The sequence below is a fragment of the Pantoea sp. X-Soil-TKNS-1279 genome, from assembly GCF_059730565.1.
In genome coordinates this window covers 1,835,389-2,296,761 of sequence record NZ_AP035948.1, presented here as the reverse complement: position 1 = coordinate 2,296,761, position 461,373 = coordinate 1,835,389, and the positions used below count along the sequence as shown (strand labels likewise).

General features: G+C 55.2%; 424 protein-coding genes, 3 tRNA genes, 1 other RNA gene, 1 pseudogene and 1 other annotated feature (2 of these 430 cut by a window edge). Of the genes and pseudogenes, 195 read left to right on the top strand and 234 right to left on the bottom strand.

The genetic code is table 11. From position 1 onward, the window contains the following. The 3 genes in view from AC6I8N_RS10865 to AC6I8N_RS10855 are tightly spaced (at most 11 nt apart) and all read left to right on the top strand, a layout consistent with a single transcriptional unit that may run on beyond the window. Nucleotides 1-944 carry the final stretch of a YdbH family protein gene (locus AC6I8N_RS10865; protein ID WP_497829041.1) on the top strand. The gene continues 1,678 nt to the left of window position 1, outside the view, so 944 of the gene's 2,622 nt are visible here — the last part of the coding sequence; its start codon lies off the left edge, out of view; its stop codon occupies nt 942-944. Further along, complete coding sequence (locus AC6I8N_RS10860; protein ID WP_497829040.1) at nt 941-1,129, top strand: YnbE family lipoprotein; 189 nt, start codon at nt 941-943, stop codon at nt 1,127-1,129. The genes AC6I8N_RS10865 and AC6I8N_RS10860 overlap by 4 nt, the downstream gene beginning before the upstream one ends. 11 nt (nt 1,130-1,140) lie before the next feature. Continuing rightward, nucleotides 1,141-1,461, top strand: coding sequence for a YdbL family probable chaperone protein (locus AC6I8N_RS10855; protein ID WP_021183146.1), 321 nt, complete (start codon nt 1,141-1,143; stop codon nt 1,459-1,461). A gap of 55 nt (nt 1,462-1,516) precedes the next feature. On the opposite strand, the gene azoR is transcribed toward AC6I8N_RS10855, so the two are convergent. Continuing rightward, a complete protein-coding gene (gene azoR / locus AC6I8N_RS10850) occupies nt 1,517-2,116 on the bottom strand; it encodes an FMN-dependent NADH-azoreductase (protein ID WP_021183147.1) in 600 nt (199 codons plus the stop codon). Between the two features lie 245 nt (nt 2,117-2,361). On the opposite strand from azoR, the gene hrpA reads away from it, so the two are divergent. Then, on the top strand, nt 2,362-6,258 hold the full coding sequence (hrpA, locus tag AC6I8N_RS10845; protein WP_497829039.1) for an ATP-dependent RNA helicase HrpA: 3,897 nt from the start codon (nt 2,362-2,364) through the stop codon (nt 6,256-6,258). A 50-nt stretch (nt 6,259-6,308) separates the two neighbouring features. Here the strand turns inward: hrpA and AC6I8N_RS10840 are convergent, their stop codons facing one another. The 6 genes from AC6I8N_RS10840 to rstA form a co-directional block, all read right to left on the bottom strand. Next, nucleotides 6,309-7,115: a trypsin-like serine peptidase gene (locus AC6I8N_RS10840; protein ID WP_021183149.1), complete on the bottom strand. Its 807-nt coding sequence runs from the start codon at nt 7,113-7,115 to the stop codon at nt 6,309-6,311. Nucleotides 7,116-7,231: 116 nt separating this feature from the next. Then, nucleotides 7,232-7,312: a small membrane protein YdgU gene (ydgU, locus tag AC6I8N_RS10835; protein ID WP_462982560.1), complete on the bottom strand. Its 81-nt coding sequence runs from the start codon at nt 7,310-7,312 to the stop codon at nt 7,232-7,234. Between the two features lie 83 nt (nt 7,313-7,395). Further along, nucleotides 7,396-7,839, bottom strand: coding sequence for an acid resistance repetitive basic protein Asr (gene asr / locus AC6I8N_RS10830; protein ID WP_021183150.1), 444 nt, complete (start codon nt 7,837-7,839; stop codon nt 7,396-7,398). 205 nt (nt 7,840-8,044) lie between these two features. Then, nucleotides 8,045-9,532, bottom strand: a complete 1,488-nt coding sequence (locus tag AC6I8N_RS10825; RefSeq protein ID WP_497829038.1) for a carboxypeptidase M32 — start codon at nt 9,530-9,532, stop codon at nt 8,045-8,047. Nucleotides 9,533-9,546: 14 nt separating this feature from the next. Beyond that, nucleotides 9,547-10,854, bottom strand: a complete 1,308-nt coding sequence (gene rstB / locus AC6I8N_RS10820; RefSeq protein WP_021183152.1) for a two-component system sensor histidine kinase RstB — start codon at nt 10,852-10,854, stop codon at nt 9,547-9,549. Beyond that, complete coding sequence (rstA, locus tag AC6I8N_RS10815) at nt 10,851-11,576, bottom strand: two-component system response regulator RstA (RefSeq protein WP_497829037.1); 726 nt, start codon at nt 11,574-11,576, stop codon at nt 10,851-10,853. Before rstA ends, rstB begins: the two co-directional genes overlap by 4 nt. Nucleotides 11,577-11,753: 177 nt before the next feature. On the opposite strand from rstA, the gene AC6I8N_RS10810 reads away from it, so the two are divergent. Continuing rightward, a complete protein-coding gene (locus AC6I8N_RS10810; RefSeq protein WP_021183154.1) occupies nt 11,754-12,167 on the top strand; it encodes a hypothetical protein in 414 nt (137 codons plus the stop codon). Here the strand turns inward: AC6I8N_RS10810 and AC6I8N_RS10805 are convergent. Then, nucleotides 12,164-13,555: a basic amino acid/polyamine antiporter gene (locus tag AC6I8N_RS10805; protein WP_021183155.1), complete on the bottom strand. Its 1,392-nt coding sequence runs from the start codon at nt 13,553-13,555 to the stop codon at nt 12,164-12,166. The genes AC6I8N_RS10810 and AC6I8N_RS10805 overlap by 4 nt on opposite strands. 207 nt (nt 13,556-13,762) lie before the next feature. Further along, a complete protein-coding gene (gene ydgH, locus AC6I8N_RS10800) occupies nt 13,763-14,716 on the bottom strand; it encodes a DUF1471 family protein YdgH (protein ID WP_021183156.1) in 954 nt (317 codons plus the stop codon). A 540-nt stretch (nt 14,717-15,256) separates the two neighbouring features. Between ydgH and pntA the strand changes: the two genes are divergently transcribed. After that, entirely contained in the window at nt 15,257-16,789 is a 1,533-nt protein-coding gene (gene pntA, locus AC6I8N_RS10795; protein WP_415173717.1) for a Re/Si-specific NAD(P)(+) transhydrogenase subunit alpha, read from the top strand. 11 nt (nt 16,790-16,800) lie between these two features. Then, nucleotides 16,801-18,189 carry a Re/Si-specific NAD(P)(+) transhydrogenase subunit beta gene (gene pntB, locus AC6I8N_RS10790; RefSeq protein ID WP_497829036.1) on the top strand — a complete coding sequence of 463 codons (1,389 nt, stop codon included), beginning with the start codon at nt 16,801-16,803 and terminating at the stop codon, nt 18,187-18,189. A gap of 87 nt (nt 18,190-18,276) precedes the next feature. Here the strand turns inward: pntB and uspE are convergent, their stop codons facing one another. Both uspE and fnr read right to left on the bottom strand, forming a co-directional pair. Beyond that, on the bottom strand, nt 18,277-19,239 hold the full coding sequence (uspE, locus tag AC6I8N_RS10785; RefSeq protein ID WP_021183159.1) for a universal stress protein UspE: 963 nt from the start codon (nt 19,237-19,239) through the stop codon (nt 18,277-18,279). A 119-nt stretch (nt 19,240-19,358) separates the two neighbouring features. After that, nucleotides 19,359-20,111, bottom strand: a complete 753-nt coding sequence (fnr, locus tag AC6I8N_RS10780; protein WP_021183160.1) for a fumarate/nitrate reduction transcriptional regulator Fnr — start codon at nt 20,109-20,111, stop codon at nt 19,359-19,361. A 293-nt stretch (nt 20,112-20,404) separates the two neighbouring features. On the opposite strand from fnr, the gene smrA reads away from it, so the two are divergent. Next, a complete protein-coding gene (smrA, locus tag AC6I8N_RS10775) occupies nt 20,405-20,971 on the top strand; it encodes a DNA endonuclease SmrA (protein ID WP_497829035.1) in 567 nt (188 codons plus the stop codon). Here the strand turns inward: smrA and AC6I8N_RS10770 are convergent. Beyond that, on the bottom strand, nt 20,968-21,888 hold the full coding sequence (locus tag AC6I8N_RS10770; protein WP_021183162.1) for a LysR substrate-binding domain-containing protein: 921 nt from the start codon (nt 21,886-21,888) through the stop codon (nt 20,968-20,970). The two genes, smrA and AC6I8N_RS10770, sit on opposite strands and share 4 nt — an antisense overlap. A 312-nt stretch (nt 21,889-22,200) precedes the next feature. Here AC6I8N_RS10770 and AC6I8N_RS10765 point away from each other — a divergent pair, with 312 nt between their 5' ends. Beyond that, a complete protein-coding gene (locus AC6I8N_RS10765) occupies nt 22,201-23,535 on the top strand; it encodes an MFS transporter (protein WP_497829034.1) in 1,335 nt (444 codons plus the stop codon). An 88-nt stretch (nt 23,536-23,623) separates the two neighbouring features. Continuing rightward, nucleotides 23,624-24,961 (top strand): 2-oxoadipate dioxygenase/decarboxylase HglS, encoded by a 1,338-nt coding sequence (gene hglS / locus AC6I8N_RS10760; protein ID WP_497829033.1) that lies wholly within the window; start codon nt 23,624-23,626, stop codon nt 24,959-24,961. A gap of 46 nt (nt 24,962-25,007) precedes the next feature. Here hglS and AC6I8N_RS10755 read toward each other — a convergent pair whose 3' ends face one another. Further along, nucleotides 25,008-25,442, bottom strand: coding sequence for a DoxX family protein (locus AC6I8N_RS10755; RefSeq protein ID WP_021183165.1), 435 nt, complete (start codon nt 25,440-25,442; stop codon nt 25,008-25,010). Nucleotides 25,443-25,633: 191 nt separating this feature from the next. Between AC6I8N_RS10755 and AC6I8N_RS10750 the strand changes: the two genes are divergently transcribed. Further along, the gene (locus AC6I8N_RS10750; protein WP_497829032.1) at nt 25,634-27,151 is read left to right on the top strand and encodes a carboxylesterase/lipase family protein; all 1,518 of its coding nucleotides are present in this window, start codon (nt 25,634-25,636) and stop codon (nt 27,149-27,151) included. Between the two features lie 213 nt (nt 27,152-27,364). Then, the gene (locus AC6I8N_RS10745; RefSeq protein ID WP_497829031.1) at nt 27,365-29,038 is read left to right on the top strand and encodes a methyl-accepting chemotaxis protein; all 1,674 of its coding nucleotides are present in this window, start codon (nt 27,365-27,367) and stop codon (nt 29,036-29,038) included. Here AC6I8N_RS10745 and AC6I8N_RS10740 read toward each other — a convergent pair. Next, the gene (locus AC6I8N_RS10740) at nt 28,996-29,877 is read right to left on the bottom strand and encodes a LysR substrate-binding domain-containing protein (protein WP_497829030.1); all 882 of its coding nucleotides are present in this window, start codon (nt 29,875-29,877) and stop codon (nt 28,996-28,998) included. The genes AC6I8N_RS10745 and AC6I8N_RS10740 overlap by 43 nt on opposite strands. Before the next feature lie 129 nt (nt 29,878-30,006). Between AC6I8N_RS10740 and AC6I8N_RS10735 the strand changes: the two genes are divergently transcribed. Both AC6I8N_RS10735 and AC6I8N_RS10730 read left to right on the top strand, forming a co-directional pair. Then, the gene (locus tag AC6I8N_RS10735) at nt 30,007-31,173 is read left to right on the top strand and encodes a methionine aminotransferase (RefSeq protein WP_021183169.1); all 1,167 of its coding nucleotides are present in this window, start codon (nt 30,007-30,009) and stop codon (nt 31,171-31,173) included. A gap of 15 nt (nt 31,174-31,188) precedes the next feature. Then, nucleotides 31,189-31,968: a transporter substrate-binding domain-containing protein gene (locus AC6I8N_RS10730; protein ID WP_480371114.1), complete on the top strand. Its 780-nt coding sequence runs from the start codon at nt 31,189-31,191 to the stop codon at nt 31,966-31,968. A gap of 82 nt (nt 31,969-32,050) precedes the next feature. On the opposite strand, the gene pepT is transcribed toward AC6I8N_RS10730, so the two are convergent. Next, on the bottom strand, nt 32,051-33,277 hold the full coding sequence (gene pepT / locus AC6I8N_RS10725) for a peptidase T (protein WP_497829029.1): 1,227 nt from the start codon (nt 33,275-33,277) through the stop codon (nt 32,051-32,053). A gap of 131 nt (nt 33,278-33,408) precedes the next feature. Between pepT and AC6I8N_RS10720 the strand changes: the two genes are divergently transcribed. After that, the gene (locus AC6I8N_RS10720) at nt 33,409-35,004 is read left to right on the top strand and encodes an ABC transporter substrate-binding protein (protein WP_497829028.1); all 1,596 of its coding nucleotides are present in this window, start codon (nt 33,409-33,411) and stop codon (nt 35,002-35,004) included. Between the two features lie 3 nt (nt 35,005-35,007). Here AC6I8N_RS10720 and AC6I8N_RS10715 read toward each other — a convergent pair whose 3' ends face one another. Next, nucleotides 35,008-35,934 carry a LysR family transcriptional regulator gene (locus AC6I8N_RS10715; RefSeq protein ID WP_021183173.1) on the bottom strand — a complete coding sequence of 309 codons (927 nt, stop codon included), beginning with the start codon at nt 35,932-35,934 and terminating at the stop codon, nt 35,008-35,010. Between the two features lie 149 nt (nt 35,935-36,083). On the opposite strand from AC6I8N_RS10715, the gene AC6I8N_RS10710 reads away from it, so the two are divergent. Both AC6I8N_RS10710 and AC6I8N_RS10705 read left to right on the top strand, forming a co-directional pair. Next, nucleotides 36,084-37,505: a M20 family metallopeptidase gene (locus AC6I8N_RS10710; RefSeq protein WP_497829027.1), complete on the top strand. Its 1,422-nt coding sequence runs from the start codon at nt 36,084-36,086 to the stop codon at nt 37,503-37,505. Then, on the top strand, nt 37,502-38,776 hold the full coding sequence (locus AC6I8N_RS10705) for an MFS transporter (RefSeq protein WP_021183175.1): 1,275 nt from the start codon (nt 37,502-37,504) through the stop codon (nt 38,774-38,776). The genes AC6I8N_RS10710 and AC6I8N_RS10705 overlap by 4 nt, the downstream gene beginning before the upstream one ends. Nucleotides 38,777-38,821: 45 nt before the next feature. Here the strand turns inward: AC6I8N_RS10705 and aldA are convergent, their stop codons facing one another. The 3 genes from aldA to AC6I8N_RS10690 form a co-directional block, all read right to left on the bottom strand. Then, nucleotides 38,822-40,258: an aldehyde dehydrogenase gene (aldA, locus tag AC6I8N_RS10700; protein ID WP_497829026.1), complete on the bottom strand. Its 1,437-nt coding sequence runs from the start codon at nt 40,256-40,258 to the stop codon at nt 38,822-38,824. Nucleotides 40,259-40,460: 202 nt separating this feature from the next. Continuing rightward, entirely contained in the window at nt 40,461-40,559 is a 99-nt protein-coding gene (locus AC6I8N_RS10695) for a YoaK family small membrane protein (RefSeq protein WP_150105782.1), read from the bottom strand. Nucleotides 40,560-40,583: 24 nt separating this feature from the next. Beyond that, nucleotides 40,584-40,907: a hypothetical protein gene (locus AC6I8N_RS10690; protein ID WP_021183177.1), complete on the bottom strand. Its 324-nt coding sequence runs from the start codon at nt 40,905-40,907 to the stop codon at nt 40,584-40,586. A gap of 367 nt (nt 40,908-41,274) precedes the next feature. Between AC6I8N_RS10690 and rhaT the strand changes: the two genes are divergently transcribed. After that, complete coding sequence (gene rhaT / locus AC6I8N_RS10685; protein WP_497829025.1) at nt 41,275-42,309, top strand: L-rhamnose/proton symporter RhaT; 1,035 nt, start codon at nt 41,275-41,277, stop codon at nt 42,307-42,309. 93 nt (nt 42,310-42,402) lie between these two features. Here rhaT and rhaR read toward each other — a convergent pair whose 3' ends face one another. Both rhaR and rhaS read right to left on the bottom strand, forming a co-directional pair. After that, nucleotides 42,403-43,266, bottom strand: a complete 864-nt coding sequence (rhaR, locus tag AC6I8N_RS10680) for an HTH-type transcriptional activator RhaR (protein ID WP_497829024.1) — start codon at nt 43,264-43,266, stop codon at nt 42,403-42,405. A 16-nt stretch (nt 43,267-43,282) separates the two neighbouring features. Next, a complete protein-coding gene (gene rhaS, locus AC6I8N_RS10675) occupies nt 43,283-44,104 on the bottom strand; it encodes an HTH-type transcriptional activator RhaS (protein ID WP_497829023.1) in 822 nt (273 codons plus the stop codon). 292 nt (nt 44,105-44,396) lie between these two features. Between rhaS and rhaB the strand changes: the two genes are divergently transcribed. Genes rhaB through rhaM form a run of 4 tightly spaced genes read left to right on the top strand, consistent with a single transcriptional unit; the run spans nt 44,397 to nt 48,275 of the window. Beyond that, a complete protein-coding gene (gene rhaB, locus AC6I8N_RS10670; protein WP_497829022.1) occupies nt 44,397-45,878 on the top strand; it encodes a rhamnulokinase in 1,482 nt (493 codons plus the stop codon). Next, a complete protein-coding gene (locus AC6I8N_RS10665; RefSeq protein WP_497829021.1) occupies nt 45,862-47,118 on the top strand; it encodes an L-rhamnose isomerase in 1,257 nt (418 codons plus the stop codon). Before rhaB ends, AC6I8N_RS10665 begins: the two co-directional genes overlap by 17 nt. A gap of 10 nt (nt 47,119-47,128) precedes the next feature. Beyond that, nucleotides 47,129-47,971 (top strand): rhamnulose-1-phosphate aldolase, encoded by an 843-nt coding sequence (gene rhaD / locus AC6I8N_RS10660; RefSeq protein WP_497829020.1) that lies wholly within the window; start codon nt 47,129-47,131, stop codon nt 47,969-47,971. Next, a complete protein-coding gene (gene rhaM / locus AC6I8N_RS10655; protein ID WP_497829019.1) occupies nt 47,961-48,275 on the top strand; it encodes an L-rhamnose mutarotase in 315 nt (104 codons plus the stop codon). Before rhaD ends, rhaM begins: the two co-directional genes overlap by 11 nt. A gap of 162 nt (nt 48,276-48,437) precedes the next feature. Here the strand turns inward: rhaM and AC6I8N_RS10650 are convergent, their stop codons facing one another. Continuing rightward, nucleotides 48,438-49,085, bottom strand: a complete 648-nt coding sequence (locus AC6I8N_RS10650) for a TetR/AcrR family transcriptional regulator (protein ID WP_208723465.1) — start codon at nt 49,083-49,085, stop codon at nt 48,438-48,440. 270 nt (nt 49,086-49,355) lie between these two features. On the opposite strand from AC6I8N_RS10650, the gene bhsA reads away from it, so the two are divergent. Next, the gene (bhsA, locus tag AC6I8N_RS10645) at nt 49,356-49,613 is read left to right on the top strand and encodes a multiple stress resistance protein BhsA (RefSeq protein WP_021183187.1); all 258 of its coding nucleotides are present in this window, start codon (nt 49,356-49,358) and stop codon (nt 49,611-49,613) included. Between the two features lie 59 nt (nt 49,614-49,672). Here bhsA and AC6I8N_RS10640 read toward each other — a convergent pair whose 3' ends face one another. The 4 genes from AC6I8N_RS10640 to ynfM form a co-directional block, all read right to left on the bottom strand. After that, nucleotides 49,673-50,857, bottom strand: coding sequence for a sugar transporter (locus AC6I8N_RS10640; RefSeq protein WP_497829018.1), 1,185 nt, complete (start codon nt 50,855-50,857; stop codon nt 49,673-49,675). A 192-nt stretch (nt 50,858-51,049) separates the two neighbouring features. Then, nucleotides 51,050-51,592 carry a cytochrome b561 gene (gene cybB, locus AC6I8N_RS10635; protein WP_497829017.1) on the bottom strand — a complete coding sequence of 181 codons (543 nt, stop codon included), beginning with the start codon at nt 51,590-51,592 and terminating at the stop codon, nt 51,050-51,052. 111 nt (nt 51,593-51,703) lie between these two features. Further along, complete coding sequence (locus AC6I8N_RS10630; RefSeq protein ID WP_497829016.1) at nt 51,704-51,955, bottom strand: hypothetical protein; 252 nt, start codon at nt 51,953-51,955, stop codon at nt 51,704-51,706. A gap of 166 nt (nt 51,956-52,121) precedes the next feature. Continuing rightward, the gene (gene ynfM, locus AC6I8N_RS10625; RefSeq protein WP_021183191.1) at nt 52,122-53,378 is read right to left on the bottom strand and encodes a multidrug efflux MFS transporter YnfM/SxtP(Kp); all 1,257 of its coding nucleotides are present in this window, start codon (nt 53,376-53,378) and stop codon (nt 52,122-52,124) included. 94 nt (nt 53,379-53,472) lie between these two features. On the opposite strand from ynfM, the gene AC6I8N_RS10620 reads away from it, so the two are divergent. The 4 genes from AC6I8N_RS10620 (at nt 53,473) to AC6I8N_RS10605 (ending at nt 58,080) form a co-directional block, all read left to right on the top strand. Next, complete coding sequence (locus AC6I8N_RS10620) at nt 53,473-54,369, top strand: LysR family transcriptional regulator (RefSeq protein ID WP_497829015.1); 897 nt, start codon at nt 53,473-53,475, stop codon at nt 54,367-54,369. A 135-nt stretch (nt 54,370-54,504) separates the two neighbouring features. Beyond that, nucleotides 54,505-55,722, top strand: a complete 1,218-nt coding sequence (gene mlc, locus AC6I8N_RS10615; protein ID WP_021183193.1) for a sugar metabolism global transcriptional regulator Mlc — start codon at nt 54,505-54,507, stop codon at nt 55,720-55,722. A 104-nt stretch (nt 55,723-55,826) separates the two neighbouring features. After that, on the top strand, nt 55,827-56,528 hold the full coding sequence (bioD, locus tag AC6I8N_RS10610) for a dethiobiotin synthase (RefSeq protein WP_497829014.1): 702 nt from the start codon (nt 55,827-55,829) through the stop codon (nt 56,526-56,528). A 178-nt stretch (nt 56,529-56,706) separates the two neighbouring features. Continuing rightward, nucleotides 56,707-58,080: a nucleobase:cation symporter-2 family protein gene (locus tag AC6I8N_RS10605; RefSeq protein ID WP_497829013.1), complete on the top strand. Its 1,374-nt coding sequence runs from the start codon at nt 56,707-56,709 to the stop codon at nt 58,078-58,080. A gap of 319 nt (nt 58,081-58,399) precedes the next feature. Here the strand turns inward: AC6I8N_RS10605 and osmV are convergent, their stop codons facing one another. The 4 genes from osmV to AC6I8N_RS10585 form a co-directional block, all read right to left on the bottom strand. Continuing rightward, a complete protein-coding gene (gene osmV, locus AC6I8N_RS10600; protein ID WP_497829012.1) occupies nt 58,400-59,536 on the bottom strand; it encodes an osmoprotectant ABC transporter ATP-binding protein OsmV in 1,137 nt (378 codons plus the stop codon). Then, the gene (osmW, locus tag AC6I8N_RS10595; protein ID WP_021183196.1) at nt 59,536-60,183 is read right to left on the bottom strand and encodes an osmoprotectant ABC transporter permease OsmW; all 648 of its coding nucleotides are present in this window, start codon (nt 60,181-60,183) and stop codon (nt 59,536-59,538) included. Before osmW ends, osmV begins: the two co-directional genes overlap by 1 nt. 9 nt (nt 60,184-60,192) lie before the next feature. Beyond that, the gene (locus tag AC6I8N_RS10590) at nt 60,193-61,041 is read right to left on the bottom strand and encodes a glycine betaine ABC transporter substrate-binding protein (RefSeq protein ID WP_497830683.1); all 849 of its coding nucleotides are present in this window, start codon (nt 61,039-61,041) and stop codon (nt 60,193-60,195) included. Nucleotides 61,042-61,135: 94 nt separating this feature from the next. Then, nucleotides 61,136-61,852 (bottom strand): ABC transporter permease, encoded by a 717-nt coding sequence (locus tag AC6I8N_RS10585; RefSeq protein ID WP_021183198.1) that lies wholly within the window; start codon nt 61,850-61,852, stop codon nt 61,136-61,138. A gap of 322 nt (nt 61,853-62,174) precedes the next feature. Here AC6I8N_RS10585 and AC6I8N_RS10580 point away from each other — a divergent pair, with 322 nt between their 5' ends. Then, entirely contained in the window at nt 62,175-63,638 is a 1,464-nt protein-coding gene (locus tag AC6I8N_RS10580) for an MDR family MFS transporter (RefSeq protein WP_497829011.1), read from the top strand. A 37-nt stretch (nt 63,639-63,675) separates the two neighbouring features. On the opposite strand, the gene AC6I8N_RS10575 is transcribed toward AC6I8N_RS10580, so the two are convergent. Together AC6I8N_RS10575 and AC6I8N_RS10570 are read right to left on the bottom strand one after the other, a co-directional pair. Continuing rightward, entirely contained in the window at nt 63,676-63,969 is a 294-nt protein-coding gene (locus AC6I8N_RS10575; RefSeq protein WP_021183200.1) for a DUF1161 domain-containing protein, read from the bottom strand. A 52-nt stretch (nt 63,970-64,021) separates the two neighbouring features. Further along, nucleotides 64,022-64,357, bottom strand: a complete 336-nt coding sequence (locus tag AC6I8N_RS10570; protein ID WP_208723457.1) for a DUF1283 family protein — start codon at nt 64,355-64,357, stop codon at nt 64,022-64,024. Between the two features lie 130 nt (nt 64,358-64,487). Between AC6I8N_RS10570 and AC6I8N_RS10565 the strand changes: the two genes are divergently transcribed. Next, nucleotides 64,488-64,817: a YnfA family protein gene (locus AC6I8N_RS10565; RefSeq protein ID WP_021183202.1), complete on the top strand. Its 330-nt coding sequence runs from the start codon at nt 64,488-64,490 to the stop codon at nt 64,815-64,817. A gap of 41 nt (nt 64,818-64,858) precedes the next feature. Here the strand turns inward: AC6I8N_RS10565 and ydfG are convergent, their stop codons facing one another. Next, the gene (ydfG, locus tag AC6I8N_RS10560; RefSeq protein WP_021183203.1) at nt 64,859-65,605 is read right to left on the bottom strand and encodes a bifunctional NADP-dependent 3-hydroxy acid dehydrogenase/3-hydroxypropionate dehydrogenase YdfG; all 747 of its coding nucleotides are present in this window, start codon (nt 65,603-65,605) and stop codon (nt 64,859-64,861) included. A 376-nt stretch (nt 65,606-65,981) separates the two neighbouring features. On the opposite strand from ydfG, the gene guaD reads away from it, so the two are divergent. The 5 genes from guaD (at nt 65,982) to dcp (ending at nt 73,996) form a co-directional block, all read left to right on the top strand. Further along, the gene (gene guaD / locus AC6I8N_RS10555) at nt 65,982-67,310 is read left to right on the top strand and encodes a guanine deaminase (RefSeq protein WP_497829010.1); all 1,329 of its coding nucleotides are present in this window, start codon (nt 65,982-65,984) and stop codon (nt 67,308-67,310) included. Then, nucleotides 67,307-68,749: a xanthine dehydrogenase small subunit gene (gene xdhA / locus AC6I8N_RS10550; RefSeq protein WP_497829009.1), complete on the top strand. Its 1,443-nt coding sequence runs from the start codon at nt 67,307-67,309 to the stop codon at nt 68,747-68,749. Before guaD ends, xdhA begins: the two co-directional genes overlap by 4 nt. Next, nucleotides 68,739-71,105 (top strand): xanthine dehydrogenase molybdopterin binding subunit, encoded by a 2,367-nt coding sequence (xdhB, locus tag AC6I8N_RS10545; protein ID WP_497829008.1) that lies wholly within the window; start codon nt 68,739-68,741, stop codon nt 71,103-71,105. Before xdhA ends, xdhB begins: the two co-directional genes overlap by 11 nt. After that, nucleotides 71,092-71,865, top strand: coding sequence for a xanthine dehydrogenase accessory protein XdhC (xdhC, locus tag AC6I8N_RS10540; protein ID WP_021183207.1), 774 nt, complete (start codon nt 71,092-71,094; stop codon nt 71,863-71,865). Before xdhB ends, xdhC begins: the two co-directional genes overlap by 14 nt. Nucleotides 71,866-71,947: 82 nt before the next feature. Next, a complete protein-coding gene (dcp, locus tag AC6I8N_RS10535; RefSeq protein ID WP_497829007.1) occupies nt 71,948-73,996 on the top strand; it encodes a peptidyl-dipeptidase Dcp in 2,049 nt (682 codons plus the stop codon). Nucleotides 73,997-74,096: 100 nt separating this feature from the next. Here dcp and hpxO read toward each other — a convergent pair whose 3' ends face one another. Then, nucleotides 74,097-75,254, bottom strand: a complete 1,158-nt coding sequence (gene hpxO, locus AC6I8N_RS10530) for an FAD-dependent urate hydroxylase HpxO (RefSeq protein ID WP_021183209.1) — start codon at nt 75,252-75,254, stop codon at nt 74,097-74,099. A gap of 311 nt (nt 75,255-75,565) precedes the next feature. Between hpxO and AC6I8N_RS10525 the strand changes: the two genes are divergently transcribed. Next, complete coding sequence (locus AC6I8N_RS10525) at nt 75,566-75,805, top strand: hypothetical protein (protein ID WP_036625193.1); 240 nt, start codon at nt 75,566-75,568, stop codon at nt 75,803-75,805. 75 nt (nt 75,806-75,880) lie between these two features. After that, nucleotides 75,881-77,140 carry an acid phosphatase gene (locus AC6I8N_RS10520; RefSeq protein WP_497829006.1) on the top strand — a complete coding sequence of 420 codons (1,260 nt, stop codon included), beginning with the start codon at nt 75,881-75,883 and terminating at the stop codon, nt 77,138-77,140. Between the two features lie 52 nt (nt 77,141-77,192). On the opposite strand, the gene AC6I8N_RS10515 is transcribed toward AC6I8N_RS10520, so the two are convergent. After that, nucleotides 77,193-77,522, bottom strand: coding sequence for a DHCW motif cupin fold protein (locus tag AC6I8N_RS10515; protein WP_021183212.1), 330 nt, complete (start codon nt 77,520-77,522; stop codon nt 77,193-77,195). A gap of 63 nt (nt 77,523-77,585) precedes the next feature. Then, nucleotides 77,586-78,425 carry a class I fructose-bisphosphate aldolase gene (locus tag AC6I8N_RS10510; RefSeq protein WP_021183213.1) on the bottom strand — a complete coding sequence of 280 codons (840 nt, stop codon included), beginning with the start codon at nt 78,423-78,425 and terminating at the stop codon, nt 77,586-77,588. 172 nt (nt 78,426-78,597) lie between these two features. Here AC6I8N_RS10510 and AC6I8N_RS10505 point away from each other — a divergent pair, with 172 nt between their 5' ends. The 4 genes from AC6I8N_RS10505 (at nt 78,598) to AC6I8N_RS10490 (ending at nt 81,348) form a co-directional block, all read left to right on the top strand. After that, nucleotides 78,598-79,041 carry a GNAT family N-acetyltransferase gene (locus tag AC6I8N_RS10505; RefSeq protein ID WP_497829005.1) on the top strand — a complete coding sequence of 148 codons (444 nt, stop codon included), beginning with the start codon at nt 78,598-78,600 and terminating at the stop codon, nt 79,039-79,041. A 16-nt stretch (nt 79,042-79,057) separates the two neighbouring features. Further along, the gene (locus AC6I8N_RS10500) at nt 79,058-79,513 is read left to right on the top strand and encodes a GNAT family N-acetyltransferase (protein ID WP_497829004.1); all 456 of its coding nucleotides are present in this window, start codon (nt 79,058-79,060) and stop codon (nt 79,511-79,513) included. Between the two features lie 21 nt (nt 79,514-79,534). Further along, complete coding sequence (locus tag AC6I8N_RS10495; RefSeq protein ID WP_013509118.1) at nt 79,535-79,930, top strand: VOC family protein; 396 nt, start codon at nt 79,535-79,537, stop codon at nt 79,928-79,930. An 89-nt stretch (nt 79,931-80,019) separates the two neighbouring features. After that, on the top strand, nt 80,020-81,348 hold the full coding sequence (locus AC6I8N_RS10490) for an NAD(P)/FAD-dependent oxidoreductase (RefSeq protein WP_497829003.1): 1,329 nt from the start codon (nt 80,020-80,022) through the stop codon (nt 81,346-81,348). 3 nt (nt 81,349-81,351) lie between these two features. On the opposite strand, the gene AC6I8N_RS10485 is transcribed toward AC6I8N_RS10490, so the two are convergent. From AC6I8N_RS10485 to AC6I8N_RS10465, 5 genes are read right to left on the bottom strand one after another with little or no spacing between them, the layout of a single operon-like run. Then, a complete protein-coding gene (locus AC6I8N_RS10485) occupies nt 81,352-82,293 on the bottom strand; it encodes an agmatinase (RefSeq protein WP_497829002.1) in 942 nt (313 codons plus the stop codon). Beyond that, the gene (locus tag AC6I8N_RS10480; protein WP_437180277.1) at nt 82,283-83,047 is read right to left on the bottom strand and encodes an amino acid ABC transporter ATP-binding protein; all 765 of its coding nucleotides are present in this window, start codon (nt 83,045-83,047) and stop codon (nt 82,283-82,285) included. Before AC6I8N_RS10480 ends, AC6I8N_RS10485 begins: the two co-directional genes overlap by 11 nt. A gap of 8 nt (nt 83,048-83,055) precedes the next feature. Continuing rightward, entirely contained in the window at nt 83,056-83,727 is a 672-nt protein-coding gene (locus AC6I8N_RS10475; RefSeq protein WP_497829001.1) for an amino acid ABC transporter permease, read from the bottom strand. Between the two features lie 12 nt (nt 83,728-83,739). After that, a complete protein-coding gene (locus AC6I8N_RS10470; protein WP_497829000.1) occupies nt 83,740-84,468 on the bottom strand; it encodes a transporter substrate-binding domain-containing protein in 729 nt (242 codons plus the stop codon). 15 nt (nt 84,469-84,483) lie between these two features. Beyond that, nucleotides 84,484-85,449 carry an agmatinase gene (locus AC6I8N_RS10465; protein WP_021183221.1) on the bottom strand — a complete coding sequence of 322 codons (966 nt, stop codon included), beginning with the start codon at nt 85,447-85,449 and terminating at the stop codon, nt 84,484-84,486. Between the two features lie 106 nt (nt 85,450-85,555). Here AC6I8N_RS10465 and AC6I8N_RS10460 point away from each other — a divergent pair, with 106 nt between their 5' ends. The 4 genes from AC6I8N_RS10460 (at nt 85,556) to AC6I8N_RS10445 (ending at nt 89,209) form a co-directional block, all read left to right on the top strand. Beyond that, entirely contained in the window at nt 85,556-86,437 is an 882-nt protein-coding gene (locus tag AC6I8N_RS10460) for a LysR family transcriptional regulator (protein WP_497828999.1), read from the top strand. Nucleotides 86,438-86,683: 246 nt separating this feature from the next. Beyond that, complete coding sequence (locus AC6I8N_RS10455; protein ID WP_497828998.1) at nt 86,684-87,118, top strand: helix-turn-helix domain-containing protein; 435 nt, start codon at nt 86,684-86,686, stop codon at nt 87,116-87,118. A gap of 151 nt (nt 87,119-87,269) precedes the next feature. Continuing rightward, on the top strand, nt 87,270-88,271 hold the full coding sequence (gene gap, locus AC6I8N_RS10450; RefSeq protein ID WP_497828997.1) for a type I glyceraldehyde-3-phosphate dehydrogenase: 1,002 nt from the start codon (nt 87,270-87,272) through the stop codon (nt 88,269-88,271). 212 nt (nt 88,272-88,483) lie between these two features. Then, complete coding sequence (locus tag AC6I8N_RS10445; RefSeq protein WP_497828996.1) at nt 88,484-89,209, top strand: pirin family protein; 726 nt, start codon at nt 88,484-88,486, stop codon at nt 89,207-89,209. Nucleotides 89,210-89,256: 47 nt separating this feature from the next. Here AC6I8N_RS10445 and AC6I8N_RS10440 read toward each other — a convergent pair whose 3' ends face one another. Genes AC6I8N_RS10440 through AC6I8N_RS10425 form a run of 4 tightly spaced genes read right to left on the bottom strand, consistent with a single transcriptional unit; the run spans nt 89,257 to nt 94,042 of the window. Then, nucleotides 89,257-90,075: an alpha/beta fold hydrolase gene (locus AC6I8N_RS10440; protein WP_497828995.1), complete on the bottom strand. Its 819-nt coding sequence runs from the start codon at nt 90,073-90,075 to the stop codon at nt 89,257-89,259. 50 nt (nt 90,076-90,125) lie between these two features. After that, the gene (locus tag AC6I8N_RS10435) at nt 90,126-91,745 is read right to left on the bottom strand and encodes an MFS transporter (RefSeq protein WP_497828994.1); all 1,620 of its coding nucleotides are present in this window, start codon (nt 91,743-91,745) and stop codon (nt 90,126-90,128) included. Continuing rightward, entirely contained in the window at nt 91,732-92,160 is a 429-nt protein-coding gene (locus AC6I8N_RS10430; RefSeq protein WP_497828993.1) for a DoxX family protein, read from the bottom strand. Before AC6I8N_RS10430 ends, AC6I8N_RS10435 begins: the two co-directional genes overlap by 14 nt. Nucleotides 92,161-92,164: 4 nt before the next feature. Continuing rightward, on the bottom strand, nt 92,165-94,042 hold the full coding sequence (locus AC6I8N_RS10425) for an amidohydrolase (protein ID WP_497828992.1): 1,878 nt from the start codon (nt 94,040-94,042) through the stop codon (nt 92,165-92,167). 266 nt (nt 94,043-94,308) lie between these two features. Between AC6I8N_RS10425 and AC6I8N_RS10420 the strand changes: the two genes are divergently transcribed. Genes AC6I8N_RS10420 through AC6I8N_RS10400 form a run of 5 tightly spaced genes read left to right on the top strand, consistent with a single transcriptional unit; the run spans nt 94,309 to nt 101,497 of the window. After that, complete coding sequence (locus AC6I8N_RS10420; RefSeq protein WP_041525948.1) at nt 94,309-94,995, top strand: hydrolase; 687 nt, start codon at nt 94,309-94,311, stop codon at nt 94,993-94,995. 49 nt (nt 94,996-95,044) lie between these two features. Then, nucleotides 95,045-95,245: a DUF1427 family protein gene (locus tag AC6I8N_RS10415; protein ID WP_036625194.1), complete on the top strand. Its 201-nt coding sequence runs from the start codon at nt 95,045-95,047 to the stop codon at nt 95,243-95,245. A 2-nt stretch (nt 95,246-95,247) separates the two neighbouring features. Beyond that, the gene (locus AC6I8N_RS10410; protein WP_021183232.1) at nt 95,248-95,502 is read left to right on the top strand and encodes a XapX domain-containing protein; all 255 of its coding nucleotides are present in this window, start codon (nt 95,248-95,250) and stop codon (nt 95,500-95,502) included. A 44-nt stretch (nt 95,503-95,546) separates the two neighbouring features. After that, nucleotides 95,547-95,930, top strand: coding sequence for a response regulator transcription factor (locus tag AC6I8N_RS10405; RefSeq protein WP_497828991.1), 384 nt, complete (start codon nt 95,547-95,549; stop codon nt 95,928-95,930). Continuing rightward, nucleotides 95,930-101,497, top strand: a complete 5,568-nt coding sequence (locus AC6I8N_RS10400; RefSeq protein ID WP_497828990.1) for an ATP-binding sensor histidine kinase — start codon at nt 95,930-95,932, stop codon at nt 101,495-101,497. Before AC6I8N_RS10405 ends, AC6I8N_RS10400 begins: the two co-directional genes overlap by 1 nt. A 2-nt stretch (nt 101,498-101,499) precedes the next feature. Here AC6I8N_RS10400 and AC6I8N_RS10395 read toward each other — a convergent pair whose 3' ends face one another. The 3 genes from AC6I8N_RS10395 to AC6I8N_RS10385 form a co-directional block, all read right to left on the bottom strand. Beyond that, nucleotides 101,500-102,120 (bottom strand): response regulator transcription factor, encoded by a 621-nt coding sequence (locus AC6I8N_RS10395; RefSeq protein WP_497828989.1) that lies wholly within the window; start codon nt 102,118-102,120, stop codon nt 101,500-101,502. 434 nt (nt 102,121-102,554) lie between these two features. Next, on the bottom strand, nt 102,555-103,391 hold the full coding sequence (locus tag AC6I8N_RS10390) for an alpha/beta fold hydrolase (protein WP_036625200.1): 837 nt from the start codon (nt 103,389-103,391) through the stop codon (nt 102,555-102,557). Nucleotides 103,392-103,621: 230 nt separating this feature from the next. Further along, nucleotides 103,622-103,837: a hypothetical protein gene (locus AC6I8N_RS10385; protein ID WP_497828988.1), complete on the bottom strand. Its 216-nt coding sequence runs from the start codon at nt 103,835-103,837 to the stop codon at nt 103,622-103,624. 352 nt (nt 103,838-104,189) lie between these two features. On the opposite strand from AC6I8N_RS10385, the gene AC6I8N_RS10380 reads away from it, so the two are divergent. From AC6I8N_RS10380 to AC6I8N_RS10355, 6 genes are all read left to right on the top strand, one after another. Beyond that, nucleotides 104,190-104,726, top strand: a complete 537-nt coding sequence (locus AC6I8N_RS10380; protein WP_021183239.1) for an NADPH-dependent FMN reductase — start codon at nt 104,190-104,192, stop codon at nt 104,724-104,726. Nucleotides 104,727-104,905: 179 nt separating this feature from the next. Next, nucleotides 104,906-105,721: a transporter substrate-binding domain-containing protein gene (locus tag AC6I8N_RS10375; protein WP_497828987.1), complete on the top strand. Its 816-nt coding sequence runs from the start codon at nt 104,906-104,908 to the stop codon at nt 105,719-105,721. Nucleotides 105,722-105,744: 23 nt separating this feature from the next. Next, nucleotides 105,745-107,253 carry an amino acid ABC transporter permease/ATP-binding protein gene (locus AC6I8N_RS10370; RefSeq protein ID WP_497828986.1) on the top strand — a complete coding sequence of 503 codons (1,509 nt, stop codon included), beginning with the start codon at nt 105,745-105,747 and terminating at the stop codon, nt 107,251-107,253. 9 nt (nt 107,254-107,262) lie between these two features. After that, nucleotides 107,263-107,985 carry a GntR family transcriptional regulator gene (locus AC6I8N_RS10365; RefSeq protein ID WP_497828985.1) on the top strand — a complete coding sequence of 241 codons (723 nt, stop codon included), beginning with the start codon at nt 107,263-107,265 and terminating at the stop codon, nt 107,983-107,985. Then, nucleotides 107,985-108,821, top strand: coding sequence for an urea carboxylase-associated family protein (locus AC6I8N_RS10360; protein WP_497828984.1), 837 nt, complete (start codon nt 107,985-107,987; stop codon nt 108,819-108,821). The genes AC6I8N_RS10365 and AC6I8N_RS10360 overlap by 1 nt, the downstream gene beginning before the upstream one ends. Nucleotides 108,822-109,236: 415 nt before the next feature. Continuing rightward, the gene (locus tag AC6I8N_RS10355; RefSeq protein ID WP_497828983.1) at nt 109,237-110,130 is read left to right on the top strand and encodes a hypothetical protein; all 894 of its coding nucleotides are present in this window, start codon (nt 109,237-109,239) and stop codon (nt 110,128-110,130) included. A 52-nt stretch (nt 110,131-110,182) separates the two neighbouring features. On the opposite strand, the gene AC6I8N_RS10350 is transcribed toward AC6I8N_RS10355, so the two are convergent. From AC6I8N_RS10350 to AC6I8N_RS10325, 6 genes are all read right to left on the bottom strand, one after another. Continuing rightward, complete coding sequence (locus AC6I8N_RS10350) at nt 110,183-110,542, bottom strand: cupin domain-containing protein (protein ID WP_021183245.1); 360 nt, start codon at nt 110,540-110,542, stop codon at nt 110,183-110,185. Nucleotides 110,543-110,725: 183 nt separating this feature from the next. After that, on the bottom strand, nt 110,726-111,409 hold the full coding sequence (locus tag AC6I8N_RS10345; protein WP_497828982.1) for a GntR family transcriptional regulator: 684 nt from the start codon (nt 111,407-111,409) through the stop codon (nt 110,726-110,728). Nucleotides 111,410-111,454: 45 nt separating this feature from the next. Beyond that, nucleotides 111,455-112,870: a dihydropyrimidinase gene (hydA, locus tag AC6I8N_RS10340; protein WP_497828981.1), complete on the bottom strand. Its 1,416-nt coding sequence runs from the start codon at nt 112,868-112,870 to the stop codon at nt 111,455-111,457. After that, nucleotides 112,867-113,616: an amino acid ABC transporter permease gene (locus AC6I8N_RS10335; RefSeq protein ID WP_021183248.1), complete on the bottom strand. Its 750-nt coding sequence runs from the start codon at nt 113,614-113,616 to the stop codon at nt 112,867-112,869. The genes hydA and AC6I8N_RS10335 overlap by 4 nt, the downstream gene beginning before the upstream one ends. Nucleotides 113,617-113,633: 17 nt before the next feature. Continuing rightward, nucleotides 113,634-114,464: an ABC transporter substrate-binding protein gene (locus AC6I8N_RS10330; protein WP_021183249.1), complete on the bottom strand. Its 831-nt coding sequence runs from the start codon at nt 114,462-114,464 to the stop codon at nt 113,634-113,636. A gap of 36 nt (nt 114,465-114,500) precedes the next feature. Continuing rightward, a complete protein-coding gene (locus tag AC6I8N_RS10325) occupies nt 114,501-115,397 on the bottom strand; it encodes a dihydrodipicolinate synthase family protein (RefSeq protein ID WP_021183250.1) in 897 nt (298 codons plus the stop codon). Between the two features lie 88 nt (nt 115,398-115,485). On the opposite strand from AC6I8N_RS10325, the gene AC6I8N_RS10320 reads away from it, so the two are divergent. From AC6I8N_RS10320 to AC6I8N_RS10285, 8 genes are all read left to right on the top strand, one after another. Next, nucleotides 115,486-118,443: an FAD-dependent oxidoreductase gene (locus AC6I8N_RS10320; protein WP_497828980.1), complete on the top strand. Its 2,958-nt coding sequence runs from the start codon at nt 115,486-115,488 to the stop codon at nt 118,441-118,443. Continuing rightward, nucleotides 118,436-119,668 (top strand): M20/M25/M40 family metallo-hydrolase, encoded by a 1,233-nt coding sequence (locus tag AC6I8N_RS10315; protein ID WP_497828979.1) that lies wholly within the window; start codon nt 118,436-118,438, stop codon nt 119,666-119,668. Before AC6I8N_RS10320 ends, AC6I8N_RS10315 begins: the two co-directional genes overlap by 8 nt. Beyond that, nucleotides 119,665-120,393 (top strand): amino acid ABC transporter ATP-binding protein, encoded by a 729-nt coding sequence (locus tag AC6I8N_RS10310; protein WP_021183253.1) that lies wholly within the window; start codon nt 119,665-119,667, stop codon nt 120,391-120,393. The genes AC6I8N_RS10315 and AC6I8N_RS10310 overlap by 4 nt, the downstream gene beginning before the upstream one ends. Nucleotides 120,394-120,410: 17 nt before the next feature. After that, nucleotides 120,411-121,343: a LysR family transcriptional regulator gene (locus AC6I8N_RS10305; protein ID WP_415174229.1), complete on the top strand. Its 933-nt coding sequence runs from the start codon at nt 120,411-120,413 to the stop codon at nt 121,341-121,343. Nucleotides 121,344-121,532: 189 nt separating this feature from the next. Beyond that, the gene (locus AC6I8N_RS10300) at nt 121,533-122,744 is read left to right on the top strand and encodes an MFS transporter (RefSeq protein ID WP_497828978.1); all 1,212 of its coding nucleotides are present in this window, start codon (nt 121,533-121,535) and stop codon (nt 122,742-122,744) included. 44 nt (nt 122,745-122,788) lie between these two features. Then, complete coding sequence (locus AC6I8N_RS10295) at nt 122,789-124,288, top strand: amidase (protein WP_497828977.1); 1,500 nt, start codon at nt 122,789-122,791, stop codon at nt 124,286-124,288. Between the two features lie 11 nt (nt 124,289-124,299). Beyond that, complete coding sequence (locus AC6I8N_RS10290) at nt 124,300-124,647, top strand: RidA family protein (RefSeq protein WP_021183257.1); 348 nt, start codon at nt 124,300-124,302, stop codon at nt 124,645-124,647. A gap of 4 nt (nt 124,648-124,651) precedes the next feature. Next, nucleotides 124,652-125,899 carry an NAD(P)/FAD-dependent oxidoreductase gene (locus AC6I8N_RS10285; protein ID WP_497828976.1) on the top strand — a complete coding sequence of 416 codons (1,248 nt, stop codon included), beginning with the start codon at nt 124,652-124,654 and terminating at the stop codon, nt 125,897-125,899. 72 nt (nt 125,900-125,971) lie between these two features. Here AC6I8N_RS10285 and AC6I8N_RS10280 read toward each other — a convergent pair whose 3' ends face one another. Further along, nucleotides 125,972-126,886, bottom strand: coding sequence for a LysR family transcriptional regulator (locus AC6I8N_RS10280; protein ID WP_497828975.1), 915 nt, complete (start codon nt 126,884-126,886; stop codon nt 125,972-125,974). Between the two features lie 86 nt (nt 126,887-126,972). On the opposite strand from AC6I8N_RS10280, the gene AC6I8N_RS10275 reads away from it, so the two are divergent. After that, nucleotides 126,973-127,893 carry a carbon-nitrogen hydrolase family protein gene (locus tag AC6I8N_RS10275; protein WP_497828974.1) on the top strand — a complete coding sequence of 307 codons (921 nt, stop codon included), beginning with the start codon at nt 126,973-126,975 and terminating at the stop codon, nt 127,891-127,893. A gap of 87 nt (nt 127,894-127,980) precedes the next feature. On the opposite strand, the gene AC6I8N_RS10270 is transcribed toward AC6I8N_RS10275, so the two are convergent. Continuing rightward, a complete protein-coding gene (locus AC6I8N_RS10270) occupies nt 127,981-129,651 on the bottom strand; it encodes a DUF4091 domain-containing protein (protein ID WP_497828973.1) in 1,671 nt (556 codons plus the stop codon). Nucleotides 129,652-130,104: 453 nt separating this feature from the next. On the opposite strand from AC6I8N_RS10270, the gene AC6I8N_RS10265 reads away from it, so the two are divergent. The 7 genes from AC6I8N_RS10265 (at nt 130,105) to AC6I8N_RS10235 (ending at nt 137,286) form a co-directional block, all read left to right on the top strand. After that, entirely contained in the window at nt 130,105-131,370 is a 1,266-nt protein-coding gene (locus AC6I8N_RS10265) for an ABC transporter substrate-binding protein (RefSeq protein WP_497828972.1), read from the top strand. An 81-nt stretch (nt 131,371-131,451) separates the two neighbouring features. Then, on the top strand, nt 131,452-132,387 hold the full coding sequence (locus AC6I8N_RS10260; RefSeq protein ID WP_208725452.1) for a carbohydrate ABC transporter permease: 936 nt from the start codon (nt 131,452-131,454) through the stop codon (nt 132,385-132,387). 98 nt (nt 132,388-132,485) lie between these two features. Next, nucleotides 132,486-133,268, top strand: a complete 783-nt coding sequence (locus AC6I8N_RS10255) for a carbohydrate ABC transporter permease (RefSeq protein ID WP_415173561.1) — start codon at nt 132,486-132,488, stop codon at nt 133,266-133,268. A 23-nt stretch (nt 133,269-133,291) separates the two neighbouring features. After that, entirely contained in the window at nt 133,292-134,416 is a 1,125-nt protein-coding gene (locus AC6I8N_RS10250) for an ABC transporter ATP-binding protein (RefSeq protein WP_497828971.1), read from the top strand. A gap of 5 nt (nt 134,417-134,421) precedes the next feature. Further along, a complete protein-coding gene (locus tag AC6I8N_RS10245; protein ID WP_497828970.1) occupies nt 134,422-135,339 on the top strand; it encodes an ROK family protein in 918 nt (305 codons plus the stop codon). Beyond that, entirely contained in the window at nt 135,336-136,106 is a 771-nt protein-coding gene (gene agaR, locus AC6I8N_RS10240; RefSeq protein ID WP_497828969.1) for a transcriptional repressor AgaR, read from the top strand. Before AC6I8N_RS10245 ends, agaR begins: the two co-directional genes overlap by 4 nt. Nucleotides 136,107-136,122: 16 nt before the next feature. Continuing rightward, a complete protein-coding gene (locus tag AC6I8N_RS10235; protein ID WP_497828968.1) occupies nt 136,123-137,286 on the top strand; it encodes a Gfo/Idh/MocA family protein in 1,164 nt (387 codons plus the stop codon). Between the two features lie 35 nt (nt 137,287-137,321). Here the strand turns inward: AC6I8N_RS10235 and AC6I8N_RS10230 are convergent, their stop codons facing one another. Continuing rightward, nucleotides 137,322-138,128, bottom strand: a complete 807-nt coding sequence (locus AC6I8N_RS10230; protein WP_208725448.1) for a DeoR family transcriptional regulator — start codon at nt 138,126-138,128, stop codon at nt 137,322-137,324. Between the two features lie 314 nt (nt 138,129-138,442). On the opposite strand from AC6I8N_RS10230, the gene kbaZ reads away from it, so the two are divergent. The 5 genes from kbaZ to kbaY all read left to right on the top strand — a co-directional run bounded on the left by kbaZ (nt 138,443) and on the right by kbaY (nt 143,638). Continuing rightward, complete coding sequence (gene kbaZ, locus AC6I8N_RS10225) at nt 138,443-139,723, top strand: tagatose-bisphosphate aldolase subunit KbaZ (protein ID WP_497828967.1); 1,281 nt, start codon at nt 138,443-138,445, stop codon at nt 139,721-139,723. 12 nt (nt 139,724-139,735) lie between these two features. Beyond that, a complete protein-coding gene (nagA, locus tag AC6I8N_RS10220) occupies nt 139,736-140,863 on the top strand; it encodes an N-acetylglucosamine-6-phosphate deacetylase (RefSeq protein WP_497830650.1) in 1,128 nt (375 codons plus the stop codon). A gap of 181 nt (nt 140,864-141,044) precedes the next feature. Beyond that, nucleotides 141,045-141,281: a hypothetical protein gene (locus tag AC6I8N_RS10215; RefSeq protein ID WP_497830649.1), complete on the top strand. Its 237-nt coding sequence runs from the start codon at nt 141,045-141,047 to the stop codon at nt 141,279-141,281. Between the two features lie 339 nt (nt 141,282-141,620). Beyond that, nucleotides 141,621-142,781: an SIS domain-containing protein gene (locus AC6I8N_RS10210; RefSeq protein WP_021183277.1), complete on the top strand. Its 1,161-nt coding sequence runs from the start codon at nt 141,621-141,623 to the stop codon at nt 142,779-142,781. After that, nucleotides 142,781-143,638 carry a tagatose-bisphosphate aldolase subunit KbaY gene (gene kbaY, locus AC6I8N_RS10205; RefSeq protein WP_021183278.1) on the top strand — a complete coding sequence of 286 codons (858 nt, stop codon included), beginning with the start codon at nt 142,781-142,783 and terminating at the stop codon, nt 143,636-143,638. The genes AC6I8N_RS10210 and kbaY overlap by 1 nt, the downstream gene beginning before the upstream one ends. Before the next feature lie 40 nt (nt 143,639-143,678). On the opposite strand, the gene AC6I8N_RS10200 is transcribed toward kbaY, so the two are convergent. From AC6I8N_RS10200 to AC6I8N_RS10145, 12 genes are all read right to left on the bottom strand, one after another. Beyond that, nucleotides 143,679-145,940 carry a TonB-dependent receptor gene (locus AC6I8N_RS10200; RefSeq protein WP_497830648.1) on the bottom strand — a complete coding sequence of 754 codons (2,262 nt, stop codon included), beginning with the start codon at nt 145,938-145,940 and terminating at the stop codon, nt 143,679-143,681. Nucleotides 145,941-146,109: 169 nt separating this feature from the next. Next, complete coding sequence (gene araD / locus AC6I8N_RS10195; protein WP_497830647.1) at nt 146,110-146,808, bottom strand: L-ribulose-5-phosphate 4-epimerase; 699 nt, start codon at nt 146,806-146,808, stop codon at nt 146,110-146,112. Further along, entirely contained in the window at nt 146,805-147,665 is an 861-nt protein-coding gene (locus tag AC6I8N_RS10190; protein WP_497830646.1) for an L-ribulose-5-phosphate 3-epimerase, read from the bottom strand. The genes araD and AC6I8N_RS10190 overlap by 4 nt, the downstream gene beginning before the upstream one ends. Then, entirely contained in the window at nt 147,662-148,318 is a 657-nt protein-coding gene (ulaD, locus tag AC6I8N_RS10185; RefSeq protein ID WP_208725440.1) for a 3-keto-L-gulonate-6-phosphate decarboxylase UlaD, read from the bottom strand. The genes AC6I8N_RS10190 and ulaD overlap by 4 nt, the downstream gene beginning before the upstream one ends. After that, on the bottom strand, nt 148,315-149,796 hold the full coding sequence (locus tag AC6I8N_RS10180; protein WP_497830645.1) for an FGGY-family carbohydrate kinase: 1,482 nt from the start codon (nt 149,794-149,796) through the stop codon (nt 148,315-148,317). The genes ulaD and AC6I8N_RS10180 overlap by 4 nt, the downstream gene beginning before the upstream one ends. Then, nucleotides 149,793-151,088: an MFS transporter gene (locus tag AC6I8N_RS10175; protein WP_021183284.1), complete on the bottom strand. Its 1,296-nt coding sequence runs from the start codon at nt 151,086-151,088 to the stop codon at nt 149,793-149,795. The genes AC6I8N_RS10180 and AC6I8N_RS10175 overlap by 4 nt, the downstream gene beginning before the upstream one ends. After that, nucleotides 151,085-151,561, bottom strand: a complete 477-nt coding sequence (locus AC6I8N_RS10170; protein WP_021183285.1) for a NanQ anomerase/TabA/YiaL family protein — start codon at nt 151,559-151,561, stop codon at nt 151,085-151,087. Before AC6I8N_RS10170 ends, AC6I8N_RS10175 begins: the two co-directional genes overlap by 4 nt. A gap of 14 nt (nt 151,562-151,575) precedes the next feature. Next, nucleotides 151,576-152,574: a 3-dehydro-L-gulonate 2-dehydrogenase gene (gene yiaK, locus AC6I8N_RS10165; RefSeq protein ID WP_208725438.1), complete on the bottom strand. Its 999-nt coding sequence runs from the start codon at nt 152,572-152,574 to the stop codon at nt 151,576-151,578. Between the two features lie 287 nt (nt 152,575-152,861). Further along, a complete protein-coding gene (locus AC6I8N_RS10160) occupies nt 152,862-153,689 on the bottom strand; it encodes an SMP-30/gluconolactonase/LRE family protein (RefSeq protein WP_021183287.1) in 828 nt (275 codons plus the stop codon). Then, entirely contained in the window at nt 153,689-154,789 is a 1,101-nt protein-coding gene (locus AC6I8N_RS10155) for an ABC transporter substrate-binding protein (RefSeq protein WP_021183288.1), read from the bottom strand. Before AC6I8N_RS10155 ends, AC6I8N_RS10160 begins: the two co-directional genes overlap by 1 nt. Beyond that, nucleotides 154,786-155,886 carry an ABC transporter permease gene (locus AC6I8N_RS10150; protein ID WP_021183289.1) on the bottom strand — a complete coding sequence of 367 codons (1,101 nt, stop codon included), beginning with the start codon at nt 155,884-155,886 and terminating at the stop codon, nt 154,786-154,788. Before AC6I8N_RS10150 ends, AC6I8N_RS10155 begins: the two co-directional genes overlap by 4 nt. A 22-nt stretch (nt 155,887-155,908) precedes the next feature. Next, the gene (locus AC6I8N_RS10145; RefSeq protein ID WP_497830644.1) at nt 155,909-157,435 is read right to left on the bottom strand and encodes a sugar ABC transporter ATP-binding protein; all 1,527 of its coding nucleotides are present in this window, start codon (nt 157,433-157,435) and stop codon (nt 155,909-155,911) included. A 325-nt stretch (nt 157,436-157,760) separates the two neighbouring features. On the opposite strand from AC6I8N_RS10145, the gene AC6I8N_RS10140 reads away from it, so the two are divergent. From AC6I8N_RS10140 to AC6I8N_RS10130, 3 genes are all read left to right on the top strand, one after another. After that, nucleotides 157,761-158,597, top strand: coding sequence for an IclR family transcriptional regulator (locus AC6I8N_RS10140; RefSeq protein WP_497830643.1), 837 nt, complete (start codon nt 157,761-157,763; stop codon nt 158,595-158,597). Between the two features lie 148 nt (nt 158,598-158,745). Continuing rightward, nucleotides 158,746-163,314, top strand: a complete 4,569-nt coding sequence (locus AC6I8N_RS10135) for an ATP-dependent helicase (protein ID WP_497830642.1) — start codon at nt 158,746-158,748, stop codon at nt 163,312-163,314. Between the two features lie 66 nt (nt 163,315-163,380). Continuing rightward, nucleotides 163,381-163,644 carry a hypothetical protein gene (locus AC6I8N_RS10130; RefSeq protein ID WP_497830641.1) on the top strand — a complete coding sequence of 88 codons (264 nt, stop codon included), beginning with the start codon at nt 163,381-163,383 and terminating at the stop codon, nt 163,642-163,644. 23 nt (nt 163,645-163,667) lie between these two features. Here AC6I8N_RS10130 and AC6I8N_RS10125 read toward each other — a convergent pair whose 3' ends face one another. Then, nucleotides 163,668-164,780 carry a lactonase family protein gene (locus AC6I8N_RS10125; protein WP_021183296.1) on the bottom strand — a complete coding sequence of 371 codons (1,113 nt, stop codon included), beginning with the start codon at nt 164,778-164,780 and terminating at the stop codon, nt 163,668-163,670. Between the two features lie 244 nt (nt 164,781-165,024). On the opposite strand from AC6I8N_RS10125, the gene lplA reads away from it, so the two are divergent. The 4 genes from lplA (at nt 165,025) to AC6I8N_RS10105 (ending at nt 168,203) form a co-directional block, all read left to right on the top strand. Beyond that, complete coding sequence (lplA, locus tag AC6I8N_RS10120; RefSeq protein ID WP_497830640.1) at nt 165,025-166,041, top strand: lipoate--protein ligase; 1,017 nt, start codon at nt 165,025-165,027, stop codon at nt 166,039-166,041. A gap of 57 nt (nt 166,042-166,098) precedes the next feature. Then, entirely contained in the window at nt 166,099-166,542 is a 444-nt protein-coding gene (locus tag AC6I8N_RS10115; RefSeq protein WP_021183298.1) for an Xre family toxin-antitoxin system antitoxin, read from the top strand. Then, nucleotides 166,539-167,000 carry an RES family NAD+ phosphorylase gene (locus tag AC6I8N_RS10110; RefSeq protein WP_497830639.1) on the top strand — a complete coding sequence of 154 codons (462 nt, stop codon included), beginning with the start codon at nt 166,539-166,541 and terminating at the stop codon, nt 166,998-167,000. Before AC6I8N_RS10115 ends, AC6I8N_RS10110 begins: the two co-directional genes overlap by 4 nt. A gap of 219 nt (nt 167,001-167,219) precedes the next feature. Next, nucleotides 167,220-168,203 (top strand): IS110 family RNA-guided transposase, encoded by a 984-nt coding sequence (locus AC6I8N_RS10105; RefSeq protein WP_497829277.1) that lies wholly within the window; start codon nt 167,220-167,222, stop codon nt 168,201-168,203. 15 nt (nt 168,204-168,218) lie between these two features. Here AC6I8N_RS10105 and AC6I8N_RS10100 read toward each other — a convergent pair whose 3' ends face one another. Further along, entirely contained in the window at nt 168,219-169,112 is an 894-nt protein-coding gene (locus tag AC6I8N_RS10100) for a LysR family transcriptional regulator (protein WP_497830638.1), read from the bottom strand. Between the two features lie 108 nt (nt 169,113-169,220). Between AC6I8N_RS10100 and AC6I8N_RS10095 the strand changes: the two genes are divergently transcribed. Further along, a complete protein-coding gene (locus AC6I8N_RS10095; protein WP_497830637.1) occupies nt 169,221-170,639 on the top strand; it encodes an aldehyde dehydrogenase family protein in 1,419 nt (472 codons plus the stop codon). Between the two features lie 69 nt (nt 170,640-170,708). Here the strand turns inward: AC6I8N_RS10095 and AC6I8N_RS10090 are convergent, their stop codons facing one another. The 5 genes from AC6I8N_RS10090 to AC6I8N_RS10070 form a co-directional block, all read right to left on the bottom strand. Further along, the gene (locus AC6I8N_RS10090; RefSeq protein ID WP_497830636.1) at nt 170,709-171,896 is read right to left on the bottom strand and encodes a cytochrome c biogenesis protein DipZ; all 1,188 of its coding nucleotides are present in this window, start codon (nt 171,894-171,896) and stop codon (nt 170,709-170,711) included. Between the two features lie 19 nt (nt 171,897-171,915). Continuing rightward, entirely contained in the window at nt 171,916-172,674 is a 759-nt protein-coding gene (locus tag AC6I8N_RS10085) for an alpha/beta fold hydrolase (protein ID WP_497830635.1), read from the bottom strand. Between the two features lie 170 nt (nt 172,675-172,844). Then, entirely contained in the window at nt 172,845-174,146 is a 1,302-nt protein-coding gene (locus AC6I8N_RS10080) for an ATP-binding protein (protein ID WP_497830634.1), read from the bottom strand. Further along, entirely contained in the window at nt 174,143-174,883 is a 741-nt protein-coding gene (locus tag AC6I8N_RS10075) for a response regulator (RefSeq protein WP_021183306.1), read from the bottom strand. The genes AC6I8N_RS10080 and AC6I8N_RS10075 overlap by 4 nt, the downstream gene beginning before the upstream one ends. Nucleotides 174,884-174,961: 78 nt before the next feature. Continuing rightward, entirely contained in the window at nt 174,962-175,927 is a 966-nt protein-coding gene (locus tag AC6I8N_RS10070; RefSeq protein ID WP_051337943.1) for an alpha/beta fold hydrolase, read from the bottom strand. A gap of 363 nt (nt 175,928-176,290) precedes the next feature. Between AC6I8N_RS10070 and hpaD the strand changes: the two genes are divergently transcribed. From hpaD to hpaI, 7 genes are all read left to right on the top strand, one after another. Continuing rightward, nucleotides 176,291-177,304: a 3,4-dihydroxyphenylacetate 2,3-dioxygenase gene (hpaD, locus tag AC6I8N_RS10065; protein ID WP_497830633.1), complete on the top strand. Its 1,014-nt coding sequence runs from the start codon at nt 176,291-176,293 to the stop codon at nt 177,302-177,304. Nucleotides 177,305-177,365: 61 nt separating this feature from the next. Then, on the top strand, nt 177,366-178,592 hold the full coding sequence (locus AC6I8N_RS10060) for an MFS transporter (RefSeq protein WP_497830632.1): 1,227 nt from the start codon (nt 177,366-177,368) through the stop codon (nt 178,590-178,592). Between the two features lie 25 nt (nt 178,593-178,617). After that, complete coding sequence (locus tag AC6I8N_RS10055; RefSeq protein WP_497830631.1) at nt 178,618-179,904, top strand: FAD-dependent monooxygenase; 1,287 nt, start codon at nt 178,618-178,620, stop codon at nt 179,902-179,904. A gap of 35 nt (nt 179,905-179,939) precedes the next feature. Further along, nucleotides 179,940-180,986: an amidohydrolase family protein gene (locus AC6I8N_RS10050; RefSeq protein WP_013509026.1), complete on the top strand. Its 1,047-nt coding sequence runs from the start codon at nt 179,940-179,942 to the stop codon at nt 180,984-180,986. A 120-nt stretch (nt 180,987-181,106) separates the two neighbouring features. After that, complete coding sequence (locus AC6I8N_RS10045) at nt 181,107-181,982, top strand: fumarylacetoacetate hydrolase family protein (protein WP_497830630.1); 876 nt, start codon at nt 181,107-181,109, stop codon at nt 181,980-181,982. Between the two features lie 2 nt (nt 181,983-181,984). Further along, nucleotides 181,985-182,788, top strand: coding sequence for a 2-oxo-hept-4-ene-1,7-dioate hydratase (gene hpaH / locus AC6I8N_RS10040; protein ID WP_208725537.1), 804 nt, complete (start codon nt 181,985-181,987; stop codon nt 182,786-182,788). 7 nt (nt 182,789-182,795) lie between these two features. After that, nucleotides 182,796-183,560, top strand: a complete 765-nt coding sequence (gene hpaI / locus AC6I8N_RS10035) for a 4-hydroxy-2-oxoheptanedioate aldolase (RefSeq protein ID WP_497830682.1) — start codon at nt 182,796-182,798, stop codon at nt 183,558-183,560. Nucleotides 183,561-183,643: 83 nt separating this feature from the next. Here hpaI and AC6I8N_RS10030 read toward each other — a convergent pair whose 3' ends face one another. The 8 genes from AC6I8N_RS10030 to AC6I8N_RS09995 all read right to left on the bottom strand — a co-directional run bounded on the left by AC6I8N_RS10030 (nt 183,644) and on the right by AC6I8N_RS09995 (nt 190,711). Then, nucleotides 183,644-184,465 (bottom strand): DUF2218 domain-containing protein, encoded by an 822-nt coding sequence (locus tag AC6I8N_RS10030; protein ID WP_021183314.1) that lies wholly within the window; start codon nt 184,463-184,465, stop codon nt 183,644-183,646. Nucleotides 184,466-184,627: 162 nt separating this feature from the next. Continuing rightward, nucleotides 184,628-185,014: a RidA family protein gene (locus AC6I8N_RS10025; RefSeq protein WP_497830629.1), complete on the bottom strand. Its 387-nt coding sequence runs from the start codon at nt 185,012-185,014 to the stop codon at nt 184,628-184,630. 12 nt (nt 185,015-185,026) lie between these two features. After that, nucleotides 185,027-186,361 (bottom strand): hypothetical protein, encoded by a 1,335-nt coding sequence (locus AC6I8N_RS10020; protein WP_497830628.1) that lies wholly within the window; start codon nt 186,359-186,361, stop codon nt 185,027-185,029. Between the two features lie 184 nt (nt 186,362-186,545). Further along, nucleotides 186,546-187,769 carry a DUF3500 domain-containing protein gene (locus tag AC6I8N_RS10015; RefSeq protein ID WP_497830627.1) on the bottom strand — a complete coding sequence of 408 codons (1,224 nt, stop codon included), beginning with the start codon at nt 187,767-187,769 and terminating at the stop codon, nt 186,546-186,548. Then, entirely contained in the window at nt 187,766-188,617 is an 852-nt protein-coding gene (locus AC6I8N_RS10010; protein ID WP_497830626.1) for a fumarylacetoacetate hydrolase family protein, read from the bottom strand. The genes AC6I8N_RS10015 and AC6I8N_RS10010 overlap by 4 nt, the downstream gene beginning before the upstream one ends. After that, nucleotides 188,614-189,000: a nuclear transport factor 2 family protein gene (locus AC6I8N_RS10005; RefSeq protein ID WP_497830625.1), complete on the bottom strand. Its 387-nt coding sequence runs from the start codon at nt 188,998-189,000 to the stop codon at nt 188,614-188,616. Before AC6I8N_RS10005 ends, AC6I8N_RS10010 begins: the two co-directional genes overlap by 4 nt. Then, entirely contained in the window at nt 189,000-189,782 is a 783-nt protein-coding gene (locus tag AC6I8N_RS10000) for an SDR family oxidoreductase (RefSeq protein WP_021183320.1), read from the bottom strand. The genes AC6I8N_RS10005 and AC6I8N_RS10000 overlap by 1 nt, the downstream gene beginning before the upstream one ends. Before the next feature lie 224 nt (nt 189,783-190,006). Then, a complete protein-coding gene (locus tag AC6I8N_RS09995; RefSeq protein WP_497830624.1) occupies nt 190,007-190,711 on the bottom strand; it encodes a pirin family protein in 705 nt (234 codons plus the stop codon). A gap of 166 nt (nt 190,712-190,877) precedes the next feature. Here AC6I8N_RS09995 and AC6I8N_RS09990 point away from each other — a divergent pair, with 166 nt between their 5' ends. Beyond that, on the top strand, nt 190,878-191,453 hold the full coding sequence (locus AC6I8N_RS09990; RefSeq protein ID WP_021183322.1) for a TetR/AcrR family transcriptional regulator: 576 nt from the start codon (nt 190,878-190,880) through the stop codon (nt 191,451-191,453). A 1-nt stretch (nt 191,454) separates the two neighbouring features. Here AC6I8N_RS09990 and AC6I8N_RS09985 read toward each other — a convergent pair whose 3' ends face one another. From AC6I8N_RS09985 to AC6I8N_RS09970, 4 genes are all read right to left on the bottom strand, one after another. Then, the gene (locus AC6I8N_RS09985; protein ID WP_497830623.1) at nt 191,455-192,036 is read right to left on the bottom strand and encodes a TetR/AcrR family transcriptional regulator; all 582 of its coding nucleotides are present in this window, start codon (nt 192,034-192,036) and stop codon (nt 191,455-191,457) included. Between the two features lie 158 nt (nt 192,037-192,194). Then, nucleotides 192,195-193,622: an efflux transporter outer membrane subunit gene (locus AC6I8N_RS09980; protein ID WP_021183324.1), complete on the bottom strand. Its 1,428-nt coding sequence runs from the start codon at nt 193,620-193,622 to the stop codon at nt 192,195-192,197. Between the two features lies 1 nt (nt 193,623). Then, complete coding sequence (locus tag AC6I8N_RS09975; RefSeq protein WP_415174843.1) at nt 193,624-196,785, bottom strand: efflux RND transporter permease subunit; 3,162 nt, start codon at nt 196,783-196,785, stop codon at nt 193,624-193,626. 2 nt (nt 196,786-196,787) lie between these two features. Beyond that, a complete protein-coding gene (locus tag AC6I8N_RS09970) occupies nt 196,788-197,948 on the bottom strand; it encodes an efflux RND transporter periplasmic adaptor subunit (protein WP_497830622.1) in 1,161 nt (386 codons plus the stop codon). Nucleotides 197,949-198,226: 278 nt separating this feature from the next. On the opposite strand from AC6I8N_RS09970, the gene AC6I8N_RS09965 reads away from it, so the two are divergent. Beyond that, complete coding sequence (locus AC6I8N_RS09965) at nt 198,227-198,739, top strand: DUF6622 family protein (protein WP_497830621.1); 513 nt, start codon at nt 198,227-198,229, stop codon at nt 198,737-198,739. A gap of 92 nt (nt 198,740-198,831) precedes the next feature. On the opposite strand, the gene AC6I8N_RS09960 is transcribed toward AC6I8N_RS09965, so the two are convergent. Further along, complete coding sequence (locus AC6I8N_RS09960; protein ID WP_497830620.1) at nt 198,832-199,461, bottom strand: glutamate racemase; 630 nt, start codon at nt 199,459-199,461, stop codon at nt 198,832-198,834. Nucleotides 199,462-199,590: 129 nt separating this feature from the next. On the opposite strand from AC6I8N_RS09960, the gene AC6I8N_RS09955 reads away from it, so the two are divergent. Beyond that, nucleotides 199,591-200,223 carry a LysE family translocator gene (locus AC6I8N_RS09955; RefSeq protein ID WP_497830619.1) on the top strand — a complete coding sequence of 211 codons (633 nt, stop codon included), beginning with the start codon at nt 199,591-199,593 and terminating at the stop codon, nt 200,221-200,223. Then, complete coding sequence (locus AC6I8N_RS09950; protein WP_497830618.1) at nt 200,217-200,765, top strand: P-loop NTPase family protein; 549 nt, start codon at nt 200,217-200,219, stop codon at nt 200,763-200,765. Before AC6I8N_RS09955 ends, AC6I8N_RS09950 begins: the two co-directional genes overlap by 7 nt. 129 nt (nt 200,766-200,894) lie before the next feature. Here the strand turns inward: AC6I8N_RS09950 and AC6I8N_RS09945 are convergent, their stop codons facing one another. Beyond that, entirely contained in the window at nt 200,895-203,255 is a 2,361-nt protein-coding gene (locus AC6I8N_RS09945; protein WP_497830617.1) for a membrane-bound PQQ-dependent dehydrogenase, glucose/quinate/shikimate family, read from the bottom strand. Between the two features lie 581 nt (nt 203,256-203,836). Between AC6I8N_RS09945 and AC6I8N_RS09940 the strand changes: the two genes are divergently transcribed. Further along, nucleotides 203,837-204,805: a GT-D fold domain-containing glycosyltransferase gene (locus tag AC6I8N_RS09940; protein WP_497830616.1), complete on the top strand. Its 969-nt coding sequence runs from the start codon at nt 203,837-203,839 to the stop codon at nt 204,803-204,805. Nucleotides 204,806-205,022: 217 nt separating this feature from the next. Here AC6I8N_RS09940 and AC6I8N_RS09935 read toward each other — a convergent pair whose 3' ends face one another. The 3 genes from AC6I8N_RS09935 to AC6I8N_RS09925 all read right to left on the bottom strand — a co-directional run bounded on the left by AC6I8N_RS09935 (nt 205,023) and on the right by AC6I8N_RS09925 (nt 207,834). Beyond that, nucleotides 205,023-205,658: a DapH/DapD/GlmU-related protein gene (locus tag AC6I8N_RS09935; protein ID WP_497830615.1), complete on the bottom strand. Its 636-nt coding sequence runs from the start codon at nt 205,656-205,658 to the stop codon at nt 205,023-205,025. Between the two features lie 121 nt (nt 205,659-205,779). Beyond that, nucleotides 205,780-207,033: an enolase C-terminal domain-like protein gene (locus AC6I8N_RS09930; RefSeq protein WP_497830614.1), complete on the bottom strand. Its 1,254-nt coding sequence runs from the start codon at nt 207,031-207,033 to the stop codon at nt 205,780-205,782. Between the two features lie 96 nt (nt 207,034-207,129). Then, nucleotides 207,130-207,834 carry a FadR/GntR family transcriptional regulator gene (locus AC6I8N_RS09925; RefSeq protein ID WP_021183334.1) on the bottom strand — a complete coding sequence of 235 codons (705 nt, stop codon included), beginning with the start codon at nt 207,832-207,834 and terminating at the stop codon, nt 207,130-207,132. A 286-nt stretch (nt 207,835-208,120) separates the two neighbouring features. Between AC6I8N_RS09925 and AC6I8N_RS09920 the strand changes: the two genes are divergently transcribed. Genes AC6I8N_RS09920 through idnD form a run of 3 tightly spaced genes read left to right on the top strand, consistent with a single transcriptional unit; the run spans nt 208,121 to nt 211,347 of the window. Continuing rightward, a complete protein-coding gene (locus tag AC6I8N_RS09920; protein WP_497830613.1) occupies nt 208,121-208,888 on the top strand; it encodes an SDR family oxidoreductase in 768 nt (255 codons plus the stop codon). Nucleotides 208,889-208,936: 48 nt separating this feature from the next. Further along, nucleotides 208,937-210,307, top strand: coding sequence for an MFS transporter (locus AC6I8N_RS09915; RefSeq protein WP_497830612.1), 1,371 nt, complete (start codon nt 208,937-208,939; stop codon nt 210,305-210,307). Continuing rightward, nucleotides 210,307-211,347 (top strand): L-idonate 5-dehydrogenase, encoded by a 1,041-nt coding sequence (idnD, locus tag AC6I8N_RS09910; protein ID WP_497830611.1) that lies wholly within the window; start codon nt 210,307-210,309, stop codon nt 211,345-211,347. Before AC6I8N_RS09915 ends, idnD begins: the two co-directional genes overlap by 1 nt. Nucleotides 211,348-211,428: 81 nt before the next feature. Here the strand turns inward: idnD and AC6I8N_RS09905 are convergent, their stop codons facing one another. From AC6I8N_RS09905 to AC6I8N_RS09895, 3 genes are all read right to left on the bottom strand, one after another. Beyond that, complete coding sequence (locus AC6I8N_RS09905; RefSeq protein ID WP_021183338.1) at nt 211,429-212,844, bottom strand: MFS transporter; 1,416 nt, start codon at nt 212,842-212,844, stop codon at nt 211,429-211,431. Between the two features lie 423 nt (nt 212,845-213,267). Further along, nucleotides 213,268-213,474 (bottom strand): hypothetical protein, encoded by a 207-nt coding sequence (locus AC6I8N_RS09900; protein ID WP_497830610.1) that lies wholly within the window; start codon nt 213,472-213,474, stop codon nt 213,268-213,270. Between the two features lie 12 nt (nt 213,475-213,486). Then, nucleotides 213,487-214,602, bottom strand: coding sequence for an ABC transporter substrate-binding protein (locus tag AC6I8N_RS09895; protein WP_036625282.1), 1,116 nt, complete (start codon nt 214,600-214,602; stop codon nt 213,487-213,489). 313 nt (nt 214,603-214,915) lie between these two features. Between AC6I8N_RS09895 and AC6I8N_RS09890 the strand changes: the two genes are divergently transcribed. Genes AC6I8N_RS09890 through AC6I8N_RS09865 form a run of 6 tightly spaced genes read left to right on the top strand, consistent with a single transcriptional unit; the run spans nt 214,916 to nt 221,290 of the window. After that, nucleotides 214,916-216,070, top strand: a complete 1,155-nt coding sequence (locus tag AC6I8N_RS09890) for a mandelate racemase family protein (protein ID WP_021183354.1) — start codon at nt 214,916-214,918, stop codon at nt 216,068-216,070. 58 nt (nt 216,071-216,128) lie between these two features. Then, the gene (locus AC6I8N_RS09885; RefSeq protein WP_497830609.1) at nt 216,129-217,760 is read left to right on the top strand and encodes an ABC transporter substrate-binding protein; all 1,632 of its coding nucleotides are present in this window, start codon (nt 216,129-216,131) and stop codon (nt 217,758-217,760) included. Then, nucleotides 217,757-218,782, top strand: coding sequence for an ABC transporter permease (locus AC6I8N_RS09880; RefSeq protein ID WP_208725401.1), 1,026 nt, complete (start codon nt 217,757-217,759; stop codon nt 218,780-218,782). The genes AC6I8N_RS09885 and AC6I8N_RS09880 overlap by 4 nt, the downstream gene beginning before the upstream one ends. Further along, nucleotides 218,779-219,684 carry an ABC transporter permease gene (locus AC6I8N_RS09875; RefSeq protein WP_021183357.1) on the top strand — a complete coding sequence of 302 codons (906 nt, stop codon included), beginning with the start codon at nt 218,779-218,781 and terminating at the stop codon, nt 219,682-219,684. The genes AC6I8N_RS09880 and AC6I8N_RS09875 overlap by 4 nt, the downstream gene beginning before the upstream one ends. Then, entirely contained in the window at nt 219,656-220,522 is an 867-nt protein-coding gene (locus AC6I8N_RS09870; RefSeq protein ID WP_415173377.1) for an ABC transporter ATP-binding protein, read from the top strand. The genes AC6I8N_RS09875 and AC6I8N_RS09870 overlap by 29 nt, the downstream gene beginning before the upstream one ends. Before the next feature lie 18 nt (nt 220,523-220,540). Beyond that, nucleotides 220,541-221,290 carry an ABC transporter ATP-binding protein gene (locus AC6I8N_RS09865; protein ID WP_497830681.1) on the top strand — a complete coding sequence of 250 codons (750 nt, stop codon included), beginning with the start codon at nt 220,541-220,543 and terminating at the stop codon, nt 221,288-221,290. 47 nt (nt 221,291-221,337) lie between these two features. Here AC6I8N_RS09865 and AC6I8N_RS09860 read toward each other — a convergent pair whose 3' ends face one another. Continuing rightward, entirely contained in the window at nt 221,338-221,976 is a 639-nt protein-coding gene (locus tag AC6I8N_RS09860; RefSeq protein ID WP_497830608.1) for an RpiB/LacA/LacB family sugar-phosphate isomerase, read from the bottom strand. A 117-nt stretch (nt 221,977-222,093) separates the two neighbouring features. Here AC6I8N_RS09860 and AC6I8N_RS09855 point away from each other — a divergent pair, with 117 nt between their 5' ends. Further along, nucleotides 222,094-222,417, top strand: coding sequence for a cupin domain-containing protein (locus AC6I8N_RS09855; protein ID WP_497830607.1), 324 nt, complete (start codon nt 222,094-222,096; stop codon nt 222,415-222,417). Nucleotides 222,418-222,493: 76 nt separating this feature from the next. Here AC6I8N_RS09855 and AC6I8N_RS09850 read toward each other — a convergent pair whose 3' ends face one another. Further along, nucleotides 222,494-223,288, bottom strand: a complete 795-nt coding sequence (locus AC6I8N_RS09850) for an SDR family NAD(P)-dependent oxidoreductase (protein ID WP_497830606.1) — start codon at nt 223,286-223,288, stop codon at nt 222,494-222,496. 159 nt (nt 223,289-223,447) lie between these two features. Between AC6I8N_RS09850 and AC6I8N_RS09845 the strand changes: the two genes are divergently transcribed. Further along, on the top strand, nt 223,448-224,311 hold the full coding sequence (locus AC6I8N_RS09845; protein WP_021183363.1) for an NAD(P)-dependent oxidoreductase: 864 nt from the start codon (nt 223,448-223,450) through the stop codon (nt 224,309-224,311). On the opposite strand, the gene AC6I8N_RS09840 is transcribed toward AC6I8N_RS09845, so the two are convergent. The 7 genes from AC6I8N_RS09840 to AC6I8N_RS09810 form a co-directional block, all read right to left on the bottom strand. After that, nucleotides 224,278-224,856: a P-loop nucleotide/nucleoside kinase family protein gene (locus AC6I8N_RS09840; protein ID WP_497830605.1), complete on the bottom strand. Its 579-nt coding sequence runs from the start codon at nt 224,854-224,856 to the stop codon at nt 224,278-224,280. The genes AC6I8N_RS09845 and AC6I8N_RS09840 overlap by 34 nt on opposite strands. Further along, nucleotides 224,853-225,290, bottom strand: coding sequence for a PTS sugar transporter subunit IIA (locus tag AC6I8N_RS09835; RefSeq protein ID WP_021183365.1), 438 nt, complete (start codon nt 225,288-225,290; stop codon nt 224,853-224,855). The genes AC6I8N_RS09840 and AC6I8N_RS09835 overlap by 4 nt, the downstream gene beginning before the upstream one ends. 9 nt (nt 225,291-225,299) lie before the next feature. Next, entirely contained in the window at nt 225,300-225,569 is a 270-nt protein-coding gene (locus AC6I8N_RS09830) for a hypothetical protein (RefSeq protein ID WP_021183366.1), read from the bottom strand. A 62-nt stretch (nt 225,570-225,631) separates the two neighbouring features. Beyond that, the gene (locus AC6I8N_RS09825) at nt 225,632-226,474 is read right to left on the bottom strand and encodes a class II fructose-bisphosphate aldolase (RefSeq protein WP_021183367.1); all 843 of its coding nucleotides are present in this window, start codon (nt 226,472-226,474) and stop codon (nt 225,632-225,634) included. Continuing rightward, on the bottom strand, nt 226,461-227,828 hold the full coding sequence (locus AC6I8N_RS09820; protein ID WP_013508969.1) for a PTS sugar transporter subunit IIC: 1,368 nt from the start codon (nt 227,826-227,828) through the stop codon (nt 226,461-226,463). Before AC6I8N_RS09820 ends, AC6I8N_RS09825 begins: the two co-directional genes overlap by 14 nt. Beyond that, nucleotides 227,821-228,135: a PTS sugar transporter subunit IIB gene (locus tag AC6I8N_RS09815; RefSeq protein ID WP_013508968.1), complete on the bottom strand. Its 315-nt coding sequence runs from the start codon at nt 228,133-228,135 to the stop codon at nt 227,821-227,823. Before AC6I8N_RS09815 ends, AC6I8N_RS09820 begins: the two co-directional genes overlap by 8 nt. 10 nt (nt 228,136-228,145) lie before the next feature. Next, nucleotides 228,146-229,126 (bottom strand): 6-phosphofructokinase, encoded by a 981-nt coding sequence (locus AC6I8N_RS09810; RefSeq protein ID WP_021183369.1) that lies wholly within the window; start codon nt 229,124-229,126, stop codon nt 228,146-228,148. A 435-nt stretch (nt 229,127-229,561) separates the two neighbouring features. On the opposite strand from AC6I8N_RS09810, the gene dld reads away from it, so the two are divergent. Next, nucleotides 229,562-231,259, top strand: coding sequence for a D-lactate dehydrogenase (gene dld / locus AC6I8N_RS09805; protein ID WP_497830604.1), 1,698 nt, complete (start codon nt 229,562-229,564; stop codon nt 231,257-231,259). Between the two features lie 45 nt (nt 231,260-231,304). On the opposite strand, the gene AC6I8N_RS09800 is transcribed toward dld, so the two are convergent. From AC6I8N_RS09800 to AC6I8N_RS09765, 8 genes are all read right to left on the bottom strand, one after another. Then, nucleotides 231,305-231,889 carry a YceI family protein gene (locus AC6I8N_RS09800; RefSeq protein ID WP_021183372.1) on the bottom strand — a complete coding sequence of 195 codons (585 nt, stop codon included), beginning with the start codon at nt 231,887-231,889 and terminating at the stop codon, nt 231,305-231,307. A 122-nt stretch (nt 231,890-232,011) separates the two neighbouring features. Continuing rightward, nucleotides 232,012-234,330 (bottom strand): pyrroloquinoline quinone biosynthesis protein PqqF, encoded by a 2,319-nt coding sequence (pqqF, locus tag AC6I8N_RS09795; protein WP_497830603.1) that lies wholly within the window; start codon nt 234,328-234,330, stop codon nt 232,012-232,014. Further along, nucleotides 234,330-235,472, bottom strand: a complete 1,143-nt coding sequence (pqqE, locus tag AC6I8N_RS09790) for a pyrroloquinoline quinone biosynthesis protein PqqE (RefSeq protein ID WP_021183375.1) — start codon at nt 235,470-235,472, stop codon at nt 234,330-234,332. The genes pqqF and pqqE overlap by 1 nt, the downstream gene beginning before the upstream one ends. After that, nucleotides 235,459-235,737, bottom strand: a complete 279-nt coding sequence (gene pqqD / locus AC6I8N_RS09785) for a pyrroloquinoline quinone biosynthesis peptide chaperone PqqD (protein ID WP_021183376.1) — start codon at nt 235,735-235,737, stop codon at nt 235,459-235,461. Before pqqD ends, pqqE begins: the two co-directional genes overlap by 14 nt. Before the next feature lie 4 nt (nt 235,738-235,741). Beyond that, entirely contained in the window at nt 235,742-236,497 is a 756-nt protein-coding gene (gene pqqC / locus AC6I8N_RS09780) for a pyrroloquinoline-quinone synthase PqqC (RefSeq protein WP_021183377.1), read from the bottom strand. Beyond that, nucleotides 236,494-237,420 carry a pyrroloquinoline quinone biosynthesis protein PqqB gene (gene pqqB, locus AC6I8N_RS09775; RefSeq protein WP_208725390.1) on the bottom strand — a complete coding sequence of 309 codons (927 nt, stop codon included), beginning with the start codon at nt 237,418-237,420 and terminating at the stop codon, nt 236,494-236,496. The genes pqqC and pqqB overlap by 4 nt, the downstream gene beginning before the upstream one ends. A 55-nt stretch (nt 237,421-237,475) precedes the next feature. Next, nucleotides 237,476-237,547 (bottom strand): pyrroloquinoline quinone precursor peptide PqqA, encoded by a 72-nt coding sequence (pqqA, locus tag AC6I8N_RS09770; RefSeq protein ID WP_010617686.1) that lies wholly within the window; start codon nt 237,545-237,547, stop codon nt 237,476-237,478. A gap of 151 nt (nt 237,548-237,698) precedes the next feature. Then, entirely contained in the window at nt 237,699-238,724 is a 1,026-nt protein-coding gene (locus tag AC6I8N_RS09765) for a dipeptidase (protein WP_497830680.1), read from the bottom strand. Nucleotides 238,725-239,047: 323 nt separating this feature from the next. Between AC6I8N_RS09765 and leuA the strand changes: the two genes are divergently transcribed. Continuing rightward, entirely contained in the window at nt 239,048-240,733 is a 1,686-nt protein-coding gene (gene leuA, locus AC6I8N_RS09760; protein ID WP_497830602.1) for a 2-isopropylmalate synthase, read from the top strand. On the opposite strand, the gene AC6I8N_RS09755 is transcribed toward leuA, so the two are convergent. The 3 genes from AC6I8N_RS09755 to AC6I8N_RS09745 form a co-directional block, all read right to left on the bottom strand. Further along, nucleotides 240,684-241,466 carry an AraC family transcriptional regulator gene (locus AC6I8N_RS09755; RefSeq protein ID WP_497830601.1) on the bottom strand — a complete coding sequence of 261 codons (783 nt, stop codon included), beginning with the start codon at nt 241,464-241,466 and terminating at the stop codon, nt 240,684-240,686. The two genes, leuA and AC6I8N_RS09755, sit on opposite strands and share 50 nt — an antisense overlap. 4 nt (nt 241,467-241,470) lie before the next feature. After that, complete coding sequence (locus AC6I8N_RS09750; protein WP_021186483.1) at nt 241,471-242,334, bottom strand: NAD(P)-dependent oxidoreductase; 864 nt, start codon at nt 242,332-242,334, stop codon at nt 241,471-241,473. A 91-nt stretch (nt 242,335-242,425) separates the two neighbouring features. Then, entirely contained in the window at nt 242,426-243,322 is an 897-nt protein-coding gene (locus AC6I8N_RS09745) for a LysR family transcriptional regulator (protein ID WP_497830600.1), read from the bottom strand. A 122-nt stretch (nt 243,323-243,444) separates the two neighbouring features. On the opposite strand from AC6I8N_RS09745, the gene AC6I8N_RS09740 reads away from it, so the two are divergent. From AC6I8N_RS09740 to AC6I8N_RS09725, 4 genes are all read left to right on the top strand, one after another. Continuing rightward, complete coding sequence (locus AC6I8N_RS09740) at nt 243,445-244,296, top strand: Vmh family MBL fold metallo-hydrolase (protein WP_497830599.1); 852 nt, start codon at nt 243,445-243,447, stop codon at nt 244,294-244,296. A gap of 205 nt (nt 244,297-244,501) precedes the next feature. After that, nucleotides 244,502-245,122 carry a hypothetical protein gene (locus AC6I8N_RS09735; RefSeq protein ID WP_497830598.1) on the top strand — a complete coding sequence of 207 codons (621 nt, stop codon included), beginning with the start codon at nt 244,502-244,504 and terminating at the stop codon, nt 245,120-245,122. A 308-nt stretch (nt 245,123-245,430) separates the two neighbouring features. Beyond that, on the top strand, nt 245,431-247,557 hold the full coding sequence (pqqU, locus tag AC6I8N_RS09730) for a TonB-dependent receptor PqqU (RefSeq protein ID WP_497830597.1): 2,127 nt from the start codon (nt 245,431-245,433) through the stop codon (nt 247,555-247,557). 50 nt (nt 247,558-247,607) lie between these two features. Next, nucleotides 247,608-247,853: a PIN domain-containing protein gene (locus AC6I8N_RS09725; RefSeq protein WP_497830596.1), complete on the top strand. Its 246-nt coding sequence runs from the start codon at nt 247,608-247,610 to the stop codon at nt 247,851-247,853. 70 nt (nt 247,854-247,923) lie between these two features. Here AC6I8N_RS09725 and AC6I8N_RS09720 read toward each other — a convergent pair whose 3' ends face one another. From AC6I8N_RS09720 to AC6I8N_RS09710, 3 genes are all read right to left on the bottom strand, one after another. Continuing rightward, nucleotides 247,924-248,475: an isochorismatase family protein gene (locus AC6I8N_RS09720; protein ID WP_021185156.1), complete on the bottom strand. Its 552-nt coding sequence runs from the start codon at nt 248,473-248,475 to the stop codon at nt 247,924-247,926. 17 nt (nt 248,476-248,492) lie between these two features. After that, nucleotides 248,493-248,915 (bottom strand): MarR family winged helix-turn-helix transcriptional regulator, encoded by a 423-nt coding sequence (locus AC6I8N_RS09715; RefSeq protein ID WP_021185157.1) that lies wholly within the window; start codon nt 248,913-248,915, stop codon nt 248,493-248,495. A gap of 84 nt (nt 248,916-248,999) precedes the next feature. After that, a complete protein-coding gene (locus AC6I8N_RS09710; protein ID WP_497830595.1) occupies nt 249,000-249,545 on the bottom strand; it encodes a helix-turn-helix domain-containing protein in 546 nt (181 codons plus the stop codon). A gap of 96 nt (nt 249,546-249,641) precedes the next feature. Between AC6I8N_RS09710 and AC6I8N_RS09705 the strand changes: the two genes are divergently transcribed. The 4 genes from AC6I8N_RS09705 (at nt 249,642) to AC6I8N_RS09690 (ending at nt 257,613) form a co-directional block, all read left to right on the top strand. After that, nucleotides 249,642-250,820 (top strand): benzoate/H(+) symporter BenE family transporter, encoded by a 1,179-nt coding sequence (locus AC6I8N_RS09705; protein WP_497830594.1) that lies wholly within the window; start codon nt 249,642-249,644, stop codon nt 250,818-250,820. Nucleotides 250,821-250,961: 141 nt separating this feature from the next. Next, a complete protein-coding gene (locus AC6I8N_RS09700; protein WP_497830593.1) occupies nt 250,962-252,278 on the top strand; it encodes an SrfA family protein in 1,317 nt (438 codons plus the stop codon). A gap of 2 nt (nt 252,279-252,280) precedes the next feature. Then, nucleotides 252,281-255,253, top strand: coding sequence for a virulence factor SrfB (locus AC6I8N_RS09695; RefSeq protein WP_497830592.1), 2,973 nt, complete (start codon nt 252,281-252,283; stop codon nt 255,251-255,253). Next, nucleotides 255,250-257,613, top strand: coding sequence for a virulence factor SrfC family protein (locus AC6I8N_RS09690; RefSeq protein WP_497830591.1), 2,364 nt, complete (start codon nt 255,250-255,252; stop codon nt 257,611-257,613). Before AC6I8N_RS09695 ends, AC6I8N_RS09690 begins: the two co-directional genes overlap by 4 nt. On the opposite strand, the gene AC6I8N_RS09685 is transcribed toward AC6I8N_RS09690, so the two are convergent. The 3 genes from AC6I8N_RS09685 to AC6I8N_RS09675 form a co-directional block, all read right to left on the bottom strand. Next, complete coding sequence (locus tag AC6I8N_RS09685; protein WP_036626964.1) at nt 257,610-257,873, bottom strand: barstar family protein; 264 nt, start codon at nt 257,871-257,873, stop codon at nt 257,610-257,612. The genes AC6I8N_RS09690 and AC6I8N_RS09685 overlap by 4 nt on opposite strands. A gap of 2 nt (nt 257,874-257,875) precedes the next feature. Further along, complete coding sequence (locus AC6I8N_RS09680) at nt 257,876-258,301, bottom strand: ribonuclease domain-containing protein (RefSeq protein WP_021185164.1); 426 nt, start codon at nt 258,299-258,301, stop codon at nt 257,876-257,878. Nucleotides 258,302-258,387: 86 nt separating this feature from the next. Beyond that, a complete protein-coding gene (locus AC6I8N_RS09675) occupies nt 258,388-258,735 on the bottom strand; it encodes a helix-turn-helix domain-containing protein (RefSeq protein WP_013508941.1) in 348 nt (115 codons plus the stop codon). Between the two features lie 297 nt (nt 258,736-259,032). On the opposite strand from AC6I8N_RS09675, the gene AC6I8N_RS09670 reads away from it, so the two are divergent. Further along, complete coding sequence (locus tag AC6I8N_RS09670) at nt 259,033-260,187, top strand: efflux RND transporter periplasmic adaptor subunit (protein WP_497830590.1); 1,155 nt, start codon at nt 259,033-259,035, stop codon at nt 260,185-260,187. An 18-nt stretch (nt 260,188-260,205) separates the two neighbouring features. Beyond that, nucleotides 260,206-263,358 (top strand): multidrug efflux RND transporter permease subunit OqxB, encoded by a 3,153-nt coding sequence (gene oqxB / locus AC6I8N_RS09665; protein WP_497830589.1) that lies wholly within the window; start codon nt 260,206-260,208, stop codon nt 263,356-263,358. 79 nt (nt 263,359-263,437) lie between these two features. Here oqxB and AC6I8N_RS09660 read toward each other — a convergent pair whose 3' ends face one another. From AC6I8N_RS09660 to AC6I8N_RS09645, 4 genes are all read right to left on the bottom strand, one after another. After that, nucleotides 263,438-264,043, bottom strand: a complete 606-nt coding sequence (locus tag AC6I8N_RS09660) for a hypothetical protein (protein ID WP_497830588.1) — start codon at nt 264,041-264,043, stop codon at nt 263,438-263,440. 38 nt (nt 264,044-264,081) lie between these two features. Further along, nucleotides 264,082-264,921, bottom strand: a complete 840-nt coding sequence (locus tag AC6I8N_RS09655) for a helix-turn-helix transcriptional regulator (protein WP_497830587.1) — start codon at nt 264,919-264,921, stop codon at nt 264,082-264,084. A 66-nt stretch (nt 264,922-264,987) separates the two neighbouring features. Continuing rightward, entirely contained in the window at nt 264,988-265,473 is a 486-nt protein-coding gene (locus AC6I8N_RS09650) for an RrF2 family transcriptional regulator (protein WP_021185167.1), read from the bottom strand. 160 nt (nt 265,474-265,633) lie between these two features. Then, nucleotides 265,634-266,833: an MFS transporter gene (locus AC6I8N_RS09645; RefSeq protein ID WP_497830586.1), complete on the bottom strand. Its 1,200-nt coding sequence runs from the start codon at nt 266,831-266,833 to the stop codon at nt 265,634-265,636. Between the two features lie 214 nt (nt 266,834-267,047). Between AC6I8N_RS09645 and tus the strand changes: the two genes are divergently transcribed. Continuing rightward, the gene (tus, locus tag AC6I8N_RS09640) at nt 267,048-267,977 is read left to right on the top strand and encodes a DNA replication terminus site-binding protein (RefSeq protein WP_497830585.1); all 930 of its coding nucleotides are present in this window, start codon (nt 267,048-267,050) and stop codon (nt 267,975-267,977) included. Between the two features lie 57 nt (nt 267,978-268,034). Here tus and fumC read toward each other — a convergent pair whose 3' ends face one another. Then, nucleotides 268,035-269,432: a class II fumarate hydratase gene (gene fumC / locus AC6I8N_RS09635; protein ID WP_497830584.1), complete on the bottom strand. Its 1,398-nt coding sequence runs from the start codon at nt 269,430-269,432 to the stop codon at nt 268,035-268,037. A gap of 198 nt (nt 269,433-269,630) precedes the next feature. On the opposite strand from fumC, the gene manA reads away from it, so the two are divergent. Together manA and AC6I8N_RS09625 are read left to right on the top strand one after the other, a co-directional pair. After that, a complete protein-coding gene (gene manA, locus AC6I8N_RS09630; RefSeq protein WP_497830679.1) occupies nt 269,631-270,806 on the top strand; it encodes a mannose-6-phosphate isomerase in 1,176 nt (391 codons plus the stop codon). A 128-nt stretch (nt 270,807-270,934) separates the two neighbouring features. Then, entirely contained in the window at nt 270,935-272,434 is a 1,500-nt protein-coding gene (locus tag AC6I8N_RS09625) for a YdgA family protein (RefSeq protein WP_497830583.1), read from the top strand. A 45-nt stretch (nt 272,435-272,479) separates the two neighbouring features. Here the strand turns inward: AC6I8N_RS09625 and AC6I8N_RS09620 are convergent, their stop codons facing one another. Beyond that, nucleotides 272,480-272,911 (bottom strand): substrate-binding domain-containing protein, encoded by a 432-nt coding sequence (locus AC6I8N_RS09620; RefSeq protein ID WP_497830678.1) that lies wholly within the window; start codon nt 272,909-272,911, stop codon nt 272,480-272,482. Nucleotides 272,912-273,119: 208 nt separating this feature from the next. On the opposite strand from AC6I8N_RS09620, the gene add reads away from it, so the two are divergent. Beyond that, nucleotides 273,120-274,118, top strand: coding sequence for an adenosine deaminase (gene add, locus AC6I8N_RS09615; protein ID WP_497830582.1), 999 nt, complete (start codon nt 273,120-273,122; stop codon nt 274,116-274,118). Nucleotides 274,119-274,168: 50 nt separating this feature from the next. On the opposite strand, the gene AC6I8N_RS09610 is transcribed toward add, so the two are convergent. Then, on the bottom strand, nt 274,169-276,550 hold the full coding sequence (locus AC6I8N_RS09610) for a glycoside hydrolase family 3 C-terminal domain-containing protein (RefSeq protein WP_497830581.1): 2,382 nt from the start codon (nt 276,548-276,550) through the stop codon (nt 274,169-274,171). A 321-nt stretch (nt 276,551-276,871) separates the two neighbouring features. Between AC6I8N_RS09610 and AC6I8N_RS09605 the strand changes: the two are divergent. Beyond that, nucleotides 276,872-277,512 (top strand): annotated as a pseudogene (locus AC6I8N_RS09605) (chitinase); the annotation flags it as partial. 45 nt (nt 277,513-277,557) lie between these two features. Here the strand turns inward: AC6I8N_RS09605 and AC6I8N_RS09600 are convergent. The 5 genes from AC6I8N_RS09600 to AC6I8N_RS09580 all read right to left on the bottom strand — a co-directional run bounded on the left by AC6I8N_RS09600 (nt 277,558) and on the right by AC6I8N_RS09580 (nt 283,315). After that, the gene (locus tag AC6I8N_RS09600; RefSeq protein WP_021185178.1) at nt 277,558-278,598 is read right to left on the bottom strand and encodes an oxidoreductase; all 1,041 of its coding nucleotides are present in this window, start codon (nt 278,596-278,598) and stop codon (nt 277,558-277,560) included. A gap of 77 nt (nt 278,599-278,675) precedes the next feature. After that, the gene (gene araC, locus AC6I8N_RS09595; RefSeq protein ID WP_013508925.1) at nt 278,676-279,593 is read right to left on the bottom strand and encodes an arabinose operon transcriptional regulator AraC; all 918 of its coding nucleotides are present in this window, start codon (nt 279,591-279,593) and stop codon (nt 278,676-278,678) included. A 100-nt stretch (nt 279,594-279,693) separates the two neighbouring features. Beyond that, nucleotides 279,694-280,680: an L-arabinose ABC transporter permease AraH gene (gene araH, locus AC6I8N_RS09590; protein ID WP_021185179.1), complete on the bottom strand. Its 987-nt coding sequence runs from the start codon at nt 280,678-280,680 to the stop codon at nt 279,694-279,696. 17 nt (nt 280,681-280,697) lie between these two features. Further along, the gene (gene araG / locus AC6I8N_RS09585) at nt 280,698-282,218 is read right to left on the bottom strand and encodes an L-arabinose ABC transporter ATP-binding protein AraG (protein WP_497830580.1); all 1,521 of its coding nucleotides are present in this window, start codon (nt 282,216-282,218) and stop codon (nt 280,698-280,700) included. 113 nt (nt 282,219-282,331) lie between these two features. Next, a complete protein-coding gene (locus AC6I8N_RS09580) occupies nt 282,332-283,315 on the bottom strand; it encodes an arabinose ABC transporter substrate-binding protein (protein ID WP_013508922.1) in 984 nt (327 codons plus the stop codon). A gap of 367 nt (nt 283,316-283,682) precedes the next feature. Between AC6I8N_RS09580 and AC6I8N_RS09575 the strand changes: the two genes are divergently transcribed. Continuing rightward, a complete protein-coding gene (locus tag AC6I8N_RS09575; protein ID WP_036626906.1) occupies nt 283,683-285,368 on the top strand; it encodes a ribulokinase in 1,686 nt (561 codons plus the stop codon). Between the two features lie 12 nt (nt 285,369-285,380). Then, complete coding sequence (gene araA, locus AC6I8N_RS09570; protein WP_036626909.1) at nt 285,381-286,883, top strand: L-arabinose isomerase; 1,503 nt, start codon at nt 285,381-285,383, stop codon at nt 286,881-286,883. 86 nt (nt 286,884-286,969) lie between these two features. On the opposite strand, the gene AC6I8N_RS09565 is transcribed toward araA, so the two are convergent. From AC6I8N_RS09565 to ytfQ, 5 genes are all read right to left on the bottom strand, one after another. Then, nucleotides 286,970-287,863 (bottom strand): Rpn family recombination-promoting nuclease/putative transposase, encoded by an 894-nt coding sequence (locus tag AC6I8N_RS09565; protein ID WP_497830579.1) that lies wholly within the window; start codon nt 287,861-287,863, stop codon nt 286,970-286,972. Between the two features lie 219 nt (nt 287,864-288,082). Beyond that, nucleotides 288,083-289,069, bottom strand: a complete 987-nt coding sequence (yjfF, locus tag AC6I8N_RS09560) for a galactofuranose ABC transporter, permease protein YjfF (RefSeq protein WP_021185183.1) — start codon at nt 289,067-289,069, stop codon at nt 288,083-288,085. Then, nucleotides 289,066-290,082: a galactofuranose ABC transporter, ATP-binding protein YtfT gene (ytfT, locus tag AC6I8N_RS09555; protein ID WP_021185184.1), complete on the bottom strand. Its 1,017-nt coding sequence runs from the start codon at nt 290,080-290,082 to the stop codon at nt 289,066-289,068. The genes yjfF and ytfT overlap by 4 nt, the downstream gene beginning before the upstream one ends. Beyond that, complete coding sequence (locus AC6I8N_RS09550) at nt 290,075-291,595, bottom strand: sugar ABC transporter ATP-binding protein (RefSeq protein WP_021185185.1); 1,521 nt, start codon at nt 291,593-291,595, stop codon at nt 290,075-290,077. The genes ytfT and AC6I8N_RS09550 overlap by 8 nt, the downstream gene beginning before the upstream one ends. Before the next feature lie 55 nt (nt 291,596-291,650). Beyond that, nucleotides 291,651-292,607 (bottom strand): galactofuranose ABC transporter, galactofuranose-binding protein YtfQ, encoded by a 957-nt coding sequence (gene ytfQ / locus AC6I8N_RS09545; RefSeq protein ID WP_021185186.1) that lies wholly within the window; start codon nt 292,605-292,607, stop codon nt 291,651-291,653. Between the two features lie 672 nt (nt 292,608-293,279). Here ytfQ and ydgT point away from each other — a divergent pair. From ydgT to AC6I8N_RS09490, 11 genes are all read left to right on the top strand, one after another. After that, nucleotides 293,280-293,495, top strand: a complete 216-nt coding sequence (ydgT, locus tag AC6I8N_RS09540) for a transcription modulator YdgT (protein ID WP_021185188.1) — start codon at nt 293,280-293,282, stop codon at nt 293,493-293,495. A gap of 110 nt (nt 293,496-293,605) precedes the next feature. Continuing rightward, on the top strand, nt 293,606-294,049 hold the full coding sequence (locus tag AC6I8N_RS09535; RefSeq protein ID WP_021185189.1) for a DUF2569 domain-containing protein: 444 nt from the start codon (nt 293,606-293,608) through the stop codon (nt 294,047-294,049). Nucleotides 294,050-294,172: 123 nt separating this feature from the next. Continuing rightward, nucleotides 294,173-294,754 (top strand): electron transport complex subunit RsxA, encoded by a 582-nt coding sequence (gene rsxA, locus AC6I8N_RS09530; RefSeq protein WP_021185190.1) that lies wholly within the window; start codon nt 294,173-294,175, stop codon nt 294,752-294,754. Beyond that, on the top strand, nt 294,754-295,332 hold the full coding sequence (gene rsxB / locus AC6I8N_RS09525) for an electron transport complex subunit RsxB (protein ID WP_497830578.1): 579 nt from the start codon (nt 294,754-294,756) through the stop codon (nt 295,330-295,332). The genes rsxA and rsxB overlap by 1 nt, the downstream gene beginning before the upstream one ends. Then, entirely contained in the window at nt 295,325-297,658 is a 2,334-nt protein-coding gene (gene rsxC / locus AC6I8N_RS09520) for an electron transport complex subunit RsxC (protein WP_497830577.1), read from the top strand. Before rsxB ends, rsxC begins: the two co-directional genes overlap by 8 nt. Further along, entirely contained in the window at nt 297,659-298,717 is a 1,059-nt protein-coding gene (gene rsxD / locus AC6I8N_RS09515) for an electron transport complex subunit RsxD (RefSeq protein ID WP_021185193.1), read from the top strand. 3 nt (nt 298,718-298,720) lie between these two features. After that, nucleotides 298,721-299,350, top strand: coding sequence for an electron transport complex subunit RsxG (gene rsxG / locus AC6I8N_RS09510; RefSeq protein ID WP_497830576.1), 630 nt, complete (start codon nt 298,721-298,723; stop codon nt 299,348-299,350). Further along, a complete protein-coding gene (locus tag AC6I8N_RS09505; protein WP_208725368.1) occupies nt 299,347-300,048 on the top strand; it encodes an electron transport complex subunit E in 702 nt (233 codons plus the stop codon). Before rsxG ends, AC6I8N_RS09505 begins: the two co-directional genes overlap by 4 nt. Then, the gene (gene nth / locus AC6I8N_RS09500) at nt 300,045-300,677 is read left to right on the top strand and encodes an endonuclease III (protein ID WP_021185196.1); all 633 of its coding nucleotides are present in this window, start codon (nt 300,045-300,047) and stop codon (nt 300,675-300,677) included. The genes AC6I8N_RS09505 and nth overlap by 4 nt, the downstream gene beginning before the upstream one ends. Nucleotides 300,678-300,688: 11 nt before the next feature. Further along, nucleotides 300,689-301,642 carry a zinc-dependent alcohol dehydrogenase family protein gene (locus AC6I8N_RS09495; protein WP_497830575.1) on the top strand — a complete coding sequence of 318 codons (954 nt, stop codon included), beginning with the start codon at nt 300,689-300,691 and terminating at the stop codon, nt 301,640-301,642. Nucleotides 301,643-301,881: 239 nt separating this feature from the next. After that, nucleotides 301,882-302,865 carry an IS110 family RNA-guided transposase gene (locus tag AC6I8N_RS09490; RefSeq protein ID WP_497829548.1) on the top strand — a complete coding sequence of 328 codons (984 nt, stop codon included), beginning with the start codon at nt 301,882-301,884 and terminating at the stop codon, nt 302,863-302,865. Nucleotides 302,866-302,898: 33 nt separating this feature from the next. Here the strand turns inward: AC6I8N_RS09490 and AC6I8N_RS09485 are convergent, their stop codons facing one another. The 4 genes from AC6I8N_RS09485 to betI form a co-directional block, all read right to left on the bottom strand. After that, nucleotides 302,899-303,588, bottom strand: a complete 690-nt coding sequence (locus tag AC6I8N_RS09485) for a CTP synthase C-terminal region-related (seleno)protein (RefSeq protein ID WP_021185198.1) — start codon at nt 303,586-303,588, stop codon at nt 302,899-302,901. A 133-nt stretch (nt 303,589-303,721) separates the two neighbouring features. After that, entirely contained in the window at nt 303,722-305,365 is a 1,644-nt protein-coding gene (gene betA, locus AC6I8N_RS09480) for a choline dehydrogenase (RefSeq protein WP_497830574.1), read from the bottom strand. 45 nt (nt 305,366-305,410) lie between these two features. Next, nucleotides 305,411-306,877, bottom strand: coding sequence for a betaine-aldehyde dehydrogenase (betB, locus tag AC6I8N_RS09475; protein ID WP_497830573.1), 1,467 nt, complete (start codon nt 306,875-306,877; stop codon nt 305,411-305,413). A gap of 9 nt (nt 306,878-306,886) precedes the next feature. Beyond that, on the bottom strand, nt 306,887-307,492 hold the full coding sequence (gene betI, locus AC6I8N_RS09470) for a transcriptional regulator BetI (RefSeq protein WP_036626912.1): 606 nt from the start codon (nt 307,490-307,492) through the stop codon (nt 306,887-306,889). A 672-nt stretch (nt 307,493-308,164) separates the two neighbouring features. Here betI and dtpA point away from each other — a divergent pair. Continuing rightward, entirely contained in the window at nt 308,165-309,670 is a 1,506-nt protein-coding gene (dtpA, locus tag AC6I8N_RS09465) for a dipeptide/tripeptide permease DtpA (RefSeq protein WP_497830572.1), read from the top strand. 58 nt (nt 309,671-309,728) lie between these two features. Here dtpA and AC6I8N_RS09460 read toward each other — a convergent pair whose 3' ends face one another. Then, entirely contained in the window at nt 309,729-310,577 is an 849-nt protein-coding gene (locus AC6I8N_RS09460) for a pyridoxamine 5'-phosphate oxidase family protein (RefSeq protein WP_497830571.1), read from the bottom strand. After that, on the bottom strand, nt 310,561-311,187 hold the full coding sequence (locus tag AC6I8N_RS09455; protein ID WP_208725362.1) for a glutathione S-transferase family protein: 627 nt from the start codon (nt 311,185-311,187) through the stop codon (nt 310,561-310,563). Before AC6I8N_RS09455 ends, AC6I8N_RS09460 begins: the two co-directional genes overlap by 17 nt. Before the next feature lie 91 nt (nt 311,188-311,278). On the opposite strand from AC6I8N_RS09455, the gene AC6I8N_RS09450 reads away from it, so the two are divergent. Together AC6I8N_RS09450 and gstA are read left to right on the top strand one after the other, a co-directional pair. Next, nucleotides 311,279-312,187, top strand: a complete 909-nt coding sequence (locus AC6I8N_RS09450) for a LysR family transcriptional regulator (RefSeq protein ID WP_497830677.1) — start codon at nt 311,279-311,281, stop codon at nt 312,185-312,187. Between the two features lie 71 nt (nt 312,188-312,258). Continuing rightward, nucleotides 312,259-312,864 carry a glutathione transferase GstA gene (gstA, locus tag AC6I8N_RS09445; RefSeq protein WP_415175104.1) on the top strand — a complete coding sequence of 202 codons (606 nt, stop codon included), beginning with the start codon at nt 312,259-312,261 and terminating at the stop codon, nt 312,862-312,864. Nucleotides 312,865-312,901: 37 nt separating this feature from the next. Here the strand turns inward: gstA and pdxY are convergent, their stop codons facing one another. The 5 genes from pdxY to anmK all read right to left on the bottom strand — a co-directional run bounded on the left by pdxY (nt 312,902) and on the right by anmK (nt 317,369). Next, the gene (gene pdxY / locus AC6I8N_RS09440; RefSeq protein ID WP_200864673.1) at nt 312,902-313,765 is read right to left on the bottom strand and encodes a pyridoxal kinase PdxY; all 864 of its coding nucleotides are present in this window, start codon (nt 313,763-313,765) and stop codon (nt 312,902-312,904) included. Nucleotides 313,766-313,817: 52 nt separating this feature from the next. Further along, the gene (tyrS, locus tag AC6I8N_RS09435) at nt 313,818-315,092 is read right to left on the bottom strand and encodes a tyrosine--tRNA ligase (protein ID WP_208725361.1); all 1,275 of its coding nucleotides are present in this window, start codon (nt 315,090-315,092) and stop codon (nt 313,818-313,820) included. A 139-nt stretch (nt 315,093-315,231) separates the two neighbouring features. Continuing rightward, entirely contained in the window at nt 315,232-315,888 is a 657-nt protein-coding gene (gene pdxH / locus AC6I8N_RS09430) for a pyridoxamine 5'-phosphate oxidase (RefSeq protein ID WP_021185209.1), read from the bottom strand. Nucleotides 315,889-315,911: 23 nt separating this feature from the next. Next, nucleotides 315,912-316,238, bottom strand: coding sequence for an MliC family protein (locus tag AC6I8N_RS09425; protein WP_021185210.1), 327 nt, complete (start codon nt 316,236-316,238; stop codon nt 315,912-315,914). A gap of 9 nt (nt 316,239-316,247) precedes the next feature. Continuing rightward, nucleotides 316,248-317,369 (bottom strand): anhydro-N-acetylmuramic acid kinase, encoded by a 1,122-nt coding sequence (gene anmK / locus AC6I8N_RS09420; RefSeq protein WP_208725359.1) that lies wholly within the window; start codon nt 317,367-317,369, stop codon nt 316,248-316,250. Between the two features lie 284 nt (nt 317,370-317,653). On the opposite strand from anmK, the gene slyB reads away from it, so the two are divergent. Then, entirely contained in the window at nt 317,654-318,121 is a 468-nt protein-coding gene (slyB, locus tag AC6I8N_RS09415) for an outer membrane lipoprotein SlyB (protein ID WP_013508888.1), read from the top strand. Between the two features lie 84 nt (nt 318,122-318,205). Here the strand turns inward: slyB and AC6I8N_RS09410 are convergent, their stop codons facing one another. Next, complete coding sequence (locus tag AC6I8N_RS09410; protein WP_497830570.1) at nt 318,206-318,826, bottom strand: helix-turn-helix transcriptional regulator; 621 nt, start codon at nt 318,824-318,826, stop codon at nt 318,206-318,208. An 828-nt stretch (nt 318,827-319,654) separates the two neighbouring features. Between AC6I8N_RS09410 and AC6I8N_RS09405 the strand changes: the two genes are divergently transcribed. Beyond that, nucleotides 319,655-320,287 carry a hypothetical protein gene (locus AC6I8N_RS09405; RefSeq protein WP_497830569.1) on the top strand — a complete coding sequence of 211 codons (633 nt, stop codon included), beginning with the start codon at nt 319,655-319,657 and terminating at the stop codon, nt 320,285-320,287. 45 nt (nt 320,288-320,332) lie between these two features. On the opposite strand, the gene slyA is transcribed toward AC6I8N_RS09405, so the two are convergent. After that, complete coding sequence (gene slyA, locus AC6I8N_RS09400; protein ID WP_021185231.1) at nt 320,333-320,770, bottom strand: transcriptional regulator SlyA; 438 nt, start codon at nt 320,768-320,770, stop codon at nt 320,333-320,335. Between the two features lie 152 nt (nt 320,771-320,922). Between slyA and AC6I8N_RS09395 the strand changes: the two genes are divergently transcribed. Genes AC6I8N_RS09395 through AC6I8N_RS09385 form a run of 3 tightly spaced genes read left to right on the top strand, consistent with a single transcriptional unit; the run spans nt 320,923 to nt 324,032 of the window. Further along, nucleotides 320,923-321,159 carry a DUF1656 domain-containing protein gene (locus tag AC6I8N_RS09395; protein WP_021185232.1) on the top strand — a complete coding sequence of 79 codons (237 nt, stop codon included), beginning with the start codon at nt 320,923-320,925 and terminating at the stop codon, nt 321,157-321,159. Between the two features lie 6 nt (nt 321,160-321,165). Beyond that, nucleotides 321,166-322,023, top strand: a complete 858-nt coding sequence (locus AC6I8N_RS09390; RefSeq protein ID WP_497830568.1) for an efflux RND transporter periplasmic adaptor subunit — start codon at nt 321,166-321,168, stop codon at nt 322,021-322,023. Between the two features lie 8 nt (nt 322,024-322,031). Then, nucleotides 322,032-324,032: an FUSC family protein gene (locus tag AC6I8N_RS09385; protein WP_497830567.1), complete on the top strand. Its 2,001-nt coding sequence runs from the start codon at nt 322,032-322,034 to the stop codon at nt 324,030-324,032. Here the strand turns inward: AC6I8N_RS09385 and AC6I8N_RS09380 are convergent, their stop codons facing one another. The 4 genes from AC6I8N_RS09380 to AC6I8N_RS09365 all read right to left on the bottom strand — a co-directional run bounded on the left by AC6I8N_RS09380 (nt 324,033) and on the right by AC6I8N_RS09365 (nt 326,466). After that, complete coding sequence (locus AC6I8N_RS09380; RefSeq protein ID WP_036626931.1) at nt 324,033-324,500, bottom strand: hypothetical protein; 468 nt, start codon at nt 324,498-324,500, stop codon at nt 324,033-324,035. It lies immediately after the preceding gene. A gap of 128 nt (nt 324,501-324,628) precedes the next feature. Then, nucleotides 324,629-325,147, bottom strand: a complete 519-nt coding sequence (gene sodC, locus AC6I8N_RS09375) for a superoxide dismutase [Cu-Zn] SodC (protein WP_415175734.1) — start codon at nt 325,145-325,147, stop codon at nt 324,629-324,631. Between the two features lie 80 nt (nt 325,148-325,227). After that, nucleotides 325,228-326,124, bottom strand: coding sequence for an aldo/keto reductase (locus AC6I8N_RS09370; protein ID WP_497830566.1), 897 nt, complete (start codon nt 326,122-326,124; stop codon nt 325,228-325,230). 72 nt (nt 326,125-326,196) lie between these two features. After that, the gene (locus AC6I8N_RS09365) at nt 326,197-326,466 is read right to left on the bottom strand and encodes a DUF1289 domain-containing protein (RefSeq protein ID WP_021185238.1); all 270 of its coding nucleotides are present in this window, start codon (nt 326,464-326,466) and stop codon (nt 326,197-326,199) included. Between the two features lie 201 nt (nt 326,467-326,667). Between AC6I8N_RS09365 and eptA the strand changes: the two genes are divergently transcribed. The 5 genes from eptA (at nt 326,668) to rnt (ending at nt 331,370) form a co-directional block, all read left to right on the top strand. Further along, the gene (gene eptA / locus AC6I8N_RS09360) at nt 326,668-328,305 is read left to right on the top strand and encodes a phosphoethanolamine transferase EptA (protein WP_497830565.1); all 1,638 of its coding nucleotides are present in this window, start codon (nt 326,668-326,670) and stop codon (nt 328,303-328,305) included. 39 nt (nt 328,306-328,344) lie between these two features. Continuing rightward, nucleotides 328,345-328,941, top strand: a complete 597-nt coding sequence (locus tag AC6I8N_RS09355) for a TetR/AcrR family transcriptional regulator (protein WP_497830564.1) — start codon at nt 328,345-328,347, stop codon at nt 328,939-328,941. A 48-nt stretch (nt 328,942-328,989) separates the two neighbouring features. Continuing rightward, nucleotides 328,990-330,087: an alkene reductase gene (locus AC6I8N_RS09350; protein WP_021185241.1), complete on the top strand. Its 1,098-nt coding sequence runs from the start codon at nt 328,990-328,992 to the stop codon at nt 330,085-330,087. Between the two features lie 95 nt (nt 330,088-330,182). Next, nucleotides 330,183-330,590: a lactoylglutathione lyase gene (gene gloA / locus AC6I8N_RS09345; RefSeq protein WP_021185242.1), complete on the top strand. Its 408-nt coding sequence runs from the start codon at nt 330,183-330,185 to the stop codon at nt 330,588-330,590. 111 nt (nt 330,591-330,701) lie between these two features. Then, nucleotides 330,702-331,370, top strand: coding sequence for a ribonuclease T (gene rnt, locus AC6I8N_RS09340; RefSeq protein ID WP_497830563.1), 669 nt, complete (start codon nt 330,702-330,704; stop codon nt 331,368-331,370). Nucleotides 331,371-331,405: 35 nt separating this feature from the next. Here the strand turns inward: rnt and AC6I8N_RS09335 are convergent, their stop codons facing one another. Further along, nucleotides 331,406-331,738: a Grx4 family monothiol glutaredoxin gene (locus tag AC6I8N_RS09335; RefSeq protein ID WP_021185244.1), complete on the bottom strand. Its 333-nt coding sequence runs from the start codon at nt 331,736-331,738 to the stop codon at nt 331,406-331,408. A 363-nt stretch (nt 331,739-332,101) separates the two neighbouring features. Between AC6I8N_RS09335 and AC6I8N_RS09330 the strand changes: the two genes are divergently transcribed. Next, a complete protein-coding gene (locus AC6I8N_RS09330) occupies nt 332,102-332,887 on the top strand; it encodes a C40 family peptidase (RefSeq protein ID WP_021185245.1) in 786 nt (261 codons plus the stop codon). Nucleotides 332,888-332,949: 62 nt separating this feature from the next. Here the strand turns inward: AC6I8N_RS09330 and cydH are convergent, their stop codons facing one another. After that, a complete protein-coding gene (cydH, locus tag AC6I8N_RS09325) occupies nt 332,950-333,039 on the bottom strand; it encodes a cytochrome bd-I oxidase subunit CydH (RefSeq protein ID WP_150105780.1) in 90 nt (29 codons plus the stop codon). Nucleotides 333,040-333,324: 285 nt separating this feature from the next. On the opposite strand from cydH, the gene purR reads away from it, so the two are divergent. Continuing rightward, a complete protein-coding gene (gene purR / locus AC6I8N_RS09320; RefSeq protein WP_021185246.1) occupies nt 333,325-334,350 on the top strand; it encodes an HTH-type transcriptional repressor PurR in 1,026 nt (341 codons plus the stop codon). On the opposite strand, the gene punR is transcribed toward purR, so the two are convergent. Further along, nucleotides 334,347-335,258 carry a DNA-binding transcriptional activator PunR gene (gene punR / locus AC6I8N_RS09315; RefSeq protein WP_497830562.1) on the bottom strand — a complete coding sequence of 304 codons (912 nt, stop codon included), beginning with the start codon at nt 335,256-335,258 and terminating at the stop codon, nt 334,347-334,349. The two genes, purR and punR, sit on opposite strands and share 4 nt — an antisense overlap. A 108-nt stretch (nt 335,259-335,366) precedes the next feature. Here punR and punC point away from each other — a divergent pair, with 108 nt between their 5' ends. Continuing rightward, nucleotides 335,367-336,569 (top strand): purine nucleoside transporter PunC, encoded by a 1,203-nt coding sequence (gene punC / locus AC6I8N_RS09310; RefSeq protein ID WP_497830561.1) that lies wholly within the window; start codon nt 335,367-335,369, stop codon nt 336,567-336,569. 308 nt (nt 336,570-336,877) lie between these two features. Then, nucleotides 336,878-338,026: a cyclopropane fatty acyl phospholipid synthase gene (gene cfa, locus AC6I8N_RS09305; protein ID WP_497830560.1), complete on the top strand. Its 1,149-nt coding sequence runs from the start codon at nt 336,878-336,880 to the stop codon at nt 338,024-338,026. 76 nt (nt 338,027-338,102) lie between these two features. On the opposite strand, the gene AC6I8N_RS09300 is transcribed toward cfa, so the two are convergent. After that, nucleotides 338,103-338,753, bottom strand: coding sequence for a riboflavin synthase (locus AC6I8N_RS09300; protein ID WP_021185250.1), 651 nt, complete (start codon nt 338,751-338,753; stop codon nt 338,103-338,105). A gap of 202 nt (nt 338,754-338,955) precedes the next feature. On the opposite strand from AC6I8N_RS09300, the gene AC6I8N_RS09295 reads away from it, so the two are divergent. From AC6I8N_RS09295 to AC6I8N_RS09270, 6 genes are all read left to right on the top strand, one after another. Further along, nucleotides 338,956-340,329: an MATE family efflux transporter gene (locus AC6I8N_RS09295; RefSeq protein WP_208725334.1), complete on the top strand. Its 1,374-nt coding sequence runs from the start codon at nt 338,956-338,958 to the stop codon at nt 340,327-340,329. Nucleotides 340,330-340,482: 153 nt separating this feature from the next. Then, nucleotides 340,483-340,559, top strand: a tRNA-Val gene (locus AC6I8N_RS09290). A gap of 3 nt (nt 340,560-340,562) precedes the next feature. Beyond that, nucleotides 340,563-340,639, top strand: a tRNA-Val gene (locus tag AC6I8N_RS09285). Between the two features lie 31 nt (nt 340,640-340,670). Further along, nucleotides 340,671-340,747 (top strand) — tRNA-Val (locus tag AC6I8N_RS09280). 342 nt (nt 340,748-341,089) lie between these two features. Further along, complete coding sequence (pykF, locus tag AC6I8N_RS09275; RefSeq protein WP_208725333.1) at nt 341,090-342,502, top strand: pyruvate kinase PykF; 1,413 nt, start codon at nt 341,090-341,092, stop codon at nt 342,500-342,502. 304 nt (nt 342,503-342,806) lie between these two features. After that, nucleotides 342,807-343,043 carry a major outer membrane lipoprotein gene (locus AC6I8N_RS09270; protein WP_007374746.1) on the top strand — a complete coding sequence of 79 codons (237 nt, stop codon included), beginning with the start codon at nt 342,807-342,809 and terminating at the stop codon, nt 343,041-343,043. A gap of 60 nt (nt 343,044-343,103) precedes the next feature. Here the strand turns inward: AC6I8N_RS09270 and AC6I8N_RS09265 are convergent, their stop codons facing one another. The 7 genes from AC6I8N_RS09265 to sufA all read right to left on the bottom strand — a co-directional run bounded on the left by AC6I8N_RS09265 (nt 343,104) and on the right by sufA (nt 349,769). Then, nucleotides 343,104-344,138 carry a L,D-transpeptidase family protein gene (locus AC6I8N_RS09265; RefSeq protein WP_497830559.1) on the bottom strand — a complete coding sequence of 345 codons (1,035 nt, stop codon included), beginning with the start codon at nt 344,136-344,138 and terminating at the stop codon, nt 343,104-343,106. A gap of 65 nt (nt 344,139-344,203) precedes the next feature. Further along, complete coding sequence (sufE, locus tag AC6I8N_RS09260) at nt 344,204-344,620, bottom strand: cysteine desulfuration protein SufE (RefSeq protein ID WP_021185254.1); 417 nt, start codon at nt 344,618-344,620, stop codon at nt 344,204-344,206. 19 nt (nt 344,621-344,639) lie between these two features. Further along, nucleotides 344,640-345,863: a cysteine desulfurase SufS gene (gene sufS / locus AC6I8N_RS09255; RefSeq protein ID WP_021185255.1), complete on the bottom strand. Its 1,224-nt coding sequence runs from the start codon at nt 345,861-345,863 to the stop codon at nt 344,640-344,642. Continuing rightward, entirely contained in the window at nt 345,860-347,137 is a 1,278-nt protein-coding gene (gene sufD / locus AC6I8N_RS09250; protein ID WP_497830558.1) for a Fe-S cluster assembly protein SufD, read from the bottom strand. The genes sufS and sufD overlap by 4 nt, the downstream gene beginning before the upstream one ends. Then, on the bottom strand, nt 347,112-347,858 hold the full coding sequence (sufC, locus tag AC6I8N_RS09245; RefSeq protein WP_021185257.1) for a Fe-S cluster assembly ATPase SufC: 747 nt from the start codon (nt 347,856-347,858) through the stop codon (nt 347,112-347,114). The genes sufD and sufC overlap by 26 nt, the downstream gene beginning before the upstream one ends. Nucleotides 347,859-347,893: 35 nt before the next feature. After that, nucleotides 347,894-349,387 (bottom strand): Fe-S cluster assembly protein SufB, encoded by a 1,494-nt coding sequence (gene sufB / locus AC6I8N_RS09240; protein WP_013508841.1) that lies wholly within the window; start codon nt 349,385-349,387, stop codon nt 347,894-347,896. Between the two features lie 7 nt (nt 349,388-349,394). Next, nucleotides 349,395-349,769, bottom strand: a complete 375-nt coding sequence (sufA, locus tag AC6I8N_RS09235; protein WP_497830557.1) for a Fe-S cluster assembly scaffold SufA — start codon at nt 349,767-349,769, stop codon at nt 349,395-349,397. A gap of 388 nt (nt 349,770-350,157) precedes the next feature. Here sufA and AC6I8N_RS09230 point away from each other — a divergent pair, with 388 nt between their 5' ends. Then, nucleotides 350,158-350,562 (top strand): hypothetical protein, encoded by a 405-nt coding sequence (locus AC6I8N_RS09230; protein ID WP_013508839.1) that lies wholly within the window; start codon nt 350,158-350,160, stop codon nt 350,560-350,562. 41 nt (nt 350,563-350,603) lie between these two features. On the opposite strand, the gene ydiJ is transcribed toward AC6I8N_RS09230, so the two are convergent. Further along, nucleotides 350,604-353,657, bottom strand: coding sequence for a D-2-hydroxyglutarate dehydrogenase YdiJ (gene ydiJ / locus AC6I8N_RS09225; RefSeq protein ID WP_497830556.1), 3,054 nt, complete (start codon nt 353,655-353,657; stop codon nt 350,604-350,606). A gap of 207 nt (nt 353,658-353,864) precedes the next feature. On the opposite strand from ydiJ, the gene ydiK reads away from it, so the two are divergent. Further along, a complete protein-coding gene (gene ydiK, locus AC6I8N_RS09220; protein ID WP_021185261.1) occupies nt 353,865-354,977 on the top strand; it encodes an AI-2E family transporter YdiK in 1,113 nt (370 codons plus the stop codon). A gap of 254 nt (nt 354,978-355,231) precedes the next feature. Further along, nucleotides 355,232-355,339: antisense sRNA RprA (rprA, locus tag AC6I8N_RS09215), an RNA gene on the top strand. A gap of 238 nt (nt 355,340-355,577) precedes the next feature. On the opposite strand, the gene ppsA is transcribed toward rprA, so the two are convergent. Continuing rightward, complete coding sequence (ppsA, locus tag AC6I8N_RS09210; protein WP_497830555.1) at nt 355,578-357,962, bottom strand: phosphoenolpyruvate synthase; 2,385 nt, start codon at nt 357,960-357,962, stop codon at nt 355,578-355,580. Between the two features lie 448 nt (nt 357,963-358,410). Here ppsA and ppsR point away from each other — a divergent pair, with 448 nt between their 5' ends. Beyond that, nucleotides 358,411-359,238, top strand: a complete 828-nt coding sequence (ppsR, locus tag AC6I8N_RS09205; protein WP_021185264.1) for a posphoenolpyruvate synthetase regulatory kinase/phosphorylase PpsR — start codon at nt 358,411-358,413, stop codon at nt 359,236-359,238. Nucleotides 359,239-359,431: 193 nt separating this feature from the next. After that, entirely contained in the window at nt 359,432-360,478 is a 1,047-nt protein-coding gene (locus AC6I8N_RS09200) for a 3-deoxy-7-phosphoheptulonate synthase (RefSeq protein ID WP_021185265.1), read from the top strand. Between the two features lie 9 nt (nt 360,479-360,487). Here AC6I8N_RS09200 and AC6I8N_RS09195 read toward each other — a convergent pair whose 3' ends face one another. From AC6I8N_RS09195 to AC6I8N_RS09120, 16 genes are all read right to left on the bottom strand, one after another. Continuing rightward, nucleotides 360,488-361,927 carry a protein adenylyltransferase SelO gene (locus tag AC6I8N_RS09195; RefSeq protein WP_497830554.1) on the bottom strand — a complete coding sequence of 480 codons (1,440 nt, stop codon included), beginning with the start codon at nt 361,925-361,927 and terminating at the stop codon, nt 360,488-360,490. A 98-nt stretch (nt 361,928-362,025) separates the two neighbouring features. Next, nucleotides 362,026-362,769, bottom strand: a complete 744-nt coding sequence (locus AC6I8N_RS09190; RefSeq protein ID WP_497830676.1) for an EAL domain-containing protein — start codon at nt 362,767-362,769, stop codon at nt 362,026-362,028. A 310-nt stretch (nt 362,770-363,079) separates the two neighbouring features. Next, on the bottom strand, nt 363,080-363,538 hold the full coding sequence (locus AC6I8N_RS09185; protein WP_021185268.1) for a C40 family peptidase: 459 nt from the start codon (nt 363,536-363,538) through the stop codon (nt 363,080-363,082). Between the two features lie 74 nt (nt 363,539-363,612). Beyond that, nucleotides 363,613-364,359 (bottom strand): vitamin B12 ABC transporter ATP-binding protein BtuD, encoded by a 747-nt coding sequence (gene btuD, locus AC6I8N_RS09180; RefSeq protein ID WP_497830553.1) that lies wholly within the window; start codon nt 364,357-364,359, stop codon nt 363,613-363,615. 3 nt (nt 364,360-364,362) lie between these two features. Beyond that, complete coding sequence (locus tag AC6I8N_RS09175; RefSeq protein WP_208725324.1) at nt 364,363-364,905, bottom strand: glutathione peroxidase; 543 nt, start codon at nt 364,903-364,905, stop codon at nt 364,363-364,365. A gap of 40 nt (nt 364,906-364,945) precedes the next feature. Further along, nucleotides 364,946-365,929, bottom strand: coding sequence for a vitamin B12 ABC transporter permease BtuC (gene btuC, locus AC6I8N_RS09170; RefSeq protein WP_497830552.1), 984 nt, complete (start codon nt 365,927-365,929; stop codon nt 364,946-364,948). Between the two features lie 97 nt (nt 365,930-366,026). Continuing rightward, nucleotides 366,027-366,383 carry a DUF2502 domain-containing protein gene (locus AC6I8N_RS09165; protein WP_021185272.1) on the bottom strand — a complete coding sequence of 119 codons (357 nt, stop codon included), beginning with the start codon at nt 366,381-366,383 and terminating at the stop codon, nt 366,027-366,029. A gap of 193 nt (nt 366,384-366,576) precedes the next feature. Continuing rightward, complete coding sequence (ihfA, locus tag AC6I8N_RS09160; RefSeq protein WP_007892687.1) at nt 366,577-366,879, bottom strand: integration host factor subunit alpha; 303 nt, start codon at nt 366,877-366,879, stop codon at nt 366,577-366,579. Between the two features lie 4 nt (nt 366,880-366,883). Beyond that, nucleotides 366,884-369,271, bottom strand: a complete 2,388-nt coding sequence (gene pheT / locus AC6I8N_RS09155; protein WP_497830551.1) for a phenylalanine--tRNA ligase subunit beta — start codon at nt 369,269-369,271, stop codon at nt 366,884-366,886. A gap of 14 nt (nt 369,272-369,285) precedes the next feature. Next, entirely contained in the window at nt 369,286-370,269 is a 984-nt protein-coding gene (gene pheS / locus AC6I8N_RS09150) for a phenylalanine--tRNA ligase subunit alpha (RefSeq protein ID WP_021185274.1), read from the bottom strand. Between the two features lie 71 nt (nt 370,270-370,340). Beyond that, nucleotides 370,341-370,466 (bottom strand) — a sequence feature (Phe leader region). Next, nucleotides 370,417-370,461 (bottom strand): pheST operon leader peptide PheM, encoded by a 45-nt coding sequence (pheM, locus tag AC6I8N_RS09145; protein ID WP_106120997.1) that lies wholly within the window; start codon nt 370,459-370,461, stop codon nt 370,417-370,419. It overlaps the preceding feature by 45 nt. Before the next feature lie 115 nt (nt 370,467-370,581). Beyond that, nucleotides 370,582-370,938: a 50S ribosomal protein L20 gene (gene rplT / locus AC6I8N_RS09140; RefSeq protein WP_007892678.1), complete on the bottom strand. Its 357-nt coding sequence runs from the start codon at nt 370,936-370,938 to the stop codon at nt 370,582-370,584. A 43-nt stretch (nt 370,939-370,981) separates the two neighbouring features. Beyond that, complete coding sequence (gene rpmI / locus AC6I8N_RS09135) at nt 370,982-371,179, bottom strand: 50S ribosomal protein L35 (protein WP_006118955.1); 198 nt, start codon at nt 371,177-371,179, stop codon at nt 370,982-370,984. A gap of 100 nt (nt 371,180-371,279) precedes the next feature. Continuing rightward, entirely contained in the window at nt 371,280-371,822 is a 543-nt protein-coding gene (gene infC / locus AC6I8N_RS09130; protein ID WP_208725526.1) for a translation initiation factor IF-3, read from the bottom strand. Between the two features lie 3 nt (nt 371,823-371,825). Beyond that, the gene (gene thrS / locus AC6I8N_RS09125) at nt 371,826-373,754 is read right to left on the bottom strand and encodes a threonine--tRNA ligase (protein ID WP_013508821.1); all 1,929 of its coding nucleotides are present in this window, start codon (nt 373,752-373,754) and stop codon (nt 371,826-371,828) included. A gap of 245 nt (nt 373,755-373,999) precedes the next feature. Then, entirely contained in the window at nt 374,000-374,761 is a 762-nt protein-coding gene (locus AC6I8N_RS09120; protein ID WP_021185276.1) for a DUF481 domain-containing protein, read from the bottom strand. A gap of 331 nt (nt 374,762-375,092) precedes the next feature. Between AC6I8N_RS09120 and ghoS the strand changes: the two genes are divergently transcribed. Together ghoS and AC6I8N_RS09110 are read left to right on the top strand one after the other, a co-directional pair. Further along, nucleotides 375,093-375,377 carry a type V toxin-antitoxin system endoribonuclease antitoxin GhoS gene (gene ghoS / locus AC6I8N_RS09115; RefSeq protein WP_208725321.1) on the top strand — a complete coding sequence of 95 codons (285 nt, stop codon included), beginning with the start codon at nt 375,093-375,095 and terminating at the stop codon, nt 375,375-375,377. A gap of 90 nt (nt 375,378-375,467) precedes the next feature. Next, nucleotides 375,468-376,361: a fructosamine kinase family protein gene (locus tag AC6I8N_RS09110; protein WP_036626944.1), complete on the top strand. Its 894-nt coding sequence runs from the start codon at nt 375,468-375,470 to the stop codon at nt 376,359-376,361. A gap of 4 nt (nt 376,362-376,365) precedes the next feature. Here the strand turns inward: AC6I8N_RS09110 and AC6I8N_RS09105 are convergent, their stop codons facing one another. After that, complete coding sequence (locus tag AC6I8N_RS09105; RefSeq protein WP_036626946.1) at nt 376,366-376,902, bottom strand: YniB family protein; 537 nt, start codon at nt 376,900-376,902, stop codon at nt 376,366-376,368. A 133-nt stretch (nt 376,903-377,035) separates the two neighbouring features. Between AC6I8N_RS09105 and hxpB the strand changes: the two genes are divergently transcribed. From hxpB to AC6I8N_RS09075, 6 genes are all read left to right on the top strand, one after another. Further along, nucleotides 377,036-377,704 (top strand): hexitol phosphatase HxpB, encoded by a 669-nt coding sequence (hxpB, locus tag AC6I8N_RS09100; protein WP_208725320.1) that lies wholly within the window; start codon nt 377,036-377,038, stop codon nt 377,702-377,704. 165 nt (nt 377,705-377,869) lie between these two features. Then, nucleotides 377,870-378,706: a 5-dehydro-4-deoxy-D-glucuronate isomerase gene (kduI, locus tag AC6I8N_RS09095; RefSeq protein ID WP_497830550.1), complete on the top strand. Its 837-nt coding sequence runs from the start codon at nt 377,870-377,872 to the stop codon at nt 378,704-378,706. 17 nt (nt 378,707-378,723) lie between these two features. Then, nucleotides 378,724-379,485, top strand: a complete 762-nt coding sequence (kduD, locus tag AC6I8N_RS09090) for a 2-dehydro-3-deoxy-D-gluconate 5-dehydrogenase KduD (RefSeq protein ID WP_497830549.1) — start codon at nt 378,724-378,726, stop codon at nt 379,483-379,485. 132 nt (nt 379,486-379,617) lie between these two features. Then, complete coding sequence (locus AC6I8N_RS09085) at nt 379,618-380,208, top strand: metal-dependent hydrolase (protein WP_208725318.1); 591 nt, start codon at nt 379,618-379,620, stop codon at nt 380,206-380,208. A gap of 152 nt (nt 380,209-380,360) precedes the next feature. Further along, nucleotides 380,361-381,752, top strand: a complete 1,392-nt coding sequence (locus AC6I8N_RS09080; protein WP_208725317.1) for an L-cystine transporter — start codon at nt 380,361-380,363, stop codon at nt 381,750-381,752. A 230-nt stretch (nt 381,753-381,982) separates the two neighbouring features. Continuing rightward, nucleotides 381,983-382,354: a DUF6515 family protein gene (locus AC6I8N_RS09075; protein WP_021185285.1), complete on the top strand. Its 372-nt coding sequence runs from the start codon at nt 381,983-381,985 to the stop codon at nt 382,352-382,354. Between the two features lie 53 nt (nt 382,355-382,407). On the opposite strand, the gene osmE is transcribed toward AC6I8N_RS09075, so the two are convergent. Further along, the gene (gene osmE, locus AC6I8N_RS09070; protein WP_013508809.1) at nt 382,408-382,743 is read right to left on the bottom strand and encodes an osmotically-inducible lipoprotein OsmE; all 336 of its coding nucleotides are present in this window, start codon (nt 382,741-382,743) and stop codon (nt 382,408-382,410) included. Between the two features lie 193 nt (nt 382,744-382,936). Here osmE and AC6I8N_RS09065 point away from each other — a divergent pair, with 193 nt between their 5' ends. The 5 genes from AC6I8N_RS09065 (at nt 382,937) to cho (ending at nt 387,536) form a co-directional block, all read left to right on the top strand. Further along, nucleotides 382,937-383,524: a TetR/AcrR family transcriptional regulator gene (locus AC6I8N_RS09065; RefSeq protein ID WP_497830548.1), complete on the top strand. Its 588-nt coding sequence runs from the start codon at nt 382,937-382,939 to the stop codon at nt 383,522-383,524. Beyond that, complete coding sequence (locus AC6I8N_RS09060) at nt 383,521-384,711, top strand: multidrug effflux MFS transporter (protein ID WP_497830547.1); 1,191 nt, start codon at nt 383,521-383,523, stop codon at nt 384,709-384,711. The genes AC6I8N_RS09065 and AC6I8N_RS09060 overlap by 4 nt, the downstream gene beginning before the upstream one ends. Nucleotides 384,712-384,828: 117 nt before the next feature. Then, complete coding sequence (gene nadE / locus AC6I8N_RS09055) at nt 384,829-385,656, top strand: NAD(+) synthase (protein WP_497830546.1); 828 nt, start codon at nt 384,829-384,831, stop codon at nt 385,654-385,656. A 66-nt stretch (nt 385,657-385,722) separates the two neighbouring features. Further along, the gene (gene yddG / locus AC6I8N_RS09050; RefSeq protein WP_497830545.1) at nt 385,723-386,613 is read left to right on the top strand and encodes an aromatic amino acid DMT transporter YddG; all 891 of its coding nucleotides are present in this window, start codon (nt 385,723-385,725) and stop codon (nt 386,611-386,613) included. Between the two features lie 62 nt (nt 386,614-386,675). Continuing rightward, on the top strand, nt 386,676-387,536 hold the full coding sequence (gene cho, locus AC6I8N_RS09045; protein ID WP_497830544.1) for an excinuclease Cho: 861 nt from the start codon (nt 386,676-386,678) through the stop codon (nt 387,534-387,536). Nucleotides 387,537-387,614: 78 nt separating this feature from the next. Here the strand turns inward: cho and spy are convergent, their stop codons facing one another. The 6 genes from spy to AC6I8N_RS09015 all read right to left on the bottom strand — a co-directional run bounded on the left by spy (nt 387,615) and on the right by AC6I8N_RS09015 (nt 394,488). Beyond that, nucleotides 387,615-388,112: an ATP-independent periplasmic protein-refolding chaperone Spy gene (spy, locus tag AC6I8N_RS09040; RefSeq protein WP_036626977.1), complete on the bottom strand. Its 498-nt coding sequence runs from the start codon at nt 388,110-388,112 to the stop codon at nt 387,615-387,617. A gap of 294 nt (nt 388,113-388,406) precedes the next feature. Further along, nucleotides 388,407-389,402: a succinylglutamate desuccinylase gene (astE, locus tag AC6I8N_RS09035; RefSeq protein ID WP_497830543.1), complete on the bottom strand. Its 996-nt coding sequence runs from the start codon at nt 389,400-389,402 to the stop codon at nt 388,407-388,409. A 46-nt stretch (nt 389,403-389,448) separates the two neighbouring features. Next, nucleotides 389,449-390,777, bottom strand: a complete 1,329-nt coding sequence (gene astB / locus AC6I8N_RS09030) for an N-succinylarginine dihydrolase (RefSeq protein WP_497830542.1) — start codon at nt 390,775-390,777, stop codon at nt 389,449-389,451. Next, complete coding sequence (gene astD / locus AC6I8N_RS09025; protein WP_497830541.1) at nt 390,774-392,243, bottom strand: succinylglutamate-semialdehyde dehydrogenase; 1,470 nt, start codon at nt 392,241-392,243, stop codon at nt 390,774-390,776. The genes astB and astD overlap by 4 nt, the downstream gene beginning before the upstream one ends. Then, entirely contained in the window at nt 392,240-393,271 is a 1,032-nt protein-coding gene (gene astA / locus AC6I8N_RS09020) for an arginine N-succinyltransferase (RefSeq protein WP_415172983.1), read from the bottom strand. Before astA ends, astD begins: the two co-directional genes overlap by 4 nt. After that, the gene (locus AC6I8N_RS09015; RefSeq protein WP_497830540.1) at nt 393,268-394,488 is read right to left on the bottom strand and encodes an aspartate aminotransferase family protein; all 1,221 of its coding nucleotides are present in this window, start codon (nt 394,486-394,488) and stop codon (nt 393,268-393,270) included. The genes astA and AC6I8N_RS09015 overlap by 4 nt, the downstream gene beginning before the upstream one ends. An 887-nt stretch (nt 394,489-395,375) precedes the next feature. On the opposite strand from AC6I8N_RS09015, the gene AC6I8N_RS09010 reads away from it, so the two are divergent. Continuing rightward, nucleotides 395,376-396,455: a porin gene (locus AC6I8N_RS09010; RefSeq protein WP_021185295.1), complete on the top strand. Its 1,080-nt coding sequence runs from the start codon at nt 395,376-395,378 to the stop codon at nt 396,453-396,455. 83 nt (nt 396,456-396,538) lie between these two features. Here the strand turns inward: AC6I8N_RS09010 and AC6I8N_RS09005 are convergent, their stop codons facing one another. The 7 genes from AC6I8N_RS09005 to AC6I8N_RS08975 form a co-directional block, all read right to left on the bottom strand. Continuing rightward, a complete protein-coding gene (locus tag AC6I8N_RS09005) occupies nt 396,539-397,975 on the bottom strand; it encodes a YchO/YchP family invasin (protein WP_497830539.1) in 1,437 nt (478 codons plus the stop codon). A gap of 208 nt (nt 397,976-398,183) precedes the next feature. After that, nucleotides 398,184-398,981, bottom strand: a complete 798-nt coding sequence (locus AC6I8N_RS09000) for a glucose 1-dehydrogenase (protein WP_208725307.1) — start codon at nt 398,979-398,981, stop codon at nt 398,184-398,186. Nucleotides 398,982-398,992: 11 nt separating this feature from the next. Then, nucleotides 398,993-400,060: an ABC transporter permease gene (locus AC6I8N_RS08995; RefSeq protein ID WP_021185299.1), complete on the bottom strand. Its 1,068-nt coding sequence runs from the start codon at nt 400,058-400,060 to the stop codon at nt 398,993-398,995. Nucleotides 400,061-400,077: 17 nt separating this feature from the next. Next, nucleotides 400,078-401,610 carry a sugar ABC transporter ATP-binding protein gene (locus tag AC6I8N_RS08990; RefSeq protein WP_497830538.1) on the bottom strand — a complete coding sequence of 511 codons (1,533 nt, stop codon included), beginning with the start codon at nt 401,608-401,610 and terminating at the stop codon, nt 400,078-400,080. A gap of 10 nt (nt 401,611-401,620) precedes the next feature. Beyond that, entirely contained in the window at nt 401,621-402,232 is a 612-nt protein-coding gene (locus AC6I8N_RS08985; RefSeq protein WP_497830537.1) for a DUF2291 family protein, read from the bottom strand. Nucleotides 402,233-402,276: 44 nt separating this feature from the next. Next, nucleotides 402,277-403,212 (bottom strand): D-ribose ABC transporter substrate-binding protein, encoded by a 936-nt coding sequence (locus AC6I8N_RS08980; RefSeq protein ID WP_021185302.1) that lies wholly within the window; start codon nt 403,210-403,212, stop codon nt 402,277-402,279. Nucleotides 403,213-403,277: 65 nt separating this feature from the next. Next, nucleotides 403,278-404,075, bottom strand: a complete 798-nt coding sequence (locus tag AC6I8N_RS08975) for a GolD/DthD family dehydrogenase (protein WP_208725305.1) — start codon at nt 404,073-404,075, stop codon at nt 403,278-403,280. Between the two features lie 374 nt (nt 404,076-404,449). Here AC6I8N_RS08975 and AC6I8N_RS08970 point away from each other — a divergent pair, with 374 nt between their 5' ends. Further along, complete coding sequence (locus AC6I8N_RS08970) at nt 404,450-405,268, top strand: DeoR/GlpR family DNA-binding transcription regulator (protein WP_497830536.1); 819 nt, start codon at nt 404,450-404,452, stop codon at nt 405,266-405,268. Between the two features lie 103 nt (nt 405,269-405,371). On the opposite strand, the gene cheZ is transcribed toward AC6I8N_RS08970, so the two are convergent. The 15 genes from cheZ to otsB all read right to left on the bottom strand — a co-directional run bounded on the left by cheZ (nt 405,372) and on the right by otsB (nt 422,856). Then, entirely contained in the window at nt 405,372-406,013 is a 642-nt protein-coding gene (cheZ, locus tag AC6I8N_RS08965) for a protein phosphatase CheZ (protein ID WP_021185304.1), read from the bottom strand. Between the two features lie 9 nt (nt 406,014-406,022). Next, a complete protein-coding gene (gene cheY, locus AC6I8N_RS08960) occupies nt 406,023-406,412 on the bottom strand; it encodes a chemotaxis response regulator CheY (protein WP_013508787.1) in 390 nt (129 codons plus the stop codon). Between the two features lie 39 nt (nt 406,413-406,451). Beyond that, complete coding sequence (locus tag AC6I8N_RS08955) at nt 406,452-407,501, bottom strand: protein-glutamate methylesterase/protein-glutamine glutaminase (protein WP_021185305.1); 1,050 nt, start codon at nt 407,499-407,501, stop codon at nt 406,452-406,454. Further along, the gene (cheR, locus tag AC6I8N_RS08950) at nt 407,498-408,373 is read right to left on the bottom strand and encodes a protein-glutamate O-methyltransferase CheR (protein ID WP_021185306.1); all 876 of its coding nucleotides are present in this window, start codon (nt 408,371-408,373) and stop codon (nt 407,498-407,500) included. Before cheR ends, AC6I8N_RS08955 begins: the two co-directional genes overlap by 4 nt. 105 nt (nt 408,374-408,478) lie before the next feature. Further along, complete coding sequence (locus AC6I8N_RS08945; RefSeq protein ID WP_497830535.1) at nt 408,479-410,155, bottom strand: methyl-accepting chemotaxis protein; 1,677 nt, start codon at nt 410,153-410,155, stop codon at nt 408,479-408,481. 163 nt (nt 410,156-410,318) lie between these two features. After that, on the bottom strand, nt 410,319-411,989 hold the full coding sequence (locus AC6I8N_RS08940; RefSeq protein WP_208725303.1) for a methyl-accepting chemotaxis protein: 1,671 nt from the start codon (nt 411,987-411,989) through the stop codon (nt 410,319-410,321). A gap of 282 nt (nt 411,990-412,271) precedes the next feature. Next, nucleotides 412,272-413,939 (bottom strand): methyl-accepting chemotaxis protein, encoded by a 1,668-nt coding sequence (locus AC6I8N_RS08935; RefSeq protein WP_497830534.1) that lies wholly within the window; start codon nt 413,937-413,939, stop codon nt 412,272-412,274. Nucleotides 413,940-414,106: 167 nt separating this feature from the next. Then, a complete protein-coding gene (cheW, locus tag AC6I8N_RS08930; RefSeq protein WP_036627437.1) occupies nt 414,107-414,604 on the bottom strand; it encodes a chemotaxis protein CheW in 498 nt (165 codons plus the stop codon). A gap of 23 nt (nt 414,605-414,627) precedes the next feature. Next, nucleotides 414,628-416,613 (bottom strand): chemotaxis protein CheA, encoded by a 1,986-nt coding sequence (cheA, locus tag AC6I8N_RS08925; RefSeq protein ID WP_497830675.1) that lies wholly within the window; start codon nt 416,611-416,613, stop codon nt 414,628-414,630. 10 nt (nt 416,614-416,623) lie between these two features. Next, nucleotides 416,624-417,652, bottom strand: a complete 1,029-nt coding sequence (motB, locus tag AC6I8N_RS08920; RefSeq protein WP_021185715.1) for a flagellar motor protein MotB — start codon at nt 417,650-417,652, stop codon at nt 416,624-416,626. Beyond that, nucleotides 417,649-418,536, bottom strand: coding sequence for a flagellar motor stator protein MotA (motA, locus tag AC6I8N_RS08915; protein ID WP_208725300.1), 888 nt, complete (start codon nt 418,534-418,536; stop codon nt 417,649-417,651). The genes motB and motA overlap by 4 nt, the downstream gene beginning before the upstream one ends. A 132-nt stretch (nt 418,537-418,668) precedes the next feature. Beyond that, nucleotides 418,669-419,247, bottom strand: a complete 579-nt coding sequence (gene flhC, locus AC6I8N_RS08910; protein WP_013508777.1) for a flagellar transcriptional regulator FlhC — start codon at nt 419,245-419,247, stop codon at nt 418,669-418,671. Then, nucleotides 419,247-419,597 carry a flagellar transcriptional regulator FlhD gene (flhD, locus tag AC6I8N_RS08905; RefSeq protein ID WP_013508776.1) on the bottom strand — a complete coding sequence of 117 codons (351 nt, stop codon included), beginning with the start codon at nt 419,595-419,597 and terminating at the stop codon, nt 419,247-419,249. The genes flhC and flhD overlap by 1 nt, the downstream gene beginning before the upstream one ends. Nucleotides 419,598-420,634: 1,037 nt before the next feature. Beyond that, nucleotides 420,635-422,071, bottom strand: coding sequence for an alpha,alpha-trehalose-phosphate synthase (gene otsA / locus AC6I8N_RS08900; protein WP_021185714.1), 1,437 nt, complete (start codon nt 422,069-422,071; stop codon nt 420,635-420,637). Further along, entirely contained in the window at nt 422,068-422,856 is a 789-nt protein-coding gene (otsB, locus tag AC6I8N_RS08895; protein WP_497830533.1) for a trehalose-phosphatase, read from the bottom strand. Before otsB ends, otsA begins: the two co-directional genes overlap by 4 nt. A gap of 405 nt (nt 422,857-423,261) precedes the next feature. Between otsB and AC6I8N_RS08890 the strand changes: the two genes are divergently transcribed. Continuing rightward, entirely contained in the window at nt 423,262-424,608 is a 1,347-nt protein-coding gene (locus AC6I8N_RS08890; protein ID WP_497830532.1) for a glycoside hydrolase family 28 protein, read from the top strand. Nucleotides 424,609-424,743: 135 nt separating this feature from the next. Beyond that, complete coding sequence (umuD, locus tag AC6I8N_RS08885) at nt 424,744-425,154, top strand: translesion error-prone DNA polymerase V autoproteolytic subunit (protein WP_036627429.1); 411 nt, start codon at nt 424,744-424,746, stop codon at nt 425,152-425,154. A 39-nt stretch (nt 425,155-425,193) separates the two neighbouring features. On the opposite strand, the gene AC6I8N_RS08880 is transcribed toward umuD, so the two are convergent. From AC6I8N_RS08880 to AC6I8N_RS08865, 4 genes are all read right to left on the bottom strand, one after another. Continuing rightward, nucleotides 425,194-427,623 (bottom strand): membrane-bound PQQ-dependent dehydrogenase, glucose/quinate/shikimate family, encoded by a 2,430-nt coding sequence (locus AC6I8N_RS08880; RefSeq protein ID WP_208725297.1) that lies wholly within the window; start codon nt 427,621-427,623, stop codon nt 425,194-425,196. Nucleotides 427,624-428,017: 394 nt separating this feature from the next. Next, a complete protein-coding gene (locus tag AC6I8N_RS08875) occupies nt 428,018-428,797 on the bottom strand; it encodes an ABC transporter ATP-binding protein (protein ID WP_497830531.1) in 780 nt (259 codons plus the stop codon). Then, entirely contained in the window at nt 428,794-429,558 is a 765-nt protein-coding gene (locus AC6I8N_RS08870) for an ABC transporter permease (protein ID WP_021185707.1), read from the bottom strand. The genes AC6I8N_RS08875 and AC6I8N_RS08870 overlap by 4 nt, the downstream gene beginning before the upstream one ends. A gap of 10 nt (nt 429,559-429,568) precedes the next feature. Further along, a complete protein-coding gene (locus tag AC6I8N_RS08865) occupies nt 429,569-430,540 on the bottom strand; it encodes an ABC transporter substrate-binding protein (RefSeq protein ID WP_051337990.1) in 972 nt (323 codons plus the stop codon). A gap of 293 nt (nt 430,541-430,833) precedes the next feature. Between AC6I8N_RS08865 and umuC the strand changes: the two genes are divergently transcribed. Further along, the gene (umuC, locus tag AC6I8N_RS08860) at nt 430,834-432,096 is read left to right on the top strand and encodes a translesion error-prone DNA polymerase V subunit UmuC (protein ID WP_208725294.1); all 1,263 of its coding nucleotides are present in this window, start codon (nt 430,834-430,836) and stop codon (nt 432,094-432,096) included. 22 nt (nt 432,097-432,118) lie between these two features. Here the strand turns inward: umuC and AC6I8N_RS08855 are convergent, their stop codons facing one another. Then, nucleotides 432,119-432,622 (bottom strand): P-loop nucleotide/nucleoside kinase family protein, encoded by a 504-nt coding sequence (locus AC6I8N_RS08855; RefSeq protein ID WP_497830530.1) that lies wholly within the window; start codon nt 432,620-432,622, stop codon nt 432,119-432,121. A 110-nt stretch (nt 432,623-432,732) separates the two neighbouring features. Between AC6I8N_RS08855 and AC6I8N_RS08850 the strand changes: the two genes are divergently transcribed. From AC6I8N_RS08850 to dcuR, 4 genes are all read left to right on the top strand, one after another. Next, a complete protein-coding gene (locus AC6I8N_RS08850) occupies nt 432,733-433,299 on the top strand; it encodes a flavin reductase family protein (protein WP_415173032.1) in 567 nt (188 codons plus the stop codon). A 64-nt stretch (nt 433,300-433,363) separates the two neighbouring features. Beyond that, a complete protein-coding gene (gene msrA, locus AC6I8N_RS08845; protein ID WP_497830529.1) occupies nt 433,364-433,903 on the top strand; it encodes a peptide-methionine (S)-S-oxide reductase MsrA in 540 nt (179 codons plus the stop codon). Between the two features lie 74 nt (nt 433,904-433,977). Beyond that, the gene (locus AC6I8N_RS08840; RefSeq protein ID WP_051337989.1) at nt 433,978-435,618 is read left to right on the top strand and encodes a sensor histidine kinase; all 1,641 of its coding nucleotides are present in this window, start codon (nt 433,978-433,980) and stop codon (nt 435,616-435,618) included. Continuing rightward, entirely contained in the window at nt 435,615-436,334 is a 720-nt protein-coding gene (dcuR, locus tag AC6I8N_RS08835; protein WP_021185700.1) for a two-component system response regulator DcuR, read from the top strand. Before AC6I8N_RS08840 ends, dcuR begins: the two co-directional genes overlap by 4 nt. Here dcuR and AC6I8N_RS08830 read toward each other — a convergent pair. Both AC6I8N_RS08830 and AC6I8N_RS08825 read right to left on the bottom strand, forming a co-directional pair. Beyond that, nucleotides 436,328-437,293: an FAD:protein FMN transferase gene (locus AC6I8N_RS08830; protein ID WP_497830528.1), complete on the bottom strand. Its 966-nt coding sequence runs from the start codon at nt 437,291-437,293 to the stop codon at nt 436,328-436,330. The two genes, dcuR and AC6I8N_RS08830, sit on opposite strands and share 7 nt — an antisense overlap. Before the next feature lie 86 nt (nt 437,294-437,379). Continuing rightward, nucleotides 437,380-440,157, bottom strand: coding sequence for a flavocytochrome c (locus AC6I8N_RS08825; protein WP_497830527.1), 2,778 nt, complete (start codon nt 440,155-440,157; stop codon nt 437,380-437,382). Nucleotides 440,158-440,743: 586 nt separating this feature from the next. Here AC6I8N_RS08825 and AC6I8N_RS08820 point away from each other — a divergent pair. The 4 genes from AC6I8N_RS08820 (at nt 440,744) to AC6I8N_RS08805 (ending at nt 445,343) form a co-directional block, all read left to right on the top strand. Next, nucleotides 440,744-442,255, top strand: a complete 1,512-nt coding sequence (locus tag AC6I8N_RS08820; protein ID WP_497830526.1) for an anion permease — start codon at nt 440,744-440,746, stop codon at nt 442,253-442,255. A gap of 172 nt (nt 442,256-442,427) precedes the next feature. Beyond that, on the top strand, nt 442,428-444,071 hold the full coding sequence (gene fumA, locus AC6I8N_RS08815) for a class I fumarate hydratase FumA (RefSeq protein ID WP_497830525.1): 1,644 nt from the start codon (nt 442,428-442,430) through the stop codon (nt 444,069-444,071). A gap of 352 nt (nt 444,072-444,423) precedes the next feature. Next, entirely contained in the window at nt 444,424-444,900 is a 477-nt protein-coding gene (locus AC6I8N_RS08810) for a cucumopine synthase-related protein (protein ID WP_208725288.1), read from the top strand. A 17-nt stretch (nt 444,901-444,917) separates the two neighbouring features. Continuing rightward, nucleotides 444,918-445,343, top strand: a complete 426-nt coding sequence (locus tag AC6I8N_RS08805) for a DUF3830 family protein (RefSeq protein WP_013508755.1) — start codon at nt 444,918-444,920, stop codon at nt 445,341-445,343. Here AC6I8N_RS08805 and AC6I8N_RS08800 read toward each other — a convergent pair. Continuing rightward, nucleotides 445,340-446,341 (bottom strand): alpha/beta fold hydrolase, encoded by a 1,002-nt coding sequence (locus AC6I8N_RS08800; protein ID WP_497830524.1) that lies wholly within the window; start codon nt 446,339-446,341, stop codon nt 445,340-445,342. The genes AC6I8N_RS08805 and AC6I8N_RS08800 overlap by 4 nt on opposite strands. A 62-nt stretch (nt 446,342-446,403) precedes the next feature. Between AC6I8N_RS08800 and AC6I8N_RS08795 the strand changes: the two genes are divergently transcribed. Next, nucleotides 446,404-447,024 (top strand): TetR/AcrR family transcriptional regulator, encoded by a 621-nt coding sequence (locus tag AC6I8N_RS08795; protein ID WP_021185693.1) that lies wholly within the window; start codon nt 446,404-446,406, stop codon nt 447,022-447,024. Between the two features lie 79 nt (nt 447,025-447,103). On the opposite strand, the gene glnT is transcribed toward AC6I8N_RS08795, so the two are convergent. From glnT to exaC, 10 genes are all read right to left on the bottom strand, one after another. Continuing rightward, nucleotides 447,104-448,471 (bottom strand): type III glutamate--ammonia ligase, encoded by a 1,368-nt coding sequence (gene glnT, locus AC6I8N_RS08790; protein WP_021185692.1) that lies wholly within the window; start codon nt 448,469-448,471, stop codon nt 447,104-447,106. Between the two features lie 12 nt (nt 448,472-448,483). After that, complete coding sequence (locus tag AC6I8N_RS08785; protein ID WP_021185691.1) at nt 448,484-449,470, bottom strand: aldo/keto reductase; 987 nt, start codon at nt 449,468-449,470, stop codon at nt 448,484-448,486. A 10-nt stretch (nt 449,471-449,480) separates the two neighbouring features. Continuing rightward, nucleotides 449,481-450,644 (bottom strand): aromatic ring-hydroxylating oxygenase subunit alpha, encoded by a 1,164-nt coding sequence (locus AC6I8N_RS08780; RefSeq protein ID WP_497830523.1) that lies wholly within the window; start codon nt 450,642-450,644, stop codon nt 449,481-449,483. A gap of 1 nt (nt 450,645) precedes the next feature. After that, a complete protein-coding gene (locus AC6I8N_RS08775) occupies nt 450,646-451,716 on the bottom strand; it encodes an LLM class flavin-dependent oxidoreductase (protein WP_497830522.1) in 1,071 nt (356 codons plus the stop codon). Further along, complete coding sequence (locus AC6I8N_RS08770; RefSeq protein WP_497830521.1) at nt 451,716-452,606, bottom strand: amino acid ABC transporter permease; 891 nt, start codon at nt 452,604-452,606, stop codon at nt 451,716-451,718. The genes AC6I8N_RS08775 and AC6I8N_RS08770 overlap by 1 nt, the downstream gene beginning before the upstream one ends. Nucleotides 452,607-452,673: 67 nt before the next feature. After that, nucleotides 452,674-453,456 carry an amino acid ABC transporter ATP-binding protein gene (locus tag AC6I8N_RS08765; protein ID WP_415173038.1) on the bottom strand — a complete coding sequence of 261 codons (783 nt, stop codon included), beginning with the start codon at nt 453,454-453,456 and terminating at the stop codon, nt 452,674-452,676. Beyond that, nucleotides 453,453-454,214, bottom strand: a complete 762-nt coding sequence (locus AC6I8N_RS08760; protein WP_497830520.1) for an SDR family NAD(P)-dependent oxidoreductase — start codon at nt 454,212-454,214, stop codon at nt 453,453-453,455. Before AC6I8N_RS08760 ends, AC6I8N_RS08765 begins: the two co-directional genes overlap by 4 nt. Then, nucleotides 454,202-455,836 carry an FAD-dependent oxidoreductase gene (locus AC6I8N_RS08755; protein WP_497830519.1) on the bottom strand — a complete coding sequence of 545 codons (1,635 nt, stop codon included), beginning with the start codon at nt 455,834-455,836 and terminating at the stop codon, nt 454,202-454,204. The genes AC6I8N_RS08760 and AC6I8N_RS08755 overlap by 13 nt, the downstream gene beginning before the upstream one ends. Next, nucleotides 455,833-456,720 carry an ABC transporter substrate-binding protein gene (locus tag AC6I8N_RS08750; RefSeq protein WP_208725282.1) on the bottom strand — a complete coding sequence of 296 codons (888 nt, stop codon included), beginning with the start codon at nt 456,718-456,720 and terminating at the stop codon, nt 455,833-455,835. Before AC6I8N_RS08750 ends, AC6I8N_RS08755 begins: the two co-directional genes overlap by 4 nt. Before the next feature lie 344 nt (nt 456,721-457,064). Continuing rightward, nucleotides 457,065-458,585 carry an acetaldehyde dehydrogenase ExaC gene (gene exaC / locus AC6I8N_RS08745; RefSeq protein ID WP_497830518.1) on the bottom strand — a complete coding sequence of 507 codons (1,521 nt, stop codon included), beginning with the start codon at nt 458,583-458,585 and terminating at the stop codon, nt 457,065-457,067. A 235-nt stretch (nt 458,586-458,820) separates the two neighbouring features. Here exaC and AC6I8N_RS08740 point away from each other — a divergent pair, with 235 nt between their 5' ends. Beyond that, nucleotides 458,821-459,384, top strand: a complete 564-nt coding sequence (locus AC6I8N_RS08740) for a class I SAM-dependent methyltransferase (RefSeq protein ID WP_497830517.1) — start codon at nt 458,821-458,823, stop codon at nt 459,382-459,384. Here the strand turns inward: AC6I8N_RS08740 and AC6I8N_RS08735 are convergent. Further along, entirely contained in the window at nt 459,372-460,097 is a 726-nt protein-coding gene (locus AC6I8N_RS08735; RefSeq protein WP_497830516.1) for a glutamine amidotransferase, read from the bottom strand. The genes AC6I8N_RS08740 and AC6I8N_RS08735 overlap by 13 nt on opposite strands. Before the next feature lie 182 nt (nt 460,098-460,279). Here AC6I8N_RS08735 and AC6I8N_RS08730 point away from each other — a divergent pair, with 182 nt between their 5' ends. Together AC6I8N_RS08730 and AC6I8N_RS08725 are read left to right on the top strand one after the other, a co-directional pair. Further along, nucleotides 460,280-461,164 (top strand): DMT family transporter, encoded by an 885-nt coding sequence (locus tag AC6I8N_RS08730; protein ID WP_021185679.1) that lies wholly within the window; start codon nt 460,280-460,282, stop codon nt 461,162-461,164. A 31-nt stretch (nt 461,165-461,195) separates the two neighbouring features. Next, nucleotides 461,196-461,373 carry the start of a CoA transferase gene (locus AC6I8N_RS08725; protein WP_497830515.1) on the top strand. Its footprint extends 1,187 nt past the window's final position, so 178 of the gene's 1,365 nt are visible here — the first part of the coding sequence; the start codon lies at nt 461,196-461,198; its stop codon lies beyond the right edge, outside the window.

The following is a 461,373-nucleotide window of genomic DNA, read 5'->3' as shown; positions in this document are numbered from 1 at the left end:
GCTGGGATGGTGAGCGTCTGCGCGGTCAGGCCTGGTGGCCAGCACAATCGCTGGCGGTATTTCAGCCGTTGCTCAGTAGCGATTTGAAGATGCGCATTCAATCTGGTCAACTTCAGGCACAAGTGGCTTTCTCCGCCGCGACCGATCAAGGTTTCGAGGCGGGTGGTCACTGGACAGTGAAAAATGGTAGCGTCTGGATGCCGGATAGCGAAATCAACGGCATCGATTTCTCGCTGCCGTTTCGACTGAAGGCCGACCAGTGGCAGTTGGGACGGCGTGGGCCGGTTTCTCTGCGCATTGCCGAGATAAAAAACCAGTTTGCCTTGCAGAACATCACCGCCGATTTACAGGGGCATTATCCGTGGCAGGAACGTCAGCCGTTGCGGCTATCTAACGTCAATCTTGACCTGCTGGGCGGCCATGTCAGCCTGCCAGAACTGCGCCTGCCGCAGCACGAAGCGGCGCTGATTTCTCTGCGTGACATTGATCTCAGCCGCCTGATCACCGCCATCAAACCAAAGCAATTTGCCATGTCCGGCAAGGTGAATGGCGAGCTGCCGCTGTGGGTCAACAATCCGCGCTGGCTGATTGAAAAAGGCTGGATTGCCAATGGGGGACCACTGACGTTTCGCATGGATAAAGATATGGCCGATGCCATCACCACAAACAACATTGCCGCAGGCGCGGCGATGGACTGGCTGCGCTATATGGAGATCTCCCGCTCATGGGCCACGCTGGATCTGGATAACTTTGGCAATCTGACTCTGCAATCTGAGGTAAAGGGCACCAGCCAGTTCAGCAACCGGCGGCAGTCGGTCAATCTTAACTACCGTCATCAGGAAAACCTGTTCCAGCTGTGGCGCAGCCTGCGCTTTGGCGATAATTTGCAATCCTGGGTGGAGCAAAACGCCACCCTGCCATCCAAGAAGGATCCCCAACCATGAGCCTGAGGGCATTACTGGTGCTGGCAGCCGGGCTGCCGCTGGTCGGCTGTGTGCCGCGTATTGAAGTTGCTGCGCCGAAAGAGCCAATCACCATCAATATGAATGTGAAAATCGAGCATGAAATCCACATCAAGGTCGATAAAGATGTGGAAGCGCTGCTGAAAAATCAGAGCGGTTTATTTTGAGGAGGGCAGCGATGAAACAAAAAGGAATCGCGTGGTTGCTGGCGATGCTGTTGGTACCTTCCGCCTGGGCACTGACGCTTGATCAGGCACGTCAGCAGGGGCGCGTCGGCGAAACCCTGAGCGGTTATATTGCGGCGCGTCAGCAGGACAGCGAAACCCTGGCGCTGGTGAAACGTATCAATGAGGGACGCAGCCAGCAATATCAACGCGTGGCGCAGCAGAACAATCTCACCAGCGGTGAGGTGGCACGCATTGCCGGGGAAAAACTGGTGGATCGTGCCGGTGCTGGCGAATATGTGCAGGGCATCAATGGACAATGGTTGCGCAAATAGCCAAAAAAAACCGGGCACTCAGGCCCGGCAAAAAGATAGCATTCTTTTTTAATGATTACGCAGCAACAATCTCTTTGATCGCGTCTTTCGCATCGCTGGCCGCTTTGGTCGCCACTTCCGGACCGTAAGCGATACCTTCTGCGAACACGAAGTTCACATCAGTGATGCCGATGAAGCCGAGGAACAGCTTAACGTACGGCGTCAGCAGGTCAGTCGGGGTATCTTTGTGGATGCCGCCACGGCTGGACAGAATCACTGCACGTTTACCTTTCACCAGACCTTCCGGGCCTGCTTCGGTGTAACGGAAAGTTACGCCAGCACGGGCAATCAGGTCGAAGTAGTTTTTCAGCTGAGTCGGGATGTTGAAGTTGTACATCGGCGCAGCGATAACTACGACGTCATGAGCTTGCAGTTCAGCAATCAGTTCGTCTGACAGAGCCAGCGCTTCTTGTTGACGCGGAGACAGCGGTGCATCAGACGGACGCAGCGCACCCACCAGCTCACCGTCCAGAACCGGGATCGGATTCGCGGCCAGGTCACGAACGGTGACGGTATCACCTTTGCTCTGTGCCTGTTCAACATAGAAATCAGCCAGTTGGTTGGACTGAGAGTAACCGGCTAGGATGCTGGATTTCAGAACTAATACTTTGCTCATGGTGTTTTCCTGTTTGTTACGCGGAAGGCTTACCGCTCAATGCGTTACACTCTACGGAGATCCCCCTGCGGTGAAAAGCGCAATATTTCGAGAGCTATGTTCGAATTTATTGAATAAGGCCGCACGCGCGGTCAGGGCGGCAGGGGCAAATTATGCTATGATGCCGTCCATTAATTGATTGAATCCGCCGTGATTTTCGGCCGGCAGCGCACCGGTTGCCCTGCCACAACAGGTAACTCATTACTATGTCATCATCCGTTACTTCTCCTTTAGCGCCGCTCTGGACGCGACTTGATAACCTGATGTTACGCGATCGCCAACGGTTACAACGGCGACTCCAGGGCGCGACAAAAGTAAAAAATCCTGAAGCACAACAGGGGATTGCGACCGATCTGGCCGCCGAGTTCACCCTCGCGGAGCAGCGCGTGGCGCAACGTATGGCGGCTACGCCGCGCATTACCTTTCCGGAAAATCTGCCGGTCAGCCAGAAGCAGCAGGCGATCGCTGAAGCGATTCGCGACCATCAGGTGGTGATTGTTGCCGGTGAAACGGGTTCGGGGAAAACCACGCAGTTACCGAAGATTTGTCTGGCGCTGGGCCGTGGGGTTAAAGGGTTGATTGGTCATACCCAACCCCGCCGTCTGGCGGCGCGCACCGTAGCGAACCGCATCGCGGATGAACTGGAGACGTCACTCGGTGGTTGCATCGGCTACAAGGTGCGTTTTAATGATCAGGTCAGCGACACCACTCAGGTGAAGCTGATGACCGACGGTATTTTGCTGGCAGAAATCCAGCAGGATCGCCTGTTGTTGCAATATGACACCATCATCATCGATGAAGCGCATGAACGTAGCCTGAACATTGATTTTCTGCTCGGTTATCTGCGCGAATTGCTGCCACGCCGTCCCGATTTGAAGGTGATCATCACCTCGGCGACCATCGACCCTCAGCGCTTTTCACGCCATTTTCACAATGCGCCGGTGATTGAAGTCTCCGGGCGCACCTTCCCGGTGGAGGTGCGTTATCGTCCTGTGGTTGAAGAAGCCGAGGATACCGATCGTGACCAGCTTCAGGCGATTTTCGATGCGGTGGATGAACTGGGACAGGAAAGTCGGGGTGATATCCTGATCTTTATGAGCGGTGAACGCGAAATTCGCGATACCGCCGATGCACTGATGAAGCGCGACTTGCCGCATACCGAGATTCTGCCGCTGTACGCGCGATTGTCGAATGCCGAACAGAACCGGGTGTTCCAGTCGCACAGTGGACGCCGCATCGTGCTGGCGACCAACGTGGCGGAAACCTCACTGACCGTGCCGGGTATTAAGTACGTTATCGACCCCGGCACGGCACGTATCAGCCGCTACAGCTACCGCACCAAAGTGCAGCGCCTGCCGATTGAGCCGGTTTCACAGGCATCGGCTAACCAGCGTAAAGGCCGCTGTGGTCGCGTCTCGGAAGGTATCTGTATCCGTCTCTACTCAGAGGACGATTTCCTCAGCCGTCCTGAGTTTACCGACCCGGAGATTCTGCGTACCAACCTCGCGTCGGTTATTTTGCAGATGACCGCGCTCGGGCTGGGCGATATCGCTGCCTTCCCGTTTGTCGAAGCACCGGATAAGCGCAATATCCAGGACGGGGTGCGCCTGCTGGAGGAGCTGGGGGCGATCACCGTCAATGAGGATGGTCACTACAAACTGACGGCATCAGGACGGCAACTGGCGTTGCTGCCGGTCGATCCGCGTCTGGCGCGCATGGTGCTGGAAGCGCAGAAATTTGGCTGCGTACGTGAAGCGATGATCATCACCGCTGCGCTGTCGATTCAGGATCCGCGTGAGCGTCCGGTGGAGAAACAGCAGGCATCGGACGAAAAACATCGGCGATTTGCTGACAAAGAGTCAGATTTTCTCGCTTTCGTTAATTTGTGGAACTATCTCCAGGAACAACAAAAGGCGCTGTCGGGCAATCAGTTCCGTCGCCAGTGTAAAAGCGACTATCTCAACTATCTGCGTGTGCGTGAATGGCAGGATATTTATACCCAGTTGCGTCAGGTGGTGCGTGAACAAGGTATGCCGGTCAACAGCGAACCTGCGCCTTATCGAGAAGTACACTGCGCGTTGCTGACGGGCTTGCTATCACACATCGGGCAGAAAGACGCAGAAAAACAAGAGTTTACCGGCGCACGCAACGCCCGTTTCTCCATCTTCCCCGGTTCCGGGCTGTTTAAGAAGCCGCCCAAGTGGACCATGGTGGCGGAGCTGGTGGAAACCAGCCGTCTGTGGGGACGCATTGCGGCCCGCATCGATCCTGAATGGATCGAACCACTGGCGCAGCATTTGCTGAAGCGCAGCTACAGCGAACCGCACTGGGAAAAAGCCCAGGGCGCGGTAATGGCCAGTGAAAAAGTGACGCTGTACGGTTTGCCGATCGTACAGGCGCGCAAGGTCAACTACGGCCAGATTGATCCGCAGCTAAGCCGTGAATTGTTTATCCGTCACGCGCTGGTGGAGGGGGACTGGCAGAACCGTCACGCCTTCTTCCGCAGCAACCAAAAACTGCGTAGCGAAGTGGAAGACCTGGAACATAAATCACGCCGCCGTGACATCCTGGTTGATGATGAAACCTTGTTTGCTTTCTACGACCGACGTATCGGCAGCGAGGTGGTTTCCGCGCGCCATTTTGACAGTTGGTGGAAAAAGGCCAGCAAAGAAAACGCGGATTTGCTCAGTTTTGATAAACAGATGCTGATCAAAGATGGCGCGGAAAAGGTCAGCCAACTCGATTACCCGAATTTCTGGCATCAGGGCAACCTGAAGCTGAAACTCAGTTACCAGTTTGAACCGGGCGCAGATGCTGACGGGGTGACGGTGCATATTCCGCTGCCGCTTCTCAATCAGGTGGAGGAAGGTGGCTTTGAGTGGCAGATCCCGGGCGTACGCCGCGAGCTGGTGATTGCGTTGATTAAGTCGTTACCAAAACCGGTTCGACGTAATCTGGTGCCCGCCCCGAACTATGCTGAGGCCTTCCTTGGACGCGTTACGGCGCTGGAGCTGCCGTTGCTGGATGCGCTGGAGCGAGAGTTCCGCCGCATGACCGGTGTCACCATTGACCGCGAAGCCTGGCAGTGGGATCAGGTGCCCGAACACCTGAAAATGACATTCCGCGTGGTTGACGAACACAACCGTAAGTTGCAGGAAGGCAAGGACCTGCATCAGTTGAAGCAGGCGCTGAAAGGCAAAGTACAGGAAACCCTGTCGAAAGTGGCGGATGACGGGCTGGAGCAGAGCGGCCTGCATATCTGGAGCTTTGGTGATTTGCCACAAAGCTATGAACAGAAGCGGGGCAGTTATCAGGTCAAAGCCTGGCCTGCGCTGGTGGATGAAAAAGACAGCGTTGCCATCCGCCTGTTCGACAGTGAACAGGAACAACAAAAGATGATGTGGCGCGGTCAGCGGCGTTTGCTGTTGCTCAATATCCCGTCACCGATCAAATATCTGCATGAGAAGCTGCCGAACAAAGCCAAGCTCGGTCTGTACTTTAACCCTTACGGCAAAGTGCTGGATCTGATTGATGACTGCATCGCCTGTGGCGTGGATAAGCTGATGGGTGAAGCCGGTGGTCCGGCGTGGCAGCAGGAGAATTTCGAGCAGCTACGTGACAAAGTGCGTGCCGAACTGAATGAAACGGTGGTCACCATCGCGAAGCAGGTGGAGCAGATTCTGACCTGCGTATTCAATATCAACAAACGCCTGAAGGGCCGGGTGGATATGTCGCTGGCGCTGGCGTTGGCTGATATCAAAAATCAGATGAATGGCCTAGTATACCGTGGTTTCGTCACCGGCAATGGCTGGCAGCGGCTGGCGGATACCTTACGCTATTTGCAGGGCATCGAACGGCGTCTGGAGAAGCTGCCGGTGGACCCGCACAGCGATCGGGCGCGGATGTTGAAAGTGCAGGCGGTGGAGCAGGCGTGGCAGAGCTGGCGTAACAAGCTGCCGCCGCAACGTCAGGACGATGCAGAGGTGCTGGCGATTCGCTGGATGCTGGAAGAATTACGTATCAGCTACTTTGCCCAGCAACTGGGCACCCCTTATCCGATTTCGGATAAGCGTATTGTGCAGACTATGGAGCAGATGGGATGACCTTCGTATCGGCGCGATTTATCGCGCCGATACGGGGCATTAGCACAGTGCTATTGTGCTAATGCTTCCAGCTTGTCCCGGAACGAGGTGACGGCAATCGCACGGTTATCCGCACGATAACGATCGGCCGGGGCAGGTGCCGAGCTTTGTACCGCAATCAGCTGCCAGCCATCATCTTTCTTCAGCAACAACGGTGAACCGCTGTCGCCGGGCAGGGTATCGCATTGATGCGATAGCACCGCGCGTTGCGCCCAGCCAGTCACCAGGCAATCGCTGTGTGAATACAGCGTATCCAGATGATCTTCCGGGTAACCCGCCTGTGTCACTTTACGACCGGTGGCTTTTAACGCATCGGTTAAATCGCCGCGTGATCCATCAAACAAGGGAATCGGGGTAATCGCCGAGGGTGGATTGTGCAGAATCACCAAACCGTAATCATAAGGGGCGGCGTCAGGCGGGACGATCCAGCCTTCACCATCGGCTTTTAACTTACGCGCCAGCGACGGTTCGACGCGGGCGTCGATATCATGGATTTCATAACGCCAGCCTTTGCTGCCTGCCATAAAGCGCAACGCCACCGGTTTGTCGAACTTACCGGGCGGGGTGAGCAGGCAATGACCGGCGGTGAGCGCCAGATGGGCAGAGATCAGCGTCGCGGTGCACAGGTTGCCACTTTCGGTCTCCAGTTGACCAATGGCGTCCCAGGGGGCAGCGCTGACATCGCTGATCGCTTTGCGGTGATCCTTGCCAAAGAACAGGGTTTTGATGTCATCAGGGCTTGGCCCGTCTTCATCATCGGCATGTGCTGCGAGGTTAAAGCTGAAAATACCAACAAATAACAGGATAGCCAGGCGCATAGTTCTCTCAATGGCGAGAATAAGTAGAGGTTTTTGTCATCACGCTTGAGCGATAACTATAGTCGGAGAGCGGTAAAAAAGGGAGAAATATTGGAATAATCAGCACGCTACAACGACTAAATAAAAAAACTGGCTGCGACAATGCCGCACAGGATCACCACAATCAAAATGATTTCGAAGCGATAGCGACGCACCATATTCCGCTACTCCAGTAAACAAACACCCGGCAGAACCGGGTGTTTTCAATCATTAATGCAAGGTCGGGCGCGCGAAGGCAACCTTATTTAGCGGCTTTTTTGGTCGCTTTTTTGTGGTGCTTTTTAGCAGCCTGAGCTTTCTGTGCAGCAGGTTTAGTTACTTTTTTGTGGTGCTTTTTAGCAGCCTGGGCTTTCTGTGCAGCCGGTTTGGTTGCTTTTTTGTGGTGCTTTTTAGCAGCCTGGGCTTTCTGTGCAGCTGGTTTGGTTGCTTTTTTGTGGTGCTTTTTAGCAGCCTGAGCTTTCTGTGCAGCCGGGGCTTTCTTAGCTACTTTTTTGTGCTTCTTGGCAGCCTGAGCTTTCTGAGCAGCGGCTTTCTTGTGTTTGTGCGTAGTTGCTTTGTGCTTAACCGGTGCAGCAGTAGTGGTTGCAGCAGCAGCCGGAGCCGGAGTAGCAGTGGTTTCAGCTGCGAAAGCTACAGAAGACAGACCCATAGCAGCGGCGATCACCAGCGCAAATAATTTTTTCATTGCAAATTCCTCGAACTATTTTTTCATGTGTAGCCCACTGCGGGGCCGGTGAAATGACTATATGTAATCGCAACAGTTCTTTCCGTGAGGGATTGGTATCGGCGTGTAACGGAATGTACAAAGGTAGCGACGTGATTTATCGCGCGGGTTTTTATACGGCGAAAAAGGCGCGATGAATCGCGCCGCTACGAAAACGCCGCGCAGTTTAATCAGTCAGGTAACGTTGTTCAAGATGCTGACGGAAATAGGCCGGATTTAAGGTTTCTCCGGTGGCGTTCACCAGTAACTGTTGGGTGGGGAAACGACTGCCGTGTTGCCAGATGTTTTGTTGCAGCCAGTCAAACACCGGTTGCAGCTCGCCGTGCTGAATCAGCTCGCTAATCTGTGGCAGCGCGCGTTTAACCGCCTGGAACAGCTGAGCGGCATACATTGCGCCCAGGGTGTAAGTCGGGAAGTAGCCAAAGGCACCGTCTGTCCAGTGAATATCCTGCATGCAACCGTCGCGGTAATTACCACGGGTGTCGATACCCAGCGACTGCTGCATTTTTTCGTCCCACAGCGCCGGAATGTCATCAACTTCAATTTCGCCTTCAATCAATGCGCGTTCGATTTCGTAACGCAGGATGACATGTGCCGGATAGCTCAGTTCATCAGCATCGACGCGAATGAAACCAGGTTTCACGCGTTGGGTCAGACGAATAAAGTTTTCACTGCTCAGGGCAGGTTGATCACCCATCAGGGCAATAACCTGCGGCTGGATATGCTGGAGAAACTCGCGGCTGCGTCCAAGTTGCATCTCCATAAACAGGCTCTGCGATTCATGCATCGCCGTGGATCGTGCAAGCGCGACCGGCTGGCCGCGCCACTGCTGCGGCAGGTTTTGCTCATAACGGGCATGACCGGTTTCGTGGATCACCCCCATCATGGCGCTGAGGAAGTCATTCTCGTTGTAGCGCGTAGTGATACGGACATCTTCGGGTACCCCGCCACAAAACGGGTGAGCGCTGACGTCGAGGCGGCCATGATTAAAATCGAAGCCCAGCGTCGCCATCAGGCTCAGGCCGAGCTGCTTTTGTGCCTCAATGGCAAAGGGACCAACCGGGGCGAGGGTGGTCTGATGCTGTTGCTTTGCCACCACCTTTTGCAGCAGATCCGGCAGCCAGCTTTTTAAATCACCAAACGTCTGGTCGAGTTGGGCGCTGGTCATCCCCGGTTCGAACACATCCAGCAGGGCATCGTAGCGCGAGATACCTGACGCATCGGCGCGAAGTTGCGCTTCTTCGCGGCTTAATTTCACCACTTCCTTCAGATTGGCGGAGAAACCTTGCCAGTCGTTTGCCGGACGCTGGGTACGCCAGGCATGTTCGCAGCGTGATCCCGCGAGAGACTTGGCTTCCACCAACGAGGCGGGCAGCAGGGTAGCCTGCTGCCAGGCACGCTGCATTTCCGTCAGGTTTGCCTGCTCAACATCGTTGAGCGACTCCTGCTGCGCCGCCGCGAACAGGCCACCAAGGCGTTTATCGGTCAGCAGTTCGTGCATAAACACGCTCAGTTCCGCCATCGCTTCGCCCCGGGCACGGCTGCCTCCGGCTGGCATGGCGGTTTGCATATCTACGCCAGCAATGGCACCTAAATGACCAAAACGAGACAGGCGCAGAAAAGTGCGGCTAAGTTCCTGATAAGCTGAGGACACAGGCAAACTCCTTGTTAAGTTAAGCGCGAGGGGATTTCCCGCAACGGTAAGTCAACCGGCCAGCAAAAGCGAACGCTGGCTCCGCCCAGCGGGCTGCTTTCAATGGTGACGTTGCCCTGCAACGCCAGCGCGATGGAGTGGACAATCGCCAGCCCCAGACCACAACCCCCGGTGGCGCGATCGCGGCTGGGATCGAGTCGTACAAAGGGTTCAAACACGCGTTCGCGTTCTTCCTGCGGGATGCCGGGGCCATCATCCTCCACCTGCAAACAACCAACGCTGCCGTCAAACCACAGGCTGACACGCAACCGTGACTGGGCGTAGCGCAGCGCATTGTTGACCAGGTTATCCAGTACGCGTTCCATCAAACGGGTGTCGGCAACGCCGTAGTTTTCACGTTGCGGAATGTCGAGATCGATTTGCGCCTGTGGATTGATCGCCTGTACATCTTCAATATGCAGCCGCAGCCATTCGGCAAGATCGAACGATTTCAGGCTCAGGTCGACCCGAGGGCGGTCGAGACGTGCATAGGTGAGCAACTCTTCAATTAGACTCTCCAGCTGTCCGATGTCACGATTAAGCGCGGCAGATTCGCTTTCGCTGAGGTTTTCGCTCATCTCCAGGCGGTAACGCAGGCGTACCAGCGGGGTGCGTAATTCGTGGGCGATGCCGTCAATCAGCTGCTTTTTGCTGGCGACCAGCGTGTTGATGTTATCAGCCATCTGGTTGAAAGCCACGCCGAGGCGGAACAGGCTGGAGGTGCTGTCGAAATGGGTACGTACGTCCAGCTCGCCGCGGCCGAAGCGCTGCGCGGCTTTTTCCAGCCTCAGCATCTCTTTCCAGTGCGGGCGCATCCAGATAAACACCGGCAATGCCAGCGACATGCCGATAAACGCCAGCAACGCGATATCCAGCAGGCGCATCTGGTGCAGATAAAACAGATAAGGGATCGGGCCGACCGACAACACATAGTGGCTGCGCGGGATGTGTTGCAGGAAGGTGTATTGATCGTCGAGCGCGACGATTTCCCCCGCGCGCAACCGCTTCATATTCAGCTCATCAAGTTCATATTTACTCATTGGCTCGATGTGCAGGTCAAACGAGAGGTTGAGATCGAGGCTACGAATGGTTTTGTTCCAGTCATGCGGCGGGATCTCGCGCAACTCGCTGCGCATCAGAAACAGTGAGCTGGCCATCAAATCGTTCATCGACTGGCGTCCGGCGCGTTCGGCCGTGAATTTGTACACCAGCCCAACCAGCAGGGTCATCACCAGAAAACAGACAAACAGCAGCAGATAGAACTGGATAAAGAGCTTTCTCATGCGGTTCGGGTATCCCAGGCCTGCGGCGCGAACAGATAACCTTTGTTACGGATGGTTTTGATGCGAAACGGCTCGGTTGCGCTGTCGTACAATTTTTTGCGCAGGCGCGAAATTGCCACATCAATGCTGCGATCCATCCCGTCATAGCTGACGCCACGCAGGGTTTGTAACAGCGCATCGCGATTGAGGATCTGTCCGGCGTGGTTCGCCAGCTCCCACAGCAGATCGAAATCAGCGGTCGACAGGGTGATGTTTTCTTCAAACAGCGTGACCTGACGATTCAGCGCATCGATGGTCAGCGACCCAAAGCGCAACACTTTTTGCGAGCTTTGGACCGCCGGTGTGATCTCCGGCTGGCCGATGTGCGCCTGGCGTAAATGAAGACGCAGACGTGCCAGCAGCACAGCGGGTGGGGTGGTTTTGAGAATATAGTCGTTGGCACCCATTTCCAGCGCCAGAATGTGGTTCATATCGCTATCCAGCGAGGTCAGCAACACAATCGGTCCTTGCCAGCTGGCGCGTAAGTCGCGACACAGGGTCATACCGTCTTTCCCTGGTAACATGATATCCAGCATCACCAGGTCAGGATCCGCAGCGGCAATGGTGGCTTCAGCGCGATCGCCGCGCGTTTCCACGATCACGTCAATATCATGACGCCCAAGGTAGGCGGCAATCAGTTCGCCGACTTCCGGTTCATCTTCCACATATACAATCTTGTTCATAATCCACTGCGACTGGTGAGTATGGACAGCAGCATAGCTTTTTCGGCCTTTCAGCTCTATGCTACAGCACGAAATATCCTTTGCTCTCTGGTATCCGCACGGTGAAATGTGCCATTATTACCGACGCGTTGTAGCGCAAGGTTCGGAACCGTAATGAAAAACAGGAGGAGTGCGAGGGTGTCTGATAAAGAGCTGGCTTCAGCCGGATACAGTGACCGCATCTGCTTCAATTACAGTGATTTCCTTTCCGCCTCGTGTAAAAAACGCTGGAGCTTCGTCGATGCTATCTATGGAGTGTTGCCAATTTTCGGCATGGTCACCCGTAAATCAGCGCACAGTTTACAGGCCAGCGATGACCATCTGAAAGAATTAGCATTACAAATCATTTCAACCCAGGTCAGTGACGAGATTAACATTGCTCGCCTGATTACCCTTGCTGAACAGCAGCACATCAGCCGCTTTGATATCCAGTTACCTTATCCGCTGTCGGCGGAGCAGCTTGACGCTATTCATCATGAATACCGTAAGCCGCTCAACCTGACACAGCAGGGCGACCTGCTGTGTGTCACCATTCCCGGCAAGCCGCATTAATTCGCCAGCTGCCACACGGCGGGCAGAGACGCGGCCATCAACATCATAATCGCGATACGTTCCAGCTGTGACAGCGCGTTGCTGGCACGCCCGCCACGGCGCGCATAGAGAAACAGCAACACGCCCGGCGCGTACAGCACCACCGAAAGCAGCAGATGCAGTGGACCAGAGGCGTACAGCAGCCAGATGCCATACAGGCTGGCACCGATGCCGGTCAGCATCAATAACGGTTTCTGCTGGCCGCGTACGACCTTGATCAGGTATAGGCCAACCAGCAGATAGGGCACGAGGATCATCTCGGACGCGATGGTCAGCAAGGTATTGTAATCGGCGCCGGTGACGGCAATCAGAATCAGACAGACCTGAACGCTAGCGTTGGTGAGCCATAGCGATGCCGCAGGCGCGTTGTGGCGATTCTGGCGGGCGATGCTGCGCGGGAAGGCCCCTTGCTGCGCCGCGAGGAACGGCACTTCGGCTGCCATAATGGTCCAGCTCAGATAAGCGCCGCACACCGAGATAATCAACCCGATGGCAATCACCGCGTCACCCCAGTGGCCGATCAGATGCTGCATTAAGCCCGCCATCGAGGGATTGCGCATCTGCGCCAGTTCGGCACGCGGCACCACGCCAAGCGACAGCAACGTTACCAGCAGATAAACCAGCAGCGCCGCCAGCACTGCCAGCAGGGTGGCGCGTCCGACATCTTTCTTATGGCGGGCGCGAGCTGACACCACCACTGCACCTTCCACGCCGATAAATACCCACAAGGTAATCAGCATGGTCTGCTTCACTTGTTCCCACAGCGGTTTGCCCAGGGCAACGCCAGTGAAATCGAGACGGAAACGGTCGAGGTTAAACGCCAGCACGGCCAGCACCACAAACAGCAGCAACGGCACCAGTTTACCCAGAGTTGCCAACAGATTGATGCTGGCTGCCGTCTGCACCCCGCGCAGCACCAGGGCGTGGACCAGCCACAACAGCACCGATGCACCGAGCATCGCCTGCCAGGTGTTACCGTCACCAAAGACCACATGACCCGGACTGTCAGTGAAAAAACTCAGGGCGGAAAAGACAATCACCAGATAGGAGACGTTGGCTATCACTGCGCACAGCCAGTAGCCCCACGCCGAGCAGAAGCCCATCAACTCGCCAAATCCGGCACGCGCATAGGCGAAGATGCCGCCATCCAGCTCCGGTTGCAGACGCGTCAGAAACAGCATCGCCAGTGAGAGCAACAGAATTCCGACGCCAGTGATTAACCAACCAATCAGCAATGCCGCAGGACCGGCAACTGCGGCCATATTTTGTGGCAGGCTAAATACCCCTGCGCCGAGCATTGAACTGAGCACCAGCGCGGTGAGCGCGCTAAGACCTAATTTTTTATCCAAAACGCCATTCCTGAACAGCAGAGTCTGCTGGGTAAAAACGATTCCGCTGGAGATTAATGCGACGAATTGCCGTCATTAACACGGAATGCCCTGAAAATCAGGCGGCAGATTCTACGGAGTGCAACACGGGAAGGCAATGCATGATGATGCAGAGATGCTCAGCATTTATGCAAATAGCAGGGCGACGGGTGTCGCCCTGTGGGGAAATTACTTGAACAGATCAGCCGTGACGGTCAGGTTACCGCCGCTCTGGTTCTGCCACTGACGGGTGACATGGTAGAACTTCGCCCCTTTATCCGCGGCGCGTTTTGCCACTTCTTCAGAGATCTCAGTCGGTGAACCGAAGTGGCCGGTAAAGGTCACGGTATCAAACGGCTGCATTTGTGCCGCCGTGATGGCATTCACTTCCTGAATTTTGGTGCCGTTTGGCAGGGTGACGGTATAGCGCTGGCCGGTGGAGGATTGGGTTTCAAAGAAACGACCTACACTGTTGCTTGGCGTTTCTGATGAAGCAACACCCGGGATCTCCACTTTCTTCGCTTCTGCGCCACCGGCTGCCAGTGCAGCTTTACCGGCTTCAGAATCGGCCGGAATCAGGTTCGGGCTTTGTACCTTACGTTCTTTGGCATCGGCCTTGTAGACGTAGGCCGTCACGTACTGGTTGCCACCGTTGTTGGCGTCAATCTGACGAATAATAAAGAAGGAAGCCGCACCTTTCTCTTTGGCCGCTTTTGAAATGGCATCGTTGACGTCCGGCTGGCTGGAGAAGAAGCCGTTGACGGAAACGGTATCGAACGGTTCCAGACGGTAGGCTTCCGCTTTCGGCAGCGCTTTAACGCCGTTGTAGGTCAGGTATTCAGTCGTTTTGGACGCTTCTGGGGCATCGGCATGATACAGGTCAGCCGTCACACGCCAGTTACCACTGTTACCGGTGGCATCATTGATACCCTGAATATAAAAAGAGGCTGCGCCCAGTTCGTCTGCACGTTTTGAGACAGCGTCAGCAGCGTCGCCAATGGCGTTGAAACGGCCGGTGATATTAATACGTTCGAATGGCTTCAACGCGGCCGCTTTTTCCGGCGTCAGTTCCTGCGCAGCAAACGCATTGGCTGCCAGCAGAGATAACAAGGTGGACGCCAGAATGGTGTTCTTCAGCTTCATAAAAATGATCCTTCGCCTTACGCAAAAATGAGTACGAAAACGTGCTGGACTCTTGATGTATAACAGATTAGCCGCTGATTATTGCATGTAATAATCAGCCTGTCTCAGCCAATTTATGCGGCCTGAATTGACAATCATCCCGAATTATTCATTTGGTTGTCATCACTATCTGCTATGGCGTTTTTTTGTGCGCGTTACCACTAAATCTGGTAACACTTAGTGCCGCAATAGTTAAAGTGTTGTTAAATAAAGGTTTTTAATAACACTTAATTCGCCGTGACACGATTTTGCTTAGCATATAATTTTTTATTATGGCCGAAATCTAGTGGCAAAACGCGGCAATCAATCTTTGCTTCTGAATATTTGTGTGAATGTCATAAGTATGCATTATCGCTGTGGATCGCTATTCATATTTTCAGTAGGTTATAAAGACTTTGTTACATTGCGCATTTCGCTCATAAGTAGCTGAAACATTGTTTCAGTTGCATGAGCTTGTGCCGCTTACAGACCCTCATCCTTTAACCGATGAAAGGAAACAGTATGTTAATTGGGATACCCAAAGAGCGGTTAGCCAACGAATCGCGCGTGGCTGCCACGCCGAAAACCGTTGAGCAACTGATCAAGCTGGGATTCAGCGTAACCATCGAGCAGGGCGCAGGTATTCGGGCCAGCTTCGATGATGACAGTTTTGTTGCCGCAGGCGCGACCATCAGCAACACCGACGCGGTGTGGCAGTCTGATATCGTGCTGAAAGTGAATGCACCTGATGATGACGAGATTGCCCTGACGCGTGCAGGTAGCACGCTGGTGAGCTTTATCTGGCCTGCGCAGAACCCGGCGTTGCTGGAGAAACTCGCGGCACGTAACGTGACCGTAATGGCAATGGATTCAGTACCGCGTATTTCGCGTGCTCAGGCACTGGATGCGCTCAGCTCCATGGCGAATATTGCGGGCTATCGCGCTATCGTTGAAGCCGCCCACGAATTTGGCCGCTTCTTTACCGGACAGATCACCGCCGCAGGTAAAGTGCCGCCCGCCAAAGTGATGGTGATTGGTGCAGGCGTGGCGGGTCTGGCTGCGATCGGTGCGGCGGGCAGTCTTGGCGCTATCGTGCGTGCCTTTGATACCCGTCCGGAAGTGAAGGAACAGGTGCAGAGTATGGGCGCCGAGTTCCTTGAGCTGGACTTCGAGGAAGAAGCGGGCAGCGGCGACGGTTACGCTAAAGTGATGTCAGAAGCCTTTATTAAGGCAGAGATGGAGCTGTTTGCTAATCAGGCGAAAGAGGTCGACATCATTGTCACCACCGCCCTGATCCCTGGCCGTCCGGCACCGAAACTGATCACCAAAGAGATGGTCGCCAGCATGAAACCGGGTAGCGTGATCGTCGATCTCGCTGCACAAACCGGCGGTAACTGCGAGCTGACCGTGGCGGATCAGGTCACACTGACCGAAAACGGCGTGAAGATCATCGGTTATACCGATCTGCCAAGCCGTCTGCCGACCCAGTCATCCCAGTTGTACGGCACCAACCTGGTGAACCTGCTGAAGCTGCTGTGTAAAGAGAAAGACGGTCAAATCACCGTTGATTTCGAAGACGTGGTGATTCGCGGTGTCACCGTCATCCGTGAAGGCGAAGTCACATGGCCGGCTCCGCCGATTCAGGTCTCTGCTGCGCCAAAAGCGGCACCGGCTGCCGTCGCGCCGAAAGAGAAAGTCGAGCAGAAACCGGCGTCACCGTGGCGTAAGTTGGTGCTGCTGGCGCTGGCCGTGGTGTTGTTCGCCTGCCTGGCGAATGTAGCGCCACCGGAGTTCCTGTCGCACTTTACCGTGTTTGCGCTCTCCTGCGTGGTGGGTTACTACGTGGTGTGGAACGTCAGCCACGCGCTGCACACGCCGTTGATGTCGGTCACCAATGCGATTTCCGGCATTATCGTGGTTGGTGCGGTGTTGCAGATGGGCCACGGTGGTTGGGTTACGCTGCTGGCGTTTATCGCGGTGCTGATCGCCAGTATCAACATCTTTGGTGGCTTTACCGTCACCCAGCGCATGCTGAAAATGTTTCGTAAGAATTAAGGGGTAACAACATGTCTGGCGGATTAGTCACTGCAGCATACATTGTTGCCGCGATTCTGTTTATTTTCAGCCTTGCAGGTCTCTCGAAACACGAGACGTCAAAGCAGGGTAACATTTTTGGTATGAGCGGGATGGCGATTGCGCTGCTCGCGACGATCTTTGGCCCCAACAGCGGCAACGTTGCGTGGATCCTGCTGGCGATGGTGATCGGTGGTGCGATTGGCGTACGTCTGGCGAAGAAAGTCGAGATGACCGAGATGCCGGAGCTGGTGGCGATTCTGCACAGCTTCGTGGGTCTGGCGGCGGTACTGGTGGGCTTCAACAGCTACCTCGACCACGCACCGGGTCTGTCGGCGGTGATGGAAAATATCCATCTGACCGAAGTGTTCCTCGGTATCTTTATCGGTGCGGTGACCTTCACCGGTTCGGTTGTCGCCTTTGGTAAGCTGCGCGGTAAGATTTCATCTCGCCCGCTGATGCTGCCGCATCGTCATAAGCTTAACCTGCTGGCGTTGGTGGTATCGTTCCTGCTGCTGGTGTGGTTTGTTCGTACCGAAAGTACCGGCGCACAGGTGTTCGCGCTGTTGCTGATGACCGTGATTGCGCTGGCGTTTGGCTGGCATCTGGTGGCTTCTATCGGTGGTGCCGATATGCCGGTCGTGGTGTCGATGCTGAACTCCTACTCAGGCTGGGCAGCCGCAGCCGCCGGTTTTATGCTGAGCAACGATCTGCTGATCGTCACCGGTGCGTTAGTGGGGTCGAGCGGTGCCATCCTGTCGTACATCATGTGTAAGGCGATGAACCGTTCCTTTATTAGCGTGATTGCCGGTGGTTTTGGTACTGACACCAGCGTCGGTGGTGAAAGCGAAGAAGCCGGTGAACACCGCGAAATCAACGCAGAAGAAACCGCTGAACTGCTGAAAGCGTCATCTTCGGTGATCATCACCCCAGGCTACGGCATGGCAGTGGCGCAGGCGCAGTATCCGGTGGCGGAAATCACCGAGAAACTGCGCGCGCGCGGCATCAAGGTACGTTTCGGTATCCACCCGGTGGCAGGGCGTCTGCCTGGCCATATGAACGTGCTGTTGGCGGAAGCGAAAGTACCGTACGACGTGGTGCTGGAGATGGATGAAATCAACGATGATTTCAGCGATACCGACACCGTACTGGTTATCGGCGCGAACGACACCGTCAACCCGGCCGCGCAGGAAGATCCGCGCAGCCCGATTGCGGGTATGCCGGTCCTGGAAGTGTGGAAAGCGCAGAACGTTATCGTGTTTAAGCGGTCCATGAATACCGGCTACGCCGGGGTGCAGAACCCACTGTTCTTCAAAGACAACACCCAGATGTTGTTTGGTGATGCGAAGGCCAGCGTAGAAGGCATTCTGCGCGCGTTATAAAACAAAAAGGGCGACATACCGTCGCCCTTCATTATCTGTAGCCGCGCGATTTATCGCGCGGCTTTTTCTGCCAGCGAGCACAGCACGTTAGTCGTCATCATCCTCTTCGTCATCATCATCAAGCTCGATCGGCGATTTAAAGTCATCAGGTTTGATGGCCAACAGATCGCAGCGCAGATGATCAATCACCTGTTCCGCTGTATTTCCCAGGAACGCCGCCGACAACCCGGTGCGACCGATGGTGCCAAGCACCACAATACCAGCACTAAGATGGCTGGCGATATCCGGGATGACTTCTTCCGGTAAACCTTTCGCGACGTGGGTAAATTCTTCGCTAATCGAAAACTTCTGCCGCAGCGCTTTCATCGCCACCAGATGCTGACCGCGAATGGCGTCGTTATACACGCTGGGGTCAAAATCCGGCAGTTCGATAGCAATATTGATTGGGGTAATCGGGTAAGCACCGACCAGATGCACTTCGGTATGGTTGACCATTTCGGCTAACTGGGTGGTTTCGCGAATCAACTTTTGATTGAGGGCATCATGATGGGGTTCTTCGCTGGCGAGGTTCACCGCCACCAGCGCTTTACCGCCTTCCGGCCACGGCTGATCTTTTACCATCCATACCGGGCAAGGGCATTTACGCAGCAGGTGCCAGTCGGTGGGGGTAAAAATTACCGCTTCCAGCCGATCGTGCTGATGCGCCATCTTCAGCACCAAATCGTGATGATGGGTCATCACCTCATGAATAATCGCTTCGTACGGACGGTTGTGCCAGATAACCTTAATTTCAATATCAACGCCCGCCTCCAGATAAGCGTGGGCCTGCTCGCGGATCCATTCGGTACGCTGGCTGATCACGCCTTTACGCATATTGGCGCGCTCATCCGGCGACAGCAGGGTGGTCATTTCGTAGGAGAAATCATAGATAGGCAGGAAAGCTTTGATTTTTCCGCCGATACGTTGATTGAGATAAACCGCACGCCGCAGCGCGGGTTGATCATCCTGTTGTGCGTCAATCGCGACCAGAATATTTTGGTACCGGGACATAGGGCAATCTCCTCAAAACCAAAGCAAGTTGGGTTAAAGATAGCCTAAGTTATGACAGTGCTGAAAGGAAAAAGTTGTTGCCGGATCAATAAAATAACAATTATTGATCCGGCTGAATATCAGGCGGCTTGCTCAGTCTGACCAGCAAGTTCTGCCAGCATTGAGTGGTTTTCGATAGTGATATATTTGCCTTTTACCGCCAGCATGCCACTTTTCTGGAAACGACCGAGTAAACGGCTGATGGTTTCTACGGTTAGTCCCAGATAGTTACCAATATCGCCACGCGTCATGGTTAAGCGGAACTCGCGTTGGGAGAAGCCACGTTGACCAAAACGGCGCGACAGGTTCCAGATAAAGGCGGCGAGACGCTCCTCAGCATTCTTCTTGGACAGCAACAGAATCATGTCCTGGTCGCCTTTGATCTCACCACTCATCAGACGCATCATCTGCTGACGCAGTGCGGGCATTTTACCGGAGAGGTCATCCAGGGTTTCGAACGGGATTTCGCACACCATCGCGGTTTCCAGCGCTTGCGCAAAGCTGGGATGATGGGCGCTAACAATGGCGTCAAAACCGACCAAATCACCTGCCAGATGGAAACCCGTAATTTGCTCGTCACCCTGTTCGGTGATGGTGTAGCTTTTGATGGTGCCCGAGCGAATGGCATACAACGATTTCAATTCATCACCGGCTTTGAACAACGTCTGGCCTTTTTGAATTGGCTTTTTGCGTTCGATAATATTATCCAGCTGATCCAGTTCGTGTTCGTTCAGCGTGAAGGGAATACACAACTGGCTGATACTGCAATCCTGGCAATGGATGGCACAACCGCCAGACTGAATACGTCGAATGCTGCGTTTTTCCGGGATCATAATATGTACGCTCGATGATTATTGACTGCCGTCAATTTTAACATTTTTTCATGCAAAGGGCACTCATCCGAGCTGTAATAATCCTCAAAAAAAGTGTGGCTGGTGCAAAAATAGTTGATCAGCGCTAACTCCGCTATTTGCGGATAATTTCTACAACGGGAATATTGATCTGGAACGTTTTGTTGACACCGGGTGCGCAAAACGCGCGGATATTTAGCGCGAAAAGTGACAGATGTGATGCCAGAAAGCATTTGCTAAGCTTGCATCGCAAAATTGTACTGTGGGAGAAGAGCATGAACCTCGATGATGATGACCTTTTCCGGGATGCCATGGGTGACGTAACCCCGTTGAAAGATTGCGCCAACACCCAGTGGTTGCGCGATCCCTCGACAAAAGCGCCGCGCGCGCTGCAACGCAATGATGCAGAAGAGAACTTTTTAACGCGGGGTTTTCTGGAGATCATTCCGTTAGCGACGCCGCTGGAGTACAAAGCCGATGGGATCCAGCAGGGGGTGCTGGACAAATTGCGGTCAGGGAAATATCCGCTGGACGCCAGCCTGAATCTGCTACGCCAGCCGGTTGAAACCTGCCGTCAGTCGTTGTTCAGCTTTATGATGCAGGGGCGCAAGCAGGGGTTGCGTAATTTGTTGATCATCCACGGCAAGGGACGTGATGACGAGTCACATGCCAATATCGTGCGCAGCTATGTGGCGCGCTGGCTGACACAATTTGATGAGGTGCAAACCTTCTGCGTCGCGCAACCCCACCACGGCGGGGCCGGGGCGCTGTATGTTGGCTTGCGTAAAACCGAACAGGCCCGCCTGGATAACCGCGAACGGCACGCCAAGCGCAGCCGTTAGCTGTGGAACTTACGGATGGTGGCCATCAATACCTCTGCGCTCAGGCTCAGGGTATTGCCGGTACGAGTGATAATACCGACCGGCTCGCCAGGCCCGGCTGACGAGATGGGCAGGGCGCACAACGCATTATGATTTAAATCCTCTTTAACCGCCCCGGAAGGCACAAACCAGACATAGTCGTAGCGTAACGCCAGTTGGCGTGCCAGGGACGTTGAGGAGGTTTCCACGCAGTTGGCGGGGAGTGAACAATCTTGTTCATCCAGCATTTGTTGCGCGATACGACGTGGGGCCGTGCCCTCCGGGGAGATCACCACGGGCCACTGCATCGCGCGCGATAGCGTGACGTTGTCACTTAACAGCGGATGCTCCGGGCGTACCACCAGCTTTAACGATTCAAGAAACAACAACTCGTAAGTCAGGCCCGCCATCATTTCACTGTCGGCCATACGGCCAATACCGATATCAAATTCGCCAGCCCGCAGGCCTGCTAACAACACATTATTATGCAGCGTCGCCACCTGTACCGTGGTGTTGGGTTGCTGCTGGTGAAAGCGATCTAAAATTTGCGGCAGCATACCCATTGCGGCGGTGGTCAGCGCGCCGAGGCGGATGACCATCGGGCGTCCGGGTAACGGTGAGTTAAAGCTTTGTCCTGCATGATTCAGGGCATCCAGCACCTTAATCGCGTGGGTCAGGAATTGTTCGCCCAGGGTGGTCAGTTGGGCGCCGAGACGACCGCGTTCAAATAAACGTGCTCCAGCCAGTTCCTCCAGCTCATTAAGGGTTTTCGAGAGTGCAGGCTGGCTCAGGTTCAGCGTTTCTGCTGCCCGACCCAGCGTGCCTTGTTGCGCGACGGCAACAAAGGTATGTAAATGGCGCAAGCGAATGCGCTGATTGAAAAGGATATTTTTGTCCATAACCTCACACTTAATGAGATTTCCGGGTTGCAGGCAACTGGCAAAACGAAATTCTGTTAACTTACCTGCAAAATTATATTAACAATTTTAGCTTGCGATACGGCAAACGCATAAGCTGCTGTTATCACAATAAATCCCGAATATTCATCTGGTTGAGTCGTTATCAGCTTCTTAAGTTTCAGATGCTTAAGATGGCTAAGCCTGAATAATTCTCAGTTACATCCAAAAATACTGCCCGTTATTATTAACAATGCGCTATCATAAGCGCCGTTTTTTTTACCAAAACTGATGTTTAAAAGCAGGAGTTCGGCCGTGACCAGCGTTGAAGCAGTAGATGTACGCCAGCTGATTAATCAGAACACGCTGAGTCGCTGGCAAAAGCGCTTAATTGCGCTCTGCTTCCTTGTTGTGGCGCTGGATGGCATGGACATTGCGCTGATGGGATTTATCGCGCCGACGCTGCGCGCGGCCTGGGGTGTCAGCAATCATCAACTGGGCATGGTGATCAGTGCGGCATTGATTGGGCTGGCGCTGGGCGCGGTGTTCGCCGGGCCGCTGGCGGATCGCTATGGTCGCCGCATGATGATCCTGCTTAGCGTCCTGTTCTTTGGCTTGTGGACGTTGGCCACAGCGATGGCGCAGAACATCGAACAAATGATGCTGTTTCGTTTTCTCACCGGGCTGGGATTAGGCGCGGCGATGCCGAATGTCGGCACTCTGGTGGCGGAATATGCGCCGGAACGCCGCCGCTCCTTCATTATTACCGTGGTGTTCTGCGGGTTTACCTTTGGCGCGGCCTCCGGTGGTTTTGCCGCTTCCTGGCTCCTGCCCCGTTATGACTGGCATTCGGTGATGTTATTGGGTGGCTTGCTGCCGCTGGTGGTGTTGCCTTTTCTGCTGCGCGGCCTGCCGGAGTCGGTACGTTTTCTCATCAGTCGTCAGGCCCCGGCGGCACGTATCCACGCCATTCTCGACCGCATGATGCCGGGCGCGGTGCAGGCCAACAGCCATTTCCACAGCGTTGAACCCACCACCGTGCGTGCTGGCGCAATTGCCACCGTCCTCTCACGCCGTTATTTGTTTGGCAGCCTGATGCTATGGGGCGGCTACTTCATGGCGCTGTTTCTGGTCTACCTGGTCGGTAGCTGGTTACCGTCGCTGGTCCATACCCTTGGCATGTCAGTGACCGCAGCCGCGATCATCACCGCGATGTATCAGGCGGGCGGCACCCTCGGCTCGCTGTTTACCGGTTGGCTGATGGACCGTGTTAACGCGAATCTGGCGCTGGCGGTGATCTACTTCTGTGGCGGCATCGCCATTGTCGCGATGGGTTTCTCTCCGGCGCGGGTCGACCTGATGAGCGCCATCGCTTTTTGTAGCGGTTTTTGTTTTAACGGTGCCAACACCGGGATGAATGCGTTATCCGCCAGCTATTATCCCACGCATGCACGCGCCACGGGTTCCAGTTGGATGCATGGCGTGGGGCGGGTCGGGGCGATCCTCAGTGCCTTTATCGGCGCGGAACTGCTTTCCCTCGGCTGGTCATTCAGCCATATCTTCCTGATGCTGGCGCTACCGGCGCTGCTGACCACCGTGATGCTGTTGCTGAAATGTCGCTTTGGTGACCCGCGAGCCGCCGACGAGTGACAGCGCGATCACACTTCGAGGAAATTGTTACCCGGCGCTAAAGGGTTGATCTACATTAGCATCACCCCCGTAGCACAAGGTGATGACCATGGACAATTTCCTCACCAGCGATGCCATCCGCACGCTGTTTTCCCAGGCCATGTCGGCGATGTACCAGCAGGAAGTGCCGCAGTACGGTGTGCTGACCCAACTGGTCAGCGCCGTGAATGAACGCGTGCTGGAAGCCAATCCTGATCTGAAAAACCGTCTGGCGGCGGCGGATGAACTGAGCCGCCTGAGTGTGGAGCGCCACGGCGCGATTCGCGTGGGCACCGCAGCAGAGTTAAGCATGTTGCGCCAGATGTTTGCGGTGATGGGGATGTATCCGGTGGGTTATTACGACCTGTCGCAGGCCGGTGTTCCGGTGCATTCCACCGCGTTTCGTCCGGTCAGTGACAACGCGCTGCGACGTAATCCGTTCCGGGTATTTACCTCGTTGCTGCGGCTGGAGTTGATCAATGATGAGGCGTTGCGTGCAAAAGCCGCCGACATTCTGGCGGCGCGCGACATCTTCACGCCACGTTGCCGGGCGTTAATCGCCCAACATCAGCAGCAGGGTGGTCTTAACGCGGCGGATGCGGCGCAGTTTGTCAAAGAGGCGCTGGAAACCTTCCGCTGGCACGCCGATACCACGGTCGACAGCGCCACCTATCTGGCGCTCAGCCATCAACACCGTTTGATAGCCGACGTTGTCTGCTTCCGCGGCTGTCATATCAACCACCTGACGCCCCGCACCCTGGACATTGACCGGGTGCAGACGCTGATGCCGACACGCGGTATCGATCCCAAAACCCTGATTGAAGGTCCACCACAACGTCAGGTGCCGATCCTGCTGCGTCAGACCAGCTTTAAAGCGCTGGAGGAACCGGTGCATTTTCGCGATGGTTTTCAGGGTACGCACACCGCCCGCTTTGGTGAAATCGAACAACGTGGCGTGGCGTTAACGCCGAAAGGTCGCGCCCTGTACGACAAACTGCTGGCGGAAGCGGGTACCGGTAAGGACAACCAGCAACATCAGCAGCATCTGGCGGAGGTGTTTCGCGCCTTTCCCGATGATGAAGTCAGCCTGCGCCGCGAACAGCTGGCGTGGTTCAGCTATCGGCTGACGGAAAAAGGGATTCAGTCACCGCCCGGAGCCGAAGAGAGTATGGAACAGTTGATGGCAGAAGGGCGCTTGCTGGCGGAACCGATCACCTATGAAGATTTTTTGCCGGTCAGCGCTGCGGGGATTTTTCAGTCCAACCTGGGTGATGAGGCGCACGTCCGCAGTGCCGGTCATGCCAGCAAGGCGGCGTTTGAAACGGCGCTCGGTGCGGCTGTGCAGGATGAAATGGTGTTATATCAACAGCAGCAACAGCGCAGCCTGGCGCGTTGTGGTCTGGCATAAGATAAAAAAAGCCGGTCTGCGTCAGGCAGACCGGCGGTTTTTTTCATTATTGCAGGCGCGGATTGCGCACCAGCGTATACTTCCCGGCACCCAAAAACATAATGGCGAGTGCGCCTAGCGTGTAAAGGGCTTCCGTCTCCAGGGACCATGCACCGACATCCGTCAGATGCCAGACAACCCCCATTTTTACCAATAGCGTGGCGACAATCATGTTGATCACAATAATGAAGGCCGCAGGGCGCGTCATTAAGCCAACAATCATCATAATGGGTGCCAAAATTTCCCCGATGTAAGCACCGTAAGCGATGAAACCGGGCATGCCTCTGACGGTGAGCAGGTGTTCGATCCATGCCACTCCGTGGACCACTTTAAATTCACCGTGGAACAGCAGCAAACCGCCAAATGTCAGGCGGAGCAGCAGCTTAGCGAAATCCGGGTGATCACACATCCGGGTAAACAGTTGGTTAATTCCACCAAACATCGCGCTTCTCCGTCTCGCCAGGTTAACGTGTAACCATAATGTAGACTGCCAAACGTTTGCCAGCCAAAAAATTTGAACGAGATGTTCAGCATTTCGCGTGATGATTCAGCTTAATCTGCAAATTCCTGAGCGACATGGACATTCGCCCCGGTCCTGCAAATAATGGAGAAATGATGATCAGGGAAGCCGAAATGAAAAACCAACGACGTCTGAGGATCTTGACTGCGGAAGGAGAACTCAGAGGCTCAATGGATGATGAGCTGTTTGTCTTCAAAGGTATACCCTATGCCGCGCCCCCGGTTGGCGCGTTGCGCTGGCGGCCGCCGCAGGCGCTGCAACCCTGGCAGGGTGAACGTGACGCCACGGCATGGGGGCCGGCCAGCTGGCAAAATCGGGACTATTGTCTGCTTGCCGGTGGTGGTGACCCGGGTCATTTCAGCGAAGATTGTCTCTACCTTAATGTCTGGACGCCAGATATTGAACCCGCGCGCCCGCTCCCGGTGATGGTGTGGCTGCACGGCGGTGGATTCAGCATCGGCGCAGGCAGCCTGGATCCTTATCGCGGCAAGGCGCTGGCAGCGCAGGGCGCGGTGGTGGTGACGCTCAACTATCGCCTCGGCCATTTCGGCTTTTTTGCCCATCCGGCGCTGGATGCAGAGTATCCCGCCGACAGCGTGGTGAATAATTTCGCCCTGCTTGATCAAATCGCGGCGCTGCAATGGGTGCAACGTAATATCCCGGCGTTTGGCGGCGATCGCCGCAATATCACGCTGTTTGGCGAATCTTCAGGCGCGCGTAGCGTGCTGTCCTTGTGCTGCTCGCCATTGGCGGAGGGGTTATTTCATAAGGGCATAGTACAGAGCGCCTACAGCCTGCCAGATACGCCGCGCGTGCAAGCGCAGCAGGTGGGTCAACAGGTGGCGGCCCATTTTGGACTGGCTGCGAATGCCAGCGCCAGCGATCTCCGTGCGTTACCGGCGGATGGATTCTGGCCGCTGCAACGCCCGCTGGCGCTTGGTCCGGTGCCGATCAGCGGCGATATCGTCCTGCCACAACCGATGTTGGCGACCTTTATGGCTGGTAGGCAGCATCGGGTTCCCTTGATGATCGGCAGCAACAGCGATGAAGCCAGCGTTCTCGATTTTTTTGGTGTGGATGCGACCCAGGTTCTGCAACAGCTACGCCAAAAAAATCGCCTGAGTTATCAGTTGATTAAATGGTTATATGATATCCACGATGATGCCCTGCTCGGGCGCGCCGTGGCCCGTGATATGGCCTTTTCCGTGCTGCCATTATTGGTCGTGCAGGCACAACACAATATTGGTATGTCTGGTTGGCGTTACTGGTTCGATTACGTTTCTGAACAGTCGCACGACCTCTATCCCCACGGTGCCTGGCACGGTAATGAAGTCCCCTATGTGTTTAATACCTTAGATACGCAGACGCCAGCGGAGGGCCGCAGTTACACCGCCGCTGATTATGCTGTTGCGACGCGCCTCAGCGCCCTGTGGATCACCTTTGCCCGCGATGCCAGCGAATTCAGTTACCAGTTGCGCAGTGAGATTGACTGGCCGGTGTGGCGTTCAGATAACGATGTCACCCTGATGGTTGGCCGTGATGCGGAAAAACCGTTCAGTTTGCAGCACCGGTTTATGCGCGGGCGGCTGCGTCTGTTCCGCCTGATGATGCGCAGCATGGTGAAACTTTAGTTCACTGGCTAATGGTTAAATTTCGCAAACCTTTTTTTAAAACAAATTTCCCTGCATCTCTCTGATTTCATTCATACAATCTTTTCCTCTGCCCGAGCGAACCAGCAATTTATTAGCTTACGAAAGCGGTACATTTTCTGAATCTACTGCCGATAAACGCAATATGCCCGATTTTATCGGGCCTCCATTGCGGTTCACATCAAGGGATTTCGTATGGGTATCTTAAAAAATTTTACTATTCGCGCCGTTATGCTGACCATTCTCGGGCTGTTTTGCCTGTTATGGTGTGCCGTCGGTTTATTTAGCGTCCATTCTCTCAATGCTCTGGGTGAGGGTAACGAAGTGGATCGTCAACTGGTGAATCAGATGACGGTGCTCAGTAAAGGTAATGATCAATATTTCCGGGTGGTGACGCGTCTTTCTCGCGTGATGGAAATGCGTGCGGCGGGCACCGAGTTGCCTGCTGATGCGTTTGCTACGGTCCAGCAGGCGCTGGACAGCATGAAGCAGCAGCTCGAACAATTCAAAGCGATGGCACCCGGTCCGATGGATGCCGACACCGCCAATAGCGTGATTGCCAACTGGCAAAAGTTGTTGGATGAGGGGATTGCCCCGCAGGTTTCACTGGCCCAGCAAGGGACGCTGGACGCTTACCGCGCCCAGGCCAATAAAGTGACCCCGGCCCTGAGCCGTGCCTTTGGTGCCAGCGCCGAGAGTTTCAATCAGGCGGCAGGCATCAAGCTGGATGACACGCGCGTCACCGTGGACAAACTGACCAATGTCACCAAGGTGATCATTCTGTCAGCGGTGGTGCTGGGACTGCTGATTCTGCTGTTTACTGACCGCTACCTGGTTGCCATGCTGGTGAAACCGTTGGATCGCATCCGCGATCACTTTGCGATTATCGCGCAGGGCGATCTCAGCCAGCCGGTGCAGGAGTTTGGTCGTAACTGTGTCGGTAAACTGGTGCCGTTATTGCGGGCGATGCAGGACAGCCTGCGTGAAGCGGTCAGCGCGATTCGCAGCGGGACAGAAAATATCTATCGCGGCGCGGCAGAAATCTCGGCAGGTAACAACGATCTCTCCTCGCGTACCGAGGAACAGGCTTCAGCCCTGGAGCAGACGGCGGCCAGCATGGAACAGTTAACCGCCACGGTGAAATTCAACGCCGATAACGCGCGCCAGGCCAGTTCACTGGCGGAAACCGCCACCGGCACCGCACAACAGGGTGGCCGTCTGGTGGGTGAAGTGGTCACCACAATGGCTGGCATCTCCGGCAGTTCGAAGAAAATCGCCGAAATCACTAACGTCATCAACAGCATCGCTTTCCAGACCAATATCCTGGCGCTCAACGCCGCGGTAGAAGCGGCGCGTGCCGGTGAACAGGGCCGCGGCTTCGCGGTGGTGGCAAGTGAAGTGCGTAACCTCGCACAACGCAGCGCCAACGCTGCGAAGGAGATTGCGACCCTGATTGAAGATTCGGTGCAGCGTGTCGAAAAAGGCTCGGATCTGGTGAACAGCGCCGGTCATACCATGAACGACATTCTGAAGTCGGTGCAAGATGTGAATGAGATCATGAAGCACATCGCCTCGGCGTCAGAAGAACAAAGCAAAGGCATTTCCCAGGTGGGCACGGCGGTGACGGAGATGGACAGCGTCACCCAGCAGAATGCTTCGTTGGTGGAAGAGGTGTCGGCGGCGGCCAGCGCCCTGGAGCGTCAGACGGAAGAACTTCAGGCATCGGTCGCCAAATTCCGTCTCGCACCCGCGACGGCGGCTATCGCCTCTGCCACGCCACCTGCGGCACCGTTACGTCGCCCGACGTTAAGCGCACCGTCTGCCACTCAGCCTAAATCGGCCAGCGCAGACGAGTGGGTTTCTTTCTGAGGCTGACAAAGCCACGCCACCAGTTCCTCAAGGAACGGTGGCGCATCCCGCTCTGCACGATGGAGCAAGCTGTAACTCGCCCCGGTAGTGACGCAGTGGTCAAACGGGGCGATCAGTCGGCCATTCGCCAGATCGTTCTGGACCAATGACATATCCGCCACCGTTACGCCAAATCCCTGAATCGCCGCGCTGATAGCCAAATCCATAGTGGCAAAGTGTTGATTACGTGCCATAGGGACGCTGACCTGCTGCGCATTCAACCACAACTGCCAGTCACGCGTGTCATTAGTGGGGTGCAGAAAGGTAAAACGCGCTAACCCGGCCACGTTAGCGGGTGGCGTCACGCTGCTGGCGAGCACCGGTGTCAGGCGCTCATCAAACAAGTGGATGGCCTCCGCCGGCGCACTGCCATAGACGATTGCCGCATCAAAATTATCCAGTTGCGAGGCATGGTCGAGGGTGGTGGTGAGCGCCACATGGATCTCCGGCCGTTCCTGCTCCAGCGCTACGAGGCGCGGCACCAGCCAGCGCATCGCGCAGGTTGGGGCTTTCAGCCGAATCGCCACATTGCTGCGGCTGGCTTTCTCTGTCGCATTCACCAGCATCGCAAAACCTTGCTGTAACTCCGGCAGCAGGGCTGCGCCTTGCGATGTCAGGTGCAAGCCTCGCGCATGGCGCTCGAATAACGCAAAGCCCAGCCAGCTCTCCAGGGATGCAATTTTGCGGCTCACCGCGCCCTGGGTGATGCATAACTCGTCGGCGGCACGCGTCAGATTGAGGTGACGTGCCGTAACCAGAAAGGCGTGAATGGCGTTGAGCGGCAGAGCGGAGCGGGACATAACAGCCTCAGCTATGATTAAAAGTCATGGCTATTATGACAACAATTCGCTTGTCGACTCAAGTGACAGACCGTTGAATAGAAATCTGATTTCCTTACGTGGTTATGCAATCCTTTAGGCGGAGTTACCATGTCCATCCAATCCAGTGTTCAGACTTCTTCAAAATTACCCGATGTTGGCACCACCATTTTCAGCGTGATTGGGCAGCTTTCGGCACAACACAAAGCCATCAACCTGTCCCAGGGCGCGCCTAACTTCCCGTGCGATCCGCAACTGGTTGAACTGGTCAGCAACGCGATGCGCGAAGGACATAACCAGTATGCGCCGCTTACCGGTTTGCCAGCGTTGAAAGAAGCGCTGGCGCAGAAAGTACACACCCTGTACGGCCAGCAATATGATGTGGGCAGCGAAGTGCTGATCACCGGCAGCGCCAGCCAGGGTATCTACATGGCGATCTCCGCGCTGGTGCATCCGGGCGATGAAGTAATTTTCTTCGAACCGGCATTCGACAGCTATGCACCCGTGGTGCGTTTACAGGGCGGTAAGCCGATCGGCCTGAAATTGCAGGTGCCGGATTTTGCCATCAACTGGGACGAACTGCGCGCCACTATTACGCCGCGTACCCGGATGATCATCATCAACACGCCGCACAACCCGAGTGCGCAGGTGTTAACTCCAGCGGATCTGGATCAACTGGCTCAACTGACGCGTAATACCGATATCGTGGTGCTGTCGGATGAAGTCTATGAACACATCGTGTTTGATGGACGTCCCCATTGCGGCATGGCGACACACCCGGAGCTGGCGCAGCGCAGCGTTATCGTCTCATCATTTGGCAAAACCTTCCACGTTACCGGCTGGCGCGTTGGCTATGCGTTGGCACCGGCCGCGCTGATGACCGAAATCGTCAAAGTGCATCAGTTTATGATGTACGCCGCTGATACGCCGATGCAGGTTGGTTTCGCCCATTACCTGCAACGGCCGGAAAACTATTTGCAGCTGTCACCGTTCTATCAGCAGAAACGCGATCGTCTGATGTCGCTGATGAAGGATTCGCCGTTTAAGCTGCTGCCGTGCGCCGGTTCCTTCTTTGTTTTAGCCAGTTATGGACATTTCAGTGACGAGAGCGACAGTGAAATGGTAAAACGTCTCATCGTCGAACACGGTGTGGCAACCATTCCGTTGTCGGCGTTTTATATGGACGGCACAGACAATAAATTAATCCGTTTGTCGTTTGCCAAAGACGATGCGACATTACAGGCCGGTGCAGAAGCGCTCTGCCGGGTCAAAGGGTAACTCAAGGGTATAACAATGAAAAAATTAAACGCACTTTTTATCGCGCTGGGTATGCTGACCTCTGCTCATGCGTTGGCGCAGGAAACATTACGCTACGGCCTGGAATCACAATATCCGCCGTTTGAAAGCCGTAATGCACAGGGCGAGCTGGAAGGTTTCGATATCGAGCTGGGTAAAGCCATTTGCCAGACCGGCAACTTCAAATGTAGCTGGGTAGAAAGCAGCTTTGACGCGCTGATTCCGGCGTTGCAGGCGAAGAAGTTTGACGCCATCAACTCGGCAATGAACATCACCGAAGCACGCGCGAAAAGCATCGATTTCACCAAACCGATCTACCGTATCCCGACCATGCTGGTGGCAAAAGAGGGCCAGGGCCTGCTGCCGACCGCGGAGTCACTGAAAGGGAAAAACATCGGCGTGTTGCAGGGTTCCATTCAGGAAACCTATGCCAAGAAGCACTGGGAATCACAGGGCGTTACCGTCACCTCTTACCAGGATCAGAACCAGGTTTATAACGACATGGTCGCCGGTCGTCTGGATGGCACGCTGGTGATGTCAGCCGCAGGCCAGTCAGGCTTCCTCGATAAGCCGCAGGGCAAAGGTTTTGCGTTTGCCGGTAAACCGGTGGAAGACGACACCATCCTGGGTTCAGGCATCGGTTTTGGCCTGCGTAAGGGTGATGCCAAACTGAAGCAGGAGCTGGATGCAGCCATCACCAAGGTGCAGGCTGACGGCACGGTTACCAAGCTGGCCGCCAAGTTCTTCCCTGGCATCGACGTTAGCGCCGCGAAATAAAGTTTAAAACCGCGCGATGAATCGCGCCGCTACGACCCTGTACCATTTCGTAGCGGCGCGGTTTATCGCGCAATGTTTTGCGTTATTTAGCCGCTAAATAACACAACGCTTCCGCCACCTGATATGACTTCACAAACGACGGCACCGGCAAAAACTCAAAGCGAGAATGGAAGTTGTGCGCGCCGGTAAAGAAATTCGGCGTCAGCAATCCACGGGCTGACAATGCGGCACCATCCGTACCCCCACGCATCGGGATCACCTTCGGTTCAATGCCCAATTGCGCCAGCGCGCTAAAAATCAAATCAATCGCGCGGCGGTCTTCACCAATCGCATTGCTGATATTGCTGTAGGTATCATTGATACTCAGGGATACCGTACCGGTGGGATAGCGGGCGGCAATCTCATCCGTTACCTCCACCAACTGCTGTTTCTTCGCATCAAAACCCTTAAGGTCGAAATCGCGGATGGAGGCTTTCAGCACCGCGCGGCTGGCGTTGGCCTGCATATCGTTAAACCAGATATATCCCTCGCGGCCTTCGGTATGCTCCGGTGTCGCCAGACGATCAAAATGGTCAATAAAGTCATGCGCCATCAGCAGCGGATTGACCAGTACGCCTTTGCCAGACATCGGATGTGCCGCCACGCCGGTAAACACAATCTCGGCAGCGGCAGCGTTAAAGTTTTCGAAAACCACCTCACCCAATTCGCAGCAATCGATAGTCCAGGCGAAATCGACGTTAAAACGTTGCTCCAGATCGAGCGCTTTGGCTCCCCGCAAGCCAATCTCCTCATCCGGCACAAACGCGACCCGGATATCACCGTGGTCGTCGTGCAGGTTCTCGAGCAATGTCATCACCACCGTGACCGCCGCTTTGTTATCGGCGCCGAGTACGCTGGTGCCGTCGCTAAAGATAATCTCCTGACCGAGGTAAGGGGCAATCTCAGGATGTTCCGCCACGCGCAGCCAGATATCCTGCTGAACGTTCAGACACAGATCTTCCCCCTGAAAAGTTAAGGTTTGTGGATGGATGTCTGGTGATAACCCAACATCGACGGTATCGATATGGGTAATAAAACCGATACGCGGTGCATCGGGACGATTGCCGCGCTTCAGCGCCGTCACCGTGGCATGCTCATCTATGATGATGTCTTCCAGCCCCAACTCGCGCAGTTCTGCGGCCAACAGCTCGGCCATGGCGTGTTGTGATGCGGTGCTCGGCAATGTGGTGGATTTGGCATCGCTCTGGCTGGAAACCGCCAGGTAACGATAGAAGCGCTGAGTCAATTGGCGGGCGAGTTGGTCTGTCATCACAATTCCTTATCAGTCTCATTGCGTGTTTGAGGGTTCGCAGCGCGACTAAATCATGTTAATTATTAATTAGATGAACGACTGATATACCGATGCTGGCTCATGGAAGTCAATAAAAAGCGAGAAACAAGATGAAAAAAATGATGGCAAAATTGGCGCTCACCGCGCTGGGTCTGGCGATCGTCAGCAGCGTTTCAGCCAAAACCCTGGTTTATTGTTCAGAAGGCTCACCAGAAAACTTCAACCCACAGCTTTACACGGCAGGTACCAGCGTCGATGCCAGTGCGGTGCCGGTGTTTAACCGGTTAGTCGATTTCACGCCAGGCACCACCGAGCTGGTGCCGAGCCTGGCGCAAAGCTGGGATATCAGCCCGGACGGCACGGTCTATACCTTCCACCTGCGCCAGGGCGTGAAGTTCCACAGCAACAAATTCTTCAAGCCAACGCGAGATTTTAACGCTGATGACGTCATCTTCTCGTTTATGCGGCAGATGGACCCGAACAATCCGTACCATAACGTTTCCGGCGGGGTATATTCCAACTTCAACAGCCTGGAGTTCTCCACGCTGATTAAGAAAATCGATCGGGTTGATGACCACACGGTCCGTTTCACGCTGGCGCATGCTGAAGCGCCTTTCCTCGCCGATCTGGCGTGGTATTTTGCCTCCATCCATTCGGCGGAATATGCCGACCAGATGCTGAAAGCCGGGACACCGGAAAAGGTGGATATGGAACCGATTGGCACTGGCCCGTTTGAGCTGGTGCAGTATCAGAAAGACTCCCGCATTCTCTACAAAGCCTTCCCGGAATACTGGCAGGGCAAGGCGAAGCTGGATCGCATCGTATTCTCAATCACGCCGGATGCGTCAGTGCGTTACGCCAAACTGGAGAAAAACGAGTGTCAGATCATGCCATTCCCCAATCCGGCTGATCTCGACAAAATGCGCAAAAATCCTGACCTGACCCTGATGCAAAAGTCCGGTTTAAATACCGGCTTCCTCTCCTTCAATACCACCAAAGCACCGCTGGATAACGTGAAAGTGCGCCAGGCGCTGGCGATGGCGATCAACAAACAGGCGATTATCGATGCGGTATTCCAGGGTACCGGTACGGTGGCAAAAAACATTCTTCCGCCCGGCGTCTGGAGTGCGGATAACAATCTGAAAGATTACGACTACGATCCTGAGAAGGCGAAAGCCTTGCTACAGGAAGCGGGCATCAAACCGGGCACCGAGATCTCGCTGTGGGCGATGCCGGTCCAGCGGCCTTACAATCCCAATGCGCGACGAATGGCTGAGATGATTCAGGCTGATTGGGCGAAAGTGGGTATCAAAGCCAATATCGTCAGCTATGAGTGGGGCGAATATCTCAAACGTATCCGCAATGGCGAGCACCAGGCGGCGCTGATGGGCTGGACCACCGCTACCGGCGATCCGGATAACTTCTTCGGCCCGCTGTATAGCTGCACCTCGGCGAAGGACGGTTCGAATTCGGCGAAGTGGTGCTATGCACCGTTTGATAAAATCATCACTGAGGCGCGTGCCGAACAGGATCACAACAAACGCATTGCGCTGTACCTGGAGGCACAGCAAATCATGCATGACCAGATGCCTGCGGTGATGATTGCCCACTCGACCATTTTCGAACCGGTACGCAAATCGGTTACCGGTTATCAGGTGGACCCGTTTGGCAAACACATCCTCTATCCGGTGGATATCCAGCAGTAAATCTCAGGGCTTCCAGCGCTGGCGCAGGGGTTCCTCCAGCGCGTTGAGCTGCTGATGGAGAAAGTCCAGCAACAGATTCAGGGCGGCACTACGGGGCCGCCCTGATTGCGTCTGGAGTTGCAGGGTGCGTTGATTTAACTGGTCGATCCCGACCGAACGCAGGATCAACCCGTGCGTTTCCGCTTCATACAACACGGTAAACGGGCTGCTGATGGTCACGGCCAGCGGAGTGCGCAGCAGGAAGTGATAGAGGGTGGAGAAGTTATCGCAGGTCAGCACCGGTTCTACCACGTTCCCGCTCATATGGCAGGAGAGGTCGAACAGTTGGCGCACCGTGGTGTTTTGCTCTGGCAGTGCCAGCGGGTACTGGCTGAGATCCGCCAGCGAGACCTGATTGGCGTGGGCCAGTGGATGACTGTGATGCATGACCAGCAATACCGGCGCGGGCCAGGAACCAATCACCTCGACACCGCGTTCGGCATGCAGACTAAACTGCAACGCCAGATCACATTCGCCGTTGCGCACCCACTCGGCTACCCCCTGAGTGCTGCCAACTTTCAGGCTGAACAGCACACCGGGATTGCTGAGGCGAAAATCGGCAAACAAGCGCGGCAACAGGGTGAAGGCCATGCCATCGGTACAGGCAACGCGGATCTGTGTGCGGCGTACCGCCGTTAAGCCCTTAATCTCCGCCAGCGCATACTCCATCTCCAGCATATTTTTACGTACCTGATGCGCAAAAATTTCGCCCGCTTCGGTCAGTACCATGCCGCGCGCGTGGCGCTCAAACAACGGCACGCCAACCTGTGCCTCAAGGCGTTGAATCTGACGGCTGATGGCGGATACCGCCACAAACAGTTGTTCACTGGCGGCACTTAGCGATCCGGCATTGACGACGGCGAGAAAATATCGGATTTCACTGCTTTGCATATTTCTGCTTCCTGGTGGTGCATGCCTCAAAATCGGGCAGCCAAGCTTTGCTTTCAAAGCAAATCTTACTCGATAAATTGATAATTGTGGCAAATCAGCCTTTCCGCAAAGATAAGGATGATGATAAAACCAACAACAGACAGGCAAACATGACAGCACAACAGGCCGTACAACAGGCCAGCGACTATTTTGACAGCGGGGAATTCCAGCAATTGCTGACGCGCCGGGTGGCGCAGGTCACCGAAAGCCAGCGTACGGATCGTGACCAGCAGCTGCATGATTATTTGCACAAGGAGATTGGCCCACAACTGGTGGCGCTCGGTTTCACGCTGCACTTTATCGACAATCCCGTCACCACAAATCGCCCGTTTCTGGTGGCGGTGCGCATCGAAGATCCGGCGCTGCCAACGCTGTTGAGCTACGGTCACGGCGATGTGGTGTTTGGCGATGATGAAAACTGGCGTGACGGGTTATCGCCGTGGCAACTGAAAGAAGAGGGCGATCGCTGGTATGGTCGCGGTAGCGCAGATAATAAAGGCCAGCACTGCGTCAATCTGGCCGCGCTGGAGCAGGTGTTTCAGGCACGCGGTGGACGCCTCGGTTTTAACTGCAAAATGCTGTTTGAAATGGGGGAAGAGATTAGCTCGCCGGGTCTGGCGGAGCTGTGCGAGCAATACGGCGATCTGCTGAAGGCCGATTTGTTTATCGCCTCCGATGGCCCGCGCCTGAATGCGGTGCGTCCGACGTTGTTCCTCGGATCGCGCGGCTGCGTCAATTTCCGCCTGACCATCAACGCACGCGACAATGCGTACCACTCCGGTAACTGGGGTGGCTTGCTGACCAATCCGGGAACACAACTGGCAAATGCCATCGCCACGCTGGTCAATGGCCAGGGCGTGTTGCAGGTTGAAGCACTGAAACCGACCTCTCTGACCGACGACGTGCGCGCCATCCTCAGCGATATCGAGGTGGGTGGCATGCCTGGCGATCCGGCGATCGAGGTGAACTGGGGTGAGCCGGGCCTGACACCGACCGAACGTCTGTATGGCTGGAACACGCTGGAAGTGCTGGCGTTTCTCACCGGCAACCCGGCACGTCCTATGAACGCCATTCCCGGCAGCGCGACCGCCGTGTGTCAGTTACGTTTTGTGGTGGGTACAGATTGGGAAAATCTGGCACAGCACATTGAAGCGCATCTGCAAAACCACGGCTTTGACCAGGTGAAGGTCGAGTTTATGCGCGGCTCACCAGCTACCCGTCTCGACCCCACCGATCCGTTGGTGAGCTGGGTGCTGGAGAGCATGGCGCAAACCAGCGGAAAAAAACCGGCGTTGTTACCGAATCTCGGCGGTTCACTGCCCAATGAAGTGTTCTCCGACATCCTCGGCTTGCCGACGCTGTGGGTGCCGCATTCCTATCCGGCCTGCGGTCAGCACGGCGTTAACGAACATATGTTGAAATCCATCGCCCGTGAGGGGCTGCAAATCATGACGCGTCTGTTGTGGGATCTGGGTGAGCAAGGCGCAGACCTGATTGCCCGTCACCAGGCGCATGCCGGAGGTGCCAAATGAGTAGCATCAGTCACAGCGCACCAACCAGCGCGGTTAAACCCAATCTGCATAAAACCCTGTTCGCCACCTGCATCGGCAATGCGCTGGAGTGGTTCGACATTGCGGTGTATGGCTTCTTCGCCAGCTATATCGCCCATGCCTTTTTCCCGACCAGCGATCCCTCGGTATCGCTGCTGCTGACCTTTGGCAGCTTTGGCGTCTCATTCCTGATCCGCCCGCTGGGGGCGATTGTGCTCGGTAACTACGCCGATCGTCATGGCCGTAAAAAGGCGCTGCTGCTGTCGATCAACCTGATGATGCTCGGCGGGGCGATTATCACCTTTATGCCGGGTTATGCCTCAATTGGCCTGGCTGCTCCGGTGTTGATTCTGTTGGCGCGTCTGATTCAGGGCTTCTCCGCCGGTGGTGAATTCGGCAGCTCCACCGCGTTCCTGGTGGAACACTTCCCGGAGCGTAAAGCCTTTATCGCCAGCTGGCAGTTTGCTACGCAAGGGGCCAGTACCCTGATGGCATCGGCGTTTGGCCTGGGTCTGACGCAGATTCTGAGCGAAAGCCAGATTCAGGACTGGGGCTGGCGTATTCCGTTTGCCTTTGGCCTGCTGATTGGCCCGCTGGGTATTTACATCCGTCGTCATGTACATGAACCGGCGAGCTTTGCGCAGCAGCAGCCGGAAGCGGCACCGCTGAAGCGTCTGTTTGGTCGTCAGAAGGAGCTGATGCTGCTGGCGATTGGCTTGATGGTGATCTCCACCGCCGTTAACTACATGCTCAATTATGTGCCGACCTATGCCACCAAAACGCTGCATCTGCCGGGTTCGGCGGCGTTCAGCGCTACCTTGCTGGCTGGGGTGATCCTGACGGTGGTGACGCCGCTGATGGGGCTGTGGGCCGAGAAGGTCGGTCGGGTGCCGCTGATGTGGGGATCGTTGATTCTGCTGCTGGTGACCATCTATCCGGCATTTACCCTGGTGGTCAATCACACCACGCCGCTGACGCTGATGTTGCTGGTGGGCTGGATGGCACTGCTGAAATCAGTTTACTTCTCGACGGTGCCTTCGGTGATGGCCGATCTGTTCCCGATTGGCACCCGTGCCAGTGGCATGGCGATCAGCTATAACATTGCGGTCACGGTGTTTGGCGGTTTTGCACCGTTGATTTGTACCCTGTTGATTAGCGCGACCGGCACCAGTCTGGCACCGAGTTATTATCTGATGGCAGTCGCATTGCTGAGTGGCATTGCGCTGGTCCGTAGTAAACAACGCCTGAGTTAATAGCTTACGTCGCGGCGCGATACGTCGTGCCGCGACGGGTTATTTTTATGCAAACTGCAAATAGGCCACATGGGTTTGCAGATACTCTTCCAGACCGTGGCGACCATCCGCGCCGCCAACCCCGGATTTCCGCCAGCCCGCATGGAAGCCCTGCATCGCTTCAAAATTCTCGCGGTTAATGTAGGTTTCACCGAATTTCAGCTGGCGCAGCGCAATCATCGCGGTGTTCAGATTTTGGGTATAAATCGATGAAGTCAGGCCATATTCGCAGTCGTTTGCCAGGCCAATCGCCTCATCCAGCGTTTTAAAGGTCATCACCGGCAGCACCGGACCAAAGATCTCCTCGCGCATGATCTCCATCTCCTGACGCACGTCAGTGATGATGGTCGGCTCAAAATAGAAGCCCTGTTCTCCGACACGCTTTCCACCGAGAATCACTTTCCCGCCTTGCTCCACGGCTTTCGCCACTTTTTGTTCGACACGACCGAGCGCCGCCGCCGTGATCAGGGGGCCCATATCAATATCGGTACGCTCGGCAGGATTGCCGAATTTCACCTGTTTAAAGGCATCCGTCAGGGCGCTGATAAAGCGATCGTAAATACCTTCCTGCACATAAACGCGCTCAGCGCAGTTACACACTTGTCCGGTATTAATGACGCGGGAACTGACAATGGCTTTTACCGCCAGATCGAGGTCGGCATCATCCATGACAATCGCCGGGGCTTTGCCACCCAACTCCAGCGACACTTTGGTCACATTCTTCGCTGCCGCTTCCATGGTGGCGATACCGGCATTCACGCTGCCGGTGAGGCTGACCAGTCCCACTTTCGGGTTAGCTGCCAGCTCCTGACCGACCTCCGGCCCATAGCCGTAAACAAAGTTGATCACTCCAGCCGGCAGACCGATATCATGCAGGATCTCGGCGAAAATGGCGGCGTTATTCGGTGTCAGCTCACTCGGTTTAATCACGATGGTATTGCCGGTGACCAGCGCCGGTGCCGCTTTACGCGCAATCAGGAAGAAGGGGAAGTTCCACGGCAGAATGCCGGTAGTCACGCCGATAGCTTTCTTAAACACGAAAATGTTTTCGTTCGGGCGGTCGCTGTTGACGATTTCGCCCTCGTAGCGGCGTGCCCACTCGGCCATATAGTCGAGATAATCAGCGGTGAACAGCACCTCGGTTTGCGCCAGTCCCTGAGTTTTCCCGCCCTCGGCCACGATAGTCGCGGTGAGTTCTGCCTCGTGCTGACGAATACCATTGGCGATTTTGCGCAGCCAGTTACCGCGCTCAATTGCCGGTAACGCTTCCCAGCCGGGTTGTGCCGCTTCTGCGGCAGCAATCGCCTGACTGGCGATCTGTCTGGTGCCTTCTGGCACGCGTGACAGCAGCGCTTCGGTGGCCGGGTTAATCACTTCAATCCATTTGTCGTTCTGATTGGCAACAAACTCGCCATTGATGAAATGTTGATGGTGCGTTGTCATCTGTAGGGTCTCCGCGATCGGTTTCGTTAAATTTGTGTGAAATGCAGAGTGAAGCAGATCAAGGTGTAGCACCTTTTTGTCATTGCCAGGGTAAGGGGGCAGATGGCAGCGAAGGGAAGAAACAGATGACAAGCGCAGCATATCTGGCGAAATGCTGCGTATTCAGCAGGTTAGCTGGCATAACGGCGAAGTCTGAAAAAGGTCACGACCCCGGCATCATCGCGCCACTGGCGATAAACCAGGCGAGAAAGCTGACACCGGCAATGATAATAGCGATGGGGAAAAGCAGTCCGATTTTCATGATTATCCTAAAGTGAAAGCGGGTTCAGGTAAGCTGAACCAGTGCGCGATGCGTTTTCATCATACTGAACAGCTGGAACTGCGTGGCATCGTCAATTTCACGCAGATGTTCACCTTTCTGATAATGGATACTGTGAATATGACCCAGTTGCCGCCACACCACAATCGCTGAGGCCAGCAGGGCGCAGTTATCTTCGCTCTGCACGCACTCAAGACGGGCATAGTGTATATCTTCCAGCCCGTTAATAAAGATGTTGAGTGACTCGGGCGGCACAATGGCGCGGATATCATCCAGCATTACGCGACTCACCGGACGTGAGAGCAACAGCGTCAACCTCTTGGTATTCATCCCAATCCTTGTCCTGATGATTTTTCTCAACGTTATACGGATTAATTGCAGTCGGGGGAAGCCACGATCCGTGCTTTGTGTGATTGCCATGTTAACGATGCGCATGGCAGTCAGGTTAAAACTGTGCTGATCAACACAACATTTCCAGAAAATATCGATAATAATAAACAGGTTATCTTTTTTTCTGACGTGCCTGCCTGCAAATGCGATTTTGTGATCCTTATGTTGAAAACCCACCGGATATTGCCAATTCCGCCCACTCTCCGGCAGTCATTCAAAGGCTGAGGAAAAGCTGCCCGCCGTAGACTGCCGGGTAATCGGGAGACCGCCGGTTTCCTGTTGGCCTCAACCTTACGAAGGAATAACAATGAACAGTGCCATCATTGCAGGTATCTTCTGGCATCTGGTGGGTGCCGCCAGTGCTGCATGTTTTTATGCTCCGTTTAAACAGGTGAAAAAGTGGTCATGGGAAACCATGTGGTCGGTCGGTGGCGTGATGTCGTGGCTGATTCTGCCCTGGGTCGTGAGCGCGGTGCTGCTGCCGAATTTCTGGGCCTACTACGGTAGCTTTAGCTTCTCCCAGCTGTTGCCGGTGTTTCTGTTTGGTGCCATGTGGGGTGTCGGCAACATCAACTACGGTCTGACCATGCGCTATCTGGGGATGTCGATGGGTATCGGTATTGCCATTGGCATTACGCTGGTAGTGGGCACGCTGATGACGCCGTTGTTACAGGGGCGTTTTGTCGAACTGTTCAGCTCAGAAGGTGGTCGGCTGACGCTATTGGGCGTATTTGTTGCGCTGATCGGCGTGGCGATTGTCTCCCGTGCCGGATTGTTAAAAGAGCGGGCGCTGGGGATTAACGCGGAAGAGTTTAACCTGAAGAAGGGGCTGGTGCTGGCGGTAATATGCGGCATTTTCTCCGCCGGGATGTCTTTTGCGATGGATGCGGCCAAACCGATGCACGAAGCAGCCGCCAGCCTGGGTATCAATTCGTTGTACGTGGCGCTGCCCAGTTATGTTGTGATTATGGGCGGCGGGGCGCTGGTTAACCTCGCGTACTGCTTTATCCGCCTGGCGGTGAAACCTGAACTTTCCGTTCGCGCTGACTTCTCCGTAGCCAAACCGATGTTGCTGGCCAACATCGCTTTTGCGGTGCTGGGCGGTACCATGTGGTATCTGCAATTTTTCTTCTACGCCTGGGGTCATGCCAAAATCCCGCCGCAGTATGATTTTGTCAGCTGGATGCTGCATATGAGCCTGTATGTGCTGTGTGGCGGTTTGGTCGGATTGGTGCTGAAGGAGTGGAAGGCCGTAGGACAACGTCCGGTGCGCGTGTTGTCACTGGGCTGCGTGGTGATTATTATCGCGGCCAACATTGTCGGGCTGGGGATGGCATCCTGATGGGGCGTGATTAATAACGTATATCCGATGGCCTGATTTGCAGCGGCGCGATTTATCGCGCTGTTTTTTCCAGCATCGCGCCGTTACCGGGGCTTAATGCGGTGCGCCAATCAGCGCCGGGCGGTGCGGTAAAAATCGCTGCCGCCAGGCGCTCGGCGTCAGGCCGGTTTCCCGCGTGAACACCACCGAAAAGTAATTGCTGTCATCAAAACCGCAACGCGCGGCCACTTCACTGATTAACCAATCCTGCGTGCGCAGCAGGTATTTTGCCTGGCACAACTGCAACTGACGCAGATAATGACCAACGGTCATGCCGGTTTGCTGACGAAACAACTGCTTCAACGCGCGTTCACTCAATTTATTCTGCTGACAAAAAACGGCGAGGTCGAAGGGGCGGTCAATCGCACCCTGCAACGCTGACATCAGCAGATCCAACTGTTCACCTTCCGGTAACGCCCAGGGCCGATCCGCGGCGTAACCGTGGCGACGCAATATCAGCGCCAGTTGTAAAAACAACGCTTCGGAGAGCTGGATCGACAGTGAGTCGCTTTTGCGGCTTTCGCGTTCCAGTTGAGTGATTACGCCGCGAGCCAGCGCCATGCCGCGCGTGGTTAAGCGCCAGCAGCCGGGGCAGGCGGCATCTTCCGGTGGCAGCAACTGGCTCCAGTCCAGCCCAAGCTGAAAACGGTCGCGGCAGTAGAGAATATTATCCAGTGCCAGATCGTTGACGCTGTCGTAGCTATGGCAGTCGTTATCGCGGATATAAAAGACATCGCCACAGGTGATCAGCCACGGTCGGTCATTGAGAATATGCAGACCGTTGCCGCGCCAGACGATAACGATCTCACTGAACTCATGTCGATGCGGCGGGAAGGAGGGTTGCGGCAGGCGTTCGGCCACCGCAATCGGCAGATTCGGGGCCGGGAAGTAGTCTTCGCGCGTCAATATTAGCGACATGAGGGTGCACTCCAGGTTACAACATCTGCTGGCGCTCCGCTCGGGGCGCACAGCCAAATTCCCGCCGAAACAGCGTGGAAAAATGGTTACTGTCACCAAATCCACACTGATAGGCGATATCCGTAATGCGCATATCACTGTGCCGCAGCAAGTGGCGCGCCTGCAACAGACGCAACCGATTCAGATAACGTTGCGGCGTATTGCCGGTTTGCTGCTTCATCTGCCGATGCAGGGTACGCAGCGACAGCGAAAACTGGTCAGCCAGCGCCTCCCAGGCAATTTCTTCACTGTAATGTTCATTCAACCAGTCGAGCAAACGATGCAGGCGAGCTTCCTGGTCCTGCGCTTCTTCGTTATGACCGGCCTCGCGCAGCAGCACCAGCAGTTGTAGGAAAGCTTGCTCCTGGCGCGCCTGTTTCTCCAGTGACCAGACGCCTGGCTGGTTCATCTGCGCCACGATCTGTAATGCCTGGTTCATCACCTTGTGGTTAATGCGCCAGTGTGAGCTGTAGTGGCCCTCTTCCTCACGCGGGAGCAACGCCTGCAAACCGGAGAGAAAACGAAACGAAGCCGGGCTGCGATACAGCACGTTAGTCAGGCATAAATTGTCGGTTTGCTCATACAGATGACGATCGTGATCGCGTACGAAACACACGCACCCGGCACACAACGCTTGCGGCTGACCATTGAACACATGGATGCCGGAACCCTGTTCCACCAACACGATCTCATGAAAATCATGGTGATGTTCGGGGAAGGCCAGCTGTGGCACGCGCGGCTCGACGGCAATGGTGTACTCCCCGGCGGGGAAAAAATCTGCGCTGTGTAACACGGTCATGGTTCGCCTCTCATTATTAACAAAACCGTAACCGAGTCTACTCAGGCGATCAGCACCTTACCTTGAATTTCACACCGGGTGATGCAGGAAAATGGCTAATTTTTCAAGATCTCCGGGCTTGATGCAGAAAATGCGGCAAAGCTCACAACTCGGCGCTTGTGTGGTTCTGTGAGCTGTCTCACGAACATCTTTGCCACGGTGCCAGCGGGTCTGACGCGCTGGCAGTAACGGGAAGGTGAGGAAAAGGCGGGATTTTTACTCTGTACGCATCTCATCACAGGAAGAACACGCCATGAGTATGCGTAACATTGTTGCCATTGATTTAGGCGCATCCAGCGGGCGCGTGATGCTCGCGCAATGGACCACAGAAACCCAGCGACTCACGCTGCGTGAAGTGCGTCGTTTTGCTAATCAGCGCGTACGGCGTGCCGGTTATGACAGTTGGGATCTGGAGGGGCTGGAGCAGGAGATCCGTCAGGGACTGCAACAGCTGGATGAAGAAGGCATCGTGCCGGACAGCATTGGCATCGATACCTGGGGCGTGGACCTCGTCCTGCTGGATGCAGACGGCCAGCGGGTCGGCGAGGCAGTCAGCTATCGCGATGCCCGCACCGACGGCCAGATGGCGCGGGCGATCAACGAACTGGGTAAATCCAACATTTATCAGCGCACCGGTATTCAGTTTCTGCCATTCAATACCCTGTACCAGCTACGCGCGCTGCATTTGCAACAACCTGACTGGCAGGCGCAGGTCAGCCATGCGTTGATGATCCCTGATTACCTGCATTATCGCCTGACCGGTCAGTTGAACTGGGAATACACCAATGCCACCACCACGCAGTTGCTGAACATCACTCATGGCGACTGGGATGACGAGTTACTCGCCTGGGCTGGCGTACCGGCCAGTTGGTTCGGCAAACCCAGCGCACCGGGTAACACCGTCGGCCACTGGGTCAGCCCACGCGGTCATCATATCCCGGTGATCGCGGTGGCGACCCACGACACCGCCAGTGCGGTGCTGGCGACGCCGCTGATGCTGGACGACGCCGCCTATCTGAGTTCAGGCACCTGGTCGTTGATGGGCATTGAAAGCCTGCAACCCTGGCTCAGCCCGGCGGCGCTCGACGCCAATATCACTAATGAGGGTGGCGCAGAAGGTTATCGGGTGCTGAAAAATATCATGGGCCTGTGGCTGTTGCAGCGCGTATGCAGCGAGTTGCACATCAGCGACTTGTGCGCCTTGATTCAGCAAGCCGCCGATGAACCCGCCTGTGTCGCGCTGATCAACCCCAATGACAATCGTTTTATTAACCCCGCCAATATGGTGCAGGAAATTCAGGATGCCTGTGCGGAGCAGCAGATGCCGGTGCCGCAAACTGCTGCCGCGCTGGCGCGTACCATTTTTGACAGCCTCGCGTTGCTGTATCGCCAGGTGATGGGTGAACTCGGCCAGTTGCGTGCGTCACCGTTGCGTCAACTGCATGTGGTGGGCGGTGGTTGTCAGAATCCGCTGCTGAACCAACTGTGTGCTGATGCCTGCCAGTTAACGGTGTTCGCCGGGCCGGTAGAAGCGTCAACGTTGGGTAATGTCGGTTGCCAGTTGATCGCCCTCGGTGAATTGCGCGATGTGGCGGATTTGCGTCGCTGCATCTGCCAGAACTTTCCGTTAGAAAAATTTGCCCCGCTTAACAACAGCGCTTTTGCTGCCAACCTGGCACGCTTCGCCGCGCTGAGCCAACCCGCTAAGGAACTTGCTTATGACAAAGCTGATTGAACAGGCCTTTGACCTGGCGAAACAACGTTACGCTGCGATTAACGTCGATGTAGAACAGGTGATGACACAATTGGACCGCATTCCAGTCTCGATGCACTGCTGGCAGGGCGATGACGTACGCGGCTTCGAGAATCCGCACGGCGCGCTCACCGGCGGGATTCAGGCCACCGGCAACTATCCTGGCCGGGCGCGTAATGCCGAGGAACTGCGTGCTGACCTCGACAAAGCCCTGTCGCTGATCCCCGGCGCGAAGCGCCTCAATCTGCACGCTATTTACCTGGAAAGCGATAAACCGGTGGAGCGCGATGCGATTGAACCGGCGCACTTCAGCAACTGGGTCGCATGGGCGAAAAATAATAAGTTGGGGCTGGATTTCAACCCCACCTGTTTTTCCCATCCGCTGAGTGCCGACGGCTTTACCTTATCCCACGCGGATAAGGGGATTCGCCAGTTCTGGATTGATCACTGCAAAGCCAGTCGCCACATTTCGGCTTTCTTTGGCGAGCAGTTGGGGACGCCTTCGGTGATGAATATCTGGGTGCCGGACGGCATGAAAGATCTGACGGTCGATCGTCTGGCCCCGCGTCAGCGTCTGCTGGCGGCGTTGGATGAAATCATCAGCGAAAAACTTAATCCTCAGCATCATATCGATGCGGTGGAAAGCAAGCTATTTGGTATCGGTGCGGAGAGCTACACCGTGGGTTCCAACGAGTTCTACCTCGGCTATGCCTGTAGCCGCCAGACGGCGCTGACGCTGGATGCGGGCCATTTTCATCCGACTGAGGTGATCTCCGACAAAATCTCTACCGCCATGTTGTATGTGCCGCGCCTGCTGCTGCACGTCAGCCGTCCGGTACGCTGGGACAGCGATCATGTGGTGATTCTGGATGATGAAACCCAAGCGATCGCCCATGAAATCGCCCGCCAGAAACTGTTCGACAAAGTGCATATCGGCCTCGACTTCTTTGATGCTTCCATCAACCGCATCGCCGCCTGGGTGATTGGTACGCGCAATGCCAAGAAAGCGTTGCTGCGTGCCTTACTGGAGCCAACGGATCAATTACGCCAACTGGAGGCAGCAGGGGACTACACCGCCCGTCTGGCCTTGCTGGAAGAACAAAAGTCGCTGCCGTGGCAGGCAGTCTGGGAGGCCTGGTGCCTGCGTCACGATGTCCCGGCCGACGCCAGTTGGCTGAGCGATGTCCGTCACTATGAACAACAAATTCTGGCTCAACGTTAAGGGACACACCATGCAAAGTATTCTTTCTTCTGCGTTTGTACAGGGAATGGTTAAAGCGACCAGCGATATGTGGCTGAAGGGCTGGGATGAGCGCAACGGGGGTAACGTCAGCCTGCGCCTGCTGCCGGACGAGGTGCAGCCTTATGCTGCCGACTTTTATGCTGAACCGCGTTGTATCGAGCTGAGTAAACCCGCCCCGGCGCTGGCGAACGACTGGTTTCTGGTGACCGGTTCCGGCAAGTTTTTCCGCAATGTGCAACTGGATCCGGCTGACAGCCTGGTGTTGTTGCAGGTGGATGATAAAGGGCTGTCGTACAAAATCTACTGGGGGCTGAGCAACGGTGGGCTGCCAACCTCAGAGCTGGCGGCACATTTCCAGTCACATAGCGTACGCAAACAGGTGAGCGATGGTGCAGACCGCGTGATTATGCATTGCCATGCAACCAACTTTATGGCGCTGAGCTACGTGGTGGAACTGGATGCGGCACGTTTCACCCGTCTGCTGTGGGAAGGCAGCACCGAGTGTCTGGTGGTGTTCCCGGATGGCGTGGGTATTCTGCCGTGGATGGTGCCGGGCACCGATGGTATCGGCCAGGCCACGGCGGATGAGATGGCGACGCACAGCCTGGTGATGTGGCCGTTCCACGGTATTTTTGGGGCCGGACCGACGCTGGATGAAACCTTTGGGTTGATCGACACCGCCGAGAAGTCGTCAGAGGTGGTGGTGAAGGCGCTGTCGATGGGCGGGATTCGCCAGAGTATCACCACCGAGCAGTTGATTGCGTTGGGTGAGCGTTTTGGGGTGCAGCCGTGGCAGGCTGCTTTACAGGTGGAGCGCGCCAATGTTGCGTAGAGCCTTTGTGATGCAGGTGCATGCGGATTGCCATGACGAGTATCTGCGTCGCCATTCACCCATCTGGCCGGAACTGGCGGCAACGCTGAAGGCGCATGGCGCGAGTAATTACGCCATCTGGCTGGATGCGGAACGCAATCTGCTGTTTGCCAGTGTCGAAATCGAGTCGGAAGCCCACTGGCAGGCGGTGGCGCAAACCGAGGTTTGCCAACGCTGGTGGGCGTCCATGAAGGATTTGATGCCGTCGAACGCGGATAACAGCCCGGTCAGCGCTGAGCTAAAACCGATGTTTTTCCTGCCTTAAACCACAACCATCCCACATATTGCACGTCTCCTTCTCCCTCAAGCGGGAGAAGGCCCTATTGCACGTCTCCTTCTCCCTCAAGCGGGAGAAGGCTCTATTGCACGTCTCCTTCTCCCGCAAGCGGGAGAAGGCCGGGATGAGGGGACGGATTTAAGCGGCAGGTTAGTTAAGCGCGCAATATCCCGCCAAAGCGGGCCAGATCGCCATCTGCGTATCCACAATCTGTTCTAAATCTTCCCGGTTTGCGCCTTCACGGGCGCGCACCGACATACCCTGCAAGACACAGGCGAGGAAGCTCGCCAGCGTTGCGGTATTGCTGCAAGCCGGTAACTCACCGCGCTGCTGGCGTGCGGCAAGGAACTGCTGCAAGGCCCGTTCCTGCGCATGATGCTGTTGTTCCAGCATGTGCGCCACTTCTTCAGAACTGGCCGACAGGGCGCTGGAGGTGCAGATAAAAAAGCAGCCAGCGGGTTTATCACATTCGGTAAAACAGGCTGCGGTGGCGCGAAAATAGGACTCAACCGCGGTTTTCACATCCAGCGAGGCATCATTCAGCACCGCGTTACGCTGCGCACTAAACCTTTCGATATAGCGCTGCATGGCGGCTTTAAACAAACCTTCTTTGTTAGCAAACTCCGCGTAAAGCGTCGGCGCTTTGGCGCCAGTGGCACTGACCAGATCCGCCAGTGAGGTGCCTTCATAGCCGTGTGCCCAGAACAGCATCAGGGCTTTATCCAGTGCATCGTCACGATCGAAGACTTTAGGTCTGCCACGACTTTTGCGCAGGGTCGGTTCAGTTATCTGGCTCATAGATCCTCACTACAGCTCAACATGCTTATTAAATTACCGATCATTAAATTAATATGCAACACCACTTTGTCCGTTTGTGCCTTCCCGAGCAAAATCCCCTGAATGGTAAAGTCCCGGTACGCGCTGAAGCCCATACTTACGCCACTTCCCATTAAAATAACGACCGTTAATAAAATAGTTGACGCGCATCCGGCTTTGGATTTAGTATTTATTTAACGGTTGTTAATTAAATGGCGACCCACCCAATTTCATCTGCAAAGAGAGACGATCATGAAAAGCATTAAACTGACCCTGGCCGCGGTGGCCCTGTCATCAATCGCATTCGGTACAATGGCGGCTGACCTGGTAAGCGAAGCACCGGTTAATCAACAGCAAATCGGTGTGGTAAGCGCATCTGGCAGTACGGATCTGACTTCACTGGAAAATCAACTGGCGGAGAAGGCGAGCGCGGCGGGAGCAAAGTCTTTCCGCATCACTTCGACCTCTGGCAACAACAACCTGCATGGCACCGCAGAGCTTTATAAATAAATAGTAGGGATAACGAGAGGGGACAGGCTTCAGATAGCGGCTATCTGAAGCCCCTTTTTTTAACCGTTGGAACGTAACTGCGGATAACGACGGAAGATATAGATACACCAGAACAGCGCTACCAGGCCGATTAACCCACCAATATTACCCACATCCGCCATTTTCAAATGCAGGCTGACCTGATTTCCGAGTAGCGCACCCGCACCGATGCCGATGTTATAAATGCCGGACATCAGTGACATAGCAACGTCGGTTGCGTCCGGTGCCAGCGACAGCACACGCACCTGCATTGCCAGACCAATCATCATCATCGCCATGCCCCAGAAAATACACAGGGTTGTAATCGCGGCAGGGCGCACGGCGGCAAAAATCAGCAGACCCATGCATAAGGTTATCACCGCAATCGCAGCAATCAGCAGTGCCGAAGGATATTTATTGCCGAGGGTGCCGAACAACACGCTGCCGATAATTCCTGCCGATCCAAACAGCAGCAGCAACAGCGTGGTGAAGTTTTCCCCGGCGTTCGCCACCACCTGCATAAAGGGTTCAATGTAGCTGTAGGCGGTGTAATGCGCTGTCACCACCACCGTGACCAACACATACATGCTGACCAGCGCCGGGCGGCGAAACAGCATCGGCACGCTGCTGAGTGACCCGGTATGCTCGCTGGGCAGGCGCGGCAGAATACGTGCCAGCAGCACCAGCAAAACCAGCGCAGACAAACCAATCATGCCAAAGGTAGTTCGCCAGCCGAGATACTGGCCGACAACGCGACCAATCGGCACGCCCAGCACCATCGCCAGCGCCGTACCGGTCGCAAGCATACTGAGCGCCTGGGTTTTCTTACCTGCCGGCGCGACACGAATGGCCAGCGAGGCGGTAATTGACCAGAACACCGCATGTGCCAGCGCGATACCAATGCGGGAGATAACCAGCGAGGTGAAATCCCAGGCGACCGAGGAGAGCACATGGCTGGCGATAAACAACACAAACAGAATCGACAGCAGCAGACGACGCTCAATATTGCGCGTCAGCAGCATCAGCGGCAGCGACAGCAGCGCCACCACCCAAGCGTAAATGGTCAACATGATGCCGACATCTGCCGTTCTCATCGCATAACTGGCGGCGATATCTGACAGTAAGCCGACCGGCACAAACTCGGTGGTATTGAAGACAAAAGCGGCGATGGCCAGCAACACGACGCGTAGCCAGGCCGTTTTACGGGAGACGGTTGTTGATTGCATGAAATTCAGATCAGTCAGGCAGCAAATGAGGGGCGAAAGGCCCGATGTAAAGTGACCTTTGTCACAAATTATGCCTATTGTGGAGGATTAATACGCTGAGGGAAACCATCTAACCGTATTTTATTGCTGAATATTTTTTATCACCAACGCCCAGGTTGATAGCCTGGGGTTATCGTCAGAACCATCGCGCCGTTACGGGTTGCGCTTGCGCGCAGGCATCATGCGGATCAGCGTGTTGTCCTTCAGAATATAGTGATGCAGCAGTGCGGCGACGGCGTGCAGGCCAATCAGCCAGTAGCCGAGCGGTGCCAGGGTTTCATGCCAGCCAATCAAGGTATCGGCGAGGTCGAAATTCGGTGTGCTGCTCACCGGCATCGACAAGCCAAATACCTGCCAGGGACGACCATTGAGATATTTCGAGGCAACGCCGAGTATCGGTAACGTCAGAAACAGCGCGTACAGCAGGAAATGCATCAGATGGGCGAGCATATGTTGCCAGCGTGGTGGTGCGGGATTGATATCAGGCGATGTATGACGATGACGTAATGCGGCACGCAGCAGCATCAGCACCCACACCGATACGCCACAGCTAAAGTGCGTCATGATCATCAGGCTGCGCGTAACCGTACCGCGGGCCGCCAGACCTCGTAGCTCAATGGTGGTATAGGCAACAGCGATTAATAACAGGGTCAACCAGTGGAGGGCGATTTGCGACGTTGCGTATTTTTCCCGCATGAGCGTTCAACCTGAAGCAATATTATTGGTGTCTAACATAGCGAAATGCCACAGGAAAACTTAACAAAATGGCGCAACGTCGCGGGCCGTCTCAGACTGGGAATATCAGAGTCAGCCCATGTGTTTTAGCGCCACGCTATTCTGTGTGGTCAGGTTTTTTTTTACCGTAATTGGGCAACAATGTTCACAGCCCAGTGCAGAAGGATAAAACTTGCGCGCCTGTTGAATGGCAGCGTTAGCGGTATAAAAAGTGCCAAGAAAGCGCCTTGCGGCGTCGGGAGGAAGGAAAGGACAACCCGTTGCATGTACCACATGATTGTCGTTATAGCCGGCGTATTTATCGACGTAATAGTAAAGTTCCATTTGGCTTCCTCGTTGCTGTGAAAGAAAAAATCTAACTATTTTTGGAATAGAATAAATTATAGCCAGCGATTGCTATTTTGTTTTCACTGGCACTGAAAGTTTGCCGACAGGTGTGATTACGCGAGGGGAAACGGGGCACCGTGGCCCCGCATACTGATGGAGAGAATTACAATTGGCGGCACTGCAAACGCCAGCCGACCAGCAAGGCCAGCACCAGCAACACGCTGATAAACGCGGTCACACCGCCCCAGCCAAAACTGTGCCAGAACACGCCACCTAACGTACCGGCAACGCTGGAACCCACATAATAACTGAAGAGATAGAGCGACGAGGCCTGGCCTTTTGCCCGACGGGCGCGTGGGCCGATCCATCCGCTGGCAACCGAGTGGGCGGCAAAAAATCCGGCGGTAAACAGCATCATACCCGGCAGGATGATCCACAAGGTATTGAACGCCGTCAGCAGCAGGCCGCACAGCATGATCGCCGTGGCGGTAATCATCACCGGCCCCCGGCCAAAGCGGCTGGTCATGGCTCCGGCTTTGGGTGAACTCCAGGACCCGGTCAGATACACCACCGACAACAAACCGACCACGGCCTGGCTGAGAAACCACGGCGCACTCAGCAGGCGATAACCAATGTAGTTAAACAGGGTGACAAATGCGCCCATCAGCAGGAAACCTTCGGCAAACAACAACGGCAGGCCTTTGTCGCGCCAGTGCAGGCGGAAGTTAATCAGCAAATTATGCGGACGTAATGAAGCCGGGCGGAAATGACGGGAAGCCGGCAGGATTTTCCAGAACATCAGCGCCGATGCCAGCGAAAAACAGCCGATCACACCAATGGCGATGCGCCACGAGAAGAGGTCGGTCAATACCCCGGTCAGCAGACGACCGCTCATGCCACCAATCGAGTTGCCGCTGATATACAGGCCCATGGAAAAGGCGATCACTCGCGGATGAATCTCTTCACTCAGGTAGGTCATGCCCACCGCAGCGACCCCACTCAACGACAAACCAATCAGCGCACGCATCAACAGAATGCCGTGCCAGCTGGTCATCATGGCGGAAATCACGGTGCATAACGCGGCGAGCATCAATGCGGTGACCATCACCGACTTACGACCAATGGCGTCGGAGAGCGGCCCGGTGACCAGCAAACCCAGCGCCATCAGGCCGGTGGATAACGACAGCGAGATGCTGCTGGCCGCAGGCGAAACGCCAAACTGCTGGGAGAGCACCGGCAGAATCGGCTGGACACAATACAACAAGGCAAAAGTGGCAAGACCAGCCGAGAACAGGGCAAGGGTAACACGCATAAATTGCGGCGAACCGCGTTCAATCCATGTTACTGACGCTGGAGCAGAAGCAGGCACGACGGACACTTCGTCCTCATCAAGTGTCACCGCCTGAGAAGAGCGACTCACGGAAAATCCTCAAATTTCAAAAGGTATTGCTATCGTAGGAAAGTGATAATAGGTTGTACAATATATTAATAATCTCGAATGAGACGTTTAAAATATGAATGTCGAACTCCGTCATCTTCGCTATTTCATTGCAGTGGCTGAAGAGCTGCATTTTGGTCGCGCGGCCCTCCGCCTCAATATTTCGCAACCGCCACTCAGCCAACAGATTCAGCAACTGGAACAGGAAATTGGCGCGCAACTGTTCACCCGCACCAATCGCAGCGTGCAGATCACCCCCGCCGGGCAGCAATTTTTGCAGGATGCGCGTGGGATTTTGCTTCAGGTCGAACAGGCGGCCAGCCGTGCGGCGCGACTCCATAACGGTCAGGAAGGGGAACTGCGCATTGGTTTCACCTCCTCAGCCCCCTTTACCGGGCTGGTATCTGATGCGCTCTACCATTTCCGCCAGCGCTGGCCGGCCGTGCATATCCAGATGCAGGAGATTAACACCCGACAACAACTGGCACCGCTGCACGAAGGGCGTCTCGATCTCGGTGTGATGCGTAATACGCCGTTACCGAGTGATTTGCAGCATCAGCTGTTGCTGCGCGAACCCTTGTGTGCAGTGGTGCACTGGGCGCATCCACTGGCCGATGCCGAGGCTATCTCGATTCAGGCGTTGGCGAACGAACCTTTTGTCTTTTTCGATCCACTTGGGGGCACCGCCTTATATGGCGAGATTCTGGCGTTGCTGCACCGCTACCAGATCAAACCCTTTATTACCCAGGAAGTCGGGGAAGCGATGACCATCCTCGGCCTGGTCGCTACCGGATTGGGAGTGTCGATTTTACCGGCCTCATTCCGTCGTGCACGGCTCGCCGATGTAGTGTGGTTACCGCTGCATGAGGCTGATGCGTTGTCTGAAGTGTGGCTGGTGTGGTCAGCGACGCGCGAGCCGAGTGCGCAAATGGCAAATATGATGAAGCTGTTACAACGTAACGCTGAAACTTAAGCCAGACCGTGCGAAAACAGCCCGACAATATGTGCGACAAATCACATATCTAATCAAATATTTGGCGCTATCCGCCAATCTGCCGCACCATAGTTGCTATTTATTTAGAAGCGCGAAAATAACCGGGAGCAGGGCGTGAATCTGGACAGTCAACCTGGCCACATTGACCAAATAAAGCAGACCAACGCAGGCGTGGTTTACCGACTGATCGATCATTTCGGCCCGATTTCGCGTATTGAACTGTCCAAACGTGCTCAACTGGCTCCCGCCAGCATCACCAAAATCGTGCGTGAAATGCTGGACGCGCATCTGGTGCAGGAAACCGAGTTTCAGGAGCCTGGCAGCCGTGGCCGTCCGGCTATTGGTCTGGTTCTCGATACCCTTGCCTGGCACTATCTGGCAATCCGCATTCAACCGGGTTACATCACCCTGACATTACGCGATCTCAGCAGTCGTGCCTTACAGGAAGATCGTCTGCCACTGATTGCCAGCCCGGACAAACCGCTGTTGCAGGAGTTACAGGAGCTGGTTGATGCCTTCTTTATTCGCCATCAGAAACAGCTTGAGCGTCTGACAGCCATCGCCATCACCTTACCCGGCTTGATCAATGCGGCCTCGGGGGTGGTGCATCGTATGCCCGGTTACGCCATTCAGGATATGCCGCTGGGCGAAACCCTGTCGCAACGCACCGGCGTGCCGGTGTTTGTCCAGCACGATATTTCCGCCTGGACGCTGGCCGAATCGCTGTTTGGCGCGTCGCGCGGTGCGCAGGACGTCATCCAGATTGTGATTGATGAAACCGTGGGTGCCGGGGTGATTACTGGCGGGCAACTGCTGCACAAAAGCGGGCGGGCGCTGGTGGAAATTGGCCATACCCAGATTGATCCCTATGGTCAGCAGTGCTACTGCGGTAATCATGGCTGTCTGGAAACCGTGGCCAGCATCGGTAGCCTGCTCGGCCTGGCAGCGCAGCGTTTACCCGCTCAGCCGGAAAGCCGTTTGCACGGTGTGCCGCTGACCATTGAAGCCTTGTGTCAGGCCGCCCAGGAGGGGGACCGTCTCGCGAGTGATGTGATTGCCGGTGTCGGGCACCATATCGGTCGCATGTTGGCGATGATGGTGAATATCTTCAACCCGCGACAAATTCTTATCGGCTCGCCGCTGAATCTGGCCGCCGACGTGCTATTTCCTGCGGTGAGTAGCACCATCCGTCAGCAGGCGTTACCGGCCTATAGCGATGAAATCCAACTGGCTCCCACCGCGTTTAACGATCCCGGCACATTAGGTGCCGCGGCGTTAGTGAAAGATGCCCTTTATTCCGGTTATCTGCTGATAAAACTGCTTCAGGGCTAATCCGCCCGCCTTAAGTTTGTTCTAACGCAATCTGTCAGGAACGACATTTCCTTAAACTGCTCCTTCGTCACCTCTGGTTCACATCGCTAAACGAAGGAGGAAGGGTGAAAACACTCTTTATCACCGGTACCGACACCGCGGTGGGCAAAACCGTGGTTTCTCGCGCGCTGTTGCAGTGCTTTGCACAGAATGGTCAGTGCGCCGTAGGTTATAAACCTATTGCCAAAAGTGCTAAACCCACCCCTGAGGGTTTACGCAACAAAGATGCGCTGCTGTTGCAGCAGGCTTCGGGCCTGGCGTTACCTTATGCCGCTATTAACCCCATTACCCTGGAAGAGGATGAAATCAGCACCAGCCCAACGCACCAAATTGATTACCCGTTGCTGAGTAAGGGACTGGCCGCATTGCAGGAACGTTCGCCGCATGTGGTGGTGGAGGGCACAGGCGGCTGGCGCAGCCTGATGAATGATCTGCAACCGCTGTCAAATTGGGTCAAAAAGGAGCAATTACCGGTTGTGCTGGTGGTGGGCATCAAAGAGGGATGCATCAGCCACGCTTTACTGACCGCAGAGGCAGTGGCTCAGGATGGTTTACCGCTGGTCGGTTGGGTGGCAAATCGTATCAACCCCGGCCTGGCGCATTATGCTGAAATCATTGATGTACTGAGTGAAAAACTGAATGCCCCTTTGTTAGGTGAGTTGCCTTACTTACCCCGTGCCGAGCAACGAGAGCTAAGCGGCTATCTCGATCTATCCTTGCTTGCGACGCATGTTGCGCACAACGACAGTGCAAAACCTGCGGCATGATGAAACGAAAAGTGGCAAATGATAATCGACTGAATCTAAGGTTGCAGATTCAGTCGTATTTTTTTGTTGATTAATCTCTTTTAAATTCAATGATATGTTAAAAATATCACTGAATCTTATTGCTCTGGCGTGATTCATGCATCAGCTGGTCTGATGAATTTACTGCCGGAGCACCGTTATGTCGCACTCAGATGAAAAAGGTTTGCTGTATGGGCTGGAACAACGCATTGGCCCAGCCCCCGCATTTTTTGCCGCACTGCAACATGTGCTGGCAAGCGTGGTGGGCATTATCACGCCACCACTGATTATCGGTTCGGTATTGGGGTTACAGGCTTACATTCCTTATCTGATTAGCATGTCGTTACTGGTTTCAGGACTGGGAACCTTTATTCAGGCGCGCCGTTTTATGGGTATCGGTGCCGGGATGATCTGCCTGCAAGGCACCAGTTTTGCGTTTCTTGGCGTGATCTTATCCGGTGGCTTGATGGTGAAAGCGCGGGGCGGTTCACCAGAAGACATTATGGCGATGATTTTCGGGTGCAACCTGATAGCCGCATTAATCCCGATGTTGATTAGCCGCTGCATTGCGCCGTTGCGTAAGGTACTGACGCCGGTAGTTACCGGTACGGTGATAACCCTGATTGGTATCAGCCTGATCAAGGTCAGCATCACCGACTGGGCGGGTGGTCACAATGCTGCCGATTTCGGCGCTCCGTGGAATCTGGCGTTGGGGGCGTTGACCTTGCTGGTGATTGTGGCGTTGAATCGTTCGCGTAATCGCTGGGCGCGCTTAGTGGCCGTGGTAGCGGGCATCGCAGTGGGTTGTATCGCCGCCGCCCTGACCGGCCATCTGCAACTTAAACCGATGGCCGAAAGCAGTTGGTTGGTGATGCCGGGCTTCTTCCGCTTTGGTTTTAATTTTGACTGGGCGATCTTTGTGCCGATTGCGCTGGTATCGGTGATCAGCGTGATCGAAGCGGTCGGGGATTTAACTGCCAATTGCCTGTTATCGCGTCAGCCGATTGAGGGCGAGGGCTTTCAGCGCCGCCTGCAAGGCGGTATCCTGGCTGATGGTATCAGTTGCGTGCTGGCCGCGATGTTCTCCGCATTTCCCAACACCACGTTTGCCCAAAACAACGGCGTGATTCAGATGACCGGCGTCGCCAGTCGTTATGTGGGGATGGTGATTGGTTTGATGCTGGTGCTGTTGGGTATTTTCCCGGTGATTGGCAACCTGTTACAGCAAATTCCCGCCCCCGTGCTGGGCGGAGCGACGTTGGTGATGTTCGGTAGCGTGGTGGCTGCCGGTATCCGGGTAATGACACAGTCGCCGCTGGGTCGCCGCGAAATGCTGATTGTGGCCGTCTCTTTCGGCCTGGGCCTGGGAGTGGAAGCCGTGCCGGATGTGCTGAAACAGTTCCCGATGCTGGTAACCAATCTGTTTGGTCATGCGGTGACAACCGGCGGGATTCTGGCGATTGTGCTGAACGTGATTTTGCCCTCGGAGCAAAGTCATCAGCCCCTCGCTTCAGCAGCAGAAGAGTCACATTAAGTGTCAGTGCCAGAGCGCAACATGAAGAGAATACTCAGATAAAAATCAGCATTTGATTATCCTGATTATTGAATAATGAAGAGCCAATACGGTCAACATTCGGTTTTAATGTTGACCTTATACGCACTCACTTAATCTTAATTAAGGATGAATATGATTACATCAACAGGAGCAACTGAAGCAACAGCAACACCCGCTTCGTTGATTAGCCCGGACAGCAGCGACCTGGCAACAGCAACCAGGTAGATAGCTGATCTGACAAATAACGGATAAAGCGGGTGTTATTGTCAGATCAGGTGAATGCAAGGTTAATCCCTTCTCAGGGATTTAACCGCCGTCGCGTCCGGCCGGAGCTCAAATAATCCGCAATATAATCCTGCGAAATTTCGCCACTGTAGCGGCCCTCTTCATCGACAATCGGCATCCAGACCAGATTATGTTCATACAACTTCGACAGCACTACGCGCAGGTTTTCTTCCGCCTTGCCGGTGACGGTGAAGGTATGCAACATCTCTTCACAGCGACCACTGGCACCACGCGCTTCGCGGCGTTTGACAAATCCCAGCGGTTTACCGTCGTTATCGACCACCGTCACTGAACGCATATCGTTGTCGTCCATAGTGATAAAGGCCTCCGCGAGTGGCGTGCTGCGCTGCACGGTGATAGTCGGTTGTTGATCGGTGACATCGCCCGCCTGTACCAGCAACAAACGTTTCAGCGTGCGGTCCTGGCCGACAAAAGATCCAACAAAGTCGTTGGCGGGCTTTGCGAGCAGCTCATCCGGGCTGGCGCACTGAACGATTTTTCCCTGACCAAACACCGCGATGCGGTCGCCCAGCTTGAGTGCCTCATCAATGTCATGGCTGACCAGCATCACGGTCTTTTTCAACTGCCGCTGCATATCAAGAAACTCGTTCTGGATCACCTCACGGTTAATCGGATCGACCGCGCCAAAAGGTTCGTCCATCAGCAGCACCGGTGGATCTGCTGCCAGTGCGCGGATCACGCCAATGCGCTGCTGTTGACCGCCCGACATCTCACGCGGATAGCGATGCAGAAACTTCGTCGGGTCGAGCGCCACCATGCTCATCAGTTCAGTGGCACGCTCACGGCAACGCTTTTTATCCCAGCCCAACATGCGCGGCACCACGGTGATGTTCTCTTCAATGGTCATATTCGGGAACAGACCAATTTGCTGAATCACATATCCGATGTTACGGCGCAGCGTCACTGTATCCTGGGCGCTGGTATCTTCGCCGTTAATCAGGATGTTGCCACTGGTCGCCGGGATCAAACGGTTGATCATCTTCAGCGTAGTAGTCTTGCCACAACCGGAAGGGCCGAGCAGCACGCACATTTCCCCGGCGGGAACGTCAAGGCTGACGTTATCAACGGCGTTAAAGGTCGTACCGTTTTTCTGGGTAAAGGTTTTCGTCAGGTTTTCCAGTTTGATCATTAGCGAATCCCCTTTGGAGTCAGCGCTGACTGCAAACGGTGCAGCAGCCAGTCAAGCACAATAGCCAGCAAACAAATCATCAACGCACCGGCAATTAACATACGAACATCACTGCCGCTGATACCATCCAGCAGCTGTAAACCCAAACCACCCGCGCCGATCACCGCAGCAATTGCCATCACACCGACATTCATCACCACGGCGGTGCGGATACCGCCAAAAATCACCGGCAGTGCCATGGGGATTTCAACCCAGCGCAAACGCTGCCAGAAGGTCATGCCAATACCACGACCTGCTTCACGCAGACCCGGCGGCAGGTTTTCCAGTGCGGTGTGAGTGTTGCGCACGATGGGCAGCAGCGAATAGAGAAACACGGCGGTAATGGCAGGCAGGGCACCAATTCCCTGACCGATCAGCGAAAACAACGGGATCATTAAACCAAACAGCGCGATAGTTGGAATGGTCAGCACAATGGTGGCGATGCCCAAAACCGGCGTCGCCAGCCATTTAAAGCGCACAATCAGAATCCCCAGCGGGACGCCAACTAAGATGGCAAAACCGACCGCCACCAGTACCAGCCAGGTATGTTGCCATGTCAGAGCCAGCAGGCTGTCCCAGTTATCCATGATGTAATGCAGGGTATCCATCACGCCTCCTTACAGCATGTTTTTTGATTTGAGAAAATCACGCGCAACCTGTTCAGGTGACTGGTGATCGATATCGACGCGTTTATTCATCTCGGTAATCGCTGCGTCGGTAATCAGCGGTGACAGTTGATTCAACGCTGCCGCCAGTCCGGGATGGCTCTCCAGCACATCTTTACGCACCACTGGCGTGACGTTGTAACTTGGGAAGAAGTGCTTATCATCTTCCAGTACCTTGAGATCAAAGCCTTTTACTCGCCCATCGGTGGTGTAGATCAGCCCCGCATCGACAAAGCCTTCTTTGACGGCGTTGTACACCAGCCCAGGATCCATCTGCCGAATCTGTGGGCGGTCAAGCGGCATGTTGTAGGCTTTTTGCAGCGGAACAAGGCCATCTGAACGCCCGGCAAACTCCAGGTCCAGGCCCAGTTTCCAGTTATGGTCCGGGTCGGTTTTACGAATCTGCTCCAGCTTTGCCACCAGCTGCGACATCGTACTGATGCCTTCCTTGTCAGCCCTGGCGCGCTGCATGGCAAAGGCATAAGTGTTGTTCATGGGTGCCGGGTCGAGCCAGACCAGTCCCAGCTTGCCGTCGAGCTGTTTCACCGTGTTATAGGCTTCCTGCGACGACATCGGTTTGGTGATGTGATTGAAGATGATCAGTGAGGTGCCGGTGTATTCCCACGTCATATCAATCTGTTTGTTAATCATTGCGTTACGACCGATAGTGGTCGCGATATTGGTTTTCGGGATTACCTGAAACCCTTTCTTTTCCAGCCACATTACCGTCATGGCAGAAAGGATGTGTTGCTCGGTAAAACTTTTGGTCGCCATCACCAGCGGTGTGGCAGCAGCAGCCATCTGGCTAAGCGCCAGGGTTGCGGTCAGAATCAGCGCGCTGCGTTTTATCCAGCTTGCTAATCGGTTGACAGTGGCCATCACGAAACTCCTGTTGTTATGCCGCTGCATGCGGGCTGAGGTAACGTCCCAGCGCCGCTAACAGCATGTCCAGGATCAGGGCGAACAGGGCGGTTGCCACTGCCCCGAGGATCAACGTCGGGAAGTCGTTGAGGTAAATGCCGGGGAAAATCAGCTCGCCGTAGCTGCTGGCGCCAATCAGAAACGCCAGTGGCGCAGTGCCGACATTGATGGCGGTGGAAATGCGTACCCCGGCGAGAATGACCGGCAACGCGTTGGGAATTTCCACCTGACGTAAGCGCTGAAATTTCGTCATGCCAATACCGTTTGCGGCTTCCAGTAGCGAGGGGGGAACCGCGCTCAGTCCGGCATAGGTATTACGCACGATGGGGAGCAGAGAGGCGAGAAACAGCGCAATCAACGCCGGACGATCGCCGATGCCGACAATGACCATCGCCAGTGCCAGTACCGCTAACGGCGGCAGCGTATTGCCAACGTTGAAGATTTGCATCACGTATTCAGCCCAACCGCGGGCAAACGGGCGGCTTAGCAGAATGCCGCTGGGGATGCCGACCAGCAGCGCAAAAAACATGGACCAAAACACCAGAAACAGGTGCTGCTGCCCAAGGTAGATCAGATCGACCCTACGGGCGCGCAGGGTATCCAGCCCAAGCCCCCAAACCAACAGGCCCACCACCAGCACAATGGCAAGCACGGCTAACCCGGTTCGTCGGGCGAGCGATGCGTTTTGCATAGCGAATGTCTCCCTGATTCGTGAAAAACAACCAAAATTGCCTGATTACAGATAAAACGACTATCTAGTGCCACTTTTCCAGTGAGAATCGGGAAAGTGGTTTTAGACCTATAGCAACGTTAATCGCGACACGCCAGTTTTTAGGGGAAAATCAGACAGATAGAAAAGAGGAAAAAACCGGCTTAAACCGCGTGAAATAAGGCACAATCCTCAATAAAAAAAATTCATCGATTTTTTGTGACGCCGTCACACATGCGGAGCACGCAGAGGAAATCGACGGCTAAAAAATTCGGCCAGGATTACGACAAAGGAAGGAAGAAAAATGACTGAGAGCGCAGAAATTCAAACGAGTAACCGCCACTGGATCCTGATGGCCTGCATGCTGGCGATGTTTATGGCGGCAATTGAGGTCACCATCGTCGCCACCGCGATGCCAACCATCATTGCCGACCTGGGCGGGTTTTCGCATTTTGGCTGGGTCTTTTCTATCTATCTGCTGACGCAGGCGGTCACTGTGCCGCTTTATGGTCGCCTGGCGGATTTGTGGGGGCGTAAGACGCTGTTTTTTATTGGTGTCTCGCTGTTTCTTATTGGGTCGGTGCTGTGCGGTTTCGCCCATACCATGACCTGGCTGATTCTGTTCCGTGCGTTTCAGGGTTTAGGCGCGGGTGCCATCATGCCGTTGACCACCACCATCGTGGCGGATATTTATTCACCGCGCGAGCGTGCCAGCGTGCAAGGTTGGCTTTCCAGCGTCTGGGGCGTGGCGGCGATACTCGGCCCGTTAAGCGGGGCCTGGCTGGTGCAGCACTTTAGCTGGGCGGTGATTTTCTGGGTCAACGTGCCAATTGGCCTGATCTCGATGCTGTTGCTGGCGCGTTTTCTACCAGCGCGGGAACGGCGGCAGCACAGTTCGCTGAATATAACCGGCTGTGCCTGGTTGATGATCAGCGTCAGCGCGCTGTTAATCGCCTTATTGCAGGCCGAAGTGCTGGGCTATTGGTTGCTGCTATTTCTGCTGCTGGCGTTGATCGCCGCTGTGTTCCTCAAACGCCATGAACAACGCGCCAGCGCGCCGTTGTTTCCGCTGGCTATCTGGCGCAGTCGATTGATTGTGGCGGGGAATGCCGGAAATCTGATCATTGGCGCAGCGATGATGGGGATCAGTGCCTTCCTGCCAACCTGGATTCAGGGAATTACTGGCGGTACGCCGTTGCAAGCGGGCAGTGCGCTGGCAATGATGTCAATTGGTTGGCCGCTTGCCAGCACCCTGAGTGGCCGTTTGATGTTGGTCATGTCTTACCGATTTACCGCGCAGTTGGGCGCATTGCTGCTGATTGCCGGTAGCGCCTTATTGCTGTTGCTGCGCGCCGACAGCGGCCTGATGCAGGCGGGGCTGACAGCCTTTGTCATCGGTACCGGCATGGGGATGACCAGTACGACCTTTCTGGTCTCGGTACAGAATCACGCGCATTACGAAATTCGCGGTATTTGCACTGCCTCGATCATGTTCAGTCGGATGCTGGGTTCAGCGATTGGTACGGCGTTGATGGGGGCGGTGTTGAATTACAATCTGATGCGTCGCTTACCGGAGGCCAGCGATCCGATGCAAAAAATCATGTCGCACGAGAGCCGTCAGGCGTTACCGCACGGTACTTTACAGGAATGGATTACGCAAATTGCCAGCTCATTGCACTGGGTTTTCGTGGTGGCGTTGTTGATTGCCGCATTGACGCTGTGGATCGCCTGGCTGATGCCGCACCAGCGGCCGGAGAACGAGGATTAATCCGTAGCAGCGCGATAAATCGCGCCGCTACGATCGTTTACTGTGGTGTATCGTGTGAGCTGCCAGCATCATTCGGGACGTTGCTTTGTGCGTCGCGACTCAGCTTCTTGTAAACAATCTTCTGGGTGTCATTTTCACAATGGCCTACCACCTGACCACCCGCCTGGTCGGCCTGATCGTTAGGGACGATTTCCAGTGTAAAATCCGATTCAGCCAGCCCGTTACTGACCAGTTTCTTGCTGATCTCTGCTTTAACGCTTTCGCAGGAGGCCTGCGCCAGCATCGGTAACGCCAGCAGGGACAGCAACATCACGGCAAGACGCTTTTTCATCACACACTCCTTTGGTTTGAACTCCCTTGATAACTATAGCAGCGTCAGCAACTTATGGCGTGACGATACGGCCGGTACGACGGTCAAGGCAGCGCAGCGTGTTGGGTTCCCAATAGGCGTTAACGTTGTAGCTTTTCTCGCAGGCATCACGGCTATCAAACGCTTTATCGGTTTTATCAAACTCTTTCTCGACGCGGGTATTCACTTTATTGCGCAGGTTGCGGGTGTCATTCCATTGCTCCTTGCTTTGACGTGCCGCCTCATTGCTGGACGCGCTGTTGCCGTTTTCAATGATCAGGCGATCGGTTTGCGCTGAAGCCAGTGGGGCAGCCAGCAACACGCTGGAAGTCAGTACCGCGGCAAGCAGTGCGGGAAACAATTTTTTCATCGTCTTTTCCTTTAGTTAACGCCAGCACCATCGCGATGGTGGCTGTAACAACAATGCCCGGTAGTATATCATCGCTGCTTCTTTACTCACCAGTGGTGAGGCATTTGTTGAGACTTCTGAGAGACTTTTTATGCTGGTGAAAACCACCTTGCTGTTTTTTTTAACTGCGATTGCGGAAATTGTTGGGTGCTTTCTGCCGTGGTTATGGCTGAAGAAGGGCGCGACAGCATGGTTGTTACTGCCTGCGGCGGCCAGCCTGATGCTGTTTGTCTGGTTGCTGACCCTGCATCCGGCGGCCAGTGGTCGCGTTTATGCCGCCTACGGTGGCGTTTATGTGTTGACCGCGTTGATCTGGCTACGTGTGGTGGATGGGGTAAAACTCAGCCCGTGGGATTGGGCCGGGGCGCTGATTGCCTTGAGCGGCATGCTGATTATTGTCGCTGGCTGGGGACGGGCCTGAGTTTCGCGTAGCGGCGCGATTTATCGCGCCGCCAGGGATTTTTAGTCCTTATGTACCTTCAAACCCGCAAGGGTTTGCGTTACCGGCATCATTTCCAGCGTGTTGATATTGACGTGCTTCGGTAGCGTCGCCACCCAGTATACCGCTTCGGTGACATCCTCGGCGGTCAGTGCGGTAGTCCCTTCATAAACCTTATCGGCTTTACCGTCGTCACCTTTGAAACGCACATTAGAAAACTCCGTACCGCCCACCAGACCCGGTTCGATATCGGTTACGCGCAACGCGGTGCCGTGCAGATCGGTACGTAAATTCAGGCTGAACTGGCGCACAAAGGCTTTAGTTGCACCATAGACGTTGCCACCGGCATACGGCCAGCTTCCGGCAATCGAACCAATGTTAATGATATGGCCAACGTTGCGTTCCACCATAGCGGGCAGCAGGGCGCGCGTCATGTACACCAAACCTTTGTTGTTGGTGTCGATCATATTTTCCCAATCTTCGATATTGGCTTTATGCGCGGGTTCGATACCGAGCGCCAGACCGGCATTGTTGACCAACACATCGATATTGCGCCATTCAGCCGGCAGTGCGGCGATAGCTTCTTCGATAGCGGCACGGTTGCGCACATCCAGTTGTACGGTGTAGAGATTGTCGCCCAGTTCGTCTTTCAATTCCTGCAAACGCTCAACGCGGCGTCCGCTGGCGATCACTTTATGACCTGTAGCAATGAAGCGGCGGGTGATACTTTGACCAAAACCGGCCGTCGCACCGGTAACAAAAATAATCATCTCACTGTTCCTTAAACGATTTCAGGTTCCACTCCACACCTTAGCATTATCCCTGGTGCTACGCCCATGAAAAGGCGTTGTGGAATGTTGCTTGCACGATTTCAGCGCACAACTGCACCAACATGGCACAAATCATTGCCGCGCAAAGGGTGCAAAAAGCCCGTCTCACCGGCAGTTGTTAAATCGCAACCGATTGCGAAGCATGGCAACCGTTTGCGCATTCGGTTGCCTGGGTATGCTGCCATAGAAATTCCTTATAACAAACTAATATATTGAATATAAACATAAAAATAAGTTTTTTGCGTTGGCATGGTGTTTGCAAAACTCCTTAAAGGCCATCACCTGCCATAACAAAGATAACGCAAGGAACTACTTTATGCCTTTTGCATCCGAAACCACGCTGCGCGCCAGTTTTTTTGATTTTACCGGCGTGGCACAACAACCCGATACCATTGCTGAGCAGGCGCGCTACCTCGAAGATGGTGTATTGACGCTGCATGACGGCAAAGTTGTCAGCCTGGAGAGTTGGGAAAACGCGCAGTCGCGCATTAACCCTGCCACGCTGATCGACCTGCGCGGCAAACTGATCGTACCGGGGTTTATCGATACCCACATTCACTATCCGCAAACCGAGATGATAGGGGCGTTTGGTGAGCAACTGCTGGAATGGCTGAACCAATACACTTTCCCGGTCGAGAGCCAGTACCACTGTCCCGATCATGCGGCACAGATGTCAGCATTCTTTCTGCATCAGTTGCTGGCGAACGGTACCACCACCGCGCTGGTATTTGGTACCGTGCATCCGCAATCGGTGGAAGCATTGTTTAGCGCCGCGGAGCAGCTCAATATGCGTCTGATTGCCGGTAAGGTGATGATGGATCGCAACGCTCCGGCTTATCTGACCGAAACCCCGCAGGCAAGCTACCTGCAAACCCGCGCCTTGATTGAACGCTGGCATAATCGTGGCCGTCTGAGTTATGCGCTGACGCCACGCTTTGCCCCGACATCGTCGCCACAGCTGTTGGAAAAAGTCCGGCAGCTACGGGCAGAGTTCCCCGACACCTGGTTGCATACCCATCTGAGCGAGAATCCGCAGGAAATCGCCTGGGTCAAAGAACTGTTCCCGGAGCATGACGGCTATCTCGATGTGTATCACCAGCATCAGCTCACCGGTAAACGCAGCGTGTTTGCCCACTGTCTGCATCTGGATGACCATGAATGGCAGTGCCTGCACGATACCGATTCATCAATCGCTTTCTGTCCAACCTCCAACCTGTTTCTCGGCAGCGGGTTATTTAACATCAAACGCTGCTGGCAGCAGGGCGTACGGATGGGGATCGGCACTGACGTCGGTGCTGGCACCACCTTTAACATATTGCAAACCCTTGGTGAGGCTTACAAAGTCGGCCAGCTTCAGCACTATAAACTCAGCGCCTGCGAAGCCTTTTATCATGCCACGCTCGGCGGAGCGCATGCGCTGGATCTCGACCATGCCATCGGCAACTTCAATCCGGGTAAAGAGGCAGATTTCGTGGTGCTCGACCCTGCTGTTTCGGCATTGCAGCAATTGCGTTACGCCAACAGCAAAGATATCTGGGAAAAGTTGTTTGTGCTGATGACGCTGGGTGACGATCGCAATATCGCGCAGACCTGGGTCAATGGTCAGCCGGTCTGGCAACGGGAAAGCGGGGTAAAAGCGGCATGATTCAGTTTCTGCTTAATAATCGACTGGTGACTGAACGCGATCTCGATCCGAACCTCACCGTATTGAATTATTTGCGTAATCACCAGCAGCGTCGTGGCACCAAAGAGGGCTGCGCCTCGGGCGACTGCGGTGCCTGCACCGTGACGCTGGGGAAGGTGATGGATGGACGCATGCATTATGAGACGGTGAACAGTTGCCTGACGCTGGTCAGCAGCCTGCAAGGCAAGCAACTGATTACCGTCGAGGATTTACGCCAGGGGGGCGATCTGCACCCGGTACAGCAGGCAATGGTCGATTGTCACGGTTCGCAGTGTGGCTACTGCACGCCAGGTTTTGTTATGTCGTTGTTCACATTACAGAAAAACAGCCACGGCTGGAACCGCCACCAGGCGGAACAGGCGCTGGCGGGCAATCTGTGTCGCTGCACCGGTTATCGGCCCATTATGGATGCGGCACAGCAGGCCTGTGAGCAGCCTGTCTGCGATAACTTCAGCCAGAGCGAAGCCAGCGTGGTACAACGCTTACAGGCGTTGGTCAACAACGAGGTACAGATACTGGAAGCCAACGGCAACCGCTGCCTGGTGCCAAAAACTCTGGATCAGTTGGCAGCCCTCTACCAACAACATCCGCACGCGCGTTTGCTGGCGGGCGGCACCGACCTGACGTTACAAATTACCCAGCAATATCAGCAGATTCCGCTGTTGATCGCGCTGGAGCAGGTCGCAGAGCTGAAGGTATGCAGCGAAGATGAAGCGCACTGGCGTCTGGGCGCAGGGGCGTCACTGCATCAATGCTATCAATTTCTCGCAGCACGTATTCCGGCGTTTAGCCGTATGCTGGAACGCTTTGCCTCGTTGCAAATTCGTCATCAGGGCACGCTGGGTGGCAATATTGGCAACGCTTCGCCGATTGGTGATGCTGCGCCGATGCTGCTGGCGCTGAATGCCCGACTCGAATTACAGCAGGGGGAACAGTGCCGGGAAGTGCCGCTGGATCAGTTCTTTACTGGTTATCGCCAGACGGTGTTGCAACCCGGCGAGTTTATTCGCACTATCATCATACCTCGCGTGACAGTGTCACCTGACTTTGTCGCCTGGAAGGTATCCAAACGCCTCGACGATGATATTTCTGCGATTTTTGCCGCCATCAACCTTCAGATTGAGCACGGCACGGTGCAGCATGTCCGCATTGCGTTTGGCGGCATGGCGGCCACCCCCAAACGTGCGCTCAATGCTGAAGCGGTGCTCAACGGTGCCACGTTTGACCTGACAACTATCGAATCGGCCTGCGCCGCCCTGAGCCAGGATTTCCAGCCGCTGAGTGATTTCCGCGCCAGCGCTGCCTACCGTTTGCAGGTGGCGCGGAATCTGTTGCGTCGCTACTACGCACAGGCCAGCGGCGAACTGACTATCGCAGAGGTGACGCGCTATGTCTCATAATCGCCCGCAACTGAATGAAACCCTGTTAAAAACCCAGTTTGACGCCGGTATACAAAGCGGTGTCGGGCGTAGCCGTAAACACGAAAGCGCAGATAAACATGTCTCCGGCGAAGCGATTTATATCGATGACAAACCCGATCTGCCGGGTTTACTGCATCTCTGCCCGCTGCTGAGTCCTCATGCTCACGCGCGTATTACCAAACTGGATGTACAGCCCTGTTACGCAGTGCCTGGCGTGGTCAGCGTACTGACCTGGCGTGATGTGCCGGGCAGCAACGATGTTGGCCCGTTAGAACCGGGCGATCCGCTGCTGGCACAAGATAAGGTTGAATATCTCGGCCAGGTGGTGATTGCCGTTGCAGCAGATTCACCGGAAGCCGCGCGCGCCGGTGTCGAGGCGGCGATTGTCGAATACGAAGCGTTACCGGCGATCCTCGATGTTTGTCAGGCGCTGGAACAGGGGCTTTTTGTCCAGCAGCCGCACGTCCACCAGCGCGGCGATGCGGATGCAGCGTTGGCCCATGCACCGCACCGTATTCAGGGCAGTTTCCATATTGGTGGTCAGGAACATTTCTATCTGGAAACCCAGACGGCGTTGGTGATCCCCGGTGAAGACCATGCGCTTCAGGTGTTCTCCTCCACCCAGAACCCGACCGAGGTACAAAAGCTGGTGGCTGAGGTGATGGGGATCAGCATGAATAACGTCACCATCGATATGCGCCGGATGGGCGGGGGCTTTGGCGGCAAAGAAACTCAGGCAGCGGGTGTTGCCTGCCTGTGCGCCATTGCCGCACGTCAGACGCGACGACCGGCGAAAATGCGCCTCGCACGCCGTGACGATATGCGTATCACCGGCAAGCGTCATCCTTTCTACGTGCGTTACGATGTCGGATTTGATGACACGGGACGCTTTTGCGGTGTGAAGATCGATCTGGCAGGAAATTGCGGTTTTTCACTCGATCTTAGTGGATCGATAGTCGATCGAGCCATGTTCCATGCAGATAATGCTTATTACCTCGGCGATGCGCTGATTACCGGTTATCGCTGCCGCACCAACATCGCGTCTAATACCGCCTACCGTGGCTTCGGTGGGCCACAGGGCATGGTGGCGATTGAGCAGATCATGGATCACATCGCGCGCGAGTTGCAGCTCGACCCACTGGAACTGCGCAAGCGTAATTACTACGGCAAGCAGGATCGCAACATCACTCATTATCACCAGCAGGTAGAGGATAACCTGCTGGATGAGATCACCAACCAACTGGAAACCAGCAGCGATTACAGGGTGCGGCGCGCGGAAATTCAGGCATTTAACGCCGCCAATCGCGTGATGAAGCGCGGGCTGGCACTGACGCCGGTAAAATTTGGCATCTCCTTTACCTCCAGCTTTCTGAATCAGGCGGGCGCGCTGATTCTGATCTACACCGACGGCACGGTGCAGCTCAATCACGGTGGCACCGAGATGGGACAGGGGCTGAACACCAAAGTGGCGCAAATTGTGGCGGAGGTGCTGCAAATCGACATTAGCCACATTCAGGTTACCGCCACGGATACCGGCAAAGTGCCCAACACCTCGCCAACGGCGGCCTCCAGTGGGGCCGATCTTAACGGCAAAGCGGCACAGGATGCGGCGCAGACCTTACGTGATCGCTTAACCGCGATGCTGTGCAAGCTGCATCAATGTGAGGTTGAGCAGATCAGCTTCAGCAACGGTATCGTGCGCGTCAGGGAGCAGCATTTTACCTTCGCTGATGTGTGCCAGCAGGCGTGGCTCAACCAGGTGCCGCTGTCGGCTACCGGGTTTTATCGGGTGCCGGGTATCCATTATGACCGCAACGCCGGACGCGGCACGCCGTTTTACTACTTCTCTTACGGTGCCGCCTGCTGCGAGGTGTTGCTGGATACCTTAACTGGCGAGTACCGCTTGCTGCGCGCCGATATTTTGCATGATGTCGGGGCATCGCTTAATCCGGCCATCGATATTGGTCAGGTGGAAGGCGGTTTTGTGCAGGGAATGGGTTGGCTGACCTGCGAAGAACTGGTGTGGAATGACCAGGGCAGACTGCTCACTGACGGTCCGGCCAGCTACAAAATTCCGGCCATCAGCGATGTGCCTGCCGATCTGCGCGTGACTCTGGTGGAGAACCGCAAAAACCCGCAGCAGACGGTGTTCCATTCCAAAGCGGTGGGCGAGCCGCCGTTTATGCTGGGGATTGCCGTATGGTGCGCGTTGCAGGATGCGGTCGCCAGCGTCGCGGATTACCGTCAACATCCGCTGCTGGATGCGCCAGCCACGCCAGAACGGGTTTTCTGGGGCGTACAGCGCCTCTCAGGAGCGGATGATGATCTACCATGACTGGATTAGCGTGCTGCATCGCCTGCGGGAAAAACGGGAAAGTTGTGTGCTGGTCACCGTGCTGAGCGAGCGCGGTTCGGTGCCGCGTGACAGCGGCAGCAAAATGGTGGTCACCGCCAGTGACAGTTTTCTCACCATCGGCGGCGGCCATCTGGAGTATCAATGTATCGCTCAGGCTCGCGAGATGTTGCAGCAGCAGCGCGCTGCACCGCATACGGAGGAGTTCGCGCTGGGCGCGCGGCTCGGTCAGTGTTGTGGCGGCATGGCGACCATTTTGTTTGAACCGCTGATGCAGCAACAACCAGAAATTCAGGTGTACGGTGCCGGGCATGTCGGGCAGGCGCTGGTGCAGCTATTGGCGACGTTACCCTGTCACATAACCTGGATTGACAGCCGTGCGGCGCAGTTCCGCAACGTGCCGGAAGGCGTCACGGTATGTCAGGTGGATGACCCACTGGACTGCGTGGCGGAAGCCGCCCCAGGCAGCTATTTCGTGGTGATGACCCATCATCATCCGCTCGACCTGGCGTTGAGCGAAGCCATCCTGCGACGCGGCGACTTTCGTTATGCCGGGGTGATTGGTTCAGAAACCAAAGCACAACGCTTCCGTTACCGGCTCGAAGGTAAAGGTATTGCGGCAGATACGCTTGCGCGCCTGCGTTGTCCGTTGGGGTTGCCGGATGTCAAAGGGAAGCTACCCGCCGAAATAGCCGTAGCGGTGGCGGGAGAGATCATCAGTGTTTATCAGCGGCAGACGTGAGTTGTTGAGACGCGCTGAAACTGCCAGGATAGAAACATTCCGCCGGGGCTTGCTCCGGCGTTGCTGATGATCAGGAGCGATAATGAATTCAAGAGCCAATCCTTTCTTCACTGCCAGCACCTTACCGTATCAAACCCCACCGTTTGACCTTATTCAGGAAGACGATTTTCTCCCGGCGCTGGAAGCCGGCATTGACGAAAAACGCCGGGAAGTCGCGGCGATCGCCAGCAATCCAGAGCCTGCCAGCTTCGAAAATACCTATGAGGCGCTGGAGCGCAGTGGCCAACTGCTCAGTCGTGTCAACCTGGTGTTTGGTGCCATGACCTCAGCCAATACCAGCGAACGACTCCAGGACATTGATGAGCTGATCACCCCTAAACTGACCGCGCTGACCGATGAGATCACCCTCAACAGCCAATTGTTCAGCCGACTGGATTATGTTTATCAGCATCGTGGTTCACTCTGCCCGGATGCGGAAGCGATGCGGCTGACGGAAGTCACCTGGCAACATTTTAAACTGGCCGGTGCCGCACTGAATGACGCAGATAAAGCGCAACTGCGCGCCTGCAATCAGGAGCTGGCGACGCTCGGCACCAAATTTGGTAACCGCCTGCTGGCGGCCACCAAAATGGGGGCGTATACCGTCAGCGACCCCGCAGCGCTGGCTGGGTTGAGTGCCGAAGAACTGGCTCACGCTAAAGCAGCGGCTGAGGCGCGCGGCTTATCTGGCGAGTGGTTGATCCCATTGCAGAACACCACTCAACAGCCCGCGTTGCAGTCACTGAGCGTACGCGCCACGCGTGAAGCGTTGTTTCAGCGTGCGCTGTCACGGTGTGAGCAGGGCGACGATAACGACACCCGCGCGCTGGTGCTGCGGATGGCGCAGTTACGTGCGCAGCGCGCCAGCCTGCTCGGCTTTAAAACCTATGCCGAGTGGGGGTTGCAGGATCAGATGGCGAAGACCCCGGAAGCCGCGTTCAGTTTTATGCGCAACATCGTACCCGCGGCGCGTGAACGCGCTGAACGTGAAGCGGCGGATATCCAGCAGGCGATCGAACAGGCCCATCACAGTTTTCCGCTGCGCGCCTGGGACTGGAATTTCTACGCTGAGCAAGTGCGTAAAGCCAAATATGACCTGGATGAAAGCCAGATTCGCCCGTACTTTGCGCTGGAGAACGTGCTGGAGAAAGGGGTGTTCTGGTCGGCCAGTCAGCTGTTTGGCATTCGCTTCAGCGAACGCCACGATCTGCCGGTCTACCACCCTGATGTGCGCGTGTATGAAATTTTTGATGCAGACGACACGCCACTGGCGTTGTTCTACACCGATTTCTTCAAGCGCGATAACAAAAGCGGTGGCGCGTGGATGAGCAATTTTGTCGATCAGTCGACGCTGCTCGACACCAAACCGGTGATTTACAACGTGTGCAACTACACCAAACCCGCCAGTGGTCAACCTGCGTTGCTGAGCTGGGACGAAGTCATCACCTTGTTCCACGAGTTTGGTCACGCGTTGCATGGTTTGTTCGCGTCGCAGCGTTATGTCAGCATTTCCGGTACCGCGACACCGCGCGATTTTGTCGAATTCCCGTCGCAGATTAACGAACACTGGGCCAGTAACCCGCAGGTGTTTGCCAACTATGCCCGCCACTATCAAAGTGGGGAATCCATGCCTGCTGAACTGCGCGAAAAAATGGTGCGTGCGGCAACGTTCAACAAAGGTTATGACATGACCGAGCTGCTGGCGGCGGCACTGCTCGACCTGCAATGGCATTCGTTGACCACGACGGATAACCCGGAAGATGTCAGCCATTTCGAGCTGCAAGCGCTGGCTGCGGAGAATATCGCGCTGAGTGCGGTGCCACCGCGCTACCGTTCCAGCTATTTCCGCCATATCTGGGGCGGCGGCTATGCCGCAGGTTATTACGCCTATATCTGGACGCAAATGCTGGCTGACGATGGCTATCAGGCGTTTGAGGAGCGGGGCGGCTTAACCCGCGAAAATGGGCAGCGATTCCGCGAGCAGATTTTGTCGCGCGGCAACAGCACCGATTTGCAGTATCTGTGGCTGGCCTGGCGCGGCAAAGCGCCGGAAATCGGCCCGATGCTGAAAAACCGCGGATTGTCGTCGTAGCGGCGCGATTTATCGGTTCAGCGCGTGCGGTTGCCCTCATCCCGGCCTTCTCCCGCAAGCGGGAGAAGGATGAGTGCACTATGCCAGCGGGGGAAGAGGATCAACCCAGCGGGCCGCCTTCAATGGTGTCGCACATCCCGGCGAGCACGCGCTCGCCGGTTTCATTTTTCAGTTCCTGATACCATGCGGCGGTAATCGCTGCATCTTTGGCGTGGGTAACGTCACAACGCTTACGCGCCTTCAGCACCAGATCTTTCGTGCGCTCCACCCGACGCGCCTGGTAACGCAGTAAGCCATCCTCAATCCCCAGCGAATGTGCCGCCAGCGTCTGCGCCAGCACGATCGCGTCTTCCATCGCCGCACAACCGCCCTGACCGATATCCGGCGTCGTGCTGTGCGCCGCATCGCCCAGCAGCGCCACCCGCCCTTTGACGAACTGGCTGAAAGGTTCGATATCGTGAATCTCCACGCGGTTGGTGGTTTCCGGGTTGATCGCATCGATCAGTCGCTGCACCGGGTCGGCCCAGCCAGCAAAGTAACCGCGCAGATCGTCTTTCAACGTGCTGCGATCTTCCGGCAAACCTTTCGGCAATGGTACATCAAAGAAGAAGTAAAAACGGTTGCCGCTCACCGGCATCAGCGAAACACGTTTGCCTTCGCCGACAAAGGTGGTCCACTGATCCGCCGGAGCGATGCTTTCGTCAATGGTCACCAGCCCGTTCCAGTTAACGTAACCGGCATAGCGACGTTCGACGCTTTCGCCCAGCACGTAATGGCGAATGACCGAATGGGTGCCGTCGGCGGCAATCAGAAAATCAGCTTGCTGCTGGCTGCCATCATCAAACCATGCCGTCACGCCAGTGGCGGTCTGCTCAACCTGGGTGACGCGCTTGCCGAAGCCAATGCGTGAACGGCCATAAGTATCAATCAGCATTGCCTGCAACTCGGCGCGTGCGACCGGGTAAGGATGTTCGCCAACCTGCTGCACCAGCGGATCCATGCTAAAGCGGGTCAGGGTAGCGCCGCTATGGGCATCGTTGTAGGCCATAAACGCCATATTGCCGCCCAGCGCCCGCAGGGACGCTTTCATACCCAGCGCATTGAGACACTTCACCCCATTGGGCCAGATTGAAATGGCTGCGCCTACCGGTTTCATCTCTTTGACCGCTTCAAACACGGCAGTGGTAAAGCCTGCTTTTTCCAGCGCAATTGCCGCGCTCATCCCGCCGATACCGGCACCAATCACAATCGCTTTCATAACCTTCTCCTTTGCTATACCGGAACAAGCTTGCAACTTTTGTACCAATAACGGGAGGTCAGGTTTCCAGGCCACAATGCGCTGATATTTATTGATATTAATCAATTTATATCAAGGTAATTTCACAAGACTGCACAACGATGCATCATCAGCTTGCACCGTATTGGTTCAATTCTTGCTGAGGTGTGAATCAATGGTTTCATTCGTAGCGGCGCGATTTATCGCGCAATATCGCACAACGAAAAAAAGCCTGCGATAAATCGCGCCGCGACAGCCATACTCTTTCCGATCAACCACACGAGGGTAAGGCGATGAAGTGGACCATCCTGTTGCTGCTGCTCGTCAGCATTGGCGCAGCCGCTCAAACCCGCTGGCAACCAGAAGGCAAATCCCCGATCCCGCAGCTCACGCCTGCGGCGGCGAAATGCGATGTGTCGGCCTGTCAGCAGAATTGTTATATCCAGCAGTCACAATGCAACAACGACAAAAACGGCGCATGTGGCTCGCTGGCACAAATTTGTGTACAAAACTGTGCCAGCCAGTGTCGTTAACTGAAATAAAACTGTCATAACAGGGTGCTAGCGTGTTTCCCCGGCAAGGTAATATTCTGATAACAGGGGAAAATAATGAAAACCCGCTTCACTCTGATCGCAGCCCTGCTGCTGCTGGCGCAGCAGGCGCACGCGCTCTCACTGCCGGACGCCGCTGCGCTCGCCAGTCAGACTTCCATCGGTTCTGCTCAGGCAGGTTACAACGATCTTGAACAGCAGATGCAACAAGCGTTGCGTGCGGCGTTACAGGGTAACAACCCGCAGCTCACACGTAATCTGCTGGAAAAAGCCAAACAATCCCCCACGCAGGCGGATTACGCATGGCTGAAAAGCAGTGGCTACGATTTCCAGACCAAAGCCAATCAGCAGGCGGGTATCGCGCTGCTGGCGGGGTTTAGTGCGCTGCCAGCCAGCGTGCTGGATGCGAACCGCGCCACCGTCACCCAAATCAACCTGAATGCCACGCAGGGCACACGCCATCAGGCGCTGGCTGATGCCGAAGGCATCAACCATCTCTATTTCCTCGCCGATGCGCTTGGCCCGCGCCTCGGAAAAGCCTTTCTGACCGCCTATGACAAAGGAGAACTGGGCAAAGCGGCGGCGCTGATTAAAGCCAGCGAAGTCAGCACCAGTGCGGCGAAAAAACACTTCAACTATCCGCGTCCGTTCCTGCATGAAGGCAACACCATTCACCTGGTGCCGGACGATGTGGTGGTGAAGGATAACCACCCGTACACCGCTGATGGCGGTTCTTTCCCGAGCGGGCATACCAATACCGGTTATACCGATGCGCTGCTGCTGGCGGAGATGGTGCCGGAGCGTTTCGAAGCGCTGGTCACCCGTGGTGCGCGTTACGGTTACTCGCGTCTGGTGCTGGGGGTGCATTACCCCCTCGACGTGATGGGTTCACGCATGGTGGCGGAACGCAATGTGGCGAATTATCTCAACGATGCCCGCTATCAGGCATTGTTCAGTGAAGCTCGCGAGCAACTGCGTGCGGCACTGGAGAAAGAGTGTGGCACCTCACTGGCGGAGTGCGCGCGTAGTACCGGCAAGGATGATCCGTATCGGTCACCGCAGATGAAACAATTTTACCGTTTCACCCTGAGCTACAACCTGCCGCAAACAACCGGCAAACATGTCGCGGTGACGGTACCTGCCGGGGCTGAAGTGCTGCTGAAAACCGCGCTGCCACAATTGTCTGCTGCGCAACGGCGCGCGTTGATGGTGAAATCGGCACTGCCCGGCGGTTATCCGCTTTCCGGCAATGCGGAGCAGTCATTCTGGCAACGTCTGGATTTGACAGCGGCTTACGCGCTGGCAACTCAACCTTAAGTATTTCATCCCGTAGCGGCGCGATAAATCGCGCCGCTACGGGATAATGGCATCAATCAACGATAAACAGCTTCGCCCCGGTTTCCGTTGAGGAACGGTGCGCTTCGGCATTATCCGCCACCTGATAACTGACGCCGGGCGTCAGGGTAAAACGGCGACCATCTTCCAGTTCTGTCACCATTTCCCCTTCCAGACACAGCAAAATATGTCCCTTCAGACACCAGTGATCGGCCAGATACCCCGGCGAGTATTCCACCATGCGCACACGAATATCGTTGAAACGTTGGGTACGCCACAACGCAAAGCCGCGATCGCCGGTGTGGGTTTCCGGTTCAATCTGATCCCATTGGGTAATGCCAAAAGGTAACTGGTTAATCTGCATGTTGCCGATCCTTTCATCAGGTAGATGATTGTTTATACATGCATTTCAACCCGCTGCAAACCCTTACCCCTGCTGATAAATCTCCAGCGCATCCGGGCCACTCGCGCCCTGATGAATGATCGCCATCAGCGCTTTCACCACCCGTGATGGATTATCGTGCTGATAAACGTTGCGTCCGTAGACCATGCCGCTGGCCCCTTGCGCCATCAGCGCGGCACTTTTTTGCAGCACTGCACCCAGCTCACCTTTTCCGCCGCCGCGTACCAGCGTTGGGCAGCGAGCGGCTTCTACCACACGGTGAAAATCTTCCACGTTATCGGTGGGGTCGGCTTTGACAATATCCGCACCGAGTTCACGCGCCAGTCGCACCAGCGGCACGATTTTTTCGACATCGCCCAGCGAACCGTAAGCGGCACCTTGTCCGGCCGGGGCCATCACCAGTGGCTCAATCATTAACGGCATGGCGTAGCGATCGCAGGCCTGACGCAGACGGCCAATGTTCTCGACACACATACGGAAGATGCCTGGCTCATCCGGGATCAGATAGAGATTGACCACCACTGCGGCAGCATCCATCTGCAACGCCGCCAGAATCGGTTCTTCCGGGTTGTGCAGCACCGCCCACATCTCGCGATGGCGGGCCGCGTTGTAGGCATTACCGACATCGGTGCGCATCACCAGCGCCGGTTTGCGTCCTGCTTCGCGTTGCAACAAGTCGGCCTGACCGTAGTTGACCTGAATAGCATCCGGTTGAGCGGCGATCAGGTTGCGCATCACGCCTTCAATATTCTCCAGCCCAATCAGAAAATCCGGTTCATTAGCAATGCCGTGATCGATCGCCACATCGAGGCATTTGCCCTGTTGAAACAGGCGATTCATGCGTACTTTCGGGGTGACTAACATGACGTGTTTCCTCCTGAAAAACCGCGAGATAAGAAAATCATTGTAAGTCCCGCTGCGTCTCAGCGACTAATTGCGGTGACGCAGTTGTGAAGTTGTTCACTTAATTGGAAAAGGTTCTATAGTGGTGCGTCGTTTACAGAATGATCAATGCAAAACAGGAGAATGAATCATCATGGAAATTCGCGCGTTAAGTTTTGACGATCGTTCATCGTGGCAAAAGTTATGGAAGGGCTATCAACGTTTTTATGCAGTCAGTATCAGCGACGTCGCCACCGAACAGACTTTTCGTCGATTTATGGCCGATAGCCAACCCATGCATTGCCTGGTCGCGGAAGAGAACGGTACGCTGATTGGCCTGGTGCATTATCTGACGCACCGCACCACCTGGACTGTCGGTGATTACTGTTATCTCCAGGATCTGTTTGTCAGTGAAGCGGCGCGGGGTAAAGGGGCAGGGAAAGCGCTGATCCTGGCCGTTTATCAGCAGGCCGAAGCCTTGGGTTGCTCGCGAGTCTACTGGACAACGCAGGAGTCCAATGCCACCGCGCGCAAACTTTATGATCAGATCGCCAGCAAAACCGAATTTATTCAATATCGCAAATTGCTGGGTGCGTGATAACAGGAGCGCAAGGATGTTTGCTATCAAAACCACATCTGCCCATGACCGCCATTTCCAATTGCTGGTGGCCGAGCTGGATGCCTTCCAGAGCGTGCTTTATCCGGCGGAGAGTAACCATTGCCTTGATTTGACCACCGTCGCGGAAGATGGGCTGCATTGTGTCATTGTCACCGGTGATGCAAATCAGCCGGTTGGCTGTGGCGCGGTGTTGATGCAGCAGGATGGCAGCGCGGAACTCAAGCGTATTTACGTACGCAGCGCCTGGCGTGGCAAACAATTGGGCGAGGCGATTGTACAGCGGCTGGAAAAGATCGCCATCGCCCAGGGCTGCAACCAGGCCCGACTGGAAACCGGCAATCAGCAGCTCGCCGCCATTCGTTTGTATGAAAACCTGGGCTATCGCCAGTGTGAGGCCTTCCCGCCGTATCAGCCTGATCCGCTGAGTGTCTTTATGATGAAACCACTGTAAAACTGACAAGGGAGTGAAGTAATGCGCACGCAAAAACGTTGCATGGGATATGTGGCAATTGTCGTGGATGATTACGACCGCGCGATTGAATATTACACCCAGAAACTGGGTTTCCATTTAATCGAAGACACGCCGCAGCCCGGCAAACGCTGGGTGGTGGTGAATCCCAACCCGGAAAGCGACTGCAATTTGTTGCTGGCGAAAGCCTCCAATCCACGCCAGGAACAATTTATCGGCAACCAATGCGGCGGGCGCGTATTTCTGTTTCTGCAAACCGACGACTTCTGGCGTGATTACCAGCAGATGAAAGCCAATGGCGTCACGTTCTGCGAAGAACCGCGCGAAGAAGAGTACGGCATGGTGGTGGTGTTCGAAGATATTTACGGCAATCGTTGGGATCTCTACCAGAACGCATAGTTGCAGACCGGCCATAAATAACTCCGATAGTTAATTATTGTCCGTTAAATCAATAATGAGCGATGAGCCTGTGACCTTGAGGATGTTGTATGCGCGTAAAGATTGATGCAGTACCGGACAGCCCGTCGTTTCCTGAGGCGGTTGACGTGGTGGTAATTGGCGGCGGAATTATTGGCACCTCGGTCACCTACGAACTGGCGAAACGTGGCGTAGCGGTGGCGCTGTTTGAGAAAGGGGTGATGGCTGGTGAGCAATCCAGCCGTAACTGGGGTTGGGTGCGACAACAGAATCGCGATCTGTACGAGTTGCCTATGGCGATGTACAGCCTGCAACGCTGGTCCGAACTGGGTGAAGAAATTGGTATGGACCTGGGTTTTCGCCGTAGCGGTATCCTGTATGGCACCACCGAAGCCGCCGACCTGGCGAAATGGGAGAACTGGGGCAAACAGGCAAAAAATATCGGGTTCCATAGCCAGATCTTATCTGCCAAAGAAGCGCAGGAACGTATTGGTGGTAAGACATCCTGGCTCGGCGGCGTCTGGTCCCCCACCGATGGCCGTGCGGAACCTTCCCAGGCAGTACCGGCGCTGGCGATCGGGGCACAAAAGCTGGGCGCCAATATTCAACAGCGTTGCGCGGTGCGTGGCCTCGACATCAGCGCTGGACGGGTAACCGGCGTCTGGACTGAACGCGGGCTGGTGAAGGCCAGCAAGGTGATCCTGTGCGGTGGCGCCTGGAGTTCACGGTTTTGTACCCGCTACGGCATTGATTTGCCGAGCGCCAACATTCTGGGCACGGCATTTAAAACCACGGTTGCGCCCCAGGTGACAGAAGGGTGCCTGAGTGTGCCGGGCCTGGCGATTCGTCGTCGGCTGGATGGCAGCTACACCGTGGCGATTTCCGGGCGTGGACAGCTCGATCTGGCGCCGCAAAACCTGCGCTACGCCACGCGTTTCTATCCGATGTACCGCAGCAAAATCGCCAAAAAGTTGAAAATTCGCCTCAACGGATCCTTTTTCTCCGGCCCTGAAGCTGCCGGATCCTGGTCAATGGACGGGATCTCACCGTTTGAAAAGATCCGCGTGCTTGATCCGGCGGCGGATAAGCAAATTCTGCGCGAGGCGATTGCTAAAATGGTGCACGAATTCCCGCAATTGCAGGGGATTGCGGTTGATCACGCCTGGGGCGGCTGGATTGATACCACCCCGGATCTGGTGCCGGTAATTGACGAAATCAGCCAGATTCCGGGGTTGATTGTCGCCAGCGGTTTTAGCGGTCATGGCTTCGGTATCGGGCCAGGAGCCGGTAAGTTGTGCGCGCAGATGGTGATGCACGATCAACCCTATACCGATTTGTCGCCTTACCGTTTAAGTCGCTTTGACCGGGGCAATGCAATTCGTGAACCGCAGATGATGTAACGCTTATTGCAGTAGGTGGCCCAGCATTTCCACCAGCAGATGAGCAGCAAGATATGAGGTGATACCCGTAGCAACATCCAGTTGCGGGTTAACCTCCACCAGGTCAATCCCCACCACCTCCATGCGTGCCATCAGCGCCAACAGCGACCGCAGCAGTTCGTCATATTGCATCCCACCCGGTTCGGCGGACGCACAGCCGGGCACCAACGCCATATCCAGCACATCAATATCGATACTGATGTAGCATTTTTCCCCGGCGGGCAGATGGTTAAACAGCGCCTCGGCTGTGCGTTGGCGGAACTGTTGGTGCGTGATAATGGTGCTGCCCTGTGCCGTGGCATCGCTGAATTCCGAGGGGCGCACACGTCGGCTGCGTATGCCAATCTGCGTCAGGCTTTGTACCTGTTCCAGCGCCATGATATGGCGGAAGGGTTGCCCGTTGCTGTAATGCACGCCGTTGGTGACCGGGGCGAAATCGAGATGAGCATCGAACTGCACCACATGCACCGGCTCCTGAATGCCGCGAATCAGCGGCCAGGACACCGAATGATCGCCGCCGATGGCGACGGGAATCGCCTGACGCTGGCGAATCGACTGCGTCATAGCGCTGATATTGTCATGGGTACCCATCACATTGGTTGGCAACACATCCACATCCCCGACATCCACCAGACGCCCCTGCGTCACCACATCGGTCAGGAAATGTTGCTGACGCTCAACATCAAAGAAACCCGTCGGGGCAAAACGCATTGAATGTTCGCGAATGCTGCGCGGGGCAAAACGGCTGCCCGGTTGCCAGGGGGAACCTTCATCAAAGGGCACGCCAAATACCGCCACCGCCGCATTCAGTTCGCTCAGGCTGGCACAATAATCCGCGCGCAGAAAGGTGGGAATACCGGTAAACGCGCGGTTCAGCCGTTCGCTGCCGCGCAGATTAATGCTCATGTTTTTCTCCAGCGGAAATCAGCGCATGCTGCAACAGCGCACGGGTACGCGGGTGAGTCGGGGAGGAGAACAGCGTGCGGGTCGGACCTTGCTCGACAATCACACCATCCTCCATCACTACCAGCCGGTCGGCAACTTCACGGGCGAAGTTCATTTCGTGTGTGACGATGATCATCGTCATTCCGTCCTGCGCCAGTTGCTTCATCACCTCCAGCACTTCCCTGGTCAGTTCCGGGTCGAGGGCCGAGGTAGGTTCATCAAACAGCATCACCTCGGGCTGCAATGCCAGTGCGCGGGCAATCGCAACGCGTTGCTTCTGACCGCCGGAAAGGCTGGCAGGCATCGCCTGTGCCTTATGCGCCAGCCCGACTTTTTCCAGCAGTTCCAGCGCCAGTTGCCGGGCGAAGGCGCGTCCCTGTTTGAGAATTTTGTGTGGGCCAATGGCGACATTATCGAGAATTGACAGATGGGGAAACAGGTTGAAGGACTGGAACACCATCCCCGCCTGACGCCGCAGGATATTCAGGTCCGGCTCGGTCAGCAGTTTGCCATCCTGCAATAACTGCTGGCCACACAGGCGGATACTGCCAAGCTGTGCGACTTCGAGGCCGTTGCAGCAGCGTAAAAAGGTGCTTTTACCGGAGCCGCTGGGGCCGATAATCACCACCACCTCACCGCGAGCCACCGACAGGCTGACCTGCTTCAGCACATGGTGCTGGTCGAAATACTTATCGAGGTTAAGCGCCTCAATGATGGCGGTACTCATTGCACCATCCCCCCGGCACGCAGTTTTTTCTCCACCACGCGCAGCAGCAGCATAGTGCTGCTGGTCATCAGCAGATAGATAAAGGCAATCACGATGTAAACCTCCAGCGAGCGGTAGGAGACGCTGATCACTTTCTGCCCCTCATGCATCAGGTCGTGAATGGTCACCAGCGAAACCAGTGCGGAATTTTTGGTTAGCGCAATAAATTCATTAGCCAGCGGCGGCACCATGCGTACCAACGCCTGCGGCAGGATAATCAGGCGCATCGCCTGGGCACCGGACATCCCCATTGAGCGCGCCGCTTCGGTTTGCCCACGATCGATCGACAAAATTGCACCGCGTACCAGCTCAGAGACATACGCCGCCGAGTAGCATCCCAGACCGATAATGCCGCAGACGAAGGCCGGGATAACGATGTTAAAATAGGGCAGACCGAAATAGAGGATAAACAGCTGCACCAGCAGCGGCGTGCCACGGACGAACACCACGTAACTGTTGCACAGCCACCACACCAGTTTGCGCTGGGGATTGAGCCTCCCCAGACCGATTAAGGTACCGAGACAGCAGCTGATCAGCAGGGCGCACAGGGTGACCTCAATCGTCACCCAGGCCCCTGACAACAACGCCGGCCAGGCAGCAAACGCGGGGGTAAAATCAAATTCAACCATGCTTACCCCGGCTTATTGTGCGGCGGTGCCAAACCATTTTTTCTGCAACGCATCGTAAGTGCCGTTCGCTTTGATGGCTTTCAGCGCGTCATTGAGTTGCTGGCGCAGTTCCGGCTCACGTTTGCTCACCGCAATCCCGTACTCTTCGTGGGTGAGCGGTTCCGGCAGGATCTGCGTGGTGCCACGGGTTTTGCTGTAAAGCAGCGCGGCCGGTTTACCGGTCACCACCGCATCGGCACGGCCCGCTTCCAGTGAGTTGAACATCTCTTCGTTCTTTTCCACTTCCACGGTTTGTGCGCTGGGGAACTGATCCGCCAACACCTTGACCGATTTGGTGCCGACCTGCACGGCAACGCGTTTACCGGCCAGATCCTGTGGCGTTTTGATGCGGGTATCGCCTTTTTTCACCATCACCACCAGTCCGGCAGAGAAATAGGGGTCGGTGAAATCCACCACTTTTTTGCGGTCGTCGGTGATGTAGATGGCAGATAACACGATGTCCTGACGTCCCGCCAACACCGATGGCACCATCGCTTTAAAATCCATATCGGTATACACCAACGGACGGCCCATCTGTTTCGACAGGGCGGCCGCTAAATCCACATCAAAGCCGGTGCGCTGGTTGTTCTGGATATATTCCATCGGCGGGAAGGTGGGATCAATCGCCACCCGAATAGGGTCAGCAGCCTGAGAAACTGATGAAAACAGCAGCGCACTGAGCAGAAGCGAGCGAAGAATCATAGGTCCTCCAAAAGGTTAAATATTGCTGTCGCAGTAACCGGCGCGAATTGCCGCACCAATCAAATTGAGCACCAGACGGCCTGCGGTCATGCAGGAGAGCTGATGAACATCTTTGGCCGGCTGGATTTCAACGATATCCATGCCGACCACCCGGCCTTTTTTCACTAAACCGTGAATCAGTTTACGTGCCTGAACAAAGGTCACGCCGCCCGGTGCCGGGCCAGCCACGGCAGGCATCACCGCCGGATCAAAGCCATCAGCATCAATGGTCAGGTAATAGCGACCGCCGTCCGGGATCTGCGCCAGTACGGCGTCCATACCCTGATCATGCAGCTCATAAGCGGTGATGATTTTGGCTCCCCATTCACGGGCATAATCGGCTTCTTCCTGGCGGGCACTCCCTGAGGCCCGCATACCGATTTGAATAATGTCTTTGATGAACGGCAGTTCAGAAGCACGGCGCATCGGGCTGGATAAGCCGTCAGTCACGCCGTTGACGTCATCACGCCAGTCGAGATGCGCATCAAGATGGACAATAGTGATCGGCCCCTGATCGTCAAAGGCGCGCAGGATCGGGTTGGTAATGCCGTGATCGCCACCCAGGACGATGGGAATCGCACCGGCGGCAAGAATCTTACGCACGGCCTGTTCGGCGCGAACGAAGTGACCGCGTGGATCATTGAGGTCAGCCGGGACATCGCCACAGTCGACAAAACGCACGTCATCCCGGCCCTGCAATAACGGACCATCGATATCGAAGTCATAGCGTTCGGGGCTGCGAATGACACGATCGGAGGCCTGACGAATGGCGGTCGGAGCGCGAACCTGGTCATTGTTGTAGTCCTGCGGGGTGTAAGCCGCGCCGTAAGGCATCCCCAGCACGGCAAAATGTGCTTGCAAATTATCGAGATCGAGGGCTAATTCGGAAAACAGCAGTGATTTATGATTAGTTTGCGGTGGCACTGTTAACGGTAAAGACATAATGATTTCCTGGTATTGGCGAAAAACGAACTGAGGCGAGTGTAGGGATGCCGGTTTACCAGGAAAACTGATCTTATTTGTAATCACGGTTACGGAAACAGCAACCATGAAACCCCGGACATTGAATGAGAAAGACCTGCGCGCCTTGCGAATATTCTGCGCAGTGGCGCAATCTGGCGGATTTTCTGCTGCTGAGAAATCCCTGAATATGACCAAGGCGACCATCAGTCGTCAGATCAAATCGATCGAAGAAACCCTCGGAACGGCGCTGTGTACGCGCGGGCCGAAAGGCTTTGAGCTGACGGTGGCGGGGGAGTCAGCGCTGCTGTATGCCCGCGAAGCGTTAGGCGCGCTGGATCGCATATTCCCGGCGATGGATGCCAGTCGCGGCGTGATTTCCGGGCCGCTGGTGATGGGGATCACCGACAATGTCATCAGCCACAGCGGTTCGCATCTGCAACAGGCGTTGCGCGCGTTGCGCCACCATGCACCAGGAGTCCAGTTATCGTTAAGCGTCATGGCGGGATCGCAATTGATTCAGGCGTTGCTGGACAGACGACTGGACATTGCCATCAAAGGGGTGATGGATTACCAGAAGACCCCGTCACTGCACTATGTCGACCTGTTTGACGAGTCGCACGGCCTGTATACGCTGGCTGGCAATGAGTTGCGCGCGCGGCAGCTACCGTTGGTCTGGCGTGCACAGCAGCCGTTTGTTGAGGACGCGTTGGCGCGTCTGCACCTGAGCCGGGGACCGGAGGCGGTGGGGATTGAGGCGGTAGCGATGCTGATTGCCGCGGGCGATGTGGTGGGTATCCTGCCGCACCATTATGCACAGTTGATGCAGACGCGCTTTCCGCTGGTCTGCGTACCGGACTCACCGACATGGACAGTGACTCATTATGCCGTCACCCATGCCGCCTATCCCGTCTCCCCGGCAGCAGAACAAATGATCAGAGAACTGCGGCAGGCACAGCAGATGATGTAATGGCGGGGTAATCGGCTTTGGTTATGGTTAGCTGCGGCCTGACGGTGGCAGAGATAGATAATTCATATCAGAAACGCGCGATAAATCGCGCCGCTACAAAAATGTGCTCAGCCGTAGCGGCGCGATTTATCGCGCATCCTGAGCAACAATCAATTATCCCTTCGTATACCTATCCATTTGTATAACTACCTTTTCCAGCGCGCATGACTGATATTGTCACCCAATCTCTGCAAAGCTGGGTGTGATATGAATGCTATCACTGCTGTAAAACCGTTTTTGCCGACCTTTTATCCATCGCAAGACAAAATGATTTATTCGGTGGTGGATGACATTATTCACTGGATCGAAGAACACCTGTATGACGAAACGATTCGAGTCAGTACCATCACTGGCAAAAGTGGTTATGGTCACTGGCATTTTCAACGTATTTTCCGCGAGGTGACCGGCTATAACCTCGGTGAATATATGCGTCTGCGCCGGGTTATCAGAGCCACTTTCGCCATTATCCACAGCGACAAAACCTTGCTGGAGATTGCGGTGGAAAATGGCTTTACCAGCCAGCAAACCTTCACCCGCGTCTATAAAAAATATATGCATGCCACGCCGGGTGAAATCAGGCTTTTACATGCTAACGATAAGCATGCTTTTTTCAGGATCACCAGGAACCTGATGAAAAAATAACACTTTCATTCAACCGGCCAACACTCGCCGCCAGGCTGGTGTTTTTTTGCGCACAGAATGTGTGGGGCAAAGGCCGCAGTTGCGTTAATTTATTTGTCATCTTTCCCGGTTGTTATTGAATTCCTCTTCACCATTGGCAAGGACTTCTGTTATGAAAAAAATCGGTATTAACGGCTTTGGACGTATCGGTCGGCTGGTTCTGCGTCGCCTGCTGGAGCAAAAAGAACCCGTTGAAATTGTTGCCATTAACGATCTCACCTCACCAGAAATGCTGGCTTACCTGCTGAAGTATGACTCCAACTATGGCGCATTCCCGGCGACCGTGAGCGCGGAGGGGCAAAACCTGGTGGTCGGCGGCAACAACATCAAGGTGTTTGCCGAAAAAGAAGCGAAGAACATTCCCTGGGGCGATCTCGGTGTGGATGTGGTGATTGAATGTACCGGCTTCTACACCTCGGCGGAAAAAGCTCAGGCGCACCTGGATGCCGGGGCCAAAAAAGTGCTGATCTCAGCCCCGGCCGGGGAGATGAAAACCATCGTCTTCAACGTCAATGACGACACCCTGACCGCCGATGACACCATTATCTCGGTGGCATCCTGCACCACCAACTGCCTGGCTCCGATGGCGAAAGCGTTGAACGACAGTTTTGGTATTAAGGTTGGCACCATGACCACCGTGCACGCCTATACCGGTACTCAGGCGCTGGTGGATGGGCCACGGGGTAAAGATTTCCGCGCTTCCCGCGCAGCGGTGGAAAACGTGATTCCGCACACCACCGGGGCGGCTAAAGCCATTGGTCTGGTGATCCCGGCGCTGTCCGGCAAGCTAAAGGGCCATGCGCAGCGCGTACCGGTCAAAACCGGTTCTGTGACTGAGCTGGTGTCGGTGCTGGATAAAAAGGTGACGGTGGCGGAGATCAATGCCGCGCTGAAGCTGGCATGTGAAAACAACGAATCCTTTAATTACACCGAAGACCCGATTGTCTCTTCCGATGTGATTGGTCTGCCGTTTGGCTCGATTTTTGATGCCACCCAGACGGAAATCAGCGAAGCGGGCGATCTCCAGCTGGTGAAAACCGTGTCGTGGTACGACAACGAATACGGATTTGTCACCCAGTTGGTGCGGGTGCTGCATAAGTTCTCCAATCTGTAATTGCCTGACGCGCGATAAATCGCGCCGCTACAAACTGGCAGACTTTCAACGCGCGATTTATCGCGCTTTTTTATCACATGATTGTCTACTAAATCGTTACACTGATTGCAGATTGACGTAATTGTTCGGCAAATTTGTTTACCTTAATCTGTGTTCCACGAAGGGAAACAACCCCTTTATCCGGTTAAACACAGAAGATTAAGGAGCAAATCATGATTGAACAACGCCTGTCAGAACAACGTGGTGTCGGTGCCCACGGCTGGTTGCATTCACACCATACCTTCTCATTCGCCAACTATTGGGACCCGAAACAGGTGGGCTTTTCTGACCTGCTGGTGATTAATGATGACCGGGTGGCAAAAGCCCGTGGATTTGGCGCTCACCCGCACAGTAATATGGAGATCATCTCCTATGTGCTGGCAGGGGCGCTGGAACATAAAGACTCAATGGGTACCGGCTCGGTGATTGTCCCCGGTGATGTGCAACTGATGAGCGCCGGTAGCGGCGTGACGCACAGCGAGTTCAATCACTCCAGCGAAGACGGGGTGCACTTCCTGCAAATCTGGGTGGTGCCGGATGAGAAAAATACCCCGCCGGGCTACCAGCAGATCTCGGTGCCAGAGAATGAAAAACGCGGCAATCTGCGGCTGATTGTGTCACCAGAGGGTGAGCAGGGCGCACTCAGCATCCGCCAGGACGTGCGGATTTATGCCGGGTTATTCGATGCCGGTGAGCAGCAAACCATCACGCTGGATGATGATCGTTTCGCCTATATTCATGTGGCACGCGGTAACGTCACCGTAAATGGCGTGACCTTCAAAGCCGGAGATGGCGCGCGAGTACGTAATGAGAAGACACTGACGTTTAGCGAGGGTGAGGCCGCAGAAGTGTTGTTGTTTGATCTGCGCCCGCTGGAAGTGAACCATCCTTCCCGTTGATAATGTTCCGTAGCGGCGCGATTTATCGCGCCGTCACGTATCAGACCTTAACGTTGCAGAAACGCCAGCAGGTCTTCATTCAACTGATCCTGATGAGTCACGGCGAAGCCATGTGGGCCATTGTCGTACACCTTCAGTTCAGCACCGGGAATCATCTCCGCCGCCACTTTACCGGTCGTCGCAAACGGCACAATCTGATCGTTACTGCCGTGGATCACCAGTGTCGGCACATCCACTTTGGCGATATCGGCGCGGAAATCGGTTTCAGAAAACGCTGTTACGCAATCCAGCGTGCCTTTCAGCGAGGCCAGCAGGGCGATATTCAGCGTCTGGGTCAGCACCCCTTCAGAGACAGTCTGGCCAGCATTGGTGCCATAGAAAGATGCAGCAAAGTCTTTGATAAACTGAGCACGATCTTTACGCAAACCGTCGCGAATACCGGCAAACACCGACAAATCGACGCCTTCCTGGTAATCTGCCGCTTTACCGAAAATAGGGGTAACCGCGCCCAGCAGCACCAGGCTGGTGACGCGCGCGCTGCCGTAGTTGCCGATATAGCGGGTCACATCGCCACCGCCCATCGAGAAACCCACCAGTGTCACTTTATCCAGACCCAGGTGGTTGATCAGATCGTTAATGTCGGAGGCGAAGGTATCGTAGTCGTAGCCCTGCCACGGTTGATCGGAACGACCAAAACCGCGACGGTCAAAAGCGATAACGCGATAGCCACGTTCGGCCAGAAAATTCATCTGGCTGTCCCACATATCTGCATCCAGCGGCCAGCCGTGACTGAACAGCACCGGCTTACCCTTGCCCCAATCTTTAAAATAAATCTGCGTACCATCTGTGGTTTTAAACGTGCTCATTGCATGGACCTCTTATTGCTGTTGTGGGTTGATATGTCAGGGTTGCGGCGTCATGCCGGAGCAACCAGATAACGAACTTCGGGCAAACTTTCGCCCTGATGGAAGGCGTAAACCCGGCTCTGGATTTTGCGGTCGTTCATGGTGTAGCGCTCCTTTTCACGCAGGTGCTCCATCCACGAACCGACGACAAAGGTTTCCACGAAAATGCCCGGTTGCAGCACGTCTTCATAAATCGACCAGTTAATGGCCCCGCCTCGACGGCGTACCCGGCGCATATCCTGCATACACACCGTGAAATCATGGGCATCTTCATTGCGGATCACATATTCATAGCTGACCATCACCGGGCCACGGTTGTGGCGGATCTCGGGCATCGGGTTGTTGTCGGTGTCGTTAAGGATCTCCAGATTTAAATCCGGGTCCTGATCGAGCTGCCAACGCCAGACGGTCGCGCAGGAAAGAAACATGCCGACGGCGGCGAAGGTCAGCGACAGCGGAATGGAGAAATGGGCCGCCAGTTGTCCCCACACGGCACTGCCGACGGTCATGGAACCGAAAAACACCGTCAGGTAAACCGCCAGCGCCCGCGCTTTCACCCACTTTGCCGCGCTCCGCTGCGCGCCGAGGTTGAGGGTGGAAAGCACCGCAATCCAGGCAAAACCGGTAAAGAACTCACAGGCGTTGAGCCACCAGAAATGGCGGATAAAGGCCAGCGCCAGCATTGTCAGACCAAACAGCATGCTGGCGAGCACCATCAGGCGGTCGGCACTGAATTTTTTGCGTAAGCCGGGCAGCAGCACGGCGCCACAGATGGCACCAACGCCGATACTGGCCAGCATAATGCCGTAACCGCCAGGCCCCAGACCGAGTTCACGCCGGGCGACCAGCGGCAACAATGCCCATCCGGCGCTACCAAACAGGAAGAAGGCAAAGGTGCGTACCAGCACGTTACGAAACACCGGGGCAGCGTGGACGTAGCGCAATCCCACCCGCACCGCCGGGAAGAAGTGTTCTGGCGGCAGGCGTTGGATGCTGGCGGGCGCTTTCCAGCGATACAACACCCAGGCCACACCCAGCACCGACAGGGCATTGAGCAGGAACACCATCCACGGACCGGCAAAAGAGAGGATCAGACCACCAAGCGCCGGACCAATGGCGCGGCTGATATTAATGCCGAGCGAGTTAAGCGCGATGGCCGGTCCCAGTTCATGTTTCTCCACCAAATCCGGCACGATGGCCTGAAAGGGCGGTGAACTCATCGCGGCACCGGTACTGAGCAGGAAAGCCGCCACCAGCAACACCCACGGCGTCACCAGACCCAAAAAGGAGAGCAGCGTCAGACCGGCGGCAGCGATAAACACCCACAGTTGCGAAAACAGCAGATATTTACGGCGATCGACGATATCGGCCATCACCCCGGAGGGCAGCGCGAACAGGAACATCGGCAGGCTGCTGGCGGCCTGCACCAGCGCCACCGACAGCGGATCGGCGCTTAACGTCAACATGCTCCAGTTAACGCCGACATCGTTCATCCATGACCCGATGTTGGAAACCACTGTCGCCAGCCACAGCATACGGAAAACCGGCTGCTGCAACGGTTGCCACGGCGAGGCGGCTTGTGCCGGAAGTTCCGTTACCACCGCGCTGTGCATATCATTAACCTGAGCCATGACGCAGCTCCTGTTTTGCTTTGACGCCGATACGCCAGTCACCCGGCCCGGTGATCGCCAGGGTAGTGAAGATGATCAGCAACAACCAGCCAAACTGACCGTCAGCAATCGTCCAGTCCGAGTGCACCACCAGCATCGCCACCAGCAGCACGCCGATGATTGGCAGGCAGGCCAGTCGTGACCACCAACCCAGAATGATCAGGATCGGGCAGACAACCTCGGCGATGATCGCCGGGATCAGGCTCATATACGGCCCCATGCCGAACGGGTCTTCAATGCGCGTCAGTTCCTGCTGGAAATGAAACACCTTGGGCAGACCATGTACATGCAGCAGCAACAGGCTGCCGGTCAGGCGCAGGAAGAACAGCCCCAGATCGATCCGGGGCGGGAATGAGAAAACCGATGACGTTTTCATAAGTTTAAAACGCAAAGCAGCTGCAACCGAGCGCGCCCCAGAAGGCGTTGTCTTCGGCTACCGGAACGTTAGCGCCACGGGCGATATCATGCTGGTGGCTGTGCACACCGCAAGGGCCGCTGCAATGGTGCGCCTGCGGCATCATGCCAACACGGGTGGTGGCACCGGGAGGCGCACTGCGGTAGTGGCCCGGTACCTTCACCACCGGCGACCACTCCGGCAGTACCGGCAGGGTTGGTGGCGCTTCGCTGCTGAACGCCCCGGCGGCATACACTACGTTGCCATCCACTACCGTCAGCACGGATTCGATCCCTTTGATCTCCTCCTCGGGTACGCTGAAGAAGTCTTTGCTCAACACCGCCATATCTGCCAGTTGGCCGACTTTGATCTGGCCTTTTTTACCTTGCTCACTCGAGAACCAGGCACTGCCTTGCGTCCACAGCATCAGCGCGGTGTCACGGTCGAGACGCGCGTTGACGTCATACATCTGCATGCCGCCCACGGTACGACCAGAAACCAGCCAGTACAGCGCGGTCCACGGGTTATAACTGGCGACGCGAGTCGCATCGGTGCCCAGACCAACCGGGACGCCGGTTTCCAGCATGCGCGCCACCGGCGGGGTATGGCGGGTAGCTTCGATGCCATAACGTTCCGCAAAGTATTCCCCCTGGAACGCCATACGATGCTGCACCGCAATGCCGCCGCCGAGGGCTTTGATACGGTCGATATTTTTCTGCGTTACCGTTTCGGCATGGTCAAAGAACCAGTGCAGGCCGTTAAACGGAATCTCGCGATCCACCTTCTCAAACACATCCAGCATACGGCTGATGGATTCGTTGTAGGTGGCGTGCAGGCGGAACGGCCAGCGGTGTTCCACCAGATGACGCACCACGCGCTCCAGTTCATCTTCCATGCCGGGGGCCAAATCCGGGCGCGGCTCAAGGAAATCTTCGAAGTCGGCGGCGGAGAACACCAACATTTCACCGGCACCGTTATGCCGGAAATAGTCGCTGCCCTGGCCTGGCGTCAGCATATCGGTCCATTTTTCAAAATCTTCCAGTTCATGACCGGGACGCTGGGTAAACAGGTTATAGGCGATACGCACCGTCATCTGCTTTTTGCTGTGCAGCTCGGCGATCACTTCATAATCGTCGGGGTAGTTCTGGAAACCGCCCCCGGCGTCGATGGCGCTGGTCAGGCCAAGACGGTTCAGTTCACGCATAAACTGACGGGTGGAGTTGATTTGCAGCTCCAGCGGCAATTTCGGCCCTTTCGCCAGCGTGGCGTAGAGGATCATCGCATTCGGGCGCGCAATCAGCATGCCGGTCGGGTTGCCGTTGCTGTCGCGCTGGATTTCGCCACCCGGTGGGTTGGGGGTGTCTTTGGTGTATCCCACCACTTTCAGGGCGGCGCGGTTGAGCAGGGCGCGATCGTACAGGTGCAGGATAAACACCGGCGTGTCGGGTGCAGCTTCGTTGATCTCTTCCAGCGTCGGCATGCGGCGTTCAGCAAACTGAAACTCGGTCCAGCCTCCCACTACGCGCACCCACTGCGGCGATGGCGTGCGCAGCGCCTGTTCTTTCAGCATACGCAGTGCATCGGCCAGTGAAGGCACGCCTTCCCAGCGCAGTTCGAGGTTGTAATTGAGACCGCCACGGATCAGGTGCAGATGCGAGTCATTCAGGCCAGGCACCGCAGTATGACCTTTAAGGTCGATCACCTTCGTACCTTCGCAGTGATGTTCCATCACTTCCGCCTGACTGCCCACCGCCAGAAATTTTCCTTCGCGAATCGCTACAGCGTCGGCTACCGGGTTGGCGCGGTCGACGGTGTGGAATTTGCCGTTGATTAAAATCAGCTCTGCCTTACCGAGCGTCACCATAGATCCTCCTGAACTGAGATGTCCGGGTTGGCCGGACGGGAAGTGCGCGGTCGCACCATCAGCTCAGGATTATGGTTAGCGGGGAGAAACACCGTCTAGTTATACAAAGGGATACCTATACGAACGTATACCTATACACAGAGATAATGGTCCGGCCCCCCCATGCCGCCTAAACTCAGATCGGACAGTGACCAGCCGGTGACTGCCACTTTTGCTCCGTATCTTTGTTCGCGGAAATCCAGTTACTAACCTCAATGGGTAAATTCATGTCCAACTCAAAACTTGAAGTTCTGACCCCGCTTAACAGCCAGATTATCTTTATCGATCAGCAACCGCAGATGGCGTTTGGCGTGCAGTCAATCGACCGTCAGGTGCTGAAAAATAACACCGTCGCGCTGGCGAAAGCGGCCAAGGTTTTTAACATCCCGACGATTATCACCACCGTCGAAACCGAAAGTTTCTCCGGCTATACCTACCCTGAGCTGCTGGACGTGTTCCCGGGGCTGGATATTCTGGAACGTACCTCGATGAACTCATGGGACGACCAGAAAGTACGTGATGCGCTGGCTGCAAACGGTAAGAAGAAAGTGGTGGTGTCTGGCCTGTGGACTGAAGTCTGTAACAACAGCTTTGCGCTGTGCGCCATGCTGGAAGGGGGTTACGAAATCTATATGGTGGCTGATGCGTCTGGCGGCACCTCAAAAGAAGCCCATGACTATGCCATGCAGCGCATGATCCAGGCGGGCGTGATCCCGGTAACCTGGCAGCAGGTAATGCTGGAGTGGCAGCGTGACTGGGCACACCGTGATACCTACGACGCAGTGATGAAGATCGCCAAAGAGCATTCCGGCGCATACGGCATTGGCGTGGATTATGCCTACACGATGGTGCACAAAGCACCTTCACGTCAGGAGAGCGAGCACCGCACCCTGGCACCGGTTCCGGCACGCTAATTCCCTGCGGTTGACCGGCACCTGTTGTGCCGGTCACAGGAGGATCATGATGAATCCGTTGATCATTTCTCTGGGGGCGGGCGTGCTGGTGGGGCTGTTTTACGCGCTACTGCGGGTACGATCGCCAGCACCGCCTGCGATTGCGTTAGTCGGCCTGTTGGGCATGATTATTGGTGGGCAGATTATGGCGCATGTCAAGCCACAGCCGCAGGCCAGCACCATCACCACCCACGTTGATAAGGTCGGCTGAACATGTTGAAATCCTACGTTATCTCGTTGGGGGTAGGTGTTCTGGCCGGTGTGATCTACGGCCTGATCGATGTGAATTCCCCGGCGCCACCGGTGATTGCCTTGCTGGGATTGTTTGGCATGCTGGTGGGGGAACAACTGGTGCCGCTGGCGCAACGGCTGATTCGCCGTCAGCCGGTGACTCTGGCCTGGTTCCGCCACGAATGTGTGCCAAAAATCAGTGGCACACCGCCGCCCGAAGGAGAGAAGGAACCCTAAGGAACATCCTCACGCTTGCGTGAGGATTATCGGAGGATTACAGCATGACGCTGCCACAGCATATTGTTATCGTTGACGACGAACGCTCAGTCCGTAATGGCCTGAGCAATTTACTGCATTCTGACGGATACACCACCAGCCTGTACGAATCAGGCGAAGAACTCCTCTGCGATGACAAAGCATTAACCGGCGCGGCCATGTTGATCATCGACGTCAGACTGAAGGGGATGAGCGGTTTTGAGCTGTTCGCCATCCTGCAACAACAATCCGTGACCTTACCCGTGATTTTTATCTCCGCGGAGCAGGAAGAGGCGGTGCAATGGTATGCCATTGCGCTGGGCGCGGTGACCTTTTTGCGCAAGCCTATTGATGTTGATACGCTCCTGACCCTCATACGTAACGAACTGTCTCACGGGGAAACACGCTAATGGGCATAATCTCGCTCCCGCAGGAAGGCAACGAAGAACAGAAAATCACCTTGCCGGACGAGATGATGCTGACCCCACTGGCGCAGGATGGCAGCATCGCCTGGCTAATGGGACGAGAGACGACCGGTGAAGCTTTTATAATCGCTACCGCCGCCAGTGACGAACTGGCATTTCAGGGGACGCAGCTACTTAAAAATGAGCTGACGCTGGCCCCGCATCTGGCAACCCGCTGGGCGGTAAAACCCCTCGGCTACACCCGCTATCAGGGACACTATGCGCTGGTGTACCCGGCCTTTCCTTATCGCACGCTGGCGGGGATTATTGCGATGCCGCCCGAGCAGATTGCCGATTACCTGCGTAATGCCATCCAACTCTGTCTGCCATTAAGCCAGGCGCATCATCAGGGCATTGTGCATGGCGATATCAAACCGGCGCATCTGTTCCTGAACAACGATGGATCTTTTCGTCTCGGGGGCTTTGGCCTTGCCTCGGTGACGCTGGATTCGCAACTGAAAAATTCGCTGCGCGCCTCCGGTGGCACGCTGGCATACATGTCGCCAGAACATACCGGGCGCACCCCTTTTCCGGTCAGCAATCTGAGTGATCTCTACAGCCTCGGCGTGGTGCTGTATGAAATGCTGACCGGTAAGTTACCCTTTGGCTCTCCGCAGGCTGGCCAGGGGGAGTGGATCCATCACCATCTGGCCACCGCACCGCGCCCACCTGAAGCGATTCGCCCCGATGTACCGGCCATGCTGTCGGCCATTATCCTGCGTTTGCTGGCAAAATCGCCGCTGGATGGCTACCAAACCATCGATGGTTTACTGGCTGACCTGCGACGCTGCAAAGCGACCCTGACGCCACAAGGCACCATCGCTACCTTTACCCTCGGACTTCAGGAGCGTTTCACCAGCAATTATCGTGTCGAAACGCTGTTTACCGGCCATGCCCAGGCTCGGGTGTTACTGGATGCGCTGGATGAAGTACAACGCAGCGGCACGCATCATCTGGTGATGATTGGGGGCGCGCCGGGGGCAGGGAAATCAGCAATTATCGCGTCGGCACTGAAAAAGCTGCAACACAAGCCGATTCTGCTCACGGTCGGCAAAGCGGATCAACATTCGCCGCAGGTGCCTTATTCGGCGCTCAGCGCCGCGTTCCGAACGCTCACCTTATATCTGCTTGGCTTGTCTGCCGCCGACGTGATGGTCTGGCGCGCGCGTCTGCTGCGCGCGTTGGGTGATGATTGCGATCTGGCTATCGAACTGGTGCCGGAATTGCGTCAACTGCTGGATATCCCTCAGCCGGTGCTGACCACCGATACATTCAGCGATGCGCGCGAACGTTTTCATCAGATGGCGTGCGCATTGATCAAGGCGTTTGCCTCATCTGGCAAAGCGCTGGTGATGTTAATTGACGATGTACACTGGGCCGATCAGGCCAGCCTGCAACTGCTGGAAAATGTGTTTCAGCGTAATGACCATCTGCCTTTTTTGCTGGTGATCGCCCACCGTGACGCAGAATCGATGCCTTGCCCGCAGGTAGCGGATTTTCTCACACGTATCCGTGGCGCGGCCGCACGCCTGACTGAGATCACCCCTGAGCCGCTGAATGCCAAAATGGTGGCGCGCTGGCTGGCCGGGATGTTGCATACCCGCAGCAGCGGAACGACTGAACTGGCGCAGCTGATCCATGAAAAAACCGGGGGTAATCCGCTTTTTTTACAGGAATTTTTCAAGCAGGCGATCGCTGACGGGTTGATTTTCTATACCCAGGACCCGCTGAAGTGGCATTACGATCAAGGTGCTTTGCGGGCACGCCATTACACCGATAATGTCGCCAGCCTGGTGGTACTACAACTGGAACGGATGCCAGAGCCGACACGCCAACTGCTGGGGTGTATGGCCTGTCTCGGTGCCAAGGGACAACTGGGACTGCTCAGCCAGATTCTTGGCACCCGCCCGCATCATGTTCAGCAACGGTTAAGACCGGCGCTGGCGGCACGGTTTATCACCATTACCGATAATGACTACGCCTTTACCCACGGTCGAGTTCATGACGCGGCGTTTTTATTGATCGGTCCCAGACAGAAATTGCTTATCCATCAGCAGGCGGCAGCGTTGCTGGCTGCATCCGCACCGCGTGCCGAAGGCAATGAGATGCTGTTCCGCGCGGTGCATCATATTGCGATGGCGGCGGATATGCCGGTAGATGCGGTGCAACATCGTAACTACTTTCACCTGAGCCTGACGGCAGCGCAGCGCGCCAAACGGGCAGGGGATTATGCCTCTGCGTTACGCTATTTGCGCACCGCGCGTGTGTTGAATGATCAGCGCGGCGAGGGCGAGCATTTCCTGCTCGGCTTTGAAGAGGCGGAGTGCCAGTTTTTGCAGGGTAATCTTAACGAGGCGCAAACGCGCTGTACCGCGCTGCTCGGTATGCCCGGCAGTTTGACCGAGAAATCGGCCGCGGCCTGCCTGTCGGCGGAAATTCATATGCGCCAGTCGGACAACTTTCTGGCGCTGGAGACAGCCCTGGCATGGCTTTCGGTATTTGGTGTGCACTTTAATCGCTATCCCGACGAAGAGGAGTGCAATGCGGCCTGGTATGCCCTGAAAGCCCGGCTGGGGCCAGACCCGGCGGCCACACTGGGCGTATTGCCGCTGATGGCGAATCGCGAAAAAGAGTCGGTGCTGAACCTGATGGCCAGCACCATCTTTGCGTCGTCGTACGATTGTCCCCAGCTGCACCTGCTGCTGGTGTGCAAAATCCTCGATATGACGCTGGATCATGGCATTGCCGGGGCCTCGGTGTTCGGTCTGTCGTGGTTTAGCGTGCTGATTACTGACCGCTACCAGGAATATCATTACGGTTTTAAGTGCGGGCTGCTCGCCAGCCAACTGGCTGAGAAACATAATTTTTTACGTTTCAAAGCCCGCACGTTGCTGCCTCTTGATCAAGTGGGGATCTGGACGCAACCGCTGGCCTTCGCAATCGATTGCGCGAAGAAAAGTTTCAATGTGGCGCTGGCGCATGGCGACAAATCCTTTGCCTGTCTTTCATTGCGTCATCAGGTGATGAACTACCTGACGCGTGGCGATCATCTGGAGTCGGTGCAGACCACCATTGAACGGGGGCTGGCGTTTACGCAGAAATCGTTTTATCCCGATGTGGAAAACGTGTTGTTGATGCAAAAGCATCTGGTGATGCATCTGCGCGGCAGCCGTCGGGAAAAATTTAGCGGTGTCGATGCCTTTCCAACTCACCTGGTCGGCAGCGAGCCAGGCCCCGTTTCCGGGCCAAAAGCGATGGTGTTGTTCTGGTCGTGGCTGTATCGCGGTATGGCGCATTTCTATGCCGGTGAATATACGCAGGCCACCCCCTGTTTTGCCGAAGCCGCGCACCTGGTCAAAGCCGTACCGGGTTATATCTACCTGATGGATTTACATTTCTTCAGCGCCCTGACGCTCACCGTCCCACTGGCAAGCGGCCAGGCGAATGCTGCACTGCACAAAACCGTCCACGCGCATTTTGAGCAGCTGGTGCAGTGGTCGGTACTGAATCCCGAATTGTTTGCTGACAAGGTGGCACTACTGGCTGCTGAACTGGCGCGCCTGCGTGGTGAAGTGGGCGAGGCGCTGAGTCAGTACGAAATGGCGATCAATCTGTCGCGCAAAGCAGGTTACGTGCATATCAATGCATTGGCTTACGAGCTGGCGGGGGATTGCGCCAAGGCCTGGAACCTGAATGTCCCGGCCGATGCCTATTTAAAAGGGGCCATCAGCGGCTGGGAAAACTGGGGGGCGCTCGCCAAAGTGCGGCAGCTTGAGCAACGCTATCCCCAACTGGCGACGCAAAAACCGGGCAATGCCTTCACCACCATTCCGTTTGAGGATGAATCGATTCGCGATCTCGAGAGCGTGGTCACGGCGGTGCGCGCCCTGACGGAGGAGATCAATCTCGACCGGTTGATCCATATCCTGATGCGTATGCTGCTGGAACGCGCGGGCGCACAGCGTTGCCTGCTGATTCGCGTGCTGGATGGCAATATCCCGGAAACGGAAGCCTGGGCGGAAGCGAATGCCGATGGCGTCAAAGTCAGGATCGTTAAACAACGCCCGACAGCCAGCGATTTGCCGTTGTCGGTGCTTTCCGCGGTGATCCGCACCGGGCAGGAGATCCGTACCGGCAAGCCGGAGGATTTCAGCCCCTTCAGTCAGGACCCGTATCTGGTTTCCTCGGGAGCGGCGGTGATGTGCGTACCGATGTTCAAACAGGCCAATATGGTGGGGGTGTTGTACCTTGAAAACCGCCTGATGCCGGATGTATTTACCGCCGAACAATCACATATCGTGAAAACCCTGAGCGCCCAGGCCGCCGTTTCAATCGAAACCGCCCGTTTATATGCGGAATTGCTGGAGGAGAACATCCATCGCCGCCGGGTGGAGAAGCAATTACGCGCCAGCCAGACGTCGCTGATGCTGGGGGAGAAAATCAGTCATACCGGCACCTGGAGCTGGGAGATTGAACAGGATTTAATGTCGGTATCGGATGAGTATCTGCGTATTCTCGGTTTGCCGGAACAACCGAAAACGCTGTCGATGGCGGATTTTATGACCTTCGTGCACCCCGATGACCATCAATGTATCGACGACCTGGTCAGCGACAGCGTACAGAACGGCATCAGCATGCAGGCGGAATTTCGTATTATCCGCCCGGATGGTGAATGTCGTTACATCAAAGGGATCGGCGATCCGGTGAATAACTGGCCGGAGGTGAAAGAATATTTCGGCACCATTTCGGACATCACGGTACAACGCCGGGCTGAAGATGCCGCCCGGATGGCGCAGGCGGATTTGGCGCGGGTTTCGCGCGCCACCACCGTCGGTCAGTTAACCGCGTCAATTGCGCATGAAATCAACCAACCGCTGATGTCGATTGTCGCGCATGCCGGTGCCAGCCTGCGCTGGCTGAAACGTGAGCAGAGCCATATTGAGAATGCCTGCTTCAGCCTTGATGAGATATTGCAGGAAGGCAAACGCGCCGGCGATATTATTCGCGGCTTGCAGGCGTTAACTCGCAAGCATGACTCGGTGTATGCCAAAGCCAACCTGCATTTAATTGCACGCGATATCCTGGCGCTTTCACGGGCGGAGATTGAACGTAAATGGATCTCACTGGAACTGAAGCTGCACGCCGAGCACGCGGAAGTTTATTGTGACCGCATCCAGATTCAGCAGGTGCTACTGAACCTGGTGGTGAACGCCATTGATGCTATGACCGGCATCGAAGATCGTGGACTGACCCTGACGCTTGCCACCGCTAACCCCACACCGGATACCATCCGTTTTGAGGTGCGGGACACCGGTTCAGGGATTCCTGACGCGGTGAAGGAACATATCTTTGATTCTTTCTATACCACGAAAAAAGAGGGGATGGGCATGGGCCTGACCATCAGTCACGGCATCATTAAAAAGCACTGTGGTGAGCTGAAAGGGGAAAACCGGGCTGACTGCGGCAGTGTGTTCTGGTTTACCTTACCCACCGAACCGCCAGCCAGCGTATAAGATTAGCGACGGCGCGTGCTGAGAATATTCAGACGTTCGGCAGCACGCACCAGGTCGGATAACGAACGGACATTCATTTTTTCCATCACCCGACGTTTGTGTACCTTGGCGGTGATTTCACTGATACCCATCTCAGCGGCGATTTGCTTATTGAGCAGGCCGCTGATCGCCAGCAACATCACCTCACTTTCACGCGGCGTCAGCGATTGATGACGGGACGTGATATCGTACTTTTCCTGCGAGGAAGCCAGATTCTCTTCCGCGATCGCCAGCGCCTCGGCCACCGCTTGTATTATGCGATCCGGATCGACCGGCTTGGTCAGGAACTCACAAGCGCCGGTTTTCATCGCCCGAACCGTAACCGGAATGGTACCGAAACCGGTGAGAAAAATGGTTGGGATAACATGACCACGCGCATTCAGCGCATTCGCCACGGCAAAACCATCGGCACCCGGCATATTAATATCCAGAATCAGACAACCGGGAACCTGTGGAAACGCATAGTCAAGAAAGGCCTGGGCGGTAGAAAAAACGATAACGTCATAATTTTCTGAGCTAAGCAGGTTACTCAGAGCAGAACGTACCGACTCGTCATCATCAACAACGTAAACTATGTGATTCATAGAAGGTCTCTTCTCAACCTGAATTTCACGGATGTTTAAAAGTCGTGCTCAATAGCCAATATAGTGCGAAAAAAGGCAGGTTCAACCTGCGCGAAATGTATGGTAGTTAGAATGCCTGTGCATGTTAGCACAATTGTTAACATTATCATCAGGTAATGTTGATAGCGGCGTGAATTATCGCGCTGTTTTCTGGCTGGTTTTAATGCCCAGGATAAATCACGCATCAGAGGCCAGGGCGCGCGATAAATCGCGCCGCTACAGGGGAGGTCAACTGTTTTTACTGAGGACCAGGAATCCGGATTTGGATTTCACTTTATAAAAGTTGATGCCATTGCGGAATATTCTTTTCAGGAAAACACAATAAAAAACAGGCAGGGAAATATGATTAACTCCCTCTGCCTGATTCATCTGAATTAACCGCTTCGATAATAAAACTAGGCGCGAATAAACGCCAGCAGGTCGGCGTTGATCACATCAGCGTGGGTGGTGTGCATACCGTGAGGGAAGCCGGGGTAAATCTTTAAGATGCTGTTTGGCAGTAACTCATCCTGCAACAAGGCGGCCGCTTTATAGGGCACCACCTGATCGTCATCGCCCTGCAACACCAGGGTGGGAACGGTGATGGCCTTTAAATCTTCCGTCTGATCGGTTTCCGAAAAGGCTTTGATCCCTTCGTAATGCGCTTTGGCGCTGCCGATCATCCCCTGACGCCACCAGTTCTGAATCGTTCCCTGGGAAATCTCTGCACCTGGACGGTTGAAACCATAGAAAGGGCCGGAAGCGACATCAAGGTAGAACTGCGCACGGTTTGCCGCCAGCGCGGCGCGAAAACTATCGAACACCTCCAGCGGGGTGCCATTGGGATTGCTGGCGGTTTTTAACATCAACGGAGGCACCGCGCTGATCAACACCGCTTTGGCAACACGCCCCTGCGGCTGGCCATATTTGGCAACATAGCGGGCCACCTGACCACCGCCGGTAGAGTGGCCGATATGCACCGCATTATGCAGGTCAAGATGTTCCGCTACCGCTGACGCATCTGCTGCGTAATGGTCCATATCATGTCCGTCACTGACCTGGTCCGAACGACCATGACCGCGACGATCAATCGCAATCACCCGGTAACCTTGCGCCAGAAAGAACAGCATCTGATTGTCCCAGTCATCCGCCGTTAACGGCCAACCGTGATGGAAAACAATCGGTTGAGCCTCTTTGGGGCCCCAGTCTTTAAAGAAAATATTCACGCCATCTTTTGTCGTTACAAATGCCATAGAACAGACTCCTCATTGATACTTAAGGTTTTCTTCATCAGCCCCGGGGGTGGCACACGATTATTCCCCCGCGAAAGTATAGTCAGAGAAGCCTGTCACTGTCGGGCCACAAGCGTGTCCCGGCGGCCTTGATTACCGGTTGGCTTAAGGATTTTTCAATTTTGTTTCATAAGGTTGCATCGATTAATACAGGGCGGGAGCACGGCTCAATTTGTACATGAGAGACGGTGTTACCGGGTGTATTTAATCAACTCTGCGCCAGGCTCGATATGATTCACATAGTGTTCACTGTCGACTTTCCAGGTGGCCCCGGCTTCTTTCGACTGCATCACGACCCGAGCGGCGGCATCATCCAACAGGGTGCTGCGGGCCGGTGCGCTTTGCGCCACATTGACCACCGAAAATAGCAGGGCAAGACTGATAATAATAATGTTGAAAGATTTCATGATGATTTCCTGTGTGATCCAATTTATAAGCAGACTTGGCTGCGATTGGATAAATTGTAAACACCGGGGCGAGGTAACAAAATAGCGGATACCTGGCGAAGTCCTTCAGATAATTTGAAGGAATAACAGATCATCATGCCAGCGTGAGCAATTATATCTTCGTATAACTATCCTTCTGTATAACTTACTTTTTTTCCATCTCCCTCAGATAATTGACGCGTTTCTTTCAGGGGAGGGGTAAATGAAGCTCACAACACTGGCGCTGTTAGCACCGTAGATTTTTATCGGCAGCCACGCCTCAGCAGCCGAAACATCGGTCTGGTGTATCAGTTTTAACGTTAAGGAGAAAACGATGAAGTTTGTCACATTAACCTGTAGTTTGCGCAGTGGTTCGGTGAATGCCGCCATCGCCAGTACCTTACCGGAACTGGCTCCTGAGGGCGTGGTGTTTGAGGCACTGGGTTCGCCTGGCGAATTCCCGCATTACAGCATGGACACCGAAATGGCCGGATTCCCGGCGGCGGTGGTCGCGATGGCTGAACAGATTAAGCAGGCCGATGGTCTGGTGATCATTACGCCGGAATACAACCATTCGATACCGGGTTTGCTGAAAAACGCACTCGACTGGTTGTCACGGGTCAATCCCCAGCCACTGGCCGGGAAACCGGTGCTGATTCAATCCGCTTCGCCGGGCAAATTAGGCGGGGTGCGGGCGCAGATGCATCTGCGGCAAATCCTTGGCTATTTCGATGCCAAAGTTCTGAATAAGCCAGAAGCGATGATCGGCGATGTCGGCCATAAGGTGATTGACGGTGTGCTGGTGGATGAAGACACCAAACGCTTCCTGACACGGCAACTGGTGGCCTTTACCGAGTTTGCCGGACACTAATTTTCGTCAATGATGGGTTATGTTGGTGCATAACCCCTGATTTCCTGCCCCATATTGGTTCAATCCCGCCTCCGTTTTTCAACTGCGCCGGTTCTTTCTGACATGAATTATCAGCAAAGATAAAATTGGCACACTTAATGCTTAGTTATTGTTGAACAAACAACACCAGAGGCTCCACTATGAAAACGATGTTACGCATGGCCTGTCTTGCCGCACCTGTGTTTTTCAGCGTGGCCCAGGCTGCCACTCTTGTGCCCGGTAGTCTGACCATTGGCTCTGACCTGACGTATCCGCCGTATAACTTCCTCAAACAGGATAAACCAGCGGGCTTTGATGCCGAGTTTATTGACCTGATCGCCTCACCGATGAAGCTCAAGCCGGTGGTAAAGGACACCCGTTTTGCCAGCCTGATCCTTGGTCTGAAAAGCAACAAATTCGACGTCGTGGCTTCCACGCTTTACGTCACGCCTGAACGGGCGCAGCAGGTGGATTTCCTGCCGTATATGAAGACCGGGGGGTCGCTGCTGGTGACCGCCAGCTCCAGTTTTGCTCCGCAGAAACCGGAAGATCTGTGCGGTAAGCGGGTGGCATCGATCAAAGGCGGAGCCTGGATCGCCCGGTTGAATAAGGTGTCTGTTGACTACTGTCAGCCTAAAGGGCTGGGGACTATTTCGGTACGTGAATTCCCGACCTCGCCGGAAGCCACTCAGGCGTTGCTGTCAGCCGCGGTGGATGTGCAGTACGAAGATGCTGCCGTCGCCAAAGCCACCGTCGAAAAAACCGGTAACCGCCTGAAAATCTCTTCTCAGCAGATGATTTATCCCGTGGTGGTGGGGCTGGCGGTGAATAAAGACAATCCACAGCTGTTAAGCGCGCTGAAAGTCTCGTTTGCACAGAAGGTGAGCGACGGTAGCTATCGAGCGCTGTTACAGAAATACAACCTGCAAATGCCGGATGCCGATGAAACCGCCAAAGCGCTGGCAGGCACGCTGTAACAAGGGTTAGCACTGGAGGAAGCATGCAATTTGACTGGCCTTACCTGATAAGTTTATTTCACTACGCAGACTTCTGGCGGGCCAGTTGGCTGGTGGTACAACTCAGTGTGCTGACCTGGTTAGGCGGAATCGTGCTGGGGCTGGGAGTCGCGCTGGCAAAACAGTCGCGCAATGCCGTGCTGCGTAACGCCGCTGCCTGTTACATCTGGCTGTTCCGCAGTTTGCCACTGTTGGTGCTGCTGATTTTTATCTTTAACCTGCCGCAAATTTTCCCGGCAACCAGCGGCGTGCTTTCTAACCCATTCGCCGCCGGTTTGCTGGCGTTGATTATCAGCGAAACCGCTTATATCGCTGAGATTCACCGTGGTGGCTTGCTGTCCGTGCAGCGTGGGCAGTTTGAAGCGGGCAGGGCGTTAGGACTCAACAACGCCCAGATCCGTTTGAGCATCATCATTCCCCAGGCATTACGCATCTCACTGCCAACGCTGGTGAACGAGTTTATCACCATCGTGAAGATGACCTCGTTGGTGTCGGTGATCTCGCTATCAGAAATTCTGATGGTGGGTGAGCGTCTGTATACCGACAACTTCAAGGTGATGGAAACGCTGCTGGCGGTGGCCTGTTACTACGTTCTGATTGTCACCCTGTTCGAACGGCTATTCGGCTGGCTGGAGCGTCGTTGGGATGTGCAGAATCGCACCCCGGCAGCTTTTGATGCCGCCCAGGCCAGAGCCCGTTTACCGGCACCGCAGATGCAGACACGTAAAAGCCATAGCGCGTCAGCCAAACCGATTCTGCAATTAACCGGCCTGAGTAAAGCCTTTAATGGCAAGACGGTGCTGCGGGATATCAACCTTAGCGTCCAGCCCGGCGAAGTGATCTCAATTATCGGTCCTTCAGGCTCCGGCAAAACCACCCTGATCCGCATGGTCAATGGTCTGGAGACGATGGACCAGGGCAGCGTGGAACTGCTGGGGCAAGAATTTATCCGTGCCGGTCAACGTGAAAATGCCTTGCCTTATCGGGCGCAAATCACCCGACTTGGCATGGTATTCCAGGGCTTCAATCTGTTCCCGCACAAAACGGTGCTGGAGAACCTGATGTTGGCTCCGCGTCTGCACAACCTCGATAGCCGTGAAGATCTGCATCAACGCAGTCTGGCGATGCTGGATAAAGTCGGCATGTTGGAACATGCCACCAAATATCCGCATCAGTTATCCGGCGGCCAGCAGCAGCGAGTGGCGATTGCCCGTACTCTGGTGATGAAACCGGCGGTGGTGTTATTTGATGAGCCGACCTCCGCGCTGGACCCGGAGCGCGTCAGCGAAGTGTTGCAGGTGATTGAAAAGTTGGCAGAGGAGGGGATTACCATGCTGATCGTCACCCATGAGATGAAGTTTGCTTTTGCCATTTCCGATCGTGTGGTGTTTATGGAGCAAGGGCGCATTGAAATTGACGCTTCACCGGCTGAGATTCGTCAAATGCGCGATCACCGCATCTTCCGTTTTATTGACGATATGGCCACGGCCTGAGGGCAAAGCATGAAAAGTTCTGCCGGAGAAACCCGCACCTTAACCATTGAAATTCCAGAGCATCTTGATTTATCGGGTTTGCCTGCCTTTGAGCGGATTTCGATTTTGCTGCGAGAAAATATCATCAGCGGCAACCTGGTTGCGGGACAGGCATTGGCGGAGATCGAACTGGCAGCGTTATGCGATAGCTCGCGTAACACACTCCGCGAAGCACTGCGCTTTTTACATGGCGAAGGGCTGGTGAATTATCACCAGAATCGCGGGGTGTTTGTTCGTCAGCTCGATAAGCGCGATGTGCGTGACATTTTCAAGGCGCGTCGGCATCTGGAAGTACTGGCGCTGACGGTCAACAGCCCGATCAGTGATTTTCACCTGGCGCGTATGGCGCAGCATCTGGATAACGCCGCCCAAGCTGCGGCGAATGAGGCGTGGCGCAGCGTCGGTACCCACAGTCTGCGTTTTCATCAAAGCATTGTGCAGATGCTGGGTTGTGCGCGTTTTAATGATTTTTTCAGCGTGCTGCTGGCGCAATTACGTCTGCTGTTTTGCAGCGGAGCCGGCGAACGTGACTTTCAGTTGCCGTGGATTGCGCGTGACCGCGAAATCCTGGCATTACTGAGCCAACAACAAAGTGAGGCGGCGTGTCGTGCGCTGATTGACTATCTCGATTACTCGGAGCGTCAACTGACCGCCACCTTTAGCCATCCTCTTTCTCAAGGAGAATCATACTGATGTCGAATTATCCTGCCGCTTATCAGAGCACATCCGGCTCTGCACTGGATGTTGATCGCGCGTTTTATCAGGCGCTGGCCGAAGGGCCACGCGAGTTGACCGCATCCCATTTGATCCCGATCCGTACGGGTTTTGCCTGGGAAGTCCCGGCCGGACATCTGTTCCGTATCACCACGCCAGAAGGCCCGCAGGTAGGGGATTTGAATATCTGGAACCGCCGCGATCCGCGTGAAAGAATGTGGGTTTCCCGCACACGCCAGCTACAACGGGCGCATCTTTCTACTTATGATCGTCTGTGGTCTAACTTGCCGTTTATCCGGCCTATGGCGACCATTACCGCAGATTCACTGGCAGATTATGGTATCGATAGCGACGGTGGGCGCGTGCATGATCTGCTGGGCACGCGTTGCGATCCTTATGTTAACAAGCTGCTGACCGGTGAGGATTTTGATTTCCATTGTCATTCAAACCTGGTGCGTGCCGTGCAGCCGTGGGGGCTGACGGAATTTGATGTTCATGATGTGATGAACGTTTTCCAGTGCACCGGTCTGAATGATGATGACCAATATTTTATGAAAGCCTGTCCGGCGCAGAAAGGCGACTACCTTGAGTTCTTTGCCGAGATCGATCTGTTATGTGCGCTGTCAACCTGTCCGGGTGGCGATCTGTCATTGCCAATGTGGGGTGATGAAGCAGAGGATACGCTGAAAGTGTGCCGTCCGTTGGGGGTAGAAATCTATAAACCGCAGGAAGCGTTACTGGCAAACTGGAAGCCATCAGAATCGCCGAATTATCGGGGTAATCATGGTATGCAGTTGAAGCCGGTGAGCTGGTAATTGCCACAAGCAAGAGCCAGCCGCGGGGGCTGGTTCTTAACATAATCTGAATTTCTGGTCTGAGATAGAATTACGATTAATGGCGCATAATGTATATTATGTTAAATACGATATCCCGTTAATCCCGGAATACCACCTCTCCCGTAGCGGCACGATTTATCGCGCAGGTTTTACGTCACCATCGCTGGATGATGCGCGATAAATCGCGCCGCTACGGAAAAACCGGAACACACCTGGCAGCGCTACGCAAAATCTCTCACCCAATCCCCCTGCGTTTTTCTCAGAGTTCACGTAGAAATGCCTAATCTAAACGTTATATGTCATCACTTCCCTGATATTTTTCTGAACGGCAATGGAGAAAACGCATCCTCATGCTATGTTTTCATGTCTCTACATAAACAAATGGAGAAAAATAATGAGGTCATCATTTCAATTCCTCCTGATGCCCCTTTTGGCTGTTACACGTATTGCCAGTCAGCCCAATGAGAATAATGATGGAAATATGGTTTCATCTATGAAGTTTATAAATAATGATCGTGGTAACAGCATGGTGTCTAATCAAGGCGTGGCTTCCTGCTCCACATCATATTCCAAATTTATTAAGTCTTTTGGTATGCCCCAGGATGTTTGCGAACAAAACATTAAAACCACCCAGGAATGGGTGTCGCGTAAAGAGTCAGCAAAAGTTGACGCAACGTCAGGCATCCTGAAAAAAGCCAATCAAATAGTAGAAAATGAGATAACGCAGCGCTGCGCCAGGTCAACAAAAAATGAAAGGGATGTCTTAACCACCGCAATGCGACATAAGACAATAGCCTGTGATACCTTACGGGAAATCATTAGCGAAATAAAAAACGTCAGACTCATCAACGTCAGGCTTCCTGACGGGAAAATTGCAAATGCCAGTCCGAACTTAAAAAGCATCTCATTCGAAAGATGTTTCAACACCGCAGGCGATGAAATTGATAATAAAATACTGGAATGCAGGAAATACCTTCAGATATTCAAAGCGAATAATAAGTATGGCGACCAGTCCATCGTAAAACAAAACAATGTTTTCATAAATAATATTATCGATGACCTTGATTTATTGGAGAATCTATTTCGACAAGTTGAAAGTAAGGAGGCGGATATCGTGAGCAATTTACAGAGGCATTGCAACAGTGAAAGATTTAGTCCCGTCTGGGATCAATTCGACGCTGCTACACTCACGCTTAACAAGCTAAATAAGGTTGTTACCCAACTGGAAGAGAATCTCCAGTCGTTAAACACCCTCGTCATCCCGCCTCCTGGCCCAATACGTGCGTAATCCCCTCGCCCACTTCCGGCGCGATCAATCGCGCCGTTACCCATCAGCGCAATTACGCAGTAGCATCAAAAATCACATACAACTTACGCATTGGCGTCTCCATCACCCAGGTGCCCTGCGTGTTGGCTTCAAAGAAAAAGCTGTCGCCCGGTTTGAAGGTTAAAGTAGCCTCACCGTCTGGCGTAAAGCTGCCAATCCCTTCGAGGAAATGCATGACCTCCGCCTGTTTCACGCCACGACGATAACTTCCCGCGGTGCAGGCAAAGATGCCGCAATCAATGTCTTCCTTACCAGCAATCACCGTCTGAATACCGGAAAGCTGAATGGCGGCAGTGCCGGGTAAACCCTCAACGCTGCCCCAATCTTCCAACTGTTTAATGGACGCTGGCTGCGTTAATTTTTGCACTTTCATAAAAAATTTCCTCATTTTCAACTTGTTAGGCTGAAGTCAGCTTAAACAATGCATGCGCGAAATGGCGGCAGTTTTCACGCGCCAGAAGAAACTTTTGGGTGTAAATCCGCAGGGGTTTAGCAGAAACTTTTGTCAGGCGACAAAAAAGTCATAGCCGTCAAGCTATGACTTTATCAATGGCGTTTACAGCGAAGAGATTACGTCAGTGCGCAGGTTAATGATGTGCTTACGAATTGAGGCGAGGCTTTTTTCCCGGTCGCCCTCACGCATGGCATTCAACAGATCAAGGTGCTCAGCGTGATTTTCCTGCTGCCGGTGCAACGGGCTGTGCAGACGAAACAGACGCACGTTAACCCGCAATCCCTTCAATACCTGTGCCAGCACCAGGTTGCCGCTGGCTTCGGCAATGGTGTTATGCAGCTTTTCATCGAAGCGCCAGTAAAGATGCTCCTGCTCAGTTTCGCTGGCGATCAACTCCTGCAACTCTTTAATCAGGTTGTCGAGGGTGGCGGCACTGATTTTGTCCAGCGCCTTACCCACCGCCTCTGCCTCCAGCACCTCACGCAGCGCCATAGTATCCAGATACTCTTTGATATCGATGGTGCGCACGGTATAAGAACGGGCACCGCGGCGTTCCAGCAGATTTTCACCTGCCAGGCGCACCAGTGCCTCACGCATCGGCGTGCGGGATACCTGTAACTCTTCCGCCAGGCGCAACTCCAGCATTTCACTGCTGCCGGGGATCTTACGCTCCAGAATTAACTCTTTCAGCAATGCATAAACCTGTTCAGACAGACTGGCTGATTTCATATACAACGGCTTCGCAGCCATAATCGCAGCAAGAGTATGATCCTGATAGTCGGTCATCTTTATGCAGTTTCCAGGAGTAAAATTGGGTGTGAGTTTACCGGATTATCCTCTCACAGGGAAAGGCACCGCGCAGGGCAGAAACGCCCCACTGCCCGCTCTGCCGTGATATTGCCCTTCTGACCAGACTTTTTCACCGCGCGAAAGCGTGATGGCGGGCCACGCCTGCACCCGTTTGCCTTCATACGGGGTGTGATCAGCATTGGTATGCAAATCATTGTTAGTAATGGTTTTATCGAGATCGGTATCCCAGATAACCAGGTCCGCATCTGAACCCACCGCGATGCTGCCTTTCTGCGGATAAAGTCCGTAGAGTTTTGCCGGTGCGGTGGCGGTCAAATCGACAAAACGCTGTGCCGAGATACGGTTTTGCAATACGCCTTCACTCATCAACAGCGGCAAACGCGTTTCCAGCCCGGCAATACCGTTCGGCACCAGGTCGAAAGAGGCATTGTCGCCGTGTAATTTCTTGCCGCGAGGATCATCAAAATTAAACGGGCAATGATCCGAGGAAAAAATGGTAAAGGTGCCGTTGGCTAAGGCATTCCACACCGCATTCTGACTATCGGTATCCCGCGGTGGCGGGCTACAAATGCATTTCGCGCCGTGGAAACTGTCATCAATACCGAGATCTTCAGCGGTCAGAAACAAATATTGCGGGCAGGTTTCGGAGAAAATATTGATGCCCTGACCCCGCGCCCAGTAAATCTGTTCTATGGCGGCACGGCTTGATACATGAACCAACAGAATTGGCACATCAACCAACTCCGCCAGAGAAATAGCGCGGTGCGTCGCTTCGCGCTCACCAATAGGCGAATGCGCCAGCGCATGATAACGCGGTGCAGTTTTCCCCTGTTTTTTCAGTCGTTCCGTCAGCCAACTGATGCAATCATCATTCTCTGCGTGAATCATCGAAATCGCACCCGCCTCGCGTGCGGCTTCCAGCACATTGAGGATGTGATGATCGGTCAGTTTTAACGCGTCATACGTCATGTAAATCTTGAACGAGGTATAACCCTGCGCAATCACTTCCGGGATCTCGTCAATCACCGCCTGGCTGGCATCGGTAATAATGACGTGGAACGCATAATCGATACTGGCTTTGCCTTCCGCCCGTTGATGATAATCGGCGATCGCCTCCTTCAGGCTCTGCCCCTTAAACTGCATAGCGAACGGAATGATGGTGGTGGTGCCGCCACAGGCTGCTGAACGGGTACCGCTGATAAAGTCATCGGCCCCCACCGAGCCATCGGTGGAAGGTTGGTCGAGATGGCAATGGGCATCGACACCACCTGGCGTCACCATGCGGCCTTTAGCATCAATCACCTGCTGTGCCTGCGCGGCATCCAGCTCAGCCGCGATCACGCTGATACGGCCATTATGGATACCAATATCACCCCGATAGCGATCGGATGCCGTCACGATATCGGCATTTTTCACAATCAGATCAAAGGATTTCATGGCTGCGTCTCCCTGGTGTAAGCGCTGGACACTTCTTTAAAGCTCGGCTGTGCCGGTTCACTGGTGTGGGTGGCACTCTGGTAGGCTTTGGCGTAATGACGTTCGATCTTGCGCTGAATAAAGTCCCACAAGGTGGTGAGGAGCAAGTAATAGGTGGCGGCAACCATAAATAGCTCCAGCACCATGAACTGTTCCTGCATCAGGATTTGCGTACGACGTAACAACTCCTCCACGGAAATCACCGAGGCAATCGAGGTGGTTTTCAGTAACCCGTTAAAACTGTTCCCCAAAGAGGGCAGAATTAAGCGCATGGTTTGCGGGAAAATCACATAGCGCGCCACATTCAGATGGTTAAAACCAAGCGCTTTCGCAGCATTGATTTGTCCTTTTGGCAACGCCTGCACACCACCGCGAATGATCTCCGCCAGGTAAGCGGCTTCATTCAATACCAGGCCCATCACCACCGCCTCAATCACGCCAAAGCGGATACCGATTTGTGGCAGGCCGGTATAGATAATAATCAGCTGCACCAGTAACGGCGTGCCGCGAAAAACCCAGATATAAGCCCGTGCGATCTGATTAATCCAGGACCAGGGCGAGAGCCGGGCAAAGGCCAGTAATATTCCCAGTACCAGCCCGCCAGCCATACCCGCCAGGGTTAACAGGACGGTGTTCACCGCCCCCATGAAAATGAAATAGTTGGTGAGATAATGGAAGTACCCTTCCCAGCTCCAGCCCTGAATCATAATGAAATTTCCTTCGCTTAAGAGTTAGGACCCTGAACACTAAAGGTTCCGGTGATCATCTTCGCGCCATACTTATTAAACAGCGCAGGTAAGCTGCCATCGGCATTCATCTGGTTCAGCACTTTGGCGGTGGCGTCAGCCAGATGGGCATCTTTAAAGGCGATGGCCACCGGCGTGGGTTCGAGGCCAGAGAGCACCTGTTTGAACATGCCTTTGTGCTGATAATCGGCTGCGACTGCATCGATACTGATCACCGCGCTCACCTGTTGTGCACGCAATGCCTGGAACGCCACGGTAAAGTTATCAAAGGTATGGATATCTACCGGTTTCAGGCCTTTCGCTTCCAGTTCTTTGCTGATCTTACGGATGGTAGTCTCTTCAAAGCCGCCGATTTCTACCCCGACGCTTTTACCTGCCAGATCTTCAACCTTCTGGATCTTGCCGCTATCGGCTGGTGCCACCGAAACGCTGATGGCCTGGCTTTCATACGGGATCATGTACATCATTTTGGCGCGCGCCGGGGTGAAGAAAATACCGGTGTTAATCATGTCCCAGCGGCCACCCTGCAAACCGGGCACCATTGCGGAGAATTCGATGCGGGTATAGTCAGGTTTCAGGCACAGGCGCTTGGCAATCTCCTCGCCCAGCTCAATACGCATTCCTTTTAATTGTCCTTCACCGTCAACATATTGCAGTGGCGGCAGTGTCGGGTTGGTGGACATTTTTAACTCACCCGCGGTCACCAGCGTTGCGCCCTGCACCGGGGTACAGGCGGCAAAACTGGTCTGTGCAAACAGGCTACCGGTCAGAAGAGACGCAGCCGCAATCAGGGTTAATTTCGCGTTCATTTACATTCTCCGAATAAGTAACAATCAGGCCGGTTATCAGTGCTTGAAGCTGTTCAGCACGTTGAGTTTTTCTAATTCATGTCGCAGCACCTGTTCCAGGTTGCTGGCAAGCGGCAGACGTGGAGCGCGCGGGATCCCCACCTCCAGTCCCATCATCGCCAGACCCGCTTTGCTGGCGGCCACGTAATGTGGCCCGCCAACGGCACGCACCACGGGCAGAATTTTGTGGTACAGCGCCAGCGCTTCATTGCGGTCAAGACGATCGCACGCGGCTTCAAACATCTGTGCGCATTGCGCCGGTAACAGGTTGGACGCCACCGCCACCCAGCCGCAGGCACCCAGCCAGAAAGATTCATAACCCAGAATGCCCGCGAAAACGTTCATGCGATCGCCGCACAGTTCGATGATGTCGCGTACACGCGTCACCTCAAGGGTGGATTCCTTGATGTAGCTGACGGTGTCGATTTCCGATAAACGCGCCACGGTTTTCGGCAGCAGATCGACATTGGCGGTGGCCGGGTTGTTGTAAATCATGATCGGAATCGAGATGGCCTCACCCACTGCACGATAATGGGCAAACAACTCGTCTTCGTTCGGGCAGCTATAAAACGGCGGGATAATCATCACGCCATCCGCGCCCATCGCTTCGGCTTCTTTACTCAATTCAACGCATTCCGGTGTCCATTCTGCGCCAGTACCCATCAACACCGGCACACGCCCTCTGGCGGTGCGAATCACCGTTTCGGTGACCAGTTGTCGTTCCTCACGCGTCATGGATAAAAATTCACCGGTACTGCCCAACGGGATAAGACCATGAATTCCTTGTTCAATTTGCCAATCGACTAATTTTTCGAGGGCTGGCACGTCAATTGCTAAACCATCCTGAGTAAAGGGGGTAATCAACACCGTATAAGTACCGCGAAACGCTGCCATATTGAGTTCCTTAAGAAAATACTTGATGCATACCGTTTGTATACCGTATACATACTGTATACACAAGCGTTGCTGGATCACAAGCGTTATGGAACTCAAATCACCAAATATCACTCCTGCGGGCGACCGCCTGACCATCTGGTTTGATGGCAAAGCCGTACCGGCGCTGCCTGACGAAACCATTGCCGCTGCCCTTGCGCGGCAAAATATTGTGGCAATCCGCGAGGAAACACCGGGCGAAAAACGCGGCTTATGGTGTGGCATGGGGGCGTGCTACGAATGCGTGGTGCAGGTGGATGGCAAAGGATCGCAACGCAGTTGCATGACGTTAGTGCAGGACGGTATGCAGGTGCACAGCCAGCGCGCCGACCAACCCCCGGCCATTCCTCTGACATCGGTGCCAGACAACATCGCACCGGAAACACGCGAGTACGATTTGCTGGTGCTGGGTGCCGGACCCGCCGGACTTTCAGCCGCCCGCGTCGCGGCCAGTGCCGGTGCAACGGTGCTGGTGATTGATGAGCGACCACAAAGCGGCGGCCAGTTTTTTAAACCGCTGGCCCCTTCTCATACCTTGCACGGCAAAGCGCCGCAGCAGTGGCGTGATGGCGAGCAGTTATTGTCAGCAACCCTGGCTGCCGGGGTTGAGATCCTGCAACAGGCCACGGTCTGGGCCGCCTTCTCCGCACAGGAGATCGGGGTTATCTGGCGTGACACGTCATTATTGATTCGCCCGAAGCAATTGATTATCGCTACCGGTGCGTATGAACGCCCGGTGCCCTTTCCCGGCTGGACTTTGCCTGGGGTGATGACCACCGGCGCAGGCCAGACGCTGGCAAAAGCTTATCGGGTGATCCCCGGCGAAAAAGTGGTGGTAAGTGGCAACGGACCGTTGAATCTCCAGTTTGCCGCTGAACTGGTTGCCAGCGAAGGTCAGGTGGTTGAGGTGCTGGAACGCGCAGCAAAACCCGGCATCCGCTTGCTGCGCCAGATCCTCACCATGACCAAAGTAGGCCCTGAGTTGTTGCTCAAGGGCCAGCACTATCTCTCCATCCTGAAGAAAAACCGCGTGCCGGTAAGCTGGGGTTATGAAGTGGTTGCCGCACACGGGCAGGATCGCCTCGAACGCATTACCGTAATGCGGGTGGATGCAGCCGGACAACGCATTCCTGGCTCCAGTCGCGAAATCCCGTGCGATGTGCTGTGCCTGGGACACGGTTTTATTCCCTCTACCGATTTAGCGCGTTCGCTGGGTTGTGAACAGCAACTCGCCAGCACACCTTTCAGCACCCCAACGATCAAAACCGACGCCGAGGGCGCAACCAGCGTGCCCGGCGTGTACGTTGTCGGTGATGGCGCGCGGCTGGGTGGCGCGCAGATTGCCCAGACTCGCGGTCAGTTGGCCGGTTATCGCGCACTGAGCGCGCTGGGGAAAACGGCGAGCGGCATCGATACGCATAAGTTGAAAAAACAGGTTGCCCGTGCCGAATCATTCCAGCAGGCATTGTGGCAGGTTTACCAGGCACCGCCGGTCAGTCTACAAATGCAACCCGATGAGACGGTGATTTGCCGTTGTGAAAATATCACCCTTGGCCGCTTGCGCAGCGCGATCCGTCAGGGTATCGACACGCCCGCCGCGCTGAAACGTAACCTGCGCGTCGGCATGGGATTATGCCAGGGGCGCACCTGCGCCGGGATGGTGGCGCAACTGGTGAGCGAAATGACCGGGCGTCACCACCACACCGCCGGGTTTTATGCCCCGCGCTTCCCGGTCCGTCCGGTGCCGATCGCCGCGCTGACGTTTGAGAAACAGGAATGGGGCGGCCACAAACCGGCTATCACCCCTAACCTGGCGCGCCCGGTCGAAAATTCACCGATAGCGCCGCAAAAAACGGAAGTGCTGGTGATCGGCGGCGGCGTCATGGGCAATTGTCTTGGCTATTACCTTGCCGCTGGCGGCGCGGATACCCTGGTGGTGGAGCGCGACGACATCAATTTACAGGCTTCCGGCGCCAACGCGGGCAGCCTGCATGTCCAGCTGCTGTCGTTTGATTTTGGTGCCAAAGCCGAGCAAGGCGGTGGTCCCGCTGCGCAAACGCTACCACTTGGGCCGCTCTCGGTGCGGCTGTGGCAGGAACTGGAAGCGGCGAGCGGTGAGTCGCTGGAGATCAAAATCACCGGTGGTCTGATGGTGGCGGAAACCGCGCAGGAGATGCGTTTTCTTGAGCAAAAGATCGCGCTGGAACGCCGCTTTGGCATCGACGCGACGCTGCTGGATGCCAGTGAACTGGCACGGCTTTCCCCTCACCTTTCCCCGCAGCTGATCGGCGCTGAATTCTGCCCAATGGAGGGCAAAATCAACCCACTACGCGCCACTTATGTGGTGAACAAACTGGCGCGCGCCCAGGGGGCACGCTTTCAGCGCGGCACCGATGTGACGGCGATTGAACGCATGTCGCATGGCGGGTATCGGGTACAGACCAGCCGTGGCGTGATTGAAGCCCAACGCGTGATTAACGCAACCGGTGCCTGGGCGGCCAAAGTGGGTGAAATGGTCGGCATCAATGTGCCGGTGAAAGGCGCACCGCTGCAAATGATCGTCACCGAACGTGCCGTGCCGCTGGTCGATCATCTGATTGCCCACGCCGGGCGTCACCTCAGCCTGAAGCAAACCGCCCACGGCAGTTTATTAATTGGCGGCGGCTGGAGCGCGCAATTTAACCCGGCGATGCGCCTGAATCAGCCGTGCCGCGAAAGTATCGAAGGCAATTTATGGGTCGCCAATCGCGTCCTGCCTGCCTTAAGTGGCCTGCATATGGTACGTAGCTGGGCCGGGATGAATATCAATATTGATGGCGCGCCGATCATTGGCGACGTCCCCGGCCTGCCCGGTTTTTATAACGCCGTCACCTCTAATGGTTACACCCTGTCGCCAGTGGTGGCCCACAGTCTGGCGCAGCTCATTTTGCGCGGCAGCAGCGACATCGATCTGTCGCCTTTCCACCTTTCCCGTTTCGATAATCACAGGACCGCAGTCAATGAGTAAACAACGTGTCGCCACATGGATTGAAAGTCACTTCTCCCAACAGGTTGAGATGTTAAAACGTCTGGTGCAGACGCCCTCCGACAACCCACCGGGCGATTGCACCCCACATGCGCTGGTCACCGCGCAGCTACTGCGCGACGTTGGACTGGAGGTTGAAACCTTTACCGTGCCGGATGAGGTGGTACTGGCAGCCGGGATGCGCAGCGCCACAAACCTGATCGTGCGCCATCGTTTCGGACCGGGGCCGACGGTCGCGCTGAATGCGCACGGCGATGTCGTGCCGCCAGGCGGCGGCTGGAGCAAAGATCCTTACGGTGCGGAAATTGAAAATGGCTGGCTGTATGGACGCGGTGCGGCGGTGTCTAAATCGGATATCACCACCTACACCTATGCCTTGCTGGCGTTGATCCACAGCGGCGCGGCGTTAAACGGCACCATCGAACTGCACATCACATACGATGAGGAGACGGGCGGCGCCACCGGTCCCGGCTGGCTGCTGGAGAAGGGGATCAGTAAACCCGATTACGCGGTGTGCGCCGCGCTGAGCTACTTTGTCGTTACCGCACATAATGGGTGTTTGCATCTGGAAATTGCCGTGCAGGGCAAATCCGCCCATGCCGCCTTCCCGTCCAGCGGCTGTGACGCCATTGAAGCCGGTAACCGTTTAATGACCGCGTTGTATCGCTATCGCGACACGCTGGCGGAAAAACATTCTGCGGTAGCGGGTATCGATTCCCCCACGCTGGTGATTGGCCTGGTTGAGGGCGGCATCAACACCAACGTGGTGTCGGATAACCTGATGATCCGCCTCGAGCGTCGCATTATCCCGGAAGAACAGCCGGAAGCGGTTGAAGCGGAGTTGCTGGCGCTGATTCGGGATGTGGAACAACAGCTCAGCGGTATCACCTGTGATGTGAAACGTATTTTGCTGGCGCGTCCGTTCACCTCATCGCCTGCCAGTATCGAACTGGCGAACATTTTCAGCCAGCAGGCCGAAGCTATCCTGCAAGAACCGATCCCGTTAGTGGGTTTGCCGCTGTATACCGATGCCCGTCTGTACAGTGCCGCCGGTATTCCCACCATTATGTACGGGGCCGGACCGCGCAGTTTCCTTGAGGCCAACGGACATCGCGCCGATGAGCGCGTACACCTGGATGATTTACATCGTGCCACGCAGATTGTGGCGAATAGCCTGTTAACCCTTTTGCAGGAGAAATCTGCATGATCGCCATTAATAATCTGTCGAAATATTATGGTCAGTTGCCGGTGTTAAAAAATTGCACCCTCAATATCAAAAAAGGCGAAGTGGTGGTGATTTGCGGCCCGTCTGGTTCCGGTAAATCGACCTTAATTAAATGCATCAATGCGCTGGAACCCTTTCAGCGCGGCGAAATCAATGTTGATGGCATGATGTTAAGTGATAAAAAAACCAATCTCACCAGCCTGCGTCAGCAAGTCGGTATGGTGTTTCAGTCGTTCGAGCTGTTTCCACATATGACGGTGCTGGATAATTTGCTGGTGCCGCAGATGCGGATTTTGAAACGCCAGCGCGCGGAGGCGTTAAATAAGGCCCAGGAATTATTACAACGCGTAGGACTGGAGCGGCACGGCCACAAATATCCGGCGCAGCTCTCGGGCGGTCAGCAGCAGCGTGTGGCAATTGCCCGCGCGCTGGCGATGAACCCTAAAGTGATGCTGTTTGATGAGCCAACCTCAGCGCTGGACCCGGAAATGGTCGCCGAAGTGCTGGCGGTAATGGCGGAACTGGCGGCGGAAGGCATGACCATGTGTTGTGTCACTCACGAACTGGGCTTTGCGCGTAAAATTGCCGATCGCGTTATCTTTATGGACGGCGGCGAAATTATTGAAGATGCTGAGGCAGAAACCTTCTTCACCGCACCGGTATCACCCCGGGCGAGGAACTTCCTCGATCAAATCATCCAACATTAAACAGCACAAGGATCAGCATGAAAGTACGCCACTTGCAGGAAAACTCGGTACGTTACTTCCTTGAAGTGGTGCGCTCCGGCTCACTCAGCCTGGCGGCTCAGAAACTGAATGTCGCCGCTTCGGCGATCAGTCGCCAGATTAGCGGGCTGGAGGATCGGCTGGGCGAAACTCTGTTTGAACGTCGCAAGGAAGGGATGATCCCCACCGCTGCCGGTGAACTGCTGGCGGCGTGGGCGATCCGCACGCAACTGGAAAGTGAAAAAGTGCTGCACGAGCTGGCGGAACTCAATGGGTTACGTAAAGGTGAGGTGCGTATCGACAGCTCCGCCGGTTTCAGCGTCGATTTTTTGCCGATGATGATCGCCTCCTTTCGCCGCCACTATCCCGATATCCATTTTCGCCTGCATGTTACCCACGCCGAAGAGGTGGTGCGGCGATTACGCGAGGGGGAAAGCGATCTCGGGCTGACCTTCAGCCAGATCCCGGAAGAGAATATTCACGTTGCCTGGCGTTTGCAGTCACGGCTGGTGGCGGTGATGCCACCGGACCATGTGCTGGCGAAACGCAGCGGCCTGCAATTGTCGCAGCTCAGTGGCTATCCGCTGGGTTTGCCGGAACGGCCGATCATGTTGCGCCGCCTGTTTGACGCCTGCTGTAGCCGCCAGGGCATCACCATCTCCCCGGTGTTTGTCACCAACTCCATCAGCGCCCTGCTGGCTTTTGTGCGTTATGAGCAAGGCGTGGTGGTGGCCTCCGAAATGACGGTGCGGGAATATATTCGTACCCATAATTTGTGTGCCGTACCGCTGGTGGGTCAGGATCTGCACGGCATCAATATCGAACTAAATACCCTCGCGGGACGCAGTATGCCGAAAGCGGTAACCGCGTTTATCGATCATTTTATTCGCGAAATGGACGCCTTTCCGTTTATTTCCGCCGTCACATCATAACCGCCACTTATTAAAAACTGCTCGGAGGAGCTGATTTTGCCCCTTCAGGATAACCATGACTTATCATGGCGTTATCTTTGCCTTTTTGATATCGCTGGCGTGAAAAAGTTGAAATGGTGATAACCCTGAACGCATGGCAGGATGAATTTGCGTTGCGAAATTCAATTCACCGGTTATTAAGGAACAGCCATGCGAGATTCATCGTTCTACCGGCACTGGGTGGTTATTTTGCTGTATATCGCCTGGTGTATCGCTTTTATTGATCGCGTTGTCTTGAGTATGGGCGCACCGGCGCTCACCGCTGAGATGCATCTCAGCCCGTCTGAGCTGGGTTTGGTGTTAAGTGTGTTCTATTTTGGCTTCTGGCTGATGCAACTGCCGGGCGGCTGGCTGGCCGATCGCTACGGTGCCAAGATGGTGGTGATTATGGCGATTGGCTTCTGGTCGCTGTTCACCCTGCTGACCGGACTGGCCTGGTCACTAGCCTCGCTGCTGGTGATTCGCCTGCTGTTTGGTCTGGGCGAAGGTGCCTTTCCTTCTGCGGCGATCAAAAACGCGGCGGAAAACTACACCACGGAACAAAAACCGAAAATCACCTCGCTGCTGGTCTCGTCAAATTACATCGGCAGCATGATCGCCCCGCTACTGATTGCCCCACTGCTGCTGCATTTTCACTGGCGTCACACCTTTATGCTGATTGGGATTTTGGGCCTGGCGTTTGTCCTGATATACAGTCTGACGGTGCGTAACACCCCGGCCAGTGACAGTCAGCAACGTAGCCGCATCAACCTGAGTGAAGTCAAAAGCGTCATGAAACATCCGCTGTTGTGGAAGATTGCTGCGGTGTGGTTTGGCCTCAGCCTGATCAACAAAGGCCTCGACTCCTGGATGCCGGTGTATCTGATGACGGAACGCCATCTTGACCTCAAAGCCGTCGGCGTATTGTTGCCGATCCCCTATCTGATGGCCGGTATCGCCACTGCCATCGGCGGTTGGGTGATGGTGAAATTCTTCAATGGCCGCGAAAACCTGATGTTGCTGTTCAGCGCGTTATTTACCGCCATTGCCATCGGCTGCATGTACCGGGCGGAAACCCTCACCGGGGTGATTATCGCCCAGGCGTTTACCTACTTCTTTAAATCCTTTGTGCTGGCGATCGCCGTCGCGCTTCCGACCAAAATTCTGGCGCCGCGCATGGTGGGTTCGGGCATCGGGGTGATCAACTTTGGCGGCCAGGCGGCCGGATTTATCGCCCCGCTGGCAATCGGCCTGATGGTGCAACATTTCAGCTTCGGGTCGGCATTTCTGTTCCTGATGGGCGCAGCGCTGTTTTCAACCCTGATGAGCCTGACCATCCGCACCGAGAAAACAAGCACCCAGGCAATTATGCCGACTCCGTAGCGACGCGATTTATCGCGCGGGTTTAATTGATAAAGGATCTGACGATGGAAACGTTATGTGATCTCCCGGCGAGCGAAGCCCGTCGGTTAATTGGGGAAAAAAGCATTGCCCCAAGTGAATTACTGGAAAGCTGCATCAACCGTATTGAACAGGTCAACCCCGCGGTTAACGCGATGGTCGCCTGTGATTTCGCCGCCGCGCGTGCCACGGCACAGGCGCAGGACAAGGCGGTACTGCGCGGCGAACCGCTTGGCCCGCTGCACGGTTTACCGCTCGGCGTCAAAGATATGATTGATGCGGCCGGCCTGCCTACCACCTTTGGCAGTGTGGCGAAGCGCCACAACCTCGCAACACAGGATGAGCGTCTGGTGGCGGTGCTGCGTGCCGCCGGTGCCAACGTGGTGGGTAAAACCAACGTACCAGAATGGGGTGCAGGCGGTAACTCGCGCAACGCGGTGTATGGCACCACCGGTAACCCGTTCGATACCACCCGTTCAGCGGCAGGATCGTCTGGCGGTTCGGCGGCTGCGCTGGCCTGCGGCATGGTGTCGCTGGCGACCGGTTCCGACACCGGCGGTTCGCTGCGTAACCCGGCGGCGTTTAATGGCGTGGTGGGATTTCGCCCCACAGCAGGTTTGATTCCGGCAGAAAAACGCGGCTGTGCCTGGCTGCAAATCTCCACCCTTGGCCCGATGGGACGCACGGTAGCGGATGCCGCGCTGATGTTAAGCGTGATGCAGGGCGAGGATGCGCGCGATCCACTATCCCATGTGGTGCCGGGGCGTCAGCTACGCCAGCCACAGGAGTTTTTCCCGCTACCCGCAACCGATTTGTCTTCGCTGCGCCTTGCCTGGAGTAGCGATTTTGGTTTCGCGCCTACTGAGCAAGGCGTTGCTGACAGCTTCCGTCAGAAGATGACGCATATCGCCCCACTGTTCGCCAGCGCCGAGCAGGCGACGCCCGATTGTCACGGCACAAATGAAGCCTTTGAAACGCTGCGCTCGCTGCTGTTTCTCACCGGCACGCGGGAGCTATATCAGCAGAATCCCCAACTGGTGGGGGAAAATGTTCGAATGAATATTGAGGAAGGCTTGCGCTACAGCGCGCTGGATATTTCCCGTGGGCTGGATCTGCAAACCCAGTTGTATCGTCGTTGGGAAGCCTTCTTCCACGACTATGATTATATGGTGTCACCGGCGGTGACCATCAGCCCGCGTCCGTGGACCGAACTTTACCCGCGAGAAATCAACGGCCAGCCGACGCGCACCTATTATCACTGGCTGGCGTTGGCCTATGTCACCTCGCTGGCGGGGCTGCCTTCCCTCTCCTTACCCGTTGGCAAGGATGCACTGGGAATGCCGTTTGGTTTACAGATTATCGGCAAGCGCGGTGATGACAGCGGTGTACTCCGCGTGGCGCAGGCGCTGGAACAGAAGTTTAAGCACGATACGCAATTGGCGCGGCCAGTGCCGGACCTTGACGCACTGCGTCAGGCGCGCCCCATCGCCAGCATGGCGGATTTTTATCTCCCTTTAGGCCAGTAAACGAGGATCGTATGAATTTACCTTTTTCCAAAGTGCGTCTGGTCGGTGACCAGGTGTGGTTATCCGGCGTGATCGGTTTTGAAGAAGATGGCACGCTGGCGGCGGAAGTCAGCCGTCAGACCGACCGCGTCATGTCAACTATCGAAGCCACGCTGCAAGAACAGGGTTGCACGCTGGCGGATATCTTCTCCTGCACCGTTTATTTAACTGACGCGGACTTGTTTGCACCCTTTAACCTGGCTTATGCCAAATGGTTTAGCGATCCATTGCCGGTGCGAACCACGGTACTGGCTGGATTAGTGTTGCAGGAGGCGCTGCTGGAAATTACCGTGGTGGCACAGAAACCCAAAACGGAGTGAAGCGATGGCACATGATGTGTTAGTGCTGGGCGCGGGAATGGTCGGCGTCAGTTGCGCCCTCCACCTGCAACAGCGCGGCTACGATGTGGCGCTGCTGGACCGGCGCGAACCCGGCGAGGAAACCTCTTACGGTAACGCGGGGATCATCCAGCGGGAGGCGGTACATCCTTACGCCTTCCCGCGTGATATCAAGACGCTACTTAGCGTGGCAGGCAACCGTCGGCTGGATGTACGCTATCATCTGCGTGCCATTCCGGCGCTGGCGTCACCGCTGCTGCGCTACTATGCTCGCTCAGCACCCCGCGCTTATGCCCCGATTGCGGCGGCTTACGCCTCGTTGATTGCGTTGTCGATCGACACCCATGAAGCCTTGCTCGATGCGGCTAATGCCCGCCATCTGTTAGGCGAACGTGGCTGGTTGATGCTGTTTCGCAGCGATAAACAGCGTGATGCGGCCTTTGTTGAGGCTGATAAGCTGCTGGCGCTGGGGGTGAATCATCGCAAGTTGGATGCAGCCCAGCTGCGCGCCACCGAGCCAGCGCTGCGGGCTGAACTAAGCGGTGCGGTGTACTGGAGCGATCCCCTGACGGTGCGCGATCCGGGCGCGTTGGTAAAAGCCTATGCCGCCTTGTTATTTGCTCGTGGTGCAGCCTGGCATCAGGGCAACGCGCAGACGTTGCGTCCGACAACTGAGGGCGGCTGGCAGGTTGATAATCAGCATGGTGAAGCGGTGAAAGCGCGTCAGGTGGTGGTGGCTCTCGGTCCCTGGAGTCCACAGCTTACCGGCGATTTCGGTTACCGTCCGCCGCTGTTTGTGAAGCGCGGCTACCATCAACATTTCCAGCCGGTCGCTGGCGCTACGCCACGTCACTGGATGCTGGATGAAGAGCGCGGCTATCTGGTGGCCCCGATGGCACGCGGGTTGCGTATCACCACCGGGGCGGAACTGGCGCATATTGATGCCCCCGCCACCCCTCATCAGCTCAGAGCGGTGGAACAGGTGGCGCGGCAGTTGTTGCCGCTGGGAGAGGCGGTCGAAGCGGAACCCTGGAAAGGTGCCCGTCCCTGCATGCCGGATATGAAACCGGTAATTGGCGAAGTTCCGGGACAACGCGGCATGTGGTGCGCCTTTGGTCATGGACATCAGGGATTTACCCTCGGACCGGCCACCGGGATGCTGCTGGCAGAGATGATGCACGGTGAACGCAGCAGCATTGCGATGGAGCCGTTCAGCCCGGCCAGACGCTTCTGAATCCGTCGCGCCGCGATTTATCGCGCAATTCTGAGCGCGCAGCCAGAAAAACCCGCGCGATAAATCACGCCGCTACAGGGGGGGTATGGCTTTCAACAATTCCCGCAGAATATTCCTGACCCCGGCTACCGCCGGGTCCCTCAGGCTGTCAGTTCGCCAGGATAACTCGATCGGATAATCGGGTAAAGCAATTGGACAGTGAACCAGCCGCAAATCAAACAACGTCGCCATAGCCTGAGCGGCATGGCTGGGTAACGTCACAATCGAGCGCGAACCTTTGATCAGATAAGGCACCGCTGAAAAGTGGGTCGCCGCCGCTTCAACCGTGCGTTTCAGGCCCAGCTCAGCCAGCACTTCATCAACGATCCCCACCACGCCCCCCGAAGAGATCAGAATATGTTGCAGTTGGGTATAGTCACTCAGCGTCAATTCACCCGTTGGCGGTGCAAAGTCCAGTACACAGGCGTAACCATTGACCCCGACCAACTCTTTACTCAACGCCGCTGAGTTGCCACTGCCAGAAGTCACGGCCAAATCGACCATCCGGTTCATCAACATCCCGGCAGCGATGCGGCTGTGAATTTGTCGGAAGATCAGCCGCAGTCCGGGATACGCCTCTGCCACATGGTTGATCAGTTGGCGTGCCAGCGCGATTTCATAATCGTCGGACCAGCCTAACACCAGGGTTCTGCCCTCGAATTCCGCCTGTTCCCGCTGCGCCAGCGCCAGACTCTGACGACAGCGATTTAACGCTTCACTGACAATGGGTTTTAATTCCTCCGCACGACGGCTCGGGCGTAAGCCGCGTCCCGTGCGTTCAAACATAGGGTCACCATAAATTTTCCGCAACCGGCCCAGCGCGGCACTGACGGCCGACTGAGTAATGCCAAGACGCAGCGCAGCCCGGCTGGCGCTGCCCTCTTCATACAACGCTTCGAAAACTTTAAACAAATTCAGGTCAAGCGACTCGATATTAATTGCATTCATATCTGATAGTCATTTCTGATGGTTGATTCATAACACTATACCAAGGTATACCTTGGCATCAACTCCCCGCTCACAGGTAAATTGCCATGACATCCTCAACCGTGGCGGTGCTACAAATTGGCTCCGCACCTGAAGGTAAAGCGCAGACGTTAGAGAAGATTCTGTCTTATGAACAACAAATTACTGCCAGCCAGGCGCGCCTGGTGGTGATGCCCGAAGCCCTGCTTGGCGGCTATCCGAAAGGTGAAACCTTTGGCACCCAATTGGGCTATCGACTGCCACAGGGACGTGAAACCTGGGCAGAATATTTTGCCAACGCCATTGATGTGCCGGGTAAAGAAACGGAGGCGCTGGCCGCACTGGCACACCGCACCCAGGCCGCACTGGTGATTGGTGTGATTGAACGTGAAGGCAGCACCCTGTATTGCAGCGCGTTATTTTTCGAACCGGAAAATGGTCTGGTGGCAAAACATCGCAAGCTGATGCCAACCGGAACCGAACGCCTGATTTGGGGCCAGGGCGATGGTTCTACGCTGCCGGTGGTGGATACTCAGGCCGGACGTATCGGTGCCGCCATCTGCTGGGAAAACCATATGCCGTTGCTGCGTACCGCCATGTATGCCAAAGGGGTAGAAATCTGGTGCGCGCCCACGGTAGATGAACGTGATGTATGGCAGGCATCAATGCGGCATATCGCCCACGAAGGTCGCTGTTTTGTGTTAAGCGCCTGCCAGTTGCAACCCTCGCCAGCCGAATTGGGTATAGAGATCCCCGGCTGGGACAGCCAGCGCCCGCTGATTCAGGGGGGAAGTGTGATTATCGGTCCACTTGGGGATGTGCTGGCAGGACCGTTGCGCGCCAGCGAAGGATTACTCACGGCCCAAATCGACACCGATGAACTGATTCGCGCCCGCTATGATTTTGACGTGGTCGGACATTATGCCCGCCCGGATGTGTTCTCGTTGGCGGTTGACCAAAAACCCAAAAAAACCGTCACTTTTCAATAAATCACCGTAGTGGCGCGATTTATCGCGCAGATTCTGTGCGCGATGCCGGAAAAGATCGCGCGATATTCGCGCTGCTACAATGGGGAATTATTCCATGTATGTGCCAATACGGCGGTTAACCTCGGCACGCAGATGCAATAACTTCTGCGCATCGGACGGCCACGCTTTGAAGGTAATACGCATCCCCATCACGTCATCAACCAACGCCTCAACGGCCGCACGACCTTGCAACGCTTCCAGACATTGCAAGGCGCGCAAATCCTGCATCGCTTCCAGCAGCACCTTAAGGCGAATCGAAGGTAGCGGCGTGAAGTCTTTGCCGGGATAAACAAGGAATGGATCACCCGCCGGGAATGCCTGCAAACCATCGGTAACGGCAAAAGGATCGATTGCCTCACGCGACAATTCGCTGTTGTAGAAGTTAAAGCCCCAGTGCAGAAACCCTTCAATCCGATATAACCAAAGCTGCACCCCAAGGATACGGTTACGCAGCGACGGTTGCGCCATAAAACGGTTAGCCACATCGAGATACTGGGCGCAACAATAATACGTCCACAGGCCTGGCACCTGATTTTCGAGGAACGGCTCCAGATGGTCAGAGGCGGTGACCGGTTTTTCCACCAGGCCAAGGCGATAAAAGTCATAATCGGACAAGGCATCCAGCGTACGGTAGCCGGGAATTAACGGCCGCAGCAGATCGCTGGCTTTACGGTAATTTTCCAGATGTTGATCGGTCGGTTCATCGGAAATATGGAACCACACCCGATCACGCAGTCCCTGCTTGTCAAACCACGCCGTCAGTTGTGGTAAGAAGGCGCTCAGGAATTGCCGCCACTGCTCACCAAAGGCATCGGTATGCCAGCCAAAACGTGCCTCACGGCTGCCATCCGGCAGTTGTACCGCAATATGCGGCGCATGCGCCGCTCCCCATTGGGTAAAAAAGTGGGCGATCTCAAAATCGCGGATGCCCTCGGTACGGCATAAATCTACCCAGCGGGCCAGCCGTTCAAAGCCAAAGCGATAGCCGCCCTGCTCGTCATCAAAGACGTCAATCAGTTGCACCTCAGTCCGCACCGTCCCTGGCGCGGTATCGAGCGGTGGCGTAAACAGCGGCGTCAACATCATATTGACGCCATGCGCCACGGCACTTTGCACAAATTTGCGCACCGCCTGCCAGTACTCCTCGCTGAACACCGTCAGTTGATAATAATTCGCCAGGCAATCGGTATGAATCCATTCGGTATGGTAAAGCTGTTGTGCAGGCAGAGTGGCAGGTAACACCGTCACCACCAGTGCCGCTTCAGTCATCACGCTGTTCTCGGCGTCTTCATATAAGCGCAGCGTCATTTTATGTTCGCCAGGCGGTAGACCTTCCGGCGGCGGTGTCAGGCACAGCCACAATGCGCCCTGATAATTGCAGGTGATTTGCATGGTCGGGCCGGTCAACGGCATCAGCAGATCGGGAAACAGACCTGGCTCAGTGGTCAGATAATGGTCATCCACGGTGTTGTAGCAGGGTAAATGTCCCGGCACAGACGTGACCTGAAACACCTGCAACCACGGTGCTAACTCCCCTTCAACCGACCAATGCAAAGTGCGTCGCGTTTTGCGCTCGGTGGAAGGGAGAAAATATTGCGCCTGAAATGAGAGTGTCTCATTGGCGAGAATGCTGGTTGTTGTCAGTTGCTTTACGTCGGCAATTGTTTTTTGGTGAAACATTTTTTCCAGCGACGAAGTCAGCCGCAGATGTAACGTCATGGTTCATCCCTTACAGTGTCAGAAATTTTGCAATTTAATAACACGCAAACAGACAAGAAAAAATAGAAAAAAAAGGTAATAAGAAAATAAGATGACGCAGCTCGCAAAACATAATATTTTCCTGCCGATAGCGAAAGCAGCGCGGAAATAAAGGCGTCAGCCTGGTTTTAATTACAATTATCAACCTCCGGTAAAACCTCTTAACAGCGTCAAAAAAAAGCCTTGCTAATTAGATCATTAGCCCTCGCCAGGGCTTTCGATTCGTTCTTTCTGTTACGAAAACAGTGCTGTAAACCCGCAAAAAACCTTTCGATTTCGAAAGATCGAAAGGAAAATCATGGGTTGTGCTTACACTTTTTCGTTGTTGACAGCCAGATTACGGATGGTTTACAAAATCATTTATCCACACCGGGTCTTTCCAGCGAAATACTTCTTATTGATGAGGGTTGTGTCATGCTGTCTGCTAAAAACAATAAGTCTCACGCCAGACCAGTAATTTCCGGAATTGCATTAGCTGTCGCACTTTTAATTCCTGCACTCAGCCACGCCGCAGATAAAATAACCTTACGTTATGCAATATGGGATCGTAATCAACTTCCTGCGGAAGAAAAAATTGCGCAATCATTTGAGAAGGCCAACCCGGATATCAATATTGATATTGAAGTGGTGCCTGCATCTCAGTATTTCGTCAAACTGGACTCTGCCGTCGCAGGGGGCGTCGCACCGGACATCTTTTGGGTCAACATGCCCTACTTTATCCAGTATGCGCAGAACCACGTCCTGGCCCCGCTGAACGGCTACCTGAACGATAAATCGGTCGATCTTAACAACATCGTTGCCAGTTCGGTGAAAGCCTATCAGTTTGACGGCAACCAACTGGCGATTCCGCGTGATGTGGATGCCATCGCTGTCTGGTACAACAAAAAACTGTTTGATCAGGCTGGCGTCAGCTATCCGAAAAAAGGCTGGACCTGGGATGATCTGAAAAGCACCGCCACCGCGCTGAAAGCCAAACTGAAGGGCGATGCTTTCCCGCTGTATATGGACCTGAGCAATGACGGTCAGGAAAGCTACCTGAACCTGCTGTATCAGAAAGGTGTCCATATTGTTCCGACCAATGGCCAACCGACGGATATCGCCAGCGATAACGCCATTTGGGTTTACCAACAGTTGCAGCAAATGATGAAAAGCGGCCTGCTGCCGACTGCCAACCAGATGAGCGAGCTGAAAACCGACTCGGTGTTTACCTCCAACCGCGCGGCAATGGTGTACGCCGGTTCCTGGCAGGCGGCCCCATTCGCCAGCAACCCACAGATTAATGATCATATCGGCGTGATCGAAATGCCACGCATCGATAAAGAAGCGGGTGTGGCGCACAGCCTCGGCTTCGCCCTGTATGCCAACGGCAAGCATAAAGATGCCGCCTGGCGTTATGTCTCCTTTATGGCGCAGAAATCCTCACAGGAGGAACTCGCCGCCGCGGTGATCCCCGCCAACAAACAGGCGATGCCTGCCTGGGCCGCCAATATTAAGCAGGTCGATGTTACCGCCTATCTCACTGCGCTGGACCACGCCACCGCTTACCCGACGGCAGGCACCAATACACCGAAGTGGCAAAACATGTGGATCAGCAGCCTGAAGAAAATCTTTATGGGTGCGGATGCCAAAGAAGAGATGGATAAATCGGTGAAGAAAATTAGCCGGGTGATGGAAAAGTAAGACGCAATCCGTAACGGTGCGATTTATCGCGCCGTTACGACAACCTGCGCGTTAAATCGCGCCGCTACCGAGCCGATAAAGATGGAAAATATCTCTCCCGTCACCGTAAATCTTCCTGCGGTTAAAACGGTAAAAAATGTCAGTAGTCTGGAACGAGCCGAGCGTTTCTGGGGCTGGATAATGATCGCTCCGCTGGTTATCGGCCTGCTGGTATTTTATTTCATCCCTTTTCTCCAGACGCTATTTTACAGCTTTACCGACCTCAACCAGTTTATGAACTGGACTGAAGTCAGTCTGGATAATTATCGTGATCTGTTCAGCGATGATGATTTTTATACTGCTGCCTTCAATACCCTGTTCTATGTGGTGGTGTGCGTGCCCGTCAGTCTGGCGCTCTCGCTGCTGCTGGCGATTGGCCTGAATCAACCCATTCGCGGCAAGACGCTGTTCCGCACCCTGCTGTTTCTGCCCGCCATCACCATGCCTGCGGCGGTGGCGATGGTGTGGCAATGGTTGTTCAACGGTGATTTTGGTCTGGTGAATCATCTGCTGGGATTTATTGGCCTGCCCTCAGTTGACTGGCTGTCCGACCCCAAAGTGGTTCATCTTAGTGTGTCGATTATTATCATCTGGTCATCACTGGCGCTAAAAATCATTATCCTGCTGGCCGGTTTACAGAATATTCCCCGTCAGGTCTATGAAGCCGCCGATATTGATGGCATTGGCACCTTACGCCGCTTCTTCTTTATTACGCTGCCGCTGATGCTACCCACGCTGTTTTTCGTCTCGATTATGAGTTTTATCGAAGTGCTGCAAATCTTCGACGTCATCTTTCTCATGTTCGACCGCTCGATGATTGAAAGCGATGCCATGACCGTGACCTTCCTGTTCTACAAATACGCGTTTTATTTACAGGAAAAAGGCTATGCCTCAGCGATTGCCGTGGTGCTGTTTGTCGTGACCCTGGTGATTAGCCTGGTTCAGATGTTTATTGGCAAAAAAATTAAAGTGACCTGAGGAAGCCAGTCATGAGCACGTTACCCCAATCCGAAGAACTGGCGTGGTTCCGCCGTCAACATCAGGAAAAATTGCGCCGCCTGACCGTCTATGCCCTGATGACGCTCGCCAGCCTGATTTCGCTGGTACCCTTTATCTGGATGCTGCTGACCTCATTGAAAACGCAGCCGGAAAGCATTCAGATTCCTATGGCGATCCTGCCTGCCCATCCCTCGATGCAGGCTTATCACCGCATTTTGACCGAGATTCCGTTCACCACCTTTTATATCAACTCGTTTCTCTACACCTTCTTTACCGTCACGCTGCAAATGTTGATTGCTGCTATGGCCGCCTACGGCTTTTCGCGCCTGACCTTTCGCGGGCGCGATACGGTGTTTATGTTGTGCGTCTCGATTCTGATGGTGCCAGCACAAGCCTTTCTGATCCCACAGTTTCTGATTGTGCAAAAGCTCGGCCTGGTGAACACCCTGAGCGGTCTGATCCTGCCTGGCATTTTCAGTATCTACGCCACCTTTCTGCTGCGGCAGTTCTTCCTTGGCGTACCGCGCGAGTTGGAAGAGGCGGCGTTACTTGACGGCTACAACCACTTCACCATTTTCTGGCGCATTTTGTTGCCGTTGATTCGTCCGGGTTTGATTGCCTGCACCATCATCAATGGTCTGTGGGCGTGGAATAACCTGATGTGGCCACTGATCGTCAATACCAGCGTCAATAAACTCACGTTACCCGTTGGCCTGGCGTCCCTTGCCAGCCGTGCCGGTGTGCCCTATCCAATGTTGATGGCAGGTGCACTGATGGCAGTATTACCGATGTTGATTTTATTCATCTTTTTCCAACGCTATTTCATCCAGGGCATTGCCAGCGCCGGTGTGAAAGGCTAATTCACCACTCAGAGGAAGCAGCTATGTCTGGTATTCAATTACATGATGTGAAGAAAATTTATCCTAACGGCTTCCAGGCGCTGCACGGTATTGAGCTGTCGATTCAGGAAGGCGAATTTATGGTGTTTGTCGGGCCATCAGGCTGCGCCAAATCGACGCTACTGCGCATGATTGCCGGACTGGAAAGCGTCAGCGAAGGCGAGATCGTGATCCAGAACCGGTGCGTAAATCAGGTATTACCCAAGGACCGCGAAGTGGCGATGGTGTTCCAGAACTACGCGCTCTACCCCCATATGACGGTGTACAAAAACATGGCGTTTAGCCTGCAAGGCAAAATGCCGCGTGATGAGATCGATCGCCGGGTGCGTGAAGCGGCAGAAAATCTGGAGATCAGTCACCTGCTGGAACGTAAACCGGGCCAGTTATCTGGCGGCCAGTGCCAACGTGTCGCGCTGGGCCGCGCCATCGTACGCCGCCCCCGCGTGTTTTTATTTGATGAACCGCTTTCCAACCTCGATGCCAAACTGCGCGTCTCGATGCGCCTGCAACTGATCAATCTGCATCAGCAACTGAAAGCGGAAGGACTTCCCTCTACCATGATTTACGTTACGCACGATCAGGTGGAAGCGATGACGATGGGCGACCGTATCTGCGTCCTGGATCGCGGGGTGATTCAGCAGGTTGATAAGCCGGTGACCCTCTATCATCAGCCAGCAAACAAATTCGTGGCCGCGTTTATCGGCAGCCCGGCTATGAACCTGCATGATGTAACTATTATGCGTAACGCGGATGCGTTAACGCTCTCCTTTGGCGATGCCGGACATTTACCGCTGCCAGCCAGCGTCGCCGAGCGTCTTAACGGCTATAACGAGGAACAGATTTGCCTCGGTATTCGCCCGGAACATGTGGCAATCACCACGGCAGATGCCCCCGCCGCGCTGCCCGCAACGGTGCAGACGCTGGAACATATGGGGAATGAGGAGATCGTTCATTGCGATGTCGCAGGTCGTCACTTTGTCGCGCGCTTCCCCTCCTCGCCCGGCTGGTCGCTGCAACCCGGTGAGCGTATCGGCCTGCACCTGGCGCTGGATCACGCGCATTTGTTTGATATCAATCACGGGCGCGTGCTCCGCCCGATGGCGAGATAACACCGATGCGCTACGGCTTTGATATCGGCGGCACCAAAATTGAAATCGCCGCCTTTGATGACAACATGCAACCGCTATTTCGCCAACGGGTGCCGACCCCTGGCGAGGATTACTCCGCCTTTCTGCATTGCCTGGTGAAGCTCACACAGGAGGCGGATCAGCAATTTGGAGGAAAAGGGAAAGTGGGGATCGGTTTGCCGGGTATCACTGACCCGCATACCCGGCAGCAACTGGCGGCCAACGTTCCCTGTCTTACCGGACGCAACCTGAAACGCGATATCGAGACGCTGCTCAACCGCCCCGTGGCGATCGCCAATGACTGCCACTGCTTTGCCCTGTCAGAGGCGCATTCGCCGCAGACGCAGGATTATGCGGTGGTGTTTGGCGCGATTATTGGCACCGGCGCCGGTGGCGGTCTGGTGGTGGATAAGCATTTGTTCCGCGGTAAACACGGCCTGGCCGGTGAGTGGGGGCATTTGCCGGTGCCCGCGCAGTTGTTCCGACGTTACGCACTGCCCTCGTTCAGTTGCAACTGCGGCCTGACCGATTGTTACGAGCGCTATGTCTCCGGTCGCGGCCTGCTGGCGCTGAGTCAGCACTTTGGTCATCCGGCCAGCAACCTGCCGGAACTGATGCACAGCTATCGTGACGGTGATGCGCTGGCGCAGCAGATATTCCAGCGCTTTATCGCCGTGCTTGCCAGTGCGCTGGCAGGGTTACAAATGCTGCTGGATATTGATGCCTTTGTGCTGGGCGGCGGTTTGTCGAATATTCCTGAAATCTACCCGTTGCTGCCGGAAGCGATGCGCGGAAATTTATTTGCCATCTGTCCTCCGGCGGCGATTCTGGCCCCGGTTTTTGGTGACAGCAGCGGCGTACGCGGTGCTGCCCTCCTCAACGATGCTGAAAGAGAGTCCCTATGATCAATACCGAGCAACGTCGTGAATCGATTATTGAGCAGTTGAGGCGCGAAGGTGTGGTACGGGTGGAAGATCTCAGCACCCTGTACAACGTCAGTTCCGTCACCATCCGCAACGATTTGCGCTGGCTGGAGAAAAGTGGCTGCGCCATTCGCGGCTATGGCGGCGCGCAGCTCAATCGCCAGTTTGTCTTTGATCGCCCGCTGGAAGACAAAGGCAAAATCAATCGCGACGTCAAATTCGCTATCGCTAAAGCCGCCGCCGCCCTGATCAACGATGGAGAGGCGGTGATTATCGATTCCGGCTCCACCACCAGTCTGATGACCAAGCATCTGGAGAGCAAAAAGGAGCTGGTAGTGATGACCAATGCCATCAACATTGCTTATGAACTGGCCAGCCGCGAGAACATCCATCTGATGGTGCTGGGTGGCAACGTGCGCAGCGCCTCATGGTCAATTGATGGCCCCACCGCCGAGCAACATATCCGTCAGTACCGTTTCGACAAACTGTTTCTCGGTGTCGATGGCTTTGACCTCGCCGCCGGTATCACCACGCCACAGTTGGGCGAAGCGCAGATTAACCGGGCGATGTGCGATGTCTCGCGTGAAATCATCGCCGTAGCCGACTCCAGCAAGTTTGGCCGTACCAGTTTCTGTCTGATCCGCGAAGTGGAACGCATTCACCGGCTGGTCACTGACAGCGCCATATCCGAACAATACGTGCGCGCCCTGGAGAAAATGGGCGTCGACATCATTATCGCCGATCGCTAAAACGCGGGAGAACGTCATGAAAGTGGGCATTATTGGATTAGGATTTCGTCTCGGCTACCTCGGGCATGTGTTCAGCAGCCTGTCGCCAGACTTCACCATCGTCGGCTATGTCGACCTGGCTCCTGCCGGGCTGGCAACGTTGCAACAACATGGCATTGATGCCGGTGTTGCTTATGACACACCCGAAGCCTTGCTGGCGGCGCAACAGCTTGACCTGCTGATGATTGGCTCCCCCAACCATCTGCATCTTGAGCATATCCGTATCGGGCTGGCGGCAGGTGTGAAGGTGTTCTGCGAAAAACCGGTGGTCGCCAGCATGGAGCAAAGCTACCAACTGGCGGAGCTGCTGGCCCGGTATGGTCAGGAGCAGTTGTTGATCGGCCTGGTGCTGCGCTATGCCCCCATGTATCGCGATGTGATGCAGGCCCGTCAGTCAGGGGCGTTAGGCAATATCGTCTCGGTGGAAGCGTCGGAACATATCTATCCGTACCACGGCGCGTTTTTTATGCGTGACTGGCGACGCTACTCGCGCTACTCCGGCAGTTTTATGCTGGAGAAATGCTGCCACGACCTCGATCTGTACAACAGCCTGATCGGTTCGCGCCCGATGCGCGTCGCCAGCTTCGGTGGTCGCCGCAACTTTGTGCCGGAAAACGATCCGCGTCAGCAAGGGGTGGACGATATGGCGTTGTTTCACCAAAAACCCTCGGGTTGGCTGGGTGATGACAAGGTGTTCGACAGCGATGGTGACATTGTCGACCACCAGGTTGCGATTGTGGAATACGCCAACGGCGTCGCGCTGAATTTCCACACCAATCTCAACGCGCCGGACCAGTTCCGCCGCTTCTGTATCATGGGTTCACGCGGTCAGGCTGAGGGCGATTTTATTCGCGGCTTCCTGTGGGTGCACGATGTGATGAGCGGCAAGAAAACCGTCGACAACACCTATGCCACACGCACCGCATTGTCGCAACATTATGGGGCCGATGAACAGATGGCGCAGGAAGTGATGGATCATGTGCTGCGGGGCGGCCCGCTGCCGGTGTCGCCGCAGGATGCGATCGAAGCGGGGATTCTGGCACTGGCGATGGATGAAGCACGCGAACAGCGTAAGTTGGTGGACCTGGCACCGGTGTGGGAAAAACTCGATCGTTTGCTGACTGCACCGCAGCCAGCCTGAGTCGTGACGCGGGCAGATCCATGCCCGCGCGCAATTTACTGGCTGACCAGCACTACATCAATCCCCGCTTTGCGCAGCCCTTCGAGGCTGTTTTGCGGAATGCTGTCGTCAGTGATGATCATGTGGATGCGTTGGGTATCAATGATTTTGTGCAGGCTGGAGCGGTTAAATTTGCTGGAATCCGTCACCACGATGATGCGTTCTGCCACTTCACACATGCGGCGGTTCAGACGCGCTTCGTCTTCATTGTGGGTACTGATGCCGCGCTCCAGGTCGATGGCATCCACGCCAAGGAACAGCAGATCAAAATGGTAATTCTGCAACGATTGATCGGCCTGGTCGCCATAGAAGGACAGCGACTGGCGACGCAAATGGCCGCCGGTCATCAGCACCTCGACCCCTTCCGCTTCAACCAGCGCATTGGCGACGTTCATACCATTGGTCATGGCGATCACATCCTGATGCTGACGCATATGACGCGCAATCTCGAAGGTGGTGGTGCCGGAATCGAGGATCACCCGGTGGCCCGGTTTAATCAGCTCAGCGGCAACGCTGGCGATGCTGCGTTTCGCCGACACATTAAGCGCGCTTTTATCTTTGACCGAAGGTTCCGCCGCCGTGCCGTTATCGCAGATCAGCGCACCGCCATACACCCGCACCGCGATGCCCTGCTTCTCCAGAAATGCCAGATCGTTACGGATGGTCACGGTCGAAACACCGTATAGGGTGGCGAGGTCATTCACCTGCACACTGCCATGCTGGCGTAATTTCTGAATGATCTGCTCGCGACGCTCGCTGGTGGCCGCCACGCTTTTTTCCATTGGGTTATCGGAATGCTGCATTGAGTTTACCTGCCAGTTTGGTCTTTTAAGACTGGTAGCGGCGCGATTTATCGCGCCGCTATGGATTGTGCTATTAGTCAATCCAGTCTTTCGTTTTATTTCGATTGCGCTATTAACACCTTTCTTTCGGTGAAATGCAACCTCTGTCAGCGCAACAGTAAGCCATAACAACCTACACACCTTGCGTTATCTTTTCCTTGCCTTTCTGTTACGACCTCTGATAGCTTTCATTTTGTTTTCATAAGTCGCTACCCGGCACACAACGAAAGATTATGAAAGGTGAATGGGTGGCATCTGACCCTGTGGAGCCTAAAGTGAAACTATTAACTGAAATCATTGAACGTCATCGCCAGGGTGAGCAGAACGGAATCTTCTCCGTCTGTTCCGCCCATCCGTTAGTACTGGAAGCGGCGCTGTGCTTTGCCCGTGACCATCAGCAACCGCTTTTGGTTGAAGCCACCTCCAATCAGGTCGATCAGACCGGCGGTTACACCGGGATGACCCCCGCTGACTTTCGAGATTTCCTCTGGCAACTGGCGGATAGCTGCCAGTTCCCGCGTGAGCAGCTGATTCTGGGTGGGGATCATCTCGGCCCGAATCGCTGGCAAAAACAGCCTGCCGAGGTTGCGATGCAGCACGCTGAGGTGTTGATTGCGCATTATGTGCAGGCGGGGTTCAAGAAGATCCACCTGGATTGCAGCATGTCCTGCGCTGATGATCCGGTGCCGCTGACCGATGCAATCGTGGCACAGCGCGCTGCCCGCCTGGCGGCGATTGCCGAAGCCACCTGCCAGCAGCACTTTGGCTGCCGCGACCTGGTGTATGTAATTGGCACTGAAGTCCCGGTACCCGGCGGCGCGCACGAAACGTTGACCGAATTAGCCGTCACCACCCCGGAAGCGGCACAGGCTACGCTGATGGCGCACCATCAGGCATTTGAGCAGCACGGGTTGTCAGCACTCTGGCCGCGTATCATCGGCCTGGTGGTACAGCCTGGCGTCGAGTTTGACCATACCCATATCATTGATTATCAGCCACAAAAAGCCCAACAGTTGTGCCAGTGGGCGGAAAGCGCCGGACGCCCGTTGTTTGAAGCCCACTCCACTGATTATCAAACCCCGCAAGCCTTGCGGCAGTTGGTGATCGACCATTTCGCCATCCTTAAAGTCGGTCCTGCACTGACGTTTGCCCTGCGGGAAGCGCTGTTTGCCCTGGCGGGTATTGAAGAAGAACTACTGAGCGCTAAAGCCTGCTCTCACCTGCGCACTGTTCTGGATGGCGTGATGCTCGACAAACCGGACTACTGGCATAGCCATTATCACGGCGACAGTGCCACCCGCCGTCTGGCTCGTGGCTTCAGCTATTCAGACCGCGTGCGTTATTACTGGCCAGATGTGCAGATTGCCGAGGCGTTTAAGGTGCTGATCCGCAATCTGGCCGATAGCGCGCTACCGTTACCGCTGATCAGCCAATATCTGCCGTTACAGTATGGCAAGGTGCGCCAGGGCCAGTTGGCGGCAACGCCCCATGCCCTGCTGATCGACCATATCCAGGATGTGTTGCAGCAGTATCACCAGGCCTGTCAGCCAGCATAAGGAGATCCACTGATGGAACAGATCATTCGCGCGCGGCGGTTGCTATGTGAAGGTGGCTGGCGCGACGATCAGCAACTCCATATCGTTGATGGCATCATCACCGCCATTCAGCCGATCGCCGTGGGCGATAGCCGACGCGATGTCGAGCTGTTAAGTCCGGCGTATATCGATACCCACGTTCACGGCGGCGCGGGCGTCGATGTGATGGATGACGATCCGGCGGTGCTCACCACCCTGGCACGACACAAAGCGTGTGAAGGTGTGGGGGCATGGCTGGCGACGACGGTCACCGCCCCGCTGGCGGAAATTGACGCGGCGTTGCGACGGATTGCCGGTTACCGGCATGATCCCCGGGGTGCACAGTTACTTGGCAGCTACCTCGAGGGGCCGTGGTTTACGCCCGAAAACCGTGGCGCGCATCTGCCTGAGTGGTTTCGCGAGCTGGCGGTGGCAGAAATTGATCAGTTAATCGAGGCCGCGCAAGGCACGCTGCGTATGGTGGCGCTGGCCCCGGAAAAACCTGATGCACTGACGGCGATTCACCACCTGAAAGCGCGGGGTATTCGCGTGATGCTGGGCCACAGTGCCGCCAGTTACGCTCAGACGCAGTCGGCGCTGGATGCCGGTGCCGATGGGCTGGTGCACTGCTTCAACGGTATGAGTGGTTTACACCATCGCGAACCTGGTATGGTCGGAGCCGGGTTGAGTGATTCCCGCGCCTGGCTGGAGTTGATTGCGGATGGTCATCATGTCCATCCGGCGGTAATGCGTGTCACCTGCCAGTGCGCCGCGCACCGCATCATCCTGATAACCGATGCCATGCGCGCCGCGGGCATGCCCGATGGGTTATACGCCATCTGCGGCCACAACGTGGAGATGCGTGCAGGCGTGGTGCGCAGCGCAGCGGGCGGTCTGGCGGGGAGTACACTGGCGCTGGATGCGGCGGTGCGCAATATGGTGAGCTATGGCGGCGTCAGTAGCGAACAGGCGATTCACATGGCAAGCCTGCATCCGGCACGTCTGCTGGGCCTGTCTCACCAGTTGGGCACCCTCGCGCCTGGAAAACAGGCCAATATTCTGGCGCTGGATAATCAATTGATTCCACAGCAGCTCTGGGTAAAAGGCGTTGCGGTTGCCTGACTGAATACGGCAAGGCGGGATAAATCACGCCGCGACATAACACTTTGCAGCGGCGCGATTTATCGCGAAAATATTTATTGAAGTTTGGGACGATGATATTGATAGTTAATTTTTACCTGCAATCCGCGAGCGCTTGAAATAAAATAGCCTTCCGCTTTGACTGACAGAATTAATGAAATCCATGACCATGCATAACATGCTAACCCTCGCCGTTGCTGCTTTTTGTTCACTGTTGCTGACCAATGGTATTGCCGCGTTCCGTACCATCGTCAACGCCACGCACGAAGAGAAGCGTGAAAAAATTCAGGTGGGTCATATGCATATGACCATGCGCCGATATATGACGGGTGAAGGCATCGGCTATATTCTGACGTCGGCAGCCACTATTATGAGTTGGTTATTGTTCATTACCCGTTAATCAATACGAAATTATTATGGTGATATTGTTATCGCCAGGTTAAATATAATAATTTATTATTTATCCTTTTCCTGCCTGTTAATTATTTTCTCTCCATTGGGCGTTGCGCGATAAATCGCGCCGCTACTTCCGCATGATCCGTAGCGGCGTGATTTATCACGCGGTTTCGGCACATCCTAATCATTATCACCTTTCGTTTTCTTCCTTTTTCATGTTGTGCTTTCACTTTCTTTCTTGTAGATTGCATTATCAATTGAAATATCAAAAACACCGCAAAAAGAAAGGTAGTGAAACCATCTGGTTGACTTTCTGTCACGGCTTAATCTTAAGGATAGTGTTATGAATGAAACCCTTGCGGCCAACACGTCGGGCACTCAAACCTGGACCGAAGAAGAGATTCGCCAGCAACCGACCAGTTGGATGACCGCCCTGCACCATCTCGACACCCAGCGTGCAGAACTGGATGACTGGCTGAACACCTTCTATGCGCAACCTGGCGGGAAAATTATTCTGACCGGCGCGGGTTCCTCCGCCTTTATCGGCGACATTATCGCGCCTTGCCTGGCACGTCAGTTACAAGCCAACGTGGTGGCCATCCCCACCACCGACCTCGTCACCAACCCGATGGATTACTTTCACGCTGAGCAACCCTTGCTGCTGGTTTCATTTGCCCGTTCCGGCAACAGCCCGGAAAGCGTGGCTGCGGTGCAACTGGCAAATCAGTTTGTGGCGAATTGCCGTCACCTGATTATCACCTGCAACGCGACCGGCGATCTGTATCATTACGCCTGCGAGCATGATAACGCGCGGGTGCGCCTGATGCCCGCAGAGACTCACGATCGTGGTTTTGCCATGACCAGCAGCATCAGCACCATGATGCTGAGTTGTCTGGCGATTTTTGCCCCTCAACTGTTCAACAGCCACAGCTTTGCCAGCGTAGCGGCATGCTGTGAGGCGATCATTGCCAGCCACGGCGATTTCAGCCAGTCGGCGTTTGGCGATCTCAACTGGCGGCGCGTGGTGTATCTCGGTAGCGGCGGCTTGCAGGGAGCAGCGCGCGAGTCTGCCCTCAAAGTGCTGGAGCTCACTGCCGGGCAACTGGCGGCCTTCTACGAATCGCCGGTGGGCTTCCGTCATGGTCCTAAATCATTGGTTGATGATGAAACCCTGGTAGTGGTGTTTGTCTCCAGCCATCCCTATACCCGCCAATACGATCTTGATCTGCTGGCTGAACTGCATCGGGAAAACATTGCGCTGCGCGTGGTTGCGATTAGCGATACGCCAGCAACGGTCATGGAAGCCGGCCCACATCTCTACCTGCCTGCCTCGCGCACCTTTAACGATATCGAGCTGGCCTTCTGCTTCCTGGTTTACGCGCAAATCTTTGCCCTGACCGCATCGCTGAAAGCGGGTATCACCCCGGATACCCCTTCTGCCAGTGGGACGGTGAATCGCGTGGTGCAAGGCGTGGTGATCCATAGCTGGCCGGAGGTACGCTGATGGGCATTATCTCCACCAAATATCTGCTGCTGGATGCTCAGGCCAATGGCTATGCCGTGCCCGCGTTCAATATCCACAACGCGGAAACCATTCAGGCGATCCTTGATGTCTGCAAAGAGATGCAATCGCCGGTGATTCTGGCGGGCACGCCGGGAACCTTTAAACATATCGCCTTCCAGGAGATTTTTGCCCTGTGCCAGGCATACTCGCGCAGTTATGGCCTGCCACTGGCGTTGCATCTTGACCACCATGAAACGCTGGCAGACATCAGCAACAAAGTCCACGCGGGCGTGCGTAGCGCGATGATTGACGGCAGCCATGTCCCGTTTGCCGATAACGTTAAACTGACGCGCGAAGTGGTCAACTTCTGCCATCGTCATGATTGCAGCGTTGAGGCCGAGCTGGGCCGTCTGGGTGGCGTGGAAGATGATATGGCGGTCAGTGACGAAAGCGCGTTTTTGACCGATCCCGACGAAGCGCTGGAATTTGTCAACCAAACCGGCGTTGATAGCCTGGCGGTGGCGATTGGTACCGCTCATGGTCTCTATACTCACACGCCGAAGATTGACTTTGAACGGCTGGAAAAGATCCATCAGCGCGTCACTATCCCACTGGTGTTACACGGTGCCAGCGATGTGCCGGATGATTATGTGCGCCGCGCCATCGGCCTGGGGGTGTGCAAAGTCAATGTGGCAACCGAGCTGAAAATTGCCTTTGCCGGAGCGGTAAAAAACTGGTTCGGCGAGAATCCGCAAGGAAACGATCCCCGTTATTACCTGCGGGTCGGTATGGACGCGATGAAGGCTGTGGTGCGCGATAAGATCCTGGTATGTGGTTCTGCGGATCGATTGAAATAATGCGTTCCGGCACGATTTATCGCGCCGGAACCTTTACCGGTTAAAAATCCACGGTCATCGACAGTTTCAGGGTGCGCGGGTCGCCCTGCGTCAGGTAGCCATCGCTGGCAGATGCCCAGTAGTTTTCGTTAGTGACGTTCTCCACCGTAGCGCGCCAGACGATGTTGTTTTTCGGCAGTTGCATATCGTAACGCACGCCAAGATCCAGACGTGTCCAGCCATCCACTTTCAGGGTGTTCGCTTCGTCAGCATATTGCGAACCGGTGCGGATCACGCGCCCGGTCGCGGTCACGCCCTGCAAGCCCGGAATATCCCATTCTCCGCCCAGCACCAACTGATAACGCGGTACACCAATCGCGTCTTTGCCATCATAGGTACCGTCCTGAGTTTTGGTCAGCTCCGGGTCCATCCAGGTGGCGCTACCGTTCAGGCGCACGCCGTACAGCGGCTCTCCAAACAGGCTCAGTTCCAGACCACGGTTACGTTCTTCGCCGTAGTTACCGTATTCATATTGATCGGTGCCGCTGCTGTTGCCGAGATAGCGATAGGTCGCTACCGGTTTGCGGATCTCGAACACGGAGATTGAACCGGCGATACGGCCATAATCGGCTTTCACCCCTACTTCGTTTTGTTTGGAGGTTTCGATACCGGTGACCTGACCACCGTTCACCACCGTACCGCTGCCGTAGCTGCTGCTGGCGGTTTCACCGGCCTGCAACGCTTCAATATGGTTAGCGTAGAAGGAGATGTTTTTCCACGGTTTCAACACCAGACCAAAAGCTGGGGTGACTTTCATCTGGCTAAAATTGGCCGACTGCACGCCATCGTAATCGTAGTTAGTAACGTTGACCGACTGACGGCGCAGCGCGGTGATCAGCTGCACGCGATCATCCAGTATCGACATGGTATCGGCCAGCGACACACCGCTGTTGAAAGTGCGGCTGGTGACTCGCGGGTCGTCCATATGGCCGCCGGTATAAGCCACATCGGTTGGCTCATCAACATAGGTTGGATCGTAGATATTGGTGCTGATGCTGGCGGAAGACATCGCATACGAGCTGCGGATGCGGCTCCAGGTGCTGGAGTAACCAAAGTTGATGCTGTGGTTTACAAACCCGGTGTCAAACTTGCCGCGAATCCCGGCCTGGCTTGACAGGCCGTCGGAGAAATACGGCACGCGCATCTGCCCCATAGTGGCATCACCGTTGCTGTCATTAACGGTCGGTGAGGAGTAAGAACCGTATTCATGGGTATGGTTGCCGCCAATACCGCCGTACAGCGTCCAGTTGTCGCTGAGATCATATTCGCTTTTCAGCATGGCAAACTGGCTGCTGGTGTCGGTAAAGGCCCATTTCTGGCCGTAGTTGGTGGTGGCCGACGGCGCTTTGGGAATGCTGGTCATACCGCTGGTGTACACTACCGAACGCGCACCGTGCACCGTCTGCTTTTCCGCACCGGCATCCAGTGAGGCTCGGAAGCGATCACCATGATAATCGAGGCCGATGGTACCCAGCGTCAGGCGGCGTTTCTGATTATCCACCGCCGTTTCCCCTTCACGATGCACCGCGTTGACGCGAATGCCCCACTGATCGTTGTCGCCAAAGCGACGGGCAATATCCAGCGCCCCGCCCACCTGGGATTTCGAGGTGTAGTCAAGGGAGACGCGGGTCAGCGGCTCGCTCCCGGCCCGTTTCGGTTCCAGGTTGATGGTGCCACCCACGCCGGTGCCGCCCGGCGGTACACCGTTAAGGAACGCGCTCGCGCCTTTCAGAATATCCACGCGATCGGCCAGTTCCACCGGCATAAACTGACGCGGCAATACGCCATACAGGCCACCAAACGAGATATCTTCACTGGCAAGCTCAAAGCCGCGAATTTTATAGATTTCCTGGGTGTTGCCGTAACCATAACCGGTCGCGACCGAGGCATCGTTGCGCACCACATCGCTCACCGAGCGCGCCTGCTGATCCTGAATGGCTTTATTGGTGTAACCCACGATGCTGAACGGCACGTTCATGGCACTTTGTTCGCCAAGGATGCCAAGGCGTCCACCGTTGGCAACCTGCCCGTCAAGATACGCCGGCACCAGCGCGTCGCCGCCCGGATTGAAGCGGTTCACCGGGGTGGCGGTGACGGTAAGGGTGTTTTCCTGTGGAACTTTTTTCGCCGGAGTCACCTGCGTGCTGGTGTCAGCCGCTGATGCAGCGTGCACTGCAAAGTTACAGCAGACACTGATCATCATCGCCAGGCTGCTGGGCGCAGGGAACTTTTTCCCGCGCATAAGAACAGGTTTATTATTCATGAATAAAGTAATCACTGGTGTCAAAAAAGATGAATGATAATGAGAGTGATTAGCTTTATTTTCTGTTTTGGCCTGGTAATTTCTGCGTAATTTTTTTGTCAGCAAATACAACCGAATCGTTCAGTATGCCCCGTCGCGGCGCGATTTATCGCGCCGCGACGTAAACAAGTTACTGCCCATAATAGGCATTCGCGCCGTGTTTTCTGAGAAAATGTTTATCCAGCAGATCCTGCTGCATACTTTTGATCCCCGGCGTTAGCTGGCGCGAAAAAATTCCCATATAGGCAATCTCTTCCAGCACCACGGCGTTATGCACCGCGTTGTCGGCATTTTTGCCCCAGGCAAAGGGACCGTGGGCATTGACCAATACCGCCGGAATCGCCGTCGGACTGATGCCGCGGGTGCGGAAGGTTTCAATAATCACCTGTCCGGTGTTGTATTCGTAGTCATTGACGATCTCCTGCTCGGTCATCAGTCGGGTACAGGGGATGGTGCCATAGAAGTAATCGGCATGAGTGGTGCCCCAGGCCGGTAAATCCTGCCCGGCCTGTGACCAGATGGTGGCATGACGCGAATGGGTATGCACAATGCCGCCAATGTCGGCAAATGCGCGATAGAGCGCCAAATGGGTGGCGGTATCCGATGAGGGTTTTTTGCTGCCCTCCACGATACGCCCGCTTTCCAGCTCCAGCACCACGATATCCTCCACCGTCATGCCGTCGTACTCCACGCCGGAGGGTTTGATCGCCACCAGACCACTGGCGCGATCGATGGCGCTGACATTGCCCCAGGTAAAGGTAACCAGATGATGGCGCGGCAACGCCAGGTTGGCTTCCAGTACCTGTTGTTTTAAGGTTAATACGCTCACAATAATCCCCCTTCCTGCATTTTTTGTTCAATCCAGCGCCGTGCCTGTACAATCTCCGCCACCGGCTCCTCGGCTTTTTCGGTCCACATCTCAATCAGAAACGCCCCGCGATAATTCAGCTGCTTCAGGGTGCGGAACACGCTGACAAAATCGACGCAGCCCTGACCAAAAGGCACATCGCGGAACTGCCCCGGCGAGCTGGCGGTGACCGGTTGGGTGTCTTTCAGATGGATAGCGGCAATGCGATCAATACCGAGCGTCAGTTCGGCGGCAACGTCATTGCCCCAGGCGCTGAGGTTGCCAACGTCGGGATAGACGGAGAACCACGGCGACGCCAGTTGCTGCTCCCACACCTTCCATTTACTGATGGCGTTGATAAATTCGGTGTCCATAATCTCCACCGCCAGCATCACCTGTGCGGCTGCGGCACGCTCCACCGCGCGGGACAACCCCGCCGCAAAACGCGCCACCGTGCCTTCATCGTGCGGTTCGTAGTAGACGTCATAACCCGCCAACTGGATGGTGCGAATGCCGACATCCTTCGCCAATTGAATCGCCCGATCCATCAGGTCATCGGCGCGCTGACGTGTCTGCGCATCATGGCTACCGAACGGAAAGCGGCGATGGCCGGACAGGCACATCGACGGAATGCTGACGCCGGTTTCAATCATCGCGTTGACCAGTGACAGGCGCTGTTCTTTACTCCAGTTCAGCCTGGACAGACGCTCATCAGTCTCATCGACGGACATCTCGACAAAATCGAAACCACAGGCTTTCGCCAGGGCCAGTCGCTCTGGCCAGGTGAGATGGGCCGGCAGTGCTTTTTCATAAATTCCCAGTGGATGCTGGCGTTTCATGCGGTTCCCCAGATGTTGGCAATGGCCTGATGAAATTGGTTAGCGGTGGCAATGCCGGTGACACTGTCACTCAATGCGCGTCCGGCGATAAACGCCTTGACGTCGATATTGCGGAACTGCGGCAGTTCTTCCGGGGTGATACCGCCGGTGATCGACAGGGCAAACCCCATATCGGATAGCGCCTGCATCGCCGCCAGATCCTGCTGGCTCCACTGTTGACCGCTGGCCTGCGCATCACGCCCGCGATGGTAGATGGCCTGCGTCAGACCCAGGCTGCGCCACTGACGGGCATCTTCCAGTGTCCAGTGACCAAACAGCTCGATCTGAATATCGCCCTGATAGCTACGCGCCACGTCGAGTGCGGTGGCAAAGGTCGCCAGCGGCGCAGCGCAGATCACCGTCATCCAGTTGGCTCCGGCGTCAAACGCCATCCTGGCCAGGGTGGCACCGGCATCGGCGACTTTAAAATCGGCCACCAGGGTTTTCGCCGGATGCTGCTGACGCAGGCGGCGTACCGCTTCAATCCCGGCGCTGAAACACAAAATGGTGCCTGCCTCGATGATGTCGACCTCCTGATGGAGTTGCTGCGCGGTACTCAGCGCGGCATCGAGGTCGGTGTGGTCCAGCGCCAGCTGGAGCAAAGGAAGGCTCATGGGTTAACTCCTTGTGCAGCCGCCAGCGCATTGACCAGTTGCTGATAACGTTGATATTTCTGCTGATAACGGGCGTGCCGGGTGTCATCAGGTTGCCAGGTGACGATGTCGGGATTCAGCGCCTGCTGCGCCTGTTGCAGCGAGGTATAGGCACCGGTGCCGGTGAGCGCGACCAGCGCCGCGCCCAGGCAGCCACTTTCGGCAATTTGCGGCACCTCAACCGGCAAGCCACTGGCATCGGCCAGCATCTGCATCCAGGGGGCAGAACGAGTCGGCCCGCCGCTCAGACGCAACGCGCTGGCCTGCGGGAAACGCTGACGCATCCGGTTGAGATGGGTCAGATGCGAGAACACCACGCCTTCATAGATCGCCTGCACCAGATGCGCGCGGGTGTGCCCCGCCTGCATACCAAAGAAACTGCCGTGCAGGTCGGCCCCGGCGTTGCAGCCGTAGAGGAAAGGCAGGAACAACAGCGAACTGCTGGCCGCTGGCAGACCGGCCACCCAGTCGTTCAGTTGCTGATAATCTTCGATGCCCCACTGTTGGCAGAACCACTCAAGGTTGGCGGCGGAAGTCGGGCTGGCATCATGGATGATGAACTGATCGTCGATGGCATACCGGCCATAGACAAACGGGTAATCGGCCTCAGCGATGATGCGGTCGGTAATGCCGCTGGTGACGGACCAGGTCCCCATTACCGCGTTCAGGCGGGTCGCGTCATGCAATCCGGCGCACAGGGCCGTCGACACTACATCAAACAACCCACCAACCACAGGCGTGCCTTCCCGCAGTCCACACAAGGCCGCAGCCTGCGCGGTGACATACCCGGCCACCTCGGTCGGGCCGATAATCGGTGGTAAGGCCGGGACGATTTCGCTGATCGCTAAGGTTTCAGCCAACGCCGCCGACCAGCCGCCGCTTTGCATGTCATACAAATTGGATTCGGAGATATTGGTTTCTTCACAGGCCAGCGCACCGGTCAGGCAGAAGCGCAGGTAATCATGAGCCATCAGTACGCTGCCAATTGCCGCGTAACGCTGTGGCTCATGTTGTTTGATCCAACGCAGCAACGACACCGGATGGCCGGTCCACAACGTCTGCCGCGTTTGCGGATAGAGTTGTTGTGGCATACCGTCACGCTGCCACTGCTGCACCAGCGTCAGCGCACGACGATCCGAGGAGAGGATGCCATTACCCAGCGGCTGGCCCTGCTTATCCAGCAGGAATAGCCCCTTGCCCTGAGCAGAGATCCCGACACCCGCCACCTGCGCCGCCTGTTGCCCGCTTTGGTGCAGCACTTCGCGGATCACCGCCGCCGCCTGTTGCCACAACTGGGTCATATCGCGTTCCGCCCAGCCAGGCTGTGGCACCAGCACCGGCAGGTTTTGTCGTGCCACCGCCAGCTCGCGCCCCTGGGCGTCATATAACCCGGCTTTAATAAAGGTGCCGCCGCAGTCCAGCCCTAACCAACTCTTCATGCGGCCTCCCCTTTGGCGGAGTCGCAGCGCGCCGGTAACGTCAGTGCCAGCAGCGAGGCAATCGCCAGCGAGATCGCCAGGCTGTATACCCCGGCATCCTTGCTGTACTCCGCAATCAGGACGCCCACCATATACGGACCGCAGAACCCACCGAGATTACCCAGCGCATTGATCAGACCGCGCGCACCACCGGCGACCTCAGCGTTAAACAGACGTGGCGGAATGCTCCAGAACACGCCAGCCGCCGACTGGATAAACACGCCGCAGCCCACCAGGGCGGCATACGACCACCAGATGTGTGCTTTCAGCAGCACCGACAGCGCCATACACAGGGCAAACCCGGCCAGCGGCAGCGCCACGAAAATCTTGCGGCGACCGCTGGCATCAGACAGCGCCGAGAACAGGAACATGCCAAAAATCGCCCCGACATACGGCAGAATCGCCAGCATCCCTACCTTCTCGGCATTACCGTTGGTCAGCCCTTTGAGGATGGTCGGCAGCCACAGGGTGTAGCCATAAATCCCGGTCTGGTAGAAGAAGTTCACCAGGATCAGACGCCACATCACCGGCTCACGCATCACCCGGCTCAGCGAGGCTTTGCGCGTGTTCTGACCTTTAATCATCAGTTGTTCATCGTGCAGGGTCTTGATCAGATACTGCTTCTCGGCTGGTGAAATCCAGCGCGCTTCCTGCGGACGGTTGCTGATGGTGAACAGCCACAAGGCCATAACGAACACCGACAGCACCCCTTCAACAAAGAACAGCATGCGCCAGTCCCAGTTGGTGATGATCCAGCCTGACAGCGGTGCGGTAATGATCCCGGCAATCGGGACGAACATAATGACGATGGCGTTGGCGCGACCACGTTCTTTATCCGGGAACCAGTTGCCGATCATCGTCAGCACCACCGGCAACATGCCGCCTTCCGCGACGCCGAGGGCAAAGCGTAGCGCCAGCAACTGATACTGGCTGGTGGCTAACCCGGTGAGGATCGAGATCACCGCCCATGCCAGCAACGACCAGCCAATAAAACGTTTGCCGTTGCCGTACACCGCCAGCTTGCCGCCCGGTACTTGCAGGAACAGATAACCAATAAAGAAAATGCCACCGGCTAACCCAGCCATCGAAGCGCTGATGCCCAGCTCTGCATCCATCCCACCCGGCATGGCAAACGCGATATTGACGCGATCCATGTAGGAGATGATGCAGGTGATCAAAATCGGCGGGATGATGCGCAGCCAGCGCAGTGCCGGAACGCCTTCACGCGTCAGTGCGGTTGATGTCAGACTCATGCGACCTCCTCCAGCGCGGTTGTCGGGATCTTTACCACCACTTTGCGGATCGCACCCGGCAAATCCGGTGCGCAGTTGGGTCGGTGAATATCCTGCGGGAAGAACACCGCAAAGGTGCCTGGCACCATGCGAATCAGAGTTTCATCCGCTGCGTGCTGGTAAAAAATAATGTCGCGTTCAGGGTTGTACGGCTGGTGCACCGCCAGGCTGGCGGGTTGATTCGCTACGCCAATCACCTCCGCCCCCGACACCAGATATTGCACATCGATATGGTGGCGGTGCGCTTCAGGATAGTTTTCCTCAGCCGGTGCGGTTTGCAGATCCAGTACCTGCACCTGCCAACCGGTGGCGCTGTCAACATGGCGTCCGGCGGCCATCGTTGCCAGATCGTGACCGGCCAGATACGCAATGGCGCGGGCGATAGCGGGCGGATAGTGGCGTGCATCGGTGTTGGCGATATGTCCGGTAATCATAGGGTTATCCTCCGTTACAACGCCTGGATACGCGTCCAGACACGCTCATCCACCGGGATGCCGAGACGCAGGTTTTCCGCCCGCAGCACCGGGAAGCGCTCACCCGGCAGGCGTACCGCCTGTTGACTGTCGGCACGTTCGGCACCGGTAATCGAGGCGCGAATGCGTTGCAGTTTGTGGTCGCGGGTGGCGCCGTCAATCAGGCGATCGACATCGATAGCGATAAACACCTGCGAGATACCAAATTCGTCACCGTTGTCTTCGGTCACCTCGGTCACCGACGCGCCGTTGGAGAGCAGCGTGGCGAGCATATCCAGCACCACCGACAACGCCGAGCCTTTCCAGTAACCCATAGGTAAGATGCGACGGTTGTTTTCGATGGTGGCGGGATCGCGGGTGTAGTTGCCGTCGTTATCAAAACCGCCATCCACCGGCAGGGTTTTGCCCGCCAGGCGATTCACTTCCAACATGCCGTAGGAAAACATCGACATCGACATATCCACCATGGTGATGGGTTCACCCGGTACCGCAACAATCAGCGGGTTGGTGCCGATAGCACAGTTTTTCGCCCCCCACGGCGGCATCACCGCAATCGAGTTGGTCCAGCAGATGCCAACATAGCCCTTCTCTGCCGCTTGCCAGCCGTAACTGCCGCCGCGCATCCAGTGGTTAGCATTACGTAAGGCAACCAGACCGATGCCGTGATCGGTCGCCAGTTCGATAGCGCGATCCATCATGCTGCGCGCGGTAATGTTGCCGATGGCGCGGTGCGCATCCCACTGCTCGATAGCACCCAGTGACAACACTTTATTGGCCGTGGCCTCCGGCACGATATGTCCGGCATCCAGTTGCTGAATAAAACGGGGAAAACGGTTCACGCCGTGGGAATAGACACCATTCAGGCTGGTTTCGGCAAACATGGCGGCACACGCGGTGGCCTTCTCCTCTGGCACCTTGCGACTCAGCAAGACGCGCAGGAATTCTTCATATAATTGCTGATAGCTGATTCTCATAACGGCTACTGTCTCCCCAGCGCTACGCTTTATATTTCATATGTTGGAATGTCGTTCCAAATAAATCGTATGGCGAAAGCAAAGAGGAGTCAAAGAAATGGATGGAAAATTTATCGTTTAAAATCAATCAAATAAAACTTTGATCGACTTTTGTGATCGGCCGCAAATCGGCCAGATTTCAGACGTGGGGAAGCCGGGACAGACGATCCTGCCCCGACATTTTCACCCATTCGTAGCTGCGCGATTTATCGCGCAGCTACGGGGATGTCTGGTATTACGCGAGGGTGTTACAAACGCACCCGATACAACGACGTGGTGGCGGTGATATACAGCTCGTCACCCTGCGGGCCGCCCAGCGTACAGTTCGATACCCGCTCCGGTAACGCAATTTTGCCGCGCGTCCGACCGCTGCTGTCGAAGATGATCACGCCGTCGGCACAGCTACAGTAGATATCGCCGTTCGCCGCAACACAGAAGCCGTCAGGAAAACCCGGTGCCACCTCGGCAAAGAATTGCCCCGCCACCAACTCGCGACCATCCACCTTGTAGACGCGCAATTGGCGACGCCCCAGCGTGGGGAAATCCACCACCGACATATCGGCCACGTACAGCAGGCTTTCATCGGGCGAAAACGCCAGGCCGTTGGGACGTTGCAGATCGCTGGCGGCGATACTGAGCTGCCCGCTGGCCGGATCGAAGCAGTAGAGATAACAACCGATCACCTGGCTGTGGGCGTGATACCCCTCCTCATCGTTGACGATCCCGTACGGCGGATCGGTGAACCACAGGGTGCCATCGGAACGTACCACCACATCATTCGGTGAGTTAAAGCGTTTGCCCTCGACCTTATCAATCAACAGCGTCACGCTACCGTCATGCTCGGTACGGCTGATGGCGCGGCGACCATGTTCACAACTCACCACTCGCCCCTCAAGGTCCCGCGCGTTACCGTTGGCATAGTTGGCGTTGGCGCGCCACAGGCTCAACTCACCGTTGCGCTGCCAGCGGAACATCCGGTTGCCTTTGACATCGCTAAACACCACCGCATCCTGCTGCGGCAGCCATACCGGGCCTTCGGCCCAGATGGCGGGTGAACAGAGTTTTTCCGGCTGCATCACTGTACGCCCCAGATGGTTTTGTAGTGTCCCTGATAGTTGTTCGCCGGGTCGTAGTTGTTTTCCGGGCCGCCGTCGTTGGCGATATTGTCTTTGGTGATCAGATGCGCCGGCGTTACATAGCCAGAGGAAGGTTGACCGGCAAAGGCGCGGTTGAACTCATCCAGCAATTGCCAGCCGTGCAGCTTGAGCGGCTCAGCTACCGTGGCGATCTGGCTGTCGCTGTTACGGATACGCTGGAAAGCCGAGATGGAACCGTCACCGGCAGAAATATTGAAAGGCGCATTGCTGCCCCCTTTACCCGCGGTTTTCAGCGACGGAGCCATAAAGTCAAAATAGAGATCGTTGATCGACAGCGCGTACTGGAAATGATCGCCGTATTTCTGCAACAGGCTGAAGGTCATGGAAGGCATACGGTTGGCGGTATCCGCCAGCGGCGTATCGATAAATTCCACCACCTTGCAGCCGCTGCACTTCTCAATCTCCTGCTTCATGGTATTGGCCTTGTCCAGCGCGATTTGGTAGAGCGAGTCGGTGAAGATCAACACCTGCGCCTTACCACCGGATTTCACCACGGCATATTGCGCCGCCAGCCGCGCCACATCATTGGAATCGGAGGTGATATTGTCCGTCACGCCATATTTTGCAATCGGTCCCGGCTGCGGTTCAGCATGCCAGGCCATCAGCACAATCTTTTGTTCTTTGGCTTTCTTCAGCGGGATTTTTGCCACGTTCGGGTTCCAGCCACCAATCACGATGCCATCCGGGCGCTGGGCAATTGCCTGATTCAGCGCCGCAAGCTGGTCTTTCACCGAACCGCCACCATCCAGGGTTTCCAGTTTCCATCCCGCGACCTTCGCCGCTTCACTTAGCCCTTGCTGCACCCCCTGCACCCCACCGTTTTTCATATCAGAGGCGATAAAGATGATTTTTTTGTTCGGTTGCAGTTTGGGGCCGGTGGTCGGCCCATCCCAGGTGCTCGAGCTGGCGGTGGCCTTCGCCACGGCAGCGGTCGCCTGATCCAGGTAGCTGTCAGCCTGCGCGGAGGCGGAGGCCACCAGCAAAGCGGCCAAGGTAAGACTCAATGCCTGATTTTTCATAATGAATTCCCTGGTGTGATGGTTTTTTGTTTATGGTCAGGTGCAGAGGTCGGTGCGCTCTGACTGCGCACCACGGCTTTTTGGTTCAGCAGGCGGCGACGCTGGGCGTAACCGGCAAGCGTAATCGACAGCAACAAGGTCGCGCCGTTAAATAACGGTTCGACCCAGAAGTCGCCGCCAAATTGTTGGATCCCGGCAATACCGATGGCGAGAATGGCGATACCCACCACGGTGCCCCAGATGTTCACCCGTCCCGGACGAATGGTGGTGCTACCGAGGAAAGCCCCCACCAGCGCTGGCAACAGATAATCCATCCCGACGCTGGCCTGGCCTACGCCCTGTTCAGCCGCAATCAGTACACCACTGAAACCGGTCAACACGCTGGAGGCGATAAAGGTCCCGATGATGTATTTATTCACCGCAATGCCGTTGAGGCGCGCGGCAGTGGGGTTGCCACCTACCGCATACATGCAACGGCCCAACGGGGTATGTTCGGTGACGAGCCACAGCACCAGCGCAACGATCAACACATAAAACGCGCCGATGGGAATGCCGAACAACTCGGTATGATGCAGCGCGCTAAAGGCATCCGGCAGATCGCCAACAATTTGCCGACCACCGGAGTGCCACAGCGCCACGGCGTACAGCACGGTGCCGGAGCCGAGGGTGGCGACAAAGCTGTCAATATCCGCTAGCGCGACCAGGATGCCGTTCAGTAACCCGTAGAGCGCCGAGATCACCAGCACCGTCAGCACCGCCATCTGCCATGAGAAGCCGTACTCCACCTGAAGGGTAATGGCGAGGATATGCCACAGCACAATGCCGAAACCGACGTTCAGGTCGATCTTGCCGACAATCATTGGCAAGGTCGCCGCCAGCGCCAGCAGCGCAATCTTGGCTTTACTGGCGAGGATCGCCTGTAAGGTCAGCATGGTGGCAAACGACGGTGACAGCGCCGAGAACAACAGGGTTAACACCACACATAACAGCAACAGGCCGTAGCGGGTCATTATCTGCATCGACCAGGGGGCAAAGCCATGTTGCGCAAGGCTGACCCGCTGCTCCAGCGCAGTGGATTTGACGGATGTTTTTGACATAATTTTTCTCCTGCCTTCCTTTTCAGACGGTGGTTAATGGGGCAGCGCTGCTGGCAGAGGCCAGCTCCAGCAAACCGGCAAAGGTAACCTGTTCATTTTTTAATTCGCCGACCACCTGACCACGGTTAAACACCAGCGCGCGGTTGCAGATATGGGCGATCTCTTCGAGGTCATTGGATATCACCAGTACCGCCACGCCCTCGGTCAGCGCTTTATTCAGCAGGTGATAGATTTCTTCGCGCGCGCCCACATCGACGCCTGCGGTGGGGTCTTCCAGAATCAGCAGCGGCGCATTGAGATGCATCCAGCGCGCCATCACCACCTTCTGCTGGTTGCCGCCCGATAAGGCACTGATGTCGAGATTGACGTCTTTCGGACGCACATCGAATAACTGAACTTTCCACCAGCTGGCACCGATTTCGGCACGCCGTCCGTAGCGTGACAAAAGCCGATGACCACTGGCGCAGGGATTAAGAAACAGGTTTTCACGCACACTCATCGACATCACCAGGCTCTCGCCGGTGCGGTCCCCCGCCACCAGCGACACGCCAGCCGCCATCGCCTGTTGAGGCGTCTGTGGCTGATACGCCTGGTCACGGAAGCGCAGCGTCCCGGCGGTGGCCTGACGCAAACCAAACAGCAGGCGGCCAATTTCCTCTTGCCCGGCACCGCGTAAGCCAGCCAGCGCCAGCATTTCGCCCGGTTGCAGGCTGAAGCTGACCGGCCCGACTTCATCAATGCAGAGTTGATCCAGCACCAGCACCGGTTTGCTCGCAGCCGGTAGCGGTTGCCGTTGATTCCCTTCCAGCGCCTCCCCGACAATCATCTCCACCAGATCGTGCAGTTGATAATCGGCAGTGTTGCCTTCTGCAACGCGTTTACCATCACGCATCACACAGATGCGGTCGGCAATCTCAATCACTTCATCAAGGCGGTGGGTGACGTAAATCATGCCAACTTTGCGACTTTTCAGTCGGTTGATGACCTCGAACAAGTGACGCACATCGTTGGCGGGTAACGAGGCGGTAGGTTCATCCAGCACCAGCACTTCGGCGTTGACCGCCACTGCGCGCGCAATCGCCAGCAGGGATTTCTCGGTGCGCGACAGTTCAAACACGCGGGCATCCGGGTCCAGCATGATGCCGACATCGTTCAGGGCTGCACGCGAACGCTCGCGCACCGCCCGCCAGTCGATCAAGCCGAGACGACGGGTAAAACCCATCACCAGCGCCATATTTTCCGCCACCGTCATCCATTCAATCAGCCCGAGATCCTGATGAATAAAGGCGATTGGCTGCCGGGTGGCGGTTTTCAGACTGGCGGCCGACGCGATGCTGGCGTCGTGAAAGCGGATATCGCCCTCATCCCGGCTATACACTCCGGCCAGCACTTTGATCAGCGTGGATTTTCCGGCACCGTTTTCTCCCAGCAGGGCAACCACCTCGCCGGGAAAAACCTCAAGACTGACATCATTAACGGCGGGATTACCGCCAAAGCGTTTGGTGATATGGCTCAGAGTAAGAACCGGTGTACCCGGGCTATGCTGCATTACCGCCTCCTGCAAACTCCTGGTGAGCATCAACAGCGGCGACAGCATCAAAACACCGCTAAATTTCAACATACGAAATACGATTCCAAAAAATACTATTCCTGGTGCGCAGGAAAAGCAAAGAAGTAGCGAGGATAAATTTCATTAATAAACAAATAGATATAATTCGTGTTGCGGATTTGTGATGCATCGCTCACTTCGGTAAGGGGTGGATTTTCGCCAAAAGTCACACTAAACCTGGCGAAGGATTCCCAGGCTGAAGTGCATGGGTTAACATCTGGCGACTGCTCTTTTATCGGAGTGGGAAAACTAAGAGGAAGCGTGGATGGTGGTTAAAGTAGCGAAAGCGAAGGAAGAGAAGAATGACAAGCCACTGGGGACGCAGAGCTTGTTTCGTGGGTTGCAACTGATTGAATTACTGAGCAACTACCCGAACGGTTGCCCGTTGGCCCATCTTTCTGAGTTGTCCGGGATGAACAAAAGTACCGTGCATCGCCTGTTGCAGGGTTTGCACAGCAGCGGTTATGTCACGCAGGCGCCTTCGCCTGGCAGTTACCGTCTGACCACTAAGTTTATTTCTGTCGGACAGAAGGCCCTCTCCTCCCTCAACATCATCCATGTCGCTGCCCCGCATCTGGAGAAACTGAATCTGGAAGTGGGCGAAACGGTCAACTTCTCCAGCCGCGAAGATGATCATGTGATCCTGATTTATAAACTGGAACCCACCACCGGGATGATGCGCACCCGCGCCTATATCGGCCAGCATATGCCGCTGTATTGTTCGGCGATGGGGAAGATTTTTATGGCCTGGGGCAGCGAAGAATATCCGGCGCATTACTGGCAAAGCCATCAGGACAGCATTCAACAGTTGACCAAAAACACCATCACTACGCTCCCGGAGATGCTGGAAGAACTGAAGTCCATTCGTCAGCAGCAGACGGCAATGGATCGCGAAGAGAATGAACTGGGGGTTTCCTGCATTGCCGCGCCGGTGTTTGATATTCAGCAACGGGTGCCTTATGCGGTGTCGATTTCACTGCCCACCGCCAAGATGCAACAGATTGGGGTAAAAAAACTGATGGGTCCGGTGGTCGCCACCGCCCGTGCGATTTCGGAAGAGCTGGGATACGTGGTGCCGCAAAAGGCGTGTACCTTACCGTAAAAGAATCCGTACCGTAGCGGCACGATTTATCGCGCAGGTTTTACCCCACAAAGGTCAAAAGCGCGCGATAAACCGCGCCGCTACGCCAGCATGCGAGCTCACTTTCGCTACACTGCAAAACGCACCTTAGTGAAATCAGGGAAATCGGATGTCAGACGCAGCTCTCCAGCATTTCTTACCCGCTACGCAGGCATGGTTCCGGGCCACTTTTGCTGCCCCCACCCCCGTTCAGGCCAAAGCCTGGCAGGCCATCGCCAGTGGTAAAAATTGCCTGGTGATTGCACCAACCGGATCGGGTAAAACGCTGGCGGCCTTTCTGCATGCCATCGATGCGCTATTCCGAGAACGCAGTCAGACAGATGCGGTTGCCCGCAGTCATAAAACCCGCATTCTGTATATCTCGCCGGTGAAGGCGCTGGCCGCCGATGTGCAGCGCAACCTGCAATTGCCGCTGGCGGGGGTGGAGGCACAACGCCGCCAGCAGGATGAAATGGAAATCACCTTGCAGGTGGGGATGCGTTCTGGCGATACACGCAGCGCTGAGCGGGCGCAGTTGCAACGCCGCCCACCGGATATCCTGATCACCACGCCTGAGTCCCTGTTTCTGATGCTGACCTCCAAAGCGCGCGAAACGCTGCGGGGAATATCCACGGTGATCGTCGATGAAGTCCATGCGGTAGCGGGCAGCAAACGCGGCTCGCATCTGGCGCTCAGTCTGGAACGGCTCGATGCGTTGCTGGCGCAACCGGCGCAGCGGATTGGGTTATCCGCGACCGTACGTCCCCCCGAGGCCGTGGCGCGTTTTCTCGGAGGGGTGGGCGAAACCCTGGTGGTCAATCCGGCGGCGAAGCGTCCACTGCAACTGACCATCACCGTTCCGGTGGCGGATATGACTGACATCCAGCAACGTCCGGACAGCCAGGCTGTGCAGGATGCCACGCTCGCCGCCGGGTCGATCTGGCCGCATATTGAAGCGGGCATTCTTGACGAAGTGCTGCGCCACCGCGCCACGCTGGTGTTCACCAACTCGCGCGGGCTGGCAGAGAAACTCACCGCGCGCCTGAATGAACGCTACGCCCGCCAGTTGGGTGAGCAGCCGACCGTACCGGAAGCCTCCTTTGATTACGGCTCCTTTACCGGCGGCACGGAAAAACGCACGCAGACGCCGGACAACCTGATTGCCCGCTCGCACCACGGTTCGGTGTCAAAGGAGCAGCGCCTGGAGATTGAAACCGCCCTGAAAGCCGGTGAACTTCGTTGCGTAGTGGCGACCTCCAGCCTCGAACTGGGTATCGATATGGGCGATATCGATCTGGTGATTCAGGTGGGTGCGCCACTGTCGGTCGCCAGCGCTCTGCAACGTGTCGGACGCGCCGGACATCAGGTGGGCGGCACGCCCAAAGGAATATTCTGGCCCCGTACCCGGCGTGATTTGCTGGATACCGCCGTCACGGTTGAAGCGATGCTGGCAGGCGACCTGGATGCTATCGCCCCGCCTCACAATCCGCTCGACATCCTGGCCCAGCAGACTGTCGCCGCCGCCGCGATGGAGACGTTGCAACTTGATGACTGGTTTGCCCTGGTACGGCGCGCCGATCCGTTCCGCTCCTTGCCACGCGCCGCGTTCGAAGCGGTACTGGATATGCTGGCCGGACGTTACCCCTCAGACGAATTCGCCAATCTGCGCCCGCGCATTATCTGGGATCGACATAATCACACCCTGAGTGGTCGCCCCGGTGCGCAGCATCTGGCTGTCACCAGCGGCGGCACCATCCCGGACCGTGGCATGTTTAGCGTGATGCTGCCGGAAGGAGAAGAACAAACTGGCGCGCGGCGAGTCGGGGAACTGGATGAAGAGATGGTGTATGAATCGCGGGTGAACGACATTATTACCCTCGGTGCCACCTCCTGGCGTATCCAGCAAATCACCCACGATCAGGTGGTGGTGGTGCCAGCACCGGGGCGTTCGGCGCGTCTGCCATTCTGGCATGGCGAAGGTGTAGGGCGTTCTGCCGCATTAGGTGAAGCCATTGGGCGCTATCTGCGCGAGGTTGATCAGGGTGCCCCCATAGCCGACACCCTGGATGACCATGCCCGTCATAATATCCAGACGCTGATCGCCGAGCAGCGCCAGGCGACCGGCGTGCTCCCCACCGACCGCACGCTGCTGATTGAGCGTTGTCGGGATGAAACCGGCGACTGGCGCGTCATCCTGCATTCACCCTATGGTCAACGCGTCCATGCCCCGTGGGCGCTGGCGGTGGCTGAGCGGATCACCCGGATCATGGGCATCGATCCCGCCGTAGTGGCCAGTGATGACGGTATCGTCGCCCGCTTTCCCGATAGCGACGGTCGCGTACCTGGCGCTGAATTGTTCCTGTTTGAGCCGGATGAACTGCAACGGGTGGTAAGTCAGTCGGTCGGTCAGTCGGCGCTGTTCGCCGCTCGCTTCCGCGAGTGTGCCGCCCGCGCCCTGCTGCTGCCACGCCGCAATCCGGGCAAACGCTCGCCGTTATGGCAGCAGCGACTGCGTGCCGGGCAGTTACTGGAAGTTGCCCGCCAGTTCGATGATTTTCCCATCCTGATCGAAACCGCCCGTGAATGTTTGCAGGATGTTTATGATCTTCCTGCCCTGCACCATCTGCTGGCACGTCTGCAACAGGGAGAGATTCAGCTTGCAGATGTCACCACCGAATCCCCTTCACCTTTTGCAGCACCGCTGTTGTTCGGTTATGTGGCGGAATTTATGTATGCCAGCGATGCTCCCCAGGCGGAGAAACGCGCATCGATGCTGGCACTGGACAGCAAACTGCTGAAGCGGCTGCTCGGTGAAGTGGATATGCGTGAGCTGCTCGATGCTGACATGGTGGCGCGGGTGGAACAAGAGTTACAGCGCCTGCCCGCCAGCTATCACGCCACCAGTATCGAAGCGTTGTCAGACTTGCTGCGCGAGGTCGGTCCGTTAACCCACGCAGAACTGGCGCTGCGCTACAGCGGCGATGAGGCGTTAAGTGACGGTTTAAAGGCTTTGCAACAGGCACAGCGCATCTTTTGCGTCAGCATTGCCGGTGAGACACGCTGGGCGCTGGCAGAAGATGCCTCGCGTCTGCGTGATGCGCTGGGTTGCCGCGTGCCGGAAACACTGCCGCCAGCCTTGCTCCAGCGCGTGACACGTCCGTTATATGATTTGCTCCAGCGCTATGCCCGTACCCACGCGTTATTCACCAGCAAAGACCTCGCCCGTCACTTCGGCCTTGGTGTCGCCGTGGTGACCGATGCGCTGGAAGAATTACGTCAGCAGGGCAAACTGATGAAAGGTGACTTCACCACTGCTGACGATGATGAACCGCAGTGGGTGGCGGAAAATGTGTTTCGTCGCCTGCGCCTGCGCTCGCTCCAGGCGGCGCGTGAGGCCACGAAACCGGTTGATCCGGCGATCTATGTCACCCTGCTGCTGGAACGTCAGGGAGTCATCAGCGATGCCAACGCGCGTGAGGCTCAGGGGGCGTTGAGTGGCGTCAACGGCGTGGTGCGGGTGATTGAACAGCTAGCGGGAATTGCCCTGCCTGCCGCGCTGTGGGAAACGCAGATCCTCCCGGCGCGGGTCCGCGATTATCAGCCTGCAATGCTGGACGAATTGCTCTCCAGTGGCGAAGTGGTCTGGCATGGACGGCGCACCGCAGCAGCCGCAGAAGGGATGGTGTCACTGCATCTGAGCGAGTATGCTGCCGAAACCTTGCCACCCGCGGATCAAGGACAAAACGTCGCCCTGACGCCGTTGCAACAACAGATCCTGACGCTGTTACAGGATGGGAGCGGTTGGTTTGTGCGCCAACTGGTCCCGCGCCTCACGTCTGAGGAAGGCGATCCCACCCTGATTTACCAGGCCATGTGGGATCTCGCCTGGCGCGGTTATCTCACCACCGACACCTGGTCAGCCTTACGCAGCGTTACCGGTCATGCCAGCACACCGCGACCACGTACCCACCGCCATCGGCATGGACATCGGGGGTATGCTGCCCCAACCCGCCTCGTTGCCAGCAGTCCCGGCCTCAATAGCATGGCGGGCCGCTGGTCGTTGCTGGCGCGCCCGGCGCTGGCCGACACCGAGCGCGCCCTGGCACTGACGGAAAATATGCTCGATCGCTTTGCTGTCGTCAGTCGCGGCGCGGCTATCGCCGAGCAGGTGCCCGGCGGTTTTCCGGCATTGCAACCGGTGTTGCGTGGCCTGGAAGATAGCGGCCGTTTGCTGCGTGGCCGCTTTGTCGCAGGCATGGGGGCCGCCCAGTTCGCTGAACACACGGTGATTGATCGCCTGCGCCAACTCGCCAATAGCCCACGCCAGGTGGGGACCCCGGTAGCGCTGGCGGTGCTCGATCCCGCTAACCCCTTCGGTGTGCAATTGCCGTGGCCGCTAAGCCTGGCCGGAAATCGCCCCACCCGCCGTCAAGGCGCAGTGGTGGTGATCGCCGCTGGTCGCGTGTTGTTGTATCTGCCGCAAGGCGGTAAGGAACTGATGACGTTTGCCACCAACGCCACCTTCGATGAACAACATGCCGCAGTGCTGGCACTGGGCGTAGCTCTTCGACGGGAAAAACACCTCAGCTTTACCCTGGAACGTGTTGACGATCAGCCCGCCGGACAATCCCCGCTGCTTGCCGCGCTGAAAGAAGCCGGCTTTTCTCGCGTGCCAAGGGGGTACAGTTGGTATGGGTGAAATCGATAACCTGAACTTATTGAATATCAGATTTTTTCATAAAATATCTGACAAACGGAGGTCACCATGTCCACAACTCAGGCAATCAGAGAGCTGATTGCGGCACAACCAACCGGGGAACCTTTCACTCCCTCACTGTTTGCCGAAGTGGGTTCCCGTGCATCTATCGATCAAGCGCTTACTCGTTTCTGCAAATCTGGCCATATTGAGCGAATTGGTCATTGTGCTTTTTATGGCGCAAACCTGGCCTTTGACATCATTATCGATCGCTTACAAAACCTGGAAACCGTTGCCAATCAAAGCATATCATCAGCAAGGCACGCATTTTAGCGCCTTGCTGATGATTAACGTTTTCAGTAACTCACCACCGTCACCCAGTTCGCATCGCCGCCAGCGGGTGCGCTGCCAACCCGTTTGAGCACCCCACTGCGTCGATTAATGGCGTAGCTGCCGGTGACGTTGCTTTTCTCTCCGCTGGCAATCAACCAGCGTCCATCGGGCGAAATCGCAATGCCGCGCGGCTGTTTTTCCACCGGCCAGCTGCCGATTAAGGTTAATTTGCCATCCTGCTTATTGACGCGATAACCCGTCACCGTGCTACTGGTGCGTTCGGTCACATACAAGAAACGACCATTCGGGGTGATACGGATATCCGCCGACCAGATACGCGGCGTGGGATCGTTGTAATCGGCCAGGCGCTCACGACCATGTTGCAGATGATATTGCGCTGCCACTGCGTTGGGCCACTCGGCGATTTTTTTCAACGCACCGTTGGGCTGGCGCTGAAATTGCGTAATGATGCCGCCCATCTCACCAATGTTGTACAGATAACGGTTATCCGGCGACATGACGGAATGACGCGCACCATTCTCGGCTTCCGTTGCAACAAAACCGCTGCCAATCGGCGTCAGGCTGCCGTCCGGGGTAAGATTGAGTTGTAACACCCGGTCGGTCCCGAGGTTGCCAACATAAACTGAACGGCCGGTTGCATCGCTAATCACCGAGTGCGCGGCATGGCCGGTTTTATACGCGGCCACCGGCGGTGCAATAACCTTGCCGTCAGCGGCCAGACGATAAACGTGCACCACATCGCCATCATAGGAAGAACCCAACAGAAAACGCCCCTGACTGTCGGTACTGATATAGGGATAACTGGCTGCGGCCGGGGTTTCGTTGGCCTGCAACAAATCGCCGTTTTGCGCATCAATCGTCCAACTCATCAACCTTAAGGGCTGGCTGCGGATCGCGGCGTACAAGCGATGATGATCGGCGCTCAGCGCCATCGGCATCACTTTCCCCCCTGCGGAGGTTTGCCCGAGTAAGGTCAGCGCGCCGGTTTTCTCATTCAGACTGTAACGGGCAATGTTGCCGTCACTGGCTTCGGATACATAAACAAAGGTTTGCGCCAGCAATGGCGCACTAAAAGTCAGCGCCGTAAGCAACGCCAGACGTAGAGCAATTTTCATTATTATCTCCGCGATTCAGGAGCAGCCCCAGGCAGGCTGCTTCACCGCCTACAGATATAGGCGGCATTATGCCGCCGGGTAATGTGTGATTGCCCGACGCGCTTTGGGCATCCTGACAAAGGGCACACCATTTCAATGGGTTAGTGTTTTTTAGCGCAAAAAGTTTAATCCAGGATTGTGCACTGGCTCACTGGTGGCGGATGGCTTAACATCAGGCGCATTGATGATGGAAACGGAGTCCGGTATGACGAGTTTGCGCTTGTTAGTGTCCCAATCAAATGACCCCTGGTTTAACCTTGCGGTGGAAGATTGTATTTTCCGCCAGATGCCCACCACCCAGCGCGTGTTGTTTCTCTGGCAAAACGCGGAAACCATTGTGATTGGGCGCGCGCAGAATCCGTGGAAAGAGTGCAACACCCGGCGCATGGCGGAAGATCACATCAAGCTGGCGCGCCGCAGCAGTGGCGGTGGCGCGGTGTTTCACGATTTGGGTAACTGCTGCTTTACCTTTATGGCTGGCAAACCGGAATATGATAAAAGCGTCTCGACCGCGATTATCCTGCACGCGCTGGCGAGTCTTGGCATCAGCGCAGAGGCTTCGGGTCGTAATGATATCGTGGTCAATGTGGCGGGCGATGTGCGCAAGATTTCCGGCTCAGCCTACCGCGAAACACCCGATCGCGGTTTCCATCACGGTACTTTCCTGATGAACGCAGATCTGTCACGGCTGGCGGATTATCTCAATCCTGACATCAAAAAATTGCAGGCCAAAGGGATTAGCTCCGTGCGCTCACGCGTGGCAAATTTGATCGAACTGATGCCGGATATCAGTTATGCGAAAATTTGTGACGCGGTCACGCAGTCGTGGTTCGCGTACTATCAGGATCAGTGCCAGCCTGAATTTATCTCCCCTGAAGCCTTGCCTGATTTGCCCGGTTTTGCCGAACAATTTGCCAAACAAAGCAGTTGGGAGTGGAATTTCGGCCAGGCACCGGATTTCTCCCATCTGCTCGATCAACGTTTTAGCTGGGGTGGCGTGGAGATCCATTTTGACATTGAGCGCGGCAGCATTAGCCGTTGCCAGATCTTCACCGATAGCCTGAATCCGGCACCGCTGGAAACGCTGGCAGCACGTTTAGGCGGCGTAATATACCGCCCGGAAGCCGTTGCCGCGCAACTGACGCGTCTGGAACGCGAATATCCACAACAGCAGGCCGAACTGGCGCAGCTGGGGCAATGGTTGCTCACCAGCCTGCGTTGAGCACATTGCACTCCATCACCATATGGTTATAATTAACTCACCAAATGGAGGTGCACAATGAAACAATTCACTCTCCCGGCCACCCCTGTAACGCCAGAGCGTTTGTGGCAGTTCGCCGGGTTAACCAGTGCCGATGGCGTGCTATTGATGGGCCAGATTGATGCCGGTCTTGAGGGTTCCGTCGCCAGCCGTATCGTGTCATGGGCGCGTATTACGCAGGCTGATCTGCGCCATATGACCGGCATCCCCGGCACCACCTTTACCCGTGGGCTAAAAAACCGTTTTACTGCGGAACAGAGCGAACGTCTGGTGCGTTTTATTCGCGTTATGGATCGCGCCGTGGAACTGTTTGAAGGCGACAGAGAAAAGGCGCTGCAATGGTTGAACGAGCCTGCGCGCGCCCTCGGTAATCAAAAACCCGGCGATTTAGTCTCCTCTGAAACCGGCGCTTATGAAGTGCTGAAACTGATCACCCGCCTTGAGCACGGTGTCTATTCGTGAAGTTATATCGGATGACGAAAACGCGTTTTCTCAGCTCGGCGTGGAGCGGCTACGGTGCCAGGGAAGGTGGCGGTCGCTGGAACAGCATCGGCGTATCGATGGTGTACGCTTCCGAAACCGCCTCCCTCACCATGCTGGAAACCCTTATCCATCTGCAAAGCGCCAGCATTCTCGATTTCTTCACCCTGCTAAGCATTGAGGTGCCAGACGATTTAATTCAATGGGTTGATGCGGCGCAATTACCGCAGGACTGGGCGGCCGCGCAGGCCCCCGCTGCGTTGCGTGAGTTTGGTGATTTTTGGATCGACAGCCAGGCATCTGTTGCGTTACGTGTGCCCAGCGCCTTATCGCCGGTTGAGTATAATTACCTGCTCAACCCCGAGCATCCGCAATTTGCGCCCCTGATTAAAAATGCGGTGGAGATCCCCTTCCGTTTCGATCAACGTTTTGCGCGATAAATCGCGCCGCTTGTATCTTGAAGTTGTAACTGGTTAGCTACCCGTTACACGAAACGGAGGCAGCTTGTCGCGCCGCTTAAGACCCGATCTTGTGCCGTAGCTTAAAGCCCTCCGTTTCTCCTTTCACGCCAGCATCTACTCTGAACGGTAACCAGAAGCTCTGACTTCGTATGTACAAGGCAAGATGGCGTGATGGTTCATGTGAAAGGGAGCTGCCTTATGATTTATCTCGGTATTGATGTCAGTAAAAACAAACTCGACCTCTGCCTGTTGCCCGGCAACGGGAAAAAGAAAACCAAAACCCTCAAAAATCATCCCGGCGCCGATCGGGAGATAAATGACTGGTTAATCAGGCAAAAATGCCATCCTGAACAGGTGATGGTGGTGCTCGAAGCGACCGGCATTTATCACGAAAACGTCGCCTTCGGTCTTCATGAAAATACTCCCGTCACGGTCTGCATCAGCAATCCTCAGCGGGTCAGGGAGTTCGCCCGTGGAATGGCTATCCTGACTAAAAACGACTCCGTTGATGCTTACGTCCTGGCCCGTTATGGCGAACTGAAACAGCCTGATGCCTGGGTGCCTCCCTCCCCGGAGGTCCGTAAACTTCGGGAGCTGACGCGTCTGCGGGACTCACTTCAGGCTGATGTCCAGCGGGCGGAGAACCGACTGGAAAAAGCCCATTCAACCCGCACAGCGCCTGAAATCATTGACTCGCTGGAGAGAACCCTGAAAGCCCACAGGGACGAGCTGAAGCGTATTGAAGCGCTCATCTCAGACCACACAGATAATCATCCGGGTCTGAAGGAAGACCGTGAGCTGCTGGAATCGATAAAAGGAATAGGCAGCGTGGTGGGCACGACAATGCTGTCGGTGCTGCGCTCGTGTCCGTTCCGGAGTGCTTCACAGGTCGCTGCGTGGCTGGGTGTGGTACCGGTGGAGAAAACGTCCGGGAGCTCAGTCAGGGGGCGTGCGCGGATGTCAAAAACAGGCCCGGCAGACGTAAGGGCGAAACTGTATATGGCGGCGATCGTAGCGATCAGGTGGAATGCCCCGGCGAAAGCGCTGTACCAGAGGCTAATCGCGAAGGGCAAAGCCAGCAAGGCCGCGCTTGGAGCGGTGATGCGCAAGCTGGTTCATCAGTGCTTCGGGGTGCTGAAAACGCGGATAAAGTGGGATGAAAATTACGCAGCTACCGCTTGACGTCCAAGACGGTAGCTACGTAAACCTCTCCCGGACAAAGCCGGTGAGCGCCTTCAACGCCGGGGGCACCAGGCGGTGGCCCGGATAATAAAGACATAGTTCGCCAAGATTAACCTGCCACTCCGGCATTAAGCGCACCAACCTGCCAGCCTGTATATCCGCTACGATATGTCGCTGCGACAGACAGGCAATGCCCAATCCCCCGGTGACCGCTTTCTGCGCCGAAGCCAGATCATTCACCACCAACTGCGGCTCGACCAGAACCTTATAGCGACGCTGCTGCTGGCTCAGTTCCCAGCGATAAATGCTGCCATCCGCCATACGCATGCAGATGCAAGGATGATCGCTCAACGCCTGCGGCTGCTCCGGTGCGCCACAGCGGGAAATATAGTCGGGGGACGCGACCAGAATCATCTGCAGCGGTGGCGTCAGCTTCACCGCGATCATATCCGCCGGGATATCATCCGCCAGCCGGATACCCGCGTCATAACCCGCCGCCACAATATCCACTTTCTCCTTCTGACTGTGGATCTCCGCGCGAATACGTGGATAGCGCGCGAGAAACGGCAGCAGAATGTCGTCATACCACAGCGCACAACTTTCCGGCGGCACATTGATGCGCAACGTCCCGGCGGGATCGGCGGGCTGGCTGGCAACTTCTTCAGATGCGCTGCGGATCATCTCCACCGCCGGAGCGATTTTCTGCGTAAAACGCCGCCCGGCCTCGGTTAACCCGACGCTGCGCGTGGTGCGATTAAACAGCCGCACCCCAAGGCGCTTTTCCAGCGCCGCGACAGCATTGGTCACCGCCGAAGGCGAGATCTCCAGCTCACTGGCTGCGCCGCTAAAACTGCCACGCCGCGCCACTGCCAGCACAATTTCAAGTTCACTGATACCGGTTCGATTCATCGATTATTCCGTCAGACGCAATACCCTTTGCAGGGTTAGGCGGATTATAGCGCCAGTGCCCGCGTGCTACCTTGCTCTGCACACCCGCCTGATAAGGAGAAACCCCTGATGCGCTCATTCGAACACATCTATATCAATGGCCGCTTTGTCACTCCGACGGGCACCGAGTGGCTGGATATTATCAAACCTGCTGACGGTAGCGTTATCGGCAAAGCCCGGCTGGCAGATGAAAACGATGCATTACAAGCGATTGCGGCGGCCAAAGCTGCCTTTGCCGATTTTTCTCGCCTTAGCGTCGCAGATCGCCTGGCGTTGCTGGCCAATATGCTCGAGGTCCTGCAACAAAGCGAAGAGGCGTTACACGAGGCGATTCGCGAAGAATATGGTGCCCCTGCTTCACGTTCGCAGTGGATGGCGCGCTATCCAGCGGATGTCGTGCAACAGGTGATGACCGAGTTGCGCACCTACCCCTTTGTGCAGCAGGCGGGTCGCGCCACGGTACAAATGCTGCCACTGGGGGTCGCAGGGTTGATCACGCCGTGGAACAGCAACGCCGGATTTATCTGCCATAAACTGGCGACCGCCATTGCCGCCGGTTGTACCACGGTGATTAAACCGAGCGAGTTCAGCATCTGGCAAACCGACGTGGTGACCAGGGCGTTAGATCGCGCCGGATTGCCGTCTGGCGTATTCAATATCGTCACCGGACGCGGTGCCAGCGTGGGCCACGCCATCAGCACCAGTGCTGATGTGGCGAAAATTTCGTTTACCGGTTCGACCGAGACAGGTAAAGCCATTTTGCGCAGCGCAGCCGACAGCTTTAAACGGGTCACGCTGGAACTGGGTGGAAAATCCCCCACCCTGATTTTACCTGATGCTGATGCCCGCCATGCCGCCGAGCTGGCGGTGCAGGCCGGCTTTATCAACAGCGGGCAAGCCTGTATTGCCGGTACGCGTATTCTGGTACCGGAACATCGGAAAGCGGAGTTTGAACATGAACTGACCGCTGCCGTGCAGCGCCAGCGTTCGGGGCCTCCGGCAGATGCTGCGACCACCATCGGCCCGATGATTAACCAGCGCCAATGGGAGCGGGTCCAGCGCTACATTGATATCGGCGTGCAACAGGGTGCCCGTTTGCTGACCGGGGGCGTCGGACGACCAGATGCTCTGCGTGACGGCTGGTATGTCAAACCTACCTTATTCAGCGATGTCAGCAATGATATGACGATTGCACGCGACGAGATCTTCGGTCCGGTGCTGTGCATGCTGACTTACCGTGATGAGCAGGAAGCGATCGCCATTGCCAACGATACCCAATATGGCCTGTCGGCGTTGGTAATTGGCGCAGATGAAAACCATGCCCGCCAGATTGGTGAGCAGATTCTGGCGGGACGCGTGATGATCAATACCCTGACACATGAACCCCGTGCGCCCTTTGGTGGATTTCGTTGTTCGGGTATCGGACGTGAGATGGGACAAGCGGGGATCACCGCGTTTCTGGAATCGCGCGCGCTCACTGTCGCGTAGCGGCGCGATTTATCGCGCGGGTTTTTACCGCCCCGCGCACGTAGCAGCGCGATAAATCGCGCCGCTACGTCAGGCTTTTGCCTCCTGCAACAGTTGCTGAATCACCTTTTCCTGCCCGGCGTAATCCCCTTCGCCAAACGCGGTGTAACGCAACTGACCATGAGCATCGAAAATGTAATGTGCAGGCCAGTACATATTGCCGAAACGATTCCAGATGGCGTAGTTATTATCGGCCACCACCGGATACGGTAATCCCCACTGCTTGATGGCGCGTGCCACCGCCGCCGGGTCGCGTTCCCACGGATACTCTGGCGTGTGAACGCCAATAACCGTCAACCCCTCCGCCTGGTATTTTTTCGCCCAGTCACGCACATGCGGCAGCGTATGCTGACAATTGATGCAGTCATAGGTCCAGAAATCAATCAACACCACCTTACCTTTCAGATCGGCACGATTGAGCGGCGCGCTGTTGAACCAGGAGGTTCCCCCCTCCAGCCCAGGGAAGCCGCTGTGTGTCTGCTCAACCACCGGCACCGGGGTGATTTTGGGGGCGCTGGCCGGCAGAAAGTGGCTTAAGCGCTGTTCAAGATTTTGCGCCAGCTGCGGCCCTGCCTGTAAAACGCCCTGCCTGCCGCTGGCCAGTAACGCCACCGAAGCCAACATCAACACGCCCGCCCCCTGACGCATACGTGTCATTACCGCCAACCCCGGACGCAGGCGGGCCAGCAATCCCCGCCCGGCAAACCACAGCAGCGCCAGCATCAGTGCGCAACCGCTGCCATAGGCAATCAGCAGCGAGCCAACGGAGAGGGGATCTTTGGCGGTGATCGCCAGGCTGAGAATCGCCCCCAGCACCGGCCCGGCGCAGGGCGACCACAACATGCCAATCGCCAACCCCGCCAGCAGCGCTGCGGCGAGGCCGCTACGTCGATTGCTGGCGTCATTGATACGGTTACCCAACTGCGTCAAGGGTGCGGTGATTAGCTGGGCCGCCCGCGTCGAAAGCAGCGTGACGGCCGTCAGTGCCAGGAATAACAACGCCAGCCAGCGCCCCGCTTGCGTCACCTGCACCACCCAGCTACTGGCGACCGAAATCAGCAGAGACACGACGGTGAAGACCGACACCATCCCCACCAGCAGAGCGACCATCTGACCTTTTTTACCGCGCACGCTGGCAAACACCAACGGGATCACCGGCAACGTACAGGGACTCAGCAACGTCAACATCCCGGCGAGAAACGCAATAATGAATGACATAGGTTTTTTCCCCTGTGGGTTATTGGGCGTTACTGCCATCGACCGCTTGGGTGATGATCTGCGCGACGCTGGTGGGATGGCTCAACATTGAGGTATGGCTGGCGGCCACGCTGCGGGTGTGGGCGTGAATGTGCTGTGCCATCGCCCGTTCCAGATCCGGGTTGATCATGCGATCCTGGGTACTGACCAGATACCAGCTCGGTTTTTGCGTCCAGGCAGCCTGGCTGACTTTGTCACCAAAAGCCGCTGCGCGGATCGGTCCTTGTGTCACCGTCAGGGTTTTCTGCCGGGCAGCCTGGCTATCTTCGGCAAAGTCCTTCGCCACCGTGGCGGCAGGCAAATAGAGGAAACCGTCCGGCGTTTTGGCGATATCCGCGCTACCCGCCGGAGGTGGGTAACTCCCTGCCAGCTCACCGGTGGATTGCCCGGCGTTTGGCGCGAAGGCTGCGATATACACCAAACCTTTGACGCGTGCATCGTTCCCGGCTTCGGTGATCACCGTACCGCCCCATGAATGCCCCACCAGCACCACATTACCTGGCGCACGCGCTATCGCACGCTGGGTTGCGGCCACATCATCTTGTAATGAGGTCAGCGGCAGCTGAACGGAGATCACCTTGAGATGATGGGATTGCAGTTGCGGGATCACCTGATTCCAACTGCTGCCATCGGCGAATGCACCGTGCACCAACACCACGGTGTCAACCGGCGCAGCCAGTGCCGACCAGGACGAAGAGAGGATAACGGCGGCGAGTGTACTAAACAGGAACTTTTTCATCAGAAACCTCGTGAACATGATTGAGTGAAATTAACCACTGCGTCATCTGGCAGTGGGTTCATTTAACCCGTCAGATGTGTTCACGCTGTTTCCACCACCCCCGCTTTTTGTCGCCTTGCGTGTCGGGGAGTGACGTTGATACATAACGCTACAAAGTTGCGGCCAGCGCTTTAGTCCGGCAAGAAAATCTCCACATCCAGCCCTCCTTGTGGACGGTTACTCAACGTCAGACTCCCTGACATCTGATTGATCAATTGCGAAGCGATCGCCAGTCCCAGCCCGGTGCCGCCGGTGTGGCGATTACGGGAACTTTCCACCCGGTAAAATGGTTTCAGCACTGCCTCCAGTTCGTCTTCCGGAATGCCGGGGCCGTTATCACGCACATGAATTTTCATGCCGCCTTCCGCCGTTCCGGATAACGCTACCTCAGCCTGAGAACCAAATTTAAGCGCATTATCAATCAGGTTGGTCATAATGCGGCGTAACGCCTGCTGACGAATGCTGAAATTATCCGGCCCTGTGCAGGGCAAAAAGCTGACCGCTTTTCCCACATCCTGGTAATCACAGGCAATGCTATCCAAAAACGCATTGAGGCTGACACGCTGCGGCGTCTCATCCGGTATTTGTGCGGAGCGTGCATAGTCAATGCCCTCGCGTACCAGGCGACTCATATTGTCTAAATCGCCCAGCAACTTGTCGCGCAGTTCGGGCTGTTCCGACATCTCAACCCGCAACTTCATACGGGTGATAGGGGTTTGCAGGTCATGGGATATCGCCGCCAGAATCTGTGCTCGCTCCTGCAAATGATCCTGAATACGCAACTGCATTGCATTAAAGGCCCGCGCGGCCTGTTGCACCTCTGCCGGACCAGTTTCCGGCATGATGCTGGCACTGGCGCTGGCCGGTTTTAACCCTTCCACCGCCTGGGTGAAACGCATAAACGGCCTGACCACCTGACGTACCGCTATCCAGGCACAGACCGCCAGCAAGATCAGTTGGGCAAACAACACCACCGGCAACCAACGCGCAATCGCGGGCATGCGCGGCCAGAGATCCAGTGTCAGCGGCGCACCATCGTGTAAGGTGATATGGGCCTGAATATGCAGACGCGGGCCGGGTACATTGGTAAAGGTCAACGGGTACTGGCCGCCCAGCGTCTCCTGCAACGAGCGGATGGCATCCCGCGCCCGCCAGCTATCCGGCCAGGGGCCGGGCTGCCCCGCCGACAATTCATAGCGATAATTGCCACGCGCCAGCTTCGCCAGCCAACCGGGACGCTCTGACGGGGAGAGGTGATCCAGGATTGCCACGCTGGTCGCCACATCGTATTCAAGATTGCCGAGCATCACGGTTTTGGCGCTGCTCATCCGTTCAATCATCAGGCTGACCACCGTCATACCGTTTGCCAGCACCAGACCGAGCAGCACAATCAACACCAGACGCGATAACAGCGAACGCGGCCAGAGCCTCATACATTGACCTCTTTAATGGTGACCGGCGCAGCCAGCACATAACCTTCGCTGCGTACCGTTTTGATGTACGCGGGTTCGCGCGCGTCCTCGCGCAGCCGCTGGCGCAAACGGCTGACCAACAGGTCAATCGAGCGTTCAAACAGTTCAGCATCGCGCCCCTGAGTCAGGTTCAGCAGCTGGTCACGGGTTAATACCCGTTGCGGATGATCGAGAAACACCCGCAGCAGACGGTACTCCGCCCCGCTTAACGCAACGATGACCCCGTCGGTATCCAGCAGATGGCGCGCCGAGGTATCCAGTTGCCAGTCACCAAAAGCAATCAGGCGACCGGTTTCGGTGATTTGCAGGTTGGGCGGCAGTGCGCGGGTACGGCGCAGAATCGCTTTGATCCTTGCCAGCAATTCACGCGCGACAAAGGGTTTGATCAGATAATCATCCGCGCCCATCTCCAGCCCGAGGATACGGTCGCTGTCTTCGCTGCGCGCCGTCAGCATCAAAATCGGCAGATTACGTTGTGGATCGCTGCGTAGCTGGCGGCACAAGGTCAGACCATCATCACCCGGCATCATAATGTCCAACACCACCAGGTCTATCGCATTCGCTGCCAGCACCGCACGCATCTCACGGCCATTGGCGGCACCGGTGGCGCGATAACCCGATTTCACCAGATAGTCGGTGATCAGTTCGCGGATGTCCCGGTCATCATCAACAACCAGGATGTGATCAATGTGCTCCAAAACAACCTCCTGTCAGCGGGCCAGACAAAAAAGACCGGTCATAAAATACCGGTCCGACAATAACTTATTACCACAGAATTACATTTTTGCCGCATCAACGACAGCTTTCACAAAATCCTGCGGGTCTTCGGCGGGCGGGTTGTGACCGATATTGCCGCTGAAGGTACGATGCTCATATTTGCCGCTGAATTTTGCCCGATATGCCGCCGGAGCCGGATGCGGCGCACCGTTGTTATCTCCTTCAATCGTAATCGTCGGTACGCTAATCACCGGCAGCGTCGCCAGTTTTTTCTCATAGGCGGCATATTTCGCTTCTCCCGGTTCCATCCCGATACGCCAGCGATAGTTGCTGACCGTCACTGCAACCTGATCCGGATTATCCAGCGCCTGTGCGCTTTGGTTAAAGGTCGCATCGCTGAATTTCCAGCCCGGTGACGCCTGCTGCCAGATTAATTTGGCAAAATCATGGGTGTTCTTCGCATAGCCTTCACGGCCACGTTCGGTGGCGAAATAGAACTGATACCACCATTGCAGCTCCGCCTGCGGCGGCAGCGGTTTTTTACCGATCTCCTGGCTGCTGATCAGATAACCGCTGACGGAAACCAGCGATTTCACGCGCTCCGGCCACAGCGCCGCCACGATATCGGCGGTACGTGCACCCCAGTCAAACCCGGCGAAGACCGCCTGTTTGATCCCCAGCGCGTCCATCAATGCCACGGTGTCAGCCGCCAGCGCTGAGGGCTGCCCGTTACGTGGCGTACTGGCAGAGAGGAAGCGGGTTGAACCATAACCGCGCAGGTAAGGCACGATAACGCGATAGCCCTGTGCCGCCAGCTGTGGCGCAACCTGAGCATAGCTTTGAATATCGTACGGCCAGCCGTGTAACAAAATCACCGCCTGGCCATCACGCGGGCCAATATCGACATAGCCGACATTCAGCACCCCGGCTTTCACCTGGTGGATGGTGTGGAAGGCCTGGGCGTAATCGGCTTCAGTCGGGGCAGCCACCGCAGCAGTGGTAGCAAACAGGGCGGTGGCGGTCATCAGGGTCGCTAACAGTGATTTACGTAACATGGCGTTCTCTCCAGAAAATTTGATGTGTAAGTGACAACGCCTGAATTACACCACCCCGATGTATAGCGCTTGTTTCTGCTAACCCGGATTTTTGCCTCGCGATGTATTGGGGAGCGATGCAGATACAGTGCGATACAAACCTGTGCGATAAATCGCGCCGCTACGAAACCGGCATTATTCGATTTATCACACCGCAAAAATTTTCCTTTCAATCTGTGCGCTCGATCTCCTATCCCGGCAACATTATGAGATATATCTATTAACACGATATATCTAAATTTATTACAACAACACTGAGCGGTACCCCTTTTATCTGAAAGAGAGAACATACCCATGCCACAGATCGATGAGTTGGTTTTGGAGCCACCTTTCAACGTGACGCGTGCCAGTCATGTTGTCCTGAACGTTCGTGACCTTGAGGTCAGCAAACGCTTCTACACCGATTTAATCGGATTGGTGGTCAGTGATGAGGATGCGTCCAGCGTGTATCTGCGCGGATTAGAGGAACGTGGGCATCACAGCCTGGTGTTAAAAAAAGCCAGCGATACCCACTGCGCCCGTATCGGGATGCGCGTGTGCCGTGATGACGATATCTATAAAGCGGAAGACTATTTCGCCGCACAGGGTAAGGAAACGCGTATTGTTGAGGTGCCCTTTCAGGGCTTAACCCTGCATGTCACCGACCATGTTGGCGTCCCGTTGGAATTCTGCGCGTCGATGGATGCCTGTGAGCGCATGCTGAAAAATTACCAGCAATATCGCGGTGCCAGCGCCCAGCGCCTTGACCACTATCAGTTACAAACCAGCGATGTACGTCAGGCCTGGTCGTTCTATCAGCCGCTGGGTTTTCGCGTCAGCGAATACACCTGGTCGCAGGTCGAAGACAATCAACATCTGTGGGGCGTCTGGCTACAGCGCAAAGGGAATCCCCACGATATCGTCTTCACCCAAGGGCCGGGGCCGCGCCTGCACCATTTTGCCTACACCCTGCCTGATACCAACGACATGATCCGCGCCTGTGACGTGGCCGGTGCGCTCGGTTACGCACCGCAACTGGAACGAGGTCCGGGTCGTCACGGCATCAGCGGTGCCCTGTTCGTCTACTTCCGCGATCCCGACGGCCATCGTATCGAGTTGTTTAATACCCACTACCAACATATCGACATCGAACCGGCGCTTGGCTGGAATCTGGCCGATCCCAAACGTGCCGACCAGTGGGGACTCCCGGCGCAAAACAAGTGGTTTACCGAAGCGACGCCCTTCGCCAACGTTCCGGTCATCCAGCCGGAAACCCCGATCGATCCGCCCACGCTGGAGCGCTTTCTCGCCCTTGCCAATGATGGCTAAGCGCCTGCGTCAGTCCATAACGCTAAATCCTGTGTGAAATCAGCTATTGGGAGAACGGATCGTGAGTACATTTATTCAAAACCCGCTGGTGCGGATTCTGGTCGCCTACGCGCTCGGCGTGATGGCAGCCATGACGGTCAGCGAAGCGGTGACCGAGTTGGGTTCGATTGCCAAAGAGTTTCATGTGTTTGAACACAGCCAGATCGGCCTGATTATGTCGCTGCCATCGTTGATGGTGGCTCTCGGCGCGCTGTTGGCGGGTTATATCGTCGACCGCGCCGGGGATCGGGTGGTGTTGCTAATCGGTGCCGTGGTGATTGTGCTGGGGGATATCTGCGTAGTTGCGGCACCGTCGTTTAATCTGCTGCTGGGCGGGCGCATCGTTACCGGCATCGGTTATGTGTTAACCGCCGTGGCCGCCGTGACCTTGCTGATCCGCATCACCACCGGTAAGCAACGTAATATGGCGATGGCGCTGTGGTCCACCTTTGTTCCTGCCAGTTTTCTGCTGCCGTTCCTCTCAGCCGGTCTGGCCGACCATTTTGGCAACTGGCGTGCTGCCTTCCTGGCGCACTCGGTCCTGACGCTGGCCCTGGCGTTCGTCGCCACCGTCAGCCTGCCGCGTCGCACGCCAGAAGAGAAGGCACAATTCTCACGCACCCGAGGCTTACGCTCCGTGCTGCGTAGCCCGTTGATCTATCTGTTGGGTATTTCCTTCGGTGCTGATGCGTTTTTGCAAACCGGCATTATTTCCACCCTCGCCCCGTATCTCGCCAAACGCTACAGCGTGCCTCTGCTGGAAGTCGCCCACTGGAACGTGGTGGCGATGGTATGTAACGGCATTGGCTGCCTGATGGTTGGCGCATTGCTGAACCGGGGTGTCAGAGCTGCCGCGATTGGCGTAGTAGGCCTGGTACTGACCGGCGCACCCGCGCTGGCGATTTTCACCCTGCCGCTCGGCTTTATGTTGTCCATCGGTGCTTCCTGGCTGTTTATGTTCGGCAGCGGTTTGCTGGTGGGCATGTGGGCGCTGGCTCCGGTGGTCGCGCCATCACGCGAAAGCATCGGAGCCACCAGCGGTCTGATCACCCAACTGACGCTGGTCGGTGTGTTCTTAGGTCCACCGCTGTTTATCGCCGCGCAGAACAGTGAAGACCCACAGTCGCTGGCACTGCTGGTTATCGGTGGTCTGGTGGTCTGCCTCGCCGGATTACCGATCTGGCTGCGCGATGTACAGCGCCAGCCCGGTCACGATCTAAAAGCTAATACCCTGAAAAGCCACAGTTAACTCTGAATAACAAGAGGAAGTCATTATGTTGGATATCGTCATCATTGGTGCCGGCCCGGCCGGTTTGGCTGCCGCCCTGCGCCTGCATCAACAGGGTTTTCGCCCGCGCCTGTTTGAAGCCGTCGCTGAAATCAAACCGCTGGGAGTCGGCGTAGATATCAAGCCATATGCGGTGAAAGAAATTACTGAAATGGGTTTGTACGACGCCTTTGTCGACATCTCCGTAGAAGCTAAAGAGTCCATTTTCTATACCGGCTACGGCCAGCAAATTTTTGGCGAGCAATGCGGCAAGCATATGGGCTACGAATACGACCAACGCTTCGTCCATCGCGGCCATCTGCAAATGATGCTGTACAAAGCGGTACAGGAACGCCTCGGTGCGGATGCCATCACCCTTGGTTGCCGTTGCAGCCATTTCGAACAGGATGACAGCGGCGTAACCGTGCATTTTGATACCCGTCTCAATCCCAATGCTCCGCAAAGCGTGCGCGCCGATGTGGTGATTGGCGTCGATGGTATCCGTTCGGTGGTGCGCAGCAAACTGCTGCCGGAATCCGCCCGCAGCCACTTCTCCGGTCTGACCTTATATCGCGGCGTCACCGTGATGCCGCCGTTCAAAACCGGCGGCAGCATTCTGCATATCGGCGATCCGATTCGTCAGGGCACGCTGATCGTCTATCCGATCCAGAACAATGTCGATGACCAGGGCAATCAACTGGTGAACTGGGTGATTGAGCAGAACGAGAAACCACAAAGCGAAGAGGACTGGAACCAGGAAACCGGCGTCAAAGAGATTGAGCATGTGTTTGACGACTGCCAGCTCGATTTTATCGATGTCAGCGCCATGATCCGCAACGCCCGCGAATGCTATCTGTTCCCGTTGATCGACCATGACCCGTTACCGCAATGGTCATTTGGCCGCATCACCCTGCTCGGCGACGCAGCCCATGCCATGTATCCGCGCGGTGGCAACAGCGTCTGCCAGGCGTTTGTCGATGCCCGCGTCATCGCCGAGAAACTCGCCACCATCGCTGACCCGGTCGCCGCGTTGCAAGCCTATGAGCTGGAGCGCCGCGAGAAGGTGAACTGGCTGGTGCTGGCATCACGCGGCGAAGGCCCGGAAGTGGTGCGCCGTATCGTCGAAGAACGCAGCGGCGGAAAACCGTTCGACGACATTGAAAACATCTTCCCGCACGAAGAAGCCCTGTCGATTTTCAGCGAGTACCACGCCAAAGCCGGTATGCGCATCCCGACAGAAAAAGAGACCGACCAACCGAAGAAATACAAATCGGTTTTTGCCACCCAAAAATAATTGATGCCCTTAACTGAAAAAGAAAGGAACTGACTATGAGCAAGATTATCGATGCCAACATGCACTGGCTGCCGGGCGAGCTGTTTTCTGACAAGAAACTGCTGAATTCATTTCTCGACTGCGTGCCAAAACAATATGGCGTGCACACTCGCGTGGAGAAAATTGAAGGCAAGGAACTGAGCCAGCTGATCATTGAGCAGCCTAAAGGCTTTGTTAACCTCAACTACGCCGAAGGGCAATACACGCTGGAAAGCCAACTGGCGGATATGGAGAAAGCCGGGGTTGATCACGCTATTTTCCGTCTGCCGGTGTGGCAGGAGTGGCTGGATCTGGAGACCTGTAAAGAGGTCAACACCCGCATGGCGGAATACGTGAAACGCAGCGAAGGCCGCATGTCAGCGCTGGCGGTGGTTCCACCGTGGGGTACAGACGATTGCCTGCGTGAAGTGGACCGTTGCCTGAATCAACTCGGTTTCCGTGGCGCGCAAATCGTGGCGCACTACGGCCAAATCTACCTCGATGACCCGGCGTTCCGTCCATACCTGACGTTCCTCAACGACCTCAAGGTGCCGGTAGTGGTTCACCACACCCCGCTGCCGGTGGATTTCAACTCCGTGCTGCCTTACACCAACCAGCGTCGCCAGTTTGGTCGCTGCGTGGATCAGGCGACTGCGGTGGGTCGTGAGCTGTTCAGCGGCATGTTTGATGAGTTGCCAAACCTGCGCTTTATCCACTCGATGCTGGGCGGTGCGTTCTACGCCTTCGCCGATATGCTGGTACCGCCACAACATCAGTTCAACGATGCGGTGGATCGTTTCCAGACCGGCACCGGCAACCTGCGTGCGCAACTGAGCAACAACATTTTCTTTGATACCTCCGGCGCGCCGCAATGGGGTAAAGCGCAACTGGAAGCCGCAGTGAAAGTGATTGGCGGCAAAAACATCCTGTACGGCAGCTCCTACCCGATCCGTAAAGACTGGTTCTTTAAAGGCATTGAAACCATCGAGAGTCTCGATATCAGCGCCGAAGACAAAGCCAACATTCTGGGTGGTAACGCCGCGCGCATGTTCAACCTGGCATAACGCGCCACGGCGCTGCGTCAACGCCGCAAACCCTCCTGTGTCTTGAAAACTGCTCAGCCTTCATGCTGGGAGCGGCGGGCTTCTGCTCGCCGCATTTTTGCCAAAATAGGGAGAAAACCCGTGGAACGACCACAATTTATCCGTTTTTCCGCCGAAAAGGGTCAGGTGCAAAGCTATGGTTTAATCAGTGGCGCTGGGGTGATTGACCTTAAGCCGCGCTTTGCCAATCGCTGGCCGACGCTGGATGCGGTGATCGCTGATAACGCCCTCACCGCGCTGGCCGCCGAGGCGCAAAACCTGCCGGTGGATTATGCCCTGACCGATATCCAGTTCGAGATGCCGCTTGAGCAACCAGGCAAAATTCTGTGCATTGGTGTGAACTACCCCAACCGCAACGCTGAATATAAAGACGGTCAGAGCGCGCCGGATTATCCGTCGATGTTTGTCCGTTTTCCTGAATCATTCACCGGCCATCAGCAGCCGCTGCTGCGCCCCGCCGAGAGTGAGCAGCTTGATTACGAAGGTGAAGTGGTGATGGTGATCGGCAAATCTGGTCGCCGGATTCCTGAAAGCGAGGCGTTAAACCATATCGCTGCCATTACAGTTGGCAATGAAGGCACGGTGCGCGACTGGGTGCGACACAGTAAATTCAATGTCACTCAGGGTAAGAACTTCTATCGCTCCGGCGCGATTGGCCCGTGGCTGGTGCCCTTTACCGATGCCGCGCAGATCGCGGATATTCGTCTGACCACCCATGTTAACGGTGAACTGCGTCAGGACGACCGCACCTGCAATATGACGTTCTCATTCCGTTGGATCATCGCCTATATCTCAACCTTTATCCCGCTTAATCCCGGCGACATCATCTTCACCGGCACCCCCACCGGTGCGGGCGCGCGCTTTGAGCCACCGGTCTGGTTGAAGCCCGGTGACGTGATTGAAGTCCACGCCGAAGGGATTGGCACCCTGCGCAATCACGTTAAGGATGAGGTGTGACCATGTTAAGCCAGAGCGAGTTATTCGCCGCCGTCGAAGCGCTGGACCAGGCCGAGCGTAGCCGCAGCCAGACCGGGTTGTTGTCGCTGCGCTACCCGCAGATGACGCTGGATGATGCCTATGCGGTGCAACAGGCGTGGGTGCGGCAAAAAATCGAGGGTGGGCGGAAGGTCATCGGCTGGAAAATTGGCCTGACATCGAAAGCGATGCAGTACGCCTTGAATATCGACACTCCCGATTCCGGCGTGCTGTTCGACAACATGGTGTTTGATGACGGGGCCACCATCCCGGCTGACCGCTTTATTCAGCCACGTATCGAGGCGGAACTGGCATTCGTACTTAACGCGCCACTGCGCGGGCCAGGCGTGGACGTTGAAGCGGTATTGGCCGCCACCGCTTATGTGCTACCGGCGCTGGAGATTCTCGACACCCGCATCGTGCGTAGCGATGCTGCCAGCGGCAAAGCGCGCACTATCGTCGATACCGTCTCTGATAATGCCGCCAACGCAGGCATCGTGTTAGGTAGCCAGTTGTTTGCGCCAGAAAATGTCGATATGCGCTGGATGGGCGCGATTGTGTCGCGCAACGCCACAGTCGAGGAAACCGGTTTAGGGGCCGGGGTTCTGAACCATCCGGCACGCGGCATCGCCTGGCTGGCGAACCGACTGGCGCAGTATGGCGACCATCTTGCCGCCGGCCAAATCGTGCTTGCCGGTTCGTTTATCCGTCCGATCGAGGCCCGTCACGGCGACACCATCCATGCTGACTATGGCCGTCACGGTTCCGTCAGCTGCTACTTTGCGTGAGGTAATGATGTCTGCACCGATTAATCGTTTTAAACAGGCGCTGCACAACCAACAGCCGCAAATTGGCCTGTGGCTGGCGCTCGCCAATCCTTACAGTGCTGAGATCTGTGGCGGTGCCGGGTTTGACTGGCTGCTGCTGGATGGCGAGCACGCCCCCAATGACGTACCGCTGTTGATGCAGCAGTTACAGGCGCTGGCAGCCTCGCCCACGCATACGGTGGTGCGTGCGCCAATGGATGCACCCTGGCTGATTAAGCAGTTGCTGGATATTGGCGCACAAACGTTGCTGATCCCGATGGTGGAGAGTGCCGCACAGGCGCAGGCGCTGGTGAAAGCGGTACGTTATCCACCGCAGGGTATCCGTGGCGTCGGCGCGGCGCTGGCACGGGCCTCAGCCTTTAACCGCACACCAGATTATCTCACCAGCGCCAATGCACAGATTTGCCTGCTGGTGCAGGTGGAAAGCCGTGCTGGTCTGGCGCAACTGGATGCCATTGCCGCTATTGACGGGGTCGATGGGGTGTTTATTGGACCTGCCGATCTGGCGGCGGATATGGGTTTTCCCGGCAAGCCAGGTGCGCCGGAAGTTCAGGAGGTGGTTGAGGCGGCGCTGGTACGCATTCAGTCTCACGGCAAAGCGGCGGGAATTTTGAGTGCTGATCCCAGGCTCTGCACCCGTTATCTGGAGCTGGGTGCCACCTTTGTCGCGGTGGGTAGCGATGTGGGATTGTTGGTAAAAGCCACCTCGGCGCTGGCGGCGGATTTTCGCTAGTCGCTCTGATTCGCGCGATAAATCGCGCCGCTACAGACCGGGCAATCTTCGGTAGCGGCGCGATTTATCGCGCGGTTTTTACCTTAAACCTGCTGCCATATCACTTCCAACGTTTCACGTACCGCTGCCTCTTCCAGATGGCGCACCAGAATATGCTGCATCTCGGTCAGCTTCTCTTCATTCAACGCGGTGAGGGTGACGCGGAAAATACCGTCCAGCACTTCCATACGGACCTCCCCCATACTCATGCGGAAATGGCCGCTGTTCTCATCCATCACCACCGGGGTGCGGTGCTGAAAATGGCTGCCGAGACGGCGCAGAAAACGCTCGCCGTTTGGCGTCATGATATCGGCCACGCACTTCGCCGCACCTTCGCTCAGGGTCGGCGCATTGAGCAACGCTTCAATCTGGTTAGCGGCAACATGGATAATCTCCCCGATACGCGTGACCACCTGATCCGCCACCGGCTCCATTTTGGCACGCAGACTTAACGCACGTTTCAGATGGTCCATCGCCTCAACAATCGCCTGCGGCGATTTGCCTTGTCCCTGATGTTTTGGCACCACACGCGCCACCAACATATCAATCACGGTTTTATTGGCACTGAGGAACGCATTCCCTTCGTCGGTGATGCGGTAGCGTTTGCGCCCGCCCTTTTCTAAGTCAATCTCGGCATAGCCGCGATCGTACAGCCAGGTGAGCGCCGGATAGAGCACGCCGGGGCTGGGTTTGTAGGTGCCGCCCAGACGTTCATTCACTTCATGGATCAGCTCATAGCCGTGGCTGGGTTGTTTGGCGATGATCGCCAGCAACAGCAGGCGTAACTCGCCATAATCGAAGGCACGCGCCCGGCGACCCGTTTTGCCAGCCGCAGGCTGCGTATCCATTTCGCTTTGTCCAACCATGACTGCCCCCACGCAGTTATGCAAATAACCACACAATGATCACTGAATTTTAAATATATCGAAATTTCCGACATAGTCCAAGTCGTTACGGCCATCGTTTCCGTTGCACAGGGAATATAGAGAAAGGTGCGGGCAGATACAATCACTGCCCGCAATGAGAGATTAACGATCCAGTACCGCGATAAAGTCACACTGAATTAAGGTATTACCGCTGAAGTTGCCGTCCAGCGCATGGCGTGCCGGGCGGGCGTTGACATCCGGGAATGTCGCCAGCCAGTAGCGGTTCACCACCTCACGCTGCGATTTATCCTGCATCCATAACGTCACCTTAATGACGTCCTCCAGCGTGCCACCTGCCGCCTTAACGATGCTTTCGATATGGCTAAACATCAGCGCGCACTGCTCGCCGAGATCGGCAGGCACCTTCTGGGTCTGTGGGTCGCGTCCGTAGATCACCCCGGAATACAACATCGCGCCTATCCGACACGCCGCCGGGATCGGATTGGTATGGGGAAAGGCATCAATATAGATACTTTCGCGTCGGCTCATATCATCTCCTGATTAATAATCATCATCTGCCATTTTCGCGCCAAAGCGATATACCAGACGCAGACGTTCCGCATGGTAATTACCCGTCACCTCATTCGGTGAATGGACGTAGTCAAACTCGAATTCCAGATGCAGACGCGGCGTGACGTTATAGCCGAGGATCATAAAGGCGGCATTGATGTTCTCCGCCGGTAGCGGATAGTAGATCCCGCTGGAATCCTCCAGTTCCAGGCGCGTCACGCCAAACACCCCGAGATACTTTTCATCATGGTACGCGTAGCGTAAGGCAAAGGCCTTGCCCGGCTGGTTGGTGGTGACCATCGACACCAACGGCTGACCACTTTCGAGCGGGGTATGGTCGTAAATACCGTAGCTATAGGGCGCGAAGAAGCCACCGTTAAGGAAGGCATCATCTTTGCGTGGCACATACGTCGCGGCGAAATACAGATCATGATTGCGGGATTTCATGCCGATACGCCCGGAATAAAGATCGGTATCGATATTGTGATAAGGATACGCCTGGTCGCTGGCATCCCATTCATGCAGATACTGCGCGCCCCAGTACGGTGTCCAGTTGCCGAATTTCAACGCCGAAATCGGTAGCTGGACCCCACCGTAGCCGAGTTGGGCGCGTTTATCGAAGTTGTAGTACCAGGCTTCCGCCACCGTATTCCACTGCTGACCGTAGCGCAGCCCCACCGTGGTGAAACCGTCGCTGTCCACCGACGGCATGCTGGTGTCCTCGATTTCCGGGTTACCGGCATCCCCTTTGCCGAACTGGTCGGAACTTTCCGGTTTGAAGCGGTAGATGCGATACGCATTGAGTTTCAGGTCGCCCTTGTCATCAAACGCATAGCTGCCGCCGAATCCCTGATACAACGCCGGGATCATGGTCCAGCCTTCCCCTTCATTGGCAAACGGCGTATCCAGACCTAAACGTCCTCCCTGCAAATCAAAGCCATAGCCCTGATAACGCAGGAAGGCTTTACCCAGCACCGTGGTGTTTTCCGACGGCAGATAGATTTCGGTACGTTCCGGGTCGGAAGGATTCAGCCCGAGGTTATACGCCCCGTACACGCCTACCCCGGCGCTAAAACCGCCGATTTGTGGGCTGCGATATTGAATATCACCGCCCACCGAGCTGGTGCGTTTGTTAACCTGGGTGCCGCTGAACTCTTTAAAAAAGGTCATGGTTTTTAGCTCGCCAGAGATATTGCCTTGTGTGAGCCAGTCGTTAACGCTATCGGAGTCCGTTGCAGGTGAAGCCTCCGCAAAGCAAGTACCGCAGAACAACGCCAGAGGCACTACGGTTAATGCAGCAATTTTGGCTTTTTTATGAACATCCATTGCCAGATAACCTCATTGTAGCGGCGCGGTTTATCGCGCGATTCAATTACGGCGCGATTTCTCGCGCGTGGGGCACAGCGAAGCCGCCCGAAATCCCTGACGGGAACGGTCAACTGGCACTGTGGGTTACCCGGGCAGAACGACGTCACCCGGTACGACAGGAATTCAGGCGTTGCGCCTGGGTTTACTGCTGCAACTGCGACAACAACGCTTTGCCGTAGTCGTTCCCGTTGGGAATGCGGGTAATGGTATGAATATGGAAACGCGCCGGTTCTTCATTGGTCAGCCACATGCCGCTGTGATGATCAAACTCCAGCATCACCACCGGGCTTTGCAGCCGATAATAGAAAACATCGTCATCACCACAACCGCCAATCCAGCTCCACCAGGTGTTATCGAGCTGGGCCTCAATCTGTTGCAGGCGTGCAGCGCGCGGTCCGTCGGGCAGGAAAGCCAGAAACACCGCTACCAGCGCCATCACTTGTTGACGCTGCGCGGGCGTAAATTCCGCCACGCAGACGCCCTCCAGCGGGATCACCCGATTGTCCTGAAATGCACCGCCCAGGTGACGCTGATCGGCAAAGTTAAAGCGATCGGCCGGCATGGCGGGATCTTCCATTAACTGATAGATCGTGACGCGATGTTGCTGCCGGGCGCTGAGCGACTGCATCAGGGCCAGACCGAGTTGCTCCTCGTCGCGGAACAACACGCAATCGCTGGCATCCCCCCGGTCGATAACATTGGGTTCAACGCCGAAAAAGGTCGGGGCAATCACCAGCTGCCGCCCGACGATAAAACAGCAAAACGCCACATGATGACCGTAAATCGACCAGCCCCACGGCTGGGTAGCGGAAGGCGAACCGAACAGCAAAAAATGGAAGCTCCAGCGGTTCATAATGTGGGTGAGATCGTACAGTTCACCGAGAAAATGGTTGGCATCCATCACCTGTTGCACCCGGCTAAAACCCGCCGCACTGGTACAACTCCGCAGCAGCGACCAGAAGGCTTCATGAGTTGCCGCCGAGGTTTCATCCAGCCTGACACCGTAATCGTTAAACGGGATTTCCGGGTTGTACCAGGCGCGCCACTGTGGCGCATCGATGGTGTAACTCACCTGCTGCTGCCGGGCGCTATCGAGGCTGGCAAACAACGCCTGCGCCGCCCTCACCGCCTCTTCCACGGCAAATCCCTCATCCTGCAAGCTGAACAGACCGGACTGCACCTCGCCATTGGGGGTAATGCCGCGGAAGGTTTCATCCAGCATCGCCTGCCAGTGGGCTTTGAGTTTCTGCGCTTTCTCGGTTGCCAACATGCGCGCGCCGTAGGTATGCAGATCCACCCCGCGCGCCAGGCCAATGCGTTCGGCATCATTGGGCATTAAATAATCGCGAAAATTTTGGCTGGTCATACGCGTTCCTCAACCACCGGATTCTCGATATGACCAAGGCCTTCAATCTCCAGCCGCATCACATCGCCGGGTTGTAAGAAGCGTCCGGTTGGCGCACCAATGCCGGAAGGCGTTCCGGTCGCCAGGATGTCGCCCGGTTCCAGCGTCATCACCGTCGACAGGTATGCAATCTGCGCGTAGATGTCGTAAATCATGTCACCGCTGTCGGCGTGCTGGCGGAGTTCACCGTTGACGAACAACTTCATCTCCAGCCGCAACGGGTCAGGGATCTCATCGGCGGTGGTGATCCACGGGCCAATCGGACCGTGGGTGTCGAAGGATTTACCCAACGTAAAGGTCGGTGATTTATGCAGCCAGTCGCGTGCCGACACATCATTGACGATCAGATAACCGGCAATCACGCTGGCAGCGTCGCTGGCGCTGACATGGCGACAGCGTTTGCCAATCACCACGCCTAACTCGATCTCGTAATCCATTTTCTCGCTGGCTGCGGGCTTCACGACCGGGGAGAAAGGACCGTTGATGCAGGAGACTTGCTTGTTAAACCACAACTGGCTTTCCGGGATGGGGATCCCCGCCTGACGCGCCTCTTCAGCATGTTTACGGTAGTTCATGCCAATGCCAAGGAACTTCTGCGCGTCCTGGATCGGCGCTTCGAGTTGTACTGTCGCTAACGCATACGCCGGGCTATGCACCGCTTCCAGTCGCGGGCGCAGCGTTGCCAGGCTGGTCAACAATTGGCGCATCGAGCCGGTGACGCCAGGTACTCCGGAGAGGTCAATCACCTGATCATCCACCACCTTGCCAATACGCGTGCGGCCCTGTTCGGTAAAACGTACCAGTTTCATGCTTTTTCCTTTGCTGTAGGAGTTAACTGCGAGAGCAAAATTTGCCAGCCGGAAGGTGTGCGCCGTAGCACCAGCGTCGAGAAACCGTGGCGCTCCGCCTCTTCTCCCGTTTCCAGCAGCCGCACCCGGTTGCGCGTGTGACCGGTGAGGATGGCGATATCACCCTCCACGCGGATGGCGGGCGTGTCCCGCTGAATCGCGATGAACCCGCCCATACGTTGCACATGTGCCAGAAATTGCGCTTTGTTGTGCACCATGCCCGTGCTGTGGATATGCACCAGGTCTTCCGCCAACATGCTGGCCAGACGCGGCAAATCGGCGTGAATTAACGCCTGCTGGCGCTGTTGTTCAAACTCAAGTAACTGCGCGTGGGGGTTGTTCATCAGATCAACCCCGGATAGGAACCGCCATCCAGTTGCAAGTTCTGCCCCGAAATAAACCCGGCCTGCTGGCTGCACAGAAACGCGCAAGCCGCGCCGAACTCTTCCGGCGTGCCATACCGCCGGGCGGCGATGGATTGCACATTGCGCTCCCGCGCCTGTTCGCGACTGATGCCTTCTTTGGCGATTAAACGTTGCAGCATAAATTCCTGGCGCGGGGTATCGATTCGCTCCGGCAACAGGTTATTAATGGTGACGTTGTCACGCACCACTTCCTGGCTGATAGCTTTACACATGGCCGTCAGCGCTGCGCGGGCCGAAGTGGACAGCCCCATCATGTAATGCGGGGTTTTAACCATGGCGGAGGTGATGTTGATGATGCGACCAAAACGCCGGGCCTGCATGGCCGGTAACCAGGCGCGGATGAGCTGAATGGCAGGAATAAAATTGGCTTCCATCGCCTCACGCAGCGCTGCGGCTTGCCAGTCTGCCAGCGCACCGGGCTGTGGTCCGGCATTATTGGTCACCAGAATGTCGATCTGCGGTAAGGCCGAAAGGATAGTATCGCGCCCGGCGGCACTGGTTAAATCCGCGCAGATATAGCTGACCTGCGCCGTCGGGTTTTGCTCGCGCAGGCGCTGCGCGGCCTGCTGCAATTTGGCTTCGTTGCGTCCGTTCAGGGTGACATGTACCCCTTCCGCTGCCAGCGCCTGCGCGCACGCCAGCCCCAGCCCCTGCGACGACGCACAGATAAAAGCGAGTTTGTTACCAATGCCCAGATCCATGATTGCTCCCGGAAAACTCTGCGTTGATGAGTGTGCGATATCGAATAATTAGATATATCTAGTATTGCGATATGTCAGAATATTGCACGGCTCTACGCGGCAAAACTCAGAGGCGGGTCACGGATCGTTAACGAGATGTGAAAATGAGAAGGATTCTCGCTGCGCGGGTTTGTCGGTTAGCAAAGATCCGTAAGGGCGCGATTTATCGCGCCCTTACGGTTTTCTTATTGTCCGCTGACGGTGCCGCTGGTCACGGCTGGGGCATCGGCCTTTACCAGAAAAGCAATCACCGTGGCATCACGCTCCCCCCGAATCTCGGGCAGGGAAACGGCATCACTGATGGCATCACCTTTATGCAAGCGCTGATCGCCGACCCGCACGACACCGTCAAGCAGCGTCACCCAGACGGCGAAACCTGCGCGCTGCGGAATCGCCAGTTGCTGGTCGCGTTCCAGTTTGAGGTCATACACATAGATTGCCTGGCGCAAGGCCAGCGGTGCATCACTGCCTTCAGGCCCCGCCAGCAACGTCCAGGCATTTACCGCAGCGCCCTCGGTACGGGTGAAGTGCTGTACCCGTCCCTCACCGCCTTCCTGCGCCGGGCGAATATAGGCCTGCAACATTTCGGTTTCGATCAGCGGCGCGGATTCTTCGTGGCGCAGCCCCTCACCGGCACTGACCACCATCACGCGTTTGGCGTTGAGCGGCGTGCGCTCCCCATTTTCATGCTGGTGCTGAGAAGAACCGCGCCAGACGTAAGTGAAAATCTCATCGTTTTGATGGCGGTGCATCGGCACCTGCGCCCCGGTTTTCAGCGTCATCTGGTCGATAATCGCCAGTGGACCAAATGCCTCGCCCGGACGCTGACGGCGGATGGTGAAAGGGCCATACTCAAACAGCTGATCGCGCTGTGCACGTAACAGATTCATGGTCGTTCTCCCTTAAGTCAGTTTGATACCGCCATCATAGAGAAGGAAGAAACAGACACCAGTGGGGTGATTTGCTGGCTTAAGTCAAAATTTTTGACAATAGATGATTAGCCAGCGCGGAATAAGTTGCGTAAAATACGCTTTTATTTCCCTCAGGCCCGTCATCATGAACCGTAAAGAACAGATCCTTGACGCTGCTGAACAGTGCATGAGATTAAAAGGCTTTTATCAGACATCAATCCAGAATATTGCCAGCCAGGCAAATATTAGCGTTGGCCTGATTTATAAATATTTCACCAATAAAGAGTCGATTATTGAGGCGCTGGTATTCACTATCACCCAACGGCTGAAAGATTTGCTTAATGATGATTTGGAGCAGATTGCCAAATCGGGTGGTGAGGCACGTTTACCACTGTTCTCTGCGGGTCTGGTGCCCCACGAAGTCGAAAACGATATTGTGTTATTGATGGAGATATCGTCTGAAGCCATGCGTAACCCACGCATTATGCAAATCATGACCGATGCCTGGAAAAGCCTCAGAGAGAATTTTATTAATAAAGAACAGGCGTTGTATCCGGGTAAAGACGCCAGCGTTATTCATACGCGTTTATATGTGCTCTCATTAATCATTGATGGCATTATTATTCGCCGCTGTATGAAACAACGCGAAATTGCACCCGCCTTTGTGCCATTTTTTGATGGTATCATCAGCGATGTCAATAATAACGTTGCCCAACAATGAATTACGGTAACAAATGCTGATTGAGGATAGTGCTGATTCGCAACAACTCGGTCTGATTCAAATCATTATCGACAAAAGTGCGACAGGCTACGCCATCAATCAGTAACAACAAAAAATGGATCTGGTTAAAACGCTGCTCCGCACTGATTTGTGGATTTTGCTGCTGAAAAACCGGCTCAAGAGCAGAAATAAGTTGCTGCTCCTGCTGCGCAAGAATATCTCGCACGGCGGCATTACGTGAGGCTTCAGAATAGACCTCCAGTAATAAACACTGGTCTTTTATCGACCACTCACGCCAGAACGCAGAATCTCTGGCGATAATATCCGCCACCTCGGGCTGCTGGCTGAGTTTCTTTTCCAGAAAAGTTCGCCACTCTTCAGCGATCACTTTTACCGTTTCGCTTACCAATAATTCTTTGCTGCTAAAATAACGATAGATTTGACCAGCACCCAAACCACTTTCGGCGCTCATATCCGCCATACTGGCACCATGAAAACCAGAACGACTGAAACAGACTTTCGCCGCAGCAATAATCAGCTGTTTACGCTGGTGCAAAAAGTCTTGCTGCTCTGGTCTGGTCAAATTTAATTCCTTAAATGAAAGAAAATTGCGCGATAAATCGCGCCGCTATGTATTCAAGAGCGCGACATATTACAGTACGCGGATTTTTGCCGATAGCCGTGACAAAAATCCGCTTACATTTTACCGTGGGCCGATACCAAATCGGCCCACGACATGTTTTACAACTTCAGTTCAGATTCTTTCAACGCTGTACCGCCACCCATCACCTTGTAGAAGGTGATCAGGTTCAGGTAATACGCCTGCTGCGTGCTGACCAGGCTGGTACGGGCGCTATACAGCGTGCGCTGCGCGGTCAGTGCATTCAGGTAAGTATCCACCCCGTTGCGATAACGCAGGTCGGCCAGATGGTAATAGGTCTGCGATGCCGCCACGTTATTACGCTGGCTGGTCAACTGATCATTGATGGTGCCGCGTCGGGCCAGCGCATCCGCCACTTCCTGAAAGGCAGTTTGCACCGCTTTTTCATACGCCGCCACGTAGTATTCCTTCTGCGCTTTGGTGTATTTCAGGTACGACACGTTGTAGCCGCCTTTAAAGATCGGCAGTGAAATGCTCGGCGCGAAGGACCAGATCCCGGCACCGTTTTTGAACAGTGACGAGAGATCCGAACTGCCGACACCGCCGCTGGCGGTCAGGGAGATGGTCGGGAAGAAATTCGCCCGCGCCGCGCCAATGCTGGCATTGGCTGACTTCAGGTTATGCTCCGCTTCCAGCACATCCGGGCGGTTCAGCAACGCATCGGAAGAGATCCCAGCGGGGACGTCGCGAAACGCCTGGCCCAGCGCATCGATATTCGCTGGTAACAGGTTATCCGGTACGCTGCGTCCTACCACCAAATCCAGCGCGTTTTTGTCCTGCGCCACGCTGGTGGTGTAGCTGGCAACATCCGCCATTGCTGACTGGTAAGTGGTTTCCGCCGAGGAGACATCCACCATTGAAGCGGTGCCGTGCTCCATCTGCTTACGCGTCACTTCCATCGACTGCCGCGCACTCTCGGCTGTCTCTTTGGCGATGGCCAGATTGCTGCGATCCGCCGCCAGCGTTAACCAGTAATCCACCGTATTGTACAGCACCGTCAGGCGCGTGCTGCGTGCGCCCTCCAGCGTGCTGAGATACGTTTCATACTGCTCACGCGTCAGACTCTGGTTTTTACCAAACAGATCCAGCTCGAACGAACTGACACTCCCTTCCGCGCTGTAAGAGTTGCTGATCGCGGTTTGATTACCTTCACCGGTCAGGGCGCGTGAACGCGTACCGCTCACCCCGGCACTCAGGCTCGGGAACAGATCGGCACGTTCCTCGCCATATTGCGCATGGGCGGATTTTACGCTGGCGACCGCTTCCCGCAGATCGCGACTGCTATCCAGCGCCATCGTCACCACCTGACGCAGTTGGGGGTCAAGAATATATTCCTGCCAGCCAATATCGCGGTAGTTAGCCGCCTGCGCACCCTGTAACGATTTATAGGCATCCCCGTTTGGCGTGGTGTTGGCAACCGGTGACGCCGGACGTTGATAGTCCGGGTCCAGCGACATACAACCCGCGAGAAAACAGGGTAAAAACACCACCAAAAGTTTTGCTGACATGTTATTCCCCCGTCTTCTCAGCAGATTCAGTGTGGCTCGCATGACTATGCGGCAGGCCTGGGAACACACGACGGACCAGCACAAAGAACAGCGGGACTAAGAAAATCGCGAGCAGCGTGGCGGAAATCGTCCCGCCAATGATGCCCGTACCGATGGCGATACGGCTATTCGCCCCTGCGCCGGTGGATATTGCCAGCGGCAGGACCCCGGCGGTAAACGCCAGCGAGGTCATAATGATCGGACGCAAACGCATTGAGGCAGCATGGACCGCAGCTTTCACCAGGTTTTCCCCTTTGCGGTAATTCTCCTCAGCAAATTCGACGATCAGAATGGCGTTCTTCGCCGACAGGCCGATGATGGTGAGCAGCGCCACCTGGAAATAGACATCGTTTTCCAGTCCACGCAGCGTAACCCCCAGCAGCGCACCAAAGACCCCGAGCGGCACCACCATCATTACCGAGAACGGTACTGACCAGCTTTCATACAACGCCGCCAGACACAGGAACACCACAATCAGCGAAATGGCGTACAGCGACATTGCCTGGTTGCCGGACAGGCGTTCCTGGTAGGACAGCCCGCTCCAGGCATAGGTGGTGCCTGCTGGCAGTTTACTTGCCAGTTTTTCCATCGCCGTCATGGCATCCCCCGAACTTTTACCCGAGGCGGATGAACCCTGGATCTCATAGGACGACAGACCGTTGTAGCGCGACAGGACATCCGGGCCATAGGTCCAGTGCGAAGAGGAGAACGACGAGAATGGCACCATCGTGGTGTCACCGTCGCTGTCGGTGCCGGCGACAAACCATTTATTGATATCTTCCGGTTTGCTGCGGAAATCCTCGTCACCCTGCATGTAGACCTTTTTCACCCTACCGCGATCGGTGAAGTCATTGACGTAAGTCCCGCCAATCGCCGCACTGAGGGTACTGTTGATATTGCTGACCGACAGACCCAGCGACTGGGCTTTTTCATCGTCGATATCCACCTGCAACTGCGGCAGATCCGGCAAGGTATTGGCACGCACGCTACTCAGCACCGGATCCTGATTGGCGGAGGCGATTAACTGGTTACGCAGCTTGAGTAACTCGTCGCGACTGGTGTTGCCGCGCGCCTGTAACTCGAAGGTAAAGCCGTTCGACTGGCCCAGACCGGAAATCGACGGTGGTGACAGCACAAACACCTGCGCATCGCGGATGCCGGACAGATTCATCATGGCGCGACCGGCAATCGCGTCAGCGGTGTTTTCCGTCCCTTTACGATCGCTCCAGTTTTTCAATGAGATAAAGCCAATCCCCGCATTCTGCCCGCTACCGGCAAAGCTGAAGCCGTTCACCAGCATGCTGACGTTGACGTTATCCTTCTCTTTGGTGGCGAAGTATTGCTGGATCTGGCGGCGTACTTCGCTGGTGCGGTTTTCAGTAGCACCCGGTGCCAGCGTGTACTGCACCATGATGTAACCCTGGTCTTCGGTCGGCAGGAAGCCGGTGGGCAGACGCAGATACATAAAGGCACAGCCAATCAGTAGCACCGCATACAGCAGCAAATAACGCACCGAGCTGTGGATCACATGCCCGACTTTCTCGTGATAACGCGCCTGAATTTTTTCGTAGCTGCGGTTGAACCAGCCAAAGAAACCTTTCTGGCCGCTTTCATGATCGTGCGGTTTCAGTAAGGTGGCGCACAGCGCTGGCGTCAGCGTCAATGCCACCACCACCGACAGCACCATTGAGGAGACGATGGTGATGGAGAACTGACGGTAAATCACCCCGGTGGAACCGCTGAAGAAGGTCATCGGCAGGAAGACCGCTGACAGCACCAGCGCGATACCAATCAGCGCCCCGGTAATTTCCTTCATCGATTTCTCGGTGGCTTCTCGCGGCGGCAGTCGTTCTTCGCGCATCACACGCTCAACGTTTTCCACCACCACGATGGCGTCATCTACCAAGAGCCCGATGGCGAGCACCACACCAAACATCGTCAGGGTGTTGATCGAGTAGTTAAATACCGCCAGCACCCCAAAGGTACCCAGCAGCACCACCGGCACGGCAATCGCCGGGATCAAGGTAGTGCGGATATTTTGCAGGAACACAAACATCACGATCACCACGAGGATGATGGCTTCCACCAGCGTTTTGACCACTTCCTCGATGGAGATTTTAACGAAGTCGGTACTGTCGAGCGGATAGGCGATGTCATAACCACTCGGCAGGCTGGAGCGGAACTCATTCACGGTATTTTTCACGTTCTCCGCCGTGGAGAGCGCATTGGCTCCCGACGCCAGTTGAATCGCGATACCCGATGCCGGATGGCCGTTAGCCAGCACGTTGGCGCTGTAGTCGTCATCGCCCATTTCCACGCGCGCGACATCACTCAGATGCACCACTGAACCGTCGGTCTGGCTTTTTAACACGATATTGCGGAACTGTTCCGGCGTTTGCAGACGGGAACGGGAACGCACGGTGGCGACCAGTTGTTGCTCTTTGCTCGCCGGTTGTGCGCCGATCTGCCCCGAAGACACCTGGGTGTTTTGCGCTTCCAGCGCGGTTTCCACATCCGAAGGCATCAGTGAATAGGACGCCAGTTTGGCCGGATCGAGCCAGATACGCATCGCGTATTCTGCACCGAACACCTGCACGCTACCCACGCCCGGCAGACGCGCCAGCGTATCTTCCATGTTACTGACGAGGTAGTCGGCAACGTCCGAAGAGGTGGCTTTGTTGTTTTTGTCGTACAACGCCATGATCAACAGGAAGTCACTCTGTGCCTTCTCGACCGTCACACCCTGTTGGGTCACGGCGTCCGGCAAACGGCTTTCTGCCTGCTGCACTTTGTTCTGCACCTGGACCTGGGCGATATCAGGATCGGTGCCCTGCTCAAAGGTAACGGTGATTTTGACCTGACCGGTTGAAGCGGTACTGGTGGAGGAGAAGTAGAGCAAACCATCCAGACCGGTCAACTGCTGCTCAATCACCTGAGTCACGCTACTTTCCAGCGTTTCTGCGGATGCACCGGTGTAGGTGGCCTGGATACTGATTTGCGGCGGTGCCACATCAGGATATTGCGCAATCGGCAGGTTTTTGATGCTGAGGATACCGAACATCATGATGCAGATGGCGATCACCCAGGCAAAAACAGGCCGTCGGATAAAGAACTGAGCCAACATAATCAGTTCCCTCCGCTGGTGTTGGCGCTGGCATCAGTCGGGATGGTGGTGCCCGTTTCGACCGCTTTCACGGTCTGCCCCGGTTGTACTTTACCGGTGCCTTCAACGATCAATTTGTCGCCGCTTTGCAAACCGCTGTCGATCAGCCATTTGTTGCCAATCACGCGATCGGTCACCACTTCACGGCTGGCAACTTTGTTGTCTTTATCCACCACCAGCGCGGTGGCATTGCCTTTCGCATCACGGGTGATGCCCTGCTGCGGCGCCAGCAGCGCATCATTTTTCACCCCGTTGCTGACGGTGGCGCGTACATACATGCCAGGCAACAACTGGTGGTCCGGGTTAGGGAAAATGGCGCGCAAGGTGACGGTACCGGTTGATTCATCCACCGAAACTTCCGTCAGCTCCAGTTTACCGGTGTGATCATAGGTTGAACCGTCTTCCAGTTGCACGCTCACCGGGACTTCATCACTGTTCTGATGCAAAGACGCCTGCTGGCGTTTCAACTTCAGCAACTGCACGCTGGACTGGGTGAGATCGACATAGATCGGATCCAACGCACGAATGGTCGCCAGCGCCGTGGTTTGCTCGGACGTCACCAGCGCGCCCGGCGTGACGGATGAAATACCAATGCGGCCACTGATGGGCGCTTTGATTTGCGTGTAATTGAGGTTGATGCGTGCGCTCTCAACCGCCGCTTTGTATTGCGTTACCGAGGCGAGATTTTGCTGGTAGGTGGCCTCGGCATCGTCAGCATCCTGACGGGAAACGCCGTTTTCCTTGACCAGTGCCGCATAACGTTCAGCTTTCAGTTTGCTGCTCTTGACCACGGCGACGGCATTTTTCAGTTGTCCGACCGCCTCATCATAACTGGCCTGATAACCGGCAGGGTCGATCTGATAGAGAACCTGACCGGCTTTAACCTCATCGCCTTCCGTAAACAGACGCTTCTGGATAATGCCGCCCACCTGGGGACGCACATCCGATGTCATCGTACCGGTAACGCGTCCAGTCAGTTGACTGGTTAAGGTAACCGGTTCTGTTTGCAACGTTTTCACGCCAACTTCCGTGACCATTGTCCCGGGTTTGTTCTCTGCACTCTGGTCACAGGCGACAATCAAAAATGCCAGACCTGCAATAACATACCGCTGAAAAACCATCATGGTAATCCTATAGTGAACGTTCATTCTCGGTGGGGAGTTTAACAAACAGGCAGCGGGGCGTATGTAAGCAAAGCGAAAAAGCGGGAATTTTATAACCACACGACCTGTGCATGATTTATGCGGTTGGGGTTGTTGAATAGTTATCATGCTCTACATTGATATACATCATCGAAAATAGTTCGCCCTCCCCTCAATGATTAATGGTCCAGTTTATTGTGAATAATACGCACTTATTGGCGAGCGCTATTTTATGACCTTATGACAAATGAGAGAAAATTATGCTGGTAATAGCCATTATTCAACACACGCCAGTTTGGGTGTGGATTCTGTTTATTTATCTTCTGTCACGCGGTATCAAAGCTCTTAAAACGCGTGAGGTTACTGTGGGTAAATTATTCCTGATTCCCGTGTTGTTCCTGCTGTGGGCGATTCACGGCGTGTTTACAGAAACCCACTGGACGCTGGCTGCACTGGGTGCGATGCTCGCGGGCCTGTTATCAGGTGGCCTGCTGGGGGCAATGCTCGGACGCCGGAATCGACCCACCACGCAAAGTAGTCAGCCAGGGACGATAATTCGTCCCGGCTCGGTGCTACCACTTATTTTTATGGTGGCGGCATTTATTGCCAAATACGTGCTTTCGGTATCCGTGATTTTACAACCGGCGCTGATTGATTCGTTAACCTTTAATTTAGTGCATGGTTTAATTAGCGGATTAACAGCCGGCGTATTCTGGGGAAATATGCTGGTCGCGTTTATTCCGTGGTATCGATCACGCATCAAACCGGCTTAGCATATTCCGTAGCGGCGCGATTGATCGCGCGCCTTTGATTTTGACGTTGCGGTTAAAATGCGCGATAAATCGCGCCGCTACAGGGATATTTATTACGCGAAACGCTGCAACGCCAGCAATGGACTGGTCAACGGGCGTTGTTCCTCCGTAAAGTCCTGCGCCGCCACCGCCATCGAAACCTGGGCCAGCGCCACATGGTCAGCGCCTTGCTGACGGGCCTGATTGACGGCGTCTTTAATCAATCGACGATAGCCCTGTTGATCCCCTGCTTTGAAGGTCGCCCAGGCATTGGGGATCAGGCGCACCTCCGGTGGCAATCCTGCCAGCGTTGATGGACAGAACAGCGCGGTGGTTGCCGCCAGCGTGGATTCTGCGGCACAGAGCACCAGCGATTTACCGCCGCGACGATGGACTTCATCAGCCAGCATACGATCGGTACGATAAACCTGACAGTCATTTGCTGCATTGTGAAAACCATCCGCGACCGGCCCCAACGTCGAACAGGTGATCAGAATGGCATCAAACCACGGCGTCAGGCTGTGCAGCAGCGCCGTGATCTGCGCCTGTTGCTGGCTGGTCATGCCGCCACTCAATTCAGCTTCCGCCAACAGATGTGGCATCACCAGATGGCTTATGGTGGTCGGTGCGATACCCAGGCTGGCGGCAGCCTGATCAAAGATGGCGATATTACTGGCGGCGGTGTGTAAGCAGGCAATGGTCATAGGAAATCCTTTTGGCGTAATCAGCGATGTCGCTCACTATCCTGCTTAGCTGCGTTGCATTAGTCACGAAATTTCATCAGAATTATTTCACATTGCCATCAGTAGGTTATCGCTGACACGCGTAGCATCATGGACCTGAACCTTATTGCCTTTATTATCGCCATCCTGCCGGTCGCTTTGTCACCGGGGGCCAGTTTCACCCTGGCGATCAACAACACCCTGTCGGCAGGCAGTCGTGGTCTGGCGGCAATCATTGTTGGTACTGCGTTAGGCATTTATACCCACGCGCTGCTGATTGGTTCCGGTATCAGCGCCCTGCTTCTGCATTCTCCCCGCGTTTTTACCCTGCTGAGTTTCGCCGGTAGCCTTTATCTGTTCTGGCTGGGGGTGCAATTGATCAAACGAGGCCGCAATGTCGCCTCACCCTACCTATCCGCACGCCCGCGCCAGACGACGATGAAAGAAGCCTGGCTGGCAAATGTGCTGAATCCCAAAGCGGTGATGCTCTACCTCACCGTGGTGTCACAGTTTGCCGGTAAACAAAGCGCATTCACGCATTTTTTGCTGCTGGCGACGGTGCATATCCTGATTATGAGCCTGTGGCTGGTGCTGGTGTGCTTCGCCCTGCTGACCTCGGCCAAACTGATCAACATTCAGAAAATGGGTTTCTTTATTAACGTCATCGGCGGCGCGGTGCTGGTGATTTTCGCCATGCACAACTTCGTCCAACTGCTGCTAAAACTGATGGGGCTGTCATGGTAATGACCGCACTTTCTCTGGCCGAACTCGGCCCGCGCATCTGTATTCTTGGCCCGTCGAACAGCGGCAAATCCACGCTGGCACACGCCATTGCGCAAAAAACCTCGTTACCGTTAGTCCATCTCGACCAGCTTTATCATCTGCCCAATACCCACTGGCAGGCACGTAGTGAAGCCGAGTTTCTGCAACTGCATCAGGCGGCAGTCGCTGAACCCAACTGGGTGATGGACGGAAACTATGTGCGTTGTCTGCCCGACAGACTAATGCGGGCCACCGGTTTGATTTTGCTCGAAATAAGTACCACACGCAGCGTGTTGCGTTATTTTCGTCGGACGTTACTGGATGCACAGCGGGTTGGCGGTGTCGTTGCCGCAGGCCAACAGGAACGTATCACCTGGGAGATGTTGCGCTACCTGTTGTTATATACGCGCAGTAAGCAACCGCGTAATCGTGAGATGTTCGCTTCGTGGCAGCAGCCAAAACTGTTGCTCTCTTCCGCGGCTGAATTGCAGGCTTGTTATCAGGCGTGGGGGTTAACACGCTAACCCCTGACCGTCGCGGCGCGATTTATCGCGCGTCTTTGATTTTGATATTGCGGTCAAAATGCGCGATAAATCGCGCCGCTACAGGTGAAATATGCCCTGTCCGTGTTGCGACAAGGCATATTTTTCAGCTTACTTCAGGCGGAATGCCACCACGCTGTCACCCTGTTTGGTGCCGAGTGAACCGTGACCGCCCGCCGCAATCACCACATACTGCTTACCATCTTTGCCCATAAAGGTGGACGGCGTGGCTTGTGCGCCAGCACTCAGCTCGGTCTGCCACAGCAGTTCGCCGGTGGTGCTGTCGTAGGCACGGAAGAAGTTATCTGCCGTAGCGCCGTGGAACACCAGATCGCCCGCCGTCACCAGCGGACCACCATGTGCCACCATCCCCATCGGGAAACCAAGCGGGAAACGCCCCGGCAGGAAGCTGGTGTTAAGGTTTTTGGTGGTACCGACGCGACGCAACCATTCGGTTTTGCCGGTCTTCAGATCCACACCCACCATCCGGCCCCACGGTGGCGCGATGCACGGAATGCCGAGATCGGAAGCCAACTGCTGGATATGGATAGCGTAATCACCGTGGAAGTTTTCATTCCAGTATGGCTGACCATCTTTGGTGAACATGCGTTCGGTGGCCGTCTGCGGGGTACGCTTAATCAGGGTATATTTGTAAGCCAGACGCACCGGTGCCGCAATCAGTAGCTGACGCTGTGGATCGACCGCTACCGAACCCCAGTTGAACACCCCAATATTGCCAGGGAAGATCAGCGAGCCTTTCTCCGTCGCCGGAGTCCACGGATTGCCATCGTAACGCAGGGTACGGAAGTCGATACGGCATGACATCTGGTCAAACGGCGTAATGCCCCACATCGATTTTTCCGTCAACGGCTGCGGAATAAAGTTCAGGCTGGAGACCGGTTGTGTGGCGGCAAATTTCTCACCCGCTACGCCACCCTCGGTGGATACCTTCACCTGATTCACCGGATAGACCGGCTGGCCAGTGAGGCGGTTCAGCACAAACAGGTTGCCGGTTTTGGTCGGCAGAATGACGACCGGCTGACGATTCCCCTGATAATCGATATCCACCAGCGACGGCTGTGACGGATTATCGCGGTCCCACAGGTCGTGATTAGAACTCTGATAACGCCATTTGAAGGTACCGGTGTGCAGATCCAGGGCCACCAGCGCATCGCGGAACTTCTCCGTGTTGCTGTTCGCATCACGTTCGATACCCACTTCATCCGGTGAGGCGTTGCCAAACGGCACATAGACCAGGCCATTTTTCAGATCGGCGCTCAGCGTGCCCCAGGCAACCGGGGTATCCTGCGGATAGGTTTTATCCGCCGCGACCGGCTGGGTGTTATCCGGGTTAGCCGGGTCGAAGTTCCACACCAGACGGCCAGTCAGCACATCATAGGCACGGATCACACCTGACGGGTTGCCGCTGTTGAAACCGTTGTCCATCACCGAACCGCCAACAATCACCAGATTGCCTGCCACCAGCGGTGCGGCGGTTTGCATCAGCGCATGTGGACGGACTTCGCCCATGTTGCTGTGGAGATCCACCACACCGTCGTTGCCAAAGTCAGCGCAGAGTTTGCCGGTGTCCGCATCCAGCGCAATCAGCTGCGCATCAGTGGTGGCATTGAAAATGCGCTTACGGCAGATAGCCGGATTGGCAGCTGTGCTCTCCGTCGCCACTGGCGTCTGCTGGTAATAACTGACGCCACGGCAGGTCTGGTGCTGCTGCAAATACGAGCGATCTTTGGCTGGCGTATATTTCCACTTCACCGCACCGGTTTCCGGGTCGAGCGCATGGACTTCATTGTGCGGCGTACAGAAATAAAGCATGCCGTTGGCTTTCAGCGGCGTTGCTTCAAAGGTGTATTCACTGGCGTCATCACCCTGACGCAGATCGCCAGTGTGATAAGTCCAGGCCACTTCAAGGTTTTTGACGTTATCTTTGGTGATCTGATTCAGTCCCGAGAAACGCAGACCATCCGTTGTGCCACCGTAGGCGGTCCAGTCGTCTTTCGCACCCTGCTCGCCAGCCTGCGCGCGTTCATTACTGATGGTGCCTGCCTGCGGCAGGGGATCGTAGAAGCACAGCCCGATCACCAGCACAATCATTACGCTCACCGTACCACCCAGCAGCGGATGAAAACGGCGTTGCCCCTGATACAGCGGTTTCACCACCCACGGCATTGCCAGCCACAGGCCGATAACTCCAAAGACATCACCACGGGGAATCCATTGCCACTTATCAAAGCCCACTTCCCAGATAATCCACACCAGCGTAATCCACATCAGCACCGCATACAGCGCCAGGGCACTACGTTGTTGTTTAAACAATAAAATGGCGGTAATCAGTAACCCAACCGCCATCAGTGCATAGAATGCACTTCCTCCCAGCATCAACAACTTACCGCCCATGTAGAGCAGCGCGATGCCCAGTATCGCCAGTACGATACTGGTGAGTTTGTTAACCATGCTTATCCCTCAAGCTTTGCAAAAGCACTTAAATTTTCTTAAAAGAAACCTACAGATGTTCAACATAATTTTAACTAACGTTAAGGAAATGCTAAACCACATGTCCAAACGTATCATAAGCAATGTTTATCAATTTAGCGCAGCTGCTTTGAGACTGCCGTAGAGCACATCAATCCGTGATTGAAATCACGTTTCATTATTGGTGGGGAGAATTAATCATTAGTGAGGATAAATAGCATCTTTTGTTCATGAGATGAGCAGTAAATCACCATAACAGGTTAACCGTATGATAAATCGCGCCGCTACGGGACCGTACATAACTGTGCATTAAATGAATTACTTTAATTGGTTAGTTTTTCTCTGGTGCGATTATTCCCATAACGACTTCCCTCGCTCATATCTATCTCGACAATTTTATTCAGTTTTTAATTAATTCGGCATTTTCACATTATTTAATAATGATAAGTCATTGCACAGGGTGGTTATTTTGAGAGTTTTCTCAGCCTAAAAATATCAGGGGGGTGTGATATAAGTCACGCGACCGTTCTGGAGTAAGTCTGCTTATAACAAGAAGGTTAACGATGATCAGTGCCAATTCACTTTATCGCAAATTACGTTTCCCCTTTAAGCTCACCCATGCTGCGTTAAAATATCCCCGAGCCAGTGCCCGCGTCAGACAATATAAAGTGTTGTCACCGGAGCAGACCATTGACTTGCTACTGAACAACGATCACCTCTCAATCAGCCGCTACGGTGACGGTGAACTGGAGATGACGTTGTTTAAAAACATTGGTTTTCAGGCGTTTGATGAGCGGCTTTCAATCCGTTTAAAAGAGATTTTGCGCCGGGGTGTGAATCATAATCCCAGTTGTTTATTGTGTTTGCCGGACGCCTTTCGCAGCACGCGACATATGCGTTTTGGCTCTGCCTTGTTCTGGTTTTTCCATAAAGCGTTTTGTTTTTTACGCTATGAGCCATTATTAAGTAAGAAATATTGTTACGGTAATACTTCGGTGACGCGGCCTTATCACGATTATAAAGACAAGACATCATCTGCGGTGATCTTTGCCAAGTTCCAGCAATTATTCAAAGACAAAAAGATTTTAATTGTGGAAGGCAGTGGCACACGTTTGGGAATGGGTAATGATTTGTTAGCTGGCGCGGGCGAAATCAAGCGTATAACCACCCTTAACCGTAACGCCTTTTCGGTTTACAACGAGTTATATAGTGCCGTACTGGCTCATGGTCGCTATTTTGACATGGTCCTGATTTCACTTGGCCCCACCGCCACGGTGCTGGCGTACGATCTCAGCCAGCAGGGTATTCGTTGCATCGACAGTGGACATATTGATATCGAATACGAGTGGATGCGCAGCGCCGCACGCGACAAAGTGCAAGTGGCCGGCAAGAACGTTAATGAAGTCGGCGTATTGATAAGTGATGAGGTGATCGATCCCGATGAACACTATCGCAGCCAGATTCTGCAACATGTCGGAATGACACCGGAAGCGGTGCCAACCGCTTCACCGCTACGTCAGCCGATAGTGTAAAACGCCCCTCAGCCTGGACGTTGCGACGGATATCGCCGGGACAACGTCTCTTTATCTCAAGCAATCTCAAAAAATGGTTTTTTTGAGATTGCTTGAGATACCCGGAAAGAAACCACACGACGCCTGATACACATGCCGTAGCGGCGCAATTTATCGCGCATCGCTATAACCGCGCGATAAATCGCGCCGCTACGACACACTGTGGATATCAGATACGCTACCGATGCTGATGACGCTGGCAAAACGCGGCGATATCACCGGACTGAAAATCACCGAGATGTGCCATCAGTTTCTCCAGCGGCCAGTGCCACCAGGCAATCGCCTGCAACTGTGCGGCGATCGCCGGGGTAAAGCGCATACGGATCGGTCTGGCCGGGACGCCACCGACAATGGTGTAAGGCGCGACATCTTTGCTCACCACCGCCCCGGCCGCCAGCACCGCGCCATCGCCTACCGTCACACCTGGCAGTACGATCACCCCATGACCGATCCACACGTCGTGCCCAATGATCACCCGGTCAGAGCGCCGTTCGGCAAAAAACGTGCTGTCACGCTGCGCGTGGCTGTCGTAGTACTCAGGACAATAGGTAAACCGATGCTGCGAAGCACGATCCATTGGATGATTCGGCGCACCAATACGCACCTGATTAGCGATCGCGGTAAAGCGACCTATCTGGCTGTCTGCGATGCAGCAGTGCTCACCGACATAAGAAAAGTCGCCTAATTCGCTGTATTCGAGATAGCTGTGGGCGAGGATTTCACACTGCTGACCAATGTGAGTCTCGCGCATACGCACGCTGGGATCGATGACGGTGTGTTGCAGTTTAGCCGGTTGCACAGCAGCGAGTGCCATAGCGAAAACTCCGTGGTGGTCAGATGTCTGGATAACTGAGCTGCGCCAGGGCAGCGACGAGACATCAACCTAACCGGGCAAGATGACAGCCAGATGGCAAAAGTACCATCCGGCGTAACCTTTATGGCCGGGCGGCAGTGCCGTCCGGTAAACGTGCATTGGTCCACTCCGGCAGACCACCGGAAACCGGGTATTTCGCCGCCAGTTTCTCGTCAATATCCACCCCTAATCCCGGACGTTCACTCAGATAGGCGTATCCACGGTCAATTTCCGGGCAACCGGGGAACACCGCCTGAAGCGCTTCATTGACCGGCGTATATTCCTGAATCCCCAGGTTGGTAATGCTCATATCGATATGCAGGTTGGCCGCCACGCCAACCGGTGAGATATCACCCGGACCATGCCAGGCGGTACGTACGCCGTACAACTCCGCCAGCGTGGCCAGTTTCTTCGCTGGGGTGATGCCACCAATGGTGCTGACATGGCAGCGGATATAATCGATCAATTGCTGCTGGATCAGCGGTTTCCATTCGTTGATCTGGGTAAAGAGTTCCCCCATCGCTATCGGGGTGCTGCTCTGCGCACGCAGTTTGTTTAACCAGTCGATGTTCTCTGGCGCAACAGGGTCTTCAAGGAAAAACAGTTGATACGGCTCCAGTGATTTTGCCATCTGAATCGCGGCGATTGGCGTGATGCGCTCGTGCACGTCGTGGATAAATTCCACCCCAAATCCCAGCTTGTTACGCAGGTGATCGAACAAGCGCGGCACGGCTCGCGCATAGGCGTCAGGGTCAAAATAGATGCCGTGGGTCTGGCTGCGCGGCGATACTTTAGGCTGGATATTTTTCGCCCGCGCCAGCTTTCCGGCAATCAGGCGCAAATCATCGGTGCCAGCGCCGCCATACATCCCCACCTGACAACGGACATACTGGAAGCCTTCCTCCATCCGTGCCCGGATATTGTCCTCGACTTCGACTTCATCCGCCCCATCGCAGTGCCGGTAAAGCGCAATGCCATCCCGGCATTTGCCGCCTAACAGTTGATACACCGGCAGATTGGCGAGTTTGCCTTTGATATCCCACAACGCCATGTCCATACCGGAGAGCGCATTGTTCATTACCGGGCCATTGCGCCAGTAGCCGCTGACAGCGGCCGACTGCCACAGGTCTTCGATACGCGCCGGATCTTTGCCGATTAAAAAGGGTTTGATGTAATTTTCAATCGCGGCCGCTACCGCATAAATACGCTGGGTAAAGGTGGCGCAGCCCAGGCCGTACAGTCCCGGTTCACTGGTTTCGATCTTTACCACCACCAGATCAATCCCCCCTGGGGCGGTAAGAATGGTTTTGACGTCGGTAATTTTCAGTTCACTCATGAAATCCTCACTTATCCTGTATGATGTCCTACATGTTATGCGTCAAAAAAAGCCCCTGATCTGATACCCGACGTAGCGGCGCATAGGGGCTTTTCGTTAACAATTGTGGCGCACGTCCTCGATGGCATGGACGTTGTGGGTCATGGCGCTGTTCAGCGTCTCGGTTGCCAGGGCCGCATCGCGGTTTTTCAGCGCCATAAACACCTTGATATGCGCTTCCACGCTTTCAAGGGTGATGCCCAACACCCGGTTCAACTCCTCAAGGTAATGCACGTAAATCCCTTTCAGGGATTCCATAACGTGAATAAACACCTTGTTGTGCGAGGCTTTGACGATTGCCAGATGAAAATCATAATCCGCCAGCGAATACTTTTTGTAGTCGTCACGACTCACCAGCATGCGGTTCAGCGCCTTTTCCAGCGCCTGAACATCTTCATCCGTGGCGTTCTGCACCGCCAGCTCCATGCAACGGAATTCGACCGTCTGGCGAAACACCCGCATATCATCGAACTCTTCCTGCGACAGATGCAGGATTGGCGCGTTGTCACTAAAGGCGTCGTAGCGGGCCAGGTCGCGGGTGACATAGGTCCCCTTCCCCTGGTGTGTCACCACCACGCCCAGATCACGCAGCTTCTGCACCGCACTGCGCACGCTGACGCGACTCACCTGGAAGGTGGCGGTTAACTCCGCCTCCGAAGGCAGCTTGCAACCTGATTCCCAGACGCCGTTCTGAATGTTTTGTTTCATCTGTTCGTAGATAACATCGACGACATTATGCTTTTGGACGCTTTCCAGGCTCACCGGTTATTCTCACTTGTCCTACATGTCTGAGGTTTTAACGCTTCACACTCCGCCTGACAAGGGAAAAATGATCACCCTGTCCGCCAACCGCCATCAGAATAGAATGATTACTCTATTAAATTCATTAATTTAAGACAGAATCCTTCAATTTACCCCGCGCAGAACGCTGCGCAAAACTGTGAGCTGACCGGCAATTACTGCGCCTGGTAATTGCTGTCAATATCGGCTTCACGTACAACGTCCCCATGCAACTTGTTAGTCATGTTACATCAAGGGATGAATTGCTATGCAAAACTTATTTAACCTTAGCGGCAAAACTGCACTGATTACCGGTTCAACGCGGGGACTTGGTCTGGCTTATGCGCAGGGCCTGGCTCAGGCTGGCGCTCGCGTGATCCTGAACGGCACCCGTGAAGAACATATGCAGCAGGCACTGGCAAGCCTCAAAGCCCAGGGCTGCGATGCACACGGGTACCTGTTCAATGTGGCGGATGAAGCCGAAATCGAAACGGTGTTCGCCCGGCTGGACGCCGAGCAGATCGCGGTAGATATCGTGATCAATAACGCAGGCATCCAGTTTCGCAAACCGATGCTGGAACTGGCGCTGGCTGACTGGCAGCGCGTGCTGGACGTCAATCTGACCAGCGCCTTTCTGGTGGCACGCGCGGCGGCCCGTCGTATGGTGGCACGCAACAGTGGCGGAAAAATCATCAATATCGGCTCGCTGACCAGTGAAGCTGCCCGCGCCACGGTGGCCCCCTACACCGCCGCCAAAGGCGGCATCAAACTGCTGACCAAATCAATGGCGGCCGAATGGGCGCCGTTTAATATCCAGACCAATGGCATCGGGCCGGGCTACATCCTGACCGATATGAACGCAGCGTTAGTCGATAACGCAGAGTTCAATCAATGGGTGTGCAACAGCAACCCCTCCGGCCGCTGGGGTAAACCTGAAGAACTGATTGGCACCGCAGTTTATCTGGCTTCTGACGCCTCAAATTACGTCAACGGTCAGATGATCTATGTCGATGGCGGCTGGCTGGCCACCTTATAAATCCCTCGTCACTTCACCGATAAAAACCATTCACGGTAAAGGCTGAATATGAAACCGACTCGTACCCGACTTTCTGTTCTGGCGATGCTGTTTGTTGTCACGGCAATCAACTATATGGACCGGGCCAACCTGTCCGTTGCTGGCTCTCACATCCAGGGAGAGTTCTTCCTCTCGGCAACCCAACTGGGGCTGCTGTTTTCGATGTTTACCTGGTTCTACGCCATGAGCCAGATCCCGGTCGGCTATCTGCTTGACCGAATTGGTTCACGCTGGCTGTACGGCAGCGCCATTGTACTGTGGAGCTTCTTTACCCTGTTGATGGGGCTGGCATCGCATCACTTTTTCACTACCGCCACCGCCTCATTTATGATGCTGCTGGCGTGTCGTGCGCTGATCGGCGTGGCGGAAGCGCCCTCCTTCCCCTCCAACACCAAGATCATCGCCACCTGGTTTCCCGACCATGAACGCGCTCGCGCCACGGCCACCTACTCCAGTGCGCAATATATTGGCCTGGCTCTGCTGACACCGGCGCTGTCATTTATTGTCAGCCAGTGGGGATGGGAGATGTCGTTTTACATCTCCGGCTTGATTGGCATTGTGTTCGGCGTCTACTGGTTGATTGCCTATCGCGACCCCCAGCACAGTTCCCGCGTCAACAGCGCGGAACTGGCGGTGATTCGCCAGGGGGGTGGCTACGGCTCCAGCAACCAGCAGAATCAAAACCCCGGTGTCAGCTGGCCGTCCGTGCGTTACATCCTGCGCCAGCGTATTACCTGGGGGCTGTTTATCGCGCAGTTCGCGGCCTCCTCAACCCTCTACTTTTTCCTGACGTGGTTTATCGTCTACCTCGAGAAGGGATTGCATCTGTCGATTGATAAAGCCGGAATTGGTGCGATGTTCCCCTATCTGATGGCGATGGCGGGCGTACTGTGCGGCGGCACCCTGAGCGATATGCTGCTGAAACGCGGCCATAGCCGCACCTTCGCCCGTAAGTTGCCAGTCATGACGGGGATGTTGCTGACCTGCTCGATTGCGCTGGTGAATTTTTTCCAGGACAGCCCGGTGATTGCCATCGCCATCTTATCCATCGCCTTCTTTGCCAACGCCTTCTCCAACCTCGGCTGGGTGGTGTGCAGTGACGTTATCCCGCGACATCTGATCGGCACCATAGGTGGCTTTCTGAATATTTTCGGCAATCTGTCCGGCATCGTCAGCCCGATCATTATCGGGGTGATTTTGCAGCGTACACAGAATTTCCAGTACGCGATGTGGTACATCGCCGCCGTCGCGCTGTGCGGATTCCTCGCTTATTTGTTACTGGTCGGAAAAATTGAGGTGCTGACGCCACCCAGCGAGGAACAGCCGGAAAATGCCAACTCACGTTTTGATACGCCCACTGATTTACAGAGAGAAGCATAATGCAAAAGAAAACCGTTAACGCCGTGGTGGTTAGCGCCGCCCATGATGTGCGCTGTGAATCCCGCGAGATTGAGTGGCAAGACCATCAGGTGCTGGTGCGCGTTGAGCGTGGAGGCATTTGCGGCTCCGATATTCATTATTACCAGCATGGCCGCGCAGGGATGTCGGTATTGAAAGCGCCGATGGTGTTGGGCCATGAGTTTGTCGGCATCGTCGATCAAGCTCCGGCGCAGAGTGGTTTACAGCCAGGGCAACGGGTGGCAATCAATCCGTCGCAACCGTGCCAGCAATGCGCGTTTTGTCTGGAGGGCAAACAAAATCTCTGCCGTTCCATGCGCTTTATGGGAAGCGCCCAGTTTTATCCCCACGTTAACGGCGGCTTTGCCGAGTACGTTGCCGTTCACCCGGTGCAGTGCGTGCCTTTTGCCGCCACATCTGATCCGAAGATCATCGCCTTTGCCGAGCCGCTGGCGGTGTGTATCCATGCGGTGCGTCAGGCAGGCGATTTAACCGGTAAACGCGTGCTGGTGACCGGAGCCGGGCCGATTGGTTGTCTGGTGATTGCCGCCGCGCTGGCCTCGGGTGCCACCGAAGTGATGGCGACTGATATCAGCGAACGTTGCCGTGATCTGGCGCAGCAAATGGGTGCCAGTCTGACGGCTGACCCACGCGACGGAGATGTCACGCAAGGCTGGACGGAAAATGGCGGTGCGTTTGATGTCTGCTTTGAAGCCTCCGGCGCATCCGCTGCCGTGGCCTCTGCCGTCAGTTTTACCCGCCCCGGCGGCATTATCGTGCAGTTGGGGATGGGGGCACCCGAAGTGAACTATCCCGTTGGCCCACTGCTGGTCAAAGAAGTGCAACTGCGCGGCTCTTTCCGCTTTACCGGTGAGTTCACTACCGCGGTGCGCTGGCTGGAATCCGGCAAAATCAACCCCCTGCCGCTGCTTTCCGCTGAGATAGCGATGACCGAGGCGGTCAGTGCACTGGAACTGGCCGCCGATAAAGAGCGTGCAGCCAAAGTGCAACTGGTGTTCTAACCTGACGTAGCGGCGCGATTTATCGCGCAGGTTTTTCCAAAATCGTGCACAGAACTGCGCGATAAATCGCGCCGCTACGGATCAACCGTTTCTTTGTTTCAGCAGTTGCTGTCCGGCGTTCTTCTCCAGTCGCCAGACATTGACCAGTGAACAGGCTACCAGCAGCGATATGCCGATAAAGGCCACATTCACATCCATCTGGCCCGGAACGTTGCTGTCGCGCCATCCCATTGATATCCGCATCAGCAGCGCCGAAATCGCGATACCCGCACTCATGCTGAACTGGAAAAAGATACTGAAGATCACCGAGGCATCCGCCATCTTCTCCTGCGGCACGTCGGCAAAGCCGAGACTGTTGTAGCAACTGAATTGCAGCGAACGCGTCAACCCACCAATAAACAGGATGGTAGCGATAGCAAAATAACTCAGGGATGGACTGAGTAGCACACAGCTCAGCACCGCCAGCAGACTGATCAAGCCATTCCACAGCAAAATGCGGCGAAAACCGAAGCGGTTCATCAGCCAGGTGGTGGCCGGTTTCATCGCCAGATTACCGGCAAAAACCCATAACACCATCGAACCGGCCTGCACCGCGCTCCAGCCGAAACTGAGCTGAAACAGCAGTGGCAACAGGAAGGGAATGGCGTTAATCGACGCCCTGAAATACGACCCGGCAATTGCCGTACTGCGGAAAGTGGGAATGGCAAGCGTCCCAAAGGGCAACAGCGGAGCCGGATGACGCAGGCTATGGCGATAGCTCAGTACCGCGCTGGCGATCCCCACCACCAGCAACAACAATCCGCTGGTCAGTTCGCTGTGTCCCAGCAGTTCCAGCCCGCTGACCAGCGTCACACAGGCCAGGGCGGTATAGACAAACCCCAGACCATCGAATGGCCGCAGCGCGTGGTTGCGGCTTTGCGGCACCAGCCACCAGGTGGCAACCAGCGCCAGGATACCTAACGGAATATTCAACCAGAAGATCCACGACCAGTGTCCGTAAGTCACGATCAAACCGCCCAGCGGCGGCCCCAGCACCGGCGCAATCAGTCCCGGCCAGGTGATTACCGCGATGGTTTTCACCATCTGCTTTTTCGCCGTCACCCCCAGCACCACCATGCGCCCGACCGGCACCATCAGCGCGCCGCCGATGCCCTGCAACACCCGGCTAAAGGTGAACAGTGGCAGGTTGTCGCTGACGCCACACAACACCGATGCGAGGGTAAACAACAGAATCGCGGCGGCGAACAGGTTACGCGCGCCAAAGCGTCCGGCCAGCCAACCGCTGATTGGGATAAAGATCGCCACCGCTAATAAATAGGCACTGATACCGACATTCAGCGCCACTGGCCCGACGGCAAACTCACGCGCCATTTGTGGGATGGCGGTGACGATCACCGTGGCATCAAGGTTTTCCATAAAGAAAGTCAGCGCCACCAGCAGCGCCAACCAGAGCGTGCTGCCAGCCGGGGCGGTGGGTTGTGACGAAGGATGAGGCATTCCTTTGGCGTCCTGTTCAGGTGAGAAAAAACGGGCAGAATTCCACACCTTAACATGTTGCGGCGCGATTTATCGCGCCGCGACGAGCGAAAGATGAATCAAGCCGTGACCAACGAAAAAAGGCGGAGTGGTCAGCTCCGCCTTGATTCAAGTTCCGGTCAGTGTGCCTGACCGGTCAGTTGCAAAAGGGCAACGATGATCTGCAAGATAACCCGGACCAGGTCCAACAGTAATCTAATCAGTTCCATCACTTTCCTTCTCCCGTGACAGGAGCGCGCCTTGCGACATTCGGGACTTTGACTCCACCCGCCGAACGCCTTAGCACATCTGTGATGAGTGCTGAGCGGCGCTCATTGTGAAAGCCACAGGCCAGCACCACCTGGTACCTGCCGGGATTTTGACAATCCGCGCCCCTGGGAGTCATCAGTAAGCAATGAGATCACGCCCGGCACTCAACACCTGTATAACCATACAGTATTTTTCCTGAACTTGAAATCTTTCTCTGCACAATTTATGATTCGTTTTGTGATGAGTGCTGAGCACCCCGTTCACCACCCGGTTACCAGCCGTTACGTGAACAAAAATAAAGGATTTGGCGTTGCTGCCAAATCCTTTTTTATTGCCCGTCATTTGAGTCCTGTATCAGGACTTGTCAGCCGGTAATGTCACCCAATAACCCGGCTGATACGGCAACGGCAGGAATTTTTCATGGAATTCACGGAAGGTCGCATCCGGGTCAAGATCGGCAAACAACTCGGGATGCAACCACTTCGCCAGCGCCTGAATAGCGACAAACTGATAAGGGCTGTCGTAGAACTGATGCCAGATTGCATGGGCATTGCCGTTATGTGCCACCGGCAAGGTTTTAAACGCATCGCGCATCATCAATGTGCGCAGACGCGCTTCCGCTTCTTTCGTGTCAGCCCCCGGCCCCACACCCACCCATTTACCCACGGTGTTGTAGTTCTTCCAGTTGGCACCGGTCACCACCACCACATCCGGCTGACTGGCGATAATCTGTTCAGGATTCAGGGTGCCAAAGGTGCCAGGAATCAGGTCTTTCGCGATATTGCTGCCGCCCGCCAGTTCCACCATCTGACCGAAGTTCTCGTTGCCAAATGACATACAGCATTCGTCGGTATAACCACCGGCACGGTCAATCATCACTTTCGGGCGTTTGCCGTCAAAGTTCTTCAGGCGATCGGTCACTTTGGCAATCGCTGCACGACGGAACGCGATAATTTCTTCCGCCCGCTGCGGTTTGTTGACCAGTTCACCCATGATACGGATGCTCTGCTCGGCGTGCTCCATCGGTTTCTCACGGAAATCGATAAACACCACCGGAATGCCCACCGCCTGCAATTTCTCAATCAGTTTGCCTTCGTCGGTCGCCGCTTTGGATTCGAGGTTCATCAACACCAAATCAGGTTTCAGCGTCAGCGCCTGTTCTACGTTGAAGGTGCCATCTTTTGCCCCACCGAAAGTCGGTAACGTCTTGATTTGCGGATAACGTTTCTCATACGCCATGTAGCCATCGTAATCCGCCTTGTGGAAATCATCGCGCCAGCCTACCACGCGCTGAAAGGGGGTCGCCGTATCGAAGGCCGCCAGCAGGTACATCTGTCGCCCCTCCCCCAGAATGATACGTTTTGACTCCTGCGCCACCTCAACCTGGCGTCCGGCCACATCGGTAATAACTTTGGCAGACGAGCTTAAGGAAAACGTCAATAACCCCAGCGCTAACATCCAATTCTTCATGTGATCTACCCATACAAATGATAATGATTATTATTAATGCATTTCGCGGCGTCACTATTACCTGGCGGAAAGAAAATGAAAAGCCTTCACGACACATTTTTTTACATCCCTCCAGCTGTGTCGCCGCTCACAAAACGTGCGTCTTTCGTGAAAACCCTCACAACACCCCATGCAATTGCCCAATTTATCGCCGCGATTTACCGCATTTTGGCTAATGCGCAAACAAAAGGTGAACGCTAGATTAAAAAATGAAACAACGTTTTAATTTTTCATTAACACCCAGGTATGGGTATGTATTCCCGGAGGAGTTGCCGTGAAGATCAGCGCCATTGATGTCACCCTGTTCAGTTACCCCACCCGCCGTGTATCGGATAGCGCCGGGCATTCGCATCCCGGTCCGGAAAGCGATGCACAACTGGCCATGCTCACCCTGACCAGCGAAGACGGCCACTGCGGCTATGCCTTCGCGCCGGCGGAAGTGATTCGCCCGCATGTGGTCAACGCCTTCTTCCGCAAAGTGTTGCTGGGGCAAAACGCTTTTGATCGTGAACGGTTATGGCAGGATTTGGTGCACTGGCAACGCGGCAGCGCCCATCAGTTAACGGAGCGCGCCCTGTCGGCGGTGGAACAGGCGTTGTGGGACCTGATTGGCCGAAAATTACAACTGCCGGTGCATAAACTGCTCGGCGGCTACCGCGACACCATCCCCGCCTATGGCAGCACCATGTGTGGCGATCAACTGGAAGGCGGCTTATCGACCCCCGATGAGTACGCACAGTTTGCCGAGCAACTGGTGGCGCGCGGTTATCGCGCGATTAAGCTGCATACCTGGATGCCGCCGGTGTCGTTTGCGCCCAGCCCGATCATGGACATCAAAGCCTGTGCGGCGGTGCGGGAAGCGGTTGGACCGGATATCGCCCTGATGCTGGACGGCTACCACTGGTACAGCCGCAGCGATGCCCTCACCATTGGTAAGGCGCTGGAAAAACTCAACTTCACCTGGTTTGAAGAACCGATGGAAGAAGAGAGCATGGCCTCTTATGCCTGGCTGGCAGATAACCTGAGCATTGATGTGCTTGGCCCGGAAAGCCTCGGCGGCAAACATCACAGCCGCGCTGACTGGGTGCGCGCCGGAGCCTGCGACATTCTGCGTGCCGGGGCCAACGGCGTAGGTGGGATCTCCGCCACCCTGAAAGTCGCCAGTCTGGCCGAAGCCTTTGGCATGGATTGTGAAGTCCACGGCAACGGTGCCGCCAGCCTGGCGGTGGTGGGCGCCATCCGCAACTGCCGCTGGTACGAACGAGGCTTACTGCATCCGTTCCTCGATTACGAGCAACCGCCTGCGTATCTCAACAGCCTGGTTGACCCGATGGATGACCAGGGTTTTGTGCATCTGCCAACCCGCCCCGGACTGGGCGAGGATATCAACTTTAGCTGGATTGAAACCCATACCCTGAATCGCTGGTAACCCCGACACAAGCAGTACGGCAAACAACAATAAACCTCTGACCTGCTGGACTTTGCTTATGAATCTTTTGCTTCGTTGCACAGCGTGCTGTATAGCGCTGCTGCTGATGGCGGCCAGCCCCGGTTTGCGGGCCGCCACGCCAGATGATCAGCTGATCGTCGGCATGAATATGAACAACCTGTTAACCCTCGATCCCGCCGCCATGACCGGTAATGAAGTGGTGGGCATCGTGGTGAATCTGTATGACGGGCTGGTGGAGCTGGACCCGCGCCAGCTCACCCATGTCCGTCCGGCGCTGGCGGAACGCTGGGAGATTAGCCCGGACAACCGCCAGCTCACCTTTCACTTACGTGACAACGTCACCTTTCATTCCGGTAATCCGCTCTCCAGTGAGGATGTGGTGTGGTCGATGCGCCGGGTGTTGCACCTGAATCTGGCCCAGGCGTCGGTGTGGAAATCCTATGGTTTCAGCAAAGACAATGTCGACCAGATGATAACCGCACCGGACGCTAGCACCGTCGTCCTGCGTCTGCCAAAAGCCAACGACCCGCTGCTGGTACTGTATTCACTGGCTGCGCTCGGCAGCATGGTGGTATTGGACAGCAAAACCGTGCAGGCGCATGCCAGCAACGGGGACTGGGGCAACCGCTGGCTGACCACCCATGAAGCCGGTTCCGGCCCGTTTCGCCTCGATGTCTGGCAGGCGAAAGACGTGCTGCGTATGAATCGCGATCCTGACTACTGGCGGGGCGCACCGAAGCTGTCGCGCGTGGTGTTCCGCCATTTGCAGGAGTCGCAGACACTGCGCCTGATGATGGAAAAAGGCGATATCGATATTGCCAGCAATATGGCGATCCCGGATGTCAAAGCGCTGCGCCACGACCCGGATCTCACCGTCGATGCGGTGCCCAAAGGCACAATTTACTATCTGGCGATGAGCATGAAGGATAAGCATTTCGCCAGTGCCAAAGTACGCGAGGCGGTACGCTATCTGGTGGATTATCAGGGCATCAACAAAAGCCTGATGGCGGGTTATGGCGAACTGCATCAACGTCCGATTCAGGCCGGGATGCCCGCCACCCTTCCCGACCCTGGCTACAAACTGGATATCCCCCGAGCCAAAGCGTTGCTGGCGGAAGCCGGTTATCCCAATGGGTTTGACACCACCCTGCGCGTGCTGGCAGACCAACCGTTTCTGAATATCGCCATCGCCATTCAGTCCACGCTGATGCAGGGCGGCATTCGCGCCAAAATCGTCACCGGCACCGGTAACCAGATCTATGGCGCGATGCGTGAGCGTCAATTCAATCTGTTGGTCGGACGTGGCGGCAGCGGCGTGGAACCGCATCCCCACTCCAGCCTGCGTTCGCTGGTCTACAACCCGAACAACGCCGATAGCGCCAGACTGACCAATTTCCAGGGATGGCGTACCGGTTTCTACGATGCGCAACTCAACCAGATGATCGACCAGGCGCTGCTGGAACGCGACAGCGTCCGTCAACAGCAGGATTACTTCGCCATTCAACGTCGCTACGACCAGTTGATACCGGCGTTGATGCCCATCTCGCAAATGGTCGATTCCGTGGTGGTGAATAACCGGGTACAGGATTATATCCCGCATCCTTCGGCCACCACCTTTTTGCGCGACGTATGGAAAACCCCGGACAGCCTGGCAGGAGGTACGCCATGAAACTGACGCGAAGCCACTGGCGGCGCATTCGCAGCCGTGGGTGGCAGGTGCTGATCACCCTGATGGGCCTGCTGCTGTTGACCTTCTTTATCGGCCGCGTGATGCCGCTCGATCCGGTGCTGGCGATTGTCGGACCGGATGCCGATCACGCCACTTATCAGCAGGTTTATCATCAACTCGGCTTTGATAAACCCTTGTGGGTGCAGTTTGCCATCTACCTCAATGGCCTGCTGCACGGCAATCTTGGCATGGCGCTACTGACCGGCCAGCCGGTGATCAACGATATCCTGCGCGTCTTCCCGGCCACGGTGGAACTGGCGACGCTGGCGATTGTGATCGGCACCGGGCTGGGTGTACCGCTCGGCGTCTGGGCGGCGGCACGCCGCAATGGCGTGGTGGATTATGTGGTGCGCATCATCAGCCTGGCGGGTTACTCGACACCGATTTTTTGGGTCGGGATGGTGGGCCTGCTGCTGTTCTACGCCCATCTTGGCTGGGTCGGTGGTGCAGGACGGGTGGACTTCAGCCTGGACGGTCTGGTGCCGCGCCGCACCGGGTTGCTGTTGGTCGATGCGTTGCTGGCCGGAAATGGCAGCGTGTTCGCCAGCGCGCTCAATCATCTGATCCTGCCCGCTTCTCTGCTCGGCTTTCACTCGCTGGCGTATATCAGCCGCATGACGCGCAGTTTTATGCTGGCGCAACTGACGCAGGAGTTCATTCTGACGGCGCGCGTGAAGGGGCTGACCGAGTGGCAGGTGATCTGGCAACACGCCTTTCGCAATATCCTGGTCCAGCTGTTGACGGTGGTGGCGCTGGCCTACGGCTCGTTGCTGGAAGGCGCGGTGCTGATCGAAACGGTGTTTTCCTGGCCGGGATTTGGTTCCTATCTCACCGGCAGCCTGATGCTGGGCGATATGAATGCGGTGATGGGCTGCGTGCTGGTGGTCGGCCTGATTTTTGTCCTGCTTAACCTGATTTCTGACCTGCTTTATCAGGTATTCGACCCGAGGACTAAAGTATGACGATTTCGCTGGATACCCCTTACACCAGCGCGGCGCAGGAGCGTCTGGCACGCTTCCGCCGTTTTGCGTCCCGTAGCGGCCAGTTTATCTGGCGTATGGCCTGCAATCCGCTGACCGCCATTGGCGGCGCGATCATTCTGTTGTTGCTGGTAACGGCGTTGTTTGCGCCGTGGATCGCGCCATACCATCCGCTGATTCAGGATCTCAATAACGCCCTGAGTCCCCCCAGCGCGCAGCACTGGTTTGGCACCGACGAATTCGGTCGCGACATTTTCAGCCGCCTGGTATGGGGGGCGCGCATCACGCTGTATATCGTGCTGCTGGTGTCAGTCACTGTCGGCCCACTTGGCCTGCTGCTGGGCGTAACCGCCGGGTATTTTGGCGGCAAGGTGGATAGCGTGCTGATGCGCGTCACCGATATCTTTATCTCCTTCCCCAGTCTGGTGCTGGCACTGGCCTTTGTCGCCGCGCTTGGTCCTGGTCTGGAACATGTGGTGATCGCCATTACCCTTACCGCCTGGCCGCCGATCGCCCGTCTGGCGCGTGCCGAAGCGTTGTCGCTGCGGCAGGCGGATTTTATCTCTGCGGTGCGTTTACAGGGTGCTTCACCGCTGCGCGTGCTGTGGAAACATATTGTCCCGCTGTGCCTGCCGTCAGTGATTATCCGTATCACCATGAATATGGCGGGCATCATTCTCACCGCTGCCGGGCTGGGCTTTCTCGGCCTCGGCGCACAGCCGCCGGACCCGGAATGGGGTGCGATGATCGCCAGCGGTCGCAGCTATATGCTGGAGTGCTGGTGGGTGGTGACGGTGCCAGGTCTGGCGATTCTGGTGAACAGTCTGGCGTTTAATTTCTTAGGAGATGGCTTACGTGACATCCTCGATCCCCGTAGCGAGTAACGCCCCGCCGTTACTCGACGTAGCAGATTTACAGGTCAGTTTCGCGCAGGGACGCCAGCTTACCCCGGCGGTGCGTGGCGTCTCCTTCCAGCTTGGGCAGGAGAAACTGGCGATTGTCGGCGAATCCGGTTCAGGTAAATCCACCGTTGGCCGCGCCCTGTTGCAGTTACATCCGCGAAGCGCGCAGATCAGCGCACAACGTATGCAATTTGGTGAGGTGGATCTGCTGCGTGCCACCCCGGCGGAGATGCGTGCTATCCGGGGGAAACGTATCTCAATGATTATGCAGGACCCGAAATACTCCCTCAATCCGGTAGTGCGAATCGGTGAACAGATCGCCGAAGCCTGGCGCAGCCATCACCCCGGCCAGCGCAATGAAGCTCGTCAGCGTGCGCTGGCGATGCTGGATGTGGTGCGCATCCGCGATCCTGAACGGGTGTATCAACTCTATCCACACGAAATCTCCGGTGGACAAGGGCAACGCGTGATGATCGCCATGATGCTGATCACCGACCCGGAGCTGGTGATCGCTGATGAACCCACCTCAGCGCTGGATATTTCCGTGCGCTTGCAGGTACTGGGCCTGCTGGATGATCTGGTGAAGCAACGCGGGCTGGGGCTGATTTTTATCAGTCACGACATCAATCTGGTGCGCCATTTTTGCGACCGGGTGTTGGTGATGTATGCCGGGCGGGTGGTGGAGTCGTTAGCCGCCGCCGACCTCGATCGGGCGCAGCATCCCTACACCCAGGGGTTACTGGCGGCGCTGCCCGATATCGACCAACGTCGCCCACGGCTGCCGGTGCTACAACGTCAGGCCAGCTGGCTGCAACCTTAAGGAGAACGCATGAAACCGATGATCGGGGTACAGAATCTTAACCTCAGTTTTGGCGAGGATGAACAGCGTCATCAGGTGCTGTTTGACGTTAACCTCACAGTGCGGGAAGGTGAAATCTTCGGCCTGGTGGGCGAATCCGGTTCCGGCAAAACCACGGTGCTCAAATGCCTCGCCGGATTGTTTAACCACTGGCACGGGGAGTTGACGATTGACGATCAACCGCTGGCGCACCGCATCACGCGCCCGCTGTGCCGCAAAGTACAAATGGTGTTTCAGGACCCTTACGGTTCGCTGCATCCACGTCATACCCTTGGCGATATTCTTGAGGAGCCGCTGCATATTCATGGCATCAGTCAGCGGCAACAGCGCGTGACGGCCATGCTGGAAAAGGTCGGGTTAAACCGCGCCTGGCAAACGCGTTACCCCCATCAGCTTTCCGGTGGTCAACGTCAGCGTGTGGCGATAGCCCGCGCCCTGATTCTGGAACCGCGCGTGTTGCTGCTGGATGAACCGACTTCCGCGTTGGATGTCTCGGTGCAGGCGGAGATTCTTAATTTGCTGAGTGACTTGCAGCAACAGGAAAATCTGACATACCTGATGGTCACCCACGATCTCGGCGTGGTGGCGCATCTGTGTCACCGCGTTGCGGTGATGCAGCACGGCAAAGTGCTTGAAACGCTGGATGTGGAGTCGCTGGTGGCAGGACAGGCGGCGGTGCCATATACGCAGATGCTGGTAGAGGCGAGCAGGTGCCCTCAATTGGCTTAACTCCCGTAGCGGCGCGATTTATCGCGCCGCTACGTTGAGGTGATAGCTTAAGCCACCACCTCACGCACAAAACGCACAATCTCGTCATTCTGCCCATGCTCGAACAGGCAATGCTGAAAACGCGGGCCGCTCAGCGCGGTTTTCACCAGTTCAGAATCGATCGCACGCAAGGTATCGAGATAATGTTCTTTGACCACCGCCGCTTTCACCTGGTTAAGGATTCCGGCGTTGCGCACCTGTGGTTCTTTGCGTTCCGGCGGATAGCCCAGCCCTTTCTCCCCGGTGAAGGCTTTCTCGAAGATAAAGCGCAGGTTGAGTTCTGCCCCCCAACCAAAACCTTTGGCAAAGGGCAGCGACAAGGCATTGCCGTTATTGATCTGGGCAAACAGATAAGCGTCAGCCGGATCGATGCAGTAGCCACACACCACGCCGGGATGGATATTCAGCGACATCAATGCGCCCTGTCCGGTGCCGCATCCGGCGACCACGAAATCCACCGCTTTGCTGTTGAGCAGCACGCTGGCCATGATGCCAAGGTGAATATAAGTCAGATGATGATCCTGCTCGTCGCTCATGCCGACGTTAAACACCTGATGACCCAGAGGTTGTGCCACCGTCTCCAGTTGGGTTAATACGGTGGCGTTTTTTGCCGCCTGGCTGTTTTCCATCATTAACGCGATTTTCATGATCCATCCTTCATATTAAATTGAAACACCGTTTCATTTTAATCAAAGATCAGTAAAATGCAGCAGAGAAATGCCCTTTTGCTTGTGAGTTATGTCACACAACTGCGAGGAATGACGATGTTTATCTACCGCAATGCCACACAGGTTGAGGATTTGGGGAATGGCGTGACCCGCCGGGTGCTGGCGCACGGTGGCCGCATGATGGCGGTTGAGGTCAGCTTTGAAAAAGAGGCGATAGGTCCACTGCATCACCACCCGCATGAACAACTGACCTATGTGATTTCCGGGCGCTTCGCGTTCACCATCAACGGTGTGACCAAAGAAGTGAGCGCCGGTGACACCTTGTATAAAGCACCAAATGTGGTGCACGGCTGTGTCTGCCTGGAAGCGGGCACGCTGCTGGATACTTTTACCCCGCAGCGTGAGGATTTTCTTGGGTAAGTATGCGCGATAAATCGCGCCGCTACGGACCGCACATAATCGTAGCGGCGCGATTTATCGCGCTTTTTCTGCCTGGTTAAACAATATCATCCACCACGCCGCCATCGACGCGCAGCGCAGCACCGGAGGTAGCCGACGCCTGAGTGGAGCAGACATACACCACCATATTCGCCACTTCATCGACGGTGGCGGCCCGCTGGATCACCGAACTCGGGCGCTGGCTCATAACAAACTCTTTCCCCAGCGTCTCCAGCGATTTACCGGTGCGTTCCACTTCGTCGGCCATCATGGTGGCAAAACCATCCGAAATTGTTGGGCCGGGTAACACGCTATTCACCGTGACGCCGGAACCGGCTACCACTTTCGCCAGACCGCGTGCCAGAGAAAGCTGCGCGGTTTTACTCACGCCGTAATGCACCATATCGACCGGGATATTGCGCGCAGACTCGGAAGAGATAAACACCACGCGGCCCCAACCTTTCTTCACCATATCCGGCAGTAAGGCGCGTGATAGCCGCACGCCGGACATCACGTTAGTCTGCCAGTAGGCTTCCCAGGTCTCATCGTCGGTGGCAAAGAAATCTTTCGGACCAAAGATCCCGGCGTTATTCACCAGAATGTCGATGGCAGGCAATCCCTTCAGCAGCGTCTCAACGCCCTGCGCGCTGCTGAGATCGGCGATATGGGTATGGATTTTCGCCCCCACCACCGCAGCATTGAGTTTGTCTCGCGCCCGACTGACCGACGCCTCACTGCGCCCGTTCAACACCACTTCGGCCCCGCTCTCGGCCAGCCCCTGCGCAATGGCGAAACCAATGCCGCCGGTGGACGCGGTGATTAACGCTGTTTTGCCGTGTAGATCGATTTTCATCACATTCTCCATGTTGGTTACGATACCTGCACACGATCGAAAAGCCTGGTAGATACTGCACGCACCGCATTAACGAAACATGCTTTGTAACCAAAGAGTTTGCCAATTGCGGACAAAACGCAGCCACACTCAATGCTTTCACTCCCGTGGGACCACATCATGAAAACCCTTGCCTTTGCCGCACCGGGTGCGATGGGCGCGGCAGTTGCGGCGGTGCTGAGCCAGCACGGCGCGCGCGTCATCAGCCCGTTAAGCCAACGCTCTGCCGACTCACAACAACGCGCGCACGCCGCGCACATTATCGATGCCCCTGAAGCTGCGCTGTGTGACGCCGACATTATTTTTTCCATTGTGCCGCCCGAATTCGCTCTGAGTTGGGCGCAGCAGATGGCTCCGCATTTACAGGCGGCGGCGCGCAAACCGCTGTACGTCGATTGCAACGCCATCAGCCCGGAAACGCTACAACAGGTGGCTGCGGTGATTGAAGCCACCGGCACACCTTTTGTCGATGGCGCGATTATCGGGCTGCCGCCGGGCGAGCAGAATCCTGACGGGCCACGCTTTTGGTTTTCCGGCCCCCACGCCAGCCAGTTAGCGGAGTTGAGCGACCTGGGCCTGCGCGTGCGCATTATGTCGGCGGAAAACGGCGCGGCATCCGCGCTAAAAATGTCCTACGCCGGGATCAATAAAGGCATCACCTTGTTGGTGTCAGCGATGCTGATTAACGCCAGTCGGGTTGGCGCGGCGGAGGCGTTACATGAGGAGATGACGGAGAGCCAGCCGCAGATCCTGAAAAGAATGAAAAAAGCCGCCCCGGATATGCTGCCAAAAGCCTGGCGCTGGGCGGCGGAGATGGATGAAATCGCGACGCTGAATCAGGGCGAGCTGGCAACCGATCGCCTGTATCAGGCGCTGGGCGAGGTGTGCCGCCAGCTGGCAGCCGACCGCAGAGGCGATCAACAACTCAGCGACCTGCTGGCGGCCTTCTTTCAACCCGATGCCGAAAGCGCCCGCGCTGACTGACGCTGAAGTTGCCGCTGCAACCACGCTTGTGCAGCGGCCACGTCCGGCGCGCGGGCATCCAGTTGCAACACCGGACCGAGCGCCATCGGCTGCGCCCGCTCCGCCAGTTGCCGCAGTTCGGGCAGATACTCCGCCCCCGGATGCCCCGGCATACGCTGTTCCAGCCTTGCCTGATAGCGCGCCACCACCTCATCCGGGGTGATCGCCATCCATAGCTCCAGCACCCGCGCCACGCCTGCGTGTTGCAATCCCTCTTCCAGTACCGCTTTGGGTTGAAAACCAAACCAGGCATCAATCAGGTAAACGCAACTGGCCGGTGCCTGGCCGACGATCTTCCATATCGCCTGATAGGCTGCACAGCCGAGCTGACGATTGCGCAGGCGATCCACCGGCGCAAAGCTGGCCATAAACGGCTCTTTCAGGCTATCCAGTGTCAAAACCGGCAGGCCAAATTGCTGCGCCAGCGCGCGCGCCAGTGTGCTTTTACCCGAGGCTGGAATGCCGTTGACCAGCACCACGCATTTTTCTTCAGTGGGGGTTGTCATAGGATGTCCATTACCTCCGCCACACTGCTGGCTTTGCGCAGTCGCACCAGCGTCTCCTCATCCTCCAGCATCGTGACAATCGCGCGGATGCCCTCCTCGATATGCGCATTGCTGTCACGCGCGCCAAACATGATGACGATATCCGCCTTGTCGCTGCCGTCGAACGACACCGGTTCCTCCAGCACAATCAGGCTGAAGCAATCTTTCAGTACTCCGGTTTCCGGTCGGGCATGAGGGATGGCAATCCCCTCTTCAAACACGTAATACGCACCGTGCGTCAGGGTGTTGGCAATCACCGCTTCGGGATAGGAGGCGTTGACATAGCCGCCCTGCACCAGTGGCCGGGCGGCAAGGCTGATCACTTCCCGCCAGTCACGGCTGGTAATCCCCACCTGAATCGCATTCGCTTCCTGCAACAGTTGTTTGATGCTCATACCGCCTCCTTAAATCGATTTGCGGATGGTATTACGCAGCTCATCGATTTTGACGAACAGCGGATCAATCTCCTGACGAAAACGGCGGCTTTTGGCAAATAAACTTAATGCACGATTATATTCCAGCATTAATTGTTTTTGCGTGTCCCCCGCCCGTGGATTATTTGCCAGCTGCTGCTCCAGCGCGTTTATTTTCTCGCTGATACTTTCAGCCTGACGATCTATTTCCTGCTGATCCTGCCCGTTATTTTCCGGGACCTTTTTCCTGAATCCGAACATAGCGTCTCCTGCCCCGAATGGCGCCAGGGCACCTCAGGTTAATACGTCATGAAAGATGCGGTTTAGCGGAATAACTGAATTTTTTCGACTAACACATCGGTAACGGCATCATTCGCCGGTACCAGGAAATTGCGCACGCTGTCGTTTACTTTGCCCTTTTCGAACGTCTGTTTACAGCGCGCCACCCATTGCACGTTCATTTCTGTGCCGACGTTCACTTTTTCGATACCGCTGCGCACTGCCAGACGCATATCTTCATCGCTGACGCCAGTGCCGCCGTGCAGTACCAATGGCGTGTGCGTCGCTTCGGTAATATCCGCCAGCCGCTGATGCTGGATATGTGCTTTGCCGGTGTATAACCCATGTACCGTACCAATCGAGATCGCCAGCATATCGACACCGGTTTCATCCACGAAACGTTTCGCATCGTCCACGGTGGTGAAGGAAGTTTCGTTCATTTCCACCGACTTACCATCTTCTGAACCGCCGATCGCCCCGAGTTCCGCTTCAACCGAAACATGCAGCGGGCGTGCCATATCAATGACTTTACGCGTGTTGGAGATGTTCTCGTCAATCGGCAGATGTGAACCGTCATACATCACCGAACTGAAACCGGCATCCAGCGCCGTTTGAATGGCATCCAGGTCGGAGCAATGGTCCAGATGCAAACAGGTCGGCACATTGCGGCTTTCCGCCAGCGAACGAATCGCATCGACCAACAATTTATGACCGAGATATTTCGCCGTACCGGTAGAGATCTGAATCATTAAAGGACTATTGGTTTTTTCCGCCGCTTTAAAATAAGCCGGTAACATCTCCAGACAGTGTAAATTAAAGGAACCGAGCGCTTTAAATTCACGTTGTTTGGCCACCTGTAACAGATCGGTAAAGTTATAAAGTTTCATGAATATTTTCCTCGTGAGGCTTAGTGGATTTTCCGTTAACAAACCAGGCGATCAGGGTAATGAAGACAATAAACAGGGCGACGAACAGCCAGTTATTCTGGAAGGCATGGCCGAGTACCAGGCCAGTGCTGATAACGTCTGAATCACTGAAAGTCACACCGGTGAAACCGTAGCTTTCCAGCATCGGTACCAGAATGGCGGGCAGCAGCGTAATGAACAGACCGTGGACAAAGCCGCCGATCATCGCGCCGCGACGACCGCCAAGCGCGTTACCAAACACCCCAGCGGTGCCTCCGGCAAAGAAGTTGGTCAGCAGGCCCGGTAAAATCATCGCCAGACCGAACATCGGGAACACCAGCATGCCAACGACCGACCCAAGGGTGGTGGCGAGGAAGCCCACGATCACCGCATTCGGCGCATAGGGGAACATCACCGGGCAGTCGAGTGCCGGTTTAGCATCCGGTACGATGCGCATCGCGATGCCGCGGAAGGCAGGTACCAACTCGTTCAGCAGCAGACGCACGCCGCTATACAGCACAAACACCCCGCATACGAACTGAATCGATTGCATAAAGGCGTACATCAGGTAGTTCATACCGTTGCTGTACTGGGCGATAAACGCCGGGCCTGCCGCCAGCGCCGGGATCAGGTACATCGGCACCATCACCACCGCCATCGACAGATAGGTGTCTTGCAGGAATTTGAAGTTATCCGGCAGCTTCAGGTCTTCAGTGGAGCGCGAGCCTTTGCCGACCACCTTCGCCACTGCCGCCGTCACCAGGTAGCCAATGGTGCAGAAGTGGCCGAGCGCAACATCATCCGAGTCGGTAATGCGGCGCACCACCGGTTGTGCCAGTGCCGGCATCACCACCGCCATCACACCACCAAAAATGCCGCCGGTAAGGATCAGAGGTAAGCCTGTCAGCCCCGCTTTGTAGCCGATCACCGCACCGATAGTCGCCATCCACAGCAGCGCCTGTCCGGTCAGGAAGATGTATTTGAACGGTGTCAGACGGGCAATGATGATGTTGACAATAAAGATCACCAACAGCGTCAACGCCACCTCTGAACCCAGCTCGCGGTTCGCTAACCCGGCGATGGCAGCAACATCGGTGATATAACCCTGCATGCCAAAGCCGTGGGTAAAGATGGTATTCAGGAAGGTCAGCGTACCGACAATGATGTTGATACCCGCCATCATAATTAAGAAACCGAGCAGGGTTTTAAAGGTGCCTTCCACCACCTTGCCTGCGGATTTTTTTTGCAACAGCAGACCCACCAGGGCAATAAAGGCGATCAGAATCGATGCCTGCCCTAACAGATCTTTGACCAGGAAGTTAATAACACTATTCATGGCTGGCAACCTTCATGTTGTGTTCTTTCATAAACGCCACGATCTTTTGCTCAATTTCCGCCTTATCGGTCAGCTTGTTGAGAATAATCACGCGTTTCATTTGTTCCGGACTGGCATCGGCATTTAATACGTCGGCAAATGCCTTCTGCGTTAAAATCATGTCGGATTTAAACGCATTGGCTTCAGAAATGGTGGTGTGATCGATATCTGCATCAATTTCTAACTTTTTTAATACCGCTTTGGCGCTCATTTCGATGGCGAAACTGGATCCCAGACCACATCCGCACACACATAATATTTTCAGCATGGTTATCTCCTCACAGAATATGCAGTTGTTTAGCGAGTTTGTAATGATGCCCTTCGGTGTCAACCAGGCGTTTTTTCATGCTTATTAAATCAATGGGTATCGGTTTATTGCTGCCATTAATAATGACGGCTTTATTGCGCATTCCCGACTGAATACAACGCGCCACTTCGCTGGCCATAATGGTGCCCTGATAAATTTCTTCACAGGTGGGTTCGCCATTACGCAGGCCGTAACCGATGATGGTTTTACGGATACGCACACCAATCAAAGGTTCAAGTTGTTTAATTAAGGTATCGATCGCCCCCTGGAACCCCGGCGAATATTCGCGGGTATAGGCTTCCGAGCACAGAATAATCACGCTGTTTTGCTGCGCCAGACGTGCCGTGACCCGTTCCGCCAGCTCATGCGGCGGAATCTGGCACTCGGGGATCAAGGCAAAATCCGCATTGGATTTAATCGCTGATTGCAGGGTTAATTCACCACAATAACCACCCAGCAGCTCCACCATAAATACGCGCCCCGGCAATCCACGCCCGGTGTTACGTAATTTCGCCACTTCCTTCAGCACCTGTTCACAGGCGGTGGAAAAGCCAATGGTATAATCGCTGCCGAATACATCGTTATCGATGGTCATACCAACGCCAAAGCAATTGACACCAAATTCACTCAGAATATGAAGGAATTGCAGCGACCCATCGCCTCCGGCCATAATTAATACGTCAATGCGTAGCGATTTAAGTTGTTTCGCTATGGCTTCATATTCCGGGCGAATTAATTTTCGCGTTGGTCGCCCTGATTGCATCACCGGGATCGCCGCGATGGCATAATCCACCAGATCACGCTGCGATATTTCTTGATGTTTATTTTCCAGCAAACCCGGAATACCGCCGTTAAATAACACCATGTCCGCCTGAGTTAAGCGAGAAATCTGAAAGATAAAGTTATTTATGCCGGTAACATCACCACCGCTGATCACCATGCCAATTCTCATTATCCTGCTCCTTACGCTGCGCTTCTGACAGCCATTCTTCCGGTGAAGAGGATTTGTATTTGCAATGGAGATCACATTATTGCTACGAATTTAGCCGCCAAGGTCATTGACAAAGATATTTACAGGCCTAAATTTGTGATGTTAATCACATGGTAAATTTTTCCAAAGACATGGAATTATTATAAAATTCATCACGTTATATATTTTTCACACCTCTGCCTGTCTGGCCCGATTTAACAATTTATTTGTCTTTTTGCTTTGCCTCTATTTTGTGATAACCCGCGCATTTTTATTGGTACGCCGCGGTTTTTCCGCGCGAGATAAAGGGATAATGCTTCAGTGCGTTATTTTAACTTTAGTGCCGATGAATGATTGACATAGCGCCGTATCCGCCTGTCCAATAACCCGGCAGACACATGACACAGAAGAGAAAACATGACATCCCCGCAGGAAATGTTGCGTCAACTGAGTGACGTGGTAGGTGAAAAACAGCTGTTAACCCATTCTGATGATAAGGCCTGGTACACCAAAGGATTTCGCGTTGGGCGCGGTGAGGCACTGGCCGTGGTGCTCCCCCAGACGTTATTACAACTGTGGCATACCCTTCAGGTATGCGTGGCGCACGACGCCATTATTCTGATGCAGGCATCAAACACCGGCGTAACCGGCGGCTCGACGCCGGACGGCAACGATTACGATCGTGAGGTAGTGATTGTCAGCACCCGCCAGTTACAGGGCGTGCAGGTCATTGATGAGGCGCGTCAGGTGATTGCCTTCCCCGGCACCACCCTGACGGAGCTGGAACAAACACTACAACCGCTGGGGCGTGAGCCGCACTCGGTCATTGGTTCGTCCTGTATTGGTGCGTCGGTGGTCGGCGGCATCTGCAACAACTCCGGTGGCTCGCTGATTCGCCGTGGTCCGGCGTTTACCGAAAAATCGTTATTTGCCCGCATTCATGATGATGGTCGACTGGAGATGGTCAACCATCTCGGCATTGCGCTGGGTGACACGCCGGAAGCGATGCTGGAAAATCTCACCCGTCAGCAGTACCAAACCGGTGACCAACCCGACTGGCAGGGAAAGATCTGGGCGGATGACTACGCTGACCGTCTGCGCGACGTCAGCGCCGACAGCCCCGCGCGCTTTAATGGCGATCTGCGTTATCTGCATGACAGTTCGGGTAGCGCAGGTAAAGTGGTGGTGTTTGCGGTGCGTCTTCCTACCTTCGAAGCCAGTGCTGGCAGCGACACCTTCTATATCGGCACCAACGATGAGTTGGTGCTGGTGGAACTGCGCCGCTATCTGCTGACGCGGATGAGTGAATTGCCGGTGCAGGCGGAGTATATCCACCGTAACGCCTTTGACCTCACCGTGCGTTACGCTAAACATATGTATCTGGCAATTCGCAAACTCGGCCCGCAGGCGATACCGCGCCTGATGGCCGGCAAAGCCAGGTGGGATGTGCGCGTCAGCCACCTGAAATTTTTGCCACGCAATTTTGTTGATCGGGTGCTGCAATTCTTTAATCAGATCACTCCGCGCTTTGTCGCGCCACGCATCATGGATTATCGCAGCGCGTATGAACATCATCTGATGATTAAGGTGGAGTCAGCGCAAACCGCTGAATTGCAGGGGTTACTGGCAGATTTTTTTGCCAACCACAGCGGTGATTTCTTCCACTGCGATGCACGCGAAGCAGCAGATGCCTTCCTGGTGCGCTTTGGCGTGGGCGGCTGCACCATCTCCTACTCCGATGCGCTGGGCTACAACCCGAATGAGCGCCTGGTGGCGTTTGACGTGGCATTGCGTCGTAACGATGATGCCTGGCGTTTAACGCTGCCGGATCACCTGGCGGCGCAGGTGCAGGTCGATTCCTGCTGCGGGCATTTCTTCTGCTACGTTAATCATCAGGATTATGTGCTGAAGGCGGGCGTGGATGCGAAGGCGTTTAAAGAGGCGGTGAAAGTCGTACTGGAGCAGCGTGGGGCGAAATATCCGGCAGAACATAACGTCGGACATCTGTATCACGCATCCTGCGATCATGTGGCGCACTGGAAACAACTCGATCCGACCAACAGTTGCAATCCGGGGATTGGCAAAACCAGTAAGAAGAAATTCTGGGCGGAGTAACTCATCCCGTAACGGCGCGACGTTTCGCGCCGTTACGAACCTTAATTACTTCGCGTACGCTTCGGTCGAAATGGTCAGCGTCACATCGTCGCTCACCGCCGGAACATATTTATCCAGCTTGAAGTCAGAACGCTTGATGGTGCCGGTGGCATCAAAACCAATCGCCTGCTTCTTCACCATCGGATGCTCACCCTGCTGGTTCAGCGTGGCGTGCAGAGTAATCGGTTTGGTGATGCCTTTCAGGGTCAGATTCCCTTCTACATCAAACTTGTTATCGCCCTTCGCGACCACTTTGGTGCTGTGAAACACCGCCGACGGATATTTCGCGGTGTCGAAATACTCTTTGCCGAGAAACTCTTTGGTCAGCGCCGGGACATGGCTATCGATCTGGGTGATCGGCAGCGTGACGTCAACGCGTGACTGCTCCGGGTGGTCCTTATCAAACACCAGCGTACCTTTGCTGTTCGGGATGTCGGCGGTGGGATGGGAGAAACCGAAGTGGGTCCAGGTGACAATCACCGAGGTGTGTTCCGGGTTGAGATCGTAGTGCATGGCAGCCGCCTGTGACAGCGGAGCGTACAGGGTAGCGGCGGCCAGCAACGGCAGTGCAAAGCGAGTAACGTTTTTCACGGGTGTTCCTTTTTGCTCAGAATATGCCTTGAGTGTCGGGCATTATGCCGCGCAGGAACAGTGAAGAGTTTTGGCTGAATTTTTCAAAAAAATTCAGCAATATCAATACGAAACAGTTACCTTCAGGGACAATTCAGCGTCTGACTTAACGCCACCAGAACTCGCCAGTGACGACGACCGCGCAACAAACGCTGATGGAGTTGTTGCAGCCGTGTCAGGCAAAGAGCATCAATGGCGTCGGACGATAATTCCGCCAGTCCCTGTTGCTGCCGCAATGCCCATAACGCCGCCGTCGCGTTATCCACGCTGGAAAGCGGGTTGCGCAATGTTGGCTGCAAGGCCGCGAGATCGACCTCAGCAACGTCGAGGGCACGCAGGAAGCGTTTGCAATGACCGAGAAGCGTAGGCCAGGGGATATCAGGTGATTGCAACGCCAGCAGGATGCCATCCACATCCGCCACCCGCTGGTAGCGCGCCGACACCACATAACCAATTTGCTGTTCGACCCGCAGGCGCTGGAAAAAGCGTGGTTCATAAATCAGCGCCAGCATGCGCAACGCGGCCAGCGAGGCATCATCGGCGGCGATCAATGGCATAAACAGCAGCAGCGCCTGGTCACGACCTGAGCACGGGATGGCGGTCACGCCTGCGGTTAAAGATGGCTCAGCCGCCGCTGCGGCCAACGGCAGGTCACTCAGCACCCGCGCAATGTCCTCAGCCAACGCCATGTCGCTACCACTCCAGGCCGCCTGCCAGCCTGGTGCCGCTGATGTTGTCAGCAAGTGGTGCGGCAACGCTGCTAACAACTGACGAATCACGATGCCATCAGCAGCATTCACCGGTTGAGGTTCAACCCCAATATGCAGCGCCTGCACCGTCTGTTGCACCGCAGCCAACGCCGCGTCCCGCTCTTTCGGCAGATGCAGGGTCAGTTGCCAGCTCCCCTGCACCTGCTGCCAACTCCCACGCCCGCCGCTATGGCGTAACGCAGCGAGAATGGGACGCAGCAATTGCTGGCGCGCCCCGGCAAGCTCATCACTTAACGGCTGGTAAAATGCCGGACGCAACAGCAAGGTCTGCTGTGGCTGAACCGGCGTTACCCGCAGCATGGGGAATCGCTGGTCAGGCAACACCCGCAGACTCGGCGGCTGCGCCAGTGGATAAAACCAGCATGGCAGTGCTGAGGCCGACACCTTCGCCGGTGCGGGCCAGTCGGCAAGCGCGAGGTCGAATCCCTGGGTGTGGCGGGTTATCGCGTCAACCTGGCCCTGGGTCAGCAGTCGGCGTGGCTGGCATTGTTGCAGGAGCCGGAGCCAGTCACCAAAGTCGGCAGCAGTGCCCGGCGCAAAGCCGGTAGCACGGCCACGCAGTTGCTCCAGCGGTGTCAGTTGCCGGAAGTCTTCCTGCGCCAGCCGCTGATAATGGTGACGTTGTGGGGTTCCGATGTGCATCAGGTCGCGGAGGTGCTGCCGGAACTGCGCTTCGATGCACAGAGCCTGGCGCGTGCTAAGGGTGCGCGCCGTAAATTTCAGCGCCAGCCAGCTGTGTTGGCTATCACGCCATAACCATTGCAGGCTGATATTTTCACACAACCCGGCAGCCCGCAGTTGTGCCAGCAAACTGCCGGGGGCCTCATCGAGCCAGAACTGACGGCATAAGGTGACGTTGTCACGTAATATATCGGCGCTGTCCGGCAAGATAAAAGTCAGCCAGAAGGCTTCTTCGCCCGCCAGTTGGATCTGCCGGTGCGAGATGCCGCCTGATGGTGATGGCAACGCGATGATCGGTGCGGTGCCCGGCCTGAGTTGCTGACCATAGCGTTGCGCCAGTTGTTCCAGCTCCGCCAGGGATTGTGGGCCTTGCAGCCACAACGTCATGCTCTCCGCCACATAATGCTGCTGATGAAACGCGCGTAACGCCTGCCGCAAGTCTGTGACGTTGTCACCGAAAACCACCTGACTGCCGACACGAAAACGCCGTAACCGCGCAGGGGCAACAGGCATATCCAGCAACGCCGCCTCGCTCAATGTGGCCGCGTGGCGTTGCAGCAAATGATACTCCGCGTCAATGACGGCACTTTCCTGGCGGATGGCCTCCTCAGTCAGACGCGGAGCCGCGAGCATATCAAGCAGACGCGCGACGCCTGCCTCCAACGCCCTGGCCGGAACCTGAAAGAAAAATGCGCTGTCGCTGAGTTGGGTAGTCGCGTTGACCTGGCCGCCCTGTTGCTGCACCCACGGCATCAGGCGCTGGTCATCAGCGATGCCTGTGCTACCGCAAAACACCAGATGTTCCAGCAAATGCGCCAGCCCTGGCCAGCGATCCGGCTCATGCAGGCTGCCCGCCGTCACCTGCACCAACGCGGCAGCATCGTGCGCATCAGGTTGCTGGTGGAGGTGACAGCGCAGGCCGTTCGCCAGTGTCAGGCTGCGCGTGGTCATCAGAGAATGCGCTGCTTGTAGATCAACTGCGAGTTGGCGCGATTACGGAATTGCAGTTGTGCGATTTTGATATCGCTACAGCTGGCTTCACGCCGGGCTTCGAGGATTTTATCGTGGTGTGGCGATTTGCTGCACACCGGGTCGGTGTTGTCAGCATTGCCGGTCAGCATATAGGCCTGGCAACGACAGCCGCCGAAGTCCTTCTCTTTTTCGTCACAGGAACGGCACGGCTCCGGCATCCAGTCATAACCCCGGTAACGGTTAAAACCGAATGAGTTATACCAGATGTCGTCCAGACTCTGCTCCAGCACCGACGGGAACTCAACCGGTAACTGGCGGGCACTGTGGCACGGCAATGCCGTACCTTCCGGCGTGACGCTGAGGAAGATCGATCCCCAGCCGCCCATGCAGGGCTTCGGACGTTCTTCGTAATAATCCGGCGTGACGAACAACAGGTTGGTCAGGTTGCCGCTGGCTTCCATACGCTGGCGATACTCGGCCACCACTGCTTCGGCACGGGCGATTTGCTCGCGCGTCGGTAACAATCCCTGACGATTGATATGCGCCCAGCCGTAAAACTGGCAGGTTGCCAGTTCGACATCATCGGCTTCCAGCTCGATACACAGGTCGATAATTTTGTCGATCTGGTCGATGTTATGGCGATGCAACACGAAGTTCAGCACCATCGGATAACCGTGTGCTTTCACCGCTTTCGCCATCTCCAGTTTCTGCTGGAAGGCTTTTTTCGATCCGGCGAGCGCAGCGTTCAGCGTTTCGTCACTCGCCTGAAAGCTGATCTGAATATGGTCCAGTCCGGCATCGGCAAACGCATCCAGTTTGTTTTGCGTCAGACCAATGCCTGAAGTGATCAGGTTGGTGTAGAAACCGAGATCGCGCGCCGCCTTGATCAGTTCCGGTAAATCTTTACGCGTCAGCGGTTCACCGCCGGAAAAACCGAGCTGCACGCTGCCCATCGCGCGTGCCTGACGGAACACCTCAATCCACTGTTCGGTGGTCAGCTCTTTTTCCTGCTGGGCAAAATCGAGCGGGTTCGAGCAGTACGGACACTGCAACGGGCAGCGGTAAGTCAGCTCGGCCAGCAGCCACAGCGGCGGCGTCACGCCGTTTTTATTCGGGTTCACGACACTGGATCCATTTCTGTTCAATAGCAGACTGCAAAAATGCTTTTACGTCTTCATCCACACCACCCGCATCCGGGAAGCGCGCATTCAGCGTCGCGATAATCGCGGCGACATCTTGTTTGCCGGTCACCAGTTCGAGGATGGCGGTAGCGGTTTCATTCAGCTTCGCCATGCCTTCCGGGTAGAGCACAACGTGGCTCTCCTGCGCCGGTTCCCATTGCAGGCGATAGCCACGACGGAACGCGGGGATCAGGTTATCTTTCATCTGTTTATACCAGTCGGGTGGTGTGCCAGGCCGCCTTATCGGTGACCGTGTGATAAGGGGGACGTTCTAACGCGTAAGCCATGGTCATGGCATCGAGCATGGTCCACAGGATGTCGAGCTTGAATTGCAGGATTTCCAGCATACGGTTCTGCTGTTCCGCCGTGGTGAAGATCTCCAGCGCCAGCGCCAGCCCGTGCTCAACATCGCGGTTCGCCTGGCTCAGACGGCTGCGGAAGTAGAAATAGCCTTCCTCTTTGATCCACGGATAGTGCTGCGGCCAGCTATCGAGACGCGACTGATGGATCTGCGGCGCGAACAATTCGGTCAGCGAGCTACAGGCCGCCTCCTGCCAGTTGGCGCGACGGGCAAAGTTCACGTAGGCGTCGACCGCAAAGCGCACGCCCGGCAGCACATGCTGCTCAGACAGCAGTTCTTCACGCGTCAGCCCTACCGCTTCACCCAGTTGCAACCAGGCTTCGATACCGCCCTCGTGTCCGTTGCTACCATCGTGATCGAGAATACGCTGTACCCATTTGCGGCGTGTTGCCGGATCCGGGCAGTTCGCCATGATCGCCGCATCTTTCAACGGGATGTTGGTCTGGTAGTAGAAACGGTTGGCAACCCAGCCCTTGATCTGCTCCGGTGTCGCCGCGCCATTATGCATGGCGATGTGGTACGGGTGATGGATATGGTAGTAGGCACCTTTGGCGCGCAGTGCCTGTTCAAAGGCGGCTGGCGTCAGGGCTTCAGTAATGATCACGATGAAGACTCCTGCAAATGGATCGCCATCCCATCCCAGCTCACTTCAATGCCCTGCTGCGTCAGGTACTGACGCTGTGGCGATTGCTCGTTGAGGATCGGATTGGTGTTATTAATATGAATCAAAATTTTGCGTTTCGCCGGTAAGGACGCCAGCAACGCCATCAGACCTTGTTCTTCAGCCAGCGCTAAATGGCCCATCGCTTTGCCGGTATTTTTACCAACGCCGGTGGTCAGCAGTTCATCATCCTGCCAGACGGTACCGTCTATCAGCAGGCAATCGGCCTTTTGCAGCCACGGCATGATCACCGCATCCGGCTCACCCAGGCCTGGCGCATACAGCAAGGTTTGGCCATTGGCGCGGTTGGTAATAAACAGCGCCACGTTATGTCCGGGCAGTGGACGATCGCGGAACGGCGAGTACGGCGGCGCGTTGCTGAGAATCGGGATGGCGGTGAACTCAAGATTGCGACAAACATCGACACTGAAAGGCTCCAGCGGCGTCAACGCATGATGCTGCAAACCGCCATTCCAGTGTTGCAACATGGTGAAAATCGGGAAGCCGCTGGTCAGGTCAGCATGGACTTCCGGGGTGCACCAGACCTGATGCGGGCAGCCTTCGCGCAGGCTTAATAAGCCGGTGGTGTGGTCGATCTGGCTGTCGGTAAGAATGATGCTGCCAATCGCGGTACCGCGCAGCACGCCCTTTTTATTGAGTTCTGGCGTGTGGGCAATTTGCTGGCTGATATCAGGTGAGGCATTACACAGCACCCAATCCTCACCGTTATCGCTGACAATAATCGAGGATTGCGTCCGTGCCTGTGCCTGGATGGTGCCGTTACGCAAGCCGCTACAATTGGCGCAGTTACAGTTCCACTGCGGAAAACCACCGCCCGCCGCTGAACCGAGAACTTTAATAAACATGAGAAATGACCGGAGAAAGAAAACAAAATGCCCGCGCGATTGGCGGGCAGAAGTCTTAGCGGTTGGAGATGTACAGAGTCACTTCCAGGCCCAGACGCAGGTCAACAAATTCAGGTTTTTTCCACATAATATTCTTCCTCTAAAGTCTCTTTACGCAGAGCATTCTCTGCATGGAATGTTTGCACCGAGAAACGTGATCCCGATCGCAATACACATCGCGGGCTGATGTTGCGCCAATGTGACGAACAGATCAACCCTGTTTCGGTAAGGGAATTGTGTTATTCCCGCCAAATCTGTTTCAGCACCCGCTGCCAGTTACCCCAGGCAAGCTGCTCCAGTAACGGCTGATCATAGCCAATCTCGCGCAATAGCGTGAAGATCCGGGGTAGTCCGGACACATCTTTTAAGGCGTCCGGCGTGCTGATGCCGTCAAAATCGGAGCCAAAGCCCACATGATCACTCCCCATTATCTCCATTAAGTGATCAATATGTTTACCAATTTCGATCAGCGGCGTATCACTGTCGCGTTTACCATCGGGGCGTAAGAAGGCGTTACCAAAATTCACACCCACGATACCGCCGCTGTCGCGGATAGCCCGTAATTGCGCATCGGTGAGGTTACGTGGCTGTGGGCACAGGACATGCGCGTTGGAATGGGTGGCGACCAGCGGCGCGGAGGATAAGCGTGCGGTATCCCAGAATGCCTTTTCGTTCATGTGTGAAACATCAATCAGCATACGATGCCGATTGGCGGCGACAATCAGCGCCTCCCCGGCGGAGGTTAAACCGGGGCCGCTGTCCGGGGAACCGGGAAAATTACCGGTGACGCCCGCGCCGAAACGATTGGGCAGATTCCAGAACGGTCCGATACTGCGTACCCCCGCCTGATAAAACGCTGTCAACGCGTCCCCCTCACCATCAAAACCATCCGCGCCCTCGATATGCGCCACCATCGCCAGCACACCCTCAGCCCGACAGGCCGCGACATCCGCCGTGTTCAGGCACAGGCGGGCACGCCCCTGAGATTCGGCCACCAGAGTTTTCAGGATGGCGAGTTGCTGCCACAGAATCTCCAGTGGCGCCACGCGCTCCTGCGCACGCTGCGGGGCAACCTGCTCGATATAACGCTGCGGTGGCACAAATAACGCAAACAGGCCACCCGCAAAACCGCCCTGCTGCATCCGCGGGTAATCAAGGTGACCGTTTGCAATGCCGGAGAAAAACACCTCAGCGGGATTATCACGATGATGCAGCCACAGGTTCAGCAGCAGATCGTTATGACCATCAAATGTGGGAAGTAACATAAGCGAGGAAAAAGAAGAAAACATGCGGCTATGCTACGCGCACGCCTGCTGCTGAGCAATGCAACGCGAGAAGGACTTTTCTGCCGCAGCCGCCGGGAAGCCGATGATGGCGCATAATGTTGCGCGATAAATCGCGCTGCTACCGTTGGGTAACGGGTTGTCGGATGGGATTTGTCGCGTGTTGATACGCCACGAGCACGGTTGGTAGCGGCGTGATTTATCACGCAGGATTTGTCAGTTTTGCGCGGGTGGTTGTCAGCAATGGGCGAGCCTGCACCACCGGGTTTCGGCAACACTGACCGCAGAACATAAGGAGAATCCCAATGCTTACCCAACCCGCTGAAAAATATCGCCCTTACCCGGTTATCAACTTACCCGAACGTCAGTGGCCATCACGCCAGCTGACTCAGGCACCGCGCTGGCTGTCGACCGATCTGCGTGACGGTAATCAGGCGTTAGCCACGCCGATGGACAGCGCGCGCAAGCTGGAATTCTGGCAACTGCTGCTGCGCTGCGGCTTTAAAGAGATCGAAGTGGCGTTTCCGGCCGCCTCGCAAACCGACTTCGACTTTGTGCGCCTGCTGATTGAACAGCGTCATATCCCTGACGATGTGGCCATTCAGGTGTTGACCCAGGCGCGTGCCGATTTGATTGATCGCACCTTTGAAGCGCTGCGTGGTGCGCCCCGCGCCATCATCCATCTGTACAACGCTACCGCCCCGCTGTTCCGTGAACGCGTGTTTCGCCAGAGCAAGGCCGAGATTATCGAGCTGGCCTGCGCGGCGGCACGACAGATCCGCGAACGCTGCGCCAGCCAGGGCGATACCGCCTGGACCTTCCAGTACTCACCGGAAACGTTCTGCTTTACCGAACCGGAATTTGCGCTGGAGATTTGTGAAGCGGTGGCGGCAATCTGGCAACCCAATGCGCAAAGGCCGATGATCATTAACCTGCCTGCCACCGTGGAGGTGAACACCCCCAACGTGTATGCCGACCAGATTGAATATTTCTGCCGTCACTTTAGCCAGCGTTCACAGGTGAGCATCAGCGTCCATCCGCATAACGATCGCGGCACCGGTATCGCCTGTGCCGAGCTGGCGCTGCTGGCCGGAGCCGATCGTGTGGAGGGATGCCTGTTTGGCAATGGTGAGCGTACCGGTAACGTCGATTTGGTCACGCTGGCGCTGAACCTCTATACCCAGGGCGTCGCCCCGCAGCTCGATTTCAGTGATATTCAGCAGGTGCTGGAAGTGGTGACGCGCTGCAATCAGTTGCCGGTACATCCACGTCATCCTTATGCCGGGGAGCTGGTGTTTACCGCGTTTTCCGGGTCGCATCAGGATGCGATTCGCAAAGGTTTTGCCGAGCGTGCACAGCGCGAGGAAATTTTCTGGCAGATGCCCTACCTGCCGCTCGATCCCGCCGATATCGGTTGCAGCTATGAGGCGGTGATTCGGGTGAACAGCCAATCTGGCAAAGGCGGTGCCGCCTGGCTGCTGGAACAGAATCACGGTCTGCAACTGCCGCGCGGTCTGCAACAGGATTTCAGCCGTATCGTGCAGCAACAGACCGATGCGCACGGTCAGGAGATGACCCATCACGCCCTGTGGCAATTGTTTTGTGAACACTACGGCTTGACCCACCCGGCGCGTCGCTTGCTGGAAGCGGAGAGCCACAGCGATGAATCCGGTGAAACGCGGCTAAAAGCCCGTGTGCAGCAAGGCGCGCAGCAGATCAGTGTGGAGGGTAAAGGCAACGGTTTGCTGTCAGCGGCGGTGGCGGCACTGCGCCAGCGTTATGGCCTGACGCTGAGCATTGAGGATTATCACGAACATACGCTCGGCAAACGCAGCGACAGTCGTTCGGTCACCTATCTCAGCTGCCTCAACACGCGTGGCGAACGCGCCTGGGGGGTAGGTATCGATAATGACGTGGCGCGCGCCTCATTGCAGGCGTTGCTCAATGCCGCCCACGCTTTTCTGCCGCAGGAAAGTAGTTCGCTGGCGTAACACCCAGCAATCGGCGAAACATCGCGCTGAAGGCGCTCGGACTGTCGTAACCCAGATCGAGTGCCACCACCAGCACCGAATCGCCCTGCGCCAGTCGCGTCAGGGCGACGCCAAGACGGGCGCGCCGCACCCAGTCGCTGAACTGTAAACCCGTTTCGCGACTGAAGTGGCGCGCCAGGGTGCGCTCCGCGACGCACAATTCCGCCGCCGCCCGCGCCAGCGTCCAGTTTTCACCGGGTTGCTGCTGGATCTGCTGGCACAGCGTTAACAAGCGTGCGCTCTCCGGCCACGGCAGGCCGAACGGCAGCACATCCATCACCCGAATTTCATCCAGAATTAACTCGTAGATGCGCTCGGCACGGCTGCCTGCTTGATAGCTTTCGGGCAGATCAATGGCGCTGACAATCAGTTCACGCAGCAATGGCGAGATCTGCACCACCTGACAACTGGCGGGCAGGTCAGCACGCGCCAGCGGATCAACAAACACCGTGCGCGCCGCCACCTGACCGGTAATCTGCAACGCATGGCGCGTACCCGCAGGCAACCAGACGCCCCGGCTGGGCGGCACGATCCAACTGCCGTGCTGCGTCTCCACCTTCACCACGCCGCTCAGGGTATGAATCAATTGCGCGCAGTCGTGGTGATGCCACGGCTCCACCGCGCCGTGCGCATAATCATGGGCGTACGGCACCAGCGGACGGCTGGCAAAACTGAAGTTCAGCACCGCAGTCATCGGGTTAGCGCTTCAGGAACTGATAAACCGCCGCCAGATCCTGCTCGCCGTAACCCGCATCCACCGCTTGCTGCCAGACCTCGACGATATTTTCCAGCGCCGGCAATTTGGCTTCACCCGCTGCATCCAACGCCAGACGGGCATCTTTCAGCGCCCAGATCAGGTGCATCTGCGGGGTGAAATCCTGGCTGGCAATCATGCCGAGTTTCATTTTGGCGTAAGGCGCCGCCAGCGGGCCACCGTCCAGCACTTTCCACAGATCGTCGGTGGTGAAACCAAACTGCTCCGCCAGACGGGTACTCTCCGCCAGGCTCTGCATCAGACCAATCAACCAGCTGTTCACCACCAGCTTCATACGCGAACTGGCACCGGCCTCACCCAGCCATTGGGTGCCCTTGCCAATCGCCGCAAATACCTGTTCCGCTGCGGCAGCTTTGCTCTGGTCGCCGCTCGCCATCACCAGAATCTGCGCGTTTTCTGCCGGGGCCTTGGTGCCCGACACCGGGGCATCGATAAACACCACATCCGGGCGAGAGGCCGCCAGTTCCGCGATTAACGCATCTGTCGCTTCGACACCGATGGTGCCCATCTGGCACAGGGTAGCGCCCTGCTTCAATGCGCCCTGCGCGTCTTGCACCACCTGGCGAGTCGTCTCACCGTCAGACAGCATGGCGATCACCACATCTGCGCCGTCCACCGCCTGGATGGCACTGTCACCCAGCATCAGCCCGGCTGACAATAAATCTTCGCCACGGGCGCGGGTACGGTTCCAACCGCGTACCACAAAGCCTTTTTTCAGCAGGTTGGCAGCAAAAGCATGCCCCATTGCACCCAGTCCTAACACCGCTACCACAGGTTGCTGACTCATCTTCTTTCCCTTCTCTGATTTGGCATAAACACGCTAGCCTGACAGGAATTGTGGTCCACAGCCAGGCCAGAGGTGCGATGAAAACATTTTTTTAACTTGCCGCTGGCGCATCCTCAGCCAGGCGCTGCTGCACCGCCGCCAGAAACAGGCGCAAGGCCGCAGGCTGGCGATCGCGTGACATATACAGACCATAGATACCCAGCGTTTTGGGCGTAAAGTCTGGCATCAAACGTTGTAACTGCCCGCTGTTGATCGCCGCGCGTGCCTCCATCTCCGGCACCATCGCCACACCACAACCGGCGCTGGCGGCATCGCACAACACCGAAGAGATGCCGGCACTGAAATTGCCGCTGATGGTGGTGGCGATCACCTCACCGTTGCGGTCATTAAATTGCCAGCGTTGCCCGGCAAAACGGCTGTAGTGCAGGCAATTATGCTGTGTCAGGTCCTGCGGGGTTTGCGGGGTGCCGTACTGCTGCAAATACGCCGGTGATGCGCACACCACCGACACACATTCGCCGAGGCGACGCGCAATTGCGCCTGGTTCAGGATCGTTAGTGATGCGCACCGCCAGATCGATGCGCTCCCCGACCAGACTCACGGGCTGATTGTTAATCTCCAGTTCAATGCGCAGCGCCGGGTAGCGGGCCAAAAACGCCGGGATCATCGGCCCCAGAATATGGGTGGCAGTGGAGTGTGCACAGGCCACACGCAGGATGCCCTGCACGTCGCGTTGTGCGCCTTGATCGGCAATGTCCTCAGCGAGTCGCGCCAGTGCATGGCTTTTTTCGAGGATTTTTTCTCCGGCCGGGGTAATGGTCAGACGGCGCGAAGAACGATGCAGTAAACGCGCTCCGGCCCACTTCTCCATCTCATCCAGGTAGCGACTTACCATCGGCCGCGAAATATCCAACGCCCGCGCCGCCGCACTCAGGCTCCCCAGTTCGCAGATACGATTAAACACCGTTGCCGCCGTCACTCTGTCCATATTCGCTCCATCTGATCGTTTTATGAAACTGACCATCTCTGATTGCGGGAATTCTAACAGACCCGGATTTCCCTACAATGAGGCTTTTAGTGACGGCAGACTGCCGCTTAAAGGAATATGTGATGAAAATGAAGAGATTACCGTTATGTTTGCTGCTGACCGCAGGCCCGGTATTGGCCGCACCACTGCACCTTGAGGTCTACAACCCGCAGGAACAGGGGGTGTTCCCGGTGTCTTCGACCCTGGTGTCAGGCCCACATGAAGCAATATTGTTTGATGCGCAGTTCAGCCCGAAAGATGGCGAAAAACTGGTGGAGATGATTAAAGCCAGCGGCAAAAAGTTGACGCAGATTGTTATTACCTCGGGCGATCCTGACTTCTATTTTGGTCTGGAACCGATTGTAAAAGCCTTCCCACAGGTAAAAGTCGTGGCCTCGCCGCTGGTGGTGGAACATATCGACGCCACCAAACAGGCCAAGCTGCAATATTGGGGACCGAAAATGCCGGGTGGTGCCCCCACGCAATTAATTGTGCCACAGACAACTTATCAGACCGGTTTCAGCGTCGATGGCGAACGTATTGAATTACGTCACGCCGGGGATAAATCCGCCTATGTCTGGATTCCGTCAAACCGGGCGATTCTCGGCGGTACTGCGGTGGCGGCTGGCATTCACGTCTGGACGGCAGATACCCAAACCCCCGCCAGTCGCGAGCAGTGGCGGAGCGTACTGCGTGAAATGCAGCAGTTAAAACCGAAAGTGGTGATTCCGGGTCATTATATTGGCCCCCGTCCGAGTGGCGACCAGGCGGTGACCTTTACGCTGAATTATCTGCAAAAATTTGAAGCCGCGCTGGCAGAGAAGAAAGGTTCGGCGGCAGTGATTGAGACGATGAAAGCCGCTTACCCCAATTTGCCGGACGAAAGCTCGCTGGTGTTGAGCGCGAAGGTGAATAGCGGCGAGATGAAGTGGTGATGTGGTTGGCTGCCTGCTCTGAGACATTGTCAGAAAGGCGGCCAACTCTGGCAGAACGCGCCATATTTACGTCAGAAAAAAACGCTGAAAAAACAGTATCAATCGGATACTCTTGTTGCTGGAGTAAAAATGACCACTTGCTGTATACGTTAAGCAAGGTGAGAAATAACAGGAACTGAGAATCAATCAGCTAATGGAGGGCATTATGATAATTATTTCCGGTACCGGTATACTCAGTCAAAAAATTGAAAAAAAACCACCCCCTACTAAATTCACACTCACAATAAAAAACACAACTGATAAAACAATTTCTTCTAATTCCCGAATAATGGAAAACCATCTCAATGCTTCACATATTAATCCGGATAATTCTTCCAAGAAGAAAGTGAGCTTCGATAAAAGTATAAATAAAATCTGGCACTACGATAAAACCATGCCTGTGGAGCACATGCATACGCAAGCTGGATATCTTGCTTCCACCATCTCGTCGAGAGCTAAATCTGTTGCCAGAGAAACCCTGAAGACAGCCAATAAATCACCCTCTGCTGAATCTCAGTCATCGCTACAGAAATCATCCTTAAAACCGCGACATAAACCACGCTCAATCTCCTCCAGGAATTATATGGAGCCGACACTGTCGTCGCTTGCGAAACAGAAAGCCAAGCCCCACAAAGAAACGGCGACGCAGTCAGAAGCGCCGCAACCAAGAAAACGTTGGGAAGATCCGAAGCTCAGCCATGACCAATTAGAATCTGCAATGGAAAAATTGCAATTTAAAGAAATCACGCACTCTGATTTTCGTATCCTTATCGCGACACGTTCGTAATCTACGATAAAATAGCCGCTCGGTTTAAAGCGGCTATTTATCAATAGCCGATGCACTCCTTACTAGCGGGAGAGCAGTTTAAATTTTATAAATCGATGTCCAACCAGATAGAACACGTCCTGACAACCTATCCGTAGTACTCCCGCACCCGCAGATGTGTTCACCGTCCCTGCTATTCCCCTGACGGTAACAGCCTTTTATTGGGCAAATAGCTTAAAATGTAATGCCAGCCTGGGTAAAAACTATTAACATATGTCTCATTATGTTCCAACCGGTTCATTTCCTTTCATTTATTACGGTCTTTCATAATGAAAATAGCTTTACTGCGCCAGGCGCTGTGGCTGGCGCTGCCTTCGGTGTTTCCGTTGCCACTGCTGGCCGCTGATGATGCCAGCAACACCATGGTGGTCAGTGCCACTCCCGACAGTTCCGGCTTATCTGAACTCGATACGCCTGCGGCGGTCAGCGTCGTCTCCGGCGACGATATGCGTCACGCGGCCCCGCGCGTTAACTTGTCAGAAAATCTGATGGGCGTGCCGGGTATGCAAATTCAGAACCGTCAAAACTATGCTCAGGACCTGCAAATTTCGGTGCGCGGTTTTGGTTCGCGTTCCACCTACGGCCTGCGTGGCATCCGCATGTATGTCGACGGCATTCCCGCCACCATGCCGGACGGCCAGGGTCAGACCTCCAACGTTGATATCGGCTCGATTGACCATGTTGAAGTGCTGCGCGGTCCCTTCTCGGCGCTGTACGGTAACTCGTCCGGTGGGGTGATCAACGTGGACACCCAAACCGGGCAGCAGCCCACCACGCTGGAAGCCAGCACCTGGTACGGCAGCTATGGCAGTTGGCGCAACAGCGTCAAAGCCAGTGGCGCGACGGGCGATGGCACCCATGCCGGTGACGTCAACTACACCATTTCAGCCTCACGCTTTACCACCCACGGCTATCGCGATCACAGTTCGGCAGAAAAGAACCTCGGCAACGCCAAGCTCGGCGTACGCATTGATGATGTCAGCACCCTGACGCTGCTGTTCAACAGCGTGCATGTCGATGCCCAGGATCCCGGCGGTTTAACCCAGGCGCAATGGGAGCAGAACCCGCGTCAGGTGGTCAGCAACGTCAGCCTGTACAATGCGCGTAAAACCGTCGATCAAACCCAGGGCGGCCTGCATTATCAGCGCCAGATGAGTGAAAACGACGACCTGAGCGTGATGATGTATGCCGGGGTACGCGAAACCACGCAGTATCAGTCGATTCCGGCAAGCTCGCAGACCAGCCCAGCCCATCCGGGCGGCGTAATCTCCCTGACCCGCCATTATCAGGGCATCGATACCCGCTGGACGCATCGCGATACGCTGTTCACCATCCCGGTAACGCTGACCGGCGGTCTTGATTATGAAACCATGACTGAACGCCGCAAAGGCTACGAGAACTTCACCACCAGTAACGGCGTCACCGATTACGGCGTGATGGGGGATATGCGTCGTAATGAACGCAATCTGATGTGGAACCTTGATCCTTACGTGCAAACCGCGTGGCAGCTAACCGATAAATGGTCGTTGGATGCCGGTGTGCGTTTCAGCACCGTCAATTTCGACTCCAACGATTTCTACATCACCTCTGGCAACGGCGACGACAGCGGCAACGCGCGTTACCACCGCTGGCTGCCTGCCGCGTCGTTGAAATACGCGATTGATGATAGCTGGAATGCTTATGTTTCTGCGGGGCGTGGTTTCGAAACCCCGACCATCAATGAGTTGTCCTACCGTTCTGACGGCCAGTCCGGCCTTAACCTCGGTCTGAAACCGGCCACCAGCGACACGATCGAACTGGGTAGCAAAAAACGCATTGGTTACGGCCTGCTCACTGCTGCCATTTTCCAGACCGATACGGATAACGAAATCGTTGCGGATAGCAGCAGCAACGGGCGCACCAGCTACAAAAATGCCGGACAAACCCGTCGTCGTGGTCTTGAGCTGGGCCTTGATCAGCAGTTTGGCGAAGACTGGCGTGTGAAGGCTGCCTGGACGCTGCTCGATGCACGCTACCGCAGCAACGCCTGTGGCACCGAGAGCTGTGACGGCAACCGCATTCCGGGGATCGCGCGCAGCATGGCGTATGCCGGTCTGTCTTATGCGCCGGATCTGGGCTGGTATGCCGGAGCCGATGTGCGTTATATGAGCGACATCGCCGCCGATGATGAAAACGATGTGAAAGCCCCGGCATACACCGTGGTGGGCCTGAACAGTGGTTATAAGTGGCTGATTAAAGAGAGCTGGACGCTGGATCTGTTTGGTCGCGTCGATAACCTGTTCGACCGCAACTACATCGGTTCGGTGATCGTTAACGAGAGTAATGGCCGCTATTACGAACCGGCACCGGGTCGTAACTACAGCGTCGGCCTGACCGTGAGCTACGCGTTCCAGTAATTAAAAAAAACAAAGCCCTGTCAGACATGATGTTTGGCAGGGCTTTTTTTATGCTTAGATATAGCCTCAATGCGGAGGATATGTTTATTTCCGCCATGACGTTGATAGAAATTGAAAAAGGCATCCTTAAATTTGCGCGTAAAGATCCGACGCTGCAGCGCTGTCTGCCGCCTGTTCGCCCGGCGACGGATGCGTTAATTGCCGCTACGGCGATTCATCATGACATGGTTCTGGTAACGCGTAATGTGCGAGATTTTACCGGGATGGGGGTGATGCTGTTGAATCCGTGGGATTAGCGCGATAAATCGCGCCGCTACGAGCGGGTGGTGGTAAATCGTAGCGGCGCGATTCATCGCGCGATGTTTATTAACCCAACAGCGCCAGCACATCCTCGGTTGAACCGGTTTCGCCCAGGCGCGGGAAAATGCGCTCCACGCTGTTCTGATGAGTATCCGCATTCAGGCAGGTCATGGCATCAGTCGCCAGCGTGACGTTGTAACCGAGCTCATATGCCTGACGCGCGGTAGACTCCACACCGATGCTGGTCGCGATACCGCACACCACCACCTGAGTGACACCACGTTGTTGCAGCTGCTCATGCAGACCGGTGTTGTGGAAGGCACCCCAGGTTTTCTTGGTCACGCTAATGTCGCCCGGTTGTGGCGTCATTTCCGGCACCAGTACCGCCCAGTCAGCCGGCAGTTCACCGCTATGACGCGCCTGCTCGTTACGGCCTGGCGCACCACCCGCCACATTCACCAGCACCACCGGCAGATCGTGCGCACGGAAGGCATCAGTAAGACGCTGACAACGCTCAATCACCACTTTCGGGTCATGCACCACAGGCAGCGCCACGATCCCATGTTGCAGGTCAATCACAATCAGGGCGGTTTTTGCATCTAAAGTTGTTACAGCCATCTCGGGTCCTCTCAGGATTATTGGTCGGCAAGTCGTTGCAGTAAGGGAATGGCCGCCAGCAGCGTCTGCTGTTCCTGCGGGTTGAGCGTCGCCATGCTGCGTACCAGCCAGTCATCACGCTGGGCACGATTGGCCGCCACCAGCGCGCGGCAGGCTTTCGTAGGATGGTAGCGCGTTTTGCGACCATCGTGCGGGTCAGCTTCGCCCAGCACCATCCCGGCCGTGACCAGGCTGGCAACGGTTGCGCCCATCGACTGGGTTCGCACCCCTTCTGCCGCCGCCAGTTCGGTTATCGTCATGGCACCATCGCGCACCAGATAACCGAGTACCGCAACTTGCGACCAGGTGAGGTCACCCGGCGGGGCCGATTCGCGCAAACGGCGTCCCAGTTTGCCGTTGACGCTACGCAGCAACGCGGCGGCGCTGTTCAGATCGCTCATAGCGACGTCTCCCTTACAATGAAAAGCGAGTATATAAATACGAAGGCAAACTGTGTAGTTTACCTTCGTATCAATTTGTAAGCCTTACGCCCGATGCGGATAGTGGATCAGGCTATGAAAACGCAGCGGCGTACTGAGAGGATTACGGTAGCTGTGCGGTTTATCACCGGCAAACTGGCTGGCTTGTCCGGGTTGCAGACGACGCCAGGTGCCCTCAACGCCCAGTAACAACTCGCCCTCCAGCACCACCACCTGCTCAATCACCCCTGTTTCGTGCGGTGAAGAATCACTTTGCGCGCCGGGGGCCAGCGTCACTTCCAGCAGGTCAAAACGCAGCTGCGCGTCGTAGGGCAGCAGCGATTTTGCCAGCATTTGGGCATTGCTCTGGCTAAAGGTGGCAGCGGTGCCGGGTGGTTGCTCGCTCCCCTGAATAAAGAACGAAAACGGCACGTTGAAGCCAGTGGCAATTTTCCACAGGGTCGCCACGGTCGGGCTGGACTCGCCGCGTTCGATTTGGCCAAGCATCGCCTTGCTGACGCCGGTGCGTTCCGCCGCCAGCGTCAGACTCCAGCCATTGGCCTGACGCAACTGTTTCAACGCCAGGCTCAGATGTTGATGCAGATTTTCCATAGGATCTCCAGACAAGCTCGCGCGCAGTGTATCACTTGTGCGCTATAGCGTCCCATGCCACAATGTGCGCTATAACGCACAACCGGAACACCCGCTATGATCACCACCGCCCCGCGCAGCATCTTTTCACTCCCCATACTGATTTCAGGGTTTATTGCCGTGCTGGTGGGTTACAGCAGTTCAGCTGCGATTATTTTTCAGGCGGCGCAGGCTGCCGGTGCCTCTCCGGCACAAATTGGCGGCTGGCTCTCAATGCTGGGTATTGGCATGGGCTTTGCCTCGCTCGGGTTATCGCTGTGGACCAGAATGCCTATTCTGGCCGCCTGGTCGACACCCGGCGCAGCGCTGCTGGCGACCAGTCTGCACGGCCTGACCCTTAATGAAGTGATTGGCGTGTTTGTCTTTACCAACGTCTTGATTGTGCTGAGTGGCGTCACTGGCCTGTTTGCGCGCCTGATGAACCATATTCCGCAGTCGCTGGCCGCCGCGATGCTGGCGGGGATCCTGCTGCGCTTCGGCCTGAATACCTTTACCGGTTTACAGGGTAATTTTGCGCTGTGCGGCAGCATGTGCCTGGTGTGGTTGCTGAGCCGTCGCTGGTTACCGCGTTATGCGATTATCCTCGCGTTGGTCACCGGGGTGCTGGTGGCGCTTGGGCAACACAGCATTCATTTCCCGCCGCAGTCACTGAGCCTCAGCGTGCCGCAGTGGATTACCCCCCACTTCTCGCTGACCGCCTTGATTGGCGTCGGCCTGCCCTATTTTCTGGTGACGATGGCGTCGCAAAATGCCCCCGGCATCGCCACCTTGCAGGCGCACGGTTATCAGCCGCCAATTTCGGCACTGACCAGTTGGACCGGGCTGCTGGCACTGGTGCTGTCGCCCTTTGGTGGCTTTTCCGTCTGTATTGCCGCCATCACCGCCGCCATCTGTATGGGTGAAGAGGTCGATCCCGATCCCAAACAACGCTGGATGGCCTCAGCGCTGGCCGGTTTCTTCTATCTGCTCACCGGGCTAACCGGCGCGCTGATTGCAGTGCTGTTCAGCGCGCTGCCGCAGGTGTTGATTGCCACGCTGGCCGGTCTGGCGCTGCTGGCGACGCTGTCCGGCAGCCTGCATCGCGCGCTGGCGGAACCGCAACTGCGTGATAGCGCGGTGGTGGCGTTTCTGATTACCGCCAGCGGCGTGTCGCTGCTGGGTATCGGCGCTGCCTTCTGGGGACTGGTCGGCGGGATGCTGACGCATCTGGTGCTGATGCCGCGCGCACGCGGTTAAATTTTCTACAACTCATCCTCCAGCCGGGGAAAACCGCCCTGTTTTCCCCCTTATTTCCGCCGTTTGATTTGCCCTTATTTGGCTTAAGATCACCAAAATCGATTTTTTCTGCCTCAGACTTTCACCGATAAGGGCCAACGAGTGGCAAAAACTTTTCTGCGCAGCGGCAATCTTGACGCGGTTCTGGCACTGGGTGAGAACGGCCAGCCCGTCTGGGCTTCTGCTCTGCAAATTCGCGAAACCTTGCGGCTACGCCGCCAAACCACGCTGGCGAACTGTCTCGCCATCCCACAACCCAATGAACGCGGTGATCGCCTCGACTGGTACGCCCCCTTTAGCGGCAAAGTCCGTTCATGGCTGGCGGCCAGCGATCACGAACGTCGTCAGGCGCTGGAACAACTCACCCTCAATCAACAGGATTTGCAGGCGCTGAGCCTGCGCGCGCGTGAGGCAGAAAACCCGGCGATGCGGTTGTTTGGTGCGCTGCTGAGTAAAACCCTGCAATTCCCCGATCAGCAATACGTCTATCTGGTGGATGGCAAACCGGTGATTACCTTCTGGGGCTTTGTCGATCCGCAGGCCCGCTCGCGTGATGACGCACTGGCCTGTCTGCGTGACAGCCTTGACGAGCAACTGCCGTCGCTGTTGCCAGAACCGCCGCCGGTGGTGGACACACCGATTGTGCTGGCCGAACCGGAAGTCGAACCGGAGGAGCCGATCATTGAGCCTGAGCCGGAAGAGAGCGAACCCGAACCGGTAATCGCCGCCGTCCAGCCCCCTGCCGCCAGCAAATCCCTGCGCCCGTGGTTGCTGCTGCTCCCGGTAGCGCTGGCTGCCGCCGCAGGAACCGCCTGGTGGTTGCACAGCACCCCGCAAGCCGCGGCCCCCGTGGCGGCCGCTGCGCCTGTTCCGGTTGTCAGCCAGCCGATCGCGCCACCGCCGGTGTTTGCGCAGGCGGAAAAACTGGTTACCACCCTGCCGCAGGCCAGCGCCACCGTGACCGCGCCGCCGCCCGCAGCGCCCGTCGCGCCTGCGGTGGTTGAGGTTGCTGCGCCGGTGCCTACCGCGCCAGCCAAAGCCGATGATCTGGTGATCACCGCCGAAGACGTGCGCGTCGGTTCGGTACGTTTCCTGGATGGTCGCTGGCGCGTCACCCTGCGTCAGACCAACCTGCCAACCGGTAAACCGCCGAGTCTGCGTTATCAGATTAAAAACGGCAAAGGCACAGCGCTGATTACCCAGGGCGATGGCATTCGCTGCAAGGCCGATGTCACCGCCGCCATGACCAGCGCCGGCACCATGGTGGTTCGCAGCCGCTACACCGCCAGCTGTAGCGATAAATCACGCTACCGCATGCCGGAACTGGTGTGTAAACAAGGCGATGGTATCGCCAGCTGTGACGCGCAATATGGCGCGGATCAGGTTTTCCCGTTGACGATTAAGCGTGAGAGTAAGTAACCATGTTAGCGCCCCTCATCGATGACAAACAAAGAATCACGCTGATTGAAGATAGCGGTGTGCAATTTCTCGACTTCGGCCTGCGTCTGCCTTCATTACAAGCGCGCCGTCAGTTTGTACGCCAGACGGCAAACGGCCCGCTGCTGCGCCTTAACATTGACGGCAACAGCGGCAAGTTTCTGCTCTACCCCGAAGATGGCGGCGCACCGGAAGTGGTGCGCCCGGAATCGGATATCGCGCTGGCCGACTCCCTGACGTTGCTGGCGAATCAATGGTTACCGCTGCCGGTGTTGCGTTGCACCAGTGGTCGTCGCTTTATTGGTGGACCGGAAAACTGGGCGCGTCTGCGTCTGGCTCCCCTGTCCCAACCCGATGCGGCGGGCAATACCCACCGTATCACCCTCGCCTTCGATACCCGCCTGGTGGCGGAAAACGACGGTGGCGAGCAGCTTGGCCTGAGCCAGGCCGATGCGCAAAACGGCGTCAGCTTTGCTCTCGCCTGGCATAATTATGAACTGGGTGAATTTCTTGACCTGACCTGGGTTGATGGCTGGCTGCGTGAAACCTTCAGCCAGCAGGTTACCGCACTGGAATCACGCCGCGAGCAAGAGTTGATGCAGGCGCTGCGCGAGTTTGAGTATCAGGCGCATTACCTCAATGTGCTGGAGTTGCTGGGCGAACAGCTTGATCTGGCGGAGATCGCCATTCAGGCCGCGTCGCTGCAATCTCCGGCGGTGAATGTCGATATCATTCTCGATGTTGGCAACTCACACACCTGCGGCATCCTGGTGGAAGATCACGCCGAGGAGAGCAACGGCCTGCGCCAGACTTACGAGCTGCAACTGCGTGACCTGTCTGAACCGCATCAGGTGTATAACGAATTGTTCGACAGCCGCCTGGAGTTTGCCGAACCCCGCTTCGGCAAGGCCAACTTCTCGCTGGAGAGTGGTCGCGAAAATGCCTTTATGTGGCCGTCGCTGACGCGTGTGGGCCGCGAGGCCAGCCGTCTGGCGCTGTTGCGTGCTGGTACCGAAGGCAGCACCGGCCTTTCCAGCCCGCGTCGTTATCTGTGGGATGAAGCCCGTTATCAGCCTGGCTGGCGTTTCAATGCCAACGGCAGCGGTGATGAAACCCAGGCGACCGCCTTGCCCTTTACCCTGCTGCTGAATGATGAAGGCCAGCCGCTGCACGCGCTGGCTGAGGATGAGCGCCTGCCGGTGTTCTCCGCCAGCTACAGCCGCAGTTCGCTGATGTCCTTTATGCTGTGCGAACTGCTGGCACAGGCGATGATGCAGATGAACAGCGTCGCTCAGCGCCAGCGTATGCCGCAAAGCCAGGCCCCGCGTCAACTGCGTCATGTGATCCTTACGCTGCCCTCGGCCATGCCAAAACCGGAAAGGGAAATTTTCCGTCGTCGTATGCAGGAAGCCATCGCGCTGGTGTGGAAAGCGGAAGGCTGGCATCCGGCCGAAGACGCGTTTTCCGCCGCGACTCTGGCGAAAAGCCTGCGCCCGGTGCCGGATGTGCAGATGGAGTGGGACGAAGCCACCTGCGGCCAGATGGTGTGGTTGTTCAACGAAACGCAGGTCAACTTTGCCGGTCGCGCAGAGGATTTCTTCACCAGCATGGCCCGCCCGGATCGCCCGCGTGACGCTGATGAACTGCCGGGTAAGAGCCTGCGCATCGCCTCCATCGATATTGGCGGCGGCACCACCGACCTCGCGATTACCCAATATCGCCTCGACGACGGCCAGGGTAATAACGTCAAAATCACCCCACGCCTGTTGTTCCGCGAAGGCTTCAAGGTGGCCGGGGACGACATTCTGCTGGATGTGATTCAGCTATGGGTCCTGCCTGCGTTGCAGCAAAGCTTGCAGAAAGCCGGTCTGACCTTGCCGGAACCGCTGATGAATAAACTGTTCGGCCATGACAGCCGCATGGACGGACAAGCCACTCTGCGCCAGCAGGTGACGTTGCAGCTGTTTATCCCGCTGGCGCAGGCGGTGCTGGAACGTTATGAAAACTGGGACCCGCTCGACAGCCACAGCGAGATCAACGCGCTGTTTGGCGAACTGGTACCACAAAAGCCCAGCAATGCCGTGCTGGCATTTATCAACGGTGAAATCCAGCGCACCCTTGGCGGCGACAGCCGTTTCGATCTGCTGGAGGTGCCGCTGGTGGTCAGCCTCGCGCAATTGCATGGCGAGTTCCTGCAACACCGTATGGCGATCATCCCGGCGTTGCGCGCCATGTGCGAAGTAGTGTCGCTCTATCAATGCGACGTGCTGCTGCTGACCGGTCGCCCGTCACGTTTCCCTGGCATCCAGGCGCTGGTGCGTCATCTGCAACCGTTACCGGGCAGCCGCATTCTTTCGCTGGAGGGGTATCACACCAGCGACTGGTATCCGTTCAACAAACAGGGACGCATTGATAACCCGAAATCCACCGCAGCCGTCGGTGCCATGCTGTGTCTGCTGGCGCTCGATCTGCGTCTCAGCAGCTTCTGGTTCCGCGCCGGTGATTTTGAACCTTACTCCACCATTCGCTACCTCGGCGTGCTGGATGAAACGCAGGCGCTGAGCGATGACAACCTGTGCTACAGCGAGATCGATCTCGACAGCCACAGCTTTGCGCTGGACCGCAAAAGCAGCTTCCGCATTCGCGGCAACGTCTGCCTTGGCTTCCGCCAACTGGAGAACGATCGCTGGCCCGCATCGCCTCTTTACAGCCTGAGCATTATCGATCCACAACTGGCGCGTAAAGTCGCCGGGGAAAGCGTGCTGCGCATCAAGCTGGCGGTGCAACCAGGCCCGGATAACGCCGGACCGGAACGTCTGGTGCTGAGCGATGCGCGTCTCGACGACGGCAGCCGCGTGCCTCTGGAACAACTGAGCCTGAAACTGAATACGCTTTCCGCCACGGGCAATGCGAATGCGCAATACTGGATCGACAGCGGGAGCGTCTGCAAAAAATGAGAACCGCAAAAAAACAACCACAGGCCACGCTGGCCAAACGTCTCAGTCTGCTCCAGGAAACCCTTGATGGTGCTCTGAATTGGGTAGAAAACCAGCAGGCTCACTCCACGCGTCTGAGCATGGAAGGCGACACCCTGAGCCTGCAACTGCGCCGTGCCCGAGTGGAGAGCCACGCGCTGGCGCGCCAGCTCGCGCGCCCCGTGACACTGGCGTTGTTTGGTCAGTCGCAGGCGGGCAAAGCCTGGTTATTAAGCGAGATGGTGGGTGATGCCCAGGGACAGTTGATGACCACCCCTGGCGACAAAACCTTCAACTATTTCCAGCATATCAATCCCGGCAACCTCGATTTCGCCATCGCCACACGTTTTAGTCACCAGCGCGAAACGGCCTCCAACGCCTGGCCGCTGGAGATGACATTGCTGAGCGAGGTTGAGCTGATCCGTCTGATGTTGGCCTGCGCCACCCCGGAATTACAGCCGGATACCACGGCTCTCGACAGCGCGCTGCAACGTTTACAGCGGCATCGCCAAAGTGACATCCAGCCGGGTCTGGAAAGCGATGCGTTGGTCACTTTATGGGCGTGGAGTCGCCGCCATCACCGTCACGCCGAGGTGCTGGATCGTCATTTCTGGCCGCAGGCCATTAGCCTCGCCCCGTGGCTGAATGTTGACGACCGCGTACAGTTGTTCGCCTTGCTGTGGCCGGGCCAAAACTCATTAAGCGAAAGCCTGCGCAGCCTGATGCATTTGCGCCATCAGTTACGTCATGCCCCACGGGTCATGGCCCCACTCAGCCTGTTGGTGGATGACACGTCACTGCCCGCCGAGAAGTTGATTGGCAGCGATGCCGACTTGCAGGAGATGATTGAGGTGTGCCCGGTGGTCGCGAACCGGGTGGGTAAAGCGCAGCAGGTGCCCCTGGGTCTGCTGGCGTTGCTGACACTGGAAATCACCATTCCGCTTAGCTCGACGCCACGCCAGGCGTTATATGATGAAGCCGATATGCTGGAGTTGCCCGCGCCGGGTACCCCAGCCGATCGCGGCCAACAGGAGGAGCGCCACCGTCTGCAAACGCGAGATGCGCTGCGCGCAACCTTACTGGAACAGAAACGCGCCTTGCTGCCAGGTTGGTACGCTGCGCGTCAGGATATCGACCTGCTGTTGATCTGTACCGCCGCCAGCCAGCGTCAGGACGCCGATCTCGCCAGCCAGGCGCTGCGCGAGTGGCATCTGCATCAACCGGTACCGGCCAGCGGAGAGAAGCCGCGGCTAATCTGGGCCATCACCCCTTATGATGCACGTCATCAGCAGATCAACGTCGATGAAGCAGTACAACGCCAGATTGGTCAGCCGGGTCAGAGCTGGGGGTCGATGCTGGCGCTGGATCGCGCCGGAGTGGATCGGATGGGCAGTTGGTTGCAGGATGAAATGCAGCCGGATGCGCGCCGTGATCGTCTGGCGTCGCAACTGAGTGCGCTGCAACAAACCCTGGTGGATCGTCTGCAACCCTGGACCGAAGCCAGCGCTACGCCAGAGCAAGCGGCGCGTAAGCAAAGCATTGCCGACACCTTGCTGAAATGCCTGCAACATCGTACCGGCCTGCACGGCGAATTGCTGGAGCGTTTACAACCGTCTCGTGAGGCGGTGCGTCAATTGTGGCTGAGCCAGAGCAACAGCGGCACGCAGCATAAAGCCGCCAGCGCGGTCGCAGAGCAAAGCTATTTCGGCATCGGTTTTGAATTTGATCTGTTTAAAGATGAACCGGTGGCAGCGGCAGAACCGCGCAATCACGGCGGTCAGCGCGATCAGCAATTTCCGCACCTGGTCTTCGCCCTGTGGCTGGATCATCTGCGTCAGTTGCCGGAGAGCCGGAGTCTGCTGGCGCTGCTCAACGTCGATAAACCGACGCTGGAGTTGTTGGTGGAGGAGTTAATTACCGCCAGCTTCCGTCACAACATGCTGAACACCTTGCAGACGGCGCTGAACGAACCGGAGGCGCAGGCCAGCGCGCATGAGGCGCGCACCGATCGTCAGGTGTCCCGCGCGATGACGGTGTTGGGGGACTTTGTTGCCTGGCTGGGCTTTTTGCAGCGCCCGGAGAGCGAACGTCCGGCCAGCCGCGTCAATCGTGGCCAGACGATCTTCGCCCGTCCACCCGCCCCGAGCGTCAATTTCTCGTCCGGCCAACGTCTGACGCGTCTCTCTGCCGCCCCGGCTAACCACACGGCCTACTATATCTACGACTGGCTGGTGGGGCTGAACAGCGTGATTGTGGAGAACAACGGCTATACCGGCGGCGGCGATTTACCTGCCGCCGCCCGCCAGACACTGGCGATGATGCTACTGGCGTTGCACGCTTAATCACGCACCAGGCGCAGTTCACCCTCGAGCTGCGCCACCGCCTCTTCCAGCAGCGCCAGCACGGGCGCGAATTCCACGTTGCTCTCATCAACATGGCGCAAATGCAGGGTTGCTGGCAGCGCCATCCCGCCTGTCAGCCAATCCCACAACGCGTCAAGATTGTTACCAAAGGCGAACGGGCAATGGCTCTGCCGCACCAGCGCAGCATAAAACGCCTCGCGGTCTGGCAGTTGCCGGAAATCAAAGGTCAGGTTGAGCATCATCAGGGCACCGGCTTAAAGCTGCGATAGTGATCGGTGGTGAGAAAAATCAGGCCATCTGAAGAGTAAAGCAGACGATCGGCATCGCGGTGGCCGCAATCGTAATTGACGTCAGCTTCATACCATTGGCGTCCCGCCTGTTGTGGCAGCCGCTGTTCACGGTTAGCAAAACGATCGCCGCCAATCGCCCTGCCGGGCAACACGTCGCACAGGTTGCCTTTGCCGGGGTTCCAGCCCTGACGCCGTGCTTCACCTTTGGTGAGGTAGAGATCCGGTAATTTATGATGTTGTTGCAGCCAGCGCGCGACGGTTTCGGCATCGGTCAATTGCGCAATATTGGTTTTGGGTGCAGCGGAGAAATGCGGTTTTAGCCCGGCCCATGAAGCGACCAGCGCGATAATTAATCCAATCCAGAGTTTCTTTGACATAGTGACTTCCTGAGTTTCAGGAGGCCGATAATAGCAGCTTTTCAGGCGGGAAAAACGCGGGCCAGCGATGCTGGCCCTGGCGGAGTTTACTGCATAACGCTCGGCTGGTGTCCGGCATGACGACGCCATGCACCCGGTGCCACACCATACTGACGTTTGAAGCTGCGGTTGAATGACTGCTGCGAGTCAAAGCCCAGCGAAATCGCCACGTTCAGAATCGGCTCGTTAGTGGTGGTCAGCCGGTCTGCCGATTTTTTCAGTTTCTTGGCACGAATGTACTCACCCAGCGGATAACCGGTGTGCTCTTTGAACATGCGTTGCAGGTGCCATTTCGAGTAACCGGCGCGCCCTGCTACGGTGTCCAGATCCAGGCGTGCTTCAATGTTGTTATCAATCCAGTCGATCAGATCGTGAATAAATGCGTCGCTCATCATCCCATTTTCTCCCGTCGCCGTGGCGATCAGTATCAGTATCTGTTGCAGTTACACTTTAAGGGTGACTGACTATGCCATTTAGTGCAAGTTTTATTATTGCATTAAATGCCGCACTTCGCGTAGGGGTATTACCCTGCATGATCCGTTGCGATCAAAACCGCACTTAAAGTGTATCAGATATTCTTGCAGAAGCAGTTTGCACAAGCCTACACTCATCCCGTTTTAATGCAACCGTCAAAGTTGCAAAATTTTTTGTACATGACCTTTCAATTTTTTGACTAACGCGGAATAACTACAATGCATCTGCAGACATATGGGGTTCGTCTGGGCGTAAGCCTGTCAGGAATGGTGCTGCTGGGAAGCCTGCTGGCCGGCTGTGATAGCGGTGTGGCGAAAAACGCCCCACCACCACCGCCTGAAGTGAGTGTGGCGCAGGTGGTACAGCAGAAAGTCAGCCAGTGGGACAGTTTTAATGGTCGTATCGAAGCGGTGCAAAGCGTGCAGTTGCGACCGCGCGTATCCGGCTATATCGATCAGGTGAATTATCGCGAAGGCGATGAAGTGAAAAAAGGCCAGGTGCTGTTCACCATTGATGATCGCACCTATCGCGCGGCGCTGGAGCAGGCGCAGGCCGAACTGGCGCAGGCCCGCAGTCAGGCGGCGCTGGCACGCAGTGAGTCGGCTCGTACCGAAAAGCTGATTGGCACGCTGGCGGTATCGCGTGAAGAGGCAGAACAGCGCCGTTCAGCGGCCAGCCAGGCACAGGCTACCGTGCTGTCGGCCCAGGGGGCGGTGGATATGGCGCAGCTTAATCTCGATTTCACCCGCGTTACCGCGCCGATTGATGGTCGCGCCAGCCGCGCCATGATCACTATCGGTAACCTGGTGACCGCCGGTGACAGCGCCAGCGTCCTCACCACGCTGGTGTCGCAGGACCGCGTCTACGTCTATTTCGACGTCGATGAAGCCACCTATCTGCGTTATCAGGCGATGGCCCGTGAGGGACAAAACCGGGGTGCGCTGCCAGTGGAAATCGGTCTGACCGGCGAGCAAGGCTATCCGCATCCGGGCAAAGTCGATTTTCTCGATAACCAGTTGACCGCCAGCACCGGCACCATCCGCATGCGCGCCACGCTGGATAACCAGCAGCGTCAGTTCACGCCAGGTCTGTTTGCCCGCGTACGTCTGCCCGGTAGCGCCGATTTCACCGCGTTGCTGATTGACGATAAAGCGGTGCTGACCGATCAGGACCGTAAGTATGTCTACGTGGTCGATGCCAGCGGTAAGGCCCAGCGCCGTGACATCCAGCCAGGCGAGTTGGCAAATGGCCTGCGCGTGGTGCAGAACGGACTGAAACCCGGAGATAAGGTCATCGTTAACGGTTTGCAGAAAGTGTTTATGCCCGGCATGCCGGTCACTGCGCAAACGGTCGCGATGCGCGCCGCCCAATAATTATCGAGACTGCCTGTTATGGATTTCTCCCGCTTTTTTATCGACCGGCCAATTTTCGCGGCTGTGCTGTCGATTTTGATATTTGTTACCGGGCTGATCGCCATTCCGTTGCTGCCGATCAGTGAATATCCCGATGTGGTGCCCCCCAGCGTGCAGGTGCGCGCAGAATACCCCGGCGCCAACCCCAAAGTGATTGCCGACTCGGTGGCGACGCCACTGGAAGAGGCGATCAACGGGGTGGAAAACATGATGTATATGAAATCAGTGGCCGGTTCCGATGGCGTGCTGGTGACCACTGTCACCTTCCGTCCGGGTACTGACCCTGACCAGGCGCAGGTTCAGGTGCAGAACCGTGTGGCACAGGCGGAAGCGCGCCTGCCAGAGGCCGTGCGTCAACTGGGCCTGACCACACAGAAGCAGTCGCCGACCCTGACGCTGGTGGTGCACCTGTTTTCGCCGCAGGGTAAGTACGATTCGCTCTATCTGCGTAACTACGCCACCCTGAAGGTCAAAGACGAACTGGCCCGCCTGCCGGGCGTGGGACAGATTCAGATCTTCGGGGCCGGTGAGTATGCGATGCGCGTCTGGCTTGACCCCAATAAAGTGGCGGCGCGTGGCCTGACCGCCTCGGATGTGGTGACGGCGATGCAGGAGCAAAACGTGCAGGTTTCTGCCGGGCAGCTCGGCGCAGAACCGTTGAAGAAAGAGAGCGATTTCCTGCTGTCGATCAACACCCAGGGACGACTGGAGAGCGAGCAGCAGTTCGGCAATATCATCCTGAAAACCGCCGATGATGGTTCGCTGGTGCGTCTGCGTGATGTCGCTCGAATTGAGATGGGTTCTGGCAGCTATGCGCTGCGTTCACAGCTTAATAATAAAGATGCGGTCGGTATCGGTATCTTCCAGGCACCGGGGGCTAACGCCATCGATCTCTCCAACGCGGTGCGCGCCAAAATGGCTGAACTGGCGACCCGCTTCCCGGACGATGTGCAGTGGGCCGCGCCCTATGACCCGACGGTGTTCGTGCGGGATTCGATCAAGGCCGTGGTACAGACGCTGATGGAAGCGATTGTGCTGGTGGTGTTGGTGGTGATTCTGTTCCTGCAAACCTGGCGTGCGTCGATCATTCCGTTGCTGGCGGTGCCGGTTTCAGTGGTGGGGACCTTCAGCGTCTTGTATTTGCTCGGCTTCTCACTTAACACCCTGAGCCTGTTTGGTCTGGTGCTCGCCATCGGTATCGTGGTGGATGACGCCATTGTGGTGGTGGAGAACGTCGAACGTAATATCGAGCAAGGATTATCGCCCACCGCGGCAGCGCATCAGGCGATGCGTGAAGTCTCCGGTCCGATTATCGCTATCGCGCTGGTGTTGTGTGCGGTGTTTGTGCCGATGGCGTTCCTGTCCGGCGTTACCGGTCAGTTCTATAAACAGTTCGCGGTTACCATCGCCATTTCGACGGTGATTTCGGCGATTAACTCGCTGACGCTCTCTCCGGCTCTGGCGGCGAAACTGCTGAAGGATCATCATGCGCCGAAAGATATGCCGTCGCGCCTGATTGACCGGTTGCTGGGCTGGTTGTTCCGTCCGTTCAACCGCTTTTTCCAGCGCAGCGCTGACGGTTATCAATCGATGGTCAGTAAAACCCTGCGGCGGCGTGGTGCGGTGTTTGGCGTCTATGTGCTGCTGCTGGCAGGCGCGGGCTGGATGTTCCACAGCGTACCGGGTGGCTTTATCCCAACCCAGGATAAGCTGTACCTGATTGGTGGCGTGAAGATGCCGGAAGGCTCGTCACTGGCGCGTACCGATGAAGTGATCCGTAAGATGAGTGAGATCGGTATGAATACCGAAGGCGTGGATTATGCGGTCGCCTTCCCCGGCCTGAACGCCTTGCAGTTTACCAATACCCCCAATACCGGGACGGTGTTCTTTGGCCTCAAGCCGTTTGACCAGCGTAAACGTAGTGCGGCGGAAATCAACGCTGAGCTGAATGCCAAAATCAGTAAAATTCAGGCGGGCTTTGGTTTCTCCATCATGCCACCGCCGATTTTGGGCCTCGGCCAGGGTTCAGGTTATTCCCTTTACGTGCAGGATCGTGCTGGCCTGGGTTATGGCGAACTGCAAACGGCGATCAACACCCTCTCCGGTGCGGTGATGCAGACGCCTGGCATGATGTTCCCGATCTCCTCCTATCAAGCCAACGTTCCGCAGTTGGATGTGCAGGTTGATCGTGATAAAGCCAAAGCACAGGGCGTGTCGCTGACCGATTTGTTCAGCACCCTTCAGGTGTATCTCGGCTCCTCCTATGTCAATGATTTCAATAAGTTTGGTCGTACCTGGCGTGTGATGGCGCAAGCAGATGGCGATTTCCGCGACAGCGTGCAGGATATTGCTAATCTGCGCACCCGTAACGATCGCGGCGAGATGGTGCCAATCGGCAGTATGGTGAATATCACCACCACCTACGGCCCTGATCCGGTGATCCGTTATAACGGCTACCCGGCGGCGGATTTGATTGGTGACGCTGACCCTCGCGTGCTGTCATCGGCGCAGGCCATGACCAAAGTGGAAGCGCTCGCCAATCAGGTGTTGCCGAATGGAATGAACATTGAGTGGACCGATCTCAGTTATCAGCAATCCACCCAGGGTAATGCTGCGTTTATTGTGTTCCCGGTGTCGGTACTGCTGGCCTTCCTGGTACTGGCGGCATTGTACGAAAGCTGGACGTTACCGCTGGCGGTGATCCTGATTGTGCCGGTCACCATGCTGTCTGCGTTGGTTGGCGTGTGGCTGACTGGCGGTGATAACAACGTGTTTGTGCAGGTGGGGCTGGTGGTTCTGATGGGGCTGGCGTGTAAAAACGCGATTCTTATTGTCGAGTTTGCCCGCGAACTGGAGATGCAGGGTAAAGGGATTGTTGAGGCCGCGCTGGAAGCTTGTCGTCTGCGTCTGCGCCCCATCGTCATGACCTCCATCGCCTTTATCGCCGGGACCATCCCGCTGATTCTCGGAGAAGGTGCAGGTGCCGAAGTGCGTGGCGTGACCGGGATTACCGTGTTCTCCGGTATGTTGGGCGTGACCTTGTTTGGCCTGTTCCTGACGCCGGTGTTTTATGTGACGCTGCGTAAACTGGTGACACGGAAACAGCCGGAAGGTGAAGTGCAGACGGTGTGATATTAGGATTGATGTAAAAATCCGGTCACCAAATTCTAATGCCAGTCAGTAAAGCCTGACTGGCTTTTATCCAATCATTCTATTTCATAGAAAGTTGTTTCGGGTCACGCCAAACAGGATAGAGGTCAGGAAACCCTCTAATATGAAGTGGAAAATCAGCATCACGATATCCCCATCTCCTGATTAACGTTCTGGTACTGAATCTTGTACATTCCGCGTAACATGGCAATTTATCTTTATCTATTATTCCATGCAGCGTCCTGAATAAACTCTCCACCACTTCACCTCCACGGGCTGAGCGTTGCACAGCTAGTAATGATATAAAATAATGAGGTGGATTCAAGGGATGCAAACGATCGAGTCCATTTATAAGTTCAGAAGCTGCCTTGTAACTTGAACCACATACTTTACGCAATTCCTCATCGGCTTGAGCATGAGCTTCTACGATTTCCGTAATGAATTCCGGCCGAATATAAACTAAAACGCCCGTATCATTTTCAGAAATCAATATTCCTCTGCGATAAATTTCCATATTCACGTAAATACGAAAATAGTCCCGCAGAATATTAACACGATCATCCCGATCAGAAAATAAAACTTTATATATCGGGTCATGACAGAATTCTGTTGCGAGGAGGTCACAAACCTTACCCAAGTCAGAACCTTTAGCATGCCGGCATTTCATTTCAAAATCCTTTTGAATTAATAAAACAGTTACCCTTGTTATTTCCTGGTTGGGAGATGAACCAATTTAAGTTCAACGCCTAAACTAATCGCATGCTTCGCATTTTTTACACCCATTTTTTTTACAATTTTCCCCATATGAAATTTAACTGTGCTGACGGTAACCTTTAGCAGACCTGCTACTTCAGGATAGGTCTTTCCTGTACTACACCAATAAAGGATTTCATTTTCACGCGTGGTAAACACATATTGTTCTGGTTTGTTATCATCCTGATACAGGTGAAATATCATTTCATGGATATAAATTAACAAGCCTTGAATTTCGTCTTTGTTTTTATTGATAGCCTCAGCAACACCATCCATTGTAAGTTTATCTACGTATAAGGACAGAACCACAAGATTATCATTTTGATCATGTAAAACAAAAGCATGGCCACTAGTGATATTATAGGGTTTTACAGGATCGAAGACTCTTTTGACTGTCCATTGAAAGTTAATCTTCAGGTTTTCATCCCACGTGAATGGGGATATGCGATTTAAAGCATTAATGATAACAGGATCGATATCCTGACGCTTATTATCAAGATAATCATTAACAAGCTCATCCGACAAGTCACTGATAATCATCATTTCATCAGTGTTTCTTTTATTCATTACAGCATAGACGAAATTCATTTCGCCGTATTTTTCTAAACGCTTTTTCAGATACTCTCGAATGCAAGCATTCTTTTCAATATTTGAGAAAAATGTGTTAGCCATAATTTTCAAACCAGGAAAGTTGTGAAAGCGCAATGCTACTATACCTTGATCTAAAGCGTCGAGAAGTGCAATCAGGCAGGCAGGGATAGTAAGGCAGAAAGTGAGAGGTGGCTCTAACAAATGCACCACCGGCTTTCGTCGCGGCGCGACGGAGTTGGGAGCGCAGCAAGGCGCTCCGGGGGAATGTCAGCGGGATTTCTTGCAGAAGTCTTCGATTTCGAAGTCTGGTAGGGGTTCGCAGTTGCTGGTGTCACGTTTTTTCAGTTCAGCCAGCGCATCCGCCACGGTGCGTTTTTCCAGCACCTTCAGGGAGGCTTGTTCGGCTTCATCAGCAATCGATTTGAAGTACCAGCACAGGTTGGCGCTCACCAGACAACGCGGCGCGACGTCCGGGCGCGAGGCCCAAAGTTTTTTGTCTTCAATCACCGAGGTATAGATATCGCGCAGGGTGATCTCGCTGGCGGGGCGGCCCAGATGGATTGAACCGGTACGGCCAAGCGTCGAGACAATGATGCCATCGCGTGTCAGCGGAACCATAAGTTTCCGAATGAAACTGGGGTTCGCCTCCAGGCCATAAGCCAGAATGGCACTGGTCGAGCGTTTACCCAATTGCTCCGCCATCGCTACGCTCAAAACCATCTGCAAAGCTGTCGGGAAGCGGTAATCAAGCATTTCTTTAATCCTGAGTTGCGGTCTATCTTGTTGTTTTCATGCCGCGGCAGTGAGTAATCATTGAGCAATAAATATAACAAACACTGTTGCTTTTTAGAAGCGAGCGACTGTGATCAAGGCACGTATTCATCATTTCCTCAGACACAAGCGCACAGGCTGCTTAGTTTATCACTCCCCTTTCTGACTGCGGGTTGGGCTGCGGCAATTTTTGCTTCAGCACCATCACCAACAGCACGTTAATCAATGCCAACAGGCAAAGCATCCACAGCGTGACGTTCGCCCCCAACTGTTGAAAAACATAACCGCCCAGTAGTGGTGTCAACGCCTGACCAATCAGCGCCGGACGTGCCATCCGCCCCACCACTACCGCATAGGCTTCTGGTTTGACCATCACCAGCGGTAAAGTTCCCCGGACAATGGCACGCAAACCATTTCCGGCACCGTACAGCACCATACTCAGCAACGCAAACTGCGGAAAACAGGCCAGCAACAGCAAACCCACGGCAACCAGACCCACCGAGAAAAATGTGGTCCAGATAGGATGACCCCGTTTAAACGCGATATCGACGATACGCGAACCTACCTGACAGGGACCAAGAATGGCGCTGATCGCCAGTGCCGCCGTCAGAGAATGGCCGCTGGCCTGCAACAGCGTGATCAACTGCACCGAGATGGCGGTCATAATCACCGAAGCCAGCGTGAAGATGCTGCATAGCAACCAGAACAGACCGGGAGCCAAATCACTAGTCGTGGCAGCCCTGACGGGCGTTGTCTCTTTCTTCTTTGCCGTCGGCGGCGGCAAAGCATAGAAATACGCGGGGAGCACCGCTACGCATAACAGCAGCGCAATGGCAAAACAGGCGCCACGCCACTCCAGCCAGTGAATGAGCAACGCCGTACCCGGCCATACCAACGTGGTGCAAAAACCGGAAATCAGCGTGATGCCGGTGATCGCCCCGCGCGCTTGCCCGCCATACAGGGTTCCGAGCGTGGCAAACAAGGCATCGTACAAACCCATCGCCATGCCAATACCGATAATGACCCAGGCAAACAGAAATAACAGCAAACTGTGGCTCAACCCCATCACCACCAACCCAATTGCCATTACTGCGCCGCTTCCGGCCAGCAATGCGCGCCCACGCGCGCGCGCGATAAGCCTGCCGCTCAGCGGGGCCAGTAATCCTGAAACCAGAATGCCAAGCGATAACGCACCGTAAACCCACTGCTGCGACCAGCCAGTTTCTGCGACGATGGGATTGGCCATTACCGCCATCAGGTAAAATGAACCACCCCAGGAGAGGATCTGAACCAGCCCGAGAGTGATAATGGCGGGAACGCCGGGCTTTGCGTAATGCTCCACATGAATATTCCGATAGCAGGCGAAGCATTTGTTATAACACGTTCATCGATCACGAAAAATGCTTATGCCCGCTGGTTATCGCAATCCTTACAACGAGGCTGGCAAACCTGCGGTAAAAAACAGCAAACTAAAAGTATGTTGTAATTATAAACCGTGCTTGCTATCGCGCCGATCCCCTGCCACATTTGGTATGTTGTAACTATGGAGACCTCCTATGGCTCGTTACGATTTGATCGCCGATCTGCATGCCTGCGTAAACGCGCTGGAGCAGCATCTGGGCGCGCTGCGTCAACAAGTGGAGCAGCAACCTCTATTGATCGCGCGGGTTTTTGGTTTGCCGGATATCGAAAAAGGCCATGAACACGACGAGATATCACGCATCAAAGTCACCCAGCATCTGGGGAGCGCCGCCCGTGAGATGGCCCTCACCCATTATTGTCGGCTGTTTATGCAGCACCAGTCAGAAAAACTCAGCACCAAAGCCGCGGTACGACTGCCCGGCGCAATCTGCATTGAAGCGGATGAGCACGCCAGTGACATCATTACCCGGCAGGTGGCGGAAATTAATACGCTGAAACAGCGGCTGGAGCAGTTGATCACCGTTGAGTCCGGCCTGCCCAGCGAAGCGCGCTTTGAGTTTGTTCATCAACATTTACGCGGGTTGATCACCCTGAATGCCTACCGCAATGTCACCCTGCTGGATTCCCCGGATAGCCTGCGGTTCGGTTGGGCGAATAAGAACATCATTAAAAATGTTAAACGCGATGAAATCATTGAGTTGCTGGAGCGCAGCCTGAAAGCCAATCGTGCACAGGCCCCGTGGACCCGTGAGCAGTGGGCCGAGAAAGTGCAGCAGGAACTGGAAACGGTGCGCGATTTGCCGATCACGGCCCGCTTGAAAATCAAGCGTCCGGTCAAAGTTCAACCGGTGGCCCGTGTCTGGCGCGCCGATGAAAAGAAGCAAACCCAACTGGCCTGCCCTTCTCCACTGCTGGTGCTATGCCGCGACCGCAGCCAGGTGCCGGTTCTGGGTGAGTTACTGGATTATGATGCTGACAATGTGGCGCATCGTTATAAGCCACAGGCTGAGCCCTTGCATCTGATTATCCCGCGCTTGTATCTGTGGTGCGATCGGCTGGCCTGATGATGGCCGTAGCGGCAAGACTTATCGCGCGATAAATCGCGCCGCTACGGATTTTGCTTACGCCTTCATGCTGCCAACCATCTCTTCCGGGCGTACCCAGGCATCGAATTGTTCTTCGGTCAGATAGCCCAACTTCAGCGCCGAACCTTTCAGGGTAAGCCCTTCTTTATGGGCTTTTTTGGCGATTTCCGCCGCTTTGTCATAGCCGATATGGGTATTGAGCGCAGTGACCAACATCAGCGACTCGTTCAGCAGTTGTTCGATACGGTCACGGTTCGGTTCGATGCCGACGGCACAATGGTGGTTGAAACTGTCCATGCCATCAGCCAGCAGACGAATCGATTGCAGGAAGTTATGGATCACCATCGGACGGAACACGTTCAGCTCGAAGTTACCGGATGCGCCCCCCACGTTGACCGCCACATCATTACCCAGCACCTGGCAGCTCAGCATCGTCAGCGCTTCGCACTGCGTCGGGTTCACTTTGCCCGGCATGATCGAACTACCCGGCTCATTTTCCGGGATGGAGAGTTCGCCAATGCCGCAACGTGGACCGGATGCCAGCCAGCGCACATCGTTGGCGATTTTCATCAGTGACGCCGCCAGACCTTTCAGCGCGCCGTGCGCATGCACCAGCGCATCAACCGTTGCCAGCGCTTCGAATTTATTCGGTGCCGTTACAAACGGCTGCTTGGTCAATTCCGCCAGCGCTTTAGCTACCCGTACCGCATACTCCGGGTGGGTGTTCAGACCGGTGCCTACCGCTGTGCCGCCCAACGCCAGTTCGGCCAGATGCGGGATGCTGTGTTCGATATGTTTGAGGTTATGTTCGAGCATCGCCACCCAGCCGGAGATCTCCTGGCCCAGGGTGAGCGGTGTCGCATCCTGCAAATGGGTACGGCCAATTTTGACGATGTCTTTAAACGCTTCAGCTTTGTCGTTCAGCGTTTTTTTCAGCACCTGCAATTGCGGAATCAATTGTTCGCGCACGGCGATCACCGCCGCAACGTGCATCGCGGTAGGGAACACATCGTTGGAGCTTTGGCTTTTATTCACGTCATCATTCGGATGGACCAGACGCGCCATGCCGCGCTCACCACCCAGAATCTCGCTGGCACGGTTTGCCAGCACTTCATTCATGTTCATGTTAGTCTGCGTGCCGGAACCGGTCTGCCAGATTGCCAGCGGGAACTCATCGCTGTGCTTATCGGCCAGCACTTCGTCAGCCGCTTTCATAATCGCATCAGCACGTTCGGCCGGTAACAGACCAAGATCGCGGTTCACCTGGGCCGCCGCACGTTTAGTCAGCGCCAACGCATGCACCAACGCAACCGGCATTTTTTCTGTCGAGATACGGAAATGCTCCAGTGAACGCTGCGTTTGCGCGCCCCACAACTTATCTGCCGGTACTTCAATCGGTCCCATTGAGTCTTTTTCAATGCGATGGGCTGCCATGACTACGTCTCCTTAACTCAGATATTGAGGTTTAGGCTCAGCGTCACGTCATGCGCGATCGACTGAGCGGGCAAGATTGTCACTTTTCAGAATTTTACATTATGAGAGTCATTCGCATTTATTGCACTTATTGATGTATTTTCAATGGCTGTTTATGCCTTAAAATGCTTATAGCCTTATCGTTATCGGGGATGAATGATGCAAAAATTGAACAATTCGCTGCAAAATTACGCATGGGGCAGCACAACCGCGCTGACCGAACTGTATGGCATCGCTAACCCGCAAGGATTACCGATGGCTGAACTCTGGATGGGGGCACATCCCAAAAGCCCTTCCACCGTCGAGATCAATGGAGAGACGCGGTCACTGCGTGATGTGATTGAGGGTGATAAAACCGCCATGCTGGGTGACGCCGTCGCGCAACGTTTTGGTGAGCTGCCGTTTCTGTTTAAAGTGCTGTGTGCCGATCAGGCGCTATCGATCCAGGTCCATCCAAGCAAAAGCGCCGCTGAAGTAGGCTTCGCGCGCGAGAATGCGGCCGGGATCCCTCTGAGCGCTGCCGAGCGCAACTACAAGGATGCTAACCACAAGCCGGAGCTGGTATACGCGCTGACCCCTTTTCAGGCGATGAATGGCTTTCGTGAGCTGCATGAAATTGTTTCGCTGTTCGAGCCGGTTGCGGGCGCACATCCGCAGATCGCCCACTTCCTTGAGCATGCCGATGAAGCCAATCTGGTCACCCTGTTTACCACCCTGCTGTCGCTGACCGATGAGGCGAAATCACGGGCGCTCGGCGTGTTAAAAGCGGCGTTGAACGCCCACGAAGGCGAACCCTGGCAGACAATTAAAAGCATTGCGACAGATTATCCCGACGATAACGGCCTGTTCTCGCCGTTGCTATTGAACGTTATTACCCTGCAACCGGGTGAAGCGATGTTTTTGTTTGCGGAAACCCCGCATGCCTATCTGAAGGGGGTGGCGCTGGAGGTGATGGCCAACTCGGATAACGTGCTGCGCGCCGGTCTGACGCCGAAGTTTATTGATATCCCGGAACTGCTGGCGAACCTGAAATTCCACGCCAAACCCGCCGCGACTTTGCTGACACAACCACAGCAACAGGGCGACACGCTGAACTTCCCGATTCCGGTGGACGATTTTGCCTTCGCCATTCACACCCTGCATGACCAACCACAAGCGTTGGCACAACAAAGCGCTGCGTTGTTGTTCTGCATTGAAGGCCAGGCGGTGATCGAGAAATCAGGTCAGCAGCTGGTGCTGCAACCGGGTGAGTCCTGCTTTATTGCCGCCAGCGAGTCACCGGTGACGGCCGCAGGTCATGGTCGCCTGGCACGCGTCTTCAATACCCTCCCATAAGCGGCTGACGACCGTCCGGTTAACTGCTATCATTTTCAAACTATTAATTTAAAACGCCTGCGGGCGTTTTTCTTCACCCGCCGCACACACCAGGTGCCTGCGGACGCAAGGATAAGGACGACTCAGCGATGAAAAAGACCAAGGTTGCCGTAGGTGTGATTGTAGCCCTCGGGGTAATCTGGACCGGCGCCGCCTGGTTCACCGGCAAGCAACTGGAAAGCCATATTGATCAGATGGTGCAAAACGCCAATACGCAAATCAATGCGTATGCGCCCAACAGCCGCCTGACGCTCAGCTATCAGGATTACCAGCGCGGCCTGTTTAGCAGCAAGGCCAAACTGGTGCTGCAAGCCAGCTCGCAAACCGAAGACAACCCGCTGCTGAAGCCGGGTCAGAGCATTGTGCTGGACACCGTCATCGATCACGGCCCCTTCCCTTTTTCTCAGCTGAAGCACGGCGTGCTGATCCCCAGCATGGCCTCGGTACATAGCGAGCTGGAAAACACCGAAGCGGTGAAGAAATTGTTTGAGTTGACCAACGGCAAATCGCTGATCAACGCCGATACCCGCATTGGCTACAGCGGCGCGACCGATACCGCGCTGACCCTGCTGCCAGCCGACTATCAGGATGTGAACAACGGTGTGCGCCTGGCGACCAACGGCGGCACCCTGAACGTCAGCGCCGATCAACAAGGCAACAACGTGGGTGTGCAGGGAGATTTCTCCAGCATTGCGTTTGCCAGCAAGAACGAAGTCAACCAGCCGGTGCTGTTTACGCTCAACGGTCTGAAGGTGAGCGGTGATACCCATCTCAGTCCGGAAGGGGTGCGCGTCGGCGATCAACAGATCACCCTGGACAAGCTGACCGCCAGCGTCAACGGCCAGGAAGGTCTGACGCTGGAAAAAATGAACGGCACCTCATCATTCGATAACAAAGACGGAAAAATTGGCGGCCAGATTGATTATCAGGTCGGTAATATCAGCCTGCAAAAACAGCCGTTTGGTGAGGCGAAAGTCACGATGAAACTGGCGCAGTTTGATGCCCAGGCAGTCAAAGCCTTCTCCGATACTTACAACACGCAAATTCAAAACCTGCTGAACCAGCCGGGCCTGATGGATGATCCCATCCGCTATCAGGAGGGTGTGCATACCATTCTGATGAACAACCTGCCGACCCTGTTGAAAGGTTCACCAACGCTCAGCATTGCGCCGCTCAGTTGGAAAAACGACAAAGGCGAAAGCACCTTTAACCTGAATGTCGGTTTCAACGATCCGGCGAGTGTGACCGGTGAAGCGCAAACCCTGGGAGCCGCAGTCGATCGCGTGCTGAAAACCCTTGATGGCAAGCTGGTGATCAATATGCCGATGGCGACCGAAGTGATGCGTCATGTCGGTCTGGCCGAAGGTTATCAAAGTGATGATGCGCAAAAGATGGCCGATCAGCAGGTAAAAGGTCTGGCGGCAATGGGGCAGATGTTCCGCCTGACGCAGCAGCAGGATGACAACATCACCACCAGCCTGCAATACGCCAACGGTCAGGTGACCATGAACGGTGACAAGCTGTCGCTGGAGCAGTTCCTGTCGCGTTATATGCTGGGTAGCCAAACCAGCGAAGGTATGCCGGAGTAACTGTTTAACACCTTGTAGCGGCGCGATTTATCGCGCCGCTACGGATTATTTCTGTCCAGGAAGTAGCTGTGGCGGAACAATCAACGTCTGCACCTCGGCTGACGGCTGTGCCAGACGCTGCAACAGACGCTGGCCGGCGCGGCGTCCCACTTCCCGCGCACCACTGCTGACAAAGGTCAGCGCCGGATCGTACAACTCGCGCTGTGGATCATCATTAAAACCAACCAACGCCAGTTGCTGGCTGTAGTAGCTGCCCACCGCCCCCTCCGTCAGCGTGCGCCCGCTATGTAGCGCACCAAAATAGCAGCCCAACGTCACCGTGGCGTTGTGTGCCAGAATCGCCGTGATACCGGGATGCTGGCGCAGTAGCTGCGCCGTCACGGCTGCGACCTCCGGCTGGCGGTCGTCACATTCAATGATCCAATCCGGCCGGAAGGGCAAGCCATACTGCAACAACGTGGCGCAATAACCGCCGATAAGTTAATCCACATCAATTGGACCAGATACCCGCGTGCCAAACTGGATGAGGGACTCAATCGCTTAATCGCCACCCTGCAAGCCGGTTGAACCAGAGTGGATGCTGCTTTATGCAGCACCCACTGCGCCATTTGCGCAAATCGCTGGCGTTGTTGCGCAAGATATTTTTATAATGCTCTGCACTTTACGATAACTTAGCGAGTGCGACATGATTGATGCAAAAATCCCTCTGACCGACATCCACCGCCATCTCGATGGCAACATCCGTGCCCAAACCATCCTCGATTTAGGTCGCCAGTTTAATCTTGCCCTGCCCGCTACCACCCTTGAGACGCTGCGCCCGCATGTGCAGGTCACCGCCAACGAACCGGACCTGGTGAGCTTTCTGCAAAAACTCGACTGGGGCGTTAAGGTGTTGGGCGATCTCGATGCCTGCCGTCGCATTGCGCTGGAAAACGTCGAGGATGCAGCGCGTGCCGGTATCCATTACGCAGAACTGCGCTTCTCGCCGGGTTATATGGCGATGACCCACCAGTTGCCGATTGCCGGTGTGGTGGAAGCGGTCATTGATGGTGTGCGGGCGGGTGTCCAGCAGTACGGTGTCGATGTTCGTTTAATCGGCATTATGAGCCGCACCTTTGGTGAGGAAGCCTGTCTGCGCGAACTGGAGGGTTTGCTGGCACATCGCGATGGCATTACTGCCGTCGATCTGGCCGGTGACGAACTCGGTTTCCCGGGTAGCGAATTCCTCAGCCACTTCAATCGCGCTCGCGATGCCGGCTTCCGGATTACGGTGCATGCCGGTGAAGCCGCTGGCCCGGAAAGCATCTGGCAGGCCATTCGCGAGTTGGGAGCTGAGCGTATCGGTCACGGTGTAAAAGCGATCGAAGATCGTGCGTTGATGGATTTCCTTGCCGAGCAGAAAATTGGTATCGAATCCTGCCTGACGTCAAATATTCAGACCAGTACCGTCGCCTCATTTGCCAGCCATCCACTGAAGACGTTCCTCAACCACGGTATTCTCGCCACCATCAACACCGACGACCCGGCCGTGCAGGGTATTGAGCTGGCACATGAGTATCAGGTTGCGGCACCACAGGCAGGACTGACTGCGGCTGAGATGCGTCAGGCGCAGGAAAATGGCGTGACCATTGCGTTTCTCAGTGACGCCGAAAAAGCCGCGTTGCGCGCGCGCGTGGCAGGATAATCTCCTCAGCAGTGCTGGCACCAGCACTGCTGATTTTTACGTCAGCGGAATTACAACGCGTTAATCTGTCGCAGGATATCTTGCATAACCGCCGCTCTTTTCTTCTGGTCTTGCGCCAGTTGAGGCTGATGCTGCAAAGCCGCTTCCAGTTTGTCACCTAACGTTGGTGCCCCCTCGATCCAGGCGTTAGTCTCCTCATCGCCAATCACTCGAGCCACAATCGTGGCAGCCTTCTCATAGGTCTGTACCTCAATCCACGGTGTATGCAGGGAGAAGGCCGGGATCGCTGACGTCACCCGCAACACAACCTCCGCGTGAATATCGCGTGAGGAGCTACCAACGCGCACAGTGAAACGTCCCGGCTCCAGCAGCCACGCCTGTTTATCCGCATCGAAATAGGAGAACGCACGCTTATCCAGGGTAAAGGTCACTTCCTTCTCCTCGCCCGCTGCCAGGTTCACTTTTTCGAAGGCTTTCAACTCCTGCTCCGGGCGGTCAAGGCGCGAGGCGACATCATGCACATAGAGTTGAACAACCTCTTTGGTCTCCCGTGACGAGTTATTACGCACCGAGAGACGAATATTGACGCTGCTCTGCTTATCGATATCGAACACCGGATGCTGCGGGCTGATGTTTCCATAACTCACGCTGGAATAAGAGAGGCCATAACCAAAGGGATACATCGGGGCAATCCGGCGGGTATCAAAATAGCGATAGCCAACATAAATGCCCTCACCATAAATCACCGATGTCGCGTTACCCGGATAGTTACCGTAGCTCGGCGAGTCCTCCAGACGTTTCGGGAAGGTGAGCGGTAGCTTGCCTGAAGGATTAACCTTGCCGGTCAGGATATCTGCCACCGCATTTCCCGCCTGCTCGCCGGGTTGCCAGGTCAACAGAATGGCATCAGCGTGATGCTGCCATGACGCGATCTCAATTGGCGAACCGACATTCAGCAGAACTACCACCTTTTTGTTCTGCCGATGAAAGGCTGCGGCAACCTTTGCCATCATAGCGAGTTCATCATCATGCATCGCCATTGAATAACGATCGGCTCCCTCGGTAGAACTGCGGCCAATCGACACCACAGCAATATCACTTTGTTGTGCGGCTTGGGTAATTGCCTCGTCGCGAGCCTGTTCATCGAGTCGCTGCCCCTGAATTTGCGTGACCAGGGTCAATCCGGCATTGTTAAGCCCCTGAGACAGCGTTACCAGGCGGTTGGGATCAATATTGACCTCGGCACTCCCTCCTCCAACCACGAAAAAATGACCGGCATTGCGGCCAAAAGTGGCAACACGCGCTGAGGTCTGGAGAGGCAGTGTTTGCGCGGTGTTTTTCAGTAACACCATCGAGTCGGCCGCCACTTGTCGTGCCAGAGCCGTATGGTCGTTCGACTTTGACGGACTGACCGCGCTGTCGTGTTTGAAGCGATGGGTTTTAATCACCACATTGAGGATATTACGGATATTCTCGTCTATCTGACGCTGAGTGATCTGCCCGGATTTCAGCGCCGCCAGCACCACCTCTTTCGGGTCGGTATTACGACGCAGGAAGGGGGTTTCATGTTCTGACAAGCCCCCCGGCATGTTGAGATCGTTACCGTTCTGTAATGCCCGGACGGGATCGGTGACCCCATACCAGTCAGACATTACCAACCCGGTAAATCCCCACTGGTTGCGTAATATCTGCTTTAACAGCCATGAATTCTGTGACGATGGTGTACCATTAATCGCGGGGTACGCGCTCATCACCGCCCAGGGTTGGGCTTTTTCCATCGCATATTCAAAACCAGGGAAATAAATTTCATGCAGCGCACGCTCCGAAATAATTTCATTGATCGTCTGGCGACGTGTTTCCTGATTATTCGCGACAAAATGTTTGAGTACTGCACCTACGCCTTCAGCCTGCATCCCGTTAATATAACTTGCAGTAATTCTGGCATTGAGCAAAGGATCTTCAGAGAAATATTCGAAGTTCCGGCCATTCAGCGGATTGCGCTGAATATTAATGGCCGGGCCGAGCATTAAATCCACGCCATATTGTCTGGCCTCATCACCAATTGCGCCCCCCACACGCTGAATAATTGACGGATCCCAGGTGGCGGCCATCGCGACAGAAACCGGGAACCCGGTGGCAAATCGTTTCTCACCCCCGGTAGGACCAGCCCCAAGCCTGACACCAATCGGCCCATCAGCAAAAACAATCTGCGGAATCCCCAGTCGCGGAATCCCCAGGGTTGAACCCGCTGCCCCTGCCACCTTTTCTGCGTTATTCATACCGGTACCGGAAACAAATGCCGCTTTCTCTTCCGGGGTCATAGCGGCGATAACCTCAGAAATCGATGTGGCATCTTTTAACTGTGGGGCTGACCAGGCGGGTGTGGCAAGGAGGGTAAAGACGGTAAACAATCCAGCTTTATTTGGTTTCATACTCATCCCTTAGCATCATAGAAATATCTGTTTAACGCGCAGAAATCATAACATGTTATTTTTTTGGCAATGTGGCGGCGGGTCAAAGTTTGATGGATTTATGCCGCACATTAAATAACGCCTGCAATATCTGCCAGGATAATTCTTGCTTAGCTTAGGAATTTATCCGCTCGCAAAGTGAGTTTGATATTCAACAACCATTTTAAATGGCGCAGCGTGATTTTATTCACAACACCATTCTTACCCCGTACCTTGTCAGGTTAATAAAAGAGATTATTGAAGTGGAAAAGAAGAAAATTCGCCAGGGAATGGCCTTATGTCTGGCCGTGTGCAAAAGATGCCCAGGGTAATGCCCTCAGTTGCTTTGGGCGTGGCGCAAAACAGCTGAGTTATAACTTTAACCAGGGTGCCTTTTCACAAGCCATGTTTGGTGACGTGAATGTGTTACTGAAGGCCCCCATCTGGTGGCTGATACCTGGCTCAACCTGGTCAGTGCGATATTTTTCTATGTCCAGCCACAACCGCCGAAACCCAGTGTGCAGGCGGTTATCGATGGTAGCTGGCAACCCAATGATGCTGACAAGGCCAATGGTCTGGTACCAGGCTTTGGCGTGACCACTCAGATCATCAACGGTGGCGTCGAGTGTGGCGGTAGCGTTGAGATTCAGCAGTCTCTGAACCGCATTAAATACTACAAAGCCTTTGCCAAACAACTCGGGGTTAATATTGCTGAGAATGAAGTTCTGGGCTGTAAGGGAATGAAGCAGTTCAGTGAAGCCAGTTCGGCGGCGATGCCATTATTCTGGGTAAAAGATGATGGCTATGTGGCTGAAAACCCCGGCGGCAAGTCTTATGCCTGTAAACTGGTGAATTGGCAGGAGAACGACTTTAGTGCATTGACTCAGGGAGATTATACACGCTGCGTAAAAGCGAGTTTCCCGGATGTTGTCATCAAGGACTAAGTTGCCCGCAGTCCTCTCCCAGCAATGGGAGAGGATCCTGTGCACTTATTTCAACGACAGGGTTTGACGTTTTTCCGCCGATTGCAGACCCAGCTCGATTAACTCCATCACCTGGATAGCTTCCTCTGCCGTTACCGGATTCGCGCCGGTACCGGCAATGGCGTCACGCACTGCCGCATAATAGGCCGGATAGTTACCTGGCAGCGTCAGCAGTGCTTTTTCCACCATCACATCGCCTTCAGCCAGCGTTAGCACGCCATCACGCATATCGTAGCCCCACTCCTCTTTGGGCGGGCGTTCACCCGCCTTCAGGCGATCTTCCTGCGGGTCGAGGCCATATTTAACGTAGCTACCACGGGTGCCGTGCACAATAAAACGCGCTGACTCCGCCGCCACCAGCATGCTGGCATGCAGCACCACGCGGCGTTGTGGATAGGTCAGCGTGGCGTGGAAATAGTCGGTGGTTTGCGCGCCAGTGCGCAACTCCGCCATATCCACATTGATTGCCACTGGCGTACCAAACAGCTGCAACGCCTGGTCAAGTACATGCGGTCCGAGATCGAACCAGATGCCGCTGCCCGGCCCTTTCATCTCGCGCCAGCGCTGACGGACTTCCGGACGGAAGCGATCAAAGTGCGATTCGAGATAACGGATCTCGCCCAGCGTGCCATCCGCCAGCAGCGATTTCAGCGTCAGGAAGTCACTGTCCCAGCGACGATTATGGAACACCGACAGCAGTAACCCTTTGGCCTTCGCCAGCGCATCCAGTTCTCGCGCCTGCGACAGGGTGACCGTAAAAGGTTTATCGACCACCACATGTTTACCGGCGTTCAGCGCCGCTTTCGCCAGAGGGAAGTGGGTATCGTTTGGGGTAGGAATTACAATCAGATGCAATGTCGGATCGTCCAGCAGCGTCTGGGGATCGCTCACCACCTGCACCGATGGCCAGTCAGCGTGCACTTTGGCTGCATCGCTGCTGGAGATCGCCGCCAGTTCAACATCCGGGGTCCCGGCGATCAACGGTGCATGGAAGGTTTTGCTGGCAAATCCGTAGCCTATCAGGCCGACACGAAGTTTATCGCTCATTCTCATTCCTCTTGTTCGTTACCTGACTGATTTAAGACGAATCAGCGCGTACGGACAAGCGGGAATCAGCCGAAAACTCAGGATATCGCACTCCGTGCCGGTTGCCAGCTCTCCTGTGCCACCAGCGCATCGTGTGCATCCTGGCTGCGACGACGAAAATCACTCGGACTGACCCCGACGCGTTTGCGGAACACACGCGAGAAATAGAGTTGGTCATCATAGCCGACTTCACGCCCCACCGAGGCGATCGGTTCCTGGGTGGTCTGCAACAGCAATTTCGCACGGATCACGCGCTGATCCTCGCGCCAGCGCAGCAGATTGATCCCCATCTGCTCGCGGAATAAATGGGCAAGACGGGAGGGTGACAAACAGACATGACGCGCCACCTCCTCTATCTTCACTTCACTGGCGAGATGGTTGGTCACGTACTGGCAGGCTTCAATCACACGCGGATCGCGGATTTGCTGATGGCTGCGCGGATCTTCCTCCACAGCACGCAGCAGCAGACGTTCCAGCAAGTTCATTGCCAGCTCCTCGGCGAAACGTCGTCCGGAGTTATGGGTTTGTTCGATACTGGCGAACAGGCGATCAAACTCCGCACGCTGCGCTTCCGGCAGACGCAGGCGCCCCACCCCCTGGGTTTCATCCTGCCATTGCAGCCAGTCGGTCCAGTAGGCACGCGGGCGGAAATAGACCCAGCGATGGAACCAGCATGGGCTGTCCGGCGCACGGCCATAGTAATGCGGGGTTTTCGGTTGAAACAGCAGCATATCACCCGGCAGACAGTCGAATGACTGCTCACCATCAAATACCCGACCTTCACCCTTGATGGTCAGGTTGAGGATATAGCCTTTCATACCGAGTGGCCGGTCGATAAAAAAATCGAGCGGGCCATCGGCGGTAATCGGTGTCAGTCCGGCCACCAGCCAGGCATTAAAAGGGTAACCCGGCAATAATGGGTTTTGTTGTGCCACAGGGGGTTCACGGTGGTACATAATGCCCTCACTTTTCGCGTGATTGATTACCGTAGCGGCACGATTTATCGTGCGGTTGCCAAGGCGCGCGATAAATAGCGCCGCTACAGAGTGGCTGCACTCAGGCGGCTTTATTTTTCTGTTTGTAGCGGTCAAAAATCACCGCTGCTAACAATATCAAACCGCGCACCACATACTGTGAGAAGGGCGAAATATTCAAGAGATTCATCGCATTCTCAACCGTACCAAGGATCAGTACCCCGGCAACCACGTAGGAAATCTTGCCAATGCCACCTTTCAGCGACACCCCACCCAACACGCAGGCAGAGATGACAATCAACTCGTATCCCAGCGAGGTCATCGGCTGGCCGCTGGTCATACGTGAAGCCAGAATGATCCCCGCCGCCGCTGACACCAGCCCGGAGAGGATAAAGATGATGATGCGGGTACGCACCACCGGCACACCGGCAAGACGCGCTGCTTCCTCGTTACCGCCAATTGCCAGCGTGTTGCGGCCAAAGGTGGTTTTATTCAGCAGGAAACCGAAGATGATCATGGTAGCGATAGTCAGCCAGATGGGTGCTGGCAAACCGAACCAGTTGGCGTAGCCGAGGGTAAAGAAACGTTCATCTTCAATCCCTACCGCTTTACCGTCTGAGAAAATATAGGCCAGACCGCGCACAATCTGCATCGTCGCCAGCGTGGTGATCAACGCATTGATTTTTAGCCGCGCAATCACGAAACCGTTAACAAACCCGGTTGCCATGCCCAGCAACAACCCTGCCGCAACACCAATCCATAAACTTTCGGTCAGGTTAATCACCACCGCGGTCACTACGCCAGCACAAGCGATAACCGAAGCCACAGACAGGTCAAAATCCCCGGAAGCGAGGCAGAACAGCATGCCGCACGCCACCATACCGGACATCGACATTGCCAGCCCCAGCCCTTTCATATTGATAAAAGAGCCGAAGTTGGGGACAAAAATAGTACAGGCAATAAACAGTAGCGCGAACACCACCAGCATGCCGAAGTTATCCCAGATACGCCCCAGTTGCAGGCCGCTGCGCTGCGCGGGTGGCGTATTAGAAGTGGTTGATGAAGCCATAATTGCTCTCCTTTACATCAGGCCACGGCGGCCGCTTGAGTCGTTTTCGGCATCGCCAGGCCCAGCGTCAGCTGCTCCGTGGCACGGTCGTGTGGCAGTTCACCGGCAATTTCACCTTCGCGCATCACCACGATACGGTCGGCAAGGCCCATCACTTCAGGCAAATCGCTGGAAGCAAACAACACGGCAATACCTTTGTTTGCCAGTTGATAAATCAGGTTATAAATCTCGTGCTTGGCCCCGACATCAATACCGCGTGTCGGCTCATCCAGCAGGATCACGTTCATCTCCTCCGACAGCCAGCGGCCCAGAATCGCCTTCTGCTGGTTGCCGCCGGACAGGTTCATGATCAGCTGTTGCGCATGCGGGGTTTTGATATTGAGCGAGCGGATATGGCTGTCAGCGTTCTTCGCCTCCCAACCGGGTTTGATCAGACAACCGGCGGTGAGATTATGGCGGCGTGCGCTGATGTTGATGTTGTCACGCACCGAGTGCACCGGGATGATACCTTCGGCTTTGCGGTCTTCCGGGCAGAGCATAATTCCGGCACGGATCGCATCAATCGGTTGACGGATATTGAGTTTTTTACCGTCCAGCGACACGCTGCCGCCGCGCAGACGGGTTGCCCCAAACAATCCCTTCATCAGTTCACTGCGTCCGGCTCCGACCAGACCGAACAACCCGACGATTTCACCGGCCCGGACCTCTAGCGAAATGGGCATACGCACACCTTGCGCCTCCACCTGGTCCAACTGCAAACGCACGGGGCCCAAATCACGCGGTGCGTAACCATAGATATCCCCCAGATTGCGGCCCACCATCGCCTGAACCAGGTCTTCATGGTGGGTGTTGTTCATATCGGTGAAGGTGCGTACGTAGCGGCCATCTTTAAACACCGTGATGGCATCGCTCAGGGCAAAAATCTCCTCCATGCGATGCGATACGTACAGCACCACCCGGCCCTGCTCACGCAACTGACGGATGACGCGGAACAGATGCTCAATCTCGCGTGCCGACAGCGAGCTGGTAGGTTCATCAAACGCGATAATGCGCGCATTGCGCGCCAGCGCTTTGGCAATTTCCACCATCTGCCACTGTCCGAGCGACAGGTACTTCAACGGCATGTCCGGATCGATATCCATGCCGAGATTTTGCAGTTGTAAGCCCGCTTCATAACGCAGCAGCTTACGGTTCACCAGACCATGACGATGCGGGATCTGACCGAGGTAAATATTCTCTGCCACGCTCATTTCCGGTACCAGATGCAGTTCCTGGTAGATAATCGCCACGCCCGCGTCCAGCGCTTCGGTGGTGTGATTGAACCGCACCGGCTGGCCTTTGATGTGGATTTCTCCGGCAGTCGGCTGGTAGCTGCCGCTAAGAATTTTCAACAGCGTGGATTTACCCGCGCCGTTTTCGCCCATCAGCGCATGCACTTCACCGGCACGGCAGCTGAACGAGATGTCCTGTAACGCTTTAACGCCAGGGAAAGTTTTGCTGATGCCATGAAACGACAGAAAAGCAGGATCAGTGTTCATGGAGACTCCTCTATGCCTTCATACTTCGTGCGCAACTGCATAAGCAGCGCGCTTATCCCAGGTAACTCAGGCCATCAAGCGCCTGGGGATAAGCGCACTTGTGGTTTGGCGACTTACATCAGCCCTTTTTTCGCCAGCTCAGTTTTGAAGTTATCGCGGGTAATCAGCACCACGTCGGTCACTTCAGTAAACTTCGCCGGTTCTTTCCCTTTGGTTACCCAGTCATACAGCATCTGGCTGCTTTTATAGCCGTGTACGTCCGGGCTGGGCAGCAGCGAACCATAGAAGCCGGTTGGCTCACCTTTCGACAGTTCACTGACAGCATCCACCCCGTTGATACCAATGCCGATCACGTCGGGTGCTTTAAAGCCCTGACCTTCAGTGGCGCGCACGCCGCCTAACACGGTGTTGTCATTCATGCCGATGATCAGCCAGTGTTTCACTTTCGGGTGCTGCACCAGCAGGGAGTTACCGGCGTCAAAGGCGCCCGGGATATCATTGGATTTGGTCGGCACCTGGTAGATCTGCGCAGCCGGGAAACCCGCTGCTTTCAGCGCGTCCATCGAGCCAGAGGTACGGCGGCGGGCGGTATCCAACTCGTTAGCGGTGATCGCCATTACGCCGGTTTCTTTCACATCCCAGCCGCGTTTCTGCATCTCTTTATACAGTTCCTGGCCCTGACGCTCGCCGATTTTGGTCGCGGCCATCATCACCAGTGGCACGGTGTCCATCGGTTTGCCTTTGGCGTTGACGAACTGATCGTCAACCGCAATCACCTTCAGGTCGTAACTGCGGGCTTTCGCCATGATGGCCGAACCCAGTTTCGGATCCGGGGTACAGATGACGAAACCTTTCGCGCCACTGGCGGCCAGGCTATCGATGGCATTCAGGGTTTTTTCGCCATCCGGTACCGCAATTTTGATCACCTCAAAGCCGAGATCTTTGCCGGCTTTATCGGCGAAGCGCCACTCTGTCTGGAACCAGGGTTCCTCCGGTTGTTTAACAAGAAAACCGAGCTTCATCGTCTCGGCGATAGCGGAATGTGACATAACCGCGGCAAGACCAACTGCCGCCAGCGCTTTAGTGAATTTATGCATGATGCTCTCCGGCACAATGATGTTTTTAGCGTGCAATAAACGAATCGGTGTAAGCGCTACCACTCTGATTTCTCTTGCGGGTACAGCGAAAAATCAGCGCGTTAGAGCAAGGTTTGTACAAAGGCTGTGCAAACGCTGGGCTAGTTGTAGCGGGAAAAGCAGCAGAAAATGTAGAGCGGTATCACATCCCGGAACGACGACAAAATCATCCATATATTCAGCAAAATTAACCGGTCATTAACTTTTGCAGTGGATCACGAAATGGCTGCTGATGGCAGAAAAGTGCATATTCTCAGCCGGGGATGACTAACCGCTCCAGCCCACCCATTCCAGGATAACCACAGATAACTGACACAGGAGAATTTCAATGGGCGCTGGCGCTATCACCATCGGGCTGGATTTTGGCAGCGATTCTGTCCGAGCCCTGGCCGTGGACTGCCACAGTGGCAAAGAACTGGAAAAAGCGGTGGTCAACTACCCCCGCTGGGCCAAAGGATTGTTTTGCGATGCGCATGCCAACCGCTTTCGCCACCATCCTCAGGATTATATTGATGCGCTGGAACAGGCGCTGGTCACGGTGGTGCAGGCTCTCAGCCCTGAACAGCGCGCAGCCGTCGTCGGCATTGGCGTGGACAGCACCGGTTCGACCCCGGCACCGATCGATCGTGAGGGCAAGGTACTGGCGTTACGTCCAGAGTTTGCCGACAACCCCAATGCGATGTTTGTGTTGTGGAAAGATCACACCGCTATAGAAGAAGCCGAAGAGATTAATCAGCTGTGCCACAGCGGTCGTTTCACCGATTACACCCGTTATATCGGCGGCATTTATTCGTCGGAGTGGTTCTGGGCCAAAATTTTGCATGTATCGCGTGAAGATGCTGCGGTGCGTGATGCCGCCGTCTCCTGGGTCGAGCTTTGTGACTGGGTTCCGGCGTTGCTGAGTGGCACCACCGCGCCGCAGCAACTGCGCCGTGGTCGCTGCGCCGCCGGACATAAATCCCTCTGGCACCCGGACTGGCAAGGCCTGCCGCCCGCTGATTTCCTCAATGCGCTTGATCCCCTGTTAACCGAACAGCTCGACTATCCCTTATTTACCGACACCTGGACGGCAGATATCCCGGTCGGCACGTTAAGCGCCGAATGGTCGCAACGTCTTGGTCTGTCCCGGCAGGTGGTGCTGTCCGGCGGTGCTTTTGACTGTCATATGGGGGCGGTCGGTGCCGGTGCGCAACCTTATACCCTGGTGAAGGTGATTGGCACCTCGACCTGCGACATTCTGATTGCCGACAGTGAAAAAGTGGGTGATCGCGCGATTAAAGGCATCTGCGGCCAGGTGGATGGCAGCGTGGTGCCGGGTGCCATCGGCTGTGAAGCCGGACAATCCGCTTTTGGCGATATCTATGCCTGGTTCAGCCGCCTGCTCGGCTGGCCGCTACAACAGGCGGCGCAACAACATCCTGAGTTGCGTCCCCAACTGGAAAGCCTGCAAAAAGATCTGATCCGTCAATTGACGGAAGCCTGGGCTGCCGATCCGCAGCTCGACCATCTGCCGGTCGTGCTGGACTGGTTTAACGGACGCCGCACCCCGGATGCGAACCAGCGTCTGAAAGGGGTGATTACCGACCTCAATCTTGGCACCGATGCCCCGGCGTTGTTCGGCGGGCTGATCGCCGCCACCGCCTTCGGCGCACGCGCCATTATGGAGTGCTTCGAGCAACAGCAAATCCCGGTGGAGAACGTGCTGACCCTCGGCGGCATCGCGCGCAAATCGCCAGCCATTATGCAAGCCTGTTGCGATGTGATGAACCGACCGCTGGATATTGTCGCCTCCGATGAATGTTGCGCCCTCGGGGCCGCCATTTTTGCCGCCGTTGCTGCGCAAGTCTATGCCGATGTTCCGGCTGCTCAGCAGGTGATGGCCAGCCCGATTGACGTCACGTTGCAACCGGACAGCCAGCGCGTAGCGCGCTATCAGCAACTTTATCAACGCTATCAACATTGGTGCCAGGCCGCTGAACCGCAGTATGCCGCACGCACCGTTTCCGCTAAGTGAAGGAGTGGTTTTATGGAACAGCACAACACACAACAGGTGTGGTTTGTCATTGGTACGCAACACCTCTACGGGGCGGAAACGTTACGCCAGGTGGAACAACACGCTCGTCAGGTGATGGATGGCCTTAACCAGGCGGGCACCTTGCCCCTGCAACTGGTGTTGAAGCCGTTGGTGAAGTCGCCGGATGAAGCGCTGGCGCTGTGCCGCGAGGCGAATCACGCCAATGAATGTATCGGCATCATTACCTGGCTGCACACCTTCTCACCCGCCAAAATGTGGATTGGCGGCCTGAGCATCCTGAATAAGCCGTTGCTGCAATTCCATACCCAGTTTAATGCCGAGATCCCGTGGGACAGCATGGATATGGATTTTATGAACCTGAACCAGACCGCACACGGCGGTCGCGAGTTTGGTTTTATCGGCGCGCGTATGGGCCTCCAGCACAGCGTGGTCACCGGACACTGGCAGGATAAAGAGAGCCAGCAACGCATTGGTCGCTGGATCCGGGCCGCTCAGGCGCGTCAGGCCAGCCAGCAGCTTAAAGTTGCCCGCTTCGGCGACAATATGCGTGAAGTGGCCGTCACCGAGGGTGACAAAGTGGCCGCGCAAATTCAGTTTGGCTATGCGGTGAATGGCTGGGGCGTGGGCGATTTAGTCGAGGTGGTGAACAGCGTCAGTGATGGCGACGTCAATGCGTTGATCGATGAATACGAAAGTCACTATCGCTTCAGCGAAGTTGCGGCAGTAAACGGTGAAAAACGTCAGAACGTTCTGGATGCAGCACGTATCGAACTGGGGCTGAAACGCTTTCTTGATGCCGAAGGTTGCAAAGCCTTTACCACCAATTTCCAGACGCTGCACGGTATGAAGCAGCTTCCCGGCCTGGCGGTACAACGTCTGATGGGCCAGGGCTACGGGTTTGCCGGTGAAGGTGACTGGAAAACGGCGGCGTTACTGCACATCCTGAAGGTGCAGGCGGGTAATCGTGCCGGCGGGACCTCATTTATGGAGGATTACACCTACCACTTCTCACCCGGCAATGACCTGGTGCTGGGCTCGCATATGCTGGAAGTGTGTCCGTCGATCGCCAAAGAAGAGAAACCGTTGATTGATGTGCAATTCCTCGGTATTGGCGGCAAAGCCGATCCGGCACGCCTGATTTTCTCTACTCCGGCTGGACGCGCGGTGAATGCCAGCGTGATCGATTTGGGTGACCGCTTCCGTCTGCTGGTGAACGTCGTGGATGCCATTGAGCAACCAAAACCGCTGCCAAAACTGCCGGTCGCGCGTGCCTTGTGGCGTGCACAACCGTCACTGGCGACCGCGTCCGAAGCCTGGATTCTGGCAGGTGGCGCGCACCATACGGTATTCAGTCAGGCACTGGACCTGGATGACCTTTATCTGTACGGCGAACTGAACGGTATCGAGGTGTTGGTCATTGATGAAGAAACGCGCTTACCGGCGTTCAAAGATGCACTGCGCTGGAATGAAGCGTACTACCGTTTAATGCGTTAATCGTTATCAGGTGGCTATCGGGTCGCGATTAATCGCGACCCTTTTATTTGCGGTACTGAAAAGACTTTCGCGGTAGCAATATCAATTCAGGAGCAAAGCTCCCGTAACTCACCTTCGCTTAAACCGGTTACCTTGATAATGGTTTTAAGGTCTAATTTTTCCGAAAGCATGCGTCGTGCCATCTCCAGCCGACCTTCCTGAAGTCCTTCCTGCCGCCCTTCCAGACGTGACTCCAGCCGCCACTGTTGTTCAATTGTCATGATCTGTGCCTTTAGTTGCGGTTTGCCCTGTATCAGTATCTCAATCACCTTTTCCCGATCATCGGTATCGCCATGCCGCAGCAGGTAAAAGATGACGTCGATTGACAGGTCATCATTGTAATCCACCGCCAGCAGGGTTGCCATTGGGTCGATATTTTCCAGCAGGTCACGCAGGCGTACGATCTTATGGGCCATTTCCAGCCGCGCCACGCCACGGTGTGTCATGATTTGCTCATCCGGGAGCACGGTGACATCCACCAGCGGAAAGGGTTGGCAAAATATTTGCGTCGCCAGCTCCCGGTCGCGAAATGAGGATAGCCAGTCCATCGCATAAGGATAGGGGCTGGTTTTACCGTGATAGAACAGCATTGGCACGACGATCGGCAGCTCGGTATGCCCCTCATCAATATGGCGCTGCATAGCCGCGATGGTATAGCGCATCATCCTCAGGGTCATAAACTTGTCGGGAGAACTTTGGTGCTCAATCAAGGCATAAATATATCCCTCTCCCCCCTCCATCTTCATTGACATGAGGACATCAGAATAGAGCGCACTCAGATCCCGTTCTATAAACGTGGTTGGGATCAATTGCAATGTGTCGAGGTCACAACGCTGAAGTATCAACGGCGGCAAGTGAATTTCCAGGAACTGTCTGGCGATAGCCTGATGACTAAGAAACCGTTTGAATAGCGCATCGTGTGGTGTGGGGGTTGCACTCATTAAGCTCGTCCCTGCCAGGATGAACAACGTGGCCGGACGTTAACATGGGCGCTATCTCACTGAAAGATAAGGATGATAAATGTCAGAGGGATATAAGGAATTCAGAATGGATTCAGGAATAAATCATATTGTACACATCGGTAGCGGCGCGATTTATCGCGTTTTTTTAACCACGAAGGTCAAAAGCGCGCGATAAATCGCGCCGCTACACCAACGCCATCAGGACGTTAGCCGTTTAACCGGCGCATTCTGCTGGCGATCCCACATCACCGTCAGCAAACGTTGCAGCGCGATAAACGCGAACAACAAAATGCCGATGGCGATTTTGGTCCACCAGGAGCTCAGGGTGCCGTCGAAATTAATCCACGTCTGAATCAGCCCCTGAATTAATACGCCAAACAGCGTACCGAGCACCGTTCCTACGCCACCGGAGAGCAGCGTGCCGCCAATCACCACCGAGGCAATGGCATCCAGCTCCACACCCAGTCCGGCCAACGCATAACCCGCTGAGGTATAGATGGAAAACACAATCCCTGCCAGCGTTGCCAACGTGGTCGACAACATATAAATCTTAATGGTGGTGGCGCGCGTGGAGATCCCCATCAACTGCGCCGACGTGAGGTTGCCGCCAATGGCATACACCTGATTACCAAAACGCGTGCGGTGCGCCAGCAAAATGCCACCGACCACCACCACCAGCATAATCACCGCCAGCAAGCTTAACCGCCCACCGCCGGGAATTTTCCACGCCATACTCGACAGCGTGGCATACAACGGATGGTCAATCGGGATCGAGTTTTCCGATACCAGGTAGCTACACCCACGCAGGAAAAACATCCCGGCGAGGGTAATAATAAACGCCGGGATTTTTAACCCATCAATCAACCAGCCCATCATGGCGCCAAAGGCTGCCCCTAACGCCAGAATCAGCGCAAAGGCCAGCAACGGGTCCACATGGTAATCCCCAATCAAGCGGGCAAGGAACACGCCGGTAAAAGCAATCACCGCCCCGACCGATAAATCAATCCCTCCCGACAGGATCACAAACGTCATTCCCACGGCGATTATGCCAAGAAATGCGTTATCGGTGAGGATATTACAAATTACCCTGGTGGAGGCAAAGCCGGGGAACTGGCTGAGGCAGAACAGATATCCGGCGACAAACACCAGCAAAGTAATCATCAAAGGCAGATGACGTTTAATCATGATGGACGCCTCCGTTTCAGCATGGCAAGAAAGCGCGGTGACTGAATCAGCAACACGCACATCACCACTATCGCCTTCACCACCTGGTTCAGTTCGGGTGGGAAACCAGACAGCAGAATCCCGGTATTCATCGACTGAATAATCAGCGCACCAATCAGCGACAGCACCAAATTAAAACGCCCGCCCATCAGTGATGCACCGCCAATTACCACCGCCAGAATCGCATCCAGCTCCAGCCACAATCCGGCGTTATTGGCATCCGCTCCGCGGATATCGGCGGCAACAATTAACCCGGCTACTGCGGCACATACGCCACTGATGGCGTAGGTTGACATCACGACCAGCCAGCCGGTAACGCCTGCATTGCGCGCCGCACGCAGGTTAATCCCCACCGCTTCAATAAACAGCCCCAGCGCCGTCTTGCGTGTTACCAGCCACACCGCCAGCGCCACCACTAACGTAATCCACACTGGCACCGGCAACAGCCACAACGAGCCGCTACCAAACCACGACAGGTTATCGTTATCAAAAGTCACGATTTGCCCCTGGGTGATGAGCTGCGCCACACCGCGTCCGGCTACCATCAAAATCAAGGTGGCGACGAACGGTTGAATTCGCAGCAACGCCACCAGCACGCCGTTCCACAAACCACATGCCAGCCCGGTGCCCAGTGTCGCGAGAATGATAAACGGCAGACTATGCCCGGCCACGGTGAGCGTCGCCGCCGTAGCCCCGGCAATCGCCATCACCGCCCCTACTGACAAATCAATTCCCCCGGTGGCAATCACCAGCGTCATCCCCACTGCCAGCAGCGCTACCGGTGCGGCACGGTTGAGAATATCGATCGGGCTACCAAACAGGCGGCCATCCTGTAAATGCACGGCAAAGAAGTTATTTGCTACCAGGCTGTCCACCAGCAGCACCAGCACCAGCGCGGCAATTTGCGGCATACCGGGCGGCAGTTTCAGCTTACGCCGATTGGTTTTTTCAGACGTCATATCGGATTCAAGCATGTTGTTCTCCTCCGTGGGCGATAGCGTTGACAATCGACGCTACCGACAGCTGCTCAAGGGGGATCTCCGCCACCTGCTTCAAATCGCGCATAATCAACACGCGATCGGCGTACCCCACCAGTTCTTCGAGTTCAGAGGAGATAACCAGCAGCGCCAGTCCGTCGGCGCACAGGGATTCAATCAGACGAATAATCTCCGCGTGAGCACCGACATCGATACCCCGCGTGGGTTCGTCAAGAATGAGAAATTGCGGTTTGGTCACCAGCCAGCGCGACAGCAGTACTTTCTGCTGATTGCCGCCCGACAATAACTCAACCGGTTGATCGGCATGCGGTGTACGAATGCCAAGACTTTTAATAAAACGTTCGGCAATCGCCTGTTGTTCGCGTTTTTTGATCGGACGCAGCCAGCCACGCTGCGCCTGCAACGCGAGGATAATGTTTTCCCGCACCGACGCCTTACCAATTATGCCATCGGTTTTGCGGTCCTCCGGGCAAAAACCCATCCCCAGCTTCGAGGCTTTAGCCGGCGTACGAATCTGTTGCACCTTACCCTTAATGGTGGCGGTGCCGCGATCGGCTCGGCGGATGCCAAACAACACTTCGGCGGTTTCGGTGCGTCCCGAGCCCAACAGCCCGGCCAGACCCACCACTTCACCCGGACGCACCTGCAAACTGAACGGCTCGATGGTGCCCTTCTTACCGTAATCTTCAAACGCCACTACCGGCTGATTGCTGCGTAGGGTGCTGCCCTGACGTTGTAGCGCCGTCTCCAGCAGCTCACGCCCCAGCATCAGCTTGATTAGCTCGATACGTGGCAGCGATGCTGTGTCGCGAGTGGCGATAAACTGACCATTGCGCAGCACCGTAATGCGATCGGTGATGCGATACACCTGATCGAGGAAGTGAGTGACAAAAATCAGGCTCATCCCTTTGGCTTTTAACTGCGCCATCAGGGTAAACAACATCTCGACCTCACTGGCGTCGAGGCTGGCGGTGGGTTCATCGAGGATCAACACCTGTGCCGACAGATCCACCGCGCGACAAATGGCGATAATCTGCTGCATCGCCACCGAATAATGGCCGAGCTGACGCGTCACATCGAGGGCAAAGCCGTATTTGCGCATCAGCGCATCGGCATCGCGCACCATACGTTTGCGATCGATGATGCCAAAACGTCGCGGCTCGCGACCGATATATAAATTATCCGCCACCGACATATTGGGCAGCAGGTTTACTTCCTGGTAAACGGTGCCGATACCCATTAATTGGGCATCGCCGGTGTTATGCGGTGTAATCGCTTTGCCATTCAGGGTGATCACCCCGGCATCACGGCTGTACACGCCGGTCAGCACTTTTATCAGCGTGGATTTACCTGCCCCGTTCTCTCCCAGTAGCGCCATGATTTCGCCTTTGCGGATACTGAACGACACGTTATCCAACGCTTTCACGCCGGGGAAACCTTTGCTGACGCCGCTGATGGTCAGCAGTGCCTCTTCTTGTGGTGTAGTCATACGGACCTGCCTCGCCTTACGTCATGAAAAACCGCCCCGGAGGGCGGTGCGGGGATCAGTAACCCATGTTCTTTTTCTTATCGAGTTCCGTCTGTGCATCCGCTGGCAGGAAGAGTTTCGACTGGGTGCGGATGATTTTTGGCGGCTGCGTGCCATCTTTTTTCAGTTTTTCCAACGCATCAAACGCCGGACCGGCCATGTTCGGTGTCAGCTCGACGTTGGCATTGGCTTCGCCTGCCAGCATCGCTTTGTAGATATCCGGTACACCGTCAATCGAGCCAGTCAGGATATCTTTGCCCGGTTTCAGGCCCGCTTCTTTAATGGCCTGAATCGCACCAATCACCATGTCGTCATTGTGCGCGAACACCATGCAGATGTTCTTGCCATTGTTCTCCGCTTTGATAAAGCTCTCCATCACCTCTTTACCCTTACTGCGGGTAAAGTCGCCGGACTGAGAACGGATAATTTTGATGTTGGGGTGTCCGGCAATGGCTTCGGCAAACCCTTTCTTACGGTCAATCGCCACGCTGGCACCCACGGTGCCCTGCAATTCCACGACGTTACACTGCTTGCCCGCGAGGGTTTTCACCAACCAGTCACCAATCAACTTGCCTTCCAGCACGTTATCCGCTGTCACCACCGACTCATACAGTGACTTGTCATTCACGACGATCGCGCGGTCGAGCAGGAACACCGGGATCTTGGCGTCTTTAGCTTCTTCCAGCACCGGTTCCCAGCCAGTCTGCACCACCGGGGCGATAAAGATGGCATCCACGCCCTGGGCGATGAATGAACGCACTGCCTTGATCTGGTTCTCCTGTTTCTGCTGACCATCCGCGATTTTCAGCGTGATGCCCCGCTTCTGCGCTTCGGTTTTTGCCACGTTAGTTTCCGCAGAACGCCAGCCGGATTCCGAGCCAACCTGCGAGAATCCAACTGTCATATCAGCCGCCAGGACCGGTGCGCTAATCGCCGCGCTCACCATGACGGACAAGAGTAAACGTTTCCACATAATTTCATTCCTCTGAAGGGAGTGTGCTGTAGGGGGTACAAACGCGGTTTAAGCCTGGCGCAAAAGCCGCTCCCTGAGAGCGACATGCCTCACAAAACAGAATGAATTAAAGGGGTTACGATAAGTTTACTGACAAAACGCCCATCGCAGTTATGGACAAAACACCTGATATTTCTCGCCTCTGCCGTTAAATAAATGTAATAAAGAGAATCGCTTATGTCGCATAACGCTGGAAACGATTACAGGCACCGCGTAAAGAATGGTTATGAGGCTTTCATGAGAGGAATTGATCGATTTGTGACTGGACGCACACATTGCAATGTAAGGTTTCATAACCTGTACAAAAAATTTCAGGCCAGTTGGGAATAAACCGGGAACTTTGATCGCCGCGTGAGGGAAAATAGCGCTATAAAACCGGGAAAATAACGCTGGCTCATTTGATGAGCTGGGGTGTGAATTTTTCTCACCACTGCCTGAAAACCGGCAGAGATTTGGCTTAGTTTCATCATGCTGATGCATAATAAAAGGAATAAAGGCTGAAAAAGTGTCTTTTGATGAGCGAATTAGCTCACTTTGTCTGATTTTTGAATTTTTTTACGGTTGACATATGGACTCTCGCTGCGTGCTCCCTATACTTGGCGCTTCCCTGTTCTTTATTTATTAATGGCAATCATGACTGCGCTCGATTACCTGCTGAAATTCCGTAAAGTGAATAATCTTGAGAGTCTGGAAAAACTCTACGACCATCTCAATTATTCACTGACAGATGATAATGAGATCATCAATATGTATCGCGCTGCCGATCATCGTCGTGCTGAACTCGCTTCTGGTGGTCGTTTATTCGATCTCGGTTGTGTGCCGAAATCAGTCTGGCGTTACGTGGTTTAACTCACCCCGGCTTCCTGCTTCTCGATAATATTGCGTTGTCCAGGTCGGGCGTGCCCCGTTTGGACATGATACGTTCTGCCACACCTTATCCTGGTAACTGGACTTATTCGATGACCGAACAGGTAAATCCCCCGCGCATTGCTGGCTGGCTGCTGCTGCCGCTCGCCTGGCTGATTATGACCATGCTCACCAGCGCCCTGGTGGTCGCCATGTATCTCAGCCCGCTGTTTAATCCTGAACTGCGCACCACGTTGTTTTCGCACGGCGGGCTGCTGCTGACGCAATGGTCGATTTCATTGCTGACCGCAGGCCTGGTCTGGGTATATAGCATTTGGGTATGCTGGATTTTCTGTAAGCGATCACGCCGTCTGCCACGCCATTACATTCTCTGGCTGCTGATGACAGTGTTGCTGGCGATGAAAACCTTTGCTTTTACCCCGGTTTCTGATAGCAAAGCAATCCAGACGTTACTGCTGTCATTGCTGGCAGCGGCGGTTTTTGTTCCCTATTTCAAACGCTCCCAACGCGTAAAACAGACGTTTATCCAGCCGTAATGCCGCAAGAATCGTCAGGAATTTAATTCTGAGTGCTCTCAACCGGGCTGCAAACGCGGCTCGGGTTGAGATACAGTTCTCAATTCCGGATAATAGACGCCTTTCGGCTTCCCAGGTTTCATAATGACCGATTATTTACTGCTCTTTATTGGCACCGTGCTGGTGAACAACTTCGTTCTGGTAAAGTTCCTCGGACTTTGCCCGTTCATGGGTGTGTCAAAAAAACTGGAAACGGCCATTGGCATGGGACTTGCCACCACCTTCGTGATTACGCTGGCGTCTATTTGCGCCTGGCTGGTCAACCATTTGATCCTGGTGCCGCTGGACTTAGTCTATCTGCGTACCATGGCCTATATCCTGGTGATTGCCGTCGTGGTGCAGTTCACCGAAATGGTGGTGCGTAAAACCAGCCCGTCGCTCTATCGCCTGCTCGGCATCTTTCTGCCGCTGATCACCACCAACTGTGCGGTGCTGGGCGTGCCGCTGCTGAGCGTCAACCTTAACCATACCTTTCTGCAAGCCGCATTGTATGGCTTTAGTGCCTCGCTCGGTTTCTCACTGGTGATGGTGCTGTTTGCCGGGATCCGCGAACGCCTGGTGCTGGCTAATGTCCCGACCCCATTTAAAGGCAATTCAATCGCCCTGATCACCGCTGGCCTGATGGCGCTGGCGTTTATGGGCTTTAGTGGTCTGGTGAAATTCTGATGACCGCGATTTGGATTGCTATTGCCGTATTAAGCGCCCTGAGCCTGGTTTTTGGTGGCCTGCTCGGCTACGCTGCGCGCCGTTTTGAAGTTGAAGAAGACCCGATTGTTGAACAGATTGATGCCATTCTGCCGCAAAGCCAATGCGGTCAGTGCGGCTATCCGGGTTGCCGTCCCTATGCCGATGCCGTCGGGAACAATGGTGAGGCGATCAACAAATGCGCCCCCGGTGGCGAGCAGACCATGCTAAAACTGGCGGCGTTGCTGAACGTCGATCCGCAACCGCTGGATGGCGGTGCAGAGGTGTTGGCACCGGTACGCACCGTGGCGTGGATCGACGAAGCCAACTGCATCGGTTGTACCAAGTGTATTCAGGCCTGCCCGGTCGATGCGATTGTCGGCGCCACCCGCGCTATGCACACCGTACTGAGCGATGCCTGCACCGGTTGCGATCTGTGCGTTGCGCCTTGTCCGACCGATTGCATCGAGATGCGTCCGGTTGCCACCACCACGGCCAACTGGAAGTGGGATCTTGAAACTATTCCTGTACGGGTGATCCCGGTAGAAAGCCATGCTTAATTTGCTCAACACCCTGTTCCGCAAAGAGAAATTGTGGGATTTTCAGGGCGGCATTCATCCGCCGGAAATGAAAACACAGTCGAACGGTACACCGCTCAGCCAACTCCCGCTGCCGGAACGTTTTATCATCCCGCTGAAGCAACATATTGGTCATGAAGGCGAGATTTGTGTCGCGCCTGGTGAACATGTGCTGCGCGGCCAGCCGCTGACATTCGGTAATGGCCGAATGCTGCCAGTGCACGCGCCCACATCCGGCACCATTGAAGCGATTGCGCCGCATATGACCGCCCACCCGTCCGGGTTGTCTGAGCTGTGCATTTTCCTTGTCGCCGACGGTGAGGACCGCTGGACGGCGCTCGATCCACAACCTGATTACCGTGCCCTGACGCGTGAAGACGTGGTTAAACGCATCCATGATGCCGGGATCGCCGGACTGGGTGGCGCGGGCTTCCCCACAGCCACCAAATTGCGCGGTGGCCTGCGCGGCGTCAAAACCCTGATTATCAATGCCGCCGAATGTGAACCTTATATCACCGCCGATGACCGCCTGATGCAGGATTGCGCCGCAGAAGTGCTGGAAGGCTGCCGTATTCTTGCCTGGGTGTTACAGGCGGAGCGCGTGTTGATCGGCGTCGAAGATAACAAACCGGAAGCGATTGCCGCGCTGAAACAGGCGCTGGCTGACGAACGCGATCTGCAACTGCGGGTGATCCCCACGAAATACCCCTCCGGCGGGGCCAAGCAGCTGACCAAAATTCTGACCGGTCTGGAAGTGCCACATGGCGGGCGTTCTACCGATATCGGCGTGCTGATGCAAAACGTCGGCACTGCCTGGGCGGTGAAGCGTGCCATTGTCGATGGCGAACCAATCACCGAGCGCGTGGTGACACTGACCGGCGAAGCCATTAGTCAGCCGCGTAACGTCTGGGGCCGTCTTGGTACCCCGGTGAGTCATCTGCTGCACCATGCCGGTTTTACCCCAGCATCACGCCAGATGGTGATAATGGGTGGCCCACTGATGGGCTTCACCCTGCCTTCGCTGGACGTGCCGGTGGTAAAAATTACCAACTGTATTCTGGCCCCCTCCGCCAGCGAGATGGGAAGCACCCCGGAAGAGCAATCCTGTATCCGTTGCAGCGCCTGTGCTGATGCCTGTCCGGCCAATCTGTTGCCGCAACAACTCTACTGGTACAGCCAGGGCGCCGACCACGATAAAGCGCGCGCCCATCATATTGATGACTGCATCGAATGCGGTGCCTGCGCTTATGTCTGCCCGAGCAACATCCCGCTGGTGCAATACTATCGCCAGGAGAAAGCCGAACTGCGTGCTATCGACCTGGAAGCAAAACGTACTGCCGAAGCCAAAGCACGCTTTGAGGCACGTCAGGCGCGGCTGGAGCGAGAAAAACTGGCGCGCGAAGCACGTCATGAACAGGCGAAACAGCGCGTGGCCCGTAGCGACCAGGGTGAACTGGATGCCGCGGTAGCTCGGGTGAAAGCGCGTCAGGCCAAAACCCCGGAACAGGAAGCGGCTGAAAGTGAAGCCCGCCATGCTCAGGCGCTGGCACGTCAGGCAGAAACCCAGGCTGAAACCCAGGCACTGAGCCGTCAGGCCGGTGACCCGCGCAAAGCGGCGGTCGAAGCTGCCATTGCCCGTGCCAAAGCGAAGAAAGCGGCAACGGTCGAACCGGTCGAAAGCGCACCGGCTGAAACGGTTGACCCGCGCAAAGCCGCTGTCGAAGCCGCCATTGCCCGCGCTAAAGCGAAGAAAGCGGCTGCCGCCGAACCGGTAGAAAGCGCACCAGCTGAAACGATCGACCCGCGCAAAGCCGCTGTCGAAGCCGCCATTGCCCGCGCTAAAGCGAAGAAAGCGGCTGCCGCCGAACCGGCCGAAAGCGCACCGGCTGAAACGATCGACCCGCGCAAAGCCGCTGTCGAAGCCGCCATTGCCCGCGCTAAAGCGAAGAAAGCGGCTGCCGCCGAACCGGCCGAAAGCGCACCGGCTGAAACGGTTGACCCGCGCAAAGCGGCGGTCGAAGCTGCCATTGCCCGTGCCAAAGCGAAGAAAGCGGCAACGGTCGAACCAGTCGAAAGCGCACCGGCTGAAACGGTTGATCCGCGTAAAGCCGCTGTCGAAGCCGCCATTGCCCGTGCCAAAGCGAAAAAAGCGGCTGCCGCGCAACCGGCCGCTGCCGATATAGATGAACCGGAGGCCGCTGCGTCTCCTGACTCCGCCGACCCGCGTAAAGCAGCGATTGCCGCCGCGGTCGCCCGTGCCAAAGCGCGCAAAGCCGCGCAGCAGCAGCCTTCGACGTCTGAGGATTAAATGGCTTTTCGTATCGCAAGTTCCCCTTATACCCATAACCGCCGCAGCACCGGAAATATTATGCTGTTGGTGGTACTGGCGGCGCTGCCGGGCATGGCAGCGCAATGGTATTTTTTTGGTATTGGCTTTCTGATTCAGGTGATACTCGCGATTGCCACCGCATGGGCAACGGAAGGCGTGATCTTGCGTCTGCGCAAAACCCCGGTGGTCCCCACGCTGGCCGATAACTCCGCCCTGCTGACTGCACTGCTGCTGGGCATCAGCCTGCCGCCGCTGGCCCCCTGGTGGCTGGTGGTGATTGGCACGGTGTTTGCCATTGTGATCGCCAAACAACTGTATGGTGGTCTGGGACAGAACCCGTTTAACCCTGCGATGGTCGGTTATGTGGTGCTGCTGATCTCCTTCCCGGTGCAGATGACCAGTTGGATGCCGCCGGACGCGTTGCAATCGATCAAACCCGGCCTGCTTGACTCCCTCAGCATGATCTTTACCCACCACACGCTGGCGGGTGAAACCATGCAGCAGCTGCAACTTGGTGTTGATGGCGTCAGCCAGGCGACCCCGCTTGATACGTTTAAAACCGGGCTGCGCGCCGGTCACAGCGCGGAGCAACTGCTGGCCGCGCCGATTTATCATGGCGTGCTGGCCGGTCTTGGCTGGCAGTGGGTGAACGTCGGTTATCTGCTGGGCGGCATGCTGTTGCTGGCGAAAAACGCCATCCGCTGGCATATCCCGGTGAGCTTTCTGCTGTCGCTGGCATTCTGTGCCACCCTCGGCTGGCTGTTTTCACCGGAGTCGCTCAACTCGCCGCTGATCCACCTGTTTTCTGGCGCAACCATGCTGGGCGCATTCTTTATCGCCACCGATCCGGTGACCGCTTCCACCACCAATCGTGGTCGCCTGATTTATGGCGCGTTGATTGGTCTGCTGGTGTGGTTGATTCGCAGTTATGGCGGCTACCCGGATGGCGTGGCCTTTGCCGTATTGCTGGCTAACATTTGTGTGCCGTTGATTGATTACTACACCCAGCCGCGCGTGTATGGCCATCGCAAGGATTAACCGATGTTCGAGACTATTCGTAAAAATGCGCTGACGCTGGCAATTTTCGCGGTGATCACCACCGGCGTGACGGCAATCGTTAACTTTGTTACCAAGCCAACGGTTGATCATCAGACCGCGCTGCAACAGAAAAACCTGCTGGATCAGGTGGTGCCGACCGATATGTACGACAACCACATTCAACAGGAATGTTATCTGGTCACCGATCCGGCCCTCGGCAACGGTAAACCGCACCATCTTTATCTGGCGCGCAAAGGCGATACACCGGTGGCGGTGGCGCTTGAGACTACCGCACCAGATGGCTATTCTGGAGCGATTGAAATGCTGGTGGGCGCGGATTTCCACGGTAAAGTGCTGGGCGTGCGCGTCATCGAACATCATGAAACCCCCGGCCTTGGTGATAAAATCGAGCTGCGCGTCTCTGACTGGATCAACAGTTTCAACGGCAAAGTGGTGCACGGTGCCGATGACAAAAATTTTGCAGTGAAGAAAGATGGCGGTGAATTTGACCAGTTTACCGGTGCGACCATCACCCCACGCGCGGTGGTCAATGCCACCAAACGCGCCGCGTTACTGATTGAAACCCTGCCAGCGAAACTGTCATCGCTGCCCGAATGTGGAGAGGCAAAATGAGTGAAGCGAAAAACTTACTGATCGGCGGCCTGTGGAAAAACAACTCCGCGCTGGTGCAGTTGCTCGGACTCTGCCCGCTACTGGCGGTGACCTCCACCGCCACCAACGCCCTCGGCCTTGGTCTGGCGACCACCCTGGTACTGACCATCACCAACAGCGCAATTTCCGCCTCTCGCCGTTGGGTGCCAGCGGATATTCGTATCCCGATTTATGTAATGATCATTGCCTCCGTGGTGAGCTGCGTGCAGATGCTGATCAACGCCTATGCCCACGGTTTATATCAGTCACTCGGCATTTTTATCCCGTTGATTGTGACCAACTGCATCGTGGTAGGTCGTGCAGAAGCCGTCGCGTCAAAAAGCAGTATCCCGCTTTCCGCGCTGGATGGCTTTGCCATCGGCATGGGAGCGACCTGCGCGATGGTCACCCTCGGTTCGATTCGTGAAATTATCGGTAGCGGCACCCTGTTTAACGGCGCAGACCAGTTGCTCGGCCCGTGGGCGAAAGTGCTGCGTATTGAAGTGGTGCATTTTGATTCTCCTATGCTGCTGGCGATGCTGCCGCCGGGAGCGTTTATTGGTCTTGGTATGCTGCTGGCGGCAAAATACCTTATTGACCAGAAGATGAAACAACGTGCGGCCAATCGTGCCGAGACGCCCGCCGCAGAGCCGCAGGGCCAGACAGGGAAAGCGGTGTGAATCAGGATAAACGCGTACAAATTCTCACGCGTCTGCGCGATGAGAATCCCCACCCTACCACCGAGCTGAACTTCAGCTCGCCGTTTGAATTATTGATTGCGGTACTGCTCTCGGCGCAGGCCACCGATGTCAGCGTCAATAAAGCCACGGCAAAGCTTTATCCGGTGGCCAACACCCCGGCCAGTATCCTGGCGCTCGGGGTTGAGGGTGTGAAGGAGTACATCAAAACCATCGGCCTGTTTAACAGCAAAGCGGAAAACGTCATCAAAACCTGCCGAATCCTGCTGGAGCAGCATGGCGGCGAGGTGCCGGAAGATCGTGCCGCGCTGGAAGCCCTGCCCGGTGTAGGTCGCAAAACCGCTAATGTAGTGCTGAACACCGCTTTTGGCTGGCCGACCATTGCCGTCGATACCCATATCTTTCGCGTCAGCAATCGCACCCGTTTTGCCCCCGGTAAAAATGTCGAAGAAGTGGAAGAGAAGCTGCTGAAGGTGGTACCGAAAGCCTTTAAGGTTGATTGCCACCATTGGCTGATTCTGCACGGTCGCTATACCTGCGTGGCGCGCAAACCTCGCTGCGGCTCCTGCTTAATTGAAGACCTGTGCGAGTTTGACGCCAAAACCGAATAACGAGGGATGCCATGACCACTGCTGAGAATGCAGCATTAATTTTCCGGCAGTTTGGCACCCCTTCTGACGTTCTGACCTTCGAACGCACTCCGCTTGCACCGCTGGCCCCTGCGCAACTGCGCGTGCAGATGCGGTTTGCGCCGGTCAATGCCTCTGATTTGATTCCGATTACCGGTGCCTATCGTCACCGTGTCACCCCGCCACGGGTCGCGGGTTATGAAGGCGTGGGTACGGTGGTTGCCGCTCCGGCTGATTTCAGCCACTTACTGGGTCAACGGGTACTGCCTTTGCGCGGCACGGGAACCTGGCAACGCTATGTCGATTGTGATGCCGCTCTCGCCATTCCGGTGCCGGACGATATCGACAGCACGCTGGCGGCCCGCGCGTATATCAATCCGCTGGCGGCACTGTTGATGTTGAAAAACTGGTCACCCGGCAATAAACACCTGCTGCTCACCGCTGGCGGCTCGGACTGTGCGCTGCTACTGGCGCAATGGGCGTTGCGGTGGGGGGCGCAGAGTGTAACCGCTATCTATCGTGCGCCCCGACATGCGGAACGGTTAGAGCGTCTTGCTATCGGTGCGTTGCAGCAGGATCAACATGCAGACATCCGCCAGCGCGCCGCCGGGGCCGATTTGGTGTTTGATGCCACTGGTGGCGCGGTGAGCCAGCTCATCTGGCAAGCGCTACCCACTGATGCGCAGTTTATCGCTTATGGCGTGCTGACCGGTCAGCCAGTGCGTGTTAACGCCGCGCGCCCCGCCCTGCACTGGTTTCATGTCCGTCATTATCTGGATGCACTGACGCCTGCGGCATGGCAGCAGCTGTTTGCTGAACTCTGGCCGCTGTTGCGGAGCAGCGACTGCGGCGAAGTTGCCGTGTACCCGTTTGATCAGTGGCGCGAGGCAATTCACTTTTATCACCAGTCCGGCCGCAGCCAGAAACCGCTGCTGCAACTTTCATAACCGGTAACAGCGCGCGATAAATCGCGCCGCTTGTATCTTGAAGTTGTAACTGGTTAGCTACCCGTTACACGAAACGGAGGCAGCTTGTCGCGCCGCTTAAGACCCGATCTTGTGCCGTAGCTTAAAGCCCTCCGTTTCTCCTTTCACGCCAGCATCTACTCTGAACGGTAACCAGAAGCTCTGACTTCGTATGTACAAGGCAAGATGGCGTGATGGTTCATGTGAAAGGGAGCTGTCTTATGATTTATCTCGGTATTGATGTCAGTAAAAACAAACTCGACCTCTGCCTGTTGCCCGGCAACGGGAAAAAGAAAACCAAAACCCTCAAAAATCATCCCGACGCCGACCGGGAGATAAATGACTGGTTAATCAGGCAAAAATGCCATCCTGAACAGGTGATGGTGGTGCTCGAAGCGACCGGCATTTATCACGAAAACGTCGCCTTCGGTCTTCATGAAAATACTCCCGTCACGGTCTGCATCAGCAATCCTCAGCGGGTCAGGGAGTTCGCCCGTGGAATGGCTATCCTGACTAAAAACGACTCCGTTGATGCTTACGTCCTGGCCCGTTATGGCGAACTGAAACAGCCTGATGCCTGGGTGCCTCCCTCCCCGGAGGTCCGTAAACTTCGGGAGCTGACGCGTCTGCGGGACTCACTTCAGGCTGATGTCCAGCGGGCGGAGAACCGACTGGAAAAAGCCCATTCAACCCGCACAGCGCCTGAAATCATTGACTCGCTGGAGAGAACCCTGAAAGCCCACAGGGACGAGCTGAAGCGTATTGAAGCGCTCATCTCAGACCACACAGATAATCATCCGGGTCTGAAGGAAGACCGTGAGCTGCTGGAATCGATAAAAGGAATAGGCAGCGTGGTGGGCACGACAATGCTGTCGGTGCTGCGCTCGTGTCCGTTCCGGAGTGCTTCACAGGTCGCTGCGTGGCTGGGTGTGGTACCGGTGGAGAAAACGTCCGGGAGCTCAGTCAGGGGGCGTGCGCGGATGTCAAAAACAGGCCCGGCAGACGTAAGGGCGAAACTGTATATGGCGGCGATCGTAGCGATCAGGTGGAATGCCCCGGCGAAGGCGCTGTACCAGAGGCTAATCGCGAAGGGCAAAGCCAGCAAGGCCGCGCTTGGAGCGGTGATGCGCAAGCTGGTTCATCAGTGCTTCGGGGTGCTGAAAACGCGGATAAAGTGGGATGAAAATTACGCAGCTACCGCTTGACGTCCAAGACGGTAGCTACGATGGACGCAAGATTTATCGCGTGGCGGCCTGCAACCACGCCACCACCAGCGGTGATAAACGGTTTTGCAGCGCAGCACGCTCCGACTGGAACAGCGTCGCAATAAAGAACGGATGATCGGTCAGTTCAATACCACGCACATCCCCTGCCAGATCCCACGAGGTGATGTGCAGGTTGCGCGTCTCCAGTGCCTCACTGAAATCAGGATTGACCCCAAAGTTGCAGTGATAACCCTCATCACTTTGCAGTGCGTCATACGCTATCGCGATACGTGAGCCGGGTTTAAAGGTCACTTCGCCCCGCTGTTCCACTAGCGAACAGCTCAGCGGTGCAATTACCCAGCGCCCCTCTTTATCCGTTTCTGCATGGGCGGCATCGTCCCAGCCCAGCACATTGCGCGCATACTCAATCACCGCGTATTGAAAACCACCGCAGGAACCGAGAAACGGTTTGCCGTGTTCACGCGCCCATTGAATGGTGGCGAACACCCCGGCATCGTTTTGATAGGGGCTGCCTGGCACGACCCAAATGGCATCATAGTCGGCAAAAGCGGGAATATGGATTTCGGGGGTAGCAATCCAGTCGGCGGTAACGTTGAGGCTAAGATGTTGAGCGGCAAGCTGAACTGCGGGAGGAATGGCCTGGTGCGCGACGGCACTGGCACGGTAATCGCCTACAAGGGCGACACGAACTGACTGCGTCATGGGAACGTCCTTTCGGGGAAAAAAGGAGGTTACAGCAAAGAGGTTTGGCTGTCATGTAGCGGCGCGATTTTTCGCGCGATTCCGTGCACATTGCCAGAAAGAACCGCGCAATAAATCGTGCCGCTACGGGATGTTAACCCTGTACGTAATAATCCGCTGTAGAAGCGGTCAGCGGCGCTCGGCCACGGATCGCATCGGCAATCTTCTCGGCGATCATCACTGTCGGCGCATTCAGATTGCCGGTGGTAATTTGCGGCATAATCGAGGCATCCACAACGCGCAGTTGCTGCACACCGTGCACTCGCCCGACGCTGTCCACCACATCCATCTCGCCATAGCCCATAGCACAGCTGCCACAGGGATGATAGGCCGTCTCGGCGTGTGAACGGATAAAGGCGTCAATTTGCTCGTCACTCTGCACCGCCGGGCCGGGCTGAATTTCGGTTCCGCAATAGTCGGCCAGCGCCGGTTGCCGCATGATTTCGCGCGTCAGGCGCACGGCGGCGCGAAACTCCTGCCAGTCACGTTCCTGTGACATGTAATTGAAAAAGATCGAGGGGGCAGCATAAGGATCTTGCGATGTCAGTTTCACCCGCCCACGGCTCAGGGACCGCATCGGACCGACATGCGCCTGAAAACCGTGCTCCTTCACCGGGCTGCTGCCGTTGTAATTAATCGCCACCGGCAGGAAATGGTATTGCAGATCCGGCCAGTCTGGCCGGTCATCGCTACGGATAAACCCGCCCGCCTCAAACTGGTTGCTGGCCCCCACCCCCGTCCCTTTCAGCAGCCATTCCGCACCAATCGCCGGTTGGTTCCACCACTGCAATGCCGGATAGAGACTCACCGGCTGCTTGCAGCGATATTGCATGTAAATCTCCAGATGATCCTGCAAATTGCGGCCAACGCCGGGCAACGCGTGCACCACCTCAATCTCCAGTTCACGCAGCCACTCCTCGGGGCCAACCCCGGAACGTTGCAGAATTTGTGGCGAACCGATAGCCCCGGCACATAACAATACCTCACGTCGTGCCTGCGCCTGCTGCGGTTCACCTTTGACCAGCCAGTGCACACCGGTAGCGGTTTTGCCGTCAAAGATAATCCGGTCGGTCTGCGCATGGGTGATGATGCTGAGATTTGGGCGAGCCTTCGCCACATCGAGGTAGCCGCGTGCGGTACTGGAGCGGCGGCCCTGTGGCGTCACAGTACGATCCATCGGCCCAAACCCCTCCTGACGATAACCGTTGAGGTCATCGGTTTCTGCGTGTCCGGCCTGTCTGGCGGCATCAACAAAAGCGCGATACAGCGGATTGTTGCCGGTTTTCGCCGTGGTCACGCTGAGATAGCCTTCTGCGCCATGATAATCGTTGGCACCGGCATCACGTTTTTCTGCCTTGCGAAAATAGGGCAGGCAATTACGATAGGCCCAGTTCTCCAGCCCGGTTTTCTTCGCCCAGTTATCGTAATCCAGCGCGTTGCCACGGATATAACACATGCCGTTGATCAACGATGAACCGCCCAGCCCCTTACCGCGCCCGCACTCCATACGGCGCTGATTCATCTGCGGTTCCGGCTCGGTTTCATACGCCCAGTTATAACGCTTACCTTGCAACGGATAAGCCAAAGCGGCTGGCATTTGGGTACGGAAGTCCCAGCGGTGATCACGACCGCCCGCTTCCAGTAACAGTACCGATACGTCAGCATCCTCAGTTAAACGGGTGGCCAGCACATTGCCTGCGGAGCCTGCACCAATAATGATGTAATCAAATTTCTGCATTCAACCTCCTGTTCGCCCCGGCGGCACGCCGCCGGGGATGAAAACTCAAAATGCGCTTGGGTAGTCGCCCAGCTCAATCAACACTGATTTGGTGCGCGTATAGTTTTGCAACGTTACGATGCCGTTTTCACGCCCCAGCCCGGATTGCTTATATCCTCCCACCGGCATCGGTGCGGGTGATTCGCCCCAACTGTTGACCCAACAGATCCCCGCTTCGAGTTGATGGATAACACGGTGGGCGCGATTCAGGTCGCGGGTGAAAATCCCGGCGGCCAACCCCAGCTCGGTATCGTTAGCCCGGCGAATCACCTCTTCTTCACTGTCGAACCTGAGGATGCTCATCACCGGGCCAAAAATCTCCTCACGCACAATGCGCATCTCATCGTGGCAATCGCTGAACACCGTTGGTTCGATATAACAACCCCGCGCCAACGGGCCGTCGATGATGCGATGCCCCCCCGCCAGCAGACGTGCGCCCTGCTCCTTGCCGAGTTTCAGGTAGCTTTCGACTTTGCGGCAGTGCTGTTCGCTGACCAGTGGGCCGAAGTTCACCGAGGCATCCAGTGGATCGCCCATACGGATGCCCTGCATTTTCTCCAGCAGACGCTGCTCGAACCGGGCCTGAATACTGTGATGGACAAACACCCTGGTGCCATTGGTACATACCTGGCCGCTGCTGTAGAAATTCGCCATTAGCGCGCCATCGACGGCACGTTCCAGGTCGGCATCGGCAAACACAATCAGCGGCGATTTGCCCCCCAGTTCCATGGTGACTTCCTTCAGATTGGCGAGCGCGGCATCCGCCATCACCTGCTTACCGGTATTCACTTCGCCGGTGAAGGAGACTTTGTCGATGCGCGGATGTTGACTCAGCGCCTGTCCCACCTCACCCGCGCCCTGCACCACGTTAAATACCCCATCCGGCAATCCGGCTTCGCTGTAGATTTTTGCCAGCGCCAGGGCGCTCAGCGGCGTCACTTCGCTGGGTTTAAACACCATGGCATTGCCCGCTGCGAGGGCCGGGGCGCTTTTCCACAACGCGATTTGGATTGGGTAGTTCCATGCACCAATCCCGGCACAGACGCCCAGTGGTTCGCGCCGGGTGTACACCAGGGCGGTGTCACGCAGTGGGATCTGCTCGCCCTGCAATGCCGGAGCCAGACCGGCGTAATACTCGAGCACATCCGCTCCGGTGACGATATCAACCGCGGCAGTTTCGCTGATTGGCTTACCGGTATCCGCCGTTTCCAGTTCCGCCAGCGCCTGATTACGTTCGCGCAATAAAGCCACGGCTTTCAGCAACACGCGGCTGCGCTCCACTGGGGTATAGCTTCGCCAGATGCGCTGTCCTTCACACGCAGAGGAAACTGCACGATCGACATCTTCCTGACTGGCGGCGGTGATCTCCGCCAGCACCTGGCCGTTAGCCGGGTTGACGCTGGTAAACAGCGGTCCGTAGCCCGGACACTCCTGACCATTGATATATAAGCCGCGGCGCGTGATCTCAGCCATATGTTCTCCTCAGGATGGGGTAGGCCCGGCGGCGGCCAGCCACAGGGCAAGATTCTGATAACAGAGCTGGCGCGCCTGCGCCAATCCCTGTGCCATTGGCTGCGGTGCTAATGTCATCCGTAGCCACAGTCCGTCAATTAACGCTGCCAGACTGCTGCCGGCCGCGCGGGCCTGCTCACGCGGCAAAACGCGGGCATATTGCGCGGTGATGTTCGACCACAGGCGTTTGTCATTGATACGCTGCAAACGTTGCAGGTTGTCGTGATGCAGGCTGCTGGTCCAGAACACCAGCCAGGTAGTGAGCACCGGCCCTTCGACCTGCGACGGGTCGAAATTGCCATCAATAATGGCGCGGATCTGCGCTTCCGGCGTGTCATCTGCCAGCCGTCTCTGCCGCTCCACTGCCAGATAAAGATCGGCGAGGATTTGCCGCATACAGGCATCCAGCAGACCGTTTTTGTCGCCAAAGTAATGGCTGACGATGCCGGTCGACACCCCGGCTTGTTTGGCTATCAGCGCGATGCTGGCCTCAGCCAGCCCCACACGGTCAATCACCGTCAGGGTCGCCTGAATCAACTGCGCCTGCCGAATGGCTTTCATTCCTGTTTTTGGCATGGTGTTCATCGGTTGTGTATATGGAATGTGAAAAAGTGTAGTTATTTTATATTGAACGTTCAATCAATAAAAAACACCTTCTCATCCTTTCCTGCTGCTATTAGCGGAATTTGCTTTTACTCCCTTAAAGCTGTTGCTTATGCCTGATACCGGCTTGAATGGCGTTTTTTATCTGCCTGAAAATGGCTACGCAAACGTTTTCTTTTTTTACATGCGAAAATAAATCGTATTTTTGTGCGCAGGATCAACTAATTAGCGCGCTGGAATCTTTGCACAGGTTTTTTTGTTTAATTATCAACCTATCGTGCTTAATAATACGTCATTAGCAGGTTTATTTTTTGTTTATGTTTCATACAGCAGACATATCTCCTGAAATTCAGAATAATCGCAGTTTATCTCATGAAAATGATCTTAACGATCTGCAAACCAACCGATTATCCTGATATAATGTCATCACTCGGGATTTAACACTGATTAACAACTTTTTATTATTGCTTTAACCCTACCCTTCACAGGTATTTCAGCGTGTAAAAAGTACTTGCCCTGCTGGCCTGATTCAGCCAAATTAGGCGCCGTTTTTCCTATCTAATAACAATGTTGCGCAGGATTTACCCAGCCTGACGCAGACTTAATTCCTGTCAAAAAACAGGCTATGAATAAACTGAGGTACTCGTGTCAACTGCAAACAAACACACTGATGAGGCAGTCAGCCTCAACGCGTTCAAGCAACCGAAAGCGTTCTACCTGATCTTCTCGATCGAACTGTGGGAACGTTTTGGTTACTACGGCCTGCAAGCCATTATGGCGGTTTACCTGGTGAAACAGCTGGGGATGTCGGAAGCAGATTCCATCACCCTGTTCACCTCGTTTAGTGCGCTGGTTTACGGTTTGGTCGCCATTGGCGGTTGGCTGGGTGATAAAGTGCTGGGCACCAAACGTGTCATCATCCTCGGGGTGATGGTTCTGGCGCTGGGTTATGCTTTTGTCGCCTTCTCCGGTCATGACACCACCATGGTGTATGTCGGTATGGCCACCATTGCGGTAGGTAGCGGCCTGTTTAAAGCCAACCCGTCTTCCCTGCTCTCCACCTGCTACGAGAAAGACGACCCGCGTATCGACGGCGCATTCACCATGTTCTACATGTCGATCAACATCGGTTCGCTGTTCTCCATGATGCTGACACCGTGGCTGGCGGCGAAGTATGGCTGGGGCGCGGCATTCTCACTGTCGGTTGTTGGTCTGGTGATCACCCTGCTGAACTTCCTGTTCTGTCAGCGTCTGGTGAAGGGTTACGGTTCCAAACCTGATTTCGCTCCGTTGCAGATCAACAAATTGCTGATGACGCTGGTTGGCGTGGTGGCATTGATCGCTCTGGCGACCTGGCTGCTGCATCATCAGAGCATCGCGCGCATGGCGCTGGGTGTGATTGCGATTGGTATCGTGATGGTGTTTGCCAAAGAAGCCTTTGCTTTGCAGGGCGCGGCACGCCGTAAAATGATCGTCGCCTTCCTGCTGATGGTTGAAGCCATCGTGTTCTTCGTGCTGTACATGCAGATGCCGACCTCGCTGAACTTCTTCGCCATCCGTAACGTTGAGCATGCCATTCTCGGCATCACCTTCGAACCGGAGCAGTTCCAGGCGCTTAACCCGTTCTGGATCATGCTTGCCAGCCCGATTCTGGCAGCGGTGTACAACAAGATGGGCGACAAACTGCCAATGCCGCACAAGTTTGCCATCGGTATGGTGCTGTGTTCTGGTGCCTTCCTGGTGCTGCCGTTTGGTGCCAAATTCGCGAACGACGCGGGCATCGTGTCGGTCAACTGGCTGATTCTCAGCTATGCATTGCAGAGCGTGGGCGAACTGATGATTTCTGGCCTTGGCCTGGCGATGGTGGCACAGCTGGTTCCACAGCGTCTGATGGGCTTTATCATGGGTTCCTGGTTCCTGACCACCGCAGGTGCTGCGATGATCGCCGGTAAAGTGGCTAACCTGATGGCCGTGCCGAGTGATGTGACCGATCCGCACACGTCGCTGGCGGTGTACAGCCATGTGTTCCAGCAGATTGGTATCGCGACCGGGGTGATTGCTATCCTGATGCTGATCACCGCCCCGCTGCTAAACCGCATGACACAGGACGATACCAAGACTGAATTACAGCGCGCCAACGCCAATTCCTGATTCTGCGGTTCAGTCCGGAAAAACGATCAAGCCGTCATCCCCTGGGATGGCGGTTTTTTTATGCGGCGGTGTCTGCTTGCCAGCAGGCACCCACGCCTAACCGCATCACCTGCTGCGGCGTAAACCACAAACGCCGGATAACCTTCCCTTCTGCGTTGCTCGCGGCCCAATCGATGGTCATCTCACCCTGCAAGTGCAGCGCGGTACCCAATTGCCAGTCCGGGATCAACAGCGCACAGCGCGCATCCAGCAACAAATTGCCCAGGGTATTCATATAACGGTTACCGGGAAAATCATCGAACGACAGTAACCCAGAGTCATGCCAGCGCAGAAAACCGGCAGGACCACCGCGATGTGAAATATCCATACTGCCGGACGGAGAACCGCTGGCGATAAAAAACGTTTGGCTGAGACTGAGATGCTGCCGGTCCTCAACACTTAAGGATGTGGCCTGTGCAATCTCGACCTGTTGCTCCGCCGGAAAATGCCACGGATATTGATGGATATATTGCGGACAGTTGCCAAAACTCTCATGAATTCGCATTACCAGATGTTCTGGCCCGATCGCCGCAACTTCCCCGCTGGCGCGGTTGCGACGCCGTGTGGCGAAATCAATGCCGAGGATGGCCAGCGCATCGCCTTCCGCCAACGGTTGTAATAACGCTGCACGCTGGAGCGCGTGGGTGCTGATCGCCAGGTAGTGCTCATCCAGCGGCTGGATAAAACCGGGTTCAGCCATCAATAAATGCGCCAGCGGCCAGCCCTCGCTATCGCGCTGCGCCAGTAGCAGATAGGGCAATTGCGCAAAAAATATCTGGTGCTGCAACGGCATCTGATCATAAATTGCGGCCCGTACCTGGCTAAAACCTGCCAGTTGCTGGGCGCGTTGTTCACCGGGATGAAACATTTTCGCTTTCCTCGGGAAGGGGTAATGGCGGTAGCGCCTCAAAGCCGGATAGCGCCTCGACCTGGGCCAGCCACTGACGAATGGCGGGCCACGGTTGTAATGAAATGCCGCCCTGGGGGGCACAAGCCACGTACGCGTAACAGGCCAGGTCGGCGATGGTCGGCAGCTCACCTGCCAGCCAGCGTTGCGTGCTTAAATGCGCTTCCATCTGTGGCAGAAAACGCGCCGCCACGCTGCACGCCGAGGCGTAGTCTTCCGGGGTGTGAAATTGTTTGATTAAACGCGCTGATCCAACGCCATAACGAATCTCTCCCGCTGCTTTCCCCAGCCACAACTGCACCTGGGCGGCAGCCACCGGCTCATCCGGCAGCCAGTGGCTGTCCGGTGCGTAGCGGCGCACCAGATACACCAGAATGGCGTTACTGTCGTAAATCACGACCTCGTCATCCACCAGCACCGGAATTTGCTGCCACGGATTCAACTGGCGAAATTCAGCTTGCTGGCGCAAAGCCGCCGCCGCTTCAATACATTGATAATCCAGTTGCAGCATATTCAGTAATAGTCGGACACGGTGCGCATGGCCAGATAACGGTGTGCTGTACAGTTTCATGATGATCTCCTTTTTTGCTTAGCTTACTCTTGTGATTTGCGTAATGAAGATCGGGTTACGACAAGAGACTGTTACCAAATCAGGAATAATGATGGACAGATTCGATGAGCTACAGGTGTTTGTCACCGTCATTCAACAAGGTAGCCTGGCGGCAGCCGCCCGTCTTTTGCAGCGTTCGCCGCCGGTCATCACCCGTACTCTGGCGGCGCTGGAGCAGCGCTTCGGCACCACCTTAATTGAACGCACCACGCGCCAACTGGCCCCTACCGAAGCCGGTTGGCAACTGTTTGAGCAGGCGCGCCAGTTGCTGACCGACTATCAGGCCGCAATGGACAGCGCCCACCATAGCGGATTGCAGGGGCTGCTGCGCGTCACTGCCCCGGTTCAGTTTGGCCGCCGCCATGTGATGCCGTTGGTGAACGCCTTCCTGGCGCTTCATCCGGAAATTCAGCTGGAGTTGGTACTCAGCGACAGCTATCAGGACTTGATCGATAACGGGCTGGATATCGCGCTACGCATCGGTGAACTTCAGGATTCCTCGATGGTGGCACGTCGGGTCGGCGAGGTACGCAGTATGCTGATTGCCAGCCCGGATTATCTACAACGCGCAGGTATTCCGCAGCATCCCTCCACACTGAGCGAACATGCGCTGATTGCCGGGATACGGCAGACACGAGAATGGCGATTTGCGCGTGATGTGCGGGTGCGTATTACCCCTCGACTGCGCGTGAATGAAGTGGAGAGTCAGCTGCTGGCATTGCGCAGCCACCAGGGGATTGGCCGTCTGCTCTCCTATCAGGTGCTGGACGATCTGCACGCGGGAACATTGATCCGTTTATTGCCAGAGTGGGAACCTGCCGCCTTGCCGGTACAGTTGGTGACGCAACGGGTAAGGAACATGACGCCGAAGGTCCGTCAGTTCTGGGATTTTGCACTGACGCGTTTGCCCGCACTCGCCTGCTTTCATGAAGAAAATTACCCTGTCAGCCACGATTCCTGATCGGTATCACTGGCAAATCTTTTTCGCCGAATTATGCTGGTTTGATCACAACAAACCGAGGAGAGGCCATGATGAAACTCTATTGTAAGCCCGGTGCCTGCTCGCTATCGCCACACATCGTGATGCGCGAATGCGGGCTGGACTTCACACAGGTTAATGTCGACCTGCAACTGAAACGTACCGAGCGAGGAGAGGATTACTGGCAGATAAACCCGAAAGGACAGGTACCGGCTTTACAGTTTGATGATGGCACGTTGCTGACGGAGGGTACGGCGATTGTGCAGTATCTGGCCGATCAAAAACCCGATCGCCACCTGCTGGCGCCGACCGGGAGTCTCACCCGTTATCACACACTGGAGTGGCTCAGTTTTATCGGTACTGAATTGCACAAAGGCTTCAGCCCCTTGTTCCGAAAGGACACCCCCGCAGAATACAAAGAACTGGTGCGTGAACAGCTAATCAAAAAATTCGCCATCGCAAATCAGGCGTTACAGGATAAACAGTGGCTGATGGGGCTGCGTTTTACCGTGGCGGATGCCTACCTGTTTGTGGTGACGCGCTGGGCGCATGCGTTACAACTGGATTTGAGTGGGTTTGCGGCGCTGAATAGCTGGTTTGATCGGGTGGCAGAACGCCCGGCGGTACAGGCGGCGCTGAAAGCGGAAGGTCTGGTCTGATGCGTCGCGGCGCGATTTATCGCGCCGCGACGGGCTGTTACAATTTTTCCGCCGCGAAATGCTGCGTCGGTTGCGCAATGGCATCCTGTGCCGCCACCAGTTGCAGTTCGTACTCGCCCATTTCATGGGTTTTCAGCATAACTTCATACACCGCTGCCGTGACGTGCTCCAGCGCATCACGCAGCGACTTGCCGTGCAGCAGATCGACCAGCAGCAGCCCGCTGGTGAGATCACCGACGCCGACCGGCTGACGTACGCCAAAATCGACCAGTGGGCGGTCGATATGCCAGCATTCATCGGCAGTGACCAGCAACATCTCAAAACGGTCGCTGCGACGTCCGGCACGCGCCAGATGTTTCACCAGCACCACTTTTGGCCCCTGAGCAATCAGCTCACGAGCCGCAACCACCGCCTGTTCAACATTGGCAATGCTGTGCCCGCTCAGCATCTCCAGCTCCAGCAGGTTCGGTGCAATAATATCGCTGGCCGGGAGCGCCATTTTGCAATGAAACTCCGCCACACCCGGCGCAACAATGCAGCCTTTTTCCGGGTGCCCCATTACCGGATCACAGAAGTACCAGGCATTCGGGTTAGCGGCTTTTACCTGGCGCACAATCTCCAGAATCTGCTCACCCTGCTCGGCGGAACCCAGATAGCCACTCAGCACCGCATCACAGGTCTTCAATCGATCGATAGCGGCGATGCCCTGCACAATATCGGTCAGATGGGTGGCTGGCATCACGGTGCCGGTCCAGTGGCCATACTGCGTGTGGTTGGAGAACTGCACGGTATTCAGCGGCCAGACGTTGGCACCCATACGACGCATGGGAAACTCTGCCGCGCTGTTGCCAGCGTGGCCGTAAACAACATGAGACTGGATTGCGAGAATATTTTTCATTATTGCCCTGTACTGCCTTGCCATAAAAAAGGGCCGGAAACCGGCCCTGAATCGCTTACTGCCAGTTAATCAGGCAGTAGTGTTTTTTGCCGCGACGCAGCAGCGTGAAGCGCCCAAACAGTTTGTCGCTGTCGCTGAAACGGTATTCGGCGTCAGATTGTTTTTCACCGTTCAGAGAAACCGCGTTCGAACCGATCATGGTACGTGCCTGGCCGCGTGAAGGCACCAGCTCCGCTTTGACCAGCGCCTGTTGCAGGTCATCTTCGGCGGTCAGGTTGATGGTCGGCATACCGTCCTGTGCCAGCTGCTCGAAATCCGCTTCGGTCATATCGCTCAGGCTGCCAGAGAACAGGCTCTCGGTGATGCGTTTGGCCGCAGTCAGGCCCGCATCGCCATGCACCAGTCGTGTTACCTGCTCTGCCAACACGTACTGCGCACGAGGTGCGGTACCGCTGTTTTTGTCGGCTTCTTCCAGCGCATTGATCTCTTCAATGCTCATGAAGGTGAAGAATTTCAGGAAGCGATACACATCCGCATCTGCGGTGTTGATCCAGAACTGGTAGAACTTATACGGACTGGTTTTCTTCGCATCGAGCCACACCGCGCCGCCTTCAGTTTTACCGAACTTGGTACCGTCAGACTTGGTGATCAACGGCACGGTCAGACCCCAGGTCTGCTGCTGGTGCAGGCGACGGGTTAAATCGATACCGGAGGTGATGTTGCCCCACTGGTCGGAACCGCCAATTTGCAGCACCACGCCATAACGCTTGTTCAACTCGGCAAAGTCATAACCCTGCAACAGGTTGTAGGAGAATTCGGTGTAGGAGATACCCTGATCTTCACGGTTAAGACGCTGTTTGACCGCTTCTTTGTTGATCATCTGGTTCACAGAGAAGTGTTTACCGATATCACGCAGGAAGGTCAGCACATTCATGCCACCAAACCAGTCATAGTTATTGGCGGCGATGGCGCTGTTGTCGCCACAATCGAAACTGAGGAATGGCGCGACCTGATGGCGGATTTTCTCCACCCACTCGCCCACGGTTTCAGTAGTATTCAGTTTACGTTCTGCTGCTTTAAAGCTGGGATCGCCAATCAGACCGGTGGCACCACCCACCAGCGCGACCGGTTTATGTCCGGCATCCTGAAAACGTTTCAGGCAGAGCAGCGGCACCAGATGGCCCAAGTGCAAGCTATCAGCGGTGGGATCAAAGCCGCAATAGAGTGCAATTGGCCCTTGCGCCAGTCGCTCTGCTAACGCTTCCTCGTCCGTTACCTGGGCAATCAAGCCCCTCTCTTGCAATTGTTGTATCAGGTTACTGCTGGTCATCACTGACTCCAAATTGATCAGACTGCACCTATGCTGGTACACAGCTTTCCGCTGATTTGCGGAAGTGAAAAAAATGAGGGCTATAGCATAAAGCGCTGACGCCAACTGCGCCAGCGTTGAAAGGGGTTAAAACGCAGTTTTACGGGGCGAGACGGTCGATTGACCAGCCATTGTCCTGACGTTGATAGAGGAAGCGATCGTGCAGCCGATGTTCTCCCCCTTGCCAGAACTCCATCGTGTGGAATTTAACCCGGAATCCGCCCCAGAAACTCGGCAGGGGAACTTCACCTTGCTGGAACTTCTGCTTCAATTCAAGGAACTTGCCTTCCAGCACGCCACGAGCTGAAATGCGGCTCGACTGCTTCGAAACCCAGGCACCAATCTGGCTGTCACGCGGACGGCTATGGAAATACTTTAACACCTCCAGTGCCGACAGTTTCTCGACTTCGCCCAGCACCATCACCTGACGTTCAAGATAGTGCCACGGGAAGTGCAGCGAGATGCGCGGATTGTCCGCCAGTTGCAACGCCTTACGGCTACCGAGATTCGTGTAAAACACCATTCCTTTGTCATCGTAGTGCTTAAGCAACACGATGCGCTGATAGGGCTGACCGCTGCTGTCTACCGTCGCCACCGTCATGGCGGTAGGATCGGGCAGTTGCGCGGCACACGCCTGTTGTAGCCACTGTTCAAACAGCGCCAGAGGATCCTCTGGCAGATCTTTACGCCGCAAACCACCACGGGTGTATTCACGACGCAGGTGGGCAATATTTTGCAAACTGTCACTGTCGCTCATGCTGTTTACTCTTTCTTTAACGATTACTGGGCGGAACCATCCGCATTCTGCAATTCGCAGTCATTAATCACAATTTTATCGTTACGCTCGATAAAAGCGCCATTCCCTTTCGACCAGAAGACGTAAGTGCCGTCACTGTAGCGCGTACCGGAAGCGGCAACGGTCTGGGTCAAGGTCAGCGCTTTGCCATCAAGAATAAAACTGACCTGCTGACGCGGGTTATCCAGGGTTACGGTTAGCGGCAACGTACCGCAACGGTAATGCAACTTTTGCGGTGCTTCGGCGGGTTTATGCATTAAACCACAACCGCTCAGCAGCAGTACGCCGCCCACTAAAATCGCCTTTTTCATCCTGACTCCTTAACGTGTCTGCCGGGAATTGGCCGGATAGATGGCACCCAGCACGCTCATTTCGCGCGCGCCAGTCACCGCCGGTAAATTGCCCGGTAAGCCGGACAAGGTGCGGAACGCCAGCCAGGCAAAGGCCAGCGCTTCCATATCATCGCCGCTGATACCGGCCTGGTCAGTGGTGTTGACCTCCGTACCGGGCAGCATTGCCGCCAGACGGGCCATCAACAGCGGGTTACGGCTGCCGCCACCGCATACTAACAGGCGATCGCAGCCATCATTCAGTTGTACCTGCTGCGTGATGGTCAGCGCGGTGAGTTCGGTCAGTGTCGCCTGTACATCCTGCGCAGCCAGTGCCGGGAAGCGTTGTAATTGTTGCTCGACCCATCCAAGGTTGAAATATTCGCGTCCGGTGCTTTTTGGCGGCGGTAAGGCGAACCAGGGATCGGCCAGCATCTGATCAAGCAGCGCCGGGACCACCTGCCCACTGCGCGCCCAGGCGGCATCTTTGTCGTAGGGCTGGCCTTTGTGACGCCAAATCCACGCATCAATCAACATATTACCCGGCCCGGTGTCAAAGCCGCGCACCGCATGGCCTGGCAGTAACAACGAGAGGTTGGCAATCCCGCCGATGTTCAACACCATGCGCCGCTCAACGCTGTCCATTAATAAAGCCTGGTGAAACGCCGGTACTAACGGAGCACCCTGCCCGCCCAACGCCATATCGCGGCGGCGAAAATCCCCAACCACGGTCACGCCGGTGGCAGCAACAATTTGGTTATTATCACCAATCTGTAAGGTGTTAGGCGCATCACTTAACGGCTCATGCCACACCGTTTGTCCGTGGCAACCTATTGCCATGATATCGCTGGCCTCCAGCGACTGCTGGCGCATCAGGGTTAATACCGCTTCGGCGAACAGCTTACCCAGACGGTTATCGAGCTGCCCCAATTGCGACAAGGTCAGAGATTGTCCCTGACAGATCGCCAGCACCTGCTGCCGCAAATCTTGTGGTATCGGATGACAGTAGCTCGCCTGCTGCGCCACCATATGTTCATCGATCGCCGCCAGCACCACATCGACACCGTCAAGACTGGTACCGGACATCACCCCGATATAGCGTCCTGATTTCATAACTTTTCCTTACTCGCCCACGAGCAAATGATTCATCTTTGAGTAGCCTGGCAAATTACGCAGGCTAATTCTATGATTAAATTCCGCTTTTTAAGCACATTGCGTAGCGCATTCCAGGTTAAAATATTTCGTGTTCAATTGAATTTTTGTTGAGATGCAATGGTCTATGCTTCGCCTCCAACCGCGTATTATCCGGACGAAGAGTCAATTGCCAGTTTTGTGTCTTATACTCTGTGCAGAACAGGATGAGAACACGGCACATTTTTGCATGAAGGAGCTTTCTGATGATTAAGCGTTTTCTGGTCGTCTCCCTTGCCGGCTTAACGCTGGCAGGTTGTGTGAGTAACGACACCCTTTCTGGTGATGTTTACAGTGCCAGTGAAGCGAAACAAGTACAGAGCGTTTCTTACGGTACGCTGGTTTCCGTTCGCCCGGTCAAGATTCAGGGCGGTGACGAAAACAATGTTATTGGTGCCATCGGTGGTGCCGTATTAGGTGGCTTCCTCGGTAACACCATTGGCGGCGGAAGCGGCCGTAGCCTGGCAACCGCAGGCGGTGCCGTGCTCGGCGGTGTAGCAGGCCAGGGCGTGCAGAGCACCCTGAATAAGAGTGACGGTGTTGAACTGGAAATCCGTAAAGATGACGGCAACACCATCATGGTGGTTCAGAAACAGGCCGCCACCCGTTTCTCTGTTGGCCAGCGTGTTGTGATGGCATCTAACGGCAGCCAGGTTACCGTGTCACCGCGCTAAACCCGCGCGTAGTCGATCAAGACACCCTGCCAGAATCCGGAAATGGACATCATTTCCGGATTTTTTATGCCCGTAAGGTTGACACTAGTGCCGCTGCGGCAGCATATGAAAGATAATGTCACTACCCATTTTTTTCTTTAACGTCGATTTATGGATATAAACACTTTTCACGCTACAACCCAGTAAGGTGGCTATTTCGTTCACCGTACTGCCGTCGTATATCATCTTTAACACATGCATTTCTCGTTCAGTTGCTGCCGGAGCTTTAATCCGCTTAGTCCTGCTGCCACAGAGCCTGTTTTTCAAATCTGCCATAAAACAATGCAACCCCGCATCGGTAGGAATAACAGCTTTGATACTGGCTGATTTCCGCCACCAATAATGCGCAATCGCCATCATTCTTCTGTCAGGGATCAGAACAATTTCCATGCCACACGCAGAGAAAACCGTTAGCCACGCATCATTAATGAATAAACCCAGATGTCTCAGTGAGCAATCGACAATCAGAGTGTCCTCACTCAGCTCACAGCCATTACTTTTAAAAACTAACTCATGTAATGCCAGTTTTAAATAATCATTGCCTTCAGGCCAAAGCACTAACTTCTTATCGGTACAAAACTCTACTTTAAATGTTTCGTCGTGATGCACACGACAACCAAGCCGACATCCCATGCAGCTCAGCGCGTCAACGATTCTCTGTTCCAAAAAGGCTCACCTCATCCTTGTGTTACCACCGTTCCTGTTCACCGGGGTAAATTACGCAGAGTGGTGACTGTTGAGAAATAAGATTCCTCTCAGAATATTTTTATTTACCTTTTTAAAGATTTCTGGTCATGTATTCAATGAGTTGATCAGCTATCAAACATAATACTCACGCTCAATGAAAGTAACGATAATTCTGGGCAACTCGCTGTTATAACCCCTCTAGCCATCCGTGCACCAGAAAGCCTCACTGAATCCCGACAGCCGTTTTTCTGCTCTGGGAAACAAATACATGACCAACACGTTAATGAAAAAAGCTTCTTCACGGACAACAATATCACTGGCCTTGATAAGATAAAAACAGCCCACTACCTTAGTTTCCACTTTAAATAATCTTAAAACTCTTTACTGGCTGAAAATTAACTTCTGAAATGGGAAACGAGAAGAAATCTACCTGTCTGACCGGGTCCGCTGAGATGATGACATTTACCGTTATTAATTAGCAGATTAGAAACATATAAGTAACACAGTTTCTTACCATACTCGACCACCCTCTGCATATTTATCTTTTCGTGCTAATTTTACGTGTTTTATTCGCGAATTCATTATGGCAACCACTTAAATTCAAGACAAATTCTTATTTTTCTGAACGTCCCATAACTTTAGCCAAGTCATTATCCTGCGGAAAACAATACGTATCCCTTCCCTCATCTTTATTACATCATCCATCTCCATTAGGATTTTATCCAGTGAAAGAAATTTTCGGTATCATACTTCTGTCTTGATGTATTTTTTCATGATTTGTATCATGCCCCCTGGTTAGACTTCACAATGGAAATGAAACAGGGATTGTTGATTCCAATGCAAAATGAACAGAATAAAAACCTCAAGGATGATGGTGAGGTGATAACGATCTCCGAACAGTTGTTGGAAATGCAGAATTCATCTGGCATTAAATACAGCATTTGGCCTGACAGAAATTATTATCTACGCGTTGGGATTCAGGCTGCGCTGCTCGATAAACAACATAATCATCTGAATTTCAATTTCATCTTTGTTGATTTTTCACACTACAACATCAAACTGTTTTCTGATCCACACTGGATCTCCCACTTAGTCAAAAGCGGAAGTGGGTTGATATTGTTATCTGATTACAGGATGGATAATCTCGCGTCCTGGTGGTGGAAGAACAACCAGCGCATTGCCACCGTGATCTACTCCAGTGATTGCAAACAGTCCATCACAAAAAAAATTAAAGATGTTCTCATTGGCCGGTGGGGTAACGGTGTCAAACCTGGCAGTCTGACAACCCTGGAGGTCGAAGTCTTGAATCTGCTGTCGCGGGAATACACCCTGAAGGATATCGCCGATTCGTTGAGAATCGACAGGAAAAAGCTTTATAACATCCGATTTTCTTTGCAGAGAAAATTGAACGGTGAAATCAACAAACTTTTTCTGTTTTAAGGCTGCCTGACTTCAAAATGACACCGCCCCAAAAGGGGCGGGTTTTTATTTCTCGCGATTTTGTAACTCGAGAATATTCTTCTCCAGCCGGGCAATCAGCGTCACCATCTGGTTTACCTCTTCCAGGCTGATACCGCTAAGAATGTCATCACGGGTCGCATCAATCACATTCTCGACCTGTTCGATGATAGGCTCAGCCTGCCGGGTTAGCTTGATGCGTTTTGCACGCCGGTCATTTGCACAGGTTGAACGGGTGATTAATCCCTTTTCTTCCAGTTGATCGAGCGTGCGTACCAGAGAGGGTTGCTCAATACCAATAGCTTTCGCCAGCTGAATCTGCGACTGCTCTGGCGGGAGTTGATGAATATTATGCAACGTCACCCAATGTGTTTGCGTCAACTCAAGCGGCTTCAGACGCTGATCGATCAAGGCACGCCAGATGCGCACCAGTCGAGACAGATCTGTTCCGAGTGTCGTATCCATTTCATCTCCTTATAATTAGCTTGCTAGCTATCAAGCCAGATTTTACACTATTCTGCGAGTTTACAGGACAAAAAACAAATCCCAGGCCAGCTGACACACGCACTCATCTACGCTTCATTGAGAGAATCTGGGTTTACTAAGGATGATGACAAGTGTCTGTTTTCCCCCTGACCGCTAACGCGCCACTCACTGACCTGGTCTTTGGTGCATCTCTGTTCTTCCCACCGCTGTTCAAAGCGGTACTGCTGGGTTTCTTTTTCTGGCTACTGATCCATCCGTTGCTGCGTGGCTGGATGTATTCCGGTGATATCTGGCATCCCACATTAATGGATCTTTCCTTGTTTGTGCTGTGCGTCAGCGCCGCACTCTGGTTACTGAGCCTCGGATAAATCGCCATGAAATTCAATCCCTTTAAATATTTTTCCACACTGGTGGTGTTTGCCCTGGCTTTATTGGCGGGCTGGTGGATGTGGAATTACTACATGCAATCGCCCTGGACGCGTGATGGCAAGGTCCGTGCCGAACTGGTTGATATCACCCCCCAGGTTTCTGGCCGCATTGTTGCGTTGGCGGTGCGAGATAATCAGTTTGTACACAAAGGCGATACGTTGTTGACGCTCGACCCGGTACCCTGGCAGATCGCCCTGGATAATGCTGAGGCACAGCTGGCAAAAGCACAGTCGGATGAGCAGAAAGCCCAGCATGAATTGAACCGGCGCAGCAATCTGCCCCGTAATGTGATTTCAGCGGAGGATCTTGATGCGGCGCATCTGACCGCTAATGCTGCCGCAGCGAGTACCAAAGCAGCCCAGGCGACACTCGATCAGGCACGCTGGAATCTGGAACAGACCAAAATCAGCGCCCCCACGGATGGTTGGATTAGTAATCTGACGCTGCGCCCTGGTAATTACGCCACAGCGGGCACACCGTTGTTCTCACTGGTGGACAGTCATTCATGGTATGTGATGGGGTATTTCGAAGAAACCAAACTGCGTCACATCCAGCCCGGTGCCAGTGCGAATATTGTGCTGTACAGCAACGGTCAACGCCTGCAAGGCAGAGTGGAAAGCATCGGGCGAGCGATTTACGACCAGAGTGTCGACAGTGACAGCGGCCTGGTGCCGGATATCAAACCCAATGTCCCCTGGGTGCGACTGGCGCAACGGGTTCCGGTGCGTATTCATTTGGATACCATTCCACAGGATATCCCACTGGTGGCGGGCACCACCTGTACCATTTCGATTGTGCGCTGAGGCCACGGATGAATTTACAGTGGTTGGCGTGGCGCAATCTGCCGTGGATCAAAGCCACCCAGGGTGAATGGCGCTATGCCTTGCGCAATGCAATCGCCATGTGCCTGGCGCTAACGATGGCCTACGCCTTGCAACTGGATCAGCCTTACTGGGCCATGACTTCCGCCGCCGTGGTCAGTTTTCCTACCGTTGGGGGGGCCATCAGCAAAAGTCTGGGACGTATCGTCGGCAGTTTACTGGGTGCCACTGCCGCGTTACTGATTGCCGGGCACACGCTGAATGAACCCTGGCTGTTTGCCTTTTTTATGGCAGGCTGGCTGGCGTTATGTACCTGGATTGCCAACCACTATCAAAACAATGTGGCCTATGCTTTTTCGCTTGCCGGTTATACCGCAGCGATTATTGCCTTCAGCAGCGTCAATATCACCGATATCAGTGAGTTATGGACTATTACCCAGGCACGCGTTTGTGAAGTAATTTCCGGTATTTTATGTGCCGGATTAATGATGATGGTTCTGCCCAGTACTTCAGATGGGCATGCGCTGATGAAGTCGCTGCGCCAGATGCATGCCAGATTGCTCGAACACGCCGTGCTGCTATTGCAGCAAGGCAGTACCGACAATGTTCGTAGTGCGCATGAGACGGTGATCAGTCAGATCCTGACCATGAATCTGCTACGTATTCAGGCGTTCTGGAGCCACTACCGCTTTCGGCGGCAAAATAACGTCCTGAACTATGTGTTACATCAACAGTTGCGCCTGACCAGCGTGCTCTCCAGCCTGCGACGCATGTTACTGAACTGGCCAGAGGCACCGCAGTCGCTGTTTGATGCCATGCAAAAACTGTTGCACGAACTGGCACAGCCGGAATGTGATAAATATCAGTTGGCGTTGATTCTGCGCGGCATTACCCCGGCCGCAGCGGGCGATTACCGCCAACGCGCCTTTGTGCAGCGCCTGCGCTACTTTTGTTGGGTGTACCTTAATGTCCAGCGTTGGATCAGATTGATTGAACGAGCAGATGCGGATACCCGATTTCAGCCCCCACGCGTTCCGTCACTGGCACGCGAAAGCGATAGCGCCGAAGCAGGATGGAGCGCACTTCGCACCTTCAGCGTGATTATGTTGGGATGTGCGTTCTGGATTGCTACGCAATGGGATTCCGGTGCAGCGGCTTTGACACTGACCGCAATCGCCTGTGTGCTTTACTCTTCCGCCCCCTCGCCAACGGGCAGCATCTCGCTGCTGCTGAAAACCCTGCTGTGGCTGTCGGTGTTTAGCTTTATGTTGCAGTTTGGCCTGATGGTCCAAATCAGCGCACTGTGGCAATTTTTGCTGGTGCTGTTCCCTTTGCTGACTACCCTTCAACTGTTCAAGTTGCAGCAGAAAACCCGCGCGGGTATGTGGGGGCAATTTATCGTGTTTATGGGATCCTTTATTGCGGTCAGCAACCCGCCAGACTGGGATTATCAGAGTTTCCTCAACGATAATCTCGCCAAGGTCTGCGGCGTGATGCTGGCATGGCTGGCCTTTCAGGTACTGCGTCCCAGTTCCGATGCCCGGCGTAGCCGTCGCCATATCCGCGCCCTGCGTCATGCCTTTCTTGATCAACTGCGACGTCATCCCCAACTGAGCGAAAGCCGTTTCGAATCACAGATTTATCATCATATCAGCCAGTTAAGTAATAGCCGTGATGAGCAGGCACGCGTGTGGCTGCTACGCTGGGGCGTGGTGCTGCTCAATTGTTCGCATATTGTCTGGCAGTTGCGTGAGTGGCAGCCTGGCTCTCAGACGCTGGCAGCGATGCGCGACAGAAGTCTGGAAGATTTACAACGCATCATGAGTATACGGGGCGTGCGTCATATGCCCTTGCAGGCAACGCTGGATGAACTGGAGGCGATGATTGCGCAGCTTCCGGTTGAACAGGATAGCGAGGCCAACACGCTGGCTGGCATTCTATGGCGTTTGCGTTGCTCGCTGGCACAATTGAAACAAGCGGTGCCGGGGTGATTACTGGCAATATTGCTGCTGCTGGCGATTGAAATCAGCCTGCAATTGTTGCAGGGTTTTTCGCCCTTCGAAACGGGTTTTATCCTGCTCCGACATGGGTTCAACCACCAGCGCTTTCTCCTCGGGCGAATAGATAAAGCGCCGCGTCAGTTCCGTGCCGGTAAAACTTTTGCCCTCAATCGCGCCGCATACCATCGTCAGATTGTGGTGGAAAGTCTCAGCGTGGATGAAATCCGTCTCGGTCGCACTACGCAACACCTCCTGGCAGCCTTTTTCTTCCAGCTTTTCCAGCGTTCGTTGTGTCAGCCATTCGCGCCCTCGGGCAATGTTTTCACAACTGGCACGTAATGGGTTGCGGTCAATCACACGTTGCAATTGTCGACTGGCATCGAGCCGCAATTGCGTATCATTAGGCTGGTCACAGCCGACCAGCAACGCACATAACAACATGATCCCACTGGTTTTCATTCCTGCCCCTGCGCTTTTTTCCCTGTTATGTATCATAGGCGGGAAAAAACCACGGGAACAATACAAAAATCAATGAAGAAACGTCTGGTTACGCAAATCAGGGCGGCAGGGAAATTGCCGCCACCGTGTTAAATCACACCGCAGGCAAAACGCGCGCCACCGCCACCCAGCGGCAGGGGATGATCGGCGTGATTATCGCCTCCAACATGCACCATCAATGCCTTCCCTTTGATTTCATTCAGGGATTTGATGCGCGGAGCCAATACCGGATAGTCAGCGTTGCCATTATCGGTGACGAATAATGCCGGCAGATCGCCGAGATGACCGTTGGCATAGGGTCCGAGGTGTTTCCCGGTGTTGCCCGGGTCAAAATGCCCACCTGCTGCACCCGCCGCTACCGTTTTACCTCCCGACTCTCCAGGTTCACAACTGCCTTTTGCGTGGATGTGAAAACCATGCACACCCGGCGCCAGGCCCGTCAGTTCGGGGGTAAACTCCAGCCCCCAGGGCGTTTCACTGAGGGTGACTTTCCCTATAGCCGCACCAATACCTTGCTCGGTAACCGTATGCAGCGTCACCTGTTCCGACGCTGCTTGCGCAACGCCGCTCGTTAACACCGCCAGAACAGCAATCAGGATTCTATTCATAACATCTCCTTATGGTTAGCTTCCCTGTAAGCCTGGACGCTTTTTGTTCTGGCTGCCGGGTTTTGACGCTTTTTTACGCTTCAGGGCACATCGTAACCCAACGCCGCCTTGCGAATGCGGAACCACTGCTGGCGATCAAGCGTAAGTTGACAGGCGGCGACCGCATCGCTGACACGGGCCGTTTTGCCGGTACCAATAATGGGCAAGGGGTGACTTGGCAGTTTCATGACCCAGGCATAAACCACCTGTTCAATATTGCTGGCACCGATTTCCTGCTGTATCTGATGAAGCTCATCCCGCAGCGGCTGGTAATGCGGATCGTTAAAGAGACGACCGCCGCCAAGACACGACCAGGCCATCGGTCGCATGCGTAACTGCTGGCATTGATCCAGGGTTCCATCCAGCAAGGTCGACTGCTCAAGAGGCGAGATTTCCAGTTGGTTCGTCGCCAGAGTAAAAGGGAGCCGCGACTGCAACAGCGTAAACTGTGTCGGTGTGAAATTGGAGACGCCAAAGTGACGTACCTTGCCGCTCTGATGTAAAGCAAGAAAGGCTTCAGCCACTTCATCCGCATCCATCAAAGGGTCAGGACGGTGAATCAACAACAGATCAAGGTGATCAGTACCGAAGTGCCGCAGCGAGTTTTCCGCACTTTGCAAAATATGCCGCGCTTCGGTGATGTAATGACCAATCTGATGTTCCGCTTTGGCACGCGTAGCGATGCCACACTTGGTGACGATTTGCAGTTTTTCGCGCAAACCTGGCGCCAGTTTCAGTGCTTCACCAAACGTGGCTTCACAACGGTAATCACCATAAATATCAGCGTGGTCAACGGTGGTGATCCCCAGCGACAAATGGTGCTCAATAAATTGTACGCATTGCTGGGCCGTCATACCCCACTCCATTAAACGCCAGTAACCCATGATCAGCGGTGAAAACGTCGGTCCCTGCGGGGCAATCTGTTGCGGTTGTAGCATCAAGGTTCTCCCTTAAAACACAATTCCGAATGATGAATCGGCAGTATAACGGAAAGTAACCTGGTGAGACGCTCAGAACAGTGAGGGTTGTTGCGGTTCGTCAGGTTGTTCACTCTTCTGGCTACGTTGTAAGCGCAACCAACGCTGGCGGCACAAACGCAGCACATCACGTTTCTGCGCATCGCTGTATTGCATCCAGTTAAACCGCTCTTCACGACTGCGCAGGCAACCACGACAATAGCCGCGTTCATCGCTCTGGCAAATGCCGCGACAGGGACTGGGGACGGGAAAAAACTCAAGTTGCTCGGCCACTTCAACTCCGACGTCATGGGTTTGCAGCATATTGATAACAGCTTAGTGGCATTGTGCAAAGAGTAAACGCCCCTGGTCTACATTCCACGCAATTAATTATCCTTACCCAGATTGGGTAACTCCTGTTTACCAAACAGGTCGTACCGCCGGTAACTGCATTGAGCTTTCGTTAAGGTTTTCCTCATATTTTGTCTCTACTCTGGCGCCATTCCGTTTTCTGATAGAGTTTCCATGAAATCCCCGAATAAGTTACAGTGTCACTTGACCTGGTTTAATTTTGGTGCTGCTCTCTTCTTTGCCATCGTCTTAAATGGCCTGTTTGTCTTCCGCGCCTGGCAAATTATTACCTACGATCGACTGCATGATTATCTGTTTGCCGCCAGTATCCCTGTGGTACTGATTTCGGCGTTCTACTTTATTTTTAGCCTGATCGCCTGGCCATTTATCCGTAAACCCCTGTTGATCGTACTGGTACTGACCAGTGCCGCTGCCAACTACTTTATGCATAGCTTTGGCACGGTCATTGACACCAACATGATCGAAAACGTGTTTGAGTCGAATGCACAAGAAGCCGGTGCATTAATCAGCCGAACCTGGGCGGTCTGGATGCTGTTGATGGGCATTCTGCCAGTCGCCGTTATCAGCAGCATTCGTATTCAGAATGGGCAACGTTGGTGGTGGAGTTTGCTGCAACGTTTGGCGGGGGCACTTGGCGCACTGCTGATCATTTTGCTGATGGCCGTGCTGTTTTATAAAGACTATGCCTCGTTGATCCGCAACAACAAAGGCCTGGTTAAAATGATCACTCCGGCGAATATCGTTAGCGGCACCGGCCACTACGTCGATCAACGTTGGTTACAGGGTAGCCAGCAACTGGTCAAAATTGGCCAGGATGCACACAAAGGCCCGTTAATCGCGGCCGAACAGAAAAAAACCCTGGTCGTGCTGGTGGTGGGTGAAACCGGCCGTGCTGAAGACTTTTCCCTCGGCGGTTATCAACGCGACACCAACCCGCAGTTAAAACAACAGCAAGTTATTTATTATCCGCAAGCTACTTCTTGTGGCACTGAAACCGCCGTTTCCGTACCTTGCATGTTTTCCAACATGCCGCGCGAACAATACGACGCCAATCTGGCACACCATCAGGAAGGCCTACTCGATGTGCTGGCGCATGCCGGGGTGAGCGTGCTGTGGCGCGAAAATGATGGCGGATGTAAAGGTGCCTGCGACCGTGTGCCCCATACCGACATGACAATGTGGAATCTGACACAATATTGCCACGACGGTTTTTGTCTCGACGATGTGTTGCTGCATAACCTCGATAACTATACCGCCAGTTTGCACAACGACGGGATCATCGTGCTCCATCAAATGGGTAGCCACGGTCCGGCTTATTATCAGCGCTATCCCAGCCAATTCCGCCGCTTTACGCCAACCTGCGACAGCAATCAGATTCAGGATTGCGATCATCAGGCCCTGGTCAATACCTATGATAATTCGCTGCTCTACACCGACGACATGCTGAGTCGTACTATCGACAAACTGAAAGCGTTAAGTGACCGTTTCAACGTGGCGATGGTTTATCTTTCCGATCATGGTGAATCGCTGGGTGAACACGGCATGTATCTGCACGGTGCACCCTATATGTTTGCTCCTTCACAGCAAACACATATCCCATTGTTGATGTGGATGTCACCCGGTTACGCCGCCGCGTATCACGTTAATCAGGGGTGTTTACGTCAACAGGCAGCGGAGACTCCGGTATCACAGGATAACCTGTTCCATACCCTGCTGGGCATGTTCAACATCCAGACCGGCGAATATCAACCCAAGCTGGACATGATCAGATCGTGCCAGACGTTGAGTTAAAGATTGCATTAGACTGACTGGTCTACTACTCTGCGACACATGAACAAGACTCAACAACGCAACGAAACCCGAGAACACCTGCTCGCGACCGGCGAGCAGGTTTGTCTGCAACGTGGTTTCACCGGCATGGGCCTCAGCGAGATGCTGACGCTGGCGGAAGTACCGAAAGGCTCGTTTTATCATTACTTCCGCTCAAAGGAAGCCTTTGGCGTCGCCCTGCTGGAGCGTTATTTTGTCCACCATTTGCAAATGATTGAGCGCCAGCTGAATCAATCAGGCACAACAGCACGAGAGCGCTTCCTGCAACACTTCCGTAGCGCTGAACACGTATTTATCGAGCAGGGCCATATTATGGGTTGCCTGGGCGTGAAACTCTCTGCCGAAGTGTGCGATCTCTCTGAGCCGATGCGCGATGCACTGCAACAGGGCGCGAATGCTGTAATAGGCGCTTACGCTCGCTGCCTGCAAGAAGTGGCTACAGAGCAGGCGCTGCCTTATGGTCAGAGCCCGCAACAGTTGGCGCAGCGTTGTTATTTGCTCTGGCTAGGTGCCAGCCTGCAAAGCAAAATATCACGAGAACCTGGTCCCATCAGCCTGGCGCTCGAAACCATTGAGCAGTGGCTGAATAGCCACTGATTTTAAAAACCGCAATTCCTAGACGACCGGTCTAATACAGGAGTCAACATGGCGAGTAAACAGCTGTTCTCCCCACTGAAAGTGGGTGCGATTACCGTACCTAACCGCGTTTTCATGGCCCCGCTGACGCGTCTGCGTAGCATTGAGCCAGGCGACATTCCGACTCCGCTCATGGCTGAGTATTATCAGCAACGCGCCAGCGCGGGTCTGATTATCACCGAAGCAACGCAAATTTCTTTCCAGGCGAAAGGTTATGCAGGTGCGCCGGGGCTGCATACGCAGCAGCAAATCGCCGCGTGGAAAGCAATTAACGAAGCCATTCATGGCGCAGGGGGGCACAGTGCTGTCCAGCTGTGGCACACCGGCCGCATCTCTCATCATAGTGTGCAGCCAAACGGTCTGGCACCCGTCGCTCCTTCCGCCCTGGCCGCCGGTACGCGTACGTCGTTACGCCACGCTGATGGCAGCGTCTATCGTGAAGATACCTCGCTGCCGCGCGAACTGAGCGTGGCAGAAATTAAGCAGATTGTGGCTGATTTTGGTCAGGCAGCAGCCAATGCGCGCGAAGCCGATTTTGATCTGCTGGAATTGCACTCTGCGCACGGTTATTTGATGCACCAGTTCCTCGCTCCTGGTTCGAACCAACGTACTGATGAATACGGCGGTTCGATTGCGAAGCGTGGTCGGTTCGCGCTGGAAGTGGTGGATGCGGCTATTGCCAACTGGTCAGCCGACCGTATTGGTATCCGCATTTCGCCGATTGGTGCCTTCCAGAACCTGGAAAACGGTCCGGATGAAGAAGCCGCTGCGCTGTGGTACATCTCGGAACTGGGTAAACGCAAGCTGGCGTATCTGCATCTGTCAGAACCGGACTGGGCTGGCGGTCAGCCCTACAGCGATGCTTTCCGCGAGAAAGTTCGCGCCCTGTTCCCAGGGGTGATCATTGGTGCCGGTGCCTATAGCGTTGAGAAAGCAGATGACCTGATTCAGCGTGGTCTGATCGATGCCGTCGCGTTTGGCCGTGATTTTATCGCCAACCCGGACCTGGTTGCGCGCCTGCAACACGATGCGCCGCTTAACCCACAACGCCCGGAAAGTTTCTACGGCGGTGGTGCGGAAGGCTATACCGACTACCCTACTCTGTAAAATCTCCCCGCTGCCGCCCCAATGTGCGGCAGCGCTGTTTTTTCGTAGCGTTAACTCGCTATACTTAGCTTTTGTGCTTTTTAAAAGAGGATGTTATGCGTTTACTTCACACTATGTTACGCGTTGGCGATCTGGAACGTTCAATCGAGTTTTATACCCAAGTGCTGGGTATGCGTCTGCTGCGCAAGAGCGAGAACACGGAATACAAATACACGCTGGCGTTTGTCGGTTACACCGAAGAGAGCGAAGGTGCGGTGATTGAACTGACTTACAACTGGGGCGTGGATAGCTATGACCTTGGTAACGCCTACGGTCATATTGCGCTGGGCGTTGATGATGTTGCTGCCACCTGTGACCAAATCCGTCATGCCGGTGGCAAAGTGACGCGTGAAGCCGGTCCGGTTAAAGGCGGCACCACGGTTATTGCGTTTGTTGAAGATCCCGATGGTTATAAAATCGAGCTGATCGAAAACAAACATGCCGGACACGGCATCGGCAACTAACCTGTTGCCAGGTCAGCCTGTACTTTTACCGGCTGACCCACCTCTCCTGCTGCACCCTCCCGCGATTTTTGCCATAATGCGCGCTGCCCCATTTATTGCTATGAGATCCTGATGTCTGAATCGAACGCCTTAAACGCTCTCCATCAACGCTTTCGCGGCTTTTATCCCGTGGTGATCGACGTCGAAACTGCCGGTTTTAATGCCAAAACCGATGCCCTGTTAGAAATTGCCGCCACCACTCTGAAGATGGATGATGACGGCTGGCTGCATTGTGATGAGACGCTTCATTTCAACGTTGAACCTTTTGAAGGCGCGATTCTTAACCCGGAAGCACTGGCATTTACCGGGATTGATCCCAGCAACCCGTTGCGTGGCGCAGTGAGCGAGTATGATGCGCTGCATGCCATTTTTAAGATGGTGCGCAAAGGGATAAAAGACAGCCATTGTAATCGTGCGATTATCGTGGCGCACAATGCCACCTTTGATCACAACTTCCTGATGGCGGCTGCGGAACGCGTGAGTCTGAAGCGTAATCCATTCCATCCGTTTGCCACTTTCGACACTGCGGCATTAAGTGGATTGGTATTGGGTCAGACGGTGCTGGCAAAAGCCTGTAAAGCGGCAGGGATGGATTTTGATAGCACCCAGGCGCATTCCGCCCTGTACGATACCGAACAAACCGCCATCCTGTTTTGCGAGTTAGTGAACCGTTGGAAACGTCTGGGGGGCTGGCCACTGGCGTTCAGTGACGAACTGTCGGAAGAAGACTCCGCCGAGTGACCAAAAGAAAGGCCGACGACTGTCGGCCTTAACGCTTATTCTGCTTCTTTATACTTCTCAGCAGTTTCTTTAATCAGCGGCTGAAGTTCACCACGCTGGAACATCTCGACGATGATGTCGCAACCACCGACCAGCTCGCCATCAACCCACAACTGTGGGAAGGTCGGCCAGTTGGCATATTTTGGTAACTCGGCACGAATATCCGGGTTTTGCAGGATATCAACATACGCGAAGCGCTCACCACAGGCAGACAGAGCCTGTACCGCTTGTGCAGAGAAACCGCAGCTTGGCAGTTTCGGCGAACCTTTCATGTACAGCAGGATCGGGTTTTCTGCGATCTGGCGCTGGATTTTCTCAACAGTACTCATTTTTGCCTTCCTTAATTCCTCACTTCGTGTTTGTTTATTGTAGCGATTTCACCCCCGCACTAAAACGGGATTTTGCGGTTCAGGCACATCAATCGCCATGTTTGTTAAGTTCCGGTGCCATAAATAACATTTTCATATCGTGATTAAGCATGAACCGATTAATAATTAGCAATATATCTGCTGGGTTAACCAGCTGAAATCGCTCATTTTTGCCCCATATCAACTCTGCTAACACATTAATAGAAAAATGCCTTACCTTTTAGAAAAAAACTGGATTAGAATCATCTCGGTGCTGATCGTTGATCAGATTTTTCTAACATAGCTGCGGGCTGTTTCTTCAGACTGCTTAACCTGTACCGGACTATGCGTTTACTCATTACGCTTTTTATGCTGGCTTTCGCCCAACTGTTTTTTAATGTGGCTTCTGCGTCACCGCATGCGCCCATCAATGCCAGTTTGCATAACGCTGAGAAAAAAAGTGCGCGCGAAGATGAGCGTCGCAAGCGACGTCCGGTAAAAACCAGCACCAAAAAATCCCGTCTTGCTACCAGTGTTCAGAAGCTAAAGCTGAAAAAACAGCCGAAAATGGAAACGGCGCTGCATAAAACCCGCAGCAAGAAAGCCCTGCTGAAATCACCGTCAAAAAAATATGGTCACCAACGTCTGGCGAAGAGAAGCGCGAAGCAGGACGATGACCGCGATTTGACCACCATCAAGATGAGCAATTCTCACCGTCAGCGCTATCAGAAAGCACGCGAAACCGCGATGAACAAGCTGATGGGGCAGATTGGTAAACCATACCAATGGGGTGGCACTTCACCGCATACCGGTTTCGATTGCAGCGGTCTGGTGTGGTACGCCTATAAAGACCTGGTCAAATATAAATTCCCGCGCACTGCCAACGAAATGTATCACCTGCGTGATGCGGCACCGATTAAGCGCGATATGCTGGAGAAAGGGGATTTGGTGTTCTTCCGCATCAATAATCGCGGCACTGCCGATCATGTCGGTGTTTATCTTGGTAATGGCAAATTTATCCAGTCGCCTCGTACCGGTAAAGATATTCAAATCAGTGCATTGGGTGAGGATTACTGGCTGAAACACTACGTCGGGGCACGCCGTATGATGACCCCCAAAACTATCCGCTAAAAAACGCCCGATACCCGATAAAACAAGAAGCCGGACCCTGATTTTCAGGTCCGGCTTTTTTATTAATGAAGGATCGCGGTGAAGCTGAACACGATAATCATTAGTAGCGCGCCCACAGTGGTAAACAGCGCCAGTTTCAGGTCTGTACTCATCACAACTCCTTAGTCACAATAAATGAAGGGTTATCGTAATTTTCTCACAGCCTCCGGCAAAAATCTCGTCTTATCCGCGCCAGCTTGCTAGAATCGCCGCCTTTCGTTGCGCAACAGATTTTGCGCACGCTGTGTTTGCGGCAAGTTAAAGCGTTATTGACCAGGTGTTAATGTCTTTTTCTTCGCCATTCGCCCCGAAAATCGGGGCGCAAAACCATTAGCAGACGCAAACGTTTAACAATATACTTATCAGTTAGTTGCGATAAGCCCGGGAGTACCATTTTCATGGCAACAATTAAAGATGTGGCGAAACGCGCCGGTGTCTCCACCACCACGGTTTCGCATGTCATCAACAAGACGCGTTTTGTCGCGGAAGAGACGCGTAACGCCGTATGGGAAGCGATCAAAGAGCTGCATTACTCGCCCAGCGCCGTGGCGCGCAGCCTGAAAGTCAACCACACCAAAACGCTGGGGCTGCTGGCCACCTCCAGTGAAGCCCCCTATTTTGCCGAGATAATCGAGGCGGTGGAAAACCACTGTTTCGATCGCGGCTACACGCTAATCCTGGGCAATGCGCATAACGACCTGCAAAAACAGCGCGCATATCTGTCGATGATGGCGCAGAAGCGTGTCGATGGCCTGTTGGTGATGTGTTCAGAATACCCTGACGACCTGCTGACCATGCTGGAAGAGAACCGTAATATCCCGATGGTGGTGATGGACTGGGGCGCATCGCGTGGCGATTTTACCGATACGGTGCAGGACAATGCGTTTCAGGGTGGCTATCTCGCCGGGCGTTACCTGATTGAACGCGGTCATCGTGACATTGGTGCCATCCCCGGACAAATGGAGCGCAACACCGGCGGTGGCCGCCATGCCGGTTTCATGCAGGCGCTGAATGAGGCAGGCATCACCGTGCGGCCCGAGTGGATTGTGCAGGGCGATTTTGAACCGGAATCCGGATATCAGGCGATGCAGCAGATCCTCAATCAGAAGCAACGCCCGACTGCTGTGTTCTGCGGTGGCGATATCATGGCGATGGGCGCGATCTGTGCTGCGGATGAAATGGGTCTGCGGGTCCCGCAGGATATCTCAGTGATCGGCTATGACAACGTGCGCAACGCGCGTTATTTCACGCCGGCGCTGACCACTGTTCATCAACCTAAAGCTCAGTTAGGCGAAAAAGCGTTGGAAATGCTGCTGGATCGTATCACCAGCAAACGTGAAGAGCCGCAGACCATCGAAGTTCAGCCAACGCTGATTGAACGCCGTTCAGTCGCTGACGGCCCGTTCCGCGACTACCGCCGCTAAGTTTCCGTTTCGCTCAACCATTCATGGTTGAGCGTTTCGGCATCGCCGAGATAACTCAGCAACCAACCCAGAGCCGGCGAGTTCCGTAGTTCCGACCAACTGACACAGCATGGGCTCTCCGGGAACGGCGTGGGTAACGGTAACTCGGTTAATGCTCCGCTATCCAGCAATGGCCGGGCTAAATGGCCCGGCACCATCCCTACGCAGAGTCCCGCCAGCAGGCAGTCAACGCCGGTTTCCCATTCCGGCACCACCAGCCGGCGTTGATTATCTAACGTCCAGGTCATGCGCCGCGGCAACGCCCGTGAAGTGTCTTCCAGCACCAGAGAAGGCCAGGCCCGCAACGTTTCGTCATCCAACAAGGTACTTTTTGCCAACGGATGATCGGGGCTGACCACGCAGCGCCAGTTCAACGCGCCCATATCCTGAAAGGCGAAACGCCCACCGACCGGGATCGCCTGAGTGGCCCCAATCGCTACGTCGACCCGCCCATCGGCCAGTGCATCCCATACACCATTAAACACTTCATAACTGATAATCAGCTCCATGTCGGGAAAGTGGCGGTAGAAATCCTTCACCAGTTGTCGGGTGCGATGAGGTTTAACGATGCAATCCACCGCGATACTCAGCTGACCACGCCAGCCATTTGCCAACTGCTGGCACTGCCGCCTCGTCGCCAGCATTTTTTTGATAACACTACGCCCTTCCCGGACAAAATGCTCCCCGGCTGCCGTCAGCACCACTTCCCGATGCTGACGTTCGAACAACGGCACCGCCAGCCAGGTTTCGAGCTGCCGTACCGTGTAGCTGATGGCAGAAGGCACCCGATGTAACTCTTGTGCTGCCGCACTAAAACTACCGCTGCGGGCCACCGCATCTACCACTTCAAGCGCATATTCAGACCACATATTTTTGCCTGCAAATTTTTTGATAGCACCGCGCAAATATTAGCGTTTCACAAAACCTGGCGCACGCTTTTACACTCCTCCGCGTTTACCTGTCTAAAGAGAATTACCATGTTGTCATCAAAAGGATTTCTGCCTTATCTTGCTTTACTCAGCATGCTGGGCTTTCTTGCTACGGATATGTATCTGCCGGCATTCGGTGCCATGCAGCAGGATTTTGCTACCGCCCCCGGTACCATCAGCGCCAGTCTGAGTCTGTTCCTTGGTGGTTTTGCCTGTGCGCAGGTCTTCTGGGGACCGCTGTCAGATCGCTTCGGACGTAAACCGGTTCTGCTGGCGGGATTAGCGATTTTTGCCCTGGGTTGTCTGGGCATGTTGTGGGTGAGCGACGTCCGTTTGATGCTGGCGCTGCGCTTTGTGCAGGCGCTGGGTGTTTGCGCTGCCGCCGTTAGCTGGCAGGCGCTGGTGGTGGATCGTTATCCGCAAAATCAGGCCAACAAAGTTTTTGCAACCATTATGCCGCTGGTCGCCTTGTCTCCGGCGCTCGCCCCGTTACTCGGTGCCTGGCTGATGGGCCATTTTCACTGGCGTAGTATCTTTCTGCTGCTGACACTGATAACCCTGGTGTTGCTTATTGGCACCCTGCGTCTGGCGAATCCCGTACGAGCCGACACCACGCGAGCGCCGCAGCCTGGCTGGCTGACGCTGCTGGTATCGCGTACTTATAGCGGCAACGTATTGATCTACTCTGCCTGTTCCGCCAGCTTTTTTGCCTGGTTGACCGGCTCGCCCTTTATCCTCGCCGATGCCGGTTTATCACCGGCAGATATTGGCCTGAGTTATGTGCCGCAAACTATCGCCTTCCTGATCGGTGGATTTGGCTGCCGCGCGCTGCTGAATCGTTTTCAGGGGAAACAACTGCTGCCGTGGTTACTGGTGATCTACAGCCTGAGCATTCTTAGCCTGTTTGCGGTTGCGCAGCTTTCCGCCCCCGCGCTGTGGGCATTGCTGTTGCCGTTCTGTGGTATGGCGCTGGCAAATGGGGCTATCTATCCGATTGTGGTCGCCAGTGCCCTGCTGCCCTTCCCCCAGGCAACAGGCAAAGCCGCTTCATTGCAAAATTTGCTACAACTCGGATTATGTTTTGTCGCCAGCCTGGTCGTTTCCGCTGGATTACAACAAGCGCTGCATAGCACCAGCCTCGTGATGCTCGCTACCGTTGCATTCGCCTGGGCCGGTTTCGGTTGGCAACGTACGGCAAACGCACAAAGTGATGTTGCTCACAACTCCTTAGCCTGCGAAGATAATCACTGACGCAACAACTTTAGTTAGCATCCTAACGATAAGTCGTTGAATATTGACCCACGTAAGCATATACTGCGTGGGTCAGCAATTCTGTAACAAATCAATAACATAAATGTATTACTTTTAAGCGACTCTGTCGCTGGGATGGCGTCTGCACGATATTCTCCCCTGTGTTGTGCCAGACATTTCTATTCAGATTCATACCTCTGTAAAACGTCGGATATCTGGCGCACGGATTTTCCGTGAGTTCTCTCACAAGCCTGGAGAAATTGACTATTCTTTTCTCAGGTTGAAATCGGAAAGGTGATGGAGAAGCTATGAGTTCATCGTGTATAGAAGAAGTGAGCCTTGAAGAAAACCACTGGTTTCGTATCGCCCATGAATTACTGGAACGGGCTGATATTGCCATTAATGGCACTCGCCCCTGGGATATTCAGGTTAAGCATCCGGATTTTTTTAAACGTGTCCTGCAAGAAGGTTCATTGGGCTTAGGTGAAAGCTATATGGACGGTTGGTGGGACTGTGAAAATCTCGACATGTTTTTCCACCGCGTACTGAAGCAGCACCTGGATCAACAATTACCGCATCATTTTAAAGACACGTTGCGTATCGCAGCCGCGCGTCTGACCAATTTACAATCGAAAAAACGCGCCTGGATTGTCGGTAAAGAGCATTACGATCTTGGAAACGACCTGTTTTCTCTGATGCTTGACCCCTTTATGCAGTACTCCTGTGGTTACTGGAAAGATGCCGAGACGCTGGAACAATCGCAACAAGACAAACTCGATATGATTTGCCGCAAGCTGCAACTGAAACCCGGCATGACATTGCTTGATATTGGTTGTGGTTGGGGTGGACTGGCAGAGTTTGCCGCACGCAATTATGGCGTGAAAGTGCATGGTGTCACCATTTCGGCAGAGCAACAGAAGATGGCACAGGAGCGTTGTGCCGGTCTGGACGTCACCATTCTGTTGCAGGATTATCGCGACCTGAATCTGCAAGTTGACCGTATCGTTTCGGTCGGCATGTTCGAACATGTCGGTCCCAAAAATTACGCGACCTATTTTGAGGTGGCCGATCGTAATTTGAAGCCGGACGGTATTTTCCTGCTGCATACCATTGGGGCAATTAAAACCGATATGAATGTTGACCCCTGGATCGACAAATATATCTTCCCGAATGGTTGCCTGCCCTCCGTACGCCAGATTGCTAATGCCAGTGAGTCACATTTTGTGATGGAAGACTGGCACAATTTCGGTGCGGATTATGACACCACGCTAATGGCCTGGCATGCGCGTTTTCTTGACGCCTGGCCGCAGCTGGCAGAAAAATACGGTGATCGTTTTAAACGCATGTTCAGCTATTATCTCAATGCCTGCGCTGGTGCATTCCGCGCGCGTGATATTCAGCTGTGGCAAGTGGTTTTCAGCCGTGGAGCTGAGGGCGGCCTGCGCGTCGCGCGTTAACCTCCCGTTTGTAGCGGCGTGACGCATCACGCGCTTTTAAAACAGCGCGATAAATCGCGCCGCTACGAATGCCAGGTTATTCACTCTCGTCGGACTGCTGCTGCGCCAGAGCGGCTGCTTCACGTTGTGCCAACACGCGCTCAACGGTTTCGACAATGGCCTGGGTATGCGGATCAATCTCGATATTCACCTTGTGACCTAACTTCTTCGCGCCAAGCGTGGTGCGCTCCAGCGTTTCCGGGATCAGGTGCACACAGAATTTACTCCTGGTCACATCACCCACCGTCAGGCTGATACCATCAATACCGACAAACCCTTTATGCAGAATATATTTCATCTGCGCCGGGTCCTGTAATTTAAACCACACCTCACGGTTGTTTTCTGACTGAATAATTTTGCAGATTTCTGCGGTGGTCATAATATGGCCGGACATTAAATGACCGCCAATTTCGTCGCTGAATTTTGCAGCGCGCTCAATATTCACCACATCACCCACCTGCAATTCACCCAGGTTGGTAATCCGTAAGGTTTCTTTGATTAAGTCAAAGCTCACCTGGTCACCGTCAATCGCTGTCACCGTCAGGCAGCAGCCGTTATTCGCCACTGATGCGCCCAGCGCCAGCCCCGGCAATAACTCTTCCGGCAGTTTCACGACATGGGTGCGAAACAACTCTTTTTCTTCGATTGCAACAATCTCTGCCGTACCTTGTACAATTCCAGTAAACATAATCTCAGCCTCTGCGAAGTTTGCGCTAGTTTATCACAGCTGCCCCGTTCGGGTTTAATTTGGCGGCGCGTGAAATTTACACAATCGTTTTAACAAAATGCGAACAAAGTTTGGCTAAGCGTCAACAGACCGGTACACTAGGCCGCGCATTCTTTGGGGATTTCTCCCCGTTCTCTTCTTATTATTAAAATGCAGGTGATACGTGCAGAAGTATTTAACAGAAGCGCGTCAATTGCTGGCCCTTGCGATCCCGGTCATCCTTGCTCAGGTTGCCCAGACCGCAATGGGGTTCGTGGATACCATTATGGCCGGTGCGGTAAGCGCCACGGATATGGCCGCCGTTGCGGTGGGCACATCTATCTGGCTCCCCGCCATTCTGTTTGGTCATGGTTTGCTGCTGGCATTGACGCCTACCGTTGCGCAACTCAATGGGTCAGGACGACGTGAGCGCATCGCGGAACAAGTCCGTCAGGGTTACTGGCTGGCGTTTTTTGTCGCGCTGCTGATCATGGTGGTACTGTGGAACGCAGGCTATCTGATTCATGCCATGCATGATATTGATCCGCTGCTGGCCGCCAAAGCCGAAGGCTATCTCCATGCTCTGCTGTTCGGTGCGCCTGGCTACCTGTTTTTTCAGGTGGCGCGTAACCAGTGTGAAGGTTTGTCAAAAACCAAACCCGGTATGGTACTGGGTTTCCTCGGTTTGTTGACCAATATTCCACTCAACTATGTGTTCATTTATGGTCATTTCGGCATGCCAGCGCTGGGTGGCGTGGGCTGTGGCGTCGCCACCGCCAGCGTCTATTGGGTAATGTTTATCGTAATGCGCTTCTGGCTTAAACGTATGGGCAGCATGCGCGATATCCGTATGAATACCGCCTTCTCCACGCCGTCGCGGGTCATTCTGTCACGCCTGTTTGGCCTTGGCCTGCCGGTCGCACTGGCGCTGTTTTTTGAGGTCACATTGTTTGCCGTGGTCGCGCTGCTGGTTTCGCCACTCGGTATTGTCAAAGTCGCCGGGCATCAGATCGCGCTGAATTTCAGCTCACTGATGTTTGTCCTGCCGCTGTCGCTCGGGGTAGCCACCACCATTCGCGTCGGTTATCGCCTGGGTCAGGGTTCCACAGAACAGGCGCGGGTCGCGGCCTGGACCGCGCAAGGGGTCGGCATCAGCATGGCGGCCCTCACCGCGTTGTTTACCGTGACCTTCCGCCATCATATCGCGGCGCTGTATACCGCGAACCCGGAAGTGATCACCCTGGCGGCGCAACTCATGCTGTTGGCAGCCATCTACCAGTTCTCTGATTCGATTCAGGTGATTGGCAGCGGTATCCTGCGTGGTTATAAAGATACGCGTTCTATCTTCTTTATTACCCTCGTCGCTTACTGGGTACTGGGGCTGCCGGTGGGTTATATTCTGGCGTTGACCGATCTGGTCGTACCAAGACTTGGCCCTGCCGGTTTTTGGTGTGGCTTTATTGTCGGACTGACTTCGGCGGCAGTGATGATGCTATGGCGCATTCGCCGTTTGCAACGCCTCCCTGCGCAGGTGATTCTTACGCGAGCAGCACGCTAAGTCGCTGAGCGGGCCGGAAAAGGCCCGCAACGCCTAAAAAAACGACGCATAGCACAGATGCTGGTCAGTCATGATGAAAAATCGCTTTTTCCCCTTGCCAGCTCATCTGCCTGCCGTTAATATTCGTCCCCGCTGTCGCCCTGACAGCGTGTTGCGCTCTTAGCTCAGTTGGTTAGAGCACCACCTTGACATGGTGGGGGTCGATGGTTCGAGTCCATTAGAGCGCACCAAGTGCGTCCGTAGCTCAGTTGGTTAGAGCACCACCTTGACATGGTGGGGGTCGGTGGTTCGAGTCCACTCGGACGCACCATTTCTTCACCCTGAAGTATCACGGGTACAATGCGCTCTTAGCTCAGTTGGTTAGAGCACCACCTTGACATGGTGGGGGTCGATGGTTCGAGTCCATTAGAGCGCACCACTCTTTTTCAGTTTCCTGTTGCGCAACTCTCTCTTCCTTGATCTGTATCGTTTTATCTTACTGCTTTCATATTGGTTTTCGCATACTTAGCGACTATACTATGCCGCGTTGTCCCACTTGAAAGGTTTCAGCGCTAACGTGTTAATGGCGAGAACTCAAATTATTTGCGCAACACCGCCTGGTCGGTTCTCTCGCGAACCGCACAACTTCCCTGCACGCTTAGCTATCGTCTCCTATTCTTACTCTGTATTGCCCTTATCAACACCAAACGAATTTCCACTTCGGTGCCTGCGCATCGAATCCCAACCTTTATCATCCATCACAACTTACAGATAAGCTGACATGAAAAAGACCAAGATCGTTTGTACTATCGGTCCGAAAACCGAATCGGAAGAGATGCTGACTCAACTGCTGGAAGCAGGCATGAATGTCATGCGCCTGAACTTCTCTCACGGGGATTATGCCGAACATGGTCAGCGCATTACCAACATGCGTGCTGTCATGGAAAAAACCGGTCGTCAGGCTGCGATTCTGCTGGACACCAAAGGTCCTGAAATCCGCACCATGAAACTGGAAGGTGGCAATGATGCCCCATTAAAAGCTGGCCAGACCTTCACCTTCACCACTGACCAGTCCGTCATTGGCAACAGCGAGCGCGTCGCCGTCACCTATGCGGGTTTCACTGAAGATCTGAAAATCGGCAACACCGTGCTGGTTGATGATGGCCTGATTGGCATGGAAGTTATCGAAGTCACTGAAAACACGGTGGTATGTAAAGTGCTGAACAACGGTGACCTCGGCGAGAATAAAGGCGTTAACCTGCCAGGTGTCTCCATTCAGCTGCCGGCTCTGGCGGAAAAAGACAAGCGTGACCTGATTTTCGGTTGCGAGCAGGGTGTCGATTTCGTTGCCGCGTCCTTTATCCGTAAACGTTCTGATGTGCTGGAAATTCGCGAGCATCTGAAACAACACGGCGGCGAACACATTCAAATCATCTCTAAAATCGAGAATCAGGAAGGTTTGAACAACTTCGACGAAATTCTCGAAGCGTCTGACGGCATCATGGTGGCCCGTGGCGACCTCGGCGTAGAGATCCCGGTTGAAGAAGTGATCTTCGCGCAGAAGATGATGATCAAGAAGTGCAACAAAGCACGCAAAGTGGTGATTACCGCCACTCAGATGCTGGATTCCATGATCAAAAACCCACGTCCAACCCGTGCTGAAGCTGGCGACGTGGCGAACGCCATCCTCGATGGTACCGATGCGGTGATGCTGTCTGGTGAAAGCGCCAAAGGTAAGTATCCGCTGGAATCGGTCACTATTATGGCGACCATCTGTGAACGTACCGACCGTGTGATGAAATCACGCATTGATTCGCTCCAGGACTCACGCAAACTGCGTATCACGGAAGCCGTGTGCCGTGGTGCCGTTGAGACCGCTGAAAAGCTGGAAGCTCCGCTGATCGTCGTCGCCACTGAAGGCGGCAAATCAGCCAAAGCCATCAGAAAATACTTCCCGGATGCGACCATCCTGGCCTTGACGACCAATGCCACCACCGCACGCCAGTTGATTCTGAGCAAAGGCGTTGAAACCCACCTGGTTAAAGAAATTGCCTCAACTGACGATTTCTATCGTATTGGCAAAGAAATGGCGCTTGAGAGCGGTTATGCGCAAAAAGGCGACGTGGTAGTGATGGTTTCTGGTGCACTGGTTCCAAGTGGCACCACCAACACGGCATCTGTACACGTACTCTGATTTTCGCTTGAATGTTTATTAAAAAGCGCCCTTTTCGGGCGCTTTTTTTATTCCGGGTCTAATACAAAAGCACGAAATTACCAATCGATAATAACTATTCAAAAACCCGGAAAATTAAGGCTAATCCGATTAAATATCTCTGTTTTAGCTAAATATTTTTATCATCTTCTGCTAAACGATGCTTCTTTGAGCGAACGATCAAGTTTAAGCGTGTTCTCAGCAAAAATTTATTCTCAACTCAAAAAGCTTTGTGTAATACTTGTAACGCTACATGGAGATTAACTCAATCTAGAGGGTATTAATAATGAATCGTACTAAACTGGTACTGGGCGCGGTAATCCTGGGTTCAACTCTGCTGGCTGGTTGCTCAAGCAACGCTAAAATCGACCAGCTGTCTTCAGACGTTCAGACTCTGAACGCTAAAGTTGACCAGCTGAGCAACGACGTGAACGCAATCCGTTCTGACGTTCAGGCTGCTAAAGATGACGCAGCTCGTGCTAACCAGCGTCTGGACAACCAGGCTCACTCTTACCGTAAGTAAGAGTTCTGGTACTAAAAATGGCGCCATTATGGCGCCATTTTTTTTGTACTGAATTCACCGTCAGGGTTTGGTCACTGTCGTTCCGCTGGCCTCACTAATGGTCGCACGCCCCGCTTCATTCCCCTGCTGAGACTGCACCACCTGCGGCATCGTCGTATCCTGCGTCACCGGTTCACCACTGCTTACCAGCACCGGCATCCCTGAACGTCGTTCCAGCGCAGCCTTAATCAACGCAGTATCACTTTGCGGGCTATTGATGAAGGTCTTCATCGGCGCAGTTAAGGCAATCGGCATAGTCTGCGGATCGTCTTTATCGGTGCGAGAGAGCGGCTGATGCACTTCGATATAGCGCTTACCATCCGGTTCGATGGCATATTTCACCGGCTGATTGATCACCTGCACACGCGTCCCCTTCGGCACGCTGGCGAACAACGCTTCAATATCTTCCGGACGTAAGCGGATACAGCCGGAGCTAACGCGCATACCAATGCCGAAATCCGCATTGGTACCGTGAATCAGATATTGCCCGGTACCGCGTGCCAGACGCATGGCAAACAGCCCCATAGGGTTATCAGGGCCGGCAGGGACCACGCCCGGCAAGGTGATGCCTTCTTTGGCGTAGCGTTTGCGGATATTGGGTGTGGGTGTCCAGGTCGGATTGGGGATCTTTTGGCTGATGCTGGTTACCATTACCGGCGTCGCTGCGCCGAGCTGACCAATGCCAATCGGATAGACAATGACCCGGTCTTCCCCTTTGGGATAGTAATAAAGACGTAACTCAGCCAGGTTTATCACAATCCCTTCATGGGGCGTGTCTGGCAACAGCATCTGCAAAGGGACAGTGAGCTGAGTCCCGGCTTTCGGCAACCAGGGATCAACGCCAGGGTTTGCTTCCAGCATCCCCAGCAAACCAATCTTGTAGTGGCTGGCAATGCTTTCCAGTGGCCGCTTATCATCCGGCACCACAGTCAGGGTATTTTCACCAATTAAACGGCTGCCCGCCTCGGGCAGAGGGTATTCCGTGGCAAGCGCAGGTGCAGAGAGTCCCCAGCAGGACAACAGCAATGCACCGGCCAAACGTAAAGCTGGTCTCATGCAATTTTCTCTTTGTCGGAAGAAACAGACCCCGGTCAGGTTGGCCGGGGTCTGGAGAGTGTATCTTAGCTGAGGGTCTGAGCGTTATGACGGATAGCGCGAATCATCGCTTCCAGCCCCTGCGAACGTGAGGGGGTAAGGTGTTGGGTGAGCGCTAATTGTTCAAACCAGTAGCGCACATCAAGGTCCAGGATTTCTGCCGCTTTCAGCCCCTGATACAGGCTAAATACCACGGCGATCAAGCCCTTAACAATGGCGGCATCGCTGTCGCCCTCAAAAGCAATAGTACCATCCGTTTGTGGAGTCATGGTGATCCACACCTGGCTTTGACACCCGGAAATCACGTTTTCCGGCTGATATAAGCTTTCGGACGATTCTGGTAATTTTGCCCCGAGTTCAATGATGTAGAGGTACTTCTCTTCCCAGTTAGCGCAACGGTTGAAGTTGCGCACCAGTCTCTCTTTATCTGGCAAATTTGCCATTTGATACTCCTGAATCTGCTCAACCGCCCAGCAGACGATGAATTCGCGTCAGACCTGCCGCCAGACGGTCGGCTTCTTCTTCGCTGTTATACAGCGCAAAAGAGGCACGGCACATGGCGGGTACCGCATAATGACGCATCAGCGGCATTGCGCAATGGTGGCCAGTGCGGATGGCGATGCCGTACTGGTCAAGGAAGCTTCCCACATCAAATGCATGGTGCTTACCAAGATTAAACGCCACCACGCCGCTGCGTTCGACCGGACCATAAATGGTCAGATCCGGCACCGAGGCCAGCTTATCCAGCGCATAACGCATCAGCATCGACTCACGCTGCTGAATGGTGTCCAGCCCGAGATCGGTGATCCATTTCAGGGCTGCACCCAGACCAATGATCCCACCCGTATTGGGAGTCCCCGCCTCAAAACGCCAGGGCGCGGTATTCCAGGTGGTGCCGGTGGGCAACAGCACCTGATCGATCATTGAACCGCCACCTTCCCACGGAGGCATGATATCGAGCAGCGCTTTGCGGCCATACAGCACGCCAATCCCGGTCGGACCGTAGATCTTATGCCCTGAGAAGACGTAGAAATCGCAACCGATATCCTGCACGTCAACCGCATGATGCATCACCGCCTGAGCACCATCCACCAACGTCACCACACCCGCCGCTTTCGCCTGGGCAACAATGGCTTTGACCGGGTTGACCGTGCCCAATACGTTAGAAACGTGGGTCACCGCCAGCAAACGGGTACGGCTGTCGATCAGCCCTGCCAGTTGTTCCAGCGCCAGCTCACCTTGCTCATTGAGGGGCAGCACACGGATTTCCGCACCGGTACGCGCAGCAACCATCTGCCAGGGCACGATGTTGGCGTGATGCTCCATCTCGGTAATGATGATGTTGTCGCCCGGTTGCAGCTGACTGCCACCCCAGCTGTTAGCCACCAGGTTGATCCCCTCAGTGGTGCCTTTGACGAAAACAATCTCTTCCGGGGAGGAGGCATTAAGAAAACGCGCGGCCTGAGTGCGCACGTTTTCCATATCGGTAGTGGCCTGGGCACTCAGCGAGTGAATGCCGCGGTGCACGGCCGCATAGCCGTGCTGGTAGAAATGACTTTCCGCATTAATGACGGCCAGCGGACGCTGTGCGCTGGCCGCACTATCCAGATAAGCCAGCGGATGACCGTTGACCTCGCGTTTCAGAATCGGAAATTCCGCTCTGATTCGTTCGAGATCGAAACTCATGACTCAACTCCCGGGATGCGCGCAGCAATGCGCTGCAACACCGCCTGACGTAGAACCGTATTCTCTAACTTTTCAGTCAACTCAGCGGCAAAGGCATGGATAATCATACGCTGAGCCGCAGACTCTTCAATACCACGCGAACGCAGGTAGAACATCTGCTCATCATCAATACGGCCTACGGTAGCACCGTGGCTGCACTTGACGTCATCAGCATAGATTTCCAGTTGCGGCTTGGTGTCCACTTCCGCCAGACGCCCCATCAACAAGTTGTTGTTGGTCATCTGTCCGTCAGTTTTCAGCGCATGCTGAGCCACTTTAATCATGCCATTGAACACCGCACGGCCTTTGTCACGCACGATGGTTTTGTGCATCTGACGGCTCATGCAGTAGCCTTTGTTGTGTTCCAGGTAGCTGCGCGTATCGCACACTTCCTGGTTAATCGGCAACGCCAGGCTATTCATAGCAAGGTTGGTGTTCTCACCGTTCAACTGTGCGCTGGTGTTGTGACGTGACAACCCGGCACCCAGCAGGAAGCTGGTAGTACTGACCTGCGCATCACGGCCGATCACCACGTCGTTATGCGCGAAGTGGTAGCTCTTATCGCTCTCAAACGACAGTTTGATATGCGACAGTTTGGCATTCTCAGCCACGTCAAAGGTGAAACGTGCGCCGGTGAAATGGGCGACATCATTCAGGGTGACGTAATGCTCAATCACTTCCGCCTCTGCGCTGGCTTCCAGTTGCAGATGGTGGCGGTGATGTACGGTATTCATACCCGCATCCTGGCCGCTGGTAATGTGCAGCAAATACAACGGCAATGCCGCCGCTTTACCACGCGCCAGACGGATGCTGGTCGCTTCTTCTGCCAGGCTTTCCGTCAGGTGCAGGAACACTTCCGGCTGAATCGGGGCCGGCAACGGACGACGTTCAGTGGCCTGCGAATGCTGGATCTCAAACAGGCCAGTGTCACGGCTGCTGAGCGAAGCCTGGAAACGACCATCCACATACACCAGACGTACCGCTTCGATCGGCAGCGCCAGGGCTTCCACCTGCTCCGCCGTCACTTCCTGCGGTTGCGGCAGCACAAACTGCTGCCCCAGCAGACCTTCCAGCGGGGTGTATTTCCAGTTTTCATGCTTGCGCGTCGGCAAGCCGAGACGCATCAGTTGCTGCCAGTGCTGCTGTGCCTGCAAAGAACGCACGTCACCGCGCGACTCAAACAGGTGATGCCACTGTTGCAGCGCGTTATCACTCTTCGTCGGTAAGCCAGCCATAGCCTTGCTCCTCCAGCTGTTTCACCAGCGTAAAGTCACCAGACTTCACAATTTTGCCCTGATACAGAACGTGCACATGATCAGGCTTGATGTAGTCGAGGATGCGCTGGTAGTGGGTGACGATAATGAATGAACGCTTGCCGTCACGCAGGCTGTTGACGCCGTTTGCCACAATTTTCAATGCATCGATATCCAGACCGGAGTCGGTTTCATCGAGAATGCACAGATCCGGCTCCAGTGCCGCCATTTGCAGAATATCGTTACGCTTTTTCTCACCACCGGAGAAGCCCACGTTAACTGAACGGGTCAGCAAATCTTCCGGCATCTTCAGCAGATGGATTTTATCTTCGATAAAGTCTTGGAAATCAAAACGATCCAGTTCTTCCTGCTCACGGTATTTACGCACCGCGTTCACAGAGGTCTGGAGGAAAAATTGGTTGCTGACGCCCGGAATTTCAACCGGATACTGGAACGCCATAAAGATGCCTTCGCCCGCACGCTCTTCCGGCTCCAGCTCCAGCAGATCTTTGCCTTTGAAAGTTACGGAACCGCCGGTGATTTCATAATCTTCACGGCCAGCCAGGGTTGCAGACAGGGTACTTTTACCGGAACCGTTCGGTCCCATAATGGCGTGCACTTCACCCGGCTTCACTTCGAGGTTCAGGCCGCGCAAAATTTCTTTGTCTTCAACACTAACCTGTAAATCTTTGATGCTTAACATACTCTTTCCTTCACATTGCTTCCGGCAACGGGCCATCAGCCCACGCTGTGCTCAAGGCTGATTGCTAACAATTTTTGCGCTTCCACGGCGAATTCCAGTGGCAGCTCGGAGAAAACATCTTTACAGAAGCCGTTAACGATCATCGAGATCGCATCTTCTTCACTGATGCCACGTTGCAGACAGTAGAACATCTGATCTTCACCGATACGCGATGTCGTGGCTTCATGCTCCAGCTGCGCGGTATTGTTACGCGCTTCCACATACGGGAAGGTATGCGCACCGCAATCCGGGCCAATCAGCATCGAATCACACTGGGTAAAGTTACGCGCGTTAGTGGCGGTCGGCATGATTTTCACCAGACCGCGATAGGTATTCTGGCTCTTACCGGCCGAGATGCCTTTCGAAATAATGGTCGATTTGGTGTTCTTACCGATGTGGATCATCTTGGTGCCGGTATCCGCCTGCTGATGACCACTGGTCAGCGCCACGGAGTAAAACTCACCGATGGAGTAATCACCGCGCAGAATGCAGCTCGGGTATTTCCAGGTGATGGCTGAACCGGTTTCTGACTGCGTCCACGACATTTTGCTGTGGTCGCCTTCACACAGGGCGCGTTTGGTGACGAAGTTGAGGATACCGCCCTCACCTTCTCCGCCCGGGAACCAGTTCTGCACCGTGGAATATTTTACTTCGGCGTTCTTGTGGATAATCACTTCCACCACCGCCGCATGCAGCTGATAGGTATCACGCACGGGTGCCGAACAGCCTTCGATGTAGCTCACGTAGCTGTCTTCATCCGCCACCAGAATGGTACGTTCAAACTGACCGGTTTTTGCCGCGTTGATGCGGAAATAGGTCGACAGCTCCATCGGGCAGCGCACGCCTTTCGGGATGTAGACGAAAGTACCGTCCGACGCTACCGCAGAGTTCAGCGCTGCAAAAAAGTTATCGTTGGCCGGAACCACGGTGCCAAGATACTTTTTCACCAGCTCAGGGTGTTCCTGAATCGCTTCGCCGAAGGAGCAGAAAATGATGCCCTGCTCCGCCAGTTTGCCACGATAGGTGGTAGCAACCGAAACGGAGTCGAAAATCGCATCGACCGCCACTTCTTTACCTTCACGTACCGGTACACCCAACTGGTTAAAGGCATTTTCCACTTCCTGCGTCAGATACTCACTGGCAGGGGCGCTGCCGGAAGCCTGAGTCGCACCTGGCTCAGAAGCACAGGTATCATCGCAGTTGCCACAGGAGGGCGCGGAGTAATAGCTGTAATCCTGGTAGTCGAGTTTCTCATAATGCGCTTTCAACCAGTGCGGCTCTTCCATTTCCAGCCAGGCACGAAAGGCTTTTAGACGAAACTCCAGCATCCACTCTGGCTCGTTACGCTTAGCCGAAATTGCCCGTACCACGTCCTCATTGAGGCCATGAGCAAATTCTTCGGTTTGCAGTTGGGTAAAGAAGCCCTCTTTGTAGTTGAGCTTGCCTTCCCACATTTGTACATCGTCAGATGTTTCGCTGTGTCGTGACATATTTCACTTACTCGACGCCAAAGCTTTCACCGCACCCGCAGGCGTGCTGAGCTTTAGGGTTGTTAAATTTAAAGATCTGGTTCAGGCCTTCACGGACGTAGTCGACTTCGGTGCCATCGACAAACGGCATGGCCTGTAGCGGCACATACAGGGTTGCGCCGAAGTATGGGAACTGCAGGTCGTCATCGGCAGGTTCTTTCACCAGGTCCATGACATAACCAAAACCGGCACAGCCGGACTGTTTCACTCCTACCCGCAGGCCCTTGACTTCAGGATCCTGTGCGACCAGGTTAAGAATCTGTTTTGCTGCCGATTCGGTCAGCGTCAGCCCCTTCCAGACGAAATCATCGGGTGAAAAAGAAGCTGCATTTACTGATGACATAGTGCTACCTCGTAAGTCTGGGCCTTTTCAGGCTATCCCCCTATGGTAGTGATATCAGATATCACTTCAACCTCTTGTTTTGCAGGGATAATCATCTCGTGCTATTTTTTACTGTTGCTTTGTTAAGCATAGTCGCTTCACACTGCTTTGCGGCGGGGAAAACTGCCGCGCCGATACAATTGTAACCTGTTAAAAAATCGCAAAATTTCATTTTGTCACTTTACGATTTTCCGCTGATTGATAGGTTACGCCTTTCCTTAATGTGAAGAAATTGTTATTGCCGATTTGAGTAACAGGCAAAGTAAATCAATAAAATTTCTCTAGGGAATTGCATTCCTGACGTGGTTGAATATGATAATGATTATCATTAACCCATTAAGGTGGCGACATGACGCTTTCCGTCTCAGCCTGGTTACAACACAAAATCGATGAATATAAGTTTTCGGTACGTGATATCACCGTTGACTTCTATATGGCTCAGGCAAAGCTCAACCGCACCGATTGTACAATCGAACAACTGCGTCGTTTTAATGACACCTGTCTCGATATGGCGGAAATCTGCCAATTGAATGGCGATGACCAAAGCTATCTACACGCAATGGGCAAACTCCATCACCGCTTAGTGCAGGAGATGGGCAATGCCGATCGCGACCGTTTGTTCCGTATTCAGGCCTATCAACTGGCGCGCCTGTCGCTGACTCGCTTGTGTCATCAACTGGCGCTGAGCGGCGAGTGGGATCAAGCCACCAGCCTGCAAAGTGATTTCGTCCGTCACGCAGGCTGGATATTCTAATCCAGCTGCGTCCTGACGTCTCCTGGAATTCTACAATTTGTTTACAATAGTTCCAGCAATGCCTGAAGCGGGTGACGCATGCCATTGCCTTCCGCGCGTTTCACCTGACTACGGCACGAGAAACCGGTGGCGAGACAGCGTTGACGCGGCAGTTTTTGCATCTGCGGATGCCAGGACAACGCGTAAATCCCCAGCGAGTTCTCCAGATTTTTGCTTTCGTGTCCATAGGTACCCGCCATACCACAGCAGCCGACATTAACGTTTTCCAGCTTCGCTCCGAAACGGGCAAAAATGTCCTGCCATTGGTTGGGGGTTGAGGGTAGCGCGGTTACTTCAGTGCAATGGGCAAACAGATACCAGGCCTCGCCCCCGGTGTTTTGCACGGCACGTTCCGCCACCGCAGTCTGCAACCATTCATGGACCAACAACACATTAAAATCACCGCGCTTCTCGCCCAGTACCTGGTTGTACTCATCCCGGTAGCACAACACGGTAGCCGGATCGACACCAACCATCGGCATGCCTAACTGCGCCACACGATTGAGGAAGTCCGCAGTTTTTTCTGCCGTGCGGGCAAAACGTTGCAGGAAGCCTTTGACATGTTGCGCCTTGCCGTTCGGTGAAAATGGCAGCAGCACCGGGCGGTAACCGAGTTTCTCAATCAGTTTGACAAAGTCAGTCACCAGTTGGGCTTCGTAATAGCTGGTAAACGGATCCTGTACCACCAGCACACAATCCTTGCGCGCGTTGCTGTCGAGCGCTTCCAGTTGCTCCAGCGTCAGGTTCATCGCCGGATGGCCACTCAGCTGCTGCTTCAGACTCGGTGAGGAGAGCAACGGCAAATCGACCATGCCGATATGGCTTTTGCTGAGCTCGCGCATCCACGGCTGTTTCAGGAAAAAGTTAAATACCTTTGGCGCTTTCGCCATCAGCGGCGCGTAGCTTTCAACCGTGGCAACCAGATGATCGCTCATCGGGCGCAGATAACGCGTGTGATACAGTTGTAGGAAGCGAGAGCGGAAGTTCGGTACGTCAATTTTAATCGGACACTGGGTCGAACAGGCTTTACAGGCGAGGCAGCCCGCCATCGCTTCTTTTACTTCATGAGAGAAATCATACTCGCCTTGCTTCGCATGCCATGAGTTACGGGTACGCTGAATCAAGGTACGCAGGCTGGCGCGTTGCTCTGGCAGGGATTTCTCCAGCAGCACCGGATCCACCCCCTGCTCGGACAGCAGGCGCAACCATTCACGCGTCAGCGTGGCACGGCCTTTCGGTGAGTGGATACGGTTACGGGTGATTTTCATCGATGGGCACATCGGGCTGCGCGTATCAAAGTTGAAGCACAGACCGTTACCATTGCACTCCATCGCGCCGCGCCAGTCATTGCGCACTGTGAGCGGGATCTGGCGATCATACGTACCGCGCTTCACCGCATCGACCTGCATCATCGGTTCGTTGCTACCCAGCGGCGTACAGATTTTGCCGGGGTTCATGCGGTTATCGGGGTCAAACGCCGCTTTGATGCGACGCAATTCGTTAAACAGGGTTTCACCGAAAAACGCCGGACTGTATTGCGCGCGGAAACCTTTGCCATGCTCGCCCCACAGCAGGCCGCCATAACGTGCGGTCAAGGCCACCACTTCATCGGAGATCTGCTTCATCAGCATCTCTTGCTGCGGATCGCACATATCCAGCGCCGGACGGACGTGCAGCACACCGGCGTCGACATGACCAAACATGCCATAGCTCAGGCCGTGGCTATCAAGCAGAGCGCGGAAATCGACGATATAATCCGCCAGATGCTCCGGCGGCACAGCGGTATCCTCAACAAACGGAATTGGCTTGGCGCGCCCTTTGGCATTTCCGAGCAGACCTACCGCTTTCTTGCGCATATTATAGATGCGCTCGATGCCGCCTAAGTCGTTACACAGCTGATAACCGATCACTCCCCCCTGCTGCTGCGTCATCAGTTCATCCAGACGCGCGCACAAGGTCGATACCTGCTGCTCAATCAGTTCACCGTCATCTCCGGCGAACTCGACGATGTTCAGTCCCAGCATCTCTTTATCCGGCACATCGGTAATCAACTCTTTAACCGAATGCCAGACGATATCTTCACGCGCCAGATTCAATACTTTTGAGTCGACGGTTTCCACCGATAACGCTTTTGCTTCGACCATAAAGGGGGCGTTGCGCAGTGCAGAGTCGAAGGAGTCATATTTGATATTTACCAGCCGGCGCACTTTCGGGATCGGCGTGATATCGAGTCGCGCTTCGCTGATAAACGCCAGAGTGCCCTCGGCACCGCACAGCAGGCGCGTCAGATCAAAGGTGTGCAGATCGTCACTGAACACATGGCGTAAATCATAACCGGTGAGAAAACGGTTCAGTTTCGGGAATTTTTCCAGAATCAACGCACGTTGTTCACGACAACGCGTCATCACCTGCTGATAAATACGCCCTTCTTTGGTTGGCGTTTGCGCCAGTTTCTCCGCTAAATCGGTCGGCATCGCGCGGGTATCAAGAATATCGCCGCCCAGCAGCACCGCGCGCAGACCCAGAACATGGTCGGAGGTTTTGCCATACACCAGCGACCCTTGCCCGGAAGCATCGGTGTTGATCATCCCGCCCAGGGTGGCGCGGTTACTGGTCGATAACTCAGGGGAGAAAAAGAAACCGTAGGGTTTCAGCCAGGCGTTTAACTGATCTTTCACTACCCCGGCTTCGACGCGAACCCAGCGTTGCTCGGTGTTGATTTCGAGGATGCGGTTCATGTAGCGCGACATATCAACCACAATCCCCTGATTCAGGGACTGCCCGTTGGTGCCCGTGCCGCCGCCGCGTGGGGTAAACACCAGGCTGGCAAAACGTTCTTCCCCTGCCAGACGCGCAATCAGCGCGACATCCGCGGTGGAACGGGGAAAGAGCGCCGCATCCGGCAGCAATTGATAAATGCTGTTATCGGTTGAAAGTGAGAGACGATCAGCGTAACTGGTGGCGGTATCGCCAGTAAATCCTTGCTCTTTTAAGGACGCCAGGAATGTCAGCACCAGTTGAACGAGGCCCGGTGCCTGGGAAATCTGTGGGATCATTATTGAGTGACCGAGATGTTGTAAACGTTTGCGTAGTCGATTCTTATGAATTATTCGTTTTATCACATTTTTCAGTCGCTCGCTGTTTTTTCAGGAAACGTAAAAAGCGGCCTGCATTTCTCTGTTTAATCCTTCTGAAATAGGTAATCATTGATTGGGGACAGTAAACCCCACTGTGAAGGATTCAATTGAGGTCAAAAGGCTGTTATGAAAAACCTGCAAGGCGGTTTGGACTTACCGCAAATGCTGTTCTCACTGATGTTCATCCTGCTGATGATCATCGCCTGCCTCTGGGTAGTTCAACCTTTTATTCTGGGTTTCGCCTGGGCCAGTATGGTGGTAATCGCCACCTGGCCGCTGATGATTAAGTTGCAGCACCTGTTATGGGGACGCCGCTCGCTGGCGGTAATCGCCATGACCATCCTGTTGCTGCTGCTGTTTATCATCCCCATCGCCGTGCTGGTAAATAGCCTGATCGACAATAGCGCGCCGGTTATTGCCTGGGCCACACAGGGCCATATGACGGTGCCACAGCTTGACTGGCTGAAAGAAGTGCCGATGGTCGGTGACAAACTGTTTGTCAGCTACCACAAGTTGGTTGATGGCGGTGGCTCAGCAATTATGAGCAAGTTGCAGCCCTATATTGGTCGCACCACCGGCTTCTTTGTCGCCCAGGCGGGTCATTTTGGCCGCTTTATGCTGCATCTGGGATTAATGCTGCTATTCAGCGTGCTGCTGTACTGGCGTGGTGAGCAGGTCGGGCTGGGTATTCGGCATTTTGCTTACCGTATGGGTGGACGCCGTGGCGATGCCGCGGTATTACTGGCTGGTCAGGCCATCCGCGCCGTCGCGCTGGGGGTAGTGGTGACAGCGCTGGTGCAGGGCGTATTAGGCGGTATCGGTTTAGCCATCTCGGGTATCCCGTATGCCACCCTGCTTACCGTGGTAATGATTCTTTCCTGCCTGGTACAACTCGGCCCCTTGATTGTGTTGGTTCCGGCGATTATCTGGCTCTATTGGAGTGGTGATACTACCTGGGGCACCGTGCTGCTGGTGTGGAGTTGCGTGGTCGGGACACTCGACAACGTACTGCGCCCGATGCTGATCCGCATGGGTGCCGATTTGCCGATGATTTTGATCCTCTCCGGCGTGATCGGTGGTCTGGTGGCTTTTGGCATGATTGGCCTGTTTATCGGACCGGTGGTGTTGGCGGTATCCTATCGCCTGGTATCAGTATGGATGCATGAGGCTCCGGCACCGGATGACGATCCAGAAACCGTGGTAGAAGAACTCACCGAGCACGACGACCATACTGCCTGACCCTGCCTTACGGTGGTTAACGCCAGTTAACCACCGTCACACAATTCCCTTTTGTTAACGAAAATTTCCATAAGCGATTTTTAAGAAAAACCGCATTTTCACGCCATTCCTGTCAGTTTTGATAACGGAAAGATTATTTTCTGTACTGATTGACGGCCAAAATCCACTAAAAACACGTTTAAAAGATTATCAGCTTTAAACTAATAAGAGGATTCTTAAAGACGCCAGAAGCGGCTGTGAATAACATGTTTCCTATGTTTGAGATCAAACCACTGATTTTTAAACAACCTTTTTCCCCTGAGTAAAGTGAAGAATTGCTGTGTGTAGTCTTTGCCCATCCCCTGTGATGGGCTTTTTTTTGGGGATTTTTTGCCTCAGAGCAACGCATTGACAGGTTAAATGCCCGATGAGCCCCTCATTGCCTCTCACACCTTACTTGTCCAGGGTGACTTCGACCTTCTGACTGGCGCGTCGTAAATACGGTAAGCAGGGAGGTGATAAGGAGAGTTATCACAACAACGATGGGAAAAATACTTATCCGGGAAGATGGATGTGGGAGAGATAAGTCCCGGAAACTTTCCGGGACTCTGGTTTACACAGTTATTTAGCCTTGTTCAGCTCTGCCAGACTCAGCCAGGTTTCTACGACGGTATCCGGGTTCAGCGACAAGCTGTCAATTCCCTCTTCCATCAGCCAGGCAGCAAAATCCTGATGATCAGACGGTCCCTGACCACAAATCCCGACATACTTGCCCTGTTTCTTCGCAGCCTGAATCGCCATCGACAGCAACGCTTTCACCGCATCATTACGCTCGTCAAACAGCGCGGAAACTACGCCGGAATCGCGATCCAGACCCAGAGCCAGTTGCGTCATGTCATTGGAACCGATAGAGAATCCATCGAAATGTTGCAGGAACTGTTCCGCCAGCAATGCATTCGACGGTATCTCACACATCATGATCACCTTCAGGCCATTCTCACCGCGTTTGAGTCCCTGTTTCGCCAGTTCCTCAATCACCGCTTCCGCCTGCGCCACGGTCCGAACAAACGGGATCATGATTTCCACGTTAGTCAGCCCCATTTCATTGCGCACACGTTTCACCGCCGCACACTCCAGCGCGAAGCAGTCGCGGAAACTGTCAGCCACATAGCGACCCGCACCGCGGAAGCCCAGCATCGGGTTTTCTTCTTCCGGTTCGTAACGTTCACCACCTACAAGGTTGGCATACTCATTCGATTTGAAATCCGACAGGCGCACGATCACACGTTTCGGAGCAAACGCGGCACCCAGGGTGGCGATCCCTTCGGTGAGTCGCGCGATATAGAACTCAACGGGATCGTCAAAGCCTTTCATCATCTGACGAATTTCCTGTTGCAGCTCTGGCGTCTGCTGGTCAAATTCCAGCAACGCTTTCGGGTGCACACCGATCATACGGTTAATGATGAATTCCAGACGCGCCAGGCCCACACCTTCATTCGGCAGGCAGGCAAAATCGAAAGCACGATCCGGGTTACCGACGTTCATCATGATTTTCAGCGGCAGGTCCGGCAAGCTGTCCACCTGAGAACTGGTGACTTCAAAATCCAGCAGGTCGTCATAAACATAGCCGGTGTCACCCTCAGCGCAGGACACCGTGACCTTGCGGCCATCTTTCAGACGTTCAGTCGCATCGCCGCATCCCACTACCGCCGGAATACCCAATTCACGAGCGATAATCGCCGCATGGCAGGTACGTCCACCGCGGTTAGTGACAATCGCTGACGCTTTTTTCATGATCGGTTCCCAGTCAGGGTCGGTCATGTCGGTAACCAACACGTCCCCCTTTTCGATCCGATTCATCTGGCTGATATCCTGAATCACCTTCACTTCACCGGCACCAATACGGTGACCAATCGCACGGCCTTCCACGACAATGTTGCCTTTTCCATGCAGATTGTAACGTTCCATCACCTGACCACTGGAACGTACTGTTTCCGGGCGCGCCTGGACAATAAACAGTTTGCCAGTGTGACCATCTTTCGCCCACTCGATATCCATTGGGCGTTTGTAGTGCTGCTCGATGAGTATTGCCTGGCGCGCCAGCGCCTGCACTTCATCATCGCTCAGACAGAAGCGATCACGTTCGTCTTCAGCCACATCTTCAACACGAACCTGCTTGCCGTGTTCATGGGAGTCGGCGTACACCATCCGCACCTTTTTAGAACCCATGTTGCGACGGACGATAGCCGGACGATTCGCCGCCAGCGTCGGTTTGTGCACGTAGAATTCATCCGGGTTCACCGCCCCTTGTACCACCATTTCACCTAAACCAAAGGCGGCAGTGATAAACACCACCTGATCAAAGCCGGATTCGGTATCAATGGTAAACATCACGCCAGACGAGGCGAGATCGGAACGCACCATCCGCTGGATCCCTGCCGACAGCGCGACGCCGCGATGGTCATAGCCCTGATGCACACGATAAGAGATGGCGCGATCGTTAAATAACGACGCATAGACGTGCTTCACCGCCACCATTACCGCATCAATGCCCTGTACATTCAGGAACGTTTCCTGTTGCCCGGCAAAGGAGGCATCGGGCATGTCTTCAGCGGTCGCCGAAGAACGCACGGCAAACGAGGCTTCGGCATCATCGGCAGATAATTGTTGGTAGGCATCATGAATGGCTGTTTCCAGTTCAGGCTGGAACGGCGTATCAACCACCCATTGGCGGATTTGCTTGCCCGCTTTCGCCAACTCATCAACGTCATCAATATCAGTCTTGTCCAGCAGATCATAGATACGCTGGTTCAGCCCGCTTTGATCGAGAAACTGATTAAAAGCATAAGATGTAGTCGCATAACCATTGGGTACAGCCACACCCAGCGACGACAAATTGGTAATCATTTCACCCAGAGAGGCATTTTTACCTCCCACCCGATCAACATCATGCATGCCAAGCTGGTTGTACCAGAGCACTAGCGGCTGTTCGCCTTTATTGGACATCGAGATTATCCTTTTAAATGATTGGGGGCACATGGAACATTTTGCTATTCGCAAATACAGCCTGGCACAAGCAGAATATAAAGACTAAGTGTTGAATCGTTAAAGCAGCGAAAGAATTGAAAAATCGGATTAGTACCCGCAATTATCCAGGTTGCGCAACATCAGCAATTAACGCTAACAGATTGCTGCATCATTAAATTTCTCAATTTCAGAGGGTTAGCGCTTGCATTTTGTTGCGCAACAAAATCAGACTTTATTTTGTGCGCGAAGCAAAATAACCGAAAAAAATGACGATTTCCGAAACGCTATTTCATCTATATTGAAGGTTAGATTAATATCTCGAGGCCAGGGTTCTTTGCCATATGGAGATTTCGTTTTATTATTATAAAAAATGAAATATTGGCAATGACAATGTTGCATAAAGGTTATCAGGAGGAAGGCTTTCATTATGAGCACAGAACGTAGCGTGTTTTATATCTCCGATGGCACCGCCATTACCGCTGAAGTGTTGGGCCACGCGGTGTTATCGCAATTCCCGGTGAACACCAATAGCGTTACCCTGCCATTTGTCGAAAATGTGCAACGTGCTCAGGCAGTTAAAGCCCAGATCAACGCACTTTATCAGCAAAGCGGTATCCGCCCGCTGGTATTTTTTTCAATCGTCACGCCTGATGTGCGGGAAATTATCCTTGAGAGCGAAGGGTTCTGTCAGGATATTGTCCAGGCGTTGGTCGGCCCGTTGCAGAGCGAGTTAGGTGTGCCCTCCATGCCCGTTGCCCACCGTACTCACGGGCTGACCGCCAGCAATCTGGGCAAATACGATGCGCGTATCGCCGCGATTGATTACACCCTGGCCCATGATGATGGCATCTCGCTGCGCGGTCTTGAGGATGCGCAGGTGATCCTGCTGGGTGTATCGCGCTGTGGTAAAACCCCTACCAGCCTGTATCTGGCGATGCAGTTTGGCGTCCGCGCCGCCAACTATCCGTTTATTGCTGACGATATGGATAACCTGAAACTGCCGCCCGCCCTGCGTGCCCATCAACATAAACTGTTTGGTTTGACTATCGACCCCGAGCGACTGGCCGCCATTCGCCAGGAACGCGCAGAGAACACGCGGTATGCCTCGCTGCGCCAGTGCCGACTGGAAGTGGGTGAAGTTGAAGCCCTGTTCCGCACCCATCAGATTCGCTATCTCAACAGTACCAACTACTCGGTGGAAGAGATCGCCACCAAAATTCTCGACATCATGGGCCTGACACGCCGGATGTATTGACCTGCTGCGGCGCGATTTTTTGCCCATCGCGCCGCGCCGGAAGGTGACCAATACGTGTTTGTAAAGCGGGGCTGCCGAACTATTGAAATCCCTTTCGCGTTAGCAGGTTGAATTCGCAGGCTAATGGTTTATTGTGACCCTCATCACTTCCCGGTATTTCACCGTTGCGAAGAACAGATTTTCGAGAACCCTGATGAACAAAACTGATGAACTGCGTACCGCGCGCATCGGCAGCCTGATAATGCCCGCCGCGTTAGCGCAACAACACCCTATTTCGGCAGAAATTGCCGCAACTGTGACGGCAGCGCGTCAGCGCATTGCCCGTATTCTCACCGGAGAAGACCGTCGCCTGCTGGTGATTATTGGCCCCTGCTCGCTCCACGATCCGAAAGCTGCGCTGGAATATGCTCAGCGCCTGAACGTATTGCGCGAACAGTACCAGGACCGGCTGGAAATTGTGATGCGTGCCTATTTTGAAAAACCACGCACCGTGGTTGGCTGGAAAGGCTTGATCTCCGATCCAGACCTGGACGGCAGCTTTGATGTGAATCGCGGCATTGCTATTGCCCGCCAGTTACTGCTTGATATCAACGCGACTGGCATGCCAACAGCAACCGAATTCCTCGATATGGTGATCGGTCAGTTTATTGCCGACCTGATCAGTTGGGGAGCCATCGGCGCACGGACCACCGAGAGCCAGATCCATCGCGAAATGGCCTCTGCGCTCTCCTGCCCGGTAGGTTTTAAAAATGGCACTGACGGCAACGTGCAGATCGCCGTTGATGCGATTCGTGCCTCGCGTGCCAGCCATATGTTTCTGTCCCCTGACAAAAATGGTCAGATGACCATCTATCAGACCAGCGGCAATCCACATGGCCATGTGATCCTGCGTGGTGGTCGTCAGCCCAACTACCATGCAGATGATGTGGCGGCCGCGGCAGCTAACCTGCGTGATTTTAATCTGCCGGAACAACTGGTCATTGATTTCAGCCATGCCAACTGTCAGAAACAACACCGACGTCAGCGTGATGTAGCCGAGGATGTGGCGACACAGATCCGCGCGGGTTCCCGTGCCGTTGCCGGGGTGATGATTGAGAGCTTCCTCGAGGAAGGTAATCAGAAGGTGGTCGGCGGCCAACCATTGGTGTACGGTCAATCGATTACCGATCCTTGCCTGGGTTGGGACGACAGCGCCGAAGTGCTGGCTCGCCTGGCTGCCGCAGTCGACAGCCGTTTCTGATTCGCGGCGTTAGCTGGAGCAGCTCACCTCCAGCGTTTTACCCCACTCAGGGGGCCGTTGGCGCAATTCCGCGCTGACGGCCTCATCATTAAATGGCTGCTGTAAAGCCAGATGCAAGCGAGACAGCGCGCCAGTTTCGCCACGCTCAACCTCTTCAATCACCTGCTGGGCCAGATAGTTGCGCAACACCAATGCCGGGTTTGCAGCTTTCATCACTTGTTGCCGCGTTTCGTCGCTGGCTTCATCACGCAACAGACGCTGACGATAGTCCTCGTACCAACGGTCAAACGCATCACGGTCGATAAATTCATCGCGCAATGGCGAACGCGTTTGCTGCTGTTGTGTCTCACTCAGCAAACGGAACGTCAGGGTATAGTCGCTGTGTTCATGCGTCATCAGTGCCAGCAATCCGGTCAGAATCGCGTTGTCATTGGCATCCGGAGTCAGTAGTCCGAGTTTGGCGCGCATTTTCTCACCCCAGACGCGCATCAATTCTGGTTCATATTGACTCAGTGCCTGCTTCAGTTGATCGGTGGTCATCAATCCGGACAGGGCATGTGCCAGACGGTTGAGATTCCATAATCCGACCGCAGGTTGATTATCGAAAGCGTAGCGCCCCTGATAATCACTGTGATTGCAGATGAAGTTAGGCTGATAATCGTCAAGAAAACCGTAGGGGCCATAATCGAGGGTCAGCCCGAGTATCGACATATTATCGGTATTCATCACACCGTGGGCAAAGCCGACGCTCTGCCATTGGGCGATCAGACTGGCGGTGCGCTTCACAATATCCGTGAACCACAACATATAGCGATCTGCCTCATCCTGTAACGTTGGCCAGTGATGACGAATGGCATAATCCGCCAGCTGACGAACCTTGTCCTGCTCGCCACCATAATAGAAATGCTCGAAATGGCCGAAGCGCAGATGACTTTCAGCGATACGCATCAGCATCGCGCCACGTTCCGGGGTTTCACGTAACACAGGTTCATCACCGATCGCCAGAGTCAGTGCGCGAGTGGTCGGGATCCCCAGATGATATAAGGCTTCCGAGGCAAGAAATTCACGCACTGTGGAACGGATCACCGCACGCCCATCACCCATTCGTGAATAGGGCGTCAGCCCCGCGCCTTTCAGATGCCAGTCCAGCTTACGACCATCCGTCAGTTGCTGTTCACCCAGCAGGATGCCACGCCCATCACCCAACTGCCCGGCCCAGACACCGAATTGATGGCCACTGTAGACCTGTGCCAGCGGTGCCATACCCGGTAACAACGCTTGCCCACACCAGACGCCATGTCCAGCCCCGTTGAATAACGCGGGATCCAGCGCCATTTCTGTTGCCAGCGGCGCGTTATGGTAAAGCAAACGGCCACCCTGCAAAGGGGTTGGGTCCAGCGCGGTATAGAATCCCGGCAACTCCTGCTGCCAGCTGTTGGTAAACTGCATAGTCACTCCGCGAGGTGCATCGTTTTCAGGCACCGCGATTGGGTTGAAAATCAACGGATAGTGTAACGCCGTCACTGCGGAGAAAACAGATGAAAGGATTACTGCTGCAACGGAGAATTAAGAGTCACATCGGGATAAATCAAATCATTCAGCCGTTCAGCTTTGACCACCGGAAACAGACTGCCCTGCAAATGTGCGCCGCTGAGTTCCGTCACTTTCTCCAGCATTGCTGAATCATCAATACCACAAATAATAATCTGCGTGTCATCGCCGGTAAAATTGTCGATAAGCGTCTGAATAAAAGGTATAAAAGATGTACGTTTTGCCAGCGCCTGAATAAAGTTCTTATCCATCTTCAGAACGCTAAAAAGATTATCGTAAACCGCCGTTGCCGGTGCTTTTCCTGCACCAAATTGCGAAAGCGATAAACGAAATTCACTTTTCAAGGTACTCAATAGTGGATGTGATTTACCCTGCCATAATTGAGGAAAGCTTTCGCTGATATCCAACGCAATAAACGGCAGTTGCTTAAATTTCCTTAACAGAAAGTCACTCTCCAGCAGCGTCACTGCCATCGAATCATCAATACGAACCAAGGCGGTAATTTGATTTAACTCAAAAAAGTCGCGGTACTTTTCCAGCAGTGCCAGCTGGCTCTGCAACAGGCGCAGTTGTTGTGCATCATCTAATTGAGGCAATAGCAAATCCTGCGGCAGCGTGATAGGAGCACTGTCGTGGACAAATTGCGTAACCAGTTCAACCGTAGTTAGCTGGCCCGCTAAAGAATAGGCTGGATAAAACCAGGTTTCCGACTGATAGTCGGCAGATAAATGAACTTTCATTTTAACAGCCAGAAGCAGTGGCGATTGGCGCATCGTATATCAATGAAAACGCTCAGGCAATAGGACCAAACGTTAGAAGAGAGGTGCTTTTTTGCCTGATGGTGTCATTTTTACGCTGAATTAATCCTTAAGCCAAATAACCATCGAATATTATCCATACCGTTAATTACATTAAGGCATCATAGATAGTATTAAATCCCCTTCAGGTAAAGTGCCATTTTAAAGCAGAGCACTTTAGGGGCAGGATTTAATTTAAGTACAGATTTTGGCGACACACTTTTAGCCAAAAGTGTTCTCAGACAAATACGTACTAAATACGCCGTGCCTGCCAAAATACTTTTCGCCAGTAAACGTTGTCCAGTGATGAGCGAATCACACCCTGGCTGGTAGAGGCATGAATAAAGGTGTTATCGGTATCATAAATGCCAACATGCAGGCCATTTTCACCACTGCCCGTTTTAAAAAACACCAAATCGCCGGGCAATAAATCATCTTTATCAATACGCGTACCGATATCGCTTTGGGCGTCGGTTGAACGTGGCAACTGGAGATCGAACCGATCGCGGAAGGTGAGATAGACAAAACCGGAGCAATCAACACCGCCTCGGCTCAAACCACCATAGCGATAAGGTGTACCGTGCCAGTTGTTGAGCTGCTCATTAAGTTGCGCAATCACGGTGATGGAATCGGACAAGCGGCCATTGGGCGGAGGCGCATGGTGGCTACATCCTGCCAACAGCAGCACCAGAATCAACATTATCAGCCGCATCAGAAAAATCCTTAAATCCGTTGCCCGAGCAACACTTTAGCGGCAAAACCTGATTCGGTGCAAGGCGCGCACCGTCAGGGCACCAGTAATAATGCGCCCTGGGGGGTTTCGATACGCTGAAACTGAATGTTGTATAGCGGAGCCAATTGCCCGACGGTGAGCACGCTGGCGGCCGTCCCCTGTGCCACCAACCTCGACTGATGCATCAGCCAGACCCGATCAGCATGACGCAGACTGTGGTTCAGATCATGACCGCTGGCAACAATGGCGATACCAGCTGCACATAACTGTGCCAGTAATGTGTCTACCGCCTTTTGCTGCGCAACGTCCAGCGCGCTCATCGGCTCATCGAGGATCAGCAATTTGCCCTGCGCATTAATTGCCGGATGAATTTGCAGTGCAACAGCCGCCAGGCGTACCCGCTGCCATTCACCGCCGGAAAGTTGCAGCACGTTGCGCATCAACTTATCCTTCAGCCCCAGCATCTCCAGCACCTGGATTAACAGCCTGTCGGCTTCAGCGTTAACGTGCAGCAGATGCATGCGCAGATAGTGCCAGACAGGCATCTGTCCCGGTGCTGGCTGTTGCTGTGGCAACCAGGCGCGCATCCGGGCCAGCACGGCACCGTTCATTTGCGCCAACGGCTGGCCGGAAAAACGAATATCGCCGATGGCGGGGAGTAAACCCGCCAGCACGTTCAGTAATGTGCTTTTACCGGCACCATTAGGCCCCACCAGATGAACCAACTCTCCGGCATGCAGCTCAAGGTCGACGGGAGCCAACCGCCCTTTGACGCTGGCTCCCTGGCACTGCATCAGCATGACTTATGCCAACGCCTGTTTAATGCTGGCAATAATGGTGGCATCATCCGGTGTCATGTCTGGCGCAAACCGCGCAACCACCTCACCTTGCTTATTGATCAGGAATTTTTCGAAATTCCACAGGATATCCCCCGGTGCTTTCGGCGCACGGCCTTTGCTCACCATACGCTCATAGAAGCCACTGCCTTCCGGGCGCAGCGCTTCAGGCTGTGCTGCCACCAGCACGCTGTACAATGCGTGGCGCGCCGGGCCGTTGACATCGGTTTTCTCAAACATTGGGAAAGTGACGCCGTAGGTCGTGCTGCAAAATGTTTTAATCTCTTCGCTGCTGCCTGGCTCCTGCTCCAGAAACTGATTGCAGGGAAAACCGAGTACGCTAAAACCTTTCGCCTGCCACTCTTTTTGCAGCGCTTCCAGTTGCTCGTACTGCGGCGTCAGGCCACATTTCGAGGCCACATTCACCACCAGCAGCACCTTACCCTGCCACTGTTCCAGGGTGGTTTTTTCACCGTCAAGCGTAACCAGTTCTGTTTGATAAATGCTCATTGTCGATTCCTGTTGTTGATGCCAAGAGTGCCAGCCGCAGCTAGCGCGAGGATTTCACTAATAACACGATAAACAGTGGTGCACCGAGTGTGGCGGTCACCACGCCGATGGGTAATTCAGCCGAGGTCAGGACCAGTCGGGCGATAATATCCGCCGCCAACAATACCACGGCACCGGCCAGCGCTGAGGCGGGGAGCAGATAGCGATGATCGCTGAAACCACACAGACGCAACAAATGCGGTATCACCAGCCCGACAAAACCGATAGCACCGGCCAGCGCCACGCTGACGCCCACCAGCCAACCCATCGTCAGCACCAGCAGGTTACGCCACAGCAACATCGGCAGGCCCAACTGGCGTGCTGACGTCTCTCCCAACGCCAGCAGGTTGAGAACGCGTGACGTTGCAATCAACGCGATGATGGCCGGGATCAGCGCCAGCATCATCCAGCCATAACGCCAGTCGATACCGCTAAAGCCACCCATCATCCAGTACATTAACTGGCGCAGGTCGAGACTGGTGCTGAAGTACACCGCCCACGTCATGATGGCGCTGCAAATAATCCCCAGCGCAACGCCCGTCAGCAGCAAACGACTGACAGATAAATGACGATGGGCGAAATGAATAAGGATTAAGGTAATCAACAGCGCCCCGGCCATCGCCGCCAGTGCCAGGCTCCATAACGAACCGTTACCGAGCATCACACCCAGCACCAAACCGATACCCGCGCCATTTGATACGCCTAGCAAGCCAGGTTCAGCCAGCGGATTATTGAACAGCGCCTGCATCACCACGCCGCACACGGCTAACGCTGCCCCTACCAACAGCACCGCGAGAGTACGTGGCAGGCGCAGTTGCCAGACGAAGAGATCCCCCTCGCCTGAGAACCAACGCAGCGGTGATATCCAGCTGTCACCCGCGCACAGGCTTACTACCAGCAGAATAATGAGTAACGCGCCCAGGGCGATGAGCCAACGCTGGCTGCGGCGGTCTGCCTGATGGGCAAGCTGGTCCAGCAGAGTCATAAATAAGATTGGCTGAGAAAACAGAGATTTGATTGTAGTGAGATTACAGCAAAAAGAAAGGCAATTGCGGCGTCAGAACGACACCGCTGATGAAGCATTAATTACGCGGAGGAACGGGTTGGCCGTTGTGGTTATCACGGTTGTCGTGATTCTGCTGCGGCTTGTTGTCGTGCTGTGGCGGGCGCTTCTTCGGTTCTTTATTACCCGGATGCTGTGTCTGCCAGCCATTACCGTTCCAGTAACCGTGCGGGCCTTTCATCCCCACACGCTGGTTATGGTGCTGCTTCCACCATGACGGTGAGCGCCAGTCGTAACCATCCCAGAAATAGCCGCGTTTGTCCTGGTCACCGATATGAATCGATACGCCCGGCGTGTTGATGTTTACGGAAACATTTGCACTGGCGAGCAGCGGCATGCCTAACAGGATGCTTAATAAAAGTGCTGTCTTTTTCATCAGCTTAACCTCTTGTTTTATGTTGGCGCTGTTATAACAAAAGCGCTGAAGAGGTCACTATCAGCAAGTGCCGATTTTCATGCTATTTTCCGCATACTTACGAATTCTTTACATTATGAAAAAAGCATGGAGAACGGTGATTTTCTCACCAAAATAAAAAAGGCCGCTAAGCGGCCTTTTTGTTTTACTGAAATTAGTCAGCATCCTTGGGTGTCGCGTTCTCGACGCGACTTTTCAACTTCTGACCGGGACGGAAAGTCACCACCCGACGGGCAGTGATCGGAATATCTTCCCCGGTTTTTGGGTTTCTGCCCGGACGCTGGTTTTTGTCACGCAGATCAAAATTACCAAATCCGGACAGTTTAACCTGTTCTCCGTTTTCCAACGCGCGGCGAACCTCTTCAAAAAATAGCTCGACCAACTCTTTGGCGTCGCGTTTGCTCAGCCCGAGCTTTTCAAACAGGTACTCTGACATTTCAGCTTTTGTAAGCGCCATAGGTTCAATCCCTCAAGGTTGCCTGGAATCGCTCTTTTAATGCCGCAACGCATTTGGCAACGGTCGCGGCAATCTCCTCTTCTTCGAGTGTCCGGCTGGTATCCTGCAAAATCAGGCTAATCGCAAGGCTCTTTTCGCCTTCGTTTACGCCCTTACCACGGTACACGTCAAACAAGTTTACGCCAACTACCTGATTTACGCCAACTTTCTTACACTCCGCGATGATATCTGCTGCGGGCACGTTTTCAGCCACTACCACAGCGATATCGCGACGGTTCGCCGGGAAGCGTGAAATCTCGCGCGCGTCAGGCAGGACGCGGTCTGCGACCTTATTCCAAAGCAGTTCAAACACTAAGGTGCGACCGTTGAGATCCAGCTTACGTTCCAGCTCCGGATGAACCACCCCGATAAATCCGATTCGTTCATCGCCTAAATAAATTGCTGCGCTTTGTCCCGGATGCAGGGCTGGATTCGCTTCTGCACGGAAAGAAATCGCATCCAGTTTGCCGGTTAAATCCAGCAGCGACTCTAAATCGCCTTTTAAATCATAGAAGTCAACCGCCTGGCGCGCCAGATCCCAATGCTCTTCATTGCGATTACCGCTCAATACGCCCGCCAGCATAAGATCCTGACGGATGCCGAGATCGGCCTGAGTATCAGGCACAAAGCGCAAACCGCTTTCAAACAGACGTACACGACTCTGCTGACGGTTCTGGTTGTACACTACCGCACCCAGTAAACCGGTCCATAAAGACAGACGCATCGCCGACATATCGCTGGAAATCGGGCTGGGCAGAATCAGCGCTTCTTCGCCCGGATGCAACAATTGCTGGACCTTCGGATCGACGAAACTATAGGTGATCGCTTCCTGATAGCCTTTATCCACCAGCAGTGTTTTGGCACGTTTCAGTGACAAATCTGCTTCGCGATGCTGGGTCATGACCAGGCTGGCCTTCACCGGGACATCCGGGATGTTGTTGTAGCCGTAGATACGTGCGACTTCTTCAACCAGGTCTTCTTCGATAGCCATATCGAAACGCCAGCTTGGTGCGATGGCGGTCCACTCACCGGCGCTAACCGTGATTTCACAACCCAGGCGCGTCAGGATATCGGTGACCTGCTCATCCGCAATCACATGACCGATCAGACGGTCCAGCTTTTCGCGACGTAAACGGATAGTGGCACGCGGCGGTAATGTCGCCGCGTCAGTCTGGTCAATAACCGGACCCGCTTCGCCACCACAGATGTCCAGCAGCAGTTGGGTTGCACGCTCAATCGCTTTGTATTGCAGTGCCGGATCGACACCACGCTCATAACGGTGAGAAGCATCGGTATGCAGACCCTGACGGCGTGCACGACCGGTAATCGCCAGTGGATCGAAGTAGGCGCATTCGAACAGAATGTTTTGCGTCTCTTCATTAACACCAGAATGTTCACCACCGAAGATGCCACCCATAGCCAGCGCTTTGTGGTGATCGGCAATCACCAGCGTGTCGCTGCTGAGTTTCGCTTCGCTGCCGTCCAGCAACGTCAGGCTTTCGCCCTCTTTCGCCATACGCACAACAATGCCACCGTCGATACGATCAAGGTCGAAGGCATGCATCGGCTGACCCAGCTCCAGCAGCACATAGTTGGTGATATCGACCACCGGATCGATAGAGCGGATACCGCAGCGACGCAGTTTTTCACGCATCCACAGCGGGGTTGCCGCTTTGACGTTCACACCTTTTACCACGCGGCCAAGGTAACGCGGGCAGGCAGCGGTAGCCTCAACCCGAATCGGGAAGGTATCGCTGATGGTGGCTTTTACCGGCTCGATAGCAGGCGCATTCAGCGGCAGACCATTCAGCACCGCCACATCGCGGGCGATACCGATGATGCCAAGACAGTCGGCACGGTTCGGCGTCACGCTGATTTCGATGGTGTTATCGCCCAGCTTCAGGTATTCGCGAATATCGGTGCCGATAGGCGCATCGGTTGGCAGCTCAATAATGCCGCTGTGATCGTCGGAAATACCCAGCTCAGAGAACGAGCACAGCATGCCTTCAGACGGCTCACCACGCAGCTTGGCGGCTTTAATCTTAAAATCACCCGGCAGTACTGCGCCCACGGTTGCTACCGCAACTTTCAGGCCCTGACGGCAGTTTGGTGCGCCACAAACGATATCCAGCAGGCGATCGCCCCCGACATTGATTTTGGTGACACGCAGTTTGTCTGCGTTAGGATGCTGGCCGCACTCCACCACTTCTCCCACCACAACGCCGTTAAATGCACCGGCAACCGCATCAACGCCGTCCACTTCCAGGCCGGCCATGGTGATCTGTTCAGACAGCGCAGCGCTGTCCAGGGCTGGATTTACCCATTCGCGTAACCAGAGTTCACTGAATTTCATTGGATAACCTGCCCTTATTTAAATTGTTTGAGGAAACGTAAATCATTTTCGAAGAAGGCGCGCAAATCGGTTACGCCATAGCGCAGCATGGTCAGACGCTCCATACCCATACCGAAGGCGAAGCCGGAGTAGATTTCCGGGTCGATACCAACGTTACGCAACACGTTCGGATGCACCATGCCGCAACCCAGCACTTCCAGCCATTTACCGTTTTTGCCCATCACATCCACTTCAGCGGACGGTTCGGTGAACGGGAAGTAAGACGGACGGAAGCGGATTTGCAGATTTTCTTCAAAGAAGTTATTCAGGAAATCGTGCAGCGTGCCTTTCAGGTTGGTGAAGCTGATATCTTTATCCACAATCAGCCCTTCCATCTGATGGAACATCGGGGTGTGAGTCTGATCGTAATCGTTACGATACACACGGCCCGGCGCGATGATGCGAATCGGCGGCTGCTGGTTTTTCATGGTACGGATCTGCACGCCCGAGGTCTGCGTACGCAGCAGGCGGGTGGCATCGAACCAGAAGGTATCGTGGTCAGCGCGTGCCGGGTGATGACCCGGAATATTCAGCGCGTCAAAGTTGTGGTAGTCGTCTTCAATTTCCGGCCCGGTGGCGACCGCGAAACCCAATTCACCGAAAAAGGTTTCGATACGATCGATGGTGCGGGTGACCGGATGCAGACCACCGTTCTCTGTACGGCGACCCGGCAGTGAAACGTCGATGGTTTCTGCCGCCAGACGCGCATTCAACGCGGCGTTTTCCAGCGTCTCTTTACGCGCGTTAAGACGATCCTGTACCTGCTGCTTGGCGTCGTTAATAACCGCACCGGCCGCCGGACGTTCTTCGGCCGGCAGTTCGCGCAGGGTGGTCATCTGTAATGTCAGATGGCCTTTTTTCCCCAGGAATTCGACGCGCACAGCGTCCAGAGCGGCGATATCCGACGCCTCGTCGATGGCGGCCGTGGCACGGGCCACCAGGTCTGCGAGTTGGGACATGATTTCCTCTTCTTCCAGTCAGGCTGGTCTGTTCTCGTTGGGATCTTTCGATCCAATGTAGTGTCGCCAGAAACAAAAAAGCCTCCACGAGGGAGGCTTTCAGCGCGATTTTTCGTTTCTTTTCTTATGCGCAAAAGCCCCCGGATGTCAGGCGCTAAAGTAAAAAAAGAAACGGAAAATAGCAGCATTCATGCTTGCGTTACCTTGTCATGATTTCAACGGCACTATTGAAAAGCGCGGCGAGTAAAATGTCAATCTTTTGCGTGGCTTGCGGATAATAAAAAAGGGAGCAAGCTCCCTTTTTTACCTGACTTACGCCAGAGCTGATTTCGCTTTTTCAACCAGTGCCGTGAAGGTCACTTTGTCGAATACAGCGATGTCTGCCAGGATCTTACGGTCGATTTCAATGGACGCTTTTTTCAGGCCATTGATGAAACGGCTGTAAGAGATGCCGTTCTGACGTGCCGCAGCGTTGATACGCGCGATCCACAGCTGACGGAACTGACGCTTACGTTGACGACGGTCACGGTAAGCATACTGACCAGCTTTGATAACAGCCTGGAAGGCAACGCGGTATACACGAGAACGTGCACCGTAGTAGCCTTTAGCTTGTTTTAAGATTTTCTTGTGACGTGCGCGAGCAATTACACCACGTTTTACGCGAGCCATGGGACTCTCCTGTTTCTATATTCCGAGTGAAAAAAAATTAAACTTAAGCGTACGGCAGGCAGGCTACTACCAGGCCCAGATCGCCTTTAGACACCATGCCTTTCGGACGCAGGTGACGTTTACGCTTAGTTGATTTTTTGGTCAGAATATGACGCAGGTTTGCGTGCTTACGCTTGAAGCCGCCAGAAGCGGTCTTCTTGAAGCGCTTAGCCGCGCCACGTACAGTTTTAATCTTTGGCATTTTTACAAATATCCACTTCGCATTGTTAATAAAATGAACCAGACAGGCGAATAAAAATCCGCACAGCGCGAACGCTGCGCGGCATTTATTACTTGAAAGCCTACTGTTTCTTCTTAGGTGCGAGCACCATGATCATCTGGCGGCCTTCGATCTTCGATGGGAAGGATTCGACCACTGCCAGTTCACTCAGATCGTCTTTCACGCGGTTAAGCACTTCAATACCGATCTGTTGGTGCGCCATCTCACGACCACGGAAACGCAGCGTGATTTTGGCTTTATCGCCCTCTTCCAGAAAACGAATCAGGCTGCGGAGTTTTACCTGATAGTCGCCTTCGTCGGTACCAGGACGGAATTTAATTTCCTTAACCTGGATAACTTTCTGCTTCTTCTTCTGTTCCTTAGAAGATTTGCTCTTTTCATAGAGGAACTTGCCGTAATCCATAATACGGCAAACCGGCGGTTCGGCGTTCGGGCTGATTTCAACTAAATCTACGCCAGCTTCTTCTGCTTTCTCGATAGCTTCGCGCAGAGAGACAATGCCAAGTTGCTCGCCATCAACGCCAGTCAGGCGCACTTCAGTAGCGCGAATTTCGCCGTTGATACGATTAGGACGCGTCGGTTGTACTCGTTTTCCGCCTTTAATACCTTATTCCTCCAATTGGTGAAGATGTCGGCTGCGAATCTCTTGTTGCAGCTTCTCAACAAACACATCTACGTCCATGCTCCCGAGGTCTTTACCACGGCGGGTGCGCACGGCAACTTTGCCTGCTTCCACCTCTTTCTCACCGCAAACCAGCATGTAAGGGACGCGACGTAATGTGTGCTCGCGGATTTTAAAGCCTATCTTCTCGTTTCTCAAGTCTGCTTTGACACGAATGCCTGCATTCTGCAATTTCTTTGTCAATTCGCTGACATATTCTGCCTGACTATCCGTGATATTCATCACCACCGCCTGTACCGGAGCCAGCCAACTTGGGAAGAAGCCAGCGAACTCTTCGGTCAGAATACCGATAAAGCGTTCCATAGAACCCAAAATCGCGCGGTGAATCATAACCGGTGTCTGACGATCGTTGTTTTCACCCACATAGGTGGCGTCCAGACGCTTCGGCAGCGAGAAGTCTAGCTGAACGGTGCCACACTGCCAGGCACGATCAAGACAATCGTGCAGGGTGAATTCAATTTTCGGACCGTAGAAAGCCCCTTCACCCGGTTGATACTCAAACGGAATCTGGTTTTCTTTCAGTGCTTCCGCCAAATCCACTTCCGCGCGGTCCCACATTTCATCGGTACCGATACGTTTTTCCGGACGGGTGGAAAGTTTTACCACAATTTTTTCAAAACCGAAGGTGCTATACATGTCATACACCATACGGATACAGCTGTTCACCTCATCACGTACCTGATCTTCGGTACAGAAGATGTGAGCATCATCCTGGGTGAAGCCACGCACACGCATCAGACCATGTAAGGAACCTGACGGTTCATTACGATGGCAGCTGCCGAACTCCGCCATACGCAGCGGTAAGTCACGGTAGGATTTCAGACCCTGGTTGAAGATCTGGACGTGTCCCGGACAGTTCATCGGTTTGATGCAGTATTCACGGTTCTCCGAAGATGTGGTGAACATCGCTTCTTTATAGTTTTCCCAGTGACCGGTTTTTTCCCACAGCACACGGTCCATCATGAACGGACCTTTGACTTCCTGGTACTGGTACTCTTTCAGCTTGCTACGCACGAACACTTCCAGCTCGCGGAAGATGGTCCAGCCGTCATTGTGCCAGAACACCATACCCGGCGCTTCTTCCTGCATATGATACAGGTCGAGCTGTTTACCGATTTTACGGTGATCGCGTTTCGCTGCCTCTTCCAGACGCTGCAAATAGGCAGCCAGCTGTTTTTTATCGGCCCATGCGGTGCCATAAATACGCTGCAACATTTTGTTGTTGCTGTCGCCGCGCCAGTAAGCGCCAGAGATTTTTTGCAGCTTAAAGTGATGGCAAAAACGCATGTTCGGCACATGCGGACCACGGCACATGTCGATGTATTCTTCATGATGATACAGACCCGGACGGTCATCATGGCTGATGTTTTCATCAAGAATGGTGGTTTTGTAGCTTTCACCACGCGCGGCAAAGACGTCACGCGCCTCCTGCCAGCTCACCTTTTTCTTGATAACGTCGTAATTGGTCTCTGCCAGCTGGTGCATACGCTTCTCCAGCTGCTCAATATCTTCCTGAGTCAGGGTGTGGTCGAGATCGACATCATAATAGAAACCGTTATCGATCACCGGCCCGATGGCCATTTTGGTGTTCGGCCACAACTGCTTGATAGCATGACCCAACAGGTGCGCGCAGGAGTGACGGATAATTTCCAGACCCGCTTCATCTTTGGCGGTGATAATCGCCACCTGAGCATCGTCATGAATCAGATCAACTGCGTCCACCAACTCGCCATTCACGCGACCGGCAATACAGGCTTTGGCCAGACCCGGACCGATATCCAGCGCGATATCCATCACGCTGACCGGACGGTCAAAACTACGCTGGCTGCCATCAGGAAGAGTAATTACTGGCATTTCATATCCTTAATTGCAGTGGTAAGCCACACGAAAGCCTACATGCAACATTGAGTTCAGTAAGAGTAACCCGGCGTGATGTCAGACCCACATTGTCGGAATGACGCCAGGGAAATAAAGCGCCGCAAATGATAACAGCTTTCTGCGGCAAGCAAAACCCGCAGAAAATGCGCTAAGCCTGCGCCAGCTAAAAAAAAACCGCTGCGCGGCACAGGCCAGGCAGCGGCGTTCACCCTCAGGTGATCTTACATAGCGTAAGTCAACTGGATGGTGGTTTTGGTATCGGTGCGATCCGGCGCAGATTCCGGCGGATTGTTGTTCCAGGTAACGTTGTAGGCCATCTTCAGCGCGAAGTGTTCGTTAATCGCGACCTGCAAACCGGTTTCTGAGTTCACCGTGGTGTCTTCACCGAAGCTGCTCAGCACAGAAACACCCTGGATGAACTTGGTAGTATCAGTCAGTTGCCACTGATAGCTTACCGCACCATAGCCCAGCGCTTTGGTTTCGTGGCCGCCATCATGGAAATCGTCATAACGCACACCCGGACCAAATTCAGCACGCAGCGAGTGCACCGGACCACTCAACAACTGACGACCGTAACCGGCAGTCAGCACATCGCGTGAATCGTAGCCGTTGAAGCGATCGCTCAACCAGCTAGCCTGACCAAACAAGTAGTCGGCGCTGTTGAGGTTATAACGTGAACGGCCACCGATATTGTAAGTCTCGGAAGAACGTTCATCGTTAGATGAGTTGTTGGCGGCGTTGCCCCACAAACTCCATGCGGTGTTGGTGCGATACCATGTCATTGAGGTTGCAGCACTGAGCGCGGAACTGGTGGTGTTACCCGTTTGCGCCAGGTAACCCGCTGACGCGCTGCCTTCAAACGGTTTTTTCGCCGTTGAAGGGTCATCCATGGAGGTGAAGACGGTGTTATCTGCAAATGCCTGGTGACAAAATGCTCCAGCAGAGAGCAAAAGAACAGCGGACAGCTTGTTAAAGGCTTTCATTTAAATGTGATCCGTACGGCGGTTTAAAAAGTGATGAGTCTGAAGAGTTTTCCCGGACGATCAACGCAATTTACGGTAAGTTTTGTAAATAAGTATGAAGTCACCGGAAAAGCCTGTTTTTGCGCTGAAGCCGCGCGCCAAATGGGATTAATCCCATTACCCGCGCGCATTATAGAGGGCAATTAGCGAAATAGCAGCTGAATTGCTACAAGAATTTTCTGAACTCGCTGGCGATGTTTTTTGACGCTCATCAATGTCAAATTGCTGCAAATTCGCTCAATCTGGTCCACTGGTCTACGCTGACATCTGTTTCGGAACAATGAGGTGAAAGATGAGCGACTTAAAGCGTTACATTGTGACCTTTCATTATCAGGAGAAGGGACTGAGCGACCTGCAATCCCTCAACAGCGAAATGCTTAACGCGGGCTATAACACCACGTTAAAAGATACCGAGGGACACCCGCACGAGCTGGGTACCAACAGTTTCGGAGTGGTCAGCGCGCTGGAGGAGCAGGCGCTGGCTGAACAGGCTGCCGGATTGGCTTCGGTAGCGCTGGGCGAAAAACCCGAGGTAGAAATCACCACACTGGAAGCGTTTTTAAAAGCACAACCCTGACGGGATGTGAAAAGCGCGCGCCGGTGCTGGTTTTGTTCATGTTTTGAGCGTTACAATTGAACTCAGGCAGCGAATAAAGAGGATTACCCCATGTGGTCAGCCATTAGTCGACTGTTAAGCGAATACGCCGGCGATGCCGAAATCACCGAACGTCACGAACTGCCCGGGGGCGATGTCCATCCAGCCTGGCGCATTCGTTACGGCAAACTCGACGTTTTCGTCAAATGCAACACGCGCGATATGCTCACCCTGTTCAGTTGGGAAGCGGATCAGCTGGCACTGCTGGCGCGTACGCATACCGTGCGCGTCCCAGAGGTTTATGGTGTCGGCAACGATCGTGACACCAGCTTTCTCCTGCTGGAATATTTGCCGCCTGAACCCCTCAATGAGCACACCGCGTTTCAGCTTGGTCAGCAACTGGCGCACCTCCATCAATGGAGCGAGCAACCCCAGTTTGGCCTCGATTTCGACAACAACATCACCACCACTCCCCAACCCAACAGTTGGTTGCGCCGCTGGTCGGTCTTTTTTGCCGAGCAGCGCATTGGCTGGCAGTTGCAACTGGCAGCGGAGAAAGGCATCAATTATGGTGACACTGACCTGATTGTTGATTGTGTGCAGCGCGCTCTGGCCAACCACCATCCACAGCCTTCGTTGTTGCATGGCGACTTGTGGCCGGCAAATTGCGCCGGTAGTCCTGCTGGGCCGTGGATTTTTGATCCCGCCTGCTACTGGGGCGATCGCGAATGTGATCTGGCAATGTTGAGCTATTACGCCGAACTGCCACGGCAGATTTACGAAGGATATCATTCCGTATGGCCGTTGCCTGAAGGCTTTTCGCAACGTCAGCCGGTATATCAACTTTACTACCTGCTTAATCGCGCCAATGTGTTTGGCGGCAATTGGATGGACGAAGCGACGTTCGCCATCGGTCAGTTGCTGGATGAAGATGTGATGGGACAACGTCAGGCCAGACCGGCCTGACGCCTTACAGCAGTCCGAGCAGTTTCAGCACAAAGTAACCGGCAATCGCGATCACAATTGGCAGGATATATAACGGAAACACCTGCAATAAAATGGTGTGACGTGGCACATTAATTTTCTCCTCAAGCTGCGCCCGGCTGCGTCCTTCGTTGCCCTTCGCCTGCTCAAGAATCAACTGGTCCTCAATACCCTCTTTGATATGGCGCGACTGACGCCACATACGTGCGCCTGAAGCCTGCAACGCGATACCGACGAAAATCAAAAAATAGATAATCCAGAAACCGATATTGGTGCCGCCGTTGAATTCCGGCACCGGGGAGTTTTGCCAAAAGAAACTGAGAAACGGCGTGTTGAATTTCACCATATCAATCATCACATGCACAAAATCAAGCATCACCGCGTCAATACCCGGTTGCTTTTCGCTGTGCTTAAACATAAAGCCCAATACGGAGATGATGGTGGAAAGCAGCGCCGGAATAAAAATCACCCAGCCAGCCACTCGCTTAAGGATGGCGATGCGGCCAGCCTGTTGGTAAGTCATGGTGTCTCCCTGAACGGAATAAGATTTGCCCTAAGTCTACCTGTACTGCATCTTTTTTTCCTGAAAAAAGCGCAGCATGCTGGTTGCCTGGCATTCATGCTAAGGTAGGCCAAATTTCAAACGGAGCCGTTGTATGTCTTATCGTCGCCCTGTTCTGGCCGCCATTTTTGATATGGATGGATTGCTGATTGACTCAGAACCGCTGTGGGATCGCGCCGAACTCGATATTTTCGCCACGCTGGGGGTGGATCTCACCCGCCGCCACGAATTGCCAGATACCCTGGGATTACGCATCGATCAAACCGTACGCATGTGGTACGAAACACTGCCGTGGAACGGCCCGGACCAACAGGAAGTGACGGACCGCATCATCGCACGCGCTCTTGAACTGGTGGAAGAAACTCGCCCTCTGCTGCCAGGGGTGGAACAGGCACTGCGTTTATGTCGCGACCAGGGCCTGAAAATTGCCCTCGCCTCCGCCTCCCCACTGCATATGCTGGAGCGAGTTCTGGAGATGTTCAACCTGCGCCATTATTTTGATCAACTCGCCTCCGCCGAGCATCTTCCCTACAGCAAACCGCATCCGCAGGTTTATCTGGATGCCGCCACACAGTTAGGCGTTGATCCCCTCAACTGCGTGGCGCTGGAAGATTCGTTCAACGGCATGGTCGCCAGTAAAGCGGCACGTATGCGCTCCATCGTGGTGCCTGCGGCAGAACATCGTGATGATGCACGTTGGGCACTGGCGAATGTCAGGCTGGATGACCTTACCCAACTCGCCGCCGAACATCTACACGGTTAAGCGCCCAACAGCCCGCTCTCACAGTGGGCTTTTTTATGTCGATTTGATCGCCAACACAAATAAATAAAACAACGTTTCATTTTTATTGAATTCACATCCCATCCTGCCTAAGATGCCAACAGACCCGCATCGGGACCTATACCTTCTTTTATCCAGAGGCCTGAGATGGACATACGTCAAAGCATTCACAGCGAACATGCCAAAACTCTCGATACCGCCGCCCTGCGCCGCGAGTTCTTGATTGAAAAAATTTTCACCCCGGATGATTACACCCTGACCTACAGCCATATCGACCGCATCATCATTGGTGGCGTGATGCCGGTGACCAGGTCGGTGACCATCGGCAGTGAAGTGGGTAAGCAGTTGGGCGTGAGTTATTTTCTCGAACGCCGCGAACTGGGGGTGATAAACATCGGCGGCCCCGGCCTGATTGAAGTGGATGGCACAACCTGGGAAATTGGTCATCAGGAAGCGTTGTATGTCGGCCAGGGCGCACAACAGGTGCTTTTTCGCAGCAGCGAAGCCAGTCATCCGGCGAAGTTTTATTACAACAGCGCCCCGGCGCATACCCACTATCCGGACAAAAAAATCACCCTTGAGGATGCCGTGAAAGCCACCCTCGGTGATGCCGCCACCTCTAACCGCCGCACCATCAACAAATTTATCGTGCCGGATGTACTGCCAACCTGTCAGCTGACCATGGGCCTGACGCGTCTTGACGACGGCAATTTGTGGAACACCATGCCGTGCCACACCCATGAACGCCGCATGGAGGTCTATTTCTATTTTGATATGGCTGAGGACAGCGCGGTGTTTCATATGATGGGACAGCCCCAGGAAACCCGCCATCTGTTGGTACATAACGAACAGGCGGTGATTTCGCCAAGCTGGTCAATCCATGCCGGTGTTGGCACCCAACGCTATACCTTTATCTGGGGCATGGTGGGTGAAAATCAGGTGTTTGATGACATGGACCACGTCAGCGTCAGCGCTCTGCGCTAGTGCCTAAGGAGAAGATAATGATTCTGAACGCTTTTCATCTTGAAGGAAAAATCGCGCTGGTCACCGGTTGTAACACTGGATTGGGTCAGGGGATGGCGATCGGTCTGGCACAGGCGGGCTGCGATATTATTGGTGTCAACCGCGCCGGACCGGATGATACCGCCGCCAAAGTTGAAGCACTGGGACGCCGTTTCTGGCCGATTCAGGCCGATCTGAGCCAGCCCTCCATCGTGCCACAGGTGGTGGAACAGGCGGTCGCACTGGCGGGACGCATTGATATTCTGGTCAATAACGCGGGGATTATCCGGCGTGAGGATGCGCTGAACTTTAGCGAAAAAGACTGGGACGATGTGATGAATATCAACAGCAAGAGCCTGTTTTTCCTCTCTCAACAGGTGGCGCGACAATTTATCGCTCAGGGGAATGGCGGCAAGATCATCAACATCGCCTCGATGCTCTCTTTCCAGGGTGGAATCCGCGTGCCCTCCTATACCGCATCGAAAAGCGCCGTCATGGGGCTGACACGGCTGATGGCCAATGAATGGGCGAAGCACGGCATCAATGTCAACGCCATTGCCCCCGGTTACATGGCGACGAACAACACGCAACAAATCCGTGATGATGAGTCGCGCAGTGAAGAGATCCTCGCCCGTATCCCGGCCGGACGTTGGGGCGCACCGGACGATATGATGGGGCCAGTGGTGTTCCTCGCTTCCAGTGCATCGGATTACGTTCACGGCTATACGCTAGCGGTGGATGGCGGTTGGCTGGCGCGCTAAGCTGCTCTTTTCCCGCGTCATTCTGACGCGGGTATCGTCTTAAATTCACGCCTGGTTACAGCGTCACATATTCTCATTCACTGGATAAATCCCTATACTGGATGCATCGACAGTTTGCAGCCAGGTTTTATCATGACGGCCGAAGGCCACATCATTTTCGCCATTGCCAGTGCTATTTTTGCCAAGCGCGCGGAGCTCACGCCGGTAATGGCCAGTGCCGACTGGTGGCATCTGGTGCCGGCTGCACTGCTGACCTGTTTGCTGCCGGATATTGATCATCCCAAATCGGTGCTGGGACAACGTCTGAAGTGGCTTTCCCAGCCCATCGCTCGCGCCTTTGGTCATCGCGGTTTTACCCACAGCCTGCTGGCGGTGGCAGTAAGCTTGTGGCTGTTTCAGATTAATGTCCCCGCCAGTTGGCCCATCCCTGCGGATGTGTTGCAGGGCATGACTCTGGGCTATCTCAGCCATATTGTCGCCGATATGCTCACACCTGCTGGCGTTCCCCTACTGTGGCCCTGCCGCTGGCGCTTTCGCCTGCCGCTGCTGAACAGCCAAAAAGGCAACCAACTGGAACGCGCCCTTTGCCTCGCACTGGTCGGCTACGCGCTGTGGTTTCCACCTGGGTTGCCGTCTTTTGGTGCAAACGGCTGGCCTGAACAATTGTTCAACACCTTACAAAATGGCGTAGGTCGTATAATAAACAGTCAAAGCGCGCGATAATAAGACAAAAATCAGGATAAAGTTATAATCAATTCTATTTGGATATAAGCCTGCACATTTATGAACTGTTAACATGCGCGGATTCCTTTCAGGAATCACCCTGTATTCCGCGCCTGAACATGCAGAGGCGCGGCAAATCTCTGGAGTAGAGCATGGATTTTCCCCTGATTATTAATCTCGTGGTGTTCGCCGCGTTGCTGGTGTTATTAGCACGCATTGGTAACGCGCGCTGGAGCCTGTCAAAACGCGTATTAACTGGCCTGGTGTTCGGCGTGTTGTTTGGTCTGGCGCTGCAAGCCATTTACGGTGAGAACAGCCCGGTGGTGAAAGCCTCGATTGGCTGGTTCAACATTGTCGGCAACGGTTACGTGCAATTGTTGCAGATGATCGTGATGCCGCTGGTCTTCGCTTCCATCCTCAGCGCGGTGGCTCGCCTGCACAATGCCTCTTCACTGGGCAAAATCAGCGTACTGACCATCGGCGTGTTGTTGTTTACTACGGCGATTTCAGCGCTGGTAGGCGTGATGGTCACTGGCCTGTTTGGTTTAACCGCAGATGGCCTGGTGCAAGGTGCGCAGGAAACCGCGCGCCTGAACGCGATTCAGAGCAACTACATCGGAAAAGTGGCCGATCTGACCGTGCCACAACTGCTGCTCTCCTTTATCCCTAAAAATCCGTTTGCCGATCTCACCGGCGCTAGCCCGACCTCGATCATCAGCGTGGTGATTTTCGCCGCGTTTCTTGGCGTGGCGGCGTTGCAGTTATTGAAAGATGACAAAGCGAAAGGCGAACGTGTGCTGGTGGCAATCGACACCCTGCAATCCTGGGTGATGAAACTGGTTCGTTTGATCATGAAGCTGACACCCTACGGTGTGCTGGCCCTGATGACCAAAGTAGTCGCGGGTTCTAACCTTCAGGACATCATTAAGCTCGGTGGCTTTGTTGTGGCCTCTTATCTGGGCCTGGCGATTATGTTTGGCGTGCACGCGCTGCTGCTCTCTTTTAACGGCATCAATCCGCTGCGTTTCTTTCGCAAAGTGTGGCCGGTGATTACCTTTGCTTTTACCAGCCGTTCCAGCGCCGCCAGTATCCCGTTGAACGTTGAAACCCAGACGCGTCGCCTTGGTGTGCCGGAATCCATCGCCAGCTTCTCAGCCTCCTTTGGTGCCACCATTGGACAGAATGGTTGTGCCGGTCTTTATCCGACCATGCTGGCGGTGATGGTTGCACCGACTGTCGGGATCAACCCGTTTGACCCGCTGTGGATTGCCACCCTGGTAGGGATCGTCACCCTCAGCTCAGCCGGTGTGGCCGGTGTGGGCGGCGGTGCCACCTTTGCCGCCTTGATCGTGCTGCCCGCGATGGGCCTGCCGGTAACGCTGGTCGCGCTGTTGATCTCCATCGAACCGTTGATCGATATGGGCCGCACCGCGCTGAACGTCAATGGCGCAATGACCGCTGGCTCCCTGACCAGCCGCTGGCTCGGTCTGACCGACAAAAAAGTGTTGGAAAGCGACGACCACGCCGAACTGGCGCATCGTTAACCTCATGCACTTCCCGTAGCGGCACGATTTATCGTGCGGGGTTCTGGTAACGGAAAACTGCGCTATAAATCGCGCCGCTACACCTCTCCCCTCCTCAATCTCTGGCAATCATGGCGCTATCGTCAGGAAAGTGTTAAGCATGGTAAATAGTGGAAAAACCAGCCACTTTCCGCTTGTGTTTTGCCGGTGAAAAGCCAATCCTGCTACCAGTCATAGCAGGAGAACTACCGATGAAAAAAGTTATCGCCTCCGTGCTGGCGTTAACCTTATTAACACCAGCCATCGCCCTTGCCCACCCAGGTCCGTGGGGACCCGGCCCAGGTCCTGGACCGCACTGGGGTGGACCAGGTCCATTACGTTTCTTACCCGATGCCGCGACAGCGGTGTTGATTGGCGGCCTGACCTACTATCTGTTGAATGGCAGCTACTATCAGCGTCAGGGCGATACCTACGTTGTGGTGCAGCCACCGCAGTCAGAGCCGGTAGCCGGTATGCGTGTGCTCGACTTCAACGGCAAGCGTTATTACGTGCAGGATGGTCATTACTATCAGCGCGATATCAACGGCAGCTATAACGAAGTGCCACGCCCCTACGGCTTGTAAGCCACAAACAAAAATGGCCCGTCACTGACGGGCCGTTTACTATTCTGCAACCTTTACTGCGTCGCTTGCGGGTCGGTATCGTACTCTTTACAGCTCTGGAAGCCGTAGTTCATCACATGCCCCGTGTCGTTATAGCTGACGAAGTAAGTCTGGAGTTTGCCATCGCGCTCACCCAGCACATAAGTCTGGCAGGTGCCGCGCGCATGCACCATAGTGATCTCAGTAGACGGTGCCCCGGCAATCTGACGTACCTGATCACGGGTCATTCCTTTCTTCACATCCTTCACCACAGGTTTGGTCACGAAGCTCTCTGCGCGATCGTAAGCCGTACAACCAGAGAGTGCTGCCAGCGTTAACGCAGCAGCGATACATCCCAGCACTTTATTCATCTTGTTGTTCCTCATTACTGTGTCCATGTAACGCTAAGCCTGGAACATAAATCCAGATTAATCAATTTTATGGCAGCATATTCGGTTTGTTCCGAAGCGTCAGGATTGCGTAAAAGTGCCTGTGTTCCTTTGACAGGCTCCGTATAATCGCCAAATGAGAATGAGCACTCTCAAAACTATTTTCAGGGCGGTTATGACCAGACAACGAGAAAATAATAAAGATGAACGCCACCGCCTGCGCCAGGATGAAATCATCCGTGCTGCGCGCGAATGTTTTCGTCGGGAGGGGTTCCATGCTGCCAGCATGGCGCGGCTGGCGTGCGCCGCCAATCTCAGCGTGGGGCAAATCTACCGGTACTTCCCCAGCAAGGACGCCATCATTGAAGAGATGGTGAAACGTATTGTCGATGGTCGCGTTGCCGCGATGCGCGATCGGGTCGACAGCGATCAAATCGCCACCACGCTTGCCTGGCGGGAAAGCCTGAACCCGGAAGATGAATTATTGATGCTGGATGTCGCCGCCGAAGCCGGTCGTAATCCACGCGTCGCGGCAATGCTCGAAGCGGCGGATGCCCGCATGTTCAGCCAGGCCCGTCACAAGATCCGCGCCAGTCATCCTGAACTGGGCGACGAACAGGTGAACGCCTGTGTCGAAGTACTGGCCGTGTTGTTTGACGGCACGGCCCTGCGCCGCCTGACGCCACAGAAAGCGTCAGCGGTGACCCTGCAACACCTTTATCAGAACCTGATTTCACACCTAATAAAGACAGAGGATAAATGACACCTGCACCTTCTAACCGTCTGGTTTATGCCATAACCCTTGGCCTGCTCGCTGCCCTTGGGCCGCTCTGTATCGATCTCTACCTGCCCGCCCTGCCTGAACTGGCACAAGACCTGCACACCGAAACCGCCACTGCCCAGTTAAGCCTCACCGCGACACTGATAGGCCTTGGTGCCGGCCAGCTGCTGTTCGGTCCGTTGAGCGACAAATTTGGTCGCCTGCGTCCTTTACGCGTCTCACTCCTGCTGCTGTTTGTCGCCTCAATCGGTTGTGCCGTGGCGCAGGATATTAATCAACTGCTGGTGGCCCGTCTGTTTGAAGGCCTGGCGGGGGGTGGTGGCGCCGTGCTGTCGCGTGCCGTCGCGCGTGATATGTACAGTGGCTATGAACTGACGCGCTTTTTTGCCTTGTTGATGTTGGTCAATGGTCTGGCCCCGATCGCCGCCCCGGTTCTCGGCGGTTTTATGCTAACTGTGCTGAACTGGCGTGGCATTTTTATGGTGCTGGGAGCGGTGGCTATTTTGCTCATCCTGCTGACGCGCTGGAAACTGCATGAAACTTTGCCCGAAGCAAAACGCAATCGGGGTTCCATTTTCTCCGCCTGGGCCGCGCTGGGTGAGGTATTTACCCATCGTTCGTTTATGGGCTTCTGTTTGACGCAGGGTTTTATGATGGCGGGGATGCTCGCTTACATCGGTTCATCACCGTTTGTCCTGCAACAGATTTACGGTTTGTCTCCGCAGACCTTTAGCTTCTGCTTTGCCGCCAACGGATTCGGTCTGATTATTGCTTCTCAAACCAGCGCCCGCCTGTGCCGACGTTGGGGAGAATACCGGGTACTGAAAGGTGGCCTGCTGCTGGCCTTTGTCGCCTCCACCTGCCTGTTACTCGCGGGCATCCTCGGTGCATCGCTGCCGGTGATTCTGCTGGCGCTGTTCTTCACCATCGCCAGCAATGGTGTTATCGCCACCACCGCCTCATCACTGGCCATGCAGAGCCAGGGCCACCGCGCAGGCAGCGCCTCAGCAGTGATTGGCGTCACCATGTTCACACTGGGGGCCATCAGCGTACCGCTCACTGGTCTCGGTGGCACCTCGCTACTGAGTATGACTGGCACGATTTTTGGCTGTTTTATGTTGGCGATTGTGATGTTCCTGGTGTTGGCTCAGAAGCCAAAAAGCGCCTGATTTGGCAGCAAATAACCCGAACAACAAGCCATACGGCTTGTTGTTTTGGGCCAGCCGCGTTAGCTTTAGGAAATGATTCGCATTGTGCCGTCCGGCAACTGACTTGAGGAGAGGTTCATGTCACTGCAGCAGGAAATCATTGAAGCCCTTGGTGTTAAACCCGTCATCGATCCCCAGCAAGAAGTTCGCGTCAGCGTTGATTTTTTGAAGTCCTACCTGAAAACCAATCCGGGGATTAAGACCCTGGTACTGGGTATCAGCGGTGGTCAGGATTCCACACTGACCGGCATCCTGTCACAAACCGCCATTCGTGAACTGCGCGAAGAAACCGGTGATAACGACTACACCTTCATTGCCGTGCGTCTGCCTTATGGCGTGCAGGCCGATGAGCAGGATTGTCAGGATGCGCTGGCGTTTATCCAACCGGATCGGTCGCTGGTGGTCAACATTAAAGAAGCGGTGCTGGCAAGTGAGCGCGCCTTACAGGACGCAGGCATCACCCTGTCTGACTATATTCGCGGCAACGAAAAAGCGCGCGAGCGCATGAAAGCTCAGTACAGCATCGCCGGGATGACCAAAGGGGTGGTGGTGGGTACTGACCATGCTGCCGAAGCGGTAACCGGTTTCTTCACCAAATATGGCGATGGCGGCACTGACATCAACCCGATTTTCCGCCTCAACAAAGGCCAGGGCAAACAGTTGCTGAAACTGCTGGGCTGTCCGGAGCATCTTTACCTGAAGCATCCGACGGCTGACCTTGAAGATAATCGTCCAGGATTACAGGATGAAGTGGCTCTCGGCGTGACCTATCAACTGATTGATGCTTATCTGGAAGGCAAGACCGTTGATGCGTCTGCTGCCAAAATCATTGAAGGTTGGTATCTGAAAACCGAACATAAACGTCGCCCACCAATTACCGTGTTCGACGATTTCTGGAAAAAATAACCCCATCCGGCGTTTTCCAGTTCGTGACGGAAGACGCCTTTCATTGCCTTTTCTGAACACTTTTATATGCCTGCACATTTGCCGCGCGCCACCCTGGTCGGTTTAAGCGCAATTTTACTCTGGAGTACTACCGTTGGTCTGATGCGCAGCGTCAGTGAAGCCTTTGGCGCCACCGGTGGCGCAGCGCTGATTTATACCACCACGGCGATCCTGCTCTGCCTGACACGCGGCCTGCCGGATTTCCGCCAGATGCCAACGCGTTATTTGTGGGGCGGAGGGCTGCTGTTTGTCGGCTATGAAATCTGCCTCGCGCTGGCGATTGGTCTGGCGCAGGATCGTGCCCAGTCGCTGGAACTGGGGATGATCAACTACCTGTGGCCCTGTCTGACCGTCGTGTTTGCCATTCCGATCAACCAGCAGCGCTTCCGCGTCTGGCTATGGCCGGGATTGTTGTTGTCACTGGCGGGCATTGTCTGGGTGCTACAGAGCCGCGGCGGCAGTTCATTATCACAGCTTGGGCATAATCTGCTGAGTAACCCGCTGGCGTATAGTCTGGCGTTTATTGCTGCTTTCGCCTGGGGGTTATACAACAACGTGACGCGCCGTTATGCCAACGGTAAAAGCGGCGTCAATCTGTTCTTTGTCGTCACCGCGCTGGCGCTGTGGTTCAAATTCGCCCTCACCGAACAGGTCAGCTCACTGCATTTCAGCCTGATCCCGGCGCTGGAGGTGTTATTTATGGGTGTCTCCACCGCGGTAGCCTACTCGGCGTGGAACCACGGCATTCAACACGGTAATCTGACATTACTGGCAACGGCATCCTACTTCACACCGGTGCTGTCGGCGCTGCTGGCGTCACTCTGGCTTGGCCTGACGCCCTCCCTGACCTTCTGGCAAGGGGTGCTGATGATCACCCTCGGCTCGCTGATCTGCTGGCTGGCGACCCGTCGCCTGTAGCGGCTGGCGAAAAAACAGGCTCGCTGATATACTGGATGGACAACCAGTAACCGGAGTCCTCCTTGGTCAGACGAGCCACCAGTTACCGCCTTGAATTTGATGCGGCAGCCATTTACCAGTATCCCGAACATCTTCGCCAGTGGCTGGACGGTTTACCCAATCAGCCCGGCGTGTATGTCTTCCACGGCGAAAGCGATAACCTGCCGCTGTATATCGGCAAAAGCGTTAACCTGCGCAGTCGCGTAATGTCCCATTTCCGCACGCCGGATGAAGCCAGCATGCTGCGCCAGGCAAGACGTGTCAGTTGGATCCCCACGGCTGGCGATCTGGGTGCGCAGTTACTGGAAGCGCAGATGATCAAAACGCAACAGCCGTTGTTCAATAAACGCCTGCGCAAAAACCGCCAGCTCTGCTCACTCCAGCTTAACGACACCGTGCCGCAAGTGGTTTACGCCCGCGACCTCGATTTCTCCTGTACCTCAAACCTTTATGGTTTGTTTCGTAGCCGCCACGCCGCGCTGGAAAAGCTGAAAAGCATCGCTGATGAACAGCGCCTGTGTCACGGTTTGCTGGGGCTGGAGAATCTGCGCAGCGGCCGGGGCTGTTTTCGTGCCGCGCTTAAACGCTGTGCCGGCGCCTGCTGCGGCAACGAACCGCCAGAAGCGCATCAACAACGTTTGCAACAGGCACTGGAAGCGTTACGGGTGGTGTGCTGGCCGTGGTCCGGCGCAGTGGGAATGGTGGAACGCGGTATCGCCATGACGCAAATCCACGTTATTGATCACTGGTTTTGGCTGGGTTCGGTGAGTAGCGAAGTCGAAGCTCGCCAGCTACAACGCATCCCTCATGGCTTTGATCACGACGGCTATAAAATCCTCTGCCGCCCTCTGCTATCGGGTGAGTTCCCGCTGATCGAGCTATAAAGCAAAACCGCCGACGCTGCCCAAAGCATCGAATGCGATGGACAACGTCGGCGGTCTCAAACCGTCAGGCTATGCGAATTATTCGCCCTCAGCCGGTGGTGGTGGCATCTTACCATCGTGCGGGCGTTTCTCTGTCAGACGTTTCTCAAAGTTCGCGTTGAACTGTTTTTTCTGCTCCGGCGTCAACACGTTATAGAGTTTGTTCTGCGTTTCCATCATCGCCACAGCACGCTCTTTGGCATTGGCCGTCATTTTCTCTGCCTGTGCCTCGGCTTTCGCCCGGTCGAAGGTGTCAGAGGCAATCAGCGCGTGGTTAGCGCGACGCTCTTCCAGCGACGGACGTTTAAAGTCTTTGTGGCTTTCACGCATGATGTCATGCATCTGTTTTTTCTGGGCGTCGGTCAGGTTCAGACCTTTGAACATCATGTCCATACCACCATGACGCATCGGCGGCTTATGCATTGGTTTCTCGCTGCCGGCCGGCGGTGGCGTCAGATTGTCTGCCGCAGCATGGACGATATTGGCAGCACCGAGAGCCATCGCGGTAGCCAGGAAGAGGGAAGTCAGTTTACGCATAATATTGTCCTTACTTATCAGTTTCATGACGACAGCCTGTGTCGCGTCTTCGGAAACAAGCATACGACGCTGAACGTCAACTACTCAGAGGCTGAGTAAAGCCCTGAAAGCATAAAAGACAGATATCAGGCGATCATGGAGAGAATGAGAAGAAATGCGTGAGGAATTGCAAAAGAGTATGACGAATAAGGCAAAAAACGCAGGAATTAAGGAGGAGTGTAACGGTATTGTCGGCGTAACGAAAGGATAAATTGCGGCGCAGCAGCGCGATACATCGCGCCGCCACGACAGTCGTTATAACGTCAACGCCTGGGTTTGCTCATTCTCTTCCACCAGCATCAAGCCGGCACGCAATCCCGCTGCAACATTCGGGTTGGGAAACAAGACATACTCGCGTGCCTGCTGCACGTAGTAACGGGTATCTCCCTCTTCCGCCAACAACGTCCCCTGGGGAAAAGCGGTGAAGTTGAGGGTTTCCGCGCCCATATGCAGCACAAAGTCTTCGCCATGCCGGGTGATTTGTTGCGCCACTTGATAATGGCGGGGCTGCGCCTGTACCTCTGGCAGTGCGTCTCCATATAACAACGCCGCCAGCGCCTGATATGCCGCGTTGAATTGAGTCAGATCGTTCTCACCAAACGGCAGCGCCTTACCCAGCTCCAGGGTACAACTGGCGGCGGCATAATGTTCGCAACTGAAATGGGTAAAGGTACCGCCGGGAGAACGATGGAATACCAACGCTTCCAGCCCTGCGGCCGCCAGCCAGTGCATAAAATCCTGCGGCCACGGACGTTGATTGAGGGGCATCACGCCAAAGCGGGTATGGTAAGAACCACGGATCGCGGTATGCAAATCGAGATGCCAGCGTGTTTCAGTCGTCAGGCAGGTGTGCCAGAAGGTTTCCAACGCCTGCTCCAGCCGCAATGCACGCCGTGCCTCCGCCACATCAGACACCTGCTGCCAGCGGCCACCAAACAGACGATTGATATCATATTGCTGATAACGTTTGCCGCTGCGTAATGCCTGCGGATTACCCAACAGCACCCGCAGACGTACCGCCAGCGGTTTTTCGCCGCGCAGCAAGGGCGTCAGTAGCAGGTTCAGGATCTCAACCGGCGCGGTTTCATTACCATGGATCCCCGCCGACAACACCAGCGCCTGCGACGTTGGGGTATGCGGGGTTAAGGACAGAATGCCCTCGTCCAGCCACTGCCAACTGAGGTGGGCGTTTTGCCCCTGACGCTCCAGTGGCACCCGACCAGACAATGTTTGTTGTAAAAAGTCCTGCATTCTTTCTCCTTACGTAAATCAAGGGGCGACATATGCGCCCCCGGCGTCAGCGCTGAAATGCGTAGACAGAGCCTAAGTCTAGCAGCTGTGTCAGTTCATCCAGTGCGTAGCGCCCTTCACGTAGCAATTGCGGATCGGCCAAATCCGCCTGAGTTAAGCGATCGCGATAATGGCGGTCGACCCAGTCATTGAGGACGCCAAACAGGCGGTCATTCATCAATACCGCCGGATTCAACGCCTGACGCTCCGCTTCCGTCAGTACCACACGTAACCGTAAACAAGCCGGGCCACCGCCGTTGTACATACTCTCGCGCAGGTCAAACACCTTCAGTTCACGAATCGGCCCACCGCTCTCCACCAGTTCACTCAGATAACGCCATACGCCGCTATGCTGGCGTGACTCCTCCGGCAACACCAGCAGCATACCGCCATCGGCCCGTTGCAACAGCTGGCTGTTAAACAGGTAAGTATTGACCGCATCGGCGACCGAAACCTTACTGCGCGGCACTTCAATCGCGCAAAAGCCGGGAATTCGCGACTGCAAATCAGCCAGCAATTGGGGCTGATTGACAAAGGCGTCCTCATGACAGAAGAACAGCTGCTGGTTACTCACCGCGATAACATCGTTATGGAACACGCCCTGATCGATGACCGCCGGGTTCTGTTGGGCATAGACCGTGCGTTCCTGATGCAGCTGATGCAAACGCGCCACCGCCTCACTGGCCTCTCGCGTCTGGCGTGCCGGATAGCGCGCCGGTTCTGTGCCTGATGACTTGCCCTCACGACCATAAACAAACAACTGCACCCCGGCATCACCGTAATCCGCGCCGAAACGGTTATGGTTAGCCGCCCCCTCATCGCCAAACAGCGCCACCTGCGGCAACGCATCATGGACGCTGAAATGCTGCGGATCGCGGAAGATAGCACGCAACAAATCGGCGGTTTCCGGCGCTTCAATGGCACGATGGAATTTGTTGTTGAGGTTAGCCACGGTGAAATGCACGCGCCCATCGGCGCTGTCGGCAGACGGTGAGACGGTGGCAGCGTTCGCTACCCACATCGCCGAAGCGGAACTGGCGGCCGACAGCAGTTGTGGTGCCTGTTTCGCTGCCTGTGCCAGCACCTGTTCATCGCTGCCGCTAAAACCCAACTGCCGCAGCAGTGGCAGATTGGGACGTTCGTGTGGCGGAATCACCCCTTGCACATAGCCCATATCGGCCAGTGCTTTCATCTTCAGCAGCCCCTGCTTCGCCGCGAGACGCGGGTTGGAGGGCTGCAACTGGTTGCGTGTCGAGGCTTCGTTGCCGAAGGATAATCCGGCGTAATGGTGCGTCAGCCCCACCAGGCCGTCAAAGTTGGCTTCAAAGGCTTTCATTTCGCCGCCCCCGCCGCAGAGAAATCAAGACCTGGCGACAGCGTGCCCGGCAGATCAAGACTGGGGCTCTCCAGCGAGGCCATCGGCCAGGCACAATAATCCGCCGCATACCAGGCGCTGGCTCGATGGTTACCGGAGGCACCAATGCCACCAAACGGTGCGGAACTGGCCGCGCCGGTCAGCGGTTTATTCCAGTTAACGATACCCGCGCGGGCTTCCAGCAATAACTGATCGAACTGCGCGCGATCAGGTGAAATCAAGCCACAGGAGAGGCCATAGCGCGTCTGATTCGCCAGGCGAATCGCCTGTTCAAAGTTGTCATAGCGCACCACCTGCAACAGCGGGCCGAACACTTCTTCATCCGGTAATGCACGCACCTCTGTCATATCAATGATACCCGGCGTAATGATGGCGCTGTCGCGATCGGGCCAGTGCATCCCCAGCAACACGTTGCCTCCCAAATCCACACGCTTTTGCCAGGCGGCAAAAATCTGCCCGGCAGCGGTTGGGGAGATCACGCTACCCATAAAGGGTTGAGGCTCGGCATTCCAGGCCGCAGGTTGCAAGCGGGCACTGACCTCGACCAGACGTTGTAAAAAGGTATCGCCCGCCGCCCCCCGTTTCACCAGCAAACGACGGGCACAGGTACAGCGCTGTCCGGCAGTAATAAACGCTGACTGGATAGCGATATGCACCGCGCCATCAATATCCGCCGGATTCTCGACGATCAAAGCGTTGTTGCCGCCCATCTCCAGCGCCAGCATTTTTTCCGGCTGCCCGGCAAATTGCCGATGCAGGTGATAACCGGTTGCCGCACTGCCGGTAAACAGCAGGCCATCAATCTGGGTTTCCGCCGCCAGCGCCTGGCCGGTATCGCGACCGCCCTGTACCAGGCCAAGTACCCCGGCGGGGATACCGGCTTTTTGCCACAGTTGCACGGTTTTTTCCGCCGTCATCGGCGTGAGTTCGCTTGGTTTAAACACCACGCAGTTCCCCGCCAGCAAGGCAGGTACGATATGGCCGTTCGGCAGATGGCCCGGAAAGTTATATGGACCGAAGACCGCCAGCACGCCGTGTGGCCGGTGACGTAGCGAGCTTTCTCCCTCCGCCGTTTCGCCGGTGCGGGTATGGTATGCCTTTATCGAAATGGCGATTTTGTTGATCATCGCCTGCACTTCAGTCAGCGTTTCCCAACGAGGTTTACCGGTTTCACGAGCGATCGTCTCAGCCAGTTCATTTTTATGCGCGTCCAACTGGCGTCCAAAGGCTTCCACCAACGCCTGGCGCTCGGCAAAAGGCTTACGCGCCCAGTGTGGAAATGCGGCACGCGCCGCTTCACAGGCCGCAGCGACCTGAGAAGCTGACGCGGATTTGCCCTGCCACAGGGTTTCACCGCTGACCGGATTTTGTTTGCTAAAGGCTTCAGCGCCGCCGGTCAGCCATTGACCGTTAATAAAATGCGTCATGCTTTTTTCTCCTCGCGACCCAACGTGACCACACGCAGGTTGTCGCCATAAGCACAGCACAGCGCATCACGCTGACTGTCGTTGAGGCGCACGCGACCGGAAGCGATATCCACCGGCAGCAGCGCCACGCGAAACTGTTGATAATCGAGGTTAGCCACCAGACACAGCGGCCACTCTTCACTGGCTTCACCGGCCACCGCCGTCAGCAGCTGACTTTTACGAATGGCGCGGATGCGGTCAATTTCACACTCCAGCGTCGGACCGCCGTCGAAAATGTCGACATAGTTGAGGTAACGAAACCCTTCGGCTTCCAGCACTGCCCGGGCGGGCGCAGTTTTCGGATGCACCACGCCAATCACTTTTTGCGCTTCTTCGCTCAGGTAATGGATATATAACGGATGTTTGGGCATCAGTTCGGCGATAAAGGCTTTCTGACCGGTGCCACTCAGGAAATCAGCCTTGCTGAACTCCATCGAAAAGAAGCGACTGCCAACGCTGTCCCAGAACGGAGAATGGCCCTGGTCATCGCTGACGCCTCGCATCTCCGCAACCACATGTTTCATAAAGCGATCGCGGAAATTAGCCATAAACAAAAAACGCGATTTGGACAGCAGATAGCCATTCTTACCATCGCGATAGTCGGGATCGAGAAACAGCGTGCACAACTCACTGCTGCCGGTGTGGTCGTTACTCAGCGACAGCGTCGGCAGACTGGCATAGACATTCAGCTCTTTCGATGCATGCACCTGAGTGCCAACACGGAAGTTGTACCAGGGATCCTGCAAACCGACCGCAACTTCGATGGCACAAATGCCCACCGCACGATTGTCTTCGCTGTCAGCCAGCACAAACACATACCCCTGCTCGGCACGCGGCAGCGCCCCCTGCCAGGTCTGCAAGGAACGTTCGATACGCGCCTGCAAGGTCGTGCTATCCGCCGGTAGCGACGTCAGGCCGCCACCGGTTTTGCCCGCCAGCGACAGCAACTGCGCAAGGTCGTCACGTTCGACGGGGCGGATTACCATCATGATGCTGCTCCTTTGAGCACGCGTTCACAGGCACGGGCGAAACGCGCCAAACCTTCTTTGGCTTCCTGTTCGCTGATATTCAACGCCGGGGCAAAGCGCACCACGTTGGCACCGGCAATCAGTACCATCACGCCCTCTTCCGCCGCAGCGAGGTTAAACTGCTTGGCTTTACCAGCAAAATCATCATTCAGCACGGCACCAATCAGCAGACCCAGACCGCGAATCTCTTTAAATAACGGCAGACGCTGATTCAGTTCCTCCAGCGCCGTGACGAACCACTGATGGCGTTCCGCAACCCCGGCCATAAACGCAGGCTGGTTAATCAACTCCACCACTTTGCCACCGACAGCGCCGGCCAGCGGGTTACCGCCGTAGGTGGTACCGTGCGTACCGACACCCATCACCAGCGCCAGATCTTCGCGTGTCAGCATGGCACCAATCGGAAAGCCACCTCCCAGCGCTTTCGCGGTGGTGAGGACATCCGGAGTCACACCGTAATGCATATAGGCATAAAGGGAACCGGTACGCCCCATGCCGCTTTGCACTTCATCAAAGATCAGTACTGCATGATGCTTATCACACAGTGCGCGCAGACCGCGCAGGAAAGCCGGGTCGGCCGGTACCACACCACCTTCGCCCTGAATCGGTTCAACAATCACCGCGCAAGTGTCGTCATTAATCATGGCTGCCGCAGCTTCCAGATCATTAAAAGGGGCATGCTGGATATCAGGCGGTAACGGGGCAAAATCGCGGGAATACGCAGGCTGTCCCCCGGCGGTGACGGTAAACAGCGTGCGTCCGTGGAAGGCGTTATTAAAGGCGACGATGCCACTTTTCTCCACGCCAAAGAGATCATGTGCCACTTTGCGTGCCAGCTTGAGTGCCGCCTCGTTGGCTTCGGCACCGGAGTTACAGAAAAACACCCGGTCTGCAAAAGTTGCGTCGATCAATTGCTTCGCCAGGCGCAAAATCGGTTCATTGGTGTAACCATTACCGGTATGCCACAGTTTGCTGGCCTGTTCCTGCAACGCCTGTTGCAACGCCGGATGCGCATGCCCGAGAGCATTGACAGCAATTCCTCCGGCAAAATCGATGTAATCTTTGCCCTGCTGATCCCAAAGCGTTGAACCTTCGGCACGCACCGGTACAAACGCAGCGGGTGCATAAACCGGCATCATCCATTGATCGAAATCGTGACGTGAAACCTGCAGTGACATAGCCCTTTCTCCTGCTCCACACCAGGTGAAGTCTTTGTTTTAAAATTGTTAAAAACCGGTGACTTTCAGCTTAACTGTATATTGCAGTAACCGTGCCAGCCAGCGGAAAAAATGCATAAACGGGTTTCACCAACGAAATATCAATGAGTTAACACTACCACCCATTCACTTTTACTGCATAAAAAGTGAATAAGCGTCTGATGGCGTCTATATGTCAGAGAATTCTTAAGCGGATTTATGCATTCACAAAATGAAATATTGCTTTTGTGATCGCCGAGGAAATATTTCGCCAGAATGACGCAGCTCAAGCACCAAAATGGTTCAGTCTGAACCATAACAGTGCACAAAAGTGCGATAGTGGTGCGTGGAAATAACCACACGGAATGGTCATTTTTAATACAAAAACCAACAAATAAATAACACCTTTGCGTTTTTTTTCGCCACTACTCTTCTCCGTATGAACCTAATAATGTTAGTGACTAAGGTTATTATAATTTTAGAAATAACCAGAAACAGTGTGTTTATAGAAAAAGTGATCATGCTAATTATTATCAGGCGCAGCGTATTTGTTATTGAACAAAAACTCATAGGCTTGTGCTATTTACGAGCATCAAAAAACCTATTAGACACAAATAATCAAAAAACATATAAAGCAATAAAATCATTTAGTTATATATTAATATAATGTTATAAACGTCATGTTTAGAGATAAGTAAAAACAATAAACAATCCCACATAATGGAATTGAAGATTAAATTTCGCACAAAAAGCCAACTAGAAATATTTAGTTACATTTATTGCACTTTCGATCTTGAACCTTTTGTGTCATTTTCATTTCGCCCCATTGCAGGGCAACAATTAAAAAATAACACAGGGTAAAAAATTAAATGATGAAGCGCACTTTACTGGCAGCAGTAATGCCGTTACTGCTGGGACTTTCTACGGCTCAGGCCGCCGAAATCTATAACAAAGATGGCAACAAACTCGACCTGGTCGGCAAAATTAACGTTTCACACCTGTTTTCCGATGACAGCAGCAACGATGGTGAAACGTCCTCTTACACCCGTCTGGGCTTCAAAGGCGAAACCAAAATCACTGACCAGCTGACCGGCTATGGTTTCTGGCAGTACCAGTACAGCCTGAGCCGCTCTGAAGGTGGTTCTGATTCACAAACCGGTAACCGTACCCGTCTGGGCTACGCCGGTCTGAAATACGGTGAGTTCGGTTCACTGGATTACGGCCGCAACTATGGTCTGGTTTACGATGCTCTGGGCTACACCGACATGCTGCCATTCTTCGGCGGTGACTCTGGTTACACTGACGCCTTCTTGTCTGGCCGTTCAACTGGCGTGCTGACCTGGCGTAACAAAGATTTCTTCGGTCTGGTGAAAGGCTGGAATATTGCTGCGCAGTACGAAGGCAAAAACGACCGCACCAGCTACTCCGACATCGCAGTACGTCGTTCTAACGGCGACGGTTTCGCCCTGTCGACCTCGTACGATTTCGACTTCGGTCTGAGCGTGGTGGGTAGTTACGCCAGCCTGGATCGTACTGAAACCCAGAACGCCGCCACCCGTGGTCACGGTGACAAAGCGCAGCACTGGGCTACCGCAATCAAATATGATGCTAACCAGATTTACCTGGCGACCATGTATGGTCAGACCATGAACGCTACGCCGATCTCTGGTGGCTTTGCTAACAAAGCTGTCAACTTCGAAGCCGTTGCGCAGTACCAGTTCCTGAACGGTTTCCGTCCGTCTGTGGCTTATGTCTCTTCCAAAGGTAAAGACATTGAAAGCATCGGCGATGCGGATATCGTGAAGTACACCTCAATTGGTGCCACTTACTACTTCAACAAAAACATGTCCACTTATGCGGAATACCGCATCAACCTGTTGAAGGACAACAACCCGCTGGGTCTGGCGACCGACGACATCACTGTTGTGGGTCTGGTGTACCAGTTCTAAGGGCGTTTACCCTCATTGCACGTCCGGCCTGTGTCAACCGGATGCTAAAAGGGCAGCGAAAGCTGCCCTTTTCTTTTCTCTGGCTACGGCTCCAACAGGTCAAACCGGTTATCGCTCGCCGACTCCATTTCAAACGGTTGCTCAACCTGCAAGGTAATCCAGTTTGACGTCACACGCTGTTGCTTGCTGTCTGCCAACGTAACCGCGAGGCGATAGCTGTTGCTGGCACCCGGCGTGCTATCCCATGCAGGCATAATAATGCTCCAGCCCTGGGGATCCTGATTATTGGCAGGTGGCGTCAGGCTCAGCGCCTGAGTATCACCCTGCCAGCTCACTCCCGTGATGGCATTGGCAGCGCGAATTTGCAGTTTCAATGGCAGGCTTTCCCCCGCATTCAATTGCCACGGTGGCGTCGCGAGAAAAACCGTCAACGTTTTGCGCTGGCGATATTCCAACACCGGCGTGTAGTTGCGCGTCACCGTATCATAGCGACTACCGCGCAGTGAGCGGGCTGCCGCCACGTTATTGGCGCTCAGTTGCTGACTTAATGCCACACCAAAGCGATAGTTGAGGCGCAGTCCGAACTGATCCTGGCTCTCCCCTTCACTGCTGGTTTTGTGGCTGGCGGAAACGGTGACCAGCGGCACCGGGGTGTAGGACAACCCGAAGGTAAGCGCCGATGGATTGTGATAAAGGGTACCGGAATTAAACAGATCAACATCCTGCCCCAGATACTGCTCCCAACTGACGGAAACGCCCAGCTGACGATAAAATGGCAGATAACCCTGAGTGGTGAAATCATAGCCGCGAGCCATACGCTGTTGCTGCGTGGAGTCGCCATTATGCCAGCCGGATAACGGATAATAGTAATTGGCTGAAAAACGCAGGTAATCCGCCCAGGCTTCGGTGCCAAGGGAGCCGCGCTGTAAGCGACTGGTAAACATATGGTCAACAAAGGCGTTGTAACCCAGCAGCCAGTTACCGGCAACCCAACGCTGGCCCAGCCCGGCATTGCCCACCAACCCATCATCGGTTTGATGAAATCCCAGTTGGCTGAAGGTAAGGTAGCGATTGCGGTCAGCCCACGGGGTGAGCAATTCAGCCCCACTCCCGGTGAAACTGCCGTTCATATCAACAGCAAAATCGATTTGCGCGTTGCCATAGGGGGAAAGTAACGACTCCCCTTCGCTCGACACCCGCTGTGCCACCTCTTCACGAAAATGATTAAACGCCCAGATCCCGGCCTGATGACCAAAGGTCGTGTCGCTGCTACTTTCACTGGCTTCACCAATGCTTTTGGCCATATCGGCCAGCCTTTGGGAGAAATTGCTGCTGTCGTTTTGGTAACCCAGCGCGGGGAGTGCCTCGGCCATTCTTTGAAAACGCGTTGCATCGCTGAATGGCGTGTCAGAGATCGCAGCCTCGCGGGTGAACGCCTGAACGGCAGGCATCACGGAGAGCAGTGCTATCGCACCGAGGACGAAACGTTGGGATAAGGACAATAAAACAGCAGGCAGCATGGGCAAAATCAGGGTTCAGTTCAGGTAAAAATCAGAGGTACATCACAAAGTCACTTCTTTTTACCTTAACATATTCCTGCGTTTTCGCAGCCTCATGCAGTCTGATTACGGCTATGGGTGGATACTGCCGGTGAATTTTGGTGTTGCTGGATTCGTAGTGGCGCGATTTATCGCGCAGGCTGCCATTGCTGGCAACCTGCACGTACGTTTAAGAAAAAATCAAACCGCCATCGACGTTAATGGTTTGCCCGGTGATGTAGCGCGCATCATCAGACGCGAGAAAGGCCACCAGCCCGGCGACATCCTCCGGTTGCCCGGCACGCTTCAGCGGAATATTCTCCACCCATTCGGCCATCAACTCGCCTTTACCGTATTGTTTCCTTTCATTGCTGAGGATTTCGCCCCACACCCGGTCGTTGTAATCCCACATCTCGCTTTCAATGATACCCGGACAAAAAGCGTTAACGGTGATGTGCCAGGGGGCCAGTTCCAGCGCCAGACTTTGCGTGATACCTATCACCCCCATCTTGCTGGCGGCATAATGCGGGGTGTAGATAAACCCCTGTCGCCCCTGGCCGGATGAGGTGTTGATCAAACTACCGCCCCCCTGCTTCACCATATATTTCGCGGCCTCGCGACAGCACAACCAAACGCCGGTCGTATTCACCGCCAAAATCTTTTCGAAATCACTTTTAGGCATGGTGTCAAAGCGATCAATGGTGATGACACCCGCATTCTGAATGGATACATCAATACTGCCAAAGCGTTCTGCCGCCTGCTGATAAAGCTGTTGTACCTGCGCCTCGTCAGTGACGTCCACCTGAAGTGCCAGGATCTCGCTACCGTACTGCTGCGTTAACTGCTTCGCCGTGGCAAACACCCGTTCTGCATTCGACACCATGACCAGCCGCGCACCGTCGCGCGCAAATCGCGCGGCAATGCCCGCACCAATGCCACGACAGGCACCGGTAATCACCACTGTCTTTCCACTAAAATCGCGCGTCATATTGCCTCCTGTTATCCGTGTGTGACTTCAGACAGGGCGGCTGATTGCTGCTTTTTTTCATGCCTGCGCAGCAGCACCACCTTGCTTTGTAATTTTTGCTGGAACTGATCAATCACCACCGCCGTGACAATCACCAGGCCTTTGATCACCATTTGCCAGAAATCACTGACACCCATCATCACCATGCCATCGGCCAGAAATACGATGACAAATGCCCCGATAATCGAGCCAGATACCCGGCCACGCCCCCCCGCCAGCGCCGTTCCCCCCAACACCGTGGCACCAATCGCATCCATCTCAAACATATTGCCGGTCATCGGATGTGCGGTTTGCAGCTGTGAAGCCACCACCAATCCCACCAGCGCCGCACACAGGCCGGAGAAAGCGTAAACAAACACCTTTACTTTAATGATCGGCACACCCGCCAGGCGAGCAGCGGATTCATTGCCGCCAGTGGCATAGATATAGCGCCCAAGGGGGGTCTTGCGAGTCAGATAGAGGCCAAGCAGCAGAAAGCCCACCATCAGCCAGATAGGGATGTAAATACCCAACACCGTGCCGGAACCGAGCAACGCAAAACCGGTATTACCTAACGCGGGCATCCCCACCAGATTGGCGTAAGTGCTGCCGTCGTTGAACAACAACGCCGATCCGCGTGCGACATACATCATGCCGAGGGTGCAGATAAAGGGAGCCACACCCAGACGCGTCACGACCGTGCCATTTATCAATCCCAGCAGCACGCCAAACAGCGCCACCACCAGAATCACCTCCGGTACGTTGAAGAACATCACGTTGCCGCCCCACAATGGCAGGCCATTAGTGAGTAACGCCCCGGCCACCATGCCACAAATCCCGGCGACCGCCCCCACCGACAGATCGATCCCCCCCGTCAGGATCACCAGCGTCATGCCGATGGCCAATAAACCGGTAATCGCCACATGTTGGGTCATGATCAGCAGGTTGGAGGTGGTCAGAAAGTTCGGCACCATCAGGCTGAAAAAGCTGATGACAATTAATAAGGCAATAAAGGTACGCGCCTTCAGCAGATACATATAAAGCAAATATTTCTGATTCATGATTTTCTCCGGAAGGCTCAGTCATGCGGTGTCGAAGCGCTGATCAGGGCTTCCCTGGTCGCTTCACGTCGTGGCAGATCGGCGGTGATGCGGCCATCGGCCATCACCAGAATGCGGTCTGCCAGCGCCATCACCTCATCCAGTTCGGAAGAGGAGAACATCACCGCCAGCCCTTGCTGCGCCAGGTTGCCAATCAGGTGGTACACATCGGTTTTTGCCCCAACATCAATGCCGCGTGTCGGTTCATCCAACAGCACCACCTGGGGACCGGTCATCAATGCTTTGCCCAGTACCACTTTCTGCTGGTTACCGCCGCTGAGTGAGGTAATTGGCAGTTCGGGGTCGCTGACTTTAATCGCCAGATGGCCGATCATTTCATCCACCCGCCGCTGCTCCTTTTGCGGGCTGAGCAGACGCAGCGCGCGACGAAAACCGCGCAGGCTGAGTTCCGTCAGCGTCATGTTGGCGGTGATCGACATCAGTTGCACCACACCTTCGGTCTGGCGATCTTCCGGCACCAGGGTGATGCCTTTTTTCAGCCGCTGCTGGAAGTTTTGCCGGTCGAGGATTTCCCCGTTCAGGCTGACGCTACCCGACTGGCAATGCATCATGCCAATCAGCCCCTTAAACAATTCGGTGCGCCCGGCGCCCAGCAGACCGTAGATACCGATCACCTCACCTTTACGTAGCGAAAATGAGACGTCGTTCAGCTTGTAGCCACCGTTCTGATGCAGCGCCGTCAAACCGCTAACATTCAGTACCGTGTCGCCCTGGGGGGCTGGCTGGTAATCAAAATGCTTTTTCTTATCACCCACCATCTGCTCGATGATCCACGGGATTGACGCATCACGAACTTCACGCTCGCTGATAAAACGCCCATCACGAAAAATGGTGATATGGTCGCCAATCTCCATCAGCTCCTCCAGCCGATGTGAGATATAGATGATGGTCACACCGCGTCGCTTCAGCTGTTCAATCACGTTGAACAGCACCTTCACCTCCGACTGACTGAGCGCGCTGGTCGGCTCATCCATAATCAGCACCCGCGTATCTTTCGACAGTGCACGAGCAATCTCCACCAACTGCTGATGCCCAATGCCCAGTTCCCCCAATGGGGCATAGGGATCGACATCCAGCTCCAGTCGCTCCAGCAGCGATTTCGCCAGCGCGTACTGATATTTTTCGTTGATCACCCCACGCTGGAAAAACTCGTTGGCGATAAAGATGTTGTCCATCACATTCATATTCGGGAACAGGTTCAGCTCCTGAAAGATAATGCTGATGCCGTGTTGTTCGGCCTGATGGGTGGAGTGCAGCGAAACCGGTTGACCATCCAGCAAGATTTCGCCAGAGGACGGTGTTTCCACCCCCGCCAGCATTTTCATCATGGTGGATTTACCCGCCCCGTTTTCGCCAATTAACACGTTCACCTTATTGCGATAAACGCGATAATTGACCTGGTCCAGGGCGGTGACGCCTGGATAAATGCGCGAAACATTACGGGTTTCGATAATCACATCCGACTGTTCGGCGGGCTGAAGATTTTGCATCGCCATCTCCTTATTGCCGGGTGATTTGCGCCGGGGTGATATCCGGGGCCTGTTGCGGAATATCCCAGCTGCTGAACACGCCAGCCAGCGCCACTTTATCGCCCACCTGCGGTTTAAACCCCTGCATCATATTCGAGGCCTGCTGGTTGATGGCGCGTCCATAGTCACCAAACAGCACCTGATCATTGAAATCCTGATAGCTGGCGCCTTTATACACATCACGCAAGGCGGTGCCGCGAATAATCGGCCCCATCTGCACCGTGACCGCTTCACCGGAACTGTCTTTCACCGTCATTTTTCCACTGCGCGAGGTGGTGTTCACCGCCGTCACCTCCCCCTGTACGCTGACGCTGAATACACAGGGGTTCTCTTCCTGGCTGCGATAACCATAGGTTTTACAGGCAGCGTCAAAATCCTTCGCCGACTGCAATTCTTTCATCAATTGCGCAAGGGGCTTAGCCTCATGCGCCACCTGTGGCACCAGCTTCTGCTGCCACGTTTGTGGGATATTCGCCATCTGCGGATTGGGGGGATTTTTCAGGTCGGCCAGCTCCTGCTGCGACACAATGCGGCAACCGCTGAGGATCACGACAGGAAGCAGTAGCCAGAGTCGTCTGTACATCACATTCTCCCTGGCGCCCGGCACGCGGGCGCACCTGTACGTAATTAAGATTTGTAATTAAAATCCTGCACGTTTTTCGCATTGTCCGGCGTGATCAGAATGCCGCGGAACATCACACGTTGTTTCTCGGGTTTCGCGCCCTTCTGGATATAGTTATCAAGATCCGTCACCCCTTCTGCCGCAATCGCCTGTGCCTGTAACATCACGGTGGCTTTTAATGAACCCGCTTCCACCGCATCGCGCTCATCGTTGCTGCCGTCAATGCCCACTACGATGACATCGTTACGCCCTGCCGCTTTCAGCGCAGCGATGGCCCCCAGCGCTACCGGACCGTTGCCACAAATCACCCCTTTCACATCCGGGTGCGCCTGCAAGATGCTGTCCATAATGCGTTTGCCGTCAATCAGGGTGCCTTTGGCATCCTGGCGTGCCACGCTTTGCATATCCGGGTATTGGTCAAGCACCTGATGGAAGGATTTAGAGCGGGTAACGCAGTTGTTATCTGCGAGGTTACAGGTCAGTTCAGCGTATTTGCCTTTTTCACCCATCTTCTCGACAAACACGTTGGCAACATCAGAACCGGCCTGGAAGTTATTGTGGGTAATCTGCACCAACGCCACATCATCCACTGGAATTTCACGGTTAATCAGCACCACCGGAATACCGGCATCTTTAGCCTTTTTAATCGCGGCCACGCTGGCGGTGGAGTCGGCGTTATCCAGCACGATACCCTGCACTTTTTTACCGATAGCGGCATCGATCAGTTCACTCTGCTTTTTCACATCTTCACCATGCGATAGCACGGTGGTTTTGTAACCAAGCGCCTGCGCCTTAAGGTTGGCCCCTTTAGCTTCAGATGCGTAATAAGGGTTATCCAGTGAATTCACCAAAATCATGATGGTGCCTTTATCCGCCGCGAGGCTGGCATGCGAAACCAGGCAACCGGCAAGAGCAGTAAACAGCAGGGTACGGGTTTTCATGGTGATGTCTCTCTTTGTAATTATTACATTTGCAGGGTGTCGCCTTCTCTGGTGCAGGCGCGGAATTACCAAATGGTGAAACCACCGTCGATCATCAGATCGGCACCGGTGATCATGTCGCTGCCGTTGCTGGCAAAAAACAGCACGGCCGCAGCGATTTCGTCGGTGTAGGCAAAACGCCCCAGCGGGATCAGGGTTTTCATTTTCTCCCCTTTCTCACCACGCCAGGCTTTTTCCCCCATTGGTGTCAGCACCACCGTCGGTGACAGGGTGTTGACGTTGATGCGATGCGGGGCGAACTCTTTCGCCATCACTTTGGTCATTCCCAGCAGACCGGCTTTGGCTGAGGTGTAGGCCACATGGTTATCAATAGCGATGGACGCCGCTTGTGAGGCGATATTAATAATTTTGCCGCCCTTACCCGCACGCACCATGCGTTTGCCCGCCGCCTGTGAACAAAGGAAAGGCCCGGTGAGGTTGACGGCGATCTGCTTCTGCCATTCGGCAAAATCGGTTTCCAGTACCGGCTGCAACATGACGTAGCCCGCGCAGTTCACCAGGATATCGAGCTGGCCGTAATGCTGCTCCACGGTCGCGAACGCCTCTTCCACCGAGGCAGGATCGGTAACATCACAGCAGACCAACAACACGCGACCGGCATCAAACTGGCTGCTGACGCTGGCGACTTTGTCACTTTCGAAGGGCGGGTAAAGTAGCGCCAGCCGGGCTCCTTTCTCCAGCAGCATGGCATTCGTTGCCATCGCGATACCGCCGAGACCGCCCGTCACCACCGCCACTTTGCCGGTCAGATCAAGATCGGTGTTCACGCCGTAGCGCAGATTGACATCATATTCCCCACTCATCCTCACTCTCCTTGGTTGTTTGTCGATGGCTCTGGTTATGGTTGGTCGGGTTGTGACTTACGCCACTCATTTTCGAACAAAAATATAAGCTATCGTTTGTTAACGGTTTGTGGGTGAGATCAAATTTCATACAAATTACTGGAATATTTTTTATGTTACTGAATTAAATAATAATTATTTATTATTCGAAAAACAGGCATGGATAAAGACGCTATCGACTTTCTGCGAAATCAATCTCATAACCCAACATCATTTTCGTTCGAAAATACATATGTGCGCGAGCCATCTCGCAAATCCCGCACGCGCAGAGTAAAATCAGCTCGGGTTTCTTTTTGCAGAGATCAGACCGTGATTGGAAAAAGGGAGCGTTTCGATTGAAAAGCAAAACTGAGCAGCTGGCCGATATGCAACAGCGCCGTGATAAGATCCTGGAGATGATCCGTGAAGACGGCACGGTCACCGTAAAAGCGCTGACAGAAACCTTTGGCTTAACCGAAGCGACCATCCGGACCGATCTGCGTATATTGCAGAAGGCCGGGCATGTGCAACGCTACCACGGCGGTGCCACGCTCATGACTGGCAAGCAGAATACCGGCGCACTGCTGCTGGAGCGTCAGACGCATCTGGAAGAGAAAGAGGCGATTGGCCGTCTCGCGGCACATTATGTGGAAAACGGCGATACGGTGATTTTCGATTCCGGCACCACCACCACGGCGATTGCTGAGGCGATCGGGCATATCCGTCGTCTGTCGGTGATTACCACGGCGGTGAATATCGCACTGAAGCTGGGCGGAGAGCCGGGTATCAATATCTTACTGACCGGCGGCACCTTTAAATTTCCGACGTTATCAACATCGGGAGAGAAGGCCGCTTCATTTTTTGAGAATGTCCTGGCAGAAAAGCTGTTTCTTGCCACCGCCTGTATCTCACCCCGCCTGGGCTTGAGTTTTCCCAGTGAGACGGACATCAAGGTGAAGATGGCGATGATTAACTCAGCCAGCACCGTTTATGTCGTGGCGGATTCAAGCAAGATCGACAAGGTATCGATGTTCGCCCTGCCCTGTGACTGGAGCCATATTCACTATCTGATAACAGATAGCGGCATTACCCCCGCACAGATTGCCGCGTTTGAAGCATTGGGGGTACAGGTGTTGGTTGCCCCACTGGCCGTGGCACAACGCCGGGCCATGTAAAAGCGTAGCGGCACGATTTATCGTGCCGGGTCAAAAACATGTGCGCGATAAATCGCGCCGCTACGCATAGCAGAAAGGTCGCCGTCGAAAACGACCCGGTTAATTAAAACCCTAAACTATCCAGCAGATCGTCCACCTGATCCTGGTTTGCTACCACACCCGGCGCGTCCGAATGGATTTGCGGACCATTCAGCAGGCTGGTGCTTTGCTTACGCTGCTCGGCACTCACTTCTGGCATGTTTTCCAGCAGCACCATCAACAGTTGGCGCTCAATTTCCTGGATCACATCCATCATGCGCTTGATCACCTGACCGGTCAGATCCTGGAAGTCCTGCGCCATCATGATTTCCAGCAGCTGCTTATTGGTAAACGCAGTGTGCTCGGGTACGGCGGAGAGGAATTCGCGCGTATCCGTAACCAACTCGCGAGCATCCGCCAGCTCAATCGGGTTTTCAAACCAGGCATCCCAGCGACCTTTCAGCTGGTTGGCCCCGGCTTCCATTTTGTCCTGGTGCGGCTGCGCCGCTTCAACGCAGTTCAACGCACGGTCAGCGGCCTGCGCCGTCATCTGCACCACATAATCCAGACGGTCACGCGCATCAGGAATCGCTTCCGCCGCTTCTGCAATCGCCTGATCCAGCCCCAGCTCGCGCAGGCTGTCACGCAGCATGCGCGTCAGCGAGCCAATGCGGGAAATGATATCCTGTGCCGAGACTTCTTCTGTTGGTTTCGGAAGGTCGCTCATCACATCTCCTTACATACCCAGTTTTTCGAAGATCTTGCCCAATTTTTCTTCCAGTGTGGCCGCAGTAAACGGCTTCACCACATATCCGCTGGCCCCGGCCTGCGCCGCCGCGATGATGTTCTCTTTCTTCGCTTCCGCGGTGACCATCAATACCGGCAGTTTGCCCAGCGTGGCGTCGGCACGGATGGTTTGCAGCAGTTCCAGACCGTCCATGTTGGGCATGTTCCAGTCGGAAATCACAAAGTCAAAGCCGCCTGCGCGCAGTTTCGTCAGTGCATCGGCACCGTCTTCTGCCTCTTCAACGTTATTGAATCCCAGCTCTTTTAACAGGTTGCGAACGATACGACGCATCGTATTGAAATCGTCCACCACCAAAAAGCGCATATTTTTATCAGCCATATCTACTCCTGTGTTGTCTCGCCCGGCAGGACGGGCCTGTTAAATTCGCAATGCCTGTCCGGCGCTAATTTTCGCCAGCATGTGCTGGCTGATGTGGCCCAAATCGACCACTTCGCTGGCACCGCCGAGTGCAATCGCCTCGCGCGGCATGCCAAATACCACGCAACTGGCTTCATCCTGCGCGATGGTCCAGGCACCCGCGCGATGCATTTCCAGCATCCCGGCCGCACCGTCGTTCCCCATCCCGGTCAGAATCACGCCCACTGCATTTCGTCCGGCGTTGACCGCCACCGATCGGAACAGCACGTCCACTGACGGCTTATGACGATTGACAGGCGGTGCGTCGTTAATCTTCACCACGTAGTTGGCGCCGCTACGTGCCAGCTCCATATGCATCGCACCCGGCGCGATATAGGCATGGCCGGGCAGAATACGTTCGCCGTCTTCCGCCTCTTTCACGGTGATCTGGCACAGTTTATTCAACCGCTCAGCAAACGATCGGGTGAATCCCGGTGGCATATGCTGGGTAATCAGCAGCGCCGGGCTGGTCGCGGGCAGCGGCTGGAGCACATGGCGAATCGCCTCGGTGCCGCCGGTTGAGGAACCAATGGCAATCAGCTTTTCACTGCTCAGTAACGGCACCGCTTTCAACGTGGCTGGCACCGCCGTGGCGGTACGAACGTGCAATTTAGCCCGTGCCGCGGCGCGGATTTTGTCGGCGATCATTTGGCTGTAAGCCAACATGCCTTCACGGATACCGAGTTGCGGCTTGGTGACAAAGTCCACCGCCCCCAATTCGAGCGCCCGCAGGGTGATCTCGGAACCTTTCCCGGTGAGGGATGACACCATCACCACCGGCATCGGACGCAGACGCATGAGCTTTTCGAGAAAATCGAGGCCGTCCATGCGCGGCATTTCCACATCCAGCGTCAGCACTTGCGGGTTGTACTGCTTGATTAGGTCACGCGCCACCAGCGGGTCCGGTGCAGTCGCAACCATCTCCATATCAGGATGGCTGTTGATGATTTCGGTCATCAACTGCCGCATCAGCGCAGAGTCATCCACGCACATCACGGTGATTTTGCTCATCGTCTTTCCTTGGTCAGTCCATAGACTGTCTGTCCACGCAGCCAGAACTCTTTACTGATCTGGCTGAAGTTCTCTGAATGCCCGGCAAACAGCACGCCGCCGGGCTTCAGCAGGGGAACAAAACGGCGCAGGATTTGCTCCTGCGTCTCTTTATCGAAATAGATCATCACGTTGCGGCAAAAGATCGCGTCGAAGGGGCCAGGCAGCGACCAGTCATTCGCCAGCAAATTGAGCTGGGCATAGCTGACCTGGCTCGACAGTTCCGAACGCACCCGCACCATCCCTTCATGCGGGCCTGTGCCACGCAGGAAAAAGCGCTGCAACTGCGATTGCGACAACGTGCGCAACTCTTCCTGCCGATAAACGCCTGCAACCGCTTTTTCCAGCACCTGTGTATCGATATCGCTGGCATGAACCTGAAACTTCCCCGGCCCGCTACCCAGCGTTTCCGCCAGCGTCATGGCGATCGAATAAGGTTCTTCGCCGGTGGAAGCCGCAGCACACCATACGCTGTAGCTACCACTGCGCTTCCGCGCATGATCGGCCAGGATAGGAAAATGGTGCGCCTCACGGAAAAAAGACGTCAGGTTGGTGGTCAGGGCATTAATAAATGCCTGCCACTCGGCGCTGTTAGGATCCTGCTCCAGCAGCGCCAGATAACGGCCAAAATCATCAATGTTCAGCATCCGCAAGCGACGTACCAGACGGTTGTAAACCATCTCGCGTTTATGGTCGGCCAGCACGATGCCTGCTCGCTGATAGATCAGCTGACTGATACGACGAAAGTGCGCATCAGAAAGCGGCAGGCGCTGCACCATCTGCGTAAGCAGCGAGGTCGCTTCATTTTGATCCATTAACGTCGATTTCTTCATCTCAGGTCACCCGGCAACAAACTGATTAAATTGTGATTACTGCGGTTGCTACTGTGCTGCCAGTGCGCACCCAGGTACAGGGGCCGTGTTGCCACGGCCACAGGTTTAAAAGGTTTCCCAGTTATCGTCAGCGCGGGCGCCTGCCGGTTGTGCCAGTGCTTTAGAGGCAGCCGGACGCAATAATTTTGGCGCTGTAGTTACGTTAACGGCCTGGGCGACAAATTCTTTACCGATATTGAACACCGCCACCGATTGTTTCAGTCGGCTGGCTTGATCTTCCAGTGCCGCCGCCGCAGTAGCTGACTCTTCCACCAGCGCGGCGTTTTGCTGCGTAACGCGATCCATCTCGTTAACCGCCAGACCCACCTGGTCGATACCCCGGCTCTGTTCGTCCGACGCAGAGGCAATCTCACCCATGATGTCGGTCACGCGCGTGACCGCATTGACGATGTTGGTCATGGTCTCACCCGCGCTTTCCACCAGCACCGAGCCGGTATCAACACGGCTGACCGAGTCCTCGATCAAACCTTTGATCTCTTTCGCCGCCTGGGCGCTGCGTTGTGCCAGACTACGCACCTCACCGGCGACCACCGCAAAACCACGTCCCTGCTCCCCGGCACGGGCGGCTTCCACCGCCGCGTTCAACGCGAGAATGTTGGTCTGGAAGGCGATGCCATCAATCACGCTGGTGATATCCGCAATCTTCTTGGAGCTACCGGCAATCTCTTTCATGGTGGTGACCACGCCATCCACCACTTTGCCGCCCTGCTGGGCGGTTTCTGACGCAGTCAGCGCCAGCTGTGAGGCCTGACGGGCATTTTCGGCGTTCTGTTTGACGGTGGCAGTCAGCTGCTCCATGCTGGCGGCAGTCTGCTCCAGCGATGCCGCCTGCTGCTCGGTACGTGAGGAGAGATCGTTGTTGCCCATCGCGATTTCGCTGGCACCGGTATAAATGGCGTCAGATCCATCACGCACGGTACGGACGGTGCGGGCCAGTTCCTGCTGCATATGTTGCAAAGAACTCAGCAGCTCACCCATTTCGTTGCGCACATTAACCTCAACCTGCTGCGTCAGATCGCCGCGCGCAATATGGCGGATATGTTCGATGCTCTGCGTCAGCGGGCGGAGCAACGCAGTACGCATCCCGCTCCACACCAGGGCGATCAACACCACCGTCACCACCAGCATGGCGACAATCAGCCAGACTGACTTGTGATAGGCCGCCAGGTTGTCATCAATGCCGCGCAGGGCGAGAATTTTGTTGTAACTCAGCCAGGCGTTGTAATCCTTAGCAAATTTGTCCTGGAACCCTTGAGTGGGTTGGTCGACAAATCCTTTGAAGTTACCGGTATTGAGAAAATCGATCAGTTCCTGCAACGCGCCGTGATAAGCGTTGTAATTCGCCTGAAGCGTCAGCACGTTTTCTGCCGTTTTACCCTTTTCAGACAGGTTGGCGTTAAATTCAGCAAACCCTTGGTCGGCCACTTTCAGTTCCTCACTGGCCAATGCCACCAATTCTTTCACGGTAGCACCCGAACCAGCCTGCTGAGTGTCCAGCAGATAACGGATTCCGGCACGGTTCAGCGTGTTGCGCGCCTGAACCAACGAAACCCATGAGGTGCCCATCGCCCGCTGCAAGGTACTGAGGCGCTGGTTGTAGGCAAAATTATCCTTATCGGCTTTCACCGTTTGAAAAAACATCCCTCCGGAAAACAGCTGTAGTAAGGCAAACAGCGCCAGCACACACAGCAGGCCGGAAACGACACGAACACGACTAAACATAAACACCTCATTGGTTGGCGGATCGCTTCTGTTATCGGCGTCCAGGGGGTGATCTTTATGTTGGATAGAAGGGGTTGGACCAGCTGAGTCTGTCCACTGGCACTTATCGTAGCGGCACGATTTATCGCGCCGCTACGTATATGCCTGTCAGTCAGTGCGGGGGTTAGAACGTTTCCCAGTTGCTGTCGCTGACTGGCGCGGTCACCGCTTTACGCGGTGTATCCAGCAGCTTCGGTGCAATCTGCGGGTGACGCGTCACGGCGGCAACGGCCTGCGCACGCGGGATTTTAAACACCGATACCGACTGGCTTAAGCGACTCGCCTGCTCTTCCAGCGACGCCGCCGCCGCCGCCGACTCCTCCACCAGCGAGGCGTTCTGCTGCGTTACGCGGTCCATCTCGGTCACCGCCTGGCCGACCTGGTCGATACCCCGGCTCTGCTCGTCTGACGCCGATGCAATCTCGCCCATGATGTCCGTCACGCGCGTCACCGCATTGACGATATCGCTCATGGTTTCCCCGGCGGTGCCTACCAGCGTGGAACCGGTATTGACGCGATTGACCGAGTCCTCAATCAGTCCCTTGATCTCCTTCGCCGCCTGGGCGCTACGCTGGGCCAGACTGCGCACTTCACCGGCCACCACGGCAAAACCACGACCCTGTTCTCCGGCACGCGCGGCTTCCACCGCCGCATTCAGGGCCAGGATGTTGGTCTGGAAGGCGATACCGTCAATCACGCTGATAATATCGGCGATCTTCTTCGAACTGCCGGCGATATCCTGCATGGTGCGTACCACACCATCCACCACCGTGCCGCCTTTCTGCGCGGTTTCTGAGGCGCTGAGTGCCAACTGCGACGCCTGACGCGCATTCTCGGCATTCTGTTTCACCGTGGCGGTCAGCTGCTCCATACTGGCGGCGGTCTGCTCCAGCGAGGCTGCCTGTTCTTCAGTGCGCGCCGACAGATCGTTGTTGCCAGCAGAAATCTCGCTGGCACCGGTAAAGATGGCGTCGGAGCCGTCGCGCACGTTGCTGACGGTGCGCACCAGCTCCTGCTGCATCTCCAGTAGCCCTTCCGCCAGTTGGCTCATCTCGTTGCGACCTTCCACCTTAATCGGCTGGGTCAAATCACCCGCCGCAATGTGGCGAATGTGCGTCAGCAGCTGTTGTAACGGCTGAATCAACACGCTACGCAGGCCAAACCAACAGCCGATGATGACCGCGAGTACCACCACCACCATGCTGCCAAGCAACCACATCATGGTGTTGAAGGCGCGTTCATTCTGCGCAACACCTGCCGCCGCCAGCTCACTCTGTTTAGTACGCCAGGCTTCATAGGTCCCCTTCATCACCACCTGTTTGGCCTCGATGTTCTGCGCAAACATGCCTTGCAGGTCATCGGCCTTCAGGCGCTCCAGCATCGCTTTCAGACCGTTGTCATAGGCAGCATAATCCGCCTCCAGTCGGTCACGCAGCTCAACCGGAAACCCCGGTGTGGCTGGCAAATTGTAATAACGCTGGAAATAGCCATCGGCTGCCTTGAGCTGCTTTTCCGTCTGTGCAATCAGTGCCGCCAACTGGCCGCCATTGGTTTGCGCCGCCATGCTGCCTTGCATACGTAACATCGCGCGGTTCAGCACCGTACGGGTTTGGTTGAGTTCAATCCACGCATCGCTCATCGCCGCAACATTGTTGGTGGACACCTGTGCGACCGCAAATGCCTCCTTATCTTTTTGTAAGGCTGACCAGAACAGGCCGCCCGAAATTAACTGCAAAGCACCAAAGACCAACAAGACGGTGATCAGGCTGGTCACTACATTGATTCGTTTTAACATGGGTTCTCCAAAAAAGTGTTTCGGCTCCCCCTGTTATCGACCGCGCCTCTGAGTTTCTGAGGGCGTTTAAGCGTCTTTACAAACTAAAACTCTGCCATTTATGTTGATTGCAGAGTTTTGTAACTAAAAAAATTAACAATAAAAAAAATGCGCCTTTTCAGGCGCATGTTTCAGATCACTGTGGTAGCGGCGCGATTCATCGCGCAGATTTTTCTGGCAGCGCGTACAGAATGGCGCGATAAATCGCGTCGCTACGTATATGCCTGTCAGTCAGTGCGAGGGTTAGAACGTTTCCCAGTTGCTGTCGCTGACTGGCGCAGTTACCGCTTTACGCGGTGTATCCAGCAGCTTCGGTGCAATCTGCGGGTGACGCGTCACGGCGGCAACGGCCTGCGCACGCGGGATTTTAAACACCGATACCGACTGGCTTAAGCGACTCGCCTGCTCCTCCAGCGACGCCGCCGCCGCCGCCGACTCCTCCACCAGCGAGGCGTTCTGCTGCGTTACACGGTCCATCTCGGTCACCGCCTGGCCGACCTGGTCGATACCCCGGCTCTGCTCGTCTGACGCCGACGCAATCTCGCCCATGATGTCCGTCACGCGCGTCACCGCATTGACGATATCGCTCATGGTTTCCCCGGCGGTGCCTACCAGCGTGGAACCGGTATTGACGCGATTGACCGAGTCCTCAATCAGTCCCTTGATCTCCTTCGCCGCCTGGGCGCTACGCTGGGCCAGACTGCGCACTTCACCGGCCACCACGGCAAAACCACGACCCTGTTCTCCGGCACGCGCGGCTTCCACCGCCGCGTTCAGGGCCAGGATGTTGGTCTGGAAGGCGATACCGTCAATCACGCTAATAATATCGGCGATCTTCTTCGAACTGCCGGCGATATCCTGCATGGTGCGTACCACACCATCCACCACCGTGCCGCCTTTCTGCGCGGTTTCTGAGGCGCTGAGTGCGAGCTGCGAAGCCTGACGCGCATTCTCGGCATTCTGTTTCACCGTGGCGGTCAGCTGCTCCATACTGGCGGCGGTCTGCTCCAGCGAGGCTGCCTGTTCTTCAGTGCGCGCCGACAGATCGTTGTTGCCAGCAGAAATCTCGCTGGCACCGGTAAAGATGGCGTCGGAGCCGTCGCGCACGTTGCTGACGGTACGCACCAGCGACTGCTGCATTTCATGCAGGTTACTCGCCAGTTGGCTCATTTCATTGCGCCCCTCAATGGCGATGGTTTGCGTGAGGTCACCCTGCGCGATGTGCTGAATATGACGAATGTTGCTGTTAAGCGGGTTGATCAGCACCTTACGCAGACCAAACCAGCACAGCACAATCACTGCCACCACCACCGCCATCACAATGCCAAGCAGCCACATCATGCGCGTATAGGCAGAGATATTCGCTTCCACACCGGCTTCAGTCAGGCGATCCTGATCGGCACGCCACTGCGTGTAATCCTTCAGGAAGGCGCTCTGGGTAGGTGCCACCGGCAGCTTACCGGCTTTTTCAAAATCGTTGGCCTGCAACGCATCCTGCATCTGACTCAATGCACTGGCGTAAGCGCTAAACGTCTCATCCAGATGTTTATTGAGCTGTGCATCCTGCCCTGGGGTATCCGGGGTGTTCTTGAACAGCTGATAGTTTGCTGTCGCGTTATCCTGAAAGCCTTTGCTTTGGTCATACAGCGAGGTCAAATCGGCGGTTTCGCCCGACAGTTTGCTGTTAGCAACACGTAACATAATGCGTGTCAGCAGCACCCGACTCTGGTTGAGGCTCATATAAGCATCATTGATTGCAGCGATGTTTTTGCTCGCCAGCTGCGCGACGTTAAAACTGGTTTTGTCATCACTCAATGCTTTAAAAAACAGCGACCCTGAAGCCAACTGCAAAAAGCCAAAGATCAACAACACCAGCAATAAGCTGGTGACAACACGGATTTTCGTAAACATACATTGCCCTGAAAAGTGAAAAAAATGCAGTGAAGTTATCGGCGTGGCAGGGATGAAATTGAGATCAGATGGTGAAGAAAATGCAAAAATAATGTTGATTTATAAGGGATTATTTCTACAGGAAATGATAACGGGCCGGGCGAGCCGACCCGTTAATTAGTCAGGTCTTATGCGCTGCGCAGAGTATCGACCAGCGCCATCTCTTCGCTGCTCAGCAGCTTCTCGATATCCACCAGAATCAGCATGCGTTCACCCAACGCGCCGAGGCCCGTCAGATACTCAGTCGACATGGTCACGGCGAATTCCGGTGCCGGACGGATTTGATCCTGCGTCAGGGACAGCACATCAGAAACACCGTCCACCACGATACCCACCACGCGATGCTCAAGATTCAGCACAATCACCACGGTGTTCTCGTTGTAATCCACATCTGGCTGCGAAAACTTCACGCGCAGATCGATAATCGGCACAATCACGCCGCGCAGGTTGGTCACGCCTTTGATAAATTCCGGCGTGTTCGCGATACGCGTTACCTGATCGTAGCCACGAATTTCCTGCACTTTCAGGATATCGATACCGTACTCTTCATCTCCCAGCGTGAAGACTAAGAACTCCTGGCCCACGGTTTCGCCAGCGATTTTCGTCACGGTTGCCATTCCAGTCATTGTATTTACCTTTTCGTTATCGATTACGCTGCGGCACCGGCCACACGTTTTTCACGGTTCAGCGATTGCAGGGCTGAGACATCCACAATCAACGCCACGCTACCATCGCCAAGGATGGTGGCGGCGGAGATGCCCGGCACTTTGCGGTAGTTGCTTTCGAGGTTTTTCACCACCACCTGATGCTGACCAATCAGCTGATCAACCAACAGGGCATAGCGACGGCCTGCGCTTTGCAGGATCACCACAATCCCCTGCGTAGCATCGGTCTTGGCGTGCTGCACATCGAACACATTCCACAGTTCCACCAGCGGCAGATACTCACCACGCACTTCCAGCACGCGTTCGCCACCGGCCAGCGGTTTCAGTTCTTCGGCACGCGGTTGCAGTGATTCCATCACCGCGTTGAGTGGCAGGATAAACACTTCATCGGCAACACGTACTGACATCCCATCCAGAATAGCCAGCGTCAACGGCAGCAGAATGCGGATGGTGGTGCCTTTGCCCTGCTTCGAGGCGATTTCGACGTGACCGCCCATTTCCTGAATATTTCGCTTCACCACATCCATGCCAACACCACGGCCCGACACGTCGGTTACCTGTTCAGCGGTGGAGAAGCCAGGTGCGAAGATCAACATACCGACTTCTTCGTCGCTCATGCTTTCACTGACCGGCAGGCCAGAGGACATCGCTTTCGCCAGAATACGTTCACGGTTGAGGCCCGCACCGTCATCGACCACTTCAATACAGATGTTGCCGCCCTGATGTTCCGCAGACAGCGTCAAATTACCGACACCGCTTTTGCCGGCAGCCAGACGTTTTTCCGGTGATTCAATACCGTGGTCGAGGCTGTTACGCACCAGGTGAGTTAACGGATCGATAATGCGTTCGATCAGGCTCTTATCCAGTTCGGTCGAGCTGCCGAGCAGCGTCAGTTCCACCTCTTTACCCAGCTTGCTGGCAAGGTCGCGCACCAGACGCGGGAAGCGGCTGAAGACATACTCCATCGGCATCATACGGATCGACATCACCGATTCCTGGAGGTCGCGCGCATTGCGTTCCAACTGCCCCATGCTGTTCAGCAGATCACCATGTGCCACCGGGTCCAGTTCGCCGGAACGCTGTGCCAGCATCGACTGGGTAATCACCAGTTCACCCACCAGGTTGATCAACTGATCAACTTTCTCTACCGCAACGCGGATACTGCTGGATTCGCTGGCTTTGGCCGGTGCGGCTGCGCGTTTGGTTTCGCGCTTCGCCGGAGTAATATCGGTTACGGTGGCAGTGGGTGCCGGTTCAGCCGCAACCACTGGCGCAGGTGACGGAGCGGCTTCAGGCGCAGCGGCACCTTCCGGGAAGCGAATCTGTGCTTCTTCAATCACAAAGCACAGCACCGCGACGATGTCATCTTTACCCACGCCGTCGATAGTGGCTTCCAGTGTGTTGGCACCTTTTACCACGTCACTTAACGTACCGAGATTGCCCAGTTCTTCCAGCAACAAATCGGGTTCTTTTTCTTTCAGGTCAACCAGTTGCAGACGCAGTCCCGCAGCGCCGGTGGCCGGTGCCGCAGGCACCTCGTTTACCACCACGGCAGCAGCGGCCGGTGCGGCTGGCGCTACCCCTTTGGCTTCCAGCGCCAGCTGACGCAGGGCTTCGCAGATGTAGTTAAAGCTTTCTGCGTTCGGTTCCTGCGCGGTTTTATAGGCATCGAGCTGTTCCTGCATAATATCTTTGGTTTCCAAAAACAGGTTGATGATGTCGGTGCTGAGCGCCATTTCGCCACGACGCGCACCATCCAGAATGTTTTCCAGGATGTGAGTGGTTTCCTGTAAAACGGTAAAGCCGAACGTACCGGCTCCGCCCTTAATCGAGTGGGCAGCGCGGAAGATAGCATTCAACTGTTCGGAATCTGGCTCCTGGGGATCCAGTCCCAACAGGTGTTGCTCCATGTCCGCTAACAGCTCATCGGCCTCATCAAAAAACGTCTGGTAAAAATCGCTGATGTCCATGCTCACGGGATCACCTCGGCTGTGAGGAGTGGTCAGTAGTCACCGCACTTGCACCCGGATTGGCCGGAGCAGCTGGCGTCGTCGAAGCAGCCGGCGCTGCCGGTGTCGTTGAAGCCGCTGGTGCTGTCGGCGCAGCCGGAACTGCGGGCGCGGTAATATCGGGAATTATCTGTGCCGGGTCGCTAACCTGGACGGCATCGCTCTCGGCGTTCTCTTTTTCAATTGCTGCTTCAGTGTCATGGTTCAACACCAGCAGGCTAATGCGGCGGTTAACAGCATCATCACCCCCGCGGTTTTTCAGTTTCATGGTGTCCGCCATACCGACGATGCGCAGCATTTTGCCGGCATCAAGCCCCCCCATCACCAACTCGCGACGTGAGGCGTTGGCACGGTCTGCCGACAGTTCCCAGTTGCTGTAACCACGATCGCCATTGGCATACTGGAAGTCATCGGTGTGCCCCGCCAGGCTGATTTTGTTGGGGATAGCATTCAACAACGGCGCAATGGCACGCAGGATATCGCGCATATAAGGCTCAACCTCGGCGCTGCCGGTTTTAAACATCGGTCGGTTCTGGCTATCGATGATCTGGATACGCAACCCCTCTTCCACCATATTGATGATCAAATGGGGGCGCAGCGCTTTCAGACGCGGATCGGCTTCAATCAGCTGGTCGAGTTTTTCACGCAGACGGTTCAGACGGATATCATCCAGCTGACGTTTCTGTGCATCCATATCGACCGCTTTCTTGACCTCACCCTGCTTTTTGGTCGGATCATCACCGCCACCAGGAATGGGGCTGTCGCTGTCGCTGCTGCGCTGTCCACCGGTTAACGCCACTTTCAACGGTGTTCTGAAGTATTCCGCAATCTGTATCAGCTGCTGCGGGTTCGCGATCGAGAGCAGCCACATCACCATAAAGAACGCCATCATCGCCGTCATAAAGTCGGCATAGGCGATCTTCCATGAGCCATGACCTCCTTCATGCCTTTTATGTTTGCGCCGTTTGATCAGCACAATGGGGCGATTGCCATGCTTCATGAGGCTTCATCCGAGGTCTGTTTAGCCGGGTTTTTCGCGTTGCGTACGTGTTCTTCCAACTCCTGGAACGACGGACGTTCTGTGGAGTACAGGGTTTTACGCCCAAACTCCACCGCGATCTGCGGGGCGTAACCGTTGAGACTGGAGAGCAAGGTCACTTTAATGCACTGCATCATCTTGGTGGATTCAGCGCATTTCTGACGTAACAGTGAGGCCAGCGGCGAAATAAAGCCGTAAGCCAGCAGGATGCCAAGGAAGGTCCCCACCATCGCATGTGCCACTAACGCACCCAGTTCTGCTGCCGGACGGTCCGCCGATGCCAGTGCGTGCACCACGCCCATTACCGCTGCCACGATACCAAAGGCGGGTAAGCCGTCACCGACCGCGGATAAACTTTGCGCTGGCACTTCACACTCGTGCTCATAGGTCTCAATTTCTTCGTCCATCAACGCTTCGATTTCGAAGGCGTTCATATTTCCGCTTACCATCAAACGCAAATAATCGGTAATAAAATCCACTAACTGTTTATCGGCCAGAATACGCGGATAGTTAGCAAAAATTTCACTCTGACTGGGATCTTCAATATCGCGCTCGAGAGATAACATCCCCTGCTGACGGGACTTCGCCATCAGGCGATACAGCAGAGCCATTAAATCCATGTATACGGCTTTGTTATATTTCGAGCCGCGCATTAACAAGGGAAATGCTTTTAAGGTCTTTTTAATTGCCTTGCCATTGTTACCGACCAAAAAAGCACCAACGGCAGCGCCGCCAATTATCAGCAACTCCGATGGCTGATAAAGCGCGCCCAGATGGCCGCCAACCAACAAGTAGCCGCCTAACACGGACCCGAGGACCACGATATAACCCAGAATAATCAGCACAAAAAAATCCTTACGTCCGTAACGTGTTGGTGGAAGTTAAGCCAGAGAGCCGCAGGTGTTATTCACAAACGTAGCGCAAAAAAAAAGCAGCGGATTAACCGCTGCTGGATGGCTTCCACGATGCGAACAAACTTAAACGGCGTGTTTAACCTGTTCATCCAGCAGTTGTGGAAAGGTATCGGCAGAATCTGCAGAAAGTTTACGTCTTTTTACCGCGCGTGATGGCGGCTGGCACAGGCTGCACACAAAGCTGCCTGCTGGCTGATGTGCGTGGTTAATAAAGCTACCGTTGCAGCATTTACAATCGGAGAGTTCCAGCATGCCACTTTCCACAAATCGTACCAGCGTCCAGGCGCGCGTCAGCGCCAGCAGCGGGCCATCATCAGATTGTGGACACTGCTCAAGATAGAGACGGTACGCTTTGATTACCGCTTCCACACCGTTGCTCAACCCGGTTTTTAACAGGAACTGCCAGGCGTTACAGAACATGGAAGCATGGATATTCTGTTCCCAGGTCATGAACCAGTCAGTGGAGAACGGCAACATCCCTTTTGGCGGTGGGCTGCCGCGCAGTTCTTTGTACAACTTAATCAGGCGACCGCGGCTCAGCTGCGTTTCACTTTCCAGCATTTGCAGTCGCGCGCCCAGCGTAATCAACTCCATGGCGAGTTGAATGTCGCGCGCTTCCTGAACAATACTTTTTTCGCTCATTATACCGCCCTCTTTTTCGTGCCAACGTCGTCTTTGGACGCGTTACGCAGTAAACGGCTGGATAATAAAATACCGGTGTGGATTTGTTGTAAATCATCCACGCGCGATTCTTGTGTCAGGCGATTAATAATGTTGTGGTCAGTGAAGCGGAACTGGCAAACCAGTTGATTGGTTTCCGCTAATTTTACCATCTCAGGTAGAGTTAATTGTGACAATGCATCGGCCATCGACTCATCGATACCCAAACGAAACATTGCTGAAGCTTTTTCCTGGTTAATTAAACGCTGAGCAAGTAACAAATATGACAAGTTGATGTCATAGATATGTTTTAGTAATTCTGATGTACCCATTTTTTCCATCCTGATAGACGCGACATATATACGGCCACAGAAAGAATATCTCTATGGTTCGGGTTGCTGGTTGGTAAATCTAAAGATGGCAAAAAATATTCAGGCATAGCCAAACGTGTACTGAACTGTTTCACTTCCCACCGGGACACTGATCAGTAGTAGTCATAACTCCAGGCCAATCTTTTCTTGAGTTGTAACCATCTTCCGTGACGTCTGCTTACAGTTTTTTAAGACTATTCTGAAAACAAGGCAAATCTATATCGTCTGATTTCGACATACAACGTGATAAGGGTGAAATTTTAGATAAAGTGTGATCTACGTCACACTTTTAAGGCAAATTTTTTCTCCAACCCTTCAGCTTTGCTTTTCTGTTGCTCATTTTTTAATCAAAAATGCATTATTTCGCTAATATTTCCCTGTCGTTTCGCTTACAAATCGCCATCTGGCATATCAACAGCCTTAAGCGATCTTTTATCTGCCTCATTGCGATTAGATCGCTGTAACACACCACCTTTAAAATAACATGCAGCATAATATGCTAAATTAAGTCGAAATTATTCGCTTTCAAATTAATCACTTACAGGGAATATTGCGCAAAGTCATAAACGGCGTGCCGCAAGCGTTATGTGAATAGTCTGCGCGGAGCGCCAACATAGCGTTAACGGTTCGTAGGGAGTGTTTAGTGAACGACAGTGGATGTAACAATGCGTTACATTAGGGATATGAATGAATCGTTGCGCTTAGGCATTGATGTACCAAAACTATCGGCAGCGGGATGAAGATCTTTAGGATTGCATCGAGAAAAAAAGCGTTTTTACACCTGATTGTTGCTTTTTTGAGCGAAAATAACGGAATTGCCTGATATATCGTATATTCGCGGCTTAACGAAAAAGCGTCGATTACGGGGCGTAATAATGAGTGAGGAAAGCGAATGTAAACGCTGCCAGTGTAGCGGTGCGATTTATGGTGTAGGTCTGTGTGCCTGTTGCCCTCACCCCAGCCCTCTCCCGCAAGACGGGAGAGGGTGTAGTGTGGAATCAGGCCAGTTTCGGAAAGGTTGCGACTTTCTGCGCGGTACCGTGATCTGCGCTGCGTTCCGGCAGGGTGTTTAAATCCGCCAGGAAACGCTCACGCCAGTGTGAGATATCGTGTTGCCGCAATACCGCCATCATGTCGTTATAACGCGATATACGCTCAGTACGTGGCATGGTCAGCGCCCGGTCCAGCGCGGCGGCGACTTCATCGCGGTCATAAGGGTTGACGATTAAGGCTGACGTCAGCTCGTTAGCCGCGCCGGCAAAGCGCGACAGAATCAGTACACCAGGGTCATCCGGGTCCTGCGCCGCTACGTACTCCTTCGCCACCAGATTCATGCCATCACGTAACGGCGTGATCAGCCCTACGTCCGTCAGGCGGAAAATCTTCATTAACAGGCGGCGATCAAAATGCTGGTTGAGGTAATAAAGCGGCGTCCAGCCCAGCGTGCCATATTTCCCGTTGATACGTCCGGCTTCGGTTTCCAGCTGATGACGAATGTCCTGATAAGCCTGCACCTCACCGCGTGAGGTTGGCGCGATCTGCGAATAACGGATGTTGCCGCGATGCTGTGGGTAATGCTCCAGCAACGCTTCATAGGCCAGAAAACGCTCTGGCAGGCCCTTGGAGTAATCCAGTCGCTCACAGGCGATGATGTTCTGCACATCCCCCAGCTCCCGCTTCATCGCCGCCATTTTCGGTGGCAACGGCCCCTCAGCCATCTCTTTAATGCTGTCAGGCTCGATACCAATCGGGTAGACCTCGGTCATAAACGTATTGCCGAACGCCCGATGTTTCTTCTCACCTTTATTCTGTAGCTGCGTCAACTGGCTCAGGCTATCGAGAAAGGCCACGCGATCGGATTCTGTCTGGAAACCCAACAAGTCGTAGTCGCACAGCATCTCCAGCAGCGCCTGATGGGGTGGCAGCGCATTGAAGATTTCCGGCGTCGGGAACGGGATATGCAGAAAGAATCCGATACGGTTGTTAATACCCTGTTTGCGCAACTCGGCGGCAAAGGGCAGCAAATGATAATCGTGAATCCATAAAATATCGTCTGCACGTAACAGCGGTTTCAGGCGATCCGCCAACAGGGTATTGACGCGGCAATAGCCCTCCCAGGCTTCGCGCTGAAACTGCACCAGATCGAGGCGATAATGGAAAGCTGGCCAGATAACGGTGTTGGAGAACTGGCAGTAATAAAGATCATAATCATTCTGATTCAGCGGCATCGCAGCATAGGTGATGCCGTCAACCTCGCTGACACTCACCTCATCCTCTTCTTCACCGGAAATCTCGCTGATCTCGCCGTTCCAGCCAAACCATAATCCTCCGGTGGTTTTCAGCGCATCCAGTAAACCCACGGCGAGGCCGCCTGCACTGGCTTTGGTCCCATCAGGAATGGCAATACGGTTAGATACGACTACTAAGCGACTCATAACCTTGACTCCTTACCGACGTTGTCATGCTTTGATTGTAATAGTAATTGTTCCAGCCAGCTCCAGACCGCATCCACACTGCTGAGGCGGTAGCGCGCATAGCTGGAACCTTCTCCGACCTTGACTGAGATACCGCCCAGGGCGTTAACCGCCAGGAAGCCTTGTTCATCTGTCAGGTCGTCTCCCACAAATACCGGAATGCGTCCGGCAAAAGGCGCTTCTCGCATAAATTCACGGATCGCCGCGCCTTTATCGATGCCCTGCGGTTTCAGTTCCACCACGCATTTTCCCGGTTGCAGCGCCAGCCCCGGAAAACGGACGACAGCATCCTGCGCCAGCTTGATAACCGCCTGTTCATATGTCATCGCCTGGCGATAATGCAGCGCAAACGCCATCCCTTTGGCTTCCAGCTGAGTGCCGGGCCATTGATCCAGCGTTTCCTGCAATTCCCGTTGCAGCGTTTGCGCAACATCGGCGGGCAGTGAGTGACGATGTATACGGCCACTGGCATCACGGCGTTCAGCCCCGTGTACGCCTGCCGCTGAGGCTTCCAGCGGCGCAACCAGTTCATCCAGTTGCGCAATCGGTCGACCAGACACCAGCGCCAGCGCGCCGTGATTAAGATTGGAGAGTTGTTGCAGATGCTGGCGCACCGATGCAGGTATCGCCACCATCTCGGGCTGCGGTTGAATCGTCGCCAGCGTGCCATCAACATCAAAAAAGAAGGCAAAAAGCCCGCCGCTCAACGACGGTAGGGTGCTGATCTCATGTACCGCTGGGGTCACGTCACTCCTCCTGTACGAATGGCTGATAGCAATATCGATGTTCGGAGGCGGGTTGCGTGCAGGATAAGATACGTATAACGGGGAGGGTTTGCCGGCTGGATGGTATTTCGATGGGTAACGCTCCACAAATTAACAAGTTTATAGTCAACACCGTAACCAGACTGCGAACATCAATGCGGTTAAGTGTAGACGCGAATAAGGATTTTGCCAGCCACCGTGGCCGGATAATGGCAATGGCAAATAACCTCGCGCAATATTTGCTTGCATTTGCCCGGAATAAATACATCGAAAAAACAAATACTCAAGAAAACGCGGCCCCACTACGCGGCTTTCTTCTACTCCGCTTTTGTCGGCAACGCTACATTGATGGGCTGTGCTTAATTTCTATGGATTGACGTCAATATCATGAAGAAAACAACGTTCGGTTTTGCTTTAGTCGCCGTAAGCCTTACTCCCTTGTGCGCCGCTGCCGCGCCCTTTCTTTGCTCCCCCGCTGATTTCGGTGGCAAGGGCGATGGCGTAACGCTGAATACCAAGGCCATTCAACAAGCGATTGATCTGTGTGCGCAAAAAGGCGGAGGTAAAGTCACACTGGGGTCAGGGGTGTGGCTTTCAGGTCCGATCGCGTTAAAAAGCAACGTGAGATTAGTGATTCCCAACGGCGTTACCCTGAAAGCCACCCCCGATACTCGCCAGTTCGTGGATGCCTTTCTTGGCAGGCCCACACAGCCGAATGAGGCATTCATCCTCGCCAATGGTGTCAGTCATGTGGCGATTGAGGGTGGCGGGACCATTGATGGCAACGGTGCGCAAGCCTGGTGGCCAGCCGCGATCGATTTGCGCAATACCGTCAGGTCCGGCCATCCGGAGGCTTTTACAGCAAAATATAAAGGGATACCTTTGGCAAATGGCATGCCCAGGCCCTGGCTGGTGGAAATGAATAATGTGTCATCCTCAGAGATTCATCATATCCGGCTGACCAACTCCCCCATGTGGAACCTGGTACTCAGAAATAGCCATCAGCTGAACATTGATCAACTGACCGTCGACAACCCCATCACCTCACCGAATACCGATGGTATCGATATCGTTTCTTCTACAGACATCCGGATAAAACACGCCGACATCAGTACCGGTGATGATCATATCGCCATCAAATCAGGTATCACCGTGGGCAGCGGAGGAAAATCTGAAAATATCACTGTTCAGGATTCCGTGATGAGACAAGGACATGGGATATCACTGGGTAGCGAGACGATCAACGGTATCGGCAATGTGGTGGTTTCACATGTGAGATTTATCGGCGCAGAAAATGGGCTGCGCGTGAAATCAGGTCGCGATCGCGGCAACAAGATTGGGCCATTCCTGGTTGACCATGTGACGATGACAAATGTTGCCACACCGCTGCTGGTTACCGACAGTTACTCCGGTCAGGCCGGTGCGGCAGGTCATTCACTGGTTGCCCCTATCACGCCAGCGCCGGTGACGGCCACCACGCCTTTTATCTCAGGTATCACCGTCAATCATCTGGCGGCGACCGGTGCCAAATACGCCATGATATTGAGCGGATTGCCGGAAGCACCGATCACCGATGTCAATCTGCACCATATTGCCATCACCGCTGAATACGGGGTGCAGGCCAGATACGTCACCGCAAGGCTGGATCATGTGTCTGTTAGCGCAAATAAAGGAAAAACGCTGGCTGAGGGACCGGCGGTGACATTACACCGGGAAAACTCATCAATTAATTGATATCTATGGGTTTTACAAAATAATGGTGGGATAACGTATTGCGATCTCAGAATTGACTGATAATAATACTGTATATACGTACAGTTTTATCATTGAGAATTCGCCATGAAAGTTCATCCCTTCTCTCCTCTCTTGATGCGTCCGATGCCCGGTGCACCGCCGCATCAATTGCCACTCTTTCTTGAGCGAGTCCACTGCGGTTTCCCCTCCCCGGCGGCAGATTACGTCGAGCGCAGACTGGATCTGAACAAGCATCTGGTCGCCCATCCCAACGCCACCTATTTTGTCCGGGTGGAAGGGGATTCCATGCGCGACGCGAATATCAGTGAAGGGGATTTACTGGTGGTCGACAGTGCGCTGGATGCGAAACATGGCGATATTGTGGTGGCGGCCATTAACGGCGAGTTTACGGTTAAACGGTTACAACAGTTTCCGCGTGTGCAACTGCTCGCCATGAACCCACGCTACGCGCCGATTACCCCGGCAGAAGATGAACAACTGGAGATCTTTGGCGTGGTGACTTTTATTATTTATGCGGCACGTTGAGTGAAAACGCCCGGCTTATATCGCCGGGCGTTGTCAGACTTACGCTTTGTCTGGCAAAGCGTAAGCAATCAGATAATCACCGACATCCGGCGAGTGCGCCGCACCGCCTGCCGAGATCACGATGTACTCTTTACCGGTTTTCGCTGACTGATAAATCAACGGTGACGCAGTCGCTCCCACCGGCAGACGCGCTTTCCACACTTCCTTACCGGTTTTGCTGTCCAGCGCACGCAGGTAATTATCCTGGCTACCGGCAAAGAACACTAAACCGCTTTTGGTGGTGGTCGGGCCGCCCAACGTTGGCATACCTACCGGCATCGGCAGATGGGTTTTTACCCCCAGAGGACCGGTGTCTTCCACCGTTCCCATTGGCACCTGCCAGACGATTTTCTTACTGTGCAGATCGATGGCGGTCATGGTACCAAACGGCGGATGCTGACACGGCACTTGCAGGAAGGATGCAAAGTTATCCATCCGCACGCCAACGTAAGGCCCGCTGATCTGAGGACGGATAGTACCGGCCCATTGCGGAACTTCGTTCAGGGAGATTTTCTGTCCCTTCGCTTCTTCCTTACTCTTCAGCGCCATCAGCATACCCAGACGGATATCATTGACGTAAAGAATGCCGGAAGTTTCATCAATAGACACCCCACCCCAGTTCATGCCACCCATGGTCGCCGGGAACTCCAGGTAGGTTTTCTCGCTGTTCGGCTGGAAGATGCCGGAATAGAGCGCCGATTTGAACAGAATGCGGCAGTAGAGCTGGTCAAACATGCTGACGCCCCACATCTTCTTCTCGTTCAGTTGCTCCAGACCGATAGTTGGCATATCCACTGAGAACGGCTGGGTCGGCGACAGATGTTCTTCCTGCGCTGCCGGAGAAGTTGGTACCGGTTTCTCTTCGACTTTACTCACCGGCTTACCGGTGCGGCGATCCAGGACGAAGATTTCACCCATTTTGCTGGTCTGAATCAGCGCAGGCACCACTTCGCCCTGCTCATTCTTCATGTTGTACATCACCGGCTGCGACGGTAAGTCGTAGTCCCAGATATCGTGATGGACGGTCTGGAAGACCCATTTGGTTTTGCCGGTATTCACATCCAGCGCAATCACTGACGAACCGTATTTCTCTTTCGCCGCATTACGGTTACCGCCCCAGTAATCTGGTGGGCCGTTACCGGTGGAGACATACACCAAGCCGAGATCTTTATCGTAAGTCGGGATGGCCCAGACGTTCGGGGTGCTGAGGGTATAATGTGCATCACCCTGCTTCGCCCCTTCGACGTTGCCAACATCCCACGCCCACGCCAGCGAACCGTCACGCACATCATACGCACGCAACACACCGGAAGGTTCATCTTCGGTGATATCACGTACCCAGGAACCGAATACTGTCAGATGGCCCATAATCACCGGCACGCTGGTCGGGTGATAACGACGGCTGTCGGCAGTATCGCCCATCCCCTGTTGCAGGTTGACCATGCCATTCTGGCCGAAGTTCGGGCACAGCTCGCCGGTATGCGCGTCCAGCGCAATCAGACGGGCATCAACGGTGGAAACAATAATGCGCTGACGGCAGGCCGTATCGGTATACGCCGCTTTCTGCTCGGCACTGAGGGTTTCATCGCTGTCGTAGTCGTAATAACCGACGCTGCGGCAGGTAACATGCTCATAGGTGCGCGCATGCGGATCGAATTTCCAGATCGGCTTGCCGGTATCGGCATCCACTGCGGCAATCAGGTTTTCCGGCGTACAGGTATAAAGCACGGAACCAATTTGAATCGGCGTGTTTTCATCAACCCCTGTCGCATTGCCTGTCAGACGGCGACCGGTGTGATAAGTCCAGGCCACCTGCAAATCTTTAACGTTATCCGCGTTGACCTGATCGAGCGGCACAAAGCGCGTGCCGCTGGCGTTGCGGCTGATATAGCGCCAGTCCTGACCCGCTTTGGAAGCATCGCTATCCGTTGGTTGCAACGGCTCGGCAGAGACGGCTTCCGGGTTATAGAGGGTGTTATGCGGGAAGAAGCCACCAATAAAGGTGGCGATTAATGCCACAAACACCACCAGGCTAAGCCCGCCAGAGAGACGACGCTGCGACGACAGCACACCTTTATCGGTGGCGGTCACCAGTAAACTCAGCAGAAATAACAGCGCGGGTACCACCAGGCGTGGCAGCAAATCCCAATAGATCAGGCCGCCAACTTCCACCAGCGACCAGATAATCGTCAGTGCAAAAATCAGGCAGGAAAAAATGAAACCCGCCGCTGGTTTTTTAAAATAGAGCACCACCAGCACGATATAGGCGATACCGGCAATCAGATAATATGCCGATCCACCCAGTGAAATAAGTTTTCCGCCGCCAATAATAATAGCGATGGCGGTCGCCAGCGTGAGCAACGCAAAAATGATGCTCAGGACAAATGACAAGCCTGAACGCCGTCCAGACCCTTGTTCCTTAATATCCATACACTCCCCGATAATTTAAAATGGTGACATGTTAGTTAAAATCGTAAGGACTGTATGTTTGTGTTAATTAGATGTCAATAAATGTAAATCCACATCTTTTCAGTCACTACTTAAAAACAAACCAATAACATTTACATCAATAACAATCATAATACGCCCCAGCTAATTAACTACCGTCATTAATTATCAGCGCAGAAACGCCACCACCCCGTTTATTAATGGTTTAGGAATGAATACCCTGACATTTTACAGGTTAAAATATTTGTGCTGACTGGTTATTCGCAGATGGGGATAATTTCACGAGGTCATTAAATCAGGTGGGATGCGGCGGTAAATAACCGCACTTTTTATTCTTTTCGTAACGGCGCGATAAATCGCGCCGTTACGCTATGTGCTAGCCTGCCATTTCGCGTTTAAACACCGCGAGTGTGTGGGATTTCACCCGGACAAACTCCGGGTGACTCATCATCTCAGCAGTACGCGGGCGCGGCAGGACAAAGGGCACAATCTCGGCCACGCGTGTAGGCCGCCGTGTCAGCAACAAGATTTCATCCGCCAGAAACACTGCATCCTCCAGATCATGTGAGACGATCAGCATGGTGACGCCGGTCGCCAGTTGCACCTGCTGCAATTTATCGCGGATAAACAGCGTCATCTCAAAATCGAGCGCCGAGAACGGCTCATCAAGAAACATCACTTCAGGCTGTGTCGCCAGCGCACGCATGATACACACCGTTTGCTGTTGCCCACCGGATAGTTCATACGGATAACGTTGCAGATCGAAGCGAATATCAAACATTGCCGCCAACTCAGCCACACGTTGTTTGACCGCCGCCGCCTTCATGCCCTGGCGTTTTAACGGATAGGCAATGTTGTGCCAGGCGGTTAACCAGGGAAAAAGCGCATCGCGGTAATTCTGGAACACATAACCGATCTTCGTCTCCGCCAACGTTTTGCCGTCGAACAGGATTTGCCCGCGATCGATCGGAATCAATCCGGCAATCATGTTCATCAGCGTCGATTTGCCACAGCCATTAGGCCCGAATATCGAGACGATCTTGCCTTTGGGTAAATCGAGATTGAGATCCTGATACAGCGGCTGCCCGGCAAAGCTTTTATCCAGCCCGCGAATGGTGACATGGGTATTGGGTTGCGGATAATCGGGTTTTTTCATGCTTTGCCACTCCAGTGCACACAGCGTTTTTCAATCAGCAGAAAACCCAGATTCAGCAGATAGCCAAAAGCACCGGTGATCAGAATCGAGGCGTACATATCTTTAATGTTGAACAGCTGCTGCGCATCAATGATGCGGTGCCCCAACCCGGTTTCAGAACCAATAAACATTTCGGCGACGATGACGATCACCAGCGCCATCGAGACGCCGGTGCGCAAACCGACAAAGGTCTGCGGCAGGCTTTCCATCAGCATGATGTCCTTAAACACATGCCAGCGAGAAACCCCCATCACCTGCGCCGCCATAATGCGGGTCTTCTTCGCGTTCATCACGCCGTAGGCGCTGTTAAACAGGATCACCAGCACTGCCGCAAAGGCGGCAATGGCGATTTTGTTAGTATCGGTAATACCGAAAATCAGCATAAACAAAGGGATCAGTGCGGATGATGGCGTTGAGCGGAAAAAATCCACCAAGAACTCGACGCTGCGATACAGACGTTCACTACTGCCGAGCATCACCCCCAACGGCACACCGATAACCGCCGCCACCACAAAGGCCATCAGCGTACGGTAGAGCGTATCGCCGATATCCTGATTCATGCTGCCATCCGCCAGCGCGCTAAACAGATAGCCGAGGGTTTCCCCCGGCGATGGCAGCAACACCGGGTTGAGCCATTTGGCGCTGACTGCCGTCTGCCACAGCAGAAAAAGCAGCAGCGGCCCGATCAGCGGCAGCAGCCTGCGTCGCCAGATTCGCATCATGGCACTCTCCTTATGCGCGATAGATCAACGGTTCCACCTGAAGCGGCTTGCTGAAAATTTTCCGCTCGGCAAACACATCATAAAATTTCTGGAACCATTGCAGGTTAGTCCCGGTTAACTGGTCATACATCACGAAGCCAGGCAGCGGCACTTCCTTCACCAGCGCCGCTTCAATGCCGGTGTAACCCGCCACATATTGCCGCGCCTCTTCCGGCTGTTGCTGGATAAACTTGACCGCTGCGCCATACGCATCAATCACCTGCCGCGCCCGCGCTTTGTCGGCATTGATAAAGCTGGTGGTCAGCGCCGCCGCACCCCCAAACCACGGTGCGCTGGCATCGCCGAGCACATATTTGGCAATCACCCCGGTTTCCAACACTTTGCCCATGCCCTTCATGCGTGCCACCGTGCCGGTGGGTTCCAGCGTGTATACCCCATCAATCTGCCCGGCAGCTAACGATGGCGCATGTTGGCCGACCGGCAACTCGATCACCTTGGTATCGGTAAAGCCATTCTTCTCCAGGATAATTTTCGCCATAGTGACGTTCTGGATACCGGGGCCGCTGGCAATGCGTTTACCCTTCAGATCGCTGATCGATTTGGCGCTACTGTTGACCGGTACCAGAAACTCATCCAGCACCATTTTTTCATTCGAAGGATTAGAACAGATGATTTTGAACAGGTCCGGGCTGGTAATGGCCCCCAACCCCAACGCCCCGGTGGCGGTGCCGTTGGCGCAACCATGAATACGCCCGGTGATCATCGCTTCCACCACCTGCTGCGGGCTGGCGAATTTGACGGCACGCACGTTCAAACCGGCTTGTTTAAAGATGCCTTTCTCGATACCGGCATACAACGGCAAACCACCGACAATCGGCCAGTAGCCAATCAGAATCTCATCATCTGCCGCCACGGCTGATGGGCTGCCCAACATGCCACTGAGCGCGACGCCACCTAATGCCAGCATCGAATATTTCATCATCTGGCGACGCTGAGCGTTAATTTTCTCTTTATCATTGTTGCGCACGGTGATTCCCTCAAGTGATTGACTGGTATGCGGCCTTGTATACAAGCCACTGGTAACTATGCAGAAGTTGTGCCAGGTAACAGAATTACCGTGCGTTAAGGTTTTCTCACTGTGGCTTAATCAATTAGGGAAAGTTAATGGTGCATCCGGCGCACCATCGCGGGACAAGCGTGTTGCGAATCAGCGCTTGACGAACAGGGCCAATCGGCAAATACTGTATATAAACACAGTTATTTATGAACACAATTATGTACGCACTTGTCGACGTCAACTCCTTCTACGCCTCCTGCGAAACCGTATTCCGCCCCGACCTGCGCGGCAAACCGGTTGTGGTGCTATCCAACAACGACGGTTGCATCATCTCGCTTAGCAAAGAAGCGAAAAAACTCGGCATCAAAATGGGTGCCCCTTACTTTAAGCAGCGTGAAGCCTTGCTGCGCCATCAGGTGGTGGTGTTCTCCTCCAACTATGCGCTGTATGGCGATATGTCGCTGCGGGTGATGGAGACGCTGGAGTTGATGGCCCCGCGCGTGGATGTCTATTCAATTGATGAAGCCTTTGTCGATGTGACCGGCGTTGATAACTGCCTCTCGCTGGAAGCCTTTGGTCGTCAGATGCGCGATCGTCTTTATAAAGAGACGCATCTGCGGGTCGGTGTGGGAATTGCACCGACCAAAACCCTCGCCAAGCTGGCGAACTGGGCAGCCAAACGCTGGACCCAGGCGGAGGGGGTGATGGATCTCTCTGCCCCGGTGCGTCAACGCAAATTGATGGCGATGGTGCCGGTGGACGAGGTCTGGGGCGTCGGCCGTCGGTTGGCGAAAAGACTCAACCTGATGGGGATCGAAAAGGCCGTGCAACTGGCCGATACCCCCACGGCACTGATCCGCAAACAGTTTGGCGTGGTGCTGGAACGCACGGTACGCGAGTTACGCGGTGAGGCCTGCCTGGCCTTTGAAGAGGTGATCCCACAGCGGCAAAATATTCTTTGCTCGCGCTCCTTTGGTGAGCGGGTGACGGAGTATAACGACATGCGCGAAGCCATCAGCAATTACGCCGCGCGCGCGGCGGAAAAGCTACGTAGCGAGCGCCAGTATTGCCGCCATATTGGTACGTTTATCCGCACCAGTCCCCACGATCCTCATCACCCTTATTATGCCAACTCGGCTGACACCTTGCTGGTCACGCCGACACAGGATAGCCGCGACATCATGCATGCCGCGCTCAGTTGTCTGAACAAGATCTGGATCCCTGGCAAACGTTATATGAAAGGCGGCGTGATGCTGGGGGATTTTTTCAGTGATGGCGTGGCGCAGTTTGACCTGTTTGCCGACTATCAGCCTCGGCGTAATAGCGAACAACTGATGCAGTTGATCGATCAGATGAATGCCCACCAGCGCGGCGCGTTGTGGTTTGCCGGTCAGGGGGTGCAGAAAGCCTGGTCAATGAAACGTGAAATGCTGTCACCGGCTTACACCACCCGATTTTCTGATGTGCCGGTGGTGCGGTAGGCCTTGCGCGATACATCGCGTATTAATGATTGATCACCGTAAACCCTTCATCCGGCTGCGGCGCAACAAAGTAACTGCTGATCAGTGCGAACTGTGCATCGGTGGCAGCAAAATCATGTTCACCTGCGTTGTTGCGCGCATGCAGCCGCGCTTTGCACTCCTCATCCGGGACATCGAGGACATGGAGCTGATGCGCGGCATCGGCAGCCTGAATCACCGCCTTCATCCATTGCCGGTTTTGCAGCGTGTTGGCCGGGAAATCCAGTACCACGGAGACACCACAGCGCAGCAGCGAAATCAGGTGCGGTGTCATAGCATTACGCAGCTTCGCAGCACAGCGCACATAATCCGCCACATCACGCATTTCGTCGGCAAACAGATGCGCCAGCCAGGCATCCTCGCTAATGATCACTGCCCCGGTTTCCTGAGCCAGCCGATAGGCCAACGTCGATTTACCTGCGGCAATTTTGCCGCACAGCAGGTGCAGGGTCGCTGGGGATTGTGTTAACGCGCGCGCAGACGCCATAAAACCACTCCTTTTAAGATGACTGCATACCATGCCTGTAATTGGCGCGCAGGTAAAGACCTGCGCAGGTTCGCTACACTTACAGCATCCTTCAAAAAAGGAGCAGCGCAATGAGCCAGAATGTACATAAAATCGATTTTCCGGTCAGCAAGGCGCGGAAATATCTGGAACCCGGACCGGTGGTGTTGGTCAGCTCACAATATGAAGGTCAGCACGACATCATGACGCTCGGCTGGCATACCATCCTGGAATTCTCACCCTCGCTGGTCGGTTGTATGATCGCCAGCGGTAATTTTAGCCATGAATTGATTCGCCACAGCGGCCAGTGCGTGATCAACGTGCCGGCCGCCGACTTAATTGATAGCGTGGTGGCCATCGGCAACAGCCACGGCGATCGCATCGATAAGTTTGATGCCTTCAAACTGACCGCTGAACCAGCCAGCAAAGTGAATGCGCCACTGATCAGGGAGTGCTTCGCCAGCTTTGAATGTCAGCTCTACGACGATAGCATGGTGGATAACTACAATCTGTTTATCTTCGAGATCGTTAAAGCGCATGTGGCGGATAAGCCGGAGTTTCCTCCCACTCTGCACTACACGGGGGAAGGTCGTTTTACCGTGATGAGCAATCTGCTGCTTGATAAGCACCGCGACTTTAAGCCAGAAATGTTAATTTAAACAAGGTTGAATTCACGAAAGCGCGCCCCCACAGTAACGCTTTCGCCCTGACAGGAGTAAAGACATGGCAATTGAATACGCGGTGATCGCGGGTGGCTGTTTCTGGTGTACCGAAGCAGTGTTTAAAAGTCTGATTGGCGTTGAGTCCGTGGAAAGCGGTTATACCGGCGGTACGCGTGCCAACCCGACTTACGAGCAGGTATGCAGCGGTGCCACCGGCCACGCCGAAGCGATCCGCATCGGTTTCGATCCGACCCAGATAAGCTTCGGCGATCTGCTGGATGTCAGCTTTGTCACCCATGATCCAACCCAGCTAAACCGCCAGGGCAATGACATCGGTACTCAGTACCGTTCCGCCATTTTCCCGGCCAATGCCGAACAGGAAGCGGAAGCGATCGCGGCCATCGCCCGTGCTCAGGAAGATAACAAAGATCCGATCGTCACCACCATCGAGCCGCTGGGCGAGTGGTATCCGGCGGAAGATTATCATCAGGATTACTGGGATGGTGCCGGTCAGCGTAACGGTTACTGCCTGGCGGTCATCCCTCCGAAGTTGCAGAAGCTGAAGAAAAATTTTGCCAATCGGGTAAAATCGCAGGGCTAATGCGATGCGGGTGCGCGTAATGCGCACCCGTTATAAATCCGCGCGATAAATCGCGCCGCTACGAAAGCTGCCCTATGCCAGAATTTGATTCTCCACCCACGCATTCCCCACCGCGTAAGCGGCCCATAAAGCTCAATACCCTGGTCACGCTGATGCTCAGTACGGTGATCGCCCTGGTGCTGTTCAGCGTCCATCTGATCTATTTCTTTCAAATCGGCGCGATGACGCGGATGCAACTGGAAGACAAAGCGATGGCCGTGGCGCGGACCCTGGCGGATTCGCCAGAAATCCAACGCGCGGTGCTACAGCCGCCCGGCACCCTGCCGATTCAGCCCATCGCCCAGGAGATTCAGCAAAGCAATAACCTGCTGTTTGTGGTGGTCACCAATATGCAGGGTATTCGCTATTCACATCTCAACCCGGAGTTGGTCGGCCAGCATTTTATTGGCGACGACATCGAACCGGCGTTGCGTGGACATGAGAACGTATCGGTCAATAAAGGCGCGTTAGTCAAAGCCCTGCGCGTATTTACCCCAATCTATAACGCTCAACATCAACAGATTGGCGTGGTGGTGATTGGTATCTCGCTCAGCGCGGTGACCGATCAAATCAACCAGAGCCGCTGGAGCGTGTTATGGACGATCTTGATTGGCGCGCTGGTCGGTGCGCTGGGCACCTTGATTCTGGTACGCGTGCTAAAACGTATTTTGTTCGGCCTCGAACCGCATGAAATCTCGACGCTGTTTGAACAACGTCAGGCGATCCTCAACTCGGTAAAAGAAGGCGTGGTGGCGGTGGACGATCAGGGCGCGGTGACGCTGGTCAATCAGGCGGCACAGAAGCTGTTGAATGCCGAGATCGCGACCAGCGCTATCAGTGCCGAACGTATTTACGATGCCTCGGTGATCAACGCCCATTTGCAGGATGTGTTGCAGAGCGGCCGACCACGGCGCGACGAAGAATTGAACGTTAACGGCCATGTGCTGCTCAGCAACACGGTGCCGGTACGCAGCCAGGGACGTATTATTGGCGCGGTGTGTACCTTCAGGGATAAGACCGAGATTAGCCAGCTAATGCAGCGCCTGAGCGGCATGGTAAACTATGTCGATGCGCTCCGTGAGCGTTCACACGAATTTATGAATAAGCTGCACGTTATCCTCGGCCTGCTGCATATGAAAAACTATGCGCAGGTCGAAGCCTATGTGCTGAAAACCGCCAATAACTATCAGACGGAAATTGGCTCGCTGGTGCAGAAAATTAAGTCACCGGTGATTGCCGGATTCCTGCTCAGTAAGATCAATCGGGCATCCGATCGTGGCCATCACCTGACCATCAGCGATGCCAGTTTCTTACCCGACAGCGGCAACGAGCAGCAGATGGCGGTACTGATTACCGTGATTGGCAACCTGGTGGAGAATGCGCTGGATGCACTTGGCTCCCAGACTGAAGGTGAGATCCATGTGATGCTGCACTACCAGAATGGCTGGCTGGCGTGTGAAGTGAGCGACGATGGCCCCGGTATTGATCCCGAGGTGTTGCCCACCATTTTTGACAAAGGCTTCTCCACCAAAGGTGACGATCGCGGCGTCGGTTTGTTCCTGCTGAAACAGCAAACCGAAAGCCTTGGCGGCGACGTCAGCGTGGAATCAGAACCCGGCGTTTATACCCAATTTTTAGTCCAGCTACCCTGGGATGGAGGAAATCAAACCGCATGATCAACGTGTTAGTAGTCGACGATGATGCAATGGTGGCAGAGCTTAATCGCTGCTATATCGGCCAGGTGCCCGGCTTTAGCTGCTGTGGCACCGCCTCAACCTTACAGCAGGCGAAAGAGAAGATCCTCAACAGCGAACCACCGGTTGATCTGGTGCTGCTGGATATCTATATGCAACAGGAAAACGGCCTCGACCTGCTGCCGGAGCTGCGCAAAGCCAACAGCCCGGTGGAGGTGATTATCATCTCCTCCGCCGCCGATGCCGCAACCATCAAAACCTCGTTGCACTACGGCGTAGTGGATTACCTGATCAAGCCCTTCCAGTTCCCGCGTTTTGAAGAAGCGCTGACCCAATGGCGGCAGAAAAAATCGCTGATGGATAACCAGCATTATTATCAGCAATCGGATGTCGACCTACTGATTCATGGCAGCCCGGCGACCCAGCACGACAGCAAACGCCTGCCAAAAGGGCTGACGCCGCAGACGCTACGCACCCTGTGTCAGTGGATCGATGCCCATCCGGGCACCGAGTTCTCCACCGATGAACTGGCGGCCGAGGTGAATATCTCCCGGGTTTCCTGCCGTAAGTATCTGATCTGGCTGGCGCAGATTAATATCCTGTTCACCAGCATCCATTACGGTGCCACAGGCCGTCCGGTGTACCGCTATCGCCTGCAACCGGAATACCATTCGCTGCTGCAACAATATTGTCAGTAACGCAGTTGCCACGCCGCATCCAGCGGCTCAAAGCTGAAATGGCGCGCGGAGGAGCAGATTATCTGCCGGTCGCGCGTCACAAAGACCGCGTCCAGTTCGGGCTGGTCAGCAAGATACGCCAGCCCCTGTTCCACCCCCATGCCATACAGCAGCGTGGTATAGATATCGCCATCAATGGAACGATCGGAAATCACCGTGATGCTGAGTAATTCGTTGTCGAGCGGATAGCCGGTGCGCGGATCGAAGATATGGTGCCAGCAGCGGCCATCCCGTTCGAAGTAGCGTTCGTAGATGCCGGAGGTCACCACCGACTTACCCTGCACGCGCAACACGCCGAGCAGTTCATCATCGCGGCCAAAGGGTTTTTTCAGGCCAATCCCCCACCCCGCCCCATCATGGGGGGGACACCCCAACGTCTGCACGTTGCCACCGAGGTTAATCAACGCCTGCTGCACACCCTGTTGGCGTAAAAAGCCCTGCACGCGATCGGCAATATAGCCTTTGGCGATGGCACCGAGATCAATCTCCATCCCCGGCTGTTGCAGGAACACCGAGCGTTCAGCCTCATTCAATATCACCTGATGCGGATCGGTCAGCCGCAGCCGCGCCGCGATATCCGCAGCCGGTGGCACCTCATGGCCCTGAAAGCCAATTTTCCAGCGTTTCACTACCGGCCCGATGGTGAAGTTAAAGGCGCTGTTCGGCAACAAACTCACCGCATGCGCCACGCTGATCAAGGCAAACACCGGTTCACTGACCACCACCGGATGGCGGCCCGCGGCGTGGTTGATCGCCATCACTTCAGAGTCAGCACGATTGACGGTAAACAGATTTTCCTGCTGTTTGATCAGCCGGAATACCTGCGCCGCGAGAGGTTGATTGTCTTCGAAGAGTTTAAGCAGAATGGGCGAACCCATCAGAACGGCGGAATAGGCATAGACGCCTGCGTCTGGAGTCATTATCGCCTCTTACAGTTGTAGCGGCACGATTTATCGCGCGGTTCTTAAAAGATCGCGATAAATCGCGCCGCTACGGATGGTGTGATTTAGCCTAACGCCAGTGCCGCGGCGTTACGTCCGGCTTTGATACCAAAGATGATGATATCAGCAACCGCGTTGCCGCCGATACGGTTGGCACCGTGAATACCGCCAACCACTTCACCCGCTGCCCAGGCACCCGGGATCACCTGTTTCTGTGCATCCAGTACCGCTGTGTCAGTATTGATGGTCACGCCGCCCATAGTGTGATGCACCCCAGGGGCGATACGGATGGCGTAGTAAGGACCGTGGTTGAGCGGATGACGCAGCGCAGTTTTACGGCCAAAATCTTCGTCGTTCTGCTGCTCAACAAACTGATTGTAACGGTTCAGGGTGGTCTGCAACGTCTCCTGATCCATATTCAGTTTCACCGCCAGTTCGTGTGGCGTTGGCGCGCTGATGACGAACCCTTTGGCGATGTACTCATCCGCCGCTTTGTTGTTCAGACGAACCTGCTCATCGAACATGATCCACGCGCTTTTCTCCGGCAGTGCGATAATTTCCGCCGAGACTTTGTCGCGCGTCTCCATCTCATTGAAGAAGCGTTTGCCCGCCTGGCTCACCAGGATGGCACCGCCGCCACGAATCGCTTCAGAAATCAGATAAGAGGTGGTTTGCTCCACTGTCGGGTGAATCTGGATCTCGCCCATATCCACGGTATCCGCACCAATTTTCTGCAACATGGCGATCCCGCTACCGGTCGCCCCTTTGTGGTTGGTGGTAACGAAGCCATCCAGCTCAGGACGATATTTCACCACCATCTCACGGTTAGCACTGAAACCGCCAGTGGCGACAATTACGCTTTTCGCGTTGAGAATGCGGCTGTCGTTGTACTCATCCACCACTTTCACGCCGCTGACCGCGCCGTTTTCGAACAGGATTTCCGCCACCGAGGTTTCCAGCAGCACTTCGATATTGCGCTGGTTAACGTTTTTCACCAGGCCGCTGATCAGGAAGCCCCCCACCGCCGAACGGTCTTCCGGGCGGTGCGTACGGTCAATGCTCATCCCACCGGTGATGGTGATGTCGCACAGCTCGATACCTTTATCTGTCAGCCAGTCAATCGCACCCGGTGCCTGTTCAACAAACTCACGCAACAGCACTGGATTGTTTTTGAATTTGCCGCCTTTCAGCGTCTCTTCATAGAACAACTCTTTGCTGTCCTCGATGCCTTTCAGACGCTGGTAGCGGGTTTCCGCTGCGTTCATCCCGACCGAGGCTTTGATGGTGTTACCACCGATGGTCGGCATCTTCTCGATGATCACCACGCGCGCGCCATCATCATGCGCCTGAATTGCCGCTGCCAGACCGGCACCGCCACTGCCAACCACTACCACATCGTAGCTGACCGGCGCATTCGGGTTGCCACCCTCTTCAATGACATGCTCTTTGCTGGAGGTAGCCAGCGCACGGGATACGGCTTTTTTCAGCGCCTCACTCTGGGTGGTGGCACCGGTCACGGCATCAACATGGGGGCTGTTTGCCACCAGAATACGCGAACGCAGGCTCTCAAAAGTGCTGGTAAAGTCGACGTCCAGCGTGGCGTCCGGCACCAGCGAGATGTCGGTGATACGGTCGGTGTCCAGTGTGACGTTGATTTTCAGCTTCAGCGCTTCGGCTTCCACTTTCTCCTGGAACACGCCCGCTTTGTATTTACGGCCAGTATCGCTCGTGTCGCGGATCATCGCGTCCACCAGCGAGAAGCGCCACAGCGGCTCAGGGATCACCAGCTCCTCGCGTTTGGTGCTGTCGATAAACAGCTCCATATGCTCGTTGCGGATAATCCGGTCGGCCCAGTCCGGGTAGGCGATACAGGCTTTACCAATCGCCACCAGATCGAAACCGTGCTCCAGCGCATTTTCCGCATCTTCTTTATTTACCACGCCGCCAACACCAATCACTGGGACTTTAGCCAGCGTCGGTGAGCGCAGCGCCAGGTATTTGGTGATCAACGGTGTCGGGTCTTGGGTATCAACAATCGACGGACGCAGCAGTTGGCCGACGGAGAAGTGCACATAATCCAGACCACGCGCCGCCAGTTTCTCCAGCAGATACAGAGTGTCGTCAAAACGGATACCCGGCACTTCCAGCTCTTCCGGCGAGAAGCGATAGCCGATGATAAAGTCGGCTGCCGCAAAGCGGTCCGCCATTTTATGGGTGATTTCCAGCACTTCCATCGGGAAGCGAGCACGGTTGTCGCGGCTACCGCCCCACTTGTCATCGCGCTGGTTGGAGTTTGGTGAGTAGAACTGCTGAATCAGGTAAGTGTTAGCGCCGTGGATCTCAACGCCATCGAAACCCGCCTTGATGGCACGGTTCACCGCATCACCAAATTTAGTGATCATGACATCGACTTCTTCCGCCGTCAGCGCCTGGGGAGTCGGCGCACCTTCACGCGGTGCGGCAAGCGCGCTGGGCGCGACTGGCGTTTTACCGCCGATCAACGCGGGATCTACCATACGACCACCGTGGTAGATCTGCAAAATGGCTTTGGAACCCTGAGATTTGATCGCATCAGCAATCCTGGCCAGGCCGGGGATTTTGTTGTCGCTATCGATGGCGATGGCGCCGGGGAAGGCCGGGCCACGGTTATCGATAAAACAGCATTCGACAATCACCGTGCCAATGCTGCCCGCACGTAAACGATAGTAGTCCACCAGGTCGCTGGTCACGCCGCCGTCAAAATAACCGGTACAGGTGGTCATTGGGGCCATGACCAGGCGATTTTTCAATACCGCGCCTTTCGGCAGTGTCAGTGGATTAAGAATCGGGGTGAGCGTATTCATGATAACAACTCCAAAATTTAAAAGTTTCGAATTCTGTCGCAGACGCAGTTATTTCAAATTTATTTAAGAGGTCCGATTTCATGTAAACAATATACCAATTTCTTTAGTTACATAATTAATAAGTTTAGTTTTTTAACTTTTAAATTATTCTGGAAATAAACACTGAGACTGAATATTCGCCACTTAAAATGTTAGCGAAACGTTGTCAAAAATCAATTTTTTCATTTACATAGAAATTAATTTATGATAAATCATGACGTTATCAGACACATCCCAGACGACAACGCCTTCCGCCTTGAGCTTTATGGCGTCTTGTCACCAGCAGAAAAGAATTAAGTAAGGGTAAGAATATATGTCAAATACAAAAAGGATTTAATACTGAATCGATTTTTTGATCCAGATCAAAATGGAGTTTTTAATAAATCGCATCATATTTACATTACGCAATCTTCTCTCTTCAACATTGCAATTAAAGAAGCATTAAAGACGTAACGGCAGATTAAAAAAGTATCATCTGAGTAGAGCAAAGTAACACCTGTTTTCCCGGAACGTTAATCGCATTCTCCATAACTTGCAGACCAAAACTATGAAAACACAAACTATCCAGAATGACCCCCTAAAAGCGCCGCCTGCCGCGCCGGGGAATAAAAACCGGCTGCTGATGCTGTGCCTGCCGGTGGTTGTTGCTGTGCTGTTGTTACTGGTGCCCACACCGGAAGGACTCGAACCTTATGCGTGGCACTTCTTCGCAATCTTTGTTGGCGTGATTGTCGGCCTGATCTTCGAACCTCTGCCTGGCGCGGTGATCGGCCTGACCGGCGTGGTGGTGATCGCGCTGTTCAGTCAGTACCTGCTGTTTAGCCCGGCCGAGCTGGCGGATCCGAAGTTTAAAATGGCAGGCCAGTCCTTCAAATGGGCGGTCAGCGGCTTCGGTAACTCCACCGTGTGGCTGATCTTCGGTGCCTTTATGTTTGCCGCCGGTTACGATAAAACCCAGTTCGGTCGCCGCCTGGCGCTGATTCTGGTGAAATATCTCGGCCGTCGCAGCCTGACACTGGGTTACGCCATCACCTTCGCAGACCTGTTGCTGGCACCGTTCACACCGTCCAACACCGCACGCAGTGGCGGCACCATCTATCCGATTATCGCCAACCTGCCGCCGCTGTACGGTTCAAAACCTAACGACCCGAGTGCGCGCAAAATTGGTTCTTATCTGATGTGGGTTGCCATCACCGCCACCTGTATCACCAGTTCTATGTTCCTGTCTGCACTGGCTCCCAACTTGCTGGCGCTGGCGCTGATAAAAAGCGTAGTAGGTTTTGATATCTCCTGGGGCATGTGGTTCCTTGCCTTCCTGCCGCTGGGTGTGTTGTTGATTCTCACCATGCCGCTGCTGGCCTACTGGCTCTATCCGCCGGAAGTGAAACTGAACGATGAAGTGCCGCGCTGGGCAACAGCCGAGCTGGCAAAACTGGGCAAACTGTCGCGCAATGAAATCCTGCTGCTGGTGTTCGTGATTTCTGCGCTGCTGATGTGGATCTTTGCCACAGCCTGGATTGAACCGGCAATGGCCGCGCTGCTGGTGATTGTGCTGATGCTGTGGACCGGCGTACTGAACTGGAACGATATCACCAGCAACAAAGCTGCGTGGAACACCTTCGCCTGGTTCGCCACCCTGGTCGCCCTCGCCGATGGTCTGGCGAAAGTCGGCTTCATTGCCTGGTTGGGTAAAGAAGGCGGGCAACTGCTGCAAGGGTATGATCCACAAGTTTCTGCCGTGGTCTTACTGGTGGCTTTCTATGTACTGCACTACCTGTTTGCCAGCACCACCGCACACACCACTGCCCTGCTGCCAGCCATGCTGACCATTGCGGCTGCTATCCCAGGCATCAATATGCCGGTGTTCTGTCTGATGCTGGCGACCTCACTGGGTGTGATGGGTATCATCACCCCGTACGGTACTGGCCCCAGCCCGATTTATTACGGTAGCGGCTATCTGCCAACCAAAGACTACTGGCGTCTGGGCACCATCTTCGGTGCGCTGTTCCTGGTGCTGCTAATGCTGATTGCCTATCCGTGGATGGTGCTGATGTTCTGATGATGTTGCTTCGATGTTAAAAATCGCAGCCGCGAAAGAATGTTAAAATGCTATGATACTCGCCAGTCAGCCCTGAGCTGGGCTGGCGAGAGAAAAAACCTATAACGAATCGCTAATGATGTCGCCTGTCTTCTCTGTACCAGACGAGCGACACATAACTGAGTGAGCCAACATGTCGAACAAACCCTTCTACTATCAAGATCCCTTTCCTCTCGCCAAAGATGATACTGAGTACTACCTGCTCAGCAGCGATTACGTCTCCGTGGAGAAATTCGCAGGCGAAGAAGTATTAAAAGTTGATCCGCAAGCGCTGACCCTGCTGGCGCAGCAGGCGTTCCACGATGCCTCATTTATGCTGCGCGCTGCCCATCAGCAACAGGTGGCAGCGATTCTGGCCGATGATGAAGCCAGCCAGAACGACAAATATGTCGCCTTGCAGTTCCTGCGTAACTCCGAAATCGCAGCCAAAGGCGTGCTGCCGACCTGTCAGGACACCGGCACCGCCATCATCATGGGTAAGAAAGGCCAGCGTGTGTGGACCGGTGGCGGCGACGAAGCGGCGTTGTCCCAGGGGGTGTACAACACCTTTATCGAAGATAACCTGCGCTACTCACAGAACGCCGCGCTGGATATGTACAAAGAGGTGAATACCGGTACTAACCTGCCGGCACAGATCGACCTCTACAGCGTCGACGGCGACGAGTACAAATTCCTGTGTATCGCCAAAGGGGGCGGCTCCGCCAACAAAACCTATCTCTATCAGGAAACCAAAGCGCTGATCACCCCGGCGAAACTGAAGAACTACCTGATCGATAAAATGATGTCGCTCGGCACCGCCGCCTGCCCGCCTTACCATATCGCGTTTGTTATCGGTGGCACCTCGGCGGAAAGCACGCTGAAAACCGTGAAACTGGCCTCCACCCACTACTACGATTCGCTGCCGACTGAAGGTAATGAGCACGGTCAGGCGTTCCGTGATGTACAGCTGGAGCAGGAATTGCTGGAAGCGTCGCAGAAACTGGGCCTCGGTGCGCAGTTTGGCGGTAAATACTTCGCGCACGATATCCGTGTGGTGCGTCTGCCACGTCATGGCGCGTCCTGCCCGGTGGGTATGGGGGTTTCCTGCTCGGCTGACCGCAATATCAAGGCGAAGATTAACCGTGAAGGCATCTGGATTGAGCAACTGGAGCATAATCCAGGCCGCTTTATCCCGGAAGAGCTGCGTCAGCAGGGTGAAGGCGAAGTGGTCAACGTGGACCTCAACCGTCCGATGACCGAGATTCTGGCGCAACTTTCTTCCTACCCGGTATCGACCCGCCTGTCGCTGAACGGCACCATTATCGTGGCGCGTGACATTGCCCACGCCAAGTTGAAAGAACGTATTGATAACGGTGAAGGTCTGCCGCAGTACATCAAAGACCATCCGGTGTATTACGCAGGACCGGCCAAGACGCCAGAAGGTTATGCATCAGGTTCACTCGGCCCAACCACCGCAGGCCGTATGGATTCCTACGTTGACCTGTTGCAGGCCAACGGCGGCAGCATGGTGATGCTGGCGAAAGGCAACCGCAGCCAGCAGGTGACAGATGCCTGCCATAAACACGGCGGCTTCTATCTCGGCAGCATCGGTGGCCCGGCAGCGGTACTGGCGCAGCAGAGTATCAAGAGCCTCGAATGCGTGGAGTACTCAGAACTGGGTATGGAAGCGATCTGGAAGATTGAAGTGGAAAACTTCCCGGCGTTTATCCTGGTGGATGACAAAGGTAACGACTTCTTCCAGCAGATCCACAACCAGTGTGCGGCCTGCGTGAAGTAACCTTATGGGGTGCGCAGTGATGCGCGCCCTTTCCCCCTGAATAAACCCCGCCGAATGGTGCGATAAATCGCACCGCTACGATTTATGCAAACTCGTCATATCGCGCGTGTTGGCAACGAGCCACAAATATTGCGCGATAAATCGCGCCGCTACGAAATGGTGCAATCTGCACTGCGATACAACAGCCTCACGTCGCCTGAACCCTCTCCCTGCGCGGTTTTTTACCTAACCCACTATTAATTAACTGATTAATTTTTATTCTCCTTATGGCACAAAAATTGCTCACTTTTAATTATCTGATTAATTAAATTCGTGGCAACCGCCACATTCACGCCAACACCAGGAGAACGTTATGACGGTCGATGAAGCGATAGCGCTGTTTGACGCGCAGCGCGAAAAGATCTGGTTTGAACAACCGGCAGAAATTGCCGCACTCGGTAAGGGTGAAGTACCACGCGGTACCGGTTCCCGTGGTCAGTACCTCAGCACCATCATCTTCGCCGAAGGGGAAACCCGCACGCTAGCCGATGAGATGTTGTGGGGGCTGATTCGCGTCGGCGAGGACAACCCGGAGGCCGATCTGAAAACTCTGCAACTGCTGATCAAAGAGATCATGGGTTACAAAGCTAACTTCTTTGATTTCGTCAGCCTGCCGGATGCGGCCCGAATGCTGCACACTTATGTCGAGGTGGCGGGTGAATGTGAAACCCTGAGCGACCTGGTTCGTCTGTCGCACAGCGCCCTCTCCTGGGCCAACCGCCTGCATATGTGGGTCGATTTCATTCTTCCCTGGGGTCTCGGGGACGGTTTTCGTCGCGTCAACGCCTGATTGGGAGAGAGAAGATCATGAAACTGGCTATGCATGTTGCCGATAAGAAGATTTGTGTGATTGAGGTCTGGGAAGACAAAGTCCCCAACCTGGCGAAAGTGTTGCGTGAAAAGCTGCCGCTGAAAAGCGTGCTGCAACACGGCAAGTTGATTGGCGACATGGTGTTTTTCACCCTGCCGATCGTCGCCCCGTGGGAAAACAAATATCTGACGCAGGATGTTGGCAAACTGCGCCGTGAACAGTACGGCGAAGTGACCGGCGCGGTATGTTACTACAGCCCGCGCCAGCAGATGTGTGTGGTGTACGGCGACGATACCGCTGACGAGCCGCTGCCGATTTCCTATATCGGTCAGGTGATTGAAGGCAAACTCGAACTGCGCGTCACCGGCCTGGAAACCTGGTTTGATCAGGGACGTACTGTCGAGCTGAGCATCATTGATTAAGGGCTGAGCAGCGCCTGCATGGCGCTGTCAATCTGTGCCGACGCGGCCGCAAAGCGCGCGGGCGCGCCGGCACAATGTCCGTAAGGTGAAACGAGAGTGCGTAACTCACCCTGACCTAATTCCGCTACCTCCAGTGCCGCCTCTTCCACCGTAAAATAACGATCGCTGTCGCACGGCATCACGATGCAACGCGCGCGGATACACGCCAGCGCCGCACGCCAGTCTCCGTTTGCCAGCACACCAACATCGGCGTGATACCAACTGTGCAGGGCGCACAACAGATCATTGGCATCCAGCGCCTGATGATCCCGCTCCCAGTCCACCAGCAGCGCCTCCAGCGAGTCGAAGCCGAGATCGCGCCAACGCGCTTCACGAAAAAATGCAGCAGAATAAGCCCAGCCGGCATAGACGCGACCAAATGCCGCCAGCCCGCGTAACGGTGGCGCGACATAGTGGCCGTCGGCAAACTGCGCATCGCAACGCAGCGCGGCCCGAACCCCCTCAAGAAACACCTGATTATTCGGCCAACAGCGCGCCGAACCGCACACCGCCAGCAGCGCCCGCACCTGTTGTGGTCGCGCCACCGCCAGATGCCAGGCCTGCATCGCCCCCATCGACCAGCCATACGCCAGCGCGATGCGGTTAATGGCGAGATGGTCAAACAGCAGCCGCTCCTGCGCCCGCAGGTTATCGACCAGCGTCACCGATGGAAAAGCCGCTCCCGGCTGCAAACGTGAGTTAGAAGGCGAGCTGGATACGCCATTACCGAGTTTATTCACCAACACAATAAACCAGTGCGTCGGGTCGAGCGTTTTTCCTGCGCCAATCAGCGGTAAATAACGTTCATGGGTGCCGCTGTAATAGCTAAAGATCACCACTGCATTGTCGCGTGCAGCGTTAAGCTGACCAAAGGTCTGATAACCGATGGCCGTCTCACGCAACGTTTCTCCGCTTGCCAGCGGCAGATCGCCGGGCGTATAAAAAGCGCATAAACCCATGCCGTTCTCCTGACTCAATATGGTAAAGTTAATTAATTAGTTAATTTCATAAGGATGTCGCCATGAAGGAAGCTCCAGCCGCTGAACCTGGCAAGAAACCGCGTAAAACCCAGCGCGACGTCGCCGAGTTGTTGCAATCCTCAGCCTTTGATTTATTCGCAACCCAGAACTATTCGTCGGTACGAATTAAAGATATCGCCACCGCTACCGGGCTGAACTCGGCGCTGATTTATTACTACTTCGGCTCAAAAGAAGACCTGTTTATCAAGGTGATTGAGTCCGCGGTGGAGCGTGCCTTTGTGCAGTTTGACGACATCAAAGCCAGCGCCAACGGGCCGCGCGACCTGATTTTTCTGTGGATTGAGATCCACATCCTCCAGTTCCATCTGTTGCAAAAACTGGCCAAAATCAGTCTGGATTACTCCAGCACCAATGGCCGCATCGCCAGCATTGATAAAGCGATTAAAAAGTTCTACGAAAAGGAATCGGTGATTCTGAAGAACACCATCAAAGAGGGGATCGCCAGCGGGTTGTTCCGTGAGGTGAACCCGGGTGATATGGCGATGCTGATCTCCACCTACCTTGATGGCGTGCTGTTCCGAAATGTGATGTTCCCCAATTTCAAATACAAACAGGCCATCAACGTGATGCGCAATTTTGTGTTTGAAAAGCTCGATGCCTGAGTTGCCGGTTAAATCCGCGCGATAAATGATCGCAAATACCGTAGCGGCGCGATTCATCGCGCCTGTTACCGATAAACCATTAAAAAATGGTGCTGTAGCGATCGATTTCCCACTGGCTAACATGCAGGTGATAGCTGTTCCACTCCTGCAACTTGTAGTGAATAAACTCTTTTTTCAGCGCTTCACCCAGCGTCGCAGCGACAAACGGGTCGGCATCAAAGGCTTCCACCGCTTCCAGCAAGTTTTGCGGCAGAAAATCGATGCCACGCGCGCGGCGCTCCGCTTCGCTGATGGCATACAGATTGTCTTCATTCGGCTGACGCGGATCGATCTTCTCGCGAATACCTTCCAGCCCGGCAGCTAACGCCAGCGTGGCCGCCAGATAGGGATTGACCGCGCCATCGGCATTACGCGATTCACAACGGCCACCACCGGCCGGGACGCGTACAGCGTTGGTGCGATTATTGGAACCCCAGGAGTTAAACACCGGTGCCCACGAGAAGTAGCTCATCGCCCCCTGGCGCACCAGACGTTTGTAGCTGTTGACCGTCGGGGCAAAGGCAGCGCACAGCGCACGGCCATGCTTCAACAGCCCGCCGATAAAGTGATAACCGGTATCACTCAGGCCCAGGCCCCAGGGATCATCCGCGCTGCTGGCGTCGCGTTTAAACACGTTGGCACCGGTATTGATGTCATACAGTGACATATTGAAATGCGCGCCGGTGCCGGTTTTATCGGCGAACGGCTTCGGCATGGTGGTGGCGATCAGCCCGCGCTGTTTGGCGTAATGCTTCGCCATAAAGCGGAAGAAGATAAAACGATCGCAGGTGGTCAGCGCATCGGCATAGTTGAAGTCGAACTCGTATTGCGAGTTGCCATCTTCGTGGTCAAGCGAATAGAGATCCCAACCCAGCGCGTTGATGGTGGAGGAAACCTCATCCAGCCAGCCAAACTGGTCCACGAAGCCCTGTAAGTCGTAACAGGGCTTGTTGAGCTTGTTATCCGGTTCCGGCACCACCAGCCGACCATCCTGTTCCCGCTTCAACAAATAAATTTCGCACTCGATGCCGAGGTTAAACCCAAAACCCAGGGCGTTAGCCTGTTTAATCACGTTCTGCAACGCCACCCGCGTGCTGAGCGCGTAGGGTTCGCCCTGAAAGTGGTTATCGGCAGGCATCCACGCAATCTTCGGTTCCCAGGGTAACTGGATGATGTGGTCGAGATCCGGCACCGAGGTCAGTTCATCTTCGTGCGGCGACTGACCCAGACCGTCCAGCGCATAGCCGGTGTAACGTTCGGAACCCTGTGCCATCTGATCCAGATGGCCAATCGGCACCACTTTGCCCTTGGGAACACCGTGAATGTCCACGTACGCGCCCATGCAGTACTCCACCCCTTTAGCCATCAGGGCCTGTTTGATCTCGGCGATCTGTGCTGCGCTTTTCATTGGTGCCCTGCCTTAGTCATGTTCAACAATAGAATGGGGAATATATGGAGCGTCGAGCGCGGCGATTTCGTCAGCGCTTAACGTCAGATCCAGCGCCGCCAGTGCGTCGCTCAAATGCAGGGGACGGGTGGCTCCAATCACCGCCGCCACCACCGCCGGACGGCTGTAGATCCAGGCCAGCGCCACCTGTGCCATCGGCACGCCACGCGCCTGCGCTACCTGCTCCACCGCGCGAATAACCGCGCTGTCGGCGTGCTCAGTGGCGGCATAGAGAAAATCGGTATAGCTGTCGTCGGCACCACGCGTACTCGACTTCGCCGCCTCCACCGGGCGGGCCAGCCGCCCGCGCGCCAGTGGGCTCCAGGGCGTCACCGCGACCCCTTCCGCCTGACACAGCGCCAGCATTTCGCGTTCTTCTTCGCGATAGATCAGGTTGAGGTGGTTCTGCATGGCGATAAAACGGCTCCAGCGTTCGTACTTCTGGATTTGCAGCGCCTTGCTGAACTGCCATGCGAACATGGACGACGCCCCGAGGTAACGCACCTTGCCAGCCTTCACCAGGTCGTGGAGCGCCTCCAGCGTCTCTTCAATCGGCGTGTCATTATCCCAGCGGTGGATTTCATACAAGTCGATGTAATCGGTGCCGAGTCGGCGCAGGCTGTGATCGCACTCCTGCATAATCGCCTTACGCGACAACCCCTTGCTGTTTGGTCCACTGCGCATTGGGTTATACAGTTTGCTGGTGATCACCACTTCATCGCGGGAGGCGAAATCACGCAGCGCACGACCAAGGATCTCTTCACTCGCCCCTTTGGCATAGATATTGGCGCTGTCGAAAAAGTTGATGCCCTGCTCCAGCGCGGCACGGATCAGTTCGCGGCTGGCGGCTTCATCCAGCGTCCAACTCCGGCCACTGCGCGCCGGTGGCGCATAGGTCACCGTCCCCAGACAGAGCGCAGAGACTTCCAGGCCGGAGTGTCCCAGCTTCAGATAACGCATTGCCTGCTCCTCACTCCGCCATGCGGATTTTCAGGTAATTGGCCAGATGCCAGACGGTGGTTTCGAGGTGGCTCAGGCGTCCCGGACGTGCGAGACGGGAACGGCTACCGCGCTGCTGCTCGGCGTTGATCCACTGGTCTTCATCGATAATCGCCAGGCTGCCCTGCTTCATCGCCGCGGCGGTCTGAGGAAAATCTTCCCGCGCCGCAGACGCCTGCGATACCAGCACCACGCGGTGCCAGCGGGTAGCATGTGGCGACACCGGCAGAATGGCACTGATGGAGAGACGATCCGGATTCAGTGAGATCAGGCAGTTGGGAAACAGCAGCAGCAATTCACTGAAGCGCATCTGCTCGTCGCTCAGGCCACTGAACGGTTCCAGACCGGCGGTCAGGATCTCGCTCAGTTCACCGTTTTTCCGCAGCGGCTGATGACAGATGGTCCAGCCCGGGCCTTCATCAATGATCGAACTGAGTCGACCGGGAAAGCTATCCTCCAGCGTGGTGCGATGCACCGCCGCATGGTGGTAGCACTCCATAAACGTTTCGATCGCCATTTTCCAGTTGTACGGACAGTCGTAATCCAGCGTGTAAGCGGTCACCAGATCGGCGACGTGGTAGCGTTGAAAACGTTCGGTGAGCGGTGCCAGCCGGGGTGCCAGCGGCTGGGCATCGGTGTTGAAGGTGACAAAGATCATGCCGAACACCACCTCATGGCGGATCTTCGGCAGGCTGCACTGCTGACGGTCAAAGTCCTGCGCCTGATTCATGGATGGCGCGCCACTCAGCTTGCCGTGGGTGTTGTAGGTCCAGTTGTGGAATGGACAGATAAATGAACGGCTGTTGCCGCTGCCGTGCGCAATCGGCGCCCAGCGATGCAGACAAACGTTGGAGAACACCGCAATGCCAGCGTCGTTACGCAAAATCAGTAACGGCTCGCCCACCACATCCAGCGTGAAGAAATCATTCAGGTTAGCAATTTGCGACTCATGGCCGACAAACAACCAGTCCTGGCGGAACACTTTGTCTTCTTCGAGACGGAAAAAACTGTCGCTGTTATAGGCTTCTGGCGGCAGGGTTTCTGCACGGCTGGCATCATGGCGTTGCTGCTCCAGCATCCGTTGCAGAATGCTGTCACCGTCATCAAACACCACATCAATCTTCTCGCGATACATTTCACTCTCCTCTGGCGGTACGAAAGGTCAATGGACCAAGCTCTTTTTCCAGCAGCGGCACGACCCGCTCGCCAAACAGCGTCAGCGAACGACGCGCATCAGCAATCGGCATATCGCCAAACTGGAAGAAACAGTTGTAGTGGCTGGGACGGAGGGTGCGGATCTCCGCCAGCATGCGCTCAGCGACGGTTTCCGCATCGCCAATCATCAGGTTATTGCTCACCGTTTCCAGCGAAGGTTCATCCGCTAACGCTGGCGCGTGGATAAATGCCTGCTCGCTGACGCTGGTGTTCTCGCGCAACGCCGCGATCATGCGCGCGACAAACAACGCGCGTTCCGCTGCGGCATGGGCCTGCTGGCGGTTGTCACAAACGTGGATATATTGCTGCACCGCCACCGGCATCGCCGCGTCGAGGCCCGCTTGCTGCCAGCCGAGACGCGCATCGGCCACCATCTGCTGCAATTTGTGGGTACCGCGATAACCCGCAGTAAAAAACGGCGTCGCCTGCCAGCGCTGAAACTGCGCAATCAGTTGCGGATTGGATGAGGTGAGATACAGCGGCGGTAAGGGTTTCTGCAACGTGTCGAGCAGAAAATCGGTACGCAGCGGCTGACCAAAACGGTCTGGCGAGTGGGTATAGCCCTGGGTCAGGGCATCGCTGATAAACTGCCAGTGCGCCAGCAGTTGCTGACCACGGGTTTCTACCTCCAGTCCGTAGCGGTCAAATTCCCACGCCTGATAACCGCTGCCTATACCCAGCACCAGCCGCCCTTCCGTCAGGCGATCGACCAGCGCAATCTCCTGCGCAATACGCATCGGCTGGTACAACGGCAATACCACCACCGCCGTACCCAAGCGGATACGCCGTGCATAACCGGCCATATGCGCCACCAGCATCAGCGGCGATACGCTGAGCGAGTAGTTGGTGAAGTGATGCTCGGCAAACCACGCGGTATCGAAGCCGATCTCCTCCGCCAGCAGCACCATGCTGCGCATATCCTCAATCACCCCCTGTACACCGCGCGGGTTGTCTTTATACGACATCAGGTTGAACAGACCGAGTTGCATCATTAACCCCTTGTCCAGCGATAGTGATGTTCCACACGCGCCTGCACCAGACTGAGCACGGTGGTGGCGGCGAGATACCAGATACAGGCAACAATCAGCAGCGGGATGTTTTCGTATGTGCGTGAGTAGATCGCCTGCGCCGAGTAGAGCAAATCCGAGAGCGAAATCACGCTCACCAACGAGGTGGTTTTCAACATGCCAATCACCTGGTTGCCGGTGGGTGGAATGATGAACGGGATGGCCTGTGGCAGGATCACCCGCTTCAGATACTGGCCGCGTGTCATACCCAGCGCCCGGGCGGCCTCCTGCTGGCCATCATCCACTGAGGAGATCCCGGCACGGATGATCTCCGCCATATAGGCCGACTCATTCAGTCCAAGGCCGAGAATCGCTGCGGCCAGCGGGGTGATCAAATCGTTGGTGCTACCGCTCCACAGGGTCAACAGGCCGGGGATCCCCAGGCTGACCTGCGGATAGAGCGCCGCGAGGTTGTACCAGAAAATCAGCTGCACCAGCACCGGCGTGCCGCGAAAGAACCAAATCCAGCCGCGGCTGAAACCCACCAGCAGCGGGTTACTGGAGAGGCGCATCACCGCCAGCAGCACGCTGAGTACAATCGCCAGCACCATGATCACCAGCGTCAGCCAGAAGGTGGTCCACAGACCGAGCAGGATGGTGGGTGAGAACAGGTATTTACCCACCGTCGCCCAGGCGAAATTAGGGTTGGTGATCATCGAATGCGCTACCAGCGCCAGCAGCACCGCCAGCACCAGTGCGGAGATCCAGCGACCGGGATAGCGCTGTGCCACCACATGGCGGCCATGATCCGCTGGTGTGCGCGTGGCATTCAGCGGGGAAGTCAGGGTTTTATCCGTCATCAGCGTTCTCTTCATCGTTTTAACCGGACAAATTTAATTAACTGATTAATTAAGATCTACAATCTGCCTGCGCATCTGTCAATCATTCGGTGCTCACTGCCTGCACTCGGGCGAGAAAATCTCGGGTACGGGGATGGCGTGGTGCGGAAAAAAAGTGTTTAGATTCCGCCACTTCAATGATTGCGCCGTTGTCCATAAACGCGACACGATTGGCGACATCACGCGCAAAACCCATCTCATGGGTGACAATCACCATCGTCATACCCTCACGCGCCAGATCGCGCATCACCGCCAGCACTTCTCCCACCAGCTCAGGATCGAGCGCGCTGGTGGGTTCATCAAACAGCATCAGCGATGGCTTCATCGCCATCGCCCGTGCAATCGCCACCCGCTGCTGCTGACCACCCGACAGCGCCGCCGGACGCGAATGGTAACGATGGCTGAGCCCGACGCGATCCAGCAGCGCTTTAGCCTCCGCCATCGCCTGGGCGCGCGGCACTTTTTTTACCGTCATCGGCGCTTCCATCACGTTTTCCAGCGCCGTCATATGGCCGAACAGATTAAAGCGCTGAAACACCATGCCAATATTGACGCGGTTACGCGCCACCTCAGCCTCCTTCAGTTCGTACAACTTTTCCCCCTGCAATCGGTAGCCGACCATACCGCCATTGACCCACAGCTCACCGCCGTCAATCTTTTCCAGGTGATTGATACAGCGCAGGAAGGTGGATTTTCCCGAGCCGGAGGGGCCAATCAGACACACCACCTCGCCTTGTTCAACGCTGAGATCCACCCCTTTGAGGATCTCCACGCCGTGAAACGATTTGGTGACCTGCTGCGCATCCACCATCAGCGTTTTGCTCATCTCGCCTCCTGTTCGGTCATGTACCAGGTATTCAGGCCACCGCTGTCGAGGATCAGCATCTGGCCGGTGAAAGAGGCCGTGGTGGCCAGAAATGCCACGCTGCGCGCCACCTCATCACTGCTGACCGGACGTTGCAGCGGCAAGCGCGCCACCTCCTGCGCCAGCAGTGGCTCCTGGGTGGCCCAGTGACTATCCGGGTCACGAATCGGTCCCGGACTGATGCCGCACACGCGGATACCGCGAGGTGCCCATTCAATCGACATTTGCGCCGTCAGATTCACCACGCCCGCCTTCGACGGACCAAAGGCGCCCGCATTGGGGTAGCAACGATGGGCAGACGCACCGGCGATATTGATAATCACTCCACCGGGTGCCATGCGCCGCACCGTTTCGACACTCATCACAAAGGTGCCAGTTAGCTGGGTATTCAGCACCTGCTGCCACTGTTCATCGCGCAGTTCCAGCAACGGAGCCGCCGCAGTTGATCCGGCGTTATTGACCAACAGACCGGGTGCGCCAAGCACGTTGACCACCTCGTCGAGGACCTGCTGCACCGCCGGGCGATCGGTGATATCGACCCGCCAGAAAGCCGCCCGCGCCCCCTGCGCCGTCAGTTTGTCCACCGCGTGTTGCGCCGCCTCGACATCGCTGCGCACCAGCAGCGCGATGGCATAGCCCTGCCGCGCCAGTTCGCGGGCAATACACAGGCCGACACCGCGTGAACCGCCGGTAATCAGCGCGGTTTTTACGCTGTGCATAATCTTGCCTCCTCGGTTAATGCCTGATGGCGCGCCAGCAGTGACGAACCGCAGATATAGCCCCAGGTCAGGTTGGGCCCGAGCGTGGTGCCTGCGCTGACCGCTTTGCTGCCGATCGGATTAGCCATCGCCGCCCCGGCACAATACAAGCCCGCCAGTGGCCGACCATCGCGATGCAGCACGTTACCGCTGGCATCGGTACGCGGCCCGCCTTTGGTGGCAAGGAAGGTGCGGTTGAACGGTATGGCGATAAACGGGGCATGGCAGATCGCCGCTAATCCCCCCTGCAAGCGCCGATCAGCCTTGCCATGCGCAGCACTCAGATGACGGGAAAAATCTTCATCAATGCCCCGGGCGCAACTGTGGTTAAACCGCGCCACGCTGGCCTCCAGCGCACCCGCAGGCAACGCCAGTTGTTGCGCCAGTTGCGTCAGCGTCGCGGCCTGCCGCAGCCAACCCGGTGTACGCCAGCGGTAGTAACGCAGCAGCGGTGCCCGGCGTAGCAGACGAGCGTCGCTGATCAGCCAGACCGGCAGATGGCGCGGCAGCCCCTGCACATCACGCGCATCCAGCGCTGCTCCGAGGTTAAAAACAAATTCATTGGTGAAACGCTGACCGTGGCGATCGACCAGAATGGCGTTGGGTTCGTAATGGAAGAAAACAGACAACCCGCTCCACGGCTGGCCTGGCGCGGCGGGTATACCGCCCCCGATATTGGCCTGATCCATATGCGCCAACTGCGCACCTGCGCTTTCCGCCATACGCTGCCCATCGCCGCTGTTATCGCGAGGGCTGGCGATAAAATCATACGGACCAGGGAAATGCTGCTGCCGTTGCTGCGCATCCCACTCGAAACCGCCGCTGGCGATCACTACGCCACAACGCGCCTCAATCTCCCGTTCCTCGCCCTGATGCCGGTAACGCACGCCCGTGACCTGATGGCTACCACGCATCAGTAAGCCTTGCACCGCTGCCTCAGTGATAAACTCGCAGCCCGCCGCCTGACAGCCATCAAGCAACCCGGCCACCAGCGCCTCGCCTTTGGTCAGTTCGCCACGCCACTGTCGCCGGAGCAGACGCGGCAACGCGCGCAGATACGTCCGTATCGGCTGATGCCAGAGGTCACTCGTCAGCAGTTCGTGGTAGGAAAACAGGCGCGGTAACGGCGTGGGACGTAAGCGCCACGGACGTTGCGGTTGCAACGGCATGGGTGCCAGCATCCGCCCCTGCTGTTTGGCTCCCGGCAGCGGCCACAGTGGATCGCCCTCTGGCGTCAGGGCGAAACGCAATGCGCTGTGCTGCTCGACAAACGCCAGCATCAACGGAGCTTGCTGCGCCAGCGCCTGCCAGAGCGTGTCCTCGCTCGCCTGCCAGCCTTCAGGCGCACTGGCACGCAGATAATCGAGCGCCTCTTGTGATGAATCAGCCAGACCGGCGGCCAGGGCGTGATGGTTGGCTGGCACCCAGGTGGCCCCGCCAGACATGGCTGTGGTGCCGCCCAACCAGGCGCTTTTTTCCAGCACCAGCACCGACAAACCGCCCACCGCCGCCCGCAGTGCGGCGCTTAGCGCCGCACCACCAGAACCGATCACCAGCACATCACACTGGCGACCCCCACTCATAATGGCTGTGTGCTGGTGAGGTTGATGCCGGGTTTATCCAGCTTCATCGCCTCCAGATCCCACTTCTCCATGATCTTGTCGTAGGTGCCGGTTTCATGCAGCACGTTAAGCGCCTTCAGCAGCACCTCCGCCAGTTGGGTGTTCTCTTTCGCCACCACAATACCGAGGTAGTATTTCGGCATCAGTGGCATCTGCACGGTGCGAATGGGATGCGGGGCTTTTTGCTTGATGTCATCCACCGAGGCCGCATCGTTCAACACAAAATCCACCCGGCCCGAATAGAGACCGAGCAGGACCGCATCAGCCGACGGCAGCGTCACCTGTTCGATCGCCGGTTTGCCGTTTTTGGTGCAGTTCGGGGTGTAGATCTCGCTGATGGCTTTTTCGAAATCGGTACCGGTTTGCACGCCCACTTTCAGGCCGCACAGGGTCAGCGGATCGTTGGTGATGGATTTTTCGGTCGCCAGCGTATACACCTCGCTGGTGGCGTAGGCGTAGTTAACAAACGACACCTGCTTTTCACGTTCGGCGCTGTCGGAGATACACTCCATTGCCACGTCATAACGACCGCTTTTTACGCCCGGTATCAGCCCGGCGAAATCGATCGAAACCGGTTTGACTTTGATACCCAGCACCTGGCCGATCGCGTCCCACAGGTCCGGCTCAAAGCCGACCATGGTTTTATTATCTTCCGCGAAGGATTCGCACGGCGGGTAGTGAGCATCAGTGACCAGATTGAGGGTTTTGCTGCTACGGATTTTTTCGGGTAACTGCGCATGCAGGGAGGCATGCATTTTGAGTGGCGCATCGGCGGCCTGCGTGGAAAATTGCGTCAGTGCAGAAACCAACAGCGATGCAGCAACAACCAGACTTTTCATTCTCATGCTTTTAACTCCAGTAGAAAGGCGCGATGCCTGAAGACCCTGATGATTTAAAAAAGCAAAAAAGGAAGACGGTGCGCAGGAAGAATTGCAAGCGTCATGCCAGTTTTTAAATAACTGATTAATTAATCATGAGAGCAGAAAGCACAAGGGATGAGGCGTGAGACGGCAGCGGGTGCGGCCTGGCACGTTGAACAGAGAATCACCAGCGGAGTGCATAAAGTGAGCTGATGGTGCAAAAAAACACCGCAGCACGATCAGCGCCGCCAGGGGGATAAATTGTAGCGGCACGATTTATCGTGCTGTTTAGTGGGAAAAGGCAGCGGGTAACCCCGCTGCCAGGTTCATCAGAAGAAACCGAGTGGTTGGGTGCTGTAACTCACCAGCAGGTTTTTGGTTTGCTGATAATGATCGAGCATCATTTTGTGGGTTTCACGGCCAATTCCCGATTTTTTGTAGCCGCCAAACGCCGCATGTGCCGGGTAGAGATGATAACAGTTGGTCCAGACGCGACCGGCTTTAATCGCGCGTCCCATCCGGTAAGCCCGGTTGATATCGCGTGTCCAGACGCCCGCACCCAGGCCATACATGGAATCATTGGCTAAGGCGATAGCTTCCGCTTCATCTTTAAAGGTCAGGATGCCGACCACCGGACCAAAGATTTCTTCCTGAAATACCCGCATGCTGTTGCTGCCTTTCAGCAGCGTCGGCTGAATATAGTAACCGCTGGCGAACTCTTCTCCGACACTCTCAATGCCACCGCCGTGCAGCACCTCAGCCCCCTCACTTTGGGCAATTTCCAGATAGGAGAGGATTTTGTCGAACTGCTGCTGTGACGCTTGTGCACCGATCATGGTTTCGGTGTCGAGCGGGTTGCCACGTTTAATGGTTTTGATGCGTTTCATCACCGCCGCCATAAAGGGTTCGAAAATCGATTCCTGTACCAGCGCGCGTGACGGGCAGGTACAGACTTCGCCCTGATTAAGGAAGCCCAGCACCACCCCTTCCGCCGCTTTCTCAATAAAGCTCTCCTCGGCCTGCATAATATCTTCGAAGAAGATATTGGGTGATTTACCGCCCAGTTCGACGGTGGACGGGATCAGGCTTTTCGCCGCCAGTTCAAGAATATGGCCACCGGTGGCGGTTGAACCGGTAAAGGCGATTTTGGCGATACCCGGGTGCGATGCCAGCGCTTCACCGGCTTCTTTACCGTAGCCATGCACCACATTGATCACTCCCGGCGGGACCAGGTCTTTGATCAAATCAAGGAACAGGGTGATGGATAGCGGCGTCTGTTCTGCCGGTTTCAGCACCACGCAGTTACCCGCCCCAAGTGCCGGAGCCAGTTTCCACGCAGCCATCAGCAACGGGAAATTCCACGGGATAATCTGCCCTACCACGCCCAGCGGCTCGTGGAAGTGGTAAGACGCCGTGAACTCATCAATCTCCGAAGCGGTGCCTTCCTGTGCGCGCACACAACCGGCGAAATAGCGGAAATGGTCCACCGCCAGCGGCATATCGGCAGCGAGGGTTTCACGCACCGGTTTACCGTTATCCCAGGTTTCATTCACCGCCAGATATTCGAGGTTTTCCTCCAGCCGATCGGCGATCTTCAACAGTACCAGGGAACGTGCCTGCGGGGAGGTTTTGCCCCAGGCCTCTGCGGCGGCATGAGCGGCAGCGACAGCATTATCAATATCCTCACGGTCGGAGCGCGGAAACTCGCCAATCGACGAGGCATTAATCGGCGAGGTGTTGACGAAGTAGTTACCGTTCACCGGTGCCACAAACTCACCGTTGATAAAGTTGCCATAGCGTTTTTGGAGTCTAATCAGAGAACCTTGTTCTCCAGGTGCAGCGTAACGCATGATGTTTCTCCTTGCGGGACAGAGGTTGCGTGTAACAACTGAGAAACTTATTATTAACATTGATCGATCAATAGCACGCTGTCAGATCTGCCGGTGGGAAACTGTGACATCGCGCGATAAATCGCGCCGGTTTGCTGCCTGGAAAATTCCGACTTTTGCCGGTTATGCAGTAAAAAGCGGAACATGTCCGATAAATAGGGTCAATATGAAGCAGGACACTAACCAGGAGAAAGAGATGTTGGCTTCAGCCCTGACGTTAATGCGCGCCAAAGCAAATTTTGTTCATCAGTTCATTCGCAACCCCCGAAAAATGGGCAGCATCACGCCCTCCTCCGCGGCATTATGTCGAACCATGACCGATACGGTTAACTGGGATCGTAGCCTGCGTATTGCTGAATTGGGTGCGGGCGATGGGGTGCTGACGCGACAAATTCTGCAACGCATGTCGCCGCAGGCCCAACTGGATGTGTTTGAAATCAGCCCGGAGCTGGTGAAGACGTTACGTGCTTTACCGGATGATCGTATGCAGGTACGCGCCTGTTCGGCGGAATATTTGTCCGGTGAATATGATGCGATTTTTTCTGGCCTGCCGCTGCTGTCACTGCCGGTAGCGACCCGGGACGCCATCCTGCAAGCCGTGCATGATGCGCTGGGACCGCGCGGCGTCTTCGTACAATTTCAGTACACTTCGCTCACGCAACCCAGCTTGTCCCGTTATTTCACCTGGCAGCGCCAGCGGGTGCTAAAAAACGTGCCACCCGCCTGGGTTTATCGCTGCACCCGTCATTACGCGCCCTGAGCCTGCACGCGCGGCTGTGGCCGCGTTTGCTGCCAGAAGCGATGCAGCAGTTCCCGCGCCCAGTCTTCACCCGTCAGCTCACTCCCCTCATCCGCCACACCTGCCGGTAAACAGGCGGTCATGATGCCGCGGGTAAACTCAGGGTGAAACTGTACCGATAATGCCTGGGCGGAATAACGCAGAATCTGGCAGCCATCCAGTTCGGAGGAAGCCAGTACCCGCGCCTGGGCCGGTGGTGTGATCACCGACTGACGATGTGACAGCCAGGCATGAAAATCGTCCGGCAGGGTTGCCAGCCAGGGATCTTGTGCCGCCTGTTCATGGCGGGTCAGGGGTTTCAGGCCACGTTCCCAGCCATTGGGGTTATCCGCAACTTTACCACCCAGCGCATAGGCCATCAGTTGATGTCCATAGCAAACCCCCAGCAGTGGCAGCTCCGCCTCCAGCGCCGCCCGAATCCAGGCTGCGGTGCGTTCACTCCATTCCGCATGGTCGGTCACCATCGCCCAGGAGCCACTGAGGATCGCGCCGCTGACGCGATCAAAAGCGGGCAACTCATCACCGAGGTGCGGTCGCACGATCACATAGTCGCCGGGCTGAAGCGCCAGCGCATCAATAAACCAGACGGGTTGTTCACCGATTTGCGCCACAACGGCCGGTGGCGGTACTTCAAGTTGAATCAGGGCAAGGGGTAAAGCGCGGGTCTGTGTCATTCCGAAGACTGTCCTCTGCAAGGTCACGTTTCGGAAAACCAGTCTGACAGTAATTGCCTGCAATGTGTATATTTTTTGCGGGAAAGCATCGAGAGAAAATATTTTTGCCTGCGCTGCACCAACCACACCGCTTCATGCCATCATTAGCCGGTGACAACAGAATTTCCGTGAAGGATGACATTGTGGCTGTGCGGCATTTTTTTCTGGTCCTGCTGGTGGTATCCATCTGGGCCTTCAACAACGTGGCGATAAAGTGGGGATTGCTGGAGCTTCCGCCACTGTTTCTGACCTGGATGCGTTTTGTGGTGGTGGCGATCATGTTGATCCCCTTCTGCCGCATCACCCGTGAGCAGTTGCCGTGGCTGTTGCTGCTGGCCTTCACCTTTGGTTTTCTGCACTTCTCGCTGCTGTTTGTCGGCATGCGCTACACCGACGCCGGCACCGGTGCCATTGTGGTCCAACTCGGCACGCCGATAGCCATGCTGCTGGCGATGGTGGTACTGAAAGAGAAGCTACGCCTGGTGCAATTACTTGGCATCGCGATTTCATTAAGCGGCGTAGTGGTGCTCTCCGGTAGCCCCACCATTCCCGCCTGGTGGGTATTGTGTATCCTGCTGTGCAGCGCCACCGGCTGGGCGGTGAGCAATATGATTGTGAAGAAATCGCCGCCGATTAAACCCTTGACCCTGACCGGCTGGATTTCATTTCTGGCCGTGCCGATCGTGGGTGTCGCCTCCTGGCTTACCGAGTCGCAACAATTTTACGCCCTCGGGCACGCGGGCTGGCGTGGCTGGTTTGCGATTCTTTACAGCGCCCTCGCCTCATCTATCATTGCCTATACCCTGTGGTACACGTTGCTGAAAAAGTACAACGTCAACCTGATAATGCCCTACTCGCTACTCACCCCTGTGCTGGCGGTGCTGATGGGCGTGGTGGTTCTGGGCGATAGCCTGAACAGTTTTAAGATCCTCGGCGCATCGCTGGTGGTGTTGGGCACGGCAATTGCGGTGATTAACCTGCGCAATCTGCGGATGCACGCGCGCTTTCCGCGCCTGCGCCGTCGCTAAGATCCCGCTCTGATTGACCCGGAGGCTTCGCATGGATTACCAACTCGCTGCCGCACTCTGGCAGCACATGTGGCAAGGATTACGAGGCACAGCTGATACCCCGCCGCCCCTCACCTTTTCTCAGGCCGACACCTTCCCTTCGGCCTATGCCGTCAGCGAACTGGCGGCCAGCAGCATTGGACTGGCGACCCAGGCGGTGAGCGATCTGC

Coding starts and splice junctions, on each gene's coding strand:
- AC6I8N_RS10860 (WP_497829040.1), top strand. CDS start 941: ATGAGCCTGAGGGCATTACTGGTGCTGGCAGCCGGGCTGCCGCTGGTC.
- AC6I8N_RS10855 (WP_021183146.1), top strand. CDS start 1,141: ATGAAACAAAAAGGAATCGCGTGGTTGCTGGCGATGCTGTTGGTACCT.
- azoR (WP_021183147.1), bottom strand. CDS start 2,116: ATGAGCAAAGTATTAGTTCTGAAATCCAGCATCCTAGCCGGTTACTCT.
- hrpA (WP_497829039.1), top strand. CDS start 2,362: ATGTCATCATCCGTTACTTCTCCTTTAGCGCCGCTCTGGACGCGACTT.
- AC6I8N_RS10840 (WP_021183149.1), bottom strand. CDS start 7,115: ATGCGCCTGGCTATCCTGTTATTTGTTGGTATTTTCAGCTTTAACCTC.
- ydgU (WP_462982560.1), bottom strand. CDS start 7,312: ATGGTGCGTCGCTATCGCTTCGAAATCATTTTGATTGTGGTGATCCTG.
- asr (WP_021183150.1), bottom strand. CDS start 7,839: ATGAAAAAATTATTTGCGCTGGTGATCGCCGCTGCTATGGGTCTGTCT.
- rstB (WP_021183152.1), bottom strand. CDS start 10,854: ATGAGAAAGCTCTTTATCCAGTTCTATCTGCTGCTGTTTGTCTGTTTT.
- rstA (WP_497829037.1), bottom strand. CDS start 11,576: ATGAACAAGATTGTATATGTGGAAGATGAACCGGAAGTCGGCGAACTG.
- ydgH (WP_021183156.1), bottom strand. CDS start 14,716: ATGAAGCTGAAGAACACCATTCTGGCGTCCACCTTGTTATCTCTGCTG.
- pntA (WP_415173717.1), top strand. CDS start 15,257: ATGTTAATTGGGATACCCAAAGAGCGGTTAGCCAACGAATCGCGCGTG.
- pntB (WP_497829036.1), top strand. CDS start 16,801: ATGTCTGGCGGATTAGTCACTGCAGCATACATTGTTGCCGCGATTCTG.
- uspE (WP_021183159.1), bottom strand. CDS start 19,239: ATGTCCCGGTACCAAAATATTCTGGTCGCGATTGACGCACAACAGGAT.
- fnr (WP_021183160.1), bottom strand. CDS start 20,111: ATGATCCCGGAAAAACGCAGCATTCGACGTATTCAGTCTGGCGGTTGT.
- smrA (WP_497829035.1), top strand. CDS start 20,405: ATGAACCTCGATGATGATGACCTTTTCCGGGATGCCATGGGTGACGTA.
- AC6I8N_RS10770 (WP_021183162.1), bottom strand. CDS start 21,888: ATGGACAAAAATATCCTTTTCAATCAGCGCATTCGCTTGCGCCATTTA.
- hglS (WP_497829033.1), top strand. CDS start 23,624: ATGGACAATTTCCTCACCAGCGATGCCATCCGCACGCTGTTTTCCCAG.
- AC6I8N_RS10755 (WP_021183165.1), bottom strand. CDS start 25,442: ATGTTTGGTGGAATTAACCAACTGTTTACCCGGATGTGTGATCACCCG.
- AC6I8N_RS10750 (WP_497829032.1), top strand. CDS start 25,634: ATGAAAAACCAACGACGTCTGAGGATCTTGACTGCGGAAGGAGAACTC.
- AC6I8N_RS10745 (WP_497829031.1), top strand. CDS start 27,365: ATGGGTATCTTAAAAAATTTTACTATTCGCGCCGTTATGCTGACCATT.
- AC6I8N_RS10740 (WP_497829030.1), bottom strand. CDS start 29,877: ATGTCCCGCTCCGCTCTGCCGCTCAACGCCATTCACGCCTTTCTGGTT.
- AC6I8N_RS10735 (WP_021183169.1), top strand. CDS start 30,007: ATGTCCATCCAATCCAGTGTTCAGACTTCTTCAAAATTACCCGATGTT.
- AC6I8N_RS10730 (WP_480371114.1), top strand. CDS start 31,189: ATGAAAAAATTAAACGCACTTTTTATCGCGCTGGGTATGCTGACCTCT.
- pepT (WP_497829029.1), bottom strand. CDS start 33,277: ATGACAGACCAACTCGCCCGCCAATTGACTCAGCGCTTCTATCGTTAC.
- AC6I8N_RS10720 (WP_497829028.1), top strand. CDS start 33,409: ATGAAAAAAATGATGGCAAAATTGGCGCTCACCGCGCTGGGTCTGGCG.
- AC6I8N_RS10715 (WP_021183173.1), bottom strand. CDS start 35,934: ATGCAAAGCAGTGAAATCCGATATTTTCTCGCCGTCGTCAATGCCGGA.
- AC6I8N_RS10710 (WP_497829027.1), top strand. CDS start 36,084: ATGACAGCACAACAGGCCGTACAACAGGCCAGCGACTATTTTGACAGC.
- AC6I8N_RS10705 (WP_021183175.1), top strand. CDS start 37,502: ATGAGTAGCATCAGTCACAGCGCACCAACCAGCGCGGTTAAACCCAAT.
- aldA (WP_497829026.1), bottom strand. CDS start 40,258: ATGACAACGCACCATCAACATTTCATCAATGGCGAGTTTGTTGCCAAT.
- AC6I8N_RS10695 (WP_150105782.1), bottom strand. CDS start 40,559: ATGAAAATCGGACTGCTTTTCCCCATCGCTATTATCATTGCCGGTGTC.
- AC6I8N_RS10690 (WP_021183177.1), bottom strand. CDS start 40,907: ATGAATACCAAGAGGTTGACGCTGTTGCTCTCACGTCCGGTGAGTCGC.
- rhaT (WP_497829025.1), top strand. CDS start 41,275: ATGAACAGTGCCATCATTGCAGGTATCTTCTGGCATCTGGTGGGTGCC.
- rhaR (WP_497829024.1), bottom strand. CDS start 43,266: ATGTCGCTAATATTGACGCGCGAAGACTACTTCCCGGCCCCGAATCTG.
- rhaS (WP_497829023.1), bottom strand. CDS start 44,104: ATGACCGTGTTACACAGCGCAGATTTTTTCCCCGCCGGGGAGTACACC.
- rhaB (WP_497829022.1), top strand. CDS start 44,397: ATGAGTATGCGTAACATTGTTGCCATTGATTTAGGCGCATCCAGCGGG.
- AC6I8N_RS10665 (WP_497829021.1), top strand. CDS start 45,862: ATGACAAAGCTGATTGAACAGGCCTTTGACCTGGCGAAACAACGTTAC.
- rhaD (WP_497829020.1), top strand. CDS start 47,129: ATGCAAAGTATTCTTTCTTCTGCGTTTGTACAGGGAATGGTTAAAGCG.
- rhaM (WP_497829019.1), top strand. CDS start 47,961: ATGTTGCGTAGAGCCTTTGTGATGCAGGTGCATGCGGATTGCCATGAC.
- AC6I8N_RS10650 (WP_208723465.1), bottom strand. CDS start 49,085: ATGAGCCAGATAACTGAACCGACCCTGCGCAAAAGTCGTGGCAGACCT.
- bhsA (WP_021183187.1), top strand. CDS start 49,356: ATGAAAAGCATTAAACTGACCCTGGCCGCGGTGGCCCTGTCATCAATC.
- AC6I8N_RS10640 (WP_497829018.1), bottom strand. CDS start 50,857: ATGCAATCAACAACCGTCTCCCGTAAAACGGCCTGGCTACGCGTCGTG.
- cybB (WP_497829017.1), bottom strand. CDS start 51,592: ATGCGGGAAAAATACGCAACGTCGCAAATCGCCCTCCACTGGTTGACC.
- AC6I8N_RS10630 (WP_497829016.1), bottom strand. CDS start 51,955: ATGGAACTTTACTATTACGTCGATAAATACGCCGGCTATAACGACAAT.
- AC6I8N_RS10620 (WP_497829015.1), top strand. CDS start 53,473: ATGAATGTCGAACTCCGTCATCTTCGCTATTTCATTGCAGTGGCTGAA.
- AC6I8N_RS10605 (WP_497829013.1), top strand. CDS start 56,707: ATGTCGCACTCAGATGAAAAAGGTTTGCTGTATGGGCTGGAACAACGC.
- osmV (WP_497829012.1), bottom strand. CDS start 59,536: ATGATCAAACTGGAAAACCTGACGAAAACCTTTACCCAGAAAAACGGT.
- osmW (WP_021183196.1), bottom strand. CDS start 60,183: ATGGATACCCTGCATTACATCATGGATAACTGGGACAGCCTGCTGGCT.
- AC6I8N_RS10590 (WP_497830683.1), bottom strand. CDS start 61,041: ATGGCTGCTGCTGCCACACCGCTGGTGATGGCGACCAAAAGTTTTACC.
- AC6I8N_RS10585 (WP_021183198.1), bottom strand. CDS start 61,852: ATGCAAAACGCATCGCTCGCCCGACGAACCGGGTTAGCCGTGCTTGCC.
- AC6I8N_RS10580 (WP_497829011.1), top strand. CDS start 62,175: ATGACTGAGAGCGCAGAAATTCAAACGAGTAACCGCCACTGGATCCTG.
- AC6I8N_RS10575 (WP_021183200.1), bottom strand. CDS start 63,969: ATGAAAAAGCGTCTTGCCGTGATGTTGCTGTCCCTGCTGGCGTTACCG.
- AC6I8N_RS10570 (WP_208723457.1), bottom strand. CDS start 64,357: ATGAAAAAATTGTTTCCCGCACTGCTTGCCGCGGTACTGACTTCCAGC.
- AC6I8N_RS10565 (WP_021183202.1), top strand. CDS start 64,488: ATGCTGGTGAAAACCACCTTGCTGTTTTTTTTAACTGCGATTGCGGAA.
- ydfG (WP_021183203.1), bottom strand. CDS start 65,605: ATGATTATTTTTGTTACCGGTGCGACGGCCGGTTTTGGTCAAAGTATC.
- guaD (WP_497829010.1), top strand. CDS start 65,982: ATGCCTTTTGCATCCGAAACCACGCTGCGCGCCAGTTTTTTTGATTTT.
- xdhA (WP_497829009.1), top strand. CDS start 67,307: ATGATTCAGTTTCTGCTTAATAATCGACTGGTGACTGAACGCGATCTC.
- xdhB (WP_497829008.1), top strand. CDS start 68,739: ATGTCTCATAATCGCCCGCAACTGAATGAAACCCTGTTAAAAACCCAG.
- xdhC (WP_021183207.1), top strand. CDS start 71,092: ATGATCTACCATGACTGGATTAGCGTGCTGCATCGCCTGCGGGAAAAA.
- dcp (WP_497829007.1), top strand. CDS start 71,948: ATGAATTCAAGAGCCAATCCTTTCTTCACTGCCAGCACCTTACCGTAT.
- hpxO (WP_021183209.1), bottom strand. CDS start 75,254: ATGAAAGCGATTGTGATTGGTGCCGGTATCGGCGGGATGAGCGCGGCA.
- AC6I8N_RS10525 (WP_036625193.1), top strand. CDS start 75,566: ATGAAGTGGACCATCCTGTTGCTGCTGCTCGTCAGCATTGGCGCAGCC.
- AC6I8N_RS10520 (WP_497829006.1), top strand. CDS start 75,881: ATGAAAACCCGCTTCACTCTGATCGCAGCCCTGCTGCTGCTGGCGCAG.
- AC6I8N_RS10515 (WP_021183212.1), bottom strand. CDS start 77,522: ATGCAGATTAACCAGTTACCTTTTGGCATTACCCAATGGGATCAGATT.
- AC6I8N_RS10510 (WP_021183213.1), bottom strand. CDS start 78,425: ATGTTAGTCACCCCGAAAGTACGCATGAATCGCCTGTTTCAACAGGGC.
- AC6I8N_RS10505 (WP_497829005.1), top strand. CDS start 78,598: ATGGAAATTCGCGCGTTAAGTTTTGACGATCGTTCATCGTGGCAAAAG.
- AC6I8N_RS10500 (WP_497829004.1), top strand. CDS start 79,058: ATGTTTGCTATCAAAACCACATCTGCCCATGACCGCCATTTCCAATTG.
- AC6I8N_RS10495 (WP_013509118.1), top strand. CDS start 79,535: ATGCGCACGCAAAAACGTTGCATGGGATATGTGGCAATTGTCGTGGAT.
- AC6I8N_RS10490 (WP_497829003.1), top strand. CDS start 80,020: ATGCGCGTAAAGATTGATGCAGTACCGGACAGCCCGTCGTTTCCTGAG.
- AC6I8N_RS10485 (WP_497829002.1), bottom strand. CDS start 82,293: ATGAGCATTAATCTGCGCGGCAGCGAACGGCTGAACCGCGCGTTTACC.
- AC6I8N_RS10475 (WP_497829001.1), bottom strand. CDS start 83,727: ATGGTTGAATTTGATTTTACCCCCGCGTTTGCTGCCTGGCCGGCGTTG.
- AC6I8N_RS10470 (WP_497829000.1), bottom strand. CDS start 84,468: ATGATTCTTCGCTCGCTTCTGCTCAGTGCGCTGCTGTTTTCATCAGTT.
- AC6I8N_RS10465 (WP_021183221.1), bottom strand. CDS start 85,449: ATGTCTTTACCGTTAACAGTGCCACCGCAAACTAATCATAAATCACTG.
- AC6I8N_RS10460 (WP_497828999.1), top strand. CDS start 85,556: ATGAAACCCCGGACATTGAATGAGAAAGACCTGCGCGCCTTGCGAATA.
- AC6I8N_RS10455 (WP_497828998.1), top strand. CDS start 86,684: ATGAATGCTATCACTGCTGTAAAACCGTTTTTGCCGACCTTTTATCCA.
- gap (WP_497828997.1), top strand. CDS start 87,270: ATGAAAAAAATCGGTATTAACGGCTTTGGACGTATCGGTCGGCTGGTT.
- AC6I8N_RS10445 (WP_497828996.1), top strand. CDS start 88,484: ATGATTGAACAACGCCTGTCAGAACAACGTGGTGTCGGTGCCCACGGC.
- AC6I8N_RS10440 (WP_497828995.1), bottom strand. CDS start 90,075: ATGAGCACGTTTAAAACCACAGATGGTACGCAGATTTATTTTAAAGAT.
- AC6I8N_RS10435 (WP_497828994.1), bottom strand. CDS start 91,745: ATGGCTCAGGTTAATGATATGCACAGCGCGGTGGTAACGGAACTTCCG.
- AC6I8N_RS10430 (WP_497828993.1), bottom strand. CDS start 92,160: ATGAAAACGTCATCGGTTTTCTCATTCCCGCCCCGGATCGATCTGGGG.
- AC6I8N_RS10425 (WP_497828992.1), bottom strand. CDS start 94,042: ATGGTGACGCTCGGTAAGGCAGAGCTGATTTTAATCAACGGCAAATTC.
- AC6I8N_RS10420 (WP_041525948.1), top strand. CDS start 94,309: ATGTCCAACTCAAAACTTGAAGTTCTGACCCCGCTTAACAGCCAGATT.
- AC6I8N_RS10415 (WP_036625194.1), top strand. CDS start 95,045: ATGAATCCGTTGATCATTTCTCTGGGGGCGGGCGTGCTGGTGGGGCTG.
- AC6I8N_RS10410 (WP_021183232.1), top strand. CDS start 95,248: ATGTTGAAATCCTACGTTATCTCGTTGGGGGTAGGTGTTCTGGCCGGT.
- AC6I8N_RS10405 (WP_497828991.1), top strand. CDS start 95,547: ATGACGCTGCCACAGCATATTGTTATCGTTGACGACGAACGCTCAGTC.
- AC6I8N_RS10400 (WP_497828990.1), top strand. CDS start 95,930: ATGGGCATAATCTCGCTCCCGCAGGAAGGCAACGAAGAACAGAAAATC.
- AC6I8N_RS10395 (WP_497828989.1), bottom strand. CDS start 102,120: ATGAATCACATAGTTTACGTTGTTGATGATGACGAGTCGGTACGTTCT.
- AC6I8N_RS10390 (WP_036625200.1), bottom strand. CDS start 103,391: ATGGCATTTGTAACGACAAAAGATGGCGTGAATATTTTCTTTAAAGAC.
- AC6I8N_RS10385 (WP_497828988.1), bottom strand. CDS start 103,837: ATGAAATCTTTCAACATTATTATTATCAGTCTTGCCCTGCTATTTTCG.
- AC6I8N_RS10380 (WP_021183239.1), top strand. CDS start 104,190: ATGAAGTTTGTCACATTAACCTGTAGTTTGCGCAGTGGTTCGGTGAAT.
- AC6I8N_RS10375 (WP_497828987.1), top strand. CDS start 104,906: ATGAAAACGATGTTACGCATGGCCTGTCTTGCCGCACCTGTGTTTTTC.
- AC6I8N_RS10370 (WP_497828986.1), top strand. CDS start 105,745: ATGCAATTTGACTGGCCTTACCTGATAAGTTTATTTCACTACGCAGAC.
- AC6I8N_RS10365 (WP_497828985.1), top strand. CDS start 107,263: ATGAAAAGTTCTGCCGGAGAAACCCGCACCTTAACCATTGAAATTCCA.
- AC6I8N_RS10360 (WP_497828984.1), top strand. CDS start 107,985: ATGTCGAATTATCCTGCCGCTTATCAGAGCACATCCGGCTCTGCACTG.
- AC6I8N_RS10355 (WP_497828983.1), top strand. CDS start 109,237: ATGAGGTCATCATTTCAATTCCTCCTGATGCCCCTTTTGGCTGTTACA.
- AC6I8N_RS10350 (WP_021183245.1), bottom strand. CDS start 110,542: ATGAAAGTGCAAAAATTAACGCAGCCAGCGTCCATTAAACAGTTGGAA.
- AC6I8N_RS10345 (WP_497828982.1), bottom strand. CDS start 111,409: ATGACCGACTATCAGGATCATACTCTTGCTGCGATTATGGCTGCGAAG.
- hydA (WP_497828981.1), bottom strand. CDS start 112,870: ATGAAATCCTTTGATCTGATTGTGAAAAATGCCGATATCGTGACGGCA.
- AC6I8N_RS10335 (WP_021183248.1), bottom strand. CDS start 113,616: ATGATTCAGGGCTGGAGCTGGGAAGGGTACTTCCATTATCTCACCAAC.
- AC6I8N_RS10330 (WP_021183249.1), bottom strand. CDS start 114,464: ATGAACGCGAAATTAACCCTGATTGCGGCTGCGTCTCTTCTGACCGGT.
- AC6I8N_RS10325 (WP_021183250.1), bottom strand. CDS start 115,397: ATGGCAGCGTTTCGCGGTACTTATACGGTGTTGATTACCCCCTTTACT.
- AC6I8N_RS10320 (WP_497828980.1), top strand. CDS start 115,486: ATGGAACTCAAATCACCAAATATCACTCCTGCGGGCGACCGCCTGACC.
- AC6I8N_RS10315 (WP_497828979.1), top strand. CDS start 118,436: ATGAGTAAACAACGTGTCGCCACATGGATTGAAAGTCACTTCTCCCAA.
- AC6I8N_RS10310 (WP_021183253.1), top strand. CDS start 119,665: ATGATCGCCATTAATAATCTGTCGAAATATTATGGTCAGTTGCCGGTG.
- AC6I8N_RS10305 (WP_415174229.1), top strand. CDS start 120,411: ATGAAAGTACGCCACTTGCAGGAAAACTCGGTACGTTACTTCCTTGAA.
- AC6I8N_RS10300 (WP_497828978.1), top strand. CDS start 121,533: ATGCGAGATTCATCGTTCTACCGGCACTGGGTGGTTATTTTGCTGTAT.
- AC6I8N_RS10295 (WP_497828977.1), top strand. CDS start 122,789: ATGGAAACGTTATGTGATCTCCCGGCGAGCGAAGCCCGTCGGTTAATT.
- AC6I8N_RS10290 (WP_021183257.1), top strand. CDS start 124,300: ATGAATTTACCTTTTTCCAAAGTGCGTCTGGTCGGTGACCAGGTGTGG.
- AC6I8N_RS10285 (WP_497828976.1), top strand. CDS start 124,652: ATGGCACATGATGTGTTAGTGCTGGGCGCGGGAATGGTCGGCGTCAGT.
- AC6I8N_RS10280 (WP_497828975.1), bottom strand. CDS start 126,886: ATGAATGCAATTAATATCGAGTCGCTTGACCTGAATTTGTTTAAAGTT.
- AC6I8N_RS10275 (WP_497828974.1), top strand. CDS start 126,973: ATGACATCCTCAACCGTGGCGGTGCTACAAATTGGCTCCGCACCTGAA.
- AC6I8N_RS10270 (WP_497828973.1), bottom strand. CDS start 129,651: ATGACGTTACATCTGCGGCTGACTTCGTCGCTGGAAAAAATGTTTCAC.
- AC6I8N_RS10265 (WP_497828972.1), top strand. CDS start 130,105: ATGCTGTCTGCTAAAAACAATAAGTCTCACGCCAGACCAGTAATTTCC.
- AC6I8N_RS10260 (WP_208725452.1), top strand. CDS start 131,452: ATGGAAAATATCTCTCCCGTCACCGTAAATCTTCCTGCGGTTAAAACG.
- AC6I8N_RS10255 (WP_415173561.1), top strand. CDS start 132,486: ATGACGCTCGCCAGCCTGATTTCGCTGGTACCCTTTATCTGGATGCTG.
- AC6I8N_RS10250 (WP_497828971.1), top strand. CDS start 133,292: ATGTCTGGTATTCAATTACATGATGTGAAGAAAATTTATCCTAACGGC.
- AC6I8N_RS10245 (WP_497828970.1), top strand. CDS start 134,422: ATGCGCTACGGCTTTGATATCGGCGGCACCAAAATTGAAATCGCCGCC.
- agaR (WP_497828969.1), top strand. CDS start 135,336: ATGATCAATACCGAGCAACGTCGTGAATCGATTATTGAGCAGTTGAGG.
- AC6I8N_RS10235 (WP_497828968.1), top strand. CDS start 136,123: ATGAAAGTGGGCATTATTGGATTAGGATTTCGTCTCGGCTACCTCGGG.
- AC6I8N_RS10230 (WP_208725448.1), bottom strand. CDS start 138,128: ATGCAGCATTCCGATAACCCAATGGAAAAAAGCGTGGCGGCCACCAGC.
- nagA (WP_497830650.1), top strand. CDS start 139,736: ATGGAACAGATCATTCGCGCGCGGCGGTTGCTATGTGAAGGTGGCTGG.
- AC6I8N_RS10215 (WP_497830649.1), top strand. CDS start 141,045: ATGACCATGCATAACATGCTAACCCTCGCCGTTGCTGCTTTTTGTTCA.
- AC6I8N_RS10210 (WP_021183277.1), top strand. CDS start 141,621: ATGAATGAAACCCTTGCGGCCAACACGTCGGGCACTCAAACCTGGACC.
- kbaY (WP_021183278.1), top strand. CDS start 142,781: ATGGGCATTATCTCCACCAAATATCTGCTGCTGGATGCTCAGGCCAAT.
- AC6I8N_RS10200 (WP_497830648.1), bottom strand. CDS start 145,940: ATGAATAATAAACCTGTTCTTATGCGCGGGAAAAAGTTCCCTGCGCCC.
- AC6I8N_RS10190 (WP_497830646.1), bottom strand. CDS start 147,665: ATGAAACGCCAGCATCCACTGGGAATTTATGAAAAAGCACTGCCGGCC.
- ulaD (WP_208725440.1), bottom strand. CDS start 148,318: ATGAGCCTTCCTTTGCTCCAGCTGGCGCTGGACCACACCGACCTCGAT.
- AC6I8N_RS10180 (WP_497830645.1), bottom strand. CDS start 149,796: ATGAAGAGTTGGTTAGGGCTGGACTGCGGCGGCACCTTTATTAAAGCC.
- AC6I8N_RS10175 (WP_021183284.1), bottom strand. CDS start 151,088: ATGAGTCTGACATCAACCGCACTGACGCGTGAAGGCGTTCCGGCACTG.
- AC6I8N_RS10170 (WP_021183285.1), bottom strand. CDS start 151,561: ATGATTACCGGACATATCGCCAACACCGATGCACGCCACTATCCGCCC.
- yiaK (WP_208725438.1), bottom strand. CDS start 152,574: ATGAGAATCAGCTATCAGCAATTATATGAAGAATTCCTGCGCGTCTTG.
- AC6I8N_RS10160 (WP_021183287.1), bottom strand. CDS start 153,689: ATGCAGCCGGAAAAACTCTGTTCACCCGCCATCTGGGCCGAAGGCCCG.
- AC6I8N_RS10155 (WP_021183288.1), bottom strand. CDS start 154,789: ATGAAAAATCAGGCATTGAGTCTTACCTTGGCCGCTTTGCTGGTGGCC.
- AC6I8N_RS10150 (WP_021183289.1), bottom strand. CDS start 155,886: ATGTCAAAAACATCCGTCAAATCCACTGCGCTGGAGCAGCGGGTCAGC.
- AC6I8N_RS10145 (WP_497830644.1), bottom strand. CDS start 157,435: ATGCAGCATAGCCCGGGTACACCGGTTCTTACTCTGAGCCATATCACC.
- AC6I8N_RS10140 (WP_497830643.1), top strand. CDS start 157,761: ATGGTGGTTAAAGTAGCGAAAGCGAAGGAAGAGAAGAATGACAAGCCA.
- AC6I8N_RS10135 (WP_497830642.1), top strand. CDS start 158,746: ATGTCAGACGCAGCTCTCCAGCATTTCTTACCCGCTACGCAGGCATGG.
- AC6I8N_RS10130 (WP_497830641.1), top strand. CDS start 163,381: ATGTCCACAACTCAGGCAATCAGAGAGCTGATTGCGGCACAACCAACC.
- AC6I8N_RS10125 (WP_021183296.1), bottom strand. CDS start 164,780: ATGAAAATTGCTCTACGTCTGGCGTTGCTTACGGCGCTGACTTTTAGT.
- lplA (WP_497830640.1), top strand. CDS start 165,025: ATGACGAGTTTGCGCTTGTTAGTGTCCCAATCAAATGACCCCTGGTTT.
- AC6I8N_RS10115 (WP_021183298.1), top strand. CDS start 166,099: ATGAAACAATTCACTCTCCCGGCCACCCCTGTAACGCCAGAGCGTTTG.
- AC6I8N_RS10105 (WP_497829277.1), top strand. CDS start 167,220: ATGATTTATCTCGGTATTGATGTCAGTAAAAACAAACTCGACCTCTGC.
- AC6I8N_RS10100 (WP_497830638.1), bottom strand. CDS start 169,112: ATGAATCGAACCGGTATCAGTGAACTTGAAATTGTGCTGGCAGTGGCG.
- AC6I8N_RS10095 (WP_497830637.1), top strand. CDS start 169,221: ATGCGCTCATTCGAACACATCTATATCAATGGCCGCTTTGTCACTCCG.
- AC6I8N_RS10090 (WP_497830636.1), bottom strand. CDS start 171,896: ATGTCATTCATTATTGCGTTTCTCGCCGGGATGTTGACGTTGCTGAGT.
- AC6I8N_RS10085 (WP_497830635.1), bottom strand. CDS start 172,674: ATGAAAAAGTTCCTGTTTAGTACACTCGCCGCCGTTATCCTCTCTTCG.
- AC6I8N_RS10080 (WP_497830634.1), bottom strand. CDS start 174,146: ATGAGGCTCTGGCCGCGTTCGCTGTTATCGCGTCTGGTGTTGATTGTG.
- AC6I8N_RS10070 (WP_051337943.1), bottom strand. CDS start 175,927: ATGACCGCCACCGCCCTGTTTGCTACCACTGCTGCGGTGGCTGCCCCG.
- hpaD (WP_497830633.1), top strand. CDS start 176,291: ATGCCACAGATCGATGAGTTGGTTTTGGAGCCACCTTTCAACGTGACG.
- AC6I8N_RS10055 (WP_497830631.1), top strand. CDS start 178,618: ATGTTGGATATCGTCATCATTGGTGCCGGCCCGGCCGGTTTGGCTGCC.
- AC6I8N_RS10050 (WP_013509026.1), top strand. CDS start 179,940: ATGAGCAAGATTATCGATGCCAACATGCACTGGCTGCCGGGCGAGCTG.
- hpaH (WP_208725537.1), top strand. CDS start 181,985: ATGTTAAGCCAGAGCGAGTTATTCGCCGCCGTCGAAGCGCTGGACCAG.
- hpaI (WP_497830682.1), top strand. CDS start 182,796: ATGTCTGCACCGATTAATCGTTTTAAACAGGCGCTGCACAACCAACAG.
- AC6I8N_RS10030 (WP_021183314.1), bottom strand. CDS start 184,465: ATGGTTGGACAAAGCGAAATGGATACGCAGCCTGCGGCTGGCAAAACG.
- AC6I8N_RS10025 (WP_497830629.1), bottom strand. CDS start 185,014: ATGAGCCGACGCGAAAGTATCTATATTGATGCCTTTCCCCATACCAAT.
- AC6I8N_RS10020 (WP_497830628.1), bottom strand. CDS start 186,361: ATGGATGTTCATAAAAAAGCCAAAATTGCTGCATTAACCGTAGTGCCT.
- AC6I8N_RS10015 (WP_497830627.1), bottom strand. CDS start 187,769: ATGACCAGCCAAAATTTTCGCGATTATTTAATGCCCAATGATGCCGAA.
- AC6I8N_RS10010 (WP_497830626.1), bottom strand. CDS start 188,617: ATGAAACTGGTACGTTTTACCGAACAGGGCCGCACGCGTATTGGCAAG.
- AC6I8N_RS10005 (WP_497830625.1), bottom strand. CDS start 189,000: ATGAACAACCCCCACGCGCAGTTACTTGAGTTTGAACAACAGCGCCAG.
- AC6I8N_RS10000 (WP_021183320.1), bottom strand. CDS start 189,782: ATGGATCTGGGCATTGGTAACAAACTCGCTTTTATCTGTGCGTCGTCG.
- AC6I8N_RS09995 (WP_497830624.1), bottom strand. CDS start 190,711: ATGAATCTGTTACGTGCACAGCGCGATCAGCTGTTTGAGTATGGCCCT.
- AC6I8N_RS09990 (WP_021183322.1), top strand. CDS start 190,878: ATGAACCGTAAAGAACAGATCCTTGACGCTGCTGAACAGTGCATGAGA.
- AC6I8N_RS09980 (WP_021183324.1), bottom strand. CDS start 193,622: ATGTCAGCAAAACTTTTGGTGGTGTTTTTACCCTGTTTTCTCGCGGGT.
- AC6I8N_RS09975 (WP_415174843.1), bottom strand. CDS start 196,785: ATGTTGGCTCAGTTCTTTATCCGACGGCCTGTTTTTGCCTGGGTGATC.
- AC6I8N_RS09970 (WP_497830622.1), bottom strand. CDS start 197,948: ATGATGGTTTTTCAGCGGTATGTTATTGCAGGTCTGGCATTTTTGATT.
- AC6I8N_RS09965 (WP_497830621.1), top strand. CDS start 198,227: ATGCTGGTAATAGCCATTATTCAACACACGCCAGTTTGGGTGTGGATT.
- AC6I8N_RS09960 (WP_497830620.1), bottom strand. CDS start 199,461: ATGACCATTGCCTGCTTACACACCGCCGCCAGTAATATCGCCATCTTT.
- AC6I8N_RS09955 (WP_497830619.1), top strand. CDS start 199,591: ATGGACCTGAACCTTATTGCCTTTATTATCGCCATCCTGCCGGTCGCT.
- AC6I8N_RS09950 (WP_497830618.1), top strand. CDS start 200,217: ATGGTAATGACCGCACTTTCTCTGGCCGAACTCGGCCCGCGCATCTGT.
- AC6I8N_RS09945 (WP_497830617.1), bottom strand. CDS start 203,255: ATGGTTAACAAACTCACCAGTATCGTACTGGCGATACTGGGCATCGCG.
- AC6I8N_RS09940 (WP_497830616.1), top strand. CDS start 203,837: ATGATCAGTGCCAATTCACTTTATCGCAAATTACGTTTCCCCTTTAAG.
- AC6I8N_RS09935 (WP_497830615.1), bottom strand. CDS start 205,658: ATGGCACTCGCTGCTGTGCAACCGGCTAAACTGCAACACACCGTCATC.
- AC6I8N_RS09930 (WP_497830614.1), bottom strand. CDS start 207,033: ATGAGTGAACTGAAAATTACCGACGTCAAAACCATTCTTACCGCCCCA.
- AC6I8N_RS09920 (WP_497830613.1), top strand. CDS start 208,121: ATGCAAAACTTATTTAACCTTAGCGGCAAAACTGCACTGATTACCGGT.
- AC6I8N_RS09915 (WP_497830612.1), top strand. CDS start 208,937: ATGAAACCGACTCGTACCCGACTTTCTGTTCTGGCGATGCTGTTTGTT.
- idnD (WP_497830611.1), top strand. CDS start 210,307: ATGCAAAAGAAAACCGTTAACGCCGTGGTGGTTAGCGCCGCCCATGAT.
- AC6I8N_RS09905 (WP_021183338.1), bottom strand. CDS start 212,844: ATGCCTCATCCTTCGTCACAACCCACCGCCCCGGCTGGCAGCACGCTC.
- AC6I8N_RS09900 (WP_497830610.1), bottom strand. CDS start 213,474: ATGACGGGCAATAAAAAAGGATTTGGCAGCAACGCCAAATCCTTTATT.
- AC6I8N_RS09895 (WP_036625282.1), bottom strand. CDS start 214,602: ATGAAGAATTGGATGTTAGCGCTGGGGTTATTGACGTTTTCCTTAAGC.
- AC6I8N_RS09885 (WP_497830609.1), top strand. CDS start 216,129: ATGAATCTTTTGCTTCGTTGCACAGCGTGCTGTATAGCGCTGCTGCTG.
- AC6I8N_RS09880 (WP_208725401.1), top strand. CDS start 217,757: ATGAAACTGACGCGAAGCCACTGGCGGCGCATTCGCAGCCGTGGGTGG.
- AC6I8N_RS09875 (WP_021183357.1), top strand. CDS start 218,779: ATGACGATTTCGCTGGATACCCCTTACACCAGCGCGGCGCAGGAGCGT.
- AC6I8N_RS09865 (WP_497830681.1), top strand. CDS start 220,541: ATGATCGGGGTACAGAATCTTAACCTCAGTTTTGGCGAGGATGAACAG.
- AC6I8N_RS09860 (WP_497830608.1), bottom strand. CDS start 221,976: ATGAAAATCGCGTTAATGATGGAAAACAGCCAGGCGGCAAAAAACGCC.
- AC6I8N_RS09855 (WP_497830607.1), top strand. CDS start 222,094: ATGTTTATCTACCGCAATGCCACACAGGTTGAGGATTTGGGGAATGGC.
- AC6I8N_RS09850 (WP_497830606.1), bottom strand. CDS start 223,288: ATGAAAATCGATCTACACGGCAAAACAGCGTTAATCACCGCGTCCACC.
- AC6I8N_RS09845 (WP_021183363.1), top strand. CDS start 223,448: ATGAAAACCCTTGCCTTTGCCGCACCGGGTGCGATGGGCGCGGCAGTT.
- AC6I8N_RS09840 (WP_497830605.1), bottom strand. CDS start 224,856: ATGACAACCCCCACTGAAGAAAAATGCGTGGTGCTGGTCAACGGCATT.
- AC6I8N_RS09835 (WP_021183365.1), bottom strand. CDS start 225,290: ATGAGCATCAAACAACTGTTGCAGGAAGCGAATGCGATTCAGGTGGGG.
- AC6I8N_RS09830 (WP_021183366.1), bottom strand. CDS start 225,569: ATGTTCGGATTCAGGAAAAAGGTCCCGGAAAATAACGGGCAGGATCAG.
- AC6I8N_RS09825 (WP_021183367.1), bottom strand. CDS start 226,474: ATGAAACTTTATAACTTTACCGATCTGTTACAGGTGGCCAAACAACGT.
- AC6I8N_RS09820 (WP_013508969.1), bottom strand. CDS start 227,828: ATGAATAGTGTTATTAACTTCCTGGTCAAAGATCTGTTAGGGCAGGCA.
- AC6I8N_RS09815 (WP_013508968.1), bottom strand. CDS start 228,135: ATGCTGAAAATATTATGTGTGTGCGGATGTGGTCTGGGATCCAGTTTC.
- AC6I8N_RS09810 (WP_021183369.1), bottom strand. CDS start 229,126: ATGAGAATTGGCATGGTGATCAGCGGTGGTGATGTTACCGGCATAAAT.
- dld (WP_497830604.1), top strand. CDS start 229,562: ATGACATCCCCGCAGGAAATGTTGCGTCAACTGAGTGACGTGGTAGGT.
- pqqF (WP_497830603.1), bottom strand. CDS start 234,330: ATGACCACGCGCAGCCTGACACTGGCGAACGGCCTGCGCTGTCACCTC.
- pqqD (WP_021183376.1), bottom strand. CDS start 235,737: ATGAAAGATAACCTGATCCCCGCGTTCCGTCGTGGCTATCGCCTGCAA.
- pqqB (WP_208725390.1), bottom strand. CDS start 237,420: ATGTTTATTAAAGTTCTCGGTTCAGCGGCGGGCGGTGGTTTTCCGCAG.
- AC6I8N_RS09765 (WP_497830680.1), bottom strand. CDS start 238,724: ATGTTACTTCCCACATTTGATGGTCATAACGATCTGCTGCTGAACCTG.
- leuA (WP_497830602.1), top strand. CDS start 239,048: ATGCTTACCCAACCCGCTGAAAAATATCGCCCTTACCCGGTTATCAAC.
- AC6I8N_RS09755 (WP_497830601.1), bottom strand. CDS start 241,466: ATGACTGCGGTGCTGAACTTCAGTTTTGCCAGCCGTCCGCTGGTGCCG.
- AC6I8N_RS09750 (WP_021186483.1), bottom strand. CDS start 242,334: ATGAGTCAGCAACCTGTGGTAGCGGTGTTAGGACTGGGTGCAATGGGG.
- AC6I8N_RS09745 (WP_497830600.1), bottom strand. CDS start 243,322: ATGGACAGAGTGACGGCGGCAACGGTGTTTAATCGTATCTGCGAACTG.
- AC6I8N_RS09740 (WP_497830599.1), top strand. CDS start 243,445: ATGAAAATGAAGAGATTACCGTTATGTTTGCTGCTGACCGCAGGCCCG.
- AC6I8N_RS09735 (WP_497830598.1), top strand. CDS start 244,502: ATGATAATTATTTCCGGTACCGGTATACTCAGTCAAAAAATTGAAAAA.
- pqqU (WP_497830597.1), top strand. CDS start 245,431: ATGAAAATAGCTTTACTGCGCCAGGCGCTGTGGCTGGCGCTGCCTTCG.
- AC6I8N_RS09725 (WP_497830596.1), top strand. CDS start 247,608: ATGCTTAGATATAGCCTCAATGCGGAGGATATGTTTATTTCCGCCATG.
- AC6I8N_RS09720 (WP_021185156.1), bottom strand. CDS start 248,475: ATGGCTGTAACAACTTTAGATGCAAAAACCGCCCTGATTGTGATTGAC.
- AC6I8N_RS09715 (WP_021185157.1), bottom strand. CDS start 248,915: ATGAGCGATCTGAACAGCGCCGCCGCGTTGCTGCGTAGCGTCAACGGC.
- AC6I8N_RS09710 (WP_497830595.1), bottom strand. CDS start 249,545: ATGGAAAATCTGCATCAACATCTGAGCCTGGCGTTGAAACAGTTGCGT.
- AC6I8N_RS09705 (WP_497830594.1), top strand. CDS start 249,642: ATGATCACCACCGCCCCGCGCAGCATCTTTTCACTCCCCATACTGATT.
- AC6I8N_RS09695 (WP_497830592.1), top strand. CDS start 252,281: ATGTTAGCGCCCCTCATCGATGACAAACAAAGAATCACGCTGATTGAA.
- AC6I8N_RS09690 (WP_497830591.1), top strand. CDS start 255,250: ATGAGAACCGCAAAAAAACAACCACAGGCCACGCTGGCCAAACGTCTC.
- AC6I8N_RS09685 (WP_036626964.1), bottom strand. CDS start 257,873: ATGCTCAACCTGACCTTTGATTTCCGGCAACTGCCAGACCGCGAGGCG.
- AC6I8N_RS09680 (WP_021185164.1), bottom strand. CDS start 258,301: ATGTCAAAGAAACTCTGGATTGGATTAATTATCGCGCTGGTCGCTTCA.
- AC6I8N_RS09675 (WP_013508941.1), bottom strand. CDS start 258,735: ATGATGAGCGACGCATTTATTCACGATCTGATCGACTGGATTGATAAC.
- AC6I8N_RS09670 (WP_497830590.1), top strand. CDS start 259,033: ATGCATCTGCAGACATATGGGGTTCGTCTGGGCGTAAGCCTGTCAGGA.
- oqxB (WP_497830589.1), top strand. CDS start 260,206: ATGGATTTCTCCCGCTTTTTTATCGACCGGCCAATTTTCGCGGCTGTG.
- AC6I8N_RS09660 (WP_497830588.1), bottom strand. CDS start 264,043: ATGAAATGCCGGCATGCTAAAGGTTCTGACTTGGGTAAGGTTTGTGAC.
- AC6I8N_RS09650 (WP_021185167.1), bottom strand. CDS start 265,473: ATGCTTGATTACCGCTTCCCGACAGCTTTGCAGATGGTTTTGAGCGTA.
- tus (WP_497830585.1), top strand. CDS start 267,048: ATGGCTCGTTACGATTTGATCGCCGATCTGCATGCCTGCGTAAACGCG.
- fumC (WP_497830584.1), bottom strand. CDS start 269,432: ATGGCAGCCCATCGCATTGAAAAAGACTCAATGGGACCGATTGAAGTA.
- manA (WP_497830679.1), top strand. CDS start 269,631: ATGCAAAAATTGAACAATTCGCTGCAAAATTACGCATGGGGCAGCACA.
- AC6I8N_RS09625 (WP_497830583.1), top strand. CDS start 270,935: ATGAAAAAGACCAAGGTTGCCGTAGGTGTGATTGTAGCCCTCGGGGTA.
- add (WP_497830582.1), top strand. CDS start 273,120: ATGATTGATGCAAAAATCCCTCTGACCGACATCCACCGCCATCTCGAT.
- AC6I8N_RS09610 (WP_497830581.1), bottom strand. CDS start 276,550: ATGAAACCAAATAAAGCTGGATTGTTTACCGTCTTTACCCTCCTTGCC.
- AC6I8N_RS09600 (WP_021185178.1), bottom strand. CDS start 278,598: ATGAGCGATAAACTTCGTGTCGGCCTGATAGGCTACGGATTTGCCAGC.
- araC (WP_013508925.1), bottom strand. CDS start 279,593: ATGTACCACCGTGAACCCCCTGTGGCACAACAAAACCCATTATTGCCG.
- araH (WP_021185179.1), bottom strand. CDS start 280,680: ATGGCTTCATCAACCACTTCTAATACGCCACCCGCGCAGCGCAGCGGC.
- araG (WP_497830580.1), bottom strand. CDS start 282,218: ATGAACACTGATCCTGCTTTTCTGTCGTTTCATGGCATCAGCAAAACT.
- AC6I8N_RS09580 (WP_013508922.1), bottom strand. CDS start 283,315: ATGCATAAATTCACTAAAGCGCTGGCGGCAGTTGGTCTTGCCGCGGTT.
- AC6I8N_RS09575 (WP_036626906.1), top strand. CDS start 283,683: ATGGGCGCTGGCGCTATCACCATCGGGCTGGATTTTGGCAGCGATTCT.
- araA (WP_036626909.1), top strand. CDS start 285,381: ATGGAACAGCACAACACACAACAGGTGTGGTTTGTCATTGGTACGCAA.
- AC6I8N_RS09565 (WP_497830579.1), bottom strand. CDS start 287,863: ATGAGTGCAACCCCCACACCACACGATGCGCTATTCAAACGGTTTCTT.
- yjfF (WP_021185183.1), bottom strand. CDS start 289,069: ATGATTAAACGTCATCTGCCTTTGATGATTACTTTGCTGGTGTTTGTC.
- ytfT (WP_021185184.1), bottom strand. CDS start 290,082: ATGCTTGAATCCGATATGACGTCTGAAAAAACCAATCGGCGTAAGCTG.
- AC6I8N_RS09550 (WP_021185185.1), bottom strand. CDS start 291,595: ATGACTACACCACAAGAAGAGGCACTGCTGACCATCAGCGGCGTCAGC.
- ytfQ (WP_021185186.1), bottom strand. CDS start 292,607: ATGTGGAAACGTTTACTCTTGTCCGTCATGGTGAGCGCGGCGATTAGC.
- ydgT (WP_021185188.1), top strand. CDS start 293,280: ATGACTGCGCTCGATTACCTGCTGAAATTCCGTAAAGTGAATAATCTT.
- AC6I8N_RS09535 (WP_021185189.1), top strand. CDS start 293,606: ATGACCGAACAGGTAAATCCCCCGCGCATTGCTGGCTGGCTGCTGCTG.
- rsxA (WP_021185190.1), top strand. CDS start 294,173: ATGACCGATTATTTACTGCTCTTTATTGGCACCGTGCTGGTGAACAAC.
- rsxB (WP_497830578.1), top strand. CDS start 294,754: ATGACCGCGATTTGGATTGCTATTGCCGTATTAAGCGCCCTGAGCCTG.
- rsxC (WP_497830577.1), top strand. CDS start 295,325: ATGCTTAATTTGCTCAACACCCTGTTCCGCAAAGAGAAATTGTGGGAT.
- rsxD (WP_021185193.1), top strand. CDS start 297,659: ATGGCTTTTCGTATCGCAAGTTCCCCTTATACCCATAACCGCCGCAGC.
- rsxG (WP_497830576.1), top strand. CDS start 298,721: ATGTTCGAGACTATTCGTAAAAATGCGCTGACGCTGGCAATTTTCGCG.
- AC6I8N_RS09505 (WP_208725368.1), top strand. CDS start 299,347: ATGAGTGAAGCGAAAAACTTACTGATCGGCGGCCTGTGGAAAAACAAC.
- AC6I8N_RS09495 (WP_497830575.1), top strand. CDS start 300,689: ATGACCACTGCTGAGAATGCAGCATTAATTTTCCGGCAGTTTGGCACC.
- AC6I8N_RS09490 (WP_497829548.1), top strand. CDS start 301,882: ATGATTTATCTCGGTATTGATGTCAGTAAAAACAAACTCGACCTCTGC.
- AC6I8N_RS09485 (WP_021185198.1), bottom strand. CDS start 303,588: ATGACGCAGTCAGTTCGTGTCGCCCTTGTAGGCGATTACCGTGCCAGT.
- betA (WP_497830574.1), bottom strand. CDS start 305,365: ATGCAGAAATTTGATTACATCATTATTGGTGCAGGCTCCGCAGGCAAT.
- betB (WP_497830573.1), bottom strand. CDS start 306,877: ATGGCTGAGATCACGCGCCGCGGCTTATATATCAATGGTCAGGAGTGT.
- betI (WP_036626912.1), bottom strand. CDS start 307,492: ATGCCAAAAACAGGAATGAAAGCCATTCGGCAGGCGCAGTTGATTCAG.
- AC6I8N_RS09460 (WP_497830571.1), bottom strand. CDS start 310,577: ATGTTTCATCCCGGTGAACAACGCGCCCAGCAACTGGCAGGTTTTAGC.
- AC6I8N_RS09455 (WP_208725362.1), bottom strand. CDS start 311,187: ATGAAACTGTACAGCACACCGTTATCTGGCCATGCGCACCGTGTCCGA.
- AC6I8N_RS09450 (WP_497830677.1), top strand. CDS start 311,279: ATGGACAGATTCGATGAGCTACAGGTGTTTGTCACCGTCATTCAACAA.
- gstA (WP_415175104.1), top strand. CDS start 312,259: ATGAAACTCTATTGTAAGCCCGGTGCCTGCTCGCTATCGCCACACATC.
- tyrS (WP_208725361.1), bottom strand. CDS start 315,092: ATGACCAGCAGTAACCTGATACAACAATTGCAAGAGAGGGGCTTGATT.
- pdxH (WP_021185209.1), bottom strand. CDS start 315,888: ATGAGCGACAGTGACAGTTTGCAAAATATTGCCCACCTGCGTCGTGAA.
- AC6I8N_RS09425 (WP_021185210.1), bottom strand. CDS start 316,238: ATGAAAAAGGCGATTTTAGTGGGCGGCGTACTGCTGCTGAGCGGTTGT.
- anmK (WP_208725359.1), bottom strand. CDS start 317,369: ATGAAATCAGGACGCTATATCGGGGTGATGTCCGGTACCAGTCTTGAC.
- slyB (WP_013508888.1), top strand. CDS start 317,654: ATGATTAAGCGTTTTCTGGTCGTCTCCCTTGCCGGCTTAACGCTGGCA.
- AC6I8N_RS09405 (WP_497830569.1), top strand. CDS start 319,655: ATGGAAATGAAACAGGGATTGTTGATTCCAATGCAAAATGAACAGAAT.
- slyA (WP_021185231.1), bottom strand. CDS start 320,770: ATGGATACGACACTCGGAACAGATCTGTCTCGACTGGTGCGCATCTGG.
- AC6I8N_RS09390 (WP_497830568.1), top strand. CDS start 321,166: ATGAAATTCAATCCCTTTAAATATTTTTCCACACTGGTGGTGTTTGCC.
- AC6I8N_RS09385 (WP_497830567.1), top strand. CDS start 322,032: ATGAATTTACAGTGGTTGGCGTGGCGCAATCTGCCGTGGATCAAAGCC.
- AC6I8N_RS09380 (WP_036626931.1), bottom strand. CDS start 324,500: ATGAAAACCAGTGGGATCATGTTGTTATGTGCGTTGCTGGTCGGCTGT.
- sodC (WP_415175734.1), bottom strand. CDS start 325,147: ATGAATAGAATCCTGATTGCTGTTCTGGCGGTGTTAACGAGCGGCGTT.
- AC6I8N_RS09370 (WP_497830566.1), bottom strand. CDS start 326,124: ATGCTACAACCGCAACAGATTGCCCCGCAGGGACCGACGTTTTCACCG.
- AC6I8N_RS09365 (WP_021185238.1), bottom strand. CDS start 326,466: ATGCTGCAAACCCATGACGTCGGAGTTGAAGTGGCCGAGCAACTTGAG.
- eptA (WP_497830565.1), top strand. CDS start 326,668: ATGAAATCCCCGAATAAGTTACAGTGTCACTTGACCTGGTTTAATTTT.
- AC6I8N_RS09355 (WP_497830564.1), top strand. CDS start 328,345: ATGAACAAGACTCAACAACGCAACGAAACCCGAGAACACCTGCTCGCG.
- AC6I8N_RS09350 (WP_021185241.1), top strand. CDS start 328,990: ATGGCGAGTAAACAGCTGTTCTCCCCACTGAAAGTGGGTGCGATTACC.
- gloA (WP_021185242.1), top strand. CDS start 330,183: ATGCGTTTACTTCACACTATGTTACGCGTTGGCGATCTGGAACGTTCA.
- rnt (WP_497830563.1), top strand. CDS start 330,702: ATGTCTGAATCGAACGCCTTAAACGCTCTCCATCAACGCTTTCGCGGC.
- AC6I8N_RS09335 (WP_021185244.1), bottom strand. CDS start 331,738: ATGAGTACTGTTGAGAAAATCCAGCGCCAGATCGCAGAAAACCCGATC.
- AC6I8N_RS09330 (WP_021185245.1), top strand. CDS start 332,102: ATGCGTTTACTCATTACGCTTTTTATGCTGGCTTTCGCCCAACTGTTT.
- cydH (WP_150105780.1), bottom strand. CDS start 333,039: ATGAGTACAGACCTGAAACTGGCGCTGTTTACCACTGTGGGCGCGCTA.
- purR (WP_021185246.1), top strand. CDS start 333,325: ATGGCAACAATTAAAGATGTGGCGAAACGCGCCGGTGTCTCCACCACC.
- punR (WP_497830562.1), bottom strand. CDS start 335,258: ATGTGGTCTGAATATGCGCTTGAAGTGGTAGATGCGGTGGCCCGCAGC.
- punC (WP_497830561.1), top strand. CDS start 335,367: ATGTTGTCATCAAAAGGATTTCTGCCTTATCTTGCTTTACTCAGCATG.
- cfa (WP_497830560.1), top strand. CDS start 336,878: ATGAGTTCATCGTGTATAGAAGAAGTGAGCCTTGAAGAAAACCACTGG.
- AC6I8N_RS09300 (WP_021185250.1), bottom strand. CDS start 338,753: ATGTTTACTGGAATTGTACAAGGTACGGCAGAGATTGTTGCAATCGAA.
- pykF (WP_208725333.1), top strand. CDS start 341,090: ATGAAAAAGACCAAGATCGTTTGTACTATCGGTCCGAAAACCGAATCG.
- AC6I8N_RS09270 (WP_007374746.1), top strand. CDS start 342,807: ATGAATCGTACTAAACTGGTACTGGGCGCGGTAATCCTGGGTTCAACT.
- AC6I8N_RS09265 (WP_497830559.1), bottom strand. CDS start 344,138: ATGAGACCAGCTTTACGTTTGGCCGGTGCATTGCTGTTGTCCTGCTGG.
- sufE (WP_021185254.1), bottom strand. CDS start 344,620: ATGGCAAATTTGCCAGATAAAGAGAGACTGGTGCGCAACTTCAACCGT.
- sufS (WP_021185255.1), bottom strand. CDS start 345,863: ATGAGTTTCGATCTCGAACGAATCAGAGCGGAATTTCCGATTCTGAAA.
- sufD (WP_497830558.1), bottom strand. CDS start 347,137: ATGGCTGGCTTACCGACGAAGAGTGATAACGCGCTGCAACAGTGGCAT.
- sufC (WP_021185257.1), bottom strand. CDS start 347,858: ATGTTAAGCATCAAAGATTTACAGGTTAGTGTTGAAGACAAAGAAATT.
- sufB (WP_013508841.1), bottom strand. CDS start 349,387: ATGTCACGACACAGCGAAACATCTGACGATGTACAAATGTGGGAAGGC.
- sufA (WP_497830557.1), bottom strand. CDS start 349,769: ATGTCATCAGTAAATGCAGCTTCTTTTTCACCCGATGATTTCGTCTGG.
- AC6I8N_RS09230 (WP_013508839.1), top strand. CDS start 350,158: ATGACGCTTTCCGTCTCAGCCTGGTTACAACACAAAATCGATGAATAT.
- ydiJ (WP_497830556.1), bottom strand. CDS start 353,657: ATGATCCCACAGATTTCCCAGGCACCGGGCCTCGTTCAACTGGTGCTG.
- ydiK (WP_021185261.1), top strand. CDS start 353,865: ATGAAAAACCTGCAAGGCGGTTTGGACTTACCGCAAATGCTGTTCTCA.
- ppsA (WP_497830555.1), bottom strand. CDS start 357,962: ATGTCCAATAAAGGCGAACAGCCGCTAGTGCTCTGGTACAACCAGCTT.
- ppsR (WP_021185264.1), top strand. CDS start 358,411: ATGAGCACAGAACGTAGCGTGTTTTATATCTCCGATGGCACCGCCATT.
- AC6I8N_RS09200 (WP_021185265.1), top strand. CDS start 359,432: ATGAACAAAACTGATGAACTGCGTACCGCGCGCATCGGCAGCCTGATA.
- AC6I8N_RS09195 (WP_497830554.1), bottom strand. CDS start 361,927: ATGCAGTTTACCAACAGCTGGCAGCAGGAGTTGCCGGGATTCTATACC.
- AC6I8N_RS09190 (WP_497830676.1), bottom strand. CDS start 362,769: ATGAAAGTTCATTTATCTGCCGACTATCAGTCGGAAACCTGGTTTTAT.
- AC6I8N_RS09185 (WP_021185268.1), bottom strand. CDS start 363,538: ATGCGGCTGATAATGTTGATTCTGGTGCTGCTGTTGGCAGGATGTAGC.
- btuD (WP_497830553.1), bottom strand. CDS start 364,359: ATGCTGATGCAGTGCCAGGGAGCCAGCGTCAAAGGGCGGTTGGCTCCC.
- AC6I8N_RS09175 (WP_208725324.1), bottom strand. CDS start 364,905: ATGAGCATTTATCAAACAGAACTGGTTACGCTTGACGGTGAAAAAACC.
- btuC (WP_497830552.1), bottom strand. CDS start 365,929: ATGACTCTGCTGGACCAGCTTGCCCATCAGGCAGACCGCCGCAGCCAG.
- AC6I8N_RS09165 (WP_021185272.1), bottom strand. CDS start 366,383: ATGAAAAAGACAGCACTTTTATTAAGCATCCTGTTAGGCATGCCGCTG.
- ihfA (WP_007892687.1), bottom strand. CDS start 366,879: ATGGCGCTTACAAAAGCTGAAATGTCAGAGTACCTGTTTGAAAAGCTC.
- pheT (WP_497830551.1), bottom strand. CDS start 369,271: ATGAAATTCAGTGAACTCTGGTTACGCGAATGGGTAAATCCAGCCCTG.
- pheS (WP_021185274.1), bottom strand. CDS start 370,269: ATGTCCCAACTCGCAGACCTGGTGGCCCGTGCCACGGCCGCCATCGAC.
- rplT (WP_007892678.1), bottom strand. CDS start 370,938: ATGGCTCGCGTAAAACGTGGTGTAATTGCTCGCGCACGTCACAAGAAA.
- rpmI (WP_006118955.1), bottom strand. CDS start 371,179: ATGCCAAAGATTAAAACTGTACGTGGCGCGGCTAAGCGCTTCAAGAAG.
- thrS (WP_013508821.1), bottom strand. CDS start 373,754: ATGCCAGTAATTACTCTTCCTGATGGCAGCCAGCGTAGTTTTGACCGT.
- AC6I8N_RS09120 (WP_021185276.1), bottom strand. CDS start 374,761: ATGAAAGCCTTTAACAAGCTGTCCGCTGTTCTTTTGCTCTCTGCTGGA.
- ghoS (WP_208725321.1), top strand. CDS start 375,093: ATGAGCGACTTAAAGCGTTACATTGTGACCTTTCATTATCAGGAGAAG.
- AC6I8N_RS09110 (WP_036626944.1), top strand. CDS start 375,468: ATGTGGTCAGCCATTAGTCGACTGTTAAGCGAATACGCCGGCGATGCC.
- AC6I8N_RS09105 (WP_036626946.1), bottom strand. CDS start 376,902: ATGACTTACCAACAGGCTGGCCGCATCGCCATCCTTAAGCGAGTGGCT.
- hxpB (WP_208725320.1), top strand. CDS start 377,036: ATGTCTTATCGTCGCCCTGTTCTGGCCGCCATTTTTGATATGGATGGA.
- kduI (WP_497830550.1), top strand. CDS start 377,870: ATGGACATACGTCAAAGCATTCACAGCGAACATGCCAAAACTCTCGAT.
- kduD (WP_497830549.1), top strand. CDS start 378,724: ATGATTCTGAACGCTTTTCATCTTGAAGGAAAAATCGCGCTGGTCACC.
- AC6I8N_RS09085 (WP_208725318.1), top strand. CDS start 379,618: ATGACGGCCGAAGGCCACATCATTTTCGCCATTGCCAGTGCTATTTTT.
- AC6I8N_RS09080 (WP_208725317.1), top strand. CDS start 380,361: ATGGATTTTCCCCTGATTATTAATCTCGTGGTGTTCGCCGCGTTGCTG.
- AC6I8N_RS09075 (WP_021185285.1), top strand. CDS start 381,983: ATGAAAAAAGTTATCGCCTCCGTGCTGGCGTTAACCTTATTAACACCA.
- osmE (WP_013508809.1), bottom strand. CDS start 382,743: ATGAATAAAGTGCTGGGATGTATCGCTGCTGCGTTAACGCTGGCAGCA.
- AC6I8N_RS09065 (WP_497830548.1), top strand. CDS start 382,937: ATGACCAGACAACGAGAAAATAATAAAGATGAACGCCACCGCCTGCGC.
- AC6I8N_RS09060 (WP_497830547.1), top strand. CDS start 383,521: ATGACACCTGCACCTTCTAACCGTCTGGTTTATGCCATAACCCTTGGC.
- nadE (WP_497830546.1), top strand. CDS start 384,829: ATGTCACTGCAGCAGGAAATCATTGAAGCCCTTGGTGTTAAACCCGTC.
- yddG (WP_497830545.1), top strand. CDS start 385,723: ATGCCTGCACATTTGCCGCGCGCCACCCTGGTCGGTTTAAGCGCAATT.
- spy (WP_036626977.1), bottom strand. CDS start 388,112: ATGCGTAAACTGACTTCCCTCTTCCTGGCTACCGCGATGGCTCTCGGT.
- astE (WP_497830543.1), bottom strand. CDS start 389,402: ATGCAGGACTTTTTACAACAAACATTGTCTGGTCGGGTGCCACTGGAG.
- astB (WP_497830542.1), bottom strand. CDS start 390,777: ATGAAAGCCTTTGAAGCCAACTTTGACGGCCTGGTGGGGCTGACGCAC.
- astD (WP_497830541.1), bottom strand. CDS start 392,243: ATGACGCATTTTATTAACGGTCAATGGCTGACCGGCGGCGCTGAAGCC.
- astA (WP_415172983.1), bottom strand. CDS start 393,271: ATGATGGTAATCCGCCCCGTCGAACGTGACGACCTTGCGCAGTTGCTG.
- AC6I8N_RS09015 (WP_497830540.1), bottom strand. CDS start 394,488: ATGTCACTGCAGGTTTCACGTCACGATTTCGATCAATGGATGATGCCG.
- AC6I8N_RS09010 (WP_021185295.1), top strand. CDS start 395,376: ATGATGAAGCGCACTTTACTGGCAGCAGTAATGCCGTTACTGCTGGGA.
- AC6I8N_RS09005 (WP_497830539.1), bottom strand. CDS start 397,975: ATGCTGCCTGCTGTTTTATTGTCCTTATCCCAACGTTTCGTCCTCGGT.
- AC6I8N_RS09000 (WP_208725307.1), bottom strand. CDS start 398,981: ATGACGCGCGATTTTAGTGGAAAGACAGTGGTGATTACCGGTGCCTGT.
- AC6I8N_RS08995 (WP_021185299.1), bottom strand. CDS start 400,060: ATGAATCAGAAATATTTGCTTTATATGTATCTGCTGAAGGCGCGTACC.
- AC6I8N_RS08990 (WP_497830538.1), bottom strand. CDS start 401,610: ATGCAAAATCTTCAGCCCGCCGAACAGTCGGATGTGATTATCGAAACC.
- AC6I8N_RS08985 (WP_497830537.1), bottom strand. CDS start 402,232: ATGTACAGACGACTCTGGCTACTGCTTCCTGTCGTGATCCTCAGCGGT.
- AC6I8N_RS08980 (WP_021185302.1), bottom strand. CDS start 403,212: ATGAAAACCCGTACCCTGCTGTTTACTGCTCTTGCCGGTTGCCTGGTT.
- AC6I8N_RS08975 (WP_208725305.1), bottom strand. CDS start 404,075: ATGAGTGGGGAATATGATGTCAATCTGCGCTACGGCGTGAACACCGAT.
- cheZ (WP_021185304.1), bottom strand. CDS start 406,013: ATGAGCGACCTTCCGAAACCAACAGAAGAAGTCTCGGCACAGGATATC.
- cheY (WP_013508787.1), bottom strand. CDS start 406,412: ATGGCTGATAAAAATATGCGCTTTTTGGTGGTGGACGATTTCAATACG.
- AC6I8N_RS08955 (WP_021185305.1), bottom strand. CDS start 407,501: ATGAGCAAAATCACCGTGATGTGCGTGGATGACTCTGCGCTGATGCGG.
- cheR (WP_021185306.1), bottom strand. CDS start 408,373: ATGAAGAAATCGACGTTAATGGATCAAAATGAAGCGACCTCGCTGCTT.
- AC6I8N_RS08945 (WP_497830535.1), bottom strand. CDS start 410,155: ATGTTTAGTCGTGTTCGTGTCGTTTCCGGCCTGCTGTGTGTGCTGGCG.
- AC6I8N_RS08940 (WP_208725303.1), bottom strand. CDS start 411,989: ATGTTAAAACGAATCAATGTAGTGACCAGCCTGATCACCGTCTTGTTG.
- AC6I8N_RS08935 (WP_497830534.1), bottom strand. CDS start 413,939: ATGTTTACGAAAATCCGTGTTGTCACCAGCTTATTGCTGGTGTTGTTG.
- cheW (WP_036627437.1), bottom strand. CDS start 414,604: ATGACTGGAATGGCAACCGTGACGAAAATCGCTGGCGAAACCGTGGGC.
- cheA (WP_497830675.1), bottom strand. CDS start 416,613: ATGGACATCAGCGATTTTTACCAGACGTTTTTTGATGAGGCCGATGAG.
- motB (WP_021185715.1), bottom strand. CDS start 417,652: ATGAAGCATGGCAATCGCCCCATTGTGCTGATCAAACGGCGCAAACAT.
- flhC (WP_013508777.1), bottom strand. CDS start 419,247: ATGAGCGAAAAAAGTATTGTTCAGGAAGCGCGCGACATTCAACTCGCC.
- flhD (WP_013508776.1), bottom strand. CDS start 419,597: ATGGGTACATCAGAATTACTAAAACATATCTATGACATCAACTTGTCA.
- otsA (WP_021185714.1), bottom strand. CDS start 422,071: ATGAGTCGCTTAGTAGTCGTATCTAACCGTATTGCCATTCCTGATGGG.
- AC6I8N_RS08890 (WP_497830532.1), top strand. CDS start 423,262: ATGAAGAAAACAACGTTCGGTTTTGCTTTAGTCGCCGTAAGCCTTACT.
- umuD (WP_036627429.1), top strand. CDS start 424,744: ATGCGTCCGATGCCCGGTGCACCGCCGCATCAATTGCCACTCTTTCTT.
- AC6I8N_RS08880 (WP_208725297.1), bottom strand. CDS start 427,623: ATGGATATTAAGGAACAAGGGTCTGGACGGCGTTCAGGCTTGTCATTT.
- AC6I8N_RS08875 (WP_497830531.1), bottom strand. CDS start 428,797: ATGAAAAAACCCGATTATCCGCAACCCAATACCCATGTCACCATTCGC.
- AC6I8N_RS08870 (WP_021185707.1), bottom strand. CDS start 429,558: ATGATGCGAATCTGGCGACGCAGGCTGCTGCCGCTGATCGGGCCGCTG.
- AC6I8N_RS08865 (WP_051337990.1), bottom strand. CDS start 430,540: ATGATGAAATATTCGATGCTGGCATTAGGTGGCGTCGCGCTCAGTGGC.
- umuC (WP_208725294.1), top strand. CDS start 430,834: ATGTACGCACTTGTCGACGTCAACTCCTTCTACGCCTCCTGCGAAACC.
- AC6I8N_RS08855 (WP_497830530.1), bottom strand. CDS start 432,622: ATGGCGTCTGCGCGCGCGTTAACACAATCCCCAGCGACCCTGCACCTG.
- AC6I8N_RS08850 (WP_415173032.1), top strand. CDS start 432,733: ATGAGCCAGAATGTACATAAAATCGATTTTCCGGTCAGCAAGGCGCGG.
- msrA (WP_497830529.1), top strand. CDS start 433,364: ATGGCAATTGAATACGCGGTGATCGCGGGTGGCTGTTTCTGGTGTACC.
- AC6I8N_RS08840 (WP_051337989.1), top strand. CDS start 433,978: ATGCCAGAATTTGATTCTCCACCCACGCATTCCCCACCGCGTAAGCGG.
- dcuR (WP_021185700.1), top strand. CDS start 435,615: ATGATCAACGTGTTAGTAGTCGACGATGATGCAATGGTGGCAGAGCTT.
- AC6I8N_RS08830 (WP_497830528.1), bottom strand. CDS start 437,293: ATGACTCCAGACGCAGGCGTCTATGCCTATTCCGCCGTTCTGATGGGT.
- AC6I8N_RS08825 (WP_497830527.1), bottom strand. CDS start 440,157: ATGAATACGCTCACCCCGATTCTTAATCCACTGACACTGCCGAAAGGC.
- AC6I8N_RS08820 (WP_497830526.1), top strand. CDS start 440,744: ATGAAAACACAAACTATCCAGAATGACCCCCTAAAAGCGCCGCCTGCC.
- fumA (WP_497830525.1), top strand. CDS start 442,428: ATGTCGAACAAACCCTTCTACTATCAAGATCCCTTTCCTCTCGCCAAA.
- AC6I8N_RS08810 (WP_208725288.1), top strand. CDS start 444,424: ATGACGGTCGATGAAGCGATAGCGCTGTTTGACGCGCAGCGCGAAAAG.
- AC6I8N_RS08805 (WP_013508755.1), top strand. CDS start 444,918: ATGAAACTGGCTATGCATGTTGCCGATAAGAAGATTTGTGTGATTGAG.
- AC6I8N_RS08800 (WP_497830524.1), bottom strand. CDS start 446,341: ATGGGTTTATGCGCTTTTTATACGCCCGGCGATCTGCCGCTGGCAAGC.
- AC6I8N_RS08795 (WP_021185693.1), top strand. CDS start 446,404: ATGAAGGAAGCTCCAGCCGCTGAACCTGGCAAGAAACCGCGTAAAACC.
- glnT (WP_021185692.1), bottom strand. CDS start 448,471: ATGAAAAGCGCAGCACAGATCGCCGAGATCAAACAGGCCCTGATGGCT.
- AC6I8N_RS08785 (WP_021185691.1), bottom strand. CDS start 449,470: ATGCGTTATCTGAAGCTGGGACACTCCGGCCTGGAAGTCTCTGCGCTC.
- AC6I8N_RS08780 (WP_497830523.1), bottom strand. CDS start 450,644: ATGTATCGCGAGAAGATTGATGTGGTGTTTGATGACGGTGACAGCATT.
- AC6I8N_RS08775 (WP_497830522.1), bottom strand. CDS start 451,716: ATGATGCAACTCGGTCTGTTCAACCTGATGTCGTATAAAGACAACCCG.
- AC6I8N_RS08770 (WP_497830521.1), bottom strand. CDS start 452,606: ATGAAGAGAACGCTGATGACGGATAAAACCCTGACTTCCCCGCTGAAT.
- AC6I8N_RS08765 (WP_415173038.1), bottom strand. CDS start 453,456: ATGAGCAAAACGCTGATGGTGGATGCGCAGCAGGTCACCAAATCGTTT.
- AC6I8N_RS08760 (WP_497830520.1), bottom strand. CDS start 454,214: ATGCACAGCGTAAAAACCGCGCTGATTACCGGCGGTTCACGCGGTGTC.
- AC6I8N_RS08755 (WP_497830519.1), bottom strand. CDS start 455,836: ATGAGTGGGGGTCGCCAGTGTGATGTGCTGGTGATCGGTTCTGGTGGT.
- AC6I8N_RS08750 (WP_208725282.1), bottom strand. CDS start 456,720: ATGAGAATGAAAAGTCTGGTTGTTGCTGCATCGCTGTTGGTTTCTGCA.
- exaC (WP_497830518.1), bottom strand. CDS start 458,585: ATGCGTTACGCTGCACCTGGAGAACAAGGTTCTCTGATTAGACTCCAA.
- AC6I8N_RS08740 (WP_497830517.1), top strand. CDS start 458,821: ATGTTGGCTTCAGCCCTGACGTTAATGCGCGCCAAAGCAAATTTTGTT.
- AC6I8N_RS08735 (WP_497830516.1), bottom strand. CDS start 460,097: ATGACACAGACCCGCGCTTTACCCCTTGCCCTGATTCAACTTGAAGTA.